The sequence below is a fragment of the Halomonas sp. KG2 genome, from assembly GCA_030440445.1.
GTDB lineage: Bacteria > Pseudomonadota > Gammaproteobacteria > Pseudomonadales > Halomonadaceae > Vreelandella.
In genome coordinates this window covers 802,981-1,264,353 of sequence record CP098528.1, presented here as the reverse complement: position 1 = coordinate 1,264,353, position 461,373 = coordinate 802,981, and the positions used below count along the sequence as shown (strand labels likewise).

385 protein-coding genes, 5 tRNA genes, 4 pseudogenes and 1 riboswitch (2 of these 395 cut by a window edge) are annotated in these 461,373 nt (G+C 53.5%); of the genes and pseudogenes, 153 read left to right on the top strand and 241 right to left on the bottom strand.

What is annotated here, in order from left to right; translation table 11 throughout:
- The 7 genes from lpdA to sdhC form a co-directional block, all read right to left on the bottom strand.
- Positions 1 to 1,057, bottom strand: the 5' portion of a protein-coding gene (gene lpdA / locus NDQ72_05790) for a dihydrolipoyl dehydrogenase (protein WKD29458.1). 383 nt of this gene lie to the left of the window's left edge; 1,057 of the gene's 1,440 nt are visible here — the first part of the coding sequence; it begins with the start codon at positions 1,055 to 1,057; the stop codon falls past the left edge of the window.
- Between the two features lie 114 nt (positions 1,058 to 1,171).
- Positions 1,172 to 2,737, bottom strand: coding sequence for a 2-oxoglutarate dehydrogenase complex dihydrolipoyllysine-residue succinyltransferase (gene odhB, locus NDQ72_05785; GenBank protein WKD29457.1), 1,566 nt, complete (start codon positions 2,735 to 2,737; stop codon positions 1,172 to 1,174).
- A gap of 38 nt (positions 2,738 to 2,775) precedes the next feature.
- The gene (locus NDQ72_05780; GenBank protein ID WKD30355.1) at positions 2,776 to 5,610 is read right to left on the bottom strand and encodes a 2-oxoglutarate dehydrogenase E1 component; all 2,835 of its coding nucleotides are present in this window, start codon (positions 5,608 to 5,610) and stop codon (positions 2,776 to 2,778) included.
- Between the two features lie 434 nt (positions 5,611 to 6,044).
- Positions 6,045 to 6,755 (bottom strand): succinate dehydrogenase iron-sulfur subunit, encoded by a 711-nt coding sequence (locus tag NDQ72_05775; GenBank protein ID WKD29456.1) that lies wholly within the window; start codon positions 6,753 to 6,755, stop codon positions 6,045 to 6,047.
- A 27-nt stretch (positions 6,756 to 6,782) separates the two neighbouring features.
- Entirely contained in the window at positions 6,783 to 8,555 is a 1,773-nt protein-coding gene (gene sdhA, locus NDQ72_05770) for a succinate dehydrogenase flavoprotein subunit (protein ID WKD29455.1), read from the bottom strand.
- A gap of 3 nt (positions 8,556 to 8,558) precedes the next feature.
- Entirely contained in the window at positions 8,559 to 8,906 is a 348-nt protein-coding gene (sdhD, locus tag NDQ72_05765) for a succinate dehydrogenase, hydrophobic membrane anchor protein (protein ID WKD29454.1), read from the bottom strand.
- Positions 8,900 to 9,277 (bottom strand): succinate dehydrogenase, cytochrome b556 subunit, encoded by a 378-nt coding sequence (gene sdhC / locus NDQ72_05760; GenBank protein WKD29453.1) that lies wholly within the window; start codon positions 9,275 to 9,277, stop codon positions 8,900 to 8,902. Before sdhC ends, sdhD begins: the two co-directional genes overlap by 7 nt.
- Positions 9,278 to 9,763: 486 nt before the next feature.
- Here sdhC and gltA point away from each other — a divergent pair, with 486 nt between their 5' ends.
- The gene (gltA, locus tag NDQ72_05755) at positions 9,764 to 11,050 is read left to right on the top strand and encodes a citrate synthase (GenBank protein WKD29452.1); all 1,287 of its coding nucleotides are present in this window, start codon (positions 9,764 to 9,766) and stop codon (positions 11,048 to 11,050) included.
- 141 nt (positions 11,051 to 11,191) lie between these two features.
- Entirely contained in the window at positions 11,192 to 12,073 is an 882-nt protein-coding gene (locus NDQ72_05750; protein ID WKD29451.1) for an NAD(P)-dependent oxidoreductase, read from the top strand.
- Between the two features lie 420 nt (positions 12,074 to 12,493).
- Here the strand turns inward: NDQ72_05750 and NDQ72_05745 are convergent.
- The 3 genes from NDQ72_05745 to gltX form a co-directional block, all read right to left on the bottom strand.
- Positions 12,494 to 12,569, bottom strand: a tRNA-Glu gene (locus NDQ72_05745).
- Between the two features lie 82 nt (positions 12,570 to 12,651).
- A tRNA-Ala gene (locus tag NDQ72_05740) sits at positions 12,652 to 12,727 on the bottom strand.
- A gap of 137 nt (positions 12,728 to 12,864) precedes the next feature.
- On the bottom strand, positions 12,865 to 14,343 hold the full coding sequence (gltX, locus tag NDQ72_05735) for a glutamate--tRNA ligase (GenBank protein WKD29450.1): 1,479 nt from the start codon (positions 14,341 to 14,343) through the stop codon (positions 12,865 to 12,867).
- Between the two features lie 283 nt (positions 14,344 to 14,626).
- Here gltX and NDQ72_05730 point away from each other — a divergent pair, with 283 nt between their 5' ends.
- On the top strand, positions 14,627 to 15,151 hold the full coding sequence (locus NDQ72_05730) for a helix-turn-helix domain-containing protein (protein ID WKD29449.1): 525 nt from the start codon (positions 14,627 to 14,629) through the stop codon (positions 15,149 to 15,151).
- A 23-nt stretch (positions 15,152 to 15,174) separates the two neighbouring features.
- Here the strand turns inward: NDQ72_05730 and NDQ72_05725 are convergent, their stop codons facing one another.
- A complete protein-coding gene (locus NDQ72_05725; GenBank protein WKD29448.1) occupies positions 15,175 to 15,753 on the bottom strand; it encodes a hypothetical protein in 579 nt (192 codons plus the stop codon).
- Positions 15,754 to 16,167: 414 nt separating this feature from the next.
- Between NDQ72_05725 and NDQ72_05720 the strand changes: the two genes are divergently transcribed.
- From NDQ72_05720 to dusA, 3 genes are all read left to right on the top strand, one after another.
- Positions 16,168 to 16,848: a helix-turn-helix domain-containing protein gene (locus NDQ72_05720; GenBank protein ID WKD29447.1), complete on the top strand. Its 681-nt coding sequence runs from the start codon at positions 16,168 to 16,170 to the stop codon at positions 16,846 to 16,848.
- A complete protein-coding gene (locus tag NDQ72_05715; protein ID WKD29446.1) occupies positions 16,832 to 17,254 on the top strand; it encodes a hypothetical protein in 423 nt (140 codons plus the stop codon). The genes NDQ72_05720 and NDQ72_05715 overlap by 17 nt, the downstream gene beginning before the upstream one ends.
- 304 nt (positions 17,255 to 17,558) lie before the next feature.
- A complete protein-coding gene (gene dusA / locus NDQ72_05710; GenBank protein WKD29445.1) occupies positions 17,559 to 18,587 on the top strand; it encodes a tRNA dihydrouridine(20/20a) synthase DusA in 1,029 nt (342 codons plus the stop codon).
- 69 nt (positions 18,588 to 18,656) lie between these two features.
- On the opposite strand, the pseudogene NDQ72_05705 reads toward dusA, so the two are convergent.
- The 5 genes and pseudogenes from NDQ72_05705 to NDQ72_05685 all read right to left on the bottom strand — a co-directional run bounded on the left by NDQ72_05705 (position 18,657) and on the right by NDQ72_05685 (position 21,962).
- Positions 18,657 to 18,761: pseudogene (locus NDQ72_05705) on the bottom strand (catalase).
- Between the two features lie 19 nt (positions 18,762 to 18,780).
- A complete protein-coding gene (locus NDQ72_05700) occupies positions 18,781 to 19,149 on the bottom strand; it encodes a hypothetical protein (protein ID WKD29444.1) in 369 nt (122 codons plus the stop codon).
- 75 nt (positions 19,150 to 19,224) lie between these two features.
- Entirely contained in the window at positions 19,225 to 20,892 is a 1,668-nt protein-coding gene (locus NDQ72_05695; protein ID WKD29443.1) for a phosphoethanolamine--lipid A transferase, read from the bottom strand.
- A gap of 24 nt (positions 20,893 to 20,916) precedes the next feature.
- Entirely contained in the window at positions 20,917 to 21,603 is a 687-nt protein-coding gene (locus NDQ72_05690; protein WKD29442.1) for a phosphatase PAP2 family protein, read from the bottom strand.
- Positions 21,585 to 21,962 (bottom strand): diacylglycerol kinase, encoded by a 378-nt coding sequence (locus tag NDQ72_05685; GenBank protein ID WKD29441.1) that lies wholly within the window; start codon positions 21,960 to 21,962, stop codon positions 21,585 to 21,587. Before NDQ72_05685 ends, NDQ72_05690 begins: the two co-directional genes overlap by 19 nt.
- A gap of 242 nt (positions 21,963 to 22,204) precedes the next feature.
- Between NDQ72_05685 and NDQ72_05680 the strand changes: the two genes are divergently transcribed.
- Entirely contained in the window at positions 22,205 to 22,867 is a 663-nt protein-coding gene (locus tag NDQ72_05680; GenBank protein ID WKD29440.1) for a response regulator transcription factor, read from the top strand.
- On the top strand, positions 22,864 to 24,276 hold the full coding sequence (locus NDQ72_05675) for an ATP-binding protein (protein ID WKD29439.1): 1,413 nt from the start codon (positions 22,864 to 22,866) through the stop codon (positions 24,274 to 24,276). Before NDQ72_05680 ends, NDQ72_05675 begins: the two co-directional genes overlap by 4 nt.
- Positions 24,277 to 24,347: 71 nt before the next feature.
- Here NDQ72_05675 and NDQ72_05670 read toward each other — a convergent pair whose 3' ends face one another.
- Positions 24,348 to 25,379, bottom strand: a complete 1,032-nt coding sequence (locus NDQ72_05670) for a succinylglutamate desuccinylase/aspartoacylase family protein (GenBank protein WKD29438.1) — start codon at positions 25,377 to 25,379, stop codon at positions 24,348 to 24,350.
- 207 nt (positions 25,380 to 25,586) lie between these two features.
- Between NDQ72_05670 and NDQ72_05665 the strand changes: the two genes are divergently transcribed.
- Entirely contained in the window at positions 25,587 to 26,198 is a 612-nt protein-coding gene (locus NDQ72_05665; protein ID WKD29437.1) for a TetR family transcriptional regulator, read from the top strand.
- Between the two features lie 62 nt (positions 26,199 to 26,260).
- Positions 26,261 to 27,193 carry an alpha/beta hydrolase gene (locus tag NDQ72_05660; protein ID WKD29436.1) on the top strand — a complete coding sequence of 311 codons (933 nt, stop codon included), beginning with the start codon at positions 26,261 to 26,263 and terminating at the stop codon, positions 27,191 to 27,193.
- Between the two features lie 26 nt (positions 27,194 to 27,219).
- Here NDQ72_05660 and NDQ72_05655 read toward each other — a convergent pair whose 3' ends face one another.
- The 15 genes from NDQ72_05655 to NDQ72_05585 form a co-directional block, all read right to left on the bottom strand.
- Positions 27,220 to 27,894: a hypothetical protein gene (locus tag NDQ72_05655; GenBank protein ID WKD30354.1), complete on the bottom strand. Its 675-nt coding sequence runs from the start codon at positions 27,892 to 27,894 to the stop codon at positions 27,220 to 27,222.
- Positions 27,895 to 28,094: 200 nt separating this feature from the next.
- Positions 28,095 to 31,286: an efflux RND transporter permease subunit gene (locus NDQ72_05650; protein ID WKD29435.1), complete on the bottom strand. Its 3,192-nt coding sequence runs from the start codon at positions 31,284 to 31,286 to the stop codon at positions 28,095 to 28,097.
- Entirely contained in the window at positions 31,286 to 32,554 is a 1,269-nt protein-coding gene (locus tag NDQ72_05645; GenBank protein ID WKD29434.1) for an efflux RND transporter periplasmic adaptor subunit, read from the bottom strand. The genes NDQ72_05650 and NDQ72_05645 overlap by 1 nt, the downstream gene beginning before the upstream one ends.
- Before the next feature lie 91 nt (positions 32,555 to 32,645).
- A complete protein-coding gene (locus tag NDQ72_05640) occupies positions 32,646 to 34,115 on the bottom strand; it encodes a TolC family outer membrane protein (protein ID WKD29433.1) in 1,470 nt (489 codons plus the stop codon).
- Positions 34,116 to 34,494: 379 nt separating this feature from the next.
- Positions 34,495 to 35,340, bottom strand: a complete 846-nt coding sequence (locus NDQ72_05635) for a fructosamine kinase family protein (protein WKD29432.1) — start codon at positions 35,338 to 35,340, stop codon at positions 34,495 to 34,497.
- Positions 35,341 to 35,429: 89 nt separating this feature from the next.
- Complete coding sequence (xylB, locus tag NDQ72_05630) at positions 35,430 to 36,914, bottom strand: xylulokinase (protein WKD29431.1); 1,485 nt, start codon at positions 36,912 to 36,914, stop codon at positions 35,430 to 35,432.
- Complete coding sequence (locus NDQ72_05625) at positions 36,914 to 38,401, bottom strand: mannitol dehydrogenase family protein (protein ID WKD29430.1); 1,488 nt, start codon at positions 38,399 to 38,401, stop codon at positions 36,914 to 36,916. Before NDQ72_05625 ends, xylB begins: the two co-directional genes overlap by 1 nt.
- 37 nt (positions 38,402 to 38,438) lie before the next feature.
- Positions 38,439 to 39,059 (bottom strand): nucleoside/nucleotide kinase family protein, encoded by a 621-nt coding sequence (locus NDQ72_05620; GenBank protein WKD29429.1) that lies wholly within the window; start codon positions 39,057 to 39,059, stop codon positions 38,439 to 38,441.
- A 7-nt stretch (positions 39,060 to 39,066) separates the two neighbouring features.
- Positions 39,067 to 39,852, bottom strand: coding sequence for an L-iditol 2-dehydrogenase (locus NDQ72_05615; GenBank protein ID WKD29428.1), 786 nt, complete (start codon positions 39,850 to 39,852; stop codon positions 39,067 to 39,069).
- Positions 39,836 to 40,534, bottom strand: a complete 699-nt coding sequence (locus NDQ72_05610) for an HAD-IA family hydrolase (protein WKD29427.1) — start codon at positions 40,532 to 40,534, stop codon at positions 39,836 to 39,838. Before NDQ72_05610 ends, NDQ72_05615 begins: the two co-directional genes overlap by 17 nt.
- Positions 40,531 to 41,688: a sn-glycerol-3-phosphate ABC transporter ATP-binding protein UgpC gene (ugpC, locus tag NDQ72_05605; GenBank protein WKD29426.1), complete on the bottom strand. Its 1,158-nt coding sequence runs from the start codon at positions 41,686 to 41,688 to the stop codon at positions 40,531 to 40,533. The genes NDQ72_05610 and ugpC overlap by 4 nt, the downstream gene beginning before the upstream one ends.
- Positions 41,689 to 41,699: 11 nt before the next feature.
- Complete coding sequence (locus NDQ72_05600) at positions 41,700 to 42,554, bottom strand: carbohydrate ABC transporter permease (protein ID WKD29425.1); 855 nt, start codon at positions 42,552 to 42,554, stop codon at positions 41,700 to 41,702.
- Between the two features lie 32 nt (positions 42,555 to 42,586).
- Positions 42,587 to 43,477: a sugar ABC transporter permease gene (locus NDQ72_05595; GenBank protein ID WKD29424.1), complete on the bottom strand. Its 891-nt coding sequence runs from the start codon at positions 43,475 to 43,477 to the stop codon at positions 42,587 to 42,589.
- Between the two features lie 80 nt (positions 43,478 to 43,557).
- On the bottom strand, positions 43,558 to 44,880 hold the full coding sequence (locus NDQ72_05590; protein WKD29423.1) for a sugar ABC transporter substrate-binding protein: 1,323 nt from the start codon (positions 44,878 to 44,880) through the stop codon (positions 43,558 to 43,560).
- A gap of 251 nt (positions 44,881 to 45,131) precedes the next feature.
- Positions 45,132 to 46,088 (bottom strand): sugar-binding transcriptional regulator, encoded by a 957-nt coding sequence (locus NDQ72_05585; GenBank protein ID WKD29422.1) that lies wholly within the window; start codon positions 46,086 to 46,088, stop codon positions 45,132 to 45,134.
- Between the two features lie 95 nt (positions 46,089 to 46,183).
- Between NDQ72_05585 and NDQ72_05580 the strand changes: the two genes are divergently transcribed.
- Positions 46,184 to 46,495, top strand: a complete 312-nt coding sequence (locus NDQ72_05580) for an NGG1p interacting factor NIF3 (GenBank protein WKD30353.1) — start codon at positions 46,184 to 46,186, stop codon at positions 46,493 to 46,495.
- A 60-nt stretch (positions 46,496 to 46,555) separates the two neighbouring features.
- Here NDQ72_05580 and NDQ72_05575 read toward each other — a convergent pair whose 3' ends face one another.
- Positions 46,556 to 47,113: an NUDIX hydrolase gene (locus NDQ72_05575; GenBank protein WKD29421.1), complete on the bottom strand. Its 558-nt coding sequence runs from the start codon at positions 47,111 to 47,113 to the stop codon at positions 46,556 to 46,558.
- Positions 47,114 to 47,207: 94 nt separating this feature from the next.
- Here NDQ72_05575 and NDQ72_05570 point away from each other — a divergent pair, with 94 nt between their 5' ends.
- From NDQ72_05570 to NDQ72_05555, 4 genes are read left to right on the top strand one after another with little or no spacing between them, the layout of a single operon-like run.
- Entirely contained in the window at positions 47,208 to 47,867 is a 660-nt protein-coding gene (locus NDQ72_05570; protein ID WKD29420.1) for a CoA pyrophosphatase, read from the top strand.
- Positions 47,864 to 48,553 carry a 2OG-Fe(II) oxygenase gene (locus NDQ72_05565; protein ID WKD29419.1) on the top strand — a complete coding sequence of 230 codons (690 nt, stop codon included), beginning with the start codon at positions 47,864 to 47,866 and terminating at the stop codon, positions 48,551 to 48,553. Before NDQ72_05570 ends, NDQ72_05565 begins: the two co-directional genes overlap by 4 nt.
- 6 nt (positions 48,554 to 48,559) lie before the next feature.
- A complete protein-coding gene (locus NDQ72_05560) occupies positions 48,560 to 50,092 on the top strand; it encodes a PAS domain S-box protein (GenBank protein WKD29418.1) in 1,533 nt (510 codons plus the stop codon).
- Positions 50,089 to 50,793 carry a response regulator gene (locus NDQ72_05555; protein ID WKD29417.1) on the top strand — a complete coding sequence of 235 codons (705 nt, stop codon included), beginning with the start codon at positions 50,089 to 50,091 and terminating at the stop codon, positions 50,791 to 50,793. Before NDQ72_05560 ends, NDQ72_05555 begins: the two co-directional genes overlap by 4 nt.
- 6 nt (positions 50,794 to 50,799) lie before the next feature.
- Here NDQ72_05555 and NDQ72_05550 read toward each other — a convergent pair whose 3' ends face one another.
- On the bottom strand, positions 50,800 to 51,765 hold the full coding sequence (locus NDQ72_05550; protein ID WKD29416.1) for a L,D-transpeptidase family protein: 966 nt from the start codon (positions 51,763 to 51,765) through the stop codon (positions 50,800 to 50,802).
- 377 nt (positions 51,766 to 52,142) lie between these two features.
- On the bottom strand, positions 52,143 to 52,565 hold the full coding sequence (locus NDQ72_05545) for an OsmC family protein (protein ID WKD29415.1): 423 nt from the start codon (positions 52,563 to 52,565) through the stop codon (positions 52,143 to 52,145).
- A 238-nt stretch (positions 52,566 to 52,803) separates the two neighbouring features.
- Here NDQ72_05545 and NDQ72_05540 point away from each other — a divergent pair, with 238 nt between their 5' ends.
- Positions 52,804 to 53,709 carry a DMT family transporter gene (locus NDQ72_05540; protein ID WKD29414.1) on the top strand — a complete coding sequence of 302 codons (906 nt, stop codon included), beginning with the start codon at positions 52,804 to 52,806 and terminating at the stop codon, positions 53,707 to 53,709.
- Here the strand turns inward: NDQ72_05540 and NDQ72_05535 are convergent.
- The 6 genes from NDQ72_05535 to NDQ72_05510 form a co-directional block, all read right to left on the bottom strand.
- Positions 53,663 to 54,508, bottom strand: coding sequence for an MOSC N-terminal beta barrel domain-containing protein (locus NDQ72_05535; GenBank protein ID WKD29413.1), 846 nt, complete (start codon positions 54,506 to 54,508; stop codon positions 53,663 to 53,665). The two genes, NDQ72_05540 and NDQ72_05535, sit on opposite strands and share 47 nt — an antisense overlap.
- A gap of 106 nt (positions 54,509 to 54,614) precedes the next feature.
- The gene (gene gntR, locus NDQ72_05530; protein ID WKD30352.1) at positions 54,615 to 55,610 is read right to left on the bottom strand and encodes a gluconate operon transcriptional repressor GntR; all 996 of its coding nucleotides are present in this window, start codon (positions 55,608 to 55,610) and stop codon (positions 54,615 to 54,617) included.
- Positions 55,611 to 55,710: 100 nt separating this feature from the next.
- Entirely contained in the window at positions 55,711 to 56,235 is a 525-nt protein-coding gene (locus tag NDQ72_05525) for a gluconokinase (protein WKD29412.1), read from the bottom strand.
- Between the two features lie 12 nt (positions 56,236 to 56,247).
- A complete protein-coding gene (locus NDQ72_05520; GenBank protein WKD29411.1) occupies positions 56,248 to 57,528 on the bottom strand; it encodes a TRAP transporter large permease in 1,281 nt (426 codons plus the stop codon).
- A gap of 2 nt (positions 57,529 to 57,530) precedes the next feature.
- Positions 57,531 to 58,157 carry a TRAP transporter small permease gene (locus NDQ72_05515; protein WKD29410.1) on the bottom strand — a complete coding sequence of 209 codons (627 nt, stop codon included), beginning with the start codon at positions 58,155 to 58,157 and terminating at the stop codon, positions 57,531 to 57,533.
- Between the two features lie 72 nt (positions 58,158 to 58,229).
- On the bottom strand, positions 58,230 to 59,303 hold the full coding sequence (locus NDQ72_05510) for a TRAP transporter substrate-binding protein (protein ID WKD29409.1): 1,074 nt from the start codon (positions 59,301 to 59,303) through the stop codon (positions 58,230 to 58,232).
- Positions 59,304 to 59,552: 249 nt separating this feature from the next.
- On the opposite strand from NDQ72_05510, the gene NDQ72_05505 reads away from it, so the two are divergent.
- Together NDQ72_05505 and NDQ72_05500 are read left to right on the top strand one after the other, a co-directional pair.
- Positions 59,553 to 60,002, top strand: a complete 450-nt coding sequence (locus NDQ72_05505) for a MarR family transcriptional regulator (GenBank protein WKD29408.1) — start codon at positions 59,553 to 59,555, stop codon at positions 60,000 to 60,002.
- Positions 60,003 to 60,159: 157 nt separating this feature from the next.
- Positions 60,160 to 60,585, top strand: a complete 426-nt coding sequence (locus NDQ72_05500; GenBank protein ID WKD29407.1) for an organic hydroperoxide resistance protein — start codon at positions 60,160 to 60,162, stop codon at positions 60,583 to 60,585.
- On the opposite strand, the gene NDQ72_05495 is transcribed toward NDQ72_05500, so the two are convergent.
- On the bottom strand, positions 60,582 to 61,277 hold the full coding sequence (locus NDQ72_05495; protein WKD29406.1) for an aspartate/glutamate racemase family protein: 696 nt from the start codon (positions 61,275 to 61,277) through the stop codon (positions 60,582 to 60,584). The genes NDQ72_05500 and NDQ72_05495 overlap by 4 nt on opposite strands.
- A 154-nt stretch (positions 61,278 to 61,431) precedes the next feature.
- On the opposite strand from NDQ72_05495, the gene yghU reads away from it, so the two are divergent.
- Together yghU and NDQ72_05485 are read left to right on the top strand one after the other, a co-directional pair.
- On the top strand, positions 61,432 to 62,295 hold the full coding sequence (gene yghU, locus NDQ72_05490) for a glutathione-dependent disulfide-bond oxidoreductase (GenBank protein WKD29405.1): 864 nt from the start codon (positions 61,432 to 61,434) through the stop codon (positions 62,293 to 62,295).
- 161 nt (positions 62,296 to 62,456) lie between these two features.
- Positions 62,457 to 62,687, top strand: coding sequence for a DUF2798 domain-containing protein (locus NDQ72_05485; protein ID WKD29404.1), 231 nt, complete (start codon positions 62,457 to 62,459; stop codon positions 62,685 to 62,687).
- Between the two features lie 211 nt (positions 62,688 to 62,898).
- Here NDQ72_05485 and NDQ72_05480 read toward each other — a convergent pair whose 3' ends face one another.
- Positions 62,899 to 63,216, bottom strand: a complete 318-nt coding sequence (locus NDQ72_05480; GenBank protein WKD29403.1) for a hypothetical protein — start codon at positions 63,214 to 63,216, stop codon at positions 62,899 to 62,901.
- Positions 63,217 to 63,383: 167 nt separating this feature from the next.
- Entirely contained in the window at positions 63,384 to 63,803 is a 420-nt protein-coding gene (locus tag NDQ72_05475) for a lipid A deacylase LpxR family protein (GenBank protein ID WKD29402.1), read from the bottom strand.
- Here NDQ72_05475 and NDQ72_05470 point away from each other — a divergent pair.
- Together NDQ72_05470 and NDQ72_05465 are read left to right on the top strand one after the other, a co-directional pair.
- A pseudogene (locus NDQ72_05470) lies at positions 63,797 to 63,880 on the top strand (hypothetical protein). The gene NDQ72_05475 and the pseudogene NDQ72_05470 overlap by 7 nt on opposite strands.
- Before the next feature lie 209 nt (positions 63,881 to 64,089).
- Entirely contained in the window at positions 64,090 to 65,367 is a 1,278-nt protein-coding gene (locus NDQ72_05465; protein WKD29401.1) for an IS3 family transposase, read from the top strand.
- Here the strand turns inward: NDQ72_05465 and NDQ72_05460 are convergent.
- From NDQ72_05460 to NDQ72_05410, 11 genes are all read right to left on the bottom strand, one after another.
- Entirely contained in the window at positions 65,364 to 66,059 is a 696-nt protein-coding gene (locus NDQ72_05460) for a lipid A deacylase LpxR family protein (protein ID WKD29400.1), read from the bottom strand. The two genes, NDQ72_05465 and NDQ72_05460, sit on opposite strands and share 4 nt — an antisense overlap.
- 192 nt (positions 66,060 to 66,251) lie before the next feature.
- Positions 66,252 to 66,791 (bottom strand): YaeQ family protein, encoded by a 540-nt coding sequence (locus NDQ72_05455; GenBank protein ID WKD29399.1) that lies wholly within the window; start codon positions 66,789 to 66,791, stop codon positions 66,252 to 66,254.
- A 66-nt stretch (positions 66,792 to 66,857) separates the two neighbouring features.
- Positions 66,858 to 67,553, bottom strand: a complete 696-nt coding sequence (locus NDQ72_05450; protein ID WKD29398.1) for a glutathione S-transferase family protein — start codon at positions 67,551 to 67,553, stop codon at positions 66,858 to 66,860.
- A 39-nt stretch (positions 67,554 to 67,592) separates the two neighbouring features.
- Complete coding sequence (locus NDQ72_05445) at positions 67,593 to 68,210, bottom strand: LysE family translocator (protein WKD29397.1); 618 nt, start codon at positions 68,208 to 68,210, stop codon at positions 67,593 to 67,595.
- A gap of 119 nt (positions 68,211 to 68,329) precedes the next feature.
- Positions 68,330 to 69,607 carry a group II intron reverse transcriptase/maturase gene (gene ltrA / locus NDQ72_05440; protein WKD29396.1) on the bottom strand — a complete coding sequence of 426 codons (1,278 nt, stop codon included), beginning with the start codon at positions 69,605 to 69,607 and terminating at the stop codon, positions 68,330 to 68,332.
- A gap of 787 nt (positions 69,608 to 70,394) precedes the next feature.
- Entirely contained in the window at positions 70,395 to 71,168 is a 774-nt protein-coding gene (locus NDQ72_05435; protein WKD29395.1) for an enoyl-CoA hydratase-related protein, read from the bottom strand.
- Between the two features lie 121 nt (positions 71,169 to 71,289).
- Entirely contained in the window at positions 71,290 to 72,138 is an 849-nt protein-coding gene (locus NDQ72_05430; GenBank protein WKD29394.1) for a 3-hydroxybutyryl-CoA dehydrogenase, read from the bottom strand.
- Between the two features lie 18 nt (positions 72,139 to 72,156).
- Positions 72,157 to 73,788: an acyl-CoA synthetase gene (locus tag NDQ72_05425; protein ID WKD29393.1), complete on the bottom strand. Its 1,632-nt coding sequence runs from the start codon at positions 73,786 to 73,788 to the stop codon at positions 72,157 to 72,159.
- A 46-nt stretch (positions 73,789 to 73,834) separates the two neighbouring features.
- Positions 73,835 to 75,208, bottom strand: a complete 1,374-nt coding sequence (locus tag NDQ72_05420; protein WKD29392.1) for a xanthine/uracil/vitamin C permease — start codon at positions 75,206 to 75,208, stop codon at positions 73,835 to 73,837.
- A 199-nt stretch (positions 75,209 to 75,407) separates the two neighbouring features.
- Entirely contained in the window at positions 75,408 to 77,198 is a 1,791-nt protein-coding gene (locus tag NDQ72_05415; GenBank protein WKD29391.1) for an acyl-CoA dehydrogenase, read from the bottom strand.
- 168 nt (positions 77,199 to 77,366) lie between these two features.
- On the bottom strand, positions 77,367 to 78,737 hold the full coding sequence (locus tag NDQ72_05410) for an MFS transporter (GenBank protein WKD29390.1): 1,371 nt from the start codon (positions 78,735 to 78,737) through the stop codon (positions 77,367 to 77,369).
- Positions 78,738 to 79,084: 347 nt separating this feature from the next.
- Here NDQ72_05410 and NDQ72_05405 point away from each other — a divergent pair, with 347 nt between their 5' ends.
- The 4 genes from NDQ72_05405 to NDQ72_05390 are packed head-to-tail and all read left to right on the top strand — an operon-like array spanning position 79,085 to position 85,563.
- A complete protein-coding gene (locus NDQ72_05405) occupies positions 79,085 to 80,587 on the top strand; it encodes an efflux transporter outer membrane subunit (protein WKD29389.1) in 1,503 nt (500 codons plus the stop codon).
- A 17-nt stretch (positions 80,588 to 80,604) separates the two neighbouring features.
- A complete protein-coding gene (locus NDQ72_05400) occupies positions 80,605 to 81,675 on the top strand; it encodes an HlyD family efflux transporter periplasmic adaptor subunit (GenBank protein ID WKD29388.1) in 1,071 nt (356 codons plus the stop codon).
- Positions 81,672 to 84,437: a ribosome-associated ATPase/putative transporter RbbA gene (rbbA, locus tag NDQ72_05395; GenBank protein ID WKD29387.1), complete on the top strand. Its 2,766-nt coding sequence runs from the start codon at positions 81,672 to 81,674 to the stop codon at positions 84,435 to 84,437. Before NDQ72_05400 ends, rbbA begins: the two co-directional genes overlap by 4 nt.
- A 1-nt stretch (position 84,438) precedes the next feature.
- Positions 84,439 to 85,563 (top strand): ABC transporter permease, encoded by a 1,125-nt coding sequence (locus tag NDQ72_05390; protein ID WKD29386.1) that lies wholly within the window; start codon positions 84,439 to 84,441, stop codon positions 85,561 to 85,563.
- Positions 85,564 to 85,587: 24 nt separating this feature from the next.
- Here the strand turns inward: NDQ72_05390 and NDQ72_05385 are convergent, their stop codons facing one another.
- Entirely contained in the window at positions 85,588 to 86,235 is a 648-nt protein-coding gene (locus NDQ72_05385) for a class I SAM-dependent methyltransferase (protein ID WKD29385.1), read from the bottom strand.
- A gap of 39 nt (positions 86,236 to 86,274) precedes the next feature.
- Here NDQ72_05385 and NDQ72_05380 point away from each other — a divergent pair, with 39 nt between their 5' ends.
- From NDQ72_05380 to NDQ72_05365, 4 genes are all read left to right on the top strand, one after another.
- A complete protein-coding gene (locus tag NDQ72_05380; protein ID WKD29384.1) occupies positions 86,275 to 86,658 on the top strand; it encodes a VOC family protein in 384 nt (127 codons plus the stop codon).
- Between the two features lie 87 nt (positions 86,659 to 86,745).
- The gene (locus NDQ72_05375; GenBank protein ID WKD29383.1) at positions 86,746 to 87,138 is read left to right on the top strand and encodes a DUF4870 domain-containing protein; all 393 of its coding nucleotides are present in this window, start codon (positions 86,746 to 86,748) and stop codon (positions 87,136 to 87,138) included.
- Between the two features lie 3 nt (positions 87,139 to 87,141).
- Complete coding sequence (locus tag NDQ72_05370; GenBank protein WKD29382.1) at positions 87,142 to 88,074, top strand: lysophospholipid acyltransferase family protein; 933 nt, start codon at positions 87,142 to 87,144, stop codon at positions 88,072 to 88,074.
- A gap of 18 nt (positions 88,075 to 88,092) precedes the next feature.
- Positions 88,093 to 88,443 (top strand): hypothetical protein, encoded by a 351-nt coding sequence (locus NDQ72_05365; GenBank protein ID WKD29381.1) that lies wholly within the window; start codon positions 88,093 to 88,095, stop codon positions 88,441 to 88,443.
- 148 nt (positions 88,444 to 88,591) lie between these two features.
- Here NDQ72_05365 and NDQ72_05360 read toward each other — a convergent pair whose 3' ends face one another.
- Positions 88,592 to 90,205: an alkaline phosphatase gene (locus tag NDQ72_05360; protein WKD29380.1), complete on the bottom strand. Its 1,614-nt coding sequence runs from the start codon at positions 90,203 to 90,205 to the stop codon at positions 88,592 to 88,594.
- 176 nt (positions 90,206 to 90,381) lie between these two features.
- Between NDQ72_05360 and NDQ72_05355 the strand changes: the two genes are divergently transcribed.
- From NDQ72_05355 to NDQ72_05340, 4 genes are all read left to right on the top strand, one after another.
- Entirely contained in the window at positions 90,382 to 91,911 is a 1,530-nt protein-coding gene (locus NDQ72_05355) for a glucan biosynthesis protein (GenBank protein ID WKD29379.1), read from the top strand.
- Positions 91,904 to 93,883 carry a glucans biosynthesis glucosyltransferase MdoH gene (mdoH, locus tag NDQ72_05350; protein ID WKD29378.1) on the top strand — a complete coding sequence of 660 codons (1,980 nt, stop codon included), beginning with the start codon at positions 91,904 to 91,906 and terminating at the stop codon, positions 93,881 to 93,883. Before NDQ72_05355 ends, mdoH begins: the two co-directional genes overlap by 8 nt.
- Entirely contained in the window at positions 93,883 to 94,665 is a 783-nt protein-coding gene (locus tag NDQ72_05345) for an FkbM family methyltransferase (protein WKD29377.1), read from the top strand. The genes mdoH and NDQ72_05345 overlap by 1 nt, the downstream gene beginning before the upstream one ends.
- Before the next feature lie 64 nt (positions 94,666 to 94,729).
- Positions 94,730 to 95,518 carry a creatininase family protein gene (locus NDQ72_05340; protein ID WKD29376.1) on the top strand — a complete coding sequence of 263 codons (789 nt, stop codon included), beginning with the start codon at positions 94,730 to 94,732 and terminating at the stop codon, positions 95,516 to 95,518.
- On the opposite strand, the gene ribA is transcribed toward NDQ72_05340, so the two are convergent.
- Positions 95,515 to 96,618: a GTP cyclohydrolase II RibA gene (ribA, locus tag NDQ72_05335; GenBank protein ID WKD29375.1), complete on the bottom strand. Its 1,104-nt coding sequence runs from the start codon at positions 96,616 to 96,618 to the stop codon at positions 95,515 to 95,517. The two genes, NDQ72_05340 and ribA, sit on opposite strands and share 4 nt — an antisense overlap.
- A 187-nt stretch (positions 96,619 to 96,805) precedes the next feature.
- On the opposite strand from ribA, the gene NDQ72_05330 reads away from it, so the two are divergent.
- A complete protein-coding gene (locus tag NDQ72_05330; GenBank protein ID WKD30351.1) occupies positions 96,806 to 97,540 on the top strand; it encodes a RibD family protein in 735 nt (244 codons plus the stop codon).
- A gap of 126 nt (positions 97,541 to 97,666) precedes the next feature.
- On the opposite strand, the pseudogene NDQ72_05325 reads toward NDQ72_05330, so the two are convergent.
- The 4 genes and pseudogenes from NDQ72_05325 to NDQ72_05310 all read right to left on the bottom strand — a co-directional run bounded on the left by NDQ72_05325 (position 97,667) and on the right by NDQ72_05310 (position 101,870).
- Positions 97,667 to 98,398, bottom strand: a pseudogene (locus NDQ72_05325) (flippase-like domain-containing protein).
- A gap of 106 nt (positions 98,399 to 98,504) precedes the next feature.
- Positions 98,505 to 100,451: a glycosyltransferase gene (locus NDQ72_05320; protein ID WKD29374.1), complete on the bottom strand. Its 1,947-nt coding sequence runs from the start codon at positions 100,449 to 100,451 to the stop codon at positions 98,505 to 98,507.
- Positions 100,448 to 100,846, bottom strand: coding sequence for a 6-carboxytetrahydropterin synthase (locus NDQ72_05315; protein WKD29373.1), 399 nt, complete (start codon positions 100,844 to 100,846; stop codon positions 100,448 to 100,450). Before NDQ72_05315 ends, NDQ72_05320 begins: the two co-directional genes overlap by 4 nt.
- Positions 100,847 to 100,880: 34 nt before the next feature.
- The gene (locus tag NDQ72_05310; protein WKD29372.1) at positions 100,881 to 101,870 is read right to left on the bottom strand and encodes a zinc-binding alcohol dehydrogenase; all 990 of its coding nucleotides are present in this window, start codon (positions 101,868 to 101,870) and stop codon (positions 100,881 to 100,883) included.
- A 227-nt stretch (positions 101,871 to 102,097) separates the two neighbouring features.
- On the opposite strand from NDQ72_05310, the gene NDQ72_05305 reads away from it, so the two are divergent.
- A complete protein-coding gene (locus tag NDQ72_05305; GenBank protein ID WKD29371.1) occupies positions 102,098 to 102,832 on the top strand; it encodes a CDP-alcohol phosphatidyltransferase family protein in 735 nt (244 codons plus the stop codon).
- Between the two features lie 167 nt (positions 102,833 to 102,999).
- Here NDQ72_05305 and NDQ72_05300 read toward each other — a convergent pair whose 3' ends face one another.
- Both NDQ72_05300 and NDQ72_05295 read right to left on the bottom strand, forming a co-directional pair.
- Positions 103,000 to 106,161: a multidrug efflux RND transporter permease subunit gene (locus tag NDQ72_05300; protein WKD29370.1), complete on the bottom strand. Its 3,162-nt coding sequence runs from the start codon at positions 106,159 to 106,161 to the stop codon at positions 103,000 to 103,002.
- 6 nt (positions 106,162 to 106,167) lie between these two features.
- Positions 106,168 to 107,351, bottom strand: a pseudogene (locus NDQ72_05295) (efflux RND transporter periplasmic adaptor subunit).
- Positions 107,352 to 107,831: 480 nt separating this feature from the next.
- On the opposite strand from NDQ72_05295, the gene NDQ72_05290 reads away from it, so the two are divergent.
- Entirely contained in the window at positions 107,832 to 108,791 is a 960-nt protein-coding gene (locus tag NDQ72_05290) for an AraC family transcriptional regulator (protein ID WKD29369.1), read from the top strand.
- A gap of 27 nt (positions 108,792 to 108,818) precedes the next feature.
- On the opposite strand, the gene NDQ72_05285 is transcribed toward NDQ72_05290, so the two are convergent.
- From NDQ72_05285 to NDQ72_05270, 4 genes are all read right to left on the bottom strand, one after another.
- Entirely contained in the window at positions 108,819 to 109,745 is a 927-nt protein-coding gene (locus tag NDQ72_05285; protein WKD29368.1) for a sigma-70 family RNA polymerase sigma factor, read from the bottom strand.
- A 15-nt stretch (positions 109,746 to 109,760) separates the two neighbouring features.
- Positions 109,761 to 110,195, bottom strand: a complete 435-nt coding sequence (locus tag NDQ72_05280) for a Rid family hydrolase (GenBank protein ID WKD29367.1) — start codon at positions 110,193 to 110,195, stop codon at positions 109,761 to 109,763.
- 67 nt (positions 110,196 to 110,262) lie between these two features.
- Entirely contained in the window at positions 110,263 to 110,721 is a 459-nt protein-coding gene (locus NDQ72_05275) for a carboxymuconolactone decarboxylase family protein (protein ID WKD29366.1), read from the bottom strand.
- Positions 110,722 to 111,008: 287 nt separating this feature from the next.
- A complete protein-coding gene (locus NDQ72_05270) occupies positions 111,009 to 111,944 on the bottom strand; it encodes an AraC family transcriptional regulator (protein WKD29365.1) in 936 nt (311 codons plus the stop codon).
- 112 nt (positions 111,945 to 112,056) lie between these two features.
- Here NDQ72_05270 and NDQ72_05265 point away from each other — a divergent pair, with 112 nt between their 5' ends.
- Positions 112,057 to 113,274, top strand: coding sequence for an MFS transporter (locus NDQ72_05265; GenBank protein WKD29364.1), 1,218 nt, complete (start codon positions 112,057 to 112,059; stop codon positions 113,272 to 113,274).
- A 117-nt stretch (positions 113,275 to 113,391) separates the two neighbouring features.
- Here the strand turns inward: NDQ72_05265 and NDQ72_05260 are convergent, their stop codons facing one another.
- Complete coding sequence (locus NDQ72_05260; protein WKD29363.1) at positions 113,392 to 113,745, bottom strand: MerR family transcriptional regulator; 354 nt, start codon at positions 113,743 to 113,745, stop codon at positions 113,392 to 113,394.
- A gap of 80 nt (positions 113,746 to 113,825) precedes the next feature.
- On the opposite strand from NDQ72_05260, the gene NDQ72_05255 reads away from it, so the two are divergent.
- Positions 113,826 to 114,641: an aminotransferase class IV family protein gene (locus tag NDQ72_05255; protein ID WKD29362.1), complete on the top strand. Its 816-nt coding sequence runs from the start codon at positions 113,826 to 113,828 to the stop codon at positions 114,639 to 114,641.
- Between the two features lie 178 nt (positions 114,642 to 114,819).
- On the opposite strand, the gene NDQ72_05250 is transcribed toward NDQ72_05255, so the two are convergent.
- The 5 genes from NDQ72_05250 to NDQ72_05230 all read right to left on the bottom strand — a co-directional run bounded on the left by NDQ72_05250 (position 114,820) and on the right by NDQ72_05230 (position 119,021).
- Positions 114,820 to 116,016, bottom strand: coding sequence for a multidrug effflux MFS transporter (locus tag NDQ72_05250; GenBank protein ID WKD29361.1), 1,197 nt, complete (start codon positions 116,014 to 116,016; stop codon positions 114,820 to 114,822).
- Positions 116,017 to 116,189: 173 nt separating this feature from the next.
- Positions 116,190 to 116,618: an SRPBCC domain-containing protein gene (locus NDQ72_05245; protein WKD29360.1), complete on the bottom strand. Its 429-nt coding sequence runs from the start codon at positions 116,616 to 116,618 to the stop codon at positions 116,190 to 116,192.
- The gene (locus NDQ72_05240) at positions 116,605 to 117,096 is read right to left on the bottom strand and encodes an SRPBCC family protein (protein WKD29359.1); all 492 of its coding nucleotides are present in this window, start codon (positions 117,094 to 117,096) and stop codon (positions 116,605 to 116,607) included. Before NDQ72_05240 ends, NDQ72_05245 begins: the two co-directional genes overlap by 14 nt.
- Positions 117,089 to 117,418 carry a helix-turn-helix domain-containing protein gene (locus tag NDQ72_05235; protein WKD29358.1) on the bottom strand — a complete coding sequence of 110 codons (330 nt, stop codon included), beginning with the start codon at positions 117,416 to 117,418 and terminating at the stop codon, positions 117,089 to 117,091. The genes NDQ72_05240 and NDQ72_05235 overlap by 8 nt, the downstream gene beginning before the upstream one ends.
- 37 nt (positions 117,419 to 117,455) lie before the next feature.
- Complete coding sequence (locus NDQ72_05230) at positions 117,456 to 119,021, bottom strand: MFS transporter (protein ID WKD29357.1); 1,566 nt, start codon at positions 119,019 to 119,021, stop codon at positions 117,456 to 117,458.
- Between the two features lie 93 nt (positions 119,022 to 119,114).
- On the opposite strand from NDQ72_05230, the gene NDQ72_05225 reads away from it, so the two are divergent.
- Positions 119,115 to 119,903, top strand: coding sequence for a helix-turn-helix transcriptional regulator (locus NDQ72_05225; protein ID WKD29356.1), 789 nt, complete (start codon positions 119,115 to 119,117; stop codon positions 119,901 to 119,903).
- A gap of 92 nt (positions 119,904 to 119,995) precedes the next feature.
- Here the strand turns inward: NDQ72_05225 and NDQ72_05220 are convergent, their stop codons facing one another.
- Together NDQ72_05220 and wrbA are read right to left on the bottom strand one after the other, a co-directional pair.
- Positions 119,996 to 121,210: an MFS transporter gene (locus NDQ72_05220; GenBank protein ID WKD29355.1), complete on the bottom strand. Its 1,215-nt coding sequence runs from the start codon at positions 121,208 to 121,210 to the stop codon at positions 119,996 to 119,998.
- Positions 121,210 to 121,845 carry an NAD(P)H:quinone oxidoreductase gene (gene wrbA / locus NDQ72_05215; protein ID WKD29354.1) on the bottom strand — a complete coding sequence of 212 codons (636 nt, stop codon included), beginning with the start codon at positions 121,843 to 121,845 and terminating at the stop codon, positions 121,210 to 121,212. The genes NDQ72_05220 and wrbA overlap by 1 nt, the downstream gene beginning before the upstream one ends.
- Before the next feature lie 136 nt (positions 121,846 to 121,981).
- Here wrbA and NDQ72_05210 point away from each other — a divergent pair, with 136 nt between their 5' ends.
- Entirely contained in the window at positions 121,982 to 122,902 is a 921-nt protein-coding gene (locus NDQ72_05210; protein ID WKD29353.1) for a LysR family transcriptional regulator, read from the top strand.
- 91 nt (positions 122,903 to 122,993) lie between these two features.
- Here the strand turns inward: NDQ72_05210 and NDQ72_05205 are convergent, their stop codons facing one another.
- Positions 122,994 to 123,842, bottom strand: coding sequence for a LysR family transcriptional regulator (locus tag NDQ72_05205; protein WKD29352.1), 849 nt, complete (start codon positions 123,840 to 123,842; stop codon positions 122,994 to 122,996).
- A 140-nt stretch (positions 123,843 to 123,982) separates the two neighbouring features.
- On the opposite strand from NDQ72_05205, the gene NDQ72_05200 reads away from it, so the two are divergent.
- Positions 123,983 to 124,651, top strand: coding sequence for an NAD(P)H-dependent oxidoreductase (locus NDQ72_05200; protein WKD29351.1), 669 nt, complete (start codon positions 123,983 to 123,985; stop codon positions 124,649 to 124,651).
- A 58-nt stretch (positions 124,652 to 124,709) separates the two neighbouring features.
- Here the strand turns inward: NDQ72_05200 and NDQ72_05195 are convergent, their stop codons facing one another.
- The 5 genes from NDQ72_05195 to NDQ72_05175 all read right to left on the bottom strand — a co-directional run bounded on the left by NDQ72_05195 (position 124,710) and on the right by NDQ72_05175 (position 128,172).
- The gene (locus tag NDQ72_05195) at positions 124,710 to 125,045 is read right to left on the bottom strand and encodes a TfoX/Sxy family protein (GenBank protein WKD29350.1); all 336 of its coding nucleotides are present in this window, start codon (positions 125,043 to 125,045) and stop codon (positions 124,710 to 124,712) included.
- A 114-nt stretch (positions 125,046 to 125,159) separates the two neighbouring features.
- Positions 125,160 to 125,807, bottom strand: a complete 648-nt coding sequence (locus NDQ72_05190) for a GNAT family N-acetyltransferase (protein ID WKD29349.1) — start codon at positions 125,805 to 125,807, stop codon at positions 125,160 to 125,162.
- 328 nt (positions 125,808 to 126,135) lie between these two features.
- Positions 126,136 to 126,414: a hypothetical protein gene (locus tag NDQ72_05185; protein ID WKD29348.1), complete on the bottom strand. Its 279-nt coding sequence runs from the start codon at positions 126,412 to 126,414 to the stop codon at positions 126,136 to 126,138.
- Between the two features lie 202 nt (positions 126,415 to 126,616).
- A complete protein-coding gene (locus tag NDQ72_05180; protein WKD29347.1) occupies positions 126,617 to 127,501 on the bottom strand; it encodes a transposase in 885 nt (294 codons plus the stop codon).
- Between the two features lie 77 nt (positions 127,502 to 127,578).
- Positions 127,579 to 128,172, bottom strand: coding sequence for a transposase (locus tag NDQ72_05175; GenBank protein ID WKD30350.1), 594 nt, complete (start codon positions 128,170 to 128,172; stop codon positions 127,579 to 127,581).
- A 251-nt stretch (positions 128,173 to 128,423) separates the two neighbouring features.
- Here NDQ72_05175 and NDQ72_05170 point away from each other — a divergent pair, with 251 nt between their 5' ends.
- Positions 128,424 to 128,828, top strand: coding sequence for a VOC family protein (locus NDQ72_05170; protein ID WKD29346.1), 405 nt, complete (start codon positions 128,424 to 128,426; stop codon positions 128,826 to 128,828).
- Here the strand turns inward: NDQ72_05170 and NDQ72_05165 are convergent.
- Both NDQ72_05165 and NDQ72_05160 read right to left on the bottom strand, forming a co-directional pair.
- Positions 128,825 to 129,526 (bottom strand): helix-turn-helix domain-containing protein, encoded by a 702-nt coding sequence (locus tag NDQ72_05165; protein WKD29345.1) that lies wholly within the window; start codon positions 129,524 to 129,526, stop codon positions 128,825 to 128,827. The two genes, NDQ72_05170 and NDQ72_05165, sit on opposite strands and share 4 nt — an antisense overlap.
- A gap of 135 nt (positions 129,527 to 129,661) precedes the next feature.
- Positions 129,662 to 130,018, bottom strand: a complete 357-nt coding sequence (locus NDQ72_05160; protein ID WKD29344.1) for a hypothetical protein — start codon at positions 130,016 to 130,018, stop codon at positions 129,662 to 129,664.
- Positions 130,019 to 130,245: 227 nt separating this feature from the next.
- Between NDQ72_05160 and NDQ72_05155 the strand changes: the two genes are divergently transcribed.
- The 5 genes from NDQ72_05155 (at position 130,246) to NDQ72_05135 (ending at position 137,933) form a co-directional block, all read left to right on the top strand.
- Positions 130,246 to 131,190 carry an integron integrase gene (locus NDQ72_05155; protein WKD29343.1) on the top strand — a complete coding sequence of 315 codons (945 nt, stop codon included), beginning with the start codon at positions 130,246 to 130,248 and terminating at the stop codon, positions 131,188 to 131,190.
- An 89-nt stretch (positions 131,191 to 131,279) separates the two neighbouring features.
- Positions 131,280 to 131,438: riboswitch (TPP riboswitch) on the top strand.
- 78 nt (positions 131,439 to 131,516) lie between these two features.
- Entirely contained in the window at positions 131,517 to 132,215 is a 699-nt protein-coding gene (tenA, locus tag NDQ72_05150; GenBank protein WKD29342.1) for a thiaminase II, read from the top strand.
- Between the two features lie 44 nt (positions 132,216 to 132,259).
- Positions 132,260 to 134,221 carry a phosphomethylpyrimidine synthase ThiC gene (gene thiC / locus NDQ72_05145; GenBank protein ID WKD29341.1) on the top strand — a complete coding sequence of 654 codons (1,962 nt, stop codon included), beginning with the start codon at positions 132,260 to 132,262 and terminating at the stop codon, positions 134,219 to 134,221.
- A 181-nt stretch (positions 134,222 to 134,402) separates the two neighbouring features.
- The gene (locus NDQ72_05140) at positions 134,403 to 136,112 is read left to right on the top strand and encodes a hypothetical protein (protein ID WKD29340.1); all 1,710 of its coding nucleotides are present in this window, start codon (positions 134,403 to 134,405) and stop codon (positions 136,110 to 136,112) included.
- A 354-nt stretch (positions 136,113 to 136,466) separates the two neighbouring features.
- Positions 136,467 to 137,933 carry an anion permease gene (locus tag NDQ72_05135; GenBank protein WKD29339.1) on the top strand — a complete coding sequence of 489 codons (1,467 nt, stop codon included), beginning with the start codon at positions 136,467 to 136,469 and terminating at the stop codon, positions 137,931 to 137,933.
- A 65-nt stretch (positions 137,934 to 137,998) separates the two neighbouring features.
- On the opposite strand, the gene NDQ72_05130 is transcribed toward NDQ72_05135, so the two are convergent.
- The 12 genes from NDQ72_05130 to NDQ72_05075 all read right to left on the bottom strand — a co-directional run bounded on the left by NDQ72_05130 (position 137,999) and on the right by NDQ72_05075 (position 150,527).
- Entirely contained in the window at positions 137,999 to 138,178 is a 180-nt protein-coding gene (locus NDQ72_05130) for a CsbD family protein (GenBank protein ID WKD29338.1), read from the bottom strand.
- A 106-nt stretch (positions 138,179 to 138,284) separates the two neighbouring features.
- Positions 138,285 to 139,367: a DUF2955 domain-containing protein gene (locus tag NDQ72_05125; protein WKD29337.1), complete on the bottom strand. Its 1,083-nt coding sequence runs from the start codon at positions 139,365 to 139,367 to the stop codon at positions 138,285 to 138,287.
- Positions 139,357 to 140,418 carry an HlyD family secretion protein gene (locus NDQ72_05120; GenBank protein WKD29336.1) on the bottom strand — a complete coding sequence of 354 codons (1,062 nt, stop codon included), beginning with the start codon at positions 140,416 to 140,418 and terminating at the stop codon, positions 139,357 to 139,359. The genes NDQ72_05125 and NDQ72_05120 overlap by 11 nt, the downstream gene beginning before the upstream one ends.
- 296 nt (positions 140,419 to 140,714) lie before the next feature.
- Positions 140,715 to 141,224: a porin family protein gene (locus NDQ72_05115; GenBank protein WKD29335.1), complete on the bottom strand. Its 510-nt coding sequence runs from the start codon at positions 141,222 to 141,224 to the stop codon at positions 140,715 to 140,717.
- Positions 141,225 to 141,341: 117 nt separating this feature from the next.
- Positions 141,342 to 142,262, bottom strand: coding sequence for a DMT family transporter (locus NDQ72_05110; protein ID WKD29334.1), 921 nt, complete (start codon positions 142,260 to 142,262; stop codon positions 141,342 to 141,344).
- Between the two features lie 315 nt (positions 142,263 to 142,577).
- Positions 142,578 to 144,359 carry a DUF4153 domain-containing protein gene (locus NDQ72_05105; GenBank protein ID WKD29333.1) on the bottom strand — a complete coding sequence of 594 codons (1,782 nt, stop codon included), beginning with the start codon at positions 144,357 to 144,359 and terminating at the stop codon, positions 142,578 to 142,580.
- Positions 144,360 to 144,580: 221 nt separating this feature from the next.
- Positions 144,581 to 145,504, bottom strand: coding sequence for a heme o synthase (gene cyoE / locus NDQ72_05100; protein WKD29332.1), 924 nt, complete (start codon positions 145,502 to 145,504; stop codon positions 144,581 to 144,583).
- Positions 145,462 to 145,791 carry a cytochrome o ubiquinol oxidase subunit IV gene (gene cyoD / locus NDQ72_05095; protein WKD29331.1) on the bottom strand — a complete coding sequence of 110 codons (330 nt, stop codon included), beginning with the start codon at positions 145,789 to 145,791 and terminating at the stop codon, positions 145,462 to 145,464. Before cyoD ends, cyoE begins: the two co-directional genes overlap by 43 nt.
- A gap of 1 nt (position 145,792) precedes the next feature.
- Positions 145,793 to 146,404 (bottom strand): cytochrome o ubiquinol oxidase subunit III, encoded by a 612-nt coding sequence (gene cyoC / locus NDQ72_05090; protein WKD29330.1) that lies wholly within the window; start codon positions 146,402 to 146,404, stop codon positions 145,793 to 145,795.
- A complete protein-coding gene (gene cyoB, locus NDQ72_05085; GenBank protein WKD29329.1) occupies positions 146,404 to 148,431 on the bottom strand; it encodes a cytochrome o ubiquinol oxidase subunit I in 2,028 nt (675 codons plus the stop codon). Before cyoB ends, cyoC begins: the two co-directional genes overlap by 1 nt.
- 2 nt (positions 148,432 to 148,433) lie before the next feature.
- Positions 148,434 to 149,486 carry a ubiquinol oxidase subunit II gene (gene cyoA, locus NDQ72_05080; GenBank protein ID WKD29328.1) on the bottom strand — a complete coding sequence of 351 codons (1,053 nt, stop codon included), beginning with the start codon at positions 149,484 to 149,486 and terminating at the stop codon, positions 148,434 to 148,436.
- 273 nt (positions 149,487 to 149,759) lie between these two features.
- Complete coding sequence (locus NDQ72_05075) at positions 149,760 to 150,527, bottom strand: DeoR/GlpR family DNA-binding transcription regulator (GenBank protein ID WKD29327.1); 768 nt, start codon at positions 150,525 to 150,527, stop codon at positions 149,760 to 149,762.
- Positions 150,528 to 150,787: 260 nt separating this feature from the next.
- Between NDQ72_05075 and NDQ72_05070 the strand changes: the two genes are divergently transcribed.
- From NDQ72_05070 to cdd, 7 genes are all read left to right on the top strand, one after another.
- Positions 150,788 to 151,630 carry an ion channel protein Tsx gene (locus NDQ72_05070; GenBank protein ID WKD29326.1) on the top strand — a complete coding sequence of 281 codons (843 nt, stop codon included), beginning with the start codon at positions 150,788 to 150,790 and terminating at the stop codon, positions 151,628 to 151,630.
- A 33-nt stretch (positions 151,631 to 151,663) separates the two neighbouring features.
- On the top strand, positions 151,664 to 152,947 hold the full coding sequence (locus tag NDQ72_05065; protein WKD29325.1) for a NupC/NupG family nucleoside CNT transporter: 1,284 nt from the start codon (positions 151,664 to 151,666) through the stop codon (positions 152,945 to 152,947).
- Between the two features lie 83 nt (positions 152,948 to 153,030).
- Positions 153,031 to 153,849, top strand: a complete 819-nt coding sequence (gene deoC, locus NDQ72_05060) for a deoxyribose-phosphate aldolase (protein ID WKD29324.1) — start codon at positions 153,031 to 153,033, stop codon at positions 153,847 to 153,849.
- Positions 153,850 to 155,202 carry a thymidine phosphorylase gene (deoA, locus tag NDQ72_05055; GenBank protein WKD29323.1) on the top strand — a complete coding sequence of 451 codons (1,353 nt, stop codon included), beginning with the start codon at positions 153,850 to 153,852 and terminating at the stop codon, positions 155,200 to 155,202.
- Positions 155,202 to 156,446, top strand: a complete 1,245-nt coding sequence (locus tag NDQ72_05050) for a phosphopentomutase (GenBank protein ID WKD29322.1) — start codon at positions 155,202 to 155,204, stop codon at positions 156,444 to 156,446. Before deoA ends, NDQ72_05050 begins: the two co-directional genes overlap by 1 nt.
- A gap of 54 nt (positions 156,447 to 156,500) precedes the next feature.
- Complete coding sequence (gene deoD / locus NDQ72_05045; protein WKD29321.1) at positions 156,501 to 157,226, top strand: purine-nucleoside phosphorylase; 726 nt, start codon at positions 156,501 to 156,503, stop codon at positions 157,224 to 157,226.
- A gap of 23 nt (positions 157,227 to 157,249) precedes the next feature.
- The gene (gene cdd, locus NDQ72_05040) at positions 157,250 to 157,657 is read left to right on the top strand and encodes a cytidine deaminase (GenBank protein ID WKD29320.1); all 408 of its coding nucleotides are present in this window, start codon (positions 157,250 to 157,252) and stop codon (positions 157,655 to 157,657) included.
- A 4-nt stretch (positions 157,658 to 157,661) separates the two neighbouring features.
- On the opposite strand, the gene NDQ72_05035 is transcribed toward cdd, so the two are convergent.
- The 6 genes from NDQ72_05035 to NDQ72_05010 all read right to left on the bottom strand — a co-directional run bounded on the left by NDQ72_05035 (position 157,662) and on the right by NDQ72_05010 (position 164,317).
- Positions 157,662 to 158,654 (bottom strand): LacI family transcriptional regulator, encoded by a 993-nt coding sequence (locus tag NDQ72_05035; protein WKD29319.1) that lies wholly within the window; start codon positions 158,652 to 158,654, stop codon positions 157,662 to 157,664.
- Positions 158,655 to 158,730: 76 nt separating this feature from the next.
- A complete protein-coding gene (locus tag NDQ72_05030; protein ID WKD29318.1) occupies positions 158,731 to 159,993 on the bottom strand; it encodes an ABC transporter substrate-binding protein in 1,263 nt (420 codons plus the stop codon).
- 60 nt (positions 159,994 to 160,053) lie between these two features.
- Entirely contained in the window at positions 160,054 to 161,103 is a 1,050-nt protein-coding gene (locus tag NDQ72_05025) for a Gfo/Idh/MocA family oxidoreductase (GenBank protein ID WKD29317.1), read from the bottom strand.
- Entirely contained in the window at positions 161,100 to 161,879 is a 780-nt protein-coding gene (locus NDQ72_05020) for a ThuA domain-containing protein (GenBank protein ID WKD29316.1), read from the bottom strand. The genes NDQ72_05025 and NDQ72_05020 overlap by 4 nt, the downstream gene beginning before the upstream one ends.
- A 194-nt stretch (positions 161,880 to 162,073) precedes the next feature.
- Positions 162,074 to 162,763 (bottom strand): CBS domain-containing protein, encoded by a 690-nt coding sequence (locus NDQ72_05015; protein WKD29315.1) that lies wholly within the window; start codon positions 162,761 to 162,763, stop codon positions 162,074 to 162,076.
- Between the two features lie 123 nt (positions 162,764 to 162,886).
- Positions 162,887 to 164,317, bottom strand: coding sequence for a hypothetical protein (locus NDQ72_05010; protein WKD29314.1), 1,431 nt, complete (start codon positions 164,315 to 164,317; stop codon positions 162,887 to 162,889).
- A 112-nt stretch (positions 164,318 to 164,429) separates the two neighbouring features.
- On the opposite strand from NDQ72_05010, the gene NDQ72_05005 reads away from it, so the two are divergent.
- Entirely contained in the window at positions 164,430 to 165,509 is a 1,080-nt protein-coding gene (locus NDQ72_05005; GenBank protein ID WKD29313.1) for a J domain-containing protein, read from the top strand.
- A gap of 65 nt (positions 165,510 to 165,574) precedes the next feature.
- A complete protein-coding gene (locus NDQ72_05000; GenBank protein ID WKD29312.1) occupies positions 165,575 to 166,006 on the top strand; it encodes a hypothetical protein in 432 nt (143 codons plus the stop codon).
- Here NDQ72_05000 and NDQ72_04995 read toward each other — a convergent pair.
- Entirely contained in the window at positions 165,923 to 168,421 is a 2,499-nt protein-coding gene (locus NDQ72_04995; protein ID WKD30349.1) for a mechanosensitive ion channel, read from the bottom strand. The two genes, NDQ72_05000 and NDQ72_04995, sit on opposite strands and share 84 nt — an antisense overlap.
- 128 nt (positions 168,422 to 168,549) lie before the next feature.
- Between NDQ72_04995 and NDQ72_04990 the strand changes: the two genes are divergently transcribed.
- The gene (locus tag NDQ72_04990) at positions 168,550 to 169,557 is read left to right on the top strand and encodes an amidoligase family protein (GenBank protein ID WKD29311.1); all 1,008 of its coding nucleotides are present in this window, start codon (positions 168,550 to 168,552) and stop codon (positions 169,555 to 169,557) included.
- A 29-nt stretch (positions 169,558 to 169,586) separates the two neighbouring features.
- Positions 169,587 to 170,258, top strand: a complete 672-nt coding sequence (locus NDQ72_04985; protein WKD29310.1) for a type 1 glutamine amidotransferase — start codon at positions 169,587 to 169,589, stop codon at positions 170,256 to 170,258.
- A 21-nt stretch (positions 170,259 to 170,279) separates the two neighbouring features.
- Here NDQ72_04985 and tpx read toward each other — a convergent pair whose 3' ends face one another.
- The gene (gene tpx / locus NDQ72_04980) at positions 170,280 to 170,783 is read right to left on the bottom strand and encodes a thiol peroxidase (protein WKD29309.1); all 504 of its coding nucleotides are present in this window, start codon (positions 170,781 to 170,783) and stop codon (positions 170,280 to 170,282) included.
- 136 nt (positions 170,784 to 170,919) lie between these two features.
- Here tpx and NDQ72_04975 point away from each other — a divergent pair, with 136 nt between their 5' ends.
- A complete protein-coding gene (locus NDQ72_04975) occupies positions 170,920 to 171,636 on the top strand; it encodes a glutamine amidotransferase (protein ID WKD29308.1) in 717 nt (238 codons plus the stop codon).
- Here the strand turns inward: NDQ72_04975 and nfi are convergent.
- Both nfi and NDQ72_04965 read right to left on the bottom strand, forming a co-directional pair.
- Positions 171,629 to 172,321 carry a deoxyribonuclease V gene (gene nfi, locus NDQ72_04970; protein ID WKD29307.1) on the bottom strand — a complete coding sequence of 231 codons (693 nt, stop codon included), beginning with the start codon at positions 172,319 to 172,321 and terminating at the stop codon, positions 171,629 to 171,631. The two genes, NDQ72_04975 and nfi, sit on opposite strands and share 8 nt — an antisense overlap.
- 158 nt (positions 172,322 to 172,479) lie before the next feature.
- Positions 172,480 to 174,192, bottom strand: coding sequence for a DEAD/DEAH box helicase (locus NDQ72_04965; GenBank protein WKD29306.1), 1,713 nt, complete (start codon positions 174,190 to 174,192; stop codon positions 172,480 to 172,482).
- Between the two features lie 507 nt (positions 174,193 to 174,699).
- Between NDQ72_04965 and NDQ72_04960 the strand changes: the two genes are divergently transcribed.
- Both NDQ72_04960 and NDQ72_04955 read left to right on the top strand, forming a co-directional pair.
- Positions 174,700 to 174,897, top strand: coding sequence for a CsbD family protein (locus tag NDQ72_04960; GenBank protein ID WKD29305.1), 198 nt, complete (start codon positions 174,700 to 174,702; stop codon positions 174,895 to 174,897).
- A 49-nt stretch (positions 174,898 to 174,946) separates the two neighbouring features.
- Positions 174,947 to 175,429: a PRC-barrel domain-containing protein gene (locus tag NDQ72_04955; protein WKD29304.1), complete on the top strand. Its 483-nt coding sequence runs from the start codon at positions 174,947 to 174,949 to the stop codon at positions 175,427 to 175,429.
- A 124-nt stretch (positions 175,430 to 175,553) separates the two neighbouring features.
- On the opposite strand, the gene NDQ72_04950 is transcribed toward NDQ72_04955, so the two are convergent.
- The gene (locus tag NDQ72_04950; GenBank protein ID WKD29303.1) at positions 175,554 to 176,576 is read right to left on the bottom strand and encodes a glutathione S-transferase family protein; all 1,023 of its coding nucleotides are present in this window, start codon (positions 176,574 to 176,576) and stop codon (positions 175,554 to 175,556) included.
- Positions 176,577 to 176,675: 99 nt separating this feature from the next.
- Positions 176,676 to 177,596 (bottom strand): LysR family transcriptional regulator, encoded by a 921-nt coding sequence (locus NDQ72_04945; GenBank protein ID WKD29302.1) that lies wholly within the window; start codon positions 177,594 to 177,596, stop codon positions 176,676 to 176,678.
- 636 nt (positions 177,597 to 178,232) lie between these two features.
- Here NDQ72_04945 and NDQ72_04940 point away from each other — a divergent pair.
- Positions 178,233 to 179,915, top strand: a complete 1,683-nt coding sequence (locus NDQ72_04940; GenBank protein WKD29301.1) for a peptidoglycan DD-metalloendopeptidase family protein — start codon at positions 178,233 to 178,235, stop codon at positions 179,913 to 179,915.
- Between the two features lie 139 nt (positions 179,916 to 180,054).
- Here NDQ72_04940 and NDQ72_04935 read toward each other — a convergent pair whose 3' ends face one another.
- Positions 180,055 to 181,695, bottom strand: a complete 1,641-nt coding sequence (locus tag NDQ72_04935) for a L,D-transpeptidase family protein (GenBank protein ID WKD29300.1) — start codon at positions 181,693 to 181,695, stop codon at positions 180,055 to 180,057.
- Between the two features lie 127 nt (positions 181,696 to 181,822).
- Here NDQ72_04935 and NDQ72_04930 point away from each other — a divergent pair, with 127 nt between their 5' ends.
- From NDQ72_04930 to NDQ72_04895, 8 genes are all read left to right on the top strand, one after another.
- A complete protein-coding gene (locus NDQ72_04930) occupies positions 181,823 to 182,548 on the top strand; it encodes a murein L,D-transpeptidase catalytic domain family protein (GenBank protein ID WKD29299.1) in 726 nt (241 codons plus the stop codon).
- Positions 182,549 to 182,814: 266 nt separating this feature from the next.
- Positions 182,815 to 183,912, top strand: coding sequence for a CZB domain-containing protein (locus NDQ72_04925; protein WKD29298.1), 1,098 nt, complete (start codon positions 182,815 to 182,817; stop codon positions 183,910 to 183,912).
- Between the two features lie 104 nt (positions 183,913 to 184,016).
- A complete protein-coding gene (locus tag NDQ72_04920; protein ID WKD29297.1) occupies positions 184,017 to 185,036 on the top strand; it encodes a patatin-like phospholipase family protein in 1,020 nt (339 codons plus the stop codon).
- A gap of 301 nt (positions 185,037 to 185,337) precedes the next feature.
- Complete coding sequence (locus tag NDQ72_04915) at positions 185,338 to 186,690, top strand: NarK family nitrate/nitrite MFS transporter (GenBank protein ID WKD29296.1); 1,353 nt, start codon at positions 185,338 to 185,340, stop codon at positions 186,688 to 186,690.
- 115 nt (positions 186,691 to 186,805) lie between these two features.
- Positions 186,806 to 188,092: a nitrate- and nitrite sensing domain-containing protein gene (locus NDQ72_04910; protein ID WKD29295.1), complete on the top strand. Its 1,287-nt coding sequence runs from the start codon at positions 186,806 to 186,808 to the stop codon at positions 188,090 to 188,092.
- A gap of 77 nt (positions 188,093 to 188,169) precedes the next feature.
- Complete coding sequence (locus NDQ72_04905; protein WKD29294.1) at positions 188,170 to 188,856, top strand: SDR family oxidoreductase; 687 nt, start codon at positions 188,170 to 188,172, stop codon at positions 188,854 to 188,856.
- Between the two features lie 133 nt (positions 188,857 to 188,989).
- Positions 188,990 to 189,982 (top strand): LLM class flavin-dependent oxidoreductase, encoded by a 993-nt coding sequence (locus NDQ72_04900; protein WKD29293.1) that lies wholly within the window; start codon positions 188,990 to 188,992, stop codon positions 189,980 to 189,982.
- A 23-nt stretch (positions 189,983 to 190,005) separates the two neighbouring features.
- Positions 190,006 to 190,500: a GNAT family N-acetyltransferase gene (locus NDQ72_04895; protein ID WKD29292.1), complete on the top strand. Its 495-nt coding sequence runs from the start codon at positions 190,006 to 190,008 to the stop codon at positions 190,498 to 190,500.
- A 54-nt stretch (positions 190,501 to 190,554) separates the two neighbouring features.
- Here NDQ72_04895 and NDQ72_04890 read toward each other — a convergent pair whose 3' ends face one another.
- Both NDQ72_04890 and NDQ72_04885 read right to left on the bottom strand, forming a co-directional pair.
- Complete coding sequence (locus NDQ72_04890) at positions 190,555 to 191,103, bottom strand: DUF1415 domain-containing protein (GenBank protein WKD29291.1); 549 nt, start codon at positions 191,101 to 191,103, stop codon at positions 190,555 to 190,557.
- A gap of 97 nt (positions 191,104 to 191,200) precedes the next feature.
- On the bottom strand, positions 191,201 to 191,869 hold the full coding sequence (locus NDQ72_04885) for an FCD domain-containing protein (protein WKD29290.1): 669 nt from the start codon (positions 191,867 to 191,869) through the stop codon (positions 191,201 to 191,203).
- Between the two features lie 190 nt (positions 191,870 to 192,059).
- Here NDQ72_04885 and NDQ72_04880 point away from each other — a divergent pair, with 190 nt between their 5' ends.
- The 5 genes from NDQ72_04880 (at position 192,060) to NDQ72_04860 (ending at position 197,486) form a co-directional block, all read left to right on the top strand.
- The gene (locus tag NDQ72_04880; protein ID WKD29289.1) at positions 192,060 to 192,617 is read left to right on the top strand and encodes a chromate transporter; all 558 of its coding nucleotides are present in this window, start codon (positions 192,060 to 192,062) and stop codon (positions 192,615 to 192,617) included.
- On the top strand, positions 192,614 to 193,144 hold the full coding sequence (locus NDQ72_04875; GenBank protein ID WKD29288.1) for a chromate transporter: 531 nt from the start codon (positions 192,614 to 192,616) through the stop codon (positions 193,142 to 193,144). The genes NDQ72_04880 and NDQ72_04875 overlap by 4 nt, the downstream gene beginning before the upstream one ends.
- Positions 193,145 to 193,164: 20 nt before the next feature.
- Positions 193,165 to 194,772 (top strand): gamma-glutamyltransferase family protein, encoded by a 1,608-nt coding sequence (locus tag NDQ72_04870; GenBank protein ID WKD29287.1) that lies wholly within the window; start codon positions 193,165 to 193,167, stop codon positions 194,770 to 194,772.
- A 169-nt stretch (positions 194,773 to 194,941) separates the two neighbouring features.
- Positions 194,942 to 196,792: an ABC transporter ATP-binding protein/permease gene (locus tag NDQ72_04865; protein WKD29286.1), complete on the top strand. Its 1,851-nt coding sequence runs from the start codon at positions 194,942 to 194,944 to the stop codon at positions 196,790 to 196,792.
- A 445-nt stretch (positions 196,793 to 197,237) separates the two neighbouring features.
- On the top strand, positions 197,238 to 197,486 hold the full coding sequence (locus NDQ72_04860; GenBank protein WKD29285.1) for a hypothetical protein: 249 nt from the start codon (positions 197,238 to 197,240) through the stop codon (positions 197,484 to 197,486).
- A gap of 164 nt (positions 197,487 to 197,650) precedes the next feature.
- Here NDQ72_04860 and NDQ72_04855 read toward each other — a convergent pair whose 3' ends face one another.
- From NDQ72_04855 to NDQ72_04830, 6 genes are all read right to left on the bottom strand, one after another.
- A complete protein-coding gene (locus tag NDQ72_04855) occupies positions 197,651 to 197,800 on the bottom strand; it encodes a ribosome alternative rescue factor ArfA (protein ID WKD29284.1) in 150 nt (49 codons plus the stop codon).
- A gap of 173 nt (positions 197,801 to 197,973) precedes the next feature.
- Entirely contained in the window at positions 197,974 to 198,861 is an 888-nt protein-coding gene (cobA, locus tag NDQ72_04850) for a uroporphyrinogen-III C-methyltransferase (GenBank protein WKD29283.1), read from the bottom strand.
- A gap of 45 nt (positions 198,862 to 198,906) precedes the next feature.
- Entirely contained in the window at positions 198,907 to 200,625 is a 1,719-nt protein-coding gene (locus NDQ72_04845) for a bifunctional protein-serine/threonine kinase/phosphatase (GenBank protein WKD29282.1), read from the bottom strand.
- Between the two features lie 69 nt (positions 200,626 to 200,694).
- Positions 200,695 to 201,504 (bottom strand): formate/nitrite transporter family protein, encoded by an 810-nt coding sequence (locus NDQ72_04840; protein ID WKD29281.1) that lies wholly within the window; start codon positions 201,502 to 201,504, stop codon positions 200,695 to 200,697.
- 68 nt (positions 201,505 to 201,572) lie between these two features.
- Positions 201,573 to 202,472 carry a uroporphyrinogen-III C-methyltransferase gene (gene cobA, locus NDQ72_04835; protein WKD29280.1) on the bottom strand — a complete coding sequence of 300 codons (900 nt, stop codon included), beginning with the start codon at positions 202,470 to 202,472 and terminating at the stop codon, positions 201,573 to 201,575.
- Positions 202,432 to 205,185 (bottom strand): molybdopterin-dependent oxidoreductase, encoded by a 2,754-nt coding sequence (locus NDQ72_04830; GenBank protein ID WKD29279.1) that lies wholly within the window; start codon positions 205,183 to 205,185, stop codon positions 202,432 to 202,434. The genes cobA (NDQ72_04835) and NDQ72_04830 overlap by 41 nt, the downstream gene beginning before the upstream one ends.
- Positions 205,186 to 205,944: 759 nt before the next feature.
- Between NDQ72_04830 and NDQ72_04825 the strand changes: the two genes are divergently transcribed.
- The 3 genes from NDQ72_04825 to nirD all read left to right on the top strand — a co-directional run bounded on the left by NDQ72_04825 (position 205,945) and on the right by nirD (position 210,260).
- On the top strand, positions 205,945 to 207,300 hold the full coding sequence (locus NDQ72_04825; protein WKD29278.1) for an FAD-dependent oxidoreductase: 1,356 nt from the start codon (positions 205,945 to 205,947) through the stop codon (positions 207,298 to 207,300).
- Entirely contained in the window at positions 207,301 to 209,808 is a 2,508-nt protein-coding gene (gene nirB, locus NDQ72_04820) for a nitrite reductase large subunit NirB (GenBank protein WKD29277.1), read from the top strand.
- A gap of 62 nt (positions 209,809 to 209,870) precedes the next feature.
- Complete coding sequence (nirD, locus tag NDQ72_04815) at positions 209,871 to 210,260, top strand: nitrite reductase small subunit NirD (GenBank protein WKD29276.1); 390 nt, start codon at positions 209,871 to 209,873, stop codon at positions 210,258 to 210,260.
- A 23-nt stretch (positions 210,261 to 210,283) separates the two neighbouring features.
- On the opposite strand, the gene NDQ72_04810 is transcribed toward nirD, so the two are convergent.
- Positions 210,284 to 211,171 carry a MurR/RpiR family transcriptional regulator gene (locus NDQ72_04810; GenBank protein ID WKD29275.1) on the bottom strand — a complete coding sequence of 296 codons (888 nt, stop codon included), beginning with the start codon at positions 211,169 to 211,171 and terminating at the stop codon, positions 210,284 to 210,286.
- A 188-nt stretch (positions 211,172 to 211,359) separates the two neighbouring features.
- Between NDQ72_04810 and NDQ72_04805 the strand changes: the two genes are divergently transcribed.
- The 3 genes from NDQ72_04805 (at position 211,360) to NDQ72_04795 (ending at position 214,377) form a co-directional block, all read left to right on the top strand.
- The gene (locus NDQ72_04805; GenBank protein ID WKD29274.1) at positions 211,360 to 212,685 is read left to right on the top strand and encodes an aspartate aminotransferase family protein; all 1,326 of its coding nucleotides are present in this window, start codon (positions 211,360 to 211,362) and stop codon (positions 212,683 to 212,685) included.
- Positions 212,686 to 212,717: 32 nt separating this feature from the next.
- Entirely contained in the window at positions 212,718 to 213,272 is a 555-nt protein-coding gene (locus NDQ72_04800) for a carboxymuconolactone decarboxylase family protein (GenBank protein WKD29273.1), read from the top strand.
- A gap of 169 nt (positions 213,273 to 213,441) precedes the next feature.
- Positions 213,442 to 214,377, top strand: coding sequence for a cation diffusion facilitator family transporter (locus tag NDQ72_04795; GenBank protein ID WKD29272.1), 936 nt, complete (start codon positions 213,442 to 213,444; stop codon positions 214,375 to 214,377).
- Positions 214,378 to 214,460: 83 nt separating this feature from the next.
- On the opposite strand, the gene NDQ72_04790 is transcribed toward NDQ72_04795, so the two are convergent.
- Positions 214,461 to 215,888 (bottom strand): Glu/Leu/Phe/Val dehydrogenase, encoded by a 1,428-nt coding sequence (locus tag NDQ72_04790; GenBank protein WKD29271.1) that lies wholly within the window; start codon positions 215,886 to 215,888, stop codon positions 214,461 to 214,463.
- Between the two features lie 444 nt (positions 215,889 to 216,332).
- On the opposite strand from NDQ72_04790, the gene NDQ72_04785 reads away from it, so the two are divergent.
- Complete coding sequence (locus NDQ72_04785; protein WKD29270.1) at positions 216,333 to 217,634, top strand: IS1380 family transposase; 1,302 nt, start codon at positions 216,333 to 216,335, stop codon at positions 217,632 to 217,634.
- Positions 217,635 to 217,748: 114 nt separating this feature from the next.
- On the opposite strand, the gene NDQ72_04780 is transcribed toward NDQ72_04785, so the two are convergent.
- On the bottom strand, positions 217,749 to 218,843 hold the full coding sequence (locus tag NDQ72_04780; protein ID WKD29269.1) for an MFS transporter: 1,095 nt from the start codon (positions 218,841 to 218,843) through the stop codon (positions 217,749 to 217,751).
- A 136-nt stretch (positions 218,844 to 218,979) separates the two neighbouring features.
- Here NDQ72_04780 and NDQ72_04775 point away from each other — a divergent pair, with 136 nt between their 5' ends.
- Positions 218,980 to 220,356 carry a PLP-dependent aminotransferase family protein gene (locus NDQ72_04775; protein ID WKD29268.1) on the top strand — a complete coding sequence of 459 codons (1,377 nt, stop codon included), beginning with the start codon at positions 218,980 to 218,982 and terminating at the stop codon, positions 220,354 to 220,356.
- Between the two features lie 9 nt (positions 220,357 to 220,365).
- Here the strand turns inward: NDQ72_04775 and NDQ72_04770 are convergent, their stop codons facing one another.
- From NDQ72_04770 to speG, 3 genes are all read right to left on the bottom strand, one after another.
- Positions 220,366 to 221,133 carry a metallophosphoesterase gene (locus NDQ72_04770; GenBank protein WKD29267.1) on the bottom strand — a complete coding sequence of 256 codons (768 nt, stop codon included), beginning with the start codon at positions 221,131 to 221,133 and terminating at the stop codon, positions 220,366 to 220,368.
- 34 nt (positions 221,134 to 221,167) lie between these two features.
- The gene (locus NDQ72_04765) at positions 221,168 to 221,995 is read right to left on the bottom strand and encodes an alpha/beta hydrolase (GenBank protein WKD29266.1); all 828 of its coding nucleotides are present in this window, start codon (positions 221,993 to 221,995) and stop codon (positions 221,168 to 221,170) included.
- A gap of 785 nt (positions 221,996 to 222,780) precedes the next feature.
- Positions 222,781 to 223,305 (bottom strand): spermidine N1-acetyltransferase, encoded by a 525-nt coding sequence (speG, locus tag NDQ72_04760; protein WKD29265.1) that lies wholly within the window; start codon positions 223,303 to 223,305, stop codon positions 222,781 to 222,783.
- A 98-nt stretch (positions 223,306 to 223,403) separates the two neighbouring features.
- Here speG and ltaE point away from each other — a divergent pair, with 98 nt between their 5' ends.
- Complete coding sequence (ltaE, locus tag NDQ72_04755) at positions 223,404 to 224,411, top strand: low-specificity L-threonine aldolase (protein WKD29264.1); 1,008 nt, start codon at positions 223,404 to 223,406, stop codon at positions 224,409 to 224,411.
- 15 nt (positions 224,412 to 224,426) lie between these two features.
- On the opposite strand, the gene NDQ72_04750 is transcribed toward ltaE, so the two are convergent.
- The 10 genes from NDQ72_04750 to NDQ72_04705 form a co-directional block, all read right to left on the bottom strand.
- Entirely contained in the window at positions 224,427 to 225,038 is a 612-nt protein-coding gene (locus NDQ72_04750; protein WKD29263.1) for a LysE family transporter, read from the bottom strand.
- Between the two features lie 168 nt (positions 225,039 to 225,206).
- Positions 225,207 to 226,106, bottom strand: a complete 900-nt coding sequence (locus NDQ72_04745; protein ID WKD29262.1) for an ABC transporter substrate-binding protein — start codon at positions 226,104 to 226,106, stop codon at positions 225,207 to 225,209.
- A gap of 89 nt (positions 226,107 to 226,195) precedes the next feature.
- Positions 226,196 to 228,619, bottom strand: a complete 2,424-nt coding sequence (locus NDQ72_04740; protein ID WKD29261.1) for a TonB-dependent siderophore receptor — start codon at positions 228,617 to 228,619, stop codon at positions 226,196 to 226,198.
- A gap of 87 nt (positions 228,620 to 228,706) precedes the next feature.
- Entirely contained in the window at positions 228,707 to 229,690 is a 984-nt protein-coding gene (locus NDQ72_04735) for a FecR domain-containing protein (protein ID WKD29260.1), read from the bottom strand.
- Positions 229,691 to 229,693: 3 nt separating this feature from the next.
- The gene (locus NDQ72_04730; GenBank protein WKD29259.1) at positions 229,694 to 230,224 is read right to left on the bottom strand and encodes a sigma-70 family RNA polymerase sigma factor; all 531 of its coding nucleotides are present in this window, start codon (positions 230,222 to 230,224) and stop codon (positions 229,694 to 229,696) included.
- Between the two features lie 329 nt (positions 230,225 to 230,553).
- Positions 230,554 to 231,471 carry an ABC transporter substrate-binding protein gene (locus tag NDQ72_04725; GenBank protein WKD30348.1) on the bottom strand — a complete coding sequence of 306 codons (918 nt, stop codon included), beginning with the start codon at positions 231,469 to 231,471 and terminating at the stop codon, positions 230,554 to 230,556.
- A gap of 140 nt (positions 231,472 to 231,611) precedes the next feature.
- Positions 231,612 to 234,068 (bottom strand): TonB-dependent siderophore receptor, encoded by a 2,457-nt coding sequence (locus NDQ72_04720; protein ID WKD29258.1) that lies wholly within the window; start codon positions 234,066 to 234,068, stop codon positions 231,612 to 231,614.
- 94 nt (positions 234,069 to 234,162) lie between these two features.
- Positions 234,163 to 235,173 (bottom strand): FecR domain-containing protein, encoded by a 1,011-nt coding sequence (locus tag NDQ72_04715; GenBank protein WKD29257.1) that lies wholly within the window; start codon positions 235,171 to 235,173, stop codon positions 234,163 to 234,165.
- Between the two features lies 1 nt (position 235,174).
- Entirely contained in the window at positions 235,175 to 235,729 is a 555-nt protein-coding gene (locus tag NDQ72_04710) for a sigma-70 family RNA polymerase sigma factor (protein WKD29256.1), read from the bottom strand.
- Positions 235,730 to 235,815: 86 nt separating this feature from the next.
- Positions 235,816 to 236,781 carry an AraC family transcriptional regulator gene (locus NDQ72_04705; GenBank protein ID WKD29255.1) on the bottom strand — a complete coding sequence of 322 codons (966 nt, stop codon included), beginning with the start codon at positions 236,779 to 236,781 and terminating at the stop codon, positions 235,816 to 235,818.
- Positions 236,782 to 237,027: 246 nt separating this feature from the next.
- Between NDQ72_04705 and NDQ72_04700 the strand changes: the two genes are divergently transcribed.
- The 4 genes from NDQ72_04700 to NDQ72_04685 are packed head-to-tail and all read left to right on the top strand — an operon-like array spanning position 237,028 to position 244,053.
- Complete coding sequence (locus NDQ72_04700; GenBank protein ID WKD29254.1) at positions 237,028 to 239,208, top strand: TonB-dependent receptor; 2,181 nt, start codon at positions 237,028 to 237,030, stop codon at positions 239,206 to 239,208.
- A gap of 17 nt (positions 239,209 to 239,225) precedes the next feature.
- Positions 239,226 to 240,494 (top strand): MFS transporter, encoded by a 1,269-nt coding sequence (locus NDQ72_04695; protein WKD29253.1) that lies wholly within the window; start codon positions 239,226 to 239,228, stop codon positions 240,492 to 240,494.
- Positions 240,491 to 242,245, top strand: coding sequence for an ABC transporter ATP-binding protein/permease (locus NDQ72_04690; GenBank protein ID WKD29252.1), 1,755 nt, complete (start codon positions 240,491 to 240,493; stop codon positions 242,243 to 242,245). The genes NDQ72_04695 and NDQ72_04690 overlap by 4 nt, the downstream gene beginning before the upstream one ends.
- A complete protein-coding gene (locus NDQ72_04685) occupies positions 242,242 to 244,053 on the top strand; it encodes an ABC transporter ATP-binding protein/permease (GenBank protein WKD29251.1) in 1,812 nt (603 codons plus the stop codon). The genes NDQ72_04690 and NDQ72_04685 overlap by 4 nt, the downstream gene beginning before the upstream one ends.
- A gap of 89 nt (positions 244,054 to 244,142) precedes the next feature.
- On the opposite strand, the gene NDQ72_04680 is transcribed toward NDQ72_04685, so the two are convergent.
- The 4 genes from NDQ72_04680 to NDQ72_04665 all read right to left on the bottom strand — a co-directional run bounded on the left by NDQ72_04680 (position 244,143) and on the right by NDQ72_04665 (position 251,107).
- Positions 244,143 to 244,973 (bottom strand): AraC family transcriptional regulator, encoded by an 831-nt coding sequence (locus NDQ72_04680; protein ID WKD29250.1) that lies wholly within the window; start codon positions 244,971 to 244,973, stop codon positions 244,143 to 244,145.
- Positions 244,974 to 245,204: 231 nt separating this feature from the next.
- Entirely contained in the window at positions 245,205 to 247,415 is a 2,211-nt protein-coding gene (locus NDQ72_04675; protein ID WKD29249.1) for a TonB-dependent receptor, read from the bottom strand.
- Positions 247,416 to 247,546: 131 nt separating this feature from the next.
- Positions 247,547 to 249,307, bottom strand: a complete 1,761-nt coding sequence (locus NDQ72_04670; protein WKD29248.1) for an ABC transporter ATP-binding protein/permease — start codon at positions 249,305 to 249,307, stop codon at positions 247,547 to 247,549.
- 6 nt (positions 249,308 to 249,313) lie between these two features.
- Positions 249,314 to 251,107, bottom strand: coding sequence for an ABC transporter ATP-binding protein/permease (locus NDQ72_04665; GenBank protein ID WKD29247.1), 1,794 nt, complete (start codon positions 251,105 to 251,107; stop codon positions 249,314 to 249,316).
- A gap of 168 nt (positions 251,108 to 251,275) precedes the next feature.
- Here NDQ72_04665 and NDQ72_04660 point away from each other — a divergent pair, with 168 nt between their 5' ends.
- Genes NDQ72_04660 through NDQ72_04650 form a run of 3 tightly spaced genes read left to right on the top strand, consistent with a single transcriptional unit; the run spans position 251,276 to position 254,327 of the window.
- Positions 251,276 to 252,235, top strand: a complete 960-nt coding sequence (locus NDQ72_04660; GenBank protein ID WKD29246.1) for an ABC transporter substrate-binding protein — start codon at positions 251,276 to 251,278, stop codon at positions 252,233 to 252,235.
- 6 nt (positions 252,236 to 252,241) lie between these two features.
- On the top strand, positions 252,242 to 253,252 hold the full coding sequence (locus tag NDQ72_04655) for an iron ABC transporter permease (GenBank protein ID WKD29245.1): 1,011 nt from the start codon (positions 252,242 to 252,244) through the stop codon (positions 253,250 to 253,252).
- Positions 253,253 to 253,256: 4 nt separating this feature from the next.
- The gene (locus tag NDQ72_04650) at positions 253,257 to 254,327 is read left to right on the top strand and encodes an iron ABC transporter permease (protein WKD29244.1); all 1,071 of its coding nucleotides are present in this window, start codon (positions 253,257 to 253,259) and stop codon (positions 254,325 to 254,327) included.
- Positions 254,328 to 254,408: 81 nt separating this feature from the next.
- Here the strand turns inward: NDQ72_04650 and NDQ72_04645 are convergent, their stop codons facing one another.
- Genes NDQ72_04645 through NDQ72_04635 form a run of 3 tightly spaced genes read right to left on the bottom strand, consistent with a single transcriptional unit; the run spans position 254,409 to position 258,675 of the window.
- Positions 254,409 to 255,647 (bottom strand): MFS transporter, encoded by a 1,239-nt coding sequence (locus tag NDQ72_04645; GenBank protein WKD29243.1) that lies wholly within the window; start codon positions 255,645 to 255,647, stop codon positions 254,409 to 254,411.
- Complete coding sequence (locus NDQ72_04640; GenBank protein ID WKD29242.1) at positions 255,644 to 256,675, bottom strand: methyltransferase; 1,032 nt, start codon at positions 256,673 to 256,675, stop codon at positions 255,644 to 255,646. Before NDQ72_04640 ends, NDQ72_04645 begins: the two co-directional genes overlap by 4 nt.
- Positions 256,672 to 258,675 carry a TonB-dependent receptor gene (locus tag NDQ72_04635; protein WKD29241.1) on the bottom strand — a complete coding sequence of 668 codons (2,004 nt, stop codon included), beginning with the start codon at positions 258,673 to 258,675 and terminating at the stop codon, positions 256,672 to 256,674. Before NDQ72_04635 ends, NDQ72_04640 begins: the two co-directional genes overlap by 4 nt.
- Positions 258,676 to 258,773: 98 nt before the next feature.
- Here NDQ72_04635 and NDQ72_04630 point away from each other — a divergent pair, with 98 nt between their 5' ends.
- A complete protein-coding gene (locus NDQ72_04630) occupies positions 258,774 to 259,676 on the top strand; it encodes an AraC family transcriptional regulator (GenBank protein ID WKD29240.1) in 903 nt (300 codons plus the stop codon).
- Positions 259,677 to 259,717: 41 nt separating this feature from the next.
- Here the strand turns inward: NDQ72_04630 and NDQ72_04625 are convergent, their stop codons facing one another.
- From NDQ72_04625 to fhuB, 3 genes are read right to left on the bottom strand one after another with little or no spacing between them, the layout of a single operon-like run.
- Positions 259,718 to 261,373 carry a multidrug ABC transporter permease/ATP-binding protein gene (locus NDQ72_04625; GenBank protein ID WKD29239.1) on the bottom strand — a complete coding sequence of 552 codons (1,656 nt, stop codon included), beginning with the start codon at positions 261,371 to 261,373 and terminating at the stop codon, positions 259,718 to 259,720.
- Positions 261,374 to 261,419: 46 nt separating this feature from the next.
- A complete protein-coding gene (gene fhuF, locus NDQ72_04620) occupies positions 261,420 to 262,199 on the bottom strand; it encodes a siderophore-iron reductase FhuF (protein WKD29238.1) in 780 nt (259 codons plus the stop codon).
- Complete coding sequence (gene fhuB / locus NDQ72_04615; protein ID WKD29237.1) at positions 262,196 to 264,196, bottom strand: Fe(3+)-hydroxamate ABC transporter permease FhuB; 2,001 nt, start codon at positions 264,194 to 264,196, stop codon at positions 262,196 to 262,198. The genes fhuF and fhuB overlap by 4 nt, the downstream gene beginning before the upstream one ends.
- Before the next feature lie 189 nt (positions 264,197 to 264,385).
- Between fhuB and NDQ72_04610 the strand changes: the two genes are divergently transcribed.
- Both NDQ72_04610 and NDQ72_04605 read left to right on the top strand, forming a co-directional pair.
- On the top strand, positions 264,386 to 265,342 hold the full coding sequence (locus NDQ72_04610; GenBank protein ID WKD29236.1) for a siderophore-interacting protein: 957 nt from the start codon (positions 264,386 to 264,388) through the stop codon (positions 265,340 to 265,342).
- Positions 265,335 to 265,958 carry a cytochrome b gene (locus NDQ72_04605; protein ID WKD29235.1) on the top strand — a complete coding sequence of 208 codons (624 nt, stop codon included), beginning with the start codon at positions 265,335 to 265,337 and terminating at the stop codon, positions 265,956 to 265,958. The genes NDQ72_04610 and NDQ72_04605 overlap by 8 nt, the downstream gene beginning before the upstream one ends.
- Here NDQ72_04605 and NDQ72_04600 read toward each other — a convergent pair.
- A complete protein-coding gene (locus NDQ72_04600) occupies positions 265,944 to 267,590 on the bottom strand; it encodes a cyclic peptide export ABC transporter (GenBank protein WKD29234.1) in 1,647 nt (548 codons plus the stop codon). The two genes, NDQ72_04605 and NDQ72_04600, sit on opposite strands and share 15 nt — an antisense overlap.
- Positions 267,591 to 267,785: 195 nt before the next feature.
- Between NDQ72_04600 and NDQ72_04595 the strand changes: the two genes are divergently transcribed.
- The 4 genes from NDQ72_04595 (at position 267,786) to NDQ72_04580 (ending at position 273,687) form a co-directional block, all read left to right on the top strand.
- Positions 267,786 to 269,078, top strand: a complete 1,293-nt coding sequence (locus NDQ72_04595; protein WKD29233.1) for a lysine N(6)-hydroxylase/L-ornithine N(5)-oxygenase family protein — start codon at positions 267,786 to 267,788, stop codon at positions 269,076 to 269,078.
- 174 nt (positions 269,079 to 269,252) lie between these two features.
- Positions 269,253 to 270,098 carry a hypothetical protein gene (locus NDQ72_04590; protein ID WKD29232.1) on the top strand — a complete coding sequence of 282 codons (846 nt, stop codon included), beginning with the start codon at positions 269,253 to 269,255 and terminating at the stop codon, positions 270,096 to 270,098.
- A 238-nt stretch (positions 270,099 to 270,336) separates the two neighbouring features.
- Positions 270,337 to 272,514, top strand: coding sequence for a TonB-dependent siderophore receptor (locus NDQ72_04585; GenBank protein ID WKD29231.1), 2,178 nt, complete (start codon positions 270,337 to 270,339; stop codon positions 272,512 to 272,514).
- A gap of 213 nt (positions 272,515 to 272,727) precedes the next feature.
- A complete protein-coding gene (locus tag NDQ72_04580) occupies positions 272,728 to 273,687 on the top strand; it encodes an ABC transporter substrate-binding protein (GenBank protein ID WKD29230.1) in 960 nt (319 codons plus the stop codon).
- Positions 273,688 to 273,891: 204 nt separating this feature from the next.
- Here the strand turns inward: NDQ72_04580 and NDQ72_04575 are convergent, their stop codons facing one another.
- The 8 genes from NDQ72_04575 to NDQ72_04540 all read right to left on the bottom strand — a co-directional run bounded on the left by NDQ72_04575 (position 273,892) and on the right by NDQ72_04540 (position 307,840).
- Complete coding sequence (locus NDQ72_04575) at positions 273,892 to 287,559, bottom strand: non-ribosomal peptide synthase/polyketide synthase (GenBank protein WKD29229.1); 13,668 nt, start codon at positions 287,557 to 287,559, stop codon at positions 273,892 to 273,894.
- Positions 287,556 to 303,974 (bottom strand): non-ribosomal peptide synthase/polyketide synthase, encoded by a 16,419-nt coding sequence (locus tag NDQ72_04570; GenBank protein ID WKD29228.1) that lies wholly within the window; start codon positions 303,972 to 303,974, stop codon positions 287,556 to 287,558. Before NDQ72_04570 ends, NDQ72_04575 begins: the two co-directional genes overlap by 4 nt.
- Positions 303,975 to 304,019: 45 nt before the next feature.
- Positions 304,020 to 305,021, bottom strand: coding sequence for a TauD/TfdA family dioxygenase (locus NDQ72_04565; GenBank protein ID WKD29227.1), 1,002 nt, complete (start codon positions 305,019 to 305,021; stop codon positions 304,020 to 304,022).
- Entirely contained in the window at positions 304,954 to 305,766 is an 813-nt protein-coding gene (locus tag NDQ72_04560) for a 4'-phosphopantetheinyl transferase superfamily protein (GenBank protein ID WKD29226.1), read from the bottom strand. The genes NDQ72_04565 and NDQ72_04560 overlap by 68 nt, the downstream gene beginning before the upstream one ends.
- Positions 305,744 to 306,484, bottom strand: coding sequence for an alpha/beta fold hydrolase (locus tag NDQ72_04555; protein ID WKD29225.1), 741 nt, complete (start codon positions 306,482 to 306,484; stop codon positions 305,744 to 305,746). The genes NDQ72_04560 and NDQ72_04555 overlap by 23 nt, the downstream gene beginning before the upstream one ends.
- A complete protein-coding gene (locus NDQ72_04550; GenBank protein WKD29224.1) occupies positions 306,474 to 306,719 on the bottom strand; it encodes an MbtH family NRPS accessory protein in 246 nt (81 codons plus the stop codon). Before NDQ72_04550 ends, NDQ72_04555 begins: the two co-directional genes overlap by 11 nt.
- A 255-nt stretch (positions 306,720 to 306,974) precedes the next feature.
- Positions 306,975 to 307,193: a DUF4880 domain-containing protein gene (locus tag NDQ72_04545; protein WKD29223.1), complete on the bottom strand. Its 219-nt coding sequence runs from the start codon at positions 307,191 to 307,193 to the stop codon at positions 306,975 to 306,977.
- 158 nt (positions 307,194 to 307,351) lie between these two features.
- A complete protein-coding gene (locus tag NDQ72_04540; protein WKD29222.1) occupies positions 307,352 to 307,840 on the bottom strand; it encodes an RNA polymerase factor sigma-70 in 489 nt (162 codons plus the stop codon).
- A gap of 235 nt (positions 307,841 to 308,075) precedes the next feature.
- Between NDQ72_04540 and NDQ72_04535 the strand changes: the two genes are divergently transcribed.
- Positions 308,076 to 308,873, top strand: coding sequence for an inositol monophosphatase (locus NDQ72_04535; GenBank protein ID WKD29221.1), 798 nt, complete (start codon positions 308,076 to 308,078; stop codon positions 308,871 to 308,873).
- A gap of 656 nt (positions 308,874 to 309,529) precedes the next feature.
- Here NDQ72_04535 and ykgO read toward each other — a convergent pair.
- Together ykgO and NDQ72_04525 are read right to left on the bottom strand one after the other, a co-directional pair.
- A complete protein-coding gene (ykgO, locus tag NDQ72_04530) occupies positions 309,530 to 309,670 on the bottom strand; it encodes a type B 50S ribosomal protein L36 (protein ID WKD29220.1) in 141 nt (46 codons plus the stop codon).
- A 12-nt stretch (positions 309,671 to 309,682) separates the two neighbouring features.
- Positions 309,683 to 309,952 carry a type B 50S ribosomal protein L31 gene (locus tag NDQ72_04525; protein WKD29219.1) on the bottom strand — a complete coding sequence of 90 codons (270 nt, stop codon included), beginning with the start codon at positions 309,950 to 309,952 and terminating at the stop codon, positions 309,683 to 309,685.
- A 268-nt stretch (positions 309,953 to 310,220) separates the two neighbouring features.
- On the opposite strand from NDQ72_04525, the gene NDQ72_04520 reads away from it, so the two are divergent.
- The gene (locus NDQ72_04520; GenBank protein ID WKD29218.1) at positions 310,221 to 310,988 is read left to right on the top strand and encodes an ATP-binding cassette domain-containing protein; all 768 of its coding nucleotides are present in this window, start codon (positions 310,221 to 310,223) and stop codon (positions 310,986 to 310,988) included.
- A 98-nt stretch (positions 310,989 to 311,086) separates the two neighbouring features.
- Here the strand turns inward: NDQ72_04520 and NDQ72_04515 are convergent, their stop codons facing one another.
- Positions 311,087 to 312,064 (bottom strand): zinc ABC transporter substrate-binding protein, encoded by a 978-nt coding sequence (locus NDQ72_04515; GenBank protein WKD29217.1) that lies wholly within the window; start codon positions 312,062 to 312,064, stop codon positions 311,087 to 311,089.
- A 157-nt stretch (positions 312,065 to 312,221) separates the two neighbouring features.
- On the opposite strand from NDQ72_04515, the gene NDQ72_04510 reads away from it, so the two are divergent.
- On the top strand, positions 312,222 to 312,962 hold the full coding sequence (locus tag NDQ72_04510; protein WKD29216.1) for a metal ABC transporter ATP-binding protein: 741 nt from the start codon (positions 312,222 to 312,224) through the stop codon (positions 312,960 to 312,962).
- On the top strand, positions 312,952 to 313,755 hold the full coding sequence (locus NDQ72_04505) for a metal ABC transporter permease (protein WKD29215.1): 804 nt from the start codon (positions 312,952 to 312,954) through the stop codon (positions 313,753 to 313,755). The genes NDQ72_04510 and NDQ72_04505 overlap by 11 nt, the downstream gene beginning before the upstream one ends.
- 7 nt (positions 313,756 to 313,762) lie before the next feature.
- On the opposite strand, the gene NDQ72_04500 is transcribed toward NDQ72_04505, so the two are convergent.
- The 4 genes from NDQ72_04500 to NDQ72_04485 all read right to left on the bottom strand — a co-directional run bounded on the left by NDQ72_04500 (position 313,763) and on the right by NDQ72_04485 (position 318,733).
- Complete coding sequence (locus tag NDQ72_04500; protein ID WKD29214.1) at positions 313,763 to 314,851, bottom strand: DUF1513 domain-containing protein; 1,089 nt, start codon at positions 314,849 to 314,851, stop codon at positions 313,763 to 313,765.
- A gap of 3 nt (positions 314,852 to 314,854) precedes the next feature.
- Complete coding sequence (locus NDQ72_04495; protein ID WKD29213.1) at positions 314,855 to 315,886, bottom strand: imelysin family protein; 1,032 nt, start codon at positions 315,884 to 315,886, stop codon at positions 314,855 to 314,857.
- A gap of 49 nt (positions 315,887 to 315,935) precedes the next feature.
- The gene (locus NDQ72_04490; protein ID WKD29212.1) at positions 315,936 to 317,375 is read right to left on the bottom strand and encodes a c-type cytochrome; all 1,440 of its coding nucleotides are present in this window, start codon (positions 317,373 to 317,375) and stop codon (positions 315,936 to 315,938) included.
- Between the two features lie 77 nt (positions 317,376 to 317,452).
- Complete coding sequence (locus tag NDQ72_04485) at positions 317,453 to 318,733, bottom strand: peptidase (GenBank protein WKD29211.1); 1,281 nt, start codon at positions 318,731 to 318,733, stop codon at positions 317,453 to 317,455.
- A gap of 173 nt (positions 318,734 to 318,906) precedes the next feature.
- On the opposite strand from NDQ72_04485, the gene NDQ72_04480 reads away from it, so the two are divergent.
- Together NDQ72_04480 and NDQ72_04475 are read left to right on the top strand one after the other, a co-directional pair.
- On the top strand, positions 318,907 to 319,773 hold the full coding sequence (locus tag NDQ72_04480) for a LysR family transcriptional regulator ArgP (protein WKD29210.1): 867 nt from the start codon (positions 318,907 to 318,909) through the stop codon (positions 319,771 to 319,773).
- 141 nt (positions 319,774 to 319,914) lie between these two features.
- Positions 319,915 to 321,708, top strand: a complete 1,794-nt coding sequence (locus tag NDQ72_04475) for a sensor domain-containing diguanylate cyclase (protein WKD29209.1) — start codon at positions 319,915 to 319,917, stop codon at positions 321,706 to 321,708.
- 22 nt (positions 321,709 to 321,730) lie between these two features.
- Here NDQ72_04475 and NDQ72_04470 read toward each other — a convergent pair whose 3' ends face one another.
- The 3 genes from NDQ72_04470 to NDQ72_04460 all read right to left on the bottom strand — a co-directional run bounded on the left by NDQ72_04470 (position 321,731) and on the right by NDQ72_04460 (position 323,618).
- Positions 321,731 to 322,288, bottom strand: coding sequence for a cytochrome b (locus tag NDQ72_04470; GenBank protein WKD29208.1), 558 nt, complete (start codon positions 322,286 to 322,288; stop codon positions 321,731 to 321,733).
- A gap of 225 nt (positions 322,289 to 322,513) precedes the next feature.
- The gene (locus NDQ72_04465; GenBank protein WKD29207.1) at positions 322,514 to 322,708 is read right to left on the bottom strand and encodes a 4-oxalocrotonate tautomerase family protein; all 195 of its coding nucleotides are present in this window, start codon (positions 322,706 to 322,708) and stop codon (positions 322,514 to 322,516) included.
- Between the two features lie 37 nt (positions 322,709 to 322,745).
- A complete protein-coding gene (locus NDQ72_04460) occupies positions 322,746 to 323,618 on the bottom strand; it encodes a LysR substrate-binding domain-containing protein (protein WKD29206.1) in 873 nt (290 codons plus the stop codon).
- 101 nt (positions 323,619 to 323,719) lie between these two features.
- Here NDQ72_04460 and NDQ72_04455 point away from each other — a divergent pair, with 101 nt between their 5' ends.
- A complete protein-coding gene (locus NDQ72_04455; GenBank protein ID WKD29205.1) occupies positions 323,720 to 324,598 on the top strand; it encodes a DMT family transporter in 879 nt (292 codons plus the stop codon).
- Between the two features lie 3 nt (positions 324,599 to 324,601).
- On the opposite strand, the gene NDQ72_04450 is transcribed toward NDQ72_04455, so the two are convergent.
- Positions 324,602 to 325,375, bottom strand: coding sequence for an RsiV family protein (locus NDQ72_04450; protein WKD29204.1), 774 nt, complete (start codon positions 325,373 to 325,375; stop codon positions 324,602 to 324,604).
- A 112-nt stretch (positions 325,376 to 325,487) separates the two neighbouring features.
- On the bottom strand, positions 325,488 to 326,921 hold the full coding sequence (locus NDQ72_04445; GenBank protein ID WKD29203.1) for a hypothetical protein: 1,434 nt from the start codon (positions 326,919 to 326,921) through the stop codon (positions 325,488 to 325,490).
- 316 nt (positions 326,922 to 327,237) lie between these two features.
- Here NDQ72_04445 and NDQ72_04440 point away from each other — a divergent pair, with 316 nt between their 5' ends.
- From NDQ72_04440 to NDQ72_04430, 3 genes are all read left to right on the top strand, one after another.
- Positions 327,238 to 327,612 carry a septal ring lytic transglycosylase RlpA family protein gene (locus NDQ72_04440; protein WKD29202.1) on the top strand — a complete coding sequence of 125 codons (375 nt, stop codon included), beginning with the start codon at positions 327,238 to 327,240 and terminating at the stop codon, positions 327,610 to 327,612.
- Between the two features lie 194 nt (positions 327,613 to 327,806).
- A complete protein-coding gene (locus tag NDQ72_04435) occupies positions 327,807 to 328,811 on the top strand; it encodes an NADP-dependent oxidoreductase (protein WKD29201.1) in 1,005 nt (334 codons plus the stop codon).
- Between the two features lie 273 nt (positions 328,812 to 329,084).
- A complete protein-coding gene (locus tag NDQ72_04430; GenBank protein WKD29200.1) occupies positions 329,085 to 331,562 on the top strand; it encodes a glucose/quinate/shikimate family membrane-bound PQQ-dependent dehydrogenase in 2,478 nt (825 codons plus the stop codon).
- 79 nt (positions 331,563 to 331,641) lie between these two features.
- Here the strand turns inward: NDQ72_04430 and NDQ72_04425 are convergent, their stop codons facing one another.
- Complete coding sequence (locus NDQ72_04425; GenBank protein WKD29199.1) at positions 331,642 to 333,690, bottom strand: TonB-dependent receptor; 2,049 nt, start codon at positions 333,688 to 333,690, stop codon at positions 331,642 to 331,644.
- Positions 333,691 to 334,044: 354 nt separating this feature from the next.
- Between NDQ72_04425 and NDQ72_04420 the strand changes: the two genes are divergently transcribed.
- On the top strand, positions 334,045 to 334,218 hold the full coding sequence (locus NDQ72_04420; GenBank protein WKD29198.1) for a YqaE/Pmp3 family membrane protein: 174 nt from the start codon (positions 334,045 to 334,047) through the stop codon (positions 334,216 to 334,218).
- A gap of 151 nt (positions 334,219 to 334,369) precedes the next feature.
- Here the strand turns inward: NDQ72_04420 and NDQ72_04415 are convergent, their stop codons facing one another.
- Positions 334,370 to 334,843, bottom strand: coding sequence for a nucleoside deaminase (locus tag NDQ72_04415; GenBank protein WKD29197.1), 474 nt, complete (start codon positions 334,841 to 334,843; stop codon positions 334,370 to 334,372).
- A 364-nt stretch (positions 334,844 to 335,207) separates the two neighbouring features.
- On the opposite strand from NDQ72_04415, the gene NDQ72_04410 reads away from it, so the two are divergent.
- Entirely contained in the window at positions 335,208 to 335,414 is a 207-nt protein-coding gene (locus tag NDQ72_04410; GenBank protein WKD29196.1) for a cold-shock protein, read from the top strand.
- Positions 335,415 to 335,575: 161 nt separating this feature from the next.
- On the opposite strand, the gene NDQ72_04405 is transcribed toward NDQ72_04410, so the two are convergent.
- Both NDQ72_04405 and NDQ72_04400 read right to left on the bottom strand, forming a co-directional pair.
- Positions 335,576 to 336,439, bottom strand: coding sequence for a methyltransferase domain-containing protein (locus NDQ72_04405; GenBank protein ID WKD29195.1), 864 nt, complete (start codon positions 336,437 to 336,439; stop codon positions 335,576 to 335,578).
- A gap of 86 nt (positions 336,440 to 336,525) precedes the next feature.
- The gene (locus NDQ72_04400) at positions 336,526 to 337,455 is read right to left on the bottom strand and encodes a DMT family transporter (protein WKD29194.1); all 930 of its coding nucleotides are present in this window, start codon (positions 337,453 to 337,455) and stop codon (positions 336,526 to 336,528) included.
- A gap of 97 nt (positions 337,456 to 337,552) precedes the next feature.
- Between NDQ72_04400 and NDQ72_04395 the strand changes: the two genes are divergently transcribed.
- Positions 337,553 to 338,488 carry a LysR substrate-binding domain-containing protein gene (locus NDQ72_04395; GenBank protein ID WKD29193.1) on the top strand — a complete coding sequence of 312 codons (936 nt, stop codon included), beginning with the start codon at positions 337,553 to 337,555 and terminating at the stop codon, positions 338,486 to 338,488.
- Positions 338,489 to 338,515: 27 nt separating this feature from the next.
- Here NDQ72_04395 and NDQ72_04390 read toward each other — a convergent pair whose 3' ends face one another.
- Positions 338,516 to 339,247, bottom strand: coding sequence for a helix-turn-helix transcriptional regulator (locus NDQ72_04390; protein ID WKD29192.1), 732 nt, complete (start codon positions 339,245 to 339,247; stop codon positions 338,516 to 338,518).
- A gap of 134 nt (positions 339,248 to 339,381) precedes the next feature.
- Here NDQ72_04390 and NDQ72_04385 point away from each other — a divergent pair, with 134 nt between their 5' ends.
- The 4 genes from NDQ72_04385 (at position 339,382) to NDQ72_04370 (ending at position 345,626) form a co-directional block, all read left to right on the top strand.
- The gene (locus NDQ72_04385) at positions 339,382 to 342,555 is read left to right on the top strand and encodes an acyl-[ACP]--phospholipid O-acyltransferase (GenBank protein WKD29191.1); all 3,174 of its coding nucleotides are present in this window, start codon (positions 339,382 to 339,384) and stop codon (positions 342,553 to 342,555) included.
- 535 nt (positions 342,556 to 343,090) lie between these two features.
- The gene (locus NDQ72_04380) at positions 343,091 to 344,677 is read left to right on the top strand and encodes a flavin monoamine oxidase family protein (protein WKD29190.1); all 1,587 of its coding nucleotides are present in this window, start codon (positions 343,091 to 343,093) and stop codon (positions 344,675 to 344,677) included.
- Between the two features lie 12 nt (positions 344,678 to 344,689).
- Entirely contained in the window at positions 344,690 to 345,091 is a 402-nt protein-coding gene (locus tag NDQ72_04375) for a cytochrome c (GenBank protein ID WKD29189.1), read from the top strand.
- A 40-nt stretch (positions 345,092 to 345,131) separates the two neighbouring features.
- Positions 345,132 to 345,626, top strand: a complete 495-nt coding sequence (locus NDQ72_04370; protein WKD29188.1) for a RidA family protein — start codon at positions 345,132 to 345,134, stop codon at positions 345,624 to 345,626.
- 56 nt (positions 345,627 to 345,682) lie between these two features.
- Here the strand turns inward: NDQ72_04370 and NDQ72_04365 are convergent, their stop codons facing one another.
- A complete protein-coding gene (locus NDQ72_04365) occupies positions 345,683 to 345,844 on the bottom strand; it encodes a hypothetical protein (GenBank protein WKD29187.1) in 162 nt (53 codons plus the stop codon).
- 236 nt (positions 345,845 to 346,080) lie between these two features.
- Between NDQ72_04365 and NDQ72_04360 the strand changes: the two genes are divergently transcribed.
- Positions 346,081 to 346,866 carry an aspartate/glutamate racemase family protein gene (locus NDQ72_04360; GenBank protein WKD29186.1) on the top strand — a complete coding sequence of 262 codons (786 nt, stop codon included), beginning with the start codon at positions 346,081 to 346,083 and terminating at the stop codon, positions 346,864 to 346,866.
- Between the two features lie 93 nt (positions 346,867 to 346,959).
- On the opposite strand, the gene NDQ72_04355 is transcribed toward NDQ72_04360, so the two are convergent.
- Positions 346,960 to 348,690 (bottom strand): mechanosensitive ion channel family protein, encoded by a 1,731-nt coding sequence (locus NDQ72_04355; GenBank protein WKD29185.1) that lies wholly within the window; start codon positions 348,688 to 348,690, stop codon positions 346,960 to 346,962.
- A 247-nt stretch (positions 348,691 to 348,937) separates the two neighbouring features.
- Between NDQ72_04355 and NDQ72_04350 the strand changes: the two genes are divergently transcribed.
- A complete protein-coding gene (locus NDQ72_04350) occupies positions 348,938 to 349,819 on the top strand; it encodes a pirin family protein (protein WKD29184.1) in 882 nt (293 codons plus the stop codon).
- Between the two features lie 90 nt (positions 349,820 to 349,909).
- On the opposite strand, the gene NDQ72_04345 is transcribed toward NDQ72_04350, so the two are convergent.
- From NDQ72_04345 to NDQ72_04335, 3 genes are all read right to left on the bottom strand, one after another.
- Positions 349,910 to 350,857 (bottom strand): pirin family protein, encoded by a 948-nt coding sequence (locus NDQ72_04345; protein WKD29183.1) that lies wholly within the window; start codon positions 350,855 to 350,857, stop codon positions 349,910 to 349,912.
- A gap of 187 nt (positions 350,858 to 351,044) precedes the next feature.
- Positions 351,045 to 351,626, bottom strand: coding sequence for an antibiotic biosynthesis monooxygenase (locus NDQ72_04340; GenBank protein ID WKD29182.1), 582 nt, complete (start codon positions 351,624 to 351,626; stop codon positions 351,045 to 351,047).
- Positions 351,627 to 351,716: 90 nt separating this feature from the next.
- Positions 351,717 to 352,352: a hydrolase gene (locus NDQ72_04335; GenBank protein ID WKD29181.1), complete on the bottom strand. Its 636-nt coding sequence runs from the start codon at positions 352,350 to 352,352 to the stop codon at positions 351,717 to 351,719.
- Positions 352,353 to 352,497: 145 nt separating this feature from the next.
- Here NDQ72_04335 and NDQ72_04330 point away from each other — a divergent pair, with 145 nt between their 5' ends.
- Positions 352,498 to 353,409, top strand: coding sequence for a LysR family transcriptional regulator (locus NDQ72_04330; GenBank protein ID WKD29180.1), 912 nt, complete (start codon positions 352,498 to 352,500; stop codon positions 353,407 to 353,409).
- A gap of 8 nt (positions 353,410 to 353,417) precedes the next feature.
- Here NDQ72_04330 and NDQ72_04325 read toward each other — a convergent pair whose 3' ends face one another.
- The 3 genes from NDQ72_04325 to NDQ72_04315 are packed head-to-tail and all read right to left on the bottom strand — an operon-like array spanning position 353,418 to position 356,018.
- Complete coding sequence (locus NDQ72_04325; protein WKD29179.1) at positions 353,418 to 353,963, bottom strand: GDYXXLXY domain-containing protein; 546 nt, start codon at positions 353,961 to 353,963, stop codon at positions 353,418 to 353,420.
- Entirely contained in the window at positions 353,953 to 355,047 is a 1,095-nt protein-coding gene (locus tag NDQ72_04320) for a DUF4401 domain-containing protein (GenBank protein WKD29178.1), read from the bottom strand. Before NDQ72_04320 ends, NDQ72_04325 begins: the two co-directional genes overlap by 11 nt.
- Positions 355,044 to 356,018 (bottom strand): DUF2157 domain-containing protein, encoded by a 975-nt coding sequence (locus NDQ72_04315; protein WKD29177.1) that lies wholly within the window; start codon positions 356,016 to 356,018, stop codon positions 355,044 to 355,046. The genes NDQ72_04320 and NDQ72_04315 overlap by 4 nt, the downstream gene beginning before the upstream one ends.
- A 207-nt stretch (positions 356,019 to 356,225) precedes the next feature.
- Between NDQ72_04315 and NDQ72_04310 the strand changes: the two genes are divergently transcribed.
- From NDQ72_04310 to msrQ, 5 genes are all read left to right on the top strand, one after another.
- Entirely contained in the window at positions 356,226 to 356,510 is a 285-nt protein-coding gene (locus NDQ72_04310; protein WKD29176.1) for a hypothetical protein, read from the top strand.
- 61 nt (positions 356,511 to 356,571) lie between these two features.
- The gene (locus tag NDQ72_04305) at positions 356,572 to 357,273 is read left to right on the top strand and encodes a response regulator transcription factor (protein WKD29175.1); all 702 of its coding nucleotides are present in this window, start codon (positions 356,572 to 356,574) and stop codon (positions 357,271 to 357,273) included.
- 3 nt (positions 357,274 to 357,276) lie between these two features.
- Complete coding sequence (locus NDQ72_04300) at positions 357,277 to 358,776, top strand: HAMP domain-containing histidine kinase (GenBank protein ID WKD29174.1); 1,500 nt, start codon at positions 357,277 to 357,279, stop codon at positions 358,774 to 358,776.
- A gap of 85 nt (positions 358,777 to 358,861) precedes the next feature.
- A complete protein-coding gene (gene msrP / locus NDQ72_04295) occupies positions 358,862 to 359,878 on the top strand; it encodes a protein-methionine-sulfoxide reductase catalytic subunit MsrP (GenBank protein WKD29173.1) in 1,017 nt (338 codons plus the stop codon).
- Complete coding sequence (gene msrQ / locus NDQ72_04290; GenBank protein WKD29172.1) at positions 359,878 to 360,498, top strand: protein-methionine-sulfoxide reductase heme-binding subunit MsrQ; 621 nt, start codon at positions 359,878 to 359,880, stop codon at positions 360,496 to 360,498. Before msrP ends, msrQ begins: the two co-directional genes overlap by 1 nt.
- 29 nt (positions 360,499 to 360,527) lie before the next feature.
- Here msrQ and NDQ72_04285 read toward each other — a convergent pair whose 3' ends face one another.
- Positions 360,528 to 361,106: an NAD(P)H-dependent oxidoreductase gene (locus NDQ72_04285; protein ID WKD29171.1), complete on the bottom strand. Its 579-nt coding sequence runs from the start codon at positions 361,104 to 361,106 to the stop codon at positions 360,528 to 360,530.
- 186 nt (positions 361,107 to 361,292) lie between these two features.
- On the opposite strand from NDQ72_04285, the gene NDQ72_04280 reads away from it, so the two are divergent.
- Positions 361,293 to 362,195 carry a LysR family transcriptional regulator gene (locus tag NDQ72_04280; protein WKD29170.1) on the top strand — a complete coding sequence of 301 codons (903 nt, stop codon included), beginning with the start codon at positions 361,293 to 361,295 and terminating at the stop codon, positions 362,193 to 362,195.
- A gap of 9 nt (positions 362,196 to 362,204) precedes the next feature.
- Here NDQ72_04280 and NDQ72_04275 read toward each other — a convergent pair whose 3' ends face one another.
- From NDQ72_04275 to NDQ72_04255, 5 genes are all read right to left on the bottom strand, one after another.
- Positions 362,205 to 363,077, bottom strand: coding sequence for an alpha/beta hydrolase-fold protein (locus tag NDQ72_04275; GenBank protein ID WKD29169.1), 873 nt, complete (start codon positions 363,075 to 363,077; stop codon positions 362,205 to 362,207).
- Between the two features lie 31 nt (positions 363,078 to 363,108).
- The gene (locus tag NDQ72_04270) at positions 363,109 to 365,520 is read right to left on the bottom strand and encodes a TonB-dependent siderophore receptor (GenBank protein WKD29168.1); all 2,412 of its coding nucleotides are present in this window, start codon (positions 365,518 to 365,520) and stop codon (positions 363,109 to 363,111) included.
- An 83-nt stretch (positions 365,521 to 365,603) separates the two neighbouring features.
- The gene (locus NDQ72_04265; protein WKD29167.1) at positions 365,604 to 366,578 is read right to left on the bottom strand and encodes a FecR domain-containing protein; all 975 of its coding nucleotides are present in this window, start codon (positions 366,576 to 366,578) and stop codon (positions 365,604 to 365,606) included.
- On the bottom strand, positions 366,575 to 367,099 hold the full coding sequence (locus tag NDQ72_04260; GenBank protein ID WKD29166.1) for a sigma-70 family RNA polymerase sigma factor: 525 nt from the start codon (positions 367,097 to 367,099) through the stop codon (positions 366,575 to 366,577). Before NDQ72_04260 ends, NDQ72_04265 begins: the two co-directional genes overlap by 4 nt.
- A gap of 55 nt (positions 367,100 to 367,154) precedes the next feature.
- Positions 367,155 to 368,039 (bottom strand): helix-turn-helix transcriptional regulator, encoded by an 885-nt coding sequence (locus NDQ72_04255; protein WKD29165.1) that lies wholly within the window; start codon positions 368,037 to 368,039, stop codon positions 367,155 to 367,157.
- A 174-nt stretch (positions 368,040 to 368,213) separates the two neighbouring features.
- On the opposite strand from NDQ72_04255, the gene NDQ72_04250 reads away from it, so the two are divergent.
- From NDQ72_04250 to NDQ72_04235, 4 genes are all read left to right on the top strand, one after another.
- Complete coding sequence (locus tag NDQ72_04250) at positions 368,214 to 369,380, top strand: MFS transporter (GenBank protein ID WKD29164.1); 1,167 nt, start codon at positions 368,214 to 368,216, stop codon at positions 369,378 to 369,380.
- Positions 369,381 to 369,611: 231 nt separating this feature from the next.
- Positions 369,612 to 369,830, top strand: coding sequence for a DUF1656 domain-containing protein (locus NDQ72_04245; GenBank protein WKD29163.1), 219 nt, complete (start codon positions 369,612 to 369,614; stop codon positions 369,828 to 369,830).
- Entirely contained in the window at positions 369,830 to 370,702 is an 873-nt protein-coding gene (locus NDQ72_04240) for an HlyD family secretion protein (GenBank protein WKD29162.1), read from the top strand. Before NDQ72_04245 ends, NDQ72_04240 begins: the two co-directional genes overlap by 1 nt.
- Positions 370,703 to 370,705: 3 nt before the next feature.
- Positions 370,706 to 372,781 carry an FUSC family protein gene (locus NDQ72_04235; protein WKD29161.1) on the top strand — a complete coding sequence of 692 codons (2,076 nt, stop codon included), beginning with the start codon at positions 370,706 to 370,708 and terminating at the stop codon, positions 372,779 to 372,781.
- Positions 372,782 to 372,825: 44 nt separating this feature from the next.
- Here NDQ72_04235 and NDQ72_04230 read toward each other — a convergent pair whose 3' ends face one another.
- Positions 372,826 to 373,764, bottom strand: a complete 939-nt coding sequence (locus tag NDQ72_04230) for a LysR family transcriptional regulator (protein ID WKD29160.1) — start codon at positions 373,762 to 373,764, stop codon at positions 372,826 to 372,828.
- Between the two features lie 139 nt (positions 373,765 to 373,903).
- Here NDQ72_04230 and NDQ72_04225 point away from each other — a divergent pair, with 139 nt between their 5' ends.
- The 3 genes from NDQ72_04225 (at position 373,904) to NDQ72_04215 (ending at position 374,671) form a co-directional block, all read left to right on the top strand.
- On the top strand, positions 373,904 to 374,296 hold the full coding sequence (locus tag NDQ72_04225; protein ID WKD29159.1) for a RidA family protein: 393 nt from the start codon (positions 373,904 to 373,906) through the stop codon (positions 374,294 to 374,296).
- A gap of 99 nt (positions 374,297 to 374,395) precedes the next feature.
- Complete coding sequence (locus NDQ72_04220; GenBank protein ID WKD29158.1) at positions 374,396 to 374,533, top strand: hypothetical protein; 138 nt, start codon at positions 374,396 to 374,398, stop codon at positions 374,531 to 374,533.
- Positions 374,534 to 374,671 (top strand): hypothetical protein, encoded by a 138-nt coding sequence (locus tag NDQ72_04215; GenBank protein ID WKD29157.1) that lies wholly within the window; start codon positions 374,534 to 374,536, stop codon positions 374,669 to 374,671.
- 71 nt (positions 374,672 to 374,742) lie between these two features.
- Here NDQ72_04215 and NDQ72_04210 read toward each other — a convergent pair whose 3' ends face one another.
- The gene (locus NDQ72_04210; protein ID WKD29156.1) at positions 374,743 to 375,939 is read right to left on the bottom strand and encodes an MFS transporter; all 1,197 of its coding nucleotides are present in this window, start codon (positions 375,937 to 375,939) and stop codon (positions 374,743 to 374,745) included.
- A 345-nt stretch (positions 375,940 to 376,284) separates the two neighbouring features.
- Entirely contained in the window at positions 376,285 to 377,313 is a 1,029-nt protein-coding gene (locus NDQ72_04205) for an SO_0444 family Cu/Zn efflux transporter (GenBank protein ID WKD29155.1), read from the bottom strand.
- A 73-nt stretch (positions 377,314 to 377,386) separates the two neighbouring features.
- Here NDQ72_04205 and NDQ72_04200 point away from each other — a divergent pair, with 73 nt between their 5' ends.
- Both NDQ72_04200 and NDQ72_04195 read left to right on the top strand, forming a co-directional pair.
- Positions 377,387 to 377,830 (top strand): helix-turn-helix domain-containing protein, encoded by a 444-nt coding sequence (locus NDQ72_04200; GenBank protein ID WKD29154.1) that lies wholly within the window; start codon positions 377,387 to 377,389, stop codon positions 377,828 to 377,830.
- Positions 377,831 to 377,881: 51 nt separating this feature from the next.
- On the top strand, positions 377,882 to 378,409 hold the full coding sequence (locus NDQ72_04195; protein ID WKD29153.1) for a hypothetical protein: 528 nt from the start codon (positions 377,882 to 377,884) through the stop codon (positions 378,407 to 378,409).
- Positions 378,410 to 378,487: 78 nt separating this feature from the next.
- Here NDQ72_04195 and NDQ72_04190 read toward each other — a convergent pair whose 3' ends face one another.
- Positions 378,488 to 380,002 carry an MFS transporter gene (locus NDQ72_04190; protein WKD29152.1) on the bottom strand — a complete coding sequence of 505 codons (1,515 nt, stop codon included), beginning with the start codon at positions 380,000 to 380,002 and terminating at the stop codon, positions 378,488 to 378,490.
- A 180-nt stretch (positions 380,003 to 380,182) separates the two neighbouring features.
- On the opposite strand from NDQ72_04190, the gene NDQ72_04185 reads away from it, so the two are divergent.
- Complete coding sequence (locus NDQ72_04185) at positions 380,183 to 380,818, top strand: TetR/AcrR family transcriptional regulator (protein WKD29151.1); 636 nt, start codon at positions 380,183 to 380,185, stop codon at positions 380,816 to 380,818.
- 26 nt (positions 380,819 to 380,844) lie between these two features.
- Positions 380,845 to 382,026: an AAA family ATPase gene (locus NDQ72_04180; protein WKD30347.1), complete on the top strand. Its 1,182-nt coding sequence runs from the start codon at positions 380,845 to 380,847 to the stop codon at positions 382,024 to 382,026.
- A gap of 26 nt (positions 382,027 to 382,052) precedes the next feature.
- Here the strand turns inward: NDQ72_04180 and NDQ72_04175 are convergent, their stop codons facing one another.
- The 3 genes from NDQ72_04175 to NDQ72_04165 form a co-directional block, all read right to left on the bottom strand.
- Entirely contained in the window at positions 382,053 to 382,844 is a 792-nt protein-coding gene (locus NDQ72_04175) for a PhzF family phenazine biosynthesis protein (protein WKD29150.1), read from the bottom strand.
- 209 nt (positions 382,845 to 383,053) lie between these two features.
- Complete coding sequence (locus tag NDQ72_04170) at positions 383,054 to 385,180, bottom strand: TonB-dependent siderophore receptor (protein WKD29149.1); 2,127 nt, start codon at positions 385,178 to 385,180, stop codon at positions 383,054 to 383,056.
- 239 nt (positions 385,181 to 385,419) lie between these two features.
- A complete protein-coding gene (locus NDQ72_04165; GenBank protein WKD29148.1) occupies positions 385,420 to 386,619 on the bottom strand; it encodes a multidrug effflux MFS transporter in 1,200 nt (399 codons plus the stop codon).
- 223 nt (positions 386,620 to 386,842) lie between these two features.
- Here NDQ72_04165 and NDQ72_04160 point away from each other — a divergent pair, with 223 nt between their 5' ends.
- Entirely contained in the window at positions 386,843 to 387,139 is a 297-nt protein-coding gene (locus NDQ72_04160; GenBank protein WKD29147.1) for a DUF1330 domain-containing protein, read from the top strand.
- 38 nt (positions 387,140 to 387,177) lie between these two features.
- On the opposite strand, the gene NDQ72_04155 is transcribed toward NDQ72_04160, so the two are convergent.
- Positions 387,178 to 388,161: a virulence protein RhuM/Fic/DOC family protein gene (locus NDQ72_04155; protein WKD29146.1), complete on the bottom strand. Its 984-nt coding sequence runs from the start codon at positions 388,159 to 388,161 to the stop codon at positions 387,178 to 387,180.
- 214 nt (positions 388,162 to 388,375) lie between these two features.
- Positions 388,376 to 389,185 carry a sulfite exporter TauE/SafE family protein gene (locus NDQ72_04150; GenBank protein ID WKD29145.1) on the bottom strand — a complete coding sequence of 270 codons (810 nt, stop codon included), beginning with the start codon at positions 389,183 to 389,185 and terminating at the stop codon, positions 388,376 to 388,378.
- Between the two features lie 107 nt (positions 389,186 to 389,292).
- Between NDQ72_04150 and NDQ72_04145 the strand changes: the two genes are divergently transcribed.
- A complete protein-coding gene (locus tag NDQ72_04145) occupies positions 389,293 to 390,084 on the top strand; it encodes a helix-turn-helix transcriptional regulator (GenBank protein WKD29144.1) in 792 nt (263 codons plus the stop codon).
- Between the two features lie 257 nt (positions 390,085 to 390,341).
- Complete coding sequence (gene cml / locus NDQ72_04140; GenBank protein ID WKD30346.1) at positions 390,342 to 391,535, top strand: CmlA/FloR family chloramphenicol efflux MFS transporter; 1,194 nt, start codon at positions 390,342 to 390,344, stop codon at positions 391,533 to 391,535.
- Between the two features lie 183 nt (positions 391,536 to 391,718).
- Here the strand turns inward: cml and NDQ72_04135 are convergent, their stop codons facing one another.
- Together NDQ72_04135 and NDQ72_04130 are read right to left on the bottom strand one after the other, a co-directional pair.
- On the bottom strand, positions 391,719 to 392,669 hold the full coding sequence (locus NDQ72_04135; protein ID WKD29143.1) for a DUF808 domain-containing protein: 951 nt from the start codon (positions 392,667 to 392,669) through the stop codon (positions 391,719 to 391,721).
- Positions 392,670 to 392,815: 146 nt separating this feature from the next.
- Positions 392,816 to 393,949: a Fic family protein gene (locus tag NDQ72_04130; protein WKD29142.1), complete on the bottom strand. Its 1,134-nt coding sequence runs from the start codon at positions 393,947 to 393,949 to the stop codon at positions 392,816 to 392,818.
- A 150-nt stretch (positions 393,950 to 394,099) separates the two neighbouring features.
- Here NDQ72_04130 and NDQ72_04125 point away from each other — a divergent pair, with 150 nt between their 5' ends.
- From NDQ72_04125 to NDQ72_04115, 3 genes are all read left to right on the top strand, one after another.
- Positions 394,100 to 394,348: a type II toxin-antitoxin system ParD family antitoxin gene (locus tag NDQ72_04125; GenBank protein ID WKD29141.1), complete on the top strand. Its 249-nt coding sequence runs from the start codon at positions 394,100 to 394,102 to the stop codon at positions 394,346 to 394,348.
- Positions 394,348 to 394,647, top strand: coding sequence for a type II toxin-antitoxin system RelE/ParE family toxin (locus tag NDQ72_04120; protein ID WKD29140.1), 300 nt, complete (start codon positions 394,348 to 394,350; stop codon positions 394,645 to 394,647). The genes NDQ72_04125 and NDQ72_04120 overlap by 1 nt, the downstream gene beginning before the upstream one ends.
- Positions 394,648 to 394,716: 69 nt before the next feature.
- A complete protein-coding gene (locus NDQ72_04115; GenBank protein WKD29139.1) occupies positions 394,717 to 395,100 on the top strand; it encodes a LysR substrate-binding domain-containing protein in 384 nt (127 codons plus the stop codon).
- 119 nt (positions 395,101 to 395,219) lie between these two features.
- Here NDQ72_04115 and NDQ72_04110 read toward each other — a convergent pair whose 3' ends face one another.
- The 4 genes from NDQ72_04110 to NDQ72_04095 all read right to left on the bottom strand — a co-directional run bounded on the left by NDQ72_04110 (position 395,220) and on the right by NDQ72_04095 (position 398,606).
- Entirely contained in the window at positions 395,220 to 395,819 is a 600-nt protein-coding gene (locus tag NDQ72_04110) for a lysozyme inhibitor LprI family protein (protein ID WKD29138.1), read from the bottom strand.
- Positions 395,820 to 395,843: 24 nt separating this feature from the next.
- Positions 395,844 to 396,608: a CPBP family intramembrane metalloprotease gene (locus NDQ72_04105; GenBank protein ID WKD29137.1), complete on the bottom strand. Its 765-nt coding sequence runs from the start codon at positions 396,606 to 396,608 to the stop codon at positions 395,844 to 395,846.
- Positions 396,609 to 396,854: 246 nt separating this feature from the next.
- Positions 396,855 to 396,935, bottom strand: a complete 81-nt coding sequence (locus NDQ72_04100; protein WKD30345.1) for a hypothetical protein — start codon at positions 396,933 to 396,935, stop codon at positions 396,855 to 396,857.
- Positions 396,936 to 397,590: 655 nt separating this feature from the next.
- Positions 397,591 to 398,606 (bottom strand): IS630 family transposase gene (locus NDQ72_04095; GenBank protein ID WKD29136.1). Its coding sequence is split into 2 segments (ribosomal slippage): positions 397,591 to 398,219 and positions 398,219 to 398,606, totalling 1,017 coding nucleotides; the frame shifts between segments, so codons are not numbered across the junction.
- 284 nt (positions 398,607 to 398,890) lie between these two features.
- Between NDQ72_04095 and NDQ72_04090 the strand changes: the two genes are divergently transcribed.
- Complete coding sequence (locus NDQ72_04090; protein WKD29135.1) at positions 398,891 to 400,399, top strand: hypothetical protein; 1,509 nt, start codon at positions 398,891 to 398,893, stop codon at positions 400,397 to 400,399.
- Positions 400,400 to 400,470: 71 nt separating this feature from the next.
- On the opposite strand, the gene guaA is transcribed toward NDQ72_04090, so the two are convergent.
- Both guaA and guaB read right to left on the bottom strand, forming a co-directional pair.
- Entirely contained in the window at positions 400,471 to 402,048 is a 1,578-nt protein-coding gene (guaA, locus tag NDQ72_04085) for a glutamine-hydrolyzing GMP synthase (protein WKD29134.1), read from the bottom strand.
- A 96-nt stretch (positions 402,049 to 402,144) separates the two neighbouring features.
- The gene (gene guaB, locus NDQ72_04080) at positions 402,145 to 403,614 is read right to left on the bottom strand and encodes an IMP dehydrogenase (protein WKD29133.1); all 1,470 of its coding nucleotides are present in this window, start codon (positions 403,612 to 403,614) and stop codon (positions 402,145 to 402,147) included.
- Positions 403,615 to 403,789: 175 nt separating this feature from the next.
- Between guaB and xseA the strand changes: the two genes are divergently transcribed.
- The gene (gene xseA / locus NDQ72_04075; protein ID WKD29132.1) at positions 403,790 to 405,130 is read left to right on the top strand and encodes an exodeoxyribonuclease VII large subunit; all 1,341 of its coding nucleotides are present in this window, start codon (positions 403,790 to 403,792) and stop codon (positions 405,128 to 405,130) included.
- A 189-nt stretch (positions 405,131 to 405,319) separates the two neighbouring features.
- Here the strand turns inward: xseA and argA are convergent, their stop codons facing one another.
- The 3 genes from argA to NDQ72_04060 form a co-directional block, all read right to left on the bottom strand.
- Positions 405,320 to 406,636 carry an amino-acid N-acetyltransferase gene (argA, locus tag NDQ72_04070; protein WKD29131.1) on the bottom strand — a complete coding sequence of 439 codons (1,317 nt, stop codon included), beginning with the start codon at positions 406,634 to 406,636 and terminating at the stop codon, positions 405,320 to 405,322.
- 146 nt (positions 406,637 to 406,782) lie between these two features.
- Positions 406,783 to 408,048 carry an inorganic phosphate transporter gene (locus NDQ72_04065; protein ID WKD29130.1) on the bottom strand — a complete coding sequence of 422 codons (1,266 nt, stop codon included), beginning with the start codon at positions 408,046 to 408,048 and terminating at the stop codon, positions 406,783 to 406,785.
- A 9-nt stretch (positions 408,049 to 408,057) separates the two neighbouring features.
- Positions 408,058 to 408,738 carry a TIGR00153 family protein gene (locus NDQ72_04060; GenBank protein ID WKD29129.1) on the bottom strand — a complete coding sequence of 227 codons (681 nt, stop codon included), beginning with the start codon at positions 408,736 to 408,738 and terminating at the stop codon, positions 408,058 to 408,060.
- 135 nt (positions 408,739 to 408,873) lie between these two features.
- Here NDQ72_04060 and NDQ72_04055 point away from each other — a divergent pair, with 135 nt between their 5' ends.
- Both NDQ72_04055 and NDQ72_04050 read left to right on the top strand, forming a co-directional pair.
- On the top strand, positions 408,874 to 409,782 hold the full coding sequence (locus tag NDQ72_04055) for a CYTH domain-containing protein (protein ID WKD29128.1): 909 nt from the start codon (positions 408,874 to 408,876) through the stop codon (positions 409,780 to 409,782).
- Positions 409,783 to 409,811: 29 nt separating this feature from the next.
- Positions 409,812 to 410,735 carry an ion transporter gene (locus NDQ72_04050; protein WKD29127.1) on the top strand — a complete coding sequence of 308 codons (924 nt, stop codon included), beginning with the start codon at positions 409,812 to 409,814 and terminating at the stop codon, positions 410,733 to 410,735.
- Between the two features lie 73 nt (positions 410,736 to 410,808).
- Here the strand turns inward: NDQ72_04050 and NDQ72_04045 are convergent, their stop codons facing one another.
- The 4 genes from NDQ72_04045 to NDQ72_04030 all read right to left on the bottom strand — a co-directional run bounded on the left by NDQ72_04045 (position 410,809) and on the right by NDQ72_04030 (position 415,278).
- Positions 410,809 to 412,233: an esterase-like activity of phytase family protein gene (locus NDQ72_04045; GenBank protein WKD29126.1), complete on the bottom strand. Its 1,425-nt coding sequence runs from the start codon at positions 412,231 to 412,233 to the stop codon at positions 410,809 to 410,811.
- A 366-nt stretch (positions 412,234 to 412,599) separates the two neighbouring features.
- Complete coding sequence (locus NDQ72_04040; GenBank protein ID WKD29125.1) at positions 412,600 to 413,376, bottom strand: 5'-nucleotidase; 777 nt, start codon at positions 413,374 to 413,376, stop codon at positions 412,600 to 412,602.
- A gap of 270 nt (positions 413,377 to 413,646) precedes the next feature.
- The gene (locus NDQ72_04035; GenBank protein ID WKD29124.1) at positions 413,647 to 414,270 is read right to left on the bottom strand and encodes an L-threonylcarbamoyladenylate synthase; all 624 of its coding nucleotides are present in this window, start codon (positions 414,268 to 414,270) and stop codon (positions 413,647 to 413,649) included.
- A 63-nt stretch (positions 414,271 to 414,333) separates the two neighbouring features.
- Positions 414,334 to 415,278, bottom strand: coding sequence for a PHP domain-containing protein (locus NDQ72_04030; protein ID WKD29123.1), 945 nt, complete (start codon positions 415,276 to 415,278; stop codon positions 414,334 to 414,336).
- Between the two features lie 164 nt (positions 415,279 to 415,442).
- On the opposite strand from NDQ72_04030, the gene NDQ72_04025 reads away from it, so the two are divergent.
- Both NDQ72_04025 and mnmC read left to right on the top strand, forming a co-directional pair.
- Positions 415,443 to 415,742 (top strand): YciI family protein, encoded by a 300-nt coding sequence (locus tag NDQ72_04025; GenBank protein WKD29122.1) that lies wholly within the window; start codon positions 415,443 to 415,445, stop codon positions 415,740 to 415,742.
- Between the two features lie 171 nt (positions 415,743 to 415,913).
- Positions 415,914 to 417,932, top strand: coding sequence for a bifunctional tRNA (5-methylaminomethyl-2-thiouridine)(34)-methyltransferase MnmD/FAD-dependent 5-carboxymethylaminomethyl-2-thiouridine(34) oxidoreductase MnmC (mnmC, locus tag NDQ72_04020; GenBank protein WKD29121.1), 2,019 nt, complete (start codon positions 415,914 to 415,916; stop codon positions 417,930 to 417,932).
- Here mnmC and NDQ72_04015 read toward each other — a convergent pair.
- The 13 genes from NDQ72_04015 to ccmA form a co-directional block, all read right to left on the bottom strand.
- Positions 417,926 to 418,198 carry a YheU family protein gene (locus NDQ72_04015; GenBank protein WKD29120.1) on the bottom strand — a complete coding sequence of 91 codons (273 nt, stop codon included), beginning with the start codon at positions 418,196 to 418,198 and terminating at the stop codon, positions 417,926 to 417,928. The genes mnmC and NDQ72_04015 overlap by 7 nt on opposite strands.
- The gene (gene ligA, locus NDQ72_04010; GenBank protein WKD29119.1) at positions 418,195 to 420,258 is read right to left on the bottom strand and encodes an NAD-dependent DNA ligase LigA; all 2,064 of its coding nucleotides are present in this window, start codon (positions 420,256 to 420,258) and stop codon (positions 418,195 to 418,197) included. Before ligA ends, NDQ72_04015 begins: the two co-directional genes overlap by 4 nt.
- Before the next feature lie 87 nt (positions 420,259 to 420,345).
- Complete coding sequence (locus NDQ72_04005; protein ID WKD29118.1) at positions 420,346 to 422,262, bottom strand: cell division protein ZipA C-terminal FtsZ-binding domain-containing protein; 1,917 nt, start codon at positions 422,260 to 422,262, stop codon at positions 420,346 to 420,348.
- 886 nt (positions 422,263 to 423,148) lie between these two features.
- Positions 423,149 to 426,640 carry a chromosome segregation protein SMC gene (gene smc, locus NDQ72_04000; GenBank protein ID WKD29117.1) on the bottom strand — a complete coding sequence of 1,164 codons (3,492 nt, stop codon included), beginning with the start codon at positions 426,638 to 426,640 and terminating at the stop codon, positions 423,149 to 423,151.
- 33 nt (positions 426,641 to 426,673) lie between these two features.
- Positions 426,674 to 427,921 carry a c-type cytochrome biogenesis protein CcmI gene (ccmI, locus tag NDQ72_03995; GenBank protein WKD29116.1) on the bottom strand — a complete coding sequence of 416 codons (1,248 nt, stop codon included), beginning with the start codon at positions 427,919 to 427,921 and terminating at the stop codon, positions 426,674 to 426,676.
- Positions 427,918 to 428,388 (bottom strand): cytochrome c-type biogenesis protein CcmH, encoded by a 471-nt coding sequence (locus NDQ72_03990; protein ID WKD29115.1) that lies wholly within the window; start codon positions 428,386 to 428,388, stop codon positions 427,918 to 427,920. The genes ccmI and NDQ72_03990 overlap by 4 nt, the downstream gene beginning before the upstream one ends.
- Positions 428,379 to 428,906: a DsbE family thiol:disulfide interchange protein gene (locus tag NDQ72_03985; GenBank protein ID WKD29114.1), complete on the bottom strand. Its 528-nt coding sequence runs from the start codon at positions 428,904 to 428,906 to the stop codon at positions 428,379 to 428,381. Before NDQ72_03985 ends, NDQ72_03990 begins: the two co-directional genes overlap by 10 nt.
- A complete protein-coding gene (locus NDQ72_03980) occupies positions 428,903 to 430,909 on the bottom strand; it encodes a heme lyase CcmF/NrfE family subunit (protein WKD30344.1) in 2,007 nt (668 codons plus the stop codon). Before NDQ72_03980 ends, NDQ72_03985 begins: the two co-directional genes overlap by 4 nt.
- 64 nt (positions 430,910 to 430,973) lie before the next feature.
- Positions 430,974 to 431,483 carry a cytochrome c maturation protein CcmE gene (gene ccmE / locus NDQ72_03975; GenBank protein WKD29113.1) on the bottom strand — a complete coding sequence of 170 codons (510 nt, stop codon included), beginning with the start codon at positions 431,481 to 431,483 and terminating at the stop codon, positions 430,974 to 430,976.
- The gene (ccmD, locus tag NDQ72_03970) at positions 431,473 to 431,706 is read right to left on the bottom strand and encodes a heme exporter protein CcmD (protein ID WKD29112.1); all 234 of its coding nucleotides are present in this window, start codon (positions 431,704 to 431,706) and stop codon (positions 431,473 to 431,475) included. The genes ccmE and ccmD overlap by 11 nt, the downstream gene beginning before the upstream one ends.
- Positions 431,706 to 432,446 (bottom strand): heme ABC transporter permease, encoded by a 741-nt coding sequence (locus tag NDQ72_03965; GenBank protein ID WKD29111.1) that lies wholly within the window; start codon positions 432,444 to 432,446, stop codon positions 431,706 to 431,708. The genes ccmD and NDQ72_03965 overlap by 1 nt, the downstream gene beginning before the upstream one ends.
- 14 nt (positions 432,447 to 432,460) lie before the next feature.
- Positions 432,461 to 433,159: a heme exporter protein CcmB gene (ccmB, locus tag NDQ72_03960; GenBank protein WKD30343.1), complete on the bottom strand. Its 699-nt coding sequence runs from the start codon at positions 433,157 to 433,159 to the stop codon at positions 432,461 to 432,463.
- A 48-nt stretch (positions 433,160 to 433,207) separates the two neighbouring features.
- On the bottom strand, positions 433,208 to 433,828 hold the full coding sequence (gene ccmA / locus NDQ72_03955) for a cytochrome c biogenesis heme-transporting ATPase CcmA (GenBank protein WKD29110.1): 621 nt from the start codon (positions 433,826 to 433,828) through the stop codon (positions 433,208 to 433,210).
- A gap of 260 nt (positions 433,829 to 434,088) precedes the next feature.
- On the opposite strand from ccmA, the gene NDQ72_03950 reads away from it, so the two are divergent.
- Positions 434,089 to 434,487: a hypothetical protein gene (locus tag NDQ72_03950; GenBank protein WKD29109.1), complete on the top strand. Its 399-nt coding sequence runs from the start codon at positions 434,089 to 434,091 to the stop codon at positions 434,485 to 434,487.
- A gap of 27 nt (positions 434,488 to 434,514) precedes the next feature.
- The gene (locus tag NDQ72_03945) at positions 434,515 to 435,141 is read left to right on the top strand and encodes a YigZ family protein (GenBank protein ID WKD29108.1); all 627 of its coding nucleotides are present in this window, start codon (positions 434,515 to 434,517) and stop codon (positions 435,139 to 435,141) included.
- 116 nt (positions 435,142 to 435,257) lie between these two features.
- Here NDQ72_03945 and NDQ72_03940 read toward each other — a convergent pair whose 3' ends face one another.
- From NDQ72_03940 to NDQ72_03930, 3 genes are all read right to left on the bottom strand, one after another.
- Positions 435,258 to 436,580, bottom strand: coding sequence for a sodium ion-translocating decarboxylase subunit beta (locus NDQ72_03940; GenBank protein WKD29107.1), 1,323 nt, complete (start codon positions 436,578 to 436,580; stop codon positions 435,258 to 435,260).
- A 12-nt stretch (positions 436,581 to 436,592) separates the two neighbouring features.
- On the bottom strand, positions 436,593 to 438,407 hold the full coding sequence (gene oadA / locus NDQ72_03935) for a sodium-extruding oxaloacetate decarboxylase subunit alpha (GenBank protein WKD29106.1): 1,815 nt from the start codon (positions 438,405 to 438,407) through the stop codon (positions 436,593 to 436,595).
- 93 nt (positions 438,408 to 438,500) lie between these two features.
- Positions 438,501 to 438,758, bottom strand: coding sequence for an OadG family protein (locus tag NDQ72_03930; GenBank protein ID WKD29105.1), 258 nt, complete (start codon positions 438,756 to 438,758; stop codon positions 438,501 to 438,503).
- 127 nt (positions 438,759 to 438,885) lie between these two features.
- Between NDQ72_03930 and NDQ72_03925 the strand changes: the two genes are divergently transcribed.
- On the top strand, positions 438,886 to 439,884 hold the full coding sequence (locus NDQ72_03925; protein ID WKD29104.1) for a tRNA-dihydrouridine synthase: 999 nt from the start codon (positions 438,886 to 438,888) through the stop codon (positions 439,882 to 439,884).
- 151 nt (positions 439,885 to 440,035) lie between these two features.
- Here the strand turns inward: NDQ72_03925 and NDQ72_03920 are convergent.
- The 14 genes from NDQ72_03920 to NDQ72_03855 form a co-directional block, all read right to left on the bottom strand.
- Positions 440,036 to 440,112, bottom strand: a tRNA-Arg gene (locus NDQ72_03920).
- 67 nt (positions 440,113 to 440,179) lie between these two features.
- Positions 440,180 to 440,256 (bottom strand) — tRNA-Arg (locus NDQ72_03915).
- 29 nt (positions 440,257 to 440,285) lie between these two features.
- Positions 440,286 to 440,378 (bottom strand) — tRNA-Ser (locus tag NDQ72_03910).
- 124 nt (positions 440,379 to 440,502) lie between these two features.
- A complete protein-coding gene (gene csrA / locus NDQ72_03905; GenBank protein ID WKD29103.1) occupies positions 440,503 to 440,691 on the bottom strand; it encodes a carbon storage regulator CsrA in 189 nt (62 codons plus the stop codon).
- 194 nt (positions 440,692 to 440,885) lie between these two features.
- The gene (locus NDQ72_03900; GenBank protein ID WKD29102.1) at positions 440,886 to 442,136 is read right to left on the bottom strand and encodes an aspartate kinase; all 1,251 of its coding nucleotides are present in this window, start codon (positions 442,134 to 442,136) and stop codon (positions 440,886 to 440,888) included.
- A 97-nt stretch (positions 442,137 to 442,233) separates the two neighbouring features.
- Positions 442,234 to 444,843 (bottom strand): alanine--tRNA ligase, encoded by a 2,610-nt coding sequence (alaS, locus tag NDQ72_03895; GenBank protein ID WKD29101.1) that lies wholly within the window; start codon positions 444,841 to 444,843, stop codon positions 442,234 to 442,236.
- 169 nt (positions 444,844 to 445,012) lie between these two features.
- Positions 445,013 to 445,474: a recombination regulator RecX gene (locus NDQ72_03890; protein ID WKD29100.1), complete on the bottom strand. Its 462-nt coding sequence runs from the start codon at positions 445,472 to 445,474 to the stop codon at positions 445,013 to 445,015.
- Between the two features lie 16 nt (positions 445,475 to 445,490).
- Entirely contained in the window at positions 445,491 to 446,039 is a 549-nt protein-coding gene (rfbC, locus tag NDQ72_03885) for a dTDP-4-dehydrorhamnose 3,5-epimerase (protein ID WKD29099.1), read from the bottom strand.
- Positions 446,040 to 446,042: 3 nt separating this feature from the next.
- Positions 446,043 to 447,389: an NAD(P)-dependent oxidoreductase gene (locus NDQ72_03880; GenBank protein ID WKD29098.1), complete on the bottom strand. Its 1,347-nt coding sequence runs from the start codon at positions 447,387 to 447,389 to the stop codon at positions 446,043 to 446,045.
- Between the two features lie 7 nt (positions 447,390 to 447,396).
- Positions 447,397 to 448,173, bottom strand: coding sequence for a glucose-1-phosphate cytidylyltransferase (gene rfbF / locus NDQ72_03875; protein WKD29097.1), 777 nt, complete (start codon positions 448,171 to 448,173; stop codon positions 447,397 to 447,399).
- On the bottom strand, positions 448,170 to 449,288 hold the full coding sequence (locus NDQ72_03870; protein WKD29096.1) for an SDR family oxidoreductase: 1,119 nt from the start codon (positions 449,286 to 449,288) through the stop codon (positions 448,170 to 448,172). The genes rfbF and NDQ72_03870 overlap by 4 nt, the downstream gene beginning before the upstream one ends.
- Before the next feature lie 48 nt (positions 449,289 to 449,336).
- A complete protein-coding gene (locus NDQ72_03865; GenBank protein WKD29095.1) occupies positions 449,337 to 450,371 on the bottom strand; it encodes a glycosyltransferase family 2 protein in 1,035 nt (344 codons plus the stop codon).
- 555 nt (positions 450,372 to 450,926) lie between these two features.
- Positions 450,927 to 451,988, bottom strand: coding sequence for a recombinase RecA (gene recA / locus NDQ72_03860; protein WKD29094.1), 1,062 nt, complete (start codon positions 451,986 to 451,988; stop codon positions 450,927 to 450,929).
- A gap of 90 nt (positions 451,989 to 452,078) precedes the next feature.
- Positions 452,079 to 452,612, bottom strand: coding sequence for a CinA family protein (locus tag NDQ72_03855; GenBank protein WKD29093.1), 534 nt, complete (start codon positions 452,610 to 452,612; stop codon positions 452,079 to 452,081).
- Between the two features lie 161 nt (positions 452,613 to 452,773).
- On the opposite strand from NDQ72_03855, the gene mutS reads away from it, so the two are divergent.
- Both mutS and NDQ72_03845 read left to right on the top strand, forming a co-directional pair.
- On the top strand, positions 452,774 to 455,341 hold the full coding sequence (gene mutS, locus NDQ72_03850; protein WKD29092.1) for a DNA mismatch repair protein MutS: 2,568 nt from the start codon (positions 452,774 to 452,776) through the stop codon (positions 455,339 to 455,341).
- A gap of 155 nt (positions 455,342 to 455,496) precedes the next feature.
- A complete protein-coding gene (locus NDQ72_03845; GenBank protein ID WKD29091.1) occupies positions 455,497 to 455,820 on the top strand; it encodes a ferredoxin family protein in 324 nt (107 codons plus the stop codon).
- A 446-nt stretch (positions 455,821 to 456,266) separates the two neighbouring features.
- On the opposite strand, the gene eno is transcribed toward NDQ72_03845, so the two are convergent.
- The 4 genes from eno to NDQ72_03825 all read right to left on the bottom strand — a co-directional run.
- Positions 456,267 to 457,556, bottom strand: a complete 1,290-nt coding sequence (gene eno / locus NDQ72_03840) for a phosphopyruvate hydratase (protein ID WKD29090.1) — start codon at positions 457,554 to 457,556, stop codon at positions 456,267 to 456,269.
- A 70-nt stretch (positions 457,557 to 457,626) separates the two neighbouring features.
- Complete coding sequence (gene kdsA, locus NDQ72_03835) at positions 457,627 to 458,496, bottom strand: 3-deoxy-8-phosphooctulonate synthase (GenBank protein WKD29089.1); 870 nt, start codon at positions 458,494 to 458,496, stop codon at positions 457,627 to 457,629.
- A 17-nt stretch (positions 458,497 to 458,513) separates the two neighbouring features.
- Entirely contained in the window at positions 458,514 to 460,169 is a 1,656-nt protein-coding gene (locus tag NDQ72_03830) for a CTP synthase (GenBank protein WKD29088.1), read from the bottom strand.
- Between the two features lie 138 nt (positions 460,170 to 460,307).
- A protein-coding gene (locus NDQ72_03825; GenBank protein WKD29087.1) for an FAD-dependent oxidoreductase crosses the window boundary here: on the bottom strand, positions 460,308 to 461,373 show its 3' portion. The gene runs 353 nt beyond the window's last position; only the last 1,066 of its 1,419 coding nucleotides appear in the window; its start codon lies beyond the right edge, outside the window; it ends in the stop codon at positions 460,308 to 460,310.

Here is a 461,373-nt window from a genome sequence, read left to right as displayed (position 1 = left end):
TCGTGTCGTAGTTCATCTCGGCTTTGTGGCCAGCGATGATATCAGCGACCATGATGCCTTCTTCAGATGCTTTGTGCGCCAGCATGGGGCCACGCACACAGTCACCAATAGCATAAACACCGGGTACGTTCGTGCGGCACTGGTCATCAACAAAGATAAAACCACGTTCGTCCAGTTCAACACTCACACCATCGGCAATCACACCCTTGGTGTACGGACGGCGACCAACGCAAACAATCAGTTTGTCGAAGGTCATTTCCTGTTCGCCATTGGCATCGGTGTACTTAACGATGACTTCATCGCCATTGGATTCCGAGCCGGTTACGCGGGCGCCCAGTTTAATATCCAGCCCCTGCTTTTTGAGCAGTTTCTGTGTTTCTTTAGCGATCGCCGTATCGACCATCGGCAAGAAGCTATCCATCGCTTCCAGAACAGTCACTTTAGAACCTAAGCGGTTCCAAACGCTACCCAGCTCTAGGCCGATAACGCCAGCACCAATAACGCCTAAACGCTTCGGCGTTTCCTGGAATTCCAGCGCGCCGGTAGAGTCAACAATCAAGCCTTCGGTTAGCGGCGTCGGTGGAATTTCAACCGGCACGGAACCTGCAGCAACAACGATGTTATCAGCGTCGTAAGTGGTGGTATTGCCGTCTAGATCGGTCACTTCGACTTGCTTACCGGAAACCACTTTACCGGTGCCTTCAATAGCCGTAACACCATTGGCTTTAAACAAGCCAGAGATGCCGCCGGTCAAGTTCTTAACGATCTTGTCCTTGCGAGCCATCATTTTTTTGACGTCCATCGTGACGTCACCGGCATTAATACCCATGTCGTCGAAATCGTGCTTGGCTTCGACGAACTTGTGCGAGGCTTCAAGCAACGCTTTAGACGGGATACAACCGACGTTCAAACACGTACCACCGTGAACGACATTGCCTTCTTTACCAATCCATTTTTCAACACAGGCGGCTTTCAGGCCCAGCTGCGCAGCGCGGATAGCCGCTACGTAGCCACCAGGACCTGCACCGATAACGATCACATCAAACTTGTCAGCCATGTTGGCTCCTTTAGCTTGGTTGCCTCCCCCCATTTGAACTTAAAACGGGCAGGAGGCAAGGTGCGATTGCATTAGAACGCTAATACAGCAGAGGAGGCGGATCAGCGCGCTCCGTTATACGTCCAGCAGCAAGCGAGCCGGGTCTTCCAGCAGCTCTTTAATAGTAACCAAGAATCGTACCGCATCTTTACCATCAATCATGCGGTGGTCGTAGGACAGCGCCAGATACATCATCGGGCGAATCTCGACCTTACCATTCACAGCCATTGGACGATCCTGGATTTTATGCATACCCAGGATAGCGGTTTGAGGTGGGTTGATAATCGGGGTCGACATCAAAGAACCAAATGTACCGCCGTTAGTGATAGTGAAGGTGCCACCGATCATGTCATCCATGCCCAGCTTACCGTCACGACCACGCTTACCGAAATCAACAATGGTGCGCTCAACGTCGGCAATTTTCATGCTATCGGTATCACGTAGCACCGGTACAACCAAGCCACGATCCGTTGATACCGCAACGCCGATATCTTGATAACCGTGGTAAACGATATCGGTACCATCGATAGAGGCGTTAACATCCGGGAAGCGCTTGAGTGCTTCAGAAGCGGCTTTTACAAAGAAGCCCATAAAGCCCAGTTTAATATCGTGGGTTTTCTGGAACGTATCTTTGTACTGCGCACGAAGCGCCATGATTTCAGTCATGTCCACTTCGTTATAAGTGGTCAGCATGGCAGCCGTTTGCTGCGCCTGAACCAGACGCTTAGCAATGGTTTGACGCAGGCGCGTCATCGGAACGCGCTTCTCGACGCGATCACCTTCCACTGCCGGTGCGGCGGCAGCTGCTTTCGCCGGCGCTGAAGATTTCGCTGCTTTTTTGGCAGAACCATCTTTCACGGCTTTTTGCACGTCTTCTTTCAAGATGCGGCCACCTTTGCCGGTGCCCTCAATCTTGGCAACATCCAGATCATGCTCAGCAACCATCTTGCGTGCCGCCGGCGCTAGGATCTTATCGCCAACCTTCTCATCAGCGCCTTCATCATCGCTAGCCGCAGCGCTTGAAGAAGAGGCACTGCTGCTCTCTTCACCGGCGCCACCAGCACCTTCGGTAAAGATGGCCAGAACCGCTTCGGACTCAACCTGGCTGCCTTCTTCGGCCTTAATTTCTGCCAGTGCGCCGTCGGCAGGTGCGACAACTTCGAGCACAACTTTGTCGGTTTCGATGTCGGCTAACACTTCATCGCGCTTAACCGCTTCACCTACCTTCTTGTGCCACGTTGCCACGGTGCCTTCCTGAATAGACTCAGGGAAGCTTGGGGCTTTTACGTCATGTTGCTTACCACCGCCGTTACCGCCGCTGGCTTTTTTCTCTTCGCTTTTCTCAGCAGGCTTTTTAGCACTAGCATCATCAGAAGATTTATCTTCTTTGCCACTTGCTGCGCTGCCTTCACCGATTTTGCCTAACACTTGCTCTGACTCAACGGTATCGCCTTCTTCTGCCATCACGTCAGTCAGGGTACCCGCTTCCGGTGCGACGACTTCTAGCACCACTTTGTCGGTTTCGATTTCAACAATCAGCTCGTCACGTTCGACGCTGTCACCCGGCTTTTTATGCCACGCAGCCACAGTGCCTTCGGCAACGGATTCCGGAAAGGTTGGCGCTTTGATATCAGTAGCCATGTCGTTTCCCTTATATGTTCTCTAAACCCGGTGGGCGCTTATAGGTTAAAAGCGTCTTCCACCAGCTGGCGCTGCTGTTCAGTGTGGACGGACATATAGCCTGCTGCCGGTGCGGCAGAGGCAGGACGTCCTGCAAATTTCAAATCACGTCCGAGGCCATCTTTCAGCATATCGGCGACGGCGCGCATGTGGTGCTGACTTGAGTACCAAGCGCCCTGGTTTAGCGGCTCTTCCTGGCACCACACGATGTCTTCCACATTGGCATACGCCTGGAGCACTTCCAGAAGCTCTTCTTTCGGGAAGGGGTAGAGTTGCTCGAGACGAATAATCGCCGTGTCATCACGCTCGTTTTCTGCACGCCAGTTGGCTAGGTCGTAGTACACCTTACCGGCACACATAATAACGCGAGTCACCTTTTCTGCCTCAAGATTCGCCTGATCCGGTAGCACCATGTAGAACTTGCCGTGAGCAAGATCTTCTAGGCTAGATACCGCTTCTTTGTGGCGCAGTAGCGACTTCGGCGACATGATTACCAGTGGCTTACGCAACGGACGAATGACTTGACGTCGCATCAGATGATAAATCTGTGCGGGCGTCGTCGGCACACACACCTGCATGTTGTGCTCAGCGCACAGCTGCAAGAAGCGCTCTAACCGCGCGGAGGAGTGCTCTGGCCCCTGACCTTCGTAGCCATGCGGCAACAGCATGGTCAGTCCACACAGTCGTCCCCATTTGGTCTCACCAGAAGAGATAAACTGGTCAACCACGACTTGGGCACCATTGAAGAAGTCACCAAACTGGGCTTCCCAAATGACTAAGTCACCCGGTGCTGTCGTGGAGTAGCCGTACTCAAAAGCCAACACCGCTTCTTCCGATAGGAAGGAGTCGTGAATGGTGAAGCGCGGCTGACCGTCTGACATATTCTGCAGCGGTACGTACGTAGAACCATCTTTCTGGTTATGGATAACCGCATGACGGTGAGAGAACGTCCCACGACCAACATCCTGGCCGGTAATACGAATCGGATGCCCTTGATCAAGCAGCGTGGCATACGCTAGCGTTTCAGCGAAGCCCCAGTTAAGCCCCATGCCGCCCGCCTGCATTTTGCGACGGTCTTCATAGATTTTAGCGACTTGGCGCTGTACTTCGACGCCATCAGGAACCTCACACATTCTCGCAGCCAGCTGCTGCAGACGCTTCATATCGAAGGTAGTGTCTGCATTACCGGTCCACTCATGCCCCAGGTAGGGTGCCCAATCCACAAAGAGTGATGTATTAGGCTCCTGCACCAAGGCATTGGCTACGTGATTGCCTGCCACAAGATCATCGCGGTAGGTTTCAACCATTGCCTTAGCGTCTTCTTCTGACAATACGCCCTGCTCGACCAGACGCTTCGCATAGAGTGAACGCGAAGAAGGGTGATCTTTAATCTTGGCGTACATCATCGGTTGGGTACCCGATGGCTCGTCGGCCTCGTTGTGGCCGCGGCGACGGTAGCACACCAGATCAATAACAACGTCTTTCTTAAACTGTTGACGGTAATCCAACGCCACTTGGGTCGCATGGATAACCGCATCAGGATCATCGCCGTTAACATGAAAAATCGGCGCCTGAACCATCTTAGCGATGTCAGTACAGTATTCGGTGGATCGCGCGTCCAAGGGGTTCGACGTCGTAAAGCCCACTTGGTTATTAATCACGATGTGTACTGTGCCACCGGTTTTGTAGGCACGGGTTTGAGACATCTGGAATGTCTCCATGACCACGCCCTGACCAGCAAACGCTGCATCGCCATGAACGTTAATTGGCAGTACTTTGCTGCCCTCTTCATCATTACGGCGATCTTGACGTGCGCGTACCGAACCTTCTACTACCGGCGCAACAATTTCCAAATGCGACGGGTTAAACGACATTGCCAAGTGAACTTCGCCACCTGGCGACATGACGTTAGAGCTGAAGCCTTGGTGATATTTCACATCACCAGAACCACGCTCGATCACCTTTTTACCGTCGAACTCGTCGATCAATTCAGCGGGATTTTTCCCTAGAATATTAACCAACAGGTTCAAACGGCCACGGTGAGCCATGCCAATAACAACTTCTTTAGTGCCATAGCCGCCGGAGCGCTGAATCAACTCGTCCATCATCGGAACAAATGATTCACCACCTTCAAGACCGAAGCGTTTGGTACCTGGATATTTAGATGCTAAGTAATTTTCCAAACCTTCGGCAGCGGTAAGGCGCTCAAGCACATGCTTACGCACATCGTCGCTGAATTTCGGCGCACTGCGCACCGATTCAAAACGCCGTTGCAACCAACGTTTCTCTTCGGTATCGACAATGTGCATGATCTCGCAACCGATAGAGCGACAATAGGTCTGCTCCAGCGCATCAACAATCTCACGCAGCGGTGCTTTATCAATACCTAGAAAAAACGAACCGGTCTGGAACTCGGTGTCAAGATCAGCCTTGGAAAGCTGATGAAATGACAGATCGAGGTCTGGGACGGGGGTGGGATTACGCAGTCCTAGCGGGTCGATATTGGCCTTCTGATGACCACGAAAGCGGTATGCGTTAATCAGCTGCAGGACCTTCACCTGCTTTTTATTCTCACCGCTATCGGAGGCGGCGGCTACCCGGCCTGGGCGACTTTCACGACCCAGTTGGTAGAACTGATCACGAGTGGGGCTTAGTGGAACATCGTGGGAGGCACTGCCCTCAGAACGAGGCAACTGATCAAAATAGCTGCGCCATTCATCTGAGACAGAATCAGGATCGGCGAGGTACTGCTCATAAAGCGCTTCCACGTAGTGGACATTGCCACCACTAACGTGAGAGGAACGCCACATCAACTCCATTATGCCTTGTTGCATCTCTCGGTCACCCTGCACTGATGGGGTGGTATCGGTATCGCTGCAATCGCGCAACGACATCGCTATTGCCCTGCCGGCGGGGCGGGACATATGCCGGCGGCGCCGACCGGAGGCCGGAAGCCCTATTCATACTAGCTGTAAGTACTACATTTTCACTACTTACCACTTCAGTACGCTCTGTTTCACTACGTACTATTATACCTTCGTCTACTTACTACGTTAATACGAAGGCTTCTTTTATCTAGTCATACTCAATCAGTTCATGCTCAAAAGCCGGTACTTGCGGCACCGGCTTTTAAACTTGACTGGTTAGGTGGTGCGACGCGTCGCCGCACCACCTAACGCCCCTATGATAACAAGCGAAGCGCCACGATTTAAGTGGCTTTGTGCAGCAACTTACGTAGCGATCGCATTTTTTTCATAGGATTAGGCGTTTACGTCGCATCAGCCAACAACATTTCACGAATTTTACCAATTGCACGGGTCGGATTTAGTCCTTTTGGACAAACCGCAACGCAATTCATGATGCCGCGGCAACGGAACACGGAGAACGGATCTTCCAGGCTAGTAAGACGTTCGCGAGTAGCCGTGTCACGTGTATCTGCAAGAAAGCGATAAGACTGAAGCAAACCAGCCGGACCGACAAACTTGTCTGGATTCCACCAGAACGATGGGCATGACGTAGAGCAGCATGCACAAAGAATACACTCATACAGGCCATCTAGCTTGTCGCGCTCTTCTGGTGATTGCAGACGCTCAATCGCCGGTGCAGGCTCATCGTTCTGCAAGTACGGCTGAATGCGCTCGTACTGCTTATAGAACAGCCCCATATCCACAACCATATCGCGGATAACCGGCAGACCCGGCAATGGGCGCAAGGTCAGCTTATTGCCTTTCACAACATCTGACAGCGGCGTAATACATGCCAAGCCGTTTTTACCGTTCATGTTCATGCCATCGGAACCGCATACGCCCTCACGGCAGCTGCGACGGAACGCAAGTCCGCTATCCTGCTCTTTCATCAGATGCAGAACATCCAGCACCATCAGATCGCGGCCTTTGGTATCGACCTGGAACTCCTGCATATAAGGCGCGGAGTCGGTTTCCGGATTGTAGCGGTATACGGATACCTGAAGGTTAGACATGGTGACTCCCTCTCGTCAGTGCAGAGATTAGTAGGTGCGAACCTTAGGCTCGAATGTATCAACAGTTTTCGGCTTGAAGTTAACGTCGCGCTTCTTCAGCTCTTTCGTGGCCGGGAAGTAAAGCGAGTGCTTCAGCCAGTTGACATCATCACGGTCAGGATAGTCGTAGCGCGAGTGCGCACCACGGCTCTCATTACGCTCAAGGGCAGCAATCGCCGTTGCTTCTGCCACTTCCATTAGGTTATCAAGTTCTAAAGCTTCAACACGCGCCGTGTTGAACGCATTGGACTTGTCAGGCAGGTGCGCGTTGGCAATACGGCTGCGCAGATCCGCCAGTTTTTTGACACCTTCCTGCATATTCTTCTCTTCACGGAATACACCGAAAGAGGTCTGCATGATGTCTTGGAGCTCTGCTTTAAGCTCAGGTATGCTCTCGCCACCTTCCGATTCATTCCAGCGCGTAATACGTTTCATCGCTGATTCGATATCAGATTCAGAAGCATCCAGGTAATCAATACCTTCGTTCAGCGCGCCTTCAATAAACATACCCGCCGCACGACCGAAGACCACCAGATCCAGCAGTGAGTTACCGCCCAAGCGGTTAGCACCGTGAACCGATACACACGCCGCTTCACCACAAGCAAACAAACCGTTAACGATATGATCGTTGCCGCTTTCGTCCTGGGTAATTGCCTGACCATGAATATTGGTCGGGATACCGCCCATCATGTAGTGGCAAGTCGGCACGACAGGAATCGGATCTTTTGCAGGATCAACGTGAGCAAACGTTTTCGACAGCTCAACGATACCCGGCAGGCGCTTACCAAGAACTTCTTCACCCAGGTGATCAAGCTTCAAGAAGACGTGATCGCCCTTCTCGCCACAACCACGACCTTCCAGAATTTCCATGACCATTGAACGTGCAACAACGTCACGGCCTGCCAAGTCTTTGGCGTTCGGCGCATAGCGTTCCATGAAGCGTTCGCCATCTTTATTGATCAGGTAACCACCTTCACCACGGCAACCTTCAGTGACCAGCGTACCCGCACCATAAATACCGGTCGGGTGGAACTGCCACATTTCCATGTCCTGCATCGGGAAGCCAGCACGTAGCGCCATGCCGATACCATCGCCAGTATTGATCAAGGCATTAGTAGTAGAGGCGTAGATACGACCTGCACCACCCGTGGCCAGAACAGTGGCTTTCGATTTAACGTGGACAACTTCGCCCGTTTCGATGCACATGGCGATACAACCAACCACATCACCGTTGCTGTTTTTCACCAGATCTACCGCGTACCACTCATTCAAGAACGTGGTGTTGTTCTTGAGGTTGTTTTGGTAGAGCGTGTGAAGCAGTGCGTGGCCAGTACGGTCAGCGGCTGCGCAGGTACGTGCCGCCTGACCGCCTTCGCCGAAGTTTTTCGACTGACCACCAAACGGACGCTGATAAATACGGCCATTATCAAAGCGCGAGAACGGCAGCCCCATGTGCTCAAGCTCAAACACCGCTTTCGGGCCTTCTGAACACATGTACTCAGCTGCGTCTTGGTCGGCAATGTAGTCGCCGCCTTTAACAGTGTCGTACATGTGCCAGCGCCAATCATCGTTCGGATCTGACGATGCGATGGCACAAGTAATACCACCCTGGGCAGAAACCGTGTGAGAGCGTGTCGGGAACACTTTGGACAGTACGGCTGTCTTTTTACCAGATTTGGCAAGTTCTAAAGCAGCACGTAAGCCAGAGCCACCGCCACCGATGATAATGGCGTCAAATGTCAGGCTACGAAGGTTAGACATGTATCAAGCTCCCCACAGAATTTGAATGCCCCACACCAGATATACGAAGATGGCCAGAATAATCAGAGTCTGGGCACCCACGCGCAGGCGAGTGGACTTGAGATAATCGGTGGTGACCGTCCACAAACCGATCCAGGCGTGCGCTGCAATGGAAACAAATGCGAGCAGCGAGAAAATACGCATCCAAGTTTGATCGAACAGTCCACTCCAAGCGTAGTAATCCAGATTAGGATTGAGCAGCAGGTAGGCGACGATAAAGACGGTATATACAGCCAGGATTACCGCTGAAACGCGCTGCATTAGCCAATCGGATAATCCGCTACGGCCAAAACTTGTGATGTTGGTTACCATACCCAAACTCCTGCCAGGATGATCAGAACGACACTGACGACAACAGTGATTTGTGCTTTTTTCACGCCACCTTCTAGGGTCACGCCGATATCCGCATCCATCAACAGGTGTTTAATGCCTGCTACAAAATGGAATGCCAATGCGGATAACAATCCCCAGGCAATGAACTTGGCGAAAAAGTTATTGGCCAATGCGTTGCTGACGGCATCAAAGCCAGCCGGAGACGATAGTGATTTACCCAGCGCCCAAAAAGCGAAGATCAGGCCAACGAAGAGGATGACACCCGTAATACGGTGTGTAATCGACGTTAGCGCCGGTAGTGGGAAATGTATCGTAGTAAGGTCTAAGTTTACGGGTCGTTTGCTATTCACGGCGTTATACACACTCTCTTGGCCCGCTCTGCGACAGGTCGGGCATGGCCCGAGCGGGCAGTGGTTGCTGGAAGGGGCTCGGCCGTTGCCAAGTCGAGCACGACCTCCTACCTGCCGGTCGCGCGCCGTGGATTATAAGAACCTTCGCCCCTGCTGACAAACCGAACTCAAGCTTAACTCGACTATGGTGCAAGAAAATTGAGGTCAACCTGAGTCGATTTTGCGTTGCAGCATGGTTATAGTGACAGGAGATTGATGGTTTGATAAGTCCGTTAACGTGTCGTCAACCCCCTGACGCCTCCACCACGAACTCCATACTCATCATATACAAAGATTATCCAACACAACAATAACTGTACAAGGATACCTAGCGCTTAGGCTAATTGACAAAATGTCGCACACTTCTATAGTAGGCGAGCCTTTTCGCCGGCGCGGTATGCGAAACAACGACATTACGTCCCAAACCGAATTCGAAAGGAGGCCAGCATGGCTGACAGGAAAGCGACATTGACGGTAGACGGTCTAGAAAAATCGATCGAACTACCCATGTATTCCGGCACACTTGGCCCCGACGTCATCGACGTACGCGGCTTAGGTGCTGAAGGCCTGTTTACCTACGATCCCGGCTTCATGGCCACCTCTTCCTGCCAGTCCGCTATCACTTATATTGATGGCGGAAAGGGCGTGCTGCTACACCGCGGCTACCCTATCGACCAACTGGCCAAAGAGTCTAATTTTGTCGAGGTATGCTACACCCTGCTATTCGGTGAGCTGCCTAACGATGAACAGTATGCAGATTTCGAGTCGCGCATTCGTAACCACACCATGGTGCACGACCAAATCAACAATTTCTTCAAAGGGTTCCGCCGCGATGCGCACCCAATGTCTATTCTTTGTGGCGTCGTTGGCGGCCTAGCTGCTTTCTACCATGACCACATGGACATCACCCAAGAAGAAGATCGCGTGATCAGCGCTATTCGCCTCATTGCAAAAATGCCGACCCTGGCCGCAATGTCGCACAAGTATAATGTTGGCCAGCCGTTCAACTACCCCCGCAACGACCTGAGCTATGCAGAAAACTTCCTCTACATGATGTTCAGCAACCCGTGCGAAGAGTACAAAATCAATCCGGTATACGCGAAAGCCATGGACCGCATCTTTATGTTGCACGCGGATCATGAGCAAAACGCCTCGACCTCTACAGTACGCTTAGCAGGCTCAACCGGCGCCAACCCCTTTGCCTGTATCAGCGCCGGTATTGCGGCACTTTGGGGTCCTGCACACGGCGGCGCCAACGAAGCCGTACTGAATATGCTTGATGAAATTGGCGACGACTCTGAAGAAAACATTCAGCGCTTTGTCGACAAAGCAAAAGATAAAGATGATCCCTTCAAGCTGATGGGCTTTGGGCACCGCGTATATCGCAACTTTGACCCGCGCGCCAAAGTAATGAAAGAGACCTGTGATGAAGTCCTTGCTGAGCTTGGCTTAGCTGACGACCCGCAGCTCAAAATCGCCAAGCGCCTTGAGCAAATCGCCCTTGAAGATGAGTACTTTATTGAGCGCAAGCTGTATCCAAACGTCGACTTCTACTCTGGCATCATTCTCAAAGCCATGGGCATACCGACCAATATGTTTACCGTTATTTTCGCGGTATCTCGCACCATTGGCTGGATCTCTCACTGGCATGAAATGCTCAGCGAAAGCTACAAAATTGGCCGCCCGCGCCAGCTGTATATTGGCCACGACATGCGCGATTATCCTAAAAAATAACGCCACGGTAACAACGTAGCGTCACTAGGATAATAAAAGGCCACCCACGGGTGGCCTTTTGCTTATCGTAAATTCTTTTTTTATTACTCACACAAAATATTCCACATCCCTAATACTCATCACACACCCACAAGGTGCTCTATGCGAACCATCACTACTGTTGCTTTTATTGGCCTGGGCGTTATGGGCTACCCCATGGCAGGCCATCTTGCCAAACAAGGCCTTACAACGCGTGTTTACAACCGCACAAGCAGTAAAGCAGATGCCTGGGCAAACGAGTATGGCGGCACTGCACACGCCACCCCTAGAGAAGCCGCTGACGGCGCTGACCTTGTTTTGATATGCGTAGGTAATGACGACGACGTCAGGCAAGTAACTACCGGCACCGACGGCGTGCTAAGCAGCATGACAACCGGCACCTATCTCATCGACCACACGACTGCCTCTGCAGACCTTGCTCTGGAACTAGACACCACCTGCCGCGAGCAAGGTGTAGCCTTTTTAGACGCCCCCGTCTCCGGCGGGCAGCAAGGGGCTGAAAATGGCGCACTGACGATTATGTGTGGTGGTGAACAGACACACTTTGACGCTGTCCTCCCTATCCTTAATCACTACGCTCGCGCCGTCACACTGATGGGCAGCGCTAGCAGTGGCCAGCTTACTAAAATGGTTAACCAGATTTGTATTGCTGGCTTGGTACAAGGTCTTGCCGAAGGTCTCCATTTCGCCGAACAAGCAGGGCTGGATCAACAACAGGTAATTGATGTGGTATCCAAGGGTGCCGCTGGTTCATGGCAGATGGAAAACCGCCACAAAACGATGATTGCCAATGAGTACAATCATGGCTTTGCAGTGGACTGGATGCGCAAAGATTTAGGCATTTGTTTAGAGCAAGCTCGTCGACTGAGTGCCACGCTACCCGTAACCGCCCTTGTTGACCAATTTTATGCTGATGTGCAACGCATGGATGGAGGACGCTGGGACACTTCGTCGCTTTTAAAGCGCCTCCAAAAGCCAGAATAATGCTTGACTTTTAAGCGTCTCGATCTTGAAAAGGGTTTTCCACACTATCTGTGGATAACCCTGTTCACAACCACTACAAAACGTCCCACAATCGCCATGAACAGTGACCCAGCCTTAAATTGATCATTTTTTAACCTAATGTAACTTATTGATTTAAAAGAAATAATGCTAAATCACTGATTTTTTGAGACAACAGCCCAGGGTTGTGCACAACCCCTTCCGCAAACTTGCAAAAGTGGACAAGTCAAGCACAAAATCGCCCAAAAACGATTGAAATGAGAATGATTTCAGCCAATGGCCATAATAACGGGAACGCAAAAACCGACAGATGAGTTGCCTCATTGCCTTTAATTAAAATGCGTATCTTGAGAAATGTTTGCCGACAATAAATCTGCAAATAAATTTTGGGGAAGTAGGAGATGGCGTCCCATAGGGGGTTCGAACCCCTGTTACCGCCGTGAAAGGGCGGTGTCCTAGACCACTAGACGAATGGGACGTTATTAACCTAAACAAATACGGCCTTGAGACGCCATATTGAAAACTTTGTATTGAAAATTGACAACCAGAGTTTTCGATATTGGTGGAGCCTAGCGGGATCGAACCGCTGACCTCAACACTGCCAGTGTTGCGCTCTCCCAGCTGAGCTAAGGCCCCACATGTCTCGAAGACGGAGCGTATGTTACTGATTACGCCCGCCTTCGTCAAGCCTTTCAAGCACCCTTTTCAAGTACTCGTATTACAGGCACCTTTGGAAAGCCCGCTAGCGCCAAGTCCTAAACATCAACTAGACATTAGAGATCACGAAACTCTTTTTCAAAGCGTTTGGCTTGCTTCTTAGAAACACCGCCTAATACGTCAATGGCACTACGTAGCCGTGCTCGCGTCACGTCGGAACCTAAGATCGCCATGGCATCCATTACAGAGGTGCTCGACGTACTGCCCGTAATGGCAATAAAAACAGGGGCTAGGAAAGCCTTCATCTTAATATCGAAATGCTCAGCAAGCAGTTTAACTTCAGCCAAGAGCACCTCTTTCGTCCATGCTGGCACGGCTTCAAAGCGCCACACCAAGAATTGCAGCAGCTTAACCAGCTCTTCTTTCTCAAGCTTCACGCTATCGAAGTCGTTTTCCGTTAGCGCAGGCAGCCCAGAGAAAAAGTGCCCCGCCAGAGGAATTACTTGGGAAAGGGTTTCCACACGAGGACGCACCTGAGGAAGTATTTGTTTCACGTACTCTTCATTGAATGCCCATTCCCGAAGCGCTTGAAGTAGCGCATCGTCATCTAAGTCTTCACGAATATAAACGCCGTTCAACCAGGTCAATTTTTCCAAATCAAACACCGGTCCACCTAACGATACTCGCTGAATATCAAACTCAGCCATCATATCTGACAAGCTAAACTTCTCACGCTCGTCAGGCATCGACCAACCCATACGGCCTAAGTAATTAGTGACCGCCTGAGGCAAGAACCCCATGCGCCGATAATAGTTAATCGACGTTGGGTTTTTGCGCTTGGATAGCTTGGACTTATCGGGGTTGCGCAGTAGCGGCATATGGCACAACTGCGGCATTTCCCAGCCGAAGTATTCATAAAGTAACTGATGCTTAGGCGCTGAATTAATCCACTCTTCGCCACGCAGCACATGGGTAATGTTCATCAGGTGATCATCAACCACGTTTGCCAGATGATAGGTAGGCATGCCATCCGACTTCAGCAGAATTTGAGCATCAACTTGCGCCCATTCAACTTCGATTGTGCCGCGCAACATATCGTTCACCACACAAACGCCGGTGCTCGGTACCTTCATGCGAACGACATAAGGCCAGCCTTCCTGCTCACGACGAGCCTGCTCATCCGCAGCTAACGCTAAGTCAACGGGTTTCAAAGCCAAGTGCATACCCGCCGCTTTGCGAGCTTCCCGCAGTTCATCCAACTCTTCACTGGTGCGGTAACACTTAAAGGCATGCCCTGCATCCATAAGCTGCTGGGCGTACTGGGCGTAGATATCACCACGCTCGCTTTGCCGATACGGGCCGTGAGGGCCGCCCACATCAGGGCCCTCATCCCACTCCAGCCCCAGCCAACGTAATGAATCTAAAATCATCTGTTCTGATTCAGCGGTAGACCGAACCCGATCGGTGTCTTCAATGCGCAGAATGAACTGGCCACCATGCTGGCGCGCAAAACAGAGATTAAACAGCGCAATATAAGCAGTACCTACATGCGGATCACCCGTTGGAGAAGGCGCGATACGAGTACGAACGGTCATCAAAATGTCCTTTTGGCAATAAAGCGTCTCGGCATTATACGCACCCTTAAGGCAACCAGCAGTACCTTGCAGGGAACGAGTTTGACTTAAAAGCGTCTGATCAGAAGTTGGAGGCTCACTAATAGGAAGATGCGCGTTAAAGCACAATCGCTTAGTATGGCGCAGCCCTATGATTCGTGTTCATACTTGAGAACGCCTCGCAATTTCTAGTATGCACAGAGCGCCGCCGAATAGGGTGGAAGTCACTCAACGAGCTTGTTTAGCTCAACGATAGGAAAATGAAATGGAATCGCTAGGCTCACGTATAAAGCAACTGCGGCTTCGGGCCAAGCTCAACAAAGCTGCCCTCGCACGTAAAGTAGGCGTATCAGATGTCACCATTTCTTACTGGGAATCCGGTGCTATCAAACAAATCGGCCACGAACGCCTTGTTGCGCTCGCCGATGCCCTTGATTGCTCTTTGGCAACCCTACTAGAAGGTGACAGCGCCGCCCCTCTGTTGACCCTGACACATACTGGCCCCCTCCCCTGGGAACAGGTTCAGGCAACTATGATGACGGTGCCGCATTATCTGCCGCTAAAGATTGACTGGAAAGCTCCCTGCATCATGGCAACCCCCGGCCAAGAAACGGATTTCTCACCGGTGTCAGCAGGCGACTTAGTGCTATTAGGCCCTACCCATGTGTTTCACAAAGCTGGTCATTATCTGATCCAGCAAGAACAAGGTTATGTTATTGAGCATTTTGCTAAAGCGCCCAGTGACACCACCATACATGCGGTACTGCTAGCACACTGGTCTCCTGCCTAAAGCATCTTTATCCCCCCCACGTCCTACATTTCTTCAACTACGTCCACCTGGTCGCGCGTACGTCTTGGTTCACTGCCCACTAAGAAACTGCGCGAGTAGGTGGCAACCTGCCCTAATCCATGGCGAGTTTGACTAACCAGCTCGCCAGCTAAATGCTCCCCTTCACTGCCAATGCGTGCCTGAACCGCTTCTGGCTGCACGGCTGCTTCTGAAAGCTGAACCTGCACAATATATCGCCCATCCGGTAAGCCACTGCCAGAACCAAAGGGGCCAGCATTAAACCGCCCTTGTAAAACACTGGTACGTTCCTGCCAACGCACTCGGCTTATCTCACGCTCAATAGTTACCTGAATAAGAGCGCCGTCCGGTAAGTTGGTTTCGCCTTCTACCATTAAACGACGATCAGAGCGCAGAGAGGCGCTAGCCGAAATGGCTACAACGAGAGGTTCAACCACTTCCTGTGGCTCGGCGCTTTGTTGTGGGCTAGGCATTTCAACGACTGACTCAGGCGACTCTGGGGGCAAATCCTCCTCCTGACCGCCACAACCAGCCAGCAGCACGCTCACCAACACTAAACGGATACCACCTAGTGTCTTATGCATAGAGACTCCTCAACAACGAAATATCAGCTTACCACTGCCTAGCCCTCATCACATTGAATAAGACCGCACAAAGAAGCAAAGTGCTGCAGGGCTCAAAGGAGTTATACGAAAACTAAACGTGAATAGCACGGCAAACTAAAACTCTCTGCCATTTTGTCGCGAATTTGCCTGAGGCCGTGATCGATATCGACCTCACCCCGAATCTAGGTAAAAATCACAAGATCAACGTTACCCTGTTGCCTACTGGCTTCAACCGAAATAACCACCAGCATGACACCTTGTACGGCGGATACCCCTTGCGCTGTTCACTTAAAGTGTCAGACTATAGCCATGTACAACAGAGTAAAACACTCCAAAAGACACCACATTCAAGCCGCTATATTTCACACCTAGCGCTACGCTGGGGGGTAGATCATGACCGCATTCACTAACATCGGGCTTTACAGCCCCAAGCAAGCAGAGCGCTTGATTGGCGTAGAAGCGGATAAGATTCGCCGCTGGCTCATGCCTGCGCGGTCGACCAAGGGGCCACTCTGGGAACCCGAACCCCAAGCGTTAGGCGCAGAAGACACCCTCAGCTTTAAAGACTTGCTGGAACTCCGTGCCGTGGCTAAATTCCGTAGCCACAATGTGAGCTTATCGGTCATCCGTGAAGCATTGCATGAGCTCAGCGAGTTACTGCAGCGGGATTACCCACTCATCAATCCCCAGCTGTGTACCGATGGCCAAAAGGTATTCCTGAAGGCACTGGAAGAAAACGGCGAAACAGCAGTGATTGACCTGGTTAAGCGCCAAAACGCATTTGAAGATGTGATAGTGCCTTCACTAAGGGCAGGCATCGAATTCAATGCAGAGGGAGATCCTGTGCGCTGGCATCCGGATCCCGAAGACCCCAGCATCGTGATCGACCCACGCTTTGCCTTCGGCAAGCCCATCGTGCTGCCTAGCCACATGCCCACCAGCACACTGGCCCAAGCAGCCGAAGTAGAAGGCAGCGCAGAAGATGCAGCCCGTGCGTATGATGTGACGCAAGAGGAAGTTGAGCGCGCCGTTAAATTCGAAGAAAGGATTTTATCGGGTGCACTTCTTCATTGACGAAAATATCAGCCCTCACATTGCCAACGCACTCAACCATCTAGCAAAACTCTGCAGTGAGAATCACACCGTCATGCATGCCCGAGACGTCAACGGCGGCCCTGGCATGCCGGATGAAGCATGGCTAGAACAGCTCAAGCAATCCGACAAAAGCTGGGTGATTATCTCCAAAGATCGCTTCAAAAAAGGTGACCCAGAAAGGCTGGCCTTTGAGAACTGTGGAATTACCACGATCAACCTGGGTAACGACTGGAAAAGGGTCAAAGCGTGGGAAACCGCTGTGCGCCTAATAGAATGGTGGCCTACCATATCAAGAGAAGTCTTAGACGCCCCAGGCCCAATGCATTACGACCTGCCTTGCAAGAAGCCCGCTAAACTCAAAGGCCGTAAAAAAGGCGCTAATTAGCGACAAAACAGCTCTTCACCGCTTCTATCGTCAATGCATGGTCTGAACTATGCCCCCAAACCTTCAAAGCGACCCCTTGTCGGGTCTCAATAGCTGTAATTCTGAATTCAGCTAATAAGTGCAACACCTGCGGTTTCTAGTGCCCTTGGGCATCATCCTAAGAACACCTTGGTCAACTTGGGTTATCCATGCACTTGCTTTGTACTCAAACCCGCTTTTTGCGTACAATCGCTCGCCAACGACTCCCCCGCTGTTAAGCAACCACGACTGGCTTATACCGCATCGAATGATGCAAGTGATTGATATGACTAAAGCAAGCCCAGCAGACGCTGCCCGTCTGTTTTCTGTGGCACCCATGATGGATTGGACAACCCGCGATTACCGCGCATTTGCACGCAGGTTAACCAAGCGGACATTGCTGTATACCGAGATGGTGACCACCGGTGCCATTTTGCATGGAACGCCCCGTGAACGCTTTTTGGGCTATAGCGATGTAGAGCATCCGATTGCGTTGCAGCTGGGTGGCAGCGATGCGGGAGAGCTGGCCGAGTGCGCGGCCATTGCCGAGGCGTGGGGGTACGACGAGGTCAATCTGAATGTCGGCTGCCCCAGCGACCGGGTGCAGAACAATATGATTGGTGCTTGCTTGATGGGCTACCCTGAAAAAGTGGCGGCGGCAGTGGAAGCTATGCAGGCGGCAGTGTCGATTCCGGTCACGGTGAAGTGCCGTATCGGGATTGACGATCAGGATGAAGATGCTGACTTGGCGCGGTTTATTGAGATCGTAGCGAATGCTGGTTGCAACGTCTTTACCGTTCACGCACGCAAGGCGTGGCTACAGGGTTTGTCGCCTAAGCAGAACCGTGATGTACCGCCGCTAAACTATCCCCGCGTACACCGTCTGAAACAGAGCCATCCAGAGCTGCATATCGGTATTAATGGGGGGATCAAAACCCTTGCCGAGTGCAAAGCACAGCTTGAGCACGTAGACAGTGTGATGGTGGGTCGCGAGGCGTATCAGAACCCGTGGCTACTCGCCGGGGTCGATGAGCAGCTGTTTGGTGAAGCGGGGCCTGCGCGCACGCGCTTGGAAGCGGCTAACGCATTTCGCCCGTATATTCAGCAGCGGTTAGATGAAGGGGCCAAGCTGAATCATATTACCCGCCATTTGCTGGGGTTATTTCAGGGCTGTCCCGGTGGCAGACGCTTCCGTCGTCACCTGTCTGAGCACGCGCATAAAGAGGACGCGGGCCTGCGCCTTTTCGATGAGGCGCTTAGCTTGGTTCGCGAACCCGAAACAGAGACCCAGGAAGCACTACAACCCGCGACCTAGCTCGGTTGCGGACTGCATGTTTAGACGACGCCTAGCGGCTTAGGCACGCTAGGCGTAAAACGCCACCATGGGATTGCGGTCGAGCGTCAGCTTACCAACGTCGATTAATGGGTAATCTTTATAGGACCAGACCTGGGTTAAATCGAAGGGGTTGATGCGGTATTTTTTGGCATCATCACACATATTAATCGCGCTAACCCAATAAATATAAAATTATTAATGTTCCAACCCCAGCAGCTCCTAATGCGTCTAAAGCATCTATCAAGTTATTTTCAACCATTTTCAATACATTGAAAGAACCATAGCGTTCAAGTAACTGTGACATACCATTCGACGTTATACTGAATATGGCAATAATGATCTCGATTTTTTCTATTCCCATTAACCACAGCAGAGTCGCTAGCAAAGCAATTAAAACAACACTGACTCTAAAGGAAAGCCATTTAGCAGAATTAATAGATGTATTGACACCACCTACCAAGACCTCCCCTGTTGCTATTTTCTTAGGTAGAAATGGTCTCCAAAAACCTTGGTTAGAGTCCAATAGATGCAATAAAGCCATGTGCACACACCAGAATAGTTGAGCAGAGTGAAAAACAGCTTGCCATGTAATACTTAACGATCACTTAAACATTCATTAATTGACACGGCTCTGGCACAGTTGGCTAATATCTTCTGCCTGCTGATAAACGTCCGTTGTTATGTCAAGCAAACCCAGTACGCTGTGAAATAAGTTATCGTGCGAGGCGGCTTGATCAGAGATTTGTCGTAGGCAGCCCGTATCAAGCCCTTGCTGCTGTGAAAATGAGCTGGACAGCCACCAAACCATAGGCACATGCGTCTGTTCGTCGGGGGCAATGGCGTAGGGAATACCGTGCAAATAAAGCCCTTTTTCGCCCAGTGATTCACCATGATCAGAGAGATAGACCATCGCTGTTGCGTATTCATCCTGATGTTTTAGCGTCTCAATCACCTGATCCAACACAGTGTCGGTATATAGAATGGCATTGTCGTAGCTGTTGGTAATGGCATCTCTTGAACACTTGGCTAAATCAGCGGTAGTACAAGCGGGAACAAAACGTTCGTAGTCATCAGGGTAGCGTTGGTAATAGCTGGGGCCATGGTTGCCTAACTGGTGCAACACGACCACCTGATCAGTTGAGGTACCACTAATTTGCGTGGTTAAAGCTTGAACCAGCGCCTCATCCAAGCATCGCCCATCTTGGCACAAAGATGCATAGTCCTCTGGCGCAAGCGCTTTTGTCGTCACTCCCTCGCAGACGCCTTTACAGCCTGACTGGTTATCAAGCCAGGTGACCTCTAAACCAGCGTGGGCCAATACATCCAGCAAGGATTCATGTTGCTGAGCATAAGATTTAGCGTAATCGGCGCGTCCTGGTAATGAAAACATGCAGGGTAATGAGACTGCTGTGCTTGTACCGCATGAGGAAACATCTGAAAAATTGATAACGTCAGGCTGCAGGGCAAGTTTAGGTGTGGTTTGGCGTTCATAACCATTTAGCCCCCAGTTCGACGCCCGTAACGTTTCGCCCACCACAATGACGAGTAGTCTAGGTTTGTCGCCCACTTGCGAACTGATACGGGCGTCCTCCCCCACAGGAGAACGCACCGTATTCGCGGTAGCGTGTTGGCTGGAAAGAGCCTGCGCCATCGAAACAATATAATTACCCGGGGTCACCAAGTAGCGAAGCTCTTTATTGTTGCGCATGAGCGACGACAATTCTTGATAAGATAAGAAGATCGCTAATAGCAATATAGCAGTGCTGGCAAGGCAATAAGCCGAGCGACGTAATATTGCTTTCTGCCAGGTTGAAGGTGTTATTTTGACTCGCCAAATCATGATAGTAGGCAAGCCAAAAAAGATCGCCAAATGAATCAGCAAACCAACTGTGAGCAGTTCCTGTGCTTCGTTAGTGTCCGTTTGAAGGACATTTTCTAGCATGGAGGTATCAAAATAGGTGCCGTAGTAACTGGTAAAGTAACTGACGAAGGCGGCAATTAGAAATAGCAAGGTTAACAAGGATTTTACCAGCGTTCGCAAAGCAAGGCTAACGAAGACCAAATAGTTAAGGCAGGTCATCACCAAAAACATATTGGCAAAGGTTAGCCACGTCTTGGCGACAAAAAGGTCATAGCCAGCAAAGGCTTGTTGCCAAAAAGGGACATTGTAAAAAACACTGAATATGACAACGGCCCATAAGACAAGCTGCTCCGTGCTTAATGCGGGACGATAATGCCAAACGGTGTCAACGGTTTTTGAAGGCAATGATAGCAAAGAGGGCATCGAAAGAATCTCTGTATGAAAAGATTAATGAACACTGGGGCGTAATAAGAACCTTGAAAGAACAAAACTTACGGTCCAACAAATCATGACGGTCCAGAGGTCATGGGAGAGAAAGTGCGCCCCACGAAACTGCTGAGTGATTCCAAACGTAAGGCCAAGCCCTAAACCCAGTGCGAGCCCTGCCCATCGCCATTGGGGCCGTATGGCGGCAAAAAAGAAGTAGCTGGCTATCCACGTGTATCCTGCGCTGGCATGCCCGGCGGGAAAGCAGGCGGACGCTGGCATTGAGGAAGGCCGCATGTGGAACAAACCAATAAAGTCACGCGCTCCACCATAGCGAACTAAATCCCAGGGGCATTCCATGCTCACCAGGTGTTTAATAGTTGCTACAAGTAGTGCTGAAAGAAGCGTTGCGGAAAAAAGATAAAATAGCGGCGTTCGATATGCTTTAAGACAAGTAACCGTGGTGCTTAGTATCAATAGTAGGAGTGTGGCTAATCCCATAGCCAAGCTTAGCCATTTACCGCCTTCATGAAGAATATCTTGGGTAAGATAGGTATCTTTCCATGCCCAAGCATTACCTTGAAGGTGATATACAAAATCAGTTATCGTGAAGTCTATGTTTAAACTATCAAAAACCGACATAGCGATTAAAAATAAAATCCATACGGATGCTACAGGCTTGATAACATTTAGTTGATCAGCACGCATAGCCATACACCCATCATCATAAAAATGGTCATCATGACGGCGGCAGCTCCCATGTCTTTAGCACGCCCGCTAAGTTCGTTATTTTCTAGTCCGATACGGTCAATTGTGCTTTCTATGGCGGAGTTAATGAGTTCCACTATCACCACAAGGGTGAGTGAAGAAAACAGCAACGCTTTTTCTACAGAGCTGGCATTAACAAAAAATATAAAAGGGTAGAGAACGAGACAGAGCATCACCTCTTGTCTAAAGGCAGATTCATTTACCCAGCAAGATTTTAACCCCGACACTGCATTTATAGAGGCGCGAAAGATGCGTTTAACACCCGCACCATTGCGCTTTGATGTAGTTGAAATAGGCAAGACAGCACACTCGATAACGTAATGGTAGCGTCACTATAAAGTGCAAAACTTAACGAACAGTTATGCTGTTAATTCAGACGCTAGAACATAAACACCCATCACTGAGTGGTGTTACCCACTGTATTGGTTGGCTCACTGGCTGAATTCAGATAAGTGTGCTATTTGAAAAGTAAGTTACCGTATTTAAGAAAAGCTTAAGTTTTGGTAGCGAAGATAGCAGCTTGTCGATTGAGGGGATCAGCATGCGCGCACTGCTAATAGAAGATGACCCCTTGCTTGGGGATGGCATTAAGACGGCGCTAGAGCGTGAGGGCTACACGGTCGATTGGTTTATGCTTGGCCGCGAGGCAATCAGCGCTATCGACAGCGAGACCTTCAGTGTGATTATTTTGGATCTTGGCCTGCCCGATATGGACGGTATGCAGGTACTGCATTTACTCCGACAGCAGTCTACTCTACCTATTTTGATTTTGACGGCTCGCGATGCGATGGAAGACCGCATTGGCGGTTTAGATGCGGGAGCGGATGACTATGTGCTCAAGCCATTTAACTTGCAGGAGCTACTCGCCCGTTTGCGGGTCGTAATGCGGCGCGCTGAGGGGCGTGCCTCGCAAATATTAACGCTGGGTGCACTGAGCATTGATGAAGCTCGCCATACAGTGAGCTGGCGGGACAAAGACGTAAAATTGGGCCGACGCGAGTATGCCCTATTGCTAGAGCTAGCTAGACACTCGGACAGGGTGCTATCTCGCCCTCGTTTAGAAAGTTTGCTTTACGGCTGGGGCGAAGAAGTGGAGTCCAATACGGTGGAGGTTCACATTCATCATCTGCGTAAAAAACTTGAAAAGCATCTGATTATTAACGTGCGTGGGATTGGCTACCGGCTGGATAGCCAGGCGCAATGAGATCGATACGGCATTATCTGCTTCGCACGCTAGCCATTGCCATGGTTGTCGCCGGGGGTGTTGCGGTTACCGCGGCTTATTTAATTACCGATCACGAGCTAGAGGAGATTCTCGATACACAGCTCAGTCTGCATAGCCGGATTGTGGCTGGCCAGCTCGATCCCAACGCAACCATTGACGACTATGCTCGTCTGGCTTCACGTATGGGCCTTCCTGAACATCCAGCTCAGCTATATCGCGACGGTAACGCAGTGCCCGTGAGTCGCTCTGAATCAAGCCCTAAGCTTTACCACGAGGAAGAGCTTAAATTAGTCCTGGGTTTTTGGAATGCCGATGGCTCACCCAGGCTGCTAGGGGGCAAATGGAGTGATGCAGGCCCTTTCCCCGCGCCTTTAGAAGAGGGTTTTCGCTGGGAAAACTACGATGGCCATCGTTGGCGGGTTTTCAGCATGTTCGATGTTGCCAGCGATATCTGGATCAGCATGGGGCTGCGAGGCTCGTTTCATGATGCAGTGGTGGAGCGCATTACCTGGAACAATTTGTTGCCAATGCTGCTGTTGCTGCCACTCCTGCTTTGGCTGATGAGTCGCATTATCCAACGTGGCATTGCGCCCATCCAAGCGCTTTCCAGCCAGGTACAAGGCCGCTCTGCCCACGACCTGCGTAAAATTGATAATTCGGTTCCTCAAGAGCTTTATGGATTACGCCAATCGCTAAACGACTTTATCGCCCGGTTGAAAGAAACCTTAGAGCGCGAGCGGCGCTTCACTGCAGATGCAGCCCATGAGTTACGCACGCCGTTAGCAGCGTTGAGAATCCACTTAGATAATGCGCAGGCAGGCGGAGAGCAATCATTACAAAAGGCTTATGTCGGGGTTGAACGGCTTCAGCGGGTGGTAGAACAACTGCTTATTTTGGCTCGATTGGACCAAGTGACCACAATCTCATCGGCCACTATCGACCTCTATCCGATTATTGCCGAATTGGTAGCCGAGCTGTGGCCACTCGCTGAAGAGCGCAATCAGCACTTGAGGCTAATAGGCTTAACCCACCTGGAGGTTTGCGCCGACGAAATTGAGGTGGGAATTCTCTTCCGCAACCTGCTGGATAACGCCCTGCGCTATACCCCGCAAGGCGGTCAAGTGGAAGTAGAATTAGCGCTTTGGGAGGGGTTGCCTCAACTCACAGTGAGAGACACGGGCCCAGGACTCCCCGAAGCACTTTTGAATAAAGTCACTGAGCGTTTTAGGCGCGCTGCTGGCCAAGGTACCACTGGTAGCGGATTGGGTTTATCGATTGTTTCGGAGTTGGCTCAGCGCCAAAAAGCGCGCCTTACACTTAGTAATCGCACACCCAACGGACTAGCGGCAAGTGTGACGTGGGAGCAAAACCAACATCAAGATAGTTAATTAGCTTCAACATAGTGATTGTCACCAACTCCAAACACTAAGCAATACGTACCACGCACTAAAGCCGAGTATCAATACATCGCATCAGGCTGAGGCGTCAGGCTTGATTGAAAATTCTCAATCGCCGTCTCAGCTTCTTCAATTTCATCAAAGCGGGCGATGTGATAAAGCGCTTCACCTTCGTTTGCTAGTGGCAAGCGGCTCATACCAATAACAATACCGTCGGCCATAGAGAGCACTTCACCTTCATCATTGCCGAAGGGGTCTGCCACTTTACCGAGCACCTCGCCTTTTGCTACCCGAGCGCCCAGACGCACCTTGGGGCGCAAAATGCCATCAATAGGCGCCCTCGCCCAGCTGGAGCCATTGGCAAGTTCAGCAGGCATTGGCGAGCGGCGACGCTGCTCGCCGGTCAGCATACCTAAACGGCGCATCACGCGTAGTACGCCACGCACGCCGGGGGCAATTGCCCACTCATCAAAACGTAGCGCCTCACCAGCTTCATAAGTAAGCACCGGAATACCACGGTTCTGAGCATAGTGGCGTAAGCTACCTTCGCGAAGCTCTGCATTAAGCACCACGGGAGCACCAAACGCATCGGCCATGCGCTCAGTTTCACTGCCTGGCTGTAGCTGAGCACGAATTTGCGGAAGATTGGTGCGATGAATAGCACCCGTATGCAAGTCGATAATATGCGTGGCGTGATCGACAATTTCATCGCGAAATAGCGCCGCAATACGCCCACCTAACGAGCCCTTTTCACTGCCCGGAAAACAGCGGTTCAAATCGCGGCGATCTGGCAAATAGCGCGTTTGCTGTAAAAAACCGAAAACATTGACGACGGGTACAGCAATTAACGTGCCACGCAAGCTATTGATTGCTTTGGAACGCAGCAGGCGACGAACAATTTCAACTCCATTAATTTCATCGCCATGAATTCCACCGCATACCAGCATGACTGGGCCATCTTTACGCCCATGCACGACTTCGACCGGAATATGCAGCTGCGTGTGGGTATACAGGCGTGCCACAGGCACATCAATTTGTAAGCGTTGGCCAGGCATTACAGTGCGCCCAGCCAGGGTAAAAGGTGCTCGCGCCATGCTGAGAGTCCTATAGCGTACAATAACGGTTTCGTTTCAAAACAGCGTTTCTAAATAAATCTTATACGCTTTTTACTGGCAAATGACGAATTTGTTAATCCACGTTATGAGCTAAAGCAATTAACCATACAGTTTTGAATGTAAAAATTGATGCACATAAGATAAAATGGGCTTATCACGTGTCAATTACTGAGGTTACGTTTTTATATGGCAAGAAAAACCAAAGCGGAGGCTGCTGCAACTCGCGAGGCGCTGTTGGATGCGGCTGAAGAGGTGTTTTTCGCAAAAGGCGTAGCTCGCACATCGCTGGAGCAAATTGCTCGTCACGCCGACCTGACGCGCGGTGCTGTTTATTGGCATTTTAAAAATAAAGGCGACCTTTTTATGGCGCTAGTGGAGCGTGTGCGTATGCCCTTCCAGTCGCTAATGGAAGAGGTAAATAACGCCGACCCGACCATCTCACCACTAACGGCTATACAACTTGCCTGCTATGCCGGCTTAAACCGCATGGAACAGCCATCCCATCAGCGAATTTTATCGATTCTTTTACACCGCTGTGAATTCTTTAGCGATATTAACCCGATTCAAATGCAAGACGAGATCGCAGACGAGTGTTTTGATGAAATGCTGTCGGTATTTCAATTGGCCCAACAGCAGCAATTGCTACGCGATGATTTAACCCCTGAGGTGGCAACGCGGCTTATGCAAGCGGCACTGGGGGGCTTATTTCATGATTGGTTGCGAAATCCAGAGTCTTTTTCGTTGTGCGAACGCGGCGGTGAACTCATCGATACATTAATCACCATGATGAAGCGTTAACCATCTCGCTGCAATGCAGCAATACACCTATACTGAGCAAATTGTCAGCATAGGATAATTTTATGGATGCTCTTGAATTTGTTCGTATCCGCGAGCTTGATATCGCTGTGCGCATTTGGAATCCCAACGCACCCCGCACGCTGATAGCATGGCATGGTCTTGCGCGCCACGGCGGTGATTTCGAAGCCCTAGCCCATCAGCTGGGCAGCGAATGGCGCATTCTTGCACCAGATACACCTGGTCGTGGCCTTTCCAGCTGGTCACTGTTTCCTGCCCACGATTATCTCTACAGCCACTACATGACCGTGGCGATAGGCGTGCTAGATCATTTTCAATTAAAGCAGGTCGACTGGCTGGGCACTTCCATGGGCGGGCTATTAGGCATGCTGCTGGCTGCTGACAAAACACATCAACATCGGATTTCTAGGCTTATTCTGAACGATGTTGGGCCTGAGTTGAATAAAGACGGCCTAATCGCGCTCTCCAGTTATTTCAGCCTAACCCACCGCTTTACGAGCTTTGTAGACCTACAAAAAGAGCTGACACAGCACTACGCAAGCTTTGGAATTACCACCGATGATGAATGGCGAGCACTGGCATTGGGAAGCGCACGACGCCTCCCTGATGGTAGCTGGACCTATCACTTCGACCCTCGTATTGGCGAGCAATTCATCCATGACACACCGCGAGACACATGGGCAGATTGGGAAAATATTGACTGCCCTGTGATGGTAATTCGAGGTGCCGAATCAACGTTACTGGATGCCGAAACGCTGCCACGCATGAAAGAGGTGCAACCCGGCTTAGTCACTTTCACCGCCCCAGGCTGTGGCCATGCTCCTATGCTGAATCAACCCGAGCAAGTAACACCGCTCCGTCAGTTTCTCGACACACCACTCAGCGCCTTCCCCCGTAGCAAACCAACAAGCGTCACCGCCACTTCGCACCCTGTTGGCCAGTGGCTCGTTAAGCAGTGGCGACGCCTATTTGGCTAGACAATACTTGGGCTAAACAACACCTGCTAGGTGGAATAGCCGTTTGAATGGTGCTTGCGGTGCAAGCGCAGCTTATTCACGCGGACGCGCGTATCAAGATACTGTTGCTCTAGCACACTGCGGTACGCGCCTTCGTTGGCAAGATATTTCACAAGCACTCGGCGCTCGCCAGCTTGCGGGCAGTCCCCCGCTTTGCAATGCAATTTGACGGCGCTGCTGGGTTCATTTTCCAGCTGAGCAGATGCGTATTCATCATTTTGGCGTTCTGAGACAACGACCGTAGCGCCCAATAAACAGCGGCGATTGAATGGCTGATAGCGATGAAGCGCGCGTTGTAATGAATGGCACACGGCTGCCGCAATCGGCGATGCCACTGCAAATGAGATCCACAGCACGAGCACGCCGACAGGCACCCTCAACATACCCAGCGATAACCAGCGGAGGGCTAGTAGCTCAATAGCCAGCGAAATGGCACCCGCGAAAAGCACCAAAACACTTAACGCAAGCGTAGCAGGCACACCTGCAAAGCCTAAAGACACCAGTGTGCTGGCCATATGATCGTCGCGCAGGCTATCGCGCTCAAATAACTCCAGCGGCGCAAGTCTGATTAACACCAGCAGCCAGTAGAGCGCTATCAAAGCCAACAAGAAGGTAAAGACAATCGTTGGAAATTGCAGTAAAGCGGAAACAAGTGATTGCATCATGGCGTGTTCTCCTCCAGACAAAGCCTGGTGATGTTTTCGCTTGACGTTATATTTATTAGCACAAGCTAAAAACAGGGTCTCTTTTAGCGTAGACCACCTTACGCGTTTATGCGGTTCTCTAATTGCTCTTGATCAAGTTTGTAAAAAAAACGGGCACCATGAAAACATGGTGCCCGCTAGCCAATCGCTAAACAGCGTTACGCTTGGTCGTGACCTAGCGCTGTCGACTCGTTGTTACCATCCCGGTCAGGGTGGCGTTTCCGATAGAGCCAATCAGACACCGTGGCAATCATTGCGTAGAAGCTTGGAATAAACAGGCTTCCCAGCACGGCAACAGACGCCATACCGACCGCAACGGTGGTACCTATGTGGTGGCTGCTCACATCGCTCGCGCCAGAAGCCAGTGCCAATGGCAAGGTACCAAAGATAAAGGCAAGTGAGGTCATAACGATAGGACGGAAACGAAGCTCCGCGGCGGTAATCGCTGCTTCACGAATCGATTTACCATGCTCTTTGCGCTGCAACTCGGCAAACTCAACGATAAGGATCGCGTTCTTAGCGGCCAAGCCAACCACCACCAGCATACCAATCTGGACATAGACACTGGTATCCAGACCACGCAACGCAATACCACCCACGCCGCCCAAAAAGGCAAACGGCGTGGCGGTAAGTACCGCCAGTGGTAGCGACCAACTCTCATACTGTGCCGCCAGTATCAAGAACACCATCAAAATACCAAACACAATGGCAAGTAAAGCAGTATTGCCAAGGTTAGACTCTTGGTAGGCAGTCCCCGTCCAGCCCATTCCCCAGTTTTGGCCCAATGTTTCCTGAACCACTTCCTCCATCGCCGCAATAGCCTGTGTAGAGCTGTAGCCTGGCGCTGGATTACCCTGGAACTGAGCCCCCGCATAAACACCGAAGCGAGAAACCACAGACGGACCCGTTTGGCGTTCGAGCGTTACAAACTCAGAAAGAGGAATGCGCTCACCATTGCCACCACGTACATAAACGCTACTTACATCATCGGGCGTTTTACGGAATTTATCTTCATTCTGTAAATAGACCTGGAAGTTACGGTTTTGGTAGCTAAAGAAGTTAACAAAACCATTACCGAAGGTATTGGCTAGCGCCGAGTTGATATTCTCAAGGGCGACCCCATAGCTCAGCGCTTTTTGCTGATCTATTTCCGCACGGTAAGACGGCACATTGACGTTAAACGTTGTAAAAACGCGGCTTAATGCAGGATGCTGGTTAGCGGCCTGCATAATTTGCAATGACGCTTGATACAACTCACGAGGTGACGCGCCTTCAAAAGATTGCAAATAACCGGTGAAACCACCCGTGGTTGAAAGCCCCATGATCGGCGGTACGTTAAACGCCATCGCCGAACCACCATCAATACTCGCCCCTAACTGCATAATACGGCCAACCAACTCATTAGCCGTTAAGTCACGTTCTGCCCAGGTTTTCATATTGATAAACATAATGCCCCGTGCAGTATTGACCGCACTCGACAGAATGTCGTATCCCGCCACAGCAGAGGAGTACTCAACGCCCGGAATGGCTTCTATCTGAGAGCTAAGCTCATTCATATAGGCTTGGGTTCGGCTAAGCGACGCAGCATCGGGCAATGAAACGCTAACCAGCACGATACCTTGGTCAGTTTCCGGCACCAGTGTGGAAGGCGTATTTGCATAGAGCCAGTAAGAACCGGCCCCCACTGCCACAGTCAGCGCTAGCGCCAACACCCAGAAACGCACCAGCTTTTTCACAAACCACATATAAACGGCGGTAAAGCCAGCGAAGAGGCGGTCAAACAGGCGCAGCGGTGTGGTAATGGCACGCTTAAACGCGGACTGTTTCGTTTTATGCAGGTCATGCTTGATGAAGATGGCCGACAGCGCAGGAGTGAACGTCAGTGCCATCAGCGCCGATAGCGCCACCGATATTGCCACGGTAATCGCAAACTGCTGATAAATCTGGCCGGTAAAACCGCCCAGGAACGCCACGGGTACAAACACCGCCGCCATAATCAGCGAGGTGGCAATAACCGGGCCACCCACCTCTTTCATCGCGCGGATCGTGGCGTCACGAACCGTAATATCGTCCTCTTCGCTCAATACCCGCTCAACGTTCTCCACCACTAGAATCGCATCATCCACCACGATGCCTATCGACAGCACCAAGGCAAACAGCGTTAACAGGTTAATAGAGAAACCAAACAAGTAAAAACCAGCAAAGGTACCGATAACCGAGACCGGCACGACCGACATGGCAATGACCGTAAAGCGCCAGTTCTGCAAGAAGATGAACAGAATCACGATAACGATCAGGAACGCTTCAATAAACGTATGCAGAACGGTTTCTACCGAAGCATCGATAAAGAGCGTGGTGTCATAAGGCGTTACATAGTCAAGCCCGGGTGGAAAACGCCCCGATAGTTCTTCCATCGTGGCCCGCACTGCTTCAGCGGTTTCCAGTGCGTTTGCACCCGGCTGCTGGTTGATGATGATCGGCGTCATTGTGGCGCCGTTTAAGCGTGCATCAACACCATAGAACGAAGCGCCTAGTTCAATACGTGCTACGTCCGCAAGGCGCAGTGAAGAGCCGTCAGGATTCGTACGCAGGTAAATATTACGGAAATCATCGGTTCCCGATAAGCGCCCACCGGCGGTAATCGTATAGGTATAAGCACGCGGTTCGCTTTGCGGTGTTGCCGCTAAGTTACCTGCGGGAATTTCGGTATTCTGCGCGCGAATAGCGCTAGCTACCTCACTGGGCGTGAGGTCATACTGAGCCAGCTTGTCAGGGTCCATCCACACCCGCATCGCAAACTCACCGCCGCCTAACACTTCGGCATTGCCGACGCCTGGCACTTGGCGTAGCTCATCCAAGATATTCAGCGTGGCGTAGTTTTGCATGTAGATTTTGTTGTAGTCACCGCTAGGAGACGTCAAGGCAACAAGCATCAAAATAGAGTCAGAGCGTAACTCAACCGTCACCCCTTGAGACTGAACCGCCTCAGGTAGCTGCGAAAGCGCGCCCTGCACTCGGTTATTGACATTGATGGTGTTGATATCACCATCAGTGCCAATGTTAAACGCAACACTCAGGCTCATAAGACCATTATCAGCGCTGTTTGAGGTCATATATAGCATGTCCTCAACACCATTGATGGCCTCAGCAAGCGGTGCCGCGACGGTTTGCGCAACCGTCTCAGCATCCGCCCCGGGGAACTGAGCCTGAACGGACACGGTGGGAGGTACAACGCTGGGATACTGCTCTATCGGCAGTATTCGCATCGCCATCGTACCTACCAGCGTCAAGATAATCGCCAAAACGGTGGCGAAAATCGGTCGGCTGATAAAGAAGTTGGAAAAGTTCATTATTGCGCGCCCTCTTCCCCTTCTGCGGGCTGTGCGTCAGCCGCCCCACCCTGCATTGCTTCTGCCTGCGCGGTTTCTTGCTGGGCGTCTTGCTGCTCAGCTTCTGCGACGATATCGGCAGCGTTACCTTCAAATGGCTGGGGGTCAATTAGCATTCCTGGCTCCAGGCCAGCGGGGTCGCCTACGATGACACGCTCTCCAGCAGTAAGGCCATCATGAATGATTTGCCATGGGCCAGCCACTTCGCCGAGTTGAACTGTGCGCTCGCGCGCTTTATTTTCATCATCGACAATAAAGACCCGCGGTCCCATTAACCCTTGAGTAACGGCAATTTCTGGTACGGCCAGTACATCAAAACGCTTCAAGCCTTCAACACGAACCCGTACAAACTGACCAGGCAATACCGCGCCATCAGGGTTTGCGAACGTTGCTGACGCCTGCACCGTACTGGTGCCGCTATCCACACGAGAACCCAGGAAGTTCAAACGTCCTTCCAGCTCAGCGCTGTCGTCACCATACTGTCCTGGCACACTCAAACGCGCGCTAATGTCTGATGCGTTACCACTCTCGCCCAGCTGTCGACGCAACTCAAAAGCATCTCGCTGAGGTAGCTGAAAACGTACTTCAAGAGGATCAAGCGGCGTAATAGTGGCTAACTCAGTTCCTGGTGTTACCAAATTACCAACGTTGACCTGGCTTAAACTGATCATGCCAGACACAGGTGCGGTGACGTTTGAATAGCCTAAATCAAGGTTAGCACTGGTTAACGCAGCGTCTGCTTGGGCGACACTTGCTTGGGCAACGCGCTGGTCAGCTAGTGCTTGGTCATACTGCTGGCGACTGACCGAGTTTTGGCTTAGCAACTGCTCGAAACGCTGCGCATCACGCTGGGCACGAGCCAGTTCAGCACGCGCACTTTGCAAGTCAGCCTCACGTTGGTTAACGGTAGCTTGGTAGAGATCTGGCTCGATGGTATAGAGCCGATCCCCCTGCTCTACCAGTTGCCCTGGCTCAAAGTGACGCTCTTCAAGAAACCCGTTCACCCGTGCCACAAGCGTGACTTCACTGTCGCTGCGCAGCAGTGATGGGTAGGATTTATTCAGAGGAATATCCTGGCGGGCTATTTCAACTACTTCTACTGCGTGGGGCGGAGCTTCCTGCTGCCCAGCCTGCTGTTGCTGAGGCTGCTCCTGGCCGCATGCGGCTAGCGCCAATGCAGCTATCAGCGTCACTACACTCGCTCTACCTGAGTGAATCGTTTTCTTCATACGTTGGTTTCCCATTAATCTTTGCAACATTGACGGATAGCAGCACAGCAAGTGGTTGGTTAAAGTGTTAGAAAACTAACAACTCGCTAGCTTACGCACCCGGCGTGGGTGGAGCGCCAATATCCATAGCCCGCTGGTAGGCGTCGGGGTCGCCACCCTCAGGCAGAGTGAAGTTCACCTCATCTCCCGTTAGCCACGCATTGACTTCTTCAATCGCCTCAACGTCTAACAGGCCCGCCTGCTGACGCAGTGAGAGCAAATTGACCACATAGTCATAACGCGCTTCGGCATAGTTGGCGATAGCGTTATAGAGGCTTTGTTCAGCATTCAACACGTCCACGATATTACGTGTGCCTACTTCATAACCGGCACGGGTAGCTTCTAAAGCACTACGGTTAGAGACGATGGCCTGCTGACGAGCCTCAACGGTATCGACGTTGTTGCTAACCTGGGTATAGAGCGAACGCACTTGTTGGATAGTAGTGCGGCGTTGGGACTCAAAGTCGTATTGGCTACTTTCAAGCTGGAAGGTACCTTGGCGAATACGGGCGCTGGTGCTGCCACCGGTATAAATAGGTAAGTTCGCCGAGACGCCCACTTGGCTTGACGTGTTGTAGCCACTTACCAAATCACTATCGCTATCCGAGTACTGGTAGTTAGCAAATGCCTGAACAGTCGGCATACGCCCGGCACGCGCCAGTTCGACGCCTACGCGGGAAAGCTCAATGCCTGCCTGCTGCGCTAATACCTGCGGGTTACGCTCAATGGCTTGCTCTACCCAATAGTTACGATCCGTGGGAGTTGGCAGAGCAATCGGCATACTGTCGCCCAGCGCGTCGATACTGGCGTAACGCTGCCCCGTCAGTTGTTCAAGCACCTCAAATGCCACCTGAAGATTACTCTCTGCTGCTATGCGATCAGCGCGGGATTGATCAAAGCTCGCCCGTGCTTCCTCTACTTCAGTGATAGCAATGAGACCTACTTCAAACTGCTCTCGAGCCTGCTCAAGCTGGCGGCCAATCGCACGTTCTTGAGCTAAACGCGCCTCGAGCACTTCGTGGGCACGCAAAATATCGAAATAAGCGCTCGCGACATCAATCAGCAACTGCTGCTCAGTGGCGGCCAATAAGTACACTTGTTGATCAATCTGACGTTCAGCCTGATTCACTTCCTCACGTGTGACAGCATTGAAGAGTGCCTGGGTCGCCTCAAGTGTTAATGACGCGGTGTTGTAGCGATCATCGCTGACACCCGCCGCATTAGAACCGGCACCAGCGCTCTGCCCCACTCTAGAGGAGGACTGGCTTTCGTACTGCTGGTTATGGACGACATTGCCGGAGGCATTTACCTGAGGCAACAGCGCGCCACTTGCCACATCGCTTGCCGCTTCAACACTTGAAAATTCAGCACGTGCAGAGGCCAAGGCAGCGTTGTTATTAAGCGCATCGCGAGTGATATTGACTAAATCTGCCGCTTGAGCGGGCAGGACGAAAGAAGATGTCAGCACTGCTAATAGCAGGGGACGAAAAGGGGCATTGACTGCCCAGTGTGCCAGTCGCATGGGATTGCCTCTAGGTGTCAACGTAGGGTGGCGATAATGATAGCCATTCTGAAAGGTGGCATTATAGTTACATTCATGTATGTATGCTAGGCTTGAACTTAACCTAAATATATGAACAGCGTCACGTATAGATAACCGCACTACACAAGACTCTCTATTACCTTAGTCCAAAGCTCCATGAGCTTGCAGCTTTTTAGCGCTCCTTTACCCACTCGAATCTTAAGTGAACCATGTTACAGCTAATGTAATAAAACGCTAATTAAAGTGAGCGCTTGAGTCTCTCAACAACATGCGGCAGTGATTGGCAATCCAAACAGCTAGCTAATAAAGCGAGAAAATCAGCACCATCACCACTATTGCTCCGCCAAACGCTGCCCCATTAACTCTCAAAAGCTTCCAACACTGCCACGCAGCGTTCAACGGCACTGCGATACCCTGAACCAAATAACAGCAGATGGTTAAGCAATGGATAAAGCTGAAACAGGGCTTCGCGTCTTGGCCAGTCGATTGGCTTATCGCCGTTCCAGTAAGCATCAAAAAAAGGTGCGTCAGGCGATCCAAACAGGGTCAGCATGGCCAAATCAACATCGGGATAATGGCGGTAAACAGCAGGGTCGATCAGTGCCGGTCCTCTAGTGGTTGTCAGCACATTGCCCGACCATAGGTCACCATGAATAAGGCTGGCAGACGAATCTGGCAGCCATGTTTCTAGTTGCTCTGCTTGGTGTTCAACACGGCGGCGCAACGTGCCATCCAGCAGGCCCTGCTGATAACAAGCTTGAGTAAGAGGCAGTAGACGCCGTTCGCGCTGAAACGCACGGCCATCTGCCAGTGGGGGGTTGGGTTGGGGCGTACGCCCACACGCATTGTCCTGATGCCAGCCATGGGCATCACCTATCACACCATGCAACTCACGCAGCCCTTCGCCTAAAGCGACGCTACTTTGGGTATTTGCGGGTTGGGTATCGAGTGACTCTATCACCAGCCACCCCAGCGACTCTCCCAGCACCTCAGGTATCACTAATGAAGTGCCCGCCCCTTTGAGCGCGCGAAGCCCTTCTGCTTCGCCAAGCAACCGCGCGGAATCGTCGTGTTTGATAACGACTTGCCCTTGGCGGGTCGTCAAGGCGTAAACAGCCGCTATATCACCACCACTGAGTGGCTGAAGCTTATCAGTGGGGATTAATCCCAGCGTATCCAGCAGATCGCGCAAAATGGCATCCATGACTCTCTCCGCTCAAGGCGCGTGTACTCTCCGTATCTCTCCTTAAACGGTACAAGGCAAAGCAATATCTTTCTAGGCAATCCGCATTATTAAACGTTATGACGCTGAGCAAGCGCCTCGCGATAACGCTGATAAATCACCTCATAAGCAGAAACACGCTCAGCATCAGGGTCGGCAAGGGAAGTGGCATCCAGGTGCACCAAGCGCTCACAGAGCGATGCCAGGGTCACCCCCTCCTGATGTAAGTCGCACCAAGCCGCTTGAATGGCCGCCCCTAACGCGGCGGCATCGGTAATCTCTGGGCAGATTACCTGGGTATTAGTAATGTCAGCCACCATTTGCCGCCAGACTGGGCTCTTGGCACCGCCGCCAATCAGCCTAATCTGGCTGGTGCCGTCAGCTAGATCACCTAATAGTTCCAAGCCATAGCGCAGGCCAAAGGTAGCGCCTTCCATCACCCCTCGGCAGAGGTTAGCTTGAGTCATATTAAGGCTGGTCAAACCAAGAAAATCACCAGTCGCATTGGGCAGCATCGGTACCCGTTCGCCGTTAAAAAACGGCAATACAACCACTCCGTCGGCCCCAATCGGGGCGCTTGCCACCTGCTCACTGAAGGTAGCTAAATCCAGTCCAAACAGCTCACGCACGCGGGTAGTCGCAGAGGTAACGTTCATAGTGCAGATTAACGGCAGCCAGCCACCGTGACTGGCACAGAAGTTGGCCACCATAGCGCTGTCGCACACCACCGAATTAGGTGAATAAGCGCACACCGTGCCGGAGGTCCCTAAACTAAGCGTCACCAGCCCCTGAGTAATATTACCGGTGCCAATTGCGCCCAGCATGTTGTCGCCGCCGCCAGAAGACACCACCACATCATCATGAAGCCCCAACTCTTGCGCCACTAGCGGGCGCACTCGCCCTGCTGGCTCGTGCGCCTGGATAAGACGAGGCAACACACGGCCTGGGTCAAGCTCCGGCGCAATGGCTGCAAATACCTCTTTCTGCCAGCATTGGGCACGGGTATCGAAATAACCGGTGCCCGAGGCATCCCCCGCTTCAGTGACCCGCTCACCGGTCAGCCAGAAGTTGAGGTAGTCGTGGGGCAGTAGCAGAGTGGCTATACGCCGGTAGGCGTCAGGGTGTTGCTCCCGCAGCCACGCCACTTTAGACGCGGTATAACCAGTTTGTAACACCAGACCCAGCTTCTCCAGACAGCCCGCTTCACCGCCTAGTCGGTCGACTAAATCGCTGTTTTGAGCACTGGTTTCGGTATCGCACCACAGTTTGGCGGGATACACCGGCACACCATCCGCATCCAGTGCCACCATGCCGTGCTGCTGTCCGGAAACGCCAATCCCCCGCACCTGCTTGGCATCAATGCCAGCACGCTCAAGCGCTTGAAAAAAAGCCCCTTTGAGCGCTGCTAGCCACTCTGCTGGCGCCTGCTCTCGGCGGCCATGCTCTCCCTCGTCTAGGCTATGAGGACGACTGCCTTCACCCAGGATGACGCCACGCTCCACATCTACCACCACGACTTTGGTACTCTGCGTACCGCAATCTACCCCGATATACATCACAACATTCCTTTGGACGCGACCAGAGTCTCAAGAGTAGCCCGTGCTCCCCGTTCATGCAGTGACGTCAATGTCTTTAGGTAAGCGTTTAGAAAGCGAGGCTGATCAGCCAAGTCACCAAACAGCTCGCGGTTCTCGACAAACGCAGCGGGGTACGTGCGGTTGTTAGTGGCAATCGTCATCAATGGCTCACGCAGACGGTCCACAATATCGATAGCCTCTCCCTGCTCATCGACGCCTTCAGCGTAACGTGCCCAGCTGGCGACCACGGCGGCGCTACGTTCAATCTCCCCCCCCTGAGAAAGTTGCTGGCGAATCACCGGCACGAGCCATTTGGGAATGCGATCAGAGCTTTCAGCACATAGCCGTGCCAGAGTGTCTTTAATTTGCGGGTTGGCGAAGCGTTCAATCAGGGTCAGCCGATAGGTTTCTAAATCAACCCCTGGTACTGGCGCCAGCGTAGGCGTGCCCTCTTCACGCATATAGCCCAGCAAAAACTCGACAAACAGCGGGTCTTGGCACACTTCATGGGCGTAGCGGTAGCCTGCCAAGTAGCCAAAGTAAGCGAGTGCCTGATGGCTGGCATTGAGCAGGCGCAGCTTCATCAGCTCATAAGGCTCTACATCATCGACAAGTTGAACGCCTACTTTCTCAAGCGCCGGGCGCCCCAGGGGAAAGTGATCTTCGAGCACCCATTGGCTGAAGGGCTCGCATACCACTGGCCAGGCATCCTCAACATCAAACCGCTGGGCCAGCTCTTCAATATCCGTGGGCGCTGTCACTGGCGTGATACGATCCACCATGGCATTGGGAAACGCCACTTCGGCAGTTAGCCAGTCGCCAAGCCCTGCGCTGCGAGCACGGGCGTAGGCACTGAACATGCGTTTGGCCACGTCACCGTTACCTTGAATATTGTCGCAGGACATCACCGTAAAAGGTGCAATGCCCCGTGCACGACGACGAACTAGGGCTTCCACCACTAAGCCAAAGCTGGTGGACGGTTGCTCTGGGTGAGCGAGATCATCACGCACCTGTGGAGAATCCAGATTGAACTCTCCAGTCACCGGATGGAAGTTGTAGCCACCTTCCGTCACGGTGAGCGACACAATCTTGATGGTAGGATCGGCCATTTTTTCGATCACCGCTTCGGGGTCTTCTGGCGCAAACAGGTAATCCACCATACTGCCGATCACACGGGGCTGATACTCGCCGTCGGGGTGTTTCACCACGAGCGTATAGAGGTAGTCTTGCGCAGCAAGGGCCTGCTGCATACGCTTATCGCCGGGCATTACTCCCACTCCCACAATGCCCCATTCAAGCGCCTCCCCCTGGTTCATTAGCGCATCCAGGTACATCGCCTGATGGGCACGATGAAAACCACCGACGCCAATATGCACGATGCCTGGCGTCACGGCCTGCCGATCATAAGTAGGCGTCTCAACCGCCGCGCTGAGGGCACCCATGTTGTGATTATTAAGCTGGGTCATCGTCACTCTCCGGGTCATTTGTTAGCCACGCCGCGCCCTAGCGCCAGCGCTGGTCAGCTGGCACGCTGCCGCTTTTTACAAGTTCAGCGTTAAGCATGTCTTTTTGATGAGCGCGCTCGAGAGCGCCGATATGATCTTGGCCCATGCACAGCCAGCGATTCACCAATCGCTCAACCAGTACGGCATCGTCCACATCGATAAACAGCGTCCAATCGAACAGCTTGTACAGCGCCCGCCAGGGCTCTTGATCCAACAGCAGGTAATTGCCTTCCACAATCACAATGCGCTGCGCTGGAGTAATCAACCGCCCTGCAGCTCGAGCGAGATCCAGCGGCCGGTCAAACACCGGCACCGCTACCGATTGGTCGGCGCGACGAATGCGCACTAAGTCATGGTGTAAGCCATCAACATCGAACGTGTGCGGCGCGCCTTTCACTGGCAGTTGCTCATCACCTAGCACGGCGTTATCGAAGTGGTAGCCATCCATCGGCACCACGGCTGCCTGCCCCGGCCGCTGCTGATTAATGGCATCGCATAACAGCGCGCTGCGATAAGACTTGCCTGCTCCAGGTGGGCCCGCCAGGGCAACCATAAAACGTGCTTTGCCTTCGGCGGCATCCAACAGTTGGTGGCTTAACGAAACAAGATCAGGGGTCATAGGCGTATCAACTCATCCAGTTGCCACCATCGACGTTGAGCGTCTGGGCAACGACATAGTCACTATCCTGACTAGCAAGAAACACGGCGGCCCCCGTGTGGTCTTCCGGCAATCCCATACGCCCAAAGGGTACAGACTCGCCCACCAAACGCTTTTTCTCGCCCAGCGGTCGGTTCTCATAGCGTGCAAACAGTGCATCGACTTCTTCCCACATCGGCGTATCCACTACCCCCGGTGCAATGCCGTTCACGTTAATACGGTGCTTGATCAAATCCAGCCCGCAGGACTGGGTCAGGCTAATCACAGCGGCTTTACTCGCACAGTAAACGCTGACGAGTGGCTCGCCCCGTCGGCCTGCCTGAGACGACATATTAATAATTTTACCTCCTTGGCCTTGTGCCACCATGGCGCGAGCCACTGTCTGTAGGGTAAAAAATAGCCCCTTGGTATTCACCGCAAACTGCTTGTCAAAACTGGCCTCTGTCACCTCGAGCACCGGTGCCATATCAAACACCGCGGCGTTATTGACTAAAATATCGATCCCGCCAAATCGCTCGGTAACGCTCGCCACCATGGCGTTGATCGAGGCTTGGTCGCACACGTTCAACACGACACCCATCACGCGCTCGGCGCCAGCGTCTTGTTGCAGCGTGGCGAGCGCATCGTCAATGGCATGGGCATCGATGTCGGCCACAATGACCTTCGCCCCTTCGGCGAGATAGCGCTGAGCAATGGCTAAACCGATACCCCGGGCACCACCCGTGATGACGGCGCGTTTATTGAGCAGTTTCATTGTTATCTTGTCCTTGCAAATGGGATTGCCACTCGTCTACTAAAGCGTGAAGTCCGCGCATATGGGGCAAAATTCGCCAAGCGCCCGCCGCCAGTAGCCGTGAGGACTGTTGTTCATCTATATGACTCGCCCCCACAAAACCAATCACTCGCATGCCTGCAGCATAAGCAGCGGTTACCCCTGCCACGCTATCTTCTACCACCAGACAGCGGCTGGGTGAGCAGCCAAGAGAACTGGCCGCTAAGTGATAAATAGCGGGGTCCGGTTTGGGGTTTTCGACCTGCTCAGCGGTAAAAATCGGCACATCGCCCAGCGCGCCGTCCAGTTGGGTAGTGGCGAGCGATGCCAGTACGCGACAACGGCGGCTGTTCGACACCACGGCCTTAGGTAAGTCGATCCCGCTGACGGCGGCATGCACCCCTGCAATGGCGGTTAATTCCCTCGCCAAGCGCGCCTCAATGGCGCTATCAACCAGCTCAGCGGCATCGGGCGGCAGCAAGTGACGGCTTAACTGTTCCAGGTGCTGGAGGATATTGGCCGTCGTCATACCCAGGGCTTGGCTAAGTAGTGTCGGGATATCCAGATCCGGTAGCCACTGCCCAAGGTGGGTTTCCAGAGTCTCTTCAGCGAGTGCTTCGCTATCCACCAGAACGCCATCACAATCAAAAATCAGCACTTTCATACCTGCTCCCCCGGAGAGGCTGATTCCGTAGCCGCGCGATTATCTTGTCGGGTCAGGCTTGCTAGCGGGTGCTGCTGCAGGCTAGGTAGGGCTAGCCCGCTTGCGTCAAACAGATGGGCGCGCTCGGGGGCAAAACCAAAACGCACGCTATCGTTGACTCGGTAGGCAACGTCACCATCAGCCATAATAGTGATCAGCTCATCATCCATTTGAACGTAGAGCGAGGTTTGACCTCCGAGGCGCTCAAGCACTTTTATCTGCCCACTCAGCGGCCCCTGCTCATCAAGGACCAAGTGTTCTGGGCGAACACCCAGCTCAAGGGTGGCGTTAGCATCCAGGTGCCCACCGTCGACCGGCACACTGCGCTCACCGCCGCCGGGCAGACGAATCGCTACGCCTTCAGGCGTTACGTCGGTCAACGTCACCGGTAGAAAATTCATCTTCGGTGAGCCAATAAAGCCTGCCACAAAGCGATTGCGCGGATGGTGGTAGAGCGCCATTGGCGAGCCCACCTGCTCCACCACGCCATCGTGTAGCACAACGATTTTATCGGCCATGGTCATGGCTTCTATCTGATCGTGGGTGACGTAAATCATCGTGGCATCTAGTTCTTCATGCAGCCGTGCCAGCTCAATGCGCATCTGCACCCGCAACGCCGCATCCAAATTGGAGAGCGGCTCGTCAAACAGAAAGATACTAGGGTTACGCACAATCGCCCGGCCAATCGCCACCCGTTGGCGTTGTCCACCGGAGAGCGCTTTAGGCTTACGATCTAATAGCGGCTCCAGCTGCAGAATTTTGGCCGCCTCCAATACTTTGGCGCGGCGCTCCTCTTTGGGTACTCCAGCCAGGCGCATGCTGAAGCCCATGTTGCCCTCAACCGTCATGTGCGGGTATAGCGCATAACTCTGGAATACCATGGCCAAGCCCCGGTCGGCGGGGCCCACATCGTTTATTCGCTTACCATCGATCAGAATGTCGCCGTCGCTTGCACTCTCCAAGCCCGCGATCATGCGCATCAGCGTGGATTTACCACAGCCCGAAGGGCCAACAAACACCACGAACTCGCGGTCGTTCACCTCGAGATCAATGCCTTTGATGACCTTGGTGTCGCCAAACTGTTTGATAATGTTCTTCAGTTGTAAGGTTGCCATGGGGAACTCCTTTACTTGACGGCGCCAAAGGTCAGGCCGCGCACCATTTGTTTTTGGGTCATCCAGCCGAGGATCAGGATGGGGGCGATTGCCATGGTGGAAGCCGCTGAAAGCTTGGCCCAGAATAGCCCTTCAGGGCTTGAGAACGAGGCAATATAAGCGGTCAGCGGTGCCGCTTTCGACGAGGTCAAGTTGAGACTCCAGAACGCTTCGTTCCAGCTCAAAATCACTGAAAGCAGCCCGGTAGAGGCGATGCCCGGCAACGTTAGCGGCAGCAGCAGGAAAAACACCTCCTGCAGAGTGGACGCGCCGTCCATCCTGCCAGCTTCCAGAATGTCTTTGGGCATATCCTTGAAGAAGGTGTAGAGCATCCATACCACGATGGGCAGATTCATCAGGGTGTAAATAATGATTAGCCCGGTACGGGTATCCAACAACCCCACATCTCGGAAAATCAAATAGATAGGTACCAAGACACCGACAGGTGGCAGCATTTTGGTAGACAGCATCCAGAGCAGCGTGCCCTTGGTGCGCTTAGTCGGCAAAAAGGCCATGGCATACGCCGATGGAATGGCAATCAGCAGTGCTAAAAAAGTCGAGCCAAACGCCACGACGACGCTGTTTAGCGCAAAACGCGCATAGCCCGAGCGTGCCTGAACGGCTTGATAGCTCTCAAGCGTGGGGGAAAAGATAAAGCTTGGATCTGCAATCGCTGCCGTTTCGGTTTTAAATCCGGTCAGCACCATCCACAGGATGGGAAAAAAGATAATCAGGGCAATCGACCAGCCCACTAGAGTTAAGACCAGTTGCCTGATGGGCAACGAGCGAGCGTTAGCTGGCGCGACGCTATTACGATGAAGTGTCATTGAAATGCTCCCAAGACGCCCTGTCACCGGGGTTAGTCTTCTAAGTTCTTAGCGACCATACGGACAAGGAAAATCGCGACGATATTGGCGAGAATGATGGCGATCACCCCACCCGCTGAGGCCAAGCCCACATCGAAATCCAGTAGCGCTTGGATATAGATCAAATAGGCTAAGTTAGTGGTCGCGAGTCCCGGCCCGCCGGAGGTGGTGACAAAAATCTCAGCAAAAATCGTCAGCAAGAAGATCATTTCAATCATGATCACCACGCTGATGGCACGCTTTAGGTGCGGCAGCGTAATGAAGAAGAAAATCGCCAGTGGCCCAGCACCATCCATGCGCGCTGCTTCCACCTGGTCTTCATCCAGCGACTGCATGGCGGTGAGCAGGATCAGTAGTGCAAACGGCAGCCACTGCCACGACACAATAATGATGATGGACGTCAGTGGTAGCGATGAGAACCAGTCCAGTGCAGGCAGCCCTAGCGACTGCGCCAGCCACGCTAACACCCCATTAGAGGGGTGCATCATCATGTTTTTCCATACCAGCGCGCTCACCGTTGGCATGACAAAGAAGGGAGAAATCGCCAGCACGCGGGCGATGCCACGCCCAGCAAACTCTTGCTGGAACAGCACCGCGAGCAGCGTGCCGCCCACCACGGTAACCACCAGTACCGACCCTACCAGTAATAGGGTGGTGCCCATCGCCGACCATAACGCAGGGTCAGTCAGCAAGTATTCATAGTTTTCCAGCCCGGCGAAGCCGGTCATCCCTGGCATGAGTAAGTTATAGCGCTGAAAAGAGAACCAGATCGTCATGCCCAGGGGCACGATCATCCAGAGCAGCAGCAGCGATACCGCGGGCGCTTGAAGCGAAAGCGTTCTTAGCCCACCGACCGTTCGGCCAGAAGCACGTGTTCTATTCATGGAAACACCTACAAGAAAACAGACCTGCTAGAACCACTGAAATACGCCTGCCCACATAACCGGGCAGACGTAAGAGTGCATTAACGTTCGATGTAGCCTGCCCGCTGCATGGTGCGCTCTGTGGCTCGCTGAGCGCTATCAAGCGCCTGAGCTACTGAGGTGTCTCCGGTCAGGGCGGCGGCAATCGTTTGGCCCACTTGCGTACCAATCGACTGGAACTCAGGAATACCTACAAACTGAACGCCGACATAGGGGGTTGGCTCTAGGCTGGAGTCGGTAGGATCAGCTTCTTGTATGGCGTTAAGCACAAAATCAGCAAATGGCGCGGCATCAACGTACTGCTCGTTGGCGTAGGTGGATTCACGAGTCCCCGGCGGTACGCTGGTCCAGCCGTTCGTTTCGCCAACAAGCTCGACGTACTCCTGTGAAGTCGCCCAGGTAATGAATTGCTGTGCTGCTTCTTTGTGCTCTGAGGAAGCGGGAATCGCCAGCGCCCAGGACCACAGCCAATGAGAGCCTTTAGGGGTTTCCGCGATTGGGGCTGGCGCAAAACCTAGCGTACCTGCTACGTCAGACTCGTTTTCATCGTAGAGTTTGCCTGCTGCCGAGGTGGCATCAACCCACATGGCGCAGTTCCCACGAGAAAAGAGCGCTAGGTTTTCGTTAAAGCCGTTGGAGCTGGCACCGGGCGGACCGTAGTTGCTTAGCAGGTCAACATAGAACGCAAGCGCATTGTTCCAGGCCTCAGAGTTAAGCTCCGGGTTCCACTGCTCATCAAACCAGCGGCCGCCAAAGGTGTTCACCAGCGTCGAGACAAAGGCCATGTTCTCGCCCCACCCCGGCTTACCGCGCAAGCAAATACCTGCCAGGTTCTCTTCGCTACCGTGTAACTGCTCGGCCCAGTCGCGCACCTGCTCCCAGGTTGGCTGCGCTGGCATCTCGATGCCAGCCTGCTCAAACAGGTCGGTGCGGTAGTACATCATGGAGCTTTCCGCATAGAACGGCAGAGCGTGCAGCGTGCCATCTAGGCTTAGGCCATCGCGTACCGATGCCAGCAAATCATCTTCATTGTAGTCATCGGGCAAGTTTTCCAGCGGCTCAAGCCAGCCACGCTCTGCCCAGATGGGCACTTCATAAGTACCGATAGTCATCACATCGAACTGACCGCCACCGGTGGCAATATCCGTGGTCATACGCTGACGCAGCACATTCTCCTCAAGCACGACCCAGTCCAGAGTGATATCCGGGTGCGCTTGCTCAAAGGCATCGGTCAGGCTCTGCATGATGACCATATCGTTATTGTTTACCGTGGCAACGGTGATTTCTGTTTGAGCGTGGGCTTGGCCAGCTACCGCAATAGCGGCCGCTAGGGTCGTGACGGGTAAATGACGGGCAAGACGCATACAGCTTTCCTCTTGGCAAATATTGGTATTGTTTTTATCGGCACAGCGATTACTGGAACTGTCGTTATTAGGGCTGTCGTTATTAAGGACTGTGGTTATTGGCAATGTAGCTATTGGCACCACAGTCAATTTGATCAAATTGATCAACTGTCGATCAAATGATCGTACGAAAGCCAAAAAAAAGCAAAGCCTACTCTTTTAGACTTTATGCTAATTCATTCAGCTATTTGCATGTTGCACTGCGCTATAAATCATTGAGCAATAGTGTTAACGATTTGTCTCGCCGCAATTTCATCCGTTATCAATCCTTTTAACCAGCCTCCTCGCAATGCTGCCCGTATGGCGGGCGCTTTATCGTGCCCACCCGCTATTGCCACCATAAGATGCTTACCGAACCGCTCTAGAGGCAAGCTGGTCACTCGCCGTGTTATTGAGCAATCAATCACCTCTCCCTGATCGTTAAGCGGCCAGCCCAGCAACTCACCTACCGCTTTAAGGCTCAATAGCTCATCTAGCTCACTTTCGCTGATGAAGTGGTCTTGAAACAGCGTGGCTTGCCGATCGATTCTGCCGACCCCAATAAAGGCAGCTTCAGATTCTCTCGCCACATCGGCAATCGCTTTAAACAGGCGCTGTGTCAGCATGGCCTCTTTCTCGACTAACGACTCCGCTACCACGGGTGCAGGTAGTAAAAAGCGCTCGCCGCCCGTTTTATCCGCCAGCAGCATGACCGCGTCGTAGCGGTTAGCCGAACCATCCCTGGCAACATTACCCACCAAAGAAACAAAGCGATGTTGGGGCCGCTCAATACGGCTAAGAGCCTCTACCGCAGCCCTAACCGAGCGCCCAGTCCCCAAAGACAGCGTTAATGGATCGCTGCGCTCCACCAAACGAGCCATCCGCTCAGCACCTGCAACAGCTAAATAATACGCAGCATTTTCAGGTGCCTGGCTATCGGCGGGCACAACATCGCAATATGCCAAGCCAAAATGATCGCGAAGCACGCTGCCTAATGTCATACAGGTAGAAATAGGATGGTCAATATGGACCTTTACCAACCCTTCTTGCCTTGCGAGCGCTAACAGGCGCTGGACACCGGGTCGAGAAACCCCTAACTGGTTGGCAATTTCATCCTGAGTCATACCACCGACATAAGACATCCAAGCGGCTCTGGCCGCCTGATCAAGCTTCACCTCAAACTTATCCATTGACACACTCACTGCCCTATAATTTGAAATATTGTCGCACAACGCCTTCACTAGGGCTCTTGCGCCATGGTTTATTAATAAGGATAAAGATGACTATGTACAAGCTTGCTTTTTTTGTTCCCGTTGAAGATGCCGAGAGTGTTAAAGAAGCGGTCTTTGAGACAGGCGCTGGCCGACTTGGTGATTATGAAGCCTGCTGTTTTCAAACCCGCGGTACCGGCCAGTTCCGCCCGCTAGAGGCTGCGCACCCCCATATTGGACACGTAGGATCACTTGAAACTGTCGAAGAAGTGAAGGTGGAGCTTGTTTGCCGCGATGAGTATATACGGGCAGCGATTGCGGCATTGAAGTTAGCCCACCCCTATGAAGAGGTGGCCTATGATGTTTGGCAATTGGCCGACCTGTAATTCAGCAATACAAGGCTTTAATAGATCACCCTGCTAGCAACGCCTAAACAGTAATAAAACTTAGGCACTGCCAAAATATCGCTCCCTATCTTCAGGGGTAATTGAGCTGATGTGCAGCGGGTAGTGGGCATTTTTACGGTCTTCATAAAAGTGCTGTAACGTGCGCTCAATCGTTGGAAAAGCAAGCTCGTCCCAAGGAATTTCATGCTCTTCGAACAGCGCTACTTCCAAGCTTTCAGGGCCTGCGCTAAAACCACCGAGAAGCTCTGCTCGGAAAATCATATACACTTGATTGATATGAGGTAGATCAATAAGCGTGTATAACCCCTCCAGCTTGACCTCTGCAACGGCCTCCTCCCAGGTCTCGCGTGCGGCGGCCTGCTGAGTGGTTTCGGCGTTTTCCATATAACCCGCGGGTAGCGTCCAATACCCTTTACGCGGAGAAATCGCTCGTTTACACAGCAATATTTTATCGTCAATCACTGGCAACGTACCCGCCACAATACGCGGGTTCTGGTAATGAATAGTGCCACAGGCATCGCATAAATAGCGCGAACGGTCATCGCCTTCAGGAACAGCAAAACGGACTTTTTCACCACACTGACTACAAAAATTCATCGCGTTTTCTCTACGGCTGATGGGGCAAGGCTTTAACGTACTTGACGTCAATAACCGCTGCTGGGTAAAAGAGAACAAAGCAAATGGAAGCCCTATGTTAGAGAAACTGCGCAAACAACTGCAACAGCACTCCCCCCAACGGCTAGACCACGTTGTAATGCCCGAGGCTGCCGTGCTAATGCCTATTGTTGAGCGTCCATCGCCCACGCTGCTGTTTACACGGCGAGCGAGCCATCTCAGCACTCACAGTGGCCAAGTCGCGTTTCCCGGCGGCAAACGCGAGGCCTGCGATGCTGACCTCTATGCTACGGCTCTTCGCGAGGCACAAGAGGAGATTGCGCTAGCGCCTTCCTTTGTACAACCCTTGGGAAGGTTATCAGACGTTATTTCGCTACATGGCATCCGAGTCACGCCATGGGTCGGCATTATTCCGCCAGATTTACCGCTGGCAGCAGATCCCTCAGAATTAGACACCATTTTTGAAGTGCCACTCAGCCATTTTCTAGACGACAAGCGCACCCACACCGATGTCATAACGGTAGATGGTGTTGCTCACTACGTACCTAGCTACCAAGTCGACGGTCACGTGATTTGGGGGCTTTCTGCCATGATGCTGGTAGAACTACTGGCGGAAGGGTTTGGCATGCCAATTGACCTTTACCAGCGCCCACCAGGGGCGTTGCGTCACTTTCCAGAGAGAAGCAGTCGCCTACCAAAAGCAACTCGCATGCCGACTAAGAGAACCATGAAATGATTGCCTCTGCAGCGCCAAACTCTTTACCCAATAGCAGTAGCCCTCCAGCGATCAACCCTATCGCCCATATTGCACTGGTTGATGCGCTCGTTGAGCAAGGCTGGTACGTGGGTAACAACGTGATAGACCTTGATCTTTGCCAAGCGCTGCACCGAGAGCTGAACCATATGGCCGAACACGATGTGCTTGATGAAGCTGGCATTGGCCGCGGCAAAGAACATCACCTTCGCAAAGATATTCGCGGCGATGCCATTCACTGGTTAGATAGAGAAAGCGCAGCCCAGCGCCGCTACCTTGACGCCATGGCAGAACTCCAGCTATCGCTCAATCAAGCGCTTTTCCTGGGATTGTTTGAGTATGAAGCTCACTTTGCCCACTACCCGCCAGGTGCATTTTATCAACGCCACTTAGACAGTTTTCGAGGGCGAGCTAACCGAGTTATTTCAACCGTCGGTTACTTAAACCCTGAGTGGCCCTTGGATGGCGGCGGAGAGATGGTCATTTATCACCCCGACACCCCTTCTTTGGAAGTCGCCCGCGTAGTGCCTGAAGCTGGGACGTTTGCCTGCTTTTTATCCGAAACCATTCCCCACGAGGTGCTGCCAACCCAGCGTCCGCGTGCCAGCATCGCTGGCTGGTTTAGGCGTAATGCCTCGCTGGATGGCGTGCTCGACCCGGCGCGTTGAAACACTATGGACACCAGTAACGAAGCCACATTAAGCGCCAGAATCAAAGCACTAGAAGCGCAAAATGCAGTGCTGGAAGAAGAGAAGCGTCATTATCAGTGGCTAGCCGAAAGTACCACTGACTTGATATCTCGCCATGCCCGCGACGGTACTTTTTTATATGCCTCTCAAGCGGCGCGAGACTTACTAGGGTACGAACCCGAAGAGCTGATTGGCGTATCGGCCTATCAGCTGTTTCATCCTGCCGATCTAAGTGATCTGCTGAACAAATCACCCCGGGTCTACTATCACGACGGTTTTTATCAGCAAACGTATCGCTTTCGGGCTAAGGCAGGTCACTACATCTGGTTTGAAACCACCAGCCGAACCCGCCGAGATGCTGCCACAGGCGAGCTAATTGATATTTTATGCGTCTCTCGGGATGTGAGCCGCCGAGTCCATGCCGAAGCCACAAGAGAGCGTTTAGCGCAGGTGGTCGAATCCACTACCGACTACGTACTTTTTTTAGGGCCTAATCAACACATTTTTAGTGCCAACGAAGCGGCTCGGCGCTGTTTTTCACTCCCACGCGATGCTATGCAAGTTGCTCTGTCAGCGCTTTACCCTACTGACTCATTGGCACTATTGGAGCAAGTGGTATTCCCCGCCGTTGAACGCTATGGCTCCTGGAGCGGCGAGCTGGAAATGCTCAGTACGCACGGTTCAGTTCCCGTGCTTGGCGTCGTGCTTACCCACCGCAGCCGCGGGGCGGAACCTGGGCACTTTGCATTAATTAATCGCGATATTAGTGTGCGTAAAGCTGCCGAAGCCCAGGCACGTCGGCACCAAGAACAAATTGCCCATGCCAATCGGTTAGCCGCCGCCGGAGAGCTTGCGTCTAATATTGCCCATGAACTCAATCAGCCCCTTGGTGCCATCGCCAATTACGCCAGTGGCGCCCTTTTGAAAACAACGCACACGCCTAACTTACCCGCCAGCGAACTACAGCTGCCACTGGCCCGCATTGATGAGCAAGTACAGCGTCTTGCCGAACGACTCCGCCATATGCGCAGCTTTGTGCGTAAACGCAGCCACTGTGTCAGGCCCCTGGTGCTTGAACACGTCATTGCCGCCGCCTTTCAACTGTGCGACTGGCAGTATAAGCAGGCCTCTGTTCAGCTTACCCAGCAATTGCCCCACGGGTTGCCACGTATTTATGCGGACCCTATTGCCCTTGAGCAAGTAATCGTTAACCTATTGCTCAATGCGCTAACCGCGAGCCGTGACACCCCTGATGCCGATCAGGTCATCGTTGCCGCGCAAAAAAGCGGCAATCGACAGCTGACCCTTAGCGTTGAAGACCAAGGTCCAGGTGTAGCGCCAGATCATCAAGACACCATTTTTGATGCCTTTTTCACCACCCGCGATGAAGGATTGGGAATGGGTTTGGCAATTAGCCGTTCGCTAATCGAGAGCATGGGCGGGGCGCTTACTCTGCGCCCCCAGCAAAACGCGAAAGGCGCATGCTTCGACATAATACTTCGCACAGAAACAGTATGATTGCGCAATCAGTGCATCAACAGGGGCCAGTAATGACCAGCAGTGTTGAACGACAGTCTACCGCCACCATTGCGGTTGTTGATGATGATCAAGCATTGCGTGAATCGCTGGTTTGGCTGCTTGAGTCCGTCGGATTGACCGCTCAAGCGTTTCATGACGGCGAGCAATTCTTAGCGAGCCAGCACGATAAGTTGGGCGCGCTGCTGCTTGATGTTCGCATGCCAGGAATGAGTGGACTGCAAGTGCAGCAGCAGTTGGTTGATCAAGGCGCTACCCTGCCGGTCATCATGATGACGGGGCATGGCGATGTCCCCATGGCAGTGGCTGCACTAAAGAACGGCGCATTTGATTTTATTGAAAAGCCGTTCAACCACCAGCAGCTGATTGACAGCGTGCAACAGGCGCTGGGCAGCGCTCATCAACAGCAACGCGCTAAGCAGCAGTTGGCAATGCTGCGAACACGTTACCAATCGCTACGCCCGAAAGAGCAGCGCATTGTGATTCATGTAGCAGAAGGAATGACCAGTCGTGAAATTGCCGAGCACATGGAGATTAGCGGTAAAACCGTCGAGGTCTATCGGTTAAGAGCCATGAAGGCCATGCACGCTGCAAATTTGGCAGAACTGGTGCGGCAAGCGGTGGCGCTGGAGCTCGTTTCCTCACTCAGCGCCTCCCCTATTGATAGCGAACGGCCTAGCTAAAACGGCTTAGCTAAGTGGAACAACCTGACCATTGGCTTTTTCCAGCACATTACGCACCTGTTCGTAATCAATGCCGTGTTCATCACCTTCGTGTGCCTCAATTAGGCTAACCACTTCTAACAGCATTTCCATACCAAAACTCTGTTCATCCGTGGGCGTAAAAGCTTGAACATAGGCATTTGCATTACTCCCCCAGCCCACCTTAACGGGGCTGTTGATAATGTTTACCTGCGCACCTACTGGAACTCGCCAAAACACAGACTCAATATCTTCTGGGTGCATTCGAATGCAGCCTCTGCTTGCGCGCATGCCAACACCGTCGGGCTGATTAGTGCCATGAATTAAGTAGCCAGGGATATCCAGCAAAATAGCGTATTGCCCTAACGGGTTATCTTCACCTGGTGGAACAACTGCGGGCGCAGGATCGCCGCGCTCAGCAGCTTCTCGGCGAATAGATTCAGGTGGATACCATGCAGGGTTCTCAAGGCGCATAGTGGTCTTAGTAATGCCCAGCGGCGTATTGAACGCATCGCGACCAATTCCAATAGGATACGTCTCTACCCGCGGTGCCTTGCCCTCTTCTACCTCTGGATAATAATAGAGTCTAAGCTCAGCAACATTAATCACAATGCCAGTACGCGGCTCGTCTGGCAGAATATATTGGCCGAGTATTGTCACCTCAGTACCTTCGCCAGGTATCCAAATACTGGTATCCGGATTGGCCATACGAATCTCTTCGTAACCCACATTATGCTCACGGGCGATGTCGAGCAGAGTATCCTCTTTTTTCGCCGTAACGGTATACACCTCGCCCACCATATTCCCCTCATCAGGGAGCAAAAAGTGGCCTTTGGGTAATTCACTTTCACTGGCAACGGCACTGGATGCAAACAACCAAGCTCCCAGAGCGACACTACTAGCCCACAATTTTTTAACCTGTCGAAGCGTTTGATACCGTGCGGCAACTGTCATGGGGTCTCCTTTATTATATAGCCCCAAGGTGCTACCTGCGGTTGAGCAAGCTACTGTGGGGACAATTTGCGTACGAATATGAACAAGCGGTCTGAATGGGTCAATTCGACAGACTGTCGCATCAATCTCAACGACCAACGTGGGTGAGACGTTTCATTGAGAGTGATTTTAACGTTTATTAATAAATCTAACACGCCCTGGTTTAACGCTGATGTGTATTTGAATTGATCTTGGTTAAGAGTTCTTCATTAGCATTGCAACACAGCGCATAGCATCTACCTTTAGAAGTGCCTGAAGCGGCTACTGCGTACCCAGGAAAAGATCATAAAAAAGCGCTGCATACATGCAGCGCTTTTCGGCGTTATCTGGCGTTCGAATCACCCTTTTAAAGTTGCGTCCATAGTTATGTCTGCATTTAATACTTTGGAAACAGGGCAGTTCGCTTTAGCCGTTTCGGCGGCTTCTTGAAAAGCAGCGTCATCGGCACCGCTTACGCTGGCCACAACGTCCAAATGAATACTGGAAATATCGAAACCATCGGCACTTTGTGAAAGCGTTACACGCGCATTGGTATCAATAGCATCAGCGGTAAAGCCTTTCTCGCCAAGAATCATCGAAAGCGCCATTGAGAAACAGCTTGCATGAGCAGCACCAATTAACTCTTCCGGGGTGGTGCCGGGTGCTCCTTCAAAGCGCTGTTTGAACGAATAGCTCGCATCCAATGCTCCACTTTCCGTTGCCACATTGCCTTGACCATCTTTGAGTCCACCTTCCCAACGTGCACTTGCTTTACTATCCATTGCGTTCTCCTTTCCTCTGATAGTTAGCGTCATCTCGTTTTAGGACACAGTCACTGTGCCCGCCAACTCAATCAGCGTAGCTGATTCTAGCGCCGCTGCCGAATTTACTCGATCAACATGTCTATACTACTGCTTAGCGGTTATACGCTATTCGCTTTCCAATGCTTTATCGTTAAGCTGAGCAGCACTATGGCACTCACCACACCTATGGTCGCCGCAATGAATCTAAGGACACATCATGTCATCGGCTGATGCGCTGCGTTTGGTTTTGCTCTCTTCCCTATGGGGGCTATCGTTTATTTTTATGCGTGTAGCCGCGCCGGAATTTGGCGCTATTCCGCTAGTGTTAGTCAGGATGGGAGTTGGCGCTTTGCTCTTGGTGCCGCTGCTCCTGAGCCTGCGCTATCTGCGGCTAATCTGGCAGCACAAAGGACCGTTACTACTGCTGGGTGTGATGAATCATGTGCTGCCTTTCTCATTGTTGGCGTTAGCGACAACACGGTTAGAGGCAGGGTTTACTTCGCTGATAAACGCCACCACACCGATTTTCACAGCCCTACTTGGCGCCGCCTTTTTTGCCACCCCCATTCAACGTCAGCAGTACATTGGTCTCGCACTAGCGCTAGTGGGTGTGTATGTGCTGTCTGCTGACCGGCTAGACTTCACTCTAGGCGGCGATGGCTGGTTTATTGTTGCGGTACTCGGTGCCACGTTTTGTTACGGACTTGCTGGTAACTACTCGAAAACGCGCTTGAGTCATCTACCCAGCCGCGTGTTGGCGGCTGGTAGCAGCGCGATGTCAGCACTGGTGTTATTCGTACCTGGCGTGCTGCTCTGGCCTAGCGAGCCTGTCAGCGTGCTCGCCTGGGGTAACGCCCTGGCGCTGGCGATGCTAAGCACCACACTAGCCTTCCTGCTTTATTTCGGCCTATTAGCTAGTGCAGGGGCCACAGCGACCTCAACCGTCACCTTTTTGGTCCCTGTCAGCGCCCTGTTGTGGGGCTACTTGCTACTTAATGAGACGCTTAGTCTTCAAGTGGTGGCTGGCATGGTAATCACCCTAGCAGGCACCGCCATTGCTACCCGGCTATTAAGGCTTAGGTCTCGCGGCGCGTTGGCACCACCTCATCCCCCACACGAATAGTGCTGCCTTGCCCGGCAGTTAGCGTGGCGTTTTGGCCAAAATGCGCGCCTTTAAGGTGAGGCTGGGTGTTCAGAGCAAGCAGCGTTTTCAGTGGTTCTGCCTGAGCAGGTACGGTGCCGGTTTGCTGGTCCACAGTGGTAATTTTGCAGCGCTGACAGGGTTTGCGAAGCGTCAGCTCATAGCCACTCTGGCCCGCGAGTGCTGCCCACTGGTCTTCCGCCCAGGCGTTTTCACACTCGACTACTATATTCGGCCGAAAACGGTTCATCGGCACAGAGGATTGCCCATTGGCAACAAGCGCTTGATTCAAGGCATCCAGAGAGCCGGTGGTGGTTATCAGGAAAGGGTAGCCATCAGAAAAATAGGTATGGGCCTCGCCTCCCGCCAGAAAGTCTTCTTCAACAGAACGCGTAAACTCAGTAGCAAAGCGCACTAAGCTGATGCCTTGTGCTTGCTCGCCCAATGCCGCCACAAGCCAGTGCGATACATCCTCGTTTTCTGGCACTGCTTTGCAGTGGTCGTTCCACACTTTTACCAGGCGCAAATTACCTTGGGGGTCTTCAAGGGGAATCGCGATCGGGTCTACATTCGGGTGAGATAGTACTAATGCCTGATCGGTTAATTCGACCGCGATGGTGGCAAGCTGTGGTAGCTGGCGCTGAGTAACAAAACGCTGCTGGGCATCTACCAGCATCCAGCGGCGATCCCAGGCTAACCCATGGCCATGGAGTTCACTTTGAGTAACGTTAATTCCCTTTAAGGATTTAACCGGGTAGACAATGAGTTGGGTAATATTCACGGCGGTCTCATGCTCTCTATAGCGATTTTTTTAATGGCTTTTTTAATGACCAATCTTTAATTAACAGCCTATCGAGTTTGCTGGCTCGCCGCTAGCTACCCAGACGCTAAAGTGTTTTACCCGCCTCAATTCGATACCCCAAATCCATGATTTGGTGCTCAGGAGCTTCGCCACGAATGCGCGACAATAGCGTTTTCGCAGCGGCTTCCCCAATGGCTTGCCGGGGGGTGATAACACTAGCAAGGCGCGGGCTCATCGCCTGGCCGACATCGTGGCCATGAAACCCAGCAATCGCCATCTGTTCGGGGACATTAATGCCATGGCGCAAACACTCAAAGTAAGCCCCCACCGCAACATCGTCATTGGTGCAGAAAACACCATCGGCACTAGGGTGATCTCGTTGAATTTCCTGCATAAGCGCCGCCCCGACGCTGTAGGAAGAGCGCTGACTGCTCTGCAGCGTTATCGGCGTTAACCCTTGCTCTTCCATCGCTTGGCGATAGCCTTGCTCACGCTGGCGTGTCCGCTCATCCAGACGCACAGCCAGATAAATCACCTGACGCCTGCCACGGCGAATCATCTCACTGACCATATCGTAAGCGGCCTGCACGTTATCGTAACCCACCGCCTGCTGCAGTGGTGGGCGACGGGTATCCATAATTTCCACAATAGGAATACCGGCTGTCTCCAACATCCGCAGGCTACGCGGCGTGTGATCGCGGTCAGACAAGATGACGCCATCCACATTATAAGAGAGTAGCGAGGCCAAACTGCGCTCTTCAAGCTCAGGGCTGTAACCGTAGTGAGAGAGCATCAAGTGATAACCGGCAGGCTCGGTGTACGCTTCGATACCGACAATGACATCAGCAAATACCTGGTTAGTCAGCGATGGTACCAGCACACCGATAGAGTGGCTGGTAGCCCGAGAAAGCAGGTCTGGTGCCCGATTGGGAATATAGCCAATCTGTTCAGCAACGCTGAAAATACGTTCGCGAAGTCCTTCCGATACCGTTTCAGGATCACGCAAGCAGCGACTGACGGTCATTTTTGTCGCGTCAACGCGATCAGCAATATCTTGTAATGTCGGGCGTTTTTTCTTCAATGGCGTCACTGACTGTTCTGTTAAGTGCGTAAGTCTGTTAAATGCGCAGGGGCCATACCATAGCGAATAGTACGGCCCCTCGCCTATCCCATCCTTTAGCCTAATGAACGCGTAGCGTAGGCGATAGCGCCGCCGTAAAGCGCTCAACAATCTCGCCAGGCGATAGCGCAATGGAGACGGTCACCGCTTCATCACTGCTTGGCGGCTCTAAATCGGCGAGCTGGCTTGCCAGCATGTTATCACCTTTAAAGAAGTGCCCTGCCCTGGTTGCTAACCGTTCACGCAGAAGCGCTTGGCTTCCTTCTAGATATAAAACATGCAGCGCAGGGTCAGCTTCACGCAGACGATCCCGATAGCGTTTTTTAAGGCCGGAACAGGCGATGACCACGGACGTATTACGCGCTTTATGGGCCGCGAACAAGTCAGCAAGTGTTGCCAGCCAGTCACGACGATCGCTGTCATTGAGTGGCGTGCCGCTGGCCATTTTCGCCACATTAGCCGGTGAATGATGGTCGTCACCGTCAATAAACGTTGCGCCCAGCTCTGCTGCTAACTGTTGTCCGATATGCGACTTCCCTGATCCAGAAACGCCCATGACAAGAATACGATGTGATGGCTTATTCACTCGATGCTCCTATCAATTGCCGCGCACGGCGGTGAGGTCAGGCAGCCAAGTAACGATGCCAGGGAACGCAATCAGCACCACCAGAACAACGATCAAGGCGGCGTAGTAAGGCAGCATGGCTTTTACCAGGGACTCCATAGACACCTTGCCGACACCACACCCAACGTACAGACAGGTACCAACCGGCGGTGTTAACAATCCAATGCCTAAAATAAAGGCCATTAGAACGCCAAAGTAAGCGGCATCAACACCCACCGATGTCACGATCGGTGCAAGCATTGGCGCCATAATCACCATGGCTGGCGTTAGGTCCATTACAAACCCCACCAACAGCAGTAGCCCCGCCACAATCAGCAGCAGCAAAAACGGCTCCTGGGTAATCGCCTGTACTTGGCGCACTAAGGTTTGTGGAACCATGTTAATGGTTAAAAACCACGCAATAACGGTGGCAAAGGCCAACAACATCATTACCATGCCAGTGAGCCTTGCGGTGCGAATTAACATACCGCCCAACTCGCTGAGCTTAAATTCACGGTATACCACCAGAGAAATGGCCAGCGAATAGAGCAGCGCAGCAACGGCGGCTTCTGTGGCGGTAAACACGCCGCCAATAATGCCGCCAATCACGATCACAGGGAGCACCAGCGCTAACCAAGCATCCTTAAACGCTTTCCACAACCGATCCCAGCGGAATTGGCGAACGCCGCCACCCTGCTTGCTCGCGAGAATAAAGGTGGTCACCATTAGCGCGGCGCCAATTAATAGGCCAGGCACGATCCCCGCGATAAACAGACGACTGATCGACGTCTCGGTAACAATGCCATATAAAATAAGCGGTATAGACGGTGGAATAATAATGCCGATCACCGACGACACAGTGTTAATCGCCGTGGCATTTGCGGCGGTGTAACCTTGCTGTTTCATCGATGGTATCATCATTGCGCCAGTCGCTGCGGTATCCGCAACCGCCGAGCCGCTAATCCCGCCAAAAAACATCGAACCGGTAATCGCTACCTGGCCAAGTCCGCCGCGCATAAAGCCAACTAACGCGCCAGCAAGCTCCATCAAGCGTCGTGCAATACCACCATTGCTCATCACTTCGCCGACGAGAATAAAGAAGGGGATCGCCAGCAGCGGGAAGCTATTTACGCCACGAATTGACTGCTCAATCATAATCGATAGCGGGATATCAGACAGTACCGCCATGACTAAGGCTGCTACCCCTAGGCCAAACGCAATCGGCAAGCCAATCACAATAGATGCCAATAATATGGCTAGAAAAATCCACAGCATGATTAACGCTCCCCTGGTAAGTCAGCCGATTGGCGATGTGGTTGACGGATAACCCCCACGCTGACCCACATACGCCAGAGCGATACCGCCGCGATAAAAATGACGCACAACACCAACGATAGGCTGACCAAGCTTAGCGGTACGCCCATGATGGCGGAGCGTCCGCTTGAGCGCGTGAGCACTTGATAACCACCCCAAATCATTACTAGCATCAGCCCAGTAATAATCAGGTGTTGTAAGCAATAGAGCATGTGCGCAACACGCAATGGCAAACGCCTCACCAGCGCATCGACAGCAATATGTTCATAGCGTGCAAACGCCGCCGCTGCGCCGATAAAGACCAGCCAAATAAACAGCATGCGCGCCAGCTCATCGACCCAGGGCAGTGAATGATTGAACACAGAGCGGCCAACGACATTGCTGGAAACCGCGACTATCAGCGCCGCCAAAATAGCGCCAATCAAATACTCCATAGCGAGTGTTAACCAGCGGAACAACACAGGACCCTGACGCGTCTCAGTATCAATCTCAAGCAGCTTGCGATTAGGGTCGTTCAAATAAACCGACGGATCTTCCAACGTTGGTGCTGTAGAGGTCACCGCGTTTGGGGGAGTAGAGGAGGTAGTCATAAGAACTCCGAGGGGCACTGACAAGTCGGGCAGGCGTGTGGGCCTGCCCGATGGTGCGCTATACGTAGCAGATTAGTGGCTGCTGTCTTCCACGATTTGTTGGATTTCAGCAATCAGATCTTCACCGATACGCGGCGCCCACTCTTCATAAACAGGCTGCACGGCGTCTTGGAAAGCGGCTAACTGCTCATCATTTAAGCGGGTAATTTGCATACCGCGTGCTGCTAACTGTTCACGCGACCAGTCGTCATACTCGGCAGAAAGTTGGATTTCGTACTCAGCCGACTGTCGGGCGGCTTCCTGCACCAGCGCTTGATACTCAGGTGCCATGCGGTTCCAGGTACGCTCGGAAAGCATCATGATAAATGGCGTATAAACGTGGCGTGTCTCGGTGCCGTAATCCTGCACTTCATTGAAGTTAGAGGTAAGGATGGTGCTCCACGGGTTTTCCTGACCGTCCACAACGCCTTGCTCAAGCGCCGAAAATAGCTCGCCGAAGGCCATTGGTGTTGGGTTGGCACCTAACGCTTCCCAAATTGCCAGGTGAACCGGGTTTTGCATGGTGCGTACGCTCAGGCCGCGGACTTCCAGGCCAGCCACATCTTCTGGCGATTCGACAGGGCGTGCGCTGTTAGACAGCTGACGATAGCCGTTTTCAGAGAACGTCAGCGCTTTTAAACCGGTACCCTCGAACGCATCCAGCATTCCCTGAGCCACGTCACTCTGCATAACAGCCACTGCGGCTTCTCGGCTCGGTAGTAGGAATGGCAAATCAAATGCTGACAGTGCCTCCACGTACCCAGTCGTCGCCGAGCTTGAAGGATAGGTCATATCCAAGGTGCCGGTTTGCAGCATTTCCATCATTTGGACATCGTCGCCCAGTTGGCTGTTGGGGAAGACATTGACCGTAATACGACCATCGGTACGCTGCTCAAGAATTTCACCGAAGTACTGGCTAGAGAGAAACTGCGGCGATGTTTCGGACAGGCCAATGCCCATACGCAGGGTGTGGCTTCCGTGGTCAGCCACTACGTCGCCTTCAATCGCAGGCGGATCAGAAAGTTCAGGGCCTTGAGCATGTGCCATGCCAAAAGTCAGAGTGGTCGCGCCGACCAGAGTAAGCGTGCTGCGCCAAATCGTTGTCATGACGTTATCTCCAGAATAGTCGTTGTTGTTGGTTGGCTATTTACCGAAAGGCAATCGAATCGTATCGGCCATTAGGTGTGCAGTTTATGTTTCAACAAATTGTTACCGGTAACATCCGATATGTGAAGGCTAGCTAGCGCAGCACTCGGTGTCAAAACAAAACGTCCAACTTACGACCAACGTCTAGGGATAGCTACTCACTTCCCCGCGCGCTACATTACGCGTTATGCACCCTGTCCTGGAGTCGACATGCCAGCGCTAGACCCTTGTAGCGAATTAGAGCTAGATCACCAGCTCTGCTTTGCGCTGTATTCAACATCGCTGATGATGACCAAAGTTTATAAACCTCTGCTCAAAGAGCTGGGGCTCACTTACCCGCAATACCTCGCCATGCTGGTACTGTGGCAAGAAGATGGCCTAACAGTAGGCACCCTAAGCAAACGCTTGCTGACAGATCCAGGCTCGTTAACGCCGCTACTAAAGCGACTTGAAAGTGATCAGCTGCTTATCCGGCAGCGTAGCCTGCAAGATGAACGTGTCGTCGAGTTATTCCTGACCGATAAAGGCCGCTCGCTTCGTGAACAGGCGCGCCACATTCCCAGCTGTGTGGTCAACGCCAGCGAAACATCGGTTGAAGCACTCAACCAACTGAAAGAGGATTTAGTCCAACTGCGCGAAAACTTACTGAAGGTCAAGTAACCCGCTGAACGTTGTGGCCGGGTAGGCAATTTCTTCAGTCATTTACTTGCGCGCAAAATAAAGCTGCACTAAATTAAAACCCCAAACACACGTTTGGCTCATGACAACCATGTCCATAACAGCCATGTCCATAACAACCAGGTTTAGGAAATAATCTATGTCTATTGAAACTGTTGCTTACCGCGCACATGCTCACGCCACTGGCGGCCGCGAGGGTCATGCTAAGTCCTCTGACGGCGCGCTGAATGTTCAGCTCAGCACACCGAAAGAGCTAGGTGGCGCCGGCGGTGAAGGCACCAACCCCGAACAGCTGTTTGCTGCAGGCTACTCTGCTTGCTTTTTAGGTGCTCTTAAGCACGTCGCCAGCCAGGAAAAAGTTAAACTGTCCGACGATACCCAGATCGATGGCAGTGTGGGTATTGGCGCTATTCCTACCGGCTTCGGCATTGAAGTTGAGCTGAAAATTAGCTTACCTGGTTTGGAAAAAGACGTTGCCCAAGCACTGGTCGACAAAGCCCATATTGTGTGCCCCTACTCCAATGCTACCCGCGGAAATATCGATGTCACTCTGACGCTGGTTTAATTATCTAGCGCCCAGGCCACCGCTTTGCTTGCGTGCAGAGCGGTGGTGTCATAAAGCGGTATCTGGGTGTGTTTCTGCTCAATCAACAGCGCTATCTCGGTACAACCTAGAATGATCGCCTCGGCGCCCTGCTGGTGTAGCGACGTCATAATATCCAGATAACGCTCACGCGATGAGGCGTGGATATGGCCATGGCATAGCTCGTCGAAAATGACCTGGTGCACCTCAGCACGTTCTTGTTCATTCGGAATGACGACATCAATCCCAAAGCGCTCTTTTAAGCGCGCCTTGTAAAAGTCCTGCTCCATCGTGAAACGGGTGCCTATCAACCCAACCCGAGTCACGCCATCACTCTGACATTTTTCCCCGGTAGCATCGGCGATGTGCAAAAAGGGAATCTGAATAGCGGCTTCAATCGCAGGCGCGACGTTGTGCATGGTATTGGTGGCCAGCAGTAAACATTCTGCCCCAGCCTCTTCAATACGTTTGGCAGCGCTTGCGAGTAACTGGCCAGCAGTTTGCCAATCGCCCTGTTGTTGCAGGGTTTCTATTTCAGCAAAATCAACACTTACCATCACAATCTGCGCTGAGTGAAAACCGCCAAGAGCCTGATTAATCCCTTGGTTTAGCGCCTGATAATAGCTTTGTGTCGACTCCCAGCTCATACCGCCTAATACGCCAATAGTCCGCATCACATTTCTCCATGGTAAATAACTATTTATTATCAGACTAACAACCCACTATCCTTGTACCCACATTTTAAGGCCCCATAACGCCTTAGTAGCCGCAACATTTCGGGTGAGTCGCCGCACCGCCCTTTTTTATTGTAGGAATAGCGAGGACATCATGAGCGACAACACGACCTATACGCCACCGCGGGTTTGGAAATGGGAACCTGGTAACGGTGGAAAATTCGCTAACATCAATCGCCCCGTTGCTGGTGCGACCCACGAGAAAGTATTACCCGTGGGTAAGCATCCGCTACAGCTTTACTCTCTGGCAACCCCCAACGGCGTGAAAGTCACCGTAATGCTTGAAGAGCTGCTGGAACAGGGTATTAAACAAGCGGAATACGATGCTCACCTGATACAAATTGGCGAAGGTGATCAGTTTGGCAGCGGCTTTGTTGAGGTAAACCCCAACTCTAAGATTCCAGCGCTAATGGATCACAGCACCACTCCGCCCCAGCGGGTCTTTGAGTCAGGTGCGATTCTGCTTTATTTAGCTGAGAAATTTGCTGCGTTCTTACCCAACGACCCAGCGAAGCGGACCGAGTGCCTATCCTGGTTATTTTGGCAAATGGGCAGCGCGCCCATGCTGGGTGGCGGCTTTGGTCACTTTTATGCTTACGCACCAGAAAAATACCAGTACCCGATTGATCGCTATACCATGGAAGTGAAACGTCAGTTGGATGTATTGGATCGTCACTTAGCAGATAACCGTTTTATGGCGGGTGATGAGTACACCATCGCAGATATGGCGATTCACCCATGGTACGGCGCACTGGTAAAAAACCGCGTGTATGAAGCCGCTGAGTTTTTAGAAGCTCATACCTATCAGAACGTCTTACGCTGGACCGATGAGATTGACGCACGCCCAGCCGTTCAACGTGGCCGAATGGTTAACCGCACCTGGGGAGAGCCTGGCGAACAGCTCCACGAGCGTCACGATGCCAGTGATTTTGATCACAAGACCGAAGATAAACGTTAAACCAAGGACAACTGTGAACCGGTAAGGCGGCCGCATTGGCTAACGATCGCTAAGGATGGCGATTTACCGTGTTCCACTATCGCTCTTTACTGCATTATCGATCCTGATTGAGTTAGCGATTTTTACTTCATTATTCATAGTGTGTCTGACAGAGGCAGTCCATGTTTGATCCAAAATACGCCCAGCTGATATTTTCTTTCTTAATGGCACTGTTTATGTCGTGCATTATGTCGCTGGTGATTACGCTCTACAATGTCGGCTTCATCGAGGGCATTATCTTTGTTTGGTTGAAGGCATGGCTATTTGCTTTTGCGGTTGCTCTACCGGTAATTAACCTAGTATCTCCTATTGTACGGCGATTGGTTAAAGTGCTTATTAAGCATCCACACTGACCATCTATACAAACCATCCAGACTAGGCACCATAGGGGCACTTCCCTTCACCGACAAAGCGCTCAGAACCAATAAAGCCTTGTCAGCCCAGCTCTAGCGCTCCTACTTGAGGCAAGAACTGGGCAGAAACCTGGCTTTCATCTCCCAAACGATTGAGCCGCAGCGTGACAAAAGCCTTTGAAAGCAGCTACTTCTTCTTACTAGGTAACAGTTACTGGACGCGAGAGTTATTCAGTGCGTAATTCCAAACACGATAGACGTAAAAAATATACCCGAGCCCGAGCGTCAAAATTGAGATAATCATCCACAAAATAATATGACCAATATTGCTAAAAATATTGATATCACACACCATTTTACGTTCTACGCCTGTTGCAAGATCGACCACCGAGGTACGGTTAATCACAAAGCGGGCAAACGAATAAGGGAAGAAAAACAGTGCAATCCCGAAGGTAATAATGGTTAGCACGACCCAAATCAGCAAGTGGCCAATAATATCTAGAATAGAGAGATTCGCTTTAATATTCACGGTACGTCCTTAAGTGTTAAGAAACAAAGTGCCGCAGATTACCACTGTCGACTACTCCCGTCAGCGCAGTTCATTGCATAAGTGCTATTTTACGAGAGGAAACATCCCCTTTCGTCATACTGACAGGCGTATCGATAATACGTTGATTGCTTCTTTTTATCGCCACTCTAAAAACGTCTCGTTAACGTAATCGCCCCGAATTTGTCCTGCTCATCTTGCCCATCAAACTCACGAGTACGCTGAACAGCGGCATACGTTACTTGCCAGTCCTCCCAGGCCATGGCAAGCCCTGCGGAGGCTTCTGCTACCCATTCTTCACGGTCAACAGAGTGGCTATCTCTGAATGTATTACCATCCAGTGTTAGGTTCTGCGCCATGTAATAGCCTTCTACATTTGCAAACAGATACCACTGCCACCCACGATGGCCACTCATTAGATGACGGCTACCCGGGTTGGGTGTCAGCGCAGGAATACCTTCGGCATCATCTCCCCAGCGTACGCTATCCCCCTCTGTCAGCCTAGTTGTCCGGTTGGCGATATCGCCTAAACTCAGTCCAGAGGGAGCGGTATGGAATTCATGTGCCACGTTATTCTGAAGAGCGTAAAGCCGCCATCCTGAAAAAGTTATTGCCGCCCCACAATCGCAGTGTGGCGTCGGTAGCAACGGAAGAAGGCATCTCCAACGCGACGCTGTATAGTTGGTTAAAACAGTGTCGAGAAAAAGGAGTGCCTGTGCCGGGTTACACCCAAGGCGACAACGAATGGTCACCTGACGCCAAGCTAGCCGTTGTCATCGAAACCGCGACGATGTCAGAAACAGAGCTTGGCGCTTACTGTCGTGAAAAAGGCCTTTATCCCGAGCAAATCCAGCAATGGAAAGCCGCTTGTCTCGAAGGAGCTGGTCGGCAAGAAGAGCAGGCAAAAGCAGCGCAGAAACAGCGCAAAGAAGACCGAAAGACCATCAAGCAGCTCAAAGCGGAAGTACGGCGCAAAGACAAGGTGCTGGCAGAAACAACGTCGTTGCTGGTGCTTTCAAAAAAGCTCGAAGCCTTGTACGGCGAGGATCCGGACAGCGGCGAGGACGACTAACGCCTCTAAAGGAACGTGCAAGGCTCATCGCGCTATTTGACGAAGCGGTTATGGGTGGCGCGTCCCGTTATCAAGCGGCTGCCGTGATCGGCATAAGCGAACGCACACTGAAGCGGTGGCGATCTGAGCGCGGCGCTATTGTCGAGGATCAGCGTCCACATGCAGGGCAACACAGGCAGCCGCATCAGCTGACGCATGAGGAAGAGCAAGCCATTTTGAACACGTGCCATCGCCCCGAGTATCAGAGCTTGCCGCCGTCTCAAATCGTTCCTTTATTGGCCGACGAAGGCGTCTATCTGGCCTCCGAATCGTCGTTTTATCGGGTCTTGAAAAAGCATCATCAGCAGCACCATCGTGGCCGTATGAAACCACGTCGTTCAGTCCCCGAGCCGACTAGCTTTACGGCTACAGGGCCAAACCAGGTCTGGAGCTGGGACATCAGTTATTGTGCCTCCGTTGTGCGAGGTCAGCACTGGTATCTTTACCTGATCATGGATATCTACAGCCGCAAAATCATTGCTTGGGAAGTCCACGACACGGAATCGGGCGAGTTGGCTAAACAGCTTTTGGAACGTGCCTTGCTGCGAGAAGGTTGCTGGCATCAGCCGCCAGTACTGCACTCTGATAACGGAGCACCGATGACCTCCTATACGCTCAAAGCGAGGCTAACAGAGCTGGGCATGTTGATGTCTTACAGTCGGCCGAGAGTAAGCAATGATAACCCTTACTCGGAAGCGCTGTTCCGTACCGTCAAATACTGTCCAGCGTGGCCCACCAAGGGCTTCGCATCGCTGGGCGCGGTACGAGAATGGATGCTAGCGTTCGAGCGGGCTTACAACGAACAGCACCTGCACAGTGGCATCCAGTATGTCACGCCAGCGGACCGTCATCGCGGCGTAGACCAAGAGCGCCTGGAACGCCGGAACGCGGTATACCAACGTGCGAAGCAGCGACATCCGCAACGCTGGTCGGGCCACACTCGAAACTGGGAAGTCACCGGCCCAGTCTCGCTTAACCCGGGAAAAATGCACGAAATCGAGCGTAATCAACAGGCTGCTTAAGCGCAGCCATTTGGACAACTGGGTTGAAAATCACCGCTATAGCCAGCACTAGCATAGGTATATAAGTTGCCTAACGCTGCCCCCACACTGGGCCCGTGGGAGAACTGTTTACCGACTAGTGGTATGTCATTCCACCATTGGCGACGAACGGTTAAATTCACCAGCGCCTCATCGCCCAGCTGATTTTGCCAGCCTCGAGGACGATCGCTATCGGTGACTAGGTGTACTTCGCGCTGAATACTGTCAGCAAGGGAGGATGGCCCCACGAGCCCAATATCGAGATGTAAATCGGTCGCTTGCGTCCATTGCCCCATCGGCACGTCTTCATAGAGCGACACTCCGCCGTAGACAAGACCTGCATAAGGGCGATCATCCTCGATCAACGCGCGGCGCTCGATATTGTTCGGCGTATAAATCTGGTGAATCAAACGGTAAGACGCCCTATCCGCTTGGCCGATAAGGCTATCGGGCAACGCTGTCGCAAGGCGTTGCACCCAACTTGCTTCTTGCGGCGTAAAGGTCCAGTTAAGCTCAAAACCACTGGTAAAATGGCCGTCATCGCTGCTGGCAAGGCCATCATTTGCAAACTTTACCGACAGGGAGCTATCGCTAGCCGCGGCCAATGCGGGCATTAGGCTTAACGGTAAAATAACAAGCAGCACCTTCCTGCCTAGAGCAGAGGTATTATTCACGGCTCAATCCTTGAGTATTGGGGAAAGCAAGAGCGATCAATTATTAACAAACATGAATGATTGTATGTAATGGCACGAATAGATAGCAAGCGTACTTTCTTGCTATCTACATCGCTAACTCACTGCCTATCTCGACATCCTGTCGTGGAAAAAACGTCGCCACAGCATGGCCACTCGCTAGCTTTGAACTTTCTAACGCTCACGGAGAAGCCACTGAGGAGTTACTTCATGCTGGCCATTTTCATCGGTAATGAACAGCGAGCCGTCGCTGATCATGACTGCCCAGTTAATGGACCGTGGCAGACCCTCTGCGATAGTAGCAAGTGCCTCTTGCGGTAGCCCTGCTACATGCACATTCTTGAGCGATGCCACCGCCGGTAGCACTTTATTTTCCCAAAGATCTACTCGCCCATAAGCTAATAGTGACACCCGCTCCGCACGGCGTGAACACCAAGTAAGACGCTCGGCATCTGGCAAACCGACTTCTATCCAATGCAGCACGCGGCCATCCAAGCTTTTTTCCCACAAGGCGGGTTCGTCCACATCGGAAAGGCCACGACCAAAAGCGAGCGCTTCGCTGTACCACAATAGGTAGGCGATTAAACGTGCGCACATCCGGTCTTCGGTTTCAGAAGGGTGCCGAGCCACGGTAAAACGCAGTGTCTCATAGACATTGCGATCAAGGTCGGTCAGGTTGACATCAACTTTGTAAGGGGTAGCACTCAACGCCATTGGAAATATCCATCTAAAATTTGCGTCAGTGTAGCGGATTTATCGAAACACAGGGGCGACACTGCGCTATACCGCTCGGTAATCGTTTAATAAGGCGGCGTTTTTAATCGTGTCCTGCTCATGCATCGGCTCACGCCAGGTTTCTGCCAAGGCGGCTTGGTACCACTCTTCCATCGCCGGATGTGCAATCAGACGCTGAACATAAGCCTGTGATACTTCGCTCAGCGGCAGACTAAACGTCTGCACCCGAAACGCAACTGGGGCGTAAAACGCATCAACAGCAGACAACTGCTCCCCTGCCAGAAAGGGGCCTCCAAAGCGTTCAAGGCCTTCCAGCCATAGCGTGTCTAGTCGTGCCAAATTATTGGTTAGGCCTACTGAACGCTCTTTTAGCGCAACACGCACGCCACAATTCATTGAGCACTCATTGCGCAGTGCACTAAAACCACTGTGCATTTCGGCACTGGCACAACGCGCCCAGGCGCGTGCCGCTTTGTCTTCCGGCCACACATCAGGGTACGTTTCAGCCAGATACTCAACAATGGCCAACGAGTCCCATACCGCTACCTCGACATCTGAATCCACCAAGCATGGCACCAAGCCAGAGGGTGAAAAACGCCTAAAGGTGGCATTGCTCTCACCAACACCGCCTTCAAACGGCATGACGTGTTCATTGAAGGGAATATTCAACGCCTTCATTAGCACCCAAGGGCGCAGCGACCAAGACGAGTAATTCTTGTTGGCAATATATAGGTCAAACATGCAGCGCTCCTGGTAAAGGACATGAATCAGCAGCCACTCTTAACGCGCCGCCTGAGCTAGGGTATTGCTTCCTAATCCCATTAATACGCCGCCGCCAATACGTTGAATCAATCTGGAGGAGCCATGGGACTTTTGTAGCCACTCCCGCAGAGGGCTAGCCAGCAGCACCACCATGACATCTGCAGAAGAGAACAGCACATTGGTGGCGATACCGAGCCAAAGCAGTTGCCATGCCACTGGTATGGCGCTATCGGGCTGAACAAATTGAGGTAGAAACGCTACGAAGAAGAGCGCCGTCTTAGGGTTGAGCACTTCCACCAGAAAGCTGTCACGCAGTACGCGCTTAGTGGTTGCCAGTGGAACGTCATCGCCATGGGAGCGGATGCCCTGCTTCCAGAGGCGCAGTCCCATCCAGAGCAGGTAAAGCCCACCGATGACCTTCATCGCAATGTAAGCTGGCGGAATAGCCGCAAACAGTAGCGCCAAGCCTAGCGCGGCAGCAATAACGTGGACGTAGCAACCGATATGCACACCGATAACCGCTAACCATCCTGCCCGTCGGCCTCGCCCCAGCGTTTGCGCTGCGGTGTACAACATCGCAGGTCCGGGTAGGTAAGCAAAACCAAGCGCGGCGAGGATAAACGCGGCCCATTGCATCGTGGCAACTCCATAGAGAGTTAAGATAGTAAGCCTGAGAATATCGAGTAGGGTGAGGCGTTACCGCCTCATCCCTCTCACAGAACCGTACATACGGGCCTCGTATACGGCTCATGCCATTAACTTACCCCGAACTCGGGGACAGTGATGCCCGTTTTGATCTTCGTTAAGTCCATCAACTTCAGATCGTCATGCAAGTAGGCGCTGGGGATCGCCAGATGGGCCAGCGGTGACGCCGCGTTACGCCAGCTTTGCATCTTGATGTACTTAAACGGCGGGCGGTAGCCCAACTGTTTCAGCCTTCGATGCAGCCGACTCGGCTTCTTCCACTGCTTGAGCTGGACGCAGCGGAGACGCCGCCTGACCCAGCTCATCACCTGTTTCAACACCCGTGCGCAGTTCGCTACCCGGAAGTAATTGGCGAAGCCACGGAGTACAGGATTCAGTTCGCGGATGATCACCGCAAGCCCTGCACCTCGATTGCGCTTCGTCAACGCTTTCACCTTCTGCTTAAGTTTCACCACCTTCTTTTCCTGGATGCGGGTGTACTTGGTGTGGATCACCACCCCCAGGAACTTGATCCCCTCGTCGCTGTGCGCGATGTGGGTCTTGGTGGCATTGACTGTCAGCTTCAGCTCACCTTCCAGATAACAGTGGGCTGCCCTCAACGCGTTCTCCGCTCCAGCCCGTGAGCTGCACAGGATCAGGATATCGTCCGCGTAGCGGACGATTCGATGACCCCGTGCCTTCATGAACTGGTCGAAGGCGTCCAGGTAGACGTTGGCGATCAGCGGACTGATCACGCCGCCCTGGGGGCTGCCCAGCGCCGTCTCTTCAAGGTGGTGCCCCACCATCACGCCGCTTTCCAGGCACTGGCGCAGCAGCGACAACACACTGCCGTCCGTGATCCGTTGGCGGAACTGGCGGATGATCAGGTCGTGGTTTAACGTGTCGAAGCATTTCGACAAGTCCATATCCACTACCCATTCACGCCGGTAGCGGCGCACGAACAGCTCCGCCTTGCCAATGGCATGGTGGCCACTGCGTCCCGGACGATACCCGTAGCTCGAGGGATGAAAGTCCGGTTCGAAGAGCGGTTCGATGATACTGCGTAATGCCTGTTGCACAACCCGGTCTCGAACCGTGGGAATACCCAACAGACGTTCACCGCCGTCATCCTTGGCGATGGCAACGCGCCTGACAGGCTGCGCTCGATAGCGCTTTTCCTTCAGTTCGAGGAGCAGACACGACAGCTCCACCTCCAGATTCACCTCGAACGCACTCAGGCTCTGCCCATCGATTCCGGCCGCACCTTTGTTGCGCTTGACGTGTCTGAAGGCTTCATACAGGCGCTGCTTTGACAGCAACTGCCCGTAAAGACTGTAGTATTTCCTCATGCCTGCTCATCTCTGTGATGACGGCTCCGATCGTCGGTCTGGCTACTGGTCTGTTTCAAACGACCCGTCCGGGTACTAGCGCTTGGCAATCTGCCGCCACGGTGTCGTTCTACTCCCTCGTTCAGAGAAGGACGAAGCCACTGTGTTCCCACCGCACTTCGACCCACTTCCCTGCCCCGTCGGACAGCTTGTGAACGCAGCGTCCACCTTCGGATCAATATCCGTCGTTCTCATTAATGACTTCCGCCCTTCGCATCCGACCAAGGCTTTTGGCCTTGCCCAGTCCACTGAACCTCCGCCAGCGGTCGATCCGGTTTTATCCTCCACGCTGTTACCAGGCTTCACAGGCCGGAACTTCCTCACTACTACGGCATCATCTGCCACCTCACACCCGACCCGCTCTTGGCTTTCACCTTGACGCGTGCCTTCCAGACAAACTGGATACGGTGCCAGGCTTCCCCGGTTACTGCACCGGCTCCCTGTTAACGATGCCACCCTCAAACACAGCACAGGCCTGACTGAGTATCGGGCGTCGCGCTATTTTGCACGCTTACCCACCTGTGCTGCCGAAGCAGGTTCACTTGCGTTGTGTACCGTTAACACCCTATGGCTTCCTTCAGACCCCACCGTTGGCCAGTGGCGCCCTTGCCAGTCGGGTTGTCTTCCCCTCAGTCGGGGTGACGACACCTTCTTTCAGGTGTCCGGGGTTGCCGGCTTCGCCGGGCAAACAAAACGGGGGTAGCGCAAGCGCCACCCCCTAAAGAAGTAAAATTGAATGAGTGAACGCTTAGAAGTTGGGTTTACGCTTCTCAACGAAAGCGCCCATGCCCTCTTTCTGCTCTTCGCCGGCAAAACAGAGCGCAAACAGGCTGGTTTCCAGCGCCAAAGCGCTATCAAGGTCTTGATCTAACCCATCGTGAACGGCTTGCTTCGCGCCGCGTACTGACAGCGGGCCGTTGCCTTTAAGTTGCTTGGTGAGCTCTTCTACATAGCTTTCAAGCTCAGCTTGGGGCATGACTCGGTTGACTAGCCCAATGCGCAGCGCCTCCTGAGCATCGATTTTGCGGCCAGTAGTTACTAGATCAATCGCCATCGCGGGGCCAACACGGCGCGGCAAACGCTGGGTGCCACCAAAGCCAGGAATCACACCTAGCAACACTTCTGGCTGGCCAAAGACAGCGTTGTCGCTAGCTACCGCCCAGTCGCAGGCCAACGCCAATTCGCAGCCGCCGCCAAGGCAAAACCCGTTCACTAGCGCGACCACCGGCACGGGCAACGTTTCTAAGCGCTTAATAGTACGCAGTGCCTGGGTAGCAAAAGCACGCGCTTCTTCTGGCGTTTTATCGCGCATTTCGGTGATATCAGCACCGGCAACAAACGACTTTTCACCAGCACCGGTAATGATGACAGCGCGTAAACGTGGATGCGTTTCAAGCTCCACAAGATAAGCTTCTAAGGCACTCAGCACATCACTATTCAGTGCATTCAATGCCTTAGGGCGATTAATCGTTAGGCGTACCACACCGTCGTTATCAACTTTTTCAATCACTGCATCGCTCATACAGGCTCCTTAATTGTTATTACGCATTTAAAGTGAACACCTACCAACCCTAGCGAACGCTTGGTTGGTAGGCAATCACTTCTTTTGTCGCGCTTGACTGACCTGATGCGCTTACGCGTGCTCACTCGTATATATGAAATCCGCGACCGCTCTTACGTCCCAGATACCCCGCATCTACCATGCGCTTTAGCAGCGGGCAGGGGCGATATTTAGGATCACCAAAGCCTTCCTGCAACACGTTCATGATCGCCAGACAAACATCAAGGCCAATCAAATCCGCCAGCGCCAACGGCCCCATTGGATGGGCAGCGCCAAGCTTCATCGCTTCATCGATGGCCTCTGGCGTTGCGGTTCCTTCTTGAACAATAAAAGCGGCTTCGTTAATCATCGGCACCAACAAGCGATTAACCGCAAAGCCTGGCGAATCACCAATCGGTACCGCTGTTTTACCCAGCGCCTTTGCCAACGCTTCTATGCGCTCAACGGTGGTGTCAGAGGTCTGCTCGGCACGAATCACTTCCACTAACTTGAGCACCGGCACGGGGTTGAAAAAGTGCATGCCTACTACCCGCTCGGGTCGCTCACACACAGCGGCCAACCGCGTTAGCGAGAGTGACGAAGTGTTAGAGGCAAGAATAGCATCGCTGCTTAAATGACTCAGATCACGAAACAGCTTTTCTTTCAGCGCGGGTTGTTCTGGTGCGGCTTCAATAATAATACCGCAGTCACTCAATGCTTCGAGATCAGTGGTCGTGGAAAGCCGCGCCAGCGCTTCCTGCTTAGCTGGCTCACTCATTTTTTCTTTTGCGACCAGCTTGCCAAGGCCTTTATCAATATTGGCTTGGGCGCGGGTAAGCTGCTCATCGGCAACATCAAAGAGACGAACCGTAAAACCACTGGCAGCGACGACCTGAGCGATCCCCTGCCCCATGGTGCCTGCTCCCACTACACCGATTGGTTGTTCACTCATCGTTCTGTATCCCCTGAATCATTTCTGTTTCGCTTCTTCGCGCAAAACAAATTTTTGAATTTTGCCCGTTGACGTTTTTGGCAGTTCGCTAAAAATGATGGTCTTCGGTACTTTGAAGTTCGCTAAGTGCTCTCGACAATGAGCAATAATGTCGGCTTCGGTAATTTCACCATAACCGATTTTTAATTTAACAAACGCGCATGGAGTCTCGCCCCACTTTTCATCGGGCTTGGCCACAACGGCGGCTTCCTCTACCGCTGGGTGGCTATAAATGGCATCTTCTACTTCGATAGTGGAGATATTCTCACCGCCAGAAATGATAATGTCTTTAGAGCGGTCTTTAATTTCGATGTAGCCATCCGCGTGCCAAACTGCGAGATCGCCGGTGTGATACCACCCTCCTTCTAAGGCTTTCTCAGTGGCTTCGGCATTCTTCAGATAGCCCTTCATTACGTTGTTGCCGCGCATCAAAATTTCACCGATGGTTTCACCATCTTTCGCGACGGGCTCAAGGGTCAACGGATCGGCGACGCAAAGCGCTTCAAGCATGTGGTAACGCACCCCTTGGCGCGCCTTGATTTTGGCACGGGCTTCCAACGGCAACTCATTCCACGATTCACGCCAAGCGCACACCGTCACCGGGCCATAAACCTCGGTTAACCCATACACATGGGTCACTTCAATACCGAGTTTCTCTACACCAGCAATCACTGATGCAGGCGGCGCGGCACCGGCAGTGGTCACTTTAACGGGATGATCAAATTCACGCTTCTGATCAGCAGGCAGGTTGACAAGGCCGTTCAGTATAATCGGCGCACCGCTGAAGTGCGTGACCTTCTCATCCACAATCAGGTCGTTGATCCGCTTTGGATCAACTTTGCGCAGGCACACGCTAACACCGGCGTTGGCGGCAATTGTCCAGGGGAAACACCAGCCGTTACAGTGGAACATCGGCAGGGTCCAGAGGTAGACCGGATGATGCGGCATGGCCCACTCTAAGATATTGCTGACCGCGTTTAGGTAGGCGCCACGGTGATGGTAAACCACCCCTTTGGGCTTGCCCGTGGTGCCCGAGGTGTAGTTCAGTGAAATCGCTTGCCACTCATTTTCAGGCAGTTTGTAGACATAGTCAGCATCACCTTCAGCGAGCAATGCTTCGTACTCAACCTCACCGATGCCTTGAGTTTCGCCTAAAAACTCTAGATCGAAAACGTCAATAATCAGCGGTTTATCGTCTAATAAGGCAACGGCTTCGTTGATGACCTGTGCAAATTCAGGGTCAACAAGAACGGCTTTCGCTTCACCATGGGCCAGCATGTAGCTGATTGCTTCGGCATCCAGGCGAATATTCAAGGTATTGAGCACGCAGCCAGCTAGAGGCACCCCAAAATGGGCTTCAAACATCGCCGGAATGTTAGGCAACATCGCCGCTACCGTTTGGCCGGGCTGAAGGCCGCGTTTTTCAAGCGCCGACGCCAATTGGCGACAGCGGGTCCAGGTTTCTGCCCAGGTGCGGCGTGTTGTGCCATGCACCACCGCCGGGTAATCGGGATACACCGCCGCCGAACGCTCAATAAACGTCAACGGAGAGAGCGGTACATGATTAGCAACGGTGGGCGGCATGCCCTGCTCAAAAATGGATGCGTTCATAAATCACCTTTTATGTTGATCGTTTTGGTGTTGGTCATCTTTATCGTTAGCGCTGATCTTGCTCTTCCGCGTCTTGGGTAGCCGAAGGCTCACGCCCGAACATATTTGTTTTTTGCACTAACACGTACAGTACGACTCCGGCGGCTAACCCCCACCCTGCACCATATACCGCCAGAACGACGGCCATCGTGCCTGCAACGCCACGCTCAGCAGTGGTTTTAGTCTGTTCAATACCCACCATTAAGCAAATATAGCCAGTCAGCAGCAGTGTAAGCGAGAGCGCAATGGGCAACACCGGCTGAAACATGCTGACCAATGGCAGGGTGAACAGCGCAATAAAGCCGGTAATCCAGAAAGTGCCACCGCCGCTATAAATCGATTCCATCGCATGGCGGCCATTTTTATAACGCTCGGCCATGGTGGCCGTAACGGCCGTCCAGATCGGGCCCGCCAAACCAGGATAGGGAGCAAAGAAAGCGTGCATGCCGTTACGAATAGCGGTGACGTGGTGGATGCGATCCGTGCTGTAGTCGATTTTTTCATCGCTACGAATATGGTCAACACGGGACATCAACGTCCGCCCGACGACAATATCGCCGAACGCGATGACGTAGGCGATCACCGCGGTGGGTATGGCCAGCATAAAGACATCAGCGCCAGGAAAGCCGACCGTAAAGGGTAGGTAGTTCCACATCTCGGTGAAGTTCGGCTGGGTAATCCCCCACTCAATAGTAGGGCGCGGGTACTCACCAATCGCCCAAGCCACCAGGATCGCAATAATCATGCCTGGCACCATGCCGTAGTTGGCAATTTTGCGCATGATCGCGTGTTCTTCTACCCAGCGCTTAAAGGCCACTGAAAAAAGCATAAATATGGCAATTAACATACCAGCGATCAGTGACACCGGGGTCTCAGCTAAGCGCCCGCCCTGCTGTATTTCACCAGTAATAGCCGCAATACCGGCACCAATAATAATGCCTGCCTGGAGGGAGTTAGGCACCAAGTGAACCAGCTTACGGCCCAGCCCAGTGACGCCTAAAATTAAGAAAATCAGAAAGACCAAGAATTGAAGTGCAAACAGCGCCTGAATAGCCTCTGGGCCTGACTCAAAATCTCCTAGGAAGGCTAACACCACCGGCACCGCAGGCGTAATCCAACCAGGCACCATTGGCACGCCTAACAGCGCAGGGAGCATAAAGCCGACGCCGCACACCACCACATAAGCCAAGGCAACATCATAAGGTAAACCAAGGTACTGCTCTAAAAGTGGAATCATCGCCAGACTAACCACAAACATGATGAGTCCTTGAATCATCTCCGCCATTTCCCAGCGATAATGGACAAAGGGGAGCCGCACTTTAAACGGCCCTAAGGGCCAATATGGCTGCTCTTCGCCGTGCTGGCGGTGCTTAAGTTGCATGAAGTACTCCTTGGTTTGAGTCATTAATGTTGTTGTGAACCGGGAAAAAGAGTCAGCGCAACAATACGCACAGGCGCACTGGCGCGGTTAAGCACAACGATACGTTTTAAAACGACCGTTTCATTGCGTCTTAACGTAAGCCGCCGACCCAATGGGCCGGCGGAAATAAGTGGTTAAAGCACTTAAGCTTGTCGGTGGTTTATGGTGTTAATTCGAAATCACTCAGGCACTGCATACCCGCTTCGATAACCGCGCGTTGCGCGCGGCCAGCAGGCAGCCACTGGGTGATAACAAAGTTGGCGCTGGACAACTTGACGCGATAAAACGGCTCATCGCTGCCTTTTTGCAGCGCTCTGGTCGCGTGAAGTGCGGCGTTGCCCATTTGCCAAGCACATAGCACATGGCCAGCTAGGTTGAGCAACGGCGTTGCATAAGCCTGCACTGCATCTGGGCCAGTTTGCGGGTCACTGCCTTGCTCAAGCACAAGCTGCATGGCGGCACGCAGATCATCGGCACCGACCGCCAGCGCACTGCCCATAACTGCAAGGTTAGGCTCTGAGCGCATTGTCTCAGCGGTTTTTTGCACTTCATCAATTAACGCAGATAGCGCGGCTCCACCATCACGCTGTAACTTACGCCCCGCCAAATCGAGGGCCTGGATGCCATTCGTGCCTTCATAAATAGGCGCGATGCGTGCATCCCGAAGCAGCTGGGCGGCACCCGTTTCTTCCACATAACCCATGCCGCCATGTACCTGAATACCCATTGAGGCGATATCCACGGCTTGGTCGGTCGAAAAGCTTTTGACGATAGGGATCAGCACATCGGCGCACGCCTGAGCAGCTTGGCGCTCGCTGTCGCTTTCACTGTGTCGGGCAAGGTCAAGCTGGCCAGCGCAGTAAAGCGCCAGAGCACGAAGGGCATCGGTGCGGGCGCGCATTGAGAGCAGCATCCGGCGCACATCTAAGTGGTCGCTGATCGAGCATTCGTTACCACCACGAGATTTAGGCGCTCTCCCCTGAGTGCGATCCAAGGCGTAAGCAAACGCATGCTGGCAGGCACGCTCAGCCACCCCGATACCTTGAATACCCACTTTGTGGCGCGCTTCGTTCATCATGGTGAACATGTGGTTAAGACCACGTCCCTCTTCACCCACCAGATACCCAATAGCGCCGTCGTTTTCGCCAAAGCTTAAGGTGCAGGTAGGCGAACCATGAATGCCCAGCTTATGCTCGATAGAGGCACAGGTGACGTCGTTGCGCTCGCCCAACGAGCCGTCTGCGTTAACCAGGAACTTCGGCACTAGGAACAGCGAAATGCCTTTGTTGCCTTCGGGCGCATCGGGTTTTCGCGCCAGCACAAGGTGAATGATATTTTCGGCGGCGTCGTGTTCGCCCCAGGTGATATAGATTTTTTGGCCGCTAATGCGGTAATGGTCGCCTTCAGGGATGGCTTTGGTACGTACTTTAGACAGGTCGGAGCCTGCCTGAGGCTCCGTCAGGTTCATGGTACCTGTCCAGGTACCTTCAACGAGCTTGGGGAGATAGGTCGTTTTTAGCGTTTCACTACCATGATGCGCCAGCGCTTCGATCGCGCCTGCCGTCAACATAGGGCAAAGACCCAAGGCCATATTGGCACCGTGAAGCATTTCTTGAACAGCGCTGGCGACCACCTCAGGTAAGTTTTGTCCGCCTAACGCTTCCGAAACACCAATGCCGTTCCAGCCGCCTTCTACATACGCCTGATAGGCCGCTGCGAAACCCTCTGAGGTGGTGACACTGCCATCGGTGTGGCGCTTAGCACCTTGTCGATCACCGACACTATTTAGCGGCCCCCACACATCGCCTGCAAGCTTTGCTGCCTCTTCCAGCACCGCCTCGACCAAGTCGGGCGTGGCTTCTTCGAAGCCAGGCAGTGCAAGCGAGCGGTGCGCGAGTAGCTCTTCGAGTACAAAACGTAAATCGCGTACCGGCGCGGCATAATAATTCATGGCGAAACCTCAGAGAAAATCGGTGATAAATAGCAATTAGTAAAAACACTATCACGAATAGTAGTTTCACTACTTTCATCACACCATTAGCCCAAGGTCTCACCTGCTGAATTAACGTCAGTCCGCTAGCTGCGTTTTTGGCTACGTTTCACCCACTCCCAGCACGGGTTATCGACGCGCCTCAGTTTCCACATCATCGTAATAAACAATATGAGTTTGATCTTCTGAGGGTGGGCCAACGATGGGTTCGACAGCATCCACGTCAGGCACAACATCAGAAAGGTCTTCCAGGTGCTCATGCTCGAGCGCGCCTTGCATCAGTTCCTCAGTAACCACTAGCTCGGCACCTGCTGCGGTCATCGGCGTTGTCGGTGTAAAGGGAGCCACAGGAACTGGCGCAGGCCGCACACTGCGTCGCCAGCTGAAAAATACAACAAAAAACAGGCTCAGCGAGCCAAACGCCCAGAACAACCCAGCATCGCCCATCGCTGTCATTACTGGAGAAATCATTAGCGGGCTGATGGTAGCCCCAATAGAGTTGATCAATAGCAGGCCCTGGCTCATACGTACCAGCGCTCCCGCCGGAGCACGGTCAGCGGCATGGCTAACCGCCACCGGGTAAAGCGCAAAGACACCGCCACCGAGTAAAAACAGCAGCGCCGCCAGTAAAGGGGTCGACATCGGAAGCCATATCATGGCCGCGGAAATCACCACACAGAAAGTGCTGATGGCGATCAATACGAGTTGGCGGTCGTGACGGTCAGACCAGCGTCCAATCGGATACTGAAGCAACATGGCGCCAAGAATCACGACGGCCATCATTTGCCCCACCTGGTTGACGCTCATACCAATGCGTTGCAAATACAATGGCAGCAAGGTGTAGGCGGCAGCCACCACCATGCCAGACCCTAAACTTCCCATTACCCCGGTTGGCGTCATCGTAATCAAGCGGTGCGGCGGTAGCGGCTCAGCGTGCTCCATAATGGGTGACACCCGCGGAATCATGGCCATGGGCAACACCGATAACGATGCCAATAGGCCAATCACCATAAAGGGCGCTGTCACCCCCATGGCACTGGTGACGCCTAATAGCAACTGCCCAATCACGCCCGCGGCATATAGCGAGATCATATACATCGCTAGCAAGCGGCCACGTACTTTTTGCTCGCCTGATGTCAGCAACCAACTCTCAATCACTAAGTAAACGCCCACGGTGGCCCAGCCGCCAATTAAACGCAGCGCAAACCATGCCCAAGGGTCGAAAAACAGCCCTTGCAACAGCACCGTGACAGCGACCAACGAGGCGAAGCTACCGTATGCACGAATGTGCCCTATGCGCAGCAGCAGCCGGTCATTGAATAGCGCGCCAAGTGCTAAGCCAATAAAGTAAGCCGAGGAGACAATACCTATCACCGTTGCCGACTCACCCGCAGCGTCTAGCCGCACGGAGATCAGCGTGGCGAGAAAGCCATTGCCAATCCCAAGAATAAATAGCCCTAATAAGGGCGCTAACGCCATGGCTAGCAGTTGCCGCGACATATCGCTTCTTGCCTCACAGAATAAAAGCCCCCTTCAGGGCTAACACATGGCCGGAGAAAACTCCAACCGCAGAATCGGGCGGCGAATCTACACTCGTTCCGTGGGTTTCACCAGTTTTTTTCGCTACCCATTGCCAGTGTAATCCGCAATAGTGAGAAGCGCATTTGCAACTCACCAGAAAGCAGCCGATATTGAATGCGGTGGCTGCGTCATTAGCCCTCTTGCCCTACATCAACAAATGCTAGAACAAACATTGCCATACTGACGCCTTCCAGGCTGAGACACACGCACTGTATCGACTCATTTGACACGGAGAGGTCTCCTTTCTATTTGCCATGGCCAATCAGATGCCCAATACGTTCGCTCCCTTACCTGCGGTCATTCGCATGAAATATCGGTCCGCCCCTAAGCAACAAGACAAGGTGGCATATTTAGCGATCATGCTGCTAGTCCTGGGCCTGTCTGGCTGCACCTCGCTGGCCCCCCCTCACTCGGTGCCAGCAGCAACATTGCCCGATGTTTACCCAGATGGGGGCATGCCAACAACGGCTGCTGGTGCTGATATTGCTTGGCGCAGCTACTTCACCGACACCAGGCTACAAGCGCTGATCGAACAGGCACTGACCACTAATTATGATTTGCGAAGTGCTTTATTGCGCGTTGAGCAAGCACGTGCAGCCTATGGTATTCAACATGCAGAGTTGCTACCCACACTTGGCGTGCAAGCTGCTGGTGAGCGTTCACGCACACCCTCTGACCTGAGCCCTAGCGGACGTACGCGGATTGGCAATCAGTTCCAGGCGGGCGTCGGCTTTAGCAGCTGGGAACTAGATTTCTGGGGGAGAATACGCAGCCTTAATGAGGCTGCCCTCGAGCAGTACCTAGCCACCGACGAAGCGCGGCGTGCCACCGAAATCAGCCTAATCGCTCAGGTTGCCGACAGCTATTTTCGTCTTCAGGAACTAGATTTGCGCTTGGACCTAGCCCGCCGCACCATCGACAGTCGGCAAGAGTCACTGCGGATATTTACTCGGCGCGTTGAAGTAGGCGCAACTTCACCACTGGAACTCACCCAAGTTGAAATGTTGCTGCAGCAGGCCAAGGCACTAGGTGCTCAGTTGGAGCAAGCCCATGCTCAGCAAGCCAACGCCTTGGCGCTATTAGTTGGTTCACCTATCGAAAAGGTAACAAGTGACGGGGATAAAATAGCGGATGATGTTCTGCCCCCTCTCGCGCCGGGGCTGCCATCGGAGCTAATGACCCGCCGCCCCGACATTCGCGCTGCCGAGCACCTACTGCGTTCTGCTAACGCTAATATTGGCGCTGCGCGGGCGGCTTTCTTCCCACGTATCGCGCTGACAGGTAGTTTGGGCACGGCGAGTGCTGACTTGAACGGCCTGCTAGGAACTGATAGCCAGGCATGGAATTTTTCCCCCACCCTGTCACTGCCCATTTTTGATAGCGGACGCCGAAAAGCCAACCTGACGCTGGCCGAGTTACGCCACGAACAAGCCATAGTCGAATATGAGCAAGTCATCCAGCAAGCCTTCCGTGATGTTGCCGATGCGCTGGCTGCTAACCACTGGCTGGCTGAACAAGTAGAAACTGCCAATGACATGTTAGCAGTACAGCGCGAGCGTGCTCGCTTAGCCATGCTGCGCTATGAAAACGGTGCGGTGCCCTACCTAGAAGTCCTGGATGCACAGCGCGACTTGCTTTCCGCCGAGCAGCAGCGGCTAGCAGTTCGCCGCCAACTGCTGTCAGCCCGAGTGGCCTTATACACGGCTCTCGGCGGCGGATCAGCTGCTGTGACAAGCACTTCCGCTCTTACTCCACCTCATGCTGAATGACATTAGGGCCTAGCAATATGCACTCTTCGCTTAAGAAACTGATCCTTGCCGCTGGGGTAATCCTTATTGCTGCTGGAGGCTACTATTACTGGACTGAATTACGCGACGAAGGCCTGGGGGAAGGCTTTGCTAGCGGTAATGGGCGTATCGAGGCCACTGAAATCGATATCGCTACCAAGCTTCCTGGACGCGTTGACGCAGTCCTGGTCGATGAAGGCGAATTTGTCACCGTTGGTCAACCCCTGGCGCGCATGCAGATCCAGGTACTGGAGGCGCAACGCGATGAGGCAAGAGCCCAGTATCAACAAGCACTCAATGCCGTACTCAGTGCGGAAGCACAGGTTGCTCTGCGGCAAAGCGACCATCTTGCCGCTCAGGCCGTCGTGACTCAGCGTGAAAGTGAACTTGATGCGGCTCAACGCCGCTTGGCTCGCTCGGAAACCTTATCGCGGGAAGGAGCCGCTTCGGCACAAGAACTTGATGATGATCGTGCTCGGGTCAATAGTGCACGAGCAGCCGTTGCCGCCGCTAACGCCCAGGTGGATGCCGCCCAGTCGGCCATCGCAGCGGCTCGCGCCCAGGTGACCGGCGCCCGCTCTGCGGTTACTGCCGCCGAAGCCACCATCACGCGTATCGATGCAGACATCACCGACAGTCAGTTGGTTGCGCCTCGTGCAGGGCGCGTACAATTCCGTATTGCCCAGCCTGGCGAGGTACTTCCAGGTGGAGGGCGAGTGCTGAACCTGGTCGATCTTAGCGACGTACACATGACGTTCTTCTTACCTGCCGAACAAGCAGGTCGTGTAGCGCTGGGCAGCGAGGCACGTATCATCCTGGATGCGGCACCTGACCTAGTCATACCGGCACGCATCTCGTTTGTCGCCAGCACGGCACAATTTACGCCTAAGACGGTAGAGACCGCTTCGGAACGACAAAAATTAATGTTCCGAGTGAAAGCACAGATTGATCGAGACCTTCTACAACGTCATCTTGAGCAAGTTAAAACCGGTGTCCCTGGGGAAGCCTGGGTTAAGCTTGACCCCGACGCAGAGTGGCCTGCTGAGTTGGCTGTTCGGGTACCACAATGATAGCAACACCGCCCTCATCACCTACGCCAGCGGTAGTAATACTATCAGCCATCCAGCTGCACTATGGTAAGCAGGTTGCCCTGGCGGGCATCGATCTAGAAATCCCTGCGGGCAGCATGGTTGGGCTGATAGGGCCTGATGGCGTTGGAAAATCCAGCCTGTTAGCGCTTATTGCGGGGGCACGCGCGATCCAAGAAGGGCAAGTGGAAGTGCTCGGCGGCAATATGGCCAACAAGCGTCATCGCGACACTATCTGCCCGCGCATTGCCTATATGCCCCAAGGGTTGGGCAAGAACCTCTACCCGACGCTTTCAGTAGAGGAAAACCTACAGTTCTTTGCCCGCCTCTTCGGCCATGAGCATGCCGAACGACGTCGCCGAATCGACGATTTAACCCGTAGTACGGGGCTGCACAGATTCCTTGGCCGCCCAGCAGGCAAACTTTCCGGCGGTATGAAGCAGAAGCTGGGGTTATGCTGCGCGCTGATCCATGACCCCGATTTATTGATCCTCGACGAACCAACCACCGGCGTCGATCCATTGGCCCGCGCCCAGTTCTGGGAGTTGATCGCACGTATACGTCGCCAACGACCACAGATGAGCGTGGTGGTCGCGACCGCTTACATGGATGAAGCCCAGCGCTTCGACTGGCTAGTGGCCATGGACGACGGCAAAATTCTGGCTACCGGAACGCCAGCGGCATTGCTAGAGCGTACTGCCAGTAACTCCCTGGAAGCTGCCTTTATCGCCCTGCTACCGGAAGAGAAAAAACGCGACTACGCACCAGTGCATATTCCGCCGTTGGCACAAGATGACGATGAAGTCGCCATTGAGGCTAAGGGCCTCACCATGCGCTTTGGCGATTTTGTCGCCGTCGACCACGTCAGCTTTCGGATCCGGCGTGGCGAGATTTTCGGCTTTCTTGGCTCCAATGGTTGTGGCAAATCAACCACCATGAAGATGCTTACCGGTCTGTTGCCGGCCAGTGAAGGCCAGGCGTGGCTGTTCGGCAAACAGGTGGATACCCGCGATATCGACACCCGCCGCCGTGTGGGCTACATGTCCCAGGCGTTCTCACTGTATGGCGAACTAACCGTTGAGCAAAACCTAATCTTACACGCCCGCCTTTTCCAGGTCCCTCAAGCGGAGATAGCCACCCGCGTGGATGAGATGGTGAAACGCTTCGACCTACAAGAGGTACGCGGCAGCCTGCCGGAAAGTTTGCCACTCGGCATCCGTCAGCGTCTTTCCCTGGCGGTGGCGATGGTCCACAAGCCCGAACTACTCATCCTGGATGAGCCGACTTCTGGGGTTGATCCCGTTGCCCGCGACAACTTCTGGCGGCTGATGATTGAGCTAGCGCGCCGTGACCGGGTGACCATTTTCATTTCTACCCATTTCATGAATGAAGCCGAGCGCTGTGATCGCATGTCGATGATGCACGCCGGTCAAGTGCTCGATAGCGACACGCCTGCGGCACTGGTGAAAAAACGTGGAGCAGCGACTCTGGAAGAGGCGTTCATCGGCTATTTGACCGAAGCAGGCGCCGACGAACAGGACCAGGAAGCACCCGAGGCAACGCCCAACTCAGTGACCACGACACCGCCCACCCTGCCTCATAACGGCGTAAAACACAGCGCTTTTAGTCTCCAGCGTCTACTTAGCTACACTTGGCGAGAATCGCTGGAGCTTCGTCGCGACCCGGTGCGCGGCACCCTTGCCCTGCTTGGCTCACTCATCCTGATGTTGGTCATTGGCTACGGCATCAGCCTGGACGTGGAGGATCTCAGCTATGCCATCCTTGACCGCGACCAGACGACCCTGAGCAATAGCTATGCGATGAATCTGTCTGGCTCCCGCTACTTTATCGAGCAACCGCCATTGATTGATTACGCAGATATGGACAAGCGCATGCGCAGTGGCAAGCTCACCCTGGCCATTGAAATCCCTCCTGGCTTTGGCCGTGATGTGAAGCGAGGAAGCCAGGTTGAAATCGGCGCCTGGATTGATGGTGCGATGCCCCAGCGTGCTGAAACCGCACGCGGCTACGTGCAGGGTATCCATCGACAGTGGCTACTCGAGCAAGCAGGGCAAGCCGCGACTAATGTCACTGCCCCCGCTGCTAATGTCGAAACCCGCTTTCGCTACAATCCTGATGTTCAGAGCCTGCCAGCCATGGTGCCAGCAGTCATCCCTCTTCTATTAATGATGCTACCGGCGATGCTGACCGCGCTGGCCGTCGTGCGGGAAAAAGAACTCGGGTCGATCATCAACCTCTACGTCACGCCTGTCACTCGTAGCGAATTCCTAGTCGGCAAGCAGTTGCCTTATATCGCTCTCGCTATCATCAATTTTCTGCTAATGGCATTACTCGCGGTCACGCTATTTGATGTGCCCATCAAAGGCAGCTTCCTGACGCTGCTGTTAGCAGTAGTGATCTACAGCATTATCGCAACGGGCATGGGACTGCTCGCCTCGACGTTGACGCGCAGCCAAATAGCAGCGATGTTCTTCGCCATCATCGGCACGTTGATTCCCGCCGTGCAATTCTCAGGAATGATCGATCCGGTCAGCTCACTAGAAGGCGTGGGGCGTTTCATTGGCACCATCTACCCCACCTCCTACATGTTAACCATCACGCGCGGTGTATTTAGCAAAGCGCTGGGGCTTGGCGACCTCTATACCCTGTTTGTCCCACTGTTGATCGCAGTTCCAACGATCATGGGACTGTCTATTTTCCTGTTAAAAAACCAGGAGCGCTGAGATGCATAGTGTCTTGACTATCTACCGGCTGGGCGTCAAGGAACTATGGAGCCTGATCCGCGACCCGATTATGCTAATTCTGATCGCTTACGTGTGCAGTATCTCGGTCTACACCAAGGCGACCGCGTTGCCCGAAAGTCTCCACATGGCTCCCATCGCCATCGTTGATGAAGATAACTCGCCGCTATCATCTCGTATTATCACGGCGTTCTATCCCCCCCAATTCGCTATCCCAGACAAGATCTCACTTCGTGAGATTGACCCTGGGCTAGATGCAGGCCAGTACACTTTCGTCCTCAACATACCACCCGATTTTCAGCGCAACGTACTGGCTGGTCACGCCCCTCAGATTCAACTCAATATCGATGCCACACGCATGAGCCAAGCGTTTACTGGCAATGGCTATATCCAGCAAATCGTCATGGACGAGATCAACGCGTTTACTCAACGTTACCGCAACTCTAGCGCCCCACCCGTCGACCTAGTACTACGAGCGCGCTTCAATCCTGGGCTCGAAAAAGCTTGGTTCGGATCGCTGATGTCCATCATCGATAACATTACCATGCTCTCTATCATTCTCACTGGCGCAGCGCTGATACGCGAACGAGAGCACGGTACCATTGAGCATCTACTGGCAATGCCAGTCACCCCGGCAGAAATTATGCTGGCCAAGGTCTGGTCAATGGGTCTAGTGGTTCTGGTCTCCGCACTGCTTTCGCTCTATTTAGTTGTTAGCTGGGCCTTACAGGTACCCATAGCAGGCTCAGTGACACTGTTCGCTGTGGGGGCAGCGCTCCACCTCTTCGCGACCACCTCTATGGGCATCTTTCTCGCCACCCTTGCACGCAACATGCCACAATTTGGCATGCTAATGGTGCTGGTACTGCTGCCCCTGCAACTGCTATCCGGGGGTACGACACCACGCGAAAGCATGCCGGAAATTGTCCAGCACATCATGCTGCTCGCACCAACCACTCACTTCGTCGAACTGGGTCAGGCAATCCTTTATCGAGGTGCGGGGATAAACGTAGTATGGCCTCAGTTTCTGCTGCTGCTGTTGATCGGTAGCGTTCTATTCGCTTTTTCTTTATCGCGTTTTCGCAAGGCCATCGGCCAGATGGCATGAGTCATGAACTCTGGCACCGAATCATCAAGTTAATGGTCTGCGGCGGAGCAACACCACATCCGCTGCGGGAAATTCCACCACCATGCCCCAACGTTCGGCTATCCAACAAAACGTCGCTTCGCTGAAAAAACTCACATGCGTCGGGTCGTTTATATAGTGCCAGCGGGCAAATGCTGCTGGGGTACTGACACGCTTTGTCATGACCCCAAGATAGCCCCCAGGGACTATTTTCTCGACCAGTTGACTAAGCTCTTCGCCTGGCCTCGCGAGATGCTCTAACACCTCGGTGGCCGTAATAAAGTCATACTGGCGGTTTAGTACTTCAACGTCAGGGGCGTAAAAAATATCGTAAACCGCCATCGCAAACCCCACCTCCTCAAACATCGCCGACAGCGTAGGCCCTGGGCCACAGCCAAAGTCTAGCCCTTGGGAATCTTGTGGTAGCTTAGCCACTAACGGAGCAAATAAACGCCCCAAAAAACGCCGATATCCCGTATCATGCGGCGAATTCTGATGCTGGTCGTATTCTGCCTTTTCTTGATGCGCATCTAAATGCTGCTCGGCAGGCACAAACACCAAGGCGCACGTGGCACACTGGTAGTAATCGCGGCGACGGTCTTGGTGATAAAGCGCCGGTTCAGGCGTATAGCATAGCGGGCAGCGTCGCATCATCGTATTCTCATGTTTTACGTTTGTTTTAAGGAAAGTGGCATGCTCTCAGGTTTTGACCATCTTGTAGTTACGGTGACTGATATGGGTCGCGCCGTGGATTTTTACTCCCGTGTGCTGGGGTTAGACGTGCGCTACCGAGACGCACAGCGGGTAGATCTTATGCTAGGCGACACGGCACTGCGCCTGCATCAAACCGACACTGATATTGCGCCTGTTTCTGCCACCCCTACCCCAGGCAGCCTGGATTTATGCCTGCGCTGCCAACTGCCGCTGGATGAGTTCAAACAGCACTTAGATGCACTTGCTATTGACGTAGAGCTTGGCCCAGTTGCTCGCCAAGGCGCTAATGGTCCAATTGAGTCGATTTACTTACGCGACCCAGACGGTAATTTGCTGGAAATTTGCCGACCTGCTACCCGCTAATGATAAGCCGCGCCAGCCGCGCTATCATAGTGAGCTTTAACGGCGTCCTCGGGGACGCCTCATGGCGAATAGCAAAAAGGATCGGTTATGCGCGACGATGCCAACAAAGCACCTTTAGAAGGTGAAGTAATTAACGACAGTACGTCTTCAGAACAGCCGGATACCACCATGGCGATGGTGATTTACGCGCTTTATTTGGCAAGCTTTTTGGTAGGGTTTACCTCGCTGGTCGGCATCGTTATCGCCTATGTCTATCGTGGTAAAGGACCTGAATGGCTAGATGAGCACTACCGTTACCAGATCCGTACGTTTTGGATTGGGCTGCTCTACGGCAGCATCGCCACGTTGCTAACGTTTATTCTGATTGGCATCCCCATGCTATTGGCGTTGGCCGTATGGTTTATTGTTCGCTGTGTGAAAGGCTTTAAGGGTCTGCAGGAGAAGCGTGCGCCAACCAACGTTGATAGCTGGTTCCTGTAATTTATGACAGAGCAGTCACCGTCTAAAAAATCACGTTTCCAAGCACGTGCCATCATAGCCCTTTGGAAGCTCCTGGCGCGCTGGCCACTTGGCGTGCTATGGCGTATCGCCGTGCGGTTAGGTCCGCTGGTCTATCGCTTTAGCAAACGAGAGCGTCAGGTGACGGAAATCAATCTGGCAGTGGTTAACCCAGAAGCCACTGCCAGCCAGCGCAAAGCCCTTGCCATACAAAGCCTGCGCCACTCGGCGGCGACAATGCTGGAACTTGGCCATGCGTGGATGGCTGCGCCCGAAAAAGTAGCAGCCAGCATTTTGTCGGTTCATGGCCGAGATAAGCTAGACAGCGCCCGCGCCGATGGCCGCGGCGTCATTGTGCTTGCTCCGCACTTTGGTAACTGGGAGGTGCTTAATTTTTGGCTCTCCAGCCACTTCCCTTTTACCGCCATGTACGAACCCCCCAAAATTGCCGACCTTGAGCCTATTATTCGCCATGGCCGTGAGCGCATGGGAGCCAGCTTGGTACCCACCAACGCCAGAGGCGTCGCTGCCCTTCTCAAAGCGCTTAAGCGTAGCGAAGCTATTGGCATCTTACCGGATCAAGAACCGAACTGGGGTAGCGGTGTATTTGCCCCTTTTTATGGGCGCGATGCCTATACGGCAACGCTGCTACCGAAACTGGTCGCCCGCACTCAGGCAAGAGTAGTCACTGGCGTTGCCTTACGGGTGCCCGGCAAGGGGTTTGAAATTCATTTCCTTGACGCCGATGAGCAGGTTTACAGCGCCGATGATGTGGTCTCAGCCACTGGTGTTAATGCCAGCGTAGAAGCGTCAATTGCGCTTGACCCAACGCAGTATCAGTGGGAATACAAACGCTATCGCAAGGTCATAGAGCAACAGCAAGGGCTGGCAAACGCCAGAGAATTTCGGATTTACTAACGGGTAACGAGGTAATTTATGACCCAGCGTTATAGTCCCACTGAGGAAACGCGCCCACCCCAGATCATTTACGCGCTCTACTTAGCGGGTCTAGTAACAGCCAATATTACACTGTTGATTGGCGTTATAGTCGCTTACGTATATCGCAAAGAGGCCGCGCCGTGGTTGCAAGCGCACTACCGCTATTTGATCCGGACTTTTTGGATAGGCTGCCTCTACTTTATCGCCACCTTTACCCTTAGCTTGATGTTAGTAGGCACCTTGCTATGGCCACTATTAGCCGTGTGGCTTGGTGTGCGCTGTATTATTGGCTGGCTCGCAGTGCGCAAGGGAGAGCCGCCGGCTCGTCCTGGCAGTTGGCTCTGGTAACAACTAAGTATCGCCCCCCTCCAACCACGCCAGCATTTGCTGCAGCAAACTTCGCGACGGCGCTAGGCGCAGGAGCAACTGAGCAACTGAGCAACTGAGCAACTGAGCAACTGAGCAACTGAGCAACTGCTAAGGATGACAGGCTAGGTCATGGTGTCGTCTCAGTCGTTGACCCAGAAGAAGTTAATGCTGGCGTGCCGAAATCTTGCTGTAACCAATGACGCAGCTGGCTCATTTTCGCGGCTTCCTCAGGGCTTTCCAGTGACGGCAGCATGCCATCAATAAAACCACGTACCTTGAAAGGTGCTAAGAGTCGGGGGTCACCGCTAATCACATGCACGGGCACCGCTGCACTGGCGTTGTCGCCGGTAATCAGCGGTGCCGCCTGATGATCTCCCAGTACAATCAATAGAGTGTTGTCATCAACCACTCGCTCGGCCCAACGCCCAGTGACCTTCACAGCGTAGTCTATCGACCAAGCGTAATGGTCGCGGATACGCTCAATATCCTGCCAAAGCACTTCTGGCGGATCACCGGCCTCCTCCCAAGGGGCAAAAATACGCCCATCGCCTATCATCGACCAGTCTTCGAAAACGGGTAAAATTGGTGTCCATGGCGCGTGGCTAGAGATAAGTGCAAGTTGCGCGAATACCGGCGCTTCGCCTAACAAATGTCGCTGGGTGTAATCCAGCGTGAACTGATCGGGCATTGTGACCCAGTTCAGCGCTGGCCCGGCATAGGGTAAATCTTTCGCTGCTGCAATCTCATCAAATCCGTAGGCCAGCCCTTCTGGCCAAGCCAACGTAATGGCTGGCATGACACTAAGCGTCCGCTGCCCAGTGCTACTAAAATCACTAATCAGCGTTGAATGACCGCTTTCCAGCATCAGCCGATACCATAGCTGATTATCAATCCAGCGACCGCTTAGCGCCGTGGCATGAGCAAGCCAAGACTGACCTCCCCGAATAGGCGCTTCTAGCAACCCCGAAACAGCGTGTAGATCGCGCTGACCCAAACGTTGCTGTATGTCATCTAGCGTAGGCAGTACGACACTGCTGTAGCGAGCATCATTAATGGCCGATACACCATAAGATTCAATAAACGTTAATAAGACATTGCGCCCCAACAAACCGGGTAATGGGCTAGGCTCTAACGGTGACGCCTGCAGCTGTTCGCTAAACGCCACTCTCGCCCGATGAGTCGCCACTACCTGTTCCCACTGGAAACGCGTGGTGTTAACAGCAGGCAGCGTTGATTTAGCGACCAATCGCTTGCCGTTAGCCTCGGAAACCGCGAAACCTGCTGCGGTGATCATCACGAGGATGGCTAGAGCACCTGAAGCACGCCTCACCGATAGAGGCTTAGCAGGCAGCAGCAATCGCAGCATCACCCATAAACTACCTAGCAGGGCCGCACTGCCCAACAACATCAGGAAAATTGCTGCCAGTTGACCTACATTACCTACTAGCAAATGGTAGATAGAGCGCACCAAAGGCACGTCCAGATAGAGATTAAGTGATCGCCCAAACGCGGTGTGTGTCGCGGCATCACCTAGGTTGGCTGCCGATACCAACGCCAGCCAACCTACCAACAAAATAGCCAACCAGCGACGTAAGCTACCAGGGCGAATAAGTAGCATTACAGGGGCTATAAGCCATGCTTCCCAAGCAATTAGAGGAGAGCCAATCTCACCGAAACGCCACCAAAGCGGCAATACCAGTAGAAAGTTGAGCGTTATACATGTGAGTAGAAGACGAATCATCAGCGCTTCAACAGCATAGCAATCACCTAAACATTACACGCTTAATGGAGTTTAAAGCTTGCACACGACCATAAAAATCATATACCAATAGGATCAATGGTATAACTTTTGTTGAAATATTTCATATACTGATTTTATGGTTACCATGTTGGCATGCAATCGAAAGGAACTCGCTCATGAGTGTTCGTACTGCAGCAAAATGGATGTTGTCATTCAACTGCTTGATCGCCTTTTCTGCGATTGCTAACGATGATGATGTTTTTGACCACGTTATTGAGCGTGCTAAAACCTTAGCCGATGCGCCTTACCAGCCCCCGCATGAGACGCTTCCCAGCGCTCTGACGTCGTTAAATTACGACCTGTATCGACAAATCCGTTTCAATCCCGAGCGAGCCTACTGGCGCGATGAAAGCCCTTTCAGTATGCAGCTATTTCATAGCGGATTTATATTTCAAACCCCCGTCACGATTAATGTGATCGACGATGGTGACGTTGAACCACTCTCTTTCTCGGCCGATGACTTTCAGTACGATGGCGATGCCAACCGTTTGTTAGAGCATGATTTAACGGGCAGCGGTCATGCCGGTTTTAGGCTGCACTATCCTATCAATAGTGATGATTATGCCGATGAATTTGCTGTTTTCCTTGGCGCAAGTTACTTCCGTTTAGTAGGACGCGACCAAGCCTACGGCCTTTCTACCCGTGGCCTTGCCATTGATACCGCATTAGCCAGTGGTGAAGAGTTTCCCGAATTTCGTGAATTCTGGCTCTACAAGCCTGATGAAGATTCTGACAGCATTACGCTACTCGCCCTCATGGATAGCCCATCGCTAAGCGGTGCCTACCGCATTACGTTAACGCCGGGCGAGAGCACCGAGGCAGATGTAGAAGCAACGCTGTTTGCACGTTCTGATATAGCAAAGCTAGGGGTTGCGCCGCTCACCAGCATGTTCACCTTTGGGGAAGCCGGCACCGAACGAGCTGATGACTTTCGTCCCCAGGTACATGATTCTGATGGTTTGCTAATCCACACGGGGGCCGACGAGTGGATTTGGCGGCCGTTGCAAAACCCCTCATCGCTTCGCGTATCAGCGTTTATGGACGACTCCCCTTCTGGGTTTGGTCTAATGCAGCGGGAGCGGGACTTTAACCGCTACCTAGACCTTGAAGCCCACTACCATCGCCGCCCCAGCCAGTGGGTCGAACCCCTTGCTGACTGGGGACCAGGGCATGTAGAACTCGTCGAAATTCCCACGCCAGATGAGACTCACGACAATATAGTGGCTTATTGGGTGGCCGAGGAGGCGCTCACTGCTGGCGAGTCTCGCCACCTTCACTATCGAACGTTTACGCTCAATGAACAGCCCGAGGCTAATTCACTGGGCAAGGTTGTGCGCACCCGCCATGGAAACGCAGCGGTTCCAGGCGAGGCCGACTCCCCCTCTGCTGATCAGCGCCAATTTATTGTCGACTTCCAGGGCGGCAAACTGGATGACCTGACATCAAGCGAGCCAATCGAGTTGGACATCAGCGTGCTCAATGGCGAGGTATTACTACCTCAAGTTAAAACACTACCCAACAACGGACAACGGGCCACTTTCCGACTGCCCCCCAGCAGCGAGCCTAGTGATATCCGGCTACGGCTGATGGTTGAAGGAGAGCCGATTACTGAAACCTGGAATTACGTGTGGTATCCCGATGCCTGATCTCCACGCGTTGCGGCCTTCGATGCCCTGGCTTAACGGTCGTAGAGCCTTCTTTGCTTTCACGGTGTTAGCCACCAGCATTGGTGGCTGTATCGCGATGGCGAAGGTCGTTGCCAACTTTGCCATTGGCTGGCAGCTCACCATGTTGATCCTATTTGCATTAACGTTTACTTGGATAGCGCTGGCTTTCTGGGGGGCACTATGTGGCTTTGTGCTTTGTGCGCTACGCCGCGATCCACTCAGCTTACGTCGCCAAGCCATTGAAAACCCCAATGCTAGCCTGTTAATCAGCCGCACCGCGCTAATAATGCCTATTTATGCAGAACCTCCCATCCCGACCATTGCAGGGCTAGAAGCAACGTGTCATTCACTTCTCCAGCAAGCAGAAGCGTATGGTGCAGGAACACCCAGTGCTATCAACAAATACTTTGAAGTGTTTGTATTGAGCGATACTCATGAGTCGGCCATGGCAGACATCGAAGCGGCCCATGTGGCTGCCTTGCAACAGCGCCTGGCCGGACAGATAGCCGTTCATTATCGGCGACGCCCTAATAATGATGGCCGCAAAGCAGGCAATATCGCAGAGTTTTGCCGCCGCTGGGGCCGCCGCTATGACTACTTGGTGGTGCTAGATGCCGACAGCCTAATGAGTGGCGCTACACTGCTGCACTTAGTCCACCGGATGCAGCGGCAACCCAGCGTAGGGCTTATTCAAACGGTGCCTATCCCTGTTGGCCAACGCACGCTATTTGGACGTTTTACCCAGCTAGCCTCAGCACTCTACAGCCCGATGCTGGCAACTGGCCAAAGCTTCTGGCAGGGCGATGCGGCGAATTACTGGGGCCACAATGCGATTATTCGCACTCGGGCCTTTATGGCCCATGCCGGGTTACCTATCCTTTCAGGTAAGCCACCGCTGGGAGGGGAGCTATTAAGCCACGATTTCGTCGAAGCGGCTCTCTTGAAACGGGGCGGCTGGCAGGTGTTACTGGATACCTCTGCGACCACCGCCGTATCTCGCCATAACCCTTACGCTAGCGCGTCACACAACAGCTTTGAAGCTATGCCGAGTAACATGCTCGACTTTGCCAAGCGTGATCGCCGCTGGCTACAGGGCAACCTGCAGCACTTACGCTTACTCACCGGCGCCGGTTTTCACCCGATTAGTCGGCTACACTTTTTATTCGGCGCGTTTGCCTACCTTTCTTCGCTTGTTTGGCTTGGGCTTCTGCTCTGCACCAGCCTGATGGTGGGTTATCAAGCCATTGAGACCACGTCAAACCCGCCTTTGCCTGAAGCCCTCTCTCTGAGTCTGTTAAGTGTAACGCTGGGTATGCTGATTGCGCCCAAGCTGTTGGGGCTATTACTAACGTTCTGGCAATGCCCCCATGCTTACGGCGGGCGACTCAAGCTTGTCACCAGCACACTCTTGGAAATTCTGTTTGCTGCATTGATTGCACCACTGATGATGGCGTGGCATAGCTTATTTATCATCAACGTGTTGATTGGCCGAGCCATTGACTGGCAAACCCAACACCGGGGAGAGCGTTCGCTAAGCTGGCGAGAAACATGGCACCACACTGGGTGGATGACGCTGTGTGGTATTGCTTGGGCAGGCACGATGATACTCTTTTCACCCTCTGCGTTTGGTTGGTTAACCCCCGCATGGCTGGGGCTGATTGGAGCCGCTCCACTGGTGAAATATTCTAGCAGTGCCACTTGGGGAGGCCTCGTTAGCCGCAAGTTCGGCTTACTGCAAACACCCAGTTCAGCACAACAACCACCACTTTTGGAGGAGTTTGCCGCGTTAGAAAGCCGCAGTCATCAATCCATTGCCACCTTAGCTCGCTCGTCGCTAACACTTGCTCTAGCGCCTCCCCAAGAACAGCCAGGCGATATGCCCTGCCAGTCGTTTCGCCATCACGTCCAGATAAAAACCGAGCATGCACCACCCACTAAGGAGCCCCACTAATGCCTTCTGCTTTTTTTCATCGGCTGCGCAGTGCCAGCGGTATGGTGCGTTCACTGTTTATTTACTGGCGGCCAGGAAGGCAAAGGGGTCTGAAACAGTTATATCGTCCGTTTATTCAACCGGGCGATATCGCTTTTGATATTGGCGCTCACTTAGGCGACCGTAGTGCCGCCTTCCACTCGCTAGGTGCTAAGGTAGTGGCATTAGAGCCACAGCCAGCACTGGCCAAATGGTTTAAACGGATACTTAATCAGCCTAACATCACGCTCTTACCACTGGCCGCTGGACCGCAACCCGGCTATGCGGATATCGCTATCAGTGTTAGCAATCCGACCCTCTCTACCCTAGCGACCGAATGGCGACATCAGGTGGGCGAACGAAACCCTGGCTTTCAGCACGTGCAATGGGAACAGCAGCTAAGCGTGGAAGTCACTACACTGGATCAACTGATCGCCACTTACGGCGAACCAAGCTTTATAAAAATTGATGTTGAAGGGTTTGAAGCAGAAGTGCTGATGGGGCTTAACCACCCGGTAGCAGCGCTTTCAGTGGAATTTGTTGCGGGCGTGTTAGAGGTCAGCCATGCCTGCGTTGAACAGCTGTCACGTCTTGGCGACTACCGTTTCAATGCAATTGCCGGTGAGCAGCGCCACTTCCGCTGGGCAACCTGGCAATCCCCTGAAACCATTACCCAATGGCTTAACGATGGCGTTGACGGCTTAGCCTCTGGGGATCTCTACGCCTGCCGCGCCGACCATCCGCTGTTAAACGAAGCCGCATAACTCTTCAAAAAACGATTTTAAAACACGGCTTTTAAAACATAGCTTTCAAAACAAGAGAATCTGCATGATTTATCACTGGCAAACCCTCACCGCTCCCCAGCTCGCCTCGATTGCCGAAGGTGATCCAGTCGCAGTGATCACCTTGGGGGCCATTGAGCAACACGGCACTCACCTACCGCTGGGCACCGATCTGATCATTGGTGAAGGGTTACAAGCCGCCATGTTAGACATGATTGACCCAGCACTCGACGTGCTGTGTCTGCCAGCAATTGCCGTCGGTGCGAGCGACGAACACGCCAGCTTTGCTGGAACGCTTAGCCTGCCCGCTCCACTCGCCATCGCGACATTAGAGGCTTACGGCGAAAGCATTGCCCAGGCAGGGATAAAAAAGCTGGTGCTGATTAATAGCCACGGTGGCAATAAAGCCGTGATGGATCTTGCCGCGCTGACCCTACGCAAGCAGTTTGAAATGCGCGTGGTGAAAGCCACCTATACGCGGCTACCGCCGTTGGAAGGTGCTATCAATGCCGATGAGCTGCGCTATGGATTGCATGGCGGATTATTGGAAACCGCCATCATGCTGCATTTAGCGCCTGAGCTTGTGCAGCTCGACAGCTACCAACCTACCCCACCGGCAATGCCTAAAGGTGACGCCCTGGTCAGTCCAGAGGGTAGCGCCGCGTTTGCCTGGCTTGCCGAGGACCTGAGTAGGTTCGGCGTTGCCGGTGATGCAACGGGTGCTCATCAAGCATTGGGTGAACGGTTAGTCAGGCACTACGCCACTCAGTTGGCGCAGGTGGTGGCCGAAACCGCCCGCCTGCCACCGCTTATCACTGGTAAAACGCCAGATTAACGCCCACGACCTTCAAGCACTTCGTCTAAAAAATGCCCTGCCCGGTTGGCTTTGGCGCTTAGGTAGCGGTGATTGTGATCCGTCACACTACCGTAGAGCGCCTGACGTGAGACGACTTCAATACCCCCTTCACGCAGCGCTGCCATTTTTAGCGGGTTGTTGGTCAACAGCTGAACTTTATCGATCTCTAGCGCATTGAGCATATCCACCGCGACGGCGTACTGCCGCTCGTCGTCGCCAAACCCTAGCACTTGGTCGGCATCGACGGTGTCTAAACCGCCATCTTGCAAGGTGTAGGCGCGCAGCTTATTGGCTAAACCAATTCCCCGTCCCTCTTGTGCTAAATAAAGCAGTACGCCGCCACCCATCGCTTGAATATCGGCCACCGCATTACGTAACTGCTCGCCACAGTCACACCGCAGACTGCCGAACAGATCACCGGTGAGACAAGCCGAGTGCATACGCAAAGGAACCGCCCCAGGGATAGTAGCCAAATCGCCAATCACCACGGCCACATGCTCTCGCAGACCATCAGGTTCACGAAACAGTACGAAGCGGCTTTCAGGCGCATCTTCAAGGGGAATACGTGCTTCACTGACACGCTTTAGCATCCCCGGGGCACCGGCTAAACACGTCTCTGCATCGCGGGCATTCACTTCTAACAGCTCGCCTTTTGCTAACTGCTGAGCAATATTCTCGGCTGATGTCGCACTGACCTCTGCGCACAGCGCCGCCGGTATCAATAGCGCACGACGCATAAGTGCCACAGCGCCTCTCTCTCCCACGCCAGCAGGCTTCAGGCCGCTTAAAAGCGAATGAGCCTTCGACGCTTCATTGGACACAGCAAGGTGATGCAAATCACGCTCACTGATTTGCTCGGTGAGCGGTAAGCAGGCCGCATCCGCCTTAAGCGACATGCCCATTGCCTGCAAGCGATGACGCGTTAATACCAGCGCTGGCCGAGAGCCGGAGAGTTTCGCCAGTGAATCGACCGACACACTGCCTTCAAGAGCCTGTACCAACAGACGTTGCTCTCCGGTATTAATTACCACGGGCAATCCACGGCGAATATCGAAAATAGCGCGTTCAATGTGATACATGTAGGCCTCCAAGTTGCCGGTTGGGGCGGACAACGTTTGCTTGCGTCGGGCAACATGGCCCCGCATGATGAGTTGCTGTTTTTTGAGTGGAGATACCATGCCTGGCACCAATGAAGTGACGATCGATACCGACCAAGCGTGGGCATGGTTGCTGGACACTCAACAGGGCATCAAAAGTGACGCCACTATGACGCTTGATACCCATGGCGGTTGGCACTCTCCCCACGCAGTCACAAGCGCCGCTCAGGAGCTGTTGACGTGTTTGCTGCCACTGGTGCGTCATTCGAGCTGGGTGGTTGCCCAACTGGGGCAAAGCCTGGATGGGCGCATCGCTACGGAAAGCGGTCATTCCCACTACATCAATGGCGTTGAAAGCTTGGTGCATCTGCACCGGCTGCGAGCGCTGGCAGATGCCGTAGTGATTGGCGCAGGTACGGCGAGTGCTGATAATCCTCAACTCACCGTGCGCCATGTGGCGGGCAAACACCCCACCCGAGTGGTGATTGACCCACGAGGACGTGTGCCCGTTGATTTGGCGCTGTTCACCTCGTCTACCGCCCCCACGCTGCATCTCACCGGGCCAGAGGTAACGGTGGCGCCAACGGCCGCCGAACACTGCGTGCTGCCGTTGGATACCAACGGTCAGTTCCGTCCCACCGACGTTATTGCCCTGCTGGCAGATCGTGGTCTTACGCGGGTATTGGTAGAAGGCGGCGGCGTCACTGTTTCGCAGTTCATTGAAGCGAACGCGGTTGACCGCTTGCATTTGCTGGTTGCGCCGCTGCTGATCGGTTCCGGCCGACCTGGGCTGCAGATGACGCCCATCGATACCCTTGAGAATGCGTTGCGCCCGACGATGCGCTCTTTCCGCTGCGGGGACGACACGCTGTTCGACGTAGTGCTGAGCGGACGCACTGCCTGACGGAGAACCGGACGGCGGAGAACTGGATGGCGTCGCATGTGTCCGTGAAGCCAGCGCTGCCCAAATGCCTGGCAGGCTACCCATCAGCACTAACACACCATAAGCCAATGATATCGCCACACCTTGCGCCGAAGGCAAGCCAACAAACATCCAAATGCCTGCGGCGGCGCCTTCTCGCACCCCCCACCCGGCAATCGAAAGGGGTACCAGCATGGCAAGCAGCAACACTGGAGCCAACGCCAAAATATCTAAGGTCGCCAGCTCTATGCCGATTGCCCGAGCCGCGCAGACCATTACCAAGCCATAGCTAAGCACGATAGCAAGAGAAGAGATCAGTTGCCGTGGCCATACGTCGCGCTGCAGTAGCCCGCGACGCATATCCTGCCCTAATGCAGCGCACCAAGCGGGTAGCGTTACCGCCGAGCGCCGCAGCCAGACCATCAGCGTCACACCGGCCACCATCACGATAACCGCTACGCCCGCCACTACCATCAAGCCACTGAAGCCCAGCGCTGTTAGCCAGAGTGGTGACGTGAACAAGGCGATTAGTGTGTAAAGTGCAATCGCCAGCTGCCCAGAGGCACGCTCAATCACCACCGCACGCCAAGCACTTCCCTTCGAAGAAGACTGACGGGCATGGCGATGGGCACGACCCGCATCACCCAACACGCCGCCAGGCAACAACTGGTTAACCAACAACGCTAAGTAGTACTCCCGCAGTGCATAACGGTAGCGCAGCGGCACGTCGATTAAGCCTGCTGTCAACTGCCAGCGCCACGCGCTCAGCATCACTTGCAGCACACTGATCAACAGCGCCAGAGCCATCCAAGCCGGCGCAAAACGCTGCACTTCGGCCATCACCGCGTCTGGCTCTACCCACAGGGCAACAGCGGCCAGCAGCCCTAAGCTCACTAGCCCTTTTTGCACCCACGGGGTTCTCAGCCAGCGCCAGCGTCGCATGGGGTTAGCCCTCATCCGCTGGCAGCGCCAGCAAGTCGCGGTGGCCTACCCAAATACCGATCTCGCCTTTGGCTACCTGACCCAGGCGCTGATCACGCCAAAGAGCAATCCGTAACGCCGCCTCAGGAGCCTGTTCGTTAGCAGCGCTCGCCCATCCTTCAATCAACGCGCACATTAAGGGGTACTGCGCTGGCTTGCCCGCCGCCAAGCGCCATGGTGTTTCAGCCTCGTTAACACGATAACCGTGGCCAGCCATCGCTTTAGCTAGCGCACTGTGAGCAGCGCCGCCTAATGCACCGCCTAGGCCCTTATCCCGGCTCTGGTGTGCGTTGAACAGCTCACAGACCCAGCGATCGTCAAGGTCGTTCAGAGGTTGCTGCTGGGCATTGGTAAAGTACCATTCGCCGGTAATGCTTAGAGTGATAAGCAGCGCTTGGCGATGTTTAGCACACTGTGCAGCCAAGGCATCGATCCACTCTTGAGACACCAGATCAATCAGCGCAGATGCCGTCACTACGTCACAGTGCGTAAGAGCTGGGTGATCCAGCTGTTTAAGGGAGACGCAGTGGGTTTCGACCTGCAGTGGCTCACCTTTACCGGTGTTCAATTGGCTGGTTCGCGAGTAGGCTTCATTCAGTAAGGCCGGGTCATGATCAATCAGCATCCAGCGCTGGGCATGCTGCAAGCGAGGTGCAAGAAACTGGCTATTGCTGCCGCGTCCACAGCCTAAATCCGCTAGTGTGATTGGCGAGCAAGCTTCTGCTCTCCACTTATCTTCTGATAACCAGCTCGCTAACGCCTCGACCAACGCTTGGCTGCGCGAACTGGCATCGACGCTTTCACGCAGCGACAGCCAATCCGCGCTAAATTGGCTTCCTGGCAACAATGTCGAAGATTGCTGCAACGCCTGGGAAAACGCTTTTCCTGCAGTCTGCCAGTCGCCCAAGCGGTCACGTGCAGCGGCGGCGCCTGCGCGTAGCTCAGTGCGTAGTGCCTCATCCTGGCAGAAAGCCGCCAGCGCCCTCGACAGCGCCTCAACATCCCCCGGTGCTACGCTGATGCCAGCCCCTTTAGGTAAGGTATCCCGCAGTGCTCCGCCGGTGGTGGTAATAACCGGCAAGCCATGGGCTAGCGTTTCAGTTACCACCATGCCGTAGCCTTCGTACCAAGAAGGTAACACCAGTGCATGGGCATTTTGATAAGCGGCTTCCAGGGTCGCAGCATCACATTCGCCGTGAAGCGTTATCCAATCACCAAGCTGATGGTTGTCGATCAGTGTTTGAACGCGCTCCGTAAACGCAGCATCACGAGCACCGCCAAAGCAATCACATCGCCAGTGACCACGCTCAACATCCGCCAAGGCTTGAACCAAAATATCCTGTCCTTTACGCGGGGTCAGCGTTGCCACGCATAGCAGGCGGATAGGTTCGTTGGGTTGCGCCGCGGGGCTGACCGGAGCACGTTCAACGCCAGGTTCCACCACGCTGATAGGGGCACCAAATGGCAGCGCGTATTGCTCCGCCAGTGCTGTTACACGGCGTTCAGTAAAGCGACTGGTCACAATCACTCTATTCACATGCGCCAGCCCGAGCAGTTCGCAACGGTGAAAACGCTGCTGATCCAGCTCACTCAAGCCCTGCTCATCACCTAACGGATGATGCAGTAACGCAGTGATATCAAGGCGCTCAGCATGGTCAGCTACCACATCGGGCAATGCTCCCATGGCTAGGCCGTCAATAATCACTCGCGAACGATCCTGTAATACAGAAAGCGCACTGGCTAGCGCTTGAGCCGCCTCATCATCGGCATCAGGAAAACGCCCTGCCAACCCCACCACATTGATAGCCAGCCCACGCTTGCGCAGCGCAGCGACAATATGGGCGTCGTAAATATACCCGCCGGTACGCTGGTCTGGATCGCCAGCCACTATCAAGGTCAATGGCTGACTCATAGCGCTCCTTCATAACTTGCCCACGCCACATGAGATTCATGCAGTTTGATCTCCATATGCGTCAGCCCCTGAGCGGTGGCGCCCATTCTTCCTGCTTTGATGGCAGCCGCCAACTGGTCAAAAATCACCTTGGCCATAAATTCCGTGGTGGTGTTTTTACCGCTAAACTCGCTTACCTCATCAAGGTTGCGATAGTTGTAATCCGCCAGCACCTCTTTAACCGTTTCACTGGCCAAACCGATATCAATCACTAGACCATCCTGGTCAAGTTCAGGGCGCTGAAATACCACGTCCACGACATAGGTGGCACCGTGGGTGCGTTGGGCAGGGCCGAATATTTCCCCATTAAAACTGTGGGCAATCATGAAATGGTCACGAACGCATAAACGGTACATAGACACTCCTGTCGTGTTAAATAAGCCACATCGCCTAAGCGGGCAATGGATAACGAATTCGATGGCAAAGCGCTGTGCTATCAGGCCCAAACAGAGCAGGCGCCAGCGTTGGAAAATCGGCAAAGTCGCTCTCACCGCTGATCAGCGCATCTAATCGCGGGTCGGTGAGTAAGCGTAAAGCGAGCGCTAAACGGCGGCGATAATTCCAACGCGGCTGCAACTTGGCAGGCAGTTGTCCAACCTGGCTGGCGCGAAGCGTTAAACGCTGGGAGTGAAAAGCACCACCGAGTGGTAGCGACACATCGCCTTCGCCAAACCAGCTCATTTCAATCACCCGGCCTTCGTTGCCCAGCAAGCTCATGGCCAGCTTCAGTCCATCCGGCTGACCACTAGCATGGATCACGCAATCTTGGTCGCTGGGTGCCTGTCCTGGTGTACAGAAGGGAATCCCCAAATGCGTTGCCAACGCTTCTCGCTCGGGATTAATGTCGACCAGGCACACTTCTACACCTGGAATTTGCGCACACAGATACGCCACCAGTGCACCGACAACGCCAGCGCCCACCACACACACGCGCTCGCCAAGCATGGGGTTAGCATCCCACACGCCGTTAATGGCAGTTTCCATGTTGGCGGTTAGCACGGCACGGTGAGCAGGTACGTCATCGGGAAGCGCTAAAACAGCGTCGACAGGCACGACGTAGTAGTCCTGGTGCGGAAAAAGGCAAAAAACGGTTTTATTCAATAAATGATCTGGCCCCTGCTCCACATAACCAACGTTGCAGTAGCCGTATTTCACGGGCGTAGGAAACTCACCCGCTTGGAAGGGAGCGCGCATGCGCAAATATTCACTTTGCGGCACCCGTGCGTTAAACACCAGCGACTCAGTGCCACGGCTTACGCCACTATAAAGGGCACGAACCCGTACCTCATTGTCGTCGGGTGATGCTAGTGGCTCCTGCTTGAGCTCACCATGGGTAGGGTGGGTCACCCAAAAAGCCGTAGCGGTATCAGGCGGCAACATGACATTTCCTTATGGTTTAAGCGCTTCATCCCTCCATACAGCGTAGCCTAGAAAGCGAAGCGGCTGCTTAAGCCCTGGCTGCTTAACCCCTGTCAGCGCGAAGATGATTTGAAACAACTATATTCACATCATGGACAACCTTACCTTCTTATACAAGAATGGTACATAAGAAATAGTTTGCACACTTTAATTCAACCGCGGGCCAGTCAGCCGCTTTGCGAGTAAGCATGCCCTCTCTTTCCAACACCTCCAGTGTCTCTTTGCCCAAGCGTATTTACACCTTGGCGGAGATAGCCCTGGCCAGCCTATTACTCGCAGGCTTAGGATCGATGCTGCCGGGATTAGTCGCCAGCGCTGCAAACTGGTGGTTGGCAGCTGGCTTCTACGTCGTGATGGGCGTACTGGTGGTAAGTTTTTGGCCCCATGGCCCGCTCGGTTGGGCAAACCGGGTAACGCTTGGGCGCGGCGTACTCGTCGCCATCGTGGCAGGGGCACTGGCAGCGAATGCCTTTACTAACGCAATTTGGCTATGGCTAGCGGTGGCCGTCATCGCGCTATTACTGGACGGTGTGGATGGCTGGATTTCCAGGCGCACTAAAACCCACACCACGTTTGGCGCGCGCTTTGATATGGAGCTGGATGCAGTATTAATCCTGATACTCTGCATTGGCTTATTGCAGAGCGAACATCTAGGCGCTTGGGTACTACTGATTGGCGGCATGCGTTATTTATTTATCGCCGCTAGCTGGCCATTTGCGTGGCTAAAAGCACCGTTATTCGAAAGTTTTCGGCGTAAAGCAGTGTGCGTGTGGCAGGTTGTTGCATTGCTGCTAGCGTTAACGCCACTCACTTCTCCTTTCGCTGCAGGCCTGCTTGCTCTGAGCGCGTTAGTCTCACTCAGCTACTCATTTGGCTTCGATGTGTGGTGGCTGTACCGACAACACAAACATGACGCCCACTAGCAAAGTAAAGGTCACGGCATCATCTCGCTAAGCGTGTCCAATACGCCACTTTTGCCGAGCAAAAGTGGTGTGTTGGATTACTCTACTGCACTAAACCCTCTTGGTCAGAATTCGCATAAGTACGTTAGCAAGGCCCTCCTTCTAGCATCCCTTCTTGGCTGGCATCATTATTCAGCGGTCAAAGTAGAGAGGTGATGGCTGACAAGCGGGCGAGAGCCAGAGAGCTTACGCAGCGCCACATAGAATACCGGAGTGAGGAAAAGCCCAAACAGGGTGACCCCGACCATGCCGGCAAATACCGCCGTACCCAGCGCTGCCCGCACCTCGGCGCCCGCCCCGGTGGCAATGACCAACGGTAGAACAGCGGCGGTGAACGTGATCGAGGTCATAATAATAGGGCGCAGTCGCAGTCGGCAGGCTTCTAGGGCCGCGTCCACCACGCTTTTGCCCTGCAGTTCCAGCTCGCGGGCGAACTCCACAATCAGAATAGCGTTCTTACACGCCAAGCCAATTAGCACCACCAACCCTACCTGTACGAAAATATTGTTGTCGCCATCACCAAACCAGACGCCGATGAGCGCCGAGAGCATGCACATGGGTACAATCAGGATCACCGCTAAAGGCAATGTCCAGCTTTCGTAGAGAGCCGCCAGCACCAAAAACACCAACAGTATCGACAGTGGAAAGACCACCAGCGCAGCGCTCCCCTGGGTGGACTGCTGGTAGCTCAGGTCGGTCCATTCGAACGCCATGCCCGGTGGCAGCACCTCCATTGCCAAGGCGTTGATCGCATCCATTGCCTGGGCAGAAGAGAGCAACCTAGGATCAGCCTCCCCGGCTAAGTCCGCCGCCGGATAGCCGTTGTAGCGCAACACCGGGTCTGGCCCGAAGGTTTGCTTGATGTTTACCATGGTGCCAATAGGCACCATTTCGCCCTGGTCATTGCGGGTACGCAGGCGAGCAATGTCTTCCACGCTGGTCCGGTAAGGAGCGTCCGCTTGGGCAATTACCTGCCAAGTGCGGCCAAAGCGATTGAAGTCATTCACATAGGTCGAACCAAGATAGATCTGCAGAGTGTCGAAGAGCTCGGTTAGTGGCACTCCCTGGGCTTTAGCCCTCAGCCGATCGACCTCTGCATCTAACTGCGGCACATTAGATTGATAGCTGCTAATCGGGAACCCCATCCCTGGCGTTTGGGCGATAGCGCCCTGGAGCTGATTAACCGCTCCCTGCAGCGCTCCGTAACCCAGATTACCGCGATCCTCGATGAACATCTGGTAGCCCGACCCATTGCCAAGACCAAGAATTGGGGGCGGCATAAACGCAAACGCAAAGCCTTCTTTCAGGCCACCTATGCCCTGATTAATCCTGGCGTTTATCTCTGCGGCGGTGAGACTACGCTCGCCAAAGGGGCTAAGAGTGAGAAACACTACCCCTGTGTTGGAAGTGTTCGTGAACTGCAGCGCATTGAGACCAGGAAAGGCAATGGCGTGCTCAACACCGTCGGTCTCCATGGCAATATCTACCACCTCTTGAAGCATCTGGTCGGTTCTCTCCAGGGATGCCCCCTCTGGCAAAATAACGCCGGCAATCAGGTACAGCTTGTCCTGCACCGGAATAAAGCCGGGAGGCACCACCTTGAACATCAACCCGGTTCCGGTGAGTAATAGAGCGTAAACCATAAATACCGCCCCCCTCCGTTTTAGGGAGCGCGCCACGCCGCCCTGGTACTTTTCTGCGCTGGCGTTGAAGAAGCGATTGAAGGGCCGAAAAATCCAGCCGAATAGCCAATCGATTAGCCGGGTGAGTCGATCCTTAGGCGCATCGTGGGGTTTGAGCAGCATCGCCGCCAAAGCGGGCGACAGGGTTAAAGAGTTAATCGTGGAGATAACAGTAGAGATGGCTATCGTTACCGCAAACTGGCGGTAAAACTGCCCGGTCACCCCGGAAAGAAAGGCCATGGGTATAAACACCGCACACAGCACCAAGCCAATAGCAACGATCGGTCCAGAGACCTCCTTCATCGCCTGGTGAGCCGCGGCCTGGGGATTGAGCCCTTCGCCGATGTTACGCTCGACGTTCTCCACCACCACGATGGCGTCATCGACCACAATGCCGATGGCCAACACCAGCCCGAATAGGGTCAGCGTGTTGATCGAGTATCCCAGCAGATAGAGCGCCCCGAAGGTACCGATCACCGATACTGGCACCGCCAACAGCGGAATGATTGAGGCGCGCCAGGTTTGCAAAAAAAGAGTAACGACCAGTACTACCAGCAGCACGGCTTCCAGCAGGGTTTTGACGACTGCCTTGATCGAATCGCTAACAAAGATAGTGGTGTCGTAGACCGCCTCATACTCAACGCCGGTAGGGAACTGCGTGGCTAACTCATCCATGGTGGCCACCACCTGCTCGCGGATAGCTAGCGCATTGGCACCCGGTGCCTGGAAAATACCAATGGCGACCGCGTCATTGCCATCAAGCTGCGAACGCAGAGTATAGTCTCCAGCGCCCATCTCCAGCCGGGCCACATCCGACAACCTTAGAATGTCGCCACTGTCACCGCGTTTCAGCACGATGTCGCCAAACTCCTCCGCCGTCTCCAAGCGCCCACGGGCGTTGATTAGGGTCAGAAAATCACTCTCTCCGATGGGTTCAGCGCCCAACTGCCCGGCGGATACCTGGACATTTTGCTCGCGCATGGCAGCCACTACATCACTGGCGGTGAGACCACGCGCCGCCACCCGCTCGGGATCGAGCCAGGCACGCATGGCGTAGTCACCACCACCAAATATCTGGGCGTCCCCTACCCCTTCGAGCCGGGCAAGGCGGTCTCTGACATGCAGCCGCACATAGTTACGCAGATAGAGGGTGTCGTATTCGCCCCCGGGCGAGGTCAGGTGAACGACCATCAGGAAAGTGGGCGACTGCTTCTGGGTGGTCACGCCCTGGCGGCGCACGGCTTCCGGCAAACGCGCCTCGGCTTGACTTACCCGGTTCTGTACCCTGACGGCCGCCTCCTCCGCATCAGTACCAGGGCGAAAGGTGACGGTCATCTGCAGTACGCCATCAGAGCCTGCGACGGACTTGAAGTACATCAAGTCCTCGACACCATTGATGGCTTCCTCCAAAGGCGTCGCCACCGTCTCGGCGATCTCCTTCGGGTTGGCACCCGGATAGACCGTACGCACCACCACCGAGGGTGGCACCACATCCGGGTACTCGCTGATCGGCAGATTGGGGATGGAGATCAGCCCGATCGCCAGGATGATAATCGACAGCACCGCCGCAAAGATCGGTCGGTCGACAAAGAAACGGGAGAAATTCATGGCGGTTTACTCTTCCCTGGCAGCAAGGGTGGTGGGTGGGGCATCGACAGTCGAGGCGGCAACGGCGCTTTGCGGGCTCACTTCCATTCCAGGGAAGAACACTTTTGCACACCGTTGACGATGATTCGATCACCGGGGCTAAGTCCTTCGGTGATCACCATCTGCTCCCCCATCTGACGACCGGTAGCTACTTGGCGACGCTCTGCCCGATTGTCACCAGCCACGACATAGACATAGCGACGATCTTGGTCGGTCAAAATTGCCTTACGTTCCACCAGCAGCGCCTGTTCCAAACTCGCTATCGGCATTTCAACCCGGGCAAACTCTCCCGGCCGGATACGGCCATCAGGGTTGGCCAACCGAGCACGGAACTGCAGTGTTCCCGTGCTGGGATTTAAACGGTTATCAATAAAGTCCAGCGTGCCACTGTATTGACGCTGTGGGTCGCCGCCCAACTCAATCTTCAGGCTGCTCTCTTCATCGGATAGCAGGGCTTGGCTGGCAAAAGCGGCCTGTTCGTCCGCTTCGAAGTAGACATGAATCGGGTCGATGGTAACGAGAGTCGTCAACAGGCTTTGGTCAGCGTTAGCCAAATTGCCTCGGGTCACCATTGCCCGACCGGCACGACCACTGACCGGCGCTGTAATGCGGGTGTACTCAAGGTTAAGCTCGGCGGTCTGCAGCGCTGCCTCAGCGGCATCGACCATGGCACGAGAAGTGCTCAGGGCCGATTGACGCTGGTCGTGTACCTCCTGTGAAATCGCCTGACGCCCCAGTAAGACCCGAGCACGCTCAGCTTCACTGCCCGCTTGAGCCTGCTGGCTCCTGGCCTGGGCTAGATCCGCCTGGGCGGCACTAACACGGGCTTGGTATGGGCGCGGATCAATCAGGAACAGTAGATCCCCCTGCTCCACAAGCTCTCCCTCTTCGAACGCCACCTCCTGGATATAGCCGCTGACGCGAGGTCTTAGTTCCACCGTTTCTGCGGCTTCTACTCGTCCTGTGAAGATCTCACTCAACACTACCGGTTGGGAAACCATACTCACCACCTCTACTTCTGGCGGCGGTGGTGGCGAAGCTGCCGCCTCCTCGCTCTTGGCCTCGCAGCCGGTAAGTAAAGCCATTACCAGTAGCAGCGGGATGATTCCCCGGCAACTCGTTGAGCGAGCACTTTGATCCAAACTTCCCATGATTACTTGCTCCAGTGACTATCGGAAACCGATATCAGCGTTGGTTATATAATTGCGTACCGCATTGGTGGTTAGCTTTTAACTAGTCGGTTGGGTAGCGTCAGATTCGACATCCACTTTGCAACCTCAAGTTAAGTTGAGGTCAATAGGTCAACGGTCGATTTTTTATCAAGGAGGCTGACAGGGGGGTTGCTAGCTCCTAATCAGAAGCTCTCTACGGTAGGGTCTTTAAGGACAATGGAGGTATCGGGTTCCTGCGGTAAGATTGCCTATTTCTGTCGTGAGGAGTGACAAGCTTCACTTGGCGAGGTATTTGGATCATCGCGCTGTTTCGGTTTTTTAGCATAATGACCGTTTTCTGACACGCGGCACGGATTGTCGGTTTCTACCCAGTGCTTGCCCGATCCTGCAAAAAAACTGAAAAAGCCTCCTATGCGCGCAGCGAAGGCATATACTGCAGGCTGTTAGGGAGGAGAGCCATTGACCGATACCGTGCCTGAGCAGACCACCTATTTCAGTGACAGCCTGCCGCAGCAATTAAGCAAAATTGTCCGTCGCTGGACGCCCTTGGAGGAGCTTCAGAATACGGCGATTCCCGAGGTGCAACTGATACGTGCTGACACCCCCACCACCTTTCACTGCGCCGTATATGAGCCGTGCCTATGCTTTGTCATTCAGGGCAGCAAGACGGTGCTATTGGGTGACAAGGAGATCGTCTACACCGGACCTAGCTACATGGGAAGCGCCATTCACCTACCGGTGGTAGGCAGAATTGACCATGCCACTCCGGAAACCCCCTACCTAGCAGTAAAAGTTTCGGTAGACCCTCAGGAGGTAGCAGGACTGATACTGGAACTGGGTGACAAAGCTCCGCCCGCGGGAAATGATACTATCTGCCCCGAGACAGACTGCGGATTAAAATCGGCTCCCATGGATACAGCTATGCTGGGTGCGCTCTATCGACTGTTAAGCCTGCTCGACTCACCGGAAGATATTCAGGTACTTTCGCCCCTAGCTAGGCGCGAGCTAATCTACCGGGCACTCATGGGTGCAATGGGGCCTCACATGCGTCGATTCGCCGCCTCTGACTCCCAAGCCAACCGGATTGCAAAGGTCATCTACGCCCTTAAAGAAAGCTACACGCAACCGTTCAAGATCAGTGAGCTGGCAGCCGCCGCCAACATGAGTGAATCGACGCTTTACCATAGCTTCCGACAAGTCACACGCATGTCGCCCCTGCAGTACCAGAAGAAACTACGCCTACACGAAGCCCGACGACTGATGCTGGCAGAAGGGCTGGAAGCGGCCACGGCCAGCTACCGGGTGGGTTATGAAAGCCCCTCCCACTTTAGCCGCGAATATAGCCGCATGTTTGGCGCGCCGCCCAGAGCCGACGTCATTCAGCTCAGAGGCGCTAGGGCAGCAACACAACCCGCCTAGTCACCAGCGCTATTGGACAGCGTATTATTATTGAGGAGGACTGTCGGCACATACGTCACGCCCAGCAAACGGCTCCGGAAAATAATCCACTAGGTGGCGTAATTTATCCGGGTTACGAACAACATAGAGCGCCTGGATACGACTATCCACGATGTCCAGCATCATGACCTGAGGCAGCCCATCTTGTTCGATAGTTAACCACCCTGGTAGCCCGTTGACGATCACAGGATTAACCCAACGAGGATGGGATCGCGTCGACTTACGCGCCAAGCCTGCAAAGAACCGACTGATTTTCTCGACTCCGATAATCAGACGTCGCGCAGCAATCCGCTGGCCCCCACCATCAGTATGCAGAGTGGCCCCTTCACTCAGCAAAGCCTGCAGTGCTGCAACATCGCCACTACGAGCTGCCTCAAAAAATTGCTCGGTCAGTTGGCCATGCTCACCAGCGTTAACCTGATAACGCGGACCAGCGGCCTGCACTCTTTTCCGAGCCCGGCTGGCGAGTTGCCGACAGCTTGCTTCACTGCGCCCCAAACTGACGGCTACCTGATTAAAACCCAGCCCGAAGACATCGTGCAGTAGGAACGCAGCCCGTTCCAGAGGCGATAGCCGCTCTAGCGCCAGCATCAAAGCGAAAGACACATCACTGGCCAACGCCTCGGGGTCTTCTGGGGCATCCAGCGCTTCCACTAAAGGCTCTGGTAACCAGGGACCAACATAAACCTCCCGTTGCCGGTGTGCGGTTCTAAGACGATCAAGACAAAGCCGACTAGTGACAGTCGTCAAATAAGCCCGCACATCTGATACCGAATGGTGGTCAACAGCGTGCCAACGTAGGTAAGCATCCTGTACGACATCTTCCGCTTCGCTCACTGACCCAAGCATGCGATAGGCGATACCGGTCAAATAACGGCGCCAGTGATTAAACTGGCACGCAGGCTGTTCAGCCATGGATCCTCGCTCCCGCTAGTCAAGAACGGCAGTCGCGTCCACTTCAAACAGCATGCCATCCAGCGCTAACCGCGGCACTGGAACAAGCGTCTGCGCTGGCAGTGAGTCGCCAAAGGTCTCCTTCACATAGTGGGTCATTACCTCCAACATGGAAGGATCATAATTGACGACATAGGTGTTAATACGAGTGACCTGCTGCGGGCTCGCATTCAACTCGTCTAACACAATCCTAAGATTGCGATAGGCCTGGGCCACTTGGTCAGTAAATGACGCTGACAGTATTCCCTGGGCATTTTCGCCCCCCTGACCGGCAATGTAGGCGACCCGGCTGCCGCCGCTGACAATCACCGCGTGGCTATATCCGTTAGGAGCAGGATCATAAAGTTCCGTGGGGTTGACGATAGCCGTTGTTACCCCGCCGGCGTAAGCAGTGTTCAGCATCATACTCATAGCGATAACTCCAAATTTAAAATGTTGGATGCAACAGGAATACATGACACGAACTCCTGAACGTTGATCAGCGGGCTATTTTCGCCTCATTAGGATGAACCGAACGAAAGCCTACACTGATCCGGTTCCAAACATTAATCGCACCAATCAGCAGCGTTAGGTCCACAAGCTCCTTCTCAGTAAAGCTCTCCAGGCCCTGCTCGTAATCCTTAGCTGGAGCACCAGTGTCAGGCAGCCGTGTTAAGGCTTCGGTCCAGGCCAACGCCGCCCTCTCCCGAGGTGTATAAAGAGTGGACTCGCGCCATGCAGACAACAGGTAGAGCCGCTCCTCGCTCTCCCCCGCGGCACGGGCATCACTGGTATGCATATGCAGGCAATAGGCACAGCCGTTGATCTGAGAGGCGCGTGTTTTAACCAGCATAGCCAGGCTAAACTCCAACCCACAATGACGCACGTACTCCTCTAGCTTCGTCATCGCGGCAATGCCTTCTGGGGAGGCTTTATAGGCATTCAGGCGTATTTCCATCGTTCTATTCCTCTGCAGTGAGTGGTGTGGAACCTTTCCACGGGAAGCTCTACAGAGGTAGACGGAATAGCCTCAGGGTTTGTGACATGGCGGGGATAATTTAAAAAACATTAGCCGTCCGGCGACGATCCTGCCCTTGCGCCCTTGTATGACTTGAGCCTGCTCAGTGCAATATTCGGAATATTTGAAAGCTTCCAGCATGCCGCTGCGCTACTGCGCTCGAAAGTGTTCCCTCAGTTATCGGCACCTTCTGGTTCTCACAAGGTACTGAAGAGAAGGTTCCACCGTCACACGATCTCTACTACACGTGCTTCACTCGGTGGGTGTCCAATAATCCGTTTGAACGCGCGACTGAATGAGGCTTCGGAGTCATAGCCAAGCCGGTTAGCGGCCACGGCGATGCGCATATTATCCCGCGCTATCCACTGTCGAGCCTGAAACATCTTTACCCGCGCCACATACTTGGCAGGAGTCACACCTAACATACGGCTGAACTTCTCGTTAAAGCTGGAACGCGAAGCCCCCATGACATGGGCTAGCTCAGCAACGGACCAATCGCGCTCCGGTTGCGTGTGGATGGCTGTCAGTACCTTGCCGAGCTGGGGACAACGCACGGCGGCAATCCAACCGCTGGAGTCGTCGCTGCTGGCACACTCAATCCAAGCACGAATAATACTGGCTGCCAGCACATCGGCCAAACGGGCAAGTATGCCGCAGGCACCGACCCGATCCAGGCTAATTTCTCGCTCCATTGCTTCCAGTAAGGCAGGTACCGATGGGTCGCGTTTAGCCAAATCGCTAGCGCGCATCATGTCAGGCATCATCGCGATCAGTGGATGTAGCGGGTCGAGATTGAAGTGCATGGCACCACAAAAAAGTACATTCGGTTCAATGTCGCCCTCTTTTGATTCACTGTTCACCAGATAAATATTCTCAGAGACCGGCCTACGCGCCAACGTAGCCTCATCCACTGCAGGCACGTCTTGCGAGCTGGCCATTACATGGGACGCTCCACGCGGAAAGAGCACCGCATCTCCAGGGTTGAGATATGTCCAGTCGGTTGTCTCGGTACGCAACCAGCACCCGCCTTGAGCTACAAAATGAAAATGTGCTGCTGTCTGGGCTGCGGTTGCGACGGCCCAAGGGGGGCGCAGCAGGCAGCGACCATACTCAACGCCCTCAAGGCGCAGGCCGAGCAGAATTTCAGTTAAGGTATCGCGCATATCAATGGGCTCTATTTGGACAAATAGTCATGCTTTTAGGTTTTTATATCATAGAAAAGCCAAAACCTTAACTCTACACTGCAGCTTCAACTACCACTTTAGTAGGCCTGCAATGAACGACACCACTTGCTCTGCCAACCCACAGTTACTGATAGCCACACCCACCGCTGAACCTGCCCAAGCCAATTGGATGGGTATTGTCAGCCTCGCGCTGGGGGTGTTTGGTTTGGTGACTGCTGAGTTTTTACCGGCTAGCTTGCTGACTGCCATGGCAGCAGATCTCAGTATCTCCGTTGGCGCCGCGGGCCAGGCGGTCACGGCTACCGCTGCGGTCGCTGCACTTGCCGCGCTAACAATCCCACTCCTGACGCGCAATTTTGATCGCAGGTTTGTGCTGCTTTTGTTAACGCTGTTACTCGTCATTTCCAACGCCCTTGCGGCCACAGCTAGTAGCTATTTTATTTTAATTATTGCTCGAGTATTGCTGGGAATTGCCTTGGGAGGGTTCTGGTCGATGTCCGCCGCGCTAGCAATGCGCATGGTGCCCGATAACCTGTTTGCACGCGCTATGTCTATTGTTCTGACAGGTGTGTCTGTCGCTACCGTTTGTGCAGCGCCTCTGGGCGCCTATATTGGTGGTCTCTGGGGGTGGCGCAGTGCGTTTATTGCCGCCGGTTGCCTTAGTCTGGTAACGCTCGTGGCTCAGCTTTTCGCCGTTCCCGCCATGCCGCCAAAAGACAACCCAAATCTGCGCACTCTCTTCCATCTGCTCAAACGCACGCAGGTTCGCGTTGTGCTACTAGCCGTGGTGCTGATGATTTCAGGTCATTTTGCCGGATTTACCTACATACGACCGCTCCTTGAAGAGGTGGCGCAACTATCCGTCAGTGCAATCTCTGCTGTACTGCTCGGCTTTGGTATTGGTGGCTTCTTTGGCAATTTCGCCGGTGCATTTATCGCTGAACGTAGCGAGCGCAACGCCATTATGTTTGGTGGGGCACTCATTATTGCGATCACCATTACGTTACTGTTCGCGGGTAGTTTAGCCAGCGTTACTGCTGTATCTATCGCACTGTGGGGGTTTGCTTTTGGCGCTTTTCCCATCGGATTTCAAACCTGGATAGTTCGTGCTGCGCCGGATCAGGTTGAAGCGGCAGGAGGCTTGATAGTTGCCGCCTTTCAGGTTGCTATCGCCAGTGGCGCCATAGGCGGCGGTATATTAGTGGATTACCTCGGCGCTTTAGGTGGGCCCTTACTAGCCCTGATCACTACCAGCCTGGGAACACTGCTTGTGCTGTCATTTGGGCCACGCTCAAAGAGCCAAGCCTGATAGCAAGAAAGCCGGGGGGCAGTGAAACTCCCCGGCTCTCCTTTGGGATAGACCACTCAGTAAAAACGTGGTGTCTCAAGCATTATATGCCCCTTGAAATTACCGCTACCTACCGCTTTAGCGCCGTTCTATATCGCACAGGAAACTCTCCAGAATGGCTCGGCTTTGGGCCAGTTTCGCCGCTTTCTGGTCAGCAAGACGAATTTGTTCGTGCAAGACATTGCGTAGTTCGTCACAGGGTTCGAAGACAGGCTCCTCGCCTCTCACACAGGGTAAGAACTGCTGGATAGTCGCAAGGGTCATGCCTGCCGAACCAAGCAGCTTGATCCGCTCAACAGTGCGGACCTCATCCGGAGCATAATCACGATACCCACTCGCGCTGCGCTTCGGCTTCAGCAAACCTGCCTCTTCATAGTAACGCAGCATGCGGATGCTCACGTCGGTACGTTTTGCTAATTCGCCTATTTTCATTTCCCCCTCTTGACCCTCACAGCACTGTAAGGGTTTAGGGTAGTGACTCCTCACTGCCAGTTCAATCAGGAGTCAATGTTATGTCTGCTAACGTCAGCAATGTTCAGGCCCATATCAATGGGCAGCCAGCCACTCTTTCAGAGCTGATACCCCTGGCCTTTGCCGGGTTTGCGCATTTCACAGCAATGCAGGTACGAGACCGCAAGGTTAAAGGGCTAGACCTGCACTTAGATCGCCTACGAAACGCTTCAATAGACTTTTTTGGCAGAGCGTTTCCCGATGAACAGCTCTTGTCCTACATCAGAACAGCCATTGATGAGGGTCCGAAAGACCAGTCACTAACAGTCACCATCTTTTCCCGTAATGGTGAGTTCACGGCGGCCAGTATGGATGGGGAGCTAGCAGTGCTCATCCGCACAGGTGCCCCCTCTCAAGGCCCCACAGGCCCGCTGAGGCTGGGTACGGTGGCACATGAAAGACCTTTGGCCGCCATAAAACATGTTGGTGAATCCGGCAAAACCTTCTATCTACATCAAGCCATACGCCAGGGCTTCGACGATGCAGCTTTTGTTGACAGCCACGGGCACCTGAGCGAAGCAACGATATGGAACCTTGTCTTTTGGGACGGCGAGGCGGTTATCTGGCCACAGGCCGAGATACTACAGGGCACCATGATGAGCATCATCCAGCGTCAACTGGATCGCCTTGGGATTCCCCAGCGTCATGAGGTCATTACCACCGAACGGCTTCGAGAACTGTCCGGTGCGGCGGTGATGAACTCATGGACACCGGGGATCGCCGTCACGGCCATTGATTCAACGGCTTTTGCAGAAGCAACACCGTTCATCAATTTGCTCCATAACGCCTACCAAGCTGAATCCGCTAATTTCATTTAATGACGCTCGCTGACTATTTGCGTAGCGAAATACCGGACGTTCAGCGCGTTGGCTAAGCCCATCCCGCGTGACAACGAACCTAGGGATATTGCCGATCTCGTTTGCTTGGATAGCGGGACCTGAGAGCAGATCGGTAACAGCACTCGGGCGCGGTTCAATGTGACATCTTTCAAAAACCTTAGACCACGGCCTCTTGTGACGTACCGCGCAAGGTCAACAGCGACAGGCCCGCTGCCACCAGCGAGCACAGTGCGATGGCTGCGGTCAGCATCAGTGGGGTGCCGTCGAACACCACACTGACCACAGCGATGGCGACCGCGCCCAGCATCATTTGCAGGGTGCCGCCCAGGGCCGCCGCTGTACCGGCGATGGGGCCGTGTTCCTCCAGCGACAACACCATGGACGTGGGAATCACCAGACCAAGAAACGCAAAGGTTGTAATCAGCATTCCCACCAGCAGCGGGAAACTGGTGTATCCCAGCGCCACCAGCGTAAACATCAGGCAGGCCGACACGGCGTAACAGGCCACCGCCCATTTCACCACCGTGATGGAGCCGAAACGGACACCGAGATTGGAGGCAATTTGGCTGGTGGTAAAGAACCCCAGGGCGTTCAGTGCGAACGCAAGGCTGAACTGGAATGCTGTAAGGCCGTAGTAACCGGTGTAGAGAAACGAGGCGGTGGCCAGAAAGGCAAAGAAACTGGCCATGCCCATACCACCAATCAACGTCAGGCCCATATATCCCGAGTCCCGGAACAATACGCCGAAAGCGTTCATCATAGCGTTGAAGCGAAAAGGTGCGCGGTCTGCCGGGGCCAACGTTTCCTTCAAAGCGAAGCCGGTCAGAAACAGGCCCAACAGCGTGGCAATGGCGACTGCCAGAAAGACAGCACGCCAGCCGAAGGGCACGATGATCGAGGTGCCCATCAGGGGTGCCAGCATGGGTGAAACGGCGATTACCAACATGATGGTGGACATCATGCGCGTCGCCTCGGTGCCAGTGTAGCGGTCACGGATCACCGCGCGCGGAATGGACATGACCGCAGCCGCCCCCATACCTTGCAAAAAGCGCAAAGCAATCAGCCATTCGATGGTGGGCGCAAATGCACAACCAATCGAGGCGACACCGAAGATACCAAGGCCAAAGTAGAGCGGTGGCTTGCGGCCGAGCACATCGGAGGCCGGTCCGTAAAAAAGCTGACAGATACCAAATGCAATGAAGAACGACATCAACGTCCATTGAGCGGCCGACACTGACGCCCCCAGGTCTTCACTGATGGCCGGCATAGCAGGCAGATACATATCAATGGCAAAAGGGCCGATCCAGCTCAGCAGGCCGAGCACCAGTGCCATTTTGATCATATCGGTTTTCACTGAATATTCCTTTATCAATAAGTGTGTTCATCCGAAAGCCGAAATGGCTTCGTCCTATGTTCTATGTCCTATGCCAAGCAGTCGTGTGAGGGAGGTAAATATCGACAACAATATGGAAAATATTATTCTAAAGGCTGATCGTGCTTGCTTGTCACAATTGAACAGCGGCTCTACTAAAACGTCCGGGTCTGGTAATGAATACCGGCCCCTTCTTCACAGTATTGCTTAAGGCTCAGCAGAAATATCGCCCAGTTATAGTTGCAGAAACGGTAGAACTCGGTCACTTCACGCCAATCGGTATGCTTGAGAGTGACGGCCGTTTTGCCTCCTCGTTGTTCTAGCTCGAAACTTATGCTGGTCCCAATCCACTCCGGGTCTGAATCGATACATTGCCAAGTCATCTTAGCATTGGGCACCAGCTCCACGATCGTCATCTTTGTCGGGTGCTCATCCCCAAATCGGAATTCATTGACCGCATCAAGTTGGGCAGTGAATGTTAAATCCTGGGTCCACACCTCGGCCAGGCCACGAGCCGTAGTCAACACTTCGTAAACACGTGAAAGAGGGGCATTGACGTATTGAATATGTTCAATGCGCGCCATCAGTATCACTCCTTAGCAAAGGGCTGCCGCCTTCCAGCAAGCTTTTGAGGCTGGAAAGAATGAATGGCCAGCCGACGCTGATGCCTTGCAGTACCTTGCTGCTCTCCTCGAATTGATCGTGAATCAGCGTTAGGCGTACTTGGCCCATATACTCGGCAATCTCAAACGTGACCCGAGACGGTTTTTCAGGTCTCGTCAGATCAACTTTTTCGCCCTCGTATCCTGGCATCTCGTCATCGTTTTCAGGAATGAAGGTATAGGACAAACGGTGCGGCGGATCTGACTCCAGCACCTCGCCGCGCCAATCCAGTGATCCATCGGCCTTGACGAGTTTAACCGTTGCTCCCGCTGTCCACTCCGACGTAATTTGCCGCCCACCCCAGTATTCGCGGGTAAACTCCCCTTCCGTCAACGCTTTCCACAGTTGCTCGGGCGTCGTGTTAATGTAAATAACGTAGGCAAAATCGGGCTTACTCATTGTGATGGTCCTCAAGCTTCTGTTTGAGACTGTCCACCGCCGCAATCCGCTGGTGAGTGAACTTACTGACCCAGCGTTGGTGGATCTGCTGAATTGGCTCGGCATTGAGGTAGTGCAGCTTTTCTCTCCCCCGCCACGCCGTAACCACCAGCCCCGCTTCTTCCAGCAGCGCCAAGTGTCTGGTAACGCCCTGACGACTCATGGAGAGTCGTTCGCATAGCTCATTGAGGGCCTGCCCATTATTTTCAAACAGGCTATCCAGCAGCTGGCGCCGCGAGGGATCAGCGAGCGCTTTGAAAACAAGATTGAGATTAGTTGTCATAATGACATTATGCAACCAAATAGTTGCATGTCAAAATTTAGTGCTCATTCTCACCAACTGCCTGTACATGCCGGAGGCTAGCAGCCGACAACAACGCCAGCGCCAAAATAGTGATGCCACTGACGATGGCCACAGCATTCATTCCTTGCGTAAACGCTGACTGTGCTTGCTCAAGTATCCCGCCGGGAAGTCGTTCAGCAACGGACGTTGCGGACCACAAACTTTCTCCAAGGGCACGGGAGACATCGTCTGGCACCTCATCAGGAATCGCACTGGCAATCTGCACGCGATACAACAAGGTTCCCAGGCTACCGAGAAGTGCTACGCCCAGCGCTACACCCAACTCCTGAACCATCTCGGACATCGACGACGCGGACCCAGCTTTTTCCGCAGGAGCCGCGCCTACCACCAAGTCGGTGCCCAGCGCAGCGATGGTGCCCAACCCCAGATACACTAATGAAAATCCCAAAACGACCTGGAGTACCTGAACAGAGAGCGGGTCTACTTGAGCCAGAAAAGCACAGCCGATGCTTGCAAGCATCAGCGCGACAGCAATAACAAACGCAGGCCGAATACGGCGCGCCAAGATAGGAGCAAGAATACCGGCAAGCACCATCATCAGCGCTGGCGGCCCCATCCACAGCCCAGCAATCAGCGGCGTGTAGCCCGCTACTAGCTGAAGATATTGAGTGACTAGAAGCATCATTCCCGCCACACCCACCAGCCCTAGCAACATTATGACCAGCGCAGCAGTGAAGGTTTTACTGGCAAACAGTTTGAGATCAAGCAAAGGATCAAGAAGCTGCTTTTGTCGACGCACAAAGAGCAGTGTTCCTACGATTCCCAACACAAGTGTGGCCAATACCAGTGGCGTCACACCGGCTTTAGAGAACGCCTTTATGGCATAGATACTGGGCAGAATTGCTATCAACAGCAGTAGAACACTTAAAATATCCAGACGGCCTGCCTGCGGATTGTGATACTCCGGCAGCAGTAATGGCGCAGTTAATAGCAGTACGATGACGATGGGCACGGCAATTAGGAAAGCCGCTCCCCACCAAAAGGGGGCTAACAGCAACCCACCGACTACCGGCCCCAAGGCCATCCCCAGTGCAAACATGGTCGCCCATATCCCAATCGCCAATGCGCGCTGGCGCAGATCAAAAAACATATTGCTAATCAAGGCCAGCGTAGAAGGCATCAGCGTTGCTCCGGCAATACCCAGTACTGCCCGCGCCACAATAAGCCACTCGGCATTAGGCGCATAAGCAGCAAACACTGACGCGACCGCAAACGCAAAGGCCCCGATCATTAGTAGTCGACGTCGGCCAACCCGATCCCCTAGCGTGCCCATCGTGATAAGAAAACCAGCGATCATGAAGCCGTAGGCATCCATAATCCACAGCGCCTGAGTACTGCTAGGCTGTAGATCTACCGCTAAGGCAGGAAGCGCAAGGTAGAGAATAGTGACATCGAGCCCAAGCAGCATGGTGGGCAGGGCCAATACCGCAAGCCCCGCCCACTCTTTAATGCCAGCTTTGTTGCAGGGGCTTCCGCCTGTGTCCGTATTACCAGGGGTGTGAACATCACAGCTGAATGACATGTCGCCTCCGACTTCATCAAGGAAGCAGGCATTCTCAGACACTCAATATGGGGTTACAATATAGCTAATTATCCTATTACTAGAGGTAATAGCATGGCGAATCATCGGCTTGAGCGAACGCAGTGTGATCTCACCGAATTCATGCTGCGGCATCGCCGCAAATTAACGCCTGCTGACGTCGGGCTTCCCACTAGCGGGCGAAGGCGTACCCCGGGCTTAAGACGAGAAGAGGTTGCTGCGCTCGCTGGGGTAGGCCTGACGTGGTACACCTGGTTTGAGCAGGGCCGTGACATTAAGGTCTCCGAACGTTTTCTGCTCAACATCTCCCGCGCCCTAAAACTGGATGACGCCGAGTGCTGCCATCTTTTTCTATTAGCGCACCGCCGAGCACCGCCTGCAGAAGCGTATCAAGAGCAGAGCACTTCCCCCCGAATCCAGTCGCTGATGGATGACCTTTCTCGCCCTAGTTACGTGATGAACCTGCGTTGGGATGTTATTGGCTGGAATACGCAGGCTGATGAACTACTTCAGTTCAGCAGCCGAGAAGCGTCTGAGCGCAATCTATTAAGGATGGTATTTACGGCTCCCGACCTACGCCGACGACTCCCTGACTGGCAACAGGATGCGTCGAATATGCTGGCACAGTTTCGTTGTGACTTAGCTGTCGCCCCTGAAGACCCAGTCATGCAAACGCAAATTGAAGAGCTTTGCCAGTTATCGCCAGACTTCCGGCACTGGTGGGAAGCGTCAAGCATGGAAGGTTACAACCGAGGAATCAGCAGCCTCCTTGATACAGAGGGCGAGCATCATACCTATACCCATGAGACGCTCATCGTTGATGAGCACCGTCATCTCAAGATGGTGGTTTACTTCGACTGCTAATGTCGTGTACTAGCCACTGACGAGCCTGATACACCGTTACCCGCGCAACATACTGGGCAGGAGTCACTCCTAACATACGGCTAAACTTCTCGTTAAAGCTGGAGTGCCCTCCTTCCGGGCTGCACGCGTAGCTTTTGAAATGCGATGAGTAAAAGTACTGCTAAAAATCCACTTACGCTAATCAGCAACGATACCGCTGACCAACTAAAAGCGCTGGCCAATCCTCCTGCAACCACTGGACCAATCAATAGCCCGATATTGCTACCTTGCATGGCAAAGCCAAGTGTGGCGCCAACCAGTGAGCTATGAGGCGCGTAATCCGGGGCACTTTTAAAGATCACCACCGGCACAAACCCGCTAGAAAAGGCAAAAACTACACACAAAGCGTATATCCCCCACTCTGGTGTGGGCGCGCTGAATACGCCGATACCACCGAACACCATAGCGCTAAAGCCTGCAGCCAGGAGATAGATGGACTGCACCCCGCGAGTCAAAAGTTGCCCACCGACGACATTACCAACACCACTTAACGCGATGGCAGCGGCACTTAGCAAACTCGCACTCTCATCACTGACCCCAAGGCGCTCTGCTAGCAACGTCGGCAGAAAACTAAAAAGAGCGAAGAAGATGCAAGAGAAGATGACGAATAACCCCCCAAGCACCCAAGGCCCGGGGGCAGTAATGGCTTCCCTTATATCGCCAAGTATCGAGTTATGATTCACTCTAAAACTCTCCGACGCTGACACTACCCACCCCAAAAGTGCGGCATAGCCAATTAAGATTCCAGCGTTAAACAGCCAAAAACCACGCCATGTAAGCCAGTTCATCAGTGGCGCTGATAGAAAGACCACGGTCATTCCGACCGGCATAAAAACTGCCCAAAGCGCCATCGCTCTACCGCGAATACTGGCTGGCGCTGCTGCGGCAATCAGTGTAGGGGCAGCGACAGTGAGCCCGAGAAAACCCAGGCCTTCAAAAACGCGTGTTGCAAGAAGCATTTTAGCATCGCTTGAAAACGCTCCTAGCGCAGAGCCTACCCCCATCACCACTAAGCTACAGAGAGCCATTCGCCTTGCGCCAATGCGATCAACGGCTAAACCGATAGGTGCTCCAGCGACGGCACCGATGACGGCGAACGCAGACATCAACCAAGCAGCCGTACCGAGTCCCAACTGCAATTCCTCTTGCACGGCCTTGAGAGCCATCGATGCCTTACCAACCTGGCAGGCTGCAATGACGCCCGCCCCGATGATCAGTGCGACTATGGGCCAGGCCGCAGCCGTTGGCGATGAGTGAGCACCGCTCATCAGGAGGCGACCTGCGTTCTTTGCTCCCGGCCGTTTACCAGAGCAGTGGCGATTTCTGCAACGTGTCTGCCTTGAAAGCGTGCTCCGTCAAGTTCATTGGCGCTTGGTTGGCGACTACCTTGCTTATCGTCTTCAGCCAGCGTAGAGGCACCATAGGGTGAGCAGCCGGTAATCTCGTCCATACGCATTTGCCCCTTGAAGGTATAAGGCAAGCCGACAATCACCATACCCAGATGCATCAACACCACCTGCGTAGCAAGAATCGTCGATTCCTGACCGCCATGCTGGCTGCCTGTTGAAGTAAAGACACTACCGACTTTGCCCACTAGACAATCCTCAAACCACAGCCCCCCTGCCTGGTCGAGAAAATTCTTTATCTGACTCGCCATGTTGCCAAAGCGAGTCGGAGTACCAATGATGATGGCATCGAAATCCGCAAGTTCTGCGACTTCAGCAACCGGCGCTCGCTGATCAAGCTTGTAGCCTGAGCGACTGGCGATACTTTCAGGCACCAACTCCGGCACTCGCTTGATAGCAACATTGGCGCCCGCTTGCCTAACGCCTTCTGCCACAGCTTCCGCCATTGTTTCGATATGGCCATAACTCGAATAGTAAAGGACAAGTACGTTACTCATGTGTAGGTCTCCTAAGGTGTCTCACAATGAGGAGGATGCAGTCATGCTCCATCCGCACTCCTCAGGCAAAACTACACTCGTCAATTAACTAAAAAAAATGACAATATTTAGTCTTTAACTATCTACTTAATCGATCATGTTAGATGCCCTGACACTTGACCAAATGCGTGTGCTCATTGCCGTTAGCGAAGCAGGAAGCTTTAGCGGTGGTGCGGAGCGCCTAGGGCGAGCACAATCAGCGGTCAGCTATGCCATTGGCAATCTCGAGGCGCAGTTGGGCGTTACTCTTTTTGACCGCTCGGGCTACCGGCCTGTTTTGACGCCCGAGGGGAGAATGCTGCTGGCGGACGCACGCGCCATTCTTCTTAAAGTTGACACACTGCGTGCTCGTGCACGGGGCTTTGGAGAGGGTGTAGAACTAGGACTGGATATCGCGCTCGATCCACAATTTCCGCTAACTGTTGCCTCGCGGGCCTTAAAAGAGTTACAGGACGCCTACCCTCTTGTATCGGTACGCGTGCTGTCTGCCCCCCTGGGTGAGGCCATTCAGCTACTTCAGCAACATCGCTGTACCCTTGCCATCAGCGGAATTGACATACCCGATCCTCGGATCGAGCGAGAAGCTATTGTGTTTGTCCCACGTGCTGCTGTGGTATCCACAAGCCATCCGTTAGCCAATCGCACAGCGAGCGGGGAGACCATTACGGCAGCCGAACTCGCTGACTATGTTCAAATCGTTACCGAAGACCCATCCACTCTCACTCGCGGTCGCGAATACGATGTACTGTCACCGGGTACGTGGCGGGTGGGCGATAATTCAACAAAACATGCGCTAATCTGTGCAGGGATTGGCTGGGGCAATCTGCCGCTATGGCTGATCGAGCGTGATCTACTGGAAGGACGACTCGTCCGCATACCGGCGGCCGAGTTCGGCTCCGAGGGCGAAACCGTTGTTCGGATGTGGCTGATGCATCGTACAGACGAGCATCTCGGGCCAGCTGCCAAAACGTTAAAGGAGGCCCTAATTCGTCAGGCAGTGACGTTAGGTACGGAGTAGAAAGCGGCGATTAATCCGCAACTCAAGCGTGGACACTATGATCCAACCAGGAACGTTATCTGCCCGATGTTGGGAAAAGAGCAGTGCAAACCTATTTGATCTGAGACTTAAGCCAATCGATAAAAGCCTGCATTTTGGCACTATGCTGCCAGCTTTCGGTCGGGATGTAGTAACACAGCAGAGAATCGACGCTTTGATACGAAATGGGCTGCAATGCGTTGGCTTTCACAAAGTCAGAAACCAGTGTCTCTGAACAAAACACCAGTCCTTTCCCAGCAAGAGCTTCATACACACCATAAAGCTCCTGATCAAAATACCTTATTTCAAAATTTGGCAGTGACGCTCCACTTTCAATTAGCCAGTTTTTCCAAGGCGAGTCCGGCAGTTTCTTGTTCTTCCATTTAGTCAGATAGACCGTTGCTGGCTTATCCACTGTGATGGAGCGGATAAAAGGACAGCTCCCATATAGGTTAAAACGCTCTTTCTTTAATAAACTTGATTCATCAACCCGGGTTACGTCCCCCAAACGGATAGAGAGGGTATTCACTTTTGATGCCACGACTTCGCCCGTTGATATTTCAACATCAATATTTTGGTAAATTTTATTAAAGTCATGTAGCAACGGAATTAGCACCAGGGCGGCAAAGGATGAGGTGGTATCAACATTCAGTCGCGAGGCATCTGACTTTATATTATCTAGCGCAGTCTGAATTTTCTGCAAACCGGCGGTTGTCGCCTCAGAGAGCTGGTGCCCTTCTGACGTTAAAGTCACGCCCCGGTTGATTCGGGTAAACAGCCGCACTCCCAACCTATTCTCAAGGTTGCTGATATGATGCGACACATTCGCCGACGTTATCGACAGCTCCTCGGCAGCATCTTTAAAGCTCCCCAGCCGAGCGGCTGCTTCAAACACCTTAATCGCCTGTAGTGAAGCATTCACCGCTAGCCTCCTATTTTTGGTCTCAACCCGGCTTCTCAATAGATAAGTTTTTCTCACCTATCGATCCAGTTTATTCATTTGTCGCAGTATTGGCAAAAGGGCAGCATAGCCACTCCACACCGCTATCTGCTGAGGCCATCATGCGCACATTACTTCATATAGACGCTAGCGTACGTAAAGCGACAAACCCAAACCCTGACCACAACTCAATATCAAAACGTATTGCTATGCAGTTTGTTGATAAATGGAAATCTGCTAACAGTGCAGATAATTACATTTATCGTGACATTGGCTTGAACCCACCTGCTTTTATTGACCAAGACTGGATAGGTGCCGTTTTCACACCCGATGAGCGGAAAAGCTCTGAGCAACGTAAAAAACTAGCGTTATCCGATCAGCTATTTAGCGAGTTAGCACAAGCGGATGTCATCTTAATATCTTCACCTATGTACAACTACGGCATGCCTGCCCCTCTTAAAGCGTGGTTCGACCAGGTAATGCGTATAAATAAAACATTTAGCTTTGATTTGGCTCGTGGCGACCATCCTATAGAGCCACTTTTGTCTGGGAAGACTCTTATTTTAGTCTCTTCATGCGGAGAGTTTGGCTTTGGGCCAGGAGGTGAACGTGAGCATATGAATCATCTCGGGCCGCATATTAAAACACTGGGCAGATACTTGGGCGTCGAGTCATTTCATGAAATAACGTCAGAGTACCAAGAATTTGGAGATGAAAGGCATCAGAGATCAGTTGCTAATGCGCTTAAAAATGCCGGATTGCTAGCAGTGGATTTGGCTAGCAACGCATAAATCTTTGCTTTGAGTAGCCGCCGGGCAGTCTAAAATGACTGCCCTCGTTAGCTCTGCGTCAACGAGCTTTTTGCCGCAACGCCGCTTTATAAGCACGGTCAGCCCACTCTTTAGCATGTTCAGGATCTTCAAATATCTCCTCGGGGGCAGCATAGTAAGTCATTTTCACCCTTTTGCCGCTCTTCTCATATTCAAACTGCTCCATTCCCAGCTCGATAAAAGAGCCTACCGAACGTTCGTCGACTTTAAGGTAAAGAACATCATCGGCGACTAGCGCAAACATAAGACCATCGCGATAAACGCCATATCCGCCAAACATGCGCTTAGTTTGGATTTCACCAAACAGTGCGAATACGTCGCTAAGGTTTGCGATAAATTCGCTGGTAGCTTTCATTAACCTACCCCTCGGTTTCAGCCGCATCGCGTAGCGGCGTTGATAAAGTTGCGAGGCTTGGCACTAAAGGGCATCCGGACATAGCAATCGATGCTGCTTAGCCTAGTTGTAGCGTCAGGTTAACCTTAGAAGCGATTCATTCCAGTCTCTCACCATAAACCTCACTGTGCGCAGTGATCGGCTTATCAGATAGTTGAGATGTGAGCACACCTCTGGCCACTCGCCCCTGCTCAGGCTATACATCACTGTATCGCGAATGGTCCCATCGCGGCGCAGCGCATGGCCACGGATTACGCCATCTTTCTTTGCGCCTAGGCGCTCGATCGCACGTTGGCTGGCGAAGTTGAAGTTGTCGGTACGCCAGCCGACCACGTTACAGCCCAGTGTGTCGAAAGCGTGAGTCAATAGCAGTAGCTTGCAGGTGGTGTTGACATGCGTGCGCTGAACCCGTTTGGCGTACCATGTGTAGCCAATTTCAACGCGTTTTACGTTGGGCAGAATATCATGGTAACTCGTGGTGCCAAGCACCATACCACTCGCCTCTTCAATCACGGCGAAAGCAAAGCGATGGCCTTCCTCGCGGCTTTTTAAGGCGGCATTAATATAGTTGCGTGTCTCATCGGGCGTTGGCACCGAGGTAATACGCAGATTCCACAACTCGCCATCCGCAGCGGCGGCGCGCAAACCGGCTTCGTGATTGAGTGAAAGCGGCTCGAGCGTTACGCCATGCGCAGTAAGGGTGATAGGTGTGATAAAGGCCATGTGTATACTCAACTATCTTCTTGGAAGGTGGGGCAAACGCTTAACCAGACTGAGCCGTCTTAATATCGGCATTCAGCCAAATAACCATAATTCGCTAACGTCTCAATAGTATGCACTAGGCACTATAACTGCCACTGGCCCTGCCCCTTTCTACAGCCTCAACGCCTGAGTTAGAGCGCTTTCTCATAGATGGATACGTTATCCCCTCCGTAAAGCACGGTTTCGATATACGACCAGCCACTTCGCTCCAGAAGGCTGTTTGCTGTGCTTGTGCCGGAGTAGATTTTTTTGTACCCCAGCTTGCGTGCGATGCTTTCAAGCTCAACAGTCAATGTTGCGCCAATTCCACGACGCCGGTACTGAGGGAGTACCATGCCGCCACCCATCCAGCCTTCAATACCGCGATACCAAGCGCAGAACCATCCTGCATCGCAACGACCCCAATAGGAAGTTTATTGTGATTGGAATATGCCAGCAGGTCTTCTTCAGCGTTTCCCCTGCCGCGCGCACCGTAATACTCCGGCCATCCGCACTCAAACATTTCTCGAAGTGCTGGCAGTAGTTCAGGATGATTGGCTAGCAGAGCCAAGTCTAAATTACTCACCATGGTTTCCAAAGCGCTCTAACGAGGCTGTAGAAAAACCCGATTTCGAGCCGTTTCCACTGCCTGTTGTCCTTATTCATTTACCCAGCCGGTCATCCGGCTGAGTAATATTAATATCGGCATATAGCCACTTGAGCGCCCAGCTTTAGCCCGCTGAAGACCGCCTGCTGGGTTCACAAAGCCAACTTACTCCGCTCTAAGCCCTTCATGATGCGGCCAAGTGGCCGTAATTCGCCAACTTCTCAATATTGTGTACCAAGCAGTAGAGCTGCCACTGGCCTTGCACCTTTTGCTTACCCCGAAGGCTGAAGCGGTTCAGTCTTTTCGTTGTGCCAATGTTGCCGAAGACGGGCTCCACGACTGACATACGATGGCTGTAAATTTCTTTGCCCTTGGGGCTATCGACTCGGTGCTTCATCCAGTCAGTATAATTGGGTAAGCGTTTGTTCTCGATAACAAAAGACACTTGTCGCCCTGCACCGTTGCGATGGTCGGCCGAGCTCGGATTTTGCATGCATCGGTATTTCTTTGAGCAGTGTCGACATTGCAGCAAGCGCCCTTCAAAGTGTACCCGGGTCTTGCCATTGTCAGTTTCTCGTTGCCCGCGATAGGACAGTTTTTCACCGGTTGGGCAGATACACGTTAGCGCTACTGGATCAAACTGGAACGCGCTAGCTGGCGTCGTCTCTCGCCAGCCTTTATCTGGTAAGTTCTGGTGGCGCTTGCCGTATTTGTTTTTCTGGTCGGTGAATCTCGGATCTCGGCTGCGGAACTGATTATCAGGGATATAGCCATTAATCCGTCGCTCGTGAAGGTACTTCATATTGGCTTCATTCGCGAAACCGGTATCGGCGGTGACGACGGTGCCTTTTTGGTAGATATTCTCCGCAATCCCCAGTTTCTTAAAACGGGCTTCGACCATTTCCAGTACGGGCTGCAAGGTGTGATGTTCCTGGCCTTCGCCGAAGGCCTGAGCGTCAATGACGATCTGGTGCTTTTTATCCACCGTGGCGACGCCGTTATAGCCCTGGATCGTGCCCTTACTGGTCGTCATTTTGGCACTTTCGTTATCGGTCAGATTGCTCTTCACTTCCTTGACTCGCTTCCCCCGGCCCATCCTTGGGCTGTGCGTCTTTAGGAAACGGTCAACTTTGTTCATGGCGGCATCTAGCGAGAGAATCGTCTTGGCCCGTCGGATATCCCTGCTTCCGTCTCGGCCTCATCACGTGCGTAGTGCTCCAGCAGGTGATGCCGAATCAGGCCTCTCAGTTTCTCATCCAACTCTTTGAACGTGCCAGACCACTCTTTGGAGGCATCGGAGGACATTTTGCAGCCATCAATCGCAAAGAGTTCGTTACCCAGCAAGCCTTGTTCGTGGCATACCAGCAGCACTTGTTCGAACAGCGCTTCAATCTCATCGGCATGCCGACTGACGAAGCTGGCCAGTGTGGTGAAGTGGGGCACGGTATCGCAGGAAAGGGCTTTGAAAATAATATTGGTCTCGCAGCTCCACTGCATCTCGCGACTGGAGGTGATGCCTTTTGAGTAAGCGAACAGGACAATCTTCAACAGGATGGCCGGATCATAGGCCAACCGACCGGTCGCATCGTTACGGTACTGGGGATGGAAAACAGACAAGTCGAGTTTATGCTCGATCAGGTAGTGCACGGCGTGTTCAAAGGTGCCTGGTTGGAGCTGGTCTTGGTAGTTGATCACCACCATGGCGTTCTGGTCGTAGTTATAAGGCTTGAAGCGCGGCATGCTGACCACTCCTCGTCTGTTTCCTCGATCCTACCAAAACTTAGCCGCCAGCGGAGTTTTTCTACAGGCTCAACGTTTAGCGTAACCGGCCTTCTTTGAAGCGGCAGCGGAAAAGTTGGTCCGTGTTAACGCTTTTGTTGGGCATTATTACTTCTAATTTGACCGATTTATTCAAAACAATAGACCCCTAACTGGATTATGCTCATTACTAAAATTCATCTTCTACCACGCCACGTAGATTGGAGAGATTTATGTCGATCAAATCCGCAAGCATAACCATCGTCACACAGAGCCTCCCTGATACTCGGAAGTTCTACGAAGCTCACTTCAATGCACGTCCCGTTTTCGACTGCGGATGGTACGTAGTACTTAGGTTGACCACTTCTTATCAGGAGCCCGAAATTTGCCTAATGAGCCCACAAGAGGGCATGCAACCGTTCACTGGTGGCGCTTTTCTTAACCTGCTTGTGGAAGATGCTGATAAGCTGCACTCTCAGCTAACCCAAGCAGGTCTCACACCGGCGATGCCACTGGAAGATCACCCGTGGGGCGATAGAGGATTCAGTATTTTGGACCCCTCTGGCGTCATCGTGTATTGCTACCATCCTATTGCTCCAAGCGCCGAATTCGAAAAGTACATTATTGAAGAAAGCTAAACGTTCTGGAACACATCGGGAGCAGACAGCCGTTCAATAAACTGCTCCCCATTTGTCCGCAGCGTCGCCGGCGTGACTCCAAACCAACGCCGAATCTCACGGCTCATATGCGCCTGATCCGAGAATCCGTGCTTTATCGCGAGTATTACCAGTGGAATTTCAGACCTTACAACATCCATCGCAGCCTGGCGAACGCGGGCTAAAGACTTCCAGTACCGTGGCGGAGCCCCGCTAGTATCAGCAAGCTTCCTCCTTATACTACGTTCACTCAACGGCAAAGCTCGTCGCACTTCTCCATGTTGTATTTCCTGAATATATTCCGATACCCAAGAAGGCGCGGGGGCTGCAAAGTCATTGACCACACTAACCAGCTTTTCAAGCGTTTCATCGCCATCATTTTCTGATCCCCTTTCGTGGCAACCAAAAAGTGGAATTTGTGAAAAAATCTGGTCATCGTGTTTTGAGCACGGGTTTTCCGCCTCCCACGGAAAGGTAACCCCCACAGCCAAGCGAACCCCAACGAAAAAAGTATCCTCATCACAGAGCACCTGCCGAGGGCCAGCATCCAAGCCACTGCAAACAATGGTGGCAGGATCACTTTTGGGAACAATCGCTATCAGGTCACGGCAACCATCTGGCCAGACAGCAAAGCGCCCTTCGGGTAATTTTGTGATCCAAGTACACACAATCAAGTCCATAAGCTCTCCGCGTTGCAAGCTGCCCAACGCCAAGCACACGCGAAACTGGGTTGGCGCGGCTGTGGTTTAGAATGAAGCGCCAGCGGAATGGAAACCACAGCCGCGACAACCCAGTTTTCGCCGTGATGCTGATTGTTATAGCTTGAACTCACGGATCTGAATATGGTTTCCTTCAGGATCAACCACATTGCATACCTTGAATACAGGGTTTGACCACTCACCTTCCAGCGCCTTCCCACCGAGTTCTACTACTTTTTTTCGTGCGTACTCATGGGACTCTACCGTTAAGAACAATTTAACAGCGTTGAAATTTTGTTCCGGCATTTCGACAGGGGGCAAATGAATTATGAGATTGATCCCATCACCACCAATACTGATGAAATCGTCGGTTTCCCGAAGCAAAGCCATACCGAACATTTCAATATAGAACTCGGCCAAAGGTTTCACACTATTAGAGTAAATTATGACTCCACTCTTTGCGGGCTTGCTCATACTCTCCTCATTTTGGTCTATAACAGTGATTATACGCCTCGCTACAAAACCCCAATAAACGCGATGGCACGTTCATTGGGGTTTTGCAGACACCCAATTTGACTCTACCCCATTGATTCCCAAGAGAGCAAAGCCAATTTTGGCATCCTATCCAAAATTCGCGTGCTTGCGTGTTTTTCCCTGCTCAATAATACTGTACAAATAAACAGCAATTAAGTGTGACTCTTATGAAACTAATGGAACGCGTCAAGGCGACCCTGCGGGTCAAGCGCTATAGCCTCCGTACTGAGAAAACCTATTGCTACTGGATTCGCTTTTTCATTCGTTTCCACAGAATGCAGCATCCTGCCAATATGGCGGGCAATGAAGTGCGGCAATTTTTGGAATATCTCGCGTTAGAAAGGCACGTCGCTGCGGCAACACAAAACCAGGCACTCAATGCCATCGTGTTTCTATATCGCCACGTTCTAGATCAACCGCTGGGCGAGGTGGGTAATTTTAGCCGGGCGAAGCGCCCTAAGCGCTTACCTGTCGTGCTTTCCCACAAAGAGGTGATGGATGTGTTTGAGCATCTGTCCGGCTCCATGCTCCTGATTGCATCGCTGATGTACGGCTCTGGGTTACGAGTCTCCGAAGCTTGTCGGTTGCGCGTAAAAGATATCGATTTTGCGCGCCACGTCATCACTGTCCGTGCAGGCAAAGGCAATAAAGACCGCACTACGCTGTTGCCACCTTCATGCGCTCAACCATTACATACCCATATACAAATCGCTGAACAACAGCTGACCTCTCGCATTGGAACAAACGCAATTCCTGTATCACTGCCCTACGCGCTGGATATAAAATATCCGAATGCAGGCATTTCCCTTGCGTGGCAGTGGCTTTTTCCTTCATCCAAGCCCTGTTTCGATGAGTGGGGGCGTGTAGTGCTACATCACATCCATACTTCTGCCGTACAAAAAGCCGTTAAATATGCCATGCGGTCTTCTGCTCTAACACGACCAGGGTCGTGCCATTCTTTACGGCATAGTTTCGCAACTCAGTTGCTTAGCCAAGGCACTGACATTCGCACGGTTCAAGAGTTACTAGGCCATAAAAGCATCGAAACCACTCAAATATATACCCATGTGCTAGGTAATGGATTTGCAGGTGTTAGAAGCCCATTAGGTTAATGCAGTACATCAACGTTTCTAAGAAGCCTGTTATTCACTCACTATCCCCCTTGCATCTCTTCTCTCCTCCTCCTAGACTGCTTGGCACTAACTGCTTGACGGGGTGCCGGTGAATCCGGCTGAGATGGCGCAGGGCGTATCCACTTGATACTGCCAAAGCGCTGGTCCCGCTGAACCTGATCCGGCTAATGTGCTGCTCCTATGACGAGCGCGCGGGTACCGGCGTAGGGATCAAGCGATGGCCTCGGCTTAGCTTCACGCCTCCTTCTGCGCCATTCCCTCGATCTCAACCGCCCACCTTCCGGATCATTACTACCGGAGGCACCATGGGCTACCGCTTTGCTGATCTTACTAATGCCTGCTATGACGACTGGCGCGCCTATATTGAGCACGATTTTGTCCGTCAGTTGGGTACCGCCGCGCTACCAGAAGCATCGTTTCGCCACTATTTGAAACAGGACTACCTGTTTTTGATTCACTTCGCCCGCGCCTACGCGTTGGCCGCCTATAAAAGCCCTACGCTGGCTGATCTGCGCCAAGCCCATGAAGGTTTAAAAGCCATTGTGGATGTGGAGTTGGGCCTGCACGTGGGCTTTTGCCAGGAGTGGGGAATTTCCGAGCAAGAGCTGGCGGAGCTTCCTGAAGCCAGAGCCACCTTGGCGTATACCCGCTACGTATTAGACACCGGCAATCGCGGCGACCTGCTCGATTTGCACGTGGCGCTGGCTCCTTGCTTAGTGGGCTACGGCGAAATCGCCAACTGGCTGAATGCTCAGCCTTCTACCCTACGCGGCAGCCAAAACCCGTTTGATGCCTGGATAGCGATGTACGAAAGCCAGGAGTTTCAGACCGCCATGCAGGCTGAGCTTGAATGGCTCAACGCCCGCCTGGCCGATGTTACCCCTGCCCGCTTTGCCGAGCTAAGCAAGATCTTCCGCGACGCCACGCGTCTGGAAATCGATTTCTGGCAGATGGGTCTAGATCTGATAGACAGCGATCTAACAGACAAAAGTCTCACCCATTAAGCCAACACAATAACCATAATCAACAACGAAGGAAGACGACCGTCATGACGAAGACTTTAGAAACTGAAACTGTAAAAGCTAAGACCTCAAAAACTGAGACCGTAACAAGTAGAACCAGCCATTTTTTAGCTGAAACTGCTCAGGTCGATGCGGCTGCCATTCAACCGCTGCCCGCCTCGCGCAAGGTGTACGTTGAAGGCTCACGACCAGATATCCGCGTGCCGTTTCGGGAAATCACCCTGTCGCCCACTAAAACCAGCAGCATTGATGAAGAGAATCCGCCGCTACTGGTGTACGACACCTCTGGCCCTTACACCGACCCAGCCGCCAACAACGATTTACGCAAAGGCTTACCCGCCCTGCGCCGCGCCTGGATTGAAGAGCGCAACGATACCGAGTTCCTTGACGGCCCCACCAGTGAGTACGGCAATCGCCGCGCTAACGACCCGACACTTGCCCAGTTGCGTTTTGATTTAACTCGCACCCCGCGCCGGGCAAAACCAGGTAAGAATGTCACCCAATTGCACTATGCGCGCCAGGGCATTATTACCCCTGAAATGGAATTTATCGCCATTCGCGAAAACCAGCGCCGCCAAACATTAGGCACCGCTGAAGTTGAGCGTATTCTTGGTCACCAACATCCTGGCCAGAGCTTTGGTGCAAAATTGCCGGAAGAGATCACGCCGGAATTTGTGCGCGACGAAGTCGCCCGGGGGCGCGCAATCATCCCCAACAATATCAACCACCCAGAATCCGAGCCGATGATTATTGGCCGTAACTTCCTGGTGAAGATTAACGGCAACCTGGGTAACTCGGCAGTTACCTCGTCGATTGAAGAAGAAGTCGACAAAATGACCTGGGGTATCCGCTGGGGATCGGACACCATCATGGACCTTTCCACGGGCCAGAACATTCACGAGACCCGTGAGTGGATTATCCGCAACTCGCCGGTGCCGATTGGTACAGTGCCGATCTATCAAGCGCTTGAGAAGGTCAACGGCATTGCCGAAAACCTGACCTGGGAAGTGTTCCGCGACACCTTGATTGAACAGGCTGAACAGGGCGTGGATTACTTCACCATTCACGCGGGCGTACTGTTGCGCTATGTGCCAATGACTGCCAACCGAGTGACCGGCATTGTCAGCCGTGGCGGCTCTATCATGGCCAAGTGGTGCTTGTACCATCACCAGGAAAGTTTCCTGTATACCCACTTCGAAGAGATCTGTGAGATCTGCAAGCAGTACGACGTAGCGTTTTCTCTGGGCGATGGCCTGCGCCCCGGCTCAGTCGCCGATGCCAACGACGAAGCGCAGTTCGCTGAGCTGGAGACCCTGGGTGAGCTGACGAAGATCGCCTGGAAACATGATGTTCAGGTGATGATCGAAGGCCCTGGCCATGTGCCCATGCACCTGATTAAAGAGAACATGGATAAGCAGCTTGAGGCGTGTCACGAGGCACCTTTCTATACCCTCGGCCCACTGACCACCGATATCGCCCCCGGCTACGACCACATTACCTCCGGCATTGGCGCGGCCATGATCGGCTGGTTTGGCTGTGCAATGCTCTGCTATGTGACGCCGAAGGAGCACTTGGGTCTGCCGAATAAAGATGACGTCAAAACCGGCATCATCACCTACAAAATTGCTGCCCACGCAGCAGACTTGGCCAAGGGTCACCCGGCAGCACAGCGTCGCGATAACGCGCTTTCCAAGGCACGTTTTGAATTCCGCTGGGAAGACCAGTTCAATCTGGGGCTAGACCCGGACACCGCCCGTGAATTCCACGACGAAACTCTGCCGAAGGACTCTGCCAAAGTGGCGCACTTCTGCTCTATGTGCGGGCCGAAGTTCTGCTCCATGAAGATCAGCCAGGAAGTACGCGATACCTATCGTGACCGCGCGCCGGAAAATGCCGCTGAAAGTGATTCCGAGGCAGTCAAACGTGGCATGCAGGAGCAAGCGGAGAAGTTCCGCCGCGAAGGTAGCGAACTGTACCAGGAAGTTTAAAATAGCAGCCTGTAAGTTTCGCTACTAACGAGTGGCTCTTGGGTCTTACACGACTTCAAGGGCCATTTTTTTAAGCAAGGAGAGGTTAGTTTAATTTAAGTTGTGTATGATTATCATTCATAGTTAATTTTATTCCAAATGTTCAATTTCAAGCCAACATTTTTCAAAGGACTGACTCTAGATGAGAACGAAACTATCCTTGGCTATTTCTCTTGCCCTTCTCAGCACGGGCGTGCTGAGTGGCTGCAGCGATGATAGCGCGCCAACAGCAACAGACACCCAGCAGGAAGCACCAAAAAACCTCTCAGCTTCCCTGTTGAAATATATCCCCGCCGACTCTCCCTATTTTGTGGCAACACGGGAATCAATGCCTGAACAAGATGCCTTTGCTCTTTACCAGCGCATGCAGCCAAAGAACAGCCTTGAAGCTGACTTGGATGAACTGCGCGACATGCTGCACGAAATAGACGATGACGTGTTGCATTCGCTGATGTCACTGTTGATCGCTATGGGTGAAGAGTTTGTCGGGGTTGAAACACTCGATGATATTCATGCACTGGGCTTTAAAATGAGCCCCCAGGTCGCTTTATACGGACTGGGTATCTTGCCCACTCTGCGTATGGAATTGCAGGATGAAGACGCTTTCCGCGAAACGCTGCAGCGCATCCTCACCAATGCAGATATCAACCCGAGTACGGCCACAACAGATGGAAAAGAGTACTGGGTGCTAACACAAGATGGTCCGATTAAAGCCATCATGGCCATTATCGATAAGCAACTGCTGATGTCGGTGGTGCCAGAAAATGTCAGTGATGAGTTGCTATCACAGGTGCTGGGTAGCACCCTGCCTGACAGCAACATTGGTGATACCGGCGCCCTAGAGGAAATTGAACAGCGTCATGGCTTCACGCCCTATGGTGCTGGGGAAATCGACTCATCACGCCTGCTTAGTGAGCTGAGTACACCTACACACTTAGGTACTCAAGCACTATTGGACGCGGCTGATGCAGAGCGGCTGGATCTCTCCGCCTGCCAAGCAGATATTGACCGCATCACCAACCGCTTCCCTGGTCTTGTAATGGGCATGCGTGAGTATAACCTCGACCGTATGGAGATGAATCTCATCCTGGAAACCGATGAGGCTATTGTCAGCGATCTTCGTGCAATGACCGCTCAGGTTCCGGGCCTTGGTAGCACAGACGGCATGGCCAGCTTTGGGCTAGGCCTGAATCTACCGGTACTGATGCAAACTGTTCAGAAGTATGCTCAGGAAGTGCGTCAAAACCCGTTTAGCTGTGATGAGCTACAGGAATTAAACAGCAGCTGGAATGAGCTCAGTAAAGCGATCAATAATCCCATCGCCATGATGGTTGGCCCATCCTTATCTGGTTTCAGAGCACGCCTTAACAGCCTGACAATGAAACAGGGCGAGCCCGCCGGTACCGGTCTTTTGACCCTTGCTTCGCAAAACCCGCTTGCCCTGCTGTCTACAGCCAGCGCGTTCGTGCCTGATTTAGGGACACTTGGACTTGAACCCGGTGGAGAAGCCAAAAAAATTGACAGCATGATGCTGCCACCAGACTCACCAGAGCTCTACGCGGCCATGTCTGAAAGCGCCATTACCTTAGGCGTTGGCATCAGCGATTCCGAAACACTACAGGAAGAACTGCAATCCCCTGTTTCCGAGCGTGACCTACTGGTTCATGGCCATCTGACAGGTGAGTTCTACCATTCGCTGGCCGATGTTATAGCGCAAATGCCTTCCGATGAATTGGCAGAGCTTGATATTGATTTGCTCAAGCAATATAGCGATATCTACAAGAACATGGAGTACTGGTTCAGAGTGGATGATGCAGGCGTTGAAATGAGCTTCTCACTGGAACTGAAATAAAACGGGCTATCCCTAACATCCGAAAAACTCGCTATTGGATACAGCTGTCATCGTGTCACTGTGGACGCTAGCGAGTTTTTCGTCGGCAGCCTGGCTGATAAATGTGCCATTGGGTTTGTCGTCAATTTCAATGTGCCCAGGCTCAACAAAAATAGCCGCTTTCATCATGGTAGGCATGATTGAAGTGAGTGATACCCCATCACTATTGAGCCCACTGGATGATGGAACGGCAATTGACGTGGAACAATGAGAGATACATTAGATATCTATAGACTTAAATAGCATTTAGCGCGCTATCTTACTTATACCAAGTGTACCGCTGGCTGCTGTTTTTTTAATCTATAGGTATCCATTATGCCGACACTACCTTTCAACCCCTGGTCGACCGCAGTCGCTGTGGCCACCACTCTATTGATTTGGCTGGTGATTCCTTTGCCAGAAGGGCTGACGCCAAACGCTTGGCTTATGCTGGCAATATTTGTCGGCACTATTGTCGCTATCATCGGCAAAGCCATGCCTATTGGGGCGATCTCTGTGATTGCGATTTCTATTGTCGCGGCAAGTGGTGTTACCGGCGACACGCCAGGTGAGGCCATCAATGTCGCCTTAAGCAGTTATGCCAACCCACTTATCTGGTTAATTGCCATTGCGATTATGATTTCACGTGGGTTGATTAAAACTGGTCTGGGTGCACGTATTGGCTACTACTTCATCTCGATTTTTGGCAAGCGCACGTTGGGAATTGGCTATGGACTCGCCTTTTCCGAGCTTTCAATTGCGCCTGTCACACCAAGTAATACAGCGCGGGGTGGCGGTATCATTCATCCCATTATGCGCTCTATCGCTCACAGCTTTGACTCACACCCTGAAGACAACACGTCTGGTAAAATCGGCAAATATCTAGCGCTGGTGAATTACCACAGCAACCCCATCACCTCGGCTATGTTCATCACCGCCACCGCCCCTAACCCATTAACCGTTCAACTTATCTCGTCCGCCACTGGAGCAGAAATACAGCTGAGCTGGTTAACCTGGGCGGTCGCCATGCTGCTGCCGGGCTTGGTCGCCATCCTGGCGATGCCGTACATTCTGTACTTGCTTTACCCACCGGAAATTAAAGAAACCCCGAATGCCACCCAGTTGGCGAGAGACAAACTTGCCGAACTAGGAAAGCTAAGCCGAAACGAAGGCATCATGTTGCTCGTTTTCTTAGTGCTGCTTTTGCTTTGGGCGGATATCCCAGCGATTTTCCTGGGGGATGCGGTCACGCTTAATACCACCACGTCTGCGTTTATTGGCTTATCGCTACTCCTGCTAACAGGGGTTTTGACCTGGGAAGATGTGCTGAAAGAAAAAAATGCGTGGGATACGCTGCTGTGGTTTGGTGCTCTTATCATGATGGCAAGCCAACTTAACGAAACAGGCCTTATTAGTTGGTTTTCAGCGAATATGCAGAGCTGGATTACCACAATGGGGATTGGTTGGGCGGGAGCCTCTGCGCTTCTGGTACTTACCTTTCTTTATACCCATTACTTTTTTGCCAGCACGACTGCACACATCACTGCGATGATGGCAGCATTTCTCACCGTTGGCTTAAGTCTCGGCGCCCCACCTATGCCTTTTGTACTGATTATGGCGGCCACATCTTCGATTATGATGACCTTAACCCATTACGCCACAGGCACTTCACCAGTCATTTTTGGCTCAGGCTACCTGACGCTGGGAGAGTGGTGGAAAGCAGGTTTCATTATGAGCGTGGTGAATCTGCTCATTTGGGTAGTCGTTGGTGGTTTATGGTGGAAGCTGCTTGGCCACTACTGAGTTACCACCTAAAAGCCAACAGAGGTTATTGACCTCTGTTGGCACTGGAATGCCCTGGCTAGACACTATTTCTTAGCCTTCTCCTTGGCCTTACCTTTACCTTTCTGCAGTTCGCCCTTTACTTGTTGGGCTTTACCCTTAGCTTCTGTTTTACTACTTCCGGTTACTTTGCCAGCTGCTTCCTTCACTTTTCCGGCGGCCTTATTGACAGTACCTTTCACTTTATCTTCTTTGCCACTTGCCATGACGAACACCTCTAATCCGTTAGTGGGGATGATGCCGCTCACTAAGTGAATACTCACTTCGAATGGCGACACCTTCCTTAGCGTAGCCTTTGTTAGAAAAGTTACCTCAATTACTTTTAGGCAGGCGCGTTGGCTGCCAACTATTTAGCAAACAGTGTAAACAAGCCATTACCAACAAGGTGCCCACGAGCGCAACGCTCATCGAAGAGAACCGATAAAGCGCGCTATAAACAAGGTCTTGCTGCGGGCCTAACGATTGTCCAAAGAGAATACCCAACGTTGTCAGCCCTCCAAAGCCAATGCCTGAGCCGCCACCTTCTAAAATATGTTCTCTAGCAAACAGCATTAGTCCAAGCCAATAGAGCAAAATCACCAGCAAAAAATGATGGCTTTGGGTGTAAAGCAATAGCTGCATTGCCAGCGCCAGATTACAGCCCAGTAGCGTACCGATTGCTCGCTTACCTGCCGACACGCGAGCACCGGAATAGCCTAAAGCAAACAGAATCAGAATGGTGGCCATTTGCGCTGACAGCGAATCGCGAAGGTCAAACATTTGGAACACTACAAACGAGAGCGTGGCCGTAATGCCGCCCATCAATGTTTCATGGCGAATTTGGGCTGCAGGCTTTGTACCACGCGGTGGTGGCTGGCGGGGTTCAACATCGGGAAATAGCGTATGCATCAACATGGCAATAAATACCGCCAGCAGGCTGGCCATAATATTACTCGCCAACAGATCGCTTAAATCAACACCAGGGTAGCTAGCAAAGTGCAGCAATATGCTTAGCGTCAACACGCCATTCGCGCCAAACAGAAACAGCGGGCCTTTTGCCATTAGATTGAAGCGCAGCAAAAACAGACCTAGTACGACCAGTGTCATCACTACCGGCATATGCTTTAGAAGCCCCACCACCAAGCTGACTTCCAAAGCATTCAAGCTAACGTTCGCCAAAAACTGGCGAATGATGCTGCCATTTAAAATGGGTACCATACCCAACAAGAACATCGGGAAAACGGTAAAAAAAACGCCATAATTCCAGCCCATCAATTGGCTAATAATAAACCCCAGCGAACCGCCTCCCGCTACCCGCAGGCACTGGCGCAGGCCGTTTTGAGAGAGCGCTGGCTTATTAACAGCCTCTATGGGTGTTTTTTTAATAACCGTTTTAATAGCCGCTTTAGTAAACATAGTGCAGCCAACTAATCAGGTGCGCCTGCAACCATGCAAACGGTTTAGCCATGTCATGTTCGCCCGGCACTAGTTGCACTGTTGCCCGCGCACCACTCGGGGGTAGTTCAGTCAACGGCGTATCTAACGCCACATGAATACGCGCACGTTGCGCATCTCGTATCCAACGATCTGAAGCAGGAATATCCACAAGTTGACCATCCGCTGCCTGCTGGCCTGCGCGGGTGCCGGCGTCAAAGGCACTGACATGCCCTTCAAAAATTCGTCCAGGCAACGCATCGAATACCACTTTTGCTTCATCGCCAAGCGCCACATGGCGCAGGCTCTTTTCACGAAAATCAGCCACGACCTCTACCGTGCTCGCGACCAGCGCCACCGCAGGCTGCCCCGCCTGCACATAATGGCCAGGCTGTAGCTGAAGATTAGCGACCACACCGGACTCTGGCGCTTTTACCACCGTATGGGCTAAATCCAGTTCAGCTTTTTCAAGGGCATTATTCGCTTGGCGAAGGCGTAAGTTATCGTCGCCCTCTTCTCCCAACTGTACCTCTAAGCTTTCAATCTGTGCCTGGGCAGATGCCACAGCCGCCTGTGCGGTATGTTCGGCCGCGACCTGCTGTTCGTACTGCTGACGAGAAATCCCCTGACGCCCAAGCAGCGCTTCAGCACGGCGGCGCTCACCGCTGTGCTCATCGTAAGTAGCCTGTGCCGAGGCAAGTGATGCCCTGGCAGCCGCTAGCTCTGCATTTAAGCGGGCGTTTTCTTGCTCCGCTTGCTCCCGGTTTAATTGGGCTTGGGAGTGAGCGATTTGAAAGGGAGATGGGTCTAAGCGAAACAGCACATCACCCTGGGTTACCGGCTGATGGTCTCTCACCACAACTTCTTGCACAGGGCCGCTTAGCTCAGGAGCAATGCTGGTGACGGGGCGCATTGCCCGCGCCTCAGGCGTCATGGGCATAAAGCTATCGGCCATTAAGAAGTAAACGAATAGCAATAAAAATACGGTCAGGGCTATTTTCACCCAGCGAGTAAATTTTTGATCAGGGGACATTGGGATTTCTCATTGACGAGCACCAAAGCGGCGATGTCACCGCTTGGAGATATTATTAGGTGGAATACTTTAGTCTAACAAATCATTAGCACGCTAACAATATTCTCATTATGAACAAGCGCTCAATAAAGTCACTCCAATGACTTTCCCTTGATACATCAACTTATTATGCGAACCAGATACCCTTACCATTCGCTAGCAAGCCCCTATTCTTAGCGCAAAAAAAGCCCTATCGCTAGGGTTAGCAATAGGGCTTTATTTCTGCTGATAGGTTAATTAAGTGTTAGGCGATTGCCTTAAAAACGGTACTTTAGGCCTACACTGGCAGCATCAAAATCATAGGCAGATTTATCCAGGTAGCGCATGTAGTCAGCGCCTACCGATACATTGGAACTGATATCCATTTCCGCACCGGCACCGTAGGAGAAACCGGTTTCACGGTCGCTATTAATATCAACCTCTGTGAAGCCCGCTAAGCCATACAAACGCACTTCTGGAGCAATGGGTACGATACCTTTCGCATAAGCACCCGCAACGTGATTTAGCTCGGCACCACCATCTGAACCACCTGTCCCCAAATGACCTTCTAAGGCAAAATAGTCATTGAACTGTGCCCCACCACGGAGACGCAAACCAACGTCATCGCGTGAAGAGCCTCTTTCTGGGTTCAGGCTCCAAAACATGGCATCGCCGCCCACATATCCTTGTGGGTACTGGAAGGATTGTTGCGCTTGAGCCGATGCCGCGAACGTACCCGCACCAACTAAAAGAGCGGCAGAGGTGAGTGATAATACGGTCATCTTCATAAGTTAAACCTCAGTTAAAAAACAGCGTTTCCTTACACTTTTTAATTTTGGCTTATACTTTAGGAGAACGCAATCTGCCAGCCCAACTTGCACACAGTTTCCTTTTTCCCCTCCTACTTACCTACCTTTCGAAAGACTGAGCACAACAATGCCGCCAACGACCACTGCCCCACCTACGAGTTGGCTTGGGCTTAGCATCTGACCTAGAACGATATAACCAAGTAGTAAAGACGCTACTGGCTCGAAGTTCATCACCGGAGCATTGCGCGCCATGTCCAGGCGTGGCACAAAAATAAACAGTAGGGAAAAAGCACTACCGTATAGCAAAGCTAACAAGGCTAGTCCTGTCCAGCCTGCGCTGTTATCTGGCAAGCTCATTCCCCCAGGAACCGCCCCCAGCACCCCACCAACGATCATGACAATAAACACCGTTTGCATGGTCAGCAGGCTACGTAAGGTGCTGCCAACCCCTGCCAATCGATGCTCAGTGACCCAAAGCGCGCAAGCAAACGCAAAAGCGGCACTTAACCCAAACCCAATACCAACCAACCACTCAGGCCCCATGGCATTGGCATCCGCGAACCAACTCGGTATATCGAGCACCACTAGCAGCCCAATCAAAATAGTGCCCATAATCAGGCAACTGCGCAGCGAAGGCCGAGGTCCGCCCAACGCCCAACTTAACAGCGCTAATTGAATAGGAAAGGTGTTGACCAGCAACAGAGCAATGACCACTGGCAAACGTGCAACCGCTGAATAAAGGCTCACGCTTTGAATGGCAATCAGAAGCCCTACTGCCAACTGCCATGGCCATGTGCCGGGCGGTAGCCAAAGCCGCTTTTTTTGAACCACGACCAGCGTCAGTAAAATCAAACACGCCACGCCAGAACGCATCAATACCGCAAGAAGTAAGCCAGTACCATTATCAAACGCAAGCCGCGCGGAAACGTGGTTAGCTGCGAACATGGTAGCCACCGACATCATCAGAAAAATGGCTAGGTGGCGAGGCAGTAGCGTTGGTAACGAGGTAGAAGGCATAGGAACAAAACGGCTCACGATAAGTAGATTAAACAGCAGGATGACGACATTTTATGCTGAAGGCTAACGCAATACCGCGCTAATATCATGCAGCGCAGCATATCATACCAAGGTCTAAACCACTTTTACGCTAACTACTTTACAAAGGTTGTCATGAGCACACCGATGCTGGTCATTAACTATGGCTCTTCTATCAACGATGCATTGATTGATGGTGCCCCTCAGGGACCGGGAACCATGATGCCGAAACGGGAGGAAGTTAATAACCTATTTCCCAGGCTACCCAGGTCGGCGCTATCCCCCCTTCACATCAAGCTAGTTCTCAGCGGTTGATAATTGCTGCCTGACAAACTCAAGAGAGGGCCGTAAAAAGTGTAAACAGGAGCCGGTTCGATAGATATTCAAAGATTCAGGTATACGCTGTAATTTGCTATACGAGTAGCTATGTAGACACTCTTCGGCATGATGTTTCTGCTCGCTACCCAACGACACTAAATCACCTACCCAATGCCAGGCCTGATTGCGCTCGGCGTAGGCCTTCGCTTGAAAGGTGTATTGGTCGTAAATCAGCCACTGGATACTCGGGTCATCGTCAATACGAACCGCTCTGCAAGGATCCGGCTGGTTCAAGCACATCAAATCCTGTTTAGCCAGCAGCACCAGTAAAGACTCGGGCATCGTAGCCGTCTCAGGCCTTATACGAAACTGTTGGGCTAGATCGTTAGTATCCAACAGAGACTCGGTGTTACCGGATTGAGCTTGCTTTATGTGAAACTCGACACGACGTTTCAGCTCAGGATGCGTCTGGGCAAACTCGCTCTCGGCCAGCTCTTGCAGAGCTAGGTTGCCGGGCCGCCCAAGTCGATAGAGCACATAGTCGAAATCAAAATCTTCCACTGCTGTGTGCCCATCCAATAATCGCTTTACCTGATGCTGGGCAGACCAGTGGCTCATGTCAGCCAGTGGCGTATTAACCAGTATCAGCACACTGGCCACCAGAAGAGCCAGCCACCTATTGACGCGGTGAATACCGGGTAACGCTGCTTTTCGGCGCCAAAGTATTATCACGCTGTAACTGAAGGTAAAAGTCGCCACCAATGCTTGCAGCAGTCCAGCCCATAACCGGTCCAAACTGAGCCCATACTGGTCGATACGCAGCCATAGTGCCCAAGCCGCCAATAGGCTGCCAATTGGCAGGAGTACGACCGCCACCAAAACCGTATTGCGTAGCCAACCAGGGTAAGGAGAGTTGCTATGGGTTTGATGGAATACAGCGTTAAAGAACAGTAGCAAGGTTAACATCAGCGCCATAAGGATTTGCGCTGCCTTGCCTGTATCCCATATGGGTTCTAACCCTGTCCACATCAGCACGGTGAAGAATAGCAGGATGACCAAGGCAACTAACGGCAAAAGTGTCTTGATAAGCGCTTCACACATCAGCCTTACGCTGGCAAGAAAGCGGAACCGGTTGCGAATCATCACCACGGCGATACCGAGCATCAACCAGGTAACCGGATAGACAAACACCGGCTTATAAAAAACACGTTCAAAAAAGTCTATGCCGATGGCAGTAAAAAGCGCTCCCCATAGCCCCAAAATTACCCAAAACACCCCTATAAACAGACTGACCTGGGCAATTGTCAGGGCGAATTCCCATGAGTAATTCAGCAATGGTTGATAGGCTTTTGGCCATGTGCCACTGGAAGCACTGCTTCTAAAGAACAGAGCAAGGATGAGCATAGCCACCCCCACAGTCATACTAAAGGAAGCCATCAGGGGTGATGTATTCCGGTAAGGCGCTTCCGGCATAGAGGTTGCCCAACCAAGGTGCCACCCCATCCAAAACAGCAGAGGCGTCAACAACAGCGGTATTAAATTGATACGATCCCGCAGTCGCACCATGCTAATCAGGTAAAAGGCAGGTACCACGATAGTGATGGAATAAAGTGCGCTTAGCCAGCGTTGGTCAGTGGCTAGCCAGTGTGTATGTTCAACAGCCAGATGCAACGCGTAGAGTGCAACCCCCTGAAACAGGGCAATAAGAATCAACCCAATGCTGGTGCTACGATCCAAGGCGCTTAGACGGTTATCATCCATGATAATTCTCTGAGGGGCAGGTGGCGAACGTGATATCACGTCATTAGTCGGCTCAGAATACCAATAATCGCAGGTAGACGTTATTCATGGGTGGCCAATATCAATTAACAATTGCACCACGTCTTAAGTCATTACTGACCGTGACTCCACATAGAAAAATAGCCCCAGGCACTGCCTGGGGCTATTTTATTTAGCGAATTAACGTGTGTAAGAATTACCTGTCAGGCCCACATAGGCACCATGGCTTCCAACACCATCACTAAGCTCATTGCGGTAATCGTCAGAATCGATACACCGAACACCTTTTTGGCCCAGCGTACGTCATCACCCAGTCGAAAACCACACAGCGCTAAGTACAGCCAGTAGCCGCCCATTGCTAATGCAACGCAGAGGTAGCCCGTACCCGCTTGACTGGCTAGCACCAAGGCGAGCGACGCAGGAATAAACGCGACGATGTAGCCCAAGATGTGGTGTTTTGCCCGTTTGATACCATGCACCACCGGCAGCACTGGAATCGATGCCCGGCGATAATCCGCATAGCGAAAAATCGCAATGGCATACGAATGCGGCATCTGCCAAAGGCAGAAGATGACCAGCAGCATGAAAGCACCGCTATCAAACTGCCCCGTCACCGCACAATAACCAACAACCGGCGGCATCGCCCCAGAAAGGCTGCCCACCAACGTGCCGTATTCAGAGTGTCGCTTCATATAAAGGCTGTACAGCCCAACGTAAACGCCCCAGCCGATCACCGCTAATGCCACGGTTAAGCCGTTGGTGCCCAGCGCCAAACACACCACGCCCGCTACCCCAAGCAGCGCCGAAACGCCTAATGCCTGAGTAATAGAGATACGTCCTTTGGCCAGAGGGCGATGGCGCGTACGCGCCATCAAAGCATCGATATCACGGTCAATAACGTTATTACAGGCGCAGCCAGACGCAATGACCAGTGCAATACCCAACATGACCGTACTAAACGTGACCCAATCAAAGGTACCGTGGGCGGCTAAAAAATAACCGCCTAAGGTTGCAATGAGATTGCCGCCAATAATGCCTGGCTTTGTTAGCGCGAGTAGGTCACGCCAACGGCTAGGCACCACCGTTAACCGATCATCATGTTGAGATGCAGATGCTGCATGATCCATAAAGAGCCCCCTACCACCAAGACAAGTATCGTCAGCGTGAAAACGAAAGACATCACGTTCCACCCTTCGTCGGCGTTGGTGTTCATATGCATAAACATGACCAGCTGAACCAAAATCTGCAGCACGGCTGTTACTGCGATAACGACCACCGTCGTGACGGTGCTTAGTGCACCGCTCATCACGACCGCGAATGGAATCACGGTTAGCACTAAAGATAGCAGAAGCCCAGTCACATACGATTTAACGCTGCCATGGGAAGAAGTTGAATTAGATGAAGAATGGCTCATCTCACAGCACTCCCATTAAATAAACGAACGAGAAAACACAGATCCAGACGATATCCAGAAAGTGCCAGAATAGGCTTAGGCACAGAATTCTAGGGCGAGTCATCGGTGTTAGCCCTTTGGTAGAAAGCTGCACCAACATGACGAGGATCCATACCAAACCAACGGTCACGTGCAGCCCGTGAGTGCCCACCAGGGTGAAAAACGACGAGAGAAACGCACTCTGATCGGGCCCATACCCTTGATGAATCAAGTGCTGGAACTCATAAACTTCCATGCCAACAAACGCCGCGCCCAGCAGGAAGGTTATCGCTAACCACGCCTTTACTTGGCCAATGCGCTCAGCATTCATGGCCAACACGCCTATGCCGAAAGTAAAGCTACTAAACAGCAGTAAGAAAGTTTCGACGAGCACGAAAGGTAGCTCGAAAATATCTGCCGCCGTCGGGCCGCCCGCCATGCCCTTCATGAGCACGGCGTAGGTAGCAAACAGTGACCCGAAGATCACCAGATCGCTCATTAGATAGACCCAAAAGCCGAATAATTTGGTGCCGCTGGCATCATGGTGCTCATGGGGCTCAGACGTTGCGCCATGGTGTAGGGTATCGGTAGCCATTACGCTCGCGCCTCCGCATAGTTTGTCTGCTTACTATCAGTTGAGTCACTGGCGGTCGGGGTGGTTTTGCGCTGCTGGTGCTCACGCTCAATCCGCTCCACTTCTGCGGCAGGCACGTAGTAGTCGATATCATCGTTGAAAACACGCGCTAAGAAGCTGATGACTACGCCAAGCGCACCCGCCGCGGCTAGCCACCAGATATGCCATACCAGTGCAAAACCAAGTACCAGGGCAAACAAGCTGATGATCGGCCCTGCCACGGTATTACGAGGCATGTGGATATCGGTATAAGGCGCTTCATCCAACTGTTCGTTGCTACGCTGTTTTTGCGACCAGAAACTGTCGATATCGCCAACTTCAGGCAAACGGGCAAAGTTGTAGAACGGTGCTGGTGATGACGTTGACCACTCCAATGTACGGCCATCCCATGGGTCGCCAGTCACATCGGCATTCAGCTTGCGGTCACGAATGCTCACCCAGAACTGAATAATGGTGCAGGCAATGCCCATCATGATGATGACGGCACCTACCCAGGCCAGGATCATCCACGACTGCCACTCTGGGTTGGCGTAGGACTGCATGCGGCGCACCGCACCAAAGAAGCTCAACACATAGAGCGGCATAAAGGCGACATAGAAGCCAATAAACCAACACCAGAATGAACGCTTGCCCCACTTCTCGCTAAGCGTGAAGCCGAATGCTTTGGGGAACCAGTACGTTAAGCCCGCCATCATGCCAAACACCACGCCACCAATAATCACGTTGTGGAAGTGGGCAATCACGAACAGGCTGTTATGCAATACAAAGTTGGCAGCGGGTAGCGCCAGCATCACGCCGGTCATACCGCCTAAAGTGAAAGTAATAATAAAGCCTAAGGTCCATAGCACCGGCGAGGTCAGCTCCAGGCTGCCGCGGAAGATAGTGAACAGCCAGTTGAATACTTTCACCCCGGTAGGAATGGCAATAATCATCGTCATAATGCCGAAGAAGGCGTTGACGTTTGCACCAGCCCCCATGGTGAAGAAGTGGTGCAACCAGACAATAAACGACAGCAGCGTGATCGCCACTGTGGCCCATACCATGGTGGTGTAACCAAACAAACGCTTACGCGCGAAGGTCGCGATCACTTCAGAGAACACGCCGAAGGCTGGCAGGATCAGGATATACACTTCCGGATGCCCCCAGGCCCAGATGAGGTTGACGTACATCATCATGTTGCCGCCAAAATCATTGGTGAAGAAGTGCATGCCGAAGTAGCGGTCTAGGGTTAACAGCGCGATGGTCGCGGTAAGAATCGGGAAAGAGGCAATAATCAGGACGTTGGCACAAAGCGATGTCCAGGTAAAAATAGGCATGCGGAACATGGTCATGCCTTTGGTGCGCATTTTCAGGATTGTGACAAAGAAATTAATCCCGGTGAGCGTCGTCCCTATGCCGGATATTTGTAACGCCCATATCCAATAGTCGACCCCCACACCAGGGCTAAACTCTATCCCCGAAAGTGGCGCATAAGCGAGCCAGCCAGTTTTGGCGAATTCTCCTACTACAAGGGAAATATTAACTAGAATCGCGGACACCGCGAACAGCCAAAAGCTCAGGTTATTCAAGAAAGGAAAAGCAACGTCGCGTGCGCCAATTTGCAGCGGCACCACCAGATTCATCAAGCCGATGACCATGGGCATCGCAACGAAAAAGATCATAATCACGCCATGGGCGGTAAAGATCTGATCATAGTGTTCAGGAGGGAGGTAACCCGCGGCCCCACCAGCCGCCATAGCCAACTGGGTACGCATCATAATGGCATCAGCAAAGCCGCGTAGCAGCATCACCAAGGCAACCACAAAATACATAATACCGAGCTTTTTGTGATCAACGGAGGTAAACCACTCGCTCCACAGCCAGCCCCACTTTCGGTAATAGGTTAATGCGCCGATAAGCGCAGCACCGCCAATCGCCATCATGGCGGCAACGATCATAATGATCGGTTCGTGATACGGAATCGACTCTAATGTCAGTTTTCCAAACATGCTTAACCCCCCGCTTCAACGCTTGTGGGATGGCCGCTCATCGCGTGATCCTCACTAGCATGCTGATTGGTAACGTGGCCAAACGCGGCCTGATGATGGGTAGCGCCTGCGCTTTCTAGCTCGCCAGACTCGCCGTGGCTATCGTCAACATCACTGACGGCTTCGTGGTTAACATGGTCGCCATGACCACCGTGCCCACTGCCACCGGTATGAAAGCTGGTCAGAATCGACGTATAGAGCGCCGGAGATACCTCAGAGAAGTACTCGACCGGGTGGTATTCACTCGGTTTGGCTAAATCGCTATAACGGTCGGGATAGGTCAGGGTTTCATTGGAAGCCCGCACGTTTTCAACCCACGCCTCAAATTCTTCTGGGGTGGTAACGTGAGCATCGAAGGTCATTCCTGAGAAGCCAGCACCGCTGTAATTTGTGGAACGGCCTGGATAAACGCCGACGTCGTCTGCAATTAGATGAACATCGTTATCCATACCCGCCATGGCATAAATTTGGCTGCCTAAGCGCGGAATAAAGAACGCATTCATCACAGAGCCAGAGCTGACTCGAAAACGCACCGGTGTATCCACAGGAAAGGCAAGCTCGTTGACACTGGCAATGCCTTGTTCGGGGTAGATGAACAGCCATTTCCAGTCCAGCGCTACCACTTGGATTTCCATTGCGGCGGTATCGCTTTCGATGGGCTTATGGGGATCTAAACTATGGGAGGTTTTCCAGGTAAGAAACGCTAAGACAGCGATGATTAAACAAGGCACTGTCCATACCGCGACTTCAATCGCATTAGAGTGCGCCCAGTCGGGTAGGTATTTAGCAACATTGCGATTGCTGCGCCGATAACGCCAACCAAACAGCAGCGTCATCACTATCACTGGAATCACTACAATTAGCATCAGCCCAAATGAGGTCAGTATTAGCGAGCGTTGCTCAACGCCAATCTGCCCTTTGGGATCCAACAATGCAGAACTGCAGCCCGTTAACAACAGGCACAACATGACGAGCACGAATGTGCCTCGCCTGCGCCAGAGGGTATGTCGTTGCATGGTGTGATCTCGTCAGAGAGTTGTCCAAAACAGCGCACTATTTGACCAGCTGAATAGCTAGCTAAATAGCCCGCTAACTAACACCCCATACTTTTCCCAGAACAGTGAGTACGTATGCGTTGCTCCGGGAAAAATATGCGCTACCGAAGGGATTGGTAGCGAGTCATAGCCAATACACGCCACGCGCGCATAAACTAAGACTAAAGTATTTTCTATTGATCTGGATCAATCAGAAAGAGACGCTTTGCCGCACCCCGAATGCTCAATAGTGTGTTAAGCGACTGTCACACTGGGTGATGCATGAGGAAGACAATCTTGAACTTTCGACGCACTGTCATCGTCGGTCACGACAATATCGAAATCGGATAACGCGGCAAAATAGGCTGGGCGCACTAAACCAAATTTGCTGGCATCAACAATCAACAGGCGCTGCATAGCCGTTGCAATGGCAGCCTGTTTTGGCGCTACTTCATGAAAATGGAAACAACTAACCCCACGCTCGCAGTCCACTCCTGCGGCAGAGATCAATGCTTTATTAATGCCTAAACGCTCAATCGCAGCACGCATACCATCACTACCAAACGATTGTGATGAGGCATAAAACAGTCCCCCTAGCAGCACTAACCGCACATTAGGCAGCGCGGCCACTGAGTTAGCCACGTTAAGGGCATACGTCACCACAGTGAGCTCGCGGAAATGGCTTAACTGACTAAGTAAAGGAATCAGTGTTGAACCGCAGTCAATGAATAGCGTATCGCCGTCTTCGATAAAGCTGGCAACTCGCTGACAGAGGCGGTGCTTAATCTGATAATGGCTGGCCTGTTGCTCAGTCAGATCGTACACCGGTGTTACGCCAGGGTAGTTTGCCATGACCAACCGACCGCCCAACAAGCTAATCGCCGAAGGCTGCGTAGTAACGTCCCGACGGATCGTCATTTCAGAAACACCGCACAGCTCAGCAGCATCGCGCAGATGCAATGTCCCCCCGCTGGCAAGCGCTTCTTGCAACATTGCCAAACGCTGAGCGCTTCGGTCATTCATGGCAAACCTCTCCTTTAATCCCAAGTTCAGGCGTTATTTGTTATCAGCGGTTAGTGGGTATCCAAGGCCTATGCTGAGCCAGCCCTCATTATATTTCCACTGTCAGACACTGCTCTTCGACTATTTGAGAGTCATATCACATATACAAAGCGTTGATGGGCTAATACTTGCAAATCAACGTTAAAAAAATAACACTAAATGTTATAATTTTAACATCAACACCAGCCCACACGACTCATAACAACCCTGTTGAGGCTTCCATGACTGCTCACACCCCTTCTCGTTCTTCTTTCGTCACGCTTGGCGCTGGCGTTTTGCTGGCTAGCGCTGCGCTGGTAACGCCAGCGTTAGCAAACGACACCCCCGCGTCACCAACGACGCCCCTTTGGTCGTTTGCCAACGTTTCGGTGAACTACTTGGATTGGTCTAACGGTACTGAAGCGCGTACCGCTAGTAACGCAGCAAAAAGCGACTTCACGTTTGTCGAAATCGAAGGCGGCGTCGGTTACAGCTGGGGCGAATTCTACGGTTTCTTCGATTTCGAGAACCCAACCAACGATCAGTTTGACGAATCAAGCGGTGGTAAAGACAACTTTCGTACCGCTGGAAAAGTCACATCGCATATTTATCTCGGCGACAGCCCGCTATCAATCTACGCGCACCTGTACGACTTCCGCGATTATGGTTTCAACGCTCGCGAGCAGGATCAAATTCTCGGCCTCGGCTACCGCACGACGTTCGACAATGGCCTATGGTTTAAACCGTTTATTGGCGCAGCACGTGTGCAGAGCGACAGCTACACTGGCATGAACGGCTTTATGGCAGGCTGGGTAGCAGGTTATGACTTCTCAGCGCTCAACCAGAACTTCAGCGTCACCAACTGGCATGAACAAACCTTTGGCCGTGACGACGAGTACCTGGAACAAAACTACGTAGGTGATAAAGCGGGGAGCGTAGGCACCAACGGCGCGCTTAGCTTGTGGTGGCATCCTTCTGAGCTAATTACCACTGGCGTGCAGTATCGCTACTCAGACAATAAGCTGGGTACCCCGAACGCTTACCAAAATGCGATGATTTACTCAGTAAAATTAAACTTACTGTAATCGCTCCACTTCACACGCTCGGAAGGTACCCACATGACTCTCATCATGAGCTTGGTAGGCATGGTTACACTGGTAACCATCGCACTTATCTTCTCTTACGACCGTAAATCCATCCGGCTGCGCACCGTGCTTGGTGCATTTGCCATTCAGGCAGGTATCGGTGCATTTGTGCTTTATGTGCCCTTTGGCCAAGCAGTTCTGCAAGCCATTTCGTCTGGTGTTAGCCAAGTATTGGTCTACGCCAATGACGGCATTGGCTTTCTGTTTGGCGGCTTAGCCGATGTCGATAACGTCGGCTTTGTTTTTGCCATAAAAGTACTGCCCGTGATTATCTTTTTCTCGTCACTCATCGCAGTACTTTACTACATAGGCATTATGCAGTGGGTCATTCGGATTTTAGGCGGCGCACTGCAAAAAGCACTTGGCACTTCTCGCACCGAATCTCTTTCTGCCACGGCAAATATCTTTGTTGGCCAAACCGAAGCGCCGCTGGTGGTACGTCCGTTTATCGCCCGCATGACGCCTTCGCAGCTATTTGCGGTGATGTGCGGTGGCTTAGCATCGGTGGCTGGTTCGGTACTGGCGGGCTACGCCGCCTTGGGTATTCCCATGGAATACTTGGTCGCCGCTTCGTTTATGGCGGCACCGGGCGGCCTACTGTTCGCCAAATTAATCATGCCTGAAACTCAAGACGCGACCGATAGCGACAGCGTTTCTAGAGTAGAAGAAGAGCTTAAAGAGCAGGAAGACAAACCCGCCAACGTATTGGATGCCGCCGCAGCGGGCGCTACGTCAGGCATGAAACTTGCCGCTAATGTGGGTGCCATGCTGCTCGCGTTTATTGCGCTTATTGCCCTGATTAACGGAATTCTAGGCGGCGTTGGCGGTTGGTTTGGCTTTGAATCACTCAGCCTTGAACTGATTCTTGGCTGGCTGTTTGCGCCGCTTGCCTTCTTGCTTGGCGTCCCTTGGGAAGAAGCTACCCTGGCGGGTTCGTTTATCGGTCAAAAACTGGTGGTGAATGAGTTTGTCGCCTTTATCAACTTGGCTCCCTACATTGATGGGGAACAGGTAGTGGCCGCCACGGGTCAAATGATGACTCCACACACCATGGCGATTCTTTCCTTTGCGTTATGTGGCTTTGCCAACCTGTCCTCGATTGCTATTTTGCTGGGCGGCTTAGGCAGCATTGCCCCTACACGCCGTAAAGAGATTGCCCGTTTTGGCGTGAAGGCCGTATTGGCCGGTACACTCTCTAACCTAATGTCGGCCTCAATTGCAGGCTTCTTTATTGCGTTGAGTAGCGCCACGGCTTAACGCAGCGAGCACGACACTTTGCAACGGGCGCTGCTGTTTTCACGCAGGGCCCGTTTTGTCTTTTATTAATTTGCGAGAACTCCATGACTGCGACTGCCTCCTCTCAGCACACTCAAGCCCAACTTACCCAAGCTGCCCGTCAAGCACTCACCCTCATGGATCTAACGAGCCTGAACGACAGCGACACCGATAGCACGATTGAAGCGCTCTGCCAGCAACTTAAAACACCCTTTGGCAACCCAGCAGCGGTATGCGTTTATCCGCAATTTGTGGTTACCGCGCAGCGTGCACTAACCGCTCACAAGCTCAATGACCACGTTAAAATTGCCACGGTTACCAACTTCCCAGACGGTGGTGACGACATCATGGGCGCCGCCCGTGAAACCCGCGACGCTGTCGCTTCCGGTGCCGATGAAGTCGATGTGGTCTTCCCCTACCGCGCATTGATGGCAGGCGATGAAGCAATTGGCCTAGAGCTGGTCGAAATGTGTAAAGCCGCCTGCGCTGGTCAAGCACGCTTAAAAGTCATCATTGAATCGGGCGAACTCAAAGATCCCGCGCTTATCAAGCGTGCCAGTGAACTGGCGATTGAAGGCGGCGCTGACTTTATTAAAACATCGACAGGCAAGGTCGACACAAACGCCACCCTGGAAGCCGCTGAGATCATGCTCAACGCGATTAAAGCCAGCGGTGAAGATGTCGGGTTTAAAGCCGCCGGTGGCGTGCGCACCACTGAAGAAGCCGCCGAGTACCTAGCACTTGCTACGAACATTATGGGCGCGCAGTGGATAACGCCTGAGCACTTCCGGTTTGGTGCCTCCAGCCTGCTGGGTAATTTATTGAATACGCTAAGCGGCGCCCCACAAACCGCATCGCTCGCCACTACTAACGGAGGCTACTAAATGTCATCTACCGCTTCTCATCACGCTCTCCTACCCCAGGAACTGATCCGCCTGAAGCGCGATAATCAGCCGCTACCCGCGGAAGAGATCAAAGCCTTCGTACAAGGCATTGCCGATGATCGCATCAGCGACGCCCAGATTGGCGCCTTCACCATGGCGGTGTTCTTAAACGGCATGAGCCGTGAAGAAGTCGTCGCCCTGACCACGGCGACCCGCGACTCTGGCCATGTCATGCAGTGGGACTCCCTCAACCTGCCCGGCCCGATTGTCGATAAACACTCTACCGGCGGCGTTGGTGATTTAGTGTCGTTGGTGCTCGGCCCCTGGGTCGCCGCTTGCGGCGCCTTTGTGCCGATGATTTCAGGTCGTGGCCTTGGCCACACCGGCGGCACGCTGGACAAGCTGGAATCGATCCCCGGTTACGACCCCTACCCAGCGCCGGAACGCTTTAGCAGTGTGGTGAAATCAACCGGTGTAGCGATTATCGGCCAAACCGGCAATCTGGCCCCCGCCGATAAACGCATTTACGGCGTGCGTGATGTGACCGCCACCGTGGAGTCCATTCCACTGATTACCGCCTCTATTCTGGGTAAAAAACTGGCCTCTGGTTTAGATGCCTTAGTGATGGACGTTAAGGTTGGCAGCGGCGCCTTTATGCCCACGCCGGAAAAATCCCGCGAGCTAGCCAAAAGCATCGCCAACGTGGCAACCCAAGCCGGCACCCCAACCACAGCTCTGCTCACCGACATGAGCCAGCCGTTGGCCCCTTGCGCTGGCAACGCGGTCGAAATCGTCGAGACCCTGGCCCTACTGCGCGGCGAACGTGCCAACAGTCGCGTTATGCAGGTCACCCGCGAACTGGCGGTGGAAATGCTGATCGCTGGCAAACTGGTCAACAACCGTGAAGAAGCCCTAACTAAGCTGGAAAAAGCGCTCACCTCGGGTGCAGCAGCCGAAGTCTTCGCCCGCATGGTACGCGAGCTGGGCGGTCCCGCCGACTTTATGGAACGCTCGGATAGCTACTTGGCCACCGCACCGGTTATTCAGCCGGTGTACCCTGAGCAGAGTGGCATCGTACAGCGTATCGACACCCGTGCCGTCGGTATGAGCGTCGTCGAGCTAGGCGGTGGCCGCCTGCGCAACGACGCTAGCGTCGATCACAGCGTCGGTTTTAGCGATATTGTCGAGATTGGCGACCGTGTCGATAGCCAGCGTCCGTTAGCCATCGTTCACGCCCGCAGTGAAGATGCGGCCAAGCGTGCCGCTGCTCAGTTGCGTGCCGCCATGACCCTTAGCGAAGAGCCTGCCGCAGCGGACACACTGCTTCAAGACACCTTCCGAGGAGAAGCCTAATGCGTCGTGCGATTGTATTAGTCCTTGATTCGTTTGGGATCGGTAGCGCCCCCGATGCTGATAAATTCGGCGACCAGGGTGCTGACACCCTGGGCCACATCGCTGCCGCCTGCGCCCGCGGTAACGCCGATACCGCTGAGCGCTCAGGCCCCCTAAAACTGCCCAACATGGCGGCGCTTGGCCTGTTCTACGCCCACCGCGATGCAACGGGAAGCGTCGCCGAAGGCGTTAACCTGCCAGCTCAATTAACAGGTGCGTACGCCCACGCCAAGGAGATCTCCAGCGGCAAGGACACTCCCTCCGGCCACTGGGAAATTGCTGGCGTACCAGTGCGTTTTGACTGGGGTTATTTTCTTGATAAAACCAACAGCTTCCCCCTTGAACTGCTCGACGCCATCGTGCAAGAAGCCGGCCTCACTGGGGTGATTGGCAACTGCCACGCTTCGGGCACCGAGATCATCGCCCGTCTGGGTGAAGAGCACATAGCCACCGGCAAGCCCATCGTTTATACCTCGGCAGATTCGGTGTTTCAGATTGCCGCCCACGAGGAGCACTTTGGCTTAGAGCGCCTCTACGCGCTGTGCGAAACCGTGCGCGAGCTTCTCGAGCCCTACAACATTGGCCGTGTGATTGCCCGCCCGTTTAACGGCGATGACAGCACCAGTTTTGCCCGCACCGGCAACCGCCGTGACTACAGCGTTGAGCCGCCCAGCCCCACCGTATTGCAGAAACTGGCCGATGCCGGCGGCGAAGTGGTCTCGATTGGCAAGATCGCGGACATTTACGCGCATTGCGGCATTACCCATAAGGTCAAAGCCAGCGGCCACGACGCCCTGATGGAAGCCACGCTCGCCGAAGTAGCCCGCACCGCGAAAGAAACCAGCGACCGCCCAACCATGATCATGACCAACTTTGTTGATTTTGATTCGGTTTACGGCCACCGCCGTGACGTGCCGGGCTACGCCGCCGCACTTGAGCATTTCGATGCCCGCCTGCCGGAACTGCTTGCCGCACTCAACGACGATGACCTGTTGCTGCTCACCGCCGACCACGGTTGCGACCCCAGCTGGGAAGGCACCGAACACACCCGCGAATATGTGCCGGTGATGGTGCATGGCGCAGGGTTTGCCCCCGGCCCGCTAGGCGAGCGCGACACCTTTGCCGATATCGGCCAGACATTAGCCGCCTTCTTCGCCGTTGAAGCGATGGAAGACGGCAAGAGCTTTTTACCTAACGCTGCCTGAACCGCAGCGTTGAGCGAATTAATCTGATTAAAAAACGATCAATAGGAGCGTTTTATGGCAACACCACATATCAATGCTGAAATGGGCGATTTCGCGGATACCGTTCTGATGCCCGGCGACCCGCTGCGCGCCAAGTACATCGCCGACACCTACCTGGAAAATGTTCGTCAGGTGAACGATGTACGCAGCATGTTCGGCTACACCGGTACTTACAAGGGCCGCGAAATTTCGGTCATGGGCCACGGCATGGGCATTCCGTCGGTGTCTATTTATGCCAAAGAGCTGATTACCGACTACGGCGTTAAATCGATTATTCGTGTGGGTTCCTGCGGCGCAGTGCGCGACGACGTCAACGTGCGTGACGTGGTTATTGGCATGGGTGCCTGCACCGATTCCAAAGTGAACCGTATGCGCTTTAATGACCACGACTTCTCGGCCATTGCTGACTTTGAGCTAACAAGCCACGCCGTTGCTGCCGCCAAGGCGCAGAATGTGCCGGTAAAAGTCGGCAATATCTTCTCAGCAGACCTGTTCTATAACCCGCAGACCGATATGGCCGAACTGCTCAAGCGCTACGGCATCGTGGGTGTGGAAATGGAAGCAGCAGGCCTTTACGGTGTTGCAGCAGAGTTTGGTGCCCGCGCGCTAACCATCTGTACGGTGTCCGACCATATTCTGAAAGGCGAGTCGCTCTCCAGCGCCGACCGCCAGACCACCTTCAATGACATGATGACGATTGCGCTAGACACAGTACTACGCGACGACGCCGCTAAGGCCTAATAGCCATTTATGAGGATAACGCCATGAGCCAAGCGGATAAGGCACTGGTTGATACGCTGCTGACCACCTTGGACAACGCTTATGCGCCCTACTCCAATCATCCAGTCGCCGCGGTAATGGAGTGCCCGGATGGCCAGCAGTTTGCAGGCGCTAACGTGGAAGTGGCGCACTACAAAGGGCTGTGCGCGGAAGCCTCGGCGATTTCCGCCATGATCACCGCTGGCCAGCGTGAGCTTGCCAAGGTGTACGTGATGGGACCAGGCGAGCACCTGTGTACACCCTGCGGCGACTGCCGCCAGCGCATTCGTGAATTCGCCACCCCAGAAACGCAAATTATGGTGCTTTCACACCAGGGCGACGTGCTAAAAACCTATACCATGGCAACGCTGCTTCCCGATGCCTTCGGCCCTGAGCAACTGCCACCGCGTTAAGCGTTCACCCTGTTTCCCGCATGACGAGCGTCACCGGCAACGATACATGCCGGGGCGCTTTGCTTGCTAGCGCTTCACCCAGCAGCTCCACGCTCATTGCCGCAATCGCTGCGATATCTTGACGAATGGTTGTTAACCCAGAGGCAAGCGCTGGCAGGTCATCAAAACCGGTCACTGCGACTTGGCGAGGCACGTCAATCCCCCTGTCTTCCAGCGCAGCAACGCAGCCCAAAGCCAGCTCGTCGGTGGCGCATACTAATGCATCAAATGGCGGGGCTTGGCCATTTGTGGTCTCCGCCAACAAACGATTTAAATAACGATAACTGGTCAGTGAGTCTGAGCTAAACCGATGTGGCAGGCTAATTAGTTGCTCAGAAAGCTCGGCTTCATCCAGCGCCCGTCGGTAACCCTCTAAACGGCTATGAGGCCCCGGCATTTCCAGCTCACCACCGACAAAAGCAAGCTGCCGACGTCCCTGAGCGATAAGGTGGTGCGTCATTTCATAAACCCCCTGGGCATCATCCGGTGCGACCGAAAATCCTTGCCCTGGGTTGCCAATGCGCACAAACGGCACGCCGGCATTTTCTAGCAAGCTGGGACGCTCATCCTCAGAGGTTTCCCCCAGCAGAATAGCCGCGCCCGCCCGTTCTGGTAGCTCTGCCGTCTGATCGTGATGGAAAAAGATCGGCACCATGCCCTGCTGGTGTAGTGCGACGGTTAAGTGTTGGTAAAGCAGAATATAGTAAGGACGCAGCTCGATATCCTGGCGCCCCAGGGAAATTCCTACCACTGCGGCCTTGCCACTAATCAGTTGCCTGGCCGCTGCGCTGGGCTGGTACGCCACTTCGCGGCTGATGGTAAGAATTTTTTCCCGCAACGCGTCACTTAGCCCTGGCTTACCATTAAGTGCCCGGCTGACCGAAGCAATAGAGACATCGGCCCGCCGGGCTATTTCGCGTATGGTCGCCGTTTGAGCGCTCTGTTTGGTCTGTTTCATGCCATGCCTCAGCGATTCAGCTTATGATTGTGCCAAAAATTGTGCCGAAAATCGCTGAGCATTGCGGCAAATCCAGCTACCAACCACGCCTACCTATGCGGGCAAGCTCGCTATCGAGCTGCTGAATTGCTTGTTCGGGGGAAATATCACCGGATAGGGCGTCATGCACACGGTTGAACACGGCGTTAGACACCCGCGGATACGCTTCTCCAGTAACGCTTGCAGGACGTGGCACACCGTTCATAACGGTTGCATAAAGTTCGCCAATAAACGGGTGGGCTTCCAGCACCTCGGCATTTTCATAGAGCACAGGCCGCGTCGGGTTTCGACCAAACTCAATGGCGTGAGCTTTCTGCTGCTCCTCAGCGGCGAGATAAGCCACTAGGTCAGCGGCGATATCAGGATGCTCTGAGTAGCGTGAAACCGCCCAGTTCCAGCCGCCAAGCGTCGCGACAGACTGCCCTTCGGGCCCGCGGGGTAACGGCGCGACGCCAAACTTGCCTTGAATGGGTGTACCATCGGCCTGCCCCAACGACCAGGCATAGGGCCAGTTACGCATAAACACGGCGTTACCCGATTGGAACACCCCGCGAGCTTCTTCTTCCATATAGTTGCGCACGCCCTCAGGACTGATGTCCCCCACCCAAGAGGCTGCTAGCGCAATGGCCTCTACTGCTTGGGGGTTATTGATGGTGACTTGCCCACCGGCATCCACAAAAGTGCCGCCACCGTGGCTGGCTATCCACTCCAATGCATTGGTGGTCAGCCCTTCATAGGCTCGCCCTTGGAACACAAACCCATGCATGCGCGCATTACCTGCGTCGCGCTCAGATTGCTGGATATGTCGCGCAGTGTCCGTCAACGCCTGCCAGGTTTGCGGCACTTCAGCGTCGTACTTGTCCAACAAGTCCTGGCGGTAATAGAGCAACCCTGCATCCGTAAACCACGGCAACGCCACCAGCTTGCCCTGCACGGTATTGTTATCCATCAGCGAAGGAATAAAGCCGTCAGCCGCGCCTTCCGGCAGGTAGTCATTTAGGTCAACCAAATGGTCGGCAAGTAGCCCTGGCCACACAATATCCACCATCAGCACATCCACATCTTGCGATTGGCTGCCTAATAGTTGCTGATAAAGCGACAACTTCTCAGTGGGTGATGCCGGGGTGGTGACGATATTCACTTGGTGACCATTAGCATCGGCCCACCGTTCTGCCAGGGTTGGGCAAAAATCTGCCGCCCCACCATCGCCACAGGCAATGGTAATTTCAGCCGCCATGGCAGGCAGCGTTGTGGGCAGCAGGGCAAACAGTATCGCTGACGAGCGCAGGTAGTGACGCATAGCATTCACCTCTATTGTTATTGGTAGGTAGGGAGCTAGTTAAAGGGTCGAGCCATCCACCTAGCTGGCAATCGCTAGGCTGCGGTCTTCCTGGCTTGATACGAAACAGGCATCGAGCACGGTTTGAATCGCCGCGCCGCGGGCAAAATCCGGTTGATCGTTATTGCCACTACGAATGCTCTCGACGAAGCGCTGGTAAATACTCGGCGTGGACGGTGCTTTCACAGTGCTCCAGCGGGCAGGATGTACGTCATCATCGAGACATACCTGCACATCCTCTTTTGAGGCGTCCAGGTCAATACGAATCGCGCCTTTATCGCCGTGCACACTCAGCGCCAGCGAGTTGTGATGCCCTGTTGCCCAGCGAGTGGCCTGAATAGTGCCTTTCGCACCATTGGCAAATGACACTCTCATCAGCGCGGTATCATTGGCATCCAGCACATACTCACCAATGCGATTGTCTGGGGCTTTTTCAAAGCAGGTTAACTCGCAGTTTACTCGGGTAATGTCGCCAACAGGGAAGCTGGCAAAGTCGACAATATGCACACCAACATCGCCTAATACGCCTTTGCTGCCGTGGGCTTCAGAAAGCCGCCACAGCCACTGGCTATCTTCATTCCAGCGCCCCCAGGCGTTACTCACTAGCCAGCTTTGCCTATAACTGGCATCGACATGACGAACTTGACCAATCGCCCCTCCCGCAATCAGTGCACGCGCGTGTTGAATCGCCGGGGCATCGCGGTAGCTTAGGTTGACCATGTTGATCACGTTAGCGGCCTGAGCAGCGGCCGCCATTTCATGGGCATCTTGTGCATTTGTCGCCAGCGGTTTTTCACACAGAATATGCTTACCTGCGGCAATGGCGGCCAGCGACGTGGCTTTGTGAACACCATCAGGGGTGACGTTACTTACCGCGTGAATATCATCCCGAGCCAACATGGCATCCAGGTCTTGATACACGTCGGCAATGCCATGATGCTCGGCAAACGCCTGGGCTTTGGCAAGGTCTCGGTCGCACACAGCCATCACTTCGATGCCTTCAAGACGGCCAAAATGCTTGGCGTGCTCGCCAGCCATGCTGCCTGCACCAATTATCGCTAAACGGATCATTTAAAGCCCTCCTCGCCGGGTTTATGCAGGCTTTCGCCTTTAATCTCGACCGGATTAGGCGCTTGGTCAGCGGGCACATTAGGGCAGCTGTCGATCCATCGCGAGCCTTCCGGGCGTGCCCAGTTCACGGCGTTTTTCAACACGGTTTTCACCTGGGCATCGTAATAAATCGGATAGGTTTCATGGCCAGGGCGGAAGTAGAAAATCTTGCCGTTGCCACGTTTGTAGGTCAGGCCGGAGCGGAACACCTCTCCCCCCTCAAAGGCACTGATAAAGATCACTTCATCGGGGTTAGGCACCGCAAACGGTTCGCCGTACATTTCGGTATGGGGCAGCTCAATGTAGTCCCCCAGGCCCTGAACAATCGGGTGACCTGGGTTCACTACCCATAGCCGTTCCCGCTCGCCCGCTTCACGCCACTTGAGTGAACACGTAGTTCCCATTAAGCGCTTAAAAATTTTCGAGTAGTGCCCCGAGTGCAGCACAATCAACCCCATGCCCTGGAGTACGCGTTTTTGAACGCGATCAACCGTCTCCTCCAACACATCGCCATGGGCGGCGTGGCCCCACCATAGCAGTACATCGGTGCTTTCAAGCATTGCTTCGCTCAAGCCCTGCTCTGGGTCTTGTAATGTGACAGCAGTGGCATCGATACCTTCTGCTTCGTTTAAACCTTCGGCGATGCACTGGTGCATACCCTTAGGGTAAATACGCGCCACGATGTCATTGGTCTGCTCGTGGACGTTCTCCCCCCATACGGTCACGTTAATGCTCATAGCTTCTCCTTGCGACATAAAACATCTTAAAAAATGACAGGTGAGGCTTAAAGTAAACGTTTACTCGCAAAGAGTAAACGTTTACTTAAATGCAACTTTAGTCGCTTCACAAGAGTAAAAAGAGTGCGCATTAGCGCTCATAAAAAAGCCCGCTGCATAAAGCAACAGGCTGTTTAGCTAAGAAACACAACGTGTTAGAAGTAGCCCGTCCCGCGGGGCATCATGCCAAGATGATTTTCAACACGCTTGACGCCCTGGGTATTTTCAGCTGCTACGGTCACTGCCTGCTTCTGTTCTACTGACTCTACTAGCCCCCAAATCTCTACGTTCCCACCATCAACAATCACACTGAAGCTTTCGGTTCGCACACCGGTGTTATTATCGATCTCTTTGAGAATGGCTTCACGGATAGAGCGATCATCCTCCGGCGACTGAGTGGGCGCTACAACCGCGTTAGCAATCCCTTGAAGTAAGTTTGCGCGACTGACAATACCAACGAGCTTACCGTCTCGCACCACTGGCACCCTCTTGATGTGATGCTTTTCCAGCAAACGAGCAATGCTATGCAGCGGTGCATTTTCTTCGACAGTTAGTGGCTTGGAGGTCATTACCTCATGCGCCTTACGCCCATGGGATTTAATATATGTCCCCGCGTCTTTACCGCCACTAAAGAGCGAGAGCCACCAAGAGCGGTTATCGTCCGCTTCATCTTTCACGCGACGCATCAAATCGCCTTCGCTCACGATACCCAACACTCTACGCTCATCATCGACGACCGGTACGGCACTAATGCGATTTTCGAGTAGCAACTGCGCTATATCGCGCACGTTTGCGTCGGGCCCTACACACACCACGTTGGGTGTCATAATGTCGATAGCTTGCACAGTATCCTCCAGGCGACAGGGTCGCAGTCGCAAATTATATGGCTCACCTTTGAGACTAGTGTGCTACTGGTGATTTCGCTATGCAGGCCCAGCCTCAGTGCCCGTCTATTGATCCAACGCAGTTTATTTGCTGGTTTTCTCTACACTTTCCTCAGCGACTTTCTCGACATCGACAATGCCAGAACGGCTCACAACCACTTTCCAGCGAGCTAGGTAGGTTGTGTCCTCACTACCCGTCTCACGAATGACCAAGTTAAACAGGTGACGTCTCTCGACACTTTCTCTAACGGCCTGACCTTCCTTCAGACGGTAAATGAAGTGCTTCTCTTTGCTCATTAAGCGCGTCAGCATGGAAAGATCGATATGCAGCGTTTCACGGGTATGCTCATAGCCGCTTAAAAAGCGGGTGGGCGACATACGCGAGCTGGAACGATAATGCAGTACTTCTTCTTCACGCTGAGCGACCGTTCGACGGCGCATTTGCTGAATATCAGCATCTAGTGCGGCATAGCGCTTATAGTCGAACCACTCTAACTGCCGACCCACCGATTGATTGCGCGTGGGGTCGATATATTGCCGCCGCCACTTTGGCCTTCCACGCCGAAGCCAGCGCCATAGCGTGTTACGCAGGTCGTCTTTAAACACCTCCCGCATCGCATAAAGCAGCGCCAACGCCAATACAAACAACGCAGTGACATCGCCCAGCACACTACGCAAGTGGAGCACACCAAGCGATACAAACGCCATTACCACTGCCGTCGCCAACGCTTTTACTGCCTTCTGCTCGCCGCTCCCAAGCTCTAGAGCACGCTGTTTGAGCGTAATGGGATGCTCAATAAGCCGCCTTAGCAAGCGCATTTTATTCGACATCCGAGTGGGATCTTCCATCACCCGTTCAGCGTTATACTCTTGCTCTTTTCGATAGTCGCTCTCACGCTGGCAGACAATGATAAAGCGACGTTTTATCTCACTAAACTCGCCGCCACGAGGCATATGCGCTACCAATGCCAACAGTTGCTGCTCGGTAAACCAGGAAAGGTAATTATCGATGTTGGCAAAGTATTTATAGAGCCGCTCGTCGGTGGGCGAATTGCGCCGCAACCGTTTAAGAATGCCGTCACTCAAATCACTCATTTCATACAGTTGATCACGGAGCGCATCGGCAAGCTCTTGAAGCTCGCCGCTCTCCTGGCGTTGATCGCTAGTTGCATGGCGTAGTTTTCGGGCGCTGACCAGCATTGCCTGAGTCGTTCGCTCTAACGCCCCAACGTATTGATAAGCGTACAAACTTAAACTTAACCGATAGGAATCACTGCCTAACTGATTACGGCTCGCTAAACGACTATGGACCAACGGTAAATGGTACTCATCACTGTAGTAAGTGCGTGAAACGCTAATCGCGCCGTGATAAAACGCCTCTTCTGAAATGACATGGGTGCTAAGCCCAAGCTCTTTGGGCACAAATAGGTAAACATCGAGCGTGTGCGACGTTTCTTCCTTGAGCCGTCGAGTGAGCCTCAGCTGGAAGCTATTTTTACGCTCAACATTGATCACCTAACGAATCTCCTACTTCATTGCGTAACGCGATGATATACCATGGCCAATCATTATCAGGATGGCCGTTAAAGCACTTCTGCGGTTAACCTCTTTGCCTTGGAGCCAAGGAATGTCCATTGCCCGTTTTTCACCCTTTGAGCTGTTGCTGCTAAAGAGCCGCAGCCAAGTGGATACGGCAACACTACTACTGTTAGCCTGGGTGCTTGTCCATCGCCAGCAGGTGTCTGAAGGCCAGCGGCGACGCCGACTGGCTCAGGTCACCGCGCAATTTCGTCACGGGCATGAACTTGGGCCGGTGATGAGCATTGCCCATAGTCAAGACCTTCAAGCCATTCAGTTAGCGGCCGAGGTTGTGCGCAAAGAGTGTTCCAACGAGCGCAGTCTCAGCATACTTTACCAAGCGATCACGGTAGCCACCGACGATGGCGAGCTATCTCTGAATAACCATTACATTCTGGGCTTTCTCGCTGATTTGCTAAATATCACACCTGCCACATTCAGCACTCTCTTTCATGAGTTAACGGGCAAACCACTGCAATCAGCAGAGGACCCCAGTCGAGATGCTTACTGGCAGGTGCACGATCCAGAATATCACGCGCGCAAGGCACGTGATGCACACGCGGCTGAGCAGAAAGCAAAAGAGGCCGAAGAGCGCCAGCGTGCTAATAAAGAACAACAGCAACAAAAGCAACAAAAGCAACAAAAGCAACAAAAGCAACAAAAGCAACAAAAGCAACAAAAGCAACAAAAGCAACAAAAGCAACAAAAGCAGCAGAATAAACAACGCCAACAGGAAGAAGCACACCGTGAGAAGGCAAAACAGCAGCAGGCCAAGCGGGAACAGAACAAGCGGGAACAGGACAAACAACAAGAGCGCCGCAAACGACAAGAACAGACCCAACAGCAAGAGCGTCAGCGCTGGCAACAAGAGCAGAAGCGTCAGGAAGAAGCCCGTCGCCAACAGCGGGAGCGCCCCTCTTCACCACCCGATCGCAACACACGGGCGCTGGCAGTATTAGGACTAACACCAGGGGCTAATCGTGCCGATATTCGCCGTGCCTATCGCCGCATGGCGCAGTTGCACCACCCTGACCGTTTCTATTCGGGTAGTGAACATCAAATAGCACTGGCATCAACGCGTTTTCAGCGCATCAAAAGTGCCTACGATTATTTGATGCAAAACACCTGATCAGCCTACTGTTAACGATTAAGGGCAGAGCACCCAAACCGAAAGTGAGTATCGACTCGAACATTATGCGCGATTTGTATCAACGACTGACACTAACACCCGACGCGAGCGATCAAGAAATCAATAGCGCGGTGGCTCGCTGCCCAAACAGCGCGTTGCGCCAGGATGCTGAAACCGTACTTGGTGTTGCAGAACATCGCGACGCTTATAACAAGCTCCACAAAACCGTCAGCGACATAGGACAACTGCGGGCAAGGCTTGGACTCACCCACGCGGCTCATTGGCAAGGCGATGTAGCCAACGACTTTTCCCTACCACCTGATCATGCTATTTCGCGCCATGACGAGCTGATTGATCGCGTCAGTCTTGCGGTATCGCTTTATAACCGCTGGCGGCGTTTCAAAGGCCCATGGCTACTCGTTGCCCTGCTCACCATTGGTGCTGGCATAGGCGTCGCTTTTGGGCTCGCCTTGGGCCTTGGGCTTAGCATAGGATGAGGCCTCTGCTCGCTCGCGCTCATCTCGGCGGGTTTCAGCTTCTGTCGGGCGCGGAGCTGGTTTTGGCGGCGCTGGCCGCTTTCGCGGGCTATCGCCGTCTTCATCACTGATATTCCCTCCCCTGCTCTTGTCACCCGGCTCATCGAGCGTGAAATCCGTGCCGGCGCGCTCTTTTCCCGTAGGCTCTGCTTTCGCAGTCTCATCGGGCATAAGATCTTGCCGACGATCTTCTGAACGCGCCTCCATGCTGACACTGAGACGCGGTACGCCCAGATCGATTTCCTGCGCTTCCATGCGTTGCTTCAATAGCAAGTTAAAGGCACGCGATACGTCCCATTGCATTTCTGGTGCTGTGCGAAAACGCATGCGCAAAATAGGGCAACCATCTTCAAAGCCCTGCACACCCTGCATTTCTAAAGGTGACCAAATATAGTGGCGCATCATAGGGTCTTTGCGTAACTCTTGCGCTGTTTCTTGCATCAGCGTAATTGCATCATCAATTTTCATCGCATAAGGGATACGAATACGCATTAGCGCAATGCCGAATTGGCGCGACATATTATGAATCGACTCAATACGGCTAAAGGTAATGATATGGACAACCCCATCTAAATCACGCAGCTTCACAGTACGTAGCGTTAATCCCTCAACGGTCCCCATATGGCCATTAATTTGCACGAAATCATCCACCGCCAGGGAGTCTTCAATCAGAATAAAGATCCCGGTGATTAAATCCTGCACCAACGTTTGGGCACCAAAACCAATCGCCAGACCGATGACACCCGCACCCGCAAGTAGTGGTGTGACGTTAACGCCAAGATTTGCTAGCCCGGCAATCACCGCGATAATCAAAATCGTCACAAAAATAACATTACGAATCATCGGCGTAATGGTTTGCGCCCGAGCTTGATTCACTCGCCTTCCGCGAGAGCGCGCGGATGACGTTAGCGCCCGCTGAATAGCCGTATCAGCAAAGATCCAGACCAGCCAAGCCAGCAGAATAGTTGACCCCAGACTTATTAAGGCTTGACCAATACGGGCACTGGCTACCGCTTGCTGACCAAGGCCAAACAGCGAACCGCCCCAAACCTGCATAAACAGTTCGGCGAATACCATCCAGGCGCAAAGGTGGGCAAGGACAAAGCCGAAGCGCTCTAAACGCTTACGATATTGGCTGTAACGACGGCGATGACGGCGCTTACCCAAGCGCTCTGACTGACGTCTTAACAAGCCCGTCACCACTAACGTCAACACCAATAAGCTTGCCGAGATAATCGAGCGCGCAAGCGCTGTACCCACATCACCCACGGTGATAAAGATCGCCAATAATGAGCCACCCACCATCAGCAGCGCAGGAATATGCCAGAGGCCGCCCAGCGCACGGATCATCTCAACGGCGGCACTAGCATCACGGCGCTGCTTGTAAGGGCGGTTACAGATCAAATGGCGAACAGGTCGTTTAAATTTAAAGATAAAGCGTGCTGAAAGCAGCGCAGCCAACATATTCGCAAGCACAGACACTAAGCTGGAAAGCTCACTACCCAGTAGCTCAACCAAGCGGGTAGAGTTCACCGCATCGCCCAAGGCGATTAATGCGCCAATGACAAACAGACCACGCAAGGCTTTTTGCTGCAGCACCTGTACCGCTGTAAAACGATGGCCACGGCTGAAAAACGCAATGACCGTTTCAATCACCACCGACAACGCGCGACCGCACACACAAACGTAAGCCACAACCAGTACAACCGCTCGGCCTGGGCTGTAAGGTAATATCTGCCCAATCCCTAGGGTAATCGCGAATGACAGTGCCCAAGGCAACATGCGGCGTAAAAAGTGCACTGCCAATAACCAGGCTTTCGGGTCACGAGGCAAATCAAGCGGCCATTCTCGTCGTGTGGCGATCAAACGCCCAAACGCAATCATAACGACCAGCAGCGTCCCCCAAATAACACCAAGGACGGCGCCTTCAGCCACTGCGCGTAGCGCCTCCCCCTGGTCAGCACCATCATTTAATGCGCGTAAGTCGGCAGCTCCTTGAACCAATTGTCGTGACCATTCATCAACCGGCGAATCGCCAGCCTGAGCCTGCTCGCCAATATCGGTCAGCGTATCGGCTAGTGCGCCCAGCAGGCCTTGATGAACGATTTTGTCCTCTTCGCCAGCCTCGGTGGCAAGCTGCAATTCACGCAGGGAGTCGAGCAGCGCTCTACGCTGCTCTTCATTCTCCAGCATTGCGATCACATCGCTCAGCGAGCTTTGGAAGCGTTCACTACTGACACTCTGCTCTTCTGATGCATCATTGCCTCCCCCCAGGCTTGGCAGAGAAACGCTCTGCGCCTGTGCGAAGGTCATCACACCTAGGAGTAGCGTCAAAAAAACGCCTAACACGATATTGATTGTCCAGTGCTGTCGCACGCTTAACTCCCGAAAATGAACTGACATAACACGCCACTTAGTTAGCGTTTACTTAACTTTGTACGCTCAGCCTTAATGCGTGACTATGATAGGCTGTTGGCTTAAACGTTCACCTCAAGGATACCGAGATGACGCTGCACGCTCCTCCTAACCGTACAAATAGTGATGGAAAAACAAGGCGTGTCGGTGTGGAAATCGAATTCGCCGGACTCCCGCCGCATGATACCGCTGAGCTGGTACGCGAGCTATTTGGGGGTGAGCTTAACGTGGTCAGTCCCCATCGGCTACTCGTTGAAGCGACTCGATGGGGCGAATTCGGTATTGAGCTGGATACCCAGTATGCTCATCCTGATAAGACGTTACTGGAAGAACACCATGAAAGCGACAGTGAATGGGCACGCCAGCAGCGCCATCGGCGAATAGAGTTCCATCAAAAAACCCGCGAACTGATTGGCGACATGGTGACGGGCCTAGTGCCTACGGAAATTGTCTGCCCGCCGATTCCCTGGGATGAGTTAGGTGAACTAGACCAGCTATTTAGTGCCCTACGCGACAAAGGCGCGAAAGGCACGGATGCCAGCTTACTCTACGGATTTGGCTTGCATCTAAACCCTGAAGTAGAACGGTTTGACGTTGCTTACCTTCTAGCCATGATGCAAGCGTATCTGCTTCTCGCCAGCTGGCTGCGCGATGAAATCAAAGTCGACATTACCCGTGAAGTACTGCCTCACGCCAATCCATTTCATAAAGAGTACGCTCTTAAAGTCCTGGATTCTGGTTATCAGCCTGATTTAGATACGTTTATCGATGACTATCTGCACTACAACCCAACGCGTAATCGAGAGTTAGATCTACTGCCGCTGTTTGCGCACCTGCGTCCTGACCATCCCCATGAGCTGCTGCATAGCCAGCTCACTAAACCACGCCCGACGTTTCATTACCGGCTACCCAATGCGCAGCTTTCTCAGCCCGGTTGGGGGTCAGTTGTGGAGTGGAATCGCTGGGTTGAGGTAGAAAAGCTAGCCGCAAACAGTGAGGTGCTGCGCGCTCGCTGCGATGAGTATATTGCTGAACACAGCCAACCTTGGTGGAAACGCTGTAAAACGAAGCTGCTTGGCCTATTGAAGTCATCCTAAACACACTGCCTGAGTGAGAACGTGCCAGCATGTCTCGACCACTTATTGGGATTACAACCTCTGATCAAAAAAGCCACCTAGCGTGGTGGTTTGACTGGTTCGCCGTATGGCGACATGGCGGCAAACCGCTTCGCTTGTCCCCATCACGCCCCTTGCCTGCCCATCTTGACGGGCTAATTATTGGAGGCGGCGATGACATCCAAGCACACCTTTACGGCGGCGAAGTACAGCTGGATGTGCGGCTAGACCCAGCCCGCGATGAACTGGAACTCAATCTACTCGGCCGATTTATTCCACAAAACACTCCTGTATTGGGAATTTGCCGGGGAGCTCAGCTAATCAACGTCCATTTAGGAGGCACCCTCGACCCTGATATTTATACCACCCATGAAGGCCTGAAACGACGGCGCACTGTGCTACCGCGCAAAACAGTGGATATTGTCGGAGGAAGCAAGCTTTATCAGCTGTTAGGCGTCACGTGGTGTCGCGTGAATAGCCTGCACCATCAGGCGGTCAATCAAGCAGGTGACGGTATCAATATTGTCGCCCGCGACCGGGACGGGCTAGTCCAGGGAATTGAGTCGACAAAACATGATTTTCTGATTGGCGTGCAGTGGCATCCCGAATGGCTTATTTTCAACCGCCCCCAGCAACGTTTAATTAGTGCACTGGTGGCGGCAGCGAAGCAAGGCGCAGGCTAGCAACCTGCGTACCGCCTCTGGCTAGCCTTTTAGGGCTGCCAGCGCGGCCTCATAATCAGGCTCATTTTTCAGCTCGCTTACCAGCTCACTGTGCAACACGCGGTTGTCTGCATCGAGCACTACCACGGCACGGGCGCACAACCCTTCCATTGCACTATTAGCCAATGCGACACCCCAAGCTTCTTGGAACTCTCGATGGCGGAAGGTAGACAAGGTTTCAACGTTATCCAACCCTTCTCCACCGCAAAAGCGCTTGGCTGCAAATGGCAGGTCAGCAGACACCACCAGTACCACGGTATTATCCAATTGCGAGGCCAGTTCATTGAACCGCCGAGTAGACACCGCACAAGTGGGCGTATCCACACTGGGGATAATATTCAGTACTTTGCGCTTGCCCGAATAAGTATCAAGGGTGACATCATTCAAATCGGCATTGGTGAGCGTCATCAGCGGAGCAGTTTGGCCTGGAGCAGGTAGCGTTCCCGCCACATCCATGGGCTCGCCAGCACGGGTTATCTGTTGCATATTAGGCTCCTAATATAAAGCGAAAAAGGTGTATGGTGAGAACTACCACCTTACAGGGCAATGCCCTGATTGGGCTAACTTTTCCTCTCTAACCTTTCTTCGCTAACCTTGCCTCTGACAGGACAACGAGAACGCCATGACCTCTTTAGTCATTATCAAAACCGGTGACGCCTTCCCTGAAGTGGTCGACCAATACGGTGATTTCGAGCAACTCTTTATCAATCAGCTTTCGACGGTACTGCCGACACATCTGTCACTCAGGGTTTGGGATGCGCGCAAACAAGGTGTTCCACCTACTCCTACCTCATTCGCCGGCATTATGCTCACGGGTTCCCACAGTATGGTGAGCGAACAGGAGCCATGGAGCGAGGCGCTAAAACCTTGGCTTGAGCAAGCGCTAGCCGAGAACGTCCCTATGCTTGGCGTGTGCTATGGTCACCAGTTGATGGCGTCAGCCTTCGGTGGCATTAGCGATTACCACCCTGCAGGAAGAGAATCAGGAACGCGCAAGGTACGACTGACCCAAGCAGGCCATCAAGACCCCCTGTTTAGCAAGCTGCCCACACACTTCTCGGCTCACCTGACCCACGCCCAGTCCGTCATGCAGTTGCCACCCAACGCCACGGTGTTGGCGCATAACAACCACGATGCTCATCAAGCATTACGTTATGGCCCCCGCCAATGGAGCGTGCAGTTTCACCCAGAGTTCACCCGACCAGTGATGCATGCTTATATCGAGCGCCAGAAAGCCGCATTGCGCGACCAAGGTGAAAATCCCGACGCCCTCATTGACGCGATCACCGACACTCAAGCGGCCTCTAGCCTACTGCGCCATTTCCTACGCTTTACGTAAGCCGCTTTTGGTCGCGTCTTGATGCAAGCCGATCCGCTAATCGCGTGGGTTCTGGTAACTTGGTGCGTCCTAAACAGCGCACCACCCAGTCAAGCGATGTTTCAAGGGATAATCGATGCCCAGGCGATACGAACACCGGTTTCACATTTTCCCGCGAGCGTAGCACGGCACCAATAACGTCGTTACCTGATGTTAGAGGCACCCAATCCCCCCGCGTGTTTCCCACCTCTGCATGCTGCCCCGTTAAGCGGGACTTAGCGATGCCGATCGTCGGTAAATTCAGCCATAGCCCCAGGTGGGCAGCGACACCAAGCCGTCGAGGATGCGCAATCCCCTGCCCGTCGACCATTACCAGTTCGGGTGTGATCGCAAGCTTAGCGAACGCTTCCAGAGCGGCTGGGATCTCGCGAAAAGAGAGCAGCCCGGGAATATAAGGCATCCGCGTTGGCTCACGATGAACCACCTGCTCTACCATCGTTAGGTGTTGCGTGGTGTCAGGCTGCCATTTTAGGACAACGACCGCCGCCCGAGTGATATCACCACCCGCTTCAAACCCAATATCGACCCCAGCAATATGGTGCACAGAACCGATACGATCAGTGGTTTCAAGTCGTTTCGCCAGCACTGTTTGCAGCGCTACGGCCTCTTTTGGAGCTAAATTCCAGTCATGTAGCGGTGCGTCCATGCAGCCTCCTTTTACTGAACCATAACCATACTAACGTAGCTCAATTTCCCAGCTGCAATGACAGGCAAAAAAAATCCCCTTAAGCCGCTGGGCGTAAGGGGATAGAACGATCGTTAAACGTCGTTTTAAAGCACCGTTATATGGCGCTATACATTAACTTAAGCGCGTTCGCGGCGACGAACGGGTGCATCACCGTCATCACGGCGACGACGTGGAGCACGCTCAGGTGCACTGTCTTCACTAATTTCTAACGGGCGACCAGCAACGCGGGCACGTGCCATTTTCGCCAGAATAGTGGAAGGCAGGCCACTGGGTAGCTCAACTACCGAGAAAGCGTTGCGGATATCGATACGGCCGATACGCGCGCCCTCGATGCCACCTTCGTTCGCCAGTGCACCCACCAGTTGACCAGGCTTAACGCCATCTTTATGGCCAACAGAAACACGGTAACGAATCATACCTTCGCTAGGTGCGCTTGAGCGCTCGCGACGGCCACCGGGCTTGCCACCAGGCGCGCTATCACGCGGAGCACGCTCTTTACGCGGGGCTTGCAAGCGTCCAATCGGCGCTTCGTCAGCACGTGCCATCGCGGCAAAAGCACAAGCTAGCTCAACGGCATCATGACCTTCTTCTACCAGGCGCTCAACCAGTGCACGCTGCTCTTCAGCACCTTTGGTCAGGGCTGCCACAACGCGATGATGGAATACGTCATCACGGTGAGCGCGAATAGCGGCTTCGTCTGGCAGCGGCATTTCAGTCATTTTCTGACCGGTAGCCTGCTCCATCCAGCCCACTTTACGGCCTTCACGGAAACCAGCGAACGTAATCGCGATACCGCTACGGCCCGCACGACCGGTACGACCGATACGGTGAGTATAAGCTTCTGCGTCTTGCGGCAGATCGTAGTTGATAACGTGCGTAATACGCGGAACGTCAAGACCACGAGCAGCGACGTCGGTCGCAATCAGCACATCAACCTTGCCACGCTTGAGGCGTGTAATAGTGCGCTCACGCAGGCTTTGGTCTAGATCGCCAGACAGGCCAGCGGCATTAACGCCACGAGCTGTCAGCTGTTCAACCAGCGTGGTACAAGCAGCACGAGTACGCACGAAGACAATAGCGGCATCAACCGGCTCAACTTCAAGGATGCGTGCCACTGCTTCAAGCTTAGCGCCACCATCGACGCGTACAATACGCTGTTCAATGTTTTCACCGGTCGTCGTGCGCGACTCAATCGCAACTTTTACCGGATTAACCAGATAGCGGTTAACAATGCGCTCAATTTCAGTCGGCAGCGTTGCCGAGAAGAACACACGCTGAGCATCTTTAGGGGTATCGGCAACCACGCGTTTTACGTCGTCGATAAAGCCCATGCGCAGCATTTCGTCAGCTTCATCCAGCACGAGTGCCGAAAGACCGTCGAGTTTCAGACTACCGCGATCAAGGTGATCGATAATACGGCCAGGGGTGCCAACAATAACCTGGGCACCGCGCTTTAGCGCGCCTAACTGTTCACGGTACTCTTGGCCACCACAAAGGATAGCGACTTCAAGACCCTTGAGGTTTTGGCCATATTTACTGAACGAAGCCGCAACCTGCTGAGCAAGTTCACGGGTCGGAGCCATAACCAGTACTTGAGGCTCGCGACGGGTAAGTTCTAAACGCGATAACAATGGCAATGCAAATGCAGCGGTTTTGCCGGTGCCGGTTTGTGCTTGGCCCAGCATATCGCGGCCTTCCAGCAACGCAGGAATTGTCTGCGCCTGGATCGGCGAGGGAATTTCGTAGCCTTGTGCTTCAACAGCAGAGAGAACGGCAGGCAACAGAGCAAGATCGCCGAAGCTCGGCGAAGCGACAGAAGTCGAGGTCATTAATCACACCTTGGTAGGCCGGTTTTTCCGGCAAAAAACATCGTAAGCGTCTCTGACTCTGCTCGTTAATACGCGTGACAATGCATATTAATAAACAAGGATCCGCAAGGCGGATATCATCATCAATGGAGTCGGAGACGCCGGTCGCACCTAGCATTCGGTTAGCAAACACCGCATAAGCGGGCTAACCGCTGTGGCGACCTTCTGCGCCGATTTCACCCGTTTGGTGAAATACTGGAGGCGCGCCATCTTCACAGCAATGAACATCTGCAGTTGGCAAGATGTTCCAGCAAGCATTTCACTTCGTAGTCAACGCTACCTAGGAAATTGCTTATCGTCGTGATGGAGGGGTCAACACATGCGAGGAGGGCGCATCCTAACACCGCCAGTCGCTTATGACCAGTTTTTTTGCTTTAACCGTTATTAATACTCCGACTTGCACATATTCACTGTTTGTCTAACCTGAGAAGTGCCTGACGATGTTCACTAACTTCAAGGAGTGATGCTATGAACTGGGATCAAATTGAAGGCAGCTGGAAAGAAATGAAAGGAAAAGCTCGCGCAAGCTGGGGTGAATTAACTGACGATGAGCTTACCCAGATTGGCGGCAAAAAAGATCAACTTGTTGGCAAGCTACAGCAGAAATATGGTTTAGAGCGGGAAGAAGCCGAACGCCGCGCTGATGAATGGGCGAACGATCTTTAACGTTTGTCGTCCAATTAACCGCACATTAATAGCTACATGGAGAGATGCTATGCGCAAGACAATGCTTACCACTGCTATCAGTACCGCCCTTTTAGGCAGCTTAGCCTTCGGTGTTCAGGCCTCAACTGAACCCCAAGGTATGTATTCTGCAGATGACATCATGGATGCAGAGGTGTTTTTTGCGGGTGGTTCTGGTGAAGAAATAGGTGAAGTCGAAGACATTCTTTTTGATGAAGAAATGCGCATTTCAGCGCTAGTCATTGAAAGTGGTGCAGTTCTTGGCCTTGGTGGTCGTGAAATTGTTATTAATACTGATCAATTTACCCTGGAAACCCATACCGAGAGTGATGGTGATACCGGACACCGCATTATGCTTGAGGCCTCCCAAGAGGAAGTTGAATCCTTCCCTACCTACGATCGCGATTGGTGGGAACAGACTAAAAACAGTGCCCGCGATGCATGGCAAACGACCAAAGAAGGTGCTCAAAGCGCCTGGCAGTCTACTCGCGAAGCCGTTAATGATAACCAGTAAGCTACCAGCTTAAATCGCTTAAGCTAGCGGTTAACTAGCCAAATGGGCCACCCTGCAATTGGGTGGCCCATTCGTTAGTAACGAGGTTTGAGATGCAATTTCTGAGAAGCTCTCTGCTTATAAATTATGAAGCTCGACGACGGATGCCCTGCCCTGGCAAGCGTTCACGATCATGAGGGCGCTCTAAATCCAATAGCGGTCCGGCTGGCACAATACGCGTTGGATTAATCGTGTCATGGCTGTAGTAGTAATGGCGTTTTATCTGGTCCATATTGATGGTCTCTGCAATTCCCGGCCACTGATACAGCTCGCGAACGTAATTTGCTAGATTGGGGTAATCTTCAATACGTTTTAAATTGCACTTAAAATGACCGAAGTAGACAGCATCAAAACGGATCAGCGTGGTGAAAAGCCGAATATCCGCCTCTGTTAACCACTCCCCCGCCAGATAACGATGCTCGCTCAAGCGTTTTTCCATTCGATCTAAAGCATCGAACAAAGCCAGCACATGTTTTTCATACACCTGCTGATCCGTCGCAAAACCCGACTTATAAACACCGTTATTAATGTGCGCGTACACATCGTCGTTGATGTCATCAATAGTGCGACGCAGGTCATCAGGGTAAAAATCTAAATCGTTACCGGTCAACTCATCAAACGCGTGATTAAAAATGCGCACCAAATCAGCCGACTCATTATTGACTATTGCGCTACGTTGCTTATCCCAAAGCAGCGGTACCGTGACCCGTCCCGTATAGGCAGAATCACTCATCGTATAGAGCTGATGGTGATAGTCGACGTGGTTAACAGGATCCCCGCTGGAGCCCTCACTTTGGTCATACGTCCAGCCCTTATCCTGCATCAACGGGCTGACATGGGAAGTGCCAATGAGTGATTCCAGCCCTTTTAACTTGCGCATAATAAGAACTCGATGCGCCCAAGGGCAGGCTAGTGATACATAAAGATGGTAACGGTCTGCTTGCGCAGGGTAGCTCTGCCCTTCCCATTCTTTGCCTGACGGTGCGCCCATCATGGCATCGTCGCCCACCCAGTCGCGCAGCTGAGCAGACTCACGGACAAATTCTCCACCATGCTTCTTAGTGTCGTACCACTGATCAACCCATTCGCCGTTAACAAGCAGTCCCATCGGGCGGTCTCCTGTTGTAATAATCGTATGTAGTAAACGTATTAATAGTGCTGATGACGTTTAGCATACGCCCGCTTCCCCGATGCTCAAGCGGATGTTTTACGGCGATTCATTCGATGAAATCGAATCCTTAGGGCAGAGCTCGCTCACTCCCTGCTTCAATGCCTGTGCCATGGCATGGGCTGCAGGGCCAGCGCGATCTCGGTCTCTGAATATCAACTGCATAGGTACCATTCGTATCCCACCAGCACTGAGCGGCAAAGGTTTGAGTTGCCCACTTGAAAGTTCATCAGCAATACGGGTTTCTGGCATCCAGGCAAACCCTAACCCACGCTTCAGCATATCTAATGACGTGTTTAAGTGACTCACCGTCCATCGTTGCTCTGCTTTCAACCAGCCGGAATTAGTCGACTGGCGTATCGCTGAATCACGCACTACCAATTGACGGTGTTGGGTTAGATCCCGAAGGTCTAGCGAGCGGCTAAGCTGGTGCAACTCGTGGCTTGGGTGTGCAACGGCTATAAACCGCACGTTCACCAGCGGTTCACCTAAATACCCTTGAGCCGCAATCCCTGAGACGACGAGGTCCGCACGACCATCGTGGAGCATTTCCGTACCACCATTGAGCACGCTTTCATGCAACTGCACTCTGACTTGAGGATACGTTTCCGAGAAACGTTCAAGCGCTTTCGCTTGAGCAGCAGCTGGAAAAATCTGATCAATAGCGACCACGATTTCAGCTTCCAGGCCTGCAGCCAAACGGGTAGCAACATCTTCTAAAGAGGCAGCACTCTCAATTAACTGACGAGCCCGGCGCAATAAGAGTTCGCCCGCCTCAGTTAGGCGTACCTGCCTGCCCACCGGTTCCAGCACCTGAACACCCAATTGCTCTTCTAGCTTGTGCACGGCATGATTAAGCGTAGATGGGCTTTTGTGAATAGCCTCGGCCGCCCGCGCAAACCCACCATGGTCAACAACGGCTGCCAGCATCTGCCACTGTGCAAGAGTTACTCGAGACATTTCGATTCCCTCGACGCTAAACAGCGAAATAATCCGCTTTATGTTCGAAAAACCCTTATAGAATGCCAGGAAAAAGCGCTGAGTACTTGCTTGCAAACAATTATTCCTAGGTATCAGGCTGCCAAGGGGAGCTACCTGACACTTTTTCCCTTAAATCACGGCTAACCGACACTAAAATTGCCAAACACGACAAAAGAAACAATTTTTTACAAAAAAGACAGCATCTAACACCAGCCGATCGCTAAGTATTTTTAATAAATCTACTAGAGACTGCCTCATGATGAGTAATTGGCTTTCAAACAGCCTTAATTTTTCGACAAAACCAATACACAACCCATACAAAAGCATTACGCAATTAATTTGACTTCTAAATTTGGTGGAAAATATTGCTTAGCGTCACCCTCCTATGGTTAATTAATATGCCTGCTTAGCTTTAAGACGGTTTGCGTTAAGTTACTTTTTTTAGCGAACGGTGTTCACAAATAGGTTTCCTTACTTATTACTTCCGTATTTCAATGAAGTACATTTAGTGTACAGGCATACAGTCTGTTCACTCTCACCCTCATGGGGTATGGTTCTTGGGTTTACTTTCTTTCATGTTATTCATTTACCACGAACTCGGCGGCCCATTTACCCATGTTGCGAATTCTTCATTCGCTGCCCCGCACACATAAATTGTTACTGTTACCCGTGGCTACAATGGTCACTGTGCTGGGCACACAAAAGTTAATTACGACCTACCACGACTTAAATCAATCTCATACACCACTGGAAAGCGTGCTTGTACCGCTTCCCAGCGACTCTGCTCCAGGGGTTCCTTCATTGCGTCAAGAACGCACCCCCGTTGCTGAAGCCATTGATCGCGCTTCTCGCGCTATTGATGCCACGCGAGATAATATTCCGCTGAACGACCTCGCGGCTACCGAAATTGTCGATCTAGATGTCATCACTAGCGCCGAAGCCTCGATGGCTAGCGTCACGACGCAACCTCCCACTAATGCCCAGCTGGATGACGGCGCGCTTCACATGGCCGTGGTATTAGGGACCCTCTCAAGCGGTATGCTCGATGCTGATAAAACGGCTTCCGCCGAAGTGGATAACACGGCTTCCGTGGAAATTGCCGATGCCACTTCATATGAAGATTATGGCAATGAGCTATTTGGTGATATTTCGTTTCTCGAGCTGGAACTTGCTGCGGACGAGCCCTACGTCCCTAGGTGGAAAACACATATTGTTGAATCGGGTGAGACCTTTGCATTGCTGGCACAGAACAAGCTAGGCCTTGGCTACAGCGAAGTAATGGCGTTGCTAGAGGATCTCCCGGATCCACGTATGCTTACTCATTGGCGTACTGGCCACAGTTTCGATTACAAGTTAGATGAAAATGGTCGTTTACTGTCGTTGCGTATGATGAAAAACACCCGTGACGGTATCTTGCTGGAACGCGATGAAGAACACTTTGCCGCAACTGTTATTGAGCGCCAGGGTGAAGCGGTACAGCGTCTTTACGCGGGTAGCGTAAGTGGTAGTTTTGCACGCTCAGCCCAGGCAACGGGGCTAAGTAGCAGCGCCGTTACCGAACTCACTCACCTACTTGAGCAAAAACTCGATTTTCGGCGCGACAGCCGTCGCGGAGATCGCTTTCAAGTGCTAGTTGAGTCAGACATGATTGATGGAGAAGCGTTTGACTCTCGCGTGCTTGCTGTTAAGTACGATGGCGAACGCATGGATTTAACGCTTCTTCGCAATGCTACTGATAGCAATTTCTATACGCCCGAAGGGAGTAGCCTAGACCCTGCTTTCTCGCGCTATCCGTTTGAAGGCAATTACCGTCTAAGTTCCAATTTTAACCCGCGCCGCAAACACCCAGTGACTGGCCGTATAAGCCCGCATAATGGAACCGATTTTGCGATGCCTATTGGCACACCTGTCGTTGCTCCCGCCAATGGCCGCGTGGAAAAAGTGGGTAACCATCATGCCGCGGGGCGTTACATTGTCGTTCGTCATGATAATGGCTATCAAACCCGTTATCTTCACCTTTCTCGTCCGCTGGTCACCGAAGGTACGCGTATTGAAATGGGTGAGCGCATTGCGCTTTCGGGCAATACAGGGCGGAGTACGGGGCCTCATCTGCACTATGAAGTCATCGTCAACAACTCGCCTGTCAACGCGATGAACGTAGAGCTGCCTGAAAATACCAGCCTAAGCGGAGATACTTTGATTGCTTTCCAGCGCCAGGCTGAGCCCATGATGGCAGCATTGGATAGCGGTGAGACAGGTACTATCAGCGTTGCCAACTACGAGCGCCAAGAAGAGTAGTAACTTTCTGATTCTCTTTGCATTAAACAATAACGCCGCCCTTCAGGGCGGCGTTATTGCTTTGAAGCAAGTCTACGTTTACAAACCTTGCTTATAAACCATTCTTATAGAAAACCTAGCAATCAATCCGCCCTTCACGTTATACCGCTCGTGACAATGCAGCCAACAGGTCGGCGTCACGACGGTAAATATCATCGCGGAATTCTACTTCCCCTTGAGCATTTGGCCAGGCCGTTAAGTAGTGCAGCGCGACAGGAATACGCTGAGGGAGATTAACATTACGATCACTTCCACTACTGTTAAGCAACGAAGACAGTTGGTAGCGACTGCCACTATCTTGAAGCAGTAACTGCGCAAATTCCGTTACGCCTTCAACGCGCACACAGCCAGAACTGAGCGCTCGCTGATCGCGCTGAAACAACCCTCTGGCGGGTGTATCGTGAAGATAGATCATTTCACTGTTAGGAAAACGTACCACCACGCGGCCTAACGGATTACCGCCACCTGATACTTGGCGCAACATCACTGCACCTGGCCGTTGCCAGTCAATAGCGTCAGCGTTTAACCGCTCGCCGGAGTGGCTTATCACTTGGATATTACGCCGGGCCAAATAGCCTGGATCTCGTCTAACCTGAGGTAAGACGTCCTCGCGCATAATGGTCGGTGGAATTGTCCATGACGGATTGATGGTTAAGTGGCTAATCGCCGAATGGATAATAGGCGTTTCGCGCCGCGGTGTGCCGACTACCACCCTGGCATCCCAGTGCTCACCATTAGGCCGAGTGTAGTGCAATCGATACCCCGCAATGTCAACCCACACGCGCGGTTCATTGGTTTGGGTGGGCTTGATCCAGCGCGCCCGCTCTAAGTTGACACGCAGTTGATCGATTCGCGACGTGACCGGCGTGTTCAATGCAAGCCGCGTGCGCTGACCCACAACACCATCTTCTTGCAACTGATGACGACGTTGAAATTGCTTAACTGCCCCTTCTAACTCAGCATCATAGGTGCGCTGGTTGCTAACCGCCGATTGAACCTCAATCATTGGGTAGGCATTGCTATCCGCCGCCAGCAAGTTGGTTTCTCCCCAATAGGCCAAGCGCTGTCGCAATACCAGCACATCCTCATTAGTATCACCTGGGCGTAACGCCTCATCTCGACCGGCCAGATAGGGAACATTGCCTTTTTCAGCCAGCGTACGGTATTGACGTAGCGCATCACGTAGCTGAGCGTACTCCGTTGATGAGGGCCTCACATAGTCAAACGCGCCCTGAATATCGTCATTTTCCACTGCATGGGCAATGCGCAGCAAAGAGTAGCGGCGCTCAGGCCTAGGGATATCCCATTTCGGCTCGACCTCGTTTGGATTCACCTTGCCTCGCGAAAGGTGCTCAAGTGCGAGTAAAAGTGCTGTCGTGGCCTGAATATCAAAGTCAGCTTGCGCCAACGCCCCTGCTTGCTGGCTAGTCTGAAATGCGTTTAGCAGGATGCCCGCATCGTAATCACTAGGCGCTAAACCATCATCTTCAAGACTATTTAACGCCTGCACCAGTGCTTCAACACGGCTGATATCTTGCCAGACGGGCCGTTGATTTAGCTGCTGGTAAAAGTCCTCAACAGGCAGTAACGCACTGGATTGAGTATCTAAACGCTGAGCTAACGCCTGCTCAAGAGCGCCTGCATCAGCTTGCGCACTGGTAACCAACTGAGGCGCTTGGATCAGCGTCAGACATAGAGCCACCCCTATCGCCCATCGTCTAATTAACGTTGTCTCGTTCATCGCTCCTCCTTGCGTTACTATTCATCGTCGCTATTTATCATTGCGATTCATCATTATTACGCTACATCTATTTATCATAGCCGTTTACATGTCTCCTTCGTCGATATCTATTGCAGGATTGCACTCTATGCCTTTTTACCTACGTGCTTCTACCGCCATTTTGTCGCTTCCACTGTTGTTATTGAGCCTTCCCTTACAAGCCGCTAGCTTTTTCTCACAGGTCGCTTCTGCAGCACCTCCCGGCGTTTCGCCCTTGCATCATCAACTACTCCAACTAGCCCCATCAGCAACGCCAGAGGCGCTGCGACTCGCCGCTCAATCGCTTAGCTGTGCGGACCCAACCGCTGAGCGCTTAGCCGTCATTGATTATTCGCTTCCGTCTACCGAGCCACGACTTTGGGTCTTCGACCTGCATCGACATAAGCTGCTATTTGAAGAGCTGGTTTCTCATGGGCAAGGCTCTGGCGATGCGTTGGCAGAGGTCTTCTCCAATACCCCCGAGAGCCACCAATCCAGCATCGGGCTGTTTCGCACAATGAATAGTTATTATGGTCGTAATGGCTACTCATTGCGCCTGGATGGCTTAGAGCCAGAGGTTAATGATCTCGCGTTTGAGCGAGCGATTGTGATCCATGGCGCTGACTATGTTAGCGACGACTTTATTACCCAGACCGGCAGGCTCGGACGTAGCCACGGCTGTCCTGCCGTACGCGAAGACATCACGTATCCGCTTATCGACAGTTTGAAAGAGAACCAGTATGTCTTCGCCTACTACCCTGATGAAGAGTGGTTAGCAACGTCGCAGTTTCTGCGCTGCCCAAACGACAATGCTGCCCACTTAGCCCAACGCTGATAATCTTCCTATCAAAATTGTCGAGCGGCGAATCTGTCCACTTTGTGAGACCAGCCTTAAGGCTGGTCTTTAAACTGGTCTTTAGAATTCGCTGTTGAGACTAATCTTCGAGACTAATCCGGATACATTAAGAAACATAGTCCCAAAAAACGCAAGAGACTGGTTTTCATCATTAATACAAGGTAAATCCGGCACGCACGGCAACCACCTGCAATACTTTGTGACAAAACATCACAAAGCTATTTACTATTTTGCAGGTACTGGCCATGTTTGCTTTTATGCATCCGTATCAAACTATCCATCGCCTAGAGCAAGAACTGGCAGCGTTGAATGCCCAATTAGAGGCGGAAAAAAAGCGCCACCGCTGTCGCGCGATCAGCTTGATGACGCCGGTTGAGTCGCTCAGCATGCTGCAGGCCAGGGGCGCGGACATGCTTTGTTCATTGAGCAAGGGCGTAGAAGTGCACGCTCAGCACCTTGCTGCCGAGCAATCGACACTTACTGACACTTTCAGCCGACTCCATAAAGCCGAGCAAAGCGTACAAACGTTGCAGCAACACCGCCAACGCTGCCAGCAAATAGACACGTATTTATCGTCCCCTTTAGTGACTGAGCAAGCCTTCCACGATATACGTCAGTTGAGTGTCGAATTAGGGCACAGCGCAGGCCATACACAAGCGTTAGCCATTACTGCGGCCTTGGAAGTCGCTCACTTTCATGAACAACCGGCAGGCATGCCAGCAATTGTCCAGGACCTGCAAGAGTTATCAGAACACTCTCGGCAATTAGCGCATCAGCTAGCACAGTGGATCGAGCGCACCGCATTGCAAGTCAATGAAGATGCAAAGATCCGTGATTATCAGCAGCAGGAAATAAAGGCCTTAACCAGCGCCGCCCAAGCAGCAGAACATGTTATTGAGCAGTTGATAGACCAGTCACGCCATATGTATAAGGTCATACACCACAGTACAACCACGGCTTATTTGCACGCCGCCAAACTCGAGCATGCGGTATGGAAAAGCCGCCTTTATAGGCAACTACTCTCTGCTCATCTGGAAGAGAATTTAGAAGATCACCAGCACTGCACGCTTGGGCATTGGTACTTTATGGGGGACGGTCATCGCTATAAGCATACGGAGGCTTACAAAGCGCTGGCGGCACCGCATAAGCGTTTTCATGAAAGCGGTTTAGAAGCACTTAAGTTTGCCCGCCAAGGTGATCATAATGGCCTGCTTGCGGCACTGGCTATGATGGAAGAAGCCAGCAGTCAGCTAGCGCTCCAGCTTGATAAACTGATGGAGCATGCCGTTTATGAGGTTCCCCTTTCAAATGGGCGCCCTTCACCATTAGCAGATTCACCTTGATGACGTGCTGTGCGCCTGCCTAGCAGGCGTACACATATCACACCCTTTTATGCCATGCTGAGTGGGTTACTGCGCTTTTAATCACTCACTCAGCAGGGAAGGCAATGTCGCAGATCAAAAAGCTAGATCTCGCTTTACAGGGCGGTGGAGCGCACGGTGCTTATACATGGGGTGTCATCGACCGCTTACTTGAAGATGACCGTATCGAAATAGAGGGCATCAGTGGCACAAGCGCTGGCGCAATGAATGGTGTGGTCATGGCAGACGCCCTCACCCGCGGTAACAAAGAAACGGCTCGTCAAGCGTTACACCAGTTTTGGAAAGCGGTTAGCCGAGCGGGTATGGCAAGCCCAATTCGCCGCTCGCCACTTGATGTACTTACCGGAAACTGGTCTCTCGATCACTCACCGGGTTATGTGGCTATGGATCTTTTAAGCCGCTTGGTATCCCCCTACCAACTGAACCCTCTGAATATTAATCCATTGCGTGACATTGTCGCCGAACATATTGATTTCGAACGTGTAAGACGTTGTGAGCAGCTTAAGCTATTTGTGACAGCCACTAACGTTCGCACCGGGAAACAGCGCGTCTTTCGCCGCGAAGAGATGAGTGTAGATGCGGTGATGGCCTCTGCTTGCCTGCCATTTGTATTTCAAGCCGTTGAGATAGAGGGTGAAGCGTACTGGGATGGCGGTTATATGGGTAACCCAGCGCTGCTCCCGTTAATGGAGGAGTGCAGCGCACGCGATATTCTGTTGGTGCAGATTAACCCCATCAGTAGAGAAGAAGTCCCTACGTCTGCCTCAGCCATAATGAATCGACTAAATGAAATTACCTTTAATTCAGCCCTGATTAAAGAAATACGCATGATTGCGCTGCTTAAGCGCACCCTGGATGAACAGGGGATCGAAAATTGCTATCAGCAAGCTCTCTTCCACCGTATCAGTGGCGAACAGGCGCTAGAGGATCTCTCGGTATCCAGCAAAATGAACTCAGAGTGGGCGTTTCTATGTTACCTGTTTGAGCAAGGGCGAGAGGCCGCCGAACGCTGGCTAGAAACTCACTTTGAAGCGATAGGTGAACGTTCAACACTGGATATTGACGCTGTTTATTTGCACGAATAACCAGCACTCAGGTGTCGCACGTCTTCACCGCAGATGCGCCACCTTGGTGCATTACCAACCTGCTGAAACTCTCCATCCATCAAAAAAATACACATAAGAAACTGATTTTAAAATTAAAATAATCTTATGGCGAACTAATTGCTTCACTCTTACTGAATGATGGTAGGCGTGGACCAGGCCCAACGGGTACGAGTGCGTCGAACCTGCCCTTCAATGGCGAAGGCATGTTCTCGTTAACAACATAGCGCCTTTCCAAGCGCCATGTTTTGACCCACTCGTATCGTGCTCTGTGAGGCCATCCATGGACATTCGCAATAAAGCTAACCGCATTCGGCTATTAAACTTCTCTACCCCTCAAATGCGCGCGTTCCACTTTTCTTGGTTCGCGTTCCATATCTGCTTTTTTGGTTGGTTTGGCATCGCTCCACTGATGGCAGTGGTCCGTGAAGATCTATCACTCACCCAAACGCAGATCGGCAATACCATTATTGCCTCCGTTGCTATTACCGTTATTGTCCGCCTGCTCATTGGCGTGCTGTGCGATAAAATTGGGCCTCGTAAAACCTATACCGGTTTGTTGATGCTCGGCGCTGTGCCCGTTATGTGCATAGGTTTTGCCAATAGCTTTGAGACCTTCTTACTCGCTCGGCTGGCCATCGGAGCCATCGGTGCATCCTTTGTGATCACCCAATATCACACCACGATGATGTTTGCGCCAAATGTCGTGGGCACCGCCAATGCGACCAGTGCTGGCTGGGGGAACTTGGGCGGCGGTACGACGCAAATCCTGATGCCGCTGATCTTCTCAGGTCTACTAATGCTTGGCGTTAGTGAAACGCTAGGGTGGCGCTTAGCAATGGTGGTGCCTGGTGTCGTACTGTTTTTTACTGGGATTGGCTATTGGCTGTTTACCCAAGACGCTCCCGATGGCAACTTTAGCGACCTGCGCGCCCGCGGCGAGCTACCCGAAGCCACAGGTGAAAATAGCGCAGTACAAAGCTTTCTGACCGCAGCAAAAGATATTCGCGTATGGGCGCTGTTTATTGTTTACGGGCTCTGCTTTGGCGTCGAACTAACCATCAATAATATTGCCGCTATCTACTTCTTCGACAAGTTTGACCTGACCCTGGCAACCGCTGGTTTAATCGCTGGTTTATTTGGCCTAATGAATATTTTTGCCCGTACCCTTGGCGGCGTTTTTTCAGACCTGTTCGCTAAACAAGGCGGTTTAAAAGGGCGAGTCCGCTGGCTGTTTATCGCCTTGGTGTGTGAAGGAATAGCACTCATTGCCTTCTCACAAATGCACGTCTTAAGCCTCGCAATCGGCATCATGCTGGTCTTCAGCCTGTTTGTTCAAATGGCCGAAGGAGCAACATTTGGCGTGGTGCCCTTTATCAATAAAAAAGCACTCGGTGCTGTTGCCGGTATCGTGGGGGCGGGTGGAAACGTCGGTGCTGTATCCGCCGCCTTTCTGTTCCGTAGTGAAAGTCTTGGTTATCAACAAGGGCTTTTTTACCTTGGCGTTACCGTATTAGTGCTTGCTTCCTGTGTACTGGTAGTACGTTTCAGCGATACCACAGAAGCTGAAGAAGCAACTGCCTATCGTGATGCGGTTGGCGACGATACGAGCGCAGGCGCACTCTCGCTGCGTTAGTATTCACTTACCCCTCTGTATGCTTTATCCGCGACGATTTTTTACGACACGTTTTCGCGACACTTATCGCAACAGAGGGGATTTCATCTCAGGCGGGGAGTAAAAGGAAACCACTATGTCTTCAGCCCAACAGCTACTCTTAACCGCCCTTCGATGCGATATCGATAGCCTGCACCACTTAGCCACTACCTCAGAGATCGTTGGCGACATTAGCGGTTTTATCCATGCGCTCCAACGTGAACGAGGCGCCTCGACGATTTACCTTGTCTCGAAAGGTAAACGGTTTGCTACTCGGCGGAAGGAATTTGTACAGCATAGCCAAGAAGCCGAGACCGTTATGCGCCAGCGGCTAGAAGCGCTTACCGAAGAAGCACGACCACAGGCAGCGGCACGCTTACTCAGGCGGATCGCGGCAGTGTGGCTTGCCCTGGATGATCTAAACACATTACGACAAGCCATTCATTCGTTTGCGATCTCTCCTGATGCGGCAACCCAAGCCTTTAACCACTTAATTAGTGGGCTCCTCGCCATTGTATTTGAAGCAGCAGATACCTCGGTAGACCCGGATATCACTCGCGCACTAGTGGCTATTTTCCACCTTATGCAAGGCAAAGAACTCGCTGGGCAAGAACGTGCCTGTGGTGCCTTTGGCTTTACCCATGGGCATTTCGACGACGCCCATCGCGAATTAATGAATCAATTAGTACGCGACCAACAGCGCTGCTTCGACACCTTTGAAGAGTTTGCCTCATCCGAGGCTGAGCTTGTTTGGCAGCAGACTCTCTCGCCGCGAACACTCGCGGGGATTCAGCAGCTTCGCAATATTGCTTATCAACATGCCTACCAAGACTCTCATCAAGAAGGCCGCGTAGACAAAACGCTTAGTGAAACATGGTATGACCTAACCACATTACGCATTGATAGCATCAAAGCCGTTGAGGACACCCTAAATCACCAATTAACGGCGTTATGTCATCAAAAAATCGCTCAGGTGCATGCGACGTTAGAACAGGCTAAAACACCTCTTAACCAGCCAACTCCTGCTCCCTGTGAGCAGCTTCTTGCCTTGAGCGATACACAACCATTAGGAGAGCTGACAGCTAGCGCTTTAACCTCTCCATTAGGACGTTCACTGATTGAGCTTGCCCATGCCCAATCGAGCCACCTTCAAGGTCTTAGCGATGAGCTGGAAAATACCCGTAAAGCCCTGCGTGAACGTAAGCTCATCGAACGTGCCAAAGGCCTTATCATGGCTCACCAGGAAATGACCGAAGAAGAGGCTTACCGTTTTTTACGTAAAACCTCGATGGATCACAGTAAAAGCATGGCCGATATGGCGCAGTCGATACTCGACCTTTCATCTATGCTCAAACGCAAAGACGAAAACACGCACACAAGCTGAAACAGCTCATTTGCAACACTGTGGGCAATTAGCCATTCTTATATCTCCCCTTTCTGAATGAGCTAGGAGCACACGCTATGCAGCACCGTGTCCTAATGATTACAGGCGCCTCAAGTGGGATTGGTGCCGCCACCGCGCGAGCAGCCTCACGTGAAGGTTATCAGCTGATACTTGCCGCCCGCTCTACCGAAAAACTCACCGCACTGGCCCAAGAGCTTGGCCCAGAAAACGTGTTGACATGTGCGTTGGATGTCACCGACATGGCGCAACAGCAAGCAATGGTCGATCAAGCGATTGAAACATTTGGGCGTATCGATGCCGTCTTTGCCAACGCTGGGCGCGGAGGTTCTCCAGGCGGCTTTAGCGGTGCAGATCACGACGCTTGGCGCGAGATGATCCTGACCAATATTTACGGTGTAGGGCTAACGCTTCAGGCATGCCTTCCCGCGCTAAAGCGGAGCAAAGGGCATGTACTATTAACCGGCTCAGCTGCTGGACGAACGACGATTCCAGGCTCGATGTATAGCGCCACAAAATGGGCAGTGACCGGTATAGGCTACAACTTGCGTGAAGAGCTACGCGGAACGGGCATGCGCGTTACCTTGATTGAACCGGGCATGGTGGATACCCCTTTCTTTGATAAGCCACCAGAGCATGCGCTTGAAGATCGCGATATTGCCAACGCCGTGATTTATGCACTTTCTCAACCATCACATGTCGATGTGAACGAGATTTTAATTCGGCCAACGCCACCCACTGATTAATCGACGCTGCGAACGGGCAATAATGGCACCTTGCATTTCTTCTTACCTGCCCACATAACACTGGGATATCTAGCGTGCTAATAAATCACGCCGTAAATTTAGCCGCCCATACGCTTTTTAATGCAGGTGCCCCATGAGCCAACTCGCCAATACCGCCCTTTCCGTGCTCGATCTAGCACCGATTCGTCAAGGAGGTAGCGCTGAAGAAACATTTCGCAACAGCGTGTCCCTAGCGCAACGGACAGAACAGCTCGGCTATACGCGTTACTGGCTGGCTGAACACCACAACATTGCCGGCATCGCCAGCGCAGCAACGGCCGTATTAATTGGTCATGTTGCTGGGCAAACCTCCACGATACGCGTGGGCAGCGGTGGCATCATGCTACCCAACCATCCGCCCCTGGTGATAGCCGAGCAGTTCGGCACCCTAGAAACACTTTATCCAGGCCGGATTGATTTAGGACTGGGCCGTGCGCCCGGTTCAGATGGCGCCACCATGCAGGCAATGCGCCGCAATGCACAGGCGGGCGTCGATGACTTTCCACAGCTGCTAAATGAACTACACAGCTACTTAGCGGATGCGGACCCTCAGCAGCGCGTGAAAGCCGTCCCTGGACAAGGCACCCACGTACCTATCTGGTTACTCGGTTCTAGCGGTTATAGTGCTCAATTAGCCGCAAAACTCGGGCTCCCCTTTGCGTTTGCGGCCCAGTTTGCACCGGGTTACTTATTTGAAGCATTGCGGCTTTATCGTGATAACTTCCGACCGTCGGAGCACTTAGACAAACCCCATGCCATGGTAGGGCTACCCGTTATCGCTGCCGAAAATGATGCAATGGCCCATTACTTGGCAACGACTTCTCAACAGAAATTTCTTAGCCTTATTCGAGGTAAACCGACTCAGTCGCTGCCCCCGGTTGAACAGATGGACTGGTCACCGATGGAGCGCACCCAAGTAAGCCAGTTCCTAGGTGCCGCCATCATAGGCGGGCCCGATACGGTCAAAGCTGAGCTAGAGGCCTTTCAGGCGCGGACTGGCGCTGACGAGTTAATGATCAATAGCGACTTTTATGATCATACCGACCGCATGCGTAGCTATGAAATCGTAGCCAACGTCGCTCGATAACCCATTAACTAAACGCCAAAACCATGACAACACTTAGCTTTACACCCATGACGCAAGAGGACTTCACGGCCTTCTGGCCTACATTTCAGTCCATCGTTAGCGCTCAAGAAACGTACGCTATCGATCCTGACATTACCTTTGCAGCAGCTTATACATTGTGGTGTCAGCAGCCCAAAGCGTCATTTGCGGTAAAAGATGATCAAGGCGAGTTACTGGGCACTTACTATCTGAAAGCCAACGCTGCAGGCCCTGGCCAACACATTTGTAACTGCGGCTATATGGTAACGCCTGCTGCTAGAGGGAAAGGTGTCGCCCGCCAGATGTGCGAACACTCGCAGCATGTAGCACGCCAACATGGCTTTGAAGCGATGCAATTTAATGCGGTGGTGGCCACAAACCAAGTAGCCGTCGCCCTGTGGCAACGGCTAGGGTTCGCGATTGTCGGCACGATTCCTAACGCCTATCGGCACGCATCCCAGGGGTTAGTCGATAGCTACGTGATGTATAAAGCGCTGTAGTGACCACTGGATAACAAGGCACGCTTTATTGGTAGGACATCATAGGTCACCGGGTTATTTAAGGCAGCGTTGCAGAAGCTCTTCAGCGGCGGCGCTGCCTAACTCGGTTAAGTGGGCTATATTGCGCTCTGGGATTTGTTCCGTATCACCGTAAAAAGCAATTGCTTTTTCGACACTGGCCTCGCGCAACAGATGAACCATCGCGTAGGGCGAGCGGTTAGTGTAGTTCGCAGCATCTTCAGGCTCAGCATCGGCAAAACAGTAATCAGGATGGAAGGTTGCTAACTGATAAACACCCTCATACCCCAGGTCTACCAGCAGGCTTTCGGCAAGTTCGACATAATCCAGGTAGTGATCGAAGCTTTTAAACAGCGTGGGAAACACCAGCAGCGTGGTTTCCGTTTCTGGATGCTCGTTCAACCACTCTACTTCGGCTATTAGTTCTTCCAATGCCACGTCGATTTTTTTCGAGCGCACCACCTCGACCCGAACGTTACCGCCGTCAAGCTCGCGCTTAGCAAACGGGCATATATTGTGTTCCACAATAAAGCTGCGTACCCATGCTAACGTCTGCTCTGCTATCTGATTATCCGCCTCTTGCATCACGCCTACTACCTTACATTAGAGTGGCTATTACCACGGTTAGGACCTGCTCGTGTACCGGTAAGAAATAGTGTACCTGCAAGAACAAGCAAATGCTTCAGGTGTGCGCCTGATACCGTGCCAACGCCACTTCATAAGACTTATGAATATGATCATCCATTAGGGCGCGGGCCGCTTTTCCATCTCTGTTTAACGCCAGTTCCACCAATTGATGGTGTTGCTCGTCCAACTCTTGCCGAATAGAGGGCATTTTGGGCCCCAAGCGGCGATAGCGATCAAACTGATCGTGCAACTGCTCTATAAATCGCAGTAACCACACCGATCCACAAGGCGCCACCAGAGTGCGATGGAACTGAGTATGTAGACGCTCCCACTCCTCCCCTTTATCGAGTGATACATCCGCACGTTTTAAGCGATGAGCCGCCGCTAAAAGATCGGCTTCCCATACCGCATCGCCGTGGGCAATGGCACGCTCAAACGCCATGCCTTCTAGCTCAGTGCGCAAACGCGCAATATCATCCAGCTCCTCCCTCGACAGCTTCGGAACCCTGAAGCCACGTTGGTTTTCTTGGATTAATAAGCCGTACGCCGCCAATTTATTTAATGCTTCACGCAGCGGGCTTAGCCCTACCTGGTAGTGCTCTTTCAGCGCATTAATGGCTAATTTTTCTCCCGCCGCAAAGCGGCCACCGACTAAATCTCTGCGCAACGCATCGTAAATAGGGCTGGAGGCTGTATCAGCAGCAGGAGGGATGTGCTTGTTCATTCCGTGATCCTTTTGCGCATCTTCGCGAACGCGTCTGTTAACGGAGATTCTAGGGCTAGGTGTTGACGTCTCACAATAGCCTAGCCTATATTCTATTTTATTCATAAAAATCGATTTTCAACAAAACAAACGATTAAGAGGCGAAATGGATGCTTTTAACTGAGATGCCGCTGCTAATGGCACTGGGCATATGAAACAGTCGGCACTCTTTTGGGCTTTCTTGCGTGTTGGCATCCTCGGCTTCGGCGGGGGGCCTGCCATGATACCGCTAGTACATGCTGAAGTTGTGACGCGGCACAAGTGGCTAACCGATGAGGAGTTTGCCGACGTACTTGCCATCGGCAACACGCTGCCCGGTCCTATCGCGACTAAGATGCCCGGCTATATCGGCTACCGGGTTGGCGGTATCAGTGGTTGCATTGCGGCGGTTATTGCCGTGATTGTGCCTATGATTGTGGCAATGATTGTCATGCTCGGCATTTTTAGTCGCTATCGCGACGTTGCCTGGATACGCGGCATGGGGCAGGCAGTTATTCCTGTCGTTATGATTATGATGGGGCAATTAACCTGGGATTTTTTCGACAAATCTCAAGCTGCTCTTGGTTGGCTAGCAAGCGCGCTCATGGCAGTCATTGCAGGTGGATTAATTTATTGGCTGGGTGTCCACCCTGGCTGGGTAATTGGTGCCATCTTGCTAACAGCCATGCTGCGCCCAACGGGTAAAAAACGCGTCGAGGGCTCGGCATGATCTACTGGGAGCTTTTCTTAGCGTTTTTCATTCCTAACATTATTGGCTATGGCGGCGGTCCCGCGATTATTCCTCTTGTTGAAGCCGAGGTGGTTGGCCGTTATGGCTGGATGACCTCTCAAGAGTTCGCCGAAACCCTGGCCTTGGGCAACGCACTCCCCAGCCCTATTGCAACCAAAATGGCAGGCTATGTTGGCTATGACATCGCTGGCATTGGCGGTGCATTGGTGGCTGTTTCTGCCACGGTTATTCCTTCTTTAATGCTGATGCTGGGGGCACTGGGGCTGCTTTACCGTCATCGTGACTCTCCCCGTGTCAAGCGTATGAGCCAGTGGGTACGCCCGGTCATCGCCATCATGATGGCGTGGTTAACCTTGGGCTTTCTACTCGAAAGCCTTAACACCAGCGGGGCTATCCATACGCTGATTATCGGCATAGCGGCCGCTATCGCCTTATTGCGCTTCAACATGCACCCCGCCTTTGTGGTTATGGGTGCATTAATTTACGGCGCTCTTTTTATTAGCTAACAAAAAATGCGAGGACTGGCATGCACTACGATCCACACTATTACCCTTCCGCTTCACGTCGCATGGTTACCTTTGGCAAACGCGGGATGGTCGCGACATCTCAATCGCTTGCTGCGCAGGTAGGTGTTGATATTTTACGAAAAGGCGGCAATGCCATTGATGCTGCCATTGCGACAGCGGCTGCTTTAACCGTTGTTGAGCCGACCTCGAACGGTATTGGTAGCGATGCCTTTGCTCTAGTATGGGTAAAAGGTGAGCTACATGGCCTCAATGCTAGCGGCCCTGCTCCAAAGGGTATTTCATGTGATGCCGTCAAGGCCCTGGGCCATGAGGAAATGCCTGCCCATGGGTTAGTCCCGGTCACCGTGCCTGGTGCGCCTGGCGCTTGGGCTGCGCTTTCAGAGCGTTTTGGTAAACTGCCGTTTGAGCAGTTGTTAGCGCCAGCTATAGAATTAGCCGAAGAAGGCTTTGCTGTATCTCCAGTAGCGAGTCAGCTATGGGAAAGCGCCGTAAAGCGCTATGGTCAATACCAAGCAGCAGAGTTTATCCCCTGGTTTACGCACTTTACTTCCAATGGCCAGGCTCCCAAAGCGGGTGATGTTTGGCGTTCTCCAGATATGGCAAAAACGCTGCGTGAAATTGCCAACAGCCACGCAGATGCGTTTTATCAAGGAAGCCTAGCAGATGCGATGGACGCCTTTTCACGTCAGCATGGCGGCTTCTTACGCAAAGAAGATTTACAAGCATTCAAGCCAGAATGGGTCAACCCCATCAGTATCCGGTATCGGGGCCATGATATTTGGGAAATCCCCCCAAACGGCAGTGGGTTAATTGTGCTTCAAGCGCTGGGGATTCTTGAGTCACTAGATGACCAATCGACAGATCCGGTGGAAACCCTTCACCGCCGTATCGAAGCAACAAAACTGGGTTACGTAGATGGCTTACGCTACATTACTGAATGCTCCGCAATGCAACCCAGCGTTGAGCAAATGCTATCGAGTGATTATCTCTCGCAACGCGCAGGTCTTATTGGCCAAGACGCCATTAACCCGGTCCATGGCAATCCGCTAAAGGGCGGCACCGTCTACCTAGCAACAGCGGATGATGACGGTAATATGGTGTCATTTATTCAAAGCAATTTTGAAGGCTTTGGCTCTGGAATGGTCGTGCCTGGCACCGGCATCAGCCTGCAAAACCGTGGTTGGTCATTCTCCCTTGATCCACAACATCCCAACGCGTTAGCCCCCGGCAAACGCACTTACCACACTATTATCCTCGGCTTTATCACCAAAGATAACCAAGCCGTTGGGCCCTTCGGCGTGATGGGTGGCTACATGCAGCCCCAAGGTCATGTGCAGGTAGTAACAGCGATGCTAGAGGATCACCTAAACCCACAGGCAGCACTAGATATGCCGCGCTGGAAGTGGACCAACGGCACAACAATTGAAGTCGAAGCTGACTTCCCCAACCACTTAGCACTTGCCCTAGCCCGCCGCGGGCATCACATCGTTAAAGTCGCCGACTCCATTACTTTTGGCCGGGGTCAAATCATTCTACGCGACCCTGACAGCGGTGTGCTCCAAGGCGGTACCGAGCCGCGCACCGATGGCGCGGTACTGCCTCTTTAAATTTTTGTTCACCCAACGTTCACACGACCTTTCAATATCCGCTTTGCAATATAGTTTGATCTCCACCTACTGCTGGGCAGTTTACGCACTGCACAGCAGTAGGCTGGCTATCAACGCCAAAGCGTCGCATCATGGCACTCTTTCTTGCTAGGTACTTGCCTGTCTCACTATGCCGCCATTACCGTCCGACACTGCCTCTCCTTCACCGCTGAGCGGTTTCTTTAGTGTGTTCCGCTATAGCCGACGTGCACTTGCACTAGTGTGGGAAACCTCGCGCTGGATGATGCTGGGCTTAGCGTTATGCACCTTAGTGGCAGGGGTTCTACCTGCCGTGGCTGCCTGGGTCGGCCAACTGATTGTGGATGGCGTCGTGGCGGCGATGGAAAGCTATCAGGCGGCGAGTTCGCCCAACCTCTGGGAAACACTAACGCCTGTATTAGGCTTAGTCGCCTTGGAAGGGCTGATTATTGCGTTTATTGCCCTGGCACAACGCGGCCTTTCGGCCCAGCAATCGCTACTGCGTGCGCTGCTGGGCCAGAAAGTTAATGTGATGATTCTAGAGAAAGCGGGCACTCTATCACTCAGCCAGTTTGAAGATTCAGAATTGTACGACCAGCTCACTCGGGCACGGCGGGAAGCGTCTACGCGCCCGCTCGCGCTGGTGAATAAAACTTTCGGGTTGCTACAAAATGCTATTTCACTGGCTAGCTTCGGGTTTCTACTGGTGCAGTTCTCCCCCTGGGCGTTACTCATCTTGGTGGTGGGAGCATTGCCCGTGTTTCTCTCAGAAGCGAAGTTTTCCGGCGATGCCTTTCGGCTATTTCGCTGGCGCTCACCGCAAACCCGTATGCAAATATACCTAGAAACGGTGCTTGCTCGGGAAGACAGTATCAAAGAGGTAAAGCTCTTCGGCTTAGAAGGTCTGTTTCTCCAGCGTTACCGGGATATCTTTACCAAACTATTTGCCGAAGACCGCCGCCTAACGTTACGTCGGGAAGGCTGGGGATTTATCCTTGGCCTGTTAGGCACGCTGACATTTTACGCTGCCTACGCCTGGGTAGTGATTGAAACTGTCGCGGGCGCGCTTACCCTTGGCCAAATGACCATGTATTTGATGGTATTTAAACAAGGCCAAAGCGCCCTTTCAGCAAGTTTGACTGCTATTAGCGGTATGTACGAAGACAACCTCTATCTTTCCAATCTTTACGAATACCTCGAGCAACCCACCGAAGGTGAAGAAGGCCACCTCACCAAAGGTATAGCACCAGGTGATGGGTTACGCTTCGAACACGTCAGCTTTGCCTACCCCGGTGGCAGCGACGTACTGCACAATATTTCGCTACATTTAGCGCCGGGCAAAAGTATTGCATTAGTCGGGGAAAACGGCTCGGGCAAAACCACGCTGATTAAGCTATTAACGCGGCTCTACCACCCGACCAAAGGACGCATTTTGCTGGACGGTAGTGACCTCAAGCACTGGGATACCCAGGCATTACGGATGCGGGTTGGGGTTATTTTCCAAGATTTTGTGCGTTACCAACTCTCTGTTGGCGAAAACCTTGGGGTTGGCGACACTCAAGCCTTTGATGACCAAGAACGCTGGCAGCAAGCCGCTCACGATGGCATGGCGGATAGCTTTATCGACCGCATGCCACATGGCTACCAAACCCAGCTAGGGCGTTGGTTTAAAAATGGCCAGGAGCTTTCAGGTGGGCAATGGCAAAAAGTAGCACTTTCACGCGCTTATATGCGCCACAATGCCGATATTTTAGTGCTGGATGAGCCTACCGCAGCGATGGATGCCGCAGCGGAAGCAGAAGTATTCGCCCGCTTTCGCGAGCATAGCCACGATAAAATGACGATTTTAATTTCCCACCGTTTTTCGACAGTGCGCAGCGCCGACCAGATCATTGTGATTGACCAAGGGAGTATTATTGAACGCGGCACCCATGAAGAACTGCTTACTTGTAATGGTCGGTATGCAAAACTGTTTCGGCTTCAAGCCAAGGGTTATCGTTAACTGAAGGAGCCTCTGATTAATGTGATGAGCGCAGGCCAGACAAGGCAAAAATTAACGAAAAAGCGGAGTTTACGAGTTGTAAATGAGCATTTTGAGGCGATTTTTAACGCAGTATGGCCAAGCGTAATAGTTAATCAGAGGTTTCTTAACTGTTGACGCTCCTATAAGCATCGGTTAAAAGATAAAGGCTACTTTTAAAAAGTAGCTTTATTTTTATTAACGAGACTTTTCAGAGACCTTCTCATGCGCTGGCAAATCCCCGCGACCCGAATGAATAAGCTGCACCGAGTTATTAATAATTCGGTATCGGCTTATTGTTGTCGCGCGCCAGAAATGTAGTGAGAAAATTGGCCGCGGCAGATGTCGCGGCCATGTGTTTTATCGTTACCTTTGATACTCCCTGATCGCGATGTTGCCCGGCCTCCTAACCCAGGAGACCGATCCCATGGCAGTGGCAACAATTACCCGCAAGTTATTCAACGCCGTTAAGCACTATCGCACTCAGCGGCGTCTTTACGAAAACCCACGTCTCCACAACTCGCACCTGTTAAAAGATATTGGCTTACGCTGGGAGCAGGGCCAACTGGTATCTATTCACGGTGTAGAGGAACCAAGTCAGCGCAATCAACGCCACCAGGCCGAAACCCGCGATGCCTATGAAACGTGTCCACACTGCGGGAGCAGCCTGACATAGCTAACGCCCCGGTCACAGGAAGTGGCCGGGGCGTTTTATTAATGCGCGCACATCAAATCCCATTAAAAAAGCCGACCTTAAGAGGTCGGCGAAGCTGATGAGAGTTGCTCGGTAAAAAGGCCGAGCAATAAGATGCCTGGGGAAGGCATCGCCAAAACGCCTACTCAAGCGGCTTGGCGATACCCTCGCCCATCACTCTTACCTTTACGGGAGTAACTACCCTTTCCTTTTTTCGGTGTTTGCTGCTGCATTTTGAACATAGGCGTTCGCAGCTGCGCTTTCAGTGCGTTATCGCGTATCTTGCCTTTTTTCACGGTGTACTCCTCATCCTTTGCAAAACAGTCTTTGAAAAAACAGTCTTTAAAAAATAGCCATTAACAATCGTTTATTAAGCAGCGCATTTGCTTCCACCGCCTGCCGTTCCTATTGGTTTCGCCGCTTGTATGACCCAATGAGATCGGCCAAGTTCCCAAGATGCTTAGGGCGCTTAATCACCACGGGTGGTTAACGTGCTCGCGGCAGGACTTTCCGCCACCATGCTCACCACGCTGCCCACCATAATCAGGCATGGCGAGGGTAACGGTTGAGCAGCGAGTCGCATGGGCATATCCGCCAACGTGCCCACCAACGATTGCTGTTCGGGCTGGCTAGCATTGGCCACCAACATAATGGGCCACGTATCGGGCAGGCCCGCTTGGCGAAGGCCGTGGCAGATAGCATCTACTTTGGAAAGCCCCATATAGAACACTAGGGTTTCATCCTGACGGGCAAGGGTTGCCCAGTCCGGCGTACCGCCTTCTCGGCACAGTTGCGCCGTAATAAAGCGCAGCTGCTGGGCATGGCCACGATCTGTTAGCGGAATCCCCATCCCCGCAGCGGCCGCCGAGGCAGCGGTAATACCTGGCACTATTTCAGCAGATATCGAGGCATTCGCTAGCGCCCCCAGTTCTTCGCCCATACGCCCAAATACGCCAGGGTCGCCACCTTTCAAACGTACAACTGACTTACCCGCCTGAGCAAGCGAGACGATCAATGCACCTATCTCATCCTGAGGCACGCTGTGATGCCCGCTTGCTTTCCCCACGTAATAGCGTTCAGTACCTGGCGGTATCAGCCCCAGCACATCGTCGCCCACTAAACGGTCATAGACCACCGCATCAGCCTGCATTAACAGTCGCGCCGCTTTCAGGGTGAGCAGCTCCATATCTCCACTTCCTGCACCGACTAAATACACCGTTCCAGAACGGCACTCACCGCTTAGTGGTAGGCGTAAGCGCTCGGCTGACTCGCGACCAAAGGGCGCTAACACCCGCTGACTGAGGCGCATAAAGGCCTCAAGCCATTTCCGGGTTAGTTGTTTGCTTAGCGCACGCATGTGGACGCTCCTCTCAGTGATGAGTAATGATTCACGCTCTCAGCCTCACTTAACGACGAGCAGTGCAATCACGACAATAGCCAACGCCAACGAGACGCCTTTCCAAAAAAGCACTGGATCGCGCTCCAGTAGAGGCTGTTTAGCGCGATTGAGCATCCCTGGGCTTGGCGAGTGAAGCTCAAAGACAAACTCCGAAAGCGCCAGGTAACGGTAGTGAGGGTTAGGATGCAAGGCTTTTTTGAGCACTTCATCCACCCAAGCGGGTAACTGACGATTTTCGCTTAGCGCCGATTGGTAAGCAAGCTTATGTTGCGCCGCCCGGGTGCGAGTTTTGGCCACCTCGGTACCATAGGGCAGCGTGCCGGTTAGCATCTGATAGGTAATCACTGCCAGTGAGTACTGATCCGAACGGGGCGTGCCGCCTTCACCCAGAAAATACTCCGGCGCGGTGTACTGGGCGGTACCTAGAATATCGTCGCTAGCCGCACTGACCTCTTCAGCAAGACCCGCCACCTTGGCAGCGCCAAAATCAATCAGCTTCACCGTTCCGTGGCTATCGATCATGACGTTATCGGGGCGTAAATCCTGATGCAGCATTTCCAGCCGATGAAAGGCGCGCAGCCCTTTGGCGATTTGCTCGATAATGGGGCGTACGATGGCTAATTCAGCGTTAGGATGGTCGCGCATCCACTGGGTCAAGGCTTGTCCTTCAATATACGCCAGCACGGTGTAAAGGTAGTGGCGAGGGCGCTCTTGGATGGGGGCTTTAAGCACGTGCTGATTGTCGATGCGCCGTGCAATCCACTCTTCGCGCACAAACCGCTCGATACTCTCGGGATCTTGGCTTAGCTCGGTTGAGAGGGTTTTTAGTGCCACCTTCTCGCCACTGGCGACATCTTCCGCCAGGTAGACATGGCTGCGACTACTGGCATGCAGTTGACGCACAATGCGGTAGCCGTCCAGCTCGCTTCCTGCGCGCAGTTCAGACGGTGACGGCAGTGTACTCAGCGCCGCGTAGAGCTCATTAGCGTGGCGCTCAGGCAGCGAATCAATGCGCACAATTTGCACGGTGAGATTATCGTCGCTGCCTTTGTCGATTGCAGCCACGATTAGCGCCTCAGCCGCTGCATCGAGATCGCCCCAATGGGCGTGAATCAGCGCGGCCATTTCGGCGCTGCTTAGCCACTCATAAACACCGTCGGTAGTGAGTACAAACACATCGCCCACGTTCAGCGATACGGCGCAATAATCCAGCTCCAGGTGCTGGCTGGCCCCCATGGCGCGGCTTAAATGGCTGACTTCCCGGGATGCCCAGAAGCGGTGATCCTCGGTCAGTGGCTCCAACGTATTACCAGCGAGCTGATAGATTCGGCTATCGCCGACGTGAAACAGGTGCGCAGTGGTGGATTTAATCACCATCGCGCTGAGGGTACACACATAGCCACGATCCAGGTTGTAGCGATACTGGCTTTGCCGGGTTTGGGCATAAAGCCATGCATTGGTGGCCTGCAGCACCCGCTGGGCGGAGGTCTTAACCGCCCAGGTAGCTGGGGTGGCGTAGTAGTCTGTTAAAAACCCGCCCACCGCTGCTTCGCTCGCCTCGCGGCTTACCTCACTGCTGCTAATCCCATCCGCCAACGCGATCGCAATACCTTTGGTGGCGCGCAAGGGTTCGCTGGGTAGATAAGCGCCGTAAAAATCCTGATTGCTGGGCTTGCGCCCTTTATCAGAGTGCTGGCCGAGCGAAATGGTCAGCGCTGCCATTATGCTTCCCCTAAAAAAAGCCTCCGCCGGAGCGAAGGCTTGGTTAATGACAAACTACTGCCTATCAGATCATAGGGCTTTTTGCGGCGCGGTACGCACGTGAGTGGTGTAGAGCGTGAGCCCTGTTAACGCCAAACCACCGATCAAGTTACCCAGCACTACCGGAATTTCGTTCCAGATCAGGTAATCCATAATCGAGAAGTTACCGCCCATCATCAGCCCAGATGGAAACAGAAACATGTTGACCACCGAGTGCTCAAAGCCCATACCGAAGAACAGCATAATCGGCATCCACATGGCAATTACCTTACCGCTCACCGTAGTTGAGATCATCGCCCCCACAACCCCAAGAGACACCATCCAGTTGCACAATATGCCGCGAATAAAAATAGTCGCCATGCCGCCAGCGCCATACTCTTTGTAACCCACCGTGCGCCCTTCACCTACTTCACCAATGACCCGCCCTACTTCGCTAGGTTCGGTGCTAAAGCCGTAGGTAAACACAATCGTCATTAGAAAGGCGACCGTTAATGCGCCACCAAAATTACCGATAAACACAATGCCCCAGTGCTTGAGAATACGATTAATCGTCACCCCAGGCCGTTTATCCAGCCACGCCAGCGGCGTTAACACAAATACCCCGGTCAACAGATCAAAGCCCATTAGATAGAGTATCGAGAAGCCCACCGGAAACAGGATGGCGCCGATAATCGGGTAGCCGGTTTGCACTGCTACGGTCACCGCAAATACCGCCGCGATGGCCAATATAGCCCCCGCCATAAAAGCGCGAATCAGCGCATCACGGGTAGACATATGCAGCTTGGCTTCGCCAGCATCGACCATCTTGGTAGCAAATTCGGCAGGCAATAAGTAGGACATAGAGAGCGTTTCCTTGGTAGCTGATTGTAAGGGTCAGAAGAGTCAAACAAGCACAGCAAACCCTGCCGTTAAGGCGTGGTTTGCTGTGCAGAGCAGAAATTGGTGGCTAGGGCAGCGGGCGTCGTGGCGACTCTTTGCACGACGCTGCCCACCACAATCAAGCAGGGGGATGGCAAGGGTGTGGCGGCGAGCCTCTCGGGCATATCCGCAAGCGAGCCCACCAGCGACTGCTGCTCGGGCTGACTGGCATTAGCCACCAGCATGATCGGCCACTCATCCGGCAGGCCCGCTTGGCGCAGGCCGTGGCAAATTGCACTCACTTTTGAAAGGCCCATATAAAACACCAGGGTTTCATCCTTGCGCGCCAGCGACGACCAATCTGGGGTGCCGTCTTCGCGGCATAGCTGGGCAGTCACAAAGCGTAGCTGCTGCGCATGGCCACGATCAGTGAGCGGAATACCCATGCAGGCCGCGGCGGCAGAGGCCGCGGTAATCCCTGGCACAATGGCAGCGTGGATCTCGGCAGCGGCCAGGGCATCCAGTTCTTCCCCCATCCGCGCAAATACCGCCGGGTCGCCGCCCTTCAAGCGCACCACCGATTTACCTTCGCGGGCGAGTTTGACCATCAGCTCGCCGATCTCAGCTTGAGGTACGCTGTGATGGCCGCGGGCTTTGCCCACGTAGTAGCGCTCGCTGCCGTTAGGAATCAGCGCCAGCACGTCATCGCCCACCAAACGGTCATACACCACGGCGTCCGCCTGCATAAGCAAGCGTGCGGCCTTGAGGGTTAACAGTTCTGCATCGCCGCTGCCTGCGCCGACCAAGTAAACCTGCCCGGCGCGGCACTCGCCACGCAGTGGCAAACGTATGTCTGCAGCCTGCTGGACCCACGGCGTTAGCGCGCGGTGCGACAACCGCATAACGGCGTTAAACCACTTCAGTAGCAAGGGGTTGCTTAGTGCGGGCATTGGGCCGCTCCTCTTCAATAAGTGATTTCAATTCGGGAATACAGCTACCGCACTGGGTGCCACAGGCAAGCCTGGCGCCCAACGCTTCTACGCTGATATCGCCCTCACGGATGGCATTGACGATGGTGGTTTGGCCTACTTGATGGCAGCTGCACACCACCGGGCCGGTATCCGTGGCGCCGTCGTCGCAGCCAGCTAATAGGCGGCGACGGTGGGTATCGCTCAGCGCCGCCTCGTTGAAACGTGCTTCCAGCCACGCCAACCCTGGCAACTCGTTGGGCGGGCCAACCATCAGCCACCAGCGCAGTTGATCGTTTTCCACGCAGGCAGCGCGCAGCCTTCCGTTAGTGGGGTCTTGGCTGACGACCGATACGTCGCCGGGCAGCCACGTTTTCAGCTGCGCTAGCCAGTCATTAACCGACTGCGTATTGGCAAGCTGCCAGCGCTGGCAGCCGCGCATGGGAATACGTGTCCAGTAGGCACTGGTGCACCAAGGTGTTGATTGCGCTGCCCCTTCGGCAACCAATAAGGTGGCCTGCCAATCAGTAGCAAGCGGCGCCAGCGCTACGGCGCCGTGCTTCGATTCCGGCTGCCCAGAGAGCGGATCTGTAATGCTGTCGATCAGCACGCTGCTTCTGGCCTGCTGGGTGAAGCAGTCAGTCCAGTGGATGGGTACAAAGACCTCACCACGGCGCTGGGCATTGGAGACCCGCACCCGAGCGCGAAACTCACCTTTCGCGGCGGTTAACACCGCCAGCCCTTGATCCATAACACCGGCAGTGCGGGCATCCTCTGGATGCACATCCATAAAGGGTTCGGCACGGTGATTCATTAACCGCGGTGAACGAGCGGTGCGGGTCATGGTGTGCCACTGATCACGAATCCGGCCAGTGTTCAGCCGCAGCGGGTAAGCGGCACTCAGCGCCTGTTCAGGCCCTTGGGGCTTGATCGCCAGCAGCTTGGCGCGACCATTGGCGGTGGCAAATTCGCCATCCTCAAACAGCCGAGCAGTGCCATGGGGTGTGGCTTTCGTGACCGGCCATTGAATGGGTGCTAAGGCGTCGTAACCCTCCCGGCCCAACCCTATTAAGCCTGAGATATCAAACAACCGCTGCGGGCTATCAGGCACCGAACCGTTTTCAAACCCAGAGAGCTTGGCGTGCTCGTCGAAAATCTCCCAGGGATGCGCGTAGTTAAACGCCTCAGCAAACCCCAGGCGTTTGGCCACCTCGCAGAGAATCCACCAGTCATGACGAGCCTCACCTGGTGGCGGCAGCATGCCCCGCTGGCGAGAAATACGCCGCTCGGAGTTAGTAACGGTGCCATCTTTTTCCGACCACCCCGAGGCAGGCAGCACGATATCGGCATAAGGCAGCAGGTCAGTATGGGCAGCGCACTCGGAAACAATCACCAGCGGGCACTTTTCCAGCGCAGCACGCACCCGCGCAGCATCGGGAAGGCTGATGGCGGGATTGGTGGCCATCACCCACAGCGCTTTTATTTCGCCACGCTCAATGGCCTCAAACAGCTCCACTGCTTTATAACCAGGCTCTTCCGGCAGGATCGGTGTAAGGCTGTGGGTAGCCCAGAAGCGGCTGACCAAATCCGGGGCGCCTGGGGTGTGGTAATCCATATGCGCGGCTAACTGGTTGGCAAGCCCGCCCACTTCGCGCCCTCCCATGGCATTGGGCTGGCCAGTAATCGAGAACGGCCCAGCCCCCGGCAAACCGATTTTGCCGCCAGCCAGGTGGCAGTTAATAATTGCGTTGCACTTATCGGTACCGCTTGAAGACTGGTTGACGCCCTGGGAGTAAAGCGTGACCACATGCAGTTGACTGGCGAACCAGTAGTAGAAGGTTTCCAGGCGCTCGGGGTCGACATCACAAGCCGCCGCTACCTCCGCTACCGAGCCCGCGGTTTGCTGAGCCGCCGCCAGGGCATCGTCAACCCCTTCGGTGTGGCGCTCAAGATAGAGGGTATCGAGCTTGCGACGCTGCGCCATCCACGCCAGCAGGCCATTAAACAGGTAAGCATCGCTGCCTGGCTTAATCCCCAGATAGAGATCGGCTATTTCACAGCTATCGGTGACTCGTGGGTCGATCACCACCAAACGCATCAGCGGATTGCGCTCTTTAGCAACCTTAATCCGCTGATAGAGCACCGGATGATTCCAAGCCAAGTTGGACCCCACCAGCACGATCAGTTCCGCCTCTTCCAAATCTTCGTAGTTACACGGCACCGCATCCGCGCCGAAGGCGCGCTTGTAACCAACCACCGCCGAGGCCATACACAACCGCGAGTTAGTATCTAAATGGGGCGTGCCCAAAAAGCCTTTAAATAGCTTATTGGCAACGTAGTAATCCTCAGTTAACAACTGGCCGGAAAGATACGCTGCCACGCTATGGTTGCCATACTCGGCCCGCAGAATGTTTAAGCGTTCGGCAGTGGTGCTTAGGGCGGTATCCCAGGAGACTTCAACCCCATCTACACGCGGGTGCGTCAACCGCCCCTGTTGTCCCAAGGTTTCATGTAGCGCAGAACCTTTGACGCACAGACGCCCGTAGTTAGCCGGATGCTCGCGATCGCCCTCGACAGCGCTCAGCGTGCCCGCTTCAACAGTTGCCGTCACGCCACAGCCAACGCCGCAGTAGGGGCATGTGGTTTTGGCTTGCTGCGTCGTTGTGGACTGCTGCCCTGCTTTTGCCCCTCGCATAACACCTCCTCGGGTCGAGCCTGAACGCCGTATATACGTATATAAATGCCGAGCATAAAAAAACGCCCAGTCCCGTTCTCTAATGCGCTTTATAAACGCATTGAGAGAAGAGGGCTGGACGTCGTTGCCACAGCGCACCTTCAGCGGTGCAAACTAGTTTTTACCACTACAGACTTTTACATCTGCCAAATCTCTAACAGCTACACATTTTCTAACGACTCGTTATTTTTCTAATAGCTTTGGAATTGTTCTCTGCCATCGCCTAGCAATGAGTGCTTATTGCTTGTTAACTTACTTATTGCCTTGGAAACTGCAAAAGCCAAGCCGAAAACTGATTAATCTAAATTTAATAATTTAAAAACAAAAACTTAAAAAATAAAAAACCATTTCACGACGTTCTTTTTTACACTCTGCACACGCTAAACGGTGTGTGAGAGTGCACGCCACCGCCCTTTTCGCACCATCACCGTGCAGCCTATCCGAAGAGTCGTGTCACCGACCTTCCACCAATCACATCTAAATAGCTGAAGTTATTTAAAAAAACATGCTAGATGGCCAGTTGGCCAGCTCTTTGCTTCAGACAGCGTAAGGTTTTTAATCAGTTGGCAGCCAATGGCGGTTGTCGCGCGTTTAAAAAGACGCTATCGGGCAACGACGCCCCTGTTACGTACGCTTTTGCAATGCTTTGCAAAGAGGTGCGAGACAGGGGCGTTTTTTGTTTGGTGCTCAAGCAGCCGCAAAGACATAGAGGAGCCCCCCATGGAAACCACTTCCCGGTGCTCGCCCAACGATCATCAAAACGTCCATCTGGTGATCATTGGCAATGGTATGGCAAGCCACCGCCTAATTGAGGCATTGGTAAAACAGCCCACACACCCCCAGCGAATCACGGTGATTGGTGCAGAGCCAACCCCTGCCTACAACCGTATTCTGCTTTCGCCACTGCTGGCCGGTGAAATGCAGCAGGAGGCACTTTCCCTGCGCGATGCCCAGTGGTACGCCGACCAGGGCGTCACGCTGATACTGGGTGAAAAGGTCGAGACGCTTGATCGCGCAAGCCAAACATTGACCACGGATAGCGGCCGATCGCTTGATTACGATCATTTAGTCATCGCCACCGGGTCGCACCCAGCGCTGCCCGACATTCCTGGTATTGAGCTTGAGGGCGTACACGGCTTTCGCGACCTGCAAGATGCCGAATCACTAGAAGCCATTGCTCAAAAGGGTGGTGATGCAGTGGTGATTGGCGGTGGCCTACTGGGTCTTGAAGCGGCTGAGGGGTTACGTAAACGCGGCAGCGGCATCAACGTAAGCGTGCTCCAGCGCAGCGAGCGGCTGATGAACCGCCAGTTGGATGCAACTGCCGCCCACCTGCTTAAAGACACTCTCACTCAGCGCGGTTTACAGATCATCACTGGCGTGCAGCTAGCGCGGCTAGAGAGTGATGGCCAGGGCCGGGTCACCAAGGTGCATCTCGCCGATGGCCGCCAGTTGAACACCTCCAGCGTGATCGTTGCTGCGGGCATTACCCCTAATGCGGAACTTGGCCGCCAGGCAGGTCTGCGCACGGATCAAGCGATTGTGGTGGACGAATGGCTCACCACCAGCGACCCGACGATCTCAGCGCTGGGCGAATGCTGCCAATTCGAGGGCACCACCTACGGTTTAGTGGAGCCGATCTGGCGACAGGTAGAAGTGCTCGCCGCGACGCTGTGCGGCACGCATTCCCAAGGCTACGCAGATGCCCCCAGCGCCACCAAACTCAAAATCAGTGGTGTAGCGCTCTACGCTTTTGGCCCCACCGAGGCCAGCGCCGAGCATGAAGTACTGAATTACCACGACCTTGAGCGCGGCGACTATCGCCGCCTGCTGCTGCGCAACGGCCAGATAGAAGGCGCGGTGCTTTACGGCGACACCAGCCAAGGCCCCTGGTACTTCGAGCAGGCGCTCGCGGGCACCGATCTCAACGCTTACCGCCAAGCCCTACTCTTTGGTGGTGCTGATGTCGAGGCGCTACGCGAAGCGGCATCTATACACAGTCCTGATTCTTCTGAGCTCTCTTCAAAACAATCTTCTTCAAAACACTCTTCTTCTACAACGTCGGAGGCGGCTTAAATGTCTACCCAACAGCAGCTTATTATTATTGGTAATGGCATGGTCGGCCACCACCTGGTCGAGCAGCTCGTCGATAACGGCGCCCTTGAGCGCTATCAGGTCACCGTGTTTGGCGAAGAGCGCCATCGCGCTTATGACCGTGTACATCTCTCTGAATACTTCAGCGGCCGCGATGCCGATTCGCTCGCGCTTTGCGAAGCGGATTACTACGCCACCAGCGGCGTTGAACTGCGCACAAGCGAAGCCGTTATTGAGATCGACCGCAACTCACAAGAGGTGGTCACCGAACAAGGCCGTTACCCTTACGACCGCCTGGTGCTGGCTACCGGCTCGTTCCCCTTTGTGCCGCCGATTCCCGGTAACGACCGCGATAGTTGTTTGGTGTACCGCACCTTGGACGACCTAGACGCCATTCAGGCCGCCGCCGAAAACGCCACCACCGGCGTGGTGGTTGGCGGAGGTTTGCTGGGCCTTGAAGCGGCCAATGCCCTGCGCGGGTTGAACCTGGATACGGCCGTGGTGGAGTTCGCCTCACGCCTAATGCCGATGCAGGTGGATAACGAAGGCGGTGAGCTACTGCGCGAAAAAATTGAAGCTCTAGGCGTACAGGTGCTCACCGAGCGAGCGACTCAGCGTATTGAAGATGGCAAGTCGAGCCGCCACCGCATGGTTTTTCAAGACGACAAAGTACTGGAAACCGACCTGATTGTGTTCTCGGCAGGTATTCGCCCCCGCGACCAGTTGGCCCGTGACTGCGGCCTGGAAATTGGTGAGCGCGGCGGCGTGGTAGTGGATAACCAGTGCCTCACCAGCGACCCGGCCATTCTGGCGATTGGTGAAGTGGCGCTATGGAACCAGAGCATTTTTGGTCTGGTCGCCCCCGGTTATCAAATGGCCAAAGCAGCGTTTTCGACGCTGACCGGTGGCGATACCCAGTTTGGCGGCGCGGATATGAGCACCAAGCTCAAGCTGCTGGGCGTGGATGTGGGCTCGATAGGTGACGCCCATGGCAACCAAAATCCTGGCGCGCGAATGTTCCGCTACTTAGATCCGATCAAGCAGGAGTATCGCAAGCTGGTGGTCTCTAGCGACGGTAAAAAGCTGCTCGGCGCCATGCTGGTGGGCAATAACAGCGTCTACGACACGCTGTTGCAGTACTACGCCAATGGCATTGAGTTACCCGACGAGCCTGCCTCATTGATTCTGCCCCAAAGCAGCGGCGCCGCCCCCACTCTCGGCCCCGGTGCGCTGCCGGAAACCGCCTCCATCTGCTCTTGCCACAACGTCACTAAAGGCGATATTTGCGCCACTATTGACGCTGGCGCAGTGGATCTAGGCGGTGTCAAAGCAGCCACCAAAGCAAGCACCGGCTGCGGCGGCTGCACAGCGCTGCTCAAAAGCGTGGTTGACCACGAACTGGAAGCCCGCGGTGTCGAAGTCGATAAATCGATTTGCGAGCACTTCGCCCATACCCGCCAGGAGCTTTACGATATTGTGCGCGTAGAAGGCATCAAAACCTTCAGCGAATTGATCGCAAAACACAGCAATCAAGACACCCACTGCCTGGGCTGCGACATCTGCAAGCCCGCTGTGGCGTCTATTCTGGCCTCCTGCTTCAATGAGCCGATCACCGACGCGGCGCATATTCCTCTGCAGGATACCAACGACACCTTTATGGCCAACATGCAGAAAAACGGTACCTACTCTGTGGTGCCGCGCATTGCAGGCGGTGAAATCACTCCCGATAAGTTAGTCGTGCTCGGGCAAGTGGCCCAGAAGTACCAGCTTTACACCAAAGTCACCGGCGGCCAGCGCATCGATCTGTTCGGCGCACGTTTAGAAGACCTCCCCGCTATCTGGGGCGAGCTCATTGAGGCAGGATTTGAAACCGGCCACGCCTATGGCAAATCACTACGCACGGTGAAGTCCTGTGTCGGCAGCACGTGGTGTCGCTACGGTGTGCAGGACAGCGTCGGCATGGCCATCAAACTGGAAAATCGCTACAAAGGCCTGCGCGCGCCCCACAAGATTAAGTTTGGTGTTTCAGGCTGTACCCGGGAATGCGCCGAGGCTCAGAGCAAGGATATCGGTATTATCGCCACCGAAAACGGCTGGAACCTCTACGTGTGCGGCAACGGTGGCATGCGCCCTCGCCACGCTGAGCTGCTCGCCACTGACCTGGACGACGAGCAGCTCTACCGCACCATTGACCGCTTCTTGATGTTTTATGTACGCACCGCCGACCGACTGCAGCGCACCTCCGTATGGCGCGAAAATCTCGACGGCGGCCTGGAGTACCTCAAAGAGGTGATTCTGGAAGACAGCTTAGGCATTAATAGCGAGCTGGAGCGGCAAATGCAGCATGTTGTCGATAGCTACCAGTGCGAATGGGCCAACGCCATCAGCGACCCAGGCAAACTCAAACGCTTCCGTAGCTTCGTCAACGATGCGCGTCCCGACCCGTCAATCATTATGACGTCCGAGCGCGGCCAGCTTCGTCCCGCTTAAGCACTAATGCCCTGCTTAAACACTACATATTCGCAAACCAGACAACGTTAATGAGGTAACTGATGACCGCGACCGCACTCAAACACATCGTGAGCACCGACACCTGGCAGCCGCTCTGCGCTAAAGCTGACCTAGTGGCATTTTCTGGCGTCGCTGCTTGGTTGAACACGTCAGAAGGCCCAGCCCAAGTGGCCATTTTCTACTTACCGAGGCAGCGCTCCCAAGGACAGGAGAAAGAACTCTACGCACTCGACCACTTTGATCCGTTTTCTAACGCTAACGTCATTGCCCGCGGCATTATCGGTGATGTTAAAGGCAGCCCTGTGGTTGCCTCGCCACTCTATAAGCAGCATTTTCGCCTTGAAGATGGCCAATGCTTAGAGGATGAGGACGTCAAGCTGCGTACCTGGAAAGTCGCGTTTAGGGGCGAGGAGGTATGGGTGGAGGGGTAACTGACAGTGGCTTTACGATGGCGTCACTCCCGGCGAGGAATAGCGCTCGCGTAGGTATTCAGGCTCAAGAAATGTTCATCTGCCCGCTGCAACGCATCGAGTGCCTGTGATCGATCATCTTCTGCCAATAAGGTGCACAGTACTTCGGAGATGGCTAAGGCGGGCGTTAACGTATGGAAAAAGCTGTCGCTTTCCGTGGGGCAAAAAATCGTCTGCTCTGACATCCCTACCAGTGGCGATACTTCACTATCGGTGATCGACAGAATCGTCAGCCCCTTGTCTTTTGCCAACTGCGTCAGTTCCAGTGTCGCTACTGCATAAGGTTTGACGGAGATAACCAGCATGACATCTTCGGGTGTGGCGCGAACGAGCGCATCGCCGCCGGTTCCCGCCGGCCCATCTAGGTGGACCGAGCGGTCCCCCAACAATGACATAACGTAATGGAAATGCCACGCCACGGAGTGGCATGAGCGCAAGCCTAGCACATACACTTTTCTCGCCGATTTCAGCGTATTAGCGATGGCTTCCAACCGTTGCAGTGAGTCAGGCTCACAGAGCCGGGAAATCTGAGCACTCAGCCCATGCAGCATATGCGCGGCGATATTGCCGTTGGCCGAGGCTCTAGCCCCCTCGTTTCGCTGGCGAACCTTAGCGGCAAAACCATCACTTCCTCGCCGCAGCGCTGCCACATAGTGCTCGCGAATATCATCGTATCCTTGCTTGCCCAGGAACTTTGCAAGCCGCGTCATGGTGGCAGGCTGCACCGCTGCATGGCGCGCCAACTCGCGCATAGAAACCAGTGCCACCTCATCAGGGTGTTCCAGCACGTAGCGAGCTGCCTGCTGGAGCTGCGGCGACATGGCATCGTACTGGGCGATAATCTGCTCCCTTAAAGGGTCGCGCTGCGGCATGCGTGTTGCCTCTTATACGGCTTGTTAAAACAGCCGCCGATTTAAACGTTACTGTTGTAAAAAAACAATGATCTATATGTTTTACTAAAAATACAAATGATTCAACTGTTGCACTCATAAATCAAACTGTGCCAATCTTCTCCTTATGGCGTGCTCACATCGCTAAGTGACCCTAAGGAACCGTTTCCATGACTCGTATTCTTCATCGCAGTATCGGCCCAACACTACCCCATGCCGCGTCGGCGCAAGGCGTCTACATTACAGACACCACTGGGCGCCGATATCTAGATGCCTCAGGAGGCGCTGCGGTCACCAGTGTGGGGCACGCTCATCCGGAAGTACTGGCGGCGATGCGCGCTCAAATTGATAACCTCTGCTACGCACACACCTCGTTTTTCACCACCGACGCTGCTGAAGCGCTTGCTGAAAAACTCGTCAATTTGGCACCTGAAGGATTGAATTACGTCTATCTCGTGTCAGGTGGGTCAGAGGCCGTTGAAACGGCGCTGAAGATGGCACGGCAGTACTTCGTGGAAATTGGTGCCCCCCAGCGTAGACACATCATTGCTAGGCGTCAGAGTTACCACGGCAACACGATTGGTGCGCTGGCAACCGGTGGCAATGCGATGCGGCGTAAGCAGTTTCAGCCCATCCTGCCAGAAACTCATCATGTCTCCCCCTGCTATGCCTATCGTGAAAAAGGCGCCGATGAATCGCCAGAGGCTTACGCTATTCGGCTTGCCGACGAACTCGAAGCAAAAATTCTGGAACTTGGCCCTGAAGAAGTGATGGCGTTCGTTGCCGAGCCCGTTGTAGGTGCCACCCTTGGTGCTGTCGCTTCTGTCGCGGATTACTTTAAACGTGTACGTGCGGTTTGCGACAAATATGGCGTACTACTGATCCTCGACGAAGTGATGTGCGGCATGGGTCGCACCGGCACGGTCTTCGCCTGCGAGCAAGACGACGTCATACCGGATATCGTCACCATAGCCAAAGGCTTGGGCGGGGGTTATCAGCCGATCGGCGCAGTGATGCTGTCCGGCAAAATTTACGACAGCTTCGCCAACGGTTCTGGCCTGTTCCAGCACGGGCATACTTACATCGGCCACCCTGTTGCCGCGGCAGCCGCTAGCAAAGTGGTTGAAATCATTGCGCGTCCCGAGACACTTGCCAATGTAAACGCCATGGGCGCGAGATTACACAGCGGTTTGGAAGACGTTCTCGGTGCATCCCCTTATGTCGGCGACATCCGGGGAAGAGGGCTGTTTCGCGGTATCGAGCTGGTTGCGGACCGGGACACTAAAACACCTTTCGATCCGAGCCGAAAGATCCACGCCAAGATTAAGCGGCAAGCCATGGCGCGTGGACTGATCAGCTATCCTATGGGCGGCACCATTGATGGCATTCACGGCGACCATATTTTGCTGGCACCGCCTTATATTATTTCCCCGGATGAAGTCGACCTAATCATTGAGCGTATTGCCGACGCCATCAACGCCGCCATCGCCGAGTGATGGCACGTCCCCTATCTGAATGGAGCTCACCCATGACGCCCTCTCCCTGCCCGCCTATTGCTGATGCCGATTGGCCAAACGAAGTCGCTGAATTACGCGAGGACTTTGCCGGTGCGCTTAATGTCTATCGCACCATGGCCCATCACCCGGCTTTACTCAAAGCCTGGGCACCTTTGCGCCAGCATGTTGTTAAGGAAAATGCCTTAGGGCCAGAATTAACCGAGGTGGTGATTCTTCGCGCGGGCCTGCGCATGGGGTCACGTTACGAGTGGGCTCATCACGTTAGCCGGGCACTCGCTCTAGGATTCTCCACTGCACGAATCGACGCCATTAGAACTCGCCCCGAAGGCGTTGATGGTCTTATCGTCGACGCGGTGGATGCATTGTTTGACCAGCGAATGCTGTCCCCTGAGCAAGAAGCAGAACTCGCAGATGCTATCGGACGCAAGGCCGTTATCGACCTAATTGCTATGGTGGGGTTTTATTCGGTATTGGGCTATCTGCTCAAGACTTACGACACACCGGTCGACGACAACATTCAACAAGAAGCGCAAAAAATGCCAACGCTATTTTCATTAACTTCGTAGACATTCCTGGCTCAGGAATCAATTCCAGCCTTATTCAGGGCAATCTGTTAATAAAATCGTCGCCTAAATTAGGCGGCGATTTTCGCTATAAACAAATCACTGACATTGCGACCACTGATATTGCTATGCTTGCCAGCCTCTTGGGTAGGTAATATTGGAGCAAACGTTCGTGAAAACAGAATCCAGCACCTTAGCGTTTTCTGCCTTTATGGCGCTGCTGATTGGGTGTGCAGGTATCACTGCGACACTGGCATCTAACTCCCAGGCTATTTTGCTGGATGGGTTATTTAACCTTATCTACTTTAGCGTAGCGCTGGTCACCATCAAAGTCAGCAAGTTAGCCAGCCGACCCGATAGCGAGTCCTACCCATTTGGCTACAGCTACTTCGAGTCGCTGGTAAATCTATGCAAAGGTTTATTGATATTAGGCGTTTCCATCTTTGCGTTGGTGGACGCCATCGCTGCGTTACTGACAGGTGGACGGGAGATCTCAGCGGGGCTTGCGGTTATCTACGCACTGTTTGCCACCGCCGCTTGCTCGCTCACCGCTTGGGTAATGCACCGCAGTCAGCGCCACGTTAGTAGCCCGCTGGTGGCTGCAGACAAGCTTAACTGGCTGGTGAACAGTGTTATCTCGGCTGCCGTGTTAGCAGCGTTCTGCTTGGTGATGCTGTTTGAGCGCCTAGACTGGCGGGGTATCGTACCTTATGTCGATTCACTGCTGGTGATGGCCGTGGTGTTGCTATGCCTTGGCGTACCGGTACGCATGGCCTCCCAGGCACTGCGAGAACTGCTCAATAAAACGCCCGATGAAACAATCGCCGAGCCTGTGCGTCAGGCGGTTGCTCGTGGACTTGCGGATATCGACACCCAGGAAGTACGGGTGCGCATGGTACGCCCTGGCCGCCTGCTATATATCATGGTCCATGTGGTGCTACCCAAAGCACTGCATGAGTCTACGCTTGCCCATCAGGATGCCCTACGCCAGCAAATTGATGAAGAAGTACGCCACATTTACTCACCGGTCGTCTGCGATGTGGTCTTCACCGAAGATGATCGCTGGGCAGCGCCTTCCTGCGGGCAGTTAGTGAAAAAACACGCTTAATCGCGCCACATTAAAAAGCGGCCTGTGGGCCGCTTAGAGTACCAGTTCTACCGTTATAAACCGCTTGAAAACATAACAGTCTGTTAAACACCAATATCGCGGTAGTGGCGGGCAACTTTCTCGATAGCGATCAGATAGGCCGCCATGCGGTAGTCGTTAACTTTCGGGTTTTCATTACGGGTGCGAATGATCTCTTGCAGCGCCAAACGCATGGTGTCGTCCAAACCAGAACGTACTAGATCAAACTCATCGGCGCCGCGGGCTAGCTCATCAGCCAGATGATCTGGCACCTTATGGCCCGTTGATTCTTCAATCGCCTGAATAATGTGCTGACCACGTGCTTCATGGAAACGTTTATCGAGCCTGCCAAAGCGAACGTGATTCAGATTGCGAATCCACTCAAAATAGGACACCACTACGCCACCGGCGTTGCAGTAAGCATCGGGGATAATCTCGATCCCCCGCTGTTGAAGAATTTTATCTGCTTCATAGGTAATCGGGCCATTGGCAGCTTCAGCAATAAGCGGCGCCTGGATATGGTGTGCATTCTCGGCATTGATAACGCCTTCCAATGCCGCTGGAATAAGAATATCGCAGACACGTTCTAACACCTTACTGCCATCTTCTTGGTACTCAGCCGCCGGATATCCCTTAACCCCACCGGTCTCAGCAATATACTCACGCACAGCCTTAACATCTAAACCACCGTCGTTAACCAAGGCGCCATCACGTTCGATGATCGCAGTAATCAAGCACTCATCTTCGGTTTGCAGAAAATGCGCGGCGTGATAGCCCACATTGCCTAACCCCTGCACCACGACACGTTTGCCAGCCAAGCTACCAGACAGACCACAACGCTGGATTTCTTCTGGATGACGGAAAAGTTCGCGCAACGCATACTGTACCCCACGTCCGGTCGCCTCATTGCGCCCTCGCACACCACCATGTTCGACCGGTTTCCCGGTTAACGCCCCCATGTAGTTGATGTCATTAGGAAACATCTGGCGGTAGGTATCTACCATCCAGCCCATTTCACGCGGCCCGGTGCCCATATCAGGGGCAGGAACGTTGGTAGCAGGGCTTAGATACCCCTTATTGATCAGCTCGCGCGCAAAACGCCGTGTAATGGCTTCCAGCTGTTTTTGAGTGTACTTGCTCGGATCAATGATCAGCCCACCCTTAGAACCACCGAACGGTACGTCGACAATCGCGCATTTATAAGTCATCAGCGCCGCCAGAGCCTCAACTTCGTCCTGATCGACCATCATCGCAAAACGAATACCGCCTTTTGAGGGCAGACGGTGATCACTATGGGTGGCTCGCCAGCCCGTAAACATTTCAATCTTGCCATCGATATCAATCGGAAATGATACCTGCACTACGCTCTGGCATACCTTCAGAGCGTTTCCAATGCCCTCTTCCAGTTCCATGATGTCGATGGCGTGATCCACCATGTGCTCGACACTTTCACGAAAAGACATACCCTGTTGGGCGAACTTAGTATCACTCATTAGTGGCGCTCCATTGCTGCGTTGTTTTTATCAGTATGATGATCAGTGCTGTTTCGGGGATAACCACGCTTCTCTTTGTGCTATAAGGTTTTAGCTGGTTTAAACTCCCTCAACTCACTGACTCTAACAAAGCCTCTACGCCAGCAACTTTCAACTATTGTTAAATAGTCTCAGCATATAAAACGCCACTAAATTTTTCGTCAGCTATTTGCTTAAAGAACCACACAGCCAGCCTAATCCATTAGCACTGGGCGGTACTCTCGTTGATTCTGGATAACTAACCAGAGTGTTGCGACAACTCCCCCCAATAAGGCAACTCCAAACAGCGTTAATGCCGCGCTATGCCCTAGCCCGGATTTCTCACAGGGTATAAAAGAAAGCGGCTGAAAGTGTTAACGTTTCAGGGCCTTACACCAAAAACCAACACCAACAGCCGCTTCCAAAATGGTACCTGAAAAGCTGACCTTCTCGCCACTCTCTCGCCGCCAAATTGAAGCCGACTTCTCCGGGGGCCACATTACGTCGGACGCCGGATTACTCCTGCTTCGTGAAGTCGATAAACAGCATCGCCTAACACGCCGCTTGGCCGCCGTGCTTCATGATCCCCGCTCACCGGAACAGGTTCGTCATAAGCTCGACACGTTGGTTCGTCAGCGGGTGTTCGGTGTCGCCGCTGGCTATGAAGATTTCAACGACCATGAGGCCCTGCGCTATGATCAGGCCCTTCAGACAGCGCTCGATGAAGAGGATACGCTGGCAGGCAAGTCGACGCTGTGCCGGGTGGAGCAGAACGCCGATCGGCAAGCAATAGTGAAGGCCCATGAGTTGCTGTGGCATCACTTCATTGAACAGCATGACGAACCACCCAAGGAGATCGTGCTGGACTTTGATGGCACCGACATCCCCGTGCATGGCGAGCAACCCGGCAAGTTCTTTAACCGTTATTACGATCACCACTGCTACTTCCCACTGTATGTCTTCTGTGGGCGCCACTTACTGGTGAGCTATCTGCGCACCAGTGACCGCAGCGACAGCCGCCATAGCTGGGCGATCCTCGCCTTACTGGTACGCTTTATCCGTCAATACTGGCCCGATACGCGCATCGTGTTACGAGGTGATAGCCACTTTTGTCGTCCCCGGATGCTGAACTGGTGTGATCGGCATCACGTCGACTACATCGTGGGAATCGCAAAGAACAGCCGGCTGCTCAAGGAAGTGGACGTCCCCATGATGCTGGTGCGCAAGACCCAATGGCAGGTGGGAGGGAAAGTAGCGGGGACGTTCCGCTTCCAGTATCAAGCCCGCTCCTGGAAATACCCACGCTGGGTGGTGGCCCGCCTAGAAGAAGGTGAGTTAGGCTCTAATCCCCGGTTTATCATCAGCTCTCGTTACGATGACGGCTTCAAGCTTTACTACGAGCAGTACTGTGCCCGGGGTGACATGGAGAACCGGATCAAGGATCAACAACTGAGCCTGTTTGCTGACCGGACCTCCAGCACGCACTGGTGGGCCAATCAGTGGCGGCTGATCTTGTCGGGCTTCGCTTATACGCTGTTCGAGCGGTTACGGACTTACCTGAAGCACACGCCCTTCGCGCGCATGAGTCCAAGCAACCTGAGGCTCAAGCTCATCAAAGTAGGCGCGGTCATCCTCCGCAATACGCGCCGCATCCGGGTGTTGATGAGTGACAGCTACCCCTATAAAACGGCGCTATCCGATCTGGTCAGGCGGTTGGTGCCGAACTGACTGCTCGGGCGCCCCCGGCCCGACGCAATGGGGGAAAGGGGGAAGTGTGTCTGAAGGACGGAAAGTGGTTAAAAAATAGCCGATGTAAGTCGAGCCAGTAGGTGTTTAGCGGTGTTACAGCCTGAGTGCGGTACTGGCTGAGGTACTATGAGAAATCCAGGCTAGGGCATCGATAAGCACTCCCGTTGTGACCACAGGAATACTGAAACCAATGTAGGCCATTAGAAAATATCCAGCGCTCGCTTGGGTAGCAGATGGGCCAGCCACGGCTAACACACCACTTAACCCACCCAGATAAATAAAGCCGTAACAGGCGCTGCTAGCCATGACCGTGCCTAGTAGTAATATGGGTAAGTGCCCCGCGATAGCTCCCCAAGCAATCAGCCCATAAGCCGGGGGCAGAATCGCAAGTCCCAATAACGTAGACCGATATGACGACAACTTTCTGGCCCAGGGTTGAAATAACACGCCACAGCTGCAAATACCGAAAACCGCGAAACCACTCCAAACGCTTAAACCATGCTGCTCTAATGCGGAAGGCAATATGGCAATTACCAACCCCACTGTGGCCCAGGCAATTAAAATCGCAAAGCCAAATCGAATAGCCCCTTTTGGGTAACTGGGCAAACGTAACATGCTGCCTTTCGGCCCACTAGGCATGCTTTTTCGCAGCGTCAACACGCCTATTAATGCCAAAGCGCTAATACATAGATATAACCACAAACTGGGGGGCGTTAAGCTAGGCGTAGTAACGATAAAAACGCTAGTCACCGCAGCCCCTAAACCGAACCCAAGCGCGCTGCTAATCGTGACGTAACTGGTAGAAGCTTGTTTATCATCGCCTTGCCATAATTGTTGCATATAGGCTGGCGCCACCGCGGATGCCAGCGCGGTCCCCACCCCAAGTAGAAAACGCGCCACGCCGAGCATTACGATGCCAGGCGCTATTAGCATCAGGGAAGTGGCCAGCATATTAAGCAGTAACGCAGTGACAATGATTGCTTTGTAACCTACCCGCTCGGCCAAGCCATTAAGCCCCAGCAATACAGGCATCACCCCTGCGACGTAACAGGCAAAAGCAATTGTCGTGGCACCAACACCAACCCCGCCTTGCGCTGCCAACGCACCATATAGCGGTGCCTGCAAATTAACGGCCGTGGTGATCATACATAGCCCGAAAGCAAGGCGGGCTGCGCTGTACTGGTTCATGCATTAACTCACTTGAGATTGCTAAAAGAACCATAAAGCTCGCACGCTTATTCAAGCGGGGTAAGATACACTGGGCCACTATTATTGAGGCACTGTTCCGATTTTTTAATGAACAGTTGATCCAGCAGGACTATATATGAAGTTAAAAGTTGATCGGCATGCCAATACGCCTATTGCACAGCAACTTGAAGAGGCGATCAGCACTTGGATTAAACAAAACAAACCTGGTAATGGCAGCCGCCTACCCTCTATTCGCTATTTAGCTGCGACACATCACGTTAGCCGCAATGCGGCTATTGAAGCTTACGAGCGTTTAATCGCGTCAGGGTTGGTCCGTTCAAAACCGGGGGCAGGATTTTTTGTTGCCGATAGTCCACCAAGTGAGCACCAAACAGTTTCCAGCCCACTGCAGGAAGTGACCAACGGGCTTTGGGGGCTTTTTAGTGCTGATGAGACGGCCCTGCCCCTTGGATGTGGCTGGTTACCCAGTCATTGGCGGGAGAGCGATGATTTAACCTATGCGATCCGCCAAGTTGCGCGCATGAATCGCGCGGACATTTTTGAATACAGTACCCCCCAAGGCCCCACGGCGTTACGGCACTTAATACAAGAGCGACTTCGGCTTTTAGCGATCACGGCAAATCATCAGCAAATTGTCACCACCAGCGGCAGCAGTCATTCGCTAGATTTATTGGTGCGCTTGCTTCTCGAACCCGGAGACGTTGTCTTCGTGGAATCACCAGGCTATTACAACCTATTTGGCCTGCTACATCTGCAACGCGTTCGTGTTATCGGCGTGCCTCGCTTAGCCGACGGCCCTGATCTTGAACGCTTAGAAGAATTACTTGCAGAGCATCGGCCAACACTTTTTTATACCAACAGCGTTTTTCAAAACCCCACAGGGGGAACGTTAACGCCCACCATTGCGCATCGCTTATTACAATTAGCCGAGCAGTACGATTTCAAACTGATAGAAGATGATATATACGCAGACTTTCAACATACGCCAAGTGCTCGCTTAGCCGCGTTAGATGGCCTTAGCCGGGTTATTTACTTGGGCAGTTTTTCAAAAAGCCTCTCCTCTTCGCTGCGCGTTGGTTATATCGCAGCGCCTTCTTCAATGGTGCAACGCATTGTCGATATCAAAATGCTAACCAGCATTTCTTCTTCACGCTTTGCAGAGCAAGTCATTACCACCATGCTTCAAAACGGTAGCTACCGAAAGCTGACGGAGCGGTTAAGTGCTAGGCTTGCCAACCACATGTCCCTGGCGCTTGCGATGCTCAAACGTGCTAATTGGGATGTTTATACCGAGCCTACCGGCGGGATGTTTGTGTGGGCAAAGCCACCGGCAGCGATAACATCTGAACGATTGAGTGAACTGGCTGATGACTGGAAAGTTACCCTGTCGCCTGGACATTTATTCTTTGCCGATCATCAACCAACGCCTTGGCGGCGACTCAATGTTGCTTATATGCAGGATCCAAGAGCGAAAGGGTTTATTGAAGGATAATTCAATAACCTATAAATCAACGTTAACCACCAAGCTCGGTTCAAATAGAGCTGGCGTAAACTCATCGGGATAACCGCCTGGGTTAGCGATGACACGCGTGCCGTTACATAAGGTATCGACGGGTTCATGGACATGGCCATGCACCCATAGGTCCATCTTGCCCATCAATTGAGGCAGGTGGGAGGCAAAAGCTGGGGACAATGCATCGCCCAGATACTGTTCGGGAATGCAGCGGTGTAAAGGTGCGTGATGGCTAATAACAACGCGTGGCCCATCAAAGGGTTGCTCAAGCTCGTTACTAAGCCAAGCAAGTGCTTCAACGTGTAATTCTTGGCTAGCTTGAGGGGTAAAGACCTGATCTGGAGCTGTTGTCACGATGCTAAAATCGGGCATGTAACGTAACGCTTCAGCGTCGGTCTCTGCTGGGTTGTGCGTTGGGTCATCGGCATAGAGCGCAAAATCAGTCCATAACGTGGTGCCATAAAAACGCACTCCCCCGATAGTCACCGCTCGATTATCTAGCAACTCAATATTGTAGCGCTTGGCTTCGATGGTGAGCTCTTCACGAAGTAGCGGCATGCAGGTACCGTAAAACTCATGGTTGCCCAGCACATATAAAATAGGCATTTCTGGAAACTGTTGTCTGGCCCAGGCAAGCCCTTCCGTTTTCTGGTGAATATCACCCGCCAAAATAATGAGATCGGCCTCTACTTCTGGCAATTCACGTCCCCCATCAAAAAACTCCAAATGAAGGTCGGATAAAATTCGCAAGCGCATAGCGTTCCTCACATTTCCTTGTGTAACGGTCGTTTTATGGCGTAAGCCGCTCAATAAATTCTCTAACATAGTGAACCACCACAGCTTCCTCTTCACGGTGGGGCACATGCCCAACGCCCGGCAGTATTTCAGTGTGTGCAGAACCTCGGGTATAGCGAGCGATGCGTTCAGGTTGGCGGTGCGAACCATACTCATCGTTTTCACCATGAAGCACCAGCGTGGGGCAGTGAACGTGCTGAAGAGCGGGCGTAAGCGACCAGTGTTCAAATGCTGGATGTAACCACGTGTCTATCCAGCCATTCAGCACCCAACGAGCTTTATCACCGTGATACTTTTCTAATTTGGCAAATTGTTCCGGCATTTGAAAGGCAGCCCGCGCCTCTTCAATACCTTGTCGCGTGCGTGGCTCATTTAACGCCTGCGCTGCAATAGTAATCACTCCTTGGCACTGCTCTACATACTGCCCTGCACAGTGCACCGCCATACAACCGCCAACGCTATGTCCCAACGCAATAAAATGCGTTAACTGAAACGCGTTCTGAAGTGCCGCAAAGCTAGTAGAGGGTTCATTGTCGATAAAGCTCAGCAGTGGCGGCGCTAGGCACGCATCGGAGCGCCCAAACCCTAGACGGTCATAAGCAATCACTCGTCGTTGGGTCGCCGCACATAGCGCTGCGGGAAAGCTACGCCATAAATCCACACAACCTAACGAGTCATGGAGCAGGACAATAGGCACGTCCGAGCGCAAATGAGACGTTTCCCAAGCACGAGTAAACAGGCGACCACGTGGGGTTGCCACCCAGCGGTCTTGGAAGATAGGCTCAGGATTGAGAGTGTCAAAATCGGCAGTTGTTGGCACCATGATATAACTCGTTGTTTTATTGATTAGTTATAGGTATGTCATCAGCATACCACTCTAGGTACATAAGATTGTGCACCGTTTATTTTGTTAACAATAGTTAAAATGCTGCACCGCAACAAAAATAGCCTATACTCTAGGTGTGTCCCAATAGGAGGACCACCTTATGATCTCTACATTCGGATTATCGACACAAGATGACGAGGTACTCGCTTTTTGGCACCGTCAAGCCCATTGGCAGCATGCTGCTAATGAAGCATTAGCGGCCTATTTCGGCTAAAAGAAGTATTTTTTATCGCCATCTCTCCCCTATAGACGAAAAGATAACAACACAAGCCGACTTTTTTAGTCGGCTTTTTTATATTATGAAAATCTTTTCCATTCAAGGATGTAGATGATCAGCCATTGATTTTGTAAGCCATTTCTTACACGCCATAGCAATTTTCCTACATCTTTAGGACTAGCTTTAAGGGCTGAAATGCGCATAGACTTTAACCCGCAGCTAACTTGCTGCGTCGCACAAAGCAAACTATGTATAACTAAACTAGGGTCACTAGAGCCCAGGATGGCTGAACCGTCCCTCAACCTCTGAATTAGGAGTACTCGCCATGTCATCTTTCGCTGCTCAAGATCAGACAATAGAAGTGGATGTGATGCAAGTTTGGGCTAATCGTGCCCAACAGCAACGCGCAGCTTTCGACGCCATCGCTGCTTATATGAGTCAGCAGTAAGCAACAACGCCTCAGCCTTTGGTTAGTTTTCGGCCTGAGGTGTTGTCGTCTTGTTTATCAAGCCAACTGCGCTAAGTAAGTGTCCTGCAAGATATACATTCGCTTCACATCGCGATATTTGCCGTTGATGAAAAACTCTTCAACCAAATGGCCCTCCTCTATGAAGCCGCTCTCCTCGTAAAGATGAATAGCTTTAACGTTCTCCACCGCCACAATCAGGTATATTTTGTGTAGGTTTAAAATCGTGAACGAGTAGTGCAGCGCTTGGCGGATTAATGACCGGGCAAACCCTTTGCCCTGATAATCTGGCGTGATAATGATCTGAAATTCACCGCTGCGGTGAATGTAGTCGATTTCAATCAGCTCGACTAAACCAATAGCATGCCCATCGCTGTCCTCTGCCACAAAGCGCCGTTCGGCGTTGTCATGAATATGCTTGTTATAAAGCTCCTCCAGCTCATCAAATGATTCGTAAGGCTCTTCAAACCAATACGACATGATGCTCTGGTTATTATTTAGCTCGTGAACAAAGCGCAGATCGTTGCGTTCCAGGGCACGGAGCTTTAGATCGGTGGCGAGCATAACTCTGTCCTTTCTCTACGTATTGAGGTTTCGCTTTTCGCGCTTATTAGACATGCAGTATGCTCGAAAAGAGTTTTTTGTCATCACAGGAGTTCCACATGATTGACCTACGCAGTGACACGGTGACTCGGCCTTCCCCCGCCATGAAAGATGCCATGATGGCCGCTCCAGTGGGCGATGATGTATGGGGTGATGACCCAACGGTCAATACGTTTCAGGAAAAGCTGGCTGAGCAGACAGGCAAGGAAGCGGCGCTGCTATTTCCAAGCGGCACACAAAGCAACCTAGTGGCGCTAATGGCCCACTGCGAACGCGGCGATGAGTACATCGTGGGGCAATCAGCCCATACTTATCGCTATGAAGGCGGTGGCGCAGCAGTGTTAGGCAGCATTCAACCGCAGCCAATTGAAAATGCCGCCGATGGCAGCCTGCCGTTAGAGAAAATAAGCGCAGCTATCAAAGCCGACGACTTCCACTTTGCGCGCACTAAGCTGCTAGCGCTAGAAAACACCATTGGCGGCAAAGTGCTGCCTACGGATTACGTATTAAAAGCCACTAACCTGGCCCGCGAACGTGGGCTGGCAACGCACTTAGACGGTGCGCGGCTGTTTAATGCCGCAGTAGCCACGGACACCTCACTGAAACAACTCTGCTTGCCGTTTGATAGCGTGTCGCTGTGCTTTTCGAAAGGCCTGGGCGCTCCCATCGGCTCTGCCTTAGTGGGCTCGCAAGCCTTGATCGACCGCGCACGGCGCTGGCGTAAAATGGTTGGTGGTGGCATGCGCCAATCAGGCATTATCGCCGCCGCCTGCCAGTATGCTCTGGAACATCATGTCGCTGACTTAGCCGACGATCATCGCCGTGCAGCACGCTTGGCGGAAGGCTTAGCGAAACTGCCTGGCGTCGAGATTACTGCTCAAGCAACTAATATGGTGTTCGCGCACTTTCCCGACGAACATGTACAGCCGCTCTCTGCTTGGCTGAAAGAGCATGGCATTTTGATTGAGCTACTTTACGCCACGCGTTTTGTTGTCCACCGTGATATTGATGATGCCGATATAGATAAAGTAATCGCCGTTATGCAGAGCTACTTCAGCCGCCTCTAGTCAGCTTGAGGTCTGTTAAAGTAGCGTAGAGCCCAGCGCTAAGTGTATTGCGATAACCGCCATCATCAGACCAATTAGCCCATCAATGGTACGCCATGCTACCGGGCGGGAAAGCCAAGGCGAAAGCGCGGCCCCGCCCCACGCCAACAGGCTGAACCAAAGAACAGAGGCAGTCGATGCACCTGCGACGAACACACCCGCGCTCTCCTGCTGAGCGCCAATGGCAGGAATTAACAATAGCGTGTCCAGATACACTTGGGGATTCAATACCGTCACGGCCAAGGTCGCCAACAGTACTCCGCGCAAGCTGCGCGCTTTTACGCTACCTGCCTCCAATCCTGCGCGCCCGCTAACAGCCCGCAGTAATGCCTGTGCAGCCAACCAGCTTAAAAACGCTACGCCTACCCAGCGCATGGCTTCCATCGCGTTCGGCATTGTCAGTAAAAACGCGCTGGCACCAAACATACCAGCGGTTAGCAAGATAATATCCGCGCTCATACACAGCCCCGCCGACCACCAGTGATGCTCACGGCGTACTGCCAACCCCAGCACGTAAGCATTTTGCGCCCCGATAGCCATGATGATACCGCCAGATACTACCAAGCCCGTTAAGTAACTTTCCCACATTGCCCTGTCCCCAGTGCCAGAATTAGCGTCGCTTTAAAGAATCGTGGCACTAAGATAGCGGGCAACCTGAATAACTAAAAATCATCCTGCTAATAGGGCATTAGTTTTGCTTATATAGAAACCGTATTGATGGTTTGGGAAATGATACAGGGTGATTGAACAGTGTCATTAGCCAGCAACGTCAGCGGGCGCTTGAGCTTGCGCCTCCAAGGCTTCAACAAGCGACTCGGCGAAGCGGAGAGCTGAGGGGAATCCTCCCCATGGCCAGTAATTTCTATTGATACTTAACGCTGTACCATCCAACCAATGCTGCCATAGCCCCGATGTAGGCAATGTTGAAGTTGAGTCTTGATCTTGCGTATAAAACGGATGAAGAACAACCTTCTGGCCTTCTAATCTAAACGCTTCCGCGATTGATAATGTACTGAACCCCCAGCCGTTAGTGGAGCCCTGCCAGGCATTCTCCAATCCGAGTCTTGTCAAGACCGCGTCTTCTAGGCTGCCAGCCCCATAGACCCGGACATGACGATCATCCCGAATTTCAACGATCAACAAAGGGTTTACAGGCCTCTCAATCTGTGTGGCTATTAGTGATAACCTAGCGTCTACAGAGTCAATTAACATTTGAGCTTGCCGTTGCTGACCGTTAAGTTCCCCCACTTCTCTAGTCAATTGTTCAAGGTTCTGCCAAATATTTAAGTTTTTTCCAAATAGCTGAATTTTTATTACATCAGTAATACGGGAAAGTTTATCCTCTAAGTTCAAGTGGGCCGGTGGTGAAATCAGAATGGCATCAGGTTCCAATGATGCCAGATATTCCAAATTGGGTTGAAACCTAAGCCCAAGCTCATGGGTATTAGGTAATAAGTGCTCTTGGTTTAACTGCCTGTAGTGCTCTAAACCAGCCATTGCCAGAGGAGGCTGTTGCAAAACAGAAAGCGTATCTGCAATGGCATAGTCAAAAGTGACTAGCTTTTTGGACTCTTCAGCGTTAGCGAATGAGGCGAATAGCGGTAAAAATATAATTAGGATAAAAATCATACGGTCTGATGGTAGTAAATTACCCATATAGATCATCAATATCTTGTCTATTTTGGCTCTTATAAAACAAAGACAGGCGGTGCAACCGCCTGTCTTTGTCTCTCTTGGTAATGACGTTACCACTGATAACTTACTGAGCCGATGATGCTCCTCGGCTCGCCATAGTAACAAGCATAAGTGCAGGACTCGATATAGGTTTTATCAGTGAGGTTAGTGGCATTCAGTGCATAAACCCAGGGACCAGTTTCATAACTTACTCGTGTGTCGATAAGCGTAAATCCAGGCACTTCTCCCTCGACCCAGGTCGCTCGGGTGGGGCCTACATAGCGAATTCCACCCCCTACCTTCAATCCTGGCAAGCCGAAATTACCGAAACGATAGTCGCCCCATAACGAGAACTGGTTATAGGGCGTATTAGCTGTTCTCCTGCCCACCTGATCTGGCGTAACGGGGCTGCTTTTCGTTGTACGCGCATCAGTGTAGGCATAGGCCGCGACCAAGTTGGCGTTGGGGCCGATCGCTGTCTTTGCTTCCAACTCAACACCACGTGAACGCACCTCGCCTATTTGCGTCTGGAAGCTGGTGTCCATCGGATCGGTGACGCTGACGTTTTCCTGTGTCAGCTCATAAGCGGTGGCGGTGAGCATCGTATCCCAGCCATCCGGCTGAAAGCGAACACCCAGCTCATACTGCTCTCCTCGCGTGGGATCAAACCGATTGCCATTACGGTCCGTGCCACTAGTGGGCTCAAACGACTGGCTGTAGCTGATAAAAGGCGCCAAACCGTTATCGGCAAGATAGACTCCCCCTACACGTCCAGTGAAAGCATTATCCGTTTCACGACTCCACTCTGTGGAGCCAAAGTAGGGTGAGGTCTCCGATTCAGTCCAGTCCTGACGCCCTCCCAATAAGAGAACCCATTTGTCAGCGATTTTCATTTGATTTTGAGCATACAAGCCAACTTGCTCGTTGCGTTGCTTGGATGACCATGCAAAAGGAACAGGTTCACCTAGCTCACCACTACCATAAACAGGATCAAATAAATCAAGCGATGACACAGTTCGGTTGTAGCGCTCTGTTTCATGGCGTTGTCGTGTGTAGTCTATTCCTATCAAGCTGGTATTGGTGGTATTGCCAGTCTGCCAGTCATATTGCAAGGAGGTATCTGAGGTCAAGCCCGATGAGGCATCGCGGCGATCCTGGGCGCTCCGGGCATAAATCCGATGATCAATACTTTGACCAAGCCCTATCTGAGGAAAATCTCGATCAGCCCGGAAGGTACGCAGGCTATGACTGAGGTGGAGGTTGTTAGAGAAGTCGTGCTTGAGCAAGTAACCAATCGAATAGCGCTCGTTATCATACGCATCAAAGCCGGGCTCTCCGGTGAAAAGTTCCCGTGGAATATCACCATTCGGATTAGAAACAATGGTGCCACTGGTAGGTAGCCCATAAACATAGGCCGTTTCGTCGCGCTGATACTCGCTTAGTAGAGTGAGTGAAGTGCTCTCGTTTGGCTGCCATTTTAAAGCAGGGGCAATATAGGTGCGATCATCCGGCACATGATCGATAAACGTATCACTATCCCGGTGCAGCATGGTCAGGCGATATGACCACACACCATCCTCATCGAAAGCATCAGAGAAATCAGCAGAGATCTGGCGACGATCATAGCCGCCCACCTCAATATTCACCTCACGCAAAGGCTCTAGGGTAGGCCGCTTACTCACAGCATTGATCATGCCGCCGGGAGCAGCTACCCCATACAATATCGAGGATGGGCCCTTAAGCACCTCCAAACGTTCCAGGCCATAGAGTTCCTGCTGCCCATCGTAGGTGTTGGCTTGATATTTACTGCCGTCACGATAATTTTCATTAATGGTAAACCCGCGCACTCTTAATGTTTCAGTGGTACGGTCAACCCCTTCCTGTCTTGATACGCCGGGAGTATAGGCTAAGGCCTCATTAAAGTTACGAGCCCCATAGTTTTGAAACTCTTCACTGCTAACTACCGAGATAGACTGTGGCGTTTCAATAATCGGTGTATCGGTCTTGGTGCCGGTCGCACTTCGGGTGGCAGCAATACCCTGTACTGGCCCGTAGGCGGTTTCCTGCATCCACTCAGCCTCAACCCGCACAGTCGAGAGTTCCACATTCGCAGGCTGTTCCACTAATCGATAGCTACCATCGGCTTCCTTAACCAGAGACAAACCACTCCCGCTGAGCAGTGCCCGCAACCCACCTTCGACGTTGTAGTCACCGGATAGCCCGCGTGTTTGCTTACCCTGGGTCAGGCTGGCATCGAAGTAGATGACTACGCCGGACTTGGCGGCAAAGTGGCTGAGGGCGTTGCCCAGGTCACCAGCGGGCACTTCAAAATGCTGCGCACCTTGCTCATCCTGTTGCTGAAGCTGTTGTTGAGACTGCTGCTGGGCGTGGGCAGTCAGTGGCAGCAGCACGCCGGGTAGTGATAGCGTGGTACACAGCATTGCGCCGCTAACCGCATGAGTGAGCCGGGATTTTGTAAATGTCGTGTGGTGCATGGGTTCCCCTCTGGTGAGCAACAAAAAAATGCGTCTTTAACCAGTAAGTCGAACGGGAAACTCCAAAGGTACCGTCATTGGCAAAAATTATTTTTCTTCGTCCACGGTCACCCAATAACGCGTACGGAAATTGACCGATACCGGGAATGATTTACTCAGCGCATGCAGCGCCTGATCGGTGTCGTCTACCCTGAAAGCGCCAGTAATACGATAATTAGCCACGCTGGGCGCGCAGCGTAAAACGCCTGTGCGGTAGCGGCTCAGTTCAGCAAGAAACGCATCCAGAGGCATGTTTTGCACCACTAACATCTGGCGTGTCCAAGCGTCATCCGCGGGTGATAGTTCTGTCGGAAGGGAAGCAGTGTCGACGGTAAAGGTAAGCTGCTGGCCGGCAAGACACTGGTTTTGAGCTCCCGAGCGAGTGGTCACTTCCACGCTGTGCTCGAACACAGCGACCTGGGTTTCTGCTTCCAGCATCCGCACCGCGAACCGCGTCCCCTGGGCTCTCACCCTGCCCTGCGGCGTTTGCACAATGAAGGGGCGCGGATTCGCGGCACTGTCACTAGCGGTGGTAACCATGACTTCGCCTGCGCGCAATATTACCAAGCGCTCGTTGGCATTAAAGCGGATATCCACAGCCGAAGCGGTGTTGAGTATCAGGCGGGAGCCATCTGCCAGCGTTAGCTGTTTGGTTGCCCCTGTGGCCGTGTGATGATCAGCAAACCATAGCTCCACGGGGGCGTGGCGGTAGGCGGCCACACCCAGAGTCCCCGTGCCCAGCATCAGTGCCAAACCTTTCAATACACTACGCCGGCTCATACTGAAGTGCTGTTCGGCACGCTCCAGTGTGTTCAGTGCCAAGTGGTTCGGCACTCGACCAAGCCGTACCTGCAATTGGTCGACCCGCTGCCAGGCCCACTGATGTATTGGGTCGCTGTCTAGCCACTGCTGCAGAGCCTGTTCGTCTGCTGGCCCGGCCTCTTCCGAACACAGGCGTGCATACCAGTGCGCAGCCGCTTGCAGCGCCTCCCGCCGAGACTGGGTCACTTCATGAGGGGCTGTGGAAGCCAAAGGTTACAGCCCCGCTTCCAGTTCATAGAGCAAACACGCCTCGGTAGCCTTGGCCATGTATTTTTTGACTGAGCTGAGCGATACACCCAATTCATTGGCAATATCTACGTAGCGCATCCCTTGTAACTGCGATAACAAGAAGGCTCGCCGTACTTTGCTCCCCAGGCCGCTGAGCATGGCATCCAGTTCGTGCAACATTTCCAGCATGATGGCCTGCTCTTCTAGCGAAATGGCAACCGATTCCGGCTGCAAGGCTAGGCTTTCCAAATAGGCCTTTTCCAGCGCGTGGCGTCGGAAATGATCAATCAGAACCCGATTGGCGATGGTCGTCAGAAAACTTCGTGGCTCTCGGATAGCCTCAATTTGGAGTTCGGCATCGCTGCGCCCCAGAATGCGTACAAAAGTATCCTGAGCAAAATCCGCCGCCTGCTGCGAACAGCCCAAACGGCTACGCAGCCAGCCAAGTAGCCAGGGGTGGTGGTCGGAATAGAGGATATGTACCTGCTCGCGCAGTGGGTATTTCCCAGACGGCATGGTTACTTTCAGGCCTCAAAATCATGCAAATGATAACTATTTCCATCATACTGAGTGACCCAGGAGGATACAAGCCCTTGCCATGGGTTTGTGAGCTTATGTATCTGGCGAGTTCGCCAGATAGCGCTAATGGTTGGATGCGACTTTCACTTCGATTCGAAGGCACTTTTCAGGTTCGTGATAACCGCGACACTAGCTGTGCGCCAGCCTTCCCCCCCTAGGCTAAAAAGGCCCCAAAAAAGACCAAAAGCTTGCACAGCCAACACGTGATTGCTCCCATTACACCCAGCGTATTAGCAATATCAAAACCTGTAGGGAAATAGATTGCGTTAAAGTGCAGTGGGCGTTTCCAGCGCTTCAACGAGGGATTCGGCGAAGCGGAGGGCTGAGGGAAGTCCTCCAGCGATCCAGAAAGTGCTAGGAAGCACAATGACATCACCGCGTCTTACACTGGGCAGGTAACTCCATAAAGCAGTACGAGCTATTTGCTCCTCGAGACCAGCTGAATTATAGGATCTGATAATCACTAATCTGGCCTCAGTATCGAATAAATTCTCAACGCCTACTTGGGCATACCCCCACTGATTAGTTGCACCTTTCCAGGCATTGCACAGCCCCAGTTGCTGAGAAACAGCATGCACAAAACTATTATCGCCAAATACACGGATATGTCTTTCATCCAGTAGCTGTATGAACAGCAAAGGCGTACAGCCTTTCGTGACATGCTCTCTCAGGCTGGCCAACCGAGCCTGAGTTTCTTGGACAAGATGATTTGCTTGCTGCTGCTGTTCGGCTACTTCACCAAGTTCATATGTGAATTTTAATAGCCCGTCCCAAACATTGTTTTCTACCGTATAAGGATAGTTATCAACAACATGAACTGGAGCAATGGACGAAAGCTGTACATCCTGGTTAGCTTGCCAAGGTGCAAGTAAAACCCTGCTAGGCAAAACTTGTTGGAGTAGTTCCATATTCGGCCCTGGCAGCCCAGACTCAATCACATGAGAGGATTCGTAGGTATTGCCTGTCCAGAAATTGAAGGAACTCTCTTGCGTAACGATGACAGGAGATACGCCTAATTCAATCAGCGTCTCAGCGATTGGAAGATCAAAAGCTGCGACAGCTGAAGATGTGTTTGCTTGGGTTTCTATAGAGTGGGTACCAGGAAAAGCCACAAAAGCAACTAAAGTTGTACATAACATTCGAAAAATATTTATTAACTTAAAAATAATGATCCTCCCTTTCATCAATCGCTACAGCTGATAAAAATCACTAATAATGCAACACCCCTTTCATCTCGATAAAAAAGAGAAAACACATTGCATTAGATTACAACTCTGACAAAAGACATTGGGAGGTTGCCTATTTAACAACCTCCCATTTTTAATCAGTAACTATAATTTAGGTTGAATGTAAAGTTGCGAGGATCTCCATAGTAATTGTGTCTAGTGTTAGCTCGAACCGTCGAATAATATTTTTCATCAGTAAGATTATTCCCCTTAAAGCTAACATCAAAGTTCTCATTGAAGCGATAACCTAATTGAGCTGAAAGTAAGGTATAGCCACCTTGCTCCCAGCGATTAGTGCCATCTTCGGCATAAATACTGCTGACAGTGTTAACACCAGCACCAATACGCCATCCTTGGTTGGCATCGTCAGAGAAGCGATAACGTGTCCAAAGTTTGAAGTTATGCCGTGGTGTATCAGGTGATAGCGATAACCCCTCCAGACTTGCATCACGTGTATACTCAGTATCCGTATATGCGTAACTGGCACTTACATCTAAACGTGGTAATGGACTGCCGGATATCTCTGCTTCAAAGCCACGGCTGCGCGTCTCTCCAAGCGGGATAGAGAAGGCAGAGTTATCGGGGTCTGTGTAGGCTCGGTTCTGATCCTCAATATTGAATACGGCAAGATGCCAATTGAGTTCGCCGTCGGGTGATCCACCCTTTATACCCGCTTCAATTTGTTCTCCTGTGCGTGGCTCGATAATCTCACCGCTAGATTCGACCTCTGTTTGCGGCTGAAAGATATTTGACATGCTTGTATAAAAGTTAATGCTTGGGGTTATTTCATAGATAGCTCCGTAATAAGGAGTGAATTCGCGACCACTGCCAGCTCTATGGCGCCCCCAATCTCCCTCAGCAAGGTCTGATGTGATGTCATACCAGTCAAGGCGTCCGCCAGTAACGAGTGTCAGGCGTGGTGTGACAGACCAGTTAACTTGCCCATACAGGCTCTCTTGGCTCAAGTCAGAACTGACATATCCAGGATAAAGAGAATATTCATCCGGTTCTGGCAGTTCGTGGGGAGAATAAATGTTTTGGAGGGAATGCTGATTAAGATAGTCACCTTCTCCGTAAGCATACGGGGTGTAGCTGTCGTTCTTATTGTAGCTGGCCCCCAGAGTGGTAGCATGTTCGGCCTCGAATAGATTGAATGGAGTCGTTAGTCTCGCCTCCAGCGATTCACTCTTAGTTCGATTAGACCAGGAGCTATTACGTGTCAACATATCGCCTGAATCTTCATCAAGCACTAGAGCACCTTCACTGCTTGTGACATTCATTCTATATGTTTCGATCTGGTTAGCTTTTAAACTAAAGAAGCCGCCATTATTAAGATAGTGTTTTAGATCAGCAAAATAGCGTGTCGCATTTGCGTGCGAACGATCCCATGACGAACCGAGATAGGTTGAGCGGTCAACATCGAATAAGTTGCCGTTGCCGGCTACGGGCAAACCAGAATGCGGACGGGAGTCCTCTGTTTGTCTAGCGACGCCGACCGATAATGTGGTATCAGGGGTAAAGTCGTACTCCAGCGTGCCGTAGCCAATAGCATTTTGTGCATTAACCTCATCGACGAACGACTCTTGTTCATCGTAGACCCCCACAATTCTGCCGCGTAGGCTACCACTCTCGTTGAGCGAACCTGTGACGTCAATTGTGCTTCGATAGGCGTCCCAAGAGCCGGCAGACAACGACATATCGAAGCCGAAATCCCGCCGGGCGCGTTTGCGTGCCAAGTTGACAGTGCCACTGGGTTCGCCGCTACCCGTGAGTATTCCCGTAGGTCCCCGCATAACCTCAACACGATCATAGAGAGCCGTGTCGTAGAGGCCCGTATTAGCTAATGAGCCATAAGGTGCTTCAACACGGCTTCCATCCAGCATAAGAGAATCAATATCATAGCCGCGGGATCTGAGTTGATACTGATTTGATCCGTATGACATTACACTAATGCCAGTAGTCTGCTCCATCGCCTCTTTGAGAGAGGTTAAGTTTTGATCGTTGAGCCTTTCGCGGGTCAATACACTGACAGACTGCGGAATATCCTTGATGGCCTGTTCGCTCAAACCGATAGTGCTGCGATCAGTGGTAAAGGAATTGCTGCTCTCTGTTGCCGCAGTGCTATGCCAGTCAGCCTCCACCTGCATCGTCGACAACGACACATCCGTTACCTGCTCTGCCAACCGGTAACTACCATCCCTCTGCAGGGCTGCCGTTAAACCCGTTCCATCCAACAACCGCTCCAGCCCTTCATTAACGCTGTACTGACCTTGCAGGCCAGGGCTTTGGCGCCCTTCTCCCAGCTCGCCAGCGCCACTAATAAACACACCCGCCTGGGCAGCGAAGCGGTTAATTGCCGTGCTAACCGGACCGCTGGCAATATCATAGTGGCGTGCTTGCTGCTGAGTGACTTGAGCGATGGCGGGCTGCGATAGCAGCGGAGCTGCTAATAGCCCAGCGGTGGCAAAATGAACCGCCAGCGTCAAGGCGCGGCGGTTAAGCGTCGGTTGGGGCTTGGCAGTAAGTGGTCGAAGTGCCGTGCGCTGTTGGAGCATGTTGGTTCCCCTTGCAGATACGTTTTAAGTGCTTATAAAGGGGAATCGAACCAGTGCGAAAAAGGGGAACCAGCAAAACCAATTTTTTCTCTTTTTATTCCTCGCTGGAGCTTGTTTCGTCTGCCTCTATTTTGATCCACCAGGGCATGATTTGGCGCACCTTCACCGGTAGTGTGGTCTCGACCATGTTCAGGGTGCGCTCTAAATCATCGAGCGGGAAAGCGCCAAGTAGGGTGAGGTTCGCCACCTCTGGGTCGACCTCTAGGCGGCCGTGGTGATGCTGGCTCAGCTCCGCTGCGAAGGTCTTCAGCAACATATTTTCAGCCAGCAACACACCATTGGCCCAGGCGGCCCGGTTGCCGTCGGCGGGGTTGAGTTCGCCAATGCCGTTAGCGGCATAGCTGGCCTGCTGCCCAGCGTCGACCACCTGGCTGGCATCGCCGTGAGTCTGAATAGCTACCGCGCCTTCGAACACCGACAGCAGTTCGTCGGCTTGGCGTTGGCGCACGCTAAAGTGGGTGCCCAAGGGGGTCAGCCGCGCGCGTCGGGTATCCAGGTAAAAAGGGCGTTCGGGGTCTTTGCCGGTCTTAATCAGCACTTCACCCGCCACCAGTTGCAGTCGGCGCCGCTGATGGTCGTAGTCGACATCTAACGCCGAGGCGCTGCTTAGCCATACCTGAGTGCCATCCTCCAATTCGATGCGGGTAATTTCACCGGTGGCGGTGTGATAATCAGCGCCCCACTGCTGTACTAGTCGTGGCAGCGGTGTGCTTTGCCAGAGCGCTGCGGTGAGTACAGAGACCAGCGCGAAGCTTGCCAGCCCACCCAACAGGTGACGACGCCCCCGCCGCCGTTGTCGCGCCAGGCTAATCACGCTGTCAGCGGTTTGACGCTCATCCTTGCCTAGATTGTCAGTGAAGCGGCGGCTAACGCCTTCCACCTGTTGCCAGGCCCAGCGATGGGTGTCGTTGGCATCCCACCATGCCTGCCAGCGTTGACGCTCAGTTGCCGACATCTCTCCCGCTTGCCACTCGGCAAACCACTCGGCGGCCTCCGCCAACGCACGACGCTTGGCGGCTTCATCGGCGCTAGCCGCAGAAACCATTTTAGAGGCCCGCCTCGAAGCCCGCTTCGATCAACGCACACTGCAGCATGGCCTGGGCCATATATTTTTTAACCATGCGTTCGGACACCCCCAGCTCCTCAGCAATCTGCCGATAGGGTTTACCGTGTAGCTGCGAAGCCAGAAAGGCGCTAGCGACTTTCTCGGGCAACCGCGCCAGCATGTGGTCGATTTCGCACAGCGTTTCGATGACAATTTGCTGGTGTTCAGCAGAGGGCAAATGCGCCTCGGCGCTGGCCGCCAGGGCTTGCTGCCAGGCGCGCTCGATATCCTGGCGGCGCCAATGATCCACGCACAACCCTTTAGCCATACGGCTGAGATAGGCTCTGGCGCCTTCGAAACTATCCAAATGGCGAGGCGTTTTCAGCAGCCGCACAAACGCATCCTGCGCCAGATCCGCCGCCGACTCACTACATCCCAACCGCTGGCTGAGCAACTGCTGCAACCAAGGCTGATGGTGGTGATATAACTGACCGAGGGAGTTTCGACAGCCGGTATGGTAAGCCACAGGCTCGGCTGATCGGGGTGCCGCCGCCATATAAAAAGTGCCTCACTGATTCGAAAATGATTCTTATTCTTTTTCAATTCACAAGCAGTGTCAATGCACAACCGTGAGCATCGCAGTCAGCGCTGGCGTTTGACCTCTGAAGGGTTGATGCCAAACTGTTTCTTGAACGCGACGGCAAAATGGCTTGCATTGGTGTAACCCAGCTCAGCGGCGACGGCCAATACCGGCAAGCCCAGGTTCAGTTGCCGTCGCGCTTCCTGCATGCGCTCTTGCTGAAAAAGCCCGTAGACGGTGTTACCGAAGAGTTGCCGGAACCCGCGTTTGAGTTTCAGCAGGCTTAGGCCTGCCTCTTGTGCAAGCTCAGGCAGTGTCGGCGCGGCGCTAAGGTCATGTAACAAAAAATCCCTCGCACGTAGTAAACGCTGCTGATCTTGCCAAAGTATCCGGTCTGTGTGAGATGTTGAATGACCGTTCCCTTCTTGTATCAGGCTCACCATGACCAGGCATTGGCCGAGTAACCATAGCGGTGGGCGATTACTGCTACTACCAGCAACAGCCTGCGTCGCACACAGCCCTTGGCTCAACACTTGCGCAGTCGCGCGAAGTTCGGCATTGCAAGCGCAACGTGTCAGAAAGCAGTCCTCGCCAGCCGTATTTTGCGAAATCCCATGCGCACCGCTGGGCCACGCCTCCAAGATATCAGGCCGCACCATAACCGTGATGCTTTCGAATTTTCCTGCCTGGATGAAGGTGCCATGTCGCCCAGGATGGAAGCTAATGCTAGCTTCTTTTTCCTGCAAAGTGTGGGTACACGGCAAGGCGCCATCATCTAACCGGCTTTGCGAACTACCGGCAAGTGAACAGGCAAAACTGATCCTGTGATCGTCATCATAAATATCGAATGCTAGCGGCCGGGCAAAGTGCCCCTTCCACACAACGATATCCACACCATCCTGAAGAGTGTGCCTTAACAGTGTGCACTTATCCTCTCGAGACACTGGTAGCGATGCGCCCTGCCCTGGTGCCAACAGCGTCGATACGGCGACATCAGCTTTGGCACCAAATGAAGAATAAACCGACATAGGCATCACTTTTCCCCGCTCTAATCACTCGGCTAAATGCCCGTCAACCGAAACGGGCAGAGATTGGCCCGATTCGAGTAGATATAGAAATGATTCTCAATCATAAATAGTGCAGTTTCTCAGACAAAATGTCGAGGGCCACAAGAGACCAACGCTGCCTATATCTTATGCCCGATCAGGATATGTCCGGGAAGGAGAAGGCAGCCAGTTGGCGTCTATCCATCGCAATAAGGCGGGGAGGTAACCATGGGAAGAAAGGGATCAACTAACAAGCAGGTTCACCAGTACTTGGTAGGGGCACGTGACTCAGGATTCCTGAAACTGCTCGCCTGTACGTCTCTGCTGTTGATCAATGCCGCTTATGCGCAGCAGAGCGAGGGAGAACCGAGCGCAGCAGACGCCGTGACGGCTTCACCACTACCGACCATTACGGTCTCCGCACGGGGCGGCAAGACCCAGGAAGACCCCAAGGATCTTCCTTTCGGCATTACCTTAGTATCGGGTGAGGAGATTGAGGAGCGCGGCTTAACATCAATCGAAGACGTATTGCGCGCCACGCCCGGCGTCAACGTCAATTCGTCTGGCGGTGCCAACGTCTCTTCCCTCTATATCCGCGGCATCGGCGCTCTCTACCCGATGAGCATGGATGACACCTCCGTTGCCGTGAATCTCGATGGCAGCCCGCTCTCTTCCCGGCACATTTCCCTGGGCAATCTGGATGTTGAACACATCGAAGTGCTTAAAGGATCGCAAGGCACCCTATTCGGCGGCCTGGCCGAAGCAGGCGCCATCAACATCACTACCCGTAAGCCTACGCGCCATGTCGAAGGCTACGCCCGGGGTGAGTATGGCCAGGAGGGGCAACACTTGGTGGCAGGCGCCATTGGCGGGCCGCTCACCGACCAATTGAGCGGCCGCATCGCTATTCAACAATCGGCCTTCGACTACCCCATCACCAACCTGCAAACAGGTGAGCCAGTTGCCGAACCGGATCTGCTGGCACTCCGGGGCAGCCTGATGTGGGACGCCACGCCTGACACCTCCGTTCTCGTTAGCACTGAGCGACAAAAGGCTAGGCACATGGGGGAAAACATCGTCCTTCGCCCCTACGGAGACAATCCGGTGATGGATGTAAGCCCAGGCATCTACGCTAACAGTCACAAGACAGTAGAGCGCTCTTCCCTGCAAGTTGATCACGAACTCGACAATAGCCAATTCACCGCTGTGACGTCCTACACCGACGGCTTTAACACTTCGCCTGTCGTCTACGATCGGTTGATCCAGGCGTCCAGAACCGGCAACCCGAATGCCACCGAATACTGGCAACTGCAGGAGTCCCGCGAACAAGTACTAACCCAGGATCTTCGCCTGTCGTCGCTACCCGGTGCTCACACCTTCTGGATTGGTGGGTTAAGCCTTTTGCACTCGGATCGCTCCTATGACAACCCGCGCAACACCTATGGTACCTCCAACGCCCAGTTCCGGGATTTCACCACGAACCGCTACGGTCTCTATGGAGAGACGACCCTGCCTCTCTCCAGTGATTGGAAACTGACCGCGGGGCTGCGCCACACCTGGGACAGCAAGACCTTTGATGCCACCTACCTTTCCGGCGGGGCGGCGACAGGCGAATCAGAGACGTTGAGCGACGACTTCACCACCGGCCGTATCGGGCTGACCCATGCGCTAACACCGGAGATCAACGTCTACAGCATGCTCTCGCGCGGCTACAACCCCGGCGGATTCCAGGATTACGGCAACGCCCCAGGCACAGCCAGCTACCGTGCGGCAACTTCCAAATCAGCAGAGCTAGGATTTAAGTCGGCAATGGCAGAGCAACGCCTGACCCTGAATGGCGCCCTTTTCTACACGGATGTCGAGGATAACCACTTACTTTCCTACGACTCTGCCACCTACGCCGTCAGTGCAGTTAATGCCGACACCCGCAGCATGGGTGCTGAATTACAAGCAAGCTGGCAATTCGACAATGGCCTCACTCTGTCAGGTGATGTGAGCTATATCGATGCAGAAATTACCACGGATGCCTTCAGGATAGGGGATGGCGACGTACATGCCGGTAACCATATGCCCGATATTCCCAGATGGTCTAGCCACTTGGCGCTCGTCTATCAAAAGCAGATTTCGCCCTTCTTCGGCATCTCCTCTCCATTACTAAACGCTCGCTTGGATTACAACTATCAAGGCGCGCGTCCTGCTGATCCTCAGAACTCATTCGACCTCGATGCCTATCACAAGATCGATATGCGTCTTGGCGTCGGCAGCGGCGACACTGAATGGTATGTATGGGGACGCAACCTGATGGATGAGCACTACGACCTGTATGGCTATTTTGCACCACCGTCTACCTACTATGGTGCGCCAGCCCAGGGCCGTGCCTTCGGACTCGGTGTTAACCACACCTTCTGATTTCCATGAGGCCGCACATGAGCTCGAAAACACCCAAATTTACCTGGTGTCTATTGGCCAGCCTATACACGACTCAGTATCTCGGTCTGGGATTCCTGGTGGTGGCGCTGGTGGTCATCTTGCGAGAACAGGGAGCCACGTTGGGGCAGGTGAGCCTTATCTATCTAATGGGGATGGTCTGGCCTTTCAAATTCCTTTGGGCGCCCCTTGTGGACAAATATAGCATTGCCCGTATCGGTCACTACCGAACCTGGCTAATCGTCATGCAGAGTGGGCTGGCGCTGACCTTCCTGGGTTTCGGTCAATTCGAGCCACTCAATGACTTTACAGTGATTTATGCCCTGTGCTTGCTCGTGGCGGTGTTCTCGGCAACCCAGGACATTGCCATCGATGGGCTGGCGTGCCGTCTGCTCTCCCCCGATGAACGAGGCGTGGGTAACGGTATCCAGATTGCTGGTGGCTTGCTGGGGAACATGCTGGGCGGGGGCGCGGTGCTACTGGCCTATCCTCATTTAGGGTGGCATGGCAGTGTGATGATCCTTGCCGTGGGCACCTGCTTACCCCTGACACTACTGGTATGGTTTCGTGAACCACGCTGGAATACGCCACGGGCATCTGGCAATACCTTGATGCGGTGTATCAAGGCATTCTGGCGGCAACCCAATGGCCGCCACTGGCTCGTGTTGTTGCTGTTGTATCCAATGTCGAGCAGCCTTGCCTACGCCCTCATTACGCCCATACTGGTCGATGCGGGGTGGCGAATGGAGCGCATCGGCTTTTCTGTCAATGTCGTCGGCTCCTCGTTGGGTGTCTTAGCAGCACTATCGACTGGCTGGCTACTCACCAAACTAGGGCGACGTAAGGCCCTGATCGGTGCCGCCCTGGTTCAGATACCGGGGATCGCGGTCATTGCCCTACCTGTGTTTGGCTATACCAGCGACATGGTCGCCACCCTCTCCATTGGCCTCTTCTTTCTTCTTTACAATCCTGCGGCGACCGTTCTTGCCACGGTCATGATGGATCATGCGTCCTTCGAAAGCCCGGCGACCGACTACACGTTTCAGTACAGTCTCAATATGTTCGTCGCCATGGGCATGATGTCGGCGGGTGCGGCGCTAGCGGATACATTCGGCTACGCAGGCGTATTAGCACTGGCAGTATTGACGGCGGTCATCGCTGCGCTGCTCTCATTACGCTACCAGCCAACCGGAAGAGCAGCACATCGCAGGTATGAACGTTCGCCTCTTCAACCCGCCGCATTGGCGATTAGCGAGGAGGCGAGATGAATAAGCCGTGGGATATCATGCGACCCGTGCAGGGAGAGATCCGTTTTGCCATGTTGCTTGCGGGCACGAGTGCCATGTTCGGGCTCGCGTCGATTGCCCTGCTGGCGCTTGTACTGGGGCAGTTAATCCAACACCCCCATGTCTGGCCCTGGCAACCAATGACCACGGCCGTTGCCTGCCTGGCCGCCAGCCTGCTGCTACGACTGAGCGCGTTCAACCAGTCTCACTATGCTGCTTTCCGCTTGGAGACGATTCTGCGTACTGACATGGCGCAATATTTAGCGCAGGTGTCGCTAGGGGATATACAGCAGTATGGGGCGGGCGCACTGGCCAAGGTGATGCAGGACGATATCAAAGCGCTGCACCTTTTCGTGGCCGACAGTACGCCACTGTATGCCCGCGCCATTGTAGCGCCATTATGCACCTTGCTGATCCTTGTCTGGCTAGACTGGCGGCTGGCATCAGGCGCAGTGGCCGTGCTGCTGTTGGGATTGGGGGTACTTGGCCTGGCCATGCGTGATGCCAACTCAATGCAGCGTCGCTACAACACAGCACGCGAGTGCGTCAGCGCGGCAATCGTCGAGTACGTTCAGGCGATGCCGGTGGTGCGTACCTTCGATACCGGCCATGTGACTTTCAGCCGCTATCAGCAGGCACTGGAGAGCTATCGAAACGTGCTCACCGACTGGTACCAGCAGGCAGGTTTCGCCGCCCGCTACTCCTTCGCAGTGCTAAACCCGCTGCCAACCCTGATCGTATTGCTGGGCCTAGGGAGTTGGTTAACAACGCAAGGTACGCTGAATTTCGCTACCTGGACTGCTGTGTTGTTGCTAGGCGCCGGTATGGCCGAGTCCGTGATGCCATTGATGGCACTCCATCATCTGGTCGCCAGGGCGAAACTTAGCATTGGGCGCATTCAGCAGGTCATGGCGCTGCCCGTATTGCCAACGCCCGTACAGACCTGCCTACCAACAAGTACCACCGTCGATTTCGAGGATGTCAGCTTTGGATACGGCACTGACGCGCTATGCGACGGCGAGCTCGCCCTGCGCGATGTTACCTTCCATGCAGCCCCCGCCAGCGTCACTGCCCTGGTCGGTTCCTCGGGGGCTGGCAAAACCACCATCGCTCGACTGATTCCACGTTTTTGGGATGTCGACGCCGGATGCGTCCGGGTCGGCGGCGTTAATGTTCGGGATATGACTACCGAAACTCTCATGGCCCAGGTCGCCTTTGTGTTTCAGGAGACCTTTCTGCTCGCCGACAGCATTGCCAATAACATCCGCCTGGGGATGCCGGAGGCAACAATGGATGAGGTGGTGGCAGCGGCACGCGCAGCCCAGGCGCACAGCTTCATCCAAAATCTACCCGAGGGCTACGCCACACCTGTGGGGGAGCGTGGCGGCCTGCTCTCCGGTGGCCAGCGCCAGCGCATTACGATTGCCCGCGCTATTCTGCAAAACCGCCCCATTCTAGTGCTCGACGAACCCACCGCCTTCGCCGACCCAGAGAACGAGGCAGCACTAATGAAGGCGCTCTCTGCGCTAATGCGTAGCAAGACCGTGATAATGGTGACCCACCGGCTTGCCAGCATCCGTACTGCCGATCAGATACTGGTCTTCGAGCGAGGCCAACTAGTTGAGAGCGGTCAACACGATCAGTTGGTGACGCAGGACGGTGTCTATGCCCGGCTCTGGAACCGCCACGAGCAAGCCCAACACTGGGCGCTGAAGCGCGAGAATAACCGATGATAACCTCCGGCCCAGACCGCCGTTCCACCACCTCTTGGTACACAACCTGGCGCTGCCTGCTGAAAACGGCTGGCGGGCATGCCGCGGCACTGCGCAACAGCCTGATCGGTTTGTTGGTGGCCGCCATCGCCCAGGGGCTGGCACTGGCCTGCCTGTTTCCGATATTCAGGGCAATGCTGTCGACCGGTGATACGGAGGCTGCACTGCATTGGCTGGCAACCATGACGCTCTTGGCCATCTCCACCACTGTTCTGCGCTGGTGGGCACAGGGTTTTGAGTACAACGGCCAGTTGGCAGCAATGACCCACGCGCTGCGCACCCGCCTTGGCGAACAGCTGCGCCGCATGCCACTGGAACGTTTGCAGGACAGTCGCACGGGGGAGATGACGTCGATGCTGCTCGGCAACGTGGATGAAAACCTCAATTACACCCTGGCCATCGCCAACCTCATCATGCTAGCAGTGGTCACCCCGCTAACCGTCGCATTGGCCGCACTGCTGGTGGACTGGCGACTGGGTGTGGTGTTGTTATTGGTCTTCCCCGCCATCGTGCCCCTCTACGGCTGGCGCCGCCCGGCCATGCGGCGCGGCATGCGCCAGCTTAACCAAGCGCATCGGCGCACCAGTGCCGACATCGTCGAGTATCTCCAGGGCTTGTCGGCTCTACGCGCGGCATGTAGCGAAGGGACAAAAGCGGCGGCACTGCATGCCAGCTTTCAGCATCTTGAAACCGTGCAGGTTAAAACCCGTCAACACGCGGCTAAACCCGACGTTATCGTCGCCAGCGTAGTAGAACTTGGCTTGTTAGGAGTGGCGACCTGCGCCATCACCTGGGTGGTGATGGGAACCCTGGATATTGCGTCGCTGGCAGCCGCCTTGGTCATCATCGTGCGCTTTTCCGAACCGCTGGCAACCTTTGTCAGCTATACCATGATGCTGGAAATGATCGAGGCAGCACTGGAACGCATCGAGGCGTTGCTGGCGGTCCCCCCTCTGCCACAGCAGACTCCCGCTGTCGTACCCGACACCTTCGACATTCGCTTTGAAGACGTCTCCTTTCGCTATACGCAAGCCGATAACCCTGCGCTCGTGGGCTTTAGCGCCATGTTTCCGGCGTGTAGCATGACGGCGCTGGTGGGCTCTTCGGGCGCAGGTAAGACCACGGTGACTCGATTACTAATGCGCTATGCCGACCCCCAGCAAGGACGCATTACGATTGGCGATACTGACCTGCGCCAGATACCCAGTGAAGCACTGAGTGACTTAATTTCAGTGGTATTCCAGGATGTATACCTATTCGACGGCAGTGTCCTCGCTAACATCCGTATGGCGCGGCCCGAAGCAAGCGAAGACGAGGTTCGAGCCGCTGCTAAGGCGGCGCAGTGCCTGACATTTATCGAGCGCCTCCCCCAAGGCTGGCACACACGGCTGGGAGAGATCGGCGACCGACTTTCCGGGGGCGAGCGCCAGCGTATCTCGATTGCCCGAGCGCTACTCAAGAACGCCCCAATCGTCATCCTCGATGAGCCCACCGCGGCACTGGATGCGGAGAACGAACTGGCCGTACACCACGCCATCGATGCACTTGTACGCAATAGGACAGTGATCGTTATCGCCCACCGTCTGTCGACTATCGTCGGCGCCGACCGAATTCTGGTCGTTGAAGACGGCCAGCTTATCGAGCAGGGAACACATGACGAATTGCTGGTAAAGGCAGGCCGCTACCGGACACTATGGGATACACAACACCAGGGCATCCAAGTCCACTCAAGAATTCAGGAAAACAGCCATTCACCCTCAGAGGAGTGATCGTTGAATTGCAAGACAAACTCCACCCAGAGTCGGCGCCGGGCTATTCGGAGAGGGCATTAGAAGAGGACATAGTGACTCATCGCTCTCTACTGAGCAGCGCCAGCGAACTGTCTAACTCTACTCGGCAGGCACCCGAACTGCTTCAGAAAAGCGGTGCTGAAATGGCTGACATTAGAGTAGCCAAGTACCATAGCGGTCTCGGTGACATTGTAATCTTGTAGCAAGCGCTTTGCTTTCTTCATGCGCTCTTCTTGGAAGAGTGCATAAATAGTCGTTCCAAATCGCTTTTTAAAGCATATCTTCAGTTTGCATTCGTTCATACCGACAGCACGTGCGAGCTTTGCAATGGTCGGTGGATCACTGAGATCTTGTAGCAGAAGTTCTTTGGCCCCATCCAGTTGGCGACATACACGAGGGGAGAGTGCATCGCACCCACGGCAGGTCTGGAACGCTGACAAGTGCCAGTGAAGAAAGTCTAACGTTGCCGCATGCAGCAATAATCGGTGCTGTGGTATATCTTTCATCAGATTGGCAATGCTCATCGCTGAGCGCATCGTTTTGCGGCATTGGCCAGCATGGCGGACGAAGAAATCAGCCTCTTCTCCCCTCTCCCGGCCAATCAGATCCTCTACCTCTTCTCCAGCCAAACCATAAAGAGCCTCAGGGGAGACCATCACCGTTAAATTCTGAAAATCATGGCTATGGCGAATGAAAAAGGACTCTCCGGCGGAATAGCCTAGGCTCACATCGCCTTGGGAGTAGTCCAGCGTACGGTTACCCACTTGGCCGTCGAACCTGCCAGCCAGTTGGCAATTCAGATGCAGAAACTGGTGATCTCCCGAAAATGACTTCGGCGTATCAATTGCCCCTAGGCACTCAGCCGTGGTGTGGCAAACAATGAGCCCAGGCTGCAACATGACCCCTATATGGTCTGTGCTCTGGAGTGTAGAACTCTCCAATCTGCCCCGAGTGCTTACCAAGTCTGACTGATTCATACCTCCCTTCATACCCGCCCCGCAACAATAATGATAATCAATATCAAAAGATATTTTTATCAGACTCTTTATTAATGCACAAGCTAAATGCATAAAGCCTTCATCCCTGAGGCTAAAGCCTTCCATAGCACTGTGGGGGCGCGGAAACGGGCGTCAGAAGTGGAGGGCAGCACCTAGTCCTACTGTGGCACCGCGAGCATAGGACACACCAAACACCGGATTGCCATCTGCATCCGTGCCAAAGCGATCTTTAATACTCATGTACTCTTCATCCAGCAGATTGTCTCCAAAGAAGTACACCTCGCTATTACCGAAATCCATCCCCAGGCGGGCGGATACCAAATGTACTGGTGGCAACTTGCCGAAGTTAGACGCATCCGTGTAGCGGCTCCCCATGTAGTTATAAGCAAGCCGCGCGTTGACGGTCCCATCTGCCAATACTCCACCAAGGCCGAGGTCTTGACCCGCTACTTGATAGCCAATAGCTGCTTTGGCGGACCATTCCGGCACTGTTGGCAAGTGATTGCCACTATTCAAGCCATCTTGTAGAGTCGCCGCCTCCTCAGACACGTTGCGCAGTGCTGTATTGGTATAGGCAACACCACCGCTTAGCCACCAGCGGCCCGAGGGGCGATACTGTGCATCTAGCTCTAAACCTGCTGAACGCGCATCCAGGTTCAGATTCTTACCGGTGAAATCCTCGTAGTCCCAGGTTTGCATTTGCTCCTTACGCATATCATTCAAGAACAATGCCCCACTTATCGCCAGGCGGTCATCAAGCCATGAAGAGCGGGCACCCAGCTCGTAGGTCAATACCGTCGAGGAGTCATAGGGGTCTCGGGGTACACCGCTCCACATAAGCGAATTACCCTGCCCAAAGCCACCGCTCTTGTAGCCTCTGGAAAGACTCGCCCAGGTCATCAGGTCGGGGGACCAATCGTAGGTGAGCGCTGCCCGCCCCGTTACAAAGTCGTAGCTCTTCTCCCCCTCCTCGGCAAAATAGGGCACAGCTCCAGACATGCCGTCACTGGTGAATTCCGAGTGGAATTCCTTGGATTCATGGGTAGCACGCGCGCCCAGCGATAGCTGCAGTTGATCATTCATTGGCAGGTTAACTTCACCAAATACTGCCTGCCCTGTTGTGGTGAGATCGTAGTCGGTGCTGCCCGTGGCGGAAGGACCGAAGTACCACATTTCGCTATTGCGATTTCGTTGTGCTTCATCCCGGTAGAACACCACACCCGCGAGCCAGCCAACCTGTGCATCTGGCAACGCAGCTACCCGGAACTCTTGGGTCAGCCGTGAGTCTCGCTTATCCCAATCGATAAAGTTCGTTTCAGGATCCAGGAAGTCAGATGGTGGCAATCCACTAAAATCACTGGCGATAATGGCATCGGGAAAGTTGTAGCTATTGCGGTTATTCAAGCGTGCATAGCTGGTTTGCGCCGTTGCCGTGAATGTGTCGAAATCATGCTCAAGTCGTGAGTTGATACTGAGCATGCGTAAATCATCCACGGTCTTGTTCTGAGCCGCCTGTTTCGCCTGCCCCGGGCGATCAGCAATGTAGGCCGTAGGTGCGGTGTCAGTGCTTTCTCCCTGAACACTAAGCAACCAGTTTGTTCGCTCGGTGGGGGTGAACAGTAAAGAACCACGTGCTACCCAGCTCTCATCTTTGCCCAGATCCTCACCCGCACTATTGGGAATATAGCCATCAGTTCGGGAGCGGCGAATCGCTAACCTGCCAGCAAGCCGTTCAGGCACGATGGAGCCATTGATAATGCTCTCGGCGCGAAAGATACCATCCGTACCTACCTCTGTACGTAACGAACCCTCGAACCTATGATCAGGCTGCACAGGCACCAAGTTGATAGCACCACCGGCCGTATTGCGACCAAACAATGTATTTTGCGGCCCCTTGACGACCTCCATCCTCTCCAGATCCAGATAGGGTGAGAGCGAAGCGCCCATCGGCATGGGCGCACCATCGACGAACGTCAGTACCGAGCTATCATCCGGGCTAAGGGGCGTAAGGATCGGTGCCACACCACGAATGACGGTAAACGCATTGGAGCGATCACCGAAAGTGCCGAGACTGGCACCCGCCACATCACGCAACGCCGCCGCGCCATCGAGCATACGCTTCTGTTCCAGCGATTCACCGCTCTCCACATGAATTGACGCGGGCACATCCCGAAGGCTTTCTTCGCGACGCCGTGCCGTAACGGTGACAGACTCAAGCTTGGTGATCGGGTCGTCCAATGTAGGGTCAGGGCGCTCATCCTCTGCAGCGGCATAGGGCGTTTTCGGTATAAACAAAAGACCTGCAATCAGCAGGTGGCAGGGTCGAATGCTCCGCATATTCATGGCTGTATCCGTATTGATGAAGTCAATGGAAGTCACCATGCTAGAGAGCCAGGCGCTAACGGCACTACTCCAAACGGGACACGAACCCCCGAATGCGATTTATTTCTATTCTGTATCAGAATACTGGAACATCAGGGTGCTGGAATCGGATCGTCGGTTGCCTGGGCTGCCCACATGGCGGCATACAGACCGTCGCAGCGCAGCAACGCATCGTGCTTGCCGGATTCGACGATGCAGCCCCGGTCTAGGACAATGATCTGATCAGCATTGCGCACTGTGCTCAGCCGGTGCGCTACCATGATCAGGGTGCGATCCCTGGCTAGAGTATTAAGGGCGCGATGGATCGCCATCTGGGACTGCGGGTCCACGGCGGCAGTGACCTCATCCAGCAACAGCACGGGTGCATCCTTGAGCAGGGCCCGGGCAACCGAAAGGCGCTGGCGCTCGCCACCAGAAAGAGCAAAACCTGACTCTCCCACTCGTGTTAGATAGCCCTCCGGCAACCGCTCAATAAAGTCAACACAGTCAGCGGCAACACACGCTTGTCGAACATCTTCATCGCTTGCATCCTCTCGCCCTGCCCTCAGGTTCTCGATGATGGTGCCGTCAAATATCTGGACCTGTTGAAACACCGCACTAACCTTTTTATACAGTTGTTCCGAGCCCATATCACGCAGGTCGACCTCCCCCATACGCACAGCCCCTTGGTCAGGGTCATGAAACCGCCCCAGCAGATGCAACAATGTGCTTTTACCCGCACCAGAGGGGCCGACGATAGCCGTGACACTCCGCTCGGGCACCTCGATGCTGATGTCACGCAATCGGGCCTCCCCACCATGGGAGAACGACACCGCATCGAAACTCACTGCAAAGTGTTCCGGCGTCTTCGCGGCAAGCGGCTCGGCGAGTGGCTGCAGTGCCCACGCCTCCTCTAGCTTGACTTCGCTTTGGCAGGCATGGCGCAACATGACCAGATATTCGGCCGCTTCCAGTAGCGGTCCAAGAAACTTGTAAGCCAGCAGGAAGAAGGCGATCCAGCTCACTGGGGAAATCTCGCCACCAAACACACTCAAGATACCGACCAGCATTAGCACAAGCAGACCGCACTCGACGAGGAAGCGAAACAGCATCACTGGGCCCCCGCCCCATTTTTCAATGCTCAGGCTCATTCGGCGCAAGTCGGCAAAAGCCGCTGTTAAGCGCTGCGCCCAAACATCAGCTTGGTGGAACAGGCGCAGTGTCGTCAGCCCACCGATGAATTCCACCAGCAGACCGGATGTCTGTCGGTAGAGTGCGTGTTTGCGCAGCCCCGCACGCTCGAACAGACGACGGCTGACCACCAGCGCCAGCGCAGCCAGGGGTACCAGAGCAGCTAGAGCGAGCGCTAGGCGCCACTCGATACTAGCCAGAACAAGCAGTGCCACCAGCGATAACCCCAGTGCGGAGACAAAGTCTGCCAAAACATGGGCGAAAATCGATTCCACACGATTGATGTCGTCCGTCAACACATCGGCCAGCTGTCCAACGCGGTGGCTGCGCAGCTCGCCAATGGGGACGTTGCGCATCCGTTCGATCAACCGTTCCCGGTAACTTGCAATGATGCGGTAGCTTTCTAAAAAGCAGCGTTTCTGGCCGCCATAGGCCAACAGCCACTGCAGTACAAAGCTGACGATCAGGGCCAGCGCTAGCCAGCCAGGATCTGCTGCCCAACCAAAGCCGGGGCGTGGAACCTCCAGAATGGTACACAGCCACAGGTAACAGAGCAGATAAGGCATCAGTTCGCAGCAGCGTTCAAGCACCCTCAGCAGCAGTCCCAACAGCAATGGCCGCGCAGAAGTGCTGCTACGGGTAAGAATGCGCCGCAAGCTGATCCAGACATTCACGTTTGCCATCGTTTGCTATCCTTGTGACGTTGTCAGATCGCCGCGCTCCGAGGTCAGTGTCCAGTCGGAGCACGATGCTTCACAACGCATCATCGACTGGTAGTAGCCGCTACGCTGCATCAGCTGGTTATGACGGCCGCTAGCGGTCAGTCGCCCCTCCTCGATCACCAGAATCTGGTCGGCGCACTCAATGCCGGCAAGACGATGCGCGACGATGACGAAGGTCTTGCCGGGATACGCCTGTCGCAGATCCCGAAAAAAAGCGCGCTGGGTCAGGCTATCGGCAAACGCTGTCGCTTCGTCGAGCAGCAGGATCGGCGTATCAGCGAGCAGCACCCTTGCCAGCGCAATGCGCTGGCCTTCACCCCCGGAGAGGCGCGTACCGAGTTCTGCGACCTGGGTATCGAGCCCCTCAGGCAATCCGCACACCAGTGCTTCGGCCTGGGCAACCCGCAGCGCCTTATCTAGCTCAGCCTCACTGGCATCCGGCCGAGCCAAGCATAGGTTCTCGCGGATGGTGCCACTGAACAGGAATACCTCCTGTGTGGCCATTCCCACTAGGCGTGCCCGGTCGCTATCCGACAGTTGGCTCATTGGCCTAGCGTTGATGAATACCCCTCCGGCACATGGCATCAGCAGTCCGGCCATGATATGTGCGATAGTCGATTTCCCGGCGCCCGAAGGCCCCACCAGCACATTGAGTGACCTAGGCCGTAGGCAAAGGCTCACACCCGCCAACACTGGGTGGCCACCGTACTGCATATCAACGACCCTCAGCTCGACCAAGGGCGGCTCGCTGAACGTTACTGAGCGGCTCGCCATAGGTGGGGGCACCGGTAACGCCAAGATAGGCGCCATGCGCCGCAGCCCAGCCAGAATCGGCGGAATCTCCATAAAGAAGCGGCTGACCTTGAGTAGCGGTTTGAAAATAGCGGCGCCCAGCATCAGGGCCAGTGCCACATCCGCTGAGCTCACTTCGCCCCTGGCACACAGCCATGCACCCAGCGGCAACACCAGCAACATATGAGCCCCCAGCACGCTGGTAAATAGTGACCAAACAGGCACCGTTCGTCTGGTGATGGCCGTCGTCAGTTGGTAGTACGCCTGCAACCGAGACTGCAACAGTTGGAAATGTGATGCGGATCGGCAAAATACTTTCAGTACCGGCATATTGCGCAGATATTCCACCACCACATTATTGAGGTTGGCGGTGGCTAAGCTGAATTGGTCATGGTCATTGCCAACCCCGCGCATACCCAACATAGCGACGAATAGCGCCACTGGTCCGATGGCCAGCACTGCGAGCGCCAGCCGCCAGTCCAACCAGAACAGCAGTGCGGTAACACAAAGCGGCGCAAGAATCGCGGCGGTGATCTCGATCGTGTGATGGGCGAGAAAACCCTCAAGGCGCTCCACATCCTGAATGACCGACTGCTTCAAAGCACCACTGCCTTGCCCGTGCAACCAGGGTAAAGGTGCTGTCACCAGATTGGCGACCAAGGTATTACGAGCCGTTGCCATGATCGCGTAGGCGACATGATGGCTAATCAAGTAAGCCGAGCCGTAGAACAGGTACTTGAGCAGCAGCGCTGCCGCCAGCCAAGCCGCCAGGAACGGCAATGTCTCCACAAACCGATGTGGCGTTAGCACAAGGGTGCTAATCGCCTGGTAGAGCAACCAGAACGGCAGCAATTCGGCCAGTACCGCCAGGAACGTTATTAGCAGCGCCACTACCATCGCCAGTCGATGGCTAGCTGCGAGTTCGTAAAGCAAGCGCAGTGCACTGGTATTGGTTCTTAAATCTCTCATGGGCAGGCTCATGCTGATCGAAGCGAACTCAGCATAGAGAGGTAGCCGTCGCCAAGACTCCCCGCAGCAGATCCTTTTGTGGGTGACTTCACTCCCGATTCGGGTAGCTGAAGGGTGCCGATTAGCCAACAATTCCCTACTTCGAATGGCCGTCCCGGATTCCAGCTCATGCAACGTCTACGCTCGCTCCTTATCACAATTCCCGTCATGACCGTTCTGAATACAGGGGGCGTTCTCGCCCACGGTTTCCCCCTAACAATCGTCGATGACCGGAATAAAAACGTTGAGATTGCTCAGCTACCGCACACCGTTGCCTCTATTTCCAGTTTCGGTGCGGACGTACTGGTATCGTTAGGCAAGCAAGTCGATGGTCTATCGATACTGGGTGGCCAACAGTCTGACTTTCTTGGCGGCGCAGCAGAGGATGCTGTGAACCTTGGTGAAGTTCACCAAACAAACTTAGAAGTTCTAGCTCAATTATCTCCAGATTTAACTATCGGGCTACGCACCTACACTGAGCCTTTCGAACAGAAAATTGAGGAAGCCGGTGCCTTTCTGGCTTTTGACCTAATCACCCTGGAAGACTCTCTACGTGGTGTCGAACGCGCCACCCTGGCGCTCGGCGCCGAAAGCCAGGGTAGCGAGTTGAACGAGCGCTTCCTGAACGACCTGGAGAACCATGCCGAGCGTGCACCGGGCGACATCAGCGCCGTATTCCTCTGGCACTGGGGTGATGTTCCTTATGCTTTCTACAGTCATCACCTAACCGGACACATCATGACCCAGCTTGGCGCGACCAATATTCAGGGCAATCCACCGCCTGGCATGGCACCAGCGGATTCTTCCGCGATCAGCATGGAAACGCTGCTGCGCCTAAATCCAGATGTGATCCTGTCGTTCAAGGCAGAAGACGGCCCCTTCGTTAGCCACCCCGCTTGGCCCCGTTTGAAGGCCGTACGTAATAACCGAGCCTGGCGAGTAGGTGATCAGTACGTCATGCCCCACGGCCCGCTGGCCAGACAGATGGTACTTGAGGAGATGGCTTACCTGCTCTACCCAGAGCACTTCCCTGCTCCCGAAGATATCCCCGAACCCGCCCAAGCCCGGGCTATGAACTTCGAGCGCTAGTAGAGCATGGATAGTCTCCTACTCCAGAACCGAGTGAGGGCACTGCCGATTCGTGCACTCTGGCTTGCCTCAGCCTGCCTGTTCGTCCTCAGCCTAACAACGGCAGGAGCACTTGCGCTGGGCGAGTTCGGTATTCCGTTCCACGTCCTGCTCCAAGCGCTGATGCGTGATGATGGGTCCGATGCGGCATTCGTGATTCGTGAACTGCGTATGCCCAGGTTACTGACCGGGATGCTGGCAGGAGGTGCGCTGGGTTTAGCGGGCGCCATCGTGCAATCAGTCACCCGCAACCCGTTGGGTGAACCTGGATTACTAGGGGTCACGTCAGGGGCGGCATTCGCGATGGCGCTGTGCATGACCTACTTCACGCTATCGACCCCGACCATGCTGCTACTGAGCACAGTGGGTGGAATAGTTGCAGCGCTACTGACACTTTCCATCAGTCTGGGGGCACGCCTGAACCCGCTGTACCTGACACTGACCGGAATGAGCGTCAACCTGTTCTTCGCCGCCGCCATCATCGTGCTACTGATCTGCGCCAATGTGGAGGCCAACGGCATCTATTACTGGTTAACGGGCAGCCTAATTAACCGAACCTGGGAGCATGTACACCTGCTGTGGCCTTGGGTGATACCTGCCTTACTATTGGCGATCGTCTTTGCTGGCAAACTGGATCTATTGCGCATGGACGATGAAATTCTCGTCGCTATCGGCATGCGCGTCACGCCTTGGCGGCTGCTGTTCGGTGTCGTTGCCGTACTACTGGCGGCAGCGACAGTGGCGGCAACGGGCCCAATCACCTTCATTGGTTTGGTCTCCCCCCACTTGGTTCGCTTCACCCTGGGCGCCAATGGAGTTCGTCATCGCCACCTACTACCGCTGTCTGCCTTGGTCGGCGCAAGCCTGGTATGTGCGGCTGACCTTATCGCCAAGTGGCATGAGGTTCCCGTCGGGATTCTCTGCGTACTGCTGGGCGGGCCAGTACTGGTTTACCTGATCAGTCGGCAGGAGGGCTAGCTCCATGTTCCAAAAACATACAACAACTCACAGCGGCGTGGGCCAACGCATGCCATTGCGCATCCCCCTCGTACTGCTCGGGGTCGTCTTGGCACTGCTGGTGCTAGCCTCTCTGTTTATTGGGGCTGTATCGGTGTCGCCACGACTGATTCTCGATGGCCTATTCTCAGGCCAAGCGTCGTCACTGGAAGGCACGCTGGTATGGCAACACCGTTTGCCACGCGCACTACTCGCCATCCTAGTCGGCCTGCAGCTCGCCACCGCAGGTCTGATCTTGCAAGCGGTGTTCCGTAATCCATTAGCGGACCCGAGTATCGTTGGCATCTCCAGCGGTGCTGGACTCGCAGTCATCACCGTTCTGCTGCTTGCCGACCTTGCCACGGCGGATGTGCTAAGCGGCGATGCTACTCCCGCAATGATGAGCTGGCTGCCCGCAGCAGCACTGTTCGGTGGGTTGCTGGCAGCCAGTTTGGTACTGGGCCTATCATGGCGGACACAGCTGCGGCCCATCCATTTGGTGCTCAACGGGATTGCTGTGGGCTCTGTACTGAACGCGCTAGTGATGTGGGTCATCATCACCTGGGGCGGTGCACGCACTGAAATCGCCTTGATCTGGCTGGCTGGCAGCCTATACGGACGCGACTTTCAGCATCTGTACATGCTTTGGCCCTGGAGCCTAGCGGGATTACTCGGCACCCTGGCTTTGCTGAAACCACTTGCCCTGCTGCGCTTTGATGACAGCCTGGTGATCAGTCTGGGGCTTCGCCCTATGTTCTGGCGTGCTGCCTCCATTGCTGTTGCGGTTCTGCTCGCCGCCAGTGCGGTGGCGGTTACTGGCCCGGTTGGTTTCGTTGGGCTGGTCACCCCACACCTCGCCCGGCTACTGGTGGGCTCAAAACCGCATCGGTTATGGATTGGCAGCATGTTGCTTGGCAGTATGCTGATGCTGTGCGCTGACCTCATCGGCCGCACCTTGATCAGCCCATTAGAGATTCCCGTGGGTGCGTTAACGGCCTTGCTTGGCATACCCATATTCCTGCTGCTCTTGCACCGACAAGCAAGGGTTAAGTTATGACTGAGTATAGGCCACCAAAGACGGCGGCTATGCAAGATTCAATCGTGGATTGAGCCGAACTCATTCAGCATCTTATCTACTTCACCCATTCAACACAGCCCGCTGCAGCCTCCTACTGACCAGCAGCACCAGCACCACTACCGCCGCCATGCCTAGCGCCAGCGCCGTGAACATAGCCGGGTAGCCCAGCCGGTCTAGCAAAATACCGGCTAGCACAGGTACAGCCAAACGCGACAGAGTAAACAGGCTCGCCTGTAGGCCGTAATCCAGCGCCTGATACCCTGACCGGGCGAAGTGCATCATCAGGCCGAACATGACGCCCGATAGCGCTCCCATGGCACAGGCCAACAGTCCCGCTCCCACCAGCCACAGGGCATGCCCCGCAGCCATGTAACCCACTCCCCCCAGGCTCGCCAGGGCTAACGTTGCCAAAGCGGCTAGCAGCGGCAAGGCTCGGCCAAGCCCAATACTCCGTGCCAGGCGCTGTCCCGCTAGACTCGCCAGGGCGCCCGCTATGCCACCACCAACCCCTACCCACCAGGCGACTTGTTCCATCGGCATCCCCAGGTCGAGCAATAGCGGTTTTAGATAGACCCAGCCAGCGCCAACAAAGGGAAAGAGTAGCATCAGCAGGGCGACCCAGATGCTTGCAGCAGGTTGACGGACAAAGCCCATCGCCCCCTTATGGTTCAGAGACTCAACCGTCCCCTCCACTGAGGCATACGGCTGCCTGCCAACCTCTGGCGGTACCGATATCGATATCCAGCGTAATAGGAGTCCTCCCACGGCCAATAGCAATGCCATCAGCACGAAGGGCACTGCTCCCCCTGCACGCTCGTGCACGACCAGTAATAGGCCGCCGCCCACCACCGCGGCTAGAAACAGCGCCGCCGAACGAATTCCCCCGGCGCGTAGTCGCTCTTCGACGGGCAGACAGCGAATCGCCAGCGCGTTCACGGGCACATCAGCCCAAGTCGCCAACCAACTGATCAGCAGCACCCAGGCATAGAAACGCGGCGGCTGCGCTAGTGGGAAGTCGTACGCTAACCCTAGCAACGCCAAGCCCAACAGCAATCCGAGCAGACCAGCCCAGGCGCGATAGCCTCCGCCACCCAGGCGGCAGCGCTCAACGGGAACCGCCATCACCAGTTTGAGCACCGCTGGCAGGCCCGCCAGTTGCAGTAGGCCAATCTGGGTACCGCTCCAGCCCTGCTCGCGCAGTACCAGCGGCATTCCCAACAGCAGATAGATACTGGGCAGCGCCAGAGCAAAGTGGAGCCAGCCGAACGCCAGTTGCCGGGCGGTCAGGCCGCGCATCATTTCGCCCTCCTACGCGCCACCAGAGCCGTGGCAGGCGCCATGGGAAGCGCAATCGGCTGCGCCTCACACACCTCGAAACCCTGCGCCAGCAGTGCCTGACGCAGATCACCGGCCTGAGTCACCCGGCGCCCCTGCCACAGCAGCGGCAGGTAATAGGACAGCATGCGGCGGGCCGCCTCGGGTTCTGCGGGAATTTCAGCGTGCACGCAGATCAACTCACCGCCGGGCTTTAGTGCGGCATGCAATTTGGCTAGGCTGGCCGAAAGCTCGGGCACGAAATGCAGTACCGAAGAGCACCAGATCAGGTCGTACCCGGTGCCGAGGTCATCCCTCGCCAGATCGCCGCCCCGCGTATCAAGACGCGAGGCCAGGCCGGCTTCGGTAATATGTTGCGCCGCCACATCGGCTGCTTCGGGCAGCTCAAAGACCACGCCGTGCATATGTGGAAACGCCTTCGCCAGGGCGACAGCGACCAGCCCTGGGCCACCGCCTAGATCCAGCAGCCGCCAGGCTGATTCAGTCGCCCTCCGTTGTGCCACCAATTCACAGGCGGCAGGCGCCGTTACCGCCGCCTGCTCGCGTGCCAGATGGCCGCGCGCTGCCACGGCCCAGCGCTCACCGTTGGCCAGCGGTGCTGGCCGGTTTTGTCCGCGCAAGCCATTGGCTAGCCCGGCACCGAAATCGCGCAGGGAAGCAAGTCGAAAGCGCCAGGCATCACTACAGTCTAACGCTGAGGAAGACGCCAGATAGCGCCGCGCCACCTCGCTGCTGGTGTAGTGCCACTCACCCGCGGCATCGCGGCTTCGGTCGAGCAGTTGCATGCTCCATAACAGCGTCAGCCAGTGGCGCGTGGCTTCGGGCTGCCATGCATGCATTTGTGCCAGTGCCTCAGGGGTGCAGGGTGACGCTAGCGTCTCAAATAGATCCTCTGCTAAGGCAAGCTGTAGGGCCTCGGCCTGTACAGCGGCCAGCGATAGATCCCAATAGGGCTGCAGCGCATGGGGAAGCGCATCCGCGGGCCGGCTCATAACGATACCCCCACACGCAAGCCAATCTCACGGGGCGGGCTGTACTCCCGTATCGTGCCGTTGAGCAGGCCCACCGCATCGTACTGTCGGTCAGCGGTGTTGTTCACATAGACCCCCAGTTGCCATGGCCCCTGTTGATAGCCGCCAGCCAGATCGAGCAGGGCATGACCAGGACGACTGAAGCGGTTGGCCGCATCCAGGTAGGTCTTACTCATGCCACTCAGGTTGGCCTGGGCATACCAGCCCTGGGGTGAGTCGTAGCGCAGCCCCAACCGACCGCTAATATCGGGCGCAAAGGGGTTGTGGTGGCCGGCGTGGTCACCGCTAAGATCGTTGAACTCGCGAAATCGGGTACGATTGAGCGCCAGGCCCGCCTGGAGCGTCCAATGTCCGCCCAGCAGGTAGTCAATATCCAGCTCTACGCCCTGGGAACGCGCCGCGGCAGCATTGGTGATTTGCACACTACCGGGCTGAATAACTTGCTGGACTTGCATGTCGTCAATGGTCATCCAGTAGCTGGCTAGCCCATAGCGTAACCGTTGCGAAAGCGCTGTTCCCTTGATACCCAGCTCGTAGGAAGCCACTTGCTCAGGTTCGTAGCCGGGATAGTCACTCTGAGCAGAGAAGGCGTTGAAGCCACCGGCGCGAAACCCTTCGGCATAGCGGGCATACAACCAGTCGTCGTCACCCAAGCGGTACTGCAGGGCCAACTGCGAGGTAACATCATCCCAACGCTCGCTGCGCTGCCCGGCTCCCCGGGGCGTCAACGCCACCCGGCTCTGCTCTATGCGCAGGCCTGGTGTTAGGCGCCAACGCTCGCCCAGCGGCAACGTCCACTGCCCGAACAGCGCGAGGTTCTCAGCCTCCAGCGTCGCCTCACTGCGCTGGGTGCCCATCGGGTTGCGTTGCTCGAACTGCAGTTGATGATCATCACGGTCACCGTACAGGCCCAGCACCCAACTGCTCTGCCCCTCATCACCCTGACGCTCCAGACGCAGTTCCTGGGATAAGGTGGTCAAACGCTGGTCGCGCCCGACGGCAAAGCGCTGAGCTGGCGTTAAATCGGTATCCTGGGTGACGCGATCACGGATCTCCCGCCGCGCCGTGATGGATCGCAGGGTCAAATCAGGCGCTAAGGCATGACGCGCATCCAGGGAAATATCCCGCCCGCTTGAGCGGTTACTACCGGGACTGGGGGAGTCAATGCGACGCGTATCGTGACCGTTTGCCCCGACAGGCCCCCAAGGAGCCGCACCGTCGCGGTAGTGTAACTGCCCATAGCGCAGAGTAACGTCCGTATCCGCGGTCGGCGTCCAGAGTAGACGTAGCCGCCCGCTCTTGCGCTGGCGGTCATCTGCCTCACCCGCACGCGCCAGGTTATCCACGAGGCCATCCTGCTGGCGCCACTCCCCGCTGACCCCAAAATAGAGCTGCTCGGGTACGAGTGCCTGAGCGGCATCGAGGCGTAGCGCGTTCAGATCACGGCTGCCCAGCGTAGCCCCCAGTTCGGCATAGGGGCCTGCATCCGGCTGACGGGTATGCAGGCTGACCACGCCTGCCTCGGCGTTGCGGCCATAGAGCGTCGACTGGGGCCCGCGCAGCACCTCAACCCGTTCCACACCCTGCAGGTTGTGATCAAACCCTTGGCCAGCCACGACGGGCACCCCATCCACCAGCATTAGGACTGATGAGGAGAAAGCGGTAGCACCTGAGGTTAGCCCACGCATTACCGGCAGGGCGGTACCCGACTGGCCAAAAGGCTGAAAACTCAACCCAGGCGCATAGCGCGCCAAGTCGCCCATATTGGAAGCACCGGCATCCACCAGCGTCTCGCCGGATATTACCGCTAAGCTCGCCGGTACCTCTTGCTCAGTCTGCGCGACTTTGTTAGCCGTTACCTTCACCACGGGTAGTACTTCCCCTTTAGCGATGCTGCCCACGCTGCATCCCCCCAGCAGAAGCACCACCACTGCATTTCTTTTCAACCCCTTGCTCTGCATCGCCCCCCCCTTAGTGCTGTTTCTGGCTCCCGACTAGCGCGGGAACCTTCAAGGGAGTAGGCTAGCTATAAACGATAGCAATTATCATACTCATTCATATGCAAACCAATTCACTTCTTATGCGTAGCGATGCATCACGCCCCATTGGCGACTCTCTGCAAGGTTCTCAATGCTGCGTGCTGGATGATGGCCTCTCGGTAGTGTTAACCCGCTACCGTACTAAACAAGCGCTCGTCGAAGAGAGCCGCACACCCCATACGGGCGCAGGCGTGATTGTGACCTTTGGTCTACAAGGCCACTCTGATTACCGAGAGCGCTGGGGGCCGCGCATCGATTTCGGTCACGGTCACACCACGGTAACCACCTTTAACCACAGCCAGGGGGAGCGCCATATACCGGAAGGGGAAACAGTGCTTCAGCTACGCCTGGTCGCCAGTAGCGGCTGGCTAGCGCGCTATCTGGGCAAACGCTATCAAGCCGCGCTCCCTGCCTCTGGAGGTATTCGACCGCTGGCTTTTCAGCCTACGTCGCCGGTCAGCCGGGCACATCTGCAGGCGCTCCAGGCATGCCTCCAAACAGGCGGTTCTCGCATCCAGCAACACATTCACGCCCTTAGCCTGTTGGGGGAACAGCTCGAATCGTTGCTGCCGGAACCCCGCCCTACACAGCACATTGCCAGCGCAGACGCCGAACGCATCGTGCAGGCCCACGAGATTATTCTCAGTGAGTTAGACCGTCCATTGACGCTGGCTTATTTAGGGGCTCGGGTAGGATTGGGGGAACAGAAACTCAAGCAGGGGTTTCGTCGCATGTTTGGGGCCACCCCTCAACACTTTCTTCATCAACAACGCATGCATCACGCCCATGCGCTGCTGGAGAGTGGCCAGCAAGTTGCTCAGGCTGCCTATGCCGCGGGCTATCGGCACCCAAGCAACTTCAGCTCAGCTTTCACGCGCTTCTTCGGTTATGCCCCTAAAGCCATCAAGCGTCGCAAACCCTGAGAATAACGACGCCTCTTCAATGTTATCCCGCCACAGCATTGTCAACTCACCCTTGCCACCGCATCACGGCTGGCCGCTTCGCGCTGTTCGCCGGTGAGTTCAACCAACCGTCCTTGGCGCATTTCCAGCAGCCGGTCGGCTTGGTCGAAGTAGTGATCATCATGGCTGATCACCACCAGCGTCTTACCCAGCGCTCGTAGCTGGGGCAGTAGCTCGCGGTAAAACACCCGGCGGAACTGCGGATCCTGATCGGCGGCCCACTCGTCCAGCAGCAATAGGTCGCGCTGTTCAGCGACCGCCAACAGCATCGCCAGACGTTTGCGCTGCCCCTGGGAGAGGTTGATGTTGGTTACCCGATCGCCATCGAAGTCGAGCTTGTTATGCATGCCGAGGGCTGACAGCCACTGCTCCATCAACATCGTATCGGGTGACTCCCCTTCAGGCCCCATCAAGCGATCAAATAGATGCAGGTCGGTGTAAATAGCTGAGAAGTGCTGGCGATAGGTCGTCCAGTCCTCCTCTTGCAGCGGCCTGCCATCGACCCGAACACAGCCGCCTTGAGGTTGGTAAAGTCCAGTCAGCAGCCTCGCCAAGGTCGACTTGCCACTCCCGTTACCGCCAATTAGAAACACTACTTCGCCGCGCTTTAAGGTCAAGTCGATAGGACCAATGGCAAAGCCTTGCCGTGCCTCTTCAGCGGGGTAACGATAGCAGACCTGTTCCAGTGCTAGCACCTGCCAGTCGTGGCGCTGCGAGTCACTATCAAAGGTATCGCGGTGTTCTGCTAGATCGAGCGCGCTGATTTTCTCAAACGCCACTCGGGCATTGATCAAGGGTGGAAAAGCGCCTATCGCTTGAATAAGTGGCGTGCGCAGAAACAGCAGCGTAAGAGAGAAGGTGGTGGCCACCTGCGCCGATGCCCAACCCAGGCCATTGGCTAAAAAGAACACCACGCCGATGGCCCCCAGCATCATGATATTGAACCAGTTCACCGCACTTAGATGGTAGGTATCGCCGCGAATGATATGGTGCCGATACTCTTCAGCGTCGGGGGTATAGACGTCGCGATACAACCATTCGGCTCGGTCGCGATTAAGCGCCAGTTCCTTACGCCCCTCAATCACCGATTGGTAATCTGCATAGAGACGATCTTCAGACTCACGCAGCTTAGCCATATGCCGATAAACCCGAGCCACCAAACGCATGCCAATTAAAACCGTTACGATCACCCAGAGCGCGATGACAGCCAGCATGGAAGGTGAAAGCCAGCCTAGATAAACCGTGACACCTATCGTCAGCACCCCGCCTTGTACCAACTCTGGCAAACGTACAAAGGCAACGGTGATATAGCGCACATCGCTGGATAAGCTGGCCAGCAAGCGCGCACTACCAATCTGCTCGACCCGCTCGATATTGGTATCCAGAATCCGCTTAATCAATTGCCCCCGCAGTCGATAGACGAAATAGTGCCCCAAAGTGGTCAGCGCCAATTGCGAGGCCAATGTTATTGCTAAGAGCAACGCGATCAGCCCAAGGAATTCGGGCAGAATGCGCCAGGGATCGGTAAAGGTGCCCAATAGCCGCTGATTGATAAAGGCGATAACACCGATACCCAAACCTGCACTGGCCAAACTAAGTAGTACCACGGCCACAAATGGCCAGCGATAATCACGCCACACAATCCTCAACAGCTCCATGAACAGGGCCTCCTGGCAGTTCGAAAATTTAGCCGATATTTGAAAGCTAGCGTTGGCGTTTGGCCGGCTTATTCTCGGGTTTCAGCGGGCAACCGCCGCACAGCGGCTCGCCGGGCAGCCGATATTTGATGCAGCATAACCGCCGCACTCGAGCAGGCGTTTCACCGCCCAGTTCCAGATAACGCACCGGTTGATAGAGCGGGTTACGACGCCCATCGGGGAGCGTCTTGGTGGAGAGATAATCCAGCAGAGGGACGCCCGCGCCAGCAAATTCCGGGTGCTTCGAGCAGGTCTTGCCCACGAACTCAACGTAGTGACCAAGGTTGCTCCAGAACACTTTGGCAGAAAGCCCGGAGACCTCGGCCAGCGCTTCGATAAGCGGCGCACAGTGGTCATCGAATAGGCTGCTAAAGCGTGCCTGGAGCGCTTTAGAGGCCAACGGCGCGCCACCATGCGGCAGCCAGATGCACGCCGTCTGACCGTGATCACCTAACGCCAGCCGCAGCTCACCCCCGCCGACCGGCAGCTCATAGCCCAACAGCAGGTTGGCCACCAACGTCGGAATCGCGACACTGCTGAAGTGAAATTTCGACCAGATTGAAGCGGCCGCCAGAAAGTCGGCGTCGTCACCGTGGTATCGGCGGTAACGCGAAAGCTGAGCACCTAGCACCTTATGATCCAGCAGTTCAGAAGCTGCCAGCGTCGGTATATTAGGCTGACCAAACGCAGGTGCCTTTAAGTTATCCAACGGCGGCTGGCGATAGAGCGCCAACAAAGCATCTGCTGGATTCGTCGCTACCGGTAGCACGCTCGCCGCTTCGCTCATAGCCGCCGCAGCCCCCACATAAAGTAGGCACCGCCAATCAAAGAGGCGACCAAGCCCGCGGGCATCTCATAGGGGAAGATAATCTGACGACCTACCCAATCCGCCAACACCATTAATAGCATGCCGATCAACGCAGCACCCAGCAGGTGCTGCCCTGCCCGAGAGAAGCCGACCAAGCGCGCCATATGCGGTGCCAGCAGACCAATAAACGACAGCGGCCCCACCACCAGAGTGGCGCAGGCGGTTAACAAGGCCACCAACAGCAGCAACGCCAAACGGGCTCGATTGAGGGTTACCCCAAGCGCCTTGGCCGTCGGCGCGCCTAAGGGCAAGATATCCAACCAGCGGGTGAAGGGCAGCGTGATCAGCGCCAATACAGCGGCAATGCCCCCAACCACCACCGCATTGGTGATATCCACGTAGTAGGTGGAGCCCGCCAGCCAGGCAATCACCTGCTGGCCACGAGGGTCGCCGCCCGCCAGCATCACGCTGCGCACTGCATCAAACAGCGCGCTGACCGCCACCCCGGTGAGCAGTAAACGCTCGGGGAGATAACCGCTCTTGCGGTTGATACCCACCAACACCAGCAGCGTCGCGAAAGCACCCAGGGTACCCACGCCAATCAGCATCATATTGGTGGGCGCAGGCAGCAGGAAAATCCCCAAAATCAGCGCAATGGCACAGCCACCACTGATACCCAGTACTTCGGGGCTGGCCATGGGGTTGGCGGAAAGGCGCTGGAGAATAGTCCCGGCAATCGCCAGCATCAACCCGCTGGCGGCTGCCGCCATCACCCGGGGCATACGCCACTGCATGACATTCCAGTTATTGGGCGCCAGCCAGTACCAGCCATCTACGCCCTGGCCAAACAGCAAGCCAAGTACCGTTGCCCCCAGCAACGCGAGTAGTAATCCGGTGACTAGACGTGACGGCGCTGGGTGACGGCGGGCGAAAACACCCGCCCCTTTCGGCGGCTGGTCGCCCTGCAGTTTCAGGCGTGGAATCAGCCACATTAACAGCGGTGCCCCCAGGGCACCGGTAATCGCCCCAGTAGGAATAAAGGCCGCCACCATGCCACCGAACTGCTGCAGCAGCAGATCCGTGGTAGCCAGCAGCACGGCCCCTAATAGCGTCGACCAGATTAGCCGCGGCCCTAAGCGGCGCGCACCGGCCATACGCACAATATTGGGCGCTGCCAAGCCGATAAAACCGATGATGCCCACCACGCTGACAATGCTGCCGGTAATAAATACTGCCAACCCCATCCCCGCAAAGCGTAGATAGGTCAGCGAGACTCCCAGGCTCTTGGCGCTGGCGTCGTCCAGCTCCAGCACCGCCAAGGGTCGTAGCAAAAACCACGCGGCCACGCAGCTAATCGCCAGCCGAGGCCAGAGGATTGCAACGCCGTCCCAACCGTTTTGCGCCAGCGAGCCCGCGCCCCAAATCAGTAGCCCGGAGAGCGCCTCGTGGTTGAACAGCAGTAGCGCGGTGGAGAGTGCCCCCAGGTACAGATTGACCACCAGGCCCGCCAGCACCACCACGATCGGCGCCAGCCCGCGCCGCCAGGAGAGCAGAAACACTAATCCAACCGCTAGCGCGCCACCCAATAAGGCGACCCATTCGCGCCCGGCGACAAGCAGCCCCGGCGCCAGCAAGGTGGCGGTCATCAACGCCAGGTTAGCGCCCGATGCCACCCCCAGGGTGGTGGGCGAGGCCAACGGGTTGCGCAGCACCTGCTGCATAAGCACGCCTGCCAACCCCAAGCCGCCCCCGGCTAGCAGCGCGATCGAAAGGCGCGGCCACCAAGCGTAGTAAAGCAGTAGCTCGTCAACATTCTCAAAAGAGGGGGCCACTAATGCCTGCAGGCCCAGCGCGAAACCGCCTTGGCCCTCTAGGCCCACCCAAAACAGCACCACCATGGGCAGGCTAAGCAATAGGCAGGCTTTAGCAGGTGACATTCCCCCCATTCTTTGGGTAAATTGCGCGGCGCCTAACATAGCGAGCACCCTTTTGTGATAACCGGACAGTTCGCCAAAAGAGACGTGATAGGCAGCAGCGTCATTTTCTTAGCCTTACTATTTATGCAAACGAGTTTATGGAAATTAGCGATTGAATTACCAACAACGATTCTAAATGATAATAATTAGCACTACAATTGACTCCTTATATATAAAGGAGACATCACCATGGCAGCCAAACCGAGCTACCAGCTTTTCGATATCACCCTCGCCCGGCGCACCCAAGTCAGCGCCTCATTAGTCAGGTTCACCTTTACTGGCCCAGAGGTCAGCCAAATGGCGTCCTACGCACCGGATCAGCGCGTCAAGCTATTCTTTCCCGAAGGCGGTGGCAGTCTCGACCCGCTGTTTGAAATTGCCAAGCTGGAAGAACACGACTGGTACGGCGCCTACCGCGCACTGCCGGATGCCCAAAGGCCCTCAGCGCGCACCTACACTATTCGCGCCCTCCGCCCGGAGCAGGCTGAGGTGGACGTTGAATTTGTACTCCACGGCGACAATGGCCCCGCGTCGCGCTGGGCAATGCACGCCCGCCCGGGTGACCGGCTAGCCATGACAGCCCCCGACGCTAACGCGGAAGGCCCAAAGTTGGGCTACGAGTGGAAGCCGCCCCAAGGCGTACGCCGTATTCTGATCATCGCCGATGAAACCGCCCTCCCCGCTGCCGCCGGCATTCTGGAAACCCTTGATGACCTACCGCTCAAACCCAAGGTCGAAGCGCTATTCGAAGTGCCTCGTGGCGACGACGTTCAGCCTCTGCCCCAGGCCGCCAAGCTGCGCTGGCTGGCACGTGACGCTGAGTCCGGCTGCCAACATGGTGAGCTACTAATGAGAGCAGTACGCGATATTGATTTACATAGGGAAATTCAAGCGCTAGGCGGCACACCTGCTAACACCACGACCAGCGCCACTACCGGCGCCACGACCAACGACGAAAGCGACGATGAGAACGGCCCGCTCTGGGAACCCGCCACCCTAGATGACAACGCGCCTTTCTACGCCTGGATCGCCGCTGAAACCAAGGTCGCCATGAAGCTACGCCGCTACTTAGTCAACGAGTGTGGGCTCCCCAAGCAGTACGTTACCAGCATGGGCTACTGGCGCCTGGGCAAGGCCAATGGTTAAAGGAACGGCAAACAACACGGCGTTAAACAGTGATCTCACAAGCAAGCCAGTTCGAACGCCTATTGGCTGGCGAGACAGCCCCAACTGCTATGGGCGGATCAGCCGTGTACTGCACTGGTTGACCGCCGCGCTGGTCACGCTGCAATTTTCCGTGTTGCTGGCCTGGAGAGGAATGGGCGAAAACGCTATCACGCTGTTCTTGGCGAGCATCGGGCCTCACGGCTCATTAGGATTTATGATTCTGATCGTGACGCTGGCTCGCCTTGGCTGGGCATGGATAAATCGCAAGCAACGCCCGCCCCACACGCCAGGGCTAGGTGGGCGCTTGGCGCGCTTTGTCCATATCACCTTTTATGGGCTACTAATGTGGTTGCCCGCTTTCGCTATTTTGCGCCAGTATGGCCGCGGCGGGGCGCTACGCTTTTATGGCATGGAGCTGCTGCCCGAAGCGGAACGCGATATCACCTGGATGATCGCCCCAGCCGAGCTTCTTCACGGCCCGCTCTCGTGGCTGCTATGTGGATTAGTCATCGGCCACATCACGATGGCTCTGACTCACCGCTTCTGGCTTAAAGACCGAGTACTGGCGCGTATGGTGGGGTCAAGTGGCCGATGAGGGTTCCGCTAGCGGCTCTTCGGCAGTCTCAGACTCAGCAGTCAACAGCTTGCCACTCTCTAGCCGCACCAATCGATCTGCGAGGTGGAAATAGCGGTCATCGTGGGTGATCACCAGCACCGCTTTACCCATGCGTTTTAACTCGGGCAACACCTCGCAGTAAAACACCTCTTTGAATAACGGATCCTGATCCGCCGCCCACTCGTCAAACACCAAGAAGGGCCGATCCTCAAGGTAGGCCACGACAAGCGCCAAGCGCTTACGTTGCCCCTGGGAGAGTGCTTGGGTGGTGAACGCACCGTTTTCAACCCGCACCTTGTGCTGCAGGTGCAACTTGGCCAGCAGGCGATTACCCTCCTCGTCCAAGCCTTCCCGCGGTGCCTCTAACAGGCGTTCAAAGAGATGGAAGTCCGAGAACACCACCGAGAAGAGCTGCCGGTAGGCATCCCAGCCATCCGCTTCGACCCGCTCGCCATTGAGCAATACCTCGCCACCTTCCGGCGGGTAAAGCCCCACCACTACTTTGGCCAGCGTGGTCTTACCGCTACCGTTGCCCCCCACCAGAAACACCACTTCCCCCGGCGTAAAGCTCAGATTAATCGGCCCCAACTCAAAGAAGTCATCGCTCTGCTCGTGGTAGTACTGATGGGTGACGTCGTGCAACTCAAGACGCTGCAAAGCAGGCACCTGAGGTGACGCTTGCCTCTCCTGCCCCTGGGGCATCTCTCGTGTGATGTCATCAATTCGACTAGCAGCTACCCGCGCCATATTGATCCGCGGGATATTGATCAGCAAGCCTTCAAGGGGAGTCACCATAAACACAAACACCAGCGCAAAACCGGTCATTACCTGGGTTTGGTTAGGCCCATCGCCCGCCAATACAAACAATACCAGACCGATAAAGGCGTACATCAGAAACTGACCCCAACTGGTCGAGATCACGAACAGCGACATGCCATAGGTGCGCAGCCGCCGCACGCCTTCAACCGACTCCCCCAGTATCTGATCCATAAAGACCCGGCTCTTGCGCTGGTGTAGGCGTAGCTCTTTTGCACCATCGGTCAGCGCGCGGAAATGACCAAACAATCGATCCTGCTCTGACGAGGCATCCTGGAGGTAGTGAATAGCGCGTAAGTGCACCAAGTGGTAACCGACAGCACCCAGCCCAATCACCCCCAGTGCAAACAAAAACACCTGCCATGAAAGCATTGCCAGGTAGCCCAAGCACCCCACCACGATGACCGTATTGGTCAAAATCACCGGCAAGCTAACGAACAGTACCGCCACGTTGTTGCTGTGCTCGGTGAGCGCCGACTGGATCCGTGCACTGCCCACACGCTCGAACCGAGCAAAGGGGGTCTCGGCCACGCACTGGGCAACAAAACTGCGTAACTCGGCCAAAGCACGCTGCCCCAACCGCTCAAACAGCGCCGTCGACACCATCCGACAGACCATTAGGGCCACGGCGATACCCGCGAAAGCCCAGGCCGCACTGGCGCGGCTGGCGGAGTCGCTGGTTAACGCCGCATTAATTTGGGCAATCAGCAGCACGCTGAAAAGCCCCGAGAGAATACTGGCCAGCGCAGCGGCGGTCATCAACCCGCGGGTTCGACGAATCAGATAGGAAAGCACATTCACCTCATTGGAAAGCGATTGGAAAAAGGGATTGGAAAGCAGTACCTACTCATACAGACGAACCACCGCTGCAAAAAGTTAAACACCTTTTTTTTGTAAACATGCCTCATTCTCATTCGTCTTTAGATAAGGACGTCAGTAACGCCGCCCTTCGGTGTTTTTTTAATTGACACATCAGCCACGAGGACTCTTATGCATATTCACGATTTGATCGGCATCGGCTTCGGCCCCTCCAATATTGCCCTGGCCATAGCTCTCGACGAACAGCGCCAGGCAGGGCAAGCGAAGGATGCCTTGTTTATTGAGCGCCAGCCCTGCTTTGCTTGGCACCCGCATATGCTGCTGGAAAATGCCCATATGCAGATCTCTTTTCTCAAAGATCTGGTCACGCCGCGCAACCCTGGGAGCCGTTACAGCTTCCTCAATTACCTCCACAGCAAAGGCCGCCTGCAGGACTTTATCAATCTGCAGACCTTCTTCCCCAGCCGTCATGAGTTCAATGATTACCTAAGCTGGACTGCCAGCCACTTTGAACACCAGTGCACCTATGGAGAGGATGTGTTTGAAGTGCTGCCTGAAACTGATAACGACGAGGTAGCCTACCTTCGCGTTCGTTCACGGGATGAGAGTGGCGCGGTGCAGGAAAGGCTCACCCGTTCATTGGTAATTAGCGTGGGGGGGGCGCCCAATGTTCCTGAATGCTTCGCCGGGCTAAAAGACGACCCACGGGTCTTCCACTCCAGCCACTATCTGAGAGAGCTGGCGAAGCAATACGCCCCCAAACGCATCGCCGTGATCGGTGCCGGCCAGAGCGCCGCTGAGATATTCCTTGACCTGCATGGCCGTGAAGGCATTCAGGTGGATCTGATTAGCCGGGCATGGGCCTTTAAACCCTCCGACGATAGCCCCTTCGTCAACGAGATTTTCAACCCCGAATACACCGACTACGTGTTCAACAACCCCACCGGCCAGCGGGAAGCACTGCTGCAGGAGTACAAAAGCACCAACTACTCAGCCCCTGACTTGGCGTTGATTCAGGAGATTTACGATGTGTTCTATCAGCAAAAAGTAACCGGCCAGGCCCGCCACCGCTTCCGTCGCCGCCATGAGGTTATCGGCAGTGAAGCAGGCCCTGAAGGCGTTGAGCTAAACGTGCGTGATTTAGAGACTGGTCATACGGATATCACCCGCTACGACGCAGTAGTGTTAGCCACCGGCTATGTACGCGACACCCATAAACAGCTACTGGCCCCCGTCGCGGACTACCTGCCTGAGTTTGCTGTCAATCGCCACTATCAGCTTTACACCAAGCCTGAGTTCAAACCGGCTATTTTCCTGCAAGGCAGCTGCGAGCCCACCCATGGTTTAAGCGATACCCTGCTGTCGATTTTGGCGGCACGAACAAGCGAGATATGCGATGCATTAGATCATGCAGCAGCTTTTTATGCCCCTTCACCCTGCAAGGAGGCAGCTACTACACCTTAGTTTTCACCAACTCACTTTCATAAATCGTACCAGTGGTCAGGCCACCTTTTGGCCACTGGACTTAGCAACTAGATGCCGTTCTTCAATACGTTCTCGGTTAGAGCACAGGCGTTGAAGCAGCATGACTGATGCACCTTAAGACCACCATCTACTATTAAAAAGCATGGGTAAAACATGTCTAAATTAAAACTAGCTTATATCCTGTCACTGAGAAATGCTGCAGCCGATAAAGCTGGGCAATACATTGAGTATAAGGGGGAGAAACAGTACATGATGTCCCCTCTTGAGTATCTGGTGACATCTCTCAACGAGACTCCGCTAGGCGATGCCTACTCTCTGGAGACTGTGATTTATGATGACGATGAAGGCTCAATAAAAGACCAAGAGAAGCTCAAAGACTATGGTTTCTGTCGTCAACTAGGAAAGCCATGGATCTTGCCACAAGAACTCTTTGTGAAGGGATGCCACATTGACGATCTTTTCTGTTCTATACCATCCACTTACCGACGAATACCAACCGACTCGCCCGATAGACTCCCTGCGAAATCGATTTTTGAAAAAAGCTTACTAGAAAAGTTAGTGGCAGTCGAAGCCGATGTCATCGTCCTTGACGGACTATTAGTCATTCTAGACGAGCTAATCCGCCCTCAGAGTCCTTTTTATCGCAAAATCGTCAATATCCATCCTGGGCTTACGCGCCAAGACTCCCCCTATCAAAGGCGGGGTGCCTCGGCAACACTTGATGCACTGTACGGGGCTCAAGGAAAAAAAGTTATCAACTGGCAGACAATGGAGACCGCAAGCGTTCCTGCTATCAACAAGACTGGCGCCTCACTCCATTATGTCGACAGTGGAATTGATTCTGGCGAAATCATCTACGACCTATTGGAAACTCATATCGAACCAGATGACTCCATCATTGAATTACGGTGGAGAAACTTTAATAAAAGCCTATTTCCCGCGCTTCACGAGGGACTGGAAGCTCTAAAAAACGATATCACGGCTTCCTCAACGTGCTGAATTAATTGAATAGCCGCAGCACTAAATCAGGCAACGACACTTCGTGCTCCTTTACCTGTGAGCACGAAGTCATCGCACCATAATTTTAAGCCAATCCTCAATTTTGGTTTGAATTCAGGATTCCCCCCTCCCAGATGCTCACACGAAGTTGACATCAAGATATAGATACACATAATACAAACAATAACAATTAGCATTTACAAAAAATCAAAATGAATCTAATGCAAGGAGAACATTCGTGAACCAACCTTCTTTCCGCAAACGGTGGCTAACCACAGCTATTGCTGTTGCTGCGTGTAGTGCCCCAACGGCCGTGCTTGCTCAGGATGCTGAACAACGCGCCTCGTCAGGTAGTGGATCTTCTACCGAGCTACCTACACTGCAAGTGACAGAAAGTCGTATCTATGAAGAAGCCACAGGGCCGGTGCAAGGCATTGTCGCCACTCGTAGCACCACGGGCACCAAGACCGACACGCCGATCATAGAAACTCCACAGTCTATCTCTATAGTCGGTAGCCAGGAATTCCGCAACTATGGTGCGCAGAATGCTTACCAAGCGCTAGGCTATACCGCCGGTGTTACTAGCGCAAATCTTGGCGCAATCGATAAAACCAGTGACTCCCAGATGGTTCGCGGCTTTCAAGTCTCGACCACATATCGGGATGGCAGTAAATATCAAGCAAACTCATTCGACGGACAGCAGGAACTTTACGGCCTTGAACGGTTAGAAGTACTGAAAGGGCCCACATCAATTCTCTATGGTGTGGCCTCTCCGGGTGGTTTGATTAATGCAGTTAGCAAACGCCCTACTACAGAGCCCCTGCGCGAAATTAATTTTCAGGCAGGCAGCTTTGACCGTAAACAAATATCTGCAGACTTCTCCAATGCCCTGGATGAAGATGGAGAGTGGTCATATCGTTTGACTATGCTACACCGCGACAGCAATACTTTTATCGACCATGTGCCCGATGATCGCACCTATATCGCCCCCGCTCTCAAATGGCAGCCCGACGAGGATACGTCACTAACTCTGCTGAGCGAATATCAGCACGACCAAAGCGTCTACTTCTATGGATTGCCAAACAATGGCACCATTCTTCCTAATCCCAATGGTGATATTCCTCGGGGACGTTTCGTGGGAGAACCCGGTTTCGATGAGTACGATAATGAGCGCTACTCTCTTGGCTACCTACTCGAACACAACTTCTCTGATCAACTGAAACTTCGCCACAGTCTACGTACCTTCCACGCCGATCGAGATATCGACAATATTGGCGTTCTTCAGAGCCCTCTAAGCTCCGATGGGCGCCTCTATTCTAGATATGCAAATGTTCGGCGCGATGCCTCCAGGGCACTTTCCTCAGATACCTCCTTGCAGTATGACTGGGAGGCTGGGGCAACTGCCAACACCACTCTGGTTGGCCTCGACTATGCCCGCCAACGCCACGAAACCGAACGTTATCGGCGAACCGTACCACCTCTGGATCTCTACGATCCTATCTATGGGAGCGGCGAGCTAGGTGAGAGCACCCCCAATTCCTATTCTCATGTGAGTCGCAATGAGCAAGTGGGCCTGTATTTTCAGAACCAAATGAAGATTGCCGATCAATGGGTTGTCATGTTGGGCGGGCGTCAAGATTGGACCGATACAGAAACCTCTTTATACTTCGATCCCTCCCAAGGGCAGCAGCAGGATGATGATGCCTTCACTGGTCGCATCGGATTTGTTTATCTAGCCGATAATGGCTTAGCGCCCTTCGTCAGTTTCAGTCAATCTTTTGAGGTAGCGACTGGCACCGACCGCAACGGTAACCAATTCAAGCCCACCCAAGGTGAGCAGTACGAAGCAGGTATTCGTTTTCAACCAGAGGGGGCGGACACTCTATTAACTGCCACCGCCTATGAGCTGACTCAAGAAAATGTACTGGTTACCGATCCAGTTGACACCAGTTTCCAGAGACAAATGGGGGAAGTGCGTTCTCGTGGCGTTGAGCTGGAAGCCAAGACAGCAATCGGCCCCAACGCCAACCTGGTCGCAGCCTACGCCTATACCGATGCACGCACCACTAAAAGCAGTCCAGCTACTCCCGATGAGGTAGGGGAACGGTCTGCTCGGGTGCCTTATAATCAATTCTCGCTTTGGGGTGACTACCGCTTGGGTAGCTTCGGTTTACCAGGTCTGAAACTCGGTGCTGGCGTGCGTTATGTGGGTTCAACCCAACCACTTTCCTTTATTGATGGTGAAGTGCCCGCGTTTACCCTTGTTGACGCCATGGTCAGCTATGAGACAGGCCCGTGGATTCTGTCACTTAATGCTACCAACCTAACCGACGAAACCTATATCGAGTCTTGCTCCTATGCGTGTTTCTATGGAGAACCTCGTAGTATTGTCGGCACAGCATCCTATCAGTGGTGATCATTGTGCATGCAACTCCTTATCACGAGATGAGATAACGAGGTAACAAGCGTAGATAAATCATCCTATTGGTCTCGCCATAAACAGCATCAGCAGCCAGATTGCCCGCCATCTGGCCGCTGTCATTTTGTCTAATAACCGATCTTGCCCGGTAAACCTGGACACTTAACAATCATCATGACACCTCTTTATACGCAAAACACAGGCATAGTAGTGAAGCATCAATATGGTGCCTTTCTCTGTCCTACACGTTACAAAAAAATTACCTCATCAATCATACTACTAATTGGTTTATTAATTATTCGCAACGTTTCAATGGCAAGTGATGATATCAGCACAGTCCCCTTGGCGACGTTTGATTTCACCATCGCGGAGACACTCAACGCGATTGGCCACCCACCTAAATTTCTAGCAGGCCTCGAAATATACGAGAAATATGACGGAATCATCCCTCGTGCGACTAACCTCGGTTATATTCACCTTCCTAACCTTGAACTTCTTGCAAGCCTTCCTGCACGGCGTATTCTGATTTCACCACCCGCCCATGTCAGTTTAATACCAAGGCTCAGAGAAATTGCTGATGTTGAGGAGTACCCTTTTTATAAGTTTTCCAATACTAATAATGAACAAGACCATTGGAACGTTATTGAAGACGTGACTCGAATGCTTGGCGATCTAGTCAGCGCCCCTGCCGCATCGGAGCAGTATATTGAGCAAACCAACCACCGCTTTGACGATTTAAAAAAGCAAATTAATAGTATTGATACTCCTTTGTTAATTATACGCCTAATGGATGAGCGCCATGCCCGCGTTCATGGCAATGGAAGTATAGAAGGCATGGTGTTAAATCGTCTTGGACTTAGAAACGCTTGGCAGGAGAAAACAGGGCAATGGGGCTTTACAACTACCAGTGTAGGGCCACTTTTTAACACTAATGCTAAAATGATCTTTCTTAATAGTCCCTATGATCCTCCTGGAAGGCAGAGGCAATTACTCACTGATGGTCAGTGGAGGCATTTGCCAAGCGTGAGACAAGGAAACTATACAATTATTCCTATCAATTACTGGCTATGGGGAGGATTGCCTTCCGCCCTCCGCTTCGCCGAAAGCCTTGTCAGCCATCTTATTGAAGGTGGCAACACCAGCATTACTTCTTCCGCTACAAACCGCTAACGATTCTGCGCATTCGCATGAGATATGCACATCATTGTATCAATGTCTCACACTATGAGGTGGCTTATCAGATAAGCTAGCTCTAATGGCGCACCCCAGCTTGTTGCACGACGGTCTGCTGATGAGAAGTAGTAAGCAATGCATAACTCTTCTCGGTCGCCCGGCTGAGCGGCCGAGAAGAGAGAGTGCGTCCAAAACCGAAGCTCAGACCAGCATGTTATTAGTCATATATAAAGCCCGGGAGTTATCTGTTTCCTTTAACACCTTCTCGATTTTTGATAGCAAGGCTTCGCCAGTGATAATAAAGAAATGATCATCGGAAGTTTTGATTGAGCACCTCGGTAACTGATCCAATTGTTGTTCCAGCGCTAGTTGCTGCTCCTTTGGCCGCTCATTTGCCCACCAGCAGTCCACTTCACAATTCAGTGCTGGCAAGGTATCGACCTGTAGTGAAAGATGCTTCAAGTGCCGCGCTACATAGAATATGCGGGCTAGCTCCTTGCTACCCAGTCCAGCGTAACCCTCACGACTTGATGTATCGTACGATGCTATCAGCTTAGCCATCTTAATAGCACATACCTCCTCACTCGGTTCCTGTGTGCCCTCTTCAAAATTGCCGAGTGGTTCTAGCGATACCCCCGGTAGAATCACCGATGCAAAGTTAACGAAATCTCGCTGCCAGTCATTTTCAACATCTCGGACAACTCCTGGAATATAGGGATCCACCAGTGCTAACAGGCTTACATCTTGACCTTGCTTTTCAAACCGTGCAGCGATCATCGTTGCTAATGCCCCACCAAGAGACCACCCTAGCAGCCGATAGGGACCCAAGGGCTGTATACGGCGTATCGTCTCCACATAGTCATCCGCCATTGCTTCAAGCGAAGTGTCACAATGCTGTGGATCGGCCAACATTCGGCACGGCAGACCGTAAACCGTGCATACTCCATGCAAGCGGCGCGCCAACGGCTGGTAGTCGAAAACCGTCCCCATAACAGCATGGATGCAGAATAGCGGCGGCTGATGACGACACTCACCATTGAGCATGACAGCCCCTTTGGGCAGTATCTCAGTATGATTTCTCACTCCCAGTAAATCAGCTATGGTCGGTTTCTGCATCAGATCGAACAATTTGAAGTTAAGCCTAGGTTCCTGCAGAGCTTGCACATGGCTCATCACTTGTAGACTTAGTAGGGAGTCACCACCTAACTCGAAGAAGTTATCGGTCTCGCCGACACGCTCAACACCCAGCACTTTTTGCCATATCTCGGCAAGCTGTCGGGCTTCTGGCGTAGAGGGTGTCACATACTCGCATTTTTCCTCAAAGTTAGGTTCAGGCAGTGCTTTGCGGTCTACCTTGCCATTGGCATTCAACGGCAGCGCCTCGAGCGTGACCACGACTCCCGGCACCATATAATCCGGTAGTTTTTGACCCAGCGCTGCACGTAGAGAGCTGGTGTCGAGTTGAGTGCCTGCCTGGGGAACCACATAAGCGACTAACCTAGAGCCGCCAGCCCCTTCTTGAGCTACCACTATCGCTTCACGAACCTTCGGTTGAGCCAATAGCTCGGTTTCGACCTCCCCCAGTTCGATACGCAGGCCACGTATTTTTACTTGATGGTCGAGACGCCCCAGGTACTCAAGTTGACCATCCTCCCGCCAACGAACCAGATCGCCGGTGCGGTAGAGCCGTTCGCCCTGTGCAAAAGGATCGGCAACAAAACGATCCGCCGTTAAATCACTCCGGTTTAGATACCCACGGGCCAGGCTTACCCCGCCCAGGTACAACTCTCCCGCTACGCCCTGTGGCACTAGGTTGAGCTCTGCATCTAATACATAGGTGCAGGTGCCGCTGATGGGCCGCCCAATAGGTATCTGGCGCTGAGCGTCATCACGGCACCACCAGTGAGTAACATGAATGGTAGTTTCGGTGGGGCCATAGAGATCATGTAGGTTGGCACCATCAAGGCACTCTGCCACATCTTGCTGCAGCGCCGCTGGAACGGCCTCTCCACCGCACATAATATGCTTTAGACGAGTTTTGGCTTTAACATCAGGGTAGGCCAGGAAAGCCTTTAACATTGAAGGCACAAAATTGATCGTGGTGACCCCGTGCCGCTGGATCAGCTCGATGATGCGCTCAGGATCCCGATGATCGCCTGGCTGAGCAACTACTAGGCGAACCCCAACACTCAGCGGCCAGAAAATCTCCCATACCGACACATCGAACCCGAACGGCGCCTTGTGCAGTACGGCATCGGTATCGGTGAGTTGATAGGTCTCCTGCATCCAGACCATGCAGTTGGTCAAGGCATCATGGCGAATGGCAGCGCCCTTGGGCCGCCCGGTAGAACCCGAGGTGTAAATCACGTAGGCGAGGTGCTCGCCGTGCAGCGCCACCGCTGGATTGGTAGCAGCGTGATGCGCAACGTCCAGCCGATCCAGCTCAACAATGCTTAGGTTATCCGCTACTGGCAGTGACTCGCGCAAGTGGTGCTGGGTCAACAGCAACTCGATGCCACTATCGTCGGCGATGAAGGCCAGCCGCTCTGAAGGATACTCGGGATCCAGCGGAACATAGGCGCCACCCGCCTTGAGAATCGCCAGCAGCCCCACCACCATTTCAACAGAACGCTCCATGGCAATGCCCACCCGCGTCTCAGGTTTTACGCCTAGCCCGATCAGATAATGGGCCAAGCGATTGGCACGGGCATTAAGTTCAGCGTAGCTGAGATGCTGCTCAGCGAAAATCAGTGCCGTGGCCTCTGGAGTTGCAGCCGCGTAGTTCTCAATCAGGTGATGGATTGGCGGAGCGTCGGAATACCGTTGGGTGTTTACACCCCAATCGCTCATCAATTGCCGTTCGTTTTTTCCTAGCAGGCTGATATCGCTCACCGCTCGCTGCGGTGCTGTTTGCAGGCTTTCCACGATGTCGGCAACGGCCGCTCTCAGGTACTCACATAGCCGCTGCGCCCCGAGCTTGCGGCTAACCTGGCCCACTAGCTGGAAACCCTCCCCCAGATCATCTACCGCCATACCAATGGGGTAATTAGTACGCTCCTGGCCCCCCAGAGACTCCATACCTTTCCATGCATCAATGAACCTACTATTTGTCTGAGGCGCGTTATAACGATAATTCAACAGGCTCGTAAATAGTGGCATTCCTCCAGGCAGCCCACTGCATCGCTGTGCCAGCCCAAGGCTGGCATGCTCGTGATGCATTAGCTCTGACAGAGCATCGTGGGTGTGGCGCAGGCATTTATCAACACGCTGAGAACTCATTTGGATGCGAACAGGGAGCGTATTAATAAACATCCCCAGCGCCCGTTCGGCACCGTCGATACCCTGCATACGCCCGAACAGCACGGTTCCGAACACCACGTCGTCATGCCCGGTGGTTTTACTCAGCACCAAGGCCCAGGCTAAGTGGAACAGGCTGGCCGTGCTCACACCATGGCGCTGCGCCTGTTGCCGCACCTGCTGAGCTAACCCATCCTCTAGCGGCAGGCGCACTTCCTCAATATCACTGCCATCACCACGTACCTCCAGTAACCCGAATGGCGCCGTGGGTTCTTCTATATCACTCAATCGTTCGCGGAAGAAGGCTTCATGTTCTTCTGGGCTTACCCCAAGCCTCGCTTGCGCCACAAAGTTACGGAATGGGATTGGGTCGGGCAACGCATCCACACGACCTTGCTGGAGCAGAGCAATTTCTTCCACCAGCAGCTCAAGGGTGGTGTGATCCATTACCAAGTGGTGGCTAGGCAACTGCAGTAACCAGCGACCTTGCTCAGCATCGTATGCAGCCACTGCCCGCAGCATAGGCGCCCTACGCACATCAATGCGATGATGCTCAGGATCTGTCTGGGTATATAACCATTCGGCTACACGACCAGTTGCTTCATCCGGCACCGCTGACCATTCGATCTCCAGCACTGCATAACGGCAGACCACCTGTACCGGTTCGCGGATCCTTTCCCAGAGCACCGCAGTACGCAGTATGTCGTGGCGGGCAATGAGCTGGTTAAAGCTGGCAATAAACGCCTCCAACCGTTCTCGGTTATCAAAACCGAGCAAGCGGGGAGTCACATAGGCATCGCCTTTCTCCTGCAGCCGGTGATGGAAAAGGATACCCTCCTGCAGCGACGCCAGTGGGTAGATGTCCTGGATGTTGGCAGCACCACCGGGCACTGCCGCTTCAACCACTCTAATCTCCTCAGCATTGAGATCAATTAGCGTCAGCATCTCAGGCCGCAGCGCCTGGCAATCGTAAGGAATCAGATTGGGCGGGATGATGATCTCAGCTTGCTCGGGCGCTTGTGCCAACGCTTGAGCAAAAGCTGCTAATTCCGGATGTTGGAACAGGGTGCGTACCTGTGCCGTCAGTCCGCGATCCCGCATTTGTTCCAGTACTTTTAGAGCCAATAGCGAATGGCCACCCAACTCAAAGAAGTTGTCATAGCGCCCCACCTGTTCCACGCCCAATACTTCAGACCAGATCTCCGCTAGATTTTCTTCTGCCTCCCCCCGTGGGGCCTCGTACTGCGATCCACTGGCTAAGTCCGGCTCGGGTAGTGCCTTGCGGTCTACCTTGCCATTGGCATTCAACGGCAGCGCCTCGAGCGTGACCACGACTCCCGGCACCATATAATCCGGTAGTTTTTGACCCAGCGCTGCACGTAGAGAGCTGGTGTCGAGTTGAGTGCCTGCCTGGGGAACCACATAAGCGACTAACCTAGAGCCGCCAGCCCCTTCTTGAGCTACCACTATCGCTTCACGAACCTTCGGTTGAGCCAATAGCTCGGTTTCGACCTCCCCCAGTTCGATACGCAGGCCACGTATTTTTACTTGATGGTCGAGACGCCCCAGGTACTCAAGTTGACCATCCTCCCGCCAACGAACCAGATCGCCGGTGCGGTAGAGCCGTTCGCCCTGTGCAAAAGGATCGGCAACAAAACGATCCGCCGTTAAATCACTCCGGTTTAGATACCCACGGGCCAGGCTTACCCCGCCCAGGTACAACTCTCCCGCTACGCCCTGTGGCACTAGGTTGAGCTCTGCATCTAATACATAGGTGCAGGTGCCGCTGATGGGCCGCCCAATAGGTATCTGGCGCTGAGCGTCATCACGGCACCACCAGTGAGTAACATGAATGGTAGTTTCGGTGGGGCCATAGAGATCATGTAGGTTGGCACCATCAAGGCACTCTGCCACATCTTGCTGCAGCGCCGCTGGAACGGCCTCTCCACCGCACATAATATGCTTTAGACGAGTTTTGGCTTTAACATCAGGGTAGGCCAGGAAAGCCTTTAACATTGAAGGCACAAAATTGATCGTGGTGACCCCGTGCCGCTGGATCAGCTCGATGATGCGCTCAGGATCCCGATGATCGCCTGGCTGAGCAACTACTAGGCGAACCCCAACACTCAGCGGCCAGAAAATCTCCCATACCGACACATCGAACCCGAACGGCGCCTTGTGCAGTACGGCATCGGTATCGGTGAGTTGATAGGTCTCCTGCATCCAGACCATGCAGTTGGTCAAGGCATCATGGCGAATGGCAGCGCCCTTGGGCCGCCCGGTAGAACCCGAGGTGTAAATCACGTAGGCGAGGTGCTCGCCGTGCAGCGCCACCGCTGGATTGGTAGCAGCGTGATGCGCAACGTCCAGCCGATCCAGCTCAACAATGCTTAGGTTATCCGCTACTGGCAGTGACTCGCGCAAGTGGTGCTGGGTCAACAGCAACTCGATGCCACTATCGTCGGCGATGAAGGCCAGCCGCTCTGAAGGATACTCGGGATCCAGCGGAACATAGGCGCCACCCGCCTTGAGAATCGCCAGCAGCCCCACCACCATTTCAACAGAACGCTCCATGGCAATGCCCACCCGCGTCTCAGGTTTTACGCCTAGCCCGATCAGATAGTGGGCCACCTGGTTGGCGCGGCCATTGAGTTCAGCATAGGTAATCTGTCGATCATCGAAGATGAGTGCCGTGGCCTTGGGCTTCGCCGCTGCCTGGCGCTCGATCAGGCAGTGCATCGGTTCGTCTTGCGAGTGGCATTCTTCGTTTACCCCCCATTGTTGTAACTGGCCGTGCTCTCGGTCACTCAGCAAATCTATATCGCACAACAACCGTTGCGGGCACTCGGCCAAGGCCTTTAACAACAACAACAATTGATCAGCCATCCGCACGACAGTATCTGAATTGAAGATATCAGTCGCATAGTTTAGATGGCCTGTAATGCGACCGTTCTCATCTTCCTGAGTCCCCAGCACCAGATCAAAATGGGCATTCTCCACGGGTGCAGCCAATGGCTCGCAACACACGCTACCCATTCGATCCAACGGACGATGGTCGAAGACCTGATGGTTGTAGCCCACCTGGAACAGCGGGTTATGGCTAAGGCTACGTTCGGGCTGTAAGGCCTCCACCAACTGCTCGAACGGTAGGTCAGCGTGCGCATGCACTTCACGGGTACGCTTGCACACATGGGCCAGCAGATCGCTGATCCGGTCACCAGGCTCGGTCTCTGCGCGCAGTACCAGAGTATTGACAAAAAAACCGATTATCCCCTCGGTGCCAGGCTGATGACGCCCAGCCACGGGAACCCCGATGCGCAAGTCTCGCTGGCCACTGAGGCGATGTAACAGGGCTGCGAAGCCGGTCAGGATCAGCATAAACAGGGATGCCTGCTGATCCCTGGCTGATTGGCGCAGTTGATCGACCAGTTCTGGGGGAAAGTTGAAGGTATGCTGGGCCCCACTGCCATACCGCTGGGCCGGGCGCGAGCGATCGGCAGGCAGATCCAGGGGGGGATGCTCATCGCCTAGCTGTGCCTTCCACCAGGCCAATTGACGTTCCAATTCTGCACCCGATAACTGTTCCCGCTGCCAGATGGCATAGTCGGCATACTGGGTCACCAAGGGTTCGGCTTGCTCTAGCTCCCCGAGCGATTCGCTGCGATAGAACGCGACCAGTTCCTCCAGCAGCACCTGCATTGACCAGCCATCGGAGATGATATGATGCATGCATATCAGCAGACACCATTCACGCTCGCCCACCTGAACCAAGGCCCCCCGCCAAGGCGGTACGGCTTCCAGATCGAAAGGGCGCCGACTGACATCCCGGAGCAGCGTTTCAACGGCGGCCTCCACATCACTAGCAAGGAAGCGGAGATCATGCCGCTCGATGGGCACGTCTGTCGTCTGCAGTACCCACTGCTGCGGATTCCCGTCCTCGCCATGGCAGAAACAGGTGCGCAGGGATTCATGCCGCACGATCATCTTCTCGAACGCCGCAATCAGGGCCTCTTCATCCAAGTCTCCCTGCAGCCTCATGCCGGAAGGCAGATGGTAGGCACAACTCTCTGGTTCCAATTGCGCCAGGAACCACAGGCGCTGTTGCGCAAAGGACTGAGGCGCCAGTTGGCCGCGTACAGCAGGTTGCAAGGCAGGAGTTTCCTCCACCGGCACTCGCTCCAGCATCGCGGCTAATGCCGCCAAAGTTGCTGACTCGAACAGTACGTTCAAAGGCAAGGTCTTCTTCAAGACCTTCTGAATACGATGAACCAAATGTACCCCGAGCAGAGAGTGGCCACCAAGACTGAAGAAGTTGTCACGACGCCCGACCCGTTCAACTTCCAACACCTCCTGCCATAGTTCGGCGAGCTGACGTTCGGTCTGCGTTTGCGGCACCTCGTAATCAGCCCCTTTCATTGCCGGGGAAGGTAGGGCCTTGCGATCCAGCTTGCCGTTAGCCGACAGCGGAAATGTCTCTAACGTGACGATATGAGTCGGTACCATATATTCTGGTAGGTAGTGTCTGAGTTCAGCTTGCAGGGCCTCAATATCCACGTCTGAACCTTGTACGTAACCAACCAGTTGCCCATGGTGTGTCGTAACTGCGGCCTCATCGACGTCGGGCCTGGTTCGCATCACTGCCTCTATCTCTCCCAGCTCTATTCGGAGGCCCCGTAGCTTGATCTGGTGATCCAGTCGTCCCAGATACTCAAGAGTGCCGTCACGACACCAGCGTGCCAGATCCCCACTACGATAAAGACGCTGCCCCACGGCAAAGGGACTCGGAATGAAATGCTCTGCCGTCAGATCCGGTCGTCCGTGATACCCCTCTGCCAGCCCCGCACCACCGATGTAAAGCTCACCAGGTATACCTATGGGTTGAGGAGTTAACCGACTGTCCAGAATGTGGATCTGAAGGTTGCCGATGGGGCGACCGATTGGCACGGTAGTGCGCTCATCCTGACAGCAGGTCCAGTGGGTGACATCGATAGCCGCCTCAGTCGGACCATAAAGGTTGTAAATCCTCGCTTGTGGCAAACGTTCTAGTGCTCGATCCTGTACGTCTTTTGGGAGAGCCTCGCCGCTGCAGACAATACGGCGTAGCGAATCACAGCCAGACAGATCTTCCTGTGCTAGGAATGCCGTTAGCATCGACGGTACGAAGTGGAGCGTGGTCACTGATTCCTTGCGGATTAATTTCACCATTCTCTGCGGATCATGATGATCACCAGGCTGGGCAACAACCAAGCGCGCTCCTACCATCAGTGGCCAGAAGAACTCCCACACTGACACATCGAAACTGTAAGGGGTTTTCTGCAGTACGCTGTCGCCTTCTTCAAGCTGGTAGGCGGATTGCATCCACTGAAGGCGGTTGTATAAAGCCTCATGGGTGTTCGCCACCCCTTTCGGCTTGCCAGTGGAACCGGAAGTATAGATCACATAAGCGCGCTGCTTAGGAGACAACGGGATATTAGGTACCGTTGTCGGCTGGCAAGAAAGGTCAAGTCGATCCAAATTAACGATAGCCAAACCATGATCAGGGGATAGTCGACCCACTACAGCATCATGTGTCAGCAATAGTGTCACATCAGCATCGCCCAGTACCTGCTGCTGTCGGGCTTGAGGATGATCGGGGTCGATAGGGACATAGGCGGTACCCGCCTTATGCATTGCATACAAAGCCACCACCATCTCGACGGAACGCTCGACAGCTAGCCCCACAAGCGTTTGGCTACTCATCCCCTGCGCCAGCAGGTAATGGGCGAGCCGGTTCGCTGCCCGATCCAGTTCGGAATAGCTTAGACGCTGCTCACCAAAGATTAGGGCTTCTCGTCCCGGATGGAGCATTGCCTGCCGCTCGAACAGACGGTGCACTGGCCGCGGTTGGCCATAATCCAGGGTGGTATGGTTCCAAGCTTTCAATTGCTGGCGCTGATTCTCGTCAAGCAGATCGTAATCGCCAATGACACTTTCTGGAGACGCCACAACTTGCTCTAGCAAACACTCGAACTGGCAGTGAAAGTGCTTGATGGTCTCGACATCGAATAGGTCAGTGGCATAGTTCCAACTGCCCAACAACACACCATCACCGTCTTCTTGGGTGTTGAGTGCCAAATCGAATTGGGTTGTTCCTCCTTCGATCTCAAGCGTCTCTGTTTCCAGTCCAGGCAGGTGTATCTGATGGCCATCGCCACGACGTTGATGATCGTAGAGCACTTGGAACAATGGGTTGTGACTGAGGCTACGCTCAGGTTGCAACACCTCCACCAGTTGTTCGAACGGCAGATCCTGATGAGCCTGAGCATCGATGGCAGCCTCACGAACGGACTCTAGCACCCGATCAAAGTGCGAGGCAGTATCAATCTCGCAACGTAGCACTTGGGTGTTGACGAAGAAACCAATCAAGTTCTCAGTTTCATGGCGGTTACGCCCGGCGATGGGCACACCCACTCGCAGGTCGTTCTGACCACTAAGACGATGCAACAGTACATTGTAGGTGGCCAGTAAGACCATGAAAGGTGTTGCGTTATAGGCAGCCGCCAGCGCATGCACCTGCTTTGACAAGGGCTCAGTCAGGGTAAAGCGATGGTAAGCACCCAGAAAACTTTGGCGCGCTGGCCGCGGCCTATCCGCCGGTAATTCCAGCACCGGATGCTCATGCCCCAACTGATGACGCCAGTAATTCAGTTGCCGCTCGCCTTCTCCTCCGGATAACCATTGCCGTTGCCAGACAGCAAAATCCGTATATTGAACCGGCAGTGCATCTAGTATCGGCTCTTCACCCCGACAAATTGCCTCATACAAGACGGAGAAATCTCTCAGCAAGACTGATACGGACAAGCCATCAGAAATAGCATGATGCATGCAAATCAATAGCCGCCATTCCTTTTCACTCACCCGCACTAAGCCTGCGCGCCATAAGCACTCCTCCGATAGAAGGAAGGGCCGCCCCATGAACTCCTGGGCGTGAACACTCAAGGCTTTTTCTAGATCACCGGACTCATTCAGATCAGTTCGTTCGATGTTAATCGGCGCGGGGGCATCTACTACCTGCTGAGGTACTGTTTTGCCCTCGGGAGGAGGCAACAAACGCGTTCGTAATATTGCATGCCGGCTAGCCAATCCATCGAAAGCCCGCTGGAGCGCTTGCTCATCCAACGCTCCTTTTAAGCGCAACATGCCCGGTAAATGATACGCCGTAGAGCTTGGCTCAAGCTGATGTAAAAACCAGAGACGCTGCTGTGCAAAGGACTGCGGAGCCAAACTCAGGTCAAGATTGCTTAGACTATGCTCATCCTCTAGTGTTTCCAGCTTCTCCAGATAAGTAGCAAGATCTTTCAATATCGGCGTGTCAAAAACACTACGCACAGGCAACTCGACACTCTGCTCTCTACGGACGCGGGCAACCAGTTGGGTCACCAAAAGCGAATGGCCACCTAACTCAAAGAAGTTGTCGTGACGGCCCACCCGTTGGACGCCAAGTACTTCGGACCAGTTTTTTGCCAGAGTCTCTTCCACCTCACCTTGGGGTGGTTCGTACTGTGAGACGCCGACGAACTCTGGCTCGGGCAGCGCTTTGCGATCCACCTTGCCGTTGGCATTCAGCGGCAGCGCATCAAGCGTAACCACGAGTCCGGGCACCATATAGTCCGGCAGCTTCTGGCCCAGCGCTTCACGTAGTGAGCTAGTGTCGAGCTCGATGCCGGTTTGAGGAACCACATACGCCACCAACCTGGAGCTACCAGGGACTTCCTGGGCTACCACTACGGCCTCGCGCACCTCTGGCTGAACGAGCAATTCAGCTTCAATCTCGCCTAATTCAATACGTAGGCCGCGGATTTTCACTTGGTGATCAAGACGCCCCAAGTACTCGAGCTGACCATCCTCCCGCCAGCGCACCAAGTCGCCTGTACGATAGAGACGTTCTCCCGCTGTAAACGGATCGGCAACAAAACGATCCGCAGTTAAATCACTCCGGTTTAGATACCCACGAGCCAGACTTACGCCGCCCAGGTAAAGCTCACCCTCTATACCCTGCGGCACTAGGTTGAGCTCGCTGTCTAAGACATAAGTGCGGGTGCCGCTGATGGGCCGACCAATAGGTATCTGGCGTTGAGCGTCACCACGACACCACCAGTGCGTGACATGAATCGTGGTTTCGGTTGGGCCATACAGGTCATGCAGGTTGGCGCCATCAAGGCACTCAGCCACATCTTGCTGCAACGCCGCTGGAACGGCCTCACCACCGCACATAATATGTTTGAGGCGAGTTTTGGTCTTAATATCGGGGTAGGCCAGGAAGGCTTTTAACATTGAAGGCACAAAATTGAGCGTGGTGACCCCATGCTTCTGGATCAGTGCAATGATGCGCTCGGGATCGCGATGATCCCCTGGCTGGGCGACCACTAAACGTGCTCCGACACTCAGCGGCCAGAAAATCTCCCACACCGACACATCGAAACCGAAGGGAGCCTTGTGCAGTACGGCATCCGCATCGGTGATTTGATAGGCCTCCTGCATCCAGAGCATACAGTTGGTTAAAGCATTGTGACGGATGGCTGCACCTTTAGGGCGCCCTGTGGAACCCGAGGTATAAATTACATAAGCGAGATGTTCGCCATGCAGTTCCACCGATGGGTTTGTCGAAGCGTGATGCGTAACATCCAACTGATCCAGCTCAATGACACTCTGGTTTTCCAACACCGGCAAAATATCGCGGAGAAACTGTTGAGTCAGAAGTAGTTCGATGCCGCTGTCTTCGGCAATATAAGCTAGCCGTTCGGCGGGGTAATCAGGATCCAGCGGCACATAGGCACCGCCAGCCTTAAGAATCCCCAGCAGCCCCACCACCATTTCAACAGAACGCTCCATGGCGATGCCCACTCGAGTCTCGGGTTTTACGCCCAAACCAATCAGATAGTGGGCCAAACGATTGGCGTGGGCATTAAGTTCGGCGTAGCTGAGGCGCTGCTCAGCGAAGATTAGTGCCGTGGCCTCTGGGGTTGCTGCCGCTTGGCGCTCGATCAGGTGATGGATAGGCGGAACATCGGAGTAATACTGAGGGTTTACTCCCCATGCCTGTAATTGAAGATGACCGCCTTTATCAAGCAAATCAATATCGCCTAGTGCTCGTTCTGGAATCTCTGTCAGAGCCTCTAGAACGGCGACATAGTGCTGCGCTAGGCGTTCAATTGTAGTTGAGTCGAACAATTCTTCAGCGTAAACGAAGTTTGTCTCCAGGTAGCCATCCGCACGCTCCACCACATCAAGCGTTAGCTCGAACTGCGCCTCCTTCTTCTCTAGTGGCCAACTGCTCAGTTCCAATCCTGGTAGCGTCTGCAGCGCGCCATGATCCTGCCGTTGGTGACTGAACATCACCTGGAACAGCGGTGTGTGGCTCAGACTACGCTCCGGCTGCAGTGCCTCAACTAACTGTTCGAAGGGTAGATCCTGGTGCTCCTGTGCGCCCAGCGCTGCGCGTTTACCCTGTTCCAACGCCTCAACCAAGCTCTGGCGACCATTCAACTGGTTGCGCAGTACCTGTGTATTGACGAAGAGGCCCACCACTCCCTGGGTTTCCGTTCGGTGGCGGTTGGCGATCGGTACACCGACCCGAATATCTTCCTGCCCAGTATAGCGATACAGCAGCGCTTGGAAACCTGTCAGTAGCGTAATGAACAGAGTGGCACCCTGCGCCTGGGTTAGCTGGCGGAGCCCGCTAATCAGTGATTCTGGGAGCACCATTTGGTGGCGTGCAGCGTGATAATGCCCATCGTTGCGACGGGGCCGATCAGTTGGCAGTTGCAGTACCGGATGTTCGTCACCCAGCTCCTGCTGCCAGTAGGCAAGCTGGCGTTCCTTCTCACCCGCTTCCATCCATTGACGCTGCCATACTGAATAATCGGCGTACTGAATCGGTAAGGATGTTGGTTGCCAAACCTCACCCATCACACGAGCGCAGTAGTCGGCAGCAAATTCATCGATGATCAACTGTATCGACCAACCATCAGAGACAATGTGGTGCATCACCACCACCAGCAGGTGCTCCTCTTTAGCTAAACGCAATAGCCCCACCCGCAACAGCGGCCCCTGCTCTAGATCGAAGGGAGCATCGCAGAGCTGTGTAACTTGATTCTCTATCGCTACTTCACGCTCATGCAACGGCATAGGGCTTAGATCAACCTCGTGCAATGCGAAGTCGCTCTCATCTTGTACCTCTTGCGTCGCCCCTCCTTCGCCATCTTCACGGAACAGGGTACGCAATGAATCATGGCGTGCCACCAAGGCTGCGAAGCTACCCCGCAATGCTTCAGAATCGAGCGAACCCTTAAGGGTTAGAGCGCCAGTGATATGGTAAGCGCTGCTCTGAGGATCCATGCGCCAGAGAAACCACTGGCGAAGCTGGGCATAAGAGGGCGAGCAATTTTTCTGTTGTGATGAAGGGCGAGAAAGAATTGGGAACTGGCCAATCCCCAGCCCTTGAGTACGAATTTTGTCGTAAACCACACGGCGCTGCTCGGCCGACAATCCAGAAAAGCGTTCCGCAATACGATGGGTATCGATGTTACTCATTGAACGGTATCCATGCTGTCGATGAAGGAATCAATGTCAGAGAGCGACTGCTCTAAGGAGTGTCCGCTGCTTAGCGTGGCAATACACTCTGCTAGATCGCGCAACAGTGGCTTCTTAAACACCTCGGATAGTTGGAGCTCGACTTGCATATCAGCTTGAACTCGAGCCACCACTTGCACAGCAAGTAGCGAATGCCCTCCGCGCTCAAAGAAGCTGTCATTACGCCCTACACGTTCTGCCTCTAACACTTCGGCCCAAATCGCCGCTAGTTCTTCTTCCACCTCGCCCTGGGGAGGCTCGAACTGCGAGCCACTGGCCAAATCCGGCTCGGGCAGCGCCTTACGATCCACTTTGCCATTGGCATTCAGCGGCAACGCATCTAGCACTACCATCACTCCCGGCACCATATAGTCCGGCAACTGATGTCCCAGTCGCTCGTGTAATGCACTCGTGTCGAGTTCGATGCCAACTTGTGGAACCACATACGCCACCAGCCTCAAACCACCTGGGCCTTCTTGTGCCACCACTAGCGCCTCTCGAACCTCCGGTTGAGCCAGTAGTCCGGCTTCGATTTCCCCCAGTTCGATACGGAAGCCGCGGACTTTCACCTGATGGTCAATGCGCCCCAGGTACTCGAGTTGGCCGTCTTCATGCCAGCGCACTAGGTCACCAGTGCGATAGAGCCGCTCTCCTGAGCCAAACGGGTCAGCCACGAAACGCATCGCTGTCAGGCTGCGACGGTTCAAATAGCCTCGTGCCAAGCCTGCTCCTGATACGTAAAGCTCCCCAGGAACTCCTATGGGGGTATAATTAAGATGGCTATCCAACACATATGCACCGAGATCCGGGAGGGTAATCCCTATAGGACTACGCTGACCTGTCAGATCATCAACTGTCACACGCCGATAAGTGACATGCACTGTGGTCTCAGTGATGCCATACATGTTGATCAGGCGGGGATGATCATCACCGAAATGCTCAATCCAAGGGCGCAGGCTTTCCGGTTCCAATGCTTCCCCACCGAAGACCACTACACGCAGCGCTAAGTCTTCCGTGTTATAGAGATCGGGGGTAGCCATCAGTTGCCGGAAGGCAGAAGGCGTCTGGTTTAGTACTGTCACTTTTTCCCGGCATAGCAGCTCAAGGAAATCCTCCGGCGAACGGCTAACCCAGTAGGGCACTACGACAAGTTTTCCGCCCGTGCACAGCGCACCAAATACCTCCCACACTGAGAAATCGAAGGCGTAGGAGTGGAACATTGTCCAGGCATCCTGCTCGTCGAAATTGAACCAAGGTGCGGTAGTATCAAGCAATCGCATAACGTTCGCATGACATAGCTGCGCCCCTTTAGGTTGCCCTGTGGAGCCCGAGGTGTAGATCACGTAAGCAAGATTTTCGCCGTGTAGCGCCACGTTTGGATTGGTCGACGCATGATGCGTCACATCCAACTGATCCAGTTCGATGACATTCAGGCTTTCAGCTACTGGTAACGACTCGCGAAGATATTGCTGGGTAAGCAGCAGCTCGATGCCACTGTCCTCGACCATATAGGCCAACCGATCACTCGGATAATCTGGATCTAGCGGTACATAAACACCACCCGCTTTGAGGATAGCCAGTAGCCCCACCACCATCTCGATGGAGCGCTCAATGGCAATGCCCACCCGGGTCTCAGGCTGTACTCCCATCCCAATCAGATAGTGCGCTAAGCGGTTGGCACGAGCGTTGAGTTCGGCATAGCTGAGTGACTGATCTTCAAATACTAGCGCCGTGGCCTCTGGGGCTGCCGCAGTTTGCCGTTCGATCAGGTAATGAATTGGAGAAGTGTCGGAATACTGTTGCGTATTCTCTCCCCATTCGCTCAACAACTGCTGCTCGTACTTTCCTAGCAGGCTGATCTCACTTATCGCTTTCTGCGGTGCCATTTGCAGGTTCACTACGATGCCGACCACAGCTTCTTTCATGTAATCACACAACCGCTGCGCACCGATTGTACGGCTAATCTGACCCACCAATTGGAAACCATCCCCTAGGTCATTCACCGACATCCCAACGGGATAGTTAGTACGCTCTTGCCCGCCTAGAATCTCCATACCTTGCCACGTCGGAGTGGCATTTCCTTCCTTTTCAGGTGTACCCAGGCGGTAGTTCAACAAACTCGAGAACAACGGTGTGCCTCCCGGTAAGCCACTGCAACGCTGTGCCTGGCCAAGGCTGGCATGTTCGTGGTGAATTAACTCAGAAAGGGCAGCATGAGTTTGTCGCAGACATTCATCGGTACCTTGGCAACCCAGTGAGATGCGCAACGGTAACGTATTAATAAATATTCCTAGTGCTCGTTCGGCGCCTTCGATGCCTTGCATACGTCCAGATAACACCGTGCCAAACACGACGTCGTCCTTGCCGGCGGCCTTGGCAATTACCAGCGACCAAGCGAGATGGAAGAAGGCCGCCACGCTGACGCCGTGAAGCCTAGCCTGATGGCGGATCGCCGCCGCTAGCTCACCATCGATAACCAGTCGCTGCTCGTCGATGTTGTCACCGTCCCCCATAACGTCGTTGAGACCGAAGGGCAGCGTACCCTCGTCAAGATCGCCAAAGCGACGGTGGAAGTAAGCCTGGTGTTCGCTGTCAGACACACCCAAGCGAGCCTGAGCGATGAAGTTGCGAAATGGCACGGGCTTTGGCAATTCTGCGGAACGCCCCTGTTCAATCAGGGCGATCTCTTTGACGGCCTGCTTGACCGTCATGTTGTCATCTACTAAGTGATGAATAAGTAACTGCAGCAGGCAACCACCATCGATTGTGTCCTCAATAGCCACGGCTCGCATCAAGGGCGCCTGGCGCACATCGATCCGGCAGTTCCCGGGGTCGGCGGCGTGACGCAACCGTTCCAGTGGAGACAGTTTCGAGCCTTCAATGTCGTCGTCGGATGCCTTTTCGAGCCACTCCACCACCAGCGCTGCCTGACGAAGAACAACCTGAACCGGTTCGTCGAGCCCTTCCCAGAAAACAGCGGTACGCAGGATGTCATGACGCACCATCACTTGGTTAAAGCCGTCGATAAAACGTGTCATGCGGTCGCGATCGTCGAAGCGCATGGCGTAGGAAGTGATATAAGCGTCACGCTCGGCGTGCAGCCGGTGATGAAAGAGAATCCCCTCCTGCAGCGGCGCCAAGGGATAGATGTCCTGGATGTTGGCGCCACCGCCCGGCACCGTCGACTCAATGCGCACGATCGCTTCCCGGTCGAGCGATACCAGAGGGAGCATCCAGGGTTCGAGGGTTTCACAGTGCTCGGGAATTAGGTTGGGCGGAACCTCCACCTTACGGAGGCTGTTAGCCGCTTCTAGCACCTGCGCGAAATCGCTTAGACGCGGATGTTCAAACACTTCACGGATGGCGATGTCCCGGCCACGTTCACGCAAACGCGCAATCAGCCGCAGCGCGAGCAACGAATGCCCGCCTAACTCGAAGAAATTATCGTGCCGGCCGACCCGCTCGATTTCCAGTACTTCACACCAGAGCGCTGCCAGGCTGACTTCCCACTCACCGCACGGTGCCTCGAACTCGCCATTCCCGACAGCCACGTCAGGATCAGGCAACTCAGCACGGTCAAGCTTGCCATTGGTAGTTAACGGCAAGGCATCCATAGCTACCAACGCGCTAGGTATCATGTGGTCGGGTAGGTGATGACACAGCTGTTTACGTAGAGCATTAGTATCGAGTTCGGCCTCAGCTTGTGGAACCACATATGCCACCAGCCTCGAACCACCTGGGCCTTCTTGGGCAATCACCACCGCCTCACGCACTTCCGATTGAGATAGCAGTTGTGCTTCAATTTCCCCCAGTTCGATACGGAAGCCGCGGACTTTCACCTGATGGTCAATGCGCCCCAGGTACTCGAGTTGGCCGTCTTCATGCCAGCGCACTAGGTCACCAGTGCGATAGAGCCGCTCTCCTGAGCCAAACGGGTCAGCCACGAAACGCATCGCTGTCAGGCTGCGACGGTTCAAATAGCCTCGTGCCAAGCCTGTTCCTGATACGTAAAGCTCCCCAGGAACTCCTATGGGGGTATAATTAAGATGGCTATCCAACACATATGCACCGAGATCCGGGAGGGTAATCCCTATAGGACTACGCTGACCTGTCAGATCATCAACTGTCAGACGCCGATAAGTGACATGCACTGTGGTCTCAGTGATGCCATACATGTTGATCAGGCGGGGATGATCATCACCGAAATGCTCAATCCAAGGGCGTAGGCTTTCCGGCGCCAAGGCTTCACCACCGAAGACCACCACACGCAAAGCTAGGTCTTCCGTGTTATAGAGATCAGGGGTAGCCATCAACTGCCGGAAGGCAGAAGGCGTCTGGTTTAGTACTGTCACTTGTTCCCGGCATAGCAGCTCAAGGAAGTCCTCTGGCGAACGGCTAACCCAGTAGGGCACCACGACGAGTTTCCCGCCCGTGCACAGTGCCCCAAACACCTCCCACACTGAGAAATCGAAGGCGTAGGAGTGGAACATTGTCCAGGCATCTTGCTCGTCAAAATTGAACCAAGGTGCCGTGGTATAAAGTAATCGCGTCACGTTCGCATGACATAGCTGCGCCCCTTTAGGTTGTCCTGTGGAGCCCGAGGTATAGATCACATAAGCAAGATTTTCACCGTGTAGCGTCACGTTTGGATTGGTCGACGCATGATGCGTCACATCCAACTGATCCAGTTCGATGACATTCAGGCTTTCAGCTACTGGTAACGACTCACTAAGATGTTGCTGGGTAAGCAGCAGCTCAATACCGCTGTCCTCGACCATATAGGCCAACCGATCGCTCGGATAATCGGGATCTAGTGGCACATAAGCACCACCCGCTTTGAGGATACCCAGTAGCCCCACCACCATCTCAAGGGAGCGCTCAACAGCGATACCCACTCGGTTCTCGGGACGCACGCCTAGTTCGATGAGGTAGTGAGCCAAGCGATTGGCACGGGTATTGAGTTCGGCGTAGCTGAGTGACTGTTCTTCAAATACTAACGCGGTCTTCTCAGGGGCCGCCGCAGCTTGGCGCTCAATCAGGTGGTGAATCAGCGCAGCGTCAGGGTAGCGTTGAGAACTTTTCCCCCATTCCTGTAACTGGAGGTGCTCGACTTTACCTAGCAGACTAATCTCTCCCGCTGGCTGCTGCCGTTCGGTTTGCAGGCTTTCCACGATTCCGGCCACGGCCGTGCTCAGGTAATCACATAGCTGCTGCGCGCCGATCAAACGGCTAACCTGTCCTACCAGTTGGAATCCGTTACCCAGATCATCCACCGACATCGTGATCGGGTAGTTGGTGTGCTCCTGGCCACCCAGCACCTCCATGCCTTCCCAGGGATGAACGAGTCTTCCCTCTTGCTGGGGAGCGCGGTAACGATAGTTCAGCAGGCTCGTGAATAGAGGAGTTCCACTGGACAAGCCACTACATCGCTGCGCTAGCCCAAGGCTGGCATGTTCGTGATGCATCAGCTCAGAAAGGGTATCATGGGTGTGGCGCAAGCACTTATCTACCCCCTGGAAACCTGCCTTGATACGCACCGGCAGAGTATTAATAAACATTCCCAGCGCCCGTTCAGCTCCCTCTACCCCCTGCATACGCCCGAACAACACCGTGCCGAACACCACATCATCCTGTCCGGTGGTTTTGCCCAGCACTAGAGCCCAGGCTAAGTGGAATAGGCTTGCCGTGCTCACTCCATATCGCTGCGCCTGCTGACGTATCTGTTGGGCCAGCTCCGGCTCTAGCAGCAGTCGTACTTCTTCGATGTCGCTGCCATCGCCACGAACATCCATCAGTCCAAACGGCGCAGTGGGCTCATCCACGTCACCTAAACACTCTCTAAAGAAGGCCTCATGCTCCTCAGGGCTTACCCCCAGCTTTGCCTGTGCCACGAAGTTGCGGAATGGAAGTGGCTTGGGCAACTCGTTCTCACGACCTTGCTGTATGAAGGATATCTCGGCTACTAAAAAGTCAAGAGTCGCGTGATCCATAATCAAGTGATGGCTGGGTAGTTGCAGCAGCCATCGCCCCTGCTCAGCATCTTGTGCAGCAATCGCCCGAACCATAGGTGCTTGACGTACATCAATGCGATACTGCTCTGGATCGACATGGGCATTTAGTCGCTCGGAAACGCTGCACGAAACACCGGTTTCTTCCAGTTCCAGCCACTCCACCTCTAGTGAGGCGTGCCGGTGCACCACTTGTACTGGTTCATGAAGCCCTTCCCAGAGCACTGCTGTGCGCAAAATATCGTGACGGGTAATCAGTTGATTGAAACCAGCAACAAACTGCTCAAGCCGTTCCTGACTATCAAAACCAAGTAAGCAAGGGAGTACATAAGTGTCACCCTCTTCCTGCAACCGATGATGGAACAGGATGCCCTCCTGCAATGGCGCCAGAGGGTAGATATCCTGGATATTGGTCGCTCCGCCTGGCACTGCATCTTCTATGCGACTGATTTCATCAGTATCCAAATCGATCAGTGTCAGCATATCCGGCTGGATCGACTGACAATGCTCTGGAATCCTATTGGGCGGTACAACCAGTTGTTTCCTATTAGGCTCTAGGGACAGTGCCTTGGCGAAGGCCGCCAATTCGGGCGACTGGAACAGCGTTCGTACTTGAGACTCAAGGCCTCGAACCCGCATACGCTCGAGCACACTCAGTGCCAACAGCGAGTGCCCCCCTAGCTCGAAGAAGTTGTCGTGACGCCCTACCCGCTCGACACCCAGCACCTCGCTCCAAATCGCCGCTAGCGTCTCTTCCGTCTCACCTTGGGGTGGCTCATATTGCGCGCTACTGGCGAAGTCGGGCTCGGGCAATGCTTTGCGATCCACCTTGCCGTTGGGCGTTAGTGGTAAGGCATCGAGCATTACCACTAAACTTGGCACCATATAGTCGGGTAATACCTGCCCTAGACGCTCGCGTAGCTCTGCCGTATCGATCGACTCATGTGGCTGGGCGACGGCATAAGCCACTAACCTGGCGCCTCCTGGCCCTTCCTGGGCCACCACTACCGCTTCTCGTATAACATCGAATTCCACCAGCCGGGACTCTATCTCTCCCAGCTCAATGCGCTGGCCCCGTATCTTGACCTGCTGATCGGTGCGGCCGATGTACTCCAGCACACCATCAGTGCGATAGCGGGCCAGATCACCCGTCCGATAGAGCCGTTCTCCGGGCACTTCAGCATACGGGTTGGGCACGAAGCGATCCGCCGTCAGCTTCGGCTGATTCAGGTACCCCCGCCCAACACCGACACCGGCGACATATAGTTCGCCGCTCACCCCCATAGGTAATAGGTTTAATTGACTGTCGAGAACGAGTAGCTGGGTGTTATCAGCCGGTTTGCCGATCGGCACCACGGCTAAGTGCTCGTCATCGCCGCTTCGCAGCAAGTGCAGGGATACGTCATCGGCGCATTCTGCAGGGCCGTACGCATTGACCAATGGGATCGCCGGGTAGCGTGCGAACCATTGGCGGACTAGCTCAGACGTGGAGGCTTCGCCCGTGGGCAGCAGCCAGCGCAGTGCTAGCAGGTCGACTGGGGCAGTGTTCAACATTCCCTGGATCAGTGCGGGTACGCTTTGCAGTATCGTGACGCCGTTGTCGTGCGCATAAGGAAGCAACGCACTGGGGTCGCGTGCAATCTCATCAGGCACGATCTCGATGCTGGCGCCACACAACAGCCCCGCCAACGTTTGCCAGACGGAGATATCGAAACTCAGCGCTGCGGTCTGGGCAATGACATCGCTGGCCGACAGATCCAGGTAGGGAACCTTGCTCAATTGGTTGTTGAGCATGCCACGATGGCTAACGACGACACCCTTGGGTTCACCGGTCGAACCGGAGGTATAGATGATATAGGCGGCCTGATCAGGGTGAGCCGTTACAGCGGCATCCCCCTCTAGTCTTTCCGCCGTGACGAGATCCTCGAACACTATCATCCGCGGCGGGTTGGGCATGGATTCAAGCACAGTTTCGAGGCGCGGTGTTTGCTCAGCAGTGGCAACCAAAACCGATGCATGGCTGGACGCCAGCATATCGGCGATACGCTGATCAGGAAGTCGGGTATCCAGCGCTAGATACGCACCGCCAGCCTTGAACGTACCCAGAATCATGCTTGGCAACGCTAGGCCGCGCTCGGCATACAGGGCTACGACATTATCCTTCTTCACCCCTGCTTGCCGCAGTGCTTGGGCAATGCGATTGGAGGTGTCCTCTAGCTGATCATAAGTGAGTGTGTCTCCCTGATGGCGAACGGCAACTTGGCGTGGATGCTGTCGTACCTGCTCACGGAACAGGTCGATATAACCTCGCTCAAAGGGATAAGCAACCGACTGCCCTGTACATTGCGCCCGCTGTGTCTCCATCTCATTAACAGGCAATACGTCCAATTCATGATAGGGAGCATCAGGCCTGTCAATAATGTGCAAGAGAATTTGACGGAAGCCCGAGAGCAGCCTCTCGACCTCGGAATCGTCAAACTTACGGGCGTCGTAGGAGAGCTGCAGCATCAATTGCTCGCCAGGCACCACCACTACGGTCAAGGGGTAATTGGTGTGGGTGCGGTTGCCCTTGATAGACACATGAAGATCATGGATTTTCTCCGTTATGCTGGCATCTATCGGCGCATTTTCGAATACAAAGAGGCTATCGAATAGATTGCGTCCTTGTGACTGCTCTCCCAACGATTGAATTTCGACTAACGGTAGATGCTCGTATTGACGCATCTCCAGGTTTTTCGCCAATAGCCCATGCAGCCAATCAAGGACAGATGTTTGCGGCGAAGGAGCTGACACACGCAGAGGGATCGTGTTGATAAACAGCCCCATCGTCTCCTGTATGCCCTCCAGTTCTAGCGGGCGCCCAGCCACTGTCACGCCGAATAGGATGTCATCTACCTGGGAAAGCCGCCCTAACAGCAGTGCCCATGCCCCTTGTACGATCGTATTGACAGTCAATTGATGCTGTCGGGCAACGTTCTGTAGCTCTGCACTCTCATCGTGGGAGAGCGAGGAGAATACATCAGCCACCGTGGCAACACTGTCGTGCGAACCGTGCGGCTTAAGATAAGGAATCGGCGTTATCTCATCGAAACCTTCAAGCTCATGTTGCCAATAGTTGCGTAGCACATTGGCATCCTGCTGCTGCAACCAAGCGATAAAATCACGATACGGCCTTGGTTGCGTCAACTCGTAATTCGTCCCGAGACGATAGGCATCGTAGTAGTGGAAAAAATCGCTGAGCAACAGGGAGCGGCACCAGGCATCCATCAGAATATGGTGGAAACTCTGTACGACGTAGAACAGGTTCTCCGCCAGTTGAATAAGGCGTACCTTTAGCAATGGTGGCCGTTCCAGGTCGAAGCCATCATCAAGCTCCTGACGCAATAACACCGCCAAGCGCCGATCGGCCTCATCCTCGTCAATACCGCGCCAATCGATATATTCCACAGGTGAAGGAATTTGCCGATACACCACCTGCAACTGTATCTCTTCGGTTTGCCATACAAACCCTGTACGTAGAACCTCATACCGTTCGCCGACTCGCTGCCAGGCTTTCTCGAAAGCATTGACGTCGATAGGCGAAGCAAACCGGTAGCGATCCTGCATCATGTACATACCAGCGCCTGGATTGAGCAGGGTATGCAATAGCAGCCCTTGCTGCATCGGCGCCAACGGGTAGATGTCCTCAACATTGGCGACATCCAATCGCAAGCCGTCAAGCTGCCCTTGACTCAGCCCCGCCAACGGGAAGTCCGAAGGCGTTGCGCCACGAACGCCACTAGCACAGTGCTCAATCAATGCCTCTAGTTGCGCTTGGAAGCTTGCTTGTAAGGCATGTATCGCTGCCTCGCTGTGAATCTCACAACTGTAATTCCAGTCAAAGCACAGTTGGCCTTCCTGAACCCAGGCTACCACCTCAATCCATGTACGGCGTTGGCTTTGAGGCGAGCGAGTTTGCCCCGCGCGCTCTTTGGCGAGCCGCCAGTCAGCATCGTCCGGTAGAGTACGGTCTAACTGTCCTAGATAATTGAAGGTAACCTGGGGGTAGGCACCACCGACCAGCGCGGGCTCCTCTTTCAAATAGCGCAGCACGCCGTAGCCGAGTCCCTTGTCGGGCACTTGGCGAAGTTGCTCTTTGATTGCCTTTAGGCTCGAACCCGATCCCCCATTACTTGGGGTCAGGCGAACCGGGTAGAGCGAGGTGAACCAGCCTACGCTGCGACTGAGATCGACACCCTCGAACAGGTCTTCGCGACCATGGCCTTCCAGTTCAATCAGTACGCTATCTCTCTCTGCCCATTGGCACAGGGCGCTCGATAGTGCAGTGAGGAGCAGGTCATCCACCTGGGTGCGGTAGGCTTTATGCACAGGCCCCAGCAGTTGCGTGGTCGCTTCGGTAGGCAAGCTGCCAACTAGCGATGCGGTGTCGGCGACGGTGTTGCTGCCATGGGGATTACGTGCCGGTAGGCTAGGCTCTGGCTCTTTGACAAGGTCCTCCCAATAGGAGCATTGCTCAGCCAAAGCCTGCGATTTGGCATAGTCGGCCAGGGCACGCGCCCACTCATCTAGCGAGGTGGTTGCCGGTGGTAGGTCGACTGTCTTTCCTGCACTTAACTGCGCGTAGGCCGCTTGCAGGTCGTCGAGGATCACGCGCCACGAGACGCCGTCTACCACTAGGTGGTGAGCCACTAGCAGCAATCGCCCGCCGCGCTCGCCTCCCAGTGCCATCCAGATAGCACGGAACGGCCGCGCCAAACTCAGACTGCGTTGCGCAGCATCAGCAGCCTGGGTGATGGCCTGCGCCGTATCCGCATGATCGCTTACATCCACGTGCTCGAAGAGATCGTCGGCTAGCTTGCCATAGGCTTGTTGCCAGCTATCGCCAACGCGTTCAAAGCGCAGCCGTAAGGCGCTATGGTGATCTACCACTGCCTCAATGGCACGCCGTAGCAGCGTGGTATCTACACCACTGACCGCTTCCAGCATCAACGACTGATTCCAGTGGTGTGGCTCGGCAAAGTTCTGCTCGAAGAACCAGCGCTGTACCGGCAGCAGCGCAAAGGAAGCAGCCTTATTGGGCGCAGCCGCTTGTTTAGGAGCGGTAGCAGCTAGAGGCGTGGCCATCGCCGCCACGGCGGCCACAGTCTGCCCTTCCATCAACTGCTTAGGCGTTACCTTGTAGCCACGTTTACGCGAACGCGCGACGATTTGCAGACTGAGGATTGAGTCACCACCCAGCTCGAAGAAGTTGTCGTTGCGCCCCACCTGCTCGCAGCCGATTACGTCGGCCCAGACTGCGGCTAGGGTTTCCTCCGCTGCTCCCTGGGGAGCTTCGAATGCTTTACCACCACCCGCTTGTACTGGCTCGGGCAGCGCCTTGCGATCTAACTTGCCATTGGCGGTTAGCGGTAAGGCATCTAGCCGTACTATGGCACTGGGCACCATATAGTCCGGCACGCGTTCGCCAAGCTGCGCGAGTAACGCGGCGTCATCGATGTCGCTTCCGGCTGCCATAACCACGTAGGCGAACAGTTGCGCACGGCCTTCCTCGTTTTCCCGCGCTACCACTTCGGCCTCCGCGATGCACGGTTGATCGCGCAGCAGGGTAGCGATTTCGCTCGGTTCAACCCGATAGCCGCGAATTTTGACCTGATCATCCACACGGCCAAGGAACTCCAGGCTACCATCGGCCAGTTGGCGCACACGATCACCGCTGCGATAGAGCCGCTCCCCCGCATGGAAGGGGCTGGCAACGAAACGTTCCGCCGTTTGCCCCAGGCGCTGTAGATAGCCTTGAGCCAGCCCAGGGCCACCCAGGTAGAGCTCACCGGCAACACCCTTCGGCACCGGATTAAGCCAGGGATCAAGCACATAGGCCCGAGCATTGGCCAGCGGTGTGCCGATCGGCAGTGTGCTGGCACCACGATCGGCCATGTCGGCTTGCTGGGTGAGAATGCCTACCGTGGTTTCCGTGGGGCCGTAGTGATTAAGCACTTGGCAGGTTGGCTTAAGCTCGGCGAGACGCTCCAGTAGCGCCCAGTCGGTAGCTTCGCCACCCAGAATCAAGCGCTCTTGCGGAAGTACATCCGCTGGGCTTGCGGCACTCAGCAGCGCCCGCAGGTGGCTGGGCACAATCTTGAGCACATCCACCTGCTGTTCCCGCATATAAGCCGCAAAGGCATCCGGGTCGAAGGCGCACTCGGGAGAAATGAGGTGCAAGGTGCGGCCGGTGCACAAGGCACCAAACAACACCGTATGCCCCAGATCCGCCGCCACCGTCGACACCATAGCCAGGTTGTGGGCATCCTCTGGTAGCGCCAGCGCCTCCAGAACGCCCTGCACATAATTGGCCAGAGCACCGTGACTCACCGCCACCCCCTTGGGCTTGCCCGTGGAACCAGAGGTATAGATCACATAGGCGGTCTGCTGGGGATGAATGACGGGCAGTTCGTGCTCTACGGCAGCCGGAATATCGTCGATAAACGCCAGCTCCATTACCGGAATGTCATCACTCCAGCCGCAAGGCGTGCTGCTCAGTAGTAAGCGAGCGCCACTGTCAGCCAATTGATAGGCCAAGCGGTCGCTCGGCAGTTGTGGATCAAACGGTACGAAAGCCCCGCCCGCTTTGAGTACGGCGAGAATGCCGAGCACGTACTCGCACGAACGCTCAGCGTGAATGGCAACACGCACCTCGGAACCAACGCCTTTTGCGATTAGTGCCTGTGCCAGATTCTGGGCTTGGGCATCCAGGCTGGCATAGGTATAACGGTACTGCCCGTCGTTTACGGCTAACTCATCAGCATGAGCTGCCACCACTTTCGACAGCAGGGTGGGTATAGCCTGAGTGAGAATCTCGCTTTGGTTTCCTTCCAGCACGGAGATAGGCTCAGGTAGCGGCAGCATCGCAGTGTGAGACCGCGGATCAGCTACGACCTGCTCGGCCAGGAATCGGAATGCCTGGCAGAAACGCTCGATCGTGGTGGCATCGAATAGCTCTGCGGAGTAAGCGAATAGACCTGCTATTCCCTCGGGCTCATCGCAAAAATCGAGACTCAGGTCGAAGTGAGCAATACCCGTGAATACCTGCTCGGCTTGAATGGCCAGGCCAGCCACGTGACGCTCCGCCTGCCACATTTCCTGCTGAGTACACTTCACCTGAAATAGCGGATGTACCCCCGGTTGCCGTTCTAGCTGTAGCGCCTCCACCACTTGATCGAAGGGGACATCCTGATGCAGCTGGGCATCGATCAGGGTAGCGCTCACCTCATCTAACAAACGTTCGAAATTTCCAGTGGGATCAATCTGAGTGCGCAACACAACGACATTGATAAGGTACCCAATTAAGCCCTGAAGCTCGGCTTTATTCCGATTGGCAATCGGCGCCCCTACCTTGATATCTGTCTCACCACTAAAGCGATACAACGTCTGCTTCAATAGCGCCAAGATCACGGCGTAGAGTGAAACGTTTCTTTCACGGGCTAGGCTACGTAGCTGCTCGCTCAACTCACCGGGAAGCGTAAAGCGCAGCTGGCCTTCGCTCGGTGCGGACATCGCTTGGCGTGGGCGATCCAAGGGCAACGCTAGCGGGGGATGATCCCCGGAGAGGCGTTCACACCAGTGAGCAAGTTGGCCCTGCCGCTCACTACTGTGCTGCTGACGCTGCTGCCAAACCGCATAATCTGCGAACTGTATTGGCAGTGGTGCAAGCTTGGCTTCTTGCTGTGTACACGCGCCTTCATAAAATGCGCATAGATCATCGATGAGCACCTGTACTGACCATCCATCCCCAGCAATGTGGTGCTGCACGACAGCTAACACATGGTGCCCCGTGGACAAGCGGTAGAGAGCGACGGTTAAGGGAGGTGCCTGATCCAAGGCAAAAGGCTGCCGGGCCAGTTTGGTGAGTGCGTCATGCAGTGCCTGCTCCCGTTCATCCACGGTATCACCGAGCATCTCGTTACAGATCAGCTCAGGATGCCAATCCTGCGCTAGCCGCTGAACAGGTTCTCCCGCCTCATTCAAGGGGTAGTAAGTACGTAAAATATCATGTCGTTGTACGAGGGCCTCCAGCGCTGCATTGAGCGCTGTTGGTTCCAACACCCCCTTGAGATGCAGTGCCCCTGCCATATTGTAACCAGCGCTCTGGGGATCAAGTTGCCACGTCAGCCATAGGCTGCGCTGTCCTTCCGACAGCGGTATGTCGCCTTGGCGCTGATCATCTTCAAGACGGGGGATGGCCATCCCTCGTTGATCCGATGATGCCGCCAAACGTGCTTCGATAGCGTTAGCCATGGCAGACAAGCGCGGTTGCTCGAACAGCGAGTGCAGAGATAGCTCGACGCCCCAGTAATCACTGATGATGGCGGCTAGCCGCACCGCCGCCAGAGAATTACCACCGCTGGCGAAGAAATGAGCATCGCTGCCTAGCGGCTTACTTTGCGACTGGGTGTCGTCATCCCCCAGCACCTGGTGCCAGAGCTTCGCTAACGCTTGCTCCGTTTCGCTTCCAGCTTCCGCAGTAGAGTGCGATGACTTTCCACCACCAGCATCCTCATCGCTGCCGCCACTGACAAAACGCCCAAAGGCGTGAATGGCGTAGGCATCCAGGCTACCCGCCTCCCAGCCTTGGCGGCAGGTGCTGCGCTGCAATTTACCGCTGGAGGTTTTGGGAAGGCCACCTGGGTTGAGCAGTAGCACTACCGAAAGCGGCTCATGGCAAGTGCTCCCCACTGTCTCGCTTAGCGCTTCGACCAACTTCTCGGCGGGCACTAGCTTCTGTATGCCGCGGGAGACTTCTGCCGCAATGCCAATCCCTTCAGCGCCTTCCGGCGTGGTCACTGCAAAGGCCGCCACGCGCCCTTTGCGCACTGCTTCCACCTCGGCTTCGATAGCGCTCTCGATATCCTGTGGGTAGACGTTATGGCCGCGCAGAATGATCAGGTCTTTAATACGCCCAGCGATATACAGCTGCCCTTCGTGCAGAAAGCCCAGATCGCCGGTGCGCAACCAGCGATCATCGCGGGCGTCGTGGTTCTGTGCATCAGCATCATCGGTGCGCTGCCAACTGACCCCATCGCGGGTAACAAAGGCTTGCGCTGTTGCTTCTGGGTTCTGCCAATACCCGTGCGCCACGCTAGGCCCATTGACCCAGATCTCGCCGACTTCACCACTGGGCAGCGAGTGAAGCCCCTCAGGGTCGACAATATCGATAGCGTGACCGGGTTCCGGTGTACCGCAGCCCACCAGGGTGTTGCCTTCAACCGCTGAGGCAGCCTTTCCCTCGGCCAGCGACTGTTGAGAAAAAGCCGTGCCTACCACGCCCGTACCGCGCGAATTACAGCTAACCAATAGCGTCGCTTCGGCCAAGCCATAACAGGGTGCTGCGGTGTCAGCGGCAAAGCCCGCCGGGCGGAAGCGTTCGATAAAGCCAGTGAGGGTATCGTGGCGTACCGGCTCGGCGCCTGAGAACGCAACCCGCCAGCTGGATAAGTCGAGCGCCTCAAGCTGCTCGTCGCGGATACGCTCAAGACACAGCCGGTAGGCAAAATCAGGGCCACCGCTAATGGTGCCCCGGTGGCGGGAGATCGCTTCCAGCCAGCGTACCGGCCGCTGTAAAAAGAAGGTGGGGCTCATCAATACCGCAGGGATACCGCGATAGATGGGCTGCAGCAAGCCACCGATCAGCCCCATGTCGTGGTAAAGCGGCAGCCAACTGACGAAAACATCGTCGGCACCAATCGAGAAGCCCGTCTCAATAGCACGCTCGTTCGCCATCAGGTTCCCATGGCTAACCATCACCCCTTTGGGAGTGGCCGTGGAACCTGAGGTGTACTGTAAAAAGGCGAGATCACCACGCTTTGGGCGATGCTCAATCCAGTGTTCAGCGCGGCTCTCATCTACGGCATCCACGGGGATCAGTTCGGCGCTGCCGAAGCCTTCGCTTGCAGATGCGACCACATCGATAATCGTTGTAGAGGTGAGCACACAGGCGGCCTGGGAGTCGGCGGCAATGGCGAGCAGGCGTGCCAGATGTTGCTGCTTGGCCGACTCCGGAGGAAAGACCGGCACGGCAATCACCCCGGCATATAAGCAGGCGAAGAACGCCACCACATAGTGCTCATCGTTATCCAGCAGGATCAAGGCACGCTCACCAGCCGGGAACCGCTGTTGGAGCTCGCTGGCCAGGGCGCGGGAACGCCGTTCCAGGGTGGCGTAGTCAAGGGTGGTCTCACCTTGTGCGTTCACTACAATCAGCGCCCTGTCGCTGGGCCTTTCCTGGGCCAGGCGACTTAAATGCTCAACGAAGCTGTGGTTAACAACGTTATGGGACGGGTGGCTGTTCATTGTCTGAGCGTGCCTAATATTCATATGCGTACCTGCTGGAACTCCTGGCCGTTAGATGAGGCGTTATGTTTAGTCGTTGGAGAGGTTGCCGTGACCTTCCGCCATGGCGACGACGACTTTGCGCGGCCCTTTGAACGGCGTGCGCGCATGGGCGACCAGCATGTTGTCGAGCATCAGCACATCGCCTGCCTGCCAGGGGAACATCACCGTTTCGTCGGCCAGTACGCCGCGGATCTCATCGAAGATGGCATCGTCAATGGGGCTACCATCGGCAAAGAAGACGTTACGCGGCATGTCTTCGGGGTCGAGCAGCTCTTCCAGCGACTCTCGCACCTCTGGCTGCAGGTTGGAGACATGGAAAAGATGGCCCTGGTTAAACCACACCTGCTCACCGGTGACAGGGTGAGTCTCTATGCTTTGGCATAACTGGGTAGTACGCAGGTCGCCATCAGGCTTCCACTCACAACGAATCCCCGCGCGCTGGCAGAATGCCTCCACCTCGGCACGGTCTTCGGTGTTAAACACCTTTTGCCAAGGCATGTCGAAATCGCCGTAGTTGCGTACGTAGAGAATGCCGGGGGCAAAGCGCTCGCGGATCTCTGCAGGCATACGGCGGTAAATAGCGCGGCTATCGGCTATCGGCGTCTCTCCCCCTTCGGGGGAAGCGGTGACACAGTGGAACCAGATTTTCATCGGCCACTCGCGGGTGTAGGCCTGCTCATTGTGGAGGGGAATATGTTGATGAGCGGGGTACTCGGTCGAGGTATAAATGCCCGACGAAACCGCTGAACGCGGTGTTGAGGCGAACTCATAACTCAGCAGAGGATGACCAAAGGCGGCAGCAAACTGCTGAAAATCGTCCACGGAGGGAACATCGAAACCTCTTAGCAACACCCCACCGACTCTGGCCACCAGCGTCTCAATATCCGCGCGCAACTCGCCAAAGGCTTCCAGCAGTGGCTGCCCTGGGTAGGAGGGAGAAATCATAATGGGCAGCTCCGAATCAGCAGGCCCCTGACGTTTGGATATGGTGTTGGTTTGTTGCGTTGGTGTTGCGCTTTGGCTGTCCATTATTGATCTCCTGAAAATTCGTTGAGTAGCGTTTGCCCTGGGCGTTTGTGTGGGAATAGCCTGAATCGACATAGCCTGAATCGATATAACCCAGGGCAGCGGCATAGCCACTCGGCGCTGGCAGCGGCCATGCTTGCAAAGGTGATGACACGGGAAGCGAGTGCTCAAGGTGATAGGTGCCTGGCGACCCTAAAGAGGAAGTGATCGAGAGCGCCTGCAAATGATCAGCGATGCCCAGGCCCAGGGCTTTGAGCACCGCCTCTTTAACCACCCAGCGCTCCATGAAGGGCAGTGCGATGCCGTCGCGTGCGTGGTCGAGCTGCTCACTCGGCGATAGCACCAGCCCTTGCAGCGGCGCCAGTTCGGCCTCGGGTCGGCAACGCTCAATATCGACCCCCACCGCTCCGCCGGGAGCAATCGCGATCAGGGCGACATGGCCAGAGTGGGAGACATTGAAAGCAGGCCCATCAGCGTTTTCCAACGCTGGTTTGCCGTAAGCGTTCTGAGTGAACACCAACTTTTCTGGCGCTATACCGGTGTGCGCTGATAGCAGTCGCCGCAGGGCCGCTCGAGTCGCCACGGCGCGTACGACATCGGCGTGACGGCGAAGCCGCTGGGCGCGCTGCCACTCGGCTCGACTCAGCAACCGATCATCTTCGTCAGCCACCGGGGCGTTCAGACCGAGCGATAAGCGCCAGACTTCAAGCCCCTCAGGAGCCCCTTCAGCTAACTGCAGGCGCTGCATGGGGCACCTCCTCAAGCCGTCGAGTCAGCGCCCGTTCGATAGTCTCCAGCACTTGTGCTTGCTGCTGGCGAATAAAGAAGTGCCCTCCTTCGAACCAGTCCAACGAGAACGCCCCGCCCGCTTCTCGCTGCCACGCTTCTAAACGCTCTCTTTCGATATCGTCATCGCGCCCTGCGAGTACCTGTAAGGGATAACCAAACGGCGACCCGCCGCGATAGCGGAAACTGCGGCAGAGGCGATAGTCCGCCGCCAACACATCAAGAGTGAGGCGCAGCAGTTCCGGGCTTTCGAACACTTCCTCTGGGGTGCCGCCCTGTTGGCGTAGATCCGCGATTAAGGCCTTATCGTTATCAAGCCCCGCTAAACGCTCTGAGTCGCGCATTGAGGGTGCCGCACTGCCTGAGGCGAATAGCATCCGTGGCTGAGGTCGCCCTACATCGCGCAAGCGAGCTGCCATGCCGTAGGCCAACAACGCCCCCATGCTGTGACCGAACAGGGCAAAGTCGCCGCGCATCCGCGTTGCTTGCTCTTCGCACAGCCGCACGACCTGGGACTCGAAGTCATCGATGAGCGACTCACCCAGGCGCTCACCACGCCCAGGCAGCTCGACGGGATATACCTCGATCCAGGCGGGCAACTGACGCTTCCAGCGCAGATACATGGTGGCGCTAGCCCCGGCACAGGGCAGGCAGAGCAGTCTTAAACGCTTAACCTGCATCCACCTGCTCCGCCTCAGCGTTAGCCTGCTCATCCATCCACTGGCGCAGCGACAGTGGCCGCATATCAGTCCAGGTCTTTTCGACGTAGTCGAGGCAGGTTGGCTTATCGCCGAGTACGCCGGTATCGGTCCAGCCAGCGGGAATCGCTTTCCATTCTGGCCAGAGGGAGTACTGCTCTTCGTGGTTGACTAATACACGGAAGACACCATCTTCACGATCAAAACAGCTTGTCATGGGACTAACCTCATCGTTGCCAAAGGAATGAGAAATAAAACGCAATTACTTCTCATTACTCAATGACGAGTGAGGCGTCAGAAAATTTAATGTTGGGGTAGGAAAATAGAAAAAATAAGGGGAGGGGCCGCTAGGGCGTAGGCATAGAATTACCTTTGCCAGACTAAGAATTGCACCAGTAGGAGGAAGCTTTAGCTCGCGACCATTTAGTTAGCCTGACAACCGAAGGAGGAGAGTAAAAAAAACAGTGACTGATCAGTTGCGCTCATCACCACTTGGAATCATCCCCGTTAGCAGCCATAGCTGTTCGGCTTCACGAAATACACGGCGGTGCTGAGAAGAAGCCGCTAACCACGCATGAAGCGCCTCGCGATCAGCGTCGCTCAACGTCTCTTCATGCTCGCGCATCAGCCAGTCTAGCGCCGTTTGCCAAACGGCATCATCGCCGCTGTCGTTATCCATCGTTACTGTCAAACCTCGCTACTGCTGCCTGCTGAACACCTGTCTCGGGAAGCGTGTAATATTATCAACGCTATTTGCTGACAGTGTAACAAAGCGACAACAAAGAAGGGACGGAACGTGGGCTTACCGATCTGGCAACGTTTAACCTTGTAGCGACTGGCGGCAATGCGTCAATGCGTCAATGCATCGCGAATCATAAAATTAACTAACGTGGTGGAAATACCTAACAAGTGAGCCACTTCCCGCTGCGTATGACTTCCCGAACGATAGAGCTCAAAAGCGCGCCGCGTACGCTCAGGCAGCTCGTCCAACGCGTCCACCACCTGTGCCAAGGCCTGGCGGTCAATCGCGATCACCTCTGGAGAGTGTGACGCGTAAGAGGCGGCCTCCCCTTCCTCTTCTTTTGCAAACAAAGTTGACTCAAACGCCGAACGGCGGCAGCGGTCAATGGCGAGGTTGCGCACCACACGTGACACATAGGATATGGGCTGCTTCACCTCAAAAAGCGTGGTTGCTTCCGAAATTTTCAGATAGGCATCCTGCACAACATCATCGGCTTGATCAGCATTGCCCAATACTCTTGCGGCGACACAGCAGAGCCGGGGCCGCTGATTAACGAAGATATCTTCTAACTCAGCGCTCCAGGTCTGGGTATCCACTGATTGGCCTCCTGCCTTAACTAACACCACAAAATAAATAACAATAATTATTATTTGCGTTAACAGGCAGTAAAGTCAATCAGCGAGGCCTAATCCTCTTTTCATAACGATATGCTTGTACTAAACAACTGACCTACCAAACCAAAAACGTCTACTGTCATCGCCACGTCATGGATGGTTCGTTACCTTTAGCAAATGATTTGATAACAGCCATATAAGCCCCAGGAGAAACGACATGCTTGAGAGCGAAAACAGCTTGCTGGAAACAGTTAAGCAAGCTGCCTATGAGGCGGGCGTGCTGTTGCGCGAGGGGTATTCGCAAAAGGGGCGGATTGCTTTCGAGCAAAAGGGGGCGTCAGACTTTGTGAGCTACTACGATACGGCCGCCGAGAGTATCATTATCGACTGCATCAGCAGCGCCTTTCCCGATATCGCTTTCCTCGGTGAAGAGAGCGGCCTGACGCCCACCGATAGCGACTATACCGTGATTATTGACCCCCTTGATGGCACCAGCAATTTTCTGCATGGCGTGCCTCATTTCTCGGTGTCTATTGCGGTCACCAAAGGTGATGCGCTAATTATCGGTGTTGTCTATCAACCACTCCTAGATGAGATGCTTTGGGCAGGCCAAGGTGCGGGCGCCTTTCTCAATGACCGCCCGTTAACAACACCAGTCCCTCGCCCGCTAACCGAGATGCTGGTGAGCACTTGTCTGCCCTATCACGCTAAAGGCAACTGCACGACAGCGCTAAATCAACTCGCGACATTAATGCCCCAAGTGGCGGGTATCCGCAGCCCTGGTTCAGCGGCACTTGAGATCGCCTATCTCAGCCTAGGTCGGTTTGATGCTTTTTGGTCGCAAGGCGCCGCGCTCGACTTCTGGGATATCGCTGCCGGTATTGTGATAGCTCGGGAAGCTGGATACACCGTCACGGATATCTCTGGTGAGGCAAATCCTGTTCAATGGAACAGCCTAATTGCTGCGCACCCCGAGCAGCATAGCCAACTGCTAGCATGTTTAAGCTCTTGCTAACAGAATATCCGCTCCACCCCTAATGCAAGTCAGTTAAGCCGACCGGCATTATCTGATGGGCTGGTTTTTTTGTTTAATAAGTGCCTGACGATGACTCCACCCCAGCCCTCCGTGCCGCCCTCGTCACTCCTACAGGCCCTACCACTTCGTCATTCCCGCAGGCCCTACCACTTCGTCATTCCCGCAGGCCCTGCCACTTCGTCATTCCCGCAGGCCCTTAGCGGGAATCCATGTTGACCAGGGGTTTCGGGCTGCTGCAGGCCAAGGTCAAGGTGGATTCCCGATTACCCCACTCGGGAATGACGGTTCGGTGACTCAGGAATGACGGTGCGGCGACTCCACCCCAGCCCTCCGAACCGCCCTCGCCATTCCCGCAGGCCCTGCCACTTTGTCATTCCCGCAGGCCCTTAGCGGGAATCCATGTTGACCTGAGGCTTCGGGCTGCTGCAGGCCAAGGTCAAGGTGGATTCCCGATAACCCCACTCGGGAATGACGGTGCGGTGGCTCAGGAATGACGGTGCTGTGGCCACTTTGCTATATGGAACTAGGGGATAATGCTAGTCAGCCTTAACTGACTGATATTACGCCCCCCTGAGTTCAAACGCTGTATTGTGCGTTGATAAAAAATAAGCCGCTGGCCCCAGGAGATTCCCTGCTTATTTTTTGTGCTTTCCTCCCTGGCGCGCTTTGAAGCGCGGATTCGTTTTACAAATGACATACAGCCGTCCGCGACGTTTGACCACTTGGCAATCAGGATGGCGGTTTTTGGCGGACTTGAGCGAGCTAAGTACTTGCACTCTATATATCCTCTACTTAGCGCCAGAAGAGCGGCGCGAAACCAAACCGAAGCGCTGCTGAAAACGCGCCACCCGACCTTCAGCAGAAACTCTGCGCTGCTCGCCGGTATAGAAAGGGTGAGAAGCGCTAGAGACATCCAGGTCAATCAATGGGTAGGTATTGCCATCATCCCAGACAATTGTCTGCGTTGAGGTACAGGTAGAACGGATCCGAAACGTGGCACCGCAGCTGGTATCGCGGAACACTACGTAGCCATAAGCGGGATGTATGCCCTTTTTCATACTCAACTCCTTCAACCTAAAAGATACAAGATAACATATCAATTACACATGATTCTCATTACCATGTAAAGGTTATCTTGCAAGCCTACCCTCGTTAACTCACAACCCAACGCTTGCCCCGTAGCACTGCGTTAGCCGCCAATACTCAAGCCCTCGCAGGGCTTATCTAAGCCCAACAACAGAAATCTTTTAATTTTTTTGTTAAAAATGAGAACCATTAGCACTAGAATAGAGCCATTATTATTAACCCTATCGCCAGGAGTCATTCATGTTCGAGGTCAAAGGCGCTACCTTTGAAATCAATGGTAAGCAGATTCTAAATCCCATTGACCACAGCTTTCATGAGGGCAAGGTTTACGGCTTGATTGGCCACAATGGCTCGGGAAAGTCGACGCTGATTAAGCTGATGGCCCAGCAGCAACCCACCAGCCAAGGCGAGATTCACTTTGACCAGCGCCCACTGCGTGACTGGGGAAATCGCGAGTTTGCTCGTCAGGTAGCTTATCTGCCCCAGCATTTACCCAGCGCTGAAAGCCTGACTGGGCGCGAGCTGGTGGCTTTTGGTCGCTACCCTTGGCACGGCCTGCTCGGTCGCCATAACCAGAAAGACAAAGACGCCATTGATCGCGCCATCGCCCTTACCCACACAGAGGCCTTTGCCGACCGCTTAGTCGATACACTCTCCGGCGGCGAGCGTCAGCGAGTATGGTTGGCTATGCTACTCGCCCAGGGAAGTCGTTTCTTGCTGCTCGATGAGCCACTAGCAGCACTGGATATTGCTCACCAAATTGAAGTGCTAGCGCTGGTTCGCAAGCTATGCGATGAGCTGAACCTTGGCGTCATTATTGTATTGCACGATATCAATATGGCATCACGCTACTGTGATGAACTGATGGCACTGCATAGCGGTCGCTTGCTGGCCCATGGCAGCCCGGATGATTTGATGAGTTGCAGCACCTTAGAAGCGATTTATGGCCTACCCATGCAGGTGATGAAACACCCCAATGGGGAGCACAATATTGCTGTAGCCCAATGAGTGAAGACATACCGACGCGCTAATGCCAGACGAGATCACTGTCCACATTAGCGCGCCTATTTAATCACTCCTTCTTGATACCGGCTTTCCAGACTGACTCACATCGTGTCGGTACAGTGTTGTATTTCATCAGCCATTTGGTTAAGTAGTGCGTCGTAAAGCCCTGCACCTAGTGTTAAGCCAACGCCTAGAGGGTCCATTACACCAATATAAACATCCGTATCGCCAAAGACAGTATCAACGATTTGCGGATTAAATTGCGGTTCGCTGAATACACACGTAACGCCTTCTGCATCAACTAACTGCTGGATAGTTTCAATACGTCTCGGGCTGGGTGAGGATGCGTCACCGATAGAAATAGCACCAGCCGCAGTGACACCCAACGCTTTTTCAAAGTACTGATAGGCATCGTGAAATACGATAAAGCGAGTCTGCTCGCTATTGGCTAAGCGTTCCTTTAAATCTTGCTCAAGTGCTTCAAGTTCTTGCTGGCCTTGTGCCGCATTAGCACGATAGTGGGCGGCATTGTCAGGATCGATTTCGCTAAGTTGCTGGGCAATGGCATCGAGCCAGCGCCGCGCATTACCAGGATCCAGCCAACCATGTGGATCTTGCCCATCGTGATAATGGTCGTGGTCGTGGTCGTGGTCGTGGTCGTGGTCGTGGTCGTGGTCGTGGTCGTGGTCGTGGTCGTGGTCGTGGTCACCCAGATCAAACGTCGCGCCTTCACGATATGCAAACGTATTAATGCCGGGTACGCCCATTAGTTCCAGATGCTCGGCGTCGTTTGCCAAATTGGCGATCGGAGCCGATAACCAAGGCGTTAGATCATTACTTACCCATACGACCACATCAGCATCATTTAACACTTTGGCTTCCGAAGGCCTCAGTGAGTAGCCGTGGGGTGATGCACCAGGCTGAATGAAAAGGTCGGGAGTCCCGAGATCCCCCATAACTTTGGCCACTAGCGAATGAACCGGCGGAATGTCTACCGCCACACGGGGAACATCTGCTAGGGCTGACAAGGGAAAGCTCGCTAATAGCGGCAGGGTGTAACGTGAAATTCTGTACTTCATGTTTTTCTCCAAATTATCAAAACCATAATTCCCCCACTCTCATACGACCTATCTAGAAAGCGCTTATAGCCGCAGAAGCATTAGCCCTTATTTTTTCAATATGATATAACATAACAAATTGAATCAGAATAGCAATTAACCGAGAGGCTGCAAGCTGATGTCTCAATTCACACCCGGTAATGCCCCTCTCCTGCGCGCCAAACAAATCAATGTTCTGATCAGTGGCCAGCATATTTTGAGAGATATTAATCTGACATTGCACCGTGAAGAGATTGTCACGCTGATTGGCCCAAATGGCTCAGGAAAATCAACGTTAGTTAAAACATTAGTTGGGGCCATTAAGCCAACATCAGGTTACGTCGCCATCGATGAGAATTTGTCTATCGGTTATGTGCCCCAGCGACTCCATTTAGACCCAACGCTACCGATGACGGTCTCACGCTTCCTTAACCTTCCTCACCGCCATGCCCGCCGCGATGTGCAGCAAACATTAGCAAACGCTGGGGTCGAGGCATTGGAAAATTCCGCCATGAGCCACTTATCAGGCGGCCAACTCCAACGGGTACTGCTGGCCCGCGCGCTTATCACAAAACCAGACATCTTAATTCTCGACGAGGCAACACAAGGGTTGGACTATCGTGGCATCGCGGACTTTTATAAAAAAATTGAAGAGGTTCGTCAGCACTACCGCTGTGCCGTATTGATGGTCAGCCATGACCTTCATGTCGTCATGCGCACCGCCGACCATGTGCTGTGCTTAAACGGCCACATCTGTTGCGAGGGCAAACCAGAACGTGTTGCGTCTTCCCCAGACTATCAAGCGTTATTCGGTGAACAGACAGCACAAATGCTGGCTTTTTATCGTCATCACCATGAGGAGGCAGCCCATGTTGGATGACTTCATGTGGCGCGCTACTCTGGCCGGCATATTCGTTGCCCTTGCCGCGGCACCGCTTGGCTGCTTTGTGGTTTGGCGACGTATGGCTTACTTCGGCGATGCGACATCTCACGCCGCCATCCTTGGTGTTGCACTGGCTTTAATGTTTAACCTCTCTATTTTTGCAGGCGTATTAACCGTTGCCCTCACCATGGCCGCTTGCGTAACGCTACTCAGCGGGCGCGGTTATGCCATGGATACGCTACTCGGTGTCATGGCTCACTCAGCCTTGGCGATCGGCCTGGTCGCCGTTTCATTTATTTCGGGAGTCCGGATTGACCTGACGGCATATTTATTCGGCGATATCCTGGCCGTTGGCCAGGATGACCTGTGGATCATCGGTGGCGGCGCATTACTGATATTGGCGTTACTCTTCTGGCGTTGGTCGGCACTTCTGACTGCCACACTGAGCGATGAACTTGCCTACGCCAATGGCATTCAGCCCCGCCGCGAGCAATTGGTCTTAACGCTCTCTCTTGCCATGGTCGTGGCTGTGGCACTCAAGGTGGTCGGTGCATTGCTAATTGCAGCCTTACTGATTATTCCTGCTGCAACGGCAAGGCCTTTCTCCAGAACGCCTGAAATTATGGCACTAGTAGCTATGTGTATTGCGACATTGGCGGTTACGTTGGGGCTCAGGGCCGCTTACTATTTTGATACCCCCACGGGGCCGACAATTGTTACCTTGGCCGCTGGCTTTTTCGCGCTTTCGACTCTAGGGATAAATGCTTTTCGCTATTTAGGCCAACGTTAGGTATCTGTCAGGTCAAATGGTTATCCCAGCGGAATTCCTGGCTGGCGAGCAACTCGGGCACTGCCGTGTCAGGGGTTACACGGTAGAGTCCGCCCTGGCCGGAGGAGACCAGAAAGCCGCCGCTCCCATCACAGCGGGCACCGGCAGCGTCGGGTAGCTCCAGGTTAGCGTTCAAGCGGCCCTGTTCAGCATCTAGCAGCAGCACCCGATTGCCGCGAGGAGCGGTCACCAGAACAGTTGCTGAAACACGGCTAAACGCGACGCTAGCGGTGTAGTGCCGAAGGCTGGTGGTGACCTCATCGGGCAGCGCCAGCTCAGAGAAGCCTCCGGCAGCATCCAGACGACAAATCAGCGGATAGGACTCCCACTCAGGGCCTTCAAATTGGTATCCGGCGATCACCGTGCCGTCCGCTGCCACGTCTAGATGACGGCAGCTAAGCTGGTGGTGCGAAGGAGCATGGCGGGCTACTACTTCGCCGCTGTGGCGATTCATAAGCATCAGCGCCGGGGCCATAGTGTCCAGATTGAGCTTAACCCGACCGTAGTCAGGGTGAGTCTGGATTCCCCCCAAACCAATCACCAGAGTATCACCATCCGGCATCAGCCGAAGCTCATGGGGCCCGATACCATCCAGCGACATATCGCGCACATGAGCGTAGTCGTTGGCAGCATCGTAAACGCGCACCAGCCCGGCGCTGTCCGCCAAACGATTGGCGGTGACATACAGATAGCGCCCGTTCAGGTCGAAAACCCCATGTCCATAGAAATGGTAACCTTCTCCCGCTGAAATGGTGTGAGCTAAGCGCCGATTAGCCCCATCGATCACATGCATTCGAGTGCCGGGGCGGCGGGCAAAAAGTACTGCCTGGTGGGAGCTAGGACGTAGACAGCCCCCGTGACAGCGCTCGGGCACTTCAATCATAAAGCGGCTTTTACCATCCAGTGCCACTCCAGCGATGTAGTGCTTTCCATCAAGATCATCAACCGCGCTAAACAGCCAGTCAGCATTTTCGCGCCCCGGCACCGCCCAGCTCAGTGGTGTTAATGCCATTAAGACGCTTCCTAGCCCAGCTTTCAGCACCTGCCGTCGCTGCATCGCTCAATCTCCATCGCTAGAATTAAAGCCACGCACGAGGCCAAGCTCGGCCGCAATTTCGGTTCCCAGCAGATAGTTCAACTGACCAATATTGAGATAAAGCGACTGCAGGTCACGAAAGGCTTGATCGTCCAGTGACGTTGTCAGCCCCGAAGGCAGATCACTCGCCTTGGCTAACGTCTTGTCCAATTGATCACGAAATGTCTCGGCGAGTGGCACTGCATCGGCTTCGCGCAGCAACGTCGAGAGCCCTGGAAGAAACCCTGTGCGCAGCCCTTCAAGCGTACTTTCCACCAAACGAATGGAGTTACCGCTACGCCAAGCTTCCGCTAAATAGCGATTAGCAGGCGTCCCTTGTAGCCCCATTGGCTCACCAAGACGTTTCTGCTCTAGGGTTTCGATTGCTTGAATGGCGTTAGCCAGTGTGGTTTCGGTGTAACGCGGGGTATCACGATAGTGCATACCAAAGGCCTGCCAGTCGCGCTCCAGTGCGCTACTCGTGTCTACGAGATGAGTAGAGATAGCCTGCAACAAGCCGCACATAGCCGGTTCACCAAGTGGCCGGTCACTCATAGCATCGTCATATAGCAAGTACTCAATAGCCGGAAATCCCTGAATCGCGACGCTATCGCTAGCAATATCTTCGGCCGTTGGCGTGGTGTCCGCTCTCAACCATCCTTCTACCTTGCTACCTACAAGGTTTTTGCGGTCTGGCCAGAACTGAAGTTGCCAGCCACGGCTATTCTGCTCAATGGGCCCAAACTGGACAAAGCGCACCGCCTGCCAAGCTTGATAAGCCCCCAGCCAGTCGCTTTCAAGCCGCTGCTTGAGCGATTCATCGGGCGCTTGGCAAAAGCGCGTTGCACTAGCCTCCAGGCGCTCAGAGGCATGACTGAGTTCGGCATACTGCTGCGCTATCGCGCCATGCCAGATATCACGTGGTGTATTGGTGTCCGTATCAGCGGAACCCAGTGCAGAAAAGGGAGCCGCTAAAAACGCAACGGCTACCCCCAAACGACGAAGAGAAGAAATCACATTAACTCCTTACCAATAGCCGACAGCCGTAACAGAAGCGTTGTAAAGCTCATAAAGATTCAAGAAAGCGAATAAGTTCCGCGCGCTGGTCAGCGGGTAGATGTCGATAGGCTTGGGTGGCCGCCTCTGCTTCGCCACCATGCCAGAGAATCGCCTCTTCGAGCGTACGGGCACGGCCATCGTGGAGAAAGCCAGCCCGAGGATTCACCGTTTGTGTCAGGCCAATACCCCACAACGGAGGGGTGCGCCATTCGCGCCCATCCGCTTGAAACTCACTACGATGATCGGCCAAGGCTTCGCCCATATCGTGGAGCAGTAGATCGCTATAAGGCCATATTTCTTGATTCGCCAACGCCGCTCGGGGAGCATCCGAGGCGGTACGATGGCGGGGGGTATGGCAGCTTGCGCAGCCCAGTGCGTTAAATGTCTCGGCCCCCTGTATCACCTCAGGATCATCCATGTTGCGGCGCATCGGCACCGCCAGGCTAGAGGCATAGAAGGTGATGAAGTCTGCAATTTCATCGCTGACTTCAGGCGTTCCACCATCAGGAAAGGCATCGCACCCCTGACTCTCCATACAATCCGTTTGCGGCACTAAGCGAGACGTTAGCCCCATATCGCCGGCGAAGGCGTGCATGCTCTGCTGCTCAATGCTGGGCTCACCCGCTTTCCAACCAAAACGCCCCATCACCGTGGTGCCACTGCGCACATCCCAGACTTGGTTATAGCGCCCGGAAATGCCATCGCCATCGGCATCGTTGGGGTCGGCAGCCGCCATCAGGTCTGCTTCAGGAATCGCCTCCAGCAGGCCCAGGCCAATCATTGGTGGCGCCAACCGCGGCGACGTCAGCAACGTGTTCGGTAACTCACCGTAGGCAGGTTCGGCAATTGAGTAAAGCGGCTCCTGCAAGGTAACGCTATGGCCGTCGGCAAAGCCCACTTCCCGCGGACGGTACTCAATGATCAGTTTGCCCTCCGGCTGCACGCCAGGAATCGCAGAGGTTTGTAGCTGCAAACCGTAGTTGGGTACCGGGAGCGCGCCCCGTTGCTCCAAAATTTCCGGCTCCGACTGATTGGAAGGCAGCGAAAGACGCAGAAACAACGCGATGGGGGTTTCATCTCCCATCGGTGGGTGGCCTCGCCCATCCTTGAGATGGCAACCTTGACAACTATTGGTATTAAACAACGGGCCCAGGCCATCACGGGCCTCAGTACTGGCAGGTGCTACCACCCAGGGGTTGCGGAAAAAGCTATTGCCGACGCTGAAATCAAGCCGCTTGGTCATCGACATGTTACGTAGCGGTAATGAATAAGCGTTGTGATCAAATTGCTCCACTGCCCCATCGCCACCGCTCATCGGCGACGATTGAATGGCGGGAGATTCAGCCGCCTGTAAAGAGACCACAAACAAAGAGGCCGCCAACAGTGCTAAGAAAAGGCAGCATTGAGCGAGTCGCCTGAAGGCAAAAAAGCGAGAGAGGTGGCACATAAATATACCTTGAGACAAACGACAAAAGCCGTCCGACAGCCAAGCTGCCAGACGGCTCATAAAATCAAACGAATGATTTAGAAACGATGGCCTGCATCATCCGGCTGCAAAGAGGTAACCCCCAACTCACCGGCGGCTTCTTCAAGGGATGCCGTTTGCGCCACCAGAGTGAGAATCGCCTCGTTGATCAATTCACTGCCCTGCTCATTACCCGGCGCAATCATCATATCGAATGCCATCGGCGAGCTTTCCGCTTCAGCCGCTTGCTTGATAGCATCAAGCCGCGCCATGGTGGCTTCAAGCTGCTCACCAAGGGTATCGGCTAGCTCGCTATCTGTCTGAGACAGTAAGTCTTGCAGCGAAGGCCCCTCTACCACACTGCCATCAAGGCGCTGATAGCTGCCGGTGTAGATATTCTGAATCCCCTGGCCGTTGTAGTAGTGAGAGTTGTGGGTATTATCGCTGAAGCAGTCGTGCTCATCCTCAAAAGAGTTGGCTTCAAGCGCGACTTTCAAGCGCTCTCCCGCTAGTTCACCCAACGATAGCGACCCCATACCAAATAGCATACGGCGCAGGCCTTCCTGATCACTTTCAGCCAGCAGTTCCTGACGATAGTTGCCTTCAACTTCAGGCGACCACTGGGCAACCATCCACTCAAGATCACTGACTAGCAGGTCCGACACTGCATCCAGGTACGTCCGGCGGCGATCGCAGTTACCATGGGTGCAGTCATCGCCGGCTTGGAAGTCACTCACCGGACGCTCACCACTGCCTGCTTCGAAGCCATTAAGGTCCTGCCCCCAGAGCAGAAATTCGATGGCGTGGTAGCCGCTGGCGACGTTGGCTTCTGAGCCCCCCACTTCGTTAAGGTCGGCTAAGAGCTCTGACGTAATATCACTGACATCCAGGACTTCCCCCCCTATCGTGATACGTTCGTTGGCAATGATATTAGCAGTGGCCCCTTCATTACCCAGCTCATGCTGATAGCCATCGCTTTCGACATAATCAATCATGCCTTCATCCAGAGGCCAGGCGTTCAGCTGCCCTTCCCAGTCATCCACCACCACATTGCCAAAACGAAATACTTCGCTTTGCTGATACGATACCCGTGCTTGCAACCAAGCTTGCTTAGTTGCGTTAAGAGCCTCAACAGTAGGGTTGGCCAGCAATTCGTCGATACGCTCGTTCAACACCTCGGCGGCATTGAGCGCATCGGCGTAATTAGCATGCGCCAAGTCGGCATAGTGATGAACCACAGCGCCGGCGCTAACAGCATCGTCAGCGGAAACGGCCAAAGGCATCAGCGCGCTAAGCGCAACGATACCTGCAAGAGGGCGACGGAGCATGATGACAGGCATTACAGTGTCCTTTAAGCGATGGCATTAAGAGTTTAGTGTCGTTTCCCTGTAGATTAATGTAATTCATTTACTTATGACATTCAATCTCACTTGCATAAAGATATGGCGCTTTTATTTGTTAAATACGCGCCTTTTGCATAACGTCATTACTTTCTTATCCTGGGAAGACGGCCATGTTGGATTACAAACTTCTCCATGCTCTGGCCACTGTGGTGGAGTGCGGCGGTTTTGAACGAGCAGGCGATACATTAGGACTTTCTCAATCAGCCATCTCCCAACGTATAAAAGCACTGGAAGTACGTCTAGGCCAGCCAGTGCTAATGCGCCATCCTAAGCTTTCACCTACACCTGCTGGTCAGCGGCTACTCACCCATTACCAGCAAGTACAGCTGTTAGAACGCGACCTACAGCAGACGCTACCTACGCTAGATAACGCAACGACCCGACTAAGAATCGCCATCAACGCTGACAGCGTGGTGACGTGGTGGGCAAACGCTGTGGCAGATATCTGTCAAACCGAGGGCGTATTGCTCGATTTAGTTATTGAGGATCAGGACGTTGGGCTTAACCGTCTGCGAGATGGCGATGTCGCAGCCTGCCTTTGCTCTACGCCAACACCCATCGCGGGCGCTCGCTGTATTAAAGTAGGCGAGATGCGTTATCTCCCGCTAGCATCACCTGCCTACGTGCAACGCTACTTTCCTGAAGGCCTTTCTCCAGAAGCTTTTCAGCAAGCCCCAGTGATTGTGTTCGGCCCTCATGACCAGCTTCAGCATCAGTTTCTTGCTCAGTGTGGCTATCACGGCCATTTCCCCTACCACCTGTGCCCTTCATCAGAAGGGTTTGTGCGTCTCGCCACCGCAGGCATTGGCTACGGAATGGTTCCACAACTGCAGGCACTAGACCAACTGCAAAAAGGCCATCTTGTCAGCATCGCCCCCGGCCACTCGCTTACCGTGCCACTTTATTGGCATTTTTGGCGCCACAGTGGACAACTAGTCCAGCGCCTAACTAAAAGTCTGAACTGTCTCATGCTTTAGACCCATTGTCGGCCACTCGCTTTGAAAGAGGTCTACACTTTGCCTAGGAGCAAAACCCGCCCAAGGCAGGCAAGGGAACCTAGGCACTAAGACCTAGAAGCGATAAAGCCCAACGCAAAAATAACCAAAATAGCGATATTTATGGATGCTTACTGTTGGTTAAAGCGCCTTCCGGCTGGCTTGTTAGTGCTTATTATTAGCTGGCATTCACAAGCAAGTGCTGCAGCTACCATCGTCGTCTCTCCCGAGCAGGCGCGTTACGACTTAAATGAAGCAAGCGGTTACTGGAATACCTTAGAATCGCTAAACCTACGCGATGTTTTAGCATTATCTCCTTCATTTAAACCGGTCCATCACGCCTCTAACCTACATTTCGGCTATACACAAAGCGATGTCTGGCTAAAAACACAAATTCGTAATGCATCGTCCCTCCCGACTACCTGGATGGTTAAATTCGAATACCCATTTTTAGACCATGTCACTCTGTATACGCTGAGGGAACACGCTAGCGATGTTCAGTACAGCGGAAGCGCCGTGCCAATTGACGAGCGATCAATCGCCCACCGACAGGCCGTTTTTCCGGTGATGCTGGTCGGCGGAGAAACCGTGACGCTTTATACCCAGGTAAAAGCCACGGGCAGTAAGTTTCTGAGCTACAGCTTAATGACGCCAGAGGCGTTTTATACTCAAAATGACCGGCATAATTTCTGGCTGGCGACTTACTTCGGCATGCTGCTAGCATTAAGCATTTACAACCTGCTGCTATTTTTTGTGCTTAAAGAGCACGTATTTCTCTACTACGCGCTATTTGCCTTCGGGTTTACACTGGCAAGTTTGACGTTCAATGGCCTTGGCACGCTGATGTTTTGGAGTTTCCTAGGCGATAACACCGCGCGCCTGGTAGCGATTGGCTTTACCTTTGCTTCTGCGATGGGCGCCCTATTCACGCAAAGTTTTCTTAACACGGCCATCTACTGCCCACGTTGGCATCACATCATTACGCTGTTTCGCGGCTACTGCTATATAGCGCTGGTAGCGATGATATTTTTGCCACTTCAACCCGCCCTACGCTTAATGGATATAACAGGGTTTGCTGCCTCACTATTAATGCTCGTGTGCGGTATTTATTGCAGTTGGCGCCGCGTGCCTAGCGCCCGTATTTTTGTGCTCGCCTGGTCAATATTTCTACTTGGGGCTAGCGTGTTTGCACTTCGAAACCTTAGTATTCTACCCGCCAATTTCCTAACCCTTCACGGAATACAAATCGGCTCAGCCATTGAGATGTTGCTGCTATCTTTCGCACTAGCCGCACGTTTTAATAAATTAAAATGGCAAAAAGAGCGTGCTCAAGCAGAAACCGTCGCAATGCTCAAAAAACAGGAAGCTGTTCTAGAAGCAAAAGTAGCCGCTCGTACTCAGGCACTAGAGAAGCTAGCCAATCACGATATGCTCACCGGCTTGCTTAACCGCAACGGGCTGACACGCTGCGCAGAAGCGGCTCTTGAACACTGTAGAAAAACGCATACGCCTTTAGCACTGGTCATGTGTGACCTTGACTGCTTCAAACCAATTAACGACCAGTATGGCCATGAGGTAGGCGATTTCGTGCTTCAGCAAATCGCCAAGCGTCTCGTGCACGTCGCACGTGGGAGTGATCATTGCGCGCGCTTTGGCGGCGACGAGTTTATTCTCTTACTGGAGGGGATAACTGATCAGACTGCGTTAGAGGAGATGCGTAACCGTATCGAACAGACCGTTCGCTCACCTATCAAGCTACCTGATGGCACGTTAGTTAGCGTCGGCGTCAGTATCGGTATTTGTATTAGCTATGCAGATAACGACACGTTAGCCAGCCTGCTTCGCGAAGCGGATAGCCAAATGTACGCCGCCAAGTCACGCCAAACCACCCGTTACTATGGCTATGGTTCAGCGTGATCCTGACGGATAGAACACGATATCAGTCAAATAAACTCATACGTTTCATAACGTTATCGCGCTTGATTCGCCAGTGAAATAGAGCACCCGCAATATGCAGCGTAATAAGCACAACTAACGCCCACCCTAAACGCTCATGCCAAACAAACAGCGTTTGCGAAAGCGCTTCGTTTTTGCCCAATACCCCCGGCAAATGCCATTGAAAAAACTCAACAGGAAAGCCGCCGGTAGCAGTGGCTGTCCAACCAATCAGTGGCATAACCACTAGCCCCGCATAAAGCAAGTGATGCACGCTAGTACTGATAATTCGCTCGAAGGCATTGAGCGGCGGTTCGTGGTCGGGCACAACAAAAGCTAGCCGCGTAATAATCCTCAGCGTCATTAGCAACAGTATCGTCACGCCTAAGGTTTTATGGCTGGTATAGAGCACGTTGGTAAGCGCATTCCCAAGCAAATCAACGGCGCGCTCATACCCCAGGAAGCCAAGCGTCAGACCACTTGCCAATGACAGCAGCACGGCGACTGCCACTAGCCAATGCAACACTCGGTGAGGATAAATATAGTGATCTAGCTCGTGCATTCAGAACTCCTGGCTCATTCGCGTCATGGTAGTTAGCTTAGCTCAGTCAGGTTGCGTTAGAAAAACTAAGAAACCTCTGATTAACTATTGCGCTTGTCCATACTGCGTTAAAAATCGCCTCAAAATGCTCATTTACAACTCGTAAACTCCGCTTTTTCGTTGATTTTTGCCTTGTCTGGCCTACGCTCATAACATTAATCAGAGGATCCTAAATTATCGAGCCCCTCACTGAGCCGTATCACAATCAGCCCCCATTTGGCCGCCTTTGGACCAATTTTCCTGGGTTACTTCTTGAAAAAACACCTGCACGCTCACTGGGTCGGTACCATACACATCGCAGAACGCATCAGTAATACGCTTTGCCAATTCTCGCTTTTGCGCAAGATCACGGGGGAATTGCTGGATAGTGACTATAGGCATCTTAGCTTCCTATCAATGAACATGTTAAAGCAACACCTTATAACGCTTCACTAGGTGCCGCTAGCTGTTCGCGAATCAATTCTCCTAAACGCCGCGCAGGCTCAGAAGGACGGTGTGGAGCACGATGAAGCGCTAGCTCAATCATTGGCAAGGCAGGAAGGCCACTACTGTCATCCAGCGGGCGCAGCGAGGGGGTCAACATACTACGCGTTACCACAACAACAGCTAACCCCGCGGTTACAATAGGGGCAAGACCCGCCATTGACTGGCTGGTATACGCAACGCGCCAATCACGCCCAGCCCCTTGTAACGCCTGCTCAGCAACCTCGCGAAAAACATCAGCGCCGGGAGAGTAAAGCGCCAGCGGAATAGGGTCACTTAGCGAAGGCTGCTGATTTACCCCTACCGCCCACATCAGTGGCTCACGACGAATCACATCGCCTCCTGGCGAATTTCGTTGGCGAGTCACCAGCGCCAAGTCCAACTCTGCTGCTTTGACCTGTTCGACCAAATGAGCACTAGTGCCACACTTTACGGTTAGCCCCACCGCAGGATACAGCTGGTGAAAGTACGCAAATACTGACGGCAATAGCGACGCATAGTCTTCAGGAATACCCAACGTTAAATCGCCCGTTATCTGGCGCGCCTGCATATCGCTCCACGCGTCGTCATTGAGTGCCAATAGGCGGCGCGCGTGTACCAGCAAACGATCTCCTTCTGGGGTGAAACGTAGTCGTCGCCCAGCTCGCTCATGCAAACGCACATCAAGCTGCGTCTCTAAACGCTGTAACTGCATGCTCACTGTTGACTGGGTATACGCCAGCCGCTTTGCCGCTGCCGTAACGCTACCTGTATCGGCAATAGTAACCAGCGTACGAAGTAGCGTTAAGTCAAATGTTGGTGCACGCATACATCACCATTATTGATAATAATGATCATAAAAGATCGATATTGTGATGAGTGTTTACTGAGTATGCTGCGCGTCTCAGGTTTAACGCAAGGAGAGATGCCATGCATCCCGTTCATTCCCCGGCCGTCATATCCCCCAGGTACAGTGTATGCGCAGCACTTGTGGCGGTGATGTTATGGAGCATAGCGCCGCTATTAGCAGAGTTGGCTCGGGATACCTCTCCGCTTCAGCTCACCGCACTTACGCTGCTTGCAGGTGCACTGGCAACATTGCCACTCAGCCGTCGCGTTAACGTCGCGGCTTGCCGTCCTCGCTGGCAAATTAGCGTATGGCTTGGCCTACCACTATTGATCGTTGGTGCTGTTAGCAGTTACTACATTGGCATGCGTCTAGCACCTGCCGCAGAAGCCGCTTTGATCACCTACACCTGGCCAGTGCTGTTTGTACTATTAAGCCAATGGAGCCGGTTTGGTCGTCTGCATATCGCCAGCGTGACAGGTGCGCTAATTGCTTTTTCGGGTGCCGCTATTTTGTTACTGCCGCAAGCCTTAAGTGGCGGCTTTGGCGGGGCTGCTTCAGGGTATGGGTTAGCGCTACTGGCGGCTTGTTGCTGGGCGCTCTACTCCTGGCTCGGGCAAGTAGCTCCTGTATCGCTAACACCATTGCTCCCGCGGTTATTAATGATCGCCTGCGCTGTTGCAGCCTGCGCCAGCTTGATAGTGGAAGGAACCTTCATCATGCCGCAGGGTGAGGCTCTGTTGGCGGGTATCGCGCTGGGGCTTGGGCCGTACGGCATCGCTATGGTGGCCTGGGATAAAGCACTACGCTTTGGCCAAGCCAGCCTAGTCGGCAGCCTTGCCTATGGCGTACCGATCCTAGCGGCACTGCTACTGGTACTGGCAGGCGTCAGCGTGTTTGACTGGCGGCTACCAACGGCCGCCTTATTGGTCGTCGTAGGCTGTTTAAAAGCAAGCCGCTAAACACTATTGACCTAAATAGCGAGGCTTTGCGATACCTTCCAGCGCATCAAGGGGGATCGTCAGAACAGGCTGGCCGGCTGCATAAGGGGCAATTTCATAGACGTTGTATTTAACTTCCCAGGCAGTTGCCAACGGGGCTATGTTGCGGCTCTCGCTGAGCGGCCAATTGAGGGCAAACTGCTCATCATGACCCATCTCCTCTATCCAGCGTTGGTGGGCCTGATCAAGCAGTGCTTGAAAAGCGCCCTGCTGGCCTTCCAACAACATATCGTCTGGATCAACCACACGCAGCTGACGCTCGTCTATCACCATAAACTCAGTCATTGGCAAACCATGCGCTTGCCCCGCATGATAAACGTAGCTACTTAGCTCAAGTATCAATAAGTCGTTGTGCTGCCCATAAACCTTAGCTTCTAATACCGCTTCGCTAGTCATTGCTCCAGGTGAGGTGCGATTATCTTCCTCAGCTAGCTCAAAAAAGTTTTGTGCATAGGCCTCCCAGCTATCAGCTGGCAATGCATCCTCCTCAGTGATGCCCATTGCAAGCGTTAACAGCCGTTTTTGTAACTGCTCCGTTAGCTCTGCAGATTGCGGAAACGCGAGCGCAGACACGGTGACGGTAGAGCACTGTTCAGCCTGACACTCAGGTGCTATGTACTCTTTTTCAACCGCTTTGGAAGCAAGCGTAAGTGACTCTGCAGAAGCATCATCCGACGACTGACAACCACCTAGTAACAATAAACCAATCACCGTTAAACCGAATGAATAGCGCAGCATAAAACCTCCTTGTGAATAACGTAGGCACCTTCAAGCCACGTAAATAGGAATACAAAAGCAAACGCCCCTGCTGTCTCCAGCAAGGGCGTTGCATCATACAACGTGCGCTACATTACGCGTCAGGCTGCATTTCTGTTGGCTCTGTATTGACTTGCAACTCAAACATGCCGCTGCCGCTAACTGCGAAACCACGTGCAACAACAGTGTAGGTACCCGGCAAAAGCGCCTGCTCTAAACGCGAGTTAGTGCCGCTACCGCCGTCATCATCGCTATAAGAATCACCGCCGCCACTTAGCTCTAAATACGTATCAAAGTCACTTGAACGCATGCTGAGCCTAACCAAAGAGCTTTCTTCTAAAGTGAGTTCATAGGTCAACGGCTCACCACTATACCAGCCAGTGAGCGTTTCATTAGCTGTTAACTCACCCTCATTACGTAGTTCTACACCCTCCGGCAATTCACGCGGCTCTACTGAAAGCGTAAACAAACCGCTGTCGGAGCCATACGCCGTGCGTGCTGTTAATTGATAACTACCCGGTGCTAAAAAGTCGGCAATACTGGCATCCAGATTGCCAGCACTATCGTCATCTTCGCGGAAGTAGCCATTTGGCCCTTCCAGCACAAGATAAGAGTCGATATCGCTTGAGCGCATATCAATTTGATACATACCCGCTTCTTCGATCTCTAGTTGATAGCTTCGCTCCTGGCCGCTAAACCAACCATTCAGCGTTTCGCTGGGCACAACACTCCCATCATTGCGCAGATCGTCAGGCAATTCACGTGGCTCCGCACTCAACGTAAAAAGACCACTCCCTTCGCCGAAGGCAGAACGTGCGGTGACGGTGTAATCACCAGGAGCAAGAAAGTCTGAAATACGTGCATTCAAGTTGCCAGCGCCATCATCATCCTCACGGTTGTAGCCGTTCGGACCAGACAGCTCCAGATACGCATCAAACTCATCGGCACGCATCTCGATTTGATACATACCTTCTTCTTCAACGGTTAACGTCACTTCCCGTGACGTGCCACCTAGCCAACTATCCATCGGCTCGCCAATGGTCAGCGTGTCAGAATCGCTCAGCTCAACCGTGCGGCTATTAAGGGTGAATGGGCCATAGCTGCTTGCATCCGCCCCACTGACGGCCACTACGTATTGACCATCTTTTTCGATACGATGACGAACGGTCTCGGCATTCTCCAGCAGCTGCAGCCCATCGTCATAGAGAGCAACGACTCCCCTTAAGGCACCACTGAGAGAAAACTCGACTAACGAGTCCTCTTCCAGATTGATGACATAGCGCACATAGCGGCTACCATCATTACCGTTCAGCTCCGCTGCCGAGGTAATCTCTCCCCTAGTTTGCTCACCTAGCGTAATACTTTCGAGCCCTGCTAATGCTTGGGAAACCTGCCCCTGCTCCGCACTGGTAGGTTCTGCGGCGCTTGTCGTTGATGTAAAACTGGGCGCCGCCTGAGCGGCTAACAACCCAACAGCAACCCCACCGGCGGCAACCAAAATTAGCGTTAGAGAAGAAGACTTAGCCATAGGTGCATCCTTGTTTATTGGCAAACATGTAAAACCTAGCGAGTGCTAATTATATGATGCCTATCTGAGTAAAGTGAGCCTTTATCTAAAATTTATACCAGACACATGACACCGCCGAGTTACATCGACCACACTTCGTTAACTTGCTGAATCACAACGGCACTGAAGAAAGTTGCAAAAAATCTTAATTTAGAAGCCAATTGCACCGATCTTCGTAAAGCTTGCCGTATTAAAATGACCACGTTACTATCGGAGCAGATATCGGTAAATACTCCGACACATAAAGAATCGGCACAATGTAAACTGAGGCACTCCAATGGGAGCATCTAAACGGTTCATCCGCACGAGCTGTGCTGCGGCATTACTCACCTTCTTTTCCACTGGTCATGCATTTGCCACAGAAATTCAAGAGGGAATCGCATCCTTTTACAGCGATCGCTTCCAGGGTTCCCCTACAGCCAGTGGCGTACCTTTTGACCAACAAGCGCTAACGGCTGCTCATCCAACGCTTCCTTTTGGCACCAAGGTGCTAGTTACCCGCCCTGATACTGGCCAGGAGGTTGAGGTACTGATTAATGACCGCGGCCCCTTTGTTAAGGGACGTATTATTGACCTATCAAAACGGGCAGCTCGCCAACTCGGCATGATTCGACGCGGCGTTGCCCCCGTCATGATCACCCTGGTCGATTAACGGATAACACACCCGCAAGTGTGTGATACCCCTTAAACAAACAGCGTTGAAGAAGATTAAGCTTAATTGAAAGCGGCTCACCAGAGCCGCTTTTTTATTGCACAGCAAATTAACTCTTCGACGAACTTGAAAGCGCGCTAACGGTCTCTATGCTGCAAGGAGATTTGTTTAAATCACACATGCAGGAGGCACCCATGCAATCTCGCTTTTTTACCTTAACGAATTACCCCACCGGCTTACCTAAACGCGAACTATTTTCACTGGAAAGTCAGGAACTTCCCGATCTTGACGAAGGTGAAGTCAGGGTTCGCAACCATTGGCTGTCCGTTGATCCATATATGCGTGGACGAATGACAGGGGTACGCACCTATGTCGCCCCTTTTGAGCTGGGCAAGCCGATGGAAGGTGGCGCAATTGGCGAGGTCATTGCGTCTAACCACCCAACCATTAAGGAAGGCGATAAAGTCAGCCACATGGGCGGCTGGCGGGATATCGCGCAGGTGTCAGGCGACAGTGTCACTGCGTTACCAGACAGTGACGTACCAGAACAAGCATATCTAGGTGTATTGGGCATGCCAGGTATGACGGCATGGACAGGCTTGAACCTTATTGCCGAGTGTAAACCTAGCGACAATGTACTGGTAAGCGCTGCCAGTGGTGCTGTTGGCTCGCTTGCTGTACAGCTGGCGAAAGCCAAAGGTTGCCACGTGGTTGGCATTGCTGGGGCTGCCCACAAGCTTGCATGGCTTGAATCATTGGGCGTTGAGCCGGTTAGCTACCAAGGCCGAAGTGCACAGGAACTCAGCGACGCTGTTAAGCTTGCTAGCCCTAATGGCATTGACGTGTATTTTGAGAACGTTGGTGGTATCTGCTTAGAAGCAGCGCTAAGTCAACTCAATGACGGTGCACGCATTGCTGTATGCGGCATGATTGACAGCTATAACGCCGAAGCACCGGCACCAGGGCCGAGCAACCTTTCCCAGTTGGTGGTACGCAAAGCTAAGATGCAGGGATTTATTGTTGCCGATCACTGGTCTAGCTATCGCTACTTCCTCAACGAAGTCTCTCCTCAGGTAGCGAAAGGCAATATAGCCTATAAAGAAACCGTCAAAGAGGGTCTTGAAAGCACACCGGATGCCTTTTTAGCGCTTTTTGAAGGGGGCAACACCGGCAAAATGCTGGTGAAGCTCACTGACTAAGCCATGCTTACGTCAAGTTAACCCCACATTGCTACCTCACTATTTCCTACCTCAATAACAAGCCGCGCCACGGTAACAGGCGCGGCTTTTTGGTTTGCAGCACTACTTAGCAAGCAAATTATTAGACCAAAAGTGAATTGATTATTAAAATTACCCATAATCAATGTGTGTTTTAACCCATCATCACTGCCAATGGGTTAGGGCACGTTGCAGATCTGTCGCTTTTCTAATTTTACCAAGCGGCTTCAATTCGTTGTTAATAGGGGTTTTCTCATGGATGGACACACGCGTGCCCACGGCAAATGGCCAGCGCTACTGCTTGGCCTGCTACTCGCGGTAGCTGGTGTTGCACTGACCATTGGCGGCGCTAAGCTGCTTAGTTTAGGTGGTAGCGCTTACTACTTAATCGCTGGGGTCAGTATTTTTGTTGTCGGTGTACTGCTGGCAATGCGCAAAGGCATAGCCTTATGGCTTTATGCAGCGGTACTTTTTGCAACGCTGCTATGGGCACTCTGGGAAGTTGGCTTAGACTGGTGGCAGCTGGTCCCCAGGGTTGCCATTGTCTGTTTAATTGGCATCATTTTACTGCTTCCCTGGTGGCGCAAACCGCTACATTCACGCGGCGGCAGCCTAGCGCTAGTGGCAAGCATTGTCGCAGCGATTATTGTGGCAATTGCTAGTCAATTCACCTATCCAGGTACTGTGGCAGGCACGATGGAGTCTGCCAATAATAAAGAGGTTAACCCAGCCCAGGCTGCAGGCGATGACTGGCCTGCCTACGGCGGCACTAATGCAGGGACGCACTACTCCTCGCTTAGTCAGATTACTCCCGAAAATATAGGCGAACTGGAAGAGGTGTGGCGTATTCAAACCGGTGATGAACCCGGCCCCAATGCACCGCCTGAAATCACCAACCAAAACACGCCGTTAAAGGTCAACGATAGCCTTTATATTTGTACATCGCACAGCCGTGCGATGGCACTGTCGCCCGAAACCGGCGAAACCCTGTGGGCGTTTGATCCCAACATTAGCACCATGGGCGCAGACGACTTTTCCGGTTGGGCACATATGACCTGCCGCGGCTTGGCGTATTATGATGCGGCTAATTATTCCAGCAGTACTGAAGATTCCACCATCGATAAACCAACACTGTATGCCGATGGCAGTCAGTTTGAACTCGACCTCTCCTTCTCGCTCACCTCAGAAGAAGACTCCACGTCTGAGCTGTTAAGCGCCACCGATGTCATGTGCCCACGCAGGCTTTACCTACCCACCGCCGATGCCCGCCTGATTGCACTCAACGCCGATACCGGGGAGCGCTGTGAAAGTTTCGGCGAAAACGGTGAGATCGACCTGACGAACAATATTGGCGAGTTTAGCCCAGGAGGCTATTACTCGACATCGCCTGCGACTGTCACTGAAGACTTAGTAATTTTGGGTGGCCACGTTACCGACAACAGCTCAACCGACGAACCCTCTGGCGTTATACGCGCCTTCGACGTACATACTGGCGGACTAGTGTGGAACTGGGACAGCGGCAACCCTGAAGACACCGCACCATTAGAAGAGGGCGAGACTTACACGCGTAACTCACCCAATGTGTGGGCGCCGATTAGCGCCGATGAAGAGCTTGGCCTCGTTTACCTGCCCATGGGTAACGCTACGCCAGACCAGTACGGCGCTAACCGCTCTGAAAATGATGAGACCTTTAGTGCCGGGCTAGTAGCGCTTAATTTGAACGACGGCCAAGTGGCCTGGGTGTACCAGTTTGTACACCACGACTTGTGGGACATGGACACACCTGCACAGCCCGTATTGATTGACTTGGCAACAGCAGATGGCACCCAGCCAGCCGTCATTCAGCCCACTAAACAAGGCAGCTTGTATGTGTTAAACCGTGAGACCGGCGAGCCGATTGTGCCCATTGAAGAAGTGCCCGCCCCTCAAGGTGCTATTGAAGGCGACTGGACGGCAGAAACCCAACCTCGCTCAGCACTGAATTTGCTACCACCGCCGCTTACCGAGCGCGACATGTGGGGCGCATCACCCTTTGATCAGATGATGTGCCGCATCCAATTCCTCTCGCTGCGCTATGAAGGCCAGTACACACCGCCTTCGCTGGAAGGCAGCATTATCTACCCTGGCAACGTTGGGGTGATGAACTGGGGTGGTGTTGCGGTAGACCCAGAACGCCAAGCACTGTTTACCGGCGCGAAGTACTTAGCGTTTGTTTCCAAGCTGATTCCACGTGATGAAGTTGAGGATGGCCAAGGCTCAGCTAGCGAGCAAGGCCTGCAGCCCAACACGGGTGCCCCTTACGCAGTAGAACTCGGCCCGCTGCTGTCAGTGCTCGGCCTTCCCTGCCAAGCACCCTCTTGGGGGGATGTGGCAGGAATCGACCTGCAAAGTAACGAAGTTGTGTGGAAGCACCACAATGGCACCACCCGCGACAGCATGCCCTTTGATCTGCCGATTGGTCTGAACGTCGGCGTCCCTGCGCTGGGTGGCCCGCTAACCACTGCGGGTGGCGTTTCCTTCCTAAGCGGCACACTGGATCAATACCTGCGCGGCTACGACATCACCACTGGCGAAGAGCTGTATAAAGCTCGCTTGCCTGCCGGCGGCCAAGCAACGCCGATGACTTACACCGGCGCAGATGACCGCCAGTATGTGGTCGTTACCGCCGGTGGTCACGGCACCTTCGGCACCAAAATGGGTGACTACGTGATTGGTTACGCTTTACCGGAATAGCCATCACTTAGCGTAGCGACGAACAAAAACGGGCGACCCAATGGGTCGCCCGTTTTTTTTGCTAGGGAGCCTCTGCTGATTAAAAACTCAACTCCACGCCGCCATAAACACTTCGCCCTGGGGCTGGCTCATAAAAGCGGCCAAAGGTGCCGTTTAAGCGCACATTGGCATAGTGCTCTTCATCAAGCAGATTGCGCAGACCAAGATAAGCACTTAGTCGCGTACCTTCACTTAACTGCCAACCATCACCTACCCGGAGGTTGAGCAGCCAATAGCTATCTACCTCCGTCGCATTAGCGTTATCCGCTACTAAATCACCGATGTATTCGGTTTCCAACGTGACGAAACGCTGATCAAGGTTTTCCCAGGTTAATTGATTGACCCACGTTTGCTCTGGCAATCCAGGAATCCGGTTGCCATCAAAGCGTTCACTAGGTGTTGCAAACTTATCGAATTCATAACGCGCGAGGGTTAAAGCGCTATCCAGACGCCACTGGTCGGCAAGCTGCCAGCCCAGCGCCAGCTCTAGGCCATCGCGATTTGTGTCACCTGCATTCTGATAGAAGGTACGACCACCCTCATCATACGGCACCAACTCATCGCGAACGCGGACCGAAAATAGTGCGAGATCGTAATCCATCGCCAACGGCTCAATGTAGCCACGCAACCCTATTTCGCGATTCCATGCTTTTTGCGGCTCAACAGCAGGGTTAAAGCCACCGCCAGCCGGGTTGGCAAACTCAGAAAACGTGGGTGTCTCAAACGCGGTGCCGGTATTAATATACGCTTGGTGCTGCGGACGATAGCGATAGCTTAGCCCCGCCGAGCCACTCCACTCGTTAAAGGTACGCTTCCCGCTTTGATCTCCGTCATCAAGAAACGTATCGTCGACGTCTAGCGCCACCCGGTCATATCGCGCGCCCAACGAGAGCGTGACCTGTTCCGAGAGCGCTAAATCCCCTTGGGCAAACACGCCAGCGGACGCCGCAGTTTGGGTTTCATCCGCTAACTGCTCGCCAACTACTCCCTGGGCATCGACATTATTACGAAAACGCTCATCCTCTTGGCGCGCCACATCCACCCCAACGATATAACTCAGCGGCAGGCTCCCTAACGCCACCTCGTGATGGTATTCAGCGCTTGCGCCCATATAGTCCCGCTGATAACCCAAACGACTACTGCCCACAAATGGAAGCTGCTGTTCAAAGCTACGCTGAGCAATTAAGCCCTTGAGATACAGCTCACCATCCCCTGCCGCTAAGTCTTCGTATTGCAGACCCAACAGCTGCTGATCGACGTTTTGCCCAGCATCTAGCGCTAGCGAATTGGGCGCAGCCTGATCGCGCCCAGCGGCAACTTCACGGGCATTAAGTGCACCGGGATCTTCCGAACGGGGGTTCTCCAGCAGATTAATAATCGCAGTAACCGCCCGCCCACTGCCGAGTTCTCGACGCAACTTTGCATTCAGCAAATACTTCTCGGTTGAACTTTGTTCACGATAACCATCAACGTTAAGCGCCGTCAGACTGATATGGTGCGACCAATCGCCCTGTACACCGCCATTTTGCAGTGCCACTTTTTGATAGCCATCACTACCTGCGCCCATCCGCAGCCGTGTACCAGGATTATCACGCCCATCTGCAGTGGTCACATCAATCACTCCGCCAGCCGCATTACCGTAAAGCACTGAAGACGGCCCGCGAATCACCTCAATACGCTCGGCACTGTCTAAATCAATGGCATCCAACTGCGCTTGACCATCCGGAAGTGTGTATGGAATGCCATCTACCATAACGGTAATCCCACGCACACCAAATGGAGCACGCGCGCCAAAGCCGCGAATAGCAATGCGTTGCCCTTGGGCGAAGTTATCGCGGTTTTGTAAAAACACCCCCGGTACTCGGTTAAGCGCTTCATCCAACCTCACCCGTTGCTGACCTTGGGCAATTTCTTCGCTCTCCAAGGTAGAAACGGCCGCTGGTGTGGCATACAGCTCGCGGGCTAAGCGCGGAGCGCTCACCTCTACTGTAGGCAGTACCGCATCTTCACCGCCGGGCGCCTGCGCCCACACAGGGCTGGCTAGAACAACGCTCGCGAGCAGCAGTGATGACGGTAGATAGTGACTCATGGCGTTCCTTATTCATCTGTAGTCGATGGGCTTTCGCAGCCCTAATTTCTTGAAGATCTAATTTTTTGAAAACCTAAGTTCTTGAAAATCTAAGCTCTTGAAAACCTAAGCTCTTGAATACGCCTACCTAAGCAAGTGAACGATAGCCCAAACACGAGGTCGTACCTAGGTCGCACTGATTCGCCAAACTTAATCATTGCGACTACGTTACGCTCAATCGCTGAACCGCACTGTTGCTAAAAGGCCAGCATTAGCAATCAGCACTAAAACCGTTATTGATATCTACATTATAGAGACCTACGTTATTAACCTGTTCGTTATTAACAAACAGACTGTATAAGCAAAGGAGGCTGCATGGCGTTTACCGCAACTGACCCGATCAAGATGATCTTTGCCGTTATTCTGCCCCCACTAGGGGTGTTTTTTGAGGTCGGTTTCAAAGGACATTTCTGGCTGAATATCATTCTCACGCTGTTTGGCTTTATCCCAGGCATCATCCACGCCTTCTATGTCATATTGAAACACTAGGCATATTGAAGCACTGATGCTCTTTTTTGCATCGATTTAACAAACGCCGCCTTGTCGAGCACAAGGCGGCGTTTGTCTTTCTGGGCCATGCATTGCTTACCGAGCCTTGCCAAACAATTAAAACCCAGCCCTTCAAAACCCGGCCCTGATGTTATGCATGCAAGCGGCGATGCAGGGCATGGACTTGCTCGTCCAGCCCAGGCACTGGGCCATCAACAGTCAAACCTGGCACCACCTCATTAATCGATAGCGGGGCGACTGGAGGTGGCGCTACGCCAAGTGCAGCCAACCATGCTCCCAACTGCTCAGAAGAACTGACGTAAACGATACGTCCTAGCCCTACCCACCCATGAGCCGCTGCACACATTGGACAGTGCTCTCCAGAGGTATAGACAGTCGCTTTAGAGCGCTCTTCAGGCGTCATATGGTTCGCTGCCCAGCGGGCCAGCGAAAACTCTGGATGCTGAGTAGAATCTCCACCGGCAATGCGATTACGGTCTTCGGCTAACACCTTACCTTCGGCATTTACCAGCACGCTACCAAATGGCTCATCCCCTGCATTTAAAGCCTCCTCTGCTAAAGCCACCGCACGCTTTAGGTATGCCAATTCATGTTCGGCAATCATTGGATTCTCCTCGTTTTGATAACGTGCCTTACCGACAGGGTTGTCGTTTCAAAAGTGCTTCGCCAAAGATACCATTTTTAACATTGAAGGTCTGACTCACCGTAAAGCCCCCAAGCACCTGAAAAGTGGGGTGGAAGTAACCGCTGTCCTGACACCACCCCCCAGGAAATATTCATAAAAAAGCTTTGACCCGAAGAAAAAATCATGTCACTGTAGCGTCAGTTGGTTAGCAAGCAGCATGGTTTCAGAAGTGTACGATCTATTTCGGCAGCCTGATATTGTATTCCTTGTTTCACCCGCTACTATTCATCTGGGTAATACCAGGAACTTTATTACGGCGCATTAGCGCGAAAGGATCTACATCATGGCAACTGGCACAGTTAAATGGTTTAACGACACTAAAGGTTTTGGTTTCATCGCTCCTTCTGACGGCGGCGACGACCTTTTTGCTCATTTCTCTGAAATTCAGTCTGACGGTTTCAAAACCCTTCAAGAAGGTGCTAACGTTTCTTTTGACGTTACCCAGGGTAAGAAAGGCCTTCAGGCTTCTAACATCAAGCAAATGTCCTAAGCCTTAACGGTTTAAGAATTTGCTCGAACCTTAACAGGTTCGAATAACAAGGCCCGCTTATGCGGGCCTTGTTGCGTTTGCATGTTGAAAATGAAAGACAAAATGAAAGACAGTTAGCATAAAGATGCAGAAAGAGAGTATGGTCGGATTTGTAACACCCCTTATTTACGCTCATACACCATTAGTTTGGCATCTACCGTCAGGGTAAGCTCATCAAGTGCCGCTGCACGTGCTCGGCCTTCCTGACTGGCGCGGTAAAGATGGGGCGTCATCGTTAATAGGTCACCAATTAATGCCTGCCCTTCCAGCGTTATTTGATAGTTAAGTGACTCTGTGTGCAACTGGATAAAGCCCTCAGGCACTTCCCGTTCACTTGTCGTGTCTGGCTTAAGCGTGGGATAAATCACCTCCCTCAGCTCACGCAGGTGCCCCGCCCCTGCCTCAACCTGCACCAATAGGCCACCCGGCTTTAATACCCGCGCAAATTCGTGATGCACTGGAAAACCAAACATACACAGCACACTGTCGAGCGTCTCCGCTTGAACTGGCAAGTGCGCATTGCTCCCGACAACCCAACGACAAAGCGGAGATTTTTTATCATCTTGTCTGGCCGCCGACAGCACTGCCCACTTGGAAATATCTAACCCCAGCAATGAAAGTGGCCGCGAATTCGATGCAGCACGAGATAGCTCACGCAAGTAATAACCTTCACCGCAGCCAGCATCCAGGCAGCCAAATAGCGAGCTGGCAGATTGCGCATCAGCATGGTTTAACAGGTGTTTACTTACCGCCTGGGCAATGGGCTGATAGTAACCAGCCTCAAGAAAACGCTGCCTTGCTGCCACCATCAGCTTACTGTCACCAGGATCAGCGGAACGCTTTTGCTGTACCGGAAGCAAGTTGACGTAACCTTGCTTAGCAACATCGAAGCTATGCCCAACAGAGCAGCGCCAAGTACTGCCTGCCAGATGAAGCGGCTCGCCATCTAACGGACAGGCTAGTAATTGAAAAGGAGTGCTATTCATAAAAAATAATTCATAAAACAGTTAGGCCCATAAGTCAGTTCTTCACTGATTAAAAGACGCAAGGCCATCATTGGCGGCCCACGTGGTTAGCGCGTTACCAGAACAATGCCGGCTAAGATAACGCTCCCACCAATTATAAAATTGACGCTAAGCGGCTCATTAAGCAGCAGGGTACCAAAAAGCACACCAAAAAGCGGCGCTAAGAAAGAAAACACACCTAACTGAGAAGCACGATAACGGCGCAGCAACGTAAACCAAAGCAGCAGCGCGCCAAAAGAAATAACCAGCGCCTGAAAACCAAGGCTGGCAACCACCATAGGAACAAACTGCGCGCTCATTAACTGGCCAGAGATAACCGCTACCGGCAACAGTAGCAGCGCCGTTATACCCAGTTGATAGCTTAAGGTAAGTTCTGCTGGTGCCTCGGAAAGCGAGGTCTTGCGAATTACAACGGTCGTAGCCGACCAGGAGAGTCCAGCTAGCAAGCCCAGTGCATCACCGATGATGATCTCTATGGCATAGCTACCACTCGGCGCCATCGCAATCACCATCCCTGTAAACGCCAACCCTACTCCCCACCACTGCCGCATAGACAGCTGTTCACCAGGCACCCAAAGATGTAAGCCAAGCGCGGCAAAAATGGGGGCCGTGTAAAGAAAGACCGACATGTGCGATGCCAAGGTATACGTTAACCCCCAGGCAACAAATGCGAACTCCGCCGCAAACCCTAAGCCAACCAACAAACCGGCAATCCAATGACGGCGCAAATCTGCCCAGCGAACGCCTCGCCAATAAGCTAGTAAACCGACCAGTGTTCCAGCGATAGCGGAGCGTAGAGCTATCTGCACCATGGGTGAGATATCCTCAGCCACACCTTTAATCGCTACTTGCTGAAACCCCAGTATCAAGCAAAATAGCAGCATTAGTGATGCTGCTGTGGTATCCACTGATTTACGCTGGAATACCACTACAGAGCTGTCATTAGCGTTAATTGACGCTACTCTTTGAGTATTCATTGCACGCTCCCATAACATTAAGGCGCCTATTGCACCAGGAAGAGAAACCTCGTACAAACGATTACTTCTCTGGCCTAGGCTTAGGAAAACTCATGCTATGAGAATTGAAAGATTACCACTTAATGCACTACGCGCCTTTGCCGAAGCTGCGCGCGAGAACAGCTTCAAAGCCGCCGCTTATCGGCTTGGCGTTACCTCTGGCGCGGTTAGCCGTCAGGTGAAGCAGCTAGAGGGGCATTTGGGGGTGGCGCTCTTTGAACGTCATGCCAATGGAGTATGTGTCACTGAGGCGGGGCGGATATTAGCGGAAGATGTGCAAGCGGGGCTTTTGCGTATCGCCAGTGGCGTACAGCACGTCACCGAGCGCTCGGAACAAGCCTTTCGCTTACTGATCAGCGCACCGCCTTCTTTTCTACAGCTTTGGTTGCTGCCTCGTTTACCTCGTTTTGAAGCAAACGAGCGCGAAATAGAAATATCGCTAGATGCCGAGTCTCGCCTAACCCAACCGTTATGGCTGCCAAACAGGGCGCGCTTATCGCTGCGCTACGGACAAGGTCCTTGGCCAGGCGTCTCTAGCCAACGTCTTTTTGAAGACACACTATTTCCCGTTTGCTCGCCCACTTTATTAGCACAGGCAACGATAAAATCGCCCAGCGACTTACTAACACAGACGCTACTCACCGTGGATTGGTGTACCCATGCCAACCAGCGCCACATCCCAGGCTGGAGCGATTGGTTCAAAGCGGTTGGGATAGCGATAAGTAAAATGCCTAACCAGCGCCAATATTCGCTCTATAGCCTGGCCTTAGATCAAGCCATTGCCGGCCAAGGCGTGGTACTTGCCAGCTACCCACTCGTTGCCGACCGGCTTGCAAGCGGTGTTTTAGTGCGCCCTTTTGAAGAGCACTATCCCCTCATTTCCCCCTTCGCCTATGATTTGATTTTGCCTCCTGATGGGGAAATGCCACCTGCGGTGGGCCGCTTTACCGAGTGGCTAGCGCAGGAAGCAGCACTCTTTCGCAATACATCGTGATAGCCGCGTGGCATGTCGAACCTAGCCTTACCGCTTATAGCCCTGGAACAACGCATATTGCCACTGACGCACAGCCAGCACTGAGGTGGTACCAAAGCGCTGATTAATGGGCAGCCCGCTTTCGCGTTCACACAGGGCGTGAAACTCTTTTGCCAGCCGCTGCATCGTTTGTTGCCATTCAGCATTACCCGCATGAGAAAGCAGGCCATTCAGCACAATTAGCTTTTCGCTGTCGCTATCGAAACGGGACTGAAAAAACTCTGTGGCAATATATTGCTGGAAAAAACGCTGAATGGGGCCGCCAGGCCGCCAACGAAAATTCGCGGCCACACGCCGCCGGATTCGATTACCCGGCAATAGATCAATCAGCTTTAGCCGTTCTAGCGCCAGCAGTTGCCGAGTGCACTGCGCCTCACTGAGCTGGTACTGGTGATGAATTTCATCAAACCGATAGCCGTTAATCACACACACAGCGACCAAGAACAGCTCACGATCATCGACAATGCTCTGCTCCTGCGCCTGGGTCAGCTCCTGCAAACGGTGCTCTTCCTCTTGCATGGATTGCACCAACTCAGCAAATTCCAGGTTAAGCTGATCGCAAATACGCTCTAGCCGCTCTAGGGTGATGTGCTGCTCAGCGAATAGCCGTTTGACCGAGGCCTCGCTCAACCCAAGCCATAACGCCACATCAGCGTAGGTTTTCCCCTGGGAGCGCAGCTGGCGTTTTAAGGTATCAATAAGCGCGCTTGTCTGAGACACACAACCTCCAGACATATAAAGTAGCGTATAACGATACCGTAAAGCCCAAATAACACAACTTGAACCACCAGAGTTGCAACATTAACCCCATTTACCGAAAGTGCCCTAACTTCTGGTTTATAAGGCGTCATTTCATGCAACCTTTACTACGCATCACGGGTGTTTGGCCCTACCTGATTGCCATTTTCTTGAATGCCTTTGTGGATTTAGGGCATAAAATCGTCATTCAAAACACGATTTTTAAAAGCTACGATGGCGAAACCCAGGTGGTACTGACGGCATTGGTCAATGGGCTTATCCTTTTGCCGTTTATTTTACTGTTCAGCCCCGCAGGTCATGTGGCGGATAGCTACCCCAAAGTTCGCATTCTCCGGGTTTCCGCCTGGGCCGCTGTCGCTGTTTCACTGGGCATCACCGCCGCTTATTACCAAGGCTGGTTTTGGCTGGCGTTTGCCATGACGCTAATACTGGCAATTCAGTCAGCCTTTTACTCCCCCGCAAAGTATGGCTTGGTGAAAGGGCTATTTGGCAAACCCCGCTTGGCAGAAGCTAACGGACTTATCCAGGCCGTCACCATTGGTGCCATTTTGGCAGGCACCGTGGCCTTTACCGCGCTGTTTGAAAGCTGGATCTTGCCCAGCGCCCAAACACCCGGCGAGCTATTACGCAGCATTGCGCCGCTGGGCTGGCTGCTGGTGTTGAACAGCGTTATACAAGTGATGGCACTGTATCGCTTGAAACCGGATAACGCACAGCCCTCGACGACCCCGCTCACCTGGCAGCGCTATATCAAAGGCAGCGCACTCAAAGACAACCTGAGCATTCTGGGCCGCCAACCGGTGCTGCGGCTGTCAATTATCGGTCTTGCGACTTTCTGGTCGGTGGGCCAGGTGCTGCTCGCCGCGTTTCCCGCCTACGCCAAAGATGCACTCAGCATTGATAACACCTTAGTACTGCAAGGAATTCTTGCCGCTAGCGGTATTGGGATTGCGTTAGGATCATTGCTTGCCAGCAAGCTGTCGCGTAACCGTATTGAAACCGGTTTGATTCCATTAGGCGCTGTCGGCGTTGCGGTGGGTCTGTGGTGCCTGCCACTGCTCACCACCCCCATCAGCCAAGCGCTGAACTTTGTATTTATTGGCATGATGGGCGGGTTATTCATTGTACCGCTCAATGCACTGATTCAATTTCATGCGGCAGACCATGAACTAGGCACTGTGTTGGCTGCTAATAACTGGATTCAGAATCTGTCTATGCTGGGTTTCTTGGCGCTTACCGCGCTGTTTGCCCTGGCAGGTGTAGATAGCCACTACCTGTTGCTGCTCGTGGCGACCGTTGCCATGGTGGGCGGTGGCTACACTATCTTCAAATTGCCGCAAAGCTTAGTACGCTTTCTACTCAGTTTTCTGCTCACCCGCCGCTATCGTGTTGATGTTCATGGGTTAGAGCACCTGCCCGCCCAAGGCGGCGTGCTGCTGCTTGGCAACCATATCAGCTGGGTAGACTGGGCAATGGTGCAAATTGCCAGCCCTCGCCCCGTGCGCTTTGTCATGCTGAAGGATATTTATCAGCGTTGGTATTTGCGCTGGTTTTTTAAGGCGCTGGGCTGTATTCCTATCGAACGGGGCGCAGGAGCCGAAAACGCCCTAGCCGCGGTTGCCGAACAGCTGAATAACGGTGAAGTGGTATGCCTGTTCCCCGAAGGCGCGATCAGCCGCAACGGCCAGCTAGGCGAGCTGCGCCGAGGCTATGAACGCGCGTGTAAGCTGGCGAACCCAGAGGTACGTATTGTGCCGTTTTACTTGCGCGGCCTGTGGGGTAGCCAGTTTTCTCGCTCATCCAGCAAACTCAAAGAGCTGCGTAACGCGCCTCTCCATCGCTCAGTCGTCGTTGCGTTTGGCAAGCCGCTGCCTAAAGACACCCCGGCCGACGTGCTCAAACGGCGCATCTTCGAACAAGCAACTAACTCGTGGCAACATGCTATCGATGAGCTGCCCTCGCTGCCCGACGCCTGGATTCGTAGCGTGAAGCGTAACCTTGGCGCACAAGCACTCACTGATACCCTTAGCCACCCGCTGACGGCAGGCCAAGCACTTACCGCCAGTCTGCATATTGCAAAGCGCATCCACACGCTAACCCCTGAGCAAAACGTGGGCCTACTGCTGCCCAATAGCAGCGCGGGTGCACTGGCCAATATGGCAACACTTCTGGCTGGAAAAACACTGGTTAGCCTCAACTATCATTTTAACGACAGACCCAATGGCACCGCGAAAGAAGACGCGTTTTCTGCGGCGCTCACCCAAGCCGACATCAATACAGTGCTGACCTCGCGCCACTTCGTCGAAAAACTCCAGCAACAAGGGTTAAACATCAGCCAGCGGCTAGCAAATACTCAGACGATTTACCTGGAAGACCTACAAGCCGATATCCGACGCCATGAACGCGTCAGCACTTGGCTTGCCGTTCGCCTGCTACCTGCGTGGCTGCTTCAGCGCCTTTACTGCCGCAGTAGAGATGCCAATGCCACCGCCGCCATTGTGTTTCCAAGTAGAAGCGAAGGACAGCCTAAAGGCGTCATGCTGAGCCACCGCAACCTGATGGCCAATATTAAGCAGACCTCCGATGTGCTTAATACCCAATATGACGATGTGGTGATCGGCTCGCTGCCGCTGTTTCATGCCTTTGGTCTCACCGTTACCCAACTGCTGCCACTTATCGAAGGCCTGCCGTTGGTCTGCCACGCGGCCCCCAACGACACTGCTGGTATTGCCAGCTCTGTCGCCAAGCACAAAGCTACCCTGATGTTCGGCACATCAGACTTTCTACAGCACCTAAACCACAGCCCCAAAGTGCACCCACTCATGCTAGAAAGCCTACGGGCAGTCGTTGTCAGTGCCGAAACATTGGATGAGCAGGTATGCAGCGACTTCGTCCTAAAATTCCATAAGCCAATTTATAAAGGCTACGGGGCAACCGAAACCGCTCCTGTGGCATCGGTCAATCTACCGGATTCGTTGGGCGCTCATTACCAGACAATACAGCAAGGCAGTAAAGCTGGTACCGTCGGCATGCCGCTCCCCGGCACCAGCTTTAAAATCGTTGAACCGGAAAGCTTTGCGGAACAGCCTACCGGAGAAGCAGGCATGATTTTGATCAGCGGTCCTCAGGTGATGCGGGGCTACCTAAACGACCCGAAACGCACAGCCGCCGCCATTAAAGAACTCGATGGCCAACGCTGGTTTGTCACCGGCGATAAAGGGTTTATCGATGAAGATGGCTTTTTAACCCTGATTGGCCGCCATGCTTAGATTTTCGCCAACTCGATAGAAGTCATTGTTGCCGACAGGATAAAGCGTTTAGCTAGCCAAGCTTCGTATTCAGGCTTGGCTAGCTGAGTTACGTATTAGCGGTTTGCCTAAAACGGCCATCCTTACAGCCACAGCTTTTAGCTAACGAGACGGCTTTCTGATTGAAGAGAGTAACGTTCAGCAATGGATAAAGTCTGGTATCTGCTCACCCGCAAGCGATCTCCCCTTCTCGCACCAAAAAAGAGATAACCCCTAAAGGCGCGCACTAATCTGGAATTTACACCTACGCTTGTGATTCTTATAACATTTATAAACTTTAACTAAATTAGTTAAAACAATGGGTTATTAAATCTGGCACGGTACATGCATATATCTGCATGTACCGTATATCGGCTAGATAATTAGAGCCCTGCAGATTAGTCCTTAAATTCAAAACATTGCTCTTAAGACATTGCTCTTAATGCTATGCATAGGATGAAACTGAAAAGCTGAATGGACTCTAGTTACCTGCCTATGACTTCATAGAGAGGTAGCAATGTCATTCAACCCAGAAGGTGTTACGCGTCGGTCTTTTTTAGGCATGGTGGGCGCAGTCGCAGGGGCGGCGGCAATGTATTCCGCAATGAGCACAATGGGTTTTGCTTCACCGTCTAACTGGCGGGGTCGACTAAACCTACAGGGAGCCCCTGACAATACCAACATTTTAATTTTAGGCGCTGGGTTAGCAGGCATGACAGCAGCCTTTGAGTTGCGTAATGCAGGCTACAACGTAAAAATTCTCGAGTATCGCGATAAGGCCGGAGGCCGTTGTTGGACATTACGTGGAGGCGACAGCTATACCGAATTAGGTGGATTTACCCAGCATATCGACTTTGCCGAAGGCAATTACTTAAACCCTGGCCCTTGGCGAATCCCGTCAGATCATTTTGCTGTATTGGATTACTGCAAACGCTTCGGAGTTAAACTGGAGCCTTTCATTCAGGTAAATTATAACGCCTACCTACATGACTCAGAGGCCTTTAATGGTAAACCTCAACGCTTTAAGGAGGTGGCCACTGATTTCAGAGGACACGTCGCAGAATTACTTGCCAAAGTCGTTGATCAAAAGGGTCTAGATGAAGCGGTTAGTGCTGAAGATGCAGAAAAACTCGTTGCCGCACTCAAACGCTATGGGGCGCTAAACGACAATTTAGATTATGTAACAGGGAGTGAGTCTTCCTCTTTCCGCGGTTGGTCGCACCCTGAAGGTGGCGGCGTTGATGGAAAGCCTGAGCCATCTCAAGTGAACGCCCTTTCTGACATACTGAATTCAACGCTTTGGCGCAATCTAACGACAGGCGATAACTTGCATATGCAGTCCACCATCTTCCAACCAGTGGGTGGGATGGACATGATTGCTAAAGGGTTTGAAGAGCAAGTTGGCGAGCTGATCACTTATAACGCTAAAGTTACCCGAATTAGCCACGAAGGTAATCGCGTAACAGCCTCTTGGGTCTCCGCCGATAGCGGCAGTAATGAACAAACAGAAACCGCCGATTACTGCATCTGCACCATTCCTTTTTCGGTACTCAGCCAGATTGATCATGACTTCTCACCACGTATGAGCAAGATCATTGATTCCATGCCCTACGCATCAGCCTTCAAAGCGGGCATTGAGTTTAAGCGACGCTTTTGGGAAGAGGATGAACACATCTACGGCGGCATTAGCTATACCAACCTGCCTATTACGCTAATTTCTTACCCGCCCTACAACATGTTTAGCGATGGCCCGGGCGTGCTTTTAGCTGCTTACCCATGGGGTGCTTACGCCTATCAATTTAACGCCCTCTCTCCCGAAGACCGAATCGCTAAGGTCATGGAATACGGATCGCAGATTCACCCTCAATATTACGATGAGTTCAAAACCGGCGCTTCAGTGGCATGGCATCGTGTTCCATGGACATTGGGCTGTTATGGGCTATGGCAAGATCGTGAAGCGGACTACCAAGACGCCACCGTAATGGACGGGCGAACGTTAATGGCAGGCGAGCATATTTCGTATCTTCCGGCCTGGATGGAAGGGGCCGTACTCTCCGCTCTGGATGCCGTCGAACGCCTACACACCACTATTACAGAGGCTTAAGGAGTTCGCGATATGAAAACACTATTCACTTCAATGACTGCACTCTTACTCTCTATGCCACTTATGGCCCAGGAGACTTCCATTGATACGAGCAACTGGTTCGATGACCCTTCCATGCTGACACAAACTGACGGCGCATCCATCTATGCAGGTGTTTGTGCCGGTTGTCACATGCCCAGTGGGCAAGGTGCCAAAGGGGCAGGAGAATACCCAGCGCTTGCTAACAATCCCAACTTAATGACGGCTGCCTACCCAATCAGCTTGGTTATCTACGGTCATAAAGCTATGCCCGCTTTAGGTGGCTTATTGGAAGATGAACAAGTTGCTTCGGTAGTGAACTTTATCCGCACCAATTTTGGCAATAATTACACTGACAACCAAGCTAGTGCAGAACAGATTGCGAGTATGCGCTAACTTTTTTTCACTCAACCACAAGCAATTCAAAAGGAATTAAATGATGAGTTTTAGAAACGCTATTATCGGGCTAACGTTGCTCTCCGCCTATGCTGGCACTGCACTAGCGGAAGACATTATTCGCCACCCTATTCCCAATTCTGATTTTCCTATCCTACAAGCGGTTGAGATACCCTCTAGCAGTGCGACGGTTTATCTTAGTGGCACCGTTCCTAGTATCATCAATGAAGATGCCGATCCAAATAGTGCAGAAGCGTTTGGAACCACCGAAGAGCAAACAGTGACGGTAATGAACCGCATTAAAGCGCAGTTAGAAAACCTAGGTTTAGGGGTAGGCGATATTATAAAAATGCAGGCGTTTCTTGTCGCGCCAGAGGGCGAGACAGTCGATTTCCAGGGCTTTATGGCTGGCTACACGCAATTCTTCGGTACCGAAGAACAGCCTAACCTACCCGTTCGCTCTGCCATGGTCGTCGATGCACTAGTCAATCCCGGTTGGCTAGTAGAAATTGAAGTTACCGCCGTTCGACCGTAGCCTACAGGGCTGCAAAGAAAGCAAAACAGCCGATTACATAAAAGTAGTCGGCTTTTTTAACAGCAAGCTGTTAGCAGACCACAAACGACATCTGAGGCACTATGTACAGCACTAGCATAGGGCGCGATCGCCGGAAAACGGCCATCGCCTGCCGGGCCATAGGTAACGCCCCAATCGGGAAGAAAACGCTGCACTACCTGTAATTGTGATTTCATCATGACAATTTCCTAACGTCCTTGTATTTCCTTTCGCTAGCTGTATCGTTAAAAACGAGCAGTAAGCTAGAGCCAGCATTCAGCCGTTTGATCAACGGGTGCATCTATAGCTATCCCTTCCCCTCTCTTGCCTGAAATATGATTTTTTCCTTCTTTAGCAGTCGCTGGAAATAACGCTTCCATAGCGTTTAAACATTATGGATCATTAGGATTTACCAGCTGACGCCAAGGATCTTGCTATGCACCAACCTATCGCTGTTTTCGACGCGGGTATCGGTAGCTATGCCATTGTTGCCGAGATACACAAACGCCTTCCCAAACAGGATATTTTATATTTCGCTGACCGGGCGAGCTTTCCTTATGGCAGCAAAGGGCGGGATGAGCTACTCACAGTTATGCATCGTACGCTACGTTTCCTCGAGAGCTACACACCCTCCGCCATCGTTATCGCCTCGAACGCACCCTCTATTATGGTGCTGGACGATATTCGTCAAAGCACATTGGTCCCCTTGTTCGGCGTCTACCCACCTATCGCAGAAGCGCTTGCCATATCGGTAACTGGCAAGATTGGCATCATGGGGGTGCATTCTCTCATCGAAAGTTCACCTCTGAAGCAATTCATCGCTCACCATGCGCCTAATCCGGATAATGTCAGCTTGATCAATGCCTCCTCCATGGTGGAACTTGTCGAGAATGGTGCCTTCATATTCGACCCGAAGACAACTCAGCAAGCGGTCACTGCTTTTATAGACGACGTTTTCCAACAGAATCCTGATATCGATACTCTGACGCTTTCAAGTACGCATCTACCATGGTTGCGTTCTTACTTCGAGTCGGCGCGTCCAAACTGCCGCTTCCTCGATCCCGCCGAAGCGATTGTCGCGGGGCTAGGCAACGGCACACAGGGCACAGGACAGATTCGTGGCCTAGTAACAGAAAGTGATGCCTATAACGTCGAAACCTTCCAACGTATGTTGCAGCAGTTCGGCGTAGATATCCCGTTAGAGGTGGTCTCGCTACCATGACGTATGGCCTGCTGACATTTCAACGTGAACCACGATGAAATACCCACAAGCTGATACTCCAGACAGCGGCACATGCCGCTGCCTAGTTGCCCTCTACTCAGACGGTTTATCCGCAGAGCTATCCGCGTCCTGTGAACGCTTGCCTTGTCCATCTCCGCGTGCAATATCCTCATGGCTGATAACCATGACTTCTCTTGGCCACCACTCTGGATGGTTATCGCGGATAAAGGCCAACATTTTCTCGCGAATGTTCATCTCGGCCGTCCAGCCCGCCATAGGATCCGATGTCATTAAATAGCAAGTGACCGTTTGCGCGTAGGCAGTTTGCTTGGTCACATAACAAAGCAGTTTATGATGCTCAATGACATTATCTTCTTCCTGGGCATAGGCTAAAAACATCTCCCTCACTTGAGAAATATCAGCGCTTAAATGCAGCGTCAGCTCTAAGAAGCGGTACATTTTAGTGCTCTTCACCGAGAGGTTTTCAAACGGCTTAGACGTAAAGTAGGTAACCGGCACGATGACACGTCGTTCATCCCAGGAGCGCAGTCGAATAAAGGTATAAAAAATGCCCTCAACATAGCACCATTGCCCTTCGAAGATGACCAAGTCACCAATTCGTATAGGCTTGGCAAGCGACAGCTGAAAAGAAGAGAGGATATTGCCTAACACCGCTTGGCCGGCAATACCTACCAGTACGGCCAGCACACTAGCCGACGCCAACAGCGACAAGCCTAAAGACTCAAACAGCTGGATCTGCCCCAGTACATAAACCGACACACCAATGACGGTGATTAAGATAATCACGCGGCGCAAAGCATACAGCGAGGTTAACAGACGACGTTTATCTTTAGGCTTAGTATCGTCAATTTCCCCGACTAAGCGCCGTGTCATGCGCAGCATGATCGTGTCGATCAAGCGTAGTGCAATGGTACCAGCACCCCAGGCCATAATTGAGATCAACAATACGCGGAACGTCGTCGTCACAATGGCGGAAAACGATACAACGTAGTCCAGCAACATCTGCGTTACCAGCGACATAACAATCATCGCCATGGGCACGCCAATTTGATCGGCGAAAATAGTAGACACGCCTGAAGGCAGAATACGTGCCACTAGCCCAACAACGTAGTAAGTCACCATGCCTACCGTGCCAATGGCGATTAAAAAAACCGGGATCGCTAACCATTCCCAAATTTTTAGTATGCCAAACGATGCCTTCAGCCGTTCTGGAATATAGCTTTCTAGCATTGAAGGCCCATACTCTTCATAGAGAGCTGGAATAGACGACACACTCTCTGGCATTACTAGCCAAACAGGATCTTCTTCATTGATTCGATAACGCCCTATCCGAACATCATAAGCCTGTCCTTCTACTTTTAATGCTGCCAGCTCTATATTTCGTCGTGGCGAACCCGCTAAAGGGTTCTGACCAGAAGCGTCTTCAATCGCTGCGTCTTGGCGAGCCGGCAGATTCGAGGCATTTAGCCACTCACCACGCTTTAGTACCTCCGCTAACTGCCTCGCAAGCTCAGCTCCCCTCGCCTGCTGCTCACTTGGATCAATGCCGTTTAGATTAAGCAAATGCGCGGCTGAGGCGTAATTGCCACTTTCGGTGAAGGTTAAAAAGCTACGGACCGCTTCCCGTGGCGACATTCGTTTAGCCTCTTCCGGCACCTCTCCTAGCCCTGCGTTAAGCGAGTCAATAGCGAACCACCGCTCATTTTCGCTCTCATCTCCTTGAGTTTGCGCTGTGCTAACGCTGGAAAACACCAAAGTGACAACCAGCACAACCCACACAGGCCACAAGCTGTTTTTTTTCATACCAACCTTGTCATTAAAAGTAAGTGAGCCAAACAACCAGCCACTAACTGGCAATAAAACCGCCAGCCCTGCGCTGAACACAGTGCATCCATGCCAGTGGTTGAGCAAAGTACAGACGACGTTCTTCAATCCAGCAAGCATCTAGTGTTCCAACACTGCAACACTGAGTCTCAGTTGCACTATCTATTACATGCTTCACTTAACACGTACCCTTCTTAACCAGCAACGTACTCTTTAAGGAGAAACGATGAAAAAGTTAGTAGGTGTTACCAGCGCTCCACGCCCTCACTGGGTGGGTGACGGCTTTCCGGCGCGTTCGCTGTTCTCCTATGGCCCACGCTCCGAGCAGTTGAGTCCCTTTTTGTTACTGGACTATGCTGGGCCCGCCGACTTTACTCCCACCACGCGGCCACGTGGTGTCGGGCAACACCCGCACCGCGGGTTTGAAACCGTCACGATTGTCTACCAAGGCGAAGTGGCGCACCGCGACTCAACGGGCAAAGGCGGCGTAATTGGCCCAGGCGACGTGCAGTGGATGACGGCGGGTGCGGGTATCCTGCACGATGAGTTTCATTCGCCCGCGTTTACAGAGCAAGGCGGTACACTAGAGATGGTTCAGCTGTGGGTAAACTTACCCGCTAAAGACAAAATGGCGACGCCAGGCTATCAGGCAATTTTTAATGCCCAGATTCCTGTCGTGGAATTGCCAGCGCAAGCGGGTAGCATTCGCTTAATTGCAGGTGACTATGTCGATGGCAACCAGGATACCCACGCGGGCCCAGCACAGACGTTCTCGCCGATGAATGTCTGGGATGTGCGACTAAACGGTGGTAAGACAACCACGCTGACGCAGCCGGATGGATGGACAACCCTGCTGGTCGTGCTAAGAGGGACGGTTCAAATCAATGGCGAAGAGGTACTGCGTGACGCACAAGTAGCCGAGCTTTCAAGAGCGGGTGACGCGCTGACACTTGAAGCCAATAATGACGCAACCCTGTTGCTGCTGAGTGGCGAGCCGCTCAATGAGCCAGTGGTAGGTCATGGGCCGTTTGTGATGAATAGCGAACGTGACATCATTGAAGCGATAGAAGACTTTAACAACGGCCGCTTTGGCCACATGCCAAGCTAATGACGTCGCTATTTAAGCAGCAACTTTTCAAGCAACTACTGTTGAAGTAACAACTGGGCTGGCTTAAATAGCCAGCCCTTCCACTACGAATTAATTACGCTGCTGGTCTGGAAAAGGAATGAATTCTTCATCGTCCCCCGGCGGCAATTTAAATCGCCCATGCTCGAAGTCACCTTCCATCCACGCCTGCTTAGCAGCCGCTAATTTTTCCCGGGAAGACGCCACGAAGTTCCAGGAGATATAGCGTGGTCCATTGAGCGTTTCGCCGCCGAGCAGCATTAGCCGAGCTCCGCTTTCGCCCGCAGTTACGGTAATGGGGTCACCCGGGCGGAAAACCATCATTTGTCCCGCATCAAAGATATCCCCTGCAATACTAACGCTACCCGACGTTACATAGAGCCCACGATCTTCGTGGCCATCTGGCAAAGGAAGCTTAGCACCTGGCTGGAGAACTGCATCCGCATAGAACATCTCCGAAAAGGTCTGTATAGGCGCCTGTTCACCCCATGCCGTACCAAGAATCAAACGAACCTCTTTACCCTCACCTTTAAGCAGCGGCAATGTCTCCTGCCCATGATGCGCAAAGCTGGCGGGTTTATCTTCGTATGCTTCAGGCAATGCCACCCACGTCTGAATACCAAACAGGGAGTGCTTATTCTGACGTGTAGCGGGGCTAGTACGCTCGGAATGGGTCACGCCATTACCAGCAACCATCCAATTAACCGCCCCAGGATGAATCATCTGATTAGTCCCCAGACTGTCACGATGCTGGAACTCTCCCTGGTACAAGTAAGTGACCGTAGCAAGTCCAATATGGGGGTGAGGACGAACATCGATACCATCCTCTCTAAGAAATTCAGCGGGCCCCATCTGATCGAAAAAAATAAACGGGCCAACCATCTGGCGCTTGGGTGCGGGAAGCGCACGTCGTACTTCAAAGCCACCTAGGTCGTGTGCACGAGGTACGATCAGTGTTTCAATATCGTGTAGGTTGCCTGCGGAAGGACATTTGGGCTCAATATCGGGCATCCAGCTCATAGGAGTTTCTCCAGAAGTGAGAGGCAGGAAAGTGTCGAATACTCGTTAAGCGAGCACATAGCGTCCCTTGGTATCGCTGGTTTCATGTTCAATGGTAAAGGGGCTTGCAGGTGTATCAGACATCGCCTTCTCCTTCTTATATTGCACGTTACCCAGCCAAGGGCCTATTGCTATAACTTAATAGATATCAGCGAAACATCCATGACGCGACTAGACGCACCACACGGGGCATCACCACATAGACCACCAGCCCGACCACGCTGGCAGCAACAACACCGTGGCGAATACCCCATGTATTCAACCAGGGAAATAACGCGAAAAGCGGCCCCCAAAGAAACGGAACCAACATGGTGAGAGGCCAGATAACCGAGGTTGTAACAAGCCACTGCTTCCAGCGCACAGGCTGTTTGTTAACAGGTGCATTAGGTGGCGAGAACCAGTAATCGATACCGCTTTGAATCTGGATGACTTCCTCTTCCCGAAAGGCCGGTAACGCATCATTGATCAACGCCTTTCGTTCGGCAGACTCAAGCCATCTCCCGGCTTCAGCATGGGAGGCAAACCTAAGCGCTATTTCATAATCATGGTGCCCCTCAGCAGGACGAAGAATATGCACGCCAAGATGACCAGGATACTGACCCGCCACATGGATGATTTTTTTTAACCATGCTTCATACTCAGCCCGCGCCTCGGGTTTCACGCGATGACATATCTTCAGTGTTATCGCACCGGACTCTTCGGGTGACTCTGCACTATGTTCAGGGGGCATGGTGGTATTCCATAATTGATGGACAACGGATTAATACCATCCTTGCAAGCAATGACCAGGGGCCTACCTGCCCCCAGTCATGAGCATGGTTTACTTCTTATCAGAGGATTGTGTCAAAGTGCTGTAGCTATTCATTAAGTTGCGATAGTCGGGGATATGATTAGAAAAGAGCGCCCCTAGGCCTTCAATATCATTTCTCCAATCACGATGAAGTTCGCAGGCAGCACCAAACCAGGTCATTAACTGGGCACCGGCGCTACTCATGCGGTCCCAAGCAGCATCACGGGTAAGTTCGTTAAAGGTCCCCGATGCATCGGTGATCACGAACACATCAAACTCTTCTTCAAGTGCGGAAAGCGCCGGGAAAGCCACACATACCTCGGTCACCACGCCCGCAATAATCAGCTGTTTCTTACCCGTCGCCTTAACCGCTTTTACGAAGTCCTCGTTATCCCAGGCATTAATTTGTCCAGGGCGTGCGATGTAAGGCGCCTCTGGAAACATCTCTTTTAATTCAGGTACCAGCGGCCCATTAGGCCCATCTTCGAAGCTTGTGGTAAGAATCGTTGGCAGACCAAAGTATTTCGCCAAGTCAGCAAGCGCCAGTACGTTATTTTTGAACCGATCAGGGTCAATATCACGAACTAAGGACAACAGCCCAGTTTGGTGATCTACTAAAAGAACGGCAGCGTTATCTTTATCGAGACGAACATAGGGGTTAGCCATGACATACTCCTTTATCTATTAGCCTGAGTGGGCTTTTGGAAAACACAGATCCAACAGCTCTTGCGCATGCCATACAGAGTTTAGTAGTTCGCTGACTCGATGATTAGATAGAAAATTAAGACACAGCGTTGCACAGGGAGAACACATGACGCCCCCTAATCTGAATGATCTTTATTATTTTGTGAAGGTAGTCGACCATGGAGGGTTTTCTCCAGCGGGCCGTGCGCTGGGCATTGCCAAATCAAAATTAAGCAGACGAGTGGGAGAGTTAGAAAGTCAGCTTAACGTGCGCTTGTTGCACCGTTCGACCCGCCACCTAACACTCACTGATATTGGCCAACGCTACTACCAGCACTGCAAAGCCATGCTAGTGGAAGCTGAAGCGGCCCAGCAGTTCATCGAAGAAACCCAACAAGTGCCCTGCGGTACCATCCGCATCAGTTGTCCCACGGGGCTATTGAGCTTTCACGTGAGTGCAATACTGGCGGATTTCATGGTGCTCTACCCAGATGTCCTGATACATCTGGAAGGAACTAACCGCCGTATTGACCCGTTTGTTGAGGGTTTTGACATTTCACTCCGCGCCCGCCCCTTTCCTTTAGAAGATAGCGAGCTTGTTCTGAAGGTACTATCGGATCGCGGGCAATGCTTGGTAGCAAGCCCAATACTGATTGAACAACACGGCATGCCATCAACGCCCAACGATCTTAGCAAACTGCCTAGTCTAAGCAGAGCAAGGCCAGAGGAAGCTCACACTTGGCACCTTCAACGCGACGGTGAAGAGTGCCAAATTGAGCATTCGCCACGGTTTATTACCACTGATATGACCGCACTTTATAGAGCAGCACTGGCTGGCGTTGGTGTGGTGCAACTTCCAAGTTTAATGCTAGGCGATTCGTTGGCCTCAAATAAGCTAGTGCAAGTAGTGCCTGAATGGGAGCCTCGACGGGAAGTTATTCATGCGGTTTATCCTTCCCGTCGAGGCTTGCTGCCCTCTGTCAGAGCACTGTTAGACTTTCTTGCCGAACGATACGCAGCCATTGGAATGGAACGCTAATACACGCATCACCGCTCCATTTCGCCCAGCGCCTTGAGTTCTTCGTCATATAGCGCGACTAGTAGCAGCTCGCCGTGCTCGTTGACTCGAAACTGACCATAACGGGCGAGCTCAAAACGCTCAGCGTGGCCTTCCTGAAAGAAAAATGCATCCGTAGCAAAGCGCACGTTCCCATTGCGCAACCGGTAGCGTAAGCGTCTTTCGTCATCGCCTAGCGGCGTGCCATCATCCAAGCGTTGGAAGTGGGCGATTGATGCTTCATCCAAACGAACCACCACGCTGTCATTGGCTGCCGTTTGCATGGCATTTCCATCCGCCTCTTCGTGGCGATCAATTGCACGCTGCATACGAATACGGTTAGCCAAGGCAAAGCTTAGCGCCATGTAGTCACCCTGCATTAACGAGCGCGGATCAACCGGAGCAAGCTCCAAATAAACAATCTCACCTTCGGCCAGGTGATGCTCTTTCTGCCAAATGGCCCAGTTAACCACCGCTAGCACAACAGCAGTGGCAACAATGACTATCCAGCGGTTTCGCTTCACGTTACGGCTCATTAGCATCTCCTAGCGGCATGGGCTTATGCACTGTTAACCATCGGTTTAGCCACCAACGCTTCAGTCCCCAGCGAATGGATAACAGCAACGCCCCCATTGCCAGCAACATGAGTGATTTCATCAACAGCGTCACCTCCAGCCAGTAGTAATAATTACTAGCCGCCATCAGTAGTAACAAAATACCGCTTCCCATCAGCACCCGGTGACCAAGCGTAAATCCGAGCAATAGTACGGTAACCCCAGCGCCAAGCCCCGGCATATACACTGATACCACCGCCACTAGCGCGACTGCGCCATAAATCACCAAGCGTTGCACAATGGCAGGCTGAGAATGCTGACGAAATGCCTGATGAATAACGCACACTAAGGCCAACGCCACCAAAGCAGTGCTCAGCCAACTGGCAAGCCATGGGTCAAACCACTGAGCGTCTGAATCGTAAAGCCAGGCAAGCTGGTTAGAGTACGCCTGCCCTTGAAGCACCAACACTCCCATTAACAGGCCAGCCCCCCATGCCTGAACCGCCCCTATGCGCCCAGGCCAACGACATTCATTCAACCAGAGCAGTGTCAGCACCAGCACCACCATGCCAATCGCCACCGGTGCCAGTCCATTGGCTGCCAACGCCATCGTTAACGCTAAACTTGCTAAAAACGCCGACATACTGCGGTGAACCTGGCTCGGCATGATCAGCGCCAGCGAGCACTGTAGCGCCAGCAGTACCCACCATAGGCTTGCGGAAACACCCCACATCTCGACCGCTGGCCAGGCTACTAATAATTGCCCAGCTAAGCTAAACGCCAGCGCCATGTGCTCCAACACATCGCTTCGTGCGGCGCGTAGTAGCGCAAATGCCCCGCCAATCAACAGGCTGCCTACGACAAGAGAAGCCACTGAGCTTTCCAGTACAAATACCACTGCCGTGGCAATAAAGCCCAACAGAAACAGCGCTGCTAACCAGCCGGAAAACGCCTGCAGAACCCGCACAAACCAGGGTGATTCCAGCGGCGTTGTTGATGAAGGCTCATTTAGCGCAATGCCAGCCTGAGTTAATCGCTGCTTTAACGTACTCATAGACTGACTCATGACGCCTCCTCCGCGTTTAATCGCTTCAGCCACATCACCGCTGCCGCCCCCATGGCAAAGACCGCACCTGCCAGCAACAGCAAGCCGCCTTCATTCCATTGGCCTTCCCATAGTACGTAGCGTGCGAGCAGCAATGTGACCACCGTAATCAGCGATACGCAGCCCCCTGCCAACATAAATAGCTCAAGCCGCCACTGACGATAAACGCCATACAGCACTGCCAACCACACGGGGTAAACCGCCACAATCGGTGTCAACGCATGCGTTTCCCCACTCACCCACGCCATCATCAACAGTGTTAGCGGCACGCCGCTACCCAGCGCCAACAAACAAATTGCCCAACGCCCCGGCCAATTTCGGCGCTGCACGCCCCACTCCCACACGACTTGAGCCGCTAAGTTGATCAGCACCAACCCCCATAAACCGGTGTTATCTGTAAAGAACACGCTGCCTAAAATACCGCCCCAGGTGCTGCTATACAGCCACACGGATAGGTTCAAAAGCCCTATCCACGCTACCCAAAGTGCATCAAAGCGTGCTACCCATACCAACGGCAAAGCGAGCAGAGACCAGAGGAAAAACAGCTGCCATGGGTCAGCACCGGTTTGGTAAACCTGGCCCACCAGCGCCAGTAGTACGCCTATTAACAGAAACGCCGCGGCTAACGCCACGCGAAAAAGCATCACGCTCGCGCTACCCCACACCGCTATGCCTGCCGCCAACACCAACGCGGCCTGCACTAACGCAAAGCGCGGCAGGCGGCCCATGTCCGACCAATTGAAAGCCACGAAAAACAGCACCGCGCAGGCCAGTGCCAAGCCACCCAGCCACAGCAGCAGCCGGTCAATCAACAGCGCCCAGGCGTGGGGCGACGGGTGTAGTCCCGCCACTTTAACCGCTAACGGCACTTGTTCAGGAGGTATCACTCCCTGCTCAATTAACGACATGAGCTTACGGCGTGTAGTGGCCATGAGCGCTCTCCTTGCTGAAACACACTTGTTGAAATAAGGGGAAGCGTTATTACAAACATCGCCCTATCGTTAGAGTCCCCGTGACACATTTGTGAACTTTGCGCGATACACTCTTTATCACCCCGTGACCCAGCTGTGATGCTGAGCATCTAGGATAGGATTTGAACCTGCTAGTTCGGCAGGCTTAAATCTTGGGGAGACACCTCTATGAACAAGCTTACTACAGTCACTGCTATCTGCTTATTTAGCCTAATGGCAACGGCTAGCCACGCCGATGACATGATGTCCGAAGAGGGCATGATGGAAGACGACATGTCTCAGTCTATGGAGAGTGAGTCAATGGAAAAAAGTGACATGGCGATGGATGATATGTCCGACGCGATGGACGATTCCATGGACGGTTCTATGGACGGGGATATGCATGCTGACAGTATGTCTGACGATGGCATGGAAATGGAGAAAGACATGGAAATGCAAGACGAGGACATGTAAGACGAGGACATACAAGCTTCTGCCACACTATTAATCTGAGCATTCAAAAGCTGGGATACCTATGACACGAAACGTACTGATTATTGAGGACAACCCGGGTATCGGTGAGCTCGTCCGCATGCATGTGGCCGAGCTTGGCATGAACCCCGTTCTTTGTGAACGGGGTGATACCGGGCTTGAACGTTTTCGTGAAGGCGGTATCGACCTTGTGGTTCTCGACCTGATGCTGCCCGGCTTGGATGGGCTGTCGATTTGCCGCGAAATCCGCTCCGGCCCAGGTTACGTTCCGGTACTGATGCTAACCGCTAAAAGCACTGAGCTGGACCGGGTTCTAGGCCTGGAAATGGGGGCGGATGATTACCTCACTAAGCCTTTCAGTGTGGCTGAACTATCGGCAAGGGTGAAAGCCTTGTTCCGACGCGTAGATGCCATGGCATCTGCCACCGTCACGCAACCCAGCCAGCAAGAATTAATCACCGACGGGCTGCGCATTGATCCGCTGCGTCGGCGGGTGTTTATAAAAGATCAGCCCGTCGAACTCACTGCCCGGGAATTTGACCTGCTATGGCACTTTGCCAGCCACCCAGGTCGGGTATTCAGCCGTATCCAACTGCTCGACACTGTGTGGGGCTACAGCCACGAAGGTTACGAGCATACCGTCAATACCCATATCAACCGCTTACGGGGCAAGATCGAAGCAGACCCCGCTGACCCGGCGTTTATCCAAACCGTTTGGGGGGTGGGCTATCGCTTCCGCGAATAAGTTATGCTGAAAACACTCTATACTCGGCTAGCCTTAGGCTTGTTTCTGTTATTGCTCGTCGTCGGCCTGCTATATACCTTCATCAGCCTCTATTCGCTGCGTGAATACAACGCTTCGGTCAATCAGGCGTTACACCAGAATCTGGCCAAAAATCTAGTGTCAGACAGAAACCTAGTCAGCAACGGGCAGCTTGATAGTAGCGCCCTGGAAGAACTGTTCGCACTCTACATGGCCATTAATCCCAGCATCGAGATCTACCTGTTAGGGCTGGATGGCACCATTCTGTCTTATTCAGCAGATCCAGCGAAGATTAAACGCAAGCAAGTCTCGATGGCCCCCATACACAGGCTGATGGATGACACGAGCCTTTATCCGATACTCGGCGATGACCCCAGAAGTCACGATCGGCAGAAAGTCTTTTCCGTTACCCCAGTGCCAACAGCAGACAACCCCGAAGGATACCTTTATGTGGTATTGCGGGGTGAAGAGTACGACGCGGCGGAAACCATGGCCCGTGGTGGCAAACTACTGGAAATGAGCGCCTGGGCGTTGCTGGTCAGCCTAACCGTGGCGATGCTCGCGGGGCTGACTATTTTCCGCCTGCTGACCCGCCGCCTGAGATCATTAACACGGCGAGTAGAAGCGTTCGAAAACAGCGACATGAGCCAGCCCCAACTCGACAACAAATGGCACGACAAACAGTCCGTGGTGCGTGACGAGATCGACTATCTGGACGTTACCTTCGACGACATGGCTCGCCGAATTGCCACCCAGATCGAACAACTGACAGAAAAAGATGCCCAGCGCCGTCGCTTGATCGCCCAGGTATCCCACGACCTGCGTACCCCACTAGCCTCCATGCAAGGCTATATCGAAAGCCTGAAATTAAGACGTGACCGTCTCAGCCCCCAAGAACAAGATCGCTTTCTCGACATTGCCCTCAAAGAGGGCCGTCGCTTAAGCCGCTTGGTGGATGAGCTCTTCGAGCTTGCTGCACTTGAGGCAAGAGAGAAACAGCCGGTGTCAGAACCCTTCCCGCTAGCGGAGCTGGTCCATGACGTGGTGCAGAAGCACGACCAAACTGCACGCGACAACCACTTGGCGCTAACGTTAAGTGGCAACCCAGCACTGCCAACCGCATACGCCGACCTAGCGATGACCGAACGTGTGCTGGACAACTTAATCAGCAACGCCATTGCCTACAGCCCCGCTGGCGGCCACATCGACGTTGTGCTTAGTCAAACGAATGGAGAACCACAGGTTTGCATACAAGACAGCGGCCCAGGCATTGCAGAACAGGATCTGCCGCATATCTTTGACCCGTTTTATCGTGGTGAAACCTCTAGTGGCGCCGGCCATGCCGGGCTAGGGCTGGCTATTGCGCGCAGAATCATGACGCTTCAGGGCGGTGATATCGGCGTCGAAAACCTAGCCAGTGGCGGGGCATCGTTCTGTATACGGTTACCCACCGCCCCCTCATCCGCCAACGTTATAAATACGTAATAACCTAGAGAGTTGGTTGTGATAACTCTCATGCAAACTGGTCACAGTAGTCACACCCTTTCCCCATAGCGAGTGGAGACACCACATGCTTATAAAGATTGCCAAACCGAGTGATTTACACGAATCCGATGTAACACCGGAATCTATTTACCTCTCCCGGCGGCGCTTTATGGGCGGCATGGCGGGTTTAGGCGCGGGGCTTGCCCTCTCCGGCCATGTCCGCGCCAGCGAAGATTATGCTGATGTGCCAGAAGGCGATGCCCCAGCCTGGCTGAGGGAAAAAATCAGCGACACCCAATGGCGAGCTATCACCCCCAGCGACCCTGATAAAGATAAAATCGCCCCTTTTGACGATGCCAGCGGCTACAACAACTTTTTTGAGTTTGGCACCGATAAACGCGATCCCGCCCGCCATGCAGGCAGCCTGGAAACCCAGCCCTGGAGTGTGGTGGTCGATGGTGAAGTGAATAACGGCGGGCGCTTTGCCCTAGAAGACTTCGCTAAGCCTGCGCAGTTTGAAGAGCGCATTTACCGCCTGCGCTGCGTAGAAGCGTGGTCGATGGTAATCCCCTGGCTTGGCATCCCCCTTGCTGAGGTGATTCGACGTGCCGATCCCACCAGCAAAGCCAAGTACGTGCGCTTTGAGACCCTGGTGGACCCAGAGCAAATGCCTGGCCAGCGCTCTTCGTTCTCGATAATCGACTGGCCTTATGTGGAAGGTTTACGCCTAGACGAGGCTATGAACCCGCTAACACTGCTCGCCATGGGCATGTATGGCCGTGAACTGCCCAACCAGAACGGCGCACCCTTGCGGCTGGTGGTGCCCTGGAAGTATGGCTTCAAAAGCATTAAATCGATTGTGCGTATCTCACTGGTGGAAGAGCAGCCGGTCAACTCCTGGCAGAAAATCGCCGCTGATGAGTATGGCTTCTACGCCAACGTTAACCCACAAGTTGACCACCCACGCTGGAGCCAAGCCACCGAGCGGCGGCTTCCCAACAGCCTGTTCAACGCTAATACCATTGATACCCAGATGTTTAACGGCTATGCCGACGAGGTCGCCGAGCTATATGCCGACATGGATTTAAGGAAGCACTACTAATGTCTGCGCCACGGGTATGGTTACTGTGGCGGGTAGGCGTTTTCCTGGCAGCGCTCGCGCCGCTGGTGTTCTGGGGCTGGCAGGTAGCGATTAACGCCGCAGGCCCCGAGCCGGGCAACTACCTGCTGCTGAACATCGGCATTGGCGGGCTATGGATGCTGCTGCTCACGCTAAGCCTTACGCCGCTCACCAAGCTCACCCGCTGGAAAGGCTTTGCATTGATCCGCCGTCAGCTTGGTCTGTGGACACTCGCCTACGCCACCCTGCACATGCTCAGCTACGCGCTGTTTATTCTAGGGCTTAACTGGGCGCTACTAGGTAGCGAGCTGGTCAAACGGCCCTACATCATTGTTGGCATGATCGCACTGATCGGCCTTGCCGTATTAGGGGCGACCTCTAACAAATGGTCGATGCGCCGTTTAGGTAAACGCTGGAAGCCGTTACACAAATTTGCCTACATCATTTTAGGACTGGTACTGCTGCACTTCTTTTGGGTGGTGCGCGCCGACATGCAAGAGTGGGCCATGTATGCCGCCATTGCCGCGTTAGTCATGGCAACCCGCCTACCGCCCGTCGCGCGCACACTGCCCAAGTTGCGCTATCGATTGAGTCGTACTTAGGGCTTATAAGAGCTATCAAGCGACGAAACCTAGCCAAGTATGCAGCGCAGATGCTTGCGATAGGCAGCTTTGTCACGCGCTACATCTGGAGCCTTCATTACGTCGTTGGCGATAAAGGTCGGCAGCGCTTCTAAGCCGATAAATTCCTGAGATTTGTGGAACGGGAAGTAAACACCATCCACACCGCGCCCTTCGAAGAAGTTATCCGGTTCATCGAACGCTTCCAAAGGCGCGTTCCAGGTTAACGACAACATATAGCGACGTCCCTGCAGCAGGCCACCACTGCCGTACTGCTTGGTCGGGTCTTGGCGGCTACGGCCATCGCTGGCGTAAAGCGAGCCGTGGCCTTCTGTGAACACCTCATCGATGTAGCGCTTCACAATCCAGGGTGCGCCCATCCACCAGCCCGGCATTTGATACACAATCGTGTCCGCCCACAGGTAATTCTGCACCTCGGCCTTCAGATCATAGCCTTGATCAATCACCGTCTCGCGTATCTGATAGCCCATTTCCTGCAGAGTGCTTACCGCCACGCCGTGAAGCGTATTATTGAGTTCACCGCCAGAGTGGGCAAACGCTTTACCGCCATTAATCAGCAGAATTTTCATTAATAAAACCCCTCATGATAGCCTGACATCCATGCTTATATTCTTTGGCATGGCGTTTAATGAGCGGTATTGTGAGTTCAAAACATGCGAAAAAATAGCGACGCTTCAGCAAGACACTTTTGATTTAAAATCAATAAATAGAGTATTCGCCATTAAGGCAACCGATAACGTTATGAACAGCACTCAATGAAAAGCACCCTTGAAGAACAACAGGCCTTTGTGACGGTCGTCGATAGCGGCTCAATCACCAGCGCAGCCGAACGGCTAGGCATTACGGTTTCTGGGGTTAGCCGTGCGCTCAACCGCCTGGAGCAAAAACTCGGCGCTACCCTGTTACGTAGAACCACGCGTCGCCTGGAGCTGACCGAGGAGGGAGAAACATTCCTAAACCATTGCCGCCGTATTCTCGCCGCCGTGGAAGAAGCCGAAGAAGCCATGCAGAACCGCCACAACCAGCCCCAAGGCAGGCTACGGATCAACGCCGCTCCCAGCTTTATGCAGTTCGTGATTGTGCCGGTGATTGGCGAGTTCCGCGCCCGCTACCCTGGTATTACGCTGGAACTCGACACCCACGACCGCTTTGTCGACCTATTGGAACAGCGGGTCGATTTGGCCATTCGCATTGGCAAGCTTGAAGATTCGTCGCTGCACGCCCGTCTCCTTGGCTACAGCCCGCTGCGCCTTCTGGCCAGCCCCGCCTACCTTAAACGCCACGGCACTCCAGAAAGCATCGACGACCTTCAAGATCACAGCTTGCTAGGCTTCAGCCAGCTCGATCATCTCAATCGCTGGCCACTGTGCCGCGCCGATGGCCAACCCTTGCACATCACCCCAACGCTGGCGGCCTCCAGCGGTAGCACGCTGCTTGAGCTAGCCCTTGGCGGGGAAGGTATTGTCTGCCTCGCCGACTTTATGACCATCACTCCTCGTCGCAACGGCACATTGGTGGATGTATTACCCGGCTGCATAGAAATGCAGATCCAAGCGGTCAATGCCGTGTACTACCGCCAAACCACGCTTTCACAGCGCACCCGGCTGTTTATGGAGTTTTTAGCTGAGCAACTGCCGGGGAAGTATTTGATCGCTTAAATCACTCAATTAGCCGCCCCGAGTGCCCAGAAGCTGTTTGAGAACACGCGACTCCAACACAAAGGGAACGGACATATGATCTTCGCCCTCCACGGTGTGAAAACTGCTACGCAAACCGTATGCCGACAATGCTTCAATCCGCTGGTATAGCTGGCTAGCATCCTGCTGGTTCTGCAGTGAGTCGTTATCGGCCACGGCCAATGACAAGCTGTGATGGATGACATTTACCTCTCCGGCTTCTACCTGCTGCCTAAAATCACGTTCATGTTTCAACAGGTAGCTATTGTTCCACCAGAGGCTGGGGCTGGCCGCGACAATGTGGTTAAACAGATCCGGCCGAGTAAATAAGGCATAAATCGCAAACATACCACCGAACGAGTGCCCATAAAGGCTCTGGTGATTAGCATCTACAGGAAAACGCTCGGCGACCGCCGGCATTAGGCTGTGCTCGATAAAATCCAGCAGTTCATCCTGCCCGCCTTGAGGTGGTTCGTTGTGTTCCTCGGCCACCGGCGGAGATAAATCGTAGGAGCGGCGCAGAAAGTTATGCGGCGCTTCTCCAGGATAACCAATACCAACGATAATGGCTTGGCGGAACTGCTCTTGTGCCCGCTTGGCCTCATGCAAAGAGGCGAAATAAGCGTTGCCATCCAACACATAGATCACCGGGTAACCGCCGCTGTAGGGCACCTCGCCTTCTGGTTTGCTGATCAGGATACGATAAGACGCCCCTTGCTCATTTTGCATTGCCCACTCAAGCGTCTGATCAAGGGTCACTTGACGTTCGGCCGTAACTGGCGACGCATGTGCATGCGTTGCTTGCCCCAAGACGGCCATTAAAGCCAGCCCGGCAAACACGAATATTCTGACGGATAATTGCATGACTAGTTGTCCCCGCGACGCTGCTGCTTAATCACCATTTGTATGAGAGGCTGCCAATCAGGCTGCGCCCAGCACCGCGATAGCAATAGATGCCCTCGCAGGAGATATGCTCTTCGTCCGTTACGTTAGTGGCGTTGAGGCTGGCACGAACTCCCTGAAAAGAGCCCGCGAAATCATAGTGAGCCGCCATATCAATCAGGCTGTATCCAGCGTTTTTATTGCTGTTGGCGTTATCAATGTACTCACTCCCGGTGTAGCGCACACCACCGGAAAGATGCAGTCGTTCCAACGCAGGAACGCGATAATCCACCCAAACGGATGCCAGATGGCGTGGGGTATTCGCCAAGTCACTCCCCTCGTTGCCATCGTTATCTACGGTGATTTCGCTGCGGTTATAGTTGTAACTTGCGGTCATGCGCAGGTTATCGGTGACATTCCCAACAGCCTCAAGCTCCAACCCACGGGTGCGCACCTCTCCGGTTTGGATTTGAAACAGCGGATTGTCGAGATCGGTGGTTTTACGGTTGGTTTCATCAATCTGGTAGATCGCCGCAGTCAACATTGCGTTACTACCTGCTGGCTGGTATTTCACTCCCAGCTCAAACTGCTCACCCTCGGTGGGGTCAAAGTCATTGCCGCTGGCATCGGTGCCGCTCTCCGGCAAGAACGACTGCGCATAGCTAAAGTACGGTGATAGCCCTGAATCGAACGCATAAAGTGCGCCAAAACGCCAAGTGTTCTGCTCATCTTGGCTTTCGCTGGTAGTACCAGTGAGGTTGTTGCGAGTCTCGTCCTGCACCCAATCGCGACGCAGACCTGCGGTCAAACGCCAGTTATCGAGGTTAATCTGATCCTGTAAATAAAGGCCTCTACGATGTTTTTTACCACTGTCGTTGGTCCAAACGTTACTCGGCTGAGCGACAGGCTGACTATAATCCGGGTTGTCGATATCGATCGACGGCGCGCTGCCACCCGCATAAATAACATCGTTCTCAAGATAGGCGTAATCGACGCCTAACATCACCTGGTGCTCCACCGCGCCCTGATCAAAGGTCGCCATGAGCCGGGTGTCGGTGCTAAGCGACTCCATCTCTTCGTAAAGGCCGACACTGCTGCGGCTTAGCGTTGTACCGGCTAAGGTACCTGCAGAAAGGTACTGGTTAGTGGCATCTACCTGACCGTAGCGTACATTTTGCTGCAGCTGCAGTTGGTCACTCCAACGGTGGTTAAATTCATAGCCCAGTGCCCACTGCTGTTGATCCAGCTTGTCGTAGTCTTCATCGCCAGCCCAAAAATGGGTCAGGTTATCGCCGTCCTGATAAGGGCGCGGTGATGCGGAGGTCTGGCGCTCCTGGTACTGCGTAATAAAAGTAATGTCGGTACGTTCGCTCATCTGCCAATGGAGAGTGGGCGCCAGCAGGGTGACATCATTATCCACCTGTTCGATATCTGTTTGTGCATCGCGCATAACACCCACCAAGCGGTACTGCACATCGCTACCTATATCTCCTCCCACATCGAACTGGCCTTGCAGATGGTCATGACTGCCGACCTGCAACTGCACTTCCTTCGTCGCATCTACCTGCGGGCGTTTGCTGACCCGGTTCACCAGCCCACCGGGTGAAAGCTGACCATAGCGCATCGAATCGGGGCCTTTAACTACCTCAATGCGCTCCAGGTTATAGGGCACGGTGGAATAGTAAGAGAGCCAGCCACTATTGGGTTGGCGCAAGCCATCAAGAAAATCGCCATGATATACCGTCGGAAACCCCCTCACCGAGATCAAGTCAAAGCGCGGGTCCATCCCCGACGCTTCCACTCGAACCCCAGCCGTGTAAGCCACCGCCTGCTCTACGGACGACGGCTGGCGGTCACGAAGCTGCTCTTCGGTGACCACACTGACACTTTGCGCAAGCTCTATCAGCGGCGTATCGGTTTTGCTACCTGCCGAGGTGCTAAAGGCCAAATAACCATCACTATCGATTCGGTTGCCCACCACTTCCACGGTATCTAACACCATGTTCTCTGCGCTAGACGCTTTTTCCATGACATAGTCCGCAGGCCCCCGCTTGACCACTTTCAAACCACTGCCCTGCAGCAACTGGGCGAATCCCTCTTCCACACTATAACGTCCATGCAATCCAACGCTTTGCAGGTCTTCAGTGAGATAAGCAGAAAAAGACAACACAACGCCCGCATGACTAGCGAACTGGCTCAATACACTGCCCAGTGCTCCCGGTTCGATGTTGTATGCCTGTTGGCTAGCAGCCTGTTGTGCCCGTCCGTCCGCTGTTTGCGCCTGCGCTGCCTGAAGAGGCAACAACACCATCGAACTCATCAGGGCGCAGCCCAGGGCGATGCCGCCAAGCGCACGCGTGGGTTTGCCATCATGGTGGTATCGAAGTGATATGAGTGTCTGCTTGGGATTAAAGGGTGTGGTCATCGTAATCTCGTCAATTCCAGAATCGGTTGCTTTATCTCTGGGTCGAACGAGATTGAAAAAGGGACAATAAATAATTCAACTTTTTATTCGCTAGGTTTTAGGGTTACCCAATATTGGGTCAAGCGGTCGACGCTAACCGGCAACGCATTGGCAATGGCTTGGAGCGCCCGGTCGATATCATCAATAGGGAAAGCGCCTGACACTCTCAACCCAGCAATAGAGGGGGCACAGCGCAGTACACCTGTGCGATACCGGCTCAGCTCTGCTACCAAACGGCTCAGTGGCCAGTCCACCGCCACCAGTAGACCGCGCGTCCAGCTATCCGCCTGGGCGTTGGCGGTGACGACTTCCACATTAATCGAGCTCATCTGCGCCTGCTGTCCGGCAACAAGACGTTGCGTCTCACCACCCGCCGACTGCGGGATCAACTCGACCTGATCTTCCATCACGGTAACCTGGGTCGACGTATCCAGCTTACGCACGGTAAACACGGTGCCCAACGGCACCACAGCGCCCTGCTCGGTATGCACTTGAAGCGTTTTGGCAGCAGTCACGTTTCCAGTTCCATCCCGCGTGCGAATAAAGATTTCGCCTGCATAAAGGCGAATCAACCGGGCAGTCGAGGTTTCCACTACATCCAGTGCGGTGGCGGTATTGAGCACCAGTTGCGTACCGTCCGCCAGCGTATATTGGCGCCGCTCGCCCCGTGCGGTACGGTGGCTGGCCATCCAGCTTTCCACAGGTGCCTGCTGCCAGGCCAACGAGCCCAGGGCACCTCCTACTGCCAACAAGGCAAAGCCGCGCAGCACGGCTCGTCGGCTATGACTCTGGCGTTGTTTGATCTGCAACGCATTGAGCGAAAGAGTGCCAGGCATCACCTGCAATTGCTGACGCAGTTTTTCCACCTGCTGCCAAGCCTGAACATGATCCGGATCTGCTTCCAACCAAGCATTATGTGCCTGTTTTTGCTGCTCAGTAACATCCTCCGAGCACAGCAGTGCGTACCAGCGGGCAGCCGCTCTGAGAGTATCTTTGCGGGCTGACTGGGTATCGCTCATAGCGATTCTTCGCACATCAACAGCAGACAATGTTCAGTCGCCTTAGCCATGTACTTTTTCACCGAGCTGACGGACACCCCCAAGCGTTCGGCGATCTCGGCATAACGCAGCCCTTCCAAATGGCAGAGCAAAAATGCTTGGCTTACCTTGTTGCCTAACCCTTCCAACATTTCATCAATCTGCAACAGGGTTTCCAGAATCAAGGCCTGCTCTTCTGGCGAGACAACCACCGGCTCAGGTTGCTGCTTCAAGGCTTCTAACCAGGCTTTTTCCAATGCATCCCGACGCACAAAGTCCACCCATACCCGGCGGGCGATGGTGGTCAGAAAGTTACGTGGCTCATGCAGTTTGCTAATTTGGGAGGAATTACTTGGGGAGGAGAGAATGCGCAGGAAGGTATCCTGAGCCAGATCAGCCGCCTGCCAGCTACAGCCCGTTTTGCGCTGCAGCCAACGCTGCAACCAGCCATGATGTGCATTATACATCTCGGCCAATGGCGTATTCTCAGCTGAAACAGGCATTCCCCCTCCGATAAACGATCAGCAAACGGAGAGACATTCTAATAACAGCCATTAGTTAATACAAATCATTATTATTTTCTTTAAGAATACTATCGCCCTCACTAGCGGCGATCCATTCATGAAAGGACCTCTCCTCGGCGTCGCTCCCCTTGAGGGCATAATAAACCAGCCGTAAGTGGCGCTCTTCATCGACAGTGAGTGTCGTGTGCTCGAACGCCACCTCGCCCAGCTCCTCAAGGTAAAGATGACGCACTCCCTGGCAAGGGGCGTTGACCTCCTGGGTTTTCCACACCAGCTTAAACTCAGGCGAAACCTTGGTTAACTCTTCGACAAGCTCATCAATAGCGGGGTCTTGCGCCGCACGGGCAAAGTCGCGCCGAAAGCTGGAGAGCATTTGGCTGACCTGCGCTTCCCAGGGTGATAAGCGCTGACGCATACCAGGGTCGGTAAATAGCAGCCACAGCAGATTGCGGCGCTCAGGCACATGGGACGAGAAGTTGAACAGCTTATCGGCGGCACCGTTCCACGCCAGCACATCCCAGCGTAAGTTAAGAATATACGCAGGTCGTGTCGGCAAATCGTCCATCAACGTTTGGATCAGCGGTGGCACGCTGCACCAGGTTTTGCCTAGCTCAGAGGGTAACCGCTGATGAGTCAGTAAGAACAAATGGCGTCGCTCAGCCGCATCCAACTTAAGCGCTTTGGCTAGATTGTCCAGAAAAGTCGCCGATACGCTAATATCGCGCCCCTGCTCTAACCAGGTATACCAAGTCAGTCCCACGCCCGCTAAGGCGGCGACTTCTTCGCGCCTTAACCCCGGCGTACGCCTTCGGCGGCCACGAGGCAGGCCCATCTCTTCCGGGGCGATTTTCTCTCGATGTTTACGGAGAAATTCAGCCAAATCTTGCCGCGCTCGAGTCAGCGTCCGGGGTGCAGTCATTTTGTTACCTTTGAGAACTCATCACTTCTAATAAGCTAGCACTTTTAATAACCTAGCACTTTTAGTAATAGCATAAACAGTTAAATTGTACCCCTCTTAAAGCCTCTCCAGAATAGCCCTTCGCTGGCAGAACGCCCGGTGATTTTTCGATCCTTAATTAACATGGAGAGCGTGATGGCTGACCAATCTCGTCTATCGGTATATCTAGTGGCACTGGGTGCGTTTGCGCTTGGGATGGCCTCTTATGTAACGGCAGGGCTCATTCCACTCATTGGAGATGCCTTTAGTGTCTCTGCTGCCACGGCTGCTCAGCTAGTCACGGCATTTACCTTAGCCTATGGCTTAGGCTCGCCTGTCGTTGTTGCCCTTCTGCCCGGTCATCATCAACGCACGGGCTTACTACTGGCGCTAGCCGTGTTTATTGTGGCCAATATCGCCAGCGCCCTGGCCACCAGTTTTATATCCCTCGCCATATGGCGGGCGGTCGCTGGCGTTGGTGCAGGGGTTTATCTTGCGATGGGCATTGCAGCTTCTGCTGCCATTACGCCCGAAGTAAATCGAGGCAAAGCCATTGCGGTTATTATGGGCGGCATGGCGAGTGGTACAGTGTTAGGGGTGCCTTTCAGCCTATTGCTGGCGGAACGTTTAGGCTGGGCGTCAGCGATGTGGCTTATTTCAGTACTCGGCATCATCGCCTATGTTGGGCTTCACACCAAACTGCCTGCACTCCCCTCCATACCGTCACTGCCGCTTGCCCGCAAACTGGCTATTTTGAAAGCCCCGCATGCCATGGCCATTCTGGCGGTTTCCTTATTGGGCGCCGTTGCTAGTTTGGGTATGTATACCTTTATCGCCCCTTTTATGACGGCCACCGAATCAGGCGCTGTTCAGTCGATTACCGGCTATTTATGGGTATGGGGGATTGGCGGCGTCGTGGGCAGTTTTCTGATTGGGCCTCTGGTGGACAGATTTATCGGCCCTGTGATTACCCTGGCGATTATGTTGCTGCTCTCTCTAGCGCTCATTGCTCTGCCTGTCACGGCGTCGGTTCACCCACTGCTGACGTTACTGCCTATTGCGCTTTGGGGGGCTGTGGGCTGGGCGCTGCAAGTGCCACAAAACAACGAGCTGATTCGTACGCGCCAACCCCACGGCGACGGTAACCTGGCGGTTGCCCTCAATGAATCAGCGCTCTATTTAGGCAGTGCGATAGGCGCTGCCAGCGGAGGCATTATATTGGCCCTCCAGCTTCCCGTTTCGACACTAGCGATGGGGGCGGGGGTTGTCGCCGCGGTAGGTGCGGCAACACAGCTAATCATCGTCATGCGCACGAAACACTAGCTCAGTTCGTGCACGCCAAGTGGCATGAAGAGTGCCGCTTGGCGGTTGTGCATAGATCGGCCTCATGCTTAACACCTGAACAGAGCGTATTTCGATAAAGCAAGATTAGCTTACGCTTTCTATACTGCTGATTATTGGCAGTGTCAGAAGCGGTCGCAAAACAACTGACCCTCCGAGAGTTAACGTACTCATATTGTTTCTATTATTGTTCTCCAGCTATTCAAGGATATTATGGGTCTTCAGGAAATCGCTGTCGGTGGCATCCTTCTTAGCCCACTGCTGATCTATGCCCTCTTGGGCTTCATTGTCACGCTGGTGACCCGCACGCTGCTTCACTGGGTGCTGGGGCAGCATACATTGTGGTACGCAGCGTGGTTCGACCTGTCGCTCTTCGTCATCCTTACGGCTGGCATTACCTGTGTATTTACTATCCTGCTCGGGGGTTCTTGATGCGCCATTCGCTCCGGCTGCTACTTACTCTGGTTATTGTCGCACTTGCTATTGCCGCCGGTACTTGGCTATGGCGTTACTATCTTTATACTCCCTGGACCCGCGACGCTCGCATTCATGCAGAGGTCGTCACGATTGCGCCTGATGTATCGGGTTGGGTGCATACGCTCAATGTCACCGATACCGATTACGTTACCCAGGGCGACGTACTGTTTGAGATTGATGACACCCGTTATCAAACGGCAGTCGACAGAGCCCAGGCCACGGTTGAACACCGTCAAGCAACGCTCGAACTCAGCCGCGCGGAAGAGAGCCGGCGGAATCAACTGCGTAGCAGTCGTGCGATTAGTGCAGAAGACCAGCAGGTTGCCCAAATCAACTCACGTATTGCTGCCGCCGATCTCAACCAATCCCAGGCCGACCTCATCAGTGCCCAGCTTGATTTAGAACGAACACAAGTAACGGCGCCGGTCAGCGGCCATGTACTTAACGTGCAATTTGTGGCGGGTAACTACGTAAATCGCGGCACCTCGGTAATGGCACTGATCGCCGCCAACTCTTATTACGTGGTGGGCTATTTCGAAGAGACCAAAATGGCGTCGATCAACGTAGGCGATCCGGTCGAGATCATTCTAATGAACGGCGCTCCCCATCTGGATGGCCGGGTGGCGGGTATTGGCCGAGGCATTGCCGATAGCAACACCACCCTCAACCAGCAACTGCTACCGCAGGTGGCGCCAACGTTTAACTGGGTGCGCTTGGCACAGCGTATCCCAGTGCGCATATCGTTAGACAACGTCCCTGACGACACGCTGCTTAGCGTCGGTATGACAGCAACGGTACGCGTCCACGCTGCCGAACAGCCTGAGTGATTCATGTCGCCGTTTGTTAATACCTACCTGACGCCCAATGCCACGGCGGTCAAGTTCGCTATCAAAACCACCTTGGCAATGATGCTGGCACTCTATGTGGCTCTCTGGTTCGACCTGGAAAGACCTTACTGGGCGCTAATGTCGGCTGCTTTTCTCCAGGTTCGACCGATGAGCGGCATGGTGATCGAAAAAGGCATCTGCCAGCTTAGCGGCACTGTTATCGGGGCCGTTGCAGGTATCGTGATAATGGCGCTGTTCGTCCAAGCGCGCATACCCGCACTGATCGTATTGACGGCCTGGATTATGCTGTGCACGTATGTCGGTTCACTGTGGCGTAACAACTACACTTACGGCTGCCTGATGGCTGCCGTCACCGCGATGCTGATTGTGGTGATTTCCAGCGGCAGCACACCAGCGGGTATTTTCGATATCGCCGTGGCCCGGCTTTCCGAACTGGGGCTAGGTGCAGTCTGCGCGATGCTGGTCAGCTCGCTACTCTGGCCATCCCATGTGGGCACGCACCTTGCCACCCAGGCCGACAGCGTCATCAACGAAGCCTTCGAGCATGCCGCCCTGCGTTTGGAAGCCAGCAACGATATTCCAGCGATGCAGAAAGCTCTGCGGAGTAGCCTAGCGCCATTAACACTACTGGAAACCGATAGCCAAGCGGCCCGTTTTGAGGGCCCTGTCGGCCCTGGCCGAGTGCGCGCCACCCATGTACTAACGCGGCGTACGCTGCGCTTTTTCGCCAACCTCCAAGCACTTCATCAACTGATGTACGACCACGCCGATCGGCTCGACCCACAAAGTATCGAGCTTGCATGCCGGGGCGCTCAGGGCTTTCGTGAGGCAGAACACGTCAAGGGGGTCGCTAAAGCAAGAAAAGCACTCCAGGTGCTACGCCATCAGGTTCATGAAAGTGACCATGAGAACAGCATCGCCCCGCTCGACCAGCGCCTTCGCTTGGGACTTCGCGAATCGATTGGCCATGCGCTAGTGATGCTCGACGCCCGCGAGGCAATTGCTTCACCGGGGCGCCATAAACTACGCTCATCGCCGCTAGCTTGGCACCGTGACCACCTTGCCGCCAGTATTAACGCCATACGCTCGGGATTGCTGTTTGCGCTACTGGCAACTTTCTGGATTGTTACCGCTTGGAATAGCGCCATGATCGCTATGATGCTGGGCACGTTGTTCTCAGCCTTCTTCGCCAGCCGCGAAAACCCAGTAGCTATCACGATGATGTTTTACAAAGGCATGTTGGCGGCGATTCCCAGCGCCTTTCTGTTCGGCCATGTACTGCTCTCCCAAGCCAATGGTTTTCCGATGCTAGCGATGCTGTTTGGCACGCCACTATTTTTAGGCTTACTGGGAGCCACGAACCCGGCCACCATGGGGTACTGTTTAGCCTTTGCTATTTTCAACATTCTGCTGACCATGCCTGGCAACGGCATGGATTTCACTTTCGACAGCTTCGCCAACCGGGTGGTGGCCGTGGTGATTGGGCTAACCTGCGTCGTTATGGCTTTTCGCCTACTGCCTGGGCCAGGTGCACGACTTAGGCGGCGGCGTCTGATTAAGGCAATTTCCCAGGATATCGATGGGCTACGCCGACGTTCGATTCGAGATGCTGAAACCCGCTTCAGCGGCCATATGGCCGACCGACTACTGCAACTCGCTCAGCACGACGATATGCTCCCCGAGGACCAACGCCATCTGTTTATTTTAGGCCTGACAGGGCTCGACTTGGGCACCGCGATGTTGCGCCTACGTGACCGTCTCGACGATGCGCTGCATCCGTTAATCCGCCGAACGCACCAAGACCTACTGCAGACGCTAGCCAACGGTTTTGCAGAGAGTGCCAACGGGCGGCCGCCCCAAGGCATTCGCGAAGCCGGTAAGCAGTTGGAAGCGGCGATTGAGACCTACGGTGACATTCCCGCCGACCGTCTCGTGCTTATGAAAGGCTTGGTTGAACGACTCGAACTGGCCTTAGAGCGTCTTGCGCGCATTATGGCGGAGCGGCCAAAGATTAAGTCTATGCATAAAGCCCCGAGCGCTCCCGTGCTAAAAAAATAAGTGTCCGCTCATGGAATTACCAGGGTAAAGCGCGAGTGAACTAGCTACTTGTATCGCTGTTGTTCCCGTCGATCAATCATGGGCGCATGCTGAGCCATCAACTCCACGACCCAATCGATAAACACGCGCAGCTTGGCGCTTACATGTCGATTCGGTGGGAAAGCGACGTACATCGGCATTGGATCAAGATACCAACCATCAAATAGGCGAACCAGCTCCCCGCGAGATACGTGTTCCCTGGCCATGTAGTCAGGAAGCCACACTACGCCGAGCCCTGCTAGGCCTGCCGCAAGACCGGCATTACCGTCGTCGACCGAAATCACATAGCGCCCTTGTACGGTGACGCGCTCCCCGTTGCGGTACATGGCATAGGGTGAATCCACTCCGGCACGGGCCCATCGGAGCCCTACAATGTAGTGAGGCGGAGCAGAGAGTTCTTGCGGGTGCAAAGGCAAACCAGCACTTTTCAGATAGCTCGGCGCTGCGTAAACGCCGATCTGAAGGTCGCCTACGCGGCGCGCCACTAATGATAAATCCGTGAGTTCTCCGCCGCGCACCACACAGTCCACGCTTTCACCTATCAGATCCACCATGCGATCACTCGCCCCCATATCGATTTGAATATCGGGATATTGAGCGTGGAAAGCAGGCAACGCTGGAATCAAGATCATGCGCGCGAAAGGGCTGGGCACGTCCACCCTTAGTCGGCCGCGAGGCAACACCGAGGCGTTGGACAGGCTGGTTTCAGCATCATCCATATCAGCTAATAGCTTTATAACGCGCTCGTAATAGGCGGCACCGTCAGCCGTAACGTTAACCTTACGTGTGGTGCGGTTGAGCAGCTTTACACGCAGGCGCGCCTCTAGCTGTTGCACCAGTTGCGTCACGCTGGTCTTGCTCATGTGGAGCGTCTCGGCTGCCTTGGTAAAGCTGCCCGTTTCCACTACTCGGGCAAATGCCTGCATGGCGTTAAAGCGATCCATGGCTATACCATCCCCCGTGATTGTTTGAAAATTACAAATAATGTTGAACAGAATTCGCCGTTTATCCACCCAAGATGGGGGCTTAAAGTGACTTCATCGTAAACAACGGGTCGGTGCCGACCTACTGATGGAGATTCACATGGCTAAGCGTGACGTTATTTTCCCCTCCGGCCGCCAGGCGCTTTATGACCAAAACACCTATTCCGCCGCCGTTCGTTCTGGCGACTTTCTGTTTGTGTCGGGCCAAGTCGGCAGTCGTGAAGACGGCTCTCCCGAGCCAGATTTTGCCGCCCAGGTGCAGCTTGCTTTCGACAACCTACAGAGAGTACTGGAAGCAGCGGGCGCAAGCTTCGAGGACATCGTTGATGTGACAAGCTTCCATACTGATCCGGAAACTCAGTTTGCCACGGTAATGGAAGCCAAGACGCGCGCGTTCCCGGAGAAACCCTACCCGAACTGGACGGCGGTTGGTGTGACATGGCTGGCGGGTTTCGATTTTGAAATCAAAGTCATTGCAAAATTACCTGAATAAGCAGGAATACTTCTCATAGGACTATGCGCTGCTACGTAGCGGCGCTTCTAGTGGCGGCCTCGATAGACTCCTGGAAGCGCAGAATGTCGCGAGGACTTGATGGTGGCACTAAAACACCGCTTTCCCACCGCGCCATCAGCGGCCACTTGGTTGATAGTGCACGGCCTTGCCGAGCCGGAATGGCTGATCGCTTTCGAGGCCGAGGCGGTACTGCCAGGATACGCCTTAAACAACTAAATGATCGCACCACGTTTAGTAGCAACTCTGGAAAGCGACGAGGCCTGCAACTCTATCGCTCCGAATAAAGACTTTGGTGAGACGATTATGTTGGGTCAAGGCTGGCTGGACGAACCGCCCTGGCAGTGGTTGGATTAAACTGAGTGCCAACGAACCGAGGGCACTAGCGTTTTATCTTTTCCATTGAGATTGCCGAGAATCTCCTTGCCCTAACTAAAGCGTAGCTGCTGGGGCGCTTTAGATTGATCAAAACGGAGGCTCATCACTATCAGTCCAATAAAAATCACCCCAAGCATCAGCCATGCCTGCTCAAACCCTCCCAGCAAGTCTTTTATCAACCCCGCCGCGATAGGTGCTAAAGAAGCAATGAGATAGCCGATGCCCTGCACCCAAGCAGTCAGTTGGCCAGCTAGCACAGGGTCGTCTGAGTGATCCATAGTGATGATCAAGCTTAAGGGAAAAAGGCCACCAATTCCTAACCCCAACAGCGCGGTTGCCAACCAAGCCATGGTTTTAGGCATTAGCCCAAGAAGCAAAAAGCCCGTCACCGACAACAGCAGTACCAGCAATAACACCGGGCGACGGTCTTTCATTTGTTGAGCCAGTACCGGAAACGTTAGGCCAGCCATCACCTCGATGGCCGTTAGCCAACTAAGCGCCAGCCCCGCTTGCGTTTCAGACCAACCTAAATGGATAAAGGTGGGCGGAATCCAAGCAAGAAGGCAGGTATAACCCGATGTGCCTAAACCAAAGAAAATCGCCAACGACCAAAACCGAGGCTGCCGCGCCATCGCTGAAAAAGCGATGCTAACGCTGTTGTTTTGACTAGGGGCTGGCAGTACTTGCCTGCGCATCACCCAGCCAACGAGCCCTGCAAGTGCTAAAAGCCCCCATAACGCCAAGGCGTTCTGCCAGCCAATATAATCACTCGCTACAGGGGTAATGGCAGAGGCAAGCGCCGCGCCCCCCATAATGGAGGCAATATAGAACCCCATCACCATTGGGGTTTTCTCGCCTGCTGCCTGTTTTATCACCGCAGGAAGTGCGGCCTGGATAAACGCTATGCCAATGCCGGCGCCCAGTGCAGCTGTCCATAAACCTGCATACCCGAAGTCAAACCAATGCAACGCGTCCGATAAAGCAATCGACACAAGCGCCAGAGTAATCACGCTGTTAAAGCCGATCCGCTTTGCGAGCAATGCGCTAGCAAAACACCCCAGCCCCATCGCTAATACCGGCAACGTGGTTAAAAGCGACAACTGTGTAAATGAAAGGCTTACATCGTGACGGATTGCCTCAACCAGCGGCCCAATAGCTGCCATGGATGGCCGCAGGTTGAGCCCAATAAGAATGATCAGCAGGATCGTTCTTACCAACGGTATTGATCTCGAATTGCTATTGCGCATACCCACTGCCCACCCTTTATCGGCCATTGCTAAATAAGAATCGGCGCTTACTGTAAAACCTCAGGTTAACTTGAGGTCAAGAGAAATAAGGGTTACTGAGACATTTCCGGAATAAGGTAGGAAAGAGGAAAGAGGAAAGAGGAAAGAGGAAAGAGGAAAGAGGAAAGAGGAAAGTATCGGCTACGCTTCCAAAAGAGCCATTTGCATGCCTATAAAACTGGCACCCAAATGGCTCTATTTATGGTCGACGCCTCCTAGCACAAGTGCATTTCTAAAGTTAACGACTGGTATGAACTAGCTCTGTTTATCTTAAATTTTCAAAAACTCTTATTAGTGGTTAGCGACCTAAAACCCCAACAACCGCTTACGCATAGGACGAATAGAGAACAGTACCAGTGCGCCTAAAGCCAACCACTCGACAGATGCAGGTAGCAGCTCCTGAACTTGGTTCGCCTGCTGAACCGGATCCCAACCTATCATCGCCAGCCCTTGATCAAACACCCAGCCAATCAGCACCGTCACCAGCAGAATGCTGACGAGATAAACCGCTAACGCTTGGTTGCCAAACTCACGCCGCAGAATAGCCAGGGTGGCTAGGCTCGTCACAGGGCCAGCCAGTAGGAAAACTAACGCCATCCCCGGTGAAATGCCCGCCAATAGCAAGCCAGCGGCAACCGGTGTAGCTGCAGTCGCACAGATATATAAAGGAATACCGATGACTGCCATAAGGATGAGCGCCAACAAGCCACCCGAAAAACCTACCAGGGTTTCCGGCGGCACAAAGGTAACCAGCACCCCCGCCAGCAATAAACCGGCAAACATCCAACTACTGATGTCATCCAATAAATCACTAAAGGCATACTTTAACCCTGCGATCACCCCCGTCGACTCAGTGGCATGTGTGTGAGCATTGCCATCATCAGCTCCTTTTGATGCACAGCAGCTGCTAACAGAAGTGCTTTTCGGCAGTGCAGTTTGGCCGGTAAAACCCACTAAAATGCCCGTCACTATGGCAGTTACCAAGGCTCCCAACACTCGCGCCAGGGCCATTAAAGGGCCCAAGAGCACACTGGTAATGAGCATTGAATCCACCCCAACGCCGGGTGTACTAATCAGGAAAGACGTGGTTGGCCCACGGCCCGCCCCACCCCGATGCAACGCCAGTGCGGTGGGAATCGCCCCGCACGAACACAGTGGCAACGGCATACCAATCACCGCTGCGCGTAAAATGCTGCCCAGTCCACGCCCTCCCATCCAACGCTGTAATAGATGCTCTGGCATTAAGGCCTTAATTAATCCCGCAATCACCAGCCCCAGCAGCAGCCAAGGCGCGGCACTTAACGCAATACTCAATAGCTCATTGATCAAACTCATCGTCGGTTACCTGCTTGTTAGTCAAGAGAATAACGACTAGCCTAAACCCTGTAATCGTTACAGGGTCAAGCCAATGAAACGCTACTATCGTATCGGTGAAGTTGCTAGCCGAACCGGATGCTCGCCGGAAAGCATTCGCCATTATGAAAAGCTGGGATTACTGGCACCGCCACAGCGGGGAGAGCAAGGCTACCGGTCTTATGATCAGGCGGCATTAGAACGCATTGGCTTTATTCGCCATGGCCGTAGCCTGGGGTTAGATCTGCACAGCATTCAGGAGTTGTTAGCACTTTCCGACAACCCCGACACCGACTGCACCGCCGCCGATAATATTGCCAGCCGTCATCTAGAGCACTTAGAAGAACGCATCGCTGCCTTACAAGCACTGGCGGGGGAACTGCGACAAGTGGTGCATCAATGCCGAGGCGGCAAGGCGGCTAACTGTCAGATCATTCAAACGCTGTATGACCACCAACCCACCTGCACCGAGCGGGGATGCGGAGAAGTGACAGCGTAAAGGCTGCCCCCTGCAATATCGCAGTTCAGTATCGTAACAAAGGAACACCGCATGATTGAGACAAGGGAACAACTCGACGCCATTAAAAAGTCATGCTATTCGATGGTGACCAAAAGCGCAGGGATCTCGGCAGGCACCGCCATTATTCCCATACCTGGGCTGGATATCGGCTCAGACGTGGCCATCTTGATGCGCATAATTCCCAAAATTAATGCCCAGTTTGGTTTATCGCCTGAACAAATCGAAAGCCTAGATACTGAAACTAAGCTTTTTGTGATGACCGCCATTTCCAATACGGGAAGCAAGTTAGCCGGAAAATACATCACCAAAACGTTAATCATAACGCTACTGAACAAGATGGGCGTTAAAGTTGCTGCCAAAGGTGTTTCTAAGTTTGTTCCCTTTATTGGCAGCGCTGTGGCAGGCAGTATTAGCTTTACTGCCATGAAGTACATGGGCAACAGACATATCGAGGATTGCTACAAGATTGCCTTGGCAACTCTGGAAAACAAGCAGCTACCTCCAGTGGCAGAGCCTACGACCTTTATCCCTGCCAACCACCCTGCTAATTTCCCTTAGCGGGTAGCGTACGGCCTGACAGAGTAGTTTCCACCTTGAGACAGCGATTAACACGCCTAGAGGAAGTTACAGTGTCATCTATGGACTGGAACCAGGGCTATATCGTTGGCCTGCATGAATATTACCCATGAGCAGCAAACTTAGTACGCCAGAACAGGCGAGCCCTGCCAACAACATTGCCAAATGAAAACCACTTTCCATCGCGCGGGTAAAAAGGTCTTGAAGAGCGATTGAGGTGTTGGGGAATACGTGCTGAGTAATAGCCTCGCGCGCAATCTGTTCCACACTACCCACTCCTTTATCAACTCCTCTCTCAACTACGGCAGAAGCAGAGGCAAAAACATCAATTGCCCGTTCACTCATTAGTGTACCAAGCAGCGCAATACCAATTGTCATGCCAGCTTGGCGGAGTGCATTCATTGTTGCAGAGGCGGCTCCCGATAGTTTGGCCGGTGCCAGGCTCATCACGGCAATGCTAGTGGCAGGAACTGCCAGCCCCACCCCGATACCGAGTAACGCAAACCATCCCCCCACAATCCAGTAAGGTGTTTGTGCCGTGGCCGTTGCCATTAATAGCAAAGCAAGCCCAGCGAAGCCGTAGCCAACTGCCGTTAACCGCTGCAGGGGAATCAGCTTATTTAATCTTCCAAATAGCAGAGAAACACACAGCGTCATGACAAATTGCGGCATCATGCGCCAGCCAGCCTCAACAGGCGACCAATGCTGAATCTGCTGGAGAAAAATCGAGAAAAAGAACAGGCTGCTGTAGTAAGAAAATCCCAATATGAACGAGGCGAAATTCGCCACTAAAAAAGCGCGCTCCTGCAGAAGGGCTATCGGCAGCAAAGGCCGTTCTACTCGACTTTCTACCACCGCGAACAGAACAAAGCTGATCGCGGCGACAATCAATGCAATGCCCCCCATTGTGAAATTATTCCCTGCCTCAATCATGCCAAACGCCAATGCGCCCAGGGCTACCACACTGAGAACTTGGCCCAACGGATCACGTGCAGCGTGCTCGGGATACTTACGCTCGGTAATGCCGTACATGCCTAGCACAACGACCAATATCCCCAGAGGAAGATTAATCAAAAAAATGCTCTGCCAGCCAAAATGATGCAGCAATAGCCCCCCGCATAACGGCCCCAGGATTAGCGCCAAGGCGTTGGAGGCTGACCAAACACCGATTACGTGCGAACGCTCCTTTGGATTGGGAAAGGCAGAGGTAAGAATAGGCATAGCACCACAGATCAGGAAAGCGCCTGCAGTTCCCTGGATGGCCCTACCCACCAGCAACACCGGCAATGACGGCGCCCAGCCGCACAGTACCGAGCCCAGTGTGAACAGGATGACACCACCACTGAGCCAAGCGCGCTTTTGACCATACCTATCCGCTATTGGACCCGCAGACAGCATGAACCCAGATAGGCAGATCGCATAAGCGTTGACTACCCACTGCAGCCCTACGATATCGGTGCGTAATGCCGTCTGCATGGTAGGGAGTGCCACGTTGACGATGCTGATATCAAGTGTGGCAATAAAGCTTCCAAGACAAACAGCGCACAATGCGCCGTAGCGGCGAGAAGGCTGCATGACAGTTCCTTACGGTGAGATAGAAAATTGCGTGCTCTTTGCTTAAGCATACAAATCGACCGACCGTCGGTCAATGACTTATACAGTATCGATCGCCTATGCTCTGAGCCTTAGCTCGCCTAAACTAGGCCGTATTTTCTAAGGGATGTTGAAGCCAACCAAGAGTTAAAAATCGACATAATGGATCATAAGACAACGAAGCCAACGCCGCAGGCAGCTAAAGTGCCAAGAACCAAACCAGCCGAAATTCGCCTAAATGAGCTGATGACTGCCGCCGAAAAGCTCTTCTTGGCCAAAGGCGTTGAAGCCACAACAATCAACGAAATTGTTAAGGAAGCCCAAGTTGCCAAAGGCACGTTCTATCACTACTTCTCATCCAAGAACGACATGCTGGTTGCTTTGGGTGAACGGTACACGGCTGACTTTCTAGCGCGCCTCCAGAAAGCCCTGGATGCCTGCCCAGACCACGATTGGCTGCAGCGATTGAGAACATGGATTGAAGTCAGCGTCGACGTGTATGCACAAACATACCGAACGCACGACATCGTCTACACCAACCATCACCATCATGATCGTTCTAACCAAGCCAGGAACGCCCTTCTTGATCAACTGCTAGACATCATTGAAGGTGGACAATTGGCGGGCACCTGGCGAGTGGAGGAACCAAGGGTAGTGGCTCTGGTTATTTATTCAGGGGTGCATGGCGCCACAGACGATATCATTGCAGCCAAGGCTAACGACCGTGCACGCTTTGCACACCAAGTGGCAGATGCTTGTCTGCGTATGCTGCCCCCTCCGGAAAAGACAGCCAGGTAAACTTTTTATCGCGGCTCTCAGCACCTATGATTAACGCCTTTGCCGTATCCAACTATCGCAGTCTGAAAAACGTTGTCTCTCCCCTAACAGGTCTCAATGTGGTTACCGGGCCCAACGGATGTGGAAAATCCAACCTGTATAAATCGCTGCGGCTACTGGCAGAGACGGCTAAAGGCAATTTGATCTCATCGATTGCCCAGGAAGGCGGGCTTGATTACACCTTTTGGGCTGGCCCGGAAAAACTCACCAAAAGCATGAAAGATGGCACTGCGCCCATTGAAGGCTCCGCCAAGAGAAACAATCCCCGCCTTAGGCTGGGTTTTGTGGGTGAAGACTTTGGTTACGCCATTTCACTGGGAATGCCCGCGCCGCAGGGGTTTGCTGGCTACGGGGACCCTTCCATGTTCCAGTTCGACCCCGAGATAAAGCGCGAGTGTATCTGGGCTGGCGACGTCTGCCGCCCCAGCAGTTGCCTGATCGACCGAGTCGGATCAGTGGTGAAAGTGCGTGTTGGCCGCAAATGGCAGGTTTACGACGCCCATCTCAATAGCTACGAAAGCATTTTGAACGAAATCAGTGACCCGATCGCCGTACCTGAGGTTCATGCGGTCCGGCAAGCCATTCGTAGTTGGCGCTTCTATGATCAGTTCCGAACCGATTCGCAATCTATTATCCGCACACCACAGATTGGTACCCGCACCCCGGTGCTGGATCACGATGGCCACAGCCTAGTGGCCGCATTACGAACCATCCACGAGATTGGCGACAGAGAAGCGTTGTACGAGGCGATTGAAGACGCCTTTCCCGGTGCAACCATCAATTTTGCAGCCGACGCCGGTAACCGCTTCCTATTACAATTTCTTCAGGATGGGCTACTACGCCCCTTAAACCAGTCGGAATTATCCGACGGAACGCTTCGCTATCTACTGCTGGTGGCGGCACTGCTTACCCCTCGTCCGCCCTCCCTATTAGTGTTAAACGAACCGGAAACCAGCTTGCATCCGGATCTGCTGCCTGCCCTAGGACGCCTGATTATTCGCGCATCGCAGGAAACCCAAGTGTGGGTGGTCTCCCACGCGCCACGCTTGGTGGCCACTTTGGAAAAAGAGGCTGCCTGTAACGCGATTGCTCTGAATAAAGAGTTTGGCGAGACCGTTATCCTCGGCCAGGGATGGTTGGACGAACCACCCTGGCATTGGATGGATTAAACAAGAGAAACGGCGCGGTAAGCGGCCTAGCAGCTGGGCAGCGTAATCACCCCTTTCAAGTAAGGCGCAACGCGGCCTTTGATAATCACGCGGTCGCCTTCTATCTCGCAGCTCAGCGCACCTTTGCGGGCTCCACCCTGGCGTGCAGTAAGCTGCCGTTTACCCAGTTTTTTCGCCCAGTAAGGCGCAAGCGAGGTATGCGCCGAGCCAGTAACGGGGTCTTCTTCCACACCGACTTTGGGGCCGAACCAACGGGAGACAAAGTCTACATCGCTGCCTTTCGCGGTAACGACAATGCCGCGCCCTGGGAGGTGCTTCAATTGCTGCATATCCGGCGTTAGCGATTCAATCAACTGCGCATCGTTAACCACCACCACGATATCGTCAGATATCAGCAGCTCTTCGATCTCGTTAATCCCTAGCGCTGCCTTTACCTCAGCTTCCATCGCCAAGGGTTCGACTACCTTTGCGGGAAAATCCATCGCCAGCTCGTCGCCGTCACGCTGCACTAAAAGCTGCCCACTGCGGGTCTCGAACTGCAGTGTTTCAGCGCTATCGCCCAGCGCATTAAAAATCACCCACGCCGCCGCCAGCGTGGCATGACCACACAAATCTACTTCTACAGAAGGGGTAAACCAGCGTAGGTGATAGCCAGACTCGGTCGGCACAAAGAAGGCGGTTTCAGAGAGGTTGTTCTCCGTGGCGATTGCCTGCAACAACGCATCATCCAACCACGTTTCCAGAGGGCAAACCGCCGCAGGGTTACCTTCAAACGGTTTAGAGGCAAACGCATCTACCTGGTAAAGATCAATATTCATTACAGCCAGCCTTTTCTAACATTAGGGGTCATTTAAGAGATCGCATTAAAGCCTGCCCACGATGATACCAAGCCTTGATTGGCGGAGTGAGACTCAGCAGATGTCACAACTGCTCGAACTCTATGCCACACAGGGAACTGGCCCGATACCAAAACGCCCCGAACCAAGTCGGGGCATTTTGCGATTGCTGGGATATAGACGAAATTATATCACCAGCGATAGCTCACTTTCGTACTGATTTCGCGCCCCGGATTATAGTAATCAGCCGTGCTTGAACCAACCACGTGTTGCTCGTCGAGCAAGTTACTGACATTAACGGCTAGGTCGGCGTCTTTGGTGAGCTGGTAGCTGAAAGCCGCGTCGAAGAGCGTTGCTGCACTGCTCTTTGACGTATTGGCAGTATCAAAGTAGTAGGAGCCAACATAACGGGCGCCGAGGCCAACACTCATATCCTGGCGTGGCAAGGTATAGTAGCCCCACAGCGACGCCGTATGTTTAGGTGCCGCGGTGAACTCGTTACCTTCTCTGGAGGCGTTGCTGTCGCGCACCACTTCCGACTCCATATAGGAGTAACCACCGGCTACGCTAAAGCTATCGGTCAACTCAGCCTTGGCTTCCAAATCAAGCCCCCGTACGCGGGACTCACCCACGGTTTCCCGCTCGATAACGCCATTGTCCTGTACAACCGAGATGGTGACGTCATCCCTGGTCAGGTCATAGATGGCCGCCGAAAACAGCGCATTCGTACCAAAGGGAGAATATTTCGCACCAATTTCGTACTGCTCGCCCCGCTCGGGATCGACGCCAATCGTGGGCGGTGCGACCGACTCCACCATGCTGACATAGGTAGAAATTTCGTCGGTGACGCGATAGGTCAGTGCACCACGGAATGAGGTCTCCGAGAAATCATCGGAATCGGTAACGCCCTCCATGTTGGTACTTGAGACATCCATTGAGTCGTTGCGCACGCCCGCTGTCACGATGAAGCGGTCATAGAAGGACAAATTCTGTGTCAGGAAAACCGACTCGGTGGTGAAGTCCTGCTTGTTGCGGCTATAGACATTCAGGCTACTTGGGGCACCGCTAAAGACGGGATTTGCGATATCAATGGAGGTCGCATCGCCGTAAAACGAACGGTCTTCGGTTGAGGCATCACGATACTCGATACCCACGAGCGTGCTGCTATCGACCTGATCAAAGCGGGCGTCGTATTGCAGGATAGCGTTGCCGATCAACTCCTGGGCTTCGTTGTCGGTACCAAAGTAGTCGCGATCTACCACGCTGCCAACGCGCGACGCAGAGTCAGTGATATAAACGTAACCGAAGTCGTCGGTCAGGTCGCTGTAGCGTAGATTCCCCCGCAGCGTCAGCCCGTTGTTGAAATCATGAGTGAACTGCCCGGTGAGACTGGTACGCTCGACGTCATGATAGTTAAAGCCGGGCTCGCCAAAGAACTCGCTGCGGTCGTACTCCCGATCAAGCGGATAACCGCCGCTATTAGGGGTGTCGTCACGCTTCAGGTAATCGAAGATAACGCTTGCCGAGGTGTACGCCGTCGGCTCCCAGGTCAGGCCTCCCATCAGGAAACCATTGTTGTCTTTGGAGTGATCGTATTCGCGATCGCTGTCCCGGATGGTGCTGGTAAAACGGTAGGCCACTGTCTCGTCAGCGTTCAGCGTGTCCCCCACATCAACACCGGCCTCTTTTGCATCAAATGAACCGTAGGAGAGATAGCCCTCTCCAAAACGCTCAAAGCGTGGCCGTTTACTCACGAAGTTGACCGAACCGCCCGGATCCGCCGGGCCAAACAGGGTGGAGTTGGCGCCACGCAACACCTCAACGCGCTCGTAGGCATAGGGTTCCTCACGCACACCGCGCATTGAGCCTAGCGTTAGTCCATCACGGTAGGTGGTCGCCTGAAATCCGCGAATTTTAAAGTAGTCGTTACGATCATCGGTGCCGTAATAATCGGTGAGAACGCCTGGCGTATATTGCAGCACTTCCTCGGTAGTAGAAGCGTTGCGCTGCTCGATCTCCTTCTCAGTGACGACCGACACGGAGGCGGGGGTATCGAGGATACTGGTAGCTACCTTACCGCCGACCCATAGCTCCTGAGCCACTATCGAATTGGCATCATCATCAGCGTAGGCCTGAGCGTTGACGATAATAGGAGCAAGGCGATAGTCCTCATTATCGTCAACGCCTTCGCCTGTCTCCTGCGCATTCCCGATCATGGGAATAGTCACCAGCGTCGTGCCGCACAGAATGGCGGTAGTGGCCTGCTGCCACCGTAACCAATTTGCGTTGCGCCGGGCTGTGCTACGGCTATCAATCATGTTGAAGACCCCTTGAAATACATAAACCTACCCTGCTCGCTTCGTGGTTTTTTTTTGAAAGGCCGGGAGAGTATCCAAAGGGGGTAGCACGGAGTCAATAGCGCTAATGCCAATCATAATCATTTATTTTAAAAGTTGGCCATATTGACAACCCGCCAGCAACACATGTTCACGAAATAAAAAAGCCCCATGTTTTGGACAACACGGGGCTTTTGGCAAGTGCTTACGTACCTTCTGGCTCAGTTTTCCTCGACAGCGGCACGCCCTTTGATGATAGAGCGGGCAAGCATCAGGTACGCTACCGAGCCACAGGCGGCCATGGCCAGGATGACCGCTTCAAGCGTATGCGGCAACATGGCAGACAGTGCGCTCAGCAGCCCGGCAACACCGAACTGGGCCGCACCCAGAAGCGCTGCGGCCGTCCCGCCACTGGTGGGAAAGTACTCCAAAAAGCAGGCCTGAATATTCGGCGAGATCGCCCCTACCGCACCGATGGTCAGCATCATGGCGGGCAAGAAAGCGTACAGCGGCCACTCCATAAAAGCCGCCATCACCAACAACAGTATGCCAACACCCTGACAGCCCGTTGCCAGCTGCAGGATACGCAGTGACGATAGCCTGGAAAGCAACACGCGATTGAGAATATTGAAGATAAGCATCGCGACGATATTCGCCGCAAACAGCATCGAAAAGCTTGAAGGCGACTGGCCGAAATGCCCCTGATAGATAAATGATGCATAGGTGATAAACATCATCAGAGTAGAAAATGAGGCAGCCTGCCAAACGATGAACGGCAGGGCTGGCTTTGTCGACAGTACCAGTTTGTAACGCGCCAGCAGGCTCATCTTAGGGCTTTTCGCTCGAGACACCTTACCCGTACCGGTAAAAAGCACCCGCACCAACAACGGTACCAGCAGCACCGCGTATACCGCCAAGGCGAAAAAGATATAGTGCCAGGAACCCAACGCCAGAATCGCACTGCCCACGCTCGGCGCAATGCCAGGCGCCAGCACCATGATAAAGCCCATCATCGAAAACAGTTTCGCGGCATCGCGGCCCGCCACCCGGTCGCGCACCAACGCCGGCACAGATACCAGAGTAAAGCCAGCGCCAAGGGCCTGAACAGCTCGCCCGACGAGCAGCGTGTTCAAAGAATCCGCCATACCAATGACAATGCTTGAGAGCGCAAAAATCGCCAGGCCGCTCATCAACACCCGCTGGCGCCCGAAGCGGTCTGAAAGCGCACCGCCGATTAACTGACCAAACGCCATCGCGAAGACATACACTGAAACGCTCAGCGACACCGCCTGCTGAGAAACTCCCAGCGATTCGCCAATAACCGGAAAAGCCGGCAGGTACGTATCCATGGAAAACGGGCCCAGCATCATGGTCAATGCCAAGCTCAGCACCACAATGAACGGCGTTTTAGATTGGGTCATAGAAGCTCGCGGTAAAGGGGCGTAATGATAGACAACACCCACAATATGATACCGACAGTTGCTATCAAGGCAATCGAATAGGTAGGTGGTTTGCTAATGGGGCTTTGGGAGCAAGGTTTTGAGAGCTGGGGTTTGAGAGTAAGGCTATGAGAGTAAGTGGACAGCGCCCAAGCAACAACAGGTATGATTGCATAGCGCATTTAATACCAACGAGGAGAGCCGAATGCCCGCCTACATCGTACTAACCCGTGAACACACTCACGACAACGAAGAAATGAAGCGCTACAGCGAAAAGGCCAAAGCCGCCCGCGAAGGCCACGACCCACAGCCGCTCGCCTTTTATGGTGATTTTGAGGTGCTAGAAGGAAGCGCCATGGAAGGTGCGGTGATTCTACGCTTCCCCGACATGGCCGCCGCCCGCGCCTGGTACGAAAGCCCCGCCTATCAGGAAGCCCGCAAACACCGTTTCCAAGGTGCCGACTATCGCGTTTTTCTAGTGGATGGAATAGCAGAGGCTTAATGGTCAAAGCCCCTGCGGGTCGCCAGCGAGGGGTACAGCTATCGCAACAAGATGAAATGTTCGATCAGTCGAATCATCAGCGTTTTCTGATCCGGTAGGCTTTCTGCCACCAATAGGGCCAGGGCCACTAGGGTATTGTCATTAATCAGTTGCTCTACTGGCTTTGCCAGCAACGCGGCGTTGCGGCGCAGGTACCACAAGAATAGAAACGAGCCGCAGCGTTTGTTGCCATCGGCCAGAGGGTGATTCTTGATCACAAAGTAAAGCAGGTGCGCGGCGCGGGTGGCGACGTTAGGGTAAAAAAGCTCATCCCCAAAGCCTTGCTCAATGGTGGCCAGGGCGGACGTCAGACCGTCACCCCGCAACTGACCGAATAGCTCGGTGGCCTCCCCCTTGCCAATCAGAGTCTGTTTCAACTCACCAATGGCCTGAAGTGCCTCTTCCAATCCTAAAGGCTGCATACCCGGCTGTTTGATGCCCACTTCCGCCAACTGCTGCTCATCGTAGCCCTGTAGCAAACTCCAGGAGCGGGCGTAATCGCTAATCACACGGGCAACCGCTTCGCCTTCGGTTGAAACCAAGCCTTGATTGGTCAGGGTTCGGCTGAGCAAACTCACCGCCTGCTCAAACTCTATGCCACGCTCAGTTAGGCGGCGCTGGTTTAAGGTATAGCCTTGAATCAAATATCGTTTGAGAACATCTGTAGCCCACTTGCGAAACTGTACGCCACGCGGAGATTTAACGCGGTAGCCAACTGAAATAATGACATCAAGATTGAAGTGATCAACCTGATAAGATTTGCCATCTTCAGCAGTATGTGCAAATTTTGCACATACTGAATTTCGCTCTAACTCCCCTTCTTTAAAAACATTGCGAATGTGCTTCGTAATGACAGAACGCTCACGCCCAAATAATTCACACATCTGCGCCTGGCTTAACCAAACGGTCTCTTGTTCCAGCGTTACCTCGAGGTGTGATTGCCCATCTTCGCTGGTGAATATCTGTATTTGCTGATCATTCATGAGTGCTGCCTCCCTGGTTTACATCAAACGCTTTATGTCTTTAAAACAAGCACCTCCCAAGCAAGCAGCACTCAATACGGCAGTAGTCACCTTTCCATACTAAAAGAGAGATTCAAGCGCGCCCACAATCAGAGATTAAGTAAAACTTACCACAAAAGCTGTTTATTTATACAGCAAAATATCGCCATGATTCTGCCAAGTAAATCTGGGCGTTTCAACTCACAAAAATCATCACCACCAGCACCATGGTCAGCAGTAGCAGGTATACCCTGGCATGAATACGCTCAGGGATACGCCCGATCCAAGTCGATGCCAGTCGGATGCCGAGCCATGAGCCCACTGCGAGTACCAGCAAGGCGCGCAGATCCACATAACCGGCATACCAGTCCCCCAGCGCGGGGTGATTTGCCGACAGCAACACATACGTCGCGGTGCCACTTACCGCCATGGGCAACGATAACGGGTTGGCCATGGCGGTGGCTGCCGTCATGCTCGCGCCTCTACGGCGCATGAGCGGTACGGTCATCACACTGCCGCCAACACCCAGCAAGGCGGCCACCGCGCCAATCAATGTCCCTGTCATCGCCGTTACCCCACGCCCCATAGGGCGCACCTCGCTCTCCGCTTGATGCAGAAAACCGGGCCGCAGCACGGCATCCATAATCGTGAGGGCCAAATAGCCTATAAATGCCCAGCGCACCCACTCGCCACTTAACAACACGGCCGCCGCCGCGCCCAGCACAGCCCCAATGGCGATATAGCCCACCAACGGACGCACCAGATGCCACGGCACAGTCTGCAGTTGATGGTGACGCCATGTAGACAGTGAAGCAGCAAAGACCATCAACGCCGTCGAGGTAGCCACCGCGATATGCATAGCCGCCTGACCGATGCCACTATCCAGCCCATGGACGGCCATCAGCAGGGTATACAGCAAAGGAACCACCACAAACCCACCGCCGAAACCGAACAACACGGTGGTCACTCCGGCCAACCCGCCACAAAGAAGCAATACGCTATACACCGGCACTCTCCTGATGAAACGAAACAGCAGGCACTATATGCTGGCGAGGATTGGCCGACATTCGTCATTCGGACAACCATCAACGCGTTTCAGCCAGGTTCACGCTAATGCTCAATACGCCTCTTTCAGATGTGGATCATGTGGCACGGCCCATAGTGGCCATCGGTACTGATTACCGCCCCGGCACCCTCCTCGATTTCCATACCCATCGGCGTGCCCAGTTTCTCTATGGCATGAGCGGCGTGATGGAAGTCAATACGGATGACGGCACCTGGATGGTGCCACCCTACAGCGGCGTCTGGCTGCCTGCGGGCAAGCGCCATCAGGTGCGTATGAATGGAGTGAGCACCCGAAGCCTGTATATCGAGCCCCACGTCGCGCCACGCGCTTCGCCCAGCTGCGAGGTGCTGGTCGTGACGCCTCTCCTGCACCACCTACTGCTGGCTTCCGCCCACATCCCCGCGCGCTATGACGAAAACGGCCGCGATGGTGCCCTGGCGCAACTATTTCTATACGAACTGGAACGGGCTCAGGCCTTGCCGCTGTTTGCGCCCCTGCCCCACGATATTCCACTCGCCAACCTGTGCAGAGCGTTTCTCGGCCAACCAAACATTCACACGCCGCCTGATGAATGGGCCCGGCAGTTGCATTGCAGTCAGCGCACCTTCAACCGCCTGTTCCGTCAACAAACCGGGCTCTCCTTTGGCGTATGGCGCCAACAGGCCTGCCTGATGGCGGCTATTCCCAGGCTACTGTCCGGCAGTTCCGTTACCCAAACCGCGCTGGAACTCGGCTACGACAGCCCAGCCGCTTTCTCCAGCATGTTTCGCAAGGTGCTCGGCCAATCGCCCAGCGCTTTCGTTCGGGAGGCGTTAAAAGAGGACGGTGCCTTAAAATGATATATTCGGATCACAAATTGAGCCGAATAGGCTTTTTATTCGGCTCAAGGATGAAATAGCCCTGCGCTGCTTATTCCTGTTAAGCTGTTAATGTCGTTAAGCCAGTCATGAAGCACCGATATATGGATTCAAAAAAGTCAGACCACTAAGCCGCAGCAACACTGCTTTCTCGTTGTTGCGGCAGCCTGCTTAAACCACTTCCTTACATGTAGGCCGCCGCCAAATCATCTTATTTGCGCGGAGATTTTATCGTGCCTATTAAACATCCTCGGCTGTGGACTTACAGCCTGCCGGTAGCGCTGGTTTTGCTGGCTCCCTTTAATATTCTCGCGTCTCTCGGCATGGACATTTACCTGCCGATTGTGCCCGCTATGCCAGCGATTCTCGGCACAACGCCCGAGGCAGTTCAGCTAACGCTTACCCTCTACATGATTATGCTTGGCGTCGGTCAGATTATATTCGGGCCGCTTTCAGACCGCTTTGGTCGGCGCCCGATTCTGATTGGCGGGGTATTCGTATTCGCTGCAACTTCATTGGCACTCGCGGTTACCACGTCAGCTTGGCTTTTCGTTTTACTACGACTAGTACAGGCTGCTGGGGCGGCCGCGATGCTAGTGGCCGTTTTCGCAACGGTGCGCGACGTTTATGCAGATACCCCCGAGAGCGCAGTTATCTACAGCTTAATGAACGCGATGTTGGCTTTCGTTCCCGCGTTCGGCCCCATTGCAGGAGCCTTAATTGCGCGTTATTTCGGCTGGGAAGGCATATTTCTTGCCCTTTGTTTCTCTGCACTCATAGCGCTCCCCTTCGTATTACCAAAATGGCATGAGACACGAAAAAGCAGAGAACACTCCAGCAGAGCCGATTTTAGCTTAGTGCTTAAGAGCCCTTGCTTCTGGGTTTATACGCTGGCTTTTGGCACTGCGATGGGGGCTTTCTTTGTGTTCTTTTCTACCGCCCCACGGGTACTCATCGAAGGGGCTGGCTTCTCTGAACTGGGTTTTAGCGTTGCCTTCGCCACGGTAGCTATCGTGATGATTGCCACAACACGCTTCGCCAAGCGCTTCGTGGCACGCTGGGGAATCCCTGGCTGCGTGGCTCGTGGCATGCTAATGCTACTTTTCAGTGCGATCTTGCTTGGGGTGGGCGAGATCTTCCTGACACCCAGCATCTGGTCTTTCGTGTCACCCATGTGGCTGGTTGCGGTCGGTATCGTGTTCACAACATCGGTGACAGCCAATGGTGCGCTTCATGAATTCAGCGAGATGGCAGGTACTGCTGTTGCCCTGCACTTCTGCGTTCAGAGCCTTATCGTCGGTGTGATAGGCACAGGGGCAGTGATAGCACTTGATGGAAGCAGCGCTTGGCCACTTATCGCCTATACTGGCGGCATGGCAGCGATGACACTCGCTATGCTTATAGGACTAGCGCGATATAAACAGCAGAGGTAGGTTGATTCAATCAGCCCTAACGCCAATGCAGGTTTGCGGTAATTCTCTCTGAAGTACTGCTTATCTTTTCAGGCCATTCGTTCCAAAATGAATGGCCTGAGCCGTTAGCTCGCCCACCATCACCGCCACTAGCTTTCTCACTTCGATTGTCACTTCGAGCGTGCCGATCATGATGGCAGGCGCCTAGTCGGCGTGTACCTTTTTAGTCGGCATAAGGTGCAACACACCCACCACTACTGAGCCTACCAGCAAGCCAATCACCGCAGAACACAGCGTATTGAAACTCCAGCCCAGCAAACCGCCCAAGGCACCGGTTGCCTCGGCAATGCCGTGCTCGACATGGTGTACCCACGCATAGGGCGCGTTGAACCAACCCGTTCCATCGGCACCCAGATTGGCCATCAGAATATGCCCACCTACCCAGAGCATGGCGACGGTGCCCACGGCCGAGATGGTCGCTAGCACCTTGGGCATGGCCGTCACCAGCCCACGGCCCAAGGCCTGAATTCCCGAATTATTCCGCTGGGCAAGTTTCAGGCCGATATCATCCATCTTGACCAACAGCGCCACCACGCCATACACCAGCAGCGTGATAACAAACGCCACCACCACCAGGCTCGCCATCTGTGACCAGAATCCCTGATGGGAGACCGTGGCAAGCGCGATTACCATGATTTCAGCAGACAGAATCAGGTCGGTGCGAACGGCACCACTCACGATCTTTTTCTCGGCTTCCGGCCCCTTCTCTACCGCTGGTTTTTCGTCGTCATGCTGACCGGATAGCTTATGCCAGACCTTCTCCGCGCCTTCAAAGGCTAGGTAAGTGCCGCCCACCATCAGGATGATCGGCAGTAGCGCGGGCAGAAAGTAATTCAGCAGCAGCGCCACCGGCAGGATAAAAATCAGCTTATTGCGGATCGACCCCAGCGCGATCTGCTTCACAATCGCCAGCTCACGCTCCGCTGTCACCCCCTGCAAATATTGCGGCGTCACCGCCGTATCATCGACCACCACCCCGGCCGCCTTCGCCGTCGCACGCCCTGCGGCGGCACTCACATCGTCCAGTGATGCTGCGGTCAACTTCGCCAATGCGGCAATGTCATCCAGTAATCCTATCAAGCCGCCTATGGCCATGGATGCTTCCTCCGTGAATAACAGGTGCAGATAGTAAAGCATACAGCGGGTGAGTTACCTTCAAAGTGCCTTGAGGCAAAAGCATTCACTTGCTATAGGTCGATTTTCATTGCAAGCGATATGGCCTCACTGACAAAGTCCACTACTTACTGCGTGCCTTCATAAGCTTGCCTAAGTAACACCGTATAGCGCGTACTGCGCCCACCGCCGGGAAGCTTGGAAAGGCAGCCTTTTTCCAGCAGCTCGGCCAAATCCCGCGTTGCGGTGGCTTTACTCACTTTGGCCAACGATTGGTACTTACGAGCATTGATGCCCTGCTCAAACTCTTCCCCTACTGTATCCAATAAGCGGTTCAGCACCTTGATTTGCCGTTCGTTCAGCACGGTAGTGGCATGGCGCTGCCAGAAGGTGGCTTTCATTAACACACGGTCGATTCTTAACAGCGCCTGCTCGAGTGCCTCTTTCAGCGTATCCAGAAACCACAACAACCACGGCGTAATATCTAGGCTGCCTTTCTGAGTGCTTTCGAGATAATCGTAGTAAGCTCTACGACGCGACATGATCGCTGCACTTAGAGAGTAGAAACGCACCGATTGCCGCTCTGCCTGCGCGAGCGCCCGATCGGTGACTGCACGAGTGACGCGCCCATTGCCATCATCAAAGGGGTGCAAGGTAATCAACCATAGATGGGTAATGCCCGCGCGAACCAGCCCATCAAGCCCCTGCGGCGGATGGTTGAACCAAGTAATAAAGGCATCCAGCTCAGTCTCCAACTGCCCACGGGGCGGAGCTTCAAAATGCACATTAGGTTGATCAAGACGCCCCGACACCACTTGCATGGGGTGATCCCCACGCAGCTCGCCTACTCGTACATTGCCAAGCACGCCGGGGCCTTGCACAAACAGCATGGATTGCCAGAGGCACAACTGTTCGCGGGAAAGCGGCTCATCCAATTGATGCGTGGATTGCAGCAATAGCTCGACCAGTGCTTGAGATTCCGGTGTTGTTCTGCCGGAGACACCGGCCTGTTCTAAACCCAGCTGGCGCGCAACGGAAGACCTCACGGAACCAACATCCAGGCGCTCACCTTCGATTTCGCTGGTACGAATCGCATTCTGGATCAGTGCATCCATCTCCACATCCAAATCGGCCTGACCGTGGACAGCCTCTGTTTTACCCAACACCCGGCCCTGCAGTAACCGCAAGGCATCCAACGTAGGCCGAAGAACAGACTCATCCCACTCAAAACGCGGCCAATTTCGCTGTTCCCAGATATACATGAGCCGATTGCCCGCCTATTCAGATCATACTATGAGCCGATTATGGTTGATATTCGGCTCATAGGCTAGTCAGAGAGCTTGTGAGTCTTGTCTTTCTTGTCAAACATACCTATGTTCATATTTGTGACTTTTGAATATAGGAAGCAAATCATGGCTACCACCAGTCTTAGCTTAGGGGAGCACTGGGAAGTCTTTATCAGAAACGAAGTCTCTAGCGGACGCTACGGCTCGGCAAGTGAGGTTGTGCGTGATGCGTTACGTGCAATGGAAGAGCGCAAAAGCAAACTTGAAGCGCTTCGAACTCACTTGGCCCAAGGTGCAGAGCAAGCAAGAACCGGTGAATTCGTGGATGATTTTTCGATGGATGCATTAATCAACGATTTGGATAGTGAAACGTAATGCTCAGCTTCCGTATCACGCCAAGGGCAAGAGACGATTTAAAAAATATCGGCCGCTATACGGAGTGGCAATGGGGCAAGAACCAACGAAATACCTATCTAAAGAATTTTGAAAAACGGTTTCACTGGCTCACAGAAAATCCCCAGTTGGGAAAGCACCGCTCGGATGTTAGCGAGGGTTATTACAGCTACCCTCAGGACCAGCACGTTATCTTTTATCTTATCGGCCAGGAATGTATTGAAATCATTGGCATTCCTCACAAAGAGATGGATATCGTTTCATATTTTCTGCCTGAATGAGCCAAAATAGTTTAACGACGGCCTACTTAAATGTTTGCCAAGCGCACATCCTGAATAGCCTTCAGCGTTTTGCCATTAGCATCCTTCCAAGCAAGCCGACCGTTGGCGCTGCCGCCCACCAATACGCCTGCCGCTGTTCCATGGCGCTTTCGCATTGACGGAAAAAGTACTGAGTATCAACATTTGACTGGCAACGTGTGCTTTGACCATGGCGATCCATTGGTCGACGCCGCCCTTCAAGGCTTAGGCATAATACAAGTACTGCGCTGCGTGGTGAGCACTCAATTGGCACGAGGTGAACTCAAAGAAGTCTTAGCAGAATTCCGCCCGCAAGCGTATCCGTTTCATTTGCTGTACCCGCCATCACGCCAACGCTCGGCTAAGCTCACGGTGTTACGCGATGCTCTGGACCTGCACTGGGGGCGAAAACCTCTTAACCCCCGACAGGTTTAATATCAATGTTCCAATCTGCTGTGTTCTAAGGCATGAACTGAGCTTTCTCCTTAGACTAAACCGTACCGGCCGTCATCAGACGGCCTCTTGAAACCCTCAAGTGTTTGACGCGAGGCCGATCAGCGAATCTCGCAGGTCGTTTCCTTGCCATAGACATCGCTGACACGCGGTGCCCCGTCGCCCATTACCAGCCCTCCGGCGCTACGCAGGTAGTAAGTACCGGGGGTATCAGCAGCGAATTGCGCCCCGATGTAAACGCTGTCGCCTTCTTCGACTCGGATACCGGAAAACTCGGTTGCGAAGGTATCCACAGTTAGGGCCCGCTGACCGCAGACCAGTTCGAGAGTTTGTGACGGCGGCTCGAGCATCAGTTCAGCCACCAGCTCGGCCTCGCGTTGTAAATACTCGGTCTTGACGCAAGCCCTGAGGTCGGGCTCCTTCCAGCACTCGTCCCGGCCCGAGATCCAACCGCGCTGCATGGCGCGCAGGGTATCAGTCGTTTCATCGGCTCCCACGTCCAGACCCTGCGCCGCAGTGACAGCGGCGGCGAACCGGTCGGCCAGACGACGATCCAGCGCGGCCAGCTCGGTGTCTTCACAGATCAGTTTTTCCGCAGAACTTTCGGCCTGCGCGCAATCGAAGGAGGGCCCCTCTTGCGCCAGTCCTACAGCGGGCACCAGCGCCAGGCAGGTGAGGGTCGAGAGGGATCGCATGTTCATCGGTTTTCCTTTTCTTGATGGGGTTCAGTCCGCCTGCATCCCGGCATAGACAACCATACCGAACGTCGTCCAGTCGTTCAGAATATGGGTGCCGGTCGAGGCCCAGATATTACGGGTGATAAGGTAAGGCAAAAGCAGGACGATTCGGATCGGAATGAGCGCAACGGCCTGCGCCATGTTCCCCTGATACGTCGGCAAGTGAACCAGCCCGAAGATGATCGACGCAACCAGCACAGCGAGACATAGAGCGGATTTACGCGGCATGGCTCGGTGCAGCAGCGCGAGGCTACCGAGAAAAATCAGGACGGTAAAGATTTCTTCGCCCAACAGTTGAACAGCACTCCAGCCAAAGAACAGGACCTTGTCTAGCCCAGATGCCGTCGTCAACATGTCCCCCGCCGGATTCGCCGCGGTGTGGAACACGTTGTTGATCAGGGTGCCGACGACGATCGTCACGATTACGTTCAGCAAGAAGAACAGTACGATGAGTCCGATATCTCTAAGACCAAGCGGCCGGAACAAGGCGAACGGCGCCTTGGAGCCGCCGACTGCGGCGACCGCAGCCAAAGGAATGAGGACGAACAACAGCGGAGGGATGAAACCGCCGAAGCCGCTGTGGAACAATTGCTGGGCGACAATGAGCACGACGAAAGAGACCGCGACGGCTGCAAGTACGATACCCCAGCCTGTCAGGCTGAAGCCGTTGGGAAACCTCCGATAGTAAGGCAGATCCAAGTCTTGCCTCTCGAAGAACAACATAGTGTTGGCCGCAAGATCGTTCACACTCATGGGCGTAAACCTTTTCACCTATTCACCGCATTTCGAGATGATAGGCTACCTTTCAAAACTAACCTAAACATATGTCGTCGATATTGCTGAGTGACTATCACAGTTTTAGCCTAATCGGCGCTGGATCATATGTCCCACTCTTAAATGTCTGGCGGTGGTAGGCTGGGAAGATCGATGCTGAAGTCGATTTTTGGAAGGCACCACTCACAACCTTTTATCGGCTTCCGGTCCCTTCTCTACCGCTGGTTACTCGTCGTCATGCTGACCGGATAGCTTATGCCAGACCTTATCCGCGCCTTCAAAGGCCAGGTAAGTGCCGCCAATCATCAGGATGATCGGCAAGAGCCTATCAAGCCGCCTATGGCCATGGATGCTTCCTCCGTGAATAAGCGTTGCTGATAGTAAAGCAGAGCGTGCGTAAGGCGGATGGACTCTTTTGCACCAAGGGTAATGTTGCTGCAGTTTCTCTATCAATCGTAGTGAGTATATTACAATCACATTCGCCCTATAGGCCAGACGTTGGGTATGCTCAAAAGAGCGTCAGAAGGTGGTGGACCTCACTGAGAGAGTGGTACTACACTAGAAACAAAGGCTTAACTTAACTATTAATTTAATAATTAACTGTAAAACATAGCATCAACAAAATTTAAAAAGTGAAAACATGTCAGGAAGAAAACAACATTACATACCTCAATCATTTCAACGCGGTTTTTGCATACCTGGCAAGAAAAATCAGACAAATGTCTATAGCCGCACTAAGCACTATATTTCAAATATTAACAATATTGCTGCACAGAGAGACTTTTACTCCGCACCATCTCCTTCAGGTGAGAAAACATTAGATGACTCGATCACTTTTTATGAAAATAAATTAGGAAACTTACTACACTCTCTTCGCTCACTGGAGATAGGTGATACTGCAAACCCACAAGTATCCGCTGAAATAATAGCCCACTTAGCACCAAGAACAAATAGTAAGTGGTTATGCAAAAGTTATCGAGTTACTTTTTCCGTAATTATCACATACGTTTTTGACCGCTTCACAGAGCTTGTCGAACGAACTGTAGGCTGTCAGCGGTAACCACTTGTATTTGATTTCACGCCAAAGAATTTCGATCAGGTTCAGCTCCGGCGAATAAGGCGACAGATATACCAGATGAATGCGGTGTGCCATCCAATCGATGATTTTGCGCTGGAAAGCTTTGGAACGGTGCATTTTGGCATTGTCCAGTACAACGACGGCGAAGGCGTCAGGACTTTTCTGTGCCGCGAACTGATCGAACGCTTCTATAACGGTCTCTGTCTTCACTGACTCGGTTGTCATACGATGGAAAAAGCTACCTTTCCTGGTGAGAAAGCCCAGCACATTGAGCCGCTTGCTACGTGAATAGGCGGTCACTTCCCAAGGCTTACCTACCGGGCTCCATGCATAGGGAAGTGATGATGATTGAGAGAAGCCAGCTTCATCAAAGAAGTAAAGATCACACTCGCCATTGTCTTCCCATTCCTTCAAAGCATTGATCAAACCTTGTGTACGACGAAAATCCGTTTCGTCACGCAGCGCAGTCAATGAGCGGCGTACCCGCTTACAACTGTTGCCGTTTTTTTTAATGCACGACGTAACGTGTCCTGGCTGACGACTTTACCTGTCTTATCCTGAAACTTAGCATGGAGGACAGGTAATTGATGCGGGTGCTCTTCAACAAGTTGCTGTAACACAGCAAGCTCGCTTTCGTTGAGAAGGCTAGGTCGTCCTTCACGAGGTTTATCTTGAAGGCCTTCAATACCGTCTTTTTCCCATTGGGATAACCAAGTAGACACCGTATCGCGTTTAACCCCGAGGATGTCGCGAATCTGGTTAATCGTATGGCCTTTGTGGCTGAGCAAGATGGCGTGGGCTCTGCGGCGTAGTGCTCTCTTTTCACCATGCTGGTAGGCGTCATTAACGATAGGTTGCTGGTCGGGCGTCAAAGAAATGAAGCGCAAGCGACGAGACATGGTGCATCTCCCTTGTTATAAGCCTCGCTTTATACACCATAACTTATGCGGATTCACTTACAAGAAACATTATCAAGAACATTGCCGAACTTTTTATAACTGGAGCCTCCGAAACATTCGTCGATAAAAATGAACTATTATTTATTCTTGGCTGGGACAGGACTTCCATAAACCCAGTTTGGAGAAATAATTTTGAAGCACTTATAGAAAAAGAGGAAGCGTTTACTGACCTTCTAATAGAAGCCAGTACGCAGAAAAAAATTCCAAAAGAAGTTTTCTATAGAATGATATTTATACTATCAAAGGAAAGTGTTTTATCTGAAAACAATTCTCTACCAAACTTAGTTACACTATTATTTGAAAAACTAGCCACTCAAGTCGACGAAATGGTAACCAATGGCCAAAAAAAAATTCTTCAAGAAGATTTAACAATCAAATCGAGAAAGGAAATTTTAGAAAAATACAAATGGTTTATTAATGCTGCACCAAAGGAAGGTGCAATTATGCCAGACTGCATAGCTATTGGGCTTGATGAAACCGACAATATATTTTATCCATACATAATGACATCCAAGGCCTCTATAGTTGCTATGCCTTTAACATCTCATAAAATTCTTATAGGTGTTAATAAAGACTGTATACTTTCTGATTTATCAGATTTCAACAAAGAAGCATCAGAATGTAGCGATGAACTTTTTATTTCAGCACTCCCTAACCATAACAACCTGCAAGAACATATTGGTAATCGCTGGCGCAAAAAAATAAAGTCTACAGCCAGCAACACTATTGATGAAATGAAAGCGCCAAAGCCCTACCCCAAAAGAGACTCTCACTTACCAAAACCCTCAAGATATAAGCTTGTTTTTACTGACAAAATATCTAAATCAAACAAATTTATAATCAATAAAAAAATAAACGATATAATAAGAAAAACAAGCCACCTTGATTCAAATCGCTTAGAGAAAATAATATTTACATCTAACTTTCAAAAAACAATTTCCGACACTAAACATGGCTTTGATACCAAATTGATTCCAGAAGGAGCACCCGATTTTATAGCTCAAGGAGCAGCTCTTGTTCTAGTGCATCGAAAAAATAAGCTAAAAGTCCATCTCATCCTTGACAACAATTATGCTTTAGCCATTCTTCAAAAACCTAAATCTAGCACCTGCATTACATCACACATACTTGCGGCTAGTTTTTCTTTCTCTAACATAGTGGATAAATTCGAGAGAATATTACCTGGCTTTTTATTGGAGCCATCGCCAATTGAAAATCATGATTCAACATTACATGCTGCTATTCGAAAAGCTCTACGCGCTTATAAGTATGCATATGATAGCGCAGAATTTGGATCAAGACTGATTTTTGAAATAGAATTTTCAAGCTACATAAAAAAATCGTTAGAATTATATTATTCTCTGATTGATAATGCTAAAAAAACACATGCCATCGATCAAGACTTCCAGAAGCTATTTATCGCCATACATAATGCCACAACTGGCATGCTAATCGACTCAGCTAGGTTTATTGGTTATATGAAAGGCATAGGAAAAGACCCTGTTAAAACCAACACTGAAATAATGGCCAAGTTAAATACTTTAAAACTGACAGGATGGTTCGATATTTTTGCCTATGATCTTCATAATTTTTGGCAAAAAGAAGAGTGGCAGCGCGAAGACTTTTATGCGTTCAACATTCACTTTGAAAGACTTTTGTATCCTAAAGGAATTTTTATTTATGAGGCGGGTGACAAAGGAGGCACAATGATTTTCGTATCTAATTACAATTAATCTACGTAATTACTTAAATTCAAATAAAAAGAGCGATCCATGATCGCTCTTTCACTAATTTAAATCAGCCCCTACTCCCACTCAATAGTAGCAGGCGGCTTACTGCTAACATCATAAGTCACCCGCGAAACGCCTTCCAATTCATTGATAATCCGGTTGGAAACTTTCTCCAGCAGCTCGTAGGGCAGGTGCGCCCAGCGGGCGGTCATGAAGTCGATGGTTTCGACCGCGCGTAGCGCGATGACCCATTCGTAGCGGCGGCCGTCGCCGACGACACCTACCGATTTCACCGGCAGGAACACGGCGAAGGCTTGGCTGGTCTTTTCGTACCAACCGGCGGCGCGCAGTTCTTCGATGTAGATAGCGTCGGCATCGCGCAGGATGTCGGCGTACTCTTTCTTTACTTCACCGAGGATGCGCACGCCCAGGCCGGGGCCAGGGAACGGGTGGCGGTAGACCATATCGTAAGGCAGGCCGAGTTCGAGGCCGAGTTTGCGCACTTCGTCTTTAAACAGTTCGCGCAGCGGTTCCACCAGCTTGAGCTTCATGGTTTCCGGCAAGCCACCGACGTTGTGGTGGGATTTGATCACGTGCGCTTTGCCGGTTTTAGAGGCGGCGGATTCGATCACGTCCGGGTAGATGGTGCCCTGGGCCAGGAAGTCGACGCCGTCGATTTTGCTGGCTTCTTCATCGAACACGTCGATAAAGGTGTTGCCAATAATCTTGCGCTTGGCTTCCGGGTCGTTTTCGCCCTTCAGCTTGCCCAGGAACAGCTCTTCGGCGTCGACACGGATCACTTTCACGCCCATGTGCTTGGCGAAGGTTTCCATGACTTGGTCGCCTTCGTTTTTGCGCAGCAGGCCGTTATCGACGAATACGCAGGTCAGCTGGTCGCCAATGGCTTTGTGCAGCAGCGCCGCCACAACCGAGGAGTCGACACCACCGGAAAGGCCAAGCAGTACATGGCGGTCGCCCACTTGCTCGCGTACGCGCTGTACTTGATCTTCGATGATTTGCGCAGGCGTCCAGAGTTTTTCAGCGCCGCAAATATCCAGCACGAAGTGCTCAAGAATGCGCTGGCCTTGCAGGGTGTGGGTCACTTCCGGGTGGAACTGTACGCCGTAGAACTGCTTCTCTTCCCAGGCCATAGCGGCAATCGGGCAGCTCGGCGTGGAAGCGGTCACGGTGAAGGTGTCAGGTACCTGGGAGACCTTGTCGCCGTGGCTCATCCATACGTCTAGCAGGCCTTTGCCGCTGTCGGTATCGATGTGGTCTTTGATGTCTTTGAACAGCGGGGTGTCGCCGTCGATTTGAATCTGGGCGTAGCCAAACTCGCGCTGGTTAGAGCCTTCCACTTTGCCGCCAAGCTGCTCGGCCATGGCCTGCATGCCGTAGCAGATACCAAACACCGGCAGGCCCATTTCGAACACGCACGCCGGTGCTCGCGGGGAATCCAACTCGGTGACGGATTCCGGGCCACCAGCCAGGATGATGCCGTTCGGGTTGTATTCGCGAATTTCTTCTTCGGTGATGTCGAAGGCGCGGATTTCGGAGAACACACCGATCTCACGCACACGGCGGGCGATCAGTTGGGTGTACTGGGAGCCGAAGTCGAGAATCAGGATCTTATGGGCGTGAATGTCACTCATGGCGGGGTCTCGGTTAAGCGGTGTGGGTGCCGCTGTTAAGGCCAAAAAGCAAGCGGCGGGGCAATGCCCGCCGCGCCATTTAACTAAACGTGCTGGTTAGCTCACCCGGTAGTTGGGAGCTTCTTTGGTGATCTGCACGTTGTGAACGTGGGATTCGTTAAAGCCAGCGCTGGTAATTTGTACAAATTCCGGCTTGGTGCGCATTTCTTCAATACTGCGGCAACCGGTGTAACCCATGGAGGCGCGCAGGCCACCCATCATCTGGTGAACGATAGCGCCCATCATGCCTTTATAGGGTACGCGGCCTTCAATGCCTTCCGGCACCAGCTTCTCGGCACCTTCGCTCTTGTCTTGGAAGTAGCGGTCGGCGCTGCCCTGGTTCTGGGACATGGCACCCATTGAACCCATACCGCGGTAGGCTTTGTAGGTACGGCCTTGGTAAAGCTCAACTTCACCCGGCGCTTCTTCGGTACCGGCCAGCAGGCCACCGACCATCACGGCGCTTGCGCCAGCAGCGATGGCTTTGGCTAAGTCACCCGAGAAGCGAATGCCGCCGTCGGCGATCAGCGGAATATCGAACTCTTTCAGCGCTTCCGCCACGTTAGACACCGCGGTGATTTGCGGAACGCCCACGCCTGCCACAATACGTGTGGTGCAGATAGAACCGGGGCCAATGCCTACTTTAACGGCGTCTGCGCCCGCTTCAGCCAACGCTTTGGCGGCAGCGCCGGTGGCAATGTTGCCGCCAATCACTTGAATGTTGGGGAAGTTCTCTTTGATCCAGCGCACGCGGTCGATAACACCTTTAGAGTGACCATGGGCAGTATCAACAATGATCACATCGACACCGGCTTCGGCCAGGGCAGCAACGCGATCCGGCGTTTCCGGGCCAGTGCCAACGGCTGCACCTACCAACAAGCGGCCGTCGCTGTCTTTGGCAGCCATCGGGTAAGTGCGGGCTTTTTCGATATCTTGGAAAGTTACCAAACCGCGCAGATGAAACTCGTCATCCACAATCAGCATTTTCTCGATGCGGTGTTCACGCATTTTGGCTTTGCTGGTTTCAAGGTCGGTGCCTTCCTTGACGGTAACCAACCGCTCGCGGGGGGTCATGATGTCCGCTACGCTGTCGCCGTGGTTGGGCTGGAAGCGCATATCACGCTCGGTCACAATACCTACCAGGGTTTCGCCTTCTACGACGGGGAAGCCAGAAAACCCGTTCTCACGCGCCATCGCCAGCAGGTCATCCAGCTTCGCCTTAGGGCTAACGGTGACTGGATCTTTTACAATCACGCTTTCGTGCTTTTTAACCTTACGCACTTCAGCGGCTTGCTGACTCATGGTCATGCTCTTATGGATAATGCCGATGCCGCCTTCCTGAGCCATCGCAATTGCTAGACGCGCTTCGGTAACGGTATCCATTGCAGCGGAAAGCAGCGGGATATTGAGTGAAATATTGCGGGTCAGGCGGGTTTTGAGGCTGACATCCTTGGGCAGAATATCGGAGAAGCCGGGAACGAGGAGTACGTCATCGAACGTAAGTGCTTCTTGGGCCATACGTAGCATAGCGGCAACACCCTGATAGAAGAGGAAGTGGGGCGTGGAAAGTTAATCCCCTATTATAGCGTTTTGAGGGCCTTTCCAGCAATGTGAAGAAGGTTTTCAATCCAGACCAATGGCTAATAAGCTAGGATTCTTGCGAAAACTACCCACTCGCTCACTCTCTTTTTAAGGTTGCTCTATGCCCGATACACCACAAGCGCTTTCTGTTAGTCAGTTGAATCAGCGTGCCAAACAGACCCTTGAGCGCGATGTGGGCGAAGTGTGGGTAGAGGGCGAGCTTTCCAATGTTTCCCGCCCGGCGTCTGGGCATATTTACTTCACCTTGAAAGATGACCGTGCACAAATTCGCTGTGCGCTGTTTCGCCAGCGGGCGCGTTTTGTATCGGCGCCTATGCGCGATGGCGATCAGGTTAAGCTGCGCGGCCGGGTCTCGCTATTCGAGCCGCGCGGCGATTATCAGTTAATTGCTGACGCCGTACAGGCGGCGGGCTTGGGGGAACTGCTGGCGGCGTTTGAGCGCCTCAAAGCGCAGTTAGAAGGCGAAGGCGTGTTTGCCAATACGCGCCCTCTGCCCTTTCCTCCGCGTAAAATTTTGATATTAAGTTCCGCCAGCGGCGCAGCGATTCGTGATGTGTTGGCAGTGCTGGCGGCGCGCTGGCCACTGGCAGATGTCACGCTGATTCCAGTGCCTGTACAAGGCAACGAGGCCGCCCCTGCGATGATTTCGGCACTGGGGTTACTGAACCGACAGGCGCGCTTAGACCCTGACCAGGATGTGGTGCTGATCACCCGCGGCGGCGGTAGCTTAGAAGACCTGTGGGCGTTTAATAACGAGCATCTGGCACGGGCGATCTTTCACTCCCGCTTGCCAGTGATGTCGGCGGTGGGTCACGAAGTGGATGTCACCCTGGCGGATTTCGCCGCCGATATGCGCGCCCCTACCCCGTCAGCAGCGGCCGAACGTTTAGTGCCTGACCAACATGCGCTTAAGCAACAATTAACCCAGGCCGAAAACCGCTTACAGCGTGCCATGCAGGCACGCTTAGAGCGCGATAGCCAACGGTTGGATACCTTGCGCGCCCGCCTTCGCCACCCAGGCGAGCAGCTTGAGCGTCAACGCCAGCACGTTACCGCCCTTTGCCAACGGCTGCAGCGCGCCATGCAGCAACACGTTTATCAGCAGCAAGCGCGGGTCACCCAGTTAAGCAAACGCTTATCCAGCCAAGACATGGTGCGCCTGCACCGCGCAGAGCAAGAGCGTGTTAGTCAGCTGCAACGCCGTTTAGCCAGCGCTATGCAGCGGACGTTGGAAGTGCGTCAGGCACGCTTGAGTAGCGCCGCCCGTGAACTAAATGCCATCAGCCCACTGGCGGTGCTGGGGCGTGGCTATGCCATTGCGCAGGATGAAAAAGGCCAGGTTATCCGCCGGGCAGAGGACACCGCGCCAGGCCAGAAGCTCTCGCTACGGCTGGGAGAAGGTCGGCTAAACGTAGAAGTAAAACGGCGCTACAAGCAGTAGCGCTGTGGGAATAACATCTTATTGAAGGGCGGTTACACTTGCTTATGTTGCTTCCTATCCCATGATGACCATCATGGGACTATCGGTTGACTGGCCACGCTTAATATAACGTGGCAATACTTACTTCAGCTGCAGCAGGAGGTCTTGCCGCTGATGGCGCACGATTTGCCCCTCACGAATCACTACGTTCTATCCTGCCAGCGTCTTCACCAACACCTTGGATTTACGGGCGTGGTTGTAGGCTTCGCGTTTTAGCGGCGGTAGGTCATCTAGGCTAGCGGCACGGAAGCCGTGTTCGACAAACCAATGGGCCGTGTGGGTAGTTAACACAAACATTTCGGAAAGCCCACGCTGCCGGGCGCGGCGTTCTAACGCTTCCACTAAGCGCTCGCCGCGCTCACCGCCGCGATAGTTACCGTGCACCGCGACACAGGCCATTTCCCCCACCGTGGTGTCTGGAAAAACATGCAGTGCGGCACAGCCAATCACCATGCCATCACGTTCGATGACCATGTAGTCGTCGATTTCGTGCTCTAGGCGTTCCCGCGAACGAGCCACCAACATGCCACGTCGCTCCAGCGGCTCCAGCAGCTCTAGCAAGCCAGCGACGTCGTTCAACGTGGCTGGGCGCAGTTGCTCGTAGCGGTGTTGGGTGATCATGGTGCCAACGCCGTCACGGGTGAATAACTCCCCTAGCAACGCATCGTGGTTGCGCCAGGAAAGCAGGTGGGTGCGCGCCACCCCTTCCCTGGCGGCGGTGCAGGCGGCGTTCAAGTGGCGTGCCAACTCGCTGCCCGGCAACGCCTGTTGCAGGCGCGGCTCGGCCTCTGCCGGGGAAAGCTGGCGCAATAGCGCACCGTGTTCGTCTTCAAGCCCTTCCGACTCGCCTAATAGAATCAGCTTATCCGCTTTCAGCGCGACGGCAGCCTGTTGTGCGACTTCCGAGGCATCTAAATCAAACACTTCACCTGTGCTGGAAAAACCCAGCGGCGGCAGCAGCACTAGCGAGCCTTTTTCTAACAGACCTTCAATGGCGCTCGAGCGCACTCGGCGTACTTCACCGCTGTGATCAAAATCGATGCCTTCACGCACCCCTAATGGCTTAGCGGTCACCAAGTTACCGGAAATCACGCTAAGCTCTACACCGTGTAGCGGCGTGCTAGGCAGCCCCAAGGAAAGACGCGCTTCTAGCCATAAGCGCTGGTGTGCGGCCACCTGTTCCACGTGAGCCATCACCGCTCGATCAGCTACCCAGCGACCATCCACCCGTGTTGGCTCGACACCGGCAGCCGTCAATGCGTCATGCACTTGTGGGCGAATACCAAACACCACAACTAGCCGCACCCCCAGGGTGTGTAGCAGCGCTAAATCTTGAATCAGCTGCTCTCCTCGGCCAGACGCCATGGCTTCGCCCTCAATTAAGATGACAAAGGTTCGTCCCCGGTGCGCATTAATGTAGGGCGAAGCATTACGAAACCAATCAACAAAAGGGAAGCGTGTGTCCAAGGGCCGCTCTCCGGCAGCAGGTGAATGAAAGTATCAGCGTTTACTTTAACAGAGCATAAAAAACAGCGGCACCTTCTTGTGTAAAAGAAGATGCCGCTGTGCGTTTGGCCAAGCAGTCACGTATTGGGCGGGGTTACCCCTTGCTGTTAACCAAACATGCCTTTGAACATAAAGAAGAACAGAATAGCCAAACCAGCCCCGGCAGGTAGCGTAATCAGCCAGGACATGGCGATGGTGCCAATAACACGCAGGTTAAGCGCCGCCATACCCCGGGCAAGCCCTACGCCTAATATCGCCCCCACCAGTGTGTGGGTGGTTGAAATTGGCAGACCCGTGCCGGAAGCTAATACCACTGTGGTCGCGGCTGCCAGCGTGGCGGCAAAGCCACGGCTGGGGGTAAGCTCAGTAATACCGGTTCCCACGGTGGCAATGACTTTGTGGCCGTAAGTTACTAAGCCCACCACGATACCAGCACCGCCCAGTACCAATACCCACCAGGGTACTAGCGCAGAGCCTTCAATTTGGCCGCCAGTTTGCACCACGCTAATGACCGCCGCTAGCGGACCAACCGCGTTCGCAACGTCGTTAGAGCCGTGAGCAAACGCCATGGCACACGCAGTAAAGATCATTAATACGCCGAAGACCCGTTCAACGTTGGCGTATCCAAAGTGGTCGTTGACATTTTTCTCGAACTTGATACGACGCTGCATCACCAGGCCTACACCCATGATCACAAGTCCTAACAAGATAGACAGCAGCAGGCTTTGACTAAAGGTCAGGTCCAGCCCAACGTGAGACAGACCTTTGGTTAGCGTGACCATCGCCACAATAAAACCAACCAAAAATACGTAGCCTGGTACATAGCGTTTGGCAGCCGTGAAGGGATTATCATTTTCAAAAATCAGGTGGTGCACTGATTTGAACAGCACGAAGCCGATAGTACCCGCTAAAAGAGGAGAAACGACCCAGCTTGCTGCAATGGTGCCAACAGCGCCCCAATCAACCGTAGAGGCACCCAATCCCGCTACGGCAAAGCCCACAATGGCGCCTACAATGGAATGCGTCGTGGAAACCGGCCAACCTTTCATCGATGCTGCCAGTAACCAAGTACCCGCTGCTAGCAGCGCTGATAACATACCGTACACTAGTAACTGTGGATCTTCCTGGAGCAATTCTGGGTCGATAATGCCTTTACGAATGGTGTTGGTCACCTCACCACCCGCCAGCCATGCGCCTAAAAATTCAAAGACTACCGCAATCAAAATTGCTTGTTTGATGGTGATCGCTTTCGACCCCACCGAGGTCCCCATCGCATTGGCAACATCATTCGCGCCAACGCCCCAAGCCATAAAAAAGCCAAACAAACAGGCCAGGATGATAAAAATTTCACCGTGCTGGGCAATAATCTGCATGGGTACCCCTTAGCGTGCGGTCAAAATCTGTAGGCGGCTGCCCACGCGTTCAGCGCGATCAGAAACTTCACCGACCCACTCAATGATTTTGTAAAGGAAAATCACATCAACAGGCGGAAGTTGGCTTTCAAGCTCAAACAGTTGGCGACGTATCGCGATCTGCTGGCTGTCGGCTTGGTGCTCAAGTGTGTGCAGCTCACGGATCATATTCTGGATAACATCGGAAACATTGCGTCCAAAACCGGACTCAAGCAGCTCTTTCAGCTCTTCAAGCGCTTGGCGAGCCTGGGACACACACGCCACGCTGGTACGCATATAATCGCGCATGGGATCGGCCAACTCATTGGGCACACGCATTTTACGCCCCAGCATAATGCCGGTAATGTCGCGCACCTTGTTGGCGATTTTATCCTGCACGCTGATAAGGTCGAGCAAGTCGGACCGCGAGACGGGAAGGAACATCGTATTGGGCAGGTTAAGCCGAAGCTCTGTTTTCAACGTGTCGGCGTCATGCTCTAAGCGGGTAACGTTTTCACGCAGTACAGCTGCGGTATCCCAATCACCGGCAAGCGATGCTTCGAAGAACGGCAACAGTTGGTCGGCACATTCATTGGCCTTGACGATGTGGGCCAGCAGCGGCTGGAATGGCGAGCGGCCAAACATCGCGGAAAAAGGGTTGGAGGTAACCATATAGCCTTTAGCCTGTTTTCGGGGAGCCTGGAAATGGCGGCGCCAGTATAAAGAGTGCGCTCGCCGCCGTCATGAAAAGTTCACAATGTCATGAAAAATTAATTGAAACGTCACAATACAAAGGTGGCTAATGTCATGAAAAATTCAACATCTACTGCTGATTCTGTTTCAGCGCCTACCGAAATAGAGCTTAAACTCGCCCTTGCGCCAGCTCAACTAAACACGCTGCTGTGCCACGCAGCACTAGCCGAAACACCCCAACGGCAACATCTGTCGAACACCTATTTCGATACCCCTGCGGGCGATATGGCGAATGCACGGATTGCCGTGCGCTTACGCCAAGTTGATGATCGCGTGCTGCAAACGGTGAAAACCGCCGGCCATGGTGGTGGCGGCCTTTCTACCCGACAAGAGTGGGAGTGGCAAGTTCCTAGCCCACAGCTTGACCAGCATGGCTTGGCCGCCCTTCCGCCGTTCAACGGTTCACTAGGCACCGTCATTTCCGCGCTACGACCTGCGCTGCGCACCGACTTTACCCGGCGCAGCTGGCAAATCGACTGGCAGGGTAGCCATATCGAGCTCGTGCTGGACGAAGGAGAGATTGTCAGCGGTGGTACTCAAGCGGCTATTTGCGAGGTCGAGCTGGAACTCAAAGCGGGTGAGCCAGAGGCGCTTTGGGGGCTAGCATTAACGCTCGCGGAAAGCGTACCGCTGCGCCCTTCGGATACCAGCAAAGCCGCTCGCGGCAATGCGTTAGGCGTGCAGCAGTGGTCACTACCTGAAGCTGACGCACCGGCTGAGTGGCTACACAGAGCTACAGTGGCGCTGGACGCCTACCACGACAGTGGCCTTGTGGAGCACTTAACCATCGCACAACAGGCGTTAGCCACACTGGCGACTCATCCGCAGTTGGATGAAAGTACCCGCCGCAACGCTCAGACGCTGACCACAGCACTGACTGAAAATGGCCACCCAACGCCCGCTTATGGCGCTGCTGCGTTAACCCTGGCGCATCGCTTCGCCTATCAAACCACGCTACGCTAGAAACATTCAGCCCACTTCAGGATGTCGCGATGAGTTTTCAATTAACTCCCGGTGCAGAAGGACTGCGCACACGGCTTTTCCATATTATTTTCGAGTCCGATACGCCGGGAGCCAAAGGGTTTGATATTGCGCTGATTATCGCCATTTTAATCAGCGTGGCGGTCATTTTGCTGGACAGCGTAGATAGTTATTCCGAACGCTACGGGCACATTTTTTACTATGCAGAGTGGCTATTTACGCTACTTTTCAGCATTGAACTGGCGGTGCGGATTTACTGTTTAGAGCGCCCAACGATTTACCTCAAAAGCTTCTACGGTATTGTCGATGTGATTGCGATTATGCCAGCCTGGTTAGTCCTGCTGGTGCCTGGTGCCCACGGACTCGTCATCGTACGGGTACTGCGGGTGCTACGCATTTTCCGGATTTTGAGATTGATGGAGTTTATCGGCGAGGGGCGTTTACTGCTCGATGCGCTTAAACGCAGCCTTCGTCAAATCCTGCTGTTTTTTAGCAGCATCATGATGGTCGTCATACTGTTTGCTGCGCTGATGTACACCATCGAGTCTCCAGAAGCCGGTTTTACTAGCATTCCTATGTCGATGTATTGGGCGATCGTCAGTATGACCACGGTAGGCTACGGCGATATTGTCCCCGCTACGTCGATAGGCAAAGCGATCACGATGATTCTGATGCTGCTGGGGTATTCGATTATTGCCGTGCCTACCGGGGTATTTTCCGCCCAGGTAATCCGCTCTATTCGCGAAGACCGTTATTCAGAAGAAGCCTGCCCCGGCTGTGGCCATGACCGCCATGAAAAGCGCGCTCGTTACTGCCTGCGCTGTGGCACCTGGCTGGATGAAGAGAGCGAAGACCCGCGTAAGAAAGCAGCAGACCAAAAAGAAAAAGATAGCCACGAGGGAGACGAAGACACAAACACGCCCCAGGACAGCTAACCAAAATAGCCAAACCCAGGGCGCGCAGTAATTCATTTAGGAAGATTATGTGATTGCTAGGCCGCTACGTTGATCAATCGGTGCTCAGGTCGGCCTCGATAATAAACAAGCGGCCGCCATCCACAGTGTTGGCGTCCAGCATCTTCTGCTCGAGTTGACCATCGGTGGACCAGGTGGCGAAATCATCGTCGTTCAGTACCCCCAGGCGTTGGTCATCAATCACCCATAGACCTTCCATTTTATCGTGGGGATAGTTGACTTCCGCCACCATATCCACCACCAGAGACTTGCTCACTGGCTCAATTCCAGCGCTGGCCAGAGCGCCCCACCCCTGCTCTAGAACCACTTCTTCCAAGGTTTTGCCTGCCAAGGTTAGACCCAGCTCGGCATCCTGTTTCAGGTCGCCGTTGGCTGAGACCGCTTCAAGATTGGTGCCCGAGGCAAGGTCAATGCGATAAACCTGCTTCTGAGCATCGGGCGCCGCAGCCTCATCACCGTCGGGGCCACCGCTCAGAAAGCGGCCATCTCGCTCAAGCACCAAAAACTCAGTGGCGCTCAGCGCAACAAGCTCCGAGTTGGAATTCTGGTTTTGCTCTTGGCGGTAGAGGTACTGTCCAGTCTCGCCCGATTCCAGGTCCACTGTAACGATGCGGGTGATATCCAGGTCTTTCACCGTACTGCCCGGGTTGTACAGAGTGGACTGCATAATACCTACCAGCGTTTTCTCATCCGGCGTGATAGCCAGCCCTTCCATACCTCGGTTGGCACGCCGATTGGCAAACTCTGCCGGCAGGTTCATCTCGACCCTGTCGTCGTCGGCAAAGGGGTTGATACGGCCGATTTCACGACCTTCGGCATCGAAGTGGACCATGTGCGGGCCATACTCATCGCTAACCCAGAAGGTGCCGTCCGAGAGTGCCACCAGCCCCTCGCCATCCAGACCATAATCATCCAAGCGGATCGGATTAGTAACTTCATTATAGGGCTGGCTATCGTCCACCAAGATCGGTTGACCATTGGCATGGTAAGGAGTTTCACCCGTTCCGCCGAGTGCCAAACTGTTAGGCAGGCCACTGATCTCGGTTCCATCGGGGCGCTTGAGCAGAATGGTAGTAACCTGTTCGATCACACCGTTCGCTTGAGCCTCAAACAAGCCGATACGGGGCGTATAGTCCGGTGTCGGAAATATTTTTCCCTTGCCATAGTCACCAACAAAATTGGCATTGGGGCCGCGGTCAGTCAATGCATAGAAGCGCGTTGAATCCGTGGGATGCGCCGTCATTGCCGACCCAAAGCCGCCATTACGTATCTCAAAAGCCTGCTGAGATTTGCCATCTAGTAGATCATCCCGTAATACGCTGTGGGGAAGAAACACACCAGCGGCGGGGAAGCTGTCGAACACTGAAGCATTAGTATCATCAGCGTTAGCGTTATCACCGCAGCCCACCAGCAGAGAGGACGTCAGTAAGGATGCCATAAAAAGCTTATGACGGTTCATTGGTTGATTTCCTTATTGAATACAGGTTGACGCCCGTTGGCGTCTCAGCCGCCTCCACAGGCACAATTTCCACCGTGACCCAGGGCAAGGCAAGTTAAGAAAAGTCTAGTGGCAGGAATATCCAATGGGGGTGGAGCCGTCACGGCTGTCTTAATGAAACGTACTCACACCGACAAGGTTCGATTTGTTATGGCATATCGCTATGTTCACGGCCACCAAGATAATTTAGTGACAACCAATGACAGGTGAATGACATGTTAGTGACTAGCGGCACAGGGACAACTTGCGGGGTTAATAAGGAAAACGCCCTGGCTATTAACCAGGGCGTCTCCTCTATAGTAACGGCACGATGGAAGTGGTTACATTTTATTCGCTTTCAAACGGTGCTTCCCACGCGTTAAGCTCCGCGTCGCTCCAGCTTCCGTAACTGGCATTGGGGAAAACAATCCAGTCTTGACCAAAGCGCTCAGCGTGGTCGTTAACCAGGTCGCGCTGCTCTTCAAGACTTGCATCGACAAAATCACCCGAGAAGTCATGCAGCGTATCGCCTAACTGCATCACCAACGTATGACTGTCTTCGACGATAGCGCGACGCTCAGTCTTGGGTGGGCCAAGTAGCATGACGCGCTCGTCAGATACCTGGGGAAGCTCTAATGCTTCCATAGTGGCCAGCGTATCCGCTTTATTTTCCTGGTAGCGATCCGACACATAGTAGATCGACACACCTTGCTCATCGGCAAATTCGAGAAAGTCTTTCGCGCCTGGGATCAAACGTGGCTCGCCTTCGCGCTCCCAATGCAACCAAGTATCCCAAGCAGTGAAGTCGTGGCAGGCCTGCATATCGCGCACTAGCAAAGCGCTATTATCGATGAGCGTCTCATCCACATCGGTAATGATGGCCAAATCGGCACCCTCACCATGCGCCTCAATTTGTTTTTCCAAGCGATAGGTCGCCAGTTCAAAGCCTTGGCGCTGTAAAGCAGTTATTTCTGCGGATTGCTGTTGGTAACGAAGCCCCATGGCGTACTCAACTTGATCACAAGCGCTAGCGTCGTCGGCTACTGCGTTCCCTGATAAAGGAAGTAGCGCCAAGCTTGCAAATGCGGTTGCAGTGGCAGCGTTGCGGTATCGAGATATCGTCATTAAGCAATCTCCTGTCAGTGATGGTTATCAGGTTAAGAGGGGAATCCCACACCATCCATCATTATTAATTATCAATAATAAGCATAATCATCATAATTTATTTTTATTGATCATTCAAATAAGAAAGATAGCGCGCTAAATGAATAAGTTGATACGCATATCATGTTTAACGATTTTTGTGGATTTTAGGTGATGGAGAGACAGGCGGACGACAGCAACCCCCTCGTGACTTGTCACCAGGAGGTTGCCAATACCAACTAGAGAATGGTGTTAACTCGTAAACGGCGTAATATCGCCGCGCCCTTCCCGCACAATTTTGGGCGGCAGCTCGCGTAGGTCAATCACACTGGTGGGGTCAAGGTGGCAAGCACCGCCATCGATAATGGCATCAAGGTGTGACCCGAAGCGGTCGCGAATCTCCTCAGGATCGCTCATTGGCAGGGTATCTCCTACCGGAATCAAGGTGACGCTCATCAACGGCTCACCCAACGCATCAAGCAGCGCGTGGGTAATGTGGTGATCAGGCACACGCACGCCAATGGAGCGGCGCTTCGGGTGCAGCAACAGGCGCGGCACCTCTGTGGTGGCATCCAAAATAAAGGTGTATGGGCCAGGGGTATGAGCCTTCAGCAGCCGAAACACTGCGTTATCCACTTTCGCGTAAGTGCCAATCTCGGAAAGATCCGAACACATCAGCGTGAAATTGTGCTTATCGTCTAACGAGCGCAGCCATTTGATCTTCTCAATGGCTTTTTTTTCACCCAAGTGGCAACCCAGTGCATAGCCCGAATCCGTCGGATACGCGACCACACCACCTTTGCGGATAATATCTATCGCTTGATCAATCAAGCGTTTCTGCGGATTTTCGGGGTGAATCTGGAAATATTGACTCATCGCTTGCTCCTGCCCTTGGGCATATCGTTGTCCATTTAGTTTCTAGGTTAGCCGATATGCGGTTTAAGACCCAGGACCTAACATACCACTGGGCGCATCGCGCAAATGAACTAAGCGCGGATGCTGCCAAATCGGCGGCGCAGCAGTGCGAGGTATTAAGCTCATACTGCCTGGGGCGGCGTGGCTGCCAGGAAAATGAAAATCGCTGCCCATGGAGGCGTATAAATCACGCTCCACTAATTGCCGAGCGAGATCGCGAGTGCTGTCTGGATTCTGCTGACCACTCACTAGCTCAACGCCCTGCCCACCGGCGGCTTGAAATGTATCCATCAGCAAACCTCGCTTGCGCCGGGTAAGCCCATAGCGCAGCGGGTGCGCCAGCACTGCCACACCGCCTGAGGCCACCACCCAGGCGACTGCATCACTGATTTCCGGCCAATGAGCTTTTACATCGCCTTTTTTACCACTGCCTAAATAGCGCTTAAACGCCCCGGCCCAGTCATCAACCACTCCTTCAGCGACCAGCGCGCGGGCAAAGTCGGGCCTGCCTAAGGGGCGGTCGCTGCCTGCCTGGGCGCGTGCCTTTTCGAGCGCGTCAGGTAAGCCCATTTTTTCCAGCCGCTCAGCGATCACTTCAGCACGCTTGATCCGTGCTTCGCGCTGCAATGCAAGCCCTTCTACCAGAGGCCCCTGCAAGCCACCGGGCATAAGCGCCACTACGTGGATATTAATTCCCTGCCAGCGCGTGGATAACTCACAGCCAGGCACCAGGCAAAGCCCTGCTTGCTGCGCCGCGATGCCAGCTTCTTCAATACCTTCCATGGTGTCGTGGTCTGTCAGCGACATGTGGGTAAGACCACGTGCAGCGCACAGCTTTACCAACTCGGTAGGAGTAAGCGCGCCATCTGACGCGGTAGAGTGCATGTGTAAATCCACCGTATAACGCTGGTCGGCATCAAACACGCGGGGCAGGTTTACAGGAAGATAGTTCGCAGGAAGTAGGGGCATAAGCATGACGCCGTGTGGCGAGTTTGTCAGAATAGGGTGGTGTGAATAAAACAGGCACCCTGTTTTCCCTTAACGGTATACAGTCGCTCACCATGGTGCGCGCTTACAGGGGCGCGGTCAATTCAGTACGGAACAACCGCCCTAGCATTCAAGGAGTTATCCCCATGCTTTACGCTATTATCAGTGAAGATGTATCCAACAGCTTGGAGCGCCGTCTAGCGGCACGCCCGGATCACCTTGGTCGCCTGGAAAAGCTACGTGATGAAGGCCGTTTGGTTCTGGCTGGCCCCCACCCCGCTATTGATACCGATAACCCAGGCGATGCAGGCTTTAGCGGCAGCTTAGTCGTTGCCGAGTTTGACAGCCTTGAGGACGCGCAAGCCTGGGCTGACGCCGATCCATACATCATTGCTGGGGTCTATGCCAAGGTAATTGTTAAGCCATTTAAAAAAGTAATGCCTTGACCGATAGAGGCGAGTGTGAAGAGTCCGCCTTCTTTTTCACAGAGCCTGTGGAAAACTCTGTGAAAACTCGGCGGACGCTTTCCCCAAAGCTAGAGCTGATGCCCTTATCAACAAGTTGATCAATTTTTAACCTATCTTTAACACAAACTTCATCAGTACGGGGATACCCGCGTGACTCAACGCTCTACTGCCCTGCCCCCGCTCGCGGCGTTAACGGCTCCTTTACTCACTTGGAACGAGGCGTCCCCCCATTCAGAGGCCTTCGACGATGTGTATTTTTCCAGGGAAGATGGCCGGGCTGAAACCGAGCACGTTTTCCTGGGGGCGAATCACCTGCCTAAGCGCTTTGCGGACTGGCAACACAGCCGCGCTTTTGTGATTGGCGAAACAGGCTTTGGCACCGGGCTTAATATGCTGTGCGCGTGGGACTGTTTTGAACAACACGCACCGAGCACTGCACGTCTTCATCTGTTATCCACCGAGAAATTTCCGCTTGACCGAGTATCTCTTGAGCGCGCGCTAAGCGCCTGGCCTTCATTGGCACACTATGCACAAGTGCTATGCGCCCAATGGCCTGAAGCCGTCAGCGGCATTCACCGTCTGCATCTCAACGAGCGAGTGACTCTCGATCTGCACTTTGGCGACACCACCGAACGACTGAAGCTACTCGACGGTCAAGTCGACGCCTGGTTCCTAGATGGCTTTGCTCCTGCTAAAAACCCAGAAATGTGGCAGCCTGAGCTATTCGAAGCCATGGCTGCACGCTCTCGCCCTGGGGCAACATTTGCCACGTTTACCTGTGCCGGTGTCGTTAAACGAGGGTTAAAAGCAGCGGGGTTTAGCTGGCAAAAGGTCCCTGGGTTTGGGCGCAAGCGGGAAATGTTAGCAGGCGATATCGACACACCGCCCAAAGACACTCGCCGCCAGTTAACACCCTGGTTCACGCCGCCTGCGGCAAGGCCAGCGAACCATGTGGCCGTCATTGGAGCAGGCATGGCCGGTTGCAGCGTGGCCGCAGCGTTAGCCAAGCGGGGAGTTCAGGTAACGCTCATTGAACGCGATGCACCCGGCGCTGGTGGCTCCGGTAATCGCCAGGGAGCGCTGTATGTAAAGCTAGCCGCGGAAACGAATAACCAAAGCCGGTTCTATTTATCAGGACTTCTCTACAGCCAGCGCTGGCTTAGCCAACGCCAGCGGGCGTCCTCCTCGTCACAGGAAACGCCGCTGTGGCAGCCATGCGGCGTGGTACAACTGGCGTTAAGCGACAAGGAGGCTGTTCGCCAGCAGCGCTTTATGGCACGCCATCCGCTGCCAGAAGCGGTGGTATCCGCTCAAACCGAGACGCTTGGCGAGCTGGCGGGTGTTCCCATCACAGCGAGTCACGGACTGTTTTATCCCCAGGCAGGCTGGGTGCGCCCCAAACTGCTCTGCGAACAGCTAATACAGCACGCGAATATCACTATGCACCAGGGAGAAGTGACAACCCTTCAGCCCGACGGTAAAGCTTGGCAGATCATGTTGGCCAACGGCGAAACGCTGACCGCTGATCATGTTGTGGTAGCCAATGCGTCTCTGGCTAACCGCTTCGAACAAACCACAGCGCTGCCGCTACAGCAGGTTCGCGGCCAGGTGAGCGAAGTGAAGCTGCCCGAAGGCGTTCAAGGCCCGCAACGTGTGGTATGCGCGGGTGGCTATGTGTCGCCGCCAGTGGAAGGCGTACTGACGTTCGGGGCCAGCTTTGTGCCTAATAACGCCACGAGCGACGTTACGGCAGCAGACCATCAGCGCAATATTGAGGAACTACGCCAAACACTGCCTGAATGGGTCGCCACCCTTGCAACGGCGGGCGTAACGCTAAGCCCCGACACGCTCGCAGGTCGTGCTGCGGTAAGGGCAGCCAGCCCTGACAAAAGCCCCTACGCGGGGCCAGTGCCCAATGCTGACGCATGGCAGCAGGATTACGCGGTGTTGCAAAAAGATGCTTCTAACGTGCCAGATACCCAAGGAGAGCACCATTCAGGGCTGTGGATATCTAGCGCACACGGTTCTCGGGGTCTTTCCAGCGCTCCGCTCTGCGCCGAAATCATTGCCTCGCGAATGTGTGATGAGCCGATGCCGCTAGAGCTATCGTTAGTGGATCATTTACACCCTGGGCGACGGATTATCAGTGCGCTAGTACGCGCTCAGTAATCGCCCTCTTCCTCATCATCAGCAAGATCTCGCCCAAAGGAACGCCATTGGGCGAGCGTCATCACCTCGGTCATTTCTAACTCAAGATCGTGAGCAATAATCAGCTCGTGACGCTCAAGCTGCTGTTTAAGCTCGACTACCCAGCCGCTCATACCTGCACCGGTATCGGTGGTATCGTATCCTTGGCGTGTCACAAATGCTTCAAGCAAAGCATCCAGCGTTTCCGGCGGCAGCATGCGTGCTGGCACTTCAATAAAACGGCTCATTCACTCTGCTCCCAGGCAGCTAGACGCTCGATAAAGGTGGCTTCATCGATCACTTCAACGCCCAGTTGCTCTGCTTTGGTTAATTTACTGCCTGCGGCCTCGCCCGCTACCAAGCAGGTGGTTTTCTTGGAAACACTACCCGCTACTTTAGCGCCTAGCGCTTGCAACCGTGCCTTACCTTCATCGCGGGTCATGGTGTCCATCGTGCCGGTTAGCACCCAGGTCTGCCCCTCTAAGGGTGTCGGGCCTTGCGTCACTTCACTCTCTTGCCAGGTGATACCCGCGTCAAGCAGTGCTTCCAGCGTTGCCAGATTATGGGGTTGACGGAAAAAAGTGTGAACATGGGCGGCGACAATCGGGCCAACATCATTCACCGCTTCCAGCGCCGTTTGATCAGCTTCTTGCAAGGTCTGAAGTGTACCGAAGTAGCTGGCTAAATTTGCCGCTGTGGCTTCGCCTACTTCGCGAATACCCAAGGCGTAAATAAAACGTGCCAGCGTGGTGTGCTTGGCCTTATCCAGGGCATTTACCAAGTTGGTCGAGGACTTTTCCCCCATGCGTGGCAGCGTCTGAAGCTGCTCAGCGGTGAGATGAAATAAGTCTGCTGGCGTTTTCACCCAGTCCAGGTCCACCAACTGTTCAATCAGCTTCTCACCCAGCCCATCGACATCTAGCGCTTTACGGCTAGCGAAATGCTTCAGCGCCTCTTTACGCTGCGCGGCACAATAAAGCCCGCCTGAGCAACGAGCGACCGCCTCGCCTTCCAGCCGTTCAATATCCGAACCACACACCGGGCAGTGCTCGGGAAAGGTAATCACGCGCGCCTGGTCAGGACGCTTGTCGATATCGACGCGTACCACTTGGGGAATCACGTCACCTGCCCGACGAATGGCCACCGTATCACCAATCATCACACCTAAGCGGGTGATCTCATCTGCGTTATGCAGCGTCGCATTTGATACCGTCACACCAGCAACGGTGACAGGCTCTAGCCTAGCAACCGGGGTAATCGCGCCAGTACGGCCTACCTGAAACTCCACATCGTTAAGGGTCGTGACCTCTTCCTGAGCAGGAAACTTAAATGCTACCGCCCAGCGTGGCGCCCGCGCCACAAAGCCAAGCTCCCGCTGGTGGCGCAGATCGTTTACTTTAATCACGACGCCATCGATGTCGTAACCCAGCTGGTCTCGCTTTTCACCCAGTTGCTCGCAGTAATCAGCCACCAGCTCAGGACCATTGACAGTCCGCAGCTCCGCGCTGGAGCGAAAGCCCCATGCCTTAAGCCTTTCCATTTGCTGGCTATGAGTTGTCATTGGGCTACTGCTAAGCTCACCGTCGCCAAGATTCGTCATATCGAGCCGGGCAACTTGATAAGCATGAAACTCTAATGGGCGCGTTGCGGTAACCCGCGGGTCGAGCTGTCGCAGGCTGCCAGCTGCCGCATTACGCGGGTTAGCAAAGACCTTGCTGCCTTCTTCCCTCGCTCGATCATTCAGCGCTTCAAAGCCTGCATGGCGCATAATAACTTCGCCGCGTACTTCTAATAACGCTGGAATGTTGTCGCCCATTAGCTTTAACGGAACAGACCGCAAGGTGCGTAAATTCGATGTAATGCCTTCTCCGGTACGGCCATCGCCACGGGTTGCGCCACTGACCAGTGCGCCCTGCTCGTACACTAACGATACCGCGGCACCGTCGAGCTTTGGCTCACAGCTAAACTCAACGCTATTCGCCTGACACTCCAAACGTTCAGCGACACGCTCGGCAAACGCAGCAATATCATCACGGCTAAATGCGTTATCCAAAGAAAGCATGGGGATCGCATGAGCAACTTCAGGAAATCCTTCCGCTGGTGCAGCCCCCACGCGCTGGGTAGGGGAATCCGGTGAGATTAAATCGGGGTACTCAGACTCCAATTGCTTCAACCGCTGCAGCTTGCGGTCGTAATCTGCGTCGGTCAGCTTAGGTTCATCTAAGATGTAATAGCGGTAATTAGCGTCGTCCAAATCGGCACGCAGTTGGCTAATCTCTTCCAGCAGTTTTTTCTCAGGCTGACTCATTCAGTTGTTCCGGCATACAAAAACAGGTGTTTAGTAACAAAAACACCCGCCTTCCTTAGGAAGGCGGGTGTTAACGCAACGCGATGCTTAACGCGCTTGCAGTTGGCGCTGCAAGCGATGGCGACGTTCAAACTCATGAACGCGCTGCCTTGCAAACTCAATGGTTTGCGCCGTCATTACGCTACGGTTTTCATCTTTAAGCTCACCGCCCATATGGCGTACGACAACCATCGCCGTTTCGACCATCGCTTCAAACGCTGCTGAACTATCTTCAGCGCCGGGCAGCGGCATCAGGAACGTAATACCTGGGGTCACAAACTCATCCATTTCTTCAATGGGGAACGTACCAGGCTTAAGTACATTCACCATTGAAAATTGCAGTTCGCTATCGAAGCTTTCTGTTTCAAAACGGTGAAAGACACCCATTTCACGGCTATAACGAAGACCGCAGGCCATGATTAGCTCAAGCAATTTACCGCCATCAAAACCTTCAGGCTCCCGCGACAGCACGCTGATCACGACCATTTCAGAAGCGTCGGTGAGTGCATCTCTGGCACGCTCGCTATTAACATCGTGGCGTAACGCTTTTTCTAATGTGGGGTGTGTACGTACAACGTTATCCCGATGGCCCGTTTCAGGCACATAATCGTCGTAGTCATCAACATCGTGATAACTCTCGTCGTGCGCAGAAATCGTCGGCTCATTATATTGCGCAGCCTCGCGCTCCGCGGCAGCGGTCATCGCAGCGGCCTCACGCGCTTCGGCTTGCTCTTGAGCAATACGTGCTTTTTCAGCGTCAGCTGCCTCTTTTGCTTCACGGCGCTGCTGCGCCTCAAGCGCTTTACGCTCGGCTTCAAGTGCTTTACGTTCTGCTTTTTGCTTGGCTAGTGCTTCCGCACGTTTCGCCTTCTCTGCTTTCTTACGCTCTTTCTCTTTACGACGCTCAATCAAACGACGTTTAAAGGAACGCCCAATGCCTTCGAAGTCGACCAAGCGATATTCATCAACCTCATCGTCGTCTAGCTCTCTGTCTTCACCGGCAGTATCTGCACGTAGTTGACGCCGCTTGGGCGTGTCAGCTGCATGTTGTACGGCATCTTCAGGTTCAACTCTTAGCGTCGGCTCTGCTTCTGCAGTCGGCTCAGCTGCAGCACTGGGTTCTTCTGACGCTTTCTCGACCGAAGCCTTTACGGTTGATGCAACTTGTTCTTCAGTTCCAGCTGATACCGCCTCTAGGCGACTGTTAGCTTCAAGATTTTCAGCTTCTTCGTGCTGAGCCGTTGGCTGTTCTTTCTCAACATCAGCTTGCTGACCGCTAACGCTCTCGTAATGCTCGGTTGGTTCAGATACTGGCTGTGGATCGTGGCTATCAGGGCGATGGGCTTCAGCTGTAGCGGCAGGCTTGCTACTTGTTGTTTGGCGAGTAGCGTCTGTGTGCTGAGTTTTATTGCTAACAGTATTGCTGGGATTCTCATCAGCCATAAATATGCTAGGCTCCCGGCGCTCGGGTTCAGGAATTGCAGACATGCCTAACGTGTGCTCGGCTGAAGCAGTATCTGGCTGAACGGATGTATGATTCGTCGACGTGGGATGCCCGACAGCAGAAGGCTGTTCATGTTTTCGAGGCTCATTTTTACGAGACCACGAAAAATGCGCATTGGCTTTTGACTTGGCCGAACTGGCAGAGCTGGAAAAAGAACGGCGAAAATCAGACAGTACTTTGGAAGGCCCCGGGTGCTCTTGGCGTTCCAGCTTAGGTTTTTGGCCAAGGTTGCTGTAGTCAGCAGGCTTAACGACCCGCGCACCACCGTTAGGCAGTTCCCAGTTTATTTCCGCTTCTTTGACTTCATCATTAAATTCTTCGGATTTAGCGGCTGGCAAGTCTTTGACTGCTTGATCCAGGCGGGGCACACGGCGTTGGCGCTGAAGCCTTCGCACACCGTCAACGACGATGAGCGAAACCAGTGCCAGTCCTAGAATGATTAACCACTCTCTTAATTCCATGTCGAGCATTCCATGGGTCAATATACCGGTTGCAAAGGCGCAATGCCTTAATGACGTAACATATCCGAAATTAGCTAATTATCATCAAGCATAGCGCGGTTGCTACGAAAAGGGCCACTTTTTGCAGATTTTCACGCTTTAACACCCCCATAAGGTGTGTTTTAGGCCAAATCTTTGACTATATCAACTAAGAAAAGTGCCATTTTAGCGCTAATTTATCCCGACAGGACACATCGTCACATCATCGTCTGCTTTCTACAGGGAGAATTTCGCTCCCTTGCTCGCCTTCTCACACCGTAATATGACAAGCCTACATTCAAACTTACGTAACGAAACGCCACTGCTCTTCTGCTCAATTGCCCAGCCAACTGCTGTTCGATCAAAAGCTATTCTGCTACAAACCTATCTGTTACAAACCTACTCCACCAAAAAACCCGTCGTAACGAATAGTATTTAATAGCTAATGAAATCATAGCATATATGTTTTAAACCCTTAACTAACGCTATACAAAGGTAATGAAAGTTCACATTTCAGATTTGTCAATTTTAGATAGATGAACATGCTTAACTGCACGATACGCTTTAGCAGGAGCAGTCCTCAGCGCCCATGATCAAAGCAGTTAATCAGAAACCGAGAATAAACATAAGTCGATGATAAATAAGATATTTTACAATCACAAAATAAAGAAAGAAACGCTATCAATAGCCACTAATGAACCTAATCTGGGATAGCTAAGCAAAAGCAGAAAGGCTCACTATCGGTTCAGCACACAACCCGTCATAGGCTTGCTCTACCGCAATTTTTGCATATTTCCCGAGGCTTTTAATGGGTGAAAACTCGTTTAGTTCACCACCATTGAAGGCACCGCATTTGCCGATAAAGCATTTAATCAACCAGTGCTGCAGCCTCATCAATCCCTACCGAAACAAGCCTAGACACACCAGGCTCCTGCATGGTTACACCCATCAAGCGCTCAGCAGCCTCCATAGCAATTTTGTTATGGGTGATATAGATAAACTGAACGCTTTCAGACATTTCTTTAACAAGTTTGGCGTAGCGGCCTACGTTGGCATCATCCAGCGGAGCGTCGACTTCGTCCAACATACAGAAAGGCGCAGGGTTCAACTGGAAAATTGCGAAAACCAACGACAGTGCAGTTAACGCCTTTTCTCCCCCCGACAGTAGATGAATAGTACTGTTTTTCTTACCTGGCGGCCGCGCCATAATTGCCACACCGGTTTCCAGCAAATCATCCCCGGTGAGGGTTAGCCAAGCAGCTCCCCCACCGAAAACCCGTGGAAATAGCGTTTGTAGACCCGTATTAACCTGGTCAAATGTTTCTCGAAAGCGAACGCGAGTTTCCTGATCGATGCGTTTAATCGCACGCTCTAACGTTTCTAATGCTTCGGTAAGCTCAGCATGCTGAGCTTCCAAATAGTTACGCCGTTCGGCTTGCTGATCGTACTCTTCGATCGCGGCAAGGTTAATGGCACCTAAACGACGAATCTTATCTGTGGTGTTTTCCAACCGCTCCTGCCAAGCAGTTTCACTGGCGTCGCTAGGCAAGTGCTCTGCTAGAGCATCGGGATCATGGCCTAGTTCTGCTAATTGCTCATCTTGAGTTGCCGCCTTCAGCGCCAGTGCTTGTACATCCATACGCCGCTGTTGTAACTGCTCACGACTTTGTTCCAAGTTGCGCTCGTGCTGCTGGCGAGCCAGCTCGTCGTTGCGCAGTTGCTCTGCCAATGCCTGAGCTTGCTGGCGGGTATCATTAAGACGCCGCTCCTGCTGCTCGCGCTGGTGTAGCAACTCCTCTAATTCTTCAGCAGCCAGTTCGTCTGGCTCTACCAACATTTCCCGTGACTCTTCTAACTCAGCAATACGTAGCGAAAGGCGCTCTTCACTATCGCTACTACGACTTTGTTGGGCTTGCAGGCTATTCCGCTCAGCATTCAACCGCTCTCGCTCTAGCGCCAATGCCTGCTGACGCGCCTTCATGGGAGCATGTTGTTGATTTAACTGGTCACGCTGCTCACGTTGGCGACTGCGCTGTTCAGCGCTGGTTTCACGGGCTTCGGCAGCAGCTTCTAACTGTTCCATCGCAGCATGCCAGCGAGCACGCTGCTCTTCTAAAGTGAGCGTTAACTCCGCCTCATCCTCTTGTAGTTGGGCGAGTTCATCATCCAACTCAGTGGCGCGGCTCTCTAAATGTTCCAGGCGTTGAGCTAGTCGCTGCTCTTTCACCGCAAGCTGCTGAAGCGAAGCGGCGTGGGCACGCTCTTGCTCAGCCTGCTGCTCACGGGTTTGCTCTAGCACTTCAATGGCTTCGCTAGCGGCTTCGCACTGCTCATCCAGCAACGCTAACGCGTCTTCATCCTGGGTAAGACGGGCGTCTAATTCGTCAAACCGACGGCGTGTCACCAACAGTGCATCAACACCTTCACCATTGGCCTGTTGATGCAACCAGCCGCGTCCACGCCATACGCCTTCGCGGCTGACAACACTCTCTCCAGGCGCCAAATTACCTAGTAGCGTCTCAGCATCTTCGTTCGTTTCTGCGAAGTGAATACTCGCTAACCATTCGCCTAACGCACCTGCCCCAGACACCAGAGAATCCAAGCGCTGCGCGGATGTCGCTGGCCGCTCAGCCTGGTCGATTAAGCACCAATCAGTGGCTAGGGCATTAGGTAGCGCGTTTAGCTGGTTCGCTGACACTAAACGGGCGTTTAACCACGGCGCCAGCAGCCAGGAAATCACTCGCTCCCAGCCAGATGCAACACTAATCGCTTCACCAAGACGTGGCGCATCGGCTAAGCCGTGAGCCGCTAATGCATCGCTCAGATCTGGGTCGTGATCAGCCAAGGCGGCATCAATTAACGCCTTCAATGACGCGAGTTCGCCTTGATGTTGACTTAGTTCAGCACGCTGCTGATCACGCGCCTGGGTGGCCTGCTGATAAGCGGCTTTGGCATCGCTATAGCGCTGCTGCCAATGGTCACGTTCGGTTTGAAAAGCTTCAGCACGCTGTTCAGCCTCTTCCCGCTGGGCTTGGCACTCAGCGTGCTCATTGCGCAGCTCAGTAACATCGGCAAGTTCGCCACGCTGCTGACGGCGGCGCTGGTTCTCCGCCTGCATGCGCGCAATACGCTGCTCTAAATCGCGTAATTGGTCTTGGCTACGGTCCGCTTCCCGGCTGGCATCGCGCCAGTGATTTTCTGCATCGGCCCACTGCTGTTCGGCAGTTTCAAGAGCAGGAGTCGCATCCGCTAAGGTTTGCTCAAGTGTTTCTAGCTGCTCTTCAAGGGCTTCATGCTCTGGAAGCAAGTCCTCTAAACGAGCTTCTATCGCGACAAGTCGCTCTTGATCGCCTTCGCTGACTCGGCGCTGTTCATCAAGGTCGCGGCGCGCCGTTGCTATATCGCTCGCCAATTGAGCTTCACGGCTGCGGCGATGCGCTTGATCCTGCTCCAGGCGGGCAATCCGGGTGGTGGTTTCAAAGAACTGTTGCTGGTGGCGTTCTAGTACATCGGCAAGTTCATCGTGCTGTTCGCGCGCTTGTTCCAGGCGCGTTTCACACTGACGTACGCCAAATACGTCTTTCTCAACCGCAATTTCCAGCTCGCGCACTCGGCTTTCTTGGTGAGATTGCTCAGCACGCAATGCGCGTCCGCGTACTAACGCCAGCTCGCCTTTTAGCCGGTACTCCTGCTGCTTTAACTCTTGGTAGCGCTTGGCTGCTTCTGCCTGACGTTTAAGGCGTTCGAGCTGTTTGTCCAATTCTTCACGGATATCATCCAGGCGTTCCAAGTTCTCCTGGGTGCGGCGCATACGGTTTTCGGTTTCCCGGCGGCGCTCTTTATATTTTGAAATCCCCGCAGCCTCTTCCAGCGTGGCACGCAGGTCATCGGGGCGTGCTTCGATTAGCCGTGAAATCATCCCCTGGCCGATAATGGCGTAAGAACGCGGGCCTAAACCAGTGCCCATAAACAGATCAGCGATATCTCGCCGACGGCACTTTTGACCATTAAAGAAGTAATTGGATTGGCCGTCGCGGGTGACTAAGCGCTTTACCGCAATTTCTGAGTACTGCGCGTAAACGCCCCCCATGCCACCATCGCGGTTATCGAACTTGAGCTCGATAGAGGCTTGGCTGATCGGCTTACGACCGGTGGAGCCGTTGAAGATAACATCGGCCATCGATTCACCGCGCAGGGTTTTAGCTGAGGATTCCCCCATTACCCAGCGCACCGCATCGATGATATTAGATTTGCCACAACCGTTTGGCCCAACGATGGCGGTCATATTGCCATCGAAGGGCACCGTTACTGGATCAACAAAAGACTTGAACCCAACAAGACGAATAGAGGTTAAGCGCATTGCGACCCTTAGCTGCGGTTGTTTGCGTGGACGTTATTCAAAAACGCGGTCAATAACAACATTTGCCGCATCATCCTCATTAATAGGTCCAACGCTTACGCTCTCCAGCTCGCCAAACAGATCACCAGGCTGAGGGATTGCCTGCCCAGATTGCGAAACGCGAACAACTAAGCGTGCTTCACGCACTTGGGAAATTTGCGCTTGGGGGGACATAGCTGCGGTGTCGTCCAACACGACGGTCATGGGAAGCTCTGACACCTGAGTACGAATAACAGCCAGCGGCGGCAGCTCGCCTTGCATGTCTCGAGCAGTGATAAACACGCTAGCATCGTCACTGACGTTATCCATCAGTGCTTCGTCTAATGAGACAGTCACACGCACGCCCTGACTTTGGGCAGCCTCAACCGCCGCTGCTTCTGGCTCTACTCCTAAACGCTCTTGAGCAACGCGAATACCTTCGCGCAAGGAGGATGCCGTTTCGGGATCTTCTATGTTTGCGACAGCACGACGCCAGTAGTCTACCGCTGTTTCATAGTCACCATTATCAAACGCATGAATACCAAGCAAGCCAAGCACTGTGGGCTGGCGTGGGTCTTGCGCTAGCGTCTCATCCACTAGCGACTGTACCTCGGGAGTCAGTTCACGCTCCGCCATAAAAAAGCGCAGTTGAGCAAGTTGCGCCAACAGCGGAGGAATCCGCCCTTCAATAGCAATCAATCGCTCTAACGCATCGGCTGCTTTATCGGCCTGACCGGTTTCACGGTAAAGCGGAAACAGTGAACTCCACACATTGGGATTATTCGGCTGACGCTCGGCTTCTGCTTCCATGCGCTCTAAATACATGACCAGTGAGCCATCGGGGTCGTTTTGCACTTCTTGCTGAATAGCGTAAAGCGTTAAATCGCCTTCCGCGCCGTTCTGCTGATACCAAAACGTACTCGCTCCCACCACGGCCACCATAACCAAGGGGATAGCAAGCCTGCCTGCCGTCGCCGTTTTTAAGGGGCGTTTAGTACGGCTGGCGGTGTCTTCCAACAGGCTACGCTCTAGCTCCAGGCGGTCTTCTTTAAACCGCTCCTCATCCATATCGCCACGTTCGTGAGCAGCTTCCAAGGAGGCCAAACGACGCTTAAAAATCGCCACGTTTTGCTCATCAGCAGTATCGTTAGCTTCGAAGTGATCTAGCTTGTCGCGTAGCGCGCGGGCATCGCGCATCGGCGCTATCAATAACCAAAGCGCGGGGAGTAATAGTAAAGCAATCGCAATCCACAGCGGTGTCATGAAGACCTCTCGCGGTTAATCAGGGCATCCAGGCGGGCACGTTCTTCGGCGCTAAGCGCTTTCGCTGAGGCATTACGACGAGCGCGAACCATCATCACGACGACCACTACGCCGAGCAGCACCAAACCTATCGGCAACCCCCACAGCAGGTAAGTGCGGTTTTCTAAACGCGGGTTATAGAGAATGTACTCTCCAAACCGCTGCACCATGTGGTTAACAATCTCGATATCCGATTGACCATCCTGGAGCAATTGATAGACACGTTCACGCATGTCCGCGGAAATTGGCGCATCAGAATCATCGATTGCCTGGTTCTCACACAGAGGGCAGCGCATCGAAGCGGTGAGATCATGGTAACGCTGCTCCGTAACAGGATCGTCGAACTCACGTATCTCAATCCCACCGGCCAACGCGCCGCTAGTCAGTGTCAGCAGCGCGACGGTAAGCATTAAGCGTATTAGCGCCATTTTTCCACCTCCGGCAGAATGCGTTCACGAACGTCTTCCGGTGACACGTAACCTTTGTGGTGGTAGCGAATGACACCGTCAGCATCAACCAAGAAAGTTTCCGGCGCACCGTAAACCCCCAGATCAAAGCCAAGGTTACCGTCAGGATCAAACACATTAACTTCGAAGGGATCACCAAACTCGCTCAAGAACTCCAGCCCTTTTTCGCGAGTATCACGATAGTTAATGCCGACCATGCGAATGCCCTGATCAGCCAACTCCAGCAACTGCGGCATTTCCTGCTTACAAGCGGGGCACCATTCGCCCCATACATTCACCAAGGTGACATCGCCAGTTAACAGGGTTTGATCAACTTGGCGATTTTCATCGCGCAGTGTCGTGGCTTCAAAGGTAGGAAACTGCCTGGCCATTAGCGCCGAGTCGCGGTGCGAAGGGTCGCGCCCTAGCCCTTGATAAAGGAATAAGGCAATCCCCAGAAAGCCAATCGGTAGTAGCAAAAGTAGTAGGCGACGTGTCATACCATAGCTTCCTTCGACGTTGCAGACTCAGACGTTGCAGAAGCCGGGCTAGTAGGCGCTTTGCGCGATACGACACGACGGTACCGCTTATCAACTATCGCCAGAATGCCACCGAAAGCCATCAACAACGCACCGAGCCATAACCAGCGTACAAACGGTTTGTATTGAACACGCATCGCGTAGCTACCATCGCCAAGGTCTTCCCCCATAGCGACATAGAGATCGCGGAAAAGCCCGGGACGAAGCGCCACCTGGGTCATTGGCATTCTGGTAGCGAGATAGAGGCGCTTTTCTGGACGCATCACAAAACTACGTCCGGAGTCGCCGCGCTGCACTTGAATGATAGACGTGTCTGCCAGGAAGTTCGGGCCCCGGCGGTTTGCCAGTTCCGTCATGGTGAACTGATAACCTGCCACTTCAACAGTCGTGCCCGGCGACATCCGCACGTTGCGTTCGATGTTGTAATTGGAAACAACCGCCACGCCAACAATGGTGACCGCAATGCCCACATGACCAAGCACCATGCCCCAATATGCTAACGACAGCTTGCGCAGCCCCGCCAAAAAGGAGCTGGCATGGCGGACTTTATTGAACACGTCACGCACGACAGGCAGTACGATCCAGAGCGCCGAAACAATGCCTAAGGAGACCCAAAGATTCCACTCGCCGCCATATAGCAACGGCATAGCACCGCCCAGAACCAGAGCAGCAGCGCCTGACAGCCAAAGCTTACGCCACAGTTCACTGGCACTCATGCTTTTCCAGCGGGCGATCGGACCAAGTCCCATAAACATGCACATCACCACCGTTAGCGGTACAAAAAGTGCATTAAAGTACGGAGGCCCTACGCTGATTTTACCTAACCCAAGGGAGTCCAAAATTAGCGGGTAGACCGTGCCTAACAGTACGGTGACCGTCATAATGACCAGTAGAATATTATTGACCAACAACAGCGAATCACGGGATAACCAATTAAAGCCGACTTTATGGCTCACACGGGGGGCGCGCAGCGCAAATACCAGCAGCGACAGCGTTACGGTAATCGCCAACAGCATTAAGATAAAGAAGCCGCGGGAAGGGTCATTAGCAAACGCGTGCACTGAGGTCAGCACGCCAGAACGCACCAGGAACGTGCCCATTAATGACAGCGAGAAGGTTGAAATAGCCAGCAGTACTGTCCAGCTTTTAAACGAACCGCGCTTTTCAGTGACCGCCAACGAGTGCACCAGCGCCGTTCCCGTTAACCAGGGCAGCAATGAGGCGTTTTCAACCGGATCCCAGAACCACCAGCCGCCCCAGCCCAGCTCGTAATAAGCCCACCAACTACCTAGCGCGATGCCTACGGTTAGAAATGCCCAGGCCACATTAGTCCAGGGACGTGCCCAACGTGTCCAGGCAGCGTCTAAACGCCCACCTAGCAACGCGGCAATGGCAAATGCAAATACCACCGAGAAACCGACATACCCCATATACAGCATCGGGGGATGCACAACCAACCCGAAGTCCTGCAGCAGCGGATTCAGATCAGCCCCGTCTTGAGGCATATTCGGCAGTAGCCGCTCAAATGGATTGGAGGTCATCAAGATAAACAGCAGGAAGCCAACGCAGACCATTCCCATGACGCCTTGCACTCGCGCCACCATATCGCGCGGCAAATCACCGGAAAATACCGAAGCGGCATACCCCCAACCAGCCAGCATTAAGCTCCACAATAAGACGGAGCCTTCATGATTTCCCCACACGGCACTAAACTTGTAGTACCAGGGCAGTAGCGAGTTGGAATTATTGGCAACGTTCGCCACGCTGAAGTCATCCAGCATATAACTGGCTGTTAGGCACAAATAGGCAATGGCAATAAACAGGAACTGCCCCGTGGCCATAGGTCGACCATAGGCCATCCACAGCGGACGCCGAGTGGCCGCGCCTGCCAGCGGCATCACAGCTTGTATCACGGCCATCAACAGGGCAATGACCAGAGCAAAGTGGCCGATTTCAGGAATCATCTTGATGAACATGCGCGCTCCGAATTAGCAGTGGGCATAACCGCCTGCTTGACACGATAAGACATTAATAATCGCTTGTTTGGGGGGTGCCTTCCTGCTCCAAACGCTTACCCACCTCAGCCGCTTTTGCCTGATAATCTGCCGGGGAGTAACCTGCTTCTTCCAATGCTTGCGCCACTTCGGGCGGCATATAATTTTCATCGTGGCGGGCTAAGACTTTATCGGCATATAAGCGCCCATCTGCCTGAAGTTCTCCTACCACGACCACCCCCTGCCCTTCACGGAAAAGATCCGGCAGAATCCCGCTGTAGTAGACCTCCAAGTCATCGACGTAATCCGTCACGGTAAACTCAACATCAAGGCTTTCAGGATCACGCGACACCGATCCCTCTTTAACCATTCCGCCCGCGCGAATCTGGCGTTCCATGGGCGCGTCGCCCTGAGCAATTTGTACCGGGCTGAAAAATAAATTGATGTTGGAGCGCAGCGCATAAAGTGTCAGCCCCACCGCTATCGCGGTTAATGAAACCAACCCTAAAATAACGAACAGCTTCTGTTTACGTTTAGGCGTCATGACGAACGTCCCTTTGAGCAGAGTTAACTGGTGCTTGCGCGGCCTGGGAGTGGGCGTTTTGGCGGCGCACACGGCGCTTCACGCCTTTCAGCAGTTGGCTGCGCTCGAGGCGCGCATGCCAAACGATCACCAGCATCAACAACGCAGTAATGCCCCAAGCAGCCCACACATAAAGCCCGTGGCCACCCATGGCAAAAAATTCATTAAGTGAGGAAAAAGCCATTATCTCACCTCCTCTACTAGCTCTTGCACCCAGCGCTTATTGGTTTCACGGCGCAGTATTTCACTGCGCGTACGCATCAGGGTTAACGCTATAAAAAAGCAGTAGAAACCGAGTACCATAATGAGCAGCGGTGCCCACATTTCCATGGGCATTGCCGAACGTCCGGTAATCGTAAACGAGGCAGGCTGGTGCAGGGTGTACCACCAGTCCACCGAATATTTGATGATCGGAATATTAATCACACCCACCATCGCCAGCACTGAGGCTGCACGAGATCCGCTATCGCGACTACTGAAAGCGCCGCGCAGTGCAATGACACCTAAATACAAAAACAGCAAAATCAGCATGGACGTTAAACGCGCGTCCCACATCCACCAGGTTCCCCAGGTAGGCACTCCCCATACTGCGCCTGAAAAAAGTGCTACAAAGGTCATCGCCGCACCTAATGGCGCCATCACGGTGGCAGCCATATCGGCTACTTTGATTTTCCAGACCATAAATACCAAGCCTGAAATTGCCATTGAGACAAAAATGGATTGTGCTAGGAAAGCGGCAGGAACGTGGACATAGATAATCCGAAAGCTATTGCCCTGCTGATAATCCGCGGGAGCAAATACCAGCCCCCAAACGCTTCCCAGCAGTAACAGGAGCACCGCCGCTGCCCAGAACCAGGGCTGAAGCTTGGCGCTAATCGCGTAGAACCACTTGGGTGATCTCAGTTTGTTTATAAAGGCCCACATGGTGTTTTCGTCCTTTAACCGTTGATGCTGATGCGTAGCGAGGCGGCAATAGCCCAAGGTGCTAGCATTAACGAAATCGCTAAAAGTGCGCCCAAAATAGCCAGATGCGCCGCGATACCATCGCCTAAAATAGCGGCCTGCACGGCGCCAGCACCAAAAATAAGCACTGGAATATAGAGCGGCAGCACCAGCAGTGACAGCAATACACCGCCGCGAGCTAATCCGACGGTCAGCGCGGCGCCAATCGCACCAATCAAGCTGAGGCTTGCGGTTCCCAATGCCAGCGATAGCGCTAAAACCATGTAACTACCGGCAGGAAGTGCCAACATGATACCTAAAATTGGTGCCATAAGTGCCAAAGGCAGTCCTGTCAGCAGCCAGTGAACAGCAACTTTGGCAAGGCTAAGCGCCGCCAGCGGCTGAGGGGCTAACAGTAGCTGCTCCAAACTGCCGTCGTCGTAGTCGCTCCGGAACAGACTATCCAGAGAAAGCAATGCCGCTAGCAATGCCGCCACCCACAGCAACCCAGGCGCTATTTCTGCCAGTAACTGGGGATCAGGTGAAATGCCGATCGGAAAGAGCGTAATCACCAAGGCAAAGAACACCAATGGGTTAAGCACTTCACCACGACGACGTAGCAACAGCGTTAGATCTCGCTTAAAGGTGGCACTAATGGCGACCATGAGCCCACCGGAAGGCGCATGCATCGACATTTCTGGGATGCCTGTCGTGGCGTGTGAGCTTGGCAACGCTGTCTCCTTCTACCCCAGTTGAACGCGCCTAAGCACGGATGATGCGGTTAACTCATGATGTGTCGTCACTAAGACACAGCCTCCCGCGTTGGCATGCGCAACAAGCTGCGCCTCTAATGCTGCCACTCCGTGGCGATCAATGGCTGTAAAAGGTTCATCCAGGACCCACAATGCCCGCTTAGTAAGCGTCAGTCTCGCAAGGGCAATTCGCCGCTGCTGCCCAGCAGAAAGCTGCCCGGCGGGTACATCCTCAAAGCCACTCAGTCCAACCTGTGCCAGCGCTTCTTCACGCTGGTAATCGTCGCCTTTTTCGCCGCTAAGCGCTTGGTACCACGTTAAGTTTTCCAGCGGAGAAAGCCCCGCTTTTATGCCAGGGGCATGTCCTAAATAGAGTAGATTGGCGAGAAAATGTTCACGCACCTCGCGCATTGAGTCGCCATTCCAATAAATGTCGCCATGGTAGTCGCTCAACTGGCCTGAAAGAATTTTCAACAGTGTCGTTTTGCCGCTCCCGTTAGGGCCTTCGATACGCACTATTTCGCCACGTTGAATATCAAGATCTAGCCCCTCAAACAGCCAACGATCATCGCGTTCACAGGCTAGCTGTCGGGCTTGTAGGCAGAGGCTCAAGGATATCTCCAGGCACGTAGATTTTGCGTCGAACTCTACACGGAAAGCCCCTTTCTCGCCAGTCGCTCTCTGCGGTCAGGGGTCGCATCACACTTCAACCAATCTTCGCTTAAGAACAATAGACAATGCAGAGCACTAGCACTGTATGCAAAAACAGGTCTATACTACAAACACTGTATGAAAAAACATTACCGATTATAAACACAGCAATCTGCTCAATTACACGCCTAGGGAGCGGGCGCTGCATTGGAGAAAACTGCATGACGATGACAATGCCAACACCCTTGAACATAACTCAACATGCGCTATCTCAAACGACGTCGAATACAGGTCGCCCTATTTATTCGGCACCTCGTGTAACGCGGCGCAACACTTATGCGCTTCGCGTGCGCGGCAACAGAATGCGTGAATGCAATCTATTCGATGGCGATGTCATCATTATTCGCCGCTATCAACAAGGTAGCCATCAAGAAACCGCTATCGCGACGATAAACCAGCGAGAAGTTGCCCTAAAGCAACTTTCCATTAGTCGACTTGGCGTTCACTTATGGCCCGAAGATGCAGCCATGCCTGCCGTCTTCCTGCATAATTGTGATATTCAAGTGCTGGGAATGGTAATGGGCGTCGAGCATGGCGCTAACAACACTCGGCACCACTAATTCGCCACCCGCTTTAGGGAGCATCGATTGCGTTACCGAGTTCCAGACCTAGCATCCGCCACATGGCATACCGCTGAAATTGAGGTTGAAAAAAGTCGCTTCCTCACGTGGATATGCCATGCACCCAACACTGCTGACTATCATGCAATGTTGCAGGCAGCAAAAACCGCTCACCCCAACGCAAGTCATCACTGCACGGCCTTTATTGCTGGCCCTCCTGGTGAACAAACGCACATAGGGTTCTCTGATGATGGCGAACCCGGCGGCACAGCCGGCAGGCCCATGTATCAAGCTTTGCTCGGCAGCCAGATGGGTGAAATAGGCTGTGTGGTGATTCGTTACTTTGGCGGCACCAAGTTGGGCACGGGTGGACTCGCCCGAGCTTACGCACAGTCGGTTAACGCCGGGATTGAAACATTACCTACCCGCGAAGTCGTCGAACGGGATAACTACCAGCTGCGTGTCAACTTTGCCCATGAAGCCGTCGCGCGCGCTTGGTGTGACGAGCAGAAAATTCCCGTCCAACAGGCAGAGTACGATGGCAACGGCGTATGCCTCACGATTGGCTGGCCAAGAGATGAGGCCTTAAATTTCACTACGCTTGAAAATCGTCTAAAGACAGCCCTCGATATTCAAAAAGTGCCGCCACAATAAGATTATTATACCGCTGACAAAAAAACGCGACTTACGCGAACAATTGCTCGGTAAGCCGCGTTTTAGTCGCTAACCATTACGTAACGATAACTGCGCAATGGCACTGCTAGCGGGTTTTAGCCTAAATATTTAATCATCACACCCGCCGCAACAGCAGAACCGATAACACCGGCCACATTAGGGCCCATGGCATGCATCAGCAGGAAGTTATGCGGGTTCGACTCCAAGCCAACCTTATTAGCTACTCGCGCGGCCATCGGCACTGCCGAAACACCTGCGGCACCAATCAGCGGATTAATCGGCATTTTGCTGACTAGGTTCATCAGCTTCGCCATCAACACGCCTGCGGCCGTGCCAATACCAAACGCCACAATACCCAGGCCCAAGATACCCAGCGTTTCGAATGCCAGAAAGCTATCTGCCATCAGCTTGGAACCCACCGATAGCCCTAAGATAATCGTCACGATATTGATCAGAGCGTTTTGCGCCGTATCCGATAAGCGCTCAACCACACCGCACTCACGCATCAAGTTACCAAAGCAGAACATCCCTAACAGCGGCGCTGCATCAGGTAGGAAAAGCGCGACGGCAATCAATAACATCAGCGGGAAAACGATCTTTTCCAGCTTGGATACCGGACGCAGCTGCGTCATCTTAATTTGACGCTCTTTCTGCGTGGTCAGCAGCCGCATAATCGGCGGCTGAATCAGCGGCACTAGCGCCATGTAGGCGTACGCCGCCACTGCGATAGCCCCCAGCAACTCAGGAGCCAATACGCTTGATACATAAATAGATGTTGGACCATCAGCACCGCCGATAATACCAATGGCGGCCGCTTGATTAAGCGAAAAGTCCATCACCCCCAGTGAGGTCAGCATCACAGCACCAAACAGTGTGGCAAAAATGCCAAACTGAGCAGCCGCGCCTAAAAAGAGCGTCCGCGGGTTAGCCAATAACGGGCCGAAGTCGGTCATGGCCCCCACGCCCATAAAGATAATCAGTGGCGCAATACCAGAGGCAATCGCTACTTTATAGAAGTTATAGAGCATCCCATCGCTATAACCTACGCCAACCGCAATATCCTTTGCCGCACGCAATTGATCGGGAGCTGCAGTATCGTGGGCAATCGCTTTAAGCGACTCTCGCCAAGCTTCCACACCACTTAATGGATCAAGGGTAGCGCCCAGTACGGAAGCTATCTGCTGCAGCACAGCAGGTTTTGCCACCTCAATCGCTTGATCGAGCGCTGAGATTGCCAAGCCCGCCTCAGGGATATTGGCAAGAATGCCGCCAAACCCAATTGGCACCAGCAGCAACGGCTCAAACTTCTTGTGAATGGCAAGATAGAGCAGCCCAAGCCCTACCAAAATCATGGCCGCCTGACCAAGCTCAAGGTTATAAAGCCCCGAGCCCTCCCATAAGGTAATTAGTTTTTCCATTGCCAAATGCCCTTAAAGCTCGATCAGCGAATCGCCGACGGTGACGCTGTCACCCTCGCTGACGTTAACTTTCGATACGGTACCGGCACTACTGGCACGCACTTCGGTTTCCATTTTCATGGCTTCCAAAATAATCACCACATCGCCATCCGCTACTTGGTCACCCGGGCGTACATTGACCTTGAAGATATTGCCAGCAAGCGGTGCATCAATGCTTTCTCCACTAGATGCAGGCGCTTCCTCTTTGGGTGCGTTAGCACTCATTGCCGCCTGTTCCTGCACCGCGCCTATCTCGCCACCTTCAGACACTTCCACTACAAACGCTTTGCCATTGAGCTTAACGGTGTACGTTTCCGGGCCACTCGAAACCGCTGGCGCTTTGTTTGCGGCTTTTGCCGGTACGTTAGCGCTTTTCGCCTCAGCCACTTGAGGGGCGGGTTCGAAGGCATCCGGGTTGTCACGATTTTTAAGGAATTTCAGACCAATTTGCGGGAACAGCGCGTAGGTCAGCACGTCATCTATTCCCTGCTCGCCGCTGGCAATACGAATGCTGTCTGCGCTCGCTTTTTCTTTAAGCTCGGTCGCTAGTCGGTCCATTTCTGGCGACAGGTTATCTGCCGGGCGACAGGTGATCGGTTCGCCACCTTCGAGCACGCGTTTTTGCAGCTCTGCATTAAACGGCGCGGGCGCGGAGCCGTATTCACCTTTTAGCAGCGCCTGAACTTCTTTGGAGATGGACTTGTAACGCTCACCCATCATCACGTTCATCACTGCTTGAGTACCCACAATCTGAGAGGTCGGCGTCACCAGCGGAATAAAGCCGAGGTCTTCGCGTACCCGGGGGATTTCATTCAACACATCGTCGAGTTTATCGCCGGCGCCCTGCTCTTTAAGCTGGCCTTCCATGTTAGTGAGCATGCCGCCAGGCACTTGGGCAATCAAAATGCGTGAGTCAATACCGCGCAACGAGCCTTCGAACGCCGCATACTTTTTGCGCACTTCACGGAAATAGCTGGCGATATCTTCCAACAATTCCAGGTCAAGACCGGTATCACGATCGGTATCTTTGAGCATGGCCACGACAGATTCAGTCGGACTATGACCATACGTCATGGACATGGAAGAGATCGCAGTATCGACATTATCGACGCCTGCCTCGACGGCTTTCAAAATTGTCGAGGTCGACAACCCGGTAGTCGCATGACAATGCAAGTGAACGGGAATAGACAGCTCTTTTTTCAACCGCGTGACAAGATCATAGGCAATATAAGGCGTCAGAAGCCCCGCCATATCCTTGATAGCCAGTGAGTCAGCGCCCATTGCGGCAATGGTTTTAGCGAGCTCTACCCAGCTATCCAGGGTATGTACCGGGCTAACCGTATAAGAGATGGTGCCTTGCGCATGTCCACCTACTTGGCGAACCGCCTTGATAGCACGCTCAAGATTGCGCGGATCATTCATCGCGTCAAACACGCGGAACACATCAACCCCGTTGGTCTTAGCGCGCTCGACAAATTTATCAACCACGTCATCGGCATAGTGGCGATAACCTAATAAGTTTTGGCCACGTAACAACATCGCTTGAGGTGTATTCGGCATCGCCTCTTTCAGTGCCCGAATACGCTCCCAAGGGTCTTCACCCAAATAGCGAATGCATGAATCAAACGTTGCTCCACCCCAAGTCTCTAATGACCAATAGCCAACATTGTCGAGTTTTTCGGCAATCGGTAGCATGTCATCAAGACGCAAACGGGTGGCAAACAGCGATTGATGGGCATCGCGAAGAACAACATCAGTGATCCCCAGAGGACGTTTTGTTTCATTCATGGTCGTGGCTCACAATTTTCACGTTATGGATTTGTAGTAAATTTAACAAAATAAATAGTAATTGAGCGGTAGGATAGCTACAAAACTAGGGCCTTACTTACGGCGCGAAGAACGATAACGGTGCACTGCAGCACTAATCACTGCCCTGACTTCATCATCCTGGCCTTTCGGTGCAGATGGTTTTGCATTATTTCGGCCGCTTGGCGCTGCTATAGGAGCAGGCTGGAAGCGGCTAATCAACTTCGACATTAGCGTAACGCTAATTACCAAAACCGTAAGAAAAACAAATACAAAACCCATACCCAACCCCATAAGGGCAAGCCCTTCCTGGAGCAACTCTGACTCTTGCATACCGCATTCCCCCTCTTTCAAATGCTTTTCGGCACACCAATAGCCTCTAAAGGCGCTTGGCGCAGTGAGGCTAATACACTAACCTGCCACATCCAGGATAGATTGCAATCGCGCCATAGTGGAAGTCATGGTTGTTAATTTACTACATAAAGGCAGGATAGGCCTAGCGCCTATGGAAGGTGTCATCGACGCCTTAACGCGTGATTTACTGACTCAGCAGGCAGGTTTTGACTGGGCAGTGACTGAGTTTGTCAGGGTGGTCGACACACGACTCCCCCCTCGCGTGTTCTATAAACATTGCCCCGAACTGTCAGCAGGCAGCGTCGCCACCCCTAGCGGCGTTCCCGTGCATTTGCAGCTTTTGGGATCAGACCCCGTGGCGCTAGCCAGCAATGCGCAACAGGCGCTCTCGCTGGGCGCTATCAGCGTTGATCTTAACTTTGGCTGTCCCGCCAAACTGGTTAATCGTCATGATGGTGGCGCATCGCTACTTCGCCAGCCAGATCGCGTCTATCGCGCCGTAAAAGCGGTCGCCGAAGCATTAGACGGCGAAATTCCAGTGACGGCTAAAATCCGCCTTGGCTTTTCTGATCGTCGCTTAGCAGTCGCTTGCGCCCAGGCCACAGAAGCTGGCGGCGCTGCACAGCTTGTTGTCCATGGCCGCACACGAGATGAAGGCTATCGTCCACCTGCACACTGGGAGTGGATTGGCAAAGTTCGCCACCAGGTATCAATCCCTGTCGTTGCAAACGGCGATATTTGGACACTAGAGGACTACTGGAAGGCTCGCACGCTATCAGGTTGCGAGGATGTCATGCTTGGCCGTAGCGCCCTCTCAGACCCATGGCTTGCAGCTCGCATACGCCACTGGCAGCGCACAGGAGAGCGCCTCCCTGACACCACCTGGGCAATGCGTGCCAACGTGCTAAAGCGATACGCCGACCTACAGCGGCGACAACTACCAGATAGAGTCGTGGTGTCACTCGTCAAGCAGTGGCTAGCACAAATGCGCCAAGGCAATAGCGAAGCGAACCAACACTTTCAGCGCCTGAAACGCCTTACGGATCTCGATACGCTGCTTAACAACCTGATTCCCAGCGCATCACTTTGCTGCGAGCCCGCATAAGTCGTTTTCAGCATTAGATTAGAACAAAAAAGCGCCCTTCTGCTGTGCACAGAAGGGCGCTTTAAACGATCGCAAGACCAAAGTACGAGCCACCATGGCCAGACTAGAAAAGAAAAAACCCGCTTTCAGTAGAAAGCGGGTTTTTCGAATTTGGCGCGCCCGGGAGGATTCGAACCTCCGACCCCCTGATTCGTAGTCAGGTACTCTATCCAGCTGAGCTACGGGCGCTTAACAGTTTTTAACATCGCTCTCGCGAATAAAAACATAATAACATCAATAACTTCTGAATTCAAGCTGGCGCGCCCGGGAGGATTCGAACCTCCGACCCCCTGATTCGTAGTCAGGTACTCTATCCAGCTGAGCTACGGGCGCTTATCCAAATTGATGTTACTTTATGCAGTTGGCGGAGAGAGAGGGATTCGAACCCTCGATAGGGCTATAAACCCTATACTCCCTTAGCAGGGGAGCGCCTTCAGCCACTCGGCCACCTCTCCTCAACGGCACGGCGCGAATATTACCGATTTTGACGACTGCTGTCCAGCCCTATGCCAATTTTTTTCGCACCGCCCCGTAGTTACCGCTTAAACGCCTTGTAGTAGACGCAATACAGACAACCATTTACTCAGATTCGCTTTCGCTGTTGCGTTCACGCTGAATGCGCTGGTAAATCTCTTCACGGTGAACCGCGACGTCTTTTGGCGCGTTAACACCAATACGTACTTGATTACCTTTCACACCTAACACTGTAACGGTTATCTCATCACCTATCATCAGTGTTTCGCCGACACGGCGGGTTAGGATGAGCATGGCTGATCTCCTTCTCAGACGTTTTTATACAACGGGTTGTGTCCGCTCACAGCGGCACCACACTATTATGCGGTATGGGTGCCGCCACCACCAATGGCTCAAGCTCCTATGACACCTTAACCTCCCGTTGAAAGAAAGCTCACCACCACACGGCAGCAAGTATCCTTCAGCGTAGAAGGTTTAGTGCGCAATTGTTATTCAGATTCGATATCAGATTTATCTAAACCGAATGCTTTGTGCAAGGCATTAACCGCAAGCTCCATATGCTTTTCATCAATAACGACGGAAATTTTAATTTCCGACGTAGAAACCATACGGATATTGACGTTCTCGTCGGCCAAAACACGGAACATTTTAGAGGCAACACCGGCATGAGAGCGCATACCAACACCCACAAGCGATACTTTGGCAATGTTGTCATCGCCACGCAGCTCACCGCCGCCCAAATCAGGAATTACCGTCTCTTCAAGTAACTTCTTGGTCGCTTTGTAATCGCCTTTAGCAACCGTAAAGGTGAAGTCAGTGTAATCGCCAGCAGGCGCCACGTTTTGCACAATCATATCGACTTCGATATTGGCATCGGCGATAGGACCAAGAATACGCGATGCGACACCTGGCACATCAGGCGTATTCAACAGGGTCAATTTAGCTTCGTTTTTAGTAAAAGCGATACCGGAGATTAGCGGTTCTTCCATAGCGTCCTCGTCTTGGTCTGCGTCTGCAACAATTAGGGTGCCGGGGCCATCTTCAAAGCTCGACAGCACGCGAAGTGGTACGTTGTACTTGCCCGCAAATTCGACGGCGCGAATCTGTAGAACTTTGGAGCCCAGGCTTGCCAGTTCAAGCATCTCTTCCACGGTAATGCTCTCAAGGCGCTGAGCCTTGGAACACACGCGAGGGTCAGTGGTGTAAACACCATCAACGTCGGTGTATATCTGACACTCATCAGCACCAAGCGCTGCAGCAAGCGCAACACCTGTGGTATCAGAACCACCACGCCCCAGCGTCGTAATATTGCCGTCTTCATCGACACCCTGGAAGCCAGCCACCACAACCACTTTGCCTTCATCAAGGTCAGCTTTCAGGTCATCGGTTTCAATGCGCCGAATACGTGCTTTGGTGTGGGCGCTATCGGTGTGAATGCCGACTTGAGCCCCCGTATGAGAAGTAGCAGAAACACCTATCTGCTGAAGCGCCATTGCCATCAGCGAAATGGTCACCTGCTCGCCCGTTGAGAGCAGCATGTCCATTTCACGCGGCGCCGGGTCATCATTGATTGCGTTTGCCATATCCGTCAGGCGGTTGGTCTCTCCGCTCATCGCGGACACCACCACTACAACTTGGTGGCCTTGATCGCGAAAGCCTTTAACCTTTTCCGCCACGGCCTTGATACGGTCGACAGAGCCCACAGAGGTGCCGCCGAACTTCTGTACGTATAATGCCATATGCCGTTTTTTCCTATAGGTTCGGGAATGGAGAGTGAGTATTGTTATTGCTATTTAACAAAAAGCCGGTAGCAAATAGTGCCACCGGCCTTTGTAATTAGCTAAGCGTATTTTCCAGCCAAGCCGGCACGCTGCTTAATGCTGCTGGCAAGGCATCGGGTAAACTTCCACCCGCTTGAGCCATATCCGGGCGACCACCACCCTTTCCGCCTACCTGCGAAGCCACATGATTGACTAATTCACCCGCTTTTACGCGGCCGATTAAGTCCTGGGTAACCCCAGCAATCAAGCTCACCTTACCTGCCGCGGTATCTGCAACCCCAAGCAGGATAACGCCTGAGCCTAGCTTGTTTTTCAACTGATCAAGTACACCGCGTAAATCTTTACCCGAAACACCCTCAAGCTGGGTGACCAGTAACTTAACACCGTTGATCTCTTGCACCTGGCTAAGCATGTCACTGCCCGCAGCGCTTGCCAGCTTCGCTTTAAGTTGCTCAAGCTCTTTTTCCAGCGCGCGGTTACGCTCAACCAGCGATTCAACCCGAGCTTCCACTTGCTCGGGCTTGGTTTTCAGTCGTTCGCCAAGCCGCTGAACACGAGCTTCCTGCTCACGGAAGTAAGCCAGCGCATTTTCACCGGTAATCGCTTCAATACGACGCACGCCAGAAGCGATACCTACTTCGCTCACCACATGGCAACAACCAATATCACCACTGCGGTTCACGTGAGTACCACCACACAGCTCGATAGAGAAGTCATCAGCGCCAATGGTCAGCACCCGCACGTTATCGGCATACTTAGCTTCAAATAGCGCGGCCGCCCCTTTTGCCTTCGCCTCTGCAAGGCTCATCTGCTCCGTTTTGGTCGGCGCATTCGCTAAGATCTGGTCATTTACCAGCCGCTCTACTTCCGCTATTTGCTCTGCGGTCATCGGCTCGAAGTGGCTAAAGTCAAAGCGCAGGCGCTCTGCGTTTACCAGTGAGCCTTTTTGCTGAACATGATCACCCAGCACCATACGCAGTGCTTTATGCAGCAAGTGAGTCGCCGAGTGATTACGGATGGTCGCGCTACGCAAGCTGGCATCCACCTCGCCTCGCACGTTAGCGCCGACGCTCAGCGCGCCATCGACCATAATGCCTTGGTGAAGGTGGTGGCCACTCTGTTTCTGCGTGTCGGTTACCTGGAAGCGACCGCCATCAACATATAAGTAACCGGTGTCGCCCACCTGGCCGCCAGATTCACCATAGAATGGCGTACGGTCCAGTACAACGGTGCCTTTCTGGCCAGCTTCCAGAGCCGCTAACGCATTACCTTCGCTATCCACGATGGCAGTAACTGTCGCTTGGTCGGCCAGATGTTCGTAACCGGTAAACTGGGTTTCACCCTCCAGGTCAATAGCAGCGCTGTAGTCAGCGCCAAACTGGCTGGCCGCCCGCGCACGTTCACGTTGCGCTTCTAACTCGCGCTGAAAACCGGCTTCATCCAAGGTGACTTCGCGCTCACGGCATACATCCGCCGTCAGGTCGAAGGGGAAACCGTAGGTATCGTAAAGCTTAAAGACGGTTTCGCCAGGCAGCACGTCACCCTGCAGCTCTTCAAGCGCCGCATTCAATAGCCCCATGCCGTGGTCCAGCGTGCGAGCAAACTGCTCTTCTTCTTTAAGCAGCACGCGGGTAATTTGTTCACTCGCTTCACGCAATTCAGGATAGGCGTCGCCCATCTCAGCATCTAGTGCGGTTACCAGCTTGTGGAAAAACGGCTCGGAAGCACCCAGTTTATGCCCATGGCGAATCGCACGACGAATAATCCGACGTAGCACATAGCCGCGCCCTTCGTTGGAAGGCAGAACGCCGTCTGTAATCAAGAAGGCACAAGAGCGAATATGGTCGGCAATCACGCGTAACGAAGGCGTCGTGGTGTCACCATGGCCTGTCGCTTCAGCAGCAGCTTTCAGCAGGTTTTGGAACAGATCGATCTCGTAGTTGGAGTGAACGCCCTGCATTACAGCAGCCACCCGCTCCAAGCCCATTCCCGTATCGATGGAAGGCTTAGGCAGCGGATTCAATGTTCCAGCGGCATCACGATCGAACTGCATGAACACCAGGTTCCAGATTTCGATGTAGCGATCGCCATCTTCTTCAGGGCTGCCAGGCGGGCCGCCCCATACTTCCGGACCATGATCAAAAAAGATTTCAGAGCTGGGGCCACAAGGACCGGTGTCGCCCATTTGCCAGAAATTATCTTCATCAAGCTTTGAGAAACGCTCAGGGTCAATGCCAATCTCATCTTTCCAGATACGCTCGGCTTCATCGTCACTGATATGCACCGTGACCCAGAGCTTCTCTTTGGGCAGGCCCAACGTTTCCGTCAGAAATGTCCAGGCAAAGCGAATGGCATCACGCTTAAAGTAGTCACCAAAGCTGAAGTTACCCAGCATTTCAAAAAACGTGTGGTGACGCGCCGTGTAGCCAACGTTATCTAGATCGTTGTGCTTACCGCCAGCACGCACGCAGCGCTGGGCTGACGTGGCGCGTACATAGGGTCGCGGGTCACGGCCAAGAAAAACGTCTTTGAAGGGCACCATGCCTGCATTGGTGAAGAGCAGCGTCGGGTCATTGCCCGGCACTAGAGAGCTGGTGGGCACAATAGTATGCCCCTGCTTTTCAAAAAAAGATAAAAAGGCCTGTCTGATCTCTGCGCTTTTCATAGGGTATCCGTGACAAGAAAGCATGATGCCCCAGGGCGCTATCGCCGCCACCCGCTGGGGTCGCAAAAGGGGCATTATAACGCAGTTGTCAAACGACTAAAGCCGCAGTTAGTGCCAGAACTAAAACAGAGGGTGAAAAAATACCCGGAGAAGGCTCATATAAGGGGAGTTACAAGCAAGACAACGCGTAGCGGATTTGCTCAAAATTAAAGCCGCGTGTGGCGAGAAAACGTTCGCGTTTAGCACGCTCTTTGGGAGTATCACCTGGCGAGGAAAAGCGCCGAGCCAAGGTATCGCGAGCTAGCTCAAACCAATCTACGGCCTCGCGCTCTTCTACTGTGGCAAAAGCCGTCGTTGACGTTTCTTGATCTACGCCCCGCTGGCGCAGTTCCCCCTTAATGCGAATAACCCCTTGCCCACGAAGAATCCGTGAACGTATAAAGCTTTCGGCAAAACGTTCATCGGACTGTAAATCCTGCTCTTCTAAGCTATTCAGACAGACATCAATTTCATCAGGCTGAAATGATTTTTGCTGCAACTTGCGCGCTAGCTCAGCACGAGAGTACTCGCGCCGAGACAGCATTTGAATCGCCACTTCACGCGGCGTTAACTCACTACTGGGGGGGAACATACTGTTCTCTCAACGGTTAGAAGAGTGCGTCAATTCGCTCACTGATCAATGGCCAATTGGCGTCCTTCTCGGATACAACTGTGGGCGGAATAGGCCATTCAATCGCGAGGCGCTCATCATTATAGCGCAAACCACTTTCAGCCTCGGGATGATAGGCAGCCGACACCAGATAACTGACCTCAACATCGTCGCTCAGCGTCTGAAAGGAGTGCGCAAAGCCTGGCGGCACATAAAGCTGGTACCGATTGGTCTCGGTCAGCTCGAACAGCTGATGGTGCAGGTAGGTTTCTGAGTCTTCACGAATATCCACAATAACGTCAATAATGCTCCCCCGGAGGCAGCGCACCAGCTTGGCTTCAGCATGCGGCTCTCGCTGGTAATGCAGCCCCCTCAGAGTACCTCTCTTGGCTGAGAACGAGGTATTCTGCTGTACAAAATCGCCCAGCAAACCATGGCGCTCAAACTCCGCGCGGCACATAGTCCGGGCAAAAAAGCCCCGCTCATCACCATGGGCCTCAAGCTCTATCAGCTTGGCATCCTTGAGTTTCGTTTGATGAAATAGCATGGCTTACTCCACAAAAGTAGCGGCGGTGCCAGATAGGGGTTCCAAGGCAAACATGGCTTCTTGTTCAGCATACAGACGATCGATCAAGCGCAATGGTGGAATAAGAACATCATCGAAGGTCAGTGCCGCGTCCTTTTCGACACGACCAACCACCTGGCACCCCAGCGCTAGACCGATAGGCAGTAGCCGTTCACGCCGTATCACCTCGATGTTTTCAGCCATGCCGTAGACTTCGAAGCCTCCGAGTTCTTCGATTTTATCGCCCTCATGCAAGGTTTTCTTGGCCATAGCGATCACACCCACCCTTGGGCCGCCTAAAGGAGATAAAACCGGATCACGGAACAACACTGCTCGCGCAACGGACGTGGGCACTTCAAAATGGCAAAGGTGATAAGGCGTTGAAAAGCAGTAATATGGCCCCTCGCCCATTTTATAAAGCTCGAGATAATGCCGTTGACGGGGATTATCGATGGTGCCCAATACGAACACACCCGGCCCCGGCCGTGCTCCAACAACGTAATCCACCAGCCCCGGCCCTGCCGGATCTAGGTAGGGTTCAAACGCCGCTATCGTCTCCTCGATAGGTACCAAGGGTCCACCAGGCACACCACCGGAAAAATCAGGACCGAGCATGCCGCGTTGAGCGACTCGCATGCCGGTACCATTGGCGACAATCGCCTGTTCAAACGAAATCTTGGTGCCATCGGCAAAAGACGCCACCATCGCCGCCTTCTGTCCCCAGCGTTTAGCAAAACTTTCCTGGGTAGCCGGATTGCGATAAGGGTCATGCAGCCCCTTGATGTTGCCACACAGCACAGGCTTAACACCCAGACCGGCGACGAAGCGATAGAGATTCATCTGTACGCCTGGCTGGTCGCCATCGGCAAAACTATAGATAACGCCTGCAGCATCAGCCTTCGCTTTTAAAATAGGGCCGATCGTACCGTCGAGCTCCGCGTTCATTTGAATGACGTCTTTACCACTTTCAAGTGCCGCCAGCACGACATGTGCGGCGAACTCCAACGAGCCGGTTACCTCGATGATCGCATCCAACCCTTCCGCGTGAGCCAGAGCCATGGCATTCTCAGTAACTGCCGCCCGCCCCGCAGCAATTGCCATCTCAAGTTCCTGCTGAGTGTCACAGGCGATTGGTTCAATATCGGCTTGTTGATAGACCTTGACCGCTGCATCAAGGTGACGATTGGCAATAGCGCAAAGACGCATTCCCGCTGTTGCCGTCATAATCTGCAGGCCGATCCCCCTCGCTTGGAACCCCGCTCCTATCATGCCTACTCGAATGGGATTGCCTTGTGCCTCTCGCTTGGCAAGTGCTGTATCAACAATGATCATCGGAGATTCACTCCTTCCAAAGCTTCCAAGGAGCACTTTCCGCCCAAGCGGCCTCCAGCACCATCTTGTCCCTCAGAGTATCCATGCTTTGCCAGTATCCGTTGTGATGGAAATATCCCAATCTGCCCATTTCAATCATTCGCTGCATGGGCTCGTTTTCCCATACGGTCTGGCTGTCGTTAATCGTCTCGAATACTTCCGGTTCACAGACGAAAAAGCCGCCGTTGATCAGGCCACCATCTATTTCTCCCTTTTCGCGAAAGCCTTCCACCTGATTGTTGCCTTCTTGCAAGCGCAGCGCACCATAGCGGCCCGGCTGCGTTACTGCCGTCAGGGTGCACCAATTTTTTGAGGCCAGATGAGAATCGATCAGCGCGGTAATATTCAGGTCGCTCAGCCCATCGCCATAGGTCAAGCAGAAAGGCTCATCCGCCAGTAAATGCATGGCCTTCTTAAGCCGCCCACCTGTCATGGCATCGGCGCCGGTATCCAGCACGGTGACTTTCCAGTCATCGTTCACGCTTTGAAGCCAGGCGACTTTGCCTGTCTTCAGGTCGATGGTGTAGTCGGTTCGATTACCGCGATAATTGAGGAAGTAGTCGCGAATATACTCAACCTTATAGCCACCCAGCACGACGAATTCCTTCAAGCCGTGATGGGCATACATTTTCATGATATGCCAAAGAATCGGTCGCCCTCCTACTTCCACCATAGGCTTTGGACGAATCGCCGTTTCTTCACTCAAACGCGTGCCAAACCCTCCCGCAAAAATTGCAACTTTCATGGCTTAGCCTCCATTTCAGGCATCGAAGTAACCGAGGAAGAGCCCGGCGAAGCAGTGGGAGTCACTCCATTACGAATTTGCCAACTCAGGTTCTCGGACAGGCGACCCTCGTCGATATGCGCTTGTAGCGCGTGCAGGCGCACATAGCGTGAGGTTCGGAATTGGGCATCAGTAAACTTCATGCCTTTTAGCCCATTAGCCACCCCTATTATCGAATCCCAAAGTGTCATTTTTGGCTGATGTTCTGGTGCTAACTTAGCGAACAGGCTGAAATCTACTTGGTAGGAGCGGCTGTCCGCCGGTGCTTGGGTATTGATACTCAGAGTGGTACCAGGAATTGCCTGGGCAACCGCCATCGCTAGATCCCGCACCTGATGATTGCGTTCGTTAGAGCCGGTATTGATATTGAGGATGCGCCCCCCATTTTCGGGCTTACGCTGTATCGCCCAACTAATGGCCCTTGCCATATCGGAGACATCGATCAAGGGTCGCCAGGGTGACCCATCGCTAAGCACGGTAATATGCTGCTGACTAAGCGCGCAGGCGACAAAATCGTTGAGCACTAGATCCAGGCGTAGACGTTCCGACATTCCACAGGCAGTCGCAAAGCGTAAACTAGTAATCACCATGTCCCCCTCAATGCCCGCCAAGGCTTCTTCTGCGGCAATTTTTGAACAGGCATAGGCGGTAACCGGAGCCACAGCATCTGCTTCACAACGCGGCGCACCGAGGGCAATACCATAAATACTGCAACTCGAGGCAAACACGAAGTTTTCCACTCCCGCTTGAGCCGCTGCTTTGGCCATGGCCACCGTAGCGTATTGATTGACGTCAGCCGTGACGGCAGCAAAACGATCTCCCATGGGGTCATTGGAGATAGCAGCCAGTTGCACCACGGCCGTGTAGCCTTCAAAAAAACCAGCAGGAATATCCCTAACGTCGCCCAAAAACTGTTGGGCGAGATAACGTTCGGGAAGGGAATCGGCTCCCGTGAGACAGTGCGCGAAATAGGCATTGTCGTAACCATGAAGAGTGGCAGATGGATATCGTGCGGCTAACTCTCTTACCAGTACGGAGCCGACGTACCCCATATTGCCCACGATTAATATTTTCAAAATATCACCCCATCATTTAGCGCCTGAGCGTCATTAAACCAAGTATTCTCACGACCCTGTCTTAAAGCTGCTTTTATTTTTTATCCTGTTTTTTTCCTTCAAGTCAGCTTGCTCTTGGCATAGCTGGTCTAACCGCCACGTGGAAGTTTGCATTTTTTCAATAGGTGTATCTGCAGCTTCAGACTCAGGGTAAAACCACAGACTTTCTAACATTCCGTGCAGAACTATCTTGGCCTTACGAACTTCACCTCTAAACAAAAGTATAAAAAAGAGCCGAGCAACTCGATAAACTTCTGAAATCATAAGATAGCGATAATGTGGAAAATGGCGATACTTACGAGCGATATAAATTTTATTTCTAATAAGGTGCCGATATAACCTAAAACGCGCCGGATTACTTTCATGAAGAATACTGATAGGACCATTTTCTTGGCGTAGATGTTGCACTTTACTCATACCAACAACATAACCGGGATTTTCTTGAGTGACTCTTAAGGTAAATTCACTATCTTCTCCCCAGATGAACATCGCGGTAATTGGCAAGCCATGTTGCGTCAAGGTAGTCCGCGGCAGCAGTATTGAAACGAAAGTAGCGCGGTGCACAGCCACTACACCCAGCTCAAGCAGCTCGTGCCAGTCTCGATAACCAATGGCATTTTTCAAAGGACTAATAATAGGAGTATTAGTAACCAGTCCAGTTTCAGTGAAGGCCTGGGAAAGAAGAAAAGCTGGCTTTTTTCCTTTATCTTTAAGCGCTTCATCGGCTAATAACAAAAAGTGAAGTGCGTCAGAACAAGGTATGACATCATCGTCCATTGTCCAAATAAAATCGGCACCCTCTTGATAGGCGAGACGCATACCTGCATTAAAACCCCCAGAGGCGCCAATATTATCCTTCAGCACATGTACCATAAGACCAGGGTAACTGCTTTCGGACAACATCTTTTGGGTACCATCAGTGCTTGCATTATCAATGACGATGACACGATCGCAAGAGCGGCACTGGGAATACACTGCATCGAGACATCGCTTCAGTAGTTCCTTTCGATTATAAGTAAGGATTACCGCGAATACTTTATGCATAGCACACTTTCCCCAAAGATGAGCTTTTTCTTTTCGCGATAAAGGTTAGCCTTTAAACTTAACCACCAGGCTCTCCATCATATGAAAAGTTATATTTCATTCTTTTATAATTATATAAGCAGCCCCTAACCTACAATCACCGAACGCTCCGTCATAGAAACGTAGTAGCAACGAAACGTAGTAGCAACGGCGACTGTAAGTTACAATCTGATACCCAATGACATTAAAAGTTACATTTAAAAAATAAGCGACATGTTTTTTTCTGTCAAGCGCATGGACGGATCAAAAATCTAGTTTGCAGTACCATTTTTCTCATACAGAAAAGCAAAAGGGGCACCTTTTTAGGTACCCCTTTTTTTCATGCTAAAAATACAGGCTAGGCTTATCGCCAAATTTAGCTTGCTACTGCAGACAGCAATCTCACCAGGCTGAAATGCTTTTTGCTGCAACTTGCATACTCGCTCAGCGCGAGAGCACTCGCGCCGAGACAGTATTTGAATCGCCACGTCACACGACGTTAACTCAACGGCTTAGAGAACGGCATCATAAAGAGGCTTACAGCAAATCATCATCGCTCTCAGCGGCAACATCTGCCTCAGGAGCTTCTTCTTTTTTTGCATCCGGCGGAGCAAGCAATTGCGCTCGGATTTGCGCTTCAATTTCTTCCATGGTTTCAGGGTGCTCTTCTAAATACTGAGCTGCATTGGCTTTGCCCTGACCAATCTTTTTGCCTTTGTAGCTGTACCACGCGCCCGCTTTGTCTACCAAGCTGCACTGCACGCCCAGGTCAATCACCTCGCCCGCATGGTAGATACCCTTACCGTAGAGAATTTGGAACTCTGCCTGACGGAATGGCGGCGCCACTTTATTTTTAACTACCTTCACACGGGTTTCGTTACCAGTGACTTCGTCACCCGATTTTACGGAGCCTGTACGTCGGATATCCAGACGCACGCTGGAGTAGAATTTAAGTGCGTTACCGCCGGTCGTGGTTTCGGGCGAACCAAACATCACACCGATTTTCATGCGGATCTGGTTGATAAACACCACTAAACAATTGGCGTTTTTGATATTACCGGTAATTTTACGCAATGCCTGAGACATTAAACGTGCTTGCAGACCAACGTGGGAGTCGCCCATTTCGCCTTCGATTTCAGCACGCGGCGTTAGTGCAGCCACGGAGTCGATCACGATCACATCTACACCGCCGGACCGTACCAACATGTCGGTAATTTCCAGCGCTTGCTCACCGGTATCAGGCTGGGAAACCAGCAAGTCGTCTAGATTAACCCCAAGCTTTTCTGCATAGCTGGGGTCCAGAGCGTGCTCTGCATCGACGAACGCACAGACTTTGCCCTGTTTTTGCGCCTGCGCAATGACTGACAGGGTCAGCGTCGTTTTACCGGATGACTCTGGGCCATAAATTTCACATACGCGCCCAAACGGCAACCCGCCGATACCAAGCGCGATATCAAGCCCCAGTGAACCGGTGGAGACAGACGGCATTATTACGCGCGGTGCATCGCCAAGGCGCATAACGGTCCCCTTACCAAACTGGCGATCAATCTGGCTAAGTGCAGCATTTAGCGCTTTGGTGCGGTTGTCATCCTGAGCCATGCAGAAATTCCTCATTACAAACTGTATAATTAGCCAGTAGTATGCCAAAGATTAGCGGCTAAACAAATCCTCAGCACCCTATTTTAATGTTTATTTCTTTTCACTGCCGTTGGCCTGGGCCGTCAAGCGCGCAACTAGGCCTGCCAATGCTTCACGTACGGCTTGTTCGCGTACCGCCTGTCGGTCGCCGTGAAAGTGGAAACACGCTGCCTGTTGGCTTTCTGCACTGCCCCAGGAAAGCCATACGGTACCAACAGGCTTCTCTTGACTGCCCCCATCAGGACCAGCCACTCCACTGACGGCGACCGCTAAGTCAGCCCCACTTGCTAAGCAAGCACCTTTAACCATTGCATTAACTACTTGCTCGCTGACCGCGCCATGGGCTTCGATAAGCGCCTCGGGCACATCCAACATACGCGTTTTAGCAGCATTGGAGTAGGTTACATAACCCGCTGTAAAATACGCAGAGCTACCTGCCACAGAAGTAATTGCGCTGGCGATACCGCCGCCTGTACAGGACTCTGCGGTAGAAACTTCAACCCCAAGCTGCTGACACAGCCTTCCCAAGCGTTGAGCGAGCAGTGATAGGTCAAGATTCTTCAGGCTTGAAACGCTAGGTGCCATGGTGACTCCTTCATGTGAGACCTCAGTTCAGCGTAGAATACCGTGTTTAACTTTCTCAAAGAAATTGCTCAAAGAAATTGCCCAAAGAAGTCGCTTAAAGTAACTGCCAAAGAACATGCCGCAAGCTGAGACTGCTTGCGCAACGCTCAACCAGGACGCCCATGTCACAGGCCAGCCCCGCTCATACGCCAATGATGGCGCAATATCTTAAGATCAAACGCGATCACCCTGAGGTACTTCTGTTTTACCGGATGGGGGATTTTTACGAGCTATTTTTCGATGATGCCAAGCGTGCCGCAATGCTGCTGGATATCACCCTTACCCAGCGCGGTCAGTCAGGCGGCAAACCTATTCCTATGGCAGGCGTGCCCTACCATAGCGCTGAAGGCTATTTAGCTCGCTTGGTGTCAGCCGGTGAATCCGTCGCTATCTGCGAGCAAATCGGCGACCCTGCCACAAGCAAAGGCCCCGTTGATCGACAAGTAGTGCGCATTGTCACCCCTGGCACGCTTCACGATGAAGCCTTACTGGATGCTCGCCGAGATAACGTGCTGGTCGCCGTTGCGCCCGGCAAAGACGGCTGGGGCCTTGCATGGCTGGAGCTTTCCAGTGGGCGCTTCAGTGTCTTGGAAGTAGAAAGTGAAGCCGAGATGCAGGCAGAGCTAACCCGCCTGTCGCCCGCCGAACTGTTAGTGCCCGAAAGCCTGACCCTGCCCGACGCATGGTCACAAAAGCGCAGCTTACGACGCCAAGGGGAGTGGCTGTTTGACTTAGACAGCGCCACGCGCAGCCTGTGCGATCAGTTTGAAGTCCAGGATTTACGCGGCTTTGGTTGTGCGCACTTAACCAGCGCACTCATCGCGGCGGGCGTACTGATCGATTACGCCCGAGATACCCAACGTTCACGACTGCCCCACGTAACGGCCATTAGCGTCGAAAACCGCGATGATGCCGTAGTGATTGACGCGGCCAGTCGGCGCAATCTGGAAATTGATATAAATCTCGGCGGTAACAGCGATAACACTCTGGCCAGCGTGTTAGACACCTGCACCACCGCGATGGGTTCGCGATTACTGAAGCGCTGGCTTAACCGCCCGCTGCGCCAGCGTAACGTCGTGGAAGGACGTCACGCGGGCGTGGCGTTGCTCTCTATTGAAGCCGCCTACCTACCGCTACGCGATACGTTGAGTGATGTAGGCGACGTCGAGCGCATCCTGGCCCGCGTCGCACTGTATAGCGCACGCCCCAGGGATTTGGCGCGCCTGCGCGACGCCCTGGTAACGCTACCCGCACTTGAGCAATTGCTAAGCGAAATTGATAGCGGTAGCGCTATCGATGGTCTTAAACCTCACATTCGCCCCTACCCAGAAATAGCCGATACCTTAACTCGCGCATTGGTTGAAAATCCGCCTGTGGTGATTCGCGATGGCGGCGTGATTGCGAATGACTTTGACGCCGAGCTAGATGAGCACCGCGGCATGGCTGAGAATGCCGGTGAGTACTTAGTGCAGTTGGAGCTGCGCGAGCGCGAACGTACTGGCCTGGCCAATTTGAAAGTCGGCTATAACCGGGTTCATGGCTACTTTATTGAACTGCCTCGCTCTCAGGCTCAGCAGGCACCTGCCGACTACATCCGTCGTCAAACGCTAAAAAATGCTGAACGCTTTATTATTCCAGAACTTAAAGAGTTTGAAGATAAAGCACTCTCGGCCAAGTCCAGGGCCCTCACGCGTGAGAAGTGGCTCTACGAGCGCCTGATGGGCGAGCTCAACGCGGCGCTTCACGCACTGCAAAACACCTCGCGGGCATTGGCTGAACTTGACGTGCTCTGCGCCTTTGCCGAGCGTGCAGAGGCACTCAATTGGGTAAGGCCCCAGCTACGAGATGCCACTGGCCTTAGAATTACCGCTGGACGGCACCCCGTTGTCGAACATGTCAGCGATACACCGTTTGTACCCAACGATGTCACGCTAACACCTGATCAGCACATGTTGATTATCACCGGCCCCAACATGGGCGGTAAATCAACCTATATGCGCCAGACCGCGCTCATCGCGTTGTTGGCTCATAGCGGCAGCTTCGTACCCGCCGATAGCGCTGAAATAGGCCCTGTAGATCGTATCTTTACCCGTATAGGCTCGTCAGATGATCTAGCGGGTGGTCGCTCTACATTTATGGTAGAAATGACCGAAACCGCTAATATCCTGCACAATGCTACCGAGCATAGCTTGGTATTAATGGACGAAATTGGCCGTGGCACCAGTACTTTTGACGGTCTTTCACTGGCCTGGGCAAGTGCTGAATACCTAGCAGAAGCAAAGGCACTCACCCTGTTTGCCACACACTATTTTGAAATGACCGCGCTGCCGGAACAGGCCGAGGGTGTGGCAAATATTCACCTAACAGCCACCGAGCACGGCGACAGCATCGTGTTTATGCACCGCATTGAAGCGGGCCCTGCGAGCCAGAGCTATGGCTTACAGGTAGCCCAGTTGGCAGGTGTTCCCAACCATGTGATACGCAGAGCCCGTGAAAAACTAATGGCCCTCGAGCAGCGCGATGTGGATGAATTGCAGCGCCCTAGCGGCGTTTCTGCAGCACCGCAACAAAACGACTTGTTCGCCAGCGCACCGCACCCGGTGGTGGAAGCGTTAGGCAAAGCCGATGTAGACGATTTAACACCCCGCGAAGCGCTAGCGCTGCTATATCAGTGGCGAGAGCTAGTGTAATGGTATGAAAGGAAAGCCATGAGCGCTTGCCGCCGCGTAAGGGCACCACTAGAATGTCGCCCATACTGTTTTATCTTATAAGAAACGGCCGATTTATAACCATTAACTATTGACCACGACCGGGAAGCTCCCGGTCCCGCAAGAGGGATAGCAAGATGACGTTTGTCGTTACCGAGAACTGCATCCAGTGCAAATACACCGACTGTGTTGAAGTCTGCCCGGTCGACTGCTTCTACGAAGGCCCCAACTTCCTGGTCATTCACCCAGACGAGTGTATTGACTGCGCCCTGTGTGAACCGGAGTGCCCCGCAGAAGCTATCTTCTCAGAAGATGAGCTACCGGATGGCCAAGAGCAGTTTATAGAAATTAATGCTGAATTAGCCGATGTATGGCCGAATATTGCCGAGAAAAAAGACCCGCTGCCCGATGCAGAAGAGTGGGACGGCAAAACAGGTAAGCTGGAAAAGCTCGAACGCTAATCTTAGAAGCCACGCATTTTCAGACCAGCGTTCGCGCTGGTTTTTTTGTGTGCCACGGGCTGGGCACACAAAAAAAGGCGGCCCGTAGGCCGCCCGCTCCAAGCACTTCCTCTGACCACTCCCTGTGTCAAACTCCTCAGATAACATCCTTGCCAGAACCCACATCACTGTGTCACCTAGCGTATCTGACCTGCATCCCGTTGCATCCTGCCTGAAGCATCCTTGCCTCCCCTGTCCTGAATGCATTGTGGCAGAAAGCCATCACAACTCAAGCAGACCAAAACGGCAACGGGCGAGCCACTGCGGCTCGCCCGTTATAAAAAACTCATAAAAATCAAAAGCATAAACTAAAACAAAAAAAGCAATTAAGCGATTAGCGCCGGCATTTGTAAGATATCTCTTACAAAATCTTGAGACATCTCTTACACGCCGACGCCCATTTGCGCTTACTGCCCTTTAATGGCTTTCAAGCCAGGGTAAGCCACATCGCCCAACTCCGCTTCGATGACGAGCAGGCGGTTATATTTCGCGACGCGGTCGGAACGACACAGAGAGCCCGTTTTAATTTGGCCGGCACAGGTGCCCACGGCCAAATCGGCAATCGTGGTATCTTCAGTTTCACCACTACGGTGTGAAATAACCGCGGTAAAACCAGCCTCCTGGGCCATTTTGATCGCATCCAGCGTTTCAGACAGCGAGCCAATCTGGTTGAATTTGATCAGAATCGAATTACCAATTTGCTCGTCGATACCACGCTTAAGAATCTTGGTATTGGTAACAAACAAATCGTCGCCAACCAGCTGTACTTTGTCGCCTAGCTTGTCAGTCAGTGCTTTCCAGCCTGCCCAGTCTGATTCATCCATACCATCTTCGATGGAAACGATCGGATAGTCCGCACAGAGGCCCGCCAGGTAATCGGCAAACCCTTCAGCATCGTAGCTTTTACCTTCACCGGAAAGGTTGTACTGGCCATCTTTGTAGAACTCGGAAGACGCGCAGTCTAGCGCCAAAGTAACGTCTGTACCCAGTGCGTAACCGGCATCAGCAACAGCTTGCTTAATGATCGCCAGGGCATCAGCGTTAGATGCCAAGTTAGGAGCAAAGCCGCCTTCGTCACCCACGGACGTAGAAAGACCTTTAGCAGACAGTACTTTTTTTAGCGCGTGGAAAATTTCCGCACCCATGCGTAGGCCTTCACGGAAGTTTGCCGCGCCTACTGGCTGTACCATGAATTCCTGGATATCAACGTTATTATCGGCGTGCTCACCACCGTTAAGAATGTTCATCATCGGTACCGGCATGCTGTACTGCCCCGGCTGGCCATAAAGCTCAGCAATGTGCGCATATAGCGGCACACCTTTAGCGTTGGCAGCGGCTTTAGCGGCAGCCAGCGACACCGCCAGAATGGCATTCGCGCCCAGATTCGCCTTATTTTCAGTGCCATCCAGGGCTAACATTGCGTCGTCCAGCCCACGCTGATCACGCGCATCCATTCCTAACAACGCAGCACTGATTTTGCCATTCACGGCCTCAACGGCTTTTAAAACGCCTTTGCCAAGGTAGCGTGTCTTGTCGCCATCGCGCAGCTCGAGCGCTTCGCGGGAGCCTGTAGAAGCACCGCTGGGCGCACATGCTTCACCTACGGCGCCACTTTCCAGGCGAACCATGGCCTGAACGGTCGGGTTGCCGCGGGAATCGAGCACTTCTAGTGCGCTGATTTCAACAATTTTGGTCATAACAGTGTCCTTTGGTTGTCAGTCTAATGGATGATTGTGGGTCCAATGTATACCATATTTGCCGTCGCGGTTAACGGATGGTCAAAGGCGTAAACCCCTTCACCAAGGCATCTAGCTGCGAAAGCTGAGTCAAAAATGGCTCTAATTGATCTAATGGCAGTGCGCAGGGTCCATCGCACTTAGCATTATCTGGGTCAGGGTGAGCTTCTAGGAAGATCCCCGCCAAACCAACGGCCACACCCGCACGAGCCAACTCTGCCACTTGGGCACGACGGCCATCGGCACTGTCCGCACGGCCACCTGGGCGCTGTAAGGCATGGGTGACATCGAAAAACACCGGGTAACCGGTCTGTTTCATATCGCCAACGCCCAGCATATCCACCACCAGGTTGTTGTAGCCGAAGCTGGTACCACGCTCGCATAGCATCAAACGGTCGTTACCGGCTTCCTGAAACTTAGTGAGGATATGGCGCATTTCGTGAGGTGCTAGAAACTGCGGTTTTTTGATATTAATCGCCGCGCCGGTGTTAGCCATCGCCACCACTAGATCGGTCTGGCGGGCAAGAAACGCTGGCAACTGAATTATGTCAGCGACTTCTGCCGCAGGCTCTGCCTGCCAAGGCTCATGAACGTCGGTAATGATGGGCACACCATAGCGCGCTTTAATATCCGCTAGGATCTGCAAACCTTTTTCTAGCCCAGGCCCACGATAAGAGTGGATAGAACTACGGTTCGCTTTATCAAAGCTTGCCTTAAAGACATAAGGCATCCCGAGCTTTTGCGTCACATTAACGTAAGCCTGCGCCACTTCATCAGCAAGCGACGCTGACTCCAGCACATTCATGCCGCCCAATAACATTAGCGGCAAAGAATTGCCGGCGGTTAGGCCGGCAACGTTAATATGACGCTCTGGAAAGGATGATTGAGAAGTCGAAGCCATGTTATTCGCTCTCCCTCTTATTCCTGAGTCGTTGTATGAGCGCGCGTACGTGCCGTTTTGTGCTCTAAGGCAGCATTAACAAACCCAGAGAACAGCGGGTGTCCGTCACGTGGTGTCGAGGTAAATTCCGGATGGAATTGACACGCCACGTACCAAGGGTGGTCAGCCAGCTCGACGACTTCTACCAAGGACTGATCGACGCTCTTGCCAGAAATGACTAGGCCTGCCTGTTCTAACTCATCAACAAACTGGTTATTGACTTCAAAGCGGTGGCGATGACGCTCGACAATCTCATCAGCACCGTAGGCTTCGCGAGCTTTGCTTCCGGATTTCAAGTGACAGACCTGACCGCCTAGACGCATGGTGCCACCTAAGTCAGATGCAGCGTCACGCAGCTCGATCTTACCTTCAGCGTTAATCCACTCGGTAATCAGGCCGACCACGGGGTGCTTGGTGTCGTGGGTAAACTCGGTAGAGTTAGCATCTTCCCAGCCAGCCACATTGCGGGCAAATTCGATGACCGCTACCTGCATGCCCAAACAAATACCCAGGTAGGGAATGTTGTTTTCACGCGCGAACTGAGCGGTAAGAATTTTGCCTTCCACACCGCGCTCGCCAAAGCCGCCAGGTACCAGGATGGCATCTTTGCCAGCTAACCGCTCGGTACCGTGACGCTCGATATCTTCGGAGTCGATATAGTCGACATTGACCTTAATACGCCCTTGAATGCCTGCGTGAATAAGCGCTTCGTTGAGCGACTTATAGGCGTCCAGCAGCTCCATGTATTTACCGACCATGGCAATGCTTACCGACTTCAGCGGATTCAACTTGGAATCCAGCACCTTGACCCATTCGGAAAGGTCGGCAGGCTCTGCTTCCAGACGCAGCTTATCGCAAACAATGTCGTCCAGACCGTGCTCGTGTAGCATCAACGGAATACGATAAATAGTATCGGCATCCTGTAACGGTACAACGGCACGCTCTTCCACGTTAGTGAACAGGGCGATTTTACGGCGCTCGCTCTCTTCGAGCTCTACTTCGCTACGGCAAATCAAAATATCCGGCTGGATACCAATCGAGCGTAGCTCTTTGACGCTGTGCTGAGTCGGCTTGGTCTTGGTCTCGCCTGCCGTCTTGATATACGGCACCAGCGTAAGGTGCATGTAAATCGCCCGACTAGCGCCAAGCTCACTACGAATCTGACGAATAGACTCTAAGAACGGCAGTGATTCGATATCACCCACCGTGCCACCGATTTCTACCAGCGCCACATCAAAGCCTTCACCGCCAGCATAGACGCGCTGCTTGATTTCATCGGTAATATGAGGGATGACCTGAACGGTACCGCCCAAGTAATCACCACGGCGCTCTTTGCGTAGTACATTCTCGTACACGCGCCCCGTCGTGAAGTTATTCCCTTGGGTCATTTTGGTGCGAATAAAACGCTCATAGTGCCCTAAGTCCAAGTCCGTCTCGGCGCCATCTTCGGTGACGAACACCTCGCCGTGCTGGAAAGGACTCATGGTGCCCGGGTCCACGTTGATGTAGGGGTCGAGCTTGAGCATGGTGACCTTAAGGCCGCGGGCCTCTAGAATCGCCGCCAGCGAGGCCGACGCGATGCCCTTGCCAAGAGAGGACACAACGCCGCCGGTCACGAAGATATATCGTGTCATGGAAAACCTGTCGAAACGTGATCAAAAGGCGTAACAGAAAGCCACACCAGGATGGGATGACAGAATAGCAGAGTACGCCTAAAGGCTCAATTTGAACTGCAGATGGCAGAGGGGCGAAGACGCCCCTCACTATCAAAACTAAACGCCTAGGTAATCCAAAATCCCCTCAGCAGCCTGGCGGCCTTCGTAAATCGCGGTGACCACCAGGTCAGAGCCGCGCACCATATCGCCACCGGCAAAAATTTTCGCATTGCTGGTTTGGTAGGCGTACTGGCCATGCTCTGGCGCTTTTACGCGATCACGCTCATCGACCTGGATGTTGGCGCTATCGAACCACGGCGCCGGGCTTGCCTGGAAGCCGAAAGCTACTACGACTGCGTCGGCGGCAATAATTTCTTCAGACCCAGGCACGACTTCAGGACGTCGACGGCCATTTTCATCGGGCTCACCCAAACGGGTACGCACGACCTTCACCCCTTCGACCCGCTCTTCACCTACCACCGCAACCGGCTGGCGGTTGAACAGAAACTCAACGCCCTCTTCTCGCGCATTAGCCACTTCACGGCGGGAACCGGGCATGTTTTCTTCATCACGGCGATAAGCGCAGATCACGCTGTCGGCGTGCTGGCGAATCGAGGTCCGATTACAATCCATTGCCGTATCACCACCACCAAGCACCACCACACGCTTACCTTCCATCGAGATAAAATCGTTAGGATCTTTTTCAAAGCCTAAGCGACGATTAACGTTGGCGATCAGGAAATCGAGCGCTTTATACACGCCAGGTAAATCTTCGCCGGGGAAGCCACCTTCCATGTACTTGTAAGTGCCCATCCCCAGGAAAACAGCATCGTACTCCTGCAGCAGCGTATCGAATTCGATGTCGGTACCAATTTCGGTATTCAGACGAAACTCGACGCCCATCTCTTCAAAGACGGCGCGGCGACGCTCCATCACGTTCTTTTCCAGTTTAAATTCTGGAATACCGAAGGTAAGCAGACCGCCAATCTCGGGATACTTATCAAATACGACGGGTTTGACGCCATTACGTGCCAAAATATCAGCGCAACCAAGACCCGCAGGCCCGGCACCGACGATGGCGACCTTCTTATTGGTCCACTCCACCTTAGACATATCCGGACGCCAGCCCATCGCAAACGCGGTGTCGGTAATGTACTTCTCTACCGACCCAATGGTCACCGCA

Coding starts and splice junctions, on each gene's coding strand:
- odhB (WKD29457.1), bottom strand. CDS start 2,737: ATGGCTACTGATATCAAAGCGCCAACCTTTCCGGAATCCGTTGCCGAA.
- NDQ72_05780 (WKD30355.1), bottom strand. CDS start 5,610: ATGCAACAAGGCATAATGGAGTTGATGTGGCGTTCCTCTCACGTTAGT.
- NDQ72_05775 (WKD29456.1), bottom strand. CDS start 6,755: ATGTCTAACCTTCAGGTATCCGTATACCGCTACAATCCGGAAACCGAC.
- sdhA (WKD29455.1), bottom strand. CDS start 8,555: ATGTCTAACCTTCGTAGCCTGACATTTGACGCCATTATCATCGGTGGC.
- sdhD (WKD29454.1), bottom strand. CDS start 8,906: ATGGTAACCAACATCACAAGTTTTGGCCGTAGCGGATTATCCGATTGG.
- gltA (WKD29452.1), top strand. CDS start 9,764: ATGGCTGACAGGAAAGCGACATTGACGGTAGACGGTCTAGAAAAATCG.
- NDQ72_05750 (WKD29451.1), top strand. CDS start 11,192: ATGCGAACCATCACTACTGTTGCTTTTATTGGCCTGGGCGTTATGGGC.
- gltX (WKD29450.1), bottom strand. CDS start 14,343: ATGACCGTTCGTACTCGTATCGCGCCTTCTCCAACGGGTGATCCGCAT.
- NDQ72_05730 (WKD29449.1), top strand. CDS start 14,627: ATGGAATCGCTAGGCTCACGTATAAAGCAACTGCGGCTTCGGGCCAAG.
- NDQ72_05725 (WKD29448.1), bottom strand. CDS start 15,753: ATGCATAAGACACTAGGTGGTATCCGTTTAGTGTTGGTGAGCGTGCTG.
- NDQ72_05720 (WKD29447.1), top strand. CDS start 16,168: ATGACCGCATTCACTAACATCGGGCTTTACAGCCCCAAGCAAGCAGAG.
- dusA (WKD29445.1), top strand. CDS start 17,559: ATGACTAAAGCAAGCCCAGCAGACGCTGCCCGTCTGTTTTCTGTGGCA.
- NDQ72_05700 (WKD29444.1), bottom strand. CDS start 19,149: ATGGCTTTATTGCATCTATTGGACTCTAACCAAGGTTTTTGGAGACCA.
- NDQ72_05695 (WKD29443.1), bottom strand. CDS start 20,892: ATGCCCTCTTTGCTATCATTGCCTTCAAAAACCGTTGACACCGTTTGG.
- NDQ72_05690 (WKD29442.1), bottom strand. CDS start 21,603: ATGCGTGCTGATCAACTAAATGTTATCAAGCCTGTAGCATCCGTATGG.
- NDQ72_05680 (WKD29440.1), top strand. CDS start 22,205: ATGCGCGCACTGCTAATAGAAGATGACCCCTTGCTTGGGGATGGCATT.
- NDQ72_05675 (WKD29439.1), top strand. CDS start 22,864: ATGAGATCGATACGGCATTATCTGCTTCGCACGCTAGCCATTGCCATG.
- NDQ72_05670 (WKD29438.1), bottom strand. CDS start 25,379: ATGGCGCGAGCACCTTTTACCCTGGCTGGGCGCACTGTAATGCCTGGC.
- NDQ72_05665 (WKD29437.1), top strand. CDS start 25,587: ATGGCAAGAAAAACCAAAGCGGAGGCTGCTGCAACTCGCGAGGCGCTG.
- NDQ72_05660 (WKD29436.1), top strand. CDS start 26,261: ATGGATGCTCTTGAATTTGTTCGTATCCGCGAGCTTGATATCGCTGTG.
- NDQ72_05655 (WKD30354.1), bottom strand. CDS start 27,894: ATGCAATCACTTGTTTCCGCTTTACTGCAATTTCCAACGATTGTCTTT.
- NDQ72_05650 (WKD29435.1), bottom strand. CDS start 31,286: ATGAACTTTTCCAACTTCTTTATCAGCCGACCGATTTTCGCCACCGTT.
- NDQ72_05645 (WKD29434.1), bottom strand. CDS start 32,554: ATGAAGAAAACGATTCACTCAGGTAGAGCGAGTGTAGTGACGCTGATA.
- NDQ72_05640 (WKD29433.1), bottom strand. CDS start 34,115: ATGCGACTGGCACACTGGGCAGTCAATGCCCCTTTTCGTCCCCTGCTA.
- NDQ72_05635 (WKD29432.1), bottom strand. CDS start 35,340: ATGGATGCCATTTTGCGCGATCTGCTGGATACGCTGGGATTAATCCCC.
- xylB (WKD29431.1), bottom strand. CDS start 36,914: ATGTATATCGGGGTAGATTGCGGTACGCAGAGTACCAAAGTCGTGGTG.
- NDQ72_05625 (WKD29430.1), bottom strand. CDS start 38,401: ATGACCCAGCTTAATAATCACAACATGGGTGCCCTCAGCGCGGCGGTT.
- NDQ72_05620 (WKD29429.1), bottom strand. CDS start 39,059: ATGACCCCTGATCTTGTTTCGTTAAGCCACCAACTGTTGGATGCCGCC.
- NDQ72_05615 (WKD29428.1), bottom strand. CDS start 39,852: ATGAAACTGCTCAATAAACGCGCCGTCATCACGGGTGGTGCCCGGGGT.
- NDQ72_05610 (WKD29427.1), bottom strand. CDS start 40,534: ATGAAAGTGCTGATTTTTGATTGTGATGGCGTTCTGGTGGATAGCGAA.
- ugpC (WKD29426.1), bottom strand. CDS start 41,688: ATGGCAACCTTACAACTGAAGAACATTATCAAACAGTTTGGCGACACC.
- NDQ72_05600 (WKD29425.1), bottom strand. CDS start 42,554: ATGACACTTCATCGTAATAGCGTCGCGCCAGCTAACGCTCGCTCGTTG.
- NDQ72_05595 (WKD29424.1), bottom strand. CDS start 43,477: ATGAATAGAACACGTGCTTCTGGCCGAACGGTCGGTGGGCTAAGAACG.
- NDQ72_05590 (WKD29423.1), bottom strand. CDS start 44,880: ATGCGTCTTGCCCGTCATTTACCCGTCACGACCCTAGCGGCCGCTATT.
- NDQ72_05585 (WKD29422.1), bottom strand. CDS start 46,088: ATGGATAAGTTTGAGGTGAAGCTTGATCAGGCGGCCAGAGCCGCTTGG.
- NDQ72_05580 (WKD30353.1), top strand. CDS start 46,184: ATGTACAAGCTTGCTTTTTTTGTTCCCGTTGAAGATGCCGAGAGTGTT.
- NDQ72_05575 (WKD29421.1), bottom strand. CDS start 47,113: ATGAATTTTTGTAGTCAGTGTGGTGAAAAAGTCCGTTTTGCTGTTCCT.
- NDQ72_05570 (WKD29420.1), top strand. CDS start 47,208: ATGTTAGAGAAACTGCGCAAACAACTGCAACAGCACTCCCCCCAACGG.
- NDQ72_05565 (WKD29419.1), top strand. CDS start 47,864: ATGATTGCCTCTGCAGCGCCAAACTCTTTACCCAATAGCAGTAGCCCT.
- NDQ72_05560 (WKD29418.1), top strand. CDS start 48,560: ATGGACACCAGTAACGAAGCCACATTAAGCGCCAGAATCAAAGCACTA.
- NDQ72_05555 (WKD29417.1), top strand. CDS start 50,089: ATGATTGCGCAATCAGTGCATCAACAGGGGCCAGTAATGACCAGCAGT.
- NDQ72_05550 (WKD29416.1), bottom strand. CDS start 51,765: ATGACAGTTGCCGCACGGTATCAAACGCTTCGACAGGTTAAAAAATTG.
- NDQ72_05545 (WKD29415.1), bottom strand. CDS start 52,565: ATGGATAGTAAAGCAAGTGCACGTTGGGAAGGTGGACTCAAAGATGGT.
- NDQ72_05540 (WKD29414.1), top strand. CDS start 52,804: ATGTCATCGGCTGATGCGCTGCGTTTGGTTTTGCTCTCTTCCCTATGG.
- NDQ72_05520 (WKD29411.1), bottom strand. CDS start 57,528: ATGCTGTGGATTTTTCTAGCCATATTATTGGCATCTATTGTGATTGGC.
- NDQ72_05515 (WKD29410.1), bottom strand. CDS start 58,157: ATGACTACCTCCTCTACTCCCCCAAACGCGGTGACCTCTACAGCACCA.
- NDQ72_05510 (WKD29409.1), bottom strand. CDS start 59,303: ATGACAACGATTTGGCGCAGCACGCTTACTCTGGTCGGCGCGACCACT.
- NDQ72_05505 (WKD29408.1), top strand. CDS start 59,553: ATGCCAGCGCTAGACCCTTGTAGCGAATTAGAGCTAGATCACCAGCTC.
- NDQ72_05500 (WKD29407.1), top strand. CDS start 60,160: ATGTCTATTGAAACTGTTGCTTACCGCGCACATGCTCACGCCACTGGC.
- NDQ72_05495 (WKD29406.1), bottom strand. CDS start 61,277: ATGCGGACTATTGGCGTATTAGGCGGTATGAGCTGGGAGTCGACACAA.
- yghU (WKD29405.1), top strand. CDS start 61,432: ATGAGCGACAACACGACCTATACGCCACCGCGGGTTTGGAAATGGGAA.
- NDQ72_05485 (WKD29404.1), top strand. CDS start 62,457: ATGTTTGATCCAAAATACGCCCAGCTGATATTTTCTTTCTTAATGGCA.
- NDQ72_05465 (WKD29401.1), top strand. CDS start 64,090: ATGGAAAGCCGCTTGTCTCGAAGGAGCTGGTCGGCAAGAAGAGCAGGC.
- NDQ72_05455 (WKD29399.1), bottom strand. CDS start 66,791: ATGGCGTTGAGTGCTACCCCTTACAAAGTTGATGTCAACCTGACCGAC.
- NDQ72_05450 (WKD29398.1), bottom strand. CDS start 67,553: ATGTTTGACCTATATATTGCCAACAAGAATTACTCGTCTTGGTCGCTG.
- NDQ72_05445 (WKD29397.1), bottom strand. CDS start 68,210: ATGCAATGGGCCGCGTTTATCCTCGCCGCGCTTGGTTTTGCTTACCTA.
- ltrA (WKD29396.1), bottom strand. CDS start 69,607: ATGAGGAAATACTACAGTCTTTACGGGCAGTTGCTGTCAAAGCAGCGC.
- NDQ72_05435 (WKD29395.1), bottom strand. CDS start 71,168: ATGAGCGATGCAGTGATTGAAAAAGTTGATAACGACGGTGTGGTACGC.
- NDQ72_05430 (WKD29394.1), bottom strand. CDS start 72,138: ATGAGTGAACAACCAATCGGTGTAGTGGGAGCAGGCACCATGGGGCAG.
- NDQ72_05425 (WKD29393.1), bottom strand. CDS start 73,788: ATGAACGCATCCATTTTTGAGCAGGGCATGCCGCCCACCGTTGCTAAT.
- NDQ72_05420 (WKD29392.1), bottom strand. CDS start 75,208: ATGCAACTTAAGCACCGCCAGCACGGCGAAGAGCAGCCATATTGGCCC.
- NDQ72_05415 (WKD29391.1), bottom strand. CDS start 77,198: ATGAATTATTATGCCGCGCCGGTACGCGATTTACGTTTTGTACTCGAA.
- NDQ72_05410 (WKD29390.1), bottom strand. CDS start 78,737: ATGTCGCGGCAACTGCTAGCCATGGCGTTAGCGCCCTTATTAGGGCTA.
- NDQ72_05405 (WKD29389.1), top strand. CDS start 79,085: ATGCCCAATACGTTCGCTCCCTTACCTGCGGTCATTCGCATGAAATAT.
- NDQ72_05400 (WKD29388.1), top strand. CDS start 80,605: ATGCACTCTTCGCTTAAGAAACTGATCCTTGCCGCTGGGGTAATCCTT.
- rbbA (WKD29387.1), top strand. CDS start 81,672: ATGATAGCAACACCGCCCTCATCACCTACGCCAGCGGTAGTAATACTA.
- NDQ72_05390 (WKD29386.1), top strand. CDS start 84,439: ATGCATAGTGTCTTGACTATCTACCGGCTGGGCGTCAAGGAACTATGG.
- NDQ72_05385 (WKD29385.1), bottom strand. CDS start 86,235: ATGATGCGACGCTGCCCGCTATGCTATACGCCTGAACCGGCGCTTTAT.
- NDQ72_05380 (WKD29384.1), top strand. CDS start 86,275: ATGCTCTCAGGTTTTGACCATCTTGTAGTTACGGTGACTGATATGGGT.
- NDQ72_05375 (WKD29383.1), top strand. CDS start 86,746: ATGCGCGACGATGCCAACAAAGCACCTTTAGAAGGTGAAGTAATTAAC.
- NDQ72_05370 (WKD29382.1), top strand. CDS start 87,142: ATGACAGAGCAGTCACCGTCTAAAAAATCACGTTTCCAAGCACGTGCC.
- NDQ72_05365 (WKD29381.1), top strand. CDS start 88,093: ATGACCCAGCGTTATAGTCCCACTGAGGAAACGCGCCCACCCCAGATC.
- NDQ72_05360 (WKD29380.1), bottom strand. CDS start 90,205: ATGATTCGTCTTCTACTCACATGTATAACGCTCAACTTTCTACTGGTA.
- NDQ72_05355 (WKD29379.1), top strand. CDS start 90,382: ATGAGTGTTCGTACTGCAGCAAAATGGATGTTGTCATTCAACTGCTTG.
- mdoH (WKD29378.1), top strand. CDS start 91,904: ATGCCTGATCTCCACGCGTTGCGGCCTTCGATGCCCTGGCTTAACGGT.
- NDQ72_05345 (WKD29377.1), top strand. CDS start 93,883: ATGCCTTCTGCTTTTTTTCATCGGCTGCGCAGTGCCAGCGGTATGGTG.
- NDQ72_05340 (WKD29376.1), top strand. CDS start 94,730: ATGATTTATCACTGGCAAACCCTCACCGCTCCCCAGCTCGCCTCGATT.
- ribA (WKD29375.1), bottom strand. CDS start 96,618: ATGTATCACATTGAACGCGCTATTTTCGATATTCGCCGTGGATTGCCC.
- NDQ72_05330 (WKD30351.1), top strand. CDS start 96,806: ATGACGCTTGATACCCATGGCGGTTGGCACTCTCCCCACGCAGTCACA.
- NDQ72_05320 (WKD29374.1), bottom strand. CDS start 100,451: ATGAGTCAGCCATTGACCTTGATAGTGGCTGGCGATCCAGACCAGCGT.
- NDQ72_05315 (WKD29373.1), bottom strand. CDS start 100,846: ATGTACCGTTTATGCGTTCGTGACCATTTCATGATTGCCCACAGTTTT.
- NDQ72_05310 (WKD29372.1), bottom strand. CDS start 101,870: ATGTTGCCGCCTGATACCGCTACGGCTTTTTGGGTGACCCACCCTACC.
- NDQ72_05305 (WKD29371.1), top strand. CDS start 102,098: ATGCCCTCTCTTTCCAACACCTCCAGTGTCTCTTTGCCCAAGCGTATT.
- NDQ72_05300 (WKD29370.1), bottom strand. CDS start 106,161: ATGAATTTCTCCCGTTTCTTTGTCGACCGACCGATCTTTGCGGCGGTG.
- NDQ72_05285 (WKD29368.1), bottom strand. CDS start 109,745: ATGGCTGAACAGCCTGCGTGCCAGTTTAATCACTGGCGCCGTTATTTG.
- NDQ72_05280 (WKD29367.1), bottom strand. CDS start 110,195: ATGAGTATGATGCTGAACACTGCTTACGCCGGCGGGGTAACAACGGCT.
- NDQ72_05275 (WKD29366.1), bottom strand. CDS start 110,721: ATGGAAATACGCCTGAATGCCTATAAAGCCTCCCCAGAAGGCATTGCC.
- NDQ72_05270 (WKD29365.1), bottom strand. CDS start 111,944: ATGCGCGATACCTTAACTGAAATTCTGCTCGGCCTGCGCCTTGAGGGC.
- NDQ72_05265 (WKD29364.1), top strand. CDS start 112,057: ATGAACGACACCACTTGCTCTGCCAACCCACAGTTACTGATAGCCACA.
- NDQ72_05260 (WKD29363.1), bottom strand. CDS start 113,745: ATGAAAATAGGCGAATTAGCAAAACGTACCGACGTGAGCATCCGCATG.
- NDQ72_05255 (WKD29362.1), top strand. CDS start 113,826: ATGTCTGCTAACGTCAGCAATGTTCAGGCCCATATCAATGGGCAGCCA.
- NDQ72_05245 (WKD29360.1), bottom strand. CDS start 116,618: ATGGCGCGCATTGAACATATTCAATACGTCAATGCCCCTCTTTCACGT.
- NDQ72_05240 (WKD29359.1), bottom strand. CDS start 117,096: ATGAGTAAGCCCGATTTTGCCTACGTTATTTACATTAACACGACGCCC.
- NDQ72_05235 (WKD29358.1), bottom strand. CDS start 117,418: ATGACAACTAATCTCAATCTTGTTTTCAAAGCGCTCGCTGATCCCTCG.
- NDQ72_05230 (WKD29357.1), bottom strand. CDS start 119,021: ATGTCATTCAGCTGTGATGTTCACACCCCTGGTAATACGGACACAGGC.
- NDQ72_05225 (WKD29356.1), top strand. CDS start 119,115: ATGGCGAATCATCGGCTTGAGCGAACGCAGTGTGATCTCACCGAATTC.
- NDQ72_05220 (WKD29355.1), bottom strand. CDS start 121,210: ATGAGCGGTGCTCACTCATCGCCAACGGCTGCGGCCTGGCCCATAGTC.
- wrbA (WKD29354.1), bottom strand. CDS start 121,845: ATGAGTAACGTACTTGTCCTTTACTATTCGAGTTATGGCCATATCGAA.
- NDQ72_05210 (WKD29353.1), top strand. CDS start 121,982: ATGTTAGATGCCCTGACACTTGACCAAATGCGTGTGCTCATTGCCGTT.
- NDQ72_05200 (WKD29351.1), top strand. CDS start 123,983: ATGCGCACATTACTTCATATAGACGCTAGCGTACGTAAAGCGACAAAC.
- NDQ72_05195 (WKD29350.1), bottom strand. CDS start 125,045: ATGAAAGCTACCAGCGAATTTATCGCAAACCTTAGCGACGTATTCGCA.
- NDQ72_05190 (WKD29349.1), bottom strand. CDS start 125,807: ATGGCCTTTATCACACCTATCACCCTTACTGCGCATGGCGTAACGCTC.
- NDQ72_05185 (WKD29348.1), bottom strand. CDS start 126,414: ATGGTGAGTAATTTAGACTTGGCTCTGCTAGCCAATCATCCTGAACTA.
- NDQ72_05175 (WKD30350.1), bottom strand. CDS start 128,172: ATGCCGCGCTTCAAGCCTTATAACTACGACCAGAACGCCATGGTGGTG.
- NDQ72_05170 (WKD29346.1), top strand. CDS start 128,424: ATGTCGATCAAATCCGCAAGCATAACCATCGTCACACAGAGCCTCCCT.
- NDQ72_05165 (WKD29345.1), bottom strand. CDS start 129,526: ATGGACTTGATTGTGTGTACTTGGATCACAAAATTACCCGAAGGGCGC.
- NDQ72_05160 (WKD29344.1), bottom strand. CDS start 130,018: ATGAGCAAGCCCGCAAAGAGTGGAGTCATAATTTACTCTAATAGTGTG.
- NDQ72_05155 (WKD29343.1), top strand. CDS start 130,246: ATGAAACTAATGGAACGCGTCAAGGCGACCCTGCGGGTCAAGCGCTAT.
- tenA (WKD29342.1), top strand. CDS start 131,517: ATGGGCTACCGCTTTGCTGATCTTACTAATGCCTGCTATGACGACTGG.
- thiC (WKD29341.1), top strand. CDS start 132,260: ATGACGAAGACTTTAGAAACTGAAACTGTAAAAGCTAAGACCTCAAAA.
- NDQ72_05140 (WKD29340.1), top strand. CDS start 134,403: ATGAGAACGAAACTATCCTTGGCTATTTCTCTTGCCCTTCTCAGCACG.
- NDQ72_05135 (WKD29339.1), top strand. CDS start 136,467: ATGCCGACACTACCTTTCAACCCCTGGTCGACCGCAGTCGCTGTGGCC.
- NDQ72_05130 (WKD29338.1), bottom strand. CDS start 138,178: ATGGCAAGTGGCAAAGAAGATAAAGTGAAAGGTACTGTCAATAAGGCC.
- NDQ72_05125 (WKD29337.1), bottom strand. CDS start 139,367: ATGTTTACTAAAGCGGCTATTAAAACGGTTATTAAAAAAACACCCATA.
- NDQ72_05120 (WKD29336.1), bottom strand. CDS start 140,418: ATGTCCCCTGATCAAAAATTTACTCGCTGGGTGAAAATAGCCCTGACC.
- NDQ72_05115 (WKD29335.1), bottom strand. CDS start 141,224: ATGAAGATGACCGTATTATCACTCACCTCTGCCGCTCTTTTAGTTGGT.
- NDQ72_05110 (WKD29334.1), bottom strand. CDS start 142,262: ATGCCTTCTACCTCGTTACCAACGCTACTGCCTCGCCACCTAGCCATT.
- NDQ72_05105 (WKD29333.1), bottom strand. CDS start 144,359: ATGGATGATAACCGTCTAAGCGCCTTGGATCGTAGCACCAGCATTGGG.
- cyoE (WKD29332.1), bottom strand. CDS start 145,504: ATGGATCATGCAGCATCTGCATCTCAACATGATGATCGGTTAACGGTG.
- cyoD (WKD29331.1), bottom strand. CDS start 145,791: ATGAGCCATTCTTCATCTAATTCAACTTCTTCCCATGGCAGCGTTAAA.
- cyoC (WKD29330.1), bottom strand. CDS start 146,404: ATGGCTACCGATACCCTACACCATGGCGCAACGTCTGAGCCCCATGAG.
- cyoB (WKD29329.1), bottom strand. CDS start 148,431: ATGTTTGGAAAACTGACATTAGAGTCGATTCCGTATCACGAACCGATC.
- cyoA (WKD29328.1), bottom strand. CDS start 149,486: ATGCAACGACATACCCTCTGGCGCAGGCGAGGCACATTCGTGCTCGTC.
- NDQ72_05075 (WKD29327.1), bottom strand. CDS start 150,527: ATGAATGACCGAAGCGCTCAGCGTTTGGCAATGTTGCAAGAAGCGCTT.
- NDQ72_05070 (WKD29326.1), top strand. CDS start 150,788: ATGACTGCTCACACCCCTTCTCGTTCTTCTTTCGTCACGCTTGGCGCT.
- NDQ72_05065 (WKD29325.1), top strand. CDS start 151,664: ATGACTCTCATCATGAGCTTGGTAGGCATGGTTACACTGGTAACCATC.
- deoC (WKD29324.1), top strand. CDS start 153,031: ATGACTGCGACTGCCTCCTCTCAGCACACTCAAGCCCAACTTACCCAA.
- deoA (WKD29323.1), top strand. CDS start 153,850: ATGTCATCTACCGCTTCTCATCACGCTCTCCTACCCCAGGAACTGATC.
- NDQ72_05050 (WKD29322.1), top strand. CDS start 155,202: ATGCGTCGTGCGATTGTATTAGTCCTTGATTCGTTTGGGATCGGTAGC.
- deoD (WKD29321.1), top strand. CDS start 156,501: ATGGCAACACCACATATCAATGCTGAAATGGGCGATTTCGCGGATACC.
- cdd (WKD29320.1), top strand. CDS start 157,250: ATGAGCCAAGCGGATAAGGCACTGGTTGATACGCTGCTGACCACCTTG.
- NDQ72_05035 (WKD29319.1), bottom strand. CDS start 158,654: ATGAAACAGACCAAACAGAGCGCTCAAACGGCGACCATACGCGAAATA.
- NDQ72_05030 (WKD29318.1), bottom strand. CDS start 159,993: ATGCGTCACTACCTGCGCTCGTCAGCGATACTGTTTGCCCTGCTGCCC.
- NDQ72_05025 (WKD29317.1), bottom strand. CDS start 161,103: ATGATCCGTTTAGCGATAATTGGTGCAGGCAGCATGGCTGGCGAGCAC.
- NDQ72_05020 (WKD29316.1), bottom strand. CDS start 161,879: ATGAGCATTAACGTGACCGTATGGGGGGAGAACGTCCACGAGCAGACC.
- NDQ72_05005 (WKD29313.1), top strand. CDS start 164,430: ATGTCCATTGCCCGTTTTTCACCCTTTGAGCTGTTGCTGCTAAAGAGC.
- NDQ72_05000 (WKD29312.1), top strand. CDS start 165,575: ATGCGCGATTTGTATCAACGACTGACACTAACACCCGACGCGAGCGAT.
- NDQ72_04990 (WKD29311.1), top strand. CDS start 168,550: ATGACGCTGCACGCTCCTCCTAACCGTACAAATAGTGATGGAAAAACA.
- NDQ72_04985 (WKD29310.1), top strand. CDS start 169,587: ATGTCTCGACCACTTATTGGGATTACAACCTCTGATCAAAAAAGCCAC.
- tpx (WKD29309.1), bottom strand. CDS start 170,783: ATGCAACAGATAACCCGTGCTGGCGAGCCCATGGATGTGGCGGGAACG.
- NDQ72_04975 (WKD29308.1), top strand. CDS start 170,920: ATGACCTCTTTAGTCATTATCAAAACCGGTGACGCCTTCCCTGAAGTG.
- nfi (WKD29307.1), bottom strand. CDS start 172,321: ATGGACGCACCGCTACATGACTGGAATTTAGCTCCAAAAGAGGCCGTA.
- NDQ72_04965 (WKD29306.1), bottom strand. CDS start 174,192: ATGACCTCGACTTCTGTCGCTTCGCCGAGCTTCGGCGATCTTGCTCTG.
- NDQ72_04960 (WKD29305.1), top strand. CDS start 174,700: ATGAACTGGGATCAAATTGAAGGCAGCTGGAAAGAAATGAAAGGAAAA.
- NDQ72_04955 (WKD29304.1), top strand. CDS start 174,947: ATGCGCAAGACAATGCTTACCACTGCTATCAGTACCGCCCTTTTAGGC.
- NDQ72_04950 (WKD29303.1), bottom strand. CDS start 176,576: ATGGGACTGCTTGTTAACGGCGAATGGGTTGATCAGTGGTACGACACT.
- NDQ72_04945 (WKD29302.1), bottom strand. CDS start 177,596: ATGTCTCGAGTAACTCTTGCACAGTGGCAGATGCTGGCAGCCGTTGTT.
- NDQ72_04940 (WKD29301.1), top strand. CDS start 178,233: ATGTTGCGAATTCTTCATTCGCTGCCCCGCACACATAAATTGTTACTG.
- NDQ72_04935 (WKD29300.1), bottom strand. CDS start 181,695: ATGAACGAGACAACGTTAATTAGACGATGGGCGATAGGGGTGGCTCTA.
- NDQ72_04930 (WKD29299.1), top strand. CDS start 181,823: ATGCCTTTTTACCTACGTGCTTCTACCGCCATTTTGTCGCTTCCACTG.
- NDQ72_04925 (WKD29298.1), top strand. CDS start 182,815: ATGTTTGCTTTTATGCATCCGTATCAAACTATCCATCGCCTAGAGCAA.
- NDQ72_04920 (WKD29297.1), top strand. CDS start 184,017: ATGTCGCAGATCAAAAAGCTAGATCTCGCTTTACAGGGCGGTGGAGCG.
- NDQ72_04915 (WKD29296.1), top strand. CDS start 185,338: ATGGACATTCGCAATAAAGCTAACCGCATTCGGCTATTAAACTTCTCT.
- NDQ72_04910 (WKD29295.1), top strand. CDS start 186,806: ATGTCTTCAGCCCAACAGCTACTCTTAACCGCCCTTCGATGCGATATC.
- NDQ72_04905 (WKD29294.1), top strand. CDS start 188,170: ATGCAGCACCGTGTCCTAATGATTACAGGCGCCTCAAGTGGGATTGGT.
- NDQ72_04900 (WKD29293.1), top strand. CDS start 188,990: ATGAGCCAACTCGCCAATACCGCCCTTTCCGTGCTCGATCTAGCACCG.
- NDQ72_04895 (WKD29292.1), top strand. CDS start 190,006: ATGACAACACTTAGCTTTACACCCATGACGCAAGAGGACTTCACGGCC.
- NDQ72_04890 (WKD29291.1), bottom strand. CDS start 191,103: ATGCAAGAGGCGGATAATCAGATAGCAGAGCAGACGTTAGCATGGGTA.
- NDQ72_04885 (WKD29290.1), bottom strand. CDS start 191,869: ATGAACAAGCACATCCCTCCTGCTGCTGATACAGCCTCCAGCCCTATT.
- NDQ72_04880 (WKD29289.1), top strand. CDS start 192,060: ATGAAACAGTCGGCACTCTTTTGGGCTTTCTTGCGTGTTGGCATCCTC.
- NDQ72_04875 (WKD29288.1), top strand. CDS start 192,614: ATGATCTACTGGGAGCTTTTCTTAGCGTTTTTCATTCCTAACATTATT.
- NDQ72_04870 (WKD29287.1), top strand. CDS start 193,165: ATGCACTACGATCCACACTATTACCCTTCCGCTTCACGTCGCATGGTT.
- NDQ72_04865 (WKD29286.1), top strand. CDS start 194,942: ATGCCGCCATTACCGTCCGACACTGCCTCTCCTTCACCGCTGAGCGGT.
- NDQ72_04860 (WKD29285.1), top strand. CDS start 197,238: ATGGCAGTGGCAACAATTACCCGCAAGTTATTCAACGCCGTTAAGCAC.
- cobA (WKD29283.1), bottom strand. CDS start 198,861: ATGCGTGCGCTAAGCAAACAACTAACCCGGAAATGGCTTGAGGCCTTT.
- NDQ72_04845 (WKD29282.1), bottom strand. CDS start 200,625: ATGGCAGCGCTGACCATTTCGCTCGGCCAGCACTCTGATAAAGGGCGC.
- NDQ72_04840 (WKD29281.1), bottom strand. CDS start 201,504: ATGTCCTACTTATTGCCTGCCGAATTTGCTACCAAGATGGTCGATGCT.
- cobA (WKD29280.1), bottom strand. CDS start 202,472: ATGCCCGCACTAAGCAACCCCTTGCTACTGAAGTGGTTTAACGCCGTT.
- NDQ72_04830 (WKD29279.1), bottom strand. CDS start 205,185: ATGCGAGGGGCAAAAGCAGGGCAGCAGTCCACAACGACGCAGCAAGCC.
- NDQ72_04825 (WKD29278.1), top strand. CDS start 205,945: ATGGAAACCACTTCCCGGTGCTCGCCCAACGATCATCAAAACGTCCAT.
- nirB (WKD29277.1), top strand. CDS start 207,301: ATGTCTACCCAACAGCAGCTTATTATTATTGGTAATGGCATGGTCGGC.
- nirD (WKD29276.1), top strand. CDS start 209,871: ATGACCGCGACCGCACTCAAACACATCGTGAGCACCGACACCTGGCAG.
- NDQ72_04810 (WKD29275.1), bottom strand. CDS start 211,171: ATGCCGCAGCGCGACCCTTTAAGGGAGCAGATTATCGCCCAGTACGAT.
- NDQ72_04805 (WKD29274.1), top strand. CDS start 211,360: ATGACTCGTATTCTTCATCGCAGTATCGGCCCAACACTACCCCATGCC.
- NDQ72_04800 (WKD29273.1), top strand. CDS start 212,718: ATGACGCCCTCTCCCTGCCCGCCTATTGCTGATGCCGATTGGCCAAAC.
- NDQ72_04790 (WKD29271.1), bottom strand. CDS start 215,888: ATGAGTGATACTAAGTTCGCCCAACAGGGTATGTCTTTTCGTGAAAGT.
- NDQ72_04785 (WKD29270.1), top strand. CDS start 216,333: ATGGTACCTGAAAAGCTGACCTTCTCGCCACTCTCTCGCCGCCAAATT.
- NDQ72_04780 (WKD29269.1), bottom strand. CDS start 218,843: ATGAACCAGTACAGCGCAGCCCGCCTTGCTTTCGGGCTATGTATGATC.
- NDQ72_04775 (WKD29268.1), top strand. CDS start 218,980: ATGAAGTTAAAAGTTGATCGGCATGCCAATACGCCTATTGCACAGCAA.
- NDQ72_04770 (WKD29267.1), bottom strand. CDS start 221,133: ATGCGCTTGCGAATTTTATCCGACCTTCATTTGGAGTTTTTTGATGGG.
- NDQ72_04765 (WKD29266.1), bottom strand. CDS start 221,995: ATGGTGCCAACAACTGCCGATTTTGACACTCTCAATCCTGAGCCTATC.
- speG (WKD29265.1), bottom strand. CDS start 223,305: ATGCTCGCCACCGATCTAAAGCTCCGTGCCCTGGAACGCAACGATCTG.
- ltaE (WKD29264.1), top strand. CDS start 223,404: ATGATTGACCTACGCAGTGACACGGTGACTCGGCCTTCCCCCGCCATG.
- NDQ72_04750 (WKD29263.1), bottom strand. CDS start 225,038: ATGTGGGAAAGTTACTTAACGGGCTTGGTAGTATCTGGCGGTATCATC.
- NDQ72_04745 (WKD29262.1), bottom strand. CDS start 226,106: ATGGGTAATTTACTACCATCAGACCGTATGATTTTTATCCTAATTATA.
- NDQ72_04740 (WKD29261.1), bottom strand. CDS start 228,619: ATGCACCACACGACATTTACAAAATCCCGGCTCACTCATGCGGTTAGC.
- NDQ72_04730 (WKD29259.1), bottom strand. CDS start 230,224: ATGCCGTCTGGGAAATACCCACTGCGCGAGCAGGTACATATCCTCTAT.
- NDQ72_04725 (WKD30348.1), bottom strand. CDS start 231,471: ATGAAAGGGAGGATCATTATTTTTAAGTTAATAAATATTTTTCGAATG.
- NDQ72_04720 (WKD29258.1), bottom strand. CDS start 234,068: ATGCTCCAACAGCGCACGGCACTTCGACCACTTACTGCCAAGCCCCAA.
- NDQ72_04715 (WKD29257.1), bottom strand. CDS start 235,173: ATGGTTTCTGCGGCTAGCGCCGATGAAGCCGCCAAGCGTCGTGCGTTG.
- NDQ72_04710 (WKD29256.1), bottom strand. CDS start 235,729: ATGGCGGCGGCACCCCGATCAGCCGAGCCTGTGGCTTACCATACCGGC.
- NDQ72_04705 (WKD29255.1), bottom strand. CDS start 236,781: ATGTCGGTTTATTCTTCATTTGGTGCCAAAGCTGATGTCGCCGTATCG.
- NDQ72_04700 (WKD29254.1), top strand. CDS start 237,028: ATGGGAAGAAAGGGATCAACTAACAAGCAGGTTCACCAGTACTTGGTA.
- NDQ72_04695 (WKD29253.1), top strand. CDS start 239,226: ATGAGCTCGAAAACACCCAAATTTACCTGGTGTCTATTGGCCAGCCTA.
- NDQ72_04690 (WKD29252.1), top strand. CDS start 240,491: ATGAATAAGCCGTGGGATATCATGCGACCCGTGCAGGGAGAGATCCGT.
- NDQ72_04685 (WKD29251.1), top strand. CDS start 242,242: ATGATAACCTCCGGCCCAGACCGCCGTTCCACCACCTCTTGGTACACA.
- NDQ72_04680 (WKD29250.1), bottom strand. CDS start 244,973: ATGTTGCAGCCTGGGCTCATTGTTTGCCACACCACGGCTGAGTGCCTA.
- NDQ72_04675 (WKD29249.1), bottom strand. CDS start 247,415: ATGAATATGCGGAGCATTCGACCCTGCCACCTGCTGATTGCAGGTCTT.
- NDQ72_04670 (WKD29248.1), bottom strand. CDS start 249,307: ATGGCAAACGTGAATGTCTGGATCAGCTTGCGGCGCATTCTTACCCGT.
- NDQ72_04665 (WKD29247.1), bottom strand. CDS start 251,107: ATGAGAGATTTAAGAACCAATACCAGTGCACTGCGCTTGCTTTACGAA.
- NDQ72_04660 (WKD29246.1), top strand. CDS start 251,276: ATGCAACGTCTACGCTCGCTCCTTATCACAATTCCCGTCATGACCGTT.
- NDQ72_04655 (WKD29245.1), top strand. CDS start 252,242: ATGGATAGTCTCCTACTCCAGAACCGAGTGAGGGCACTGCCGATTCGT.
- NDQ72_04650 (WKD29244.1), top strand. CDS start 253,257: ATGTTCCAAAAACATACAACAACTCACAGCGGCGTGGGCCAACGCATG.
- NDQ72_04645 (WKD29243.1), bottom strand. CDS start 255,647: ATGATGCGCGGCCTGACCGCCCGGCAACTGGCGTTCGGCTGGCTCCAC.
- NDQ72_04640 (WKD29242.1), bottom strand. CDS start 256,675: ATGAGCCGGCCCGCGGATGCGCTTCCCCATGCGCTGCAGCCCTATTGG.
- NDQ72_04635 (WKD29241.1), bottom strand. CDS start 258,675: ATGCAGAGCAAGGGGTTGAAAAGAAATGCAGTGGTGGTGCTTCTGCTG.
- NDQ72_04630 (WKD29240.1), top strand. CDS start 258,774: ATGCAAACCAATTCACTTCTTATGCGTAGCGATGCATCACGCCCCATT.
- NDQ72_04625 (WKD29239.1), bottom strand. CDS start 261,373: ATGGAGCTGTTGAGGATTGTGTGGCGTGATTATCGCTGGCCATTTGTG.
- fhuF (WKD29238.1), bottom strand. CDS start 262,199: ATGAGCGAAGCGGCGAGCGTGCTACCGGTAGCGACGAATCCAGCAGAT.
- fhuB (WKD29237.1), bottom strand. CDS start 264,196: ATGTTAGGCGCCGCGCAATTTACCCAAAGAATGGGGGGAATGTCACCT.
- NDQ72_04610 (WKD29236.1), top strand. CDS start 264,386: ATGGCAGCCAAACCGAGCTACCAGCTTTTCGATATCACCCTCGCCCGG.
- NDQ72_04605 (WKD29235.1), top strand. CDS start 265,335: ATGGTTAAAGGAACGGCAAACAACACGGCGTTAAACAGTGATCTCACA.
- NDQ72_04595 (WKD29233.1), top strand. CDS start 267,786: ATGCATATTCACGATTTGATCGGCATCGGCTTCGGCCCCTCCAATATT.
- NDQ72_04590 (WKD29232.1), top strand. CDS start 269,253: ATGTCTAAATTAAAACTAGCTTATATCCTGTCACTGAGAAATGCTGCA.
- NDQ72_04575 (WKD29229.1), bottom strand. CDS start 287,559: ATGAGTAACATCGATACCCATCGTATTGCGGAACGCTTTTCTGGATTG.
- NDQ72_04570 (WKD29228.1), bottom strand. CDS start 303,974: ATGAATATTAGGCACGCTCAGACAATGAACAGCCACCCGTCCCATAAC.
- NDQ72_04565 (WKD29227.1), bottom strand. CDS start 305,021: ATGGACAGCCAAAGCGCAACACCAACGCAACAAACCAACACCATATCC.
- NDQ72_04560 (WKD29226.1), bottom strand. CDS start 305,766: ATGCAGCGCCTGCAGTTAGCTGAAGGGGCTCCTGAGGGGCTTGAAGTC.
- NDQ72_04555 (WKD29225.1), bottom strand. CDS start 306,484: ATGCAGGTTAAGCGTTTAAGACTGCTCTGCCTGCCCTGTGCCGGGGCT.
- NDQ72_04550 (WKD29224.1), bottom strand. CDS start 306,719: ATGACAAGCTGTTTTGATCGTGAAGATGGTGTCTTCCGTGTATTAGTC.
- NDQ72_04535 (WKD29221.1), top strand. CDS start 308,076: ATGCTTGAGAGCGAAAACAGCTTGCTGGAAACAGTTAAGCAAGCTGCC.
- NDQ72_04525 (WKD29219.1), bottom strand. CDS start 309,952: ATGAAAAAGGGCATACATCCCGCTTATGGCTACGTAGTGTTCCGCGAT.
- NDQ72_04520 (WKD29218.1), top strand. CDS start 310,221: ATGTTCGAGGTCAAAGGCGCTACCTTTGAAATCAATGGTAAGCAGATT.
- NDQ72_04515 (WKD29217.1), bottom strand. CDS start 312,064: ATGAAGTACAGAATTTCACGTTACACCCTGCCGCTATTAGCGAGCTTT.
- NDQ72_04510 (WKD29216.1), top strand. CDS start 312,222: ATGTCTCAATTCACACCCGGTAATGCCCCTCTCCTGCGCGCCAAACAA.
- NDQ72_04505 (WKD29215.1), top strand. CDS start 312,952: ATGTTGGATGACTTCATGTGGCGCGCTACTCTGGCCGGCATATTCGTT.
- NDQ72_04500 (WKD29214.1), bottom strand. CDS start 314,851: ATGCAGCGACGGCAGGTGCTGAAAGCTGGGCTAGGAAGCGTCTTAATG.
- NDQ72_04490 (WKD29212.1), bottom strand. CDS start 317,375: ATGTGCCACCTCTCTCGCTTTTTTGCCTTCAGGCGACTCGCTCAATGC.
- NDQ72_04485 (WKD29211.1), bottom strand. CDS start 318,733: ATGCCTGTCATCATGCTCCGTCGCCCTCTTGCAGGTATCGTTGCGCTT.
- NDQ72_04480 (WKD29210.1), top strand. CDS start 318,907: ATGTTGGATTACAAACTTCTCCATGCTCTGGCCACTGTGGTGGAGTGC.
- NDQ72_04475 (WKD29209.1), top strand. CDS start 319,915: ATGGATGCTTACTGTTGGTTAAAGCGCCTTCCGGCTGGCTTGTTAGTG.
- NDQ72_04470 (WKD29208.1), bottom strand. CDS start 322,288: ATGCACGAGCTAGATCACTATATTTATCCTCACCGAGTGTTGCATTGG.
- NDQ72_04465 (WKD29207.1), bottom strand. CDS start 322,708: ATGCCTATAGTCACTATCCAGCAATTCCCCCGTGATCTTGCGCAAAAG.
- NDQ72_04460 (WKD29206.1), bottom strand. CDS start 323,618: ATGCGTGCACCAACATTTGACTTAACGCTACTTCGTACGCTGGTTACT.
- NDQ72_04455 (WKD29205.1), top strand. CDS start 323,720: ATGCATCCCGTTCATTCCCCGGCCGTCATATCCCCCAGGTACAGTGTA.
- NDQ72_04450 (WKD29204.1), bottom strand. CDS start 325,375: ATGCTGCGCTATTCATTCGGTTTAACGGTGATTGGTTTATTGTTACTA.
- NDQ72_04445 (WKD29203.1), bottom strand. CDS start 326,921: ATGGCTAAGTCTTCTTCTCTAACGCTAATTTTGGTTGCCGCCGGTGGG.
- NDQ72_04440 (WKD29202.1), top strand. CDS start 327,238: ATGGGAGCATCTAAACGGTTCATCCGCACGAGCTGTGCTGCGGCATTA.
- NDQ72_04435 (WKD29201.1), top strand. CDS start 327,807: ATGCAATCTCGCTTTTTTACCTTAACGAATTACCCCACCGGCTTACCT.
- NDQ72_04430 (WKD29200.1), top strand. CDS start 329,085: ATGGATGGACACACGCGTGCCCACGGCAAATGGCCAGCGCTACTGCTT.
- NDQ72_04425 (WKD29199.1), bottom strand. CDS start 333,690: ATGAGTCACTATCTACCGTCATCACTGCTGCTCGCGAGCGTTGTTCTA.
- NDQ72_04420 (WKD29198.1), top strand. CDS start 334,045: ATGGCGTTTACCGCAACTGACCCGATCAAGATGATCTTTGCCGTTATT.
- NDQ72_04415 (WKD29197.1), bottom strand. CDS start 334,843: ATGATTGCCGAACATGAATTGGCATACCTAAAGCGTGCGGTGGCTTTA.
- NDQ72_04410 (WKD29196.1), top strand. CDS start 335,208: ATGGCAACTGGCACAGTTAAATGGTTTAACGACACTAAAGGTTTTGGT.
- NDQ72_04405 (WKD29195.1), bottom strand. CDS start 336,439: ATGAATAGCACTCCTTTTCAATTACTAGCCTGTCCGTTAGATGGCGAG.
- NDQ72_04400 (WKD29194.1), bottom strand. CDS start 337,455: ATGAATACTCAAAGAGTAGCGTCAATTAACGCTAATGACAGCTCTGTA.
- NDQ72_04395 (WKD29193.1), top strand. CDS start 337,553: ATGAGAATTGAAAGATTACCACTTAATGCACTACGCGCCTTTGCCGAA.
- NDQ72_04385 (WKD29191.1), top strand. CDS start 339,382: ATGCAACCTTTACTACGCATCACGGGTGTTTGGCCCTACCTGATTGCC.
- NDQ72_04380 (WKD29190.1), top strand. CDS start 343,091: ATGTCATTCAACCCAGAAGGTGTTACGCGTCGGTCTTTTTTAGGCATG.
- NDQ72_04375 (WKD29189.1), top strand. CDS start 344,690: ATGAAAACACTATTCACTTCAATGACTGCACTCTTACTCTCTATGCCA.
- NDQ72_04370 (WKD29188.1), top strand. CDS start 345,132: ATGATGAGTTTTAGAAACGCTATTATCGGGCTAACGTTGCTCTCCGCC.
- NDQ72_04365 (WKD29187.1), bottom strand. CDS start 345,844: ATGATGAAATCACAATTACAGGTAGTGCAGCGTTTTCTTCCCGATTGG.
- NDQ72_04360 (WKD29186.1), top strand. CDS start 346,081: ATGCACCAACCTATCGCTGTTTTCGACGCGGGTATCGGTAGCTATGCC.
- NDQ72_04355 (WKD29185.1), bottom strand. CDS start 348,690: ATGAAAAAAAACAGCTTGTGGCCTGTGTGGGTTGTGCTGGTTGTCACT.
- NDQ72_04350 (WKD29184.1), top strand. CDS start 348,938: ATGAAAAAGTTAGTAGGTGTTACCAGCGCTCCACGCCCTCACTGGGTG.
- NDQ72_04345 (WKD29183.1), bottom strand. CDS start 350,857: ATGAGCTGGATGCCCGATATTGAGCCCAAATGTCCTTCCGCAGGCAAC.
- NDQ72_04340 (WKD29182.1), bottom strand. CDS start 351,626: ATGCCCCCTGAACATAGTGCAGAGTCACCCGAAGAGTCCGGTGCGATA.
- NDQ72_04335 (WKD29181.1), bottom strand. CDS start 352,352: ATGGCTAACCCCTATGTTCGTCTCGATAAAGATAACGCTGCCGTTCTT.
- NDQ72_04330 (WKD29180.1), top strand. CDS start 352,498: ATGACGCCCCCTAATCTGAATGATCTTTATTATTTTGTGAAGGTAGTC.
- NDQ72_04325 (WKD29179.1), bottom strand. CDS start 353,963: ATGAGCCGTAACGTGAAGCGAAACCGCTGGATAGTCATTGTTGCCACT.
- NDQ72_04320 (WKD29178.1), bottom strand. CDS start 355,047: ATGAGTCAGTCTATGAGTACGTTAAAGCAGCGATTAACTCAGGCTGGC.
- NDQ72_04315 (WKD29177.1), bottom strand. CDS start 356,018: ATGGCCACTACACGCCGTAAGCTCATGTCGTTAATTGAGCAGGGAGTG.
- NDQ72_04310 (WKD29176.1), top strand. CDS start 356,226: ATGAACAAGCTTACTACAGTCACTGCTATCTGCTTATTTAGCCTAATG.
- NDQ72_04305 (WKD29175.1), top strand. CDS start 356,572: ATGACACGAAACGTACTGATTATTGAGGACAACCCGGGTATCGGTGAG.
- NDQ72_04300 (WKD29174.1), top strand. CDS start 357,277: ATGCTGAAAACACTCTATACTCGGCTAGCCTTAGGCTTGTTTCTGTTA.
- msrP (WKD29173.1), top strand. CDS start 358,862: ATGCTTATAAAGATTGCCAAACCGAGTGATTTACACGAATCCGATGTA.
- msrQ (WKD29172.1), top strand. CDS start 359,878: ATGTCTGCGCCACGGGTATGGTTACTGTGGCGGGTAGGCGTTTTCCTG.
- NDQ72_04285 (WKD29171.1), bottom strand. CDS start 361,106: ATGAAAATTCTGCTGATTAATGGCGGTAAAGCGTTTGCCCACTCTGGC.
- NDQ72_04280 (WKD29170.1), top strand. CDS start 361,293: ATGAAAAGCACCCTTGAAGAACAACAGGCCTTTGTGACGGTCGTCGAT.
- NDQ72_04275 (WKD29169.1), bottom strand. CDS start 363,077: ATGCAATTATCCGTCAGAATATTCGTGTTTGCCGGGCTGGCTTTAATG.
- NDQ72_04270 (WKD29168.1), bottom strand. CDS start 365,520: ATGACCACACCCTTTAATCCCAAGCAGACACTCATATCACTTCGATAC.
- NDQ72_04265 (WKD29167.1), bottom strand. CDS start 366,578: ATGAGCGATACCCAGTCAGCCCGCAAAGATACTCTCAGAGCGGCTGCC.
- NDQ72_04260 (WKD29166.1), bottom strand. CDS start 367,099: ATGCCTGTTTCAGCTGAGAATACGCCATTGGCCGAGATGTATAATGCA.
- NDQ72_04255 (WKD29165.1), bottom strand. CDS start 368,039: ATGACTGCACCCCGGACGCTGACTCGAGCGCGGCAAGATTTGGCTGAA.
- NDQ72_04250 (WKD29164.1), top strand. CDS start 368,214: ATGGCTGACCAATCTCGTCTATCGGTATATCTAGTGGCACTGGGTGCG.
- NDQ72_04245 (WKD29163.1), top strand. CDS start 369,612: ATGGGTCTTCAGGAAATCGCTGTCGGTGGCATCCTTCTTAGCCCACTG.
- NDQ72_04240 (WKD29162.1), top strand. CDS start 369,830: ATGCGCCATTCGCTCCGGCTGCTACTTACTCTGGTTATTGTCGCACTT.
- NDQ72_04235 (WKD29161.1), top strand. CDS start 370,706: ATGTCGCCGTTTGTTAATACCTACCTGACGCCCAATGCCACGGCGGTC.
- NDQ72_04230 (WKD29160.1), bottom strand. CDS start 373,764: ATGGATCGCTTTAACGCCATGCAGGCATTTGCCCGAGTAGTGGAAACG.
- NDQ72_04225 (WKD29159.1), top strand. CDS start 373,904: ATGGCTAAGCGTGACGTTATTTTCCCCTCCGGCCGCCAGGCGCTTTAT.
- NDQ72_04220 (WKD29158.1), top strand. CDS start 374,396: ATGGTGGCACTAAAACACCGCTTTCCCACCGCGCCATCAGCGGCCACT.
- NDQ72_04215 (WKD29157.1), top strand. CDS start 374,534: ATGATCGCACCACGTTTAGTAGCAACTCTGGAAAGCGACGAGGCCTGC.
- NDQ72_04210 (WKD29156.1), bottom strand. CDS start 375,939: ATGCGCAATAGCAATTCGAGATCAATACCGTTGGTAAGAACGATCCTG.
- NDQ72_04205 (WKD29155.1), bottom strand. CDS start 377,313: ATGAGTTTGATCAATGAGCTATTGAGTATTGCGTTAAGTGCCGCGCCT.
- NDQ72_04200 (WKD29154.1), top strand. CDS start 377,387: ATGAAACGCTACTATCGTATCGGTGAAGTTGCTAGCCGAACCGGATGC.
- NDQ72_04195 (WKD29153.1), top strand. CDS start 377,882: ATGATTGAGACAAGGGAACAACTCGACGCCATTAAAAAGTCATGCTAT.
- NDQ72_04190 (WKD29152.1), bottom strand. CDS start 380,002: ATGCAGCCTTCTCGCCGCTACGGCGCATTGTGCGCTGTTTGTCTTGGA.
- NDQ72_04185 (WKD29151.1), top strand. CDS start 380,183: ATGGATCATAAGACAACGAAGCCAACGCCGCAGGCAGCTAAAGTGCCA.
- NDQ72_04180 (WKD30347.1), top strand. CDS start 380,845: ATGATTAACGCCTTTGCCGTATCCAACTATCGCAGTCTGAAAAACGTT.
- NDQ72_04175 (WKD29150.1), bottom strand. CDS start 382,844: ATGAATATTGATCTTTACCAGGTAGATGCGTTTGCCTCTAAACCGTTT.
- NDQ72_04170 (WKD29149.1), bottom strand. CDS start 385,180: ATGATTGATAGCCGTAGCACAGCCCGGCGCAACGCAAATTGGTTACGG.
- NDQ72_04165 (WKD29148.1), bottom strand. CDS start 386,619: ATGACCCAATCTAAAACGCCGTTCATTGTGGTGCTGAGCTTGGCATTG.
- NDQ72_04160 (WKD29147.1), top strand. CDS start 386,843: ATGCCCGCCTACATCGTACTAACCCGTGAACACACTCACGACAACGAA.
- NDQ72_04155 (WKD29146.1), bottom strand. CDS start 388,161: ATGAATGATCAGCAAATACAGATATTCACCAGCGAAGATGGGCAATCA.
- NDQ72_04145 (WKD29144.1), top strand. CDS start 389,293: ATGCTCAATACGCCTCTTTCAGATGTGGATCATGTGGCACGGCCCATA.
- NDQ72_04135 (WKD29143.1), bottom strand. CDS start 392,669: ATGGCCATAGGCGGCTTGATAGGATTACTGGATGACATTGCCGCATTG.
- NDQ72_04130 (WKD29142.1), bottom strand. CDS start 393,949: ATGTATATCTGGGAACAGCGAAATTGGCCGCGTTTTGAGTGGGATGAG.
- NDQ72_04125 (WKD29141.1), top strand. CDS start 394,100: ATGGCTACCACCAGTCTTAGCTTAGGGGAGCACTGGGAAGTCTTTATC.
- NDQ72_04120 (WKD29140.1), top strand. CDS start 394,348: ATGCTCAGCTTCCGTATCACGCCAAGGGCAAGAGACGATTTAAAAAAT.
- NDQ72_04110 (WKD29138.1), bottom strand. CDS start 395,819: ATGAACATGCGATCCCTCTCGACCCTCACCTGCCTGGCGCTGGTGCCC.
- NDQ72_04105 (WKD29137.1), bottom strand. CDS start 396,608: ATGAGTGTGAACGATCTTGCGGCCAACACTATGTTGTTCTTCGAGAGG.
- NDQ72_04100 (WKD30345.1), bottom strand. CDS start 396,935: ATGATTGGCGGCACTTACCTGGCCTTTGAAGGCGCGGATAAGGTCTGG.
- NDQ72_04090 (WKD29135.1), top strand. CDS start 398,891: ATGATATTTATACTATCAAAGGAAAGTGTTTTATCTGAAAACAATTCT.
- guaA (WKD29134.1), bottom strand. CDS start 402,048: ATGAGTGACATTCACGCCCATAAGATCCTGATTCTCGACTTCGGCTCC.
- guaB (WKD29133.1), bottom strand. CDS start 403,614: ATGCTACGTATGGCCCAAGAAGCACTTACGTTCGATGACGTACTCCTC.
- xseA (WKD29132.1), top strand. CDS start 403,790: ATGCCCGATACACCACAAGCGCTTTCTGTTAGTCAGTTGAATCAGCGT.
- NDQ72_04065 (WKD29130.1), bottom strand. CDS start 408,048: ATGCAGATTATTGCCCAGCACGGTGAAATTTTTATCATCCTGGCCTGT.
- NDQ72_04060 (WKD29129.1), bottom strand. CDS start 408,738: ATGGTTACCTCCAACCCTTTTTCCGCGATGTTTGGCCGCTCGCCATTC.
- NDQ72_04055 (WKD29128.1), top strand. CDS start 408,874: ATGAAAAATTCAACATCTACTGCTGATTCTGTTTCAGCGCCTACCGAA.
- NDQ72_04050 (WKD29127.1), top strand. CDS start 409,812: ATGAGTTTTCAATTAACTCCCGGTGCAGAAGGACTGCGCACACGGCTT.
- NDQ72_04045 (WKD29126.1), bottom strand. CDS start 412,233: ATGAACCGTCATAAGCTTTTTATGGCATCCTTACTGACGTCCTCTCTG.
- NDQ72_04040 (WKD29125.1), bottom strand. CDS start 413,376: ATGACGATATCTCGATACCGCAACGCTGCCACTGCAACCGCATTTGCA.
- NDQ72_04035 (WKD29124.1), bottom strand. CDS start 414,270: ATGAGTCAATATTTCCAGATTCACCCCGAAAATCCGCAGAAACGCTTG.
- NDQ72_04030 (WKD29123.1), bottom strand. CDS start 415,278: ATGCCCCTACTTCCTGCGAACTATCTTCCTGTAAACCTGCCCCGCGTG.
- NDQ72_04025 (WKD29122.1), top strand. CDS start 415,443: ATGCTTTACGCTATTATCAGTGAAGATGTATCCAACAGCTTGGAGCGC.
- NDQ72_04015 (WKD29120.1), bottom strand. CDS start 418,198: ATGAGCCGTTTTATTGAAGTGCCAGCACGCATGCTGCCGCCGGAAACG.
- ligA (WKD29119.1), bottom strand. CDS start 420,258: ATGAGTCAGCCTGAGAAAAAACTGCTGGAAGAGATTAGCCAACTGCGT.
- NDQ72_04005 (WKD29118.1), bottom strand. CDS start 422,262: ATGGAATTAAGAGAGTGGTTAATCATTCTAGGACTGGCACTGGTTTCG.
- smc (WKD29117.1), bottom strand. CDS start 426,640: ATGCGCTTAACCTCTATTCGTCTTGTTGGGTTCAAGTCTTTTGTTGAT.
- ccmI (WKD29116.1), bottom strand. CDS start 427,921: ATGACACCGCTGTGGATTGCGATTGCTTTACTATTACTCCCCGCGCTT.
- NDQ72_03990 (WKD29115.1), bottom strand. CDS start 428,388: ATGGCGCTAATACGCTTAATGCTTACCGTCGCGCTGCTGACACTGACT.
- NDQ72_03985 (WKD29114.1), bottom strand. CDS start 428,906: ATGACACGTCGCCTACTACTTTTGCTACTACCGATTGGCTTTCTGGGG.
- NDQ72_03980 (WKD30344.1), bottom strand. CDS start 430,909: ATGATTCCTGAAATCGGCCACTTTGCTCTGGTCATTGCCCTGTTGATG.
- ccmE (WKD29113.1), bottom strand. CDS start 431,483: ATGACGCCTAAACGTAAACAGAAGCTGTTCGTTATTTTAGGGTTGGTT.
- ccmD (WKD29112.1), bottom strand. CDS start 431,706: ATGGCTTTTTCCTCACTTAATGAATTTTTTGCCATGGGTGGCCACGGG.
- NDQ72_03965 (WKD29111.1), bottom strand. CDS start 432,446: ATGTGGGCCTTTATAAACAAACTGAGATCACCCAAGTGGTTCTACGCG.
- ccmB (WKD30343.1), bottom strand. CDS start 433,159: ATGTCGATGCATGCGCCTTCCGGTGGGCTCATGGTCGCCATTAGTGCC.
- NDQ72_03950 (WKD29109.1), top strand. CDS start 434,089: ATGACGATGACAATGCCAACACCCTTGAACATAACTCAACATGCGCTA.
- NDQ72_03940 (WKD29107.1), bottom strand. CDS start 436,580: ATGGAAAAACTAATTACCTTATGGGAGGGCTCGGGGCTTTATAACCTT.
- oadA (WKD29106.1), bottom strand. CDS start 438,407: ATGAATGAAACAAAACGTCCTCTGGGGATCACTGATGTTGTTCTTCGC.
- NDQ72_03930 (WKD29105.1), bottom strand. CDS start 438,758: ATGCAAGAGTCAGAGTTGCTCCAGGAAGGGCTTGCCCTTATGGGGTTG.
- NDQ72_03925 (WKD29104.1), top strand. CDS start 438,886: ATGGTTGTTAATTTACTACATAAAGGCAGGATAGGCCTAGCGCCTATG.
- csrA (WKD29103.1), bottom strand. CDS start 440,691: ATGCTCATCCTAACCCGCCGTGTCGGCGAAACACTGATGATAGGTGAT.
- NDQ72_03900 (WKD29102.1), bottom strand. CDS start 442,136: ATGGCATTATACGTACAGAAGTTCGGCGGCACCTCTGTGGGCTCTGTC.
- alaS (WKD29101.1), bottom strand. CDS start 444,843: ATGAAAAGCGCAGAGATCAGACAGGCCTTTTTATCTTTTTTTGAAAAG.
- NDQ72_03890 (WKD29100.1), bottom strand. CDS start 445,474: ATGTTCCCCCCCAGTAGTGAGTTAACGCCGCGTGAAGTGGCGATTCAA.
- rfbC (WKD29099.1), bottom strand. CDS start 446,039: ATGCTATTTCATCAAACGAAACTCAAGGATGCCAAGCTGATAGAGCTT.
- NDQ72_03880 (WKD29098.1), bottom strand. CDS start 447,389: ATGATCATTGTTGATACAGCACTTGCCAAGCGAGAGGCACAAGGCAAT.
- rfbF (WKD29097.1), bottom strand. CDS start 448,173: ATGAAAGTTGCAATTTTTGCGGGAGGGTTTGGCACGCGTTTGAGTGAA.
- NDQ72_03865 (WKD29095.1), bottom strand. CDS start 450,371: ATGCATAAAGTATTCGCGGTAATCCTTACTTATAATCGAAAGGAACTA.
- recA (WKD29094.1), bottom strand. CDS start 451,988: ATGGCTCAGGATGACAACCGCACCAAAGCGCTAAATGCTGCACTTAGC.
- NDQ72_03855 (WKD29093.1), bottom strand. CDS start 452,612: ATGGCACCTAGCGTTTCAAGCCTGAAGAATCTTGACCTATCACTGCTC.
- mutS (WKD29092.1), top strand. CDS start 452,774: ATGTCACAGGCCAGCCCCGCTCATACGCCAATGATGGCGCAATATCTT.
- NDQ72_03845 (WKD29091.1), top strand. CDS start 455,497: ATGACGTTTGTCGTTACCGAGAACTGCATCCAGTGCAAATACACCGAC.
- eno (WKD29090.1), bottom strand. CDS start 457,556: ATGACCAAAATTGTTGAAATCAGCGCACTAGAAGTGCTCGATTCCCGC.
- kdsA (WKD29089.1), bottom strand. CDS start 458,496: ATGGCTTCGACTTCTCAATCATCCTTTCCAGAGCGTCATATTAACGTT.
- NDQ72_03830 (WKD29088.1), bottom strand. CDS start 460,169: ATGACACGATATATCTTCGTGACCGGCGGCGTTGTGTCCTCTCTTGGC.